The organism is Hymenobacter swuensis DY53, from assembly GCF_000576555.1.
GTDB lineage: Bacteria > Bacteroidota > Bacteroidia > Cytophagales > Hymenobacteraceae > Hymenobacter > Hymenobacter swuensis.
In genome coordinates, this window is the sequence record NZ_CP007145.1 from 2,580,497 (window position 1) to 3,041,869 (window position 461,373).

400 protein-coding genes, 5 tRNA genes and 2 pseudogenes (2 of these 407 only partly in view) are annotated in these 461,373 nt (G+C 60.5%); 218 read left to right on the top strand and 189 right to left on the bottom strand.

The window, feature by feature from the left end; translation table 11 throughout:
- Both HSW_RS12420 and HSW_RS12425 read left to right on the top strand, forming a co-directional pair.
- On the top strand, window positions 1–851 hold the 3' portion of the coding sequence (locus tag HSW_RS12420; protein WP_044002192.1) for an NAD(P)/FAD-dependent oxidoreductase. Its footprint begins 727 nt before the window's first position; only the last 851 of its 1,578 coding nucleotides appear in the window; the start codon falls outside the window, past its left edge; its stop codon occupies window positions 849–851.
- A gap of 66 nt (window positions 852–917) precedes the next feature.
- Complete coding sequence (locus tag HSW_RS12425) at window positions 918–1,277, top strand: CoA-binding protein (RefSeq protein WP_044002193.1); 360 nt, start codon at window positions 918–920, stop codon at window positions 1,275–1,277.
- An 84-nt stretch (window positions 1,278–1,361) separates the two neighbouring features.
- Here HSW_RS12425 and HSW_RS12430 read toward each other — a convergent pair whose 3' ends face one another.
- Window positions 1,362–2,147 (bottom strand): glucose 1-dehydrogenase, encoded by a 786-nt coding sequence (locus HSW_RS12430; protein ID WP_231501405.1) that lies wholly within the window; start codon window positions 2,145–2,147, stop codon window positions 1,362–1,364.
- Window positions 2,148–2,351: 204 nt separating this feature from the next.
- Here HSW_RS12430 and HSW_RS12435 point away from each other — a divergent pair, with 204 nt between their 5' ends.
- From HSW_RS12435 to HSW_RS12445, 3 genes are read left to right on the top strand one after another with little or no spacing between them, the layout of a single operon-like run.
- Window positions 2,352–2,936 (top strand): RNA polymerase sigma factor, encoded by a 585-nt coding sequence (locus HSW_RS12435; RefSeq protein WP_044002195.1) that lies wholly within the window; start codon window positions 2,352–2,354, stop codon window positions 2,934–2,936.
- Window positions 2,917–3,753: a hypothetical protein gene (locus tag HSW_RS12440; protein WP_044002196.1), complete on the top strand. Its 837-nt coding sequence runs from the start codon at window positions 2,917–2,919 to the stop codon at window positions 3,751–3,753. Before HSW_RS12435 ends, HSW_RS12440 begins: the two co-directional genes overlap by 20 nt.
- A gap of 26 nt (window positions 3,754–3,779) precedes the next feature.
- Window positions 3,780–4,943: an outer membrane beta-barrel protein gene (locus tag HSW_RS12445; RefSeq protein WP_044002197.1), complete on the top strand. Its 1,164-nt coding sequence runs from the start codon at window positions 3,780–3,782 to the stop codon at window positions 4,941–4,943.
- A gap of 91 nt (window positions 4,944–5,034) precedes the next feature.
- Here HSW_RS12445 and HSW_RS12450 read toward each other — a convergent pair whose 3' ends face one another.
- Window positions 5,035–5,787, bottom strand: a complete 753-nt coding sequence (locus HSW_RS12450; protein WP_044004637.1) for a TrmH family RNA methyltransferase — start codon at window positions 5,785–5,787, stop codon at window positions 5,035–5,037.
- On the opposite strand from HSW_RS12450, the gene tamL reads away from it, so the two are divergent.
- Complete coding sequence (tamL, locus tag HSW_RS12455; RefSeq protein ID WP_155832954.1) at window positions 5,778–8,417, top strand: translocation and assembly module lipoprotein TamL; 2,640 nt, start codon at window positions 5,778–5,780, stop codon at window positions 8,415–8,417. The two genes, HSW_RS12450 and tamL, sit on opposite strands and share 10 nt — an antisense overlap.
- Before the next feature lie 129 nt (window positions 8,418–8,546).
- Here the strand turns inward: tamL and HSW_RS12460 are convergent, their stop codons facing one another.
- Both HSW_RS12460 and HSW_RS12465 read right to left on the bottom strand, forming a co-directional pair.
- Window positions 8,547–10,691, bottom strand: a complete 2,145-nt coding sequence (locus HSW_RS12460) for an alpha-ketoacid dehydrogenase subunit alpha/beta (protein WP_044002198.1) — start codon at window positions 10,689–10,691, stop codon at window positions 8,547–8,549.
- A 153-nt stretch (window positions 10,692–10,844) separates the two neighbouring features.
- Complete coding sequence (locus tag HSW_RS12465; protein ID WP_044002199.1) at window positions 10,845–11,450, bottom strand: hypothetical protein; 606 nt, start codon at window positions 11,448–11,450, stop codon at window positions 10,845–10,847.
- A gap of 234 nt (window positions 11,451–11,684) precedes the next feature.
- On the opposite strand from HSW_RS12465, the gene HSW_RS12470 reads away from it, so the two are divergent.
- Window positions 11,685–12,212: a GNAT family N-acetyltransferase gene (locus HSW_RS12470; RefSeq protein ID WP_044002200.1), complete on the top strand. Its 528-nt coding sequence runs from the start codon at window positions 11,685–11,687 to the stop codon at window positions 12,210–12,212.
- A 250-nt stretch (window positions 12,213–12,462) separates the two neighbouring features.
- Here the strand turns inward: HSW_RS12470 and HSW_RS12475 are convergent, their stop codons facing one another.
- The gene (locus tag HSW_RS12475) at window positions 12,463–13,494 is read right to left on the bottom strand and encodes an MBL fold metallo-hydrolase (protein WP_044002201.1); all 1,032 of its coding nucleotides are present in this window, start codon (window positions 13,492–13,494) and stop codon (window positions 12,463–12,465) included.
- A gap of 256 nt (window positions 13,495–13,750) precedes the next feature.
- Between HSW_RS12475 and hemF the strand changes: the two genes are divergently transcribed.
- Both hemF and HSW_RS12485 read left to right on the top strand, forming a co-directional pair.
- Window positions 13,751–14,722, top strand: coding sequence for an oxygen-dependent coproporphyrinogen oxidase (gene hemF, locus HSW_RS12480; RefSeq protein ID WP_081768396.1), 972 nt, complete (start codon window positions 13,751–13,753; stop codon window positions 14,720–14,722).
- On the top strand, window positions 14,716–15,303 hold the full coding sequence (locus HSW_RS12485; protein ID WP_044002202.1) for a phosphatase PAP2 family protein: 588 nt from the start codon (window positions 14,716–14,718) through the stop codon (window positions 15,301–15,303). The genes hemF and HSW_RS12485 overlap by 7 nt, the downstream gene beginning before the upstream one ends.
- A gap of 635 nt (window positions 15,304–15,938) precedes the next feature.
- Here HSW_RS12485 and HSW_RS12490 read toward each other — a convergent pair.
- The gene (locus tag HSW_RS12490; protein ID WP_044002203.1) at window positions 15,939–16,529 is read right to left on the bottom strand and encodes a riboflavin synthase; all 591 of its coding nucleotides are present in this window, start codon (window positions 16,527–16,529) and stop codon (window positions 15,939–15,941) included.
- Window positions 16,530–16,655: 126 nt separating this feature from the next.
- Window positions 16,656–18,071: a sugar transferase gene (locus HSW_RS12495; RefSeq protein WP_044002204.1), complete on the bottom strand. Its 1,416-nt coding sequence runs from the start codon at window positions 18,069–18,071 to the stop codon at window positions 16,656–16,658.
- Between the two features lie 204 nt (window positions 18,072–18,275).
- Between HSW_RS12495 and HSW_RS12500 the strand changes: the two genes are divergently transcribed.
- The 3 genes from HSW_RS12500 (at window position 18,276) to HSW_RS22835 (ending at window position 20,512) form a co-directional block, all read left to right on the top strand.
- Window positions 18,276–18,932 carry a protein-L-isoaspartate(D-aspartate) O-methyltransferase gene (locus tag HSW_RS12500; protein ID WP_044002205.1) on the top strand — a complete coding sequence of 219 codons (657 nt, stop codon included), beginning with the start codon at window positions 18,276–18,278 and terminating at the stop codon, window positions 18,930–18,932.
- Window positions 18,933–19,077: 145 nt separating this feature from the next.
- Entirely contained in the window at window positions 19,078–19,599 is a 522-nt protein-coding gene (locus HSW_RS12505) for an acyl-CoA thioesterase (protein ID WP_044002206.1), read from the top strand.
- 64 nt (window positions 19,600–19,663) lie between these two features.
- Complete coding sequence (locus HSW_RS22835; RefSeq protein WP_052346399.1) at window positions 19,664–20,512, top strand: hypothetical protein; 849 nt, start codon at window positions 19,664–19,666, stop codon at window positions 20,510–20,512.
- A gap of 86 nt (window positions 20,513–20,598) precedes the next feature.
- Here HSW_RS22835 and HSW_RS12520 read toward each other — a convergent pair whose 3' ends face one another.
- The 7 genes from HSW_RS12520 to alaS form a co-directional block, all read right to left on the bottom strand.
- Window positions 20,599–21,756: a TlpA disulfide reductase family protein gene (locus HSW_RS12520; RefSeq protein WP_052346400.1), complete on the bottom strand. Its 1,158-nt coding sequence runs from the start codon at window positions 21,754–21,756 to the stop codon at window positions 20,599–20,601.
- A gap of 142 nt (window positions 21,757–21,898) precedes the next feature.
- A complete protein-coding gene (locus HSW_RS22840) occupies window positions 21,899–22,930 on the bottom strand; it encodes a TlpA disulfide reductase family protein (protein ID WP_052346401.1) in 1,032 nt (343 codons plus the stop codon).
- A gap of 96 nt (window positions 22,931–23,026) precedes the next feature.
- Complete coding sequence (locus HSW_RS12530) at window positions 23,027–23,551, bottom strand: peroxiredoxin family protein (protein WP_071883104.1); 525 nt, start codon at window positions 23,549–23,551, stop codon at window positions 23,027–23,029.
- Between the two features lie 232 nt (window positions 23,552–23,783).
- On the bottom strand, window positions 23,784–25,241 hold the full coding sequence (gatB, locus tag HSW_RS12535) for an Asp-tRNA(Asn)/Glu-tRNA(Gln) amidotransferase subunit GatB (protein WP_044002208.1): 1,458 nt from the start codon (window positions 25,239–25,241) through the stop codon (window positions 23,784–23,786).
- 142 nt (window positions 25,242–25,383) lie between these two features.
- On the bottom strand, window positions 25,384–26,244 hold the full coding sequence (locus HSW_RS22845) for an energy transducer TonB (RefSeq protein WP_155832955.1): 861 nt from the start codon (window positions 26,242–26,244) through the stop codon (window positions 25,384–25,386).
- 122 nt (window positions 26,245–26,366) lie between these two features.
- The gene (locus tag HSW_RS12545) at window positions 26,367–26,969 is read right to left on the bottom strand and encodes an energy transducer TonB (RefSeq protein WP_197031871.1); all 603 of its coding nucleotides are present in this window, start codon (window positions 26,967–26,969) and stop codon (window positions 26,367–26,369) included.
- Window positions 26,970–27,273: 304 nt separating this feature from the next.
- Entirely contained in the window at window positions 27,274–29,961 is a 2,688-nt protein-coding gene (gene alaS / locus HSW_RS12550) for an alanine--tRNA ligase (RefSeq protein WP_044002210.1), read from the bottom strand.
- Between the two features lie 212 nt (window positions 29,962–30,173).
- Between alaS and HSW_RS12555 the strand changes: the two genes are divergently transcribed.
- From HSW_RS12555 to HSW_RS22850, 3 genes are all read left to right on the top strand, one after another.
- Window positions 30,174–30,533, top strand: a complete 360-nt coding sequence (locus tag HSW_RS12555; protein ID WP_044002211.1) for a MerR family transcriptional regulator — start codon at window positions 30,174–30,176, stop codon at window positions 30,531–30,533.
- Between the two features lie 655 nt (window positions 30,534–31,188).
- The gene (dprA, locus tag HSW_RS12560; RefSeq protein WP_044002212.1) at window positions 31,189–32,331 is read left to right on the top strand and encodes a DNA-processing protein DprA; all 1,143 of its coding nucleotides are present in this window, start codon (window positions 31,189–31,191) and stop codon (window positions 32,329–32,331) included.
- A gap of 214 nt (window positions 32,332–32,545) precedes the next feature.
- Window positions 32,546–33,379, top strand: a complete 834-nt coding sequence (locus tag HSW_RS22850) for an aminotransferase class IV (protein ID WP_052346404.1) — start codon at window positions 32,546–32,548, stop codon at window positions 33,377–33,379.
- A 38-nt stretch (window positions 33,380–33,417) separates the two neighbouring features.
- Here the strand turns inward: HSW_RS22850 and HSW_RS12570 are convergent, their stop codons facing one another.
- On the bottom strand, window positions 33,418–33,621 hold the full coding sequence (locus HSW_RS12570; protein WP_044002213.1) for a hypothetical protein: 204 nt from the start codon (window positions 33,619–33,621) through the stop codon (window positions 33,418–33,420).
- Window positions 33,622–34,135: 514 nt separating this feature from the next.
- Between HSW_RS12570 and HSW_RS12575 the strand changes: the two genes are divergently transcribed.
- Window positions 34,136–35,296, top strand: a complete 1,161-nt coding sequence (locus HSW_RS12575) for a carboxypeptidase-like regulatory domain-containing protein (RefSeq protein WP_197031872.1) — start codon at window positions 34,136–34,138, stop codon at window positions 35,294–35,296.
- A 3-nt stretch (window positions 35,297–35,299) separates the two neighbouring features.
- A pseudogene (locus HSW_RS25210) lies at window positions 35,300–35,461 on the top strand (alpha/beta fold hydrolase); the annotation flags it as partial.
- A gap of 39 nt (window positions 35,462–35,500) precedes the next feature.
- On the opposite strand, the gene HSW_RS12580 reads toward HSW_RS25210, so the two are convergent.
- The 5 genes from HSW_RS12580 to HSW_RS12600 all read right to left on the bottom strand — a co-directional run bounded on the left by HSW_RS12580 (window position 35,501) and on the right by HSW_RS12600 (window position 38,177).
- On the bottom strand, window positions 35,501–36,295 hold the full coding sequence (locus HSW_RS12580; RefSeq protein ID WP_044002215.1) for a thymidylate synthase: 795 nt from the start codon (window positions 36,293–36,295) through the stop codon (window positions 35,501–35,503).
- Between the two features lie 124 nt (window positions 36,296–36,419).
- Window positions 36,420–36,716 (bottom strand): TIGR03643 family protein, encoded by a 297-nt coding sequence (locus tag HSW_RS12585; RefSeq protein ID WP_044002216.1) that lies wholly within the window; start codon window positions 36,714–36,716, stop codon window positions 36,420–36,422.
- A 91-nt stretch (window positions 36,717–36,807) separates the two neighbouring features.
- Window positions 36,808–37,287: an SRPBCC family protein gene (locus HSW_RS12590; RefSeq protein ID WP_044002217.1), complete on the bottom strand. Its 480-nt coding sequence runs from the start codon at window positions 37,285–37,287 to the stop codon at window positions 36,808–36,810.
- A gap of 10 nt (window positions 37,288–37,297) precedes the next feature.
- Window positions 37,298–37,627: an energy transducer TonB gene (locus HSW_RS24285; RefSeq protein ID WP_155832956.1), complete on the bottom strand. Its 330-nt coding sequence runs from the start codon at window positions 37,625–37,627 to the stop codon at window positions 37,298–37,300.
- Window positions 37,628–37,952: 325 nt separating this feature from the next.
- Window positions 37,953–38,177: a hypothetical protein gene (locus HSW_RS12600; protein ID WP_044002219.1), complete on the bottom strand. Its 225-nt coding sequence runs from the start codon at window positions 38,175–38,177 to the stop codon at window positions 37,953–37,955.
- A gap of 182 nt (window positions 38,178–38,359) precedes the next feature.
- Between HSW_RS12600 and HSW_RS12605 the strand changes: the two genes are divergently transcribed.
- From HSW_RS12605 to HSW_RS12665, 14 genes are all read left to right on the top strand, one after another.
- Window positions 38,360–40,660 carry an efflux RND transporter permease subunit gene (locus HSW_RS12605; protein ID WP_044004652.1) on the top strand — a complete coding sequence of 767 codons (2,301 nt, stop codon included), beginning with the start codon at window positions 38,360–38,362 and terminating at the stop codon, window positions 40,658–40,660.
- A 124-nt stretch (window positions 40,661–40,784) separates the two neighbouring features.
- A complete protein-coding gene (locus HSW_RS12610; RefSeq protein ID WP_044002220.1) occupies window positions 40,785–41,363 on the top strand; it encodes a hypothetical protein in 579 nt (192 codons plus the stop codon).
- A gap of 219 nt (window positions 41,364–41,582) precedes the next feature.
- Complete coding sequence (locus HSW_RS12615) at window positions 41,583–41,933, top strand: hypothetical protein (RefSeq protein ID WP_155832957.1); 351 nt, start codon at window positions 41,583–41,585, stop codon at window positions 41,931–41,933.
- 19 nt (window positions 41,934–41,952) lie between these two features.
- The gene (locus HSW_RS23810) at window positions 41,953–42,144 is read left to right on the top strand and encodes a hypothetical protein (RefSeq protein ID WP_052346405.1); all 192 of its coding nucleotides are present in this window, start codon (window positions 41,953–41,955) and stop codon (window positions 42,142–42,144) included.
- Between the two features lie 191 nt (window positions 42,145–42,335).
- Window positions 42,336–42,644, top strand: a complete 309-nt coding sequence (locus tag HSW_RS23815) for a hypothetical protein (RefSeq protein WP_052346406.1) — start codon at window positions 42,336–42,338, stop codon at window positions 42,642–42,644.
- Between the two features lie 32 nt (window positions 42,645–42,676).
- Window positions 42,677–43,036 carry an Imm51 family immunity protein gene (locus HSW_RS12625; RefSeq protein ID WP_044002222.1) on the top strand — a complete coding sequence of 120 codons (360 nt, stop codon included), beginning with the start codon at window positions 42,677–42,679 and terminating at the stop codon, window positions 43,034–43,036.
- 11 nt (window positions 43,037–43,047) lie between these two features.
- Window positions 43,048–43,524 carry a hypothetical protein gene (locus HSW_RS12630; protein ID WP_044002224.1) on the top strand — a complete coding sequence of 159 codons (477 nt, stop codon included), beginning with the start codon at window positions 43,048–43,050 and terminating at the stop codon, window positions 43,522–43,524.
- Between the two features lie 78 nt (window positions 43,525–43,602).
- A complete protein-coding gene (locus tag HSW_RS12635; RefSeq protein ID WP_044002225.1) occupies window positions 43,603–44,280 on the top strand; it encodes a response regulator in 678 nt (225 codons plus the stop codon).
- Between the two features lie 199 nt (window positions 44,281–44,479).
- Entirely contained in the window at window positions 44,480–45,853 is a 1,374-nt protein-coding gene (locus HSW_RS12640; protein WP_044002226.1) for a sensor histidine kinase, read from the top strand.
- 275 nt (window positions 45,854–46,128) lie between these two features.
- Window positions 46,129–46,407 carry a hypothetical protein gene (locus tag HSW_RS12645; RefSeq protein WP_044002227.1) on the top strand — a complete coding sequence of 93 codons (279 nt, stop codon included), beginning with the start codon at window positions 46,129–46,131 and terminating at the stop codon, window positions 46,405–46,407.
- 52 nt (window positions 46,408–46,459) lie between these two features.
- The gene (locus HSW_RS12650; RefSeq protein WP_044004654.1) at window positions 46,460–46,786 is read left to right on the top strand and encodes a four-helix bundle copper-binding protein; all 327 of its coding nucleotides are present in this window, start codon (window positions 46,460–46,462) and stop codon (window positions 46,784–46,786) included.
- Window positions 46,787–46,889: 103 nt separating this feature from the next.
- Window positions 46,890–48,038 (top strand): efflux RND transporter periplasmic adaptor subunit, encoded by a 1,149-nt coding sequence (locus tag HSW_RS12655; RefSeq protein WP_044002228.1) that lies wholly within the window; start codon window positions 46,890–46,892, stop codon window positions 48,036–48,038.
- 36 nt (window positions 48,039–48,074) lie between these two features.
- Window positions 48,075–51,254, top strand: coding sequence for an efflux RND transporter permease subunit (locus tag HSW_RS12660; RefSeq protein ID WP_081768399.1), 3,180 nt, complete (start codon window positions 48,075–48,077; stop codon window positions 51,252–51,254).
- Between the two features lie 9 nt (window positions 51,255–51,263).
- On the top strand, window positions 51,264–52,787 hold the full coding sequence (locus HSW_RS12665) for a TolC family protein (RefSeq protein ID WP_081768400.1): 1,524 nt from the start codon (window positions 51,264–51,266) through the stop codon (window positions 52,785–52,787).
- Window positions 52,788–52,933: 146 nt separating this feature from the next.
- Here the strand turns inward: HSW_RS12665 and HSW_RS12670 are convergent, their stop codons facing one another.
- Window positions 52,934–55,366, bottom strand: coding sequence for a zinc-dependent metalloprotease (locus HSW_RS12670; RefSeq protein ID WP_044002229.1), 2,433 nt, complete (start codon window positions 55,364–55,366; stop codon window positions 52,934–52,936).
- A gap of 128 nt (window positions 55,367–55,494) precedes the next feature.
- Here HSW_RS12670 and HSW_RS12675 point away from each other — a divergent pair, with 128 nt between their 5' ends.
- The gene (locus tag HSW_RS12675; protein WP_044002230.1) at window positions 55,495–55,926 is read left to right on the top strand and encodes a DUF1810 domain-containing protein; all 432 of its coding nucleotides are present in this window, start codon (window positions 55,495–55,497) and stop codon (window positions 55,924–55,926) included.
- 103 nt (window positions 55,927–56,029) lie between these two features.
- Here HSW_RS12675 and mgrA read toward each other — a convergent pair whose 3' ends face one another.
- On the bottom strand, window positions 56,030–57,022 hold the full coding sequence (mgrA, locus tag HSW_RS12680; RefSeq protein ID WP_044002231.1) for an L-glyceraldehyde 3-phosphate reductase: 993 nt from the start codon (window positions 57,020–57,022) through the stop codon (window positions 56,030–56,032).
- A 235-nt stretch (window positions 57,023–57,257) separates the two neighbouring features.
- On the opposite strand from mgrA, the gene HSW_RS22865 reads away from it, so the two are divergent.
- The 9 genes from HSW_RS22865 to eutC all read left to right on the top strand — a co-directional run bounded on the left by HSW_RS22865 (window position 57,258) and on the right by eutC (window position 65,361).
- Window positions 57,258–58,127, top strand: a complete 870-nt coding sequence (locus HSW_RS22865) for an AraC family transcriptional regulator (RefSeq protein ID WP_052346408.1) — start codon at window positions 57,258–57,260, stop codon at window positions 58,125–58,127.
- Between the two features lie 101 nt (window positions 58,128–58,228).
- Window positions 58,229–58,591: a hypothetical protein gene (locus tag HSW_RS12690; RefSeq protein WP_044002232.1), complete on the top strand. Its 363-nt coding sequence runs from the start codon at window positions 58,229–58,231 to the stop codon at window positions 58,589–58,591.
- A gap of 272 nt (window positions 58,592–58,863) precedes the next feature.
- A complete protein-coding gene (locus tag HSW_RS12695; protein WP_044002233.1) occupies window positions 58,864–59,724 on the top strand; it encodes an SDR family oxidoreductase in 861 nt (286 codons plus the stop codon).
- A 163-nt stretch (window positions 59,725–59,887) separates the two neighbouring features.
- A complete protein-coding gene (gene eat, locus HSW_RS12700; protein ID WP_044002234.1) occupies window positions 59,888–61,234 on the top strand; it encodes an ethanolamine permease in 1,347 nt (448 codons plus the stop codon).
- A gap of 304 nt (window positions 61,235–61,538) precedes the next feature.
- A complete protein-coding gene (locus HSW_RS12705) occupies window positions 61,539–62,921 on the top strand; it encodes an ethanolamine ammonia-lyase subunit EutB (RefSeq protein ID WP_044002235.1) in 1,383 nt (460 codons plus the stop codon).
- 161 nt (window positions 62,922–63,082) lie between these two features.
- Entirely contained in the window at window positions 63,083–63,451 is a 369-nt protein-coding gene (locus HSW_RS12710; protein ID WP_044002236.1) for a VOC family protein, read from the top strand.
- A 154-nt stretch (window positions 63,452–63,605) separates the two neighbouring features.
- Window positions 63,606–64,082 (top strand): cupin domain-containing protein, encoded by a 477-nt coding sequence (locus HSW_RS12715; RefSeq protein ID WP_044002237.1) that lies wholly within the window; start codon window positions 63,606–63,608, stop codon window positions 64,080–64,082.
- Between the two features lie 41 nt (window positions 64,083–64,123).
- The gene (locus HSW_RS12720; protein ID WP_155832959.1) at window positions 64,124–64,561 is read left to right on the top strand and encodes a hypothetical protein; all 438 of its coding nucleotides are present in this window, start codon (window positions 64,124–64,126) and stop codon (window positions 64,559–64,561) included.
- An 11-nt stretch (window positions 64,562–64,572) separates the two neighbouring features.
- Complete coding sequence (eutC, locus tag HSW_RS12725) at window positions 64,573–65,361, top strand: ethanolamine ammonia-lyase subunit EutC (protein WP_044004662.1); 789 nt, start codon at window positions 64,573–64,575, stop codon at window positions 65,359–65,361.
- Window positions 65,362–65,439: 78 nt separating this feature from the next.
- Here eutC and HSW_RS12730 read toward each other — a convergent pair whose 3' ends face one another.
- On the bottom strand, window positions 65,440–66,360 hold the full coding sequence (locus tag HSW_RS12730) for an alpha/beta fold hydrolase (RefSeq protein ID WP_071883105.1): 921 nt from the start codon (window positions 66,358–66,360) through the stop codon (window positions 65,440–65,442).
- 82 nt (window positions 66,361–66,442) lie between these two features.
- Between HSW_RS12730 and HSW_RS24555 the strand changes: the two genes are divergently transcribed.
- The 5 genes from HSW_RS24555 (at window position 66,443) to HSW_RS12755 (ending at window position 70,521) form a co-directional block, all read left to right on the top strand.
- Window positions 66,443–66,907 carry a DUF7710 domain-containing protein gene (locus HSW_RS24555; RefSeq protein ID WP_197031873.1) on the top strand — a complete coding sequence of 155 codons (465 nt, stop codon included), beginning with the start codon at window positions 66,443–66,445 and terminating at the stop codon, window positions 66,905–66,907.
- Window positions 66,882–67,157, top strand: coding sequence for a hypothetical protein (locus HSW_RS12740; protein WP_155832960.1), 276 nt, complete (start codon window positions 66,882–66,884; stop codon window positions 67,155–67,157). The genes HSW_RS24555 and HSW_RS12740 overlap by 26 nt, the downstream gene beginning before the upstream one ends.
- 90 nt (window positions 67,158–67,247) lie before the next feature.
- Window positions 67,248–69,230 (top strand): AAA domain-containing protein, encoded by a 1,983-nt coding sequence (locus HSW_RS12745; protein ID WP_044002241.1) that lies wholly within the window; start codon window positions 67,248–67,250, stop codon window positions 69,228–69,230.
- A gap of 198 nt (window positions 69,231–69,428) precedes the next feature.
- On the top strand, window positions 69,429–69,944 hold the full coding sequence (locus HSW_RS12750; RefSeq protein ID WP_044002242.1) for an FKBP-type peptidyl-prolyl cis-trans isomerase: 516 nt from the start codon (window positions 69,429–69,431) through the stop codon (window positions 69,942–69,944).
- Between the two features lie 136 nt (window positions 69,945–70,080).
- Window positions 70,081–70,521: a hypothetical protein gene (locus tag HSW_RS12755; protein ID WP_155832961.1), complete on the top strand. Its 441-nt coding sequence runs from the start codon at window positions 70,081–70,083 to the stop codon at window positions 70,519–70,521.
- A 401-nt stretch (window positions 70,522–70,922) separates the two neighbouring features.
- On the opposite strand, the gene HSW_RS12765 is transcribed toward HSW_RS12755, so the two are convergent.
- Window positions 70,923–71,525, bottom strand: a complete 603-nt coding sequence (locus HSW_RS12765) for an acyl carrier protein phosphodiesterase (RefSeq protein WP_044002245.1) — start codon at window positions 71,523–71,525, stop codon at window positions 70,923–70,925.
- A gap of 145 nt (window positions 71,526–71,670) precedes the next feature.
- Between HSW_RS12765 and HSW_RS12770 the strand changes: the two genes are divergently transcribed.
- The 3 genes from HSW_RS12770 (at window position 71,671) to leuS (ending at window position 76,135) form a co-directional block, all read left to right on the top strand.
- The gene (locus HSW_RS12770; protein WP_044002246.1) at window positions 71,671–72,183 is read left to right on the top strand and encodes a pyridoxamine 5'-phosphate oxidase family protein; all 513 of its coding nucleotides are present in this window, start codon (window positions 71,671–71,673) and stop codon (window positions 72,181–72,183) included.
- A 249-nt stretch (window positions 72,184–72,432) separates the two neighbouring features.
- Window positions 72,433–73,113 carry a hypothetical protein gene (locus HSW_RS12775; protein ID WP_044002247.1) on the top strand — a complete coding sequence of 227 codons (681 nt, stop codon included), beginning with the start codon at window positions 72,433–72,435 and terminating at the stop codon, window positions 73,111–73,113.
- Between the two features lie 244 nt (window positions 73,114–73,357).
- A complete protein-coding gene (gene leuS / locus HSW_RS12780) occupies window positions 73,358–76,135 on the top strand; it encodes a leucine--tRNA ligase (protein ID WP_044002248.1) in 2,778 nt (925 codons plus the stop codon).
- A gap of 326 nt (window positions 76,136–76,461) precedes the next feature.
- Here the strand turns inward: leuS and HSW_RS12785 are convergent, their stop codons facing one another.
- The 5 genes from HSW_RS12785 to HSW_RS12800 form a co-directional block, all read right to left on the bottom strand.
- A complete protein-coding gene (locus HSW_RS12785; protein WP_044002249.1) occupies window positions 76,462–77,112 on the bottom strand; it encodes an NAD(P)-dependent oxidoreductase in 651 nt (216 codons plus the stop codon).
- Window positions 77,113–77,182: 70 nt separating this feature from the next.
- Window positions 77,183–77,623, bottom strand: coding sequence for an Rrf2 family transcriptional regulator (locus HSW_RS12790; RefSeq protein WP_044002250.1), 441 nt, complete (start codon window positions 77,621–77,623; stop codon window positions 77,183–77,185).
- Window positions 77,624–77,760: 137 nt separating this feature from the next.
- Window positions 77,761–78,120 carry an MmcQ/YjbR family DNA-binding protein gene (locus HSW_RS12795; RefSeq protein ID WP_044002251.1) on the bottom strand — a complete coding sequence of 120 codons (360 nt, stop codon included), beginning with the start codon at window positions 78,118–78,120 and terminating at the stop codon, window positions 77,761–77,763.
- Window positions 78,121–78,225: 105 nt separating this feature from the next.
- Window positions 78,226–78,399: a DUF6728 family protein gene (locus HSW_RS24560; RefSeq protein ID WP_197031874.1), complete on the bottom strand. Its 174-nt coding sequence runs from the start codon at window positions 78,397–78,399 to the stop codon at window positions 78,226–78,228.
- Window positions 78,400–78,731: 332 nt separating this feature from the next.
- A complete protein-coding gene (locus HSW_RS12800; RefSeq protein ID WP_044002252.1) occupies window positions 78,732–80,501 on the bottom strand; it encodes an AMP-dependent synthetase/ligase in 1,770 nt (589 codons plus the stop codon).
- Between the two features lie 293 nt (window positions 80,502–80,794).
- Here HSW_RS12800 and HSW_RS12805 point away from each other — a divergent pair, with 293 nt between their 5' ends.
- Together HSW_RS12805 and HSW_RS12810 are read left to right on the top strand one after the other, a co-directional pair.
- On the top strand, window positions 80,795–81,253 hold the full coding sequence (locus HSW_RS12805) for a nuclear transport factor 2 family protein (protein ID WP_044002253.1): 459 nt from the start codon (window positions 80,795–80,797) through the stop codon (window positions 81,251–81,253).
- Between the two features lie 111 nt (window positions 81,254–81,364).
- On the top strand, window positions 81,365–82,294 hold the full coding sequence (locus tag HSW_RS12810; protein ID WP_044002254.1) for a DUF389 domain-containing protein: 930 nt from the start codon (window positions 81,365–81,367) through the stop codon (window positions 82,292–82,294).
- Between the two features lie 112 nt (window positions 82,295–82,406).
- Here HSW_RS12810 and HSW_RS12815 read toward each other — a convergent pair whose 3' ends face one another.
- The 5 genes from HSW_RS12815 to ispG form a co-directional block, all read right to left on the bottom strand.
- Window positions 82,407–83,072 (bottom strand): Rossmann-fold NAD(P)-binding domain-containing protein, encoded by a 666-nt coding sequence (locus tag HSW_RS12815; RefSeq protein ID WP_044002255.1) that lies wholly within the window; start codon window positions 83,070–83,072, stop codon window positions 82,407–82,409.
- Between the two features lie 331 nt (window positions 83,073–83,403).
- On the bottom strand, window positions 83,404–85,818 hold the full coding sequence (locus HSW_RS23540; RefSeq protein WP_071883106.1) for a glucuronyl esterase domain-containing protein: 2,415 nt from the start codon (window positions 85,816–85,818) through the stop codon (window positions 83,404–83,406).
- Between the two features lie 764 nt (window positions 85,819–86,582).
- Complete coding sequence (locus tag HSW_RS12825) at window positions 86,583–87,098, bottom strand: hypothetical protein (protein ID WP_044002256.1); 516 nt, start codon at window positions 87,096–87,098, stop codon at window positions 86,583–86,585.
- Between the two features lie 21 nt (window positions 87,099–87,119).
- Window positions 87,120–87,419, bottom strand: coding sequence for a hypothetical protein (locus tag HSW_RS12830; RefSeq protein WP_044002257.1), 300 nt, complete (start codon window positions 87,417–87,419; stop codon window positions 87,120–87,122).
- A gap of 76 nt (window positions 87,420–87,495) precedes the next feature.
- Entirely contained in the window at window positions 87,496–89,535 is a 2,040-nt protein-coding gene (gene ispG / locus HSW_RS12835) for a (E)-4-hydroxy-3-methylbut-2-enyl-diphosphate synthase (RefSeq protein WP_044004668.1), read from the bottom strand.
- Between the two features lie 142 nt (window positions 89,536–89,677).
- Between ispG and HSW_RS12840 the strand changes: the two genes are divergently transcribed.
- Both HSW_RS12840 and HSW_RS12845 read left to right on the top strand, forming a co-directional pair.
- Entirely contained in the window at window positions 89,678–90,169 is a 492-nt protein-coding gene (locus HSW_RS12840; protein WP_044002258.1) for a TlpA disulfide reductase family protein, read from the top strand.
- A gap of 28 nt (window positions 90,170–90,197) precedes the next feature.
- Window positions 90,198–90,824 (top strand): thioredoxin family protein, encoded by a 627-nt coding sequence (locus tag HSW_RS12845; protein WP_044002259.1) that lies wholly within the window; start codon window positions 90,198–90,200, stop codon window positions 90,822–90,824.
- Between the two features lie 65 nt (window positions 90,825–90,889).
- On the opposite strand, the gene HSW_RS12850 is transcribed toward HSW_RS12845, so the two are convergent.
- Together HSW_RS12850 and HSW_RS12855 are read right to left on the bottom strand one after the other, a co-directional pair.
- Complete coding sequence (locus HSW_RS12850; protein WP_044002260.1) at window positions 90,890–91,549, bottom strand: NAD(P)H-binding protein; 660 nt, start codon at window positions 91,547–91,549, stop codon at window positions 90,890–90,892.
- Between the two features lie 160 nt (window positions 91,550–91,709).
- A complete protein-coding gene (locus HSW_RS12855) occupies window positions 91,710–92,687 on the bottom strand; it encodes an NAD(P)H-quinone oxidoreductase (RefSeq protein WP_044002261.1) in 978 nt (325 codons plus the stop codon).
- Between the two features lie 130 nt (window positions 92,688–92,817).
- On the opposite strand from HSW_RS12855, the gene HSW_RS12860 reads away from it, so the two are divergent.
- The 5 genes from HSW_RS12860 (at window position 92,818) to HSW_RS12880 (ending at window position 95,547) form a co-directional block, all read left to right on the top strand.
- On the top strand, window positions 92,818–93,321 hold the full coding sequence (locus HSW_RS12860) for a hypothetical protein (protein ID WP_155832962.1): 504 nt from the start codon (window positions 92,818–92,820) through the stop codon (window positions 93,319–93,321).
- Window positions 93,322–93,431: 110 nt separating this feature from the next.
- Window positions 93,432–93,797 carry a hypothetical protein gene (locus tag HSW_RS12865; RefSeq protein WP_155832963.1) on the top strand — a complete coding sequence of 122 codons (366 nt, stop codon included), beginning with the start codon at window positions 93,432–93,434 and terminating at the stop codon, window positions 93,795–93,797.
- 173 nt (window positions 93,798–93,970) lie between these two features.
- Window positions 93,971–94,534, top strand: a complete 564-nt coding sequence (locus HSW_RS12870; RefSeq protein ID WP_044002264.1) for a hypothetical protein — start codon at window positions 93,971–93,973, stop codon at window positions 94,532–94,534.
- 93 nt (window positions 94,535–94,627) lie between these two features.
- Window positions 94,628–95,047: a hypothetical protein gene (locus tag HSW_RS12875; protein ID WP_044002265.1), complete on the top strand. Its 420-nt coding sequence runs from the start codon at window positions 94,628–94,630 to the stop codon at window positions 95,045–95,047.
- A 167-nt stretch (window positions 95,048–95,214) separates the two neighbouring features.
- Window positions 95,215–95,547, top strand: coding sequence for a hypothetical protein (locus tag HSW_RS12880; RefSeq protein WP_044002266.1), 333 nt, complete (start codon window positions 95,215–95,217; stop codon window positions 95,545–95,547).
- A 140-nt stretch (window positions 95,548–95,687) separates the two neighbouring features.
- On the opposite strand, the gene HSW_RS12885 is transcribed toward HSW_RS12880, so the two are convergent.
- The 3 genes from HSW_RS12885 to HSW_RS12895 form a co-directional block, all read right to left on the bottom strand.
- On the bottom strand, window positions 95,688–96,056 hold the full coding sequence (locus HSW_RS12885) for a hypothetical protein (RefSeq protein WP_044002063.1): 369 nt from the start codon (window positions 96,054–96,056) through the stop codon (window positions 95,688–95,690).
- Window positions 96,057–96,089: 33 nt separating this feature from the next.
- Window positions 96,090–96,512 (bottom strand): hypothetical protein, encoded by a 423-nt coding sequence (locus HSW_RS12890; RefSeq protein ID WP_044002267.1) that lies wholly within the window; start codon window positions 96,510–96,512, stop codon window positions 96,090–96,092.
- A 142-nt stretch (window positions 96,513–96,654) separates the two neighbouring features.
- On the bottom strand, window positions 96,655–97,329 hold the full coding sequence (locus HSW_RS12895) for a carboxypeptidase-like regulatory domain-containing protein (protein WP_081768380.1): 675 nt from the start codon (window positions 97,327–97,329) through the stop codon (window positions 96,655–96,657).
- Window positions 97,330–98,470: 1,141 nt separating this feature from the next.
- Here HSW_RS12895 and HSW_RS12900 point away from each other — a divergent pair.
- Window positions 98,471–98,893: a site-specific integrase gene (locus HSW_RS12900; RefSeq protein WP_044002268.1), complete on the top strand. Its 423-nt coding sequence runs from the start codon at window positions 98,471–98,473 to the stop codon at window positions 98,891–98,893.
- Window positions 98,894–99,237: 344 nt separating this feature from the next.
- Here the strand turns inward: HSW_RS12900 and HSW_RS12905 are convergent, their stop codons facing one another.
- Window positions 99,238–101,427, bottom strand: a complete 2,190-nt coding sequence (locus HSW_RS12905) for a glutamine synthetase III family protein (RefSeq protein ID WP_044002269.1) — start codon at window positions 101,425–101,427, stop codon at window positions 99,238–99,240.
- 291 nt (window positions 101,428–101,718) lie between these two features.
- Here HSW_RS12905 and HSW_RS12910 point away from each other — a divergent pair, with 291 nt between their 5' ends.
- The gene (locus HSW_RS12910; protein ID WP_044002270.1) at window positions 101,719–103,578 is read left to right on the top strand and encodes an LTA synthase family protein; all 1,860 of its coding nucleotides are present in this window, start codon (window positions 101,719–101,721) and stop codon (window positions 103,576–103,578) included.
- A gap of 235 nt (window positions 103,579–103,813) precedes the next feature.
- On the opposite strand, the gene HSW_RS24290 is transcribed toward HSW_RS12910, so the two are convergent.
- Window positions 103,814–104,086: a hypothetical protein gene (locus HSW_RS24290; protein ID WP_155832964.1), complete on the bottom strand. Its 273-nt coding sequence runs from the start codon at window positions 104,084–104,086 to the stop codon at window positions 103,814–103,816.
- Between the two features lie 546 nt (window positions 104,087–104,632).
- On the opposite strand from HSW_RS24290, the gene HSW_RS12915 reads away from it, so the two are divergent.
- Both HSW_RS12915 and mtaB read left to right on the top strand, forming a co-directional pair.
- Entirely contained in the window at window positions 104,633–105,031 is a 399-nt protein-coding gene (locus tag HSW_RS12915) for a hypothetical protein (protein WP_044002271.1), read from the top strand.
- Window positions 105,032–105,086: 55 nt separating this feature from the next.
- Window positions 105,087–106,433, top strand: coding sequence for a tRNA (N(6)-L-threonylcarbamoyladenosine(37)-C(2))-methylthiotransferase MtaB (gene mtaB, locus HSW_RS12920; protein WP_044002272.1), 1,347 nt, complete (start codon window positions 105,087–105,089; stop codon window positions 106,431–106,433).
- 104 nt (window positions 106,434–106,537) lie between these two features.
- On the opposite strand, the gene HSW_RS22870 is transcribed toward mtaB, so the two are convergent.
- Window positions 106,538–107,191 carry a hypothetical protein gene (locus HSW_RS22870; protein WP_052346409.1) on the bottom strand — a complete coding sequence of 218 codons (654 nt, stop codon included), beginning with the start codon at window positions 107,189–107,191 and terminating at the stop codon, window positions 106,538–106,540.
- Window positions 107,192–108,108: 917 nt separating this feature from the next.
- The gene (locus HSW_RS12930; protein ID WP_044002273.1) at window positions 108,109–109,350 is read right to left on the bottom strand and encodes an ABC transporter permease; all 1,242 of its coding nucleotides are present in this window, start codon (window positions 109,348–109,350) and stop codon (window positions 108,109–108,111) included.
- Window positions 109,351–109,593: 243 nt separating this feature from the next.
- Here HSW_RS12930 and HSW_RS12935 point away from each other — a divergent pair, with 243 nt between their 5' ends.
- Together HSW_RS12935 and HSW_RS12940 are read left to right on the top strand one after the other, a co-directional pair.
- Window positions 109,594–110,871, top strand: a complete 1,278-nt coding sequence (locus HSW_RS12935) for a hypothetical protein (RefSeq protein WP_044002274.1) — start codon at window positions 109,594–109,596, stop codon at window positions 110,869–110,871.
- Window positions 110,872–111,025: 154 nt separating this feature from the next.
- Window positions 111,026–112,879, top strand: coding sequence for a glycoside hydrolase family 2 protein (locus tag HSW_RS12940; protein ID WP_044002275.1), 1,854 nt, complete (start codon window positions 111,026–111,028; stop codon window positions 112,877–112,879).
- Between the two features lie 6 nt (window positions 112,880–112,885).
- On the opposite strand, the gene HSW_RS12945 is transcribed toward HSW_RS12940, so the two are convergent.
- The 4 genes from HSW_RS12945 to lpxK all read right to left on the bottom strand — a co-directional run bounded on the left by HSW_RS12945 (window position 112,886) and on the right by lpxK (window position 117,304).
- Window positions 112,886–113,368, bottom strand: a complete 483-nt coding sequence (locus HSW_RS12945; protein WP_044002276.1) for a hypothetical protein — start codon at window positions 113,366–113,368, stop codon at window positions 112,886–112,888.
- Window positions 113,369–113,471: 103 nt separating this feature from the next.
- Window positions 113,472–114,068, bottom strand: a complete 597-nt coding sequence (gene miaE, locus HSW_RS12950) for a tRNA-(ms[2]io[6]A)-hydroxylase (RefSeq protein ID WP_044002277.1) — start codon at window positions 114,066–114,068, stop codon at window positions 113,472–113,474.
- Between the two features lie 115 nt (window positions 114,069–114,183).
- Window positions 114,184–116,244, bottom strand: coding sequence for a putative porin (locus HSW_RS12955; RefSeq protein WP_155832965.1), 2,061 nt, complete (start codon window positions 116,242–116,244; stop codon window positions 114,184–114,186).
- Window positions 116,237–117,304, bottom strand: a complete 1,068-nt coding sequence (lpxK, locus tag HSW_RS12960) for a tetraacyldisaccharide 4'-kinase (protein WP_044002279.1) — start codon at window positions 117,302–117,304, stop codon at window positions 116,237–116,239. The genes HSW_RS12955 and lpxK overlap by 8 nt, the downstream gene beginning before the upstream one ends.
- A gap of 200 nt (window positions 117,305–117,504) precedes the next feature.
- Here lpxK and HSW_RS12965 point away from each other — a divergent pair, with 200 nt between their 5' ends.
- From HSW_RS12965 to groL, 13 genes are all read left to right on the top strand, one after another.
- Window positions 117,505–118,245 (top strand): protein phosphatase 2C domain-containing protein, encoded by a 741-nt coding sequence (locus HSW_RS12965; protein WP_044002280.1) that lies wholly within the window; start codon window positions 117,505–117,507, stop codon window positions 118,243–118,245.
- An 8-nt stretch (window positions 118,246–118,253) separates the two neighbouring features.
- On the top strand, window positions 118,254–118,937 hold the full coding sequence (locus tag HSW_RS12970; RefSeq protein WP_044002281.1) for an SMUG2 DNA glycosylase family protein: 684 nt from the start codon (window positions 118,254–118,256) through the stop codon (window positions 118,935–118,937).
- A 138-nt stretch (window positions 118,938–119,075) separates the two neighbouring features.
- Window positions 119,076–120,176 (top strand): Nif3-like dinuclear metal center hexameric protein, encoded by a 1,101-nt coding sequence (locus tag HSW_RS12975; protein WP_044002282.1) that lies wholly within the window; start codon window positions 119,076–119,078, stop codon window positions 120,174–120,176.
- A complete protein-coding gene (locus HSW_RS12980; protein ID WP_044002283.1) occupies window positions 120,166–120,918 on the top strand; it encodes a zinc ribbon domain-containing protein in 753 nt (250 codons plus the stop codon). Before HSW_RS12975 ends, HSW_RS12980 begins: the two co-directional genes overlap by 11 nt.
- Before the next feature lie 58 nt (window positions 120,919–120,976).
- Window positions 120,977–122,461 (top strand): tetratricopeptide repeat protein, encoded by a 1,485-nt coding sequence (locus tag HSW_RS12985; protein WP_052346410.1) that lies wholly within the window; start codon window positions 120,977–120,979, stop codon window positions 122,459–122,461.
- Window positions 122,462–122,517: 56 nt separating this feature from the next.
- Complete coding sequence (gene pabB, locus HSW_RS12990) at window positions 122,518–123,801, top strand: aminodeoxychorismate synthase component I (RefSeq protein WP_231501289.1); 1,284 nt, start codon at window positions 122,518–122,520, stop codon at window positions 123,799–123,801.
- A gap of 282 nt (window positions 123,802–124,083) precedes the next feature.
- A complete protein-coding gene (gene miaB, locus HSW_RS12995; RefSeq protein WP_044002284.1) occupies window positions 124,084–125,544 on the top strand; it encodes a tRNA (N6-isopentenyl adenosine(37)-C2)-methylthiotransferase MiaB in 1,461 nt (486 codons plus the stop codon).
- Window positions 125,545–125,993: 449 nt separating this feature from the next.
- Window positions 125,994–127,322, top strand: a complete 1,329-nt coding sequence (locus tag HSW_RS13005; RefSeq protein ID WP_044002286.1) for a sigma-54 interaction domain-containing protein — start codon at window positions 125,994–125,996, stop codon at window positions 127,320–127,322.
- Window positions 127,303–127,908, top strand: a complete 606-nt coding sequence (locus HSW_RS13010) for an LptE family protein (protein ID WP_081768402.1) — start codon at window positions 127,303–127,305, stop codon at window positions 127,906–127,908. Before HSW_RS13005 ends, HSW_RS13010 begins: the two co-directional genes overlap by 20 nt.
- A gap of 165 nt (window positions 127,909–128,073) precedes the next feature.
- Complete coding sequence (locus HSW_RS13015) at window positions 128,074–129,531, top strand: hypothetical protein (RefSeq protein WP_044002287.1); 1,458 nt, start codon at window positions 128,074–128,076, stop codon at window positions 129,529–129,531.
- On the top strand, window positions 129,532–129,930 hold the full coding sequence (secG, locus tag HSW_RS13020; protein WP_044002288.1) for a preprotein translocase subunit SecG: 399 nt from the start codon (window positions 129,532–129,534) through the stop codon (window positions 129,928–129,930).
- A gap of 306 nt (window positions 129,931–130,236) precedes the next feature.
- Complete coding sequence (groES, locus tag HSW_RS13025) at window positions 130,237–130,527, top strand: co-chaperone GroES (protein WP_044002289.1); 291 nt, start codon at window positions 130,237–130,239, stop codon at window positions 130,525–130,527.
- Window positions 130,528–130,580: 53 nt separating this feature from the next.
- A complete protein-coding gene (gene groL / locus HSW_RS13030; RefSeq protein ID WP_044002290.1) occupies window positions 130,581–132,221 on the top strand; it encodes a chaperonin GroEL in 1,641 nt (546 codons plus the stop codon).
- 331 nt (window positions 132,222–132,552) lie between these two features.
- On the opposite strand, the gene HSW_RS13035 is transcribed toward groL, so the two are convergent.
- Window positions 132,553–133,974 (bottom strand): peptide MFS transporter, encoded by a 1,422-nt coding sequence (locus tag HSW_RS13035; protein ID WP_052346411.1) that lies wholly within the window; start codon window positions 133,972–133,974, stop codon window positions 132,553–132,555.
- Between the two features lie 270 nt (window positions 133,975–134,244).
- Between HSW_RS13035 and pckA the strand changes: the two genes are divergently transcribed.
- Together pckA and HSW_RS13050 are read left to right on the top strand one after the other, a co-directional pair.
- Window positions 134,245–135,858, top strand: a complete 1,614-nt coding sequence (gene pckA, locus HSW_RS13040) for a phosphoenolpyruvate carboxykinase (ATP) (RefSeq protein ID WP_044002291.1) — start codon at window positions 134,245–134,247, stop codon at window positions 135,856–135,858.
- A 533-nt stretch (window positions 135,859–136,391) separates the two neighbouring features.
- Entirely contained in the window at window positions 136,392–137,177 is a 786-nt protein-coding gene (locus tag HSW_RS13050) for a S1/P1 nuclease (protein WP_044002293.1), read from the top strand.
- A gap of 76 nt (window positions 137,178–137,253) precedes the next feature.
- On the opposite strand, the gene HSW_RS13055 is transcribed toward HSW_RS13050, so the two are convergent.
- Window positions 137,254–138,273 carry an SDR family oxidoreductase gene (locus HSW_RS13055; RefSeq protein ID WP_044002294.1) on the bottom strand — a complete coding sequence of 340 codons (1,020 nt, stop codon included), beginning with the start codon at window positions 138,271–138,273 and terminating at the stop codon, window positions 137,254–137,256.
- Window positions 138,274–138,384: 111 nt separating this feature from the next.
- Here HSW_RS13055 and HSW_RS13060 point away from each other — a divergent pair, with 111 nt between their 5' ends.
- Window positions 138,385–139,101 (top strand): 16S rRNA (uracil(1498)-N(3))-methyltransferase, encoded by a 717-nt coding sequence (locus HSW_RS13060; protein WP_044002295.1) that lies wholly within the window; start codon window positions 138,385–138,387, stop codon window positions 139,099–139,101.
- A gap of 5 nt (window positions 139,102–139,106) precedes the next feature.
- On the opposite strand, the gene HSW_RS13065 is transcribed toward HSW_RS13060, so the two are convergent.
- Together HSW_RS13065 and HSW_RS13070 are read right to left on the bottom strand one after the other, a co-directional pair.
- Window positions 139,107–139,805 carry a hypothetical protein gene (locus HSW_RS13065; RefSeq protein WP_044002296.1) on the bottom strand — a complete coding sequence of 233 codons (699 nt, stop codon included), beginning with the start codon at window positions 139,803–139,805 and terminating at the stop codon, window positions 139,107–139,109.
- An 11-nt stretch (window positions 139,806–139,816) separates the two neighbouring features.
- On the bottom strand, window positions 139,817–140,458 hold the full coding sequence (locus HSW_RS13070) for a Crp/Fnr family transcriptional regulator (RefSeq protein ID WP_071883107.1): 642 nt from the start codon (window positions 140,456–140,458) through the stop codon (window positions 139,817–139,819).
- 168 nt (window positions 140,459–140,626) lie between these two features.
- Between HSW_RS13070 and HSW_RS13075 the strand changes: the two genes are divergently transcribed.
- Window positions 140,627–141,298 carry a DUF4159 domain-containing protein gene (locus tag HSW_RS13075; protein WP_044002297.1) on the top strand — a complete coding sequence of 224 codons (672 nt, stop codon included), beginning with the start codon at window positions 140,627–140,629 and terminating at the stop codon, window positions 141,296–141,298.
- Window positions 141,299–141,361: 63 nt separating this feature from the next.
- Here HSW_RS13075 and HSW_RS13080 read toward each other — a convergent pair whose 3' ends face one another.
- The 5 genes from HSW_RS13080 to HSW_RS13100 all read right to left on the bottom strand — a co-directional run bounded on the left by HSW_RS13080 (window position 141,362) and on the right by HSW_RS13100 (window position 145,510).
- Window positions 141,362–141,892 (bottom strand): hypothetical protein, encoded by a 531-nt coding sequence (locus HSW_RS13080; RefSeq protein WP_044002298.1) that lies wholly within the window; start codon window positions 141,890–141,892, stop codon window positions 141,362–141,364.
- A 117-nt stretch (window positions 141,893–142,009) separates the two neighbouring features.
- Window positions 142,010–142,579, bottom strand: a complete 570-nt coding sequence (locus HSW_RS13085) for a 1-acyl-sn-glycerol-3-phosphate acyltransferase (protein WP_044002299.1) — start codon at window positions 142,577–142,579, stop codon at window positions 142,010–142,012.
- 88 nt (window positions 142,580–142,667) lie between these two features.
- Window positions 142,668–143,480, bottom strand: a complete 813-nt coding sequence (locus HSW_RS13090) for a patatin-like phospholipase family protein (RefSeq protein ID WP_052346412.1) — start codon at window positions 143,478–143,480, stop codon at window positions 142,668–142,670.
- Window positions 143,481–143,563: 83 nt separating this feature from the next.
- A complete protein-coding gene (locus HSW_RS13095; RefSeq protein WP_044002300.1) occupies window positions 143,564–144,412 on the bottom strand; it encodes an MBL fold metallo-hydrolase in 849 nt (282 codons plus the stop codon).
- Window positions 144,413–144,562: 150 nt separating this feature from the next.
- A complete protein-coding gene (locus tag HSW_RS13100; protein WP_044002301.1) occupies window positions 144,563–145,510 on the bottom strand; it encodes an acetyl-CoA carboxylase carboxyltransferase subunit alpha in 948 nt (315 codons plus the stop codon).
- A gap of 261 nt (window positions 145,511–145,771) precedes the next feature.
- Here HSW_RS13100 and HSW_RS13105 point away from each other — a divergent pair.
- From HSW_RS13105 to HSW_RS13115, 3 genes are all read left to right on the top strand, one after another.
- Window positions 145,772–145,845 (top strand) — tRNA-Asp (locus HSW_RS13105).
- A gap of 313 nt (window positions 145,846–146,158) precedes the next feature.
- A tRNA-Asp gene (locus tag HSW_RS13110) sits at window positions 146,159–146,232 on the top strand.
- 209 nt (window positions 146,233–146,441) lie between these two features.
- A complete protein-coding gene (locus tag HSW_RS13115; RefSeq protein ID WP_052346413.1) occupies window positions 146,442–147,761 on the top strand; it encodes a DASH family cryptochrome in 1,320 nt (439 codons plus the stop codon).
- A 92-nt stretch (window positions 147,762–147,853) separates the two neighbouring features.
- On the opposite strand, the gene HSW_RS13120 is transcribed toward HSW_RS13115, so the two are convergent.
- Window positions 147,854–148,804, bottom strand: coding sequence for an ADP-ribosylglycohydrolase family protein (locus tag HSW_RS13120; protein WP_044002302.1), 951 nt, complete (start codon window positions 148,802–148,804; stop codon window positions 147,854–147,856).
- 180 nt (window positions 148,805–148,984) lie between these two features.
- A complete protein-coding gene (locus tag HSW_RS13125; protein WP_155832966.1) occupies window positions 148,985–155,137 on the bottom strand; it encodes a carboxypeptidase-like regulatory domain-containing protein in 6,153 nt (2,050 codons plus the stop codon).
- Between the two features lie 158 nt (window positions 155,138–155,295).
- On the opposite strand from HSW_RS13125, the gene HSW_RS13130 reads away from it, so the two are divergent.
- Entirely contained in the window at window positions 155,296–155,574 is a 279-nt protein-coding gene (locus tag HSW_RS13130; protein ID WP_155832967.1) for a hypothetical protein, read from the top strand.
- Window positions 155,575–155,864: 290 nt separating this feature from the next.
- Here HSW_RS13130 and HSW_RS24960 read toward each other — a convergent pair whose 3' ends face one another.
- Together HSW_RS24960 and HSW_RS13140 are read right to left on the bottom strand one after the other, a co-directional pair.
- Window positions 155,865–155,993, bottom strand: a complete 129-nt coding sequence (locus tag HSW_RS24960; RefSeq protein WP_262489383.1) for a hypothetical protein — start codon at window positions 155,991–155,993, stop codon at window positions 155,865–155,867.
- Window positions 155,994–156,083: 90 nt separating this feature from the next.
- Window positions 156,084–157,160 (bottom strand): DNA polymerase beta superfamily protein, encoded by a 1,077-nt coding sequence (locus HSW_RS13140; RefSeq protein ID WP_044002306.1) that lies wholly within the window; start codon window positions 157,158–157,160, stop codon window positions 156,084–156,086.
- Between the two features lie 220 nt (window positions 157,161–157,380).
- Between HSW_RS13140 and HSW_RS13145 the strand changes: the two genes are divergently transcribed.
- Window positions 157,381–157,860: a GNAT family N-acetyltransferase gene (locus HSW_RS13145; protein WP_044002307.1), complete on the top strand. Its 480-nt coding sequence runs from the start codon at window positions 157,381–157,383 to the stop codon at window positions 157,858–157,860.
- A gap of 98 nt (window positions 157,861–157,958) precedes the next feature.
- Here the strand turns inward: HSW_RS13145 and HSW_RS13150 are convergent, their stop codons facing one another.
- Window positions 157,959–158,726: a nucleotidyltransferase domain-containing protein gene (locus HSW_RS13150; protein WP_052346414.1), complete on the bottom strand. Its 768-nt coding sequence runs from the start codon at window positions 158,724–158,726 to the stop codon at window positions 157,959–157,961.
- 146 nt (window positions 158,727–158,872) lie between these two features.
- Here HSW_RS13150 and HSW_RS13155 point away from each other — a divergent pair, with 146 nt between their 5' ends.
- The 4 genes from HSW_RS13155 (at window position 158,873) to HSW_RS22875 (ending at window position 164,186) form a co-directional block, all read left to right on the top strand.
- Entirely contained in the window at window positions 158,873–159,673 is an 801-nt protein-coding gene (locus HSW_RS13155) for a hypothetical protein (RefSeq protein ID WP_044002308.1), read from the top strand.
- A 145-nt stretch (window positions 159,674–159,818) separates the two neighbouring features.
- Window positions 159,819–161,513, top strand: coding sequence for a M28 family metallopeptidase (locus tag HSW_RS13160; protein ID WP_044002309.1), 1,695 nt, complete (start codon window positions 159,819–159,821; stop codon window positions 161,511–161,513).
- A gap of 65 nt (window positions 161,514–161,578) precedes the next feature.
- Complete coding sequence (locus HSW_RS13165; RefSeq protein ID WP_155832968.1) at window positions 161,579–163,036, top strand: MBL fold metallo-hydrolase; 1,458 nt, start codon at window positions 161,579–161,581, stop codon at window positions 163,034–163,036.
- Window positions 163,037–163,145: 109 nt separating this feature from the next.
- On the top strand, window positions 163,146–164,186 hold the full coding sequence (locus HSW_RS22875; protein ID WP_081768404.1) for a S41 family peptidase: 1,041 nt from the start codon (window positions 163,146–163,148) through the stop codon (window positions 164,184–164,186).
- A gap of 157 nt (window positions 164,187–164,343) precedes the next feature.
- Here HSW_RS22875 and HSW_RS13175 read toward each other — a convergent pair whose 3' ends face one another.
- Both HSW_RS13175 and HSW_RS13180 read right to left on the bottom strand, forming a co-directional pair.
- On the bottom strand, window positions 164,344–165,591 hold the full coding sequence (locus HSW_RS13175; protein ID WP_155832969.1) for a hypothetical protein: 1,248 nt from the start codon (window positions 165,589–165,591) through the stop codon (window positions 164,344–164,346).
- 20 nt (window positions 165,592–165,611) lie between these two features.
- The gene (locus HSW_RS13180) at window positions 165,612–168,278 is read right to left on the bottom strand and encodes a polynucleotide kinase-phosphatase (protein ID WP_044002312.1); all 2,667 of its coding nucleotides are present in this window, start codon (window positions 168,276–168,278) and stop codon (window positions 165,612–165,614) included.
- Between the two features lie 47 nt (window positions 168,279–168,325).
- On the opposite strand from HSW_RS13180, the gene HSW_RS13185 reads away from it, so the two are divergent.
- From HSW_RS13185 to HSW_RS13195, 3 genes are all read left to right on the top strand, one after another.
- Complete coding sequence (locus HSW_RS13185; RefSeq protein WP_044002313.1) at window positions 168,326–168,874, top strand: hypothetical protein; 549 nt, start codon at window positions 168,326–168,328, stop codon at window positions 168,872–168,874.
- Between the two features lie 7 nt (window positions 168,875–168,881).
- Window positions 168,882–169,322 (top strand): SMI1/KNR4 family protein, encoded by a 441-nt coding sequence (locus HSW_RS13190; protein ID WP_155832970.1) that lies wholly within the window; start codon window positions 168,882–168,884, stop codon window positions 169,320–169,322.
- 98 nt (window positions 169,323–169,420) lie between these two features.
- Window positions 169,421–170,317 carry a hypothetical protein gene (locus HSW_RS13195; RefSeq protein WP_044002317.1) on the top strand — a complete coding sequence of 299 codons (897 nt, stop codon included), beginning with the start codon at window positions 169,421–169,423 and terminating at the stop codon, window positions 170,315–170,317.
- Between the two features lie 52 nt (window positions 170,318–170,369).
- Here the strand turns inward: HSW_RS13195 and HSW_RS13200 are convergent, their stop codons facing one another.
- The 9 genes from HSW_RS13200 to HSW_RS13240 all read right to left on the bottom strand — a co-directional run bounded on the left by HSW_RS13200 (window position 170,370) and on the right by HSW_RS13240 (window position 184,414).
- Complete coding sequence (locus HSW_RS13200; protein WP_197031875.1) at window positions 170,370–172,340, bottom strand: OmpA family protein; 1,971 nt, start codon at window positions 172,338–172,340, stop codon at window positions 170,370–170,372.
- Window positions 172,341–172,575: 235 nt separating this feature from the next.
- Entirely contained in the window at window positions 172,576–173,991 is a 1,416-nt protein-coding gene (locus HSW_RS13205) for a 3' terminal RNA ribose 2'-O-methyltransferase Hen1 (protein ID WP_044002319.1), read from the bottom strand.
- A gap of 90 nt (window positions 173,992–174,081) precedes the next feature.
- Complete coding sequence (locus HSW_RS13210) at window positions 174,082–175,956, bottom strand: cytochrome-c peroxidase (RefSeq protein ID WP_052346416.1); 1,875 nt, start codon at window positions 175,954–175,956, stop codon at window positions 174,082–174,084.
- 107 nt (window positions 175,957–176,063) lie between these two features.
- Window positions 176,064–177,545: a PhoX family protein gene (locus HSW_RS13215; protein WP_052346417.1), complete on the bottom strand. Its 1,482-nt coding sequence runs from the start codon at window positions 177,543–177,545 to the stop codon at window positions 176,064–176,066.
- A 252-nt stretch (window positions 177,546–177,797) separates the two neighbouring features.
- Complete coding sequence (locus HSW_RS22880) at window positions 177,798–180,539, bottom strand: choice-of-anchor I family protein (protein ID WP_052346418.1); 2,742 nt, start codon at window positions 180,537–180,539, stop codon at window positions 177,798–177,800.
- Between the two features lie 110 nt (window positions 180,540–180,649).
- Window positions 180,650–182,053 (bottom strand): GH1 family beta-glucosidase, encoded by a 1,404-nt coding sequence (locus HSW_RS13225; RefSeq protein WP_044002320.1) that lies wholly within the window; start codon window positions 182,051–182,053, stop codon window positions 180,650–180,652.
- Between the two features lie 97 nt (window positions 182,054–182,150).
- Window positions 182,151–183,194: a glycosyltransferase family protein gene (locus HSW_RS13230; RefSeq protein WP_052346419.1), complete on the bottom strand. Its 1,044-nt coding sequence runs from the start codon at window positions 183,192–183,194 to the stop codon at window positions 182,151–182,153.
- Between the two features lie 64 nt (window positions 183,195–183,258).
- On the bottom strand, window positions 183,259–184,134 hold the full coding sequence (locus HSW_RS13235; RefSeq protein WP_071883108.1) for a UDP-2,3-diacylglucosamine diphosphatase: 876 nt from the start codon (window positions 184,132–184,134) through the stop codon (window positions 183,259–183,261).
- 61 nt (window positions 184,135–184,195) lie between these two features.
- Window positions 184,196–184,414: a hypothetical protein gene (locus tag HSW_RS13240; protein ID WP_044002321.1), complete on the bottom strand. Its 219-nt coding sequence runs from the start codon at window positions 184,412–184,414 to the stop codon at window positions 184,196–184,198.
- A gap of 235 nt (window positions 184,415–184,649) precedes the next feature.
- Here HSW_RS13240 and HSW_RS13245 point away from each other — a divergent pair, with 235 nt between their 5' ends.
- Window positions 184,650–185,210: a hypothetical protein gene (locus HSW_RS13245; RefSeq protein WP_044002322.1), complete on the top strand. Its 561-nt coding sequence runs from the start codon at window positions 184,650–184,652 to the stop codon at window positions 185,208–185,210.
- A gap of 74 nt (window positions 185,211–185,284) precedes the next feature.
- Here HSW_RS13245 and HSW_RS13250 read toward each other — a convergent pair whose 3' ends face one another.
- Complete coding sequence (locus tag HSW_RS13250) at window positions 185,285–185,806, bottom strand: NUDIX domain-containing protein (protein WP_044002323.1); 522 nt, start codon at window positions 185,804–185,806, stop codon at window positions 185,285–185,287.
- Between the two features lie 203 nt (window positions 185,807–186,009).
- Between HSW_RS13250 and HSW_RS13255 the strand changes: the two genes are divergently transcribed.
- Together HSW_RS13255 and HSW_RS13260 are read left to right on the top strand one after the other, a co-directional pair.
- Window positions 186,010–187,467 carry a DEAD/DEAH box helicase gene (locus tag HSW_RS13255; RefSeq protein WP_044002324.1) on the top strand — a complete coding sequence of 486 codons (1,458 nt, stop codon included), beginning with the start codon at window positions 186,010–186,012 and terminating at the stop codon, window positions 187,465–187,467.
- A 185-nt stretch (window positions 187,468–187,652) separates the two neighbouring features.
- Complete coding sequence (locus tag HSW_RS13260) at window positions 187,653–188,135, top strand: hypothetical protein (protein ID WP_044002325.1); 483 nt, start codon at window positions 187,653–187,655, stop codon at window positions 188,133–188,135.
- Window positions 188,136–188,237: 102 nt separating this feature from the next.
- On the opposite strand, the gene HSW_RS24295 is transcribed toward HSW_RS13260, so the two are convergent.
- The 3 genes from HSW_RS24295 to HSW_RS13270 form a co-directional block, all read right to left on the bottom strand.
- Window positions 188,238–188,408: a hypothetical protein gene (locus HSW_RS24295; protein ID WP_155832971.1), complete on the bottom strand. Its 171-nt coding sequence runs from the start codon at window positions 188,406–188,408 to the stop codon at window positions 188,238–188,240.
- 745 nt (window positions 188,409–189,153) lie between these two features.
- Window positions 189,154–189,753: a helix-turn-helix domain-containing protein gene (locus HSW_RS22885; RefSeq protein ID WP_052346420.1), complete on the bottom strand. Its 600-nt coding sequence runs from the start codon at window positions 189,751–189,753 to the stop codon at window positions 189,154–189,156.
- Window positions 189,754–190,234: 481 nt separating this feature from the next.
- Window positions 190,235–191,998: a L,D-transpeptidase family protein gene (locus HSW_RS13270; RefSeq protein ID WP_044002326.1), complete on the bottom strand. Its 1,764-nt coding sequence runs from the start codon at window positions 191,996–191,998 to the stop codon at window positions 190,235–190,237.
- 272 nt (window positions 191,999–192,270) lie between these two features.
- Between HSW_RS13270 and HSW_RS13275 the strand changes: the two genes are divergently transcribed.
- The 3 genes from HSW_RS13275 to HSW_RS13280 all read left to right on the top strand — a co-directional run bounded on the left by HSW_RS13275 (window position 192,271) and on the right by HSW_RS13280 (window position 195,266).
- Window positions 192,271–194,076 (top strand): M1 family metallopeptidase, encoded by a 1,806-nt coding sequence (locus HSW_RS13275; protein WP_044004698.1) that lies wholly within the window; start codon window positions 192,271–192,273, stop codon window positions 194,074–194,076.
- A gap of 67 nt (window positions 194,077–194,143) precedes the next feature.
- Window positions 194,144–194,314: a hypothetical protein gene (locus HSW_RS24300; protein ID WP_155832972.1), complete on the top strand. Its 171-nt coding sequence runs from the start codon at window positions 194,144–194,146 to the stop codon at window positions 194,312–194,314.
- A gap of 13 nt (window positions 194,315–194,327) precedes the next feature.
- Window positions 194,328–195,266: a cyanophycinase gene (locus HSW_RS13280; RefSeq protein WP_044004700.1), complete on the top strand. Its 939-nt coding sequence runs from the start codon at window positions 194,328–194,330 to the stop codon at window positions 195,264–195,266.
- A gap of 165 nt (window positions 195,267–195,431) precedes the next feature.
- On the opposite strand, the gene HSW_RS13285 is transcribed toward HSW_RS13280, so the two are convergent.
- Window positions 195,432–196,382, bottom strand: a complete 951-nt coding sequence (locus HSW_RS13285) for an isoaspartyl peptidase/L-asparaginase family protein (protein ID WP_044002327.1) — start codon at window positions 196,380–196,382, stop codon at window positions 195,432–195,434.
- 148 nt (window positions 196,383–196,530) lie between these two features.
- Between HSW_RS13285 and HSW_RS13290 the strand changes: the two genes are divergently transcribed.
- The 4 genes from HSW_RS13290 to HSW_RS13305 all read left to right on the top strand — a co-directional run bounded on the left by HSW_RS13290 (window position 196,531) and on the right by HSW_RS13305 (window position 200,182).
- On the top strand, window positions 196,531–196,953 hold the full coding sequence (locus HSW_RS13290) for a DUF3127 domain-containing protein (RefSeq protein WP_044002328.1): 423 nt from the start codon (window positions 196,531–196,533) through the stop codon (window positions 196,951–196,953).
- Between the two features lie 113 nt (window positions 196,954–197,066).
- Entirely contained in the window at window positions 197,067–198,395 is a 1,329-nt protein-coding gene (locus tag HSW_RS13295; RefSeq protein WP_044002329.1) for a leucine-rich repeat-containing protein kinase family protein, read from the top strand.
- Window positions 198,396–198,467: 72 nt separating this feature from the next.
- Complete coding sequence (locus HSW_RS13300; protein ID WP_052346421.1) at window positions 198,468–199,343, top strand: SDR family oxidoreductase; 876 nt, start codon at window positions 198,468–198,470, stop codon at window positions 199,341–199,343.
- A gap of 206 nt (window positions 199,344–199,549) precedes the next feature.
- The gene (locus HSW_RS13305) at window positions 199,550–200,182 is read left to right on the top strand and encodes an AlbA family DNA-binding domain-containing protein (RefSeq protein WP_044002330.1); all 633 of its coding nucleotides are present in this window, start codon (window positions 199,550–199,552) and stop codon (window positions 200,180–200,182) included.
- On the opposite strand, the gene HSW_RS13310 is transcribed toward HSW_RS13305, so the two are convergent.
- Window positions 200,170–200,568: a VOC family protein gene (locus HSW_RS13310; protein WP_044002331.1), complete on the bottom strand. Its 399-nt coding sequence runs from the start codon at window positions 200,566–200,568 to the stop codon at window positions 200,170–200,172. The two genes, HSW_RS13305 and HSW_RS13310, sit on opposite strands and share 13 nt — an antisense overlap.
- A 250-nt stretch (window positions 200,569–200,818) precedes the next feature.
- Entirely contained in the window at window positions 200,819–201,349 is a 531-nt protein-coding gene (locus HSW_RS13315; protein ID WP_044002332.1) for a DinB family protein, read from the bottom strand.
- Window positions 201,350–201,463: 114 nt separating this feature from the next.
- On the opposite strand from HSW_RS13315, the gene HSW_RS13320 reads away from it, so the two are divergent.
- From HSW_RS13320 to HSW_RS24305, 7 genes are all read left to right on the top strand, one after another.
- Complete coding sequence (locus HSW_RS13320; protein WP_044002333.1) at window positions 201,464–201,781, top strand: hypothetical protein; 318 nt, start codon at window positions 201,464–201,466, stop codon at window positions 201,779–201,781.
- Window positions 201,781–202,341, top strand: coding sequence for a YdcF family protein (locus HSW_RS13325; RefSeq protein WP_044002334.1), 561 nt, complete (start codon window positions 201,781–201,783; stop codon window positions 202,339–202,341). Before HSW_RS13320 ends, HSW_RS13325 begins: the two co-directional genes overlap by 1 nt.
- 67 nt (window positions 202,342–202,408) lie before the next feature.
- Window positions 202,409–202,930 (top strand): YkvA family protein, encoded by a 522-nt coding sequence (locus HSW_RS22890; RefSeq protein ID WP_052346422.1) that lies wholly within the window; start codon window positions 202,409–202,411, stop codon window positions 202,928–202,930.
- A gap of 199 nt (window positions 202,931–203,129) precedes the next feature.
- Complete coding sequence (locus HSW_RS13335; RefSeq protein WP_044002335.1) at window positions 203,130–205,391, top strand: S46 family peptidase; 2,262 nt, start codon at window positions 203,130–203,132, stop codon at window positions 205,389–205,391.
- A 69-nt stretch (window positions 205,392–205,460) separates the two neighbouring features.
- Entirely contained in the window at window positions 205,461–206,075 is a 615-nt protein-coding gene (locus HSW_RS13340) for a hypothetical protein (RefSeq protein WP_044002336.1), read from the top strand.
- Between the two features lie 42 nt (window positions 206,076–206,117).
- The gene (locus HSW_RS13345; RefSeq protein WP_044002337.1) at window positions 206,118–207,401 is read left to right on the top strand and encodes a metal-dependent hydrolase family protein; all 1,284 of its coding nucleotides are present in this window, start codon (window positions 206,118–206,120) and stop codon (window positions 207,399–207,401) included.
- 9 nt (window positions 207,402–207,410) lie between these two features.
- Entirely contained in the window at window positions 207,411–207,875 is a 465-nt protein-coding gene (locus tag HSW_RS24305; RefSeq protein ID WP_155832973.1) for a hypothetical protein, read from the top strand.
- 7 nt (window positions 207,876–207,882) lie between these two features.
- Here the strand turns inward: HSW_RS24305 and HSW_RS13350 are convergent, their stop codons facing one another.
- A complete protein-coding gene (locus HSW_RS13350; RefSeq protein WP_197031876.1) occupies window positions 207,883–208,641 on the bottom strand; it encodes a glycosyltransferase family 2 protein in 759 nt (252 codons plus the stop codon).
- Between the two features lie 100 nt (window positions 208,642–208,741).
- Between HSW_RS13350 and HSW_RS13355 the strand changes: the two genes are divergently transcribed.
- Window positions 208,742–209,041 carry a hypothetical protein gene (locus tag HSW_RS13355; RefSeq protein WP_044002339.1) on the top strand — a complete coding sequence of 100 codons (300 nt, stop codon included), beginning with the start codon at window positions 208,742–208,744 and terminating at the stop codon, window positions 209,039–209,041.
- A gap of 144 nt (window positions 209,042–209,185) precedes the next feature.
- Window positions 209,186–210,034, top strand: coding sequence for a DUF1571 domain-containing protein (locus HSW_RS13360; protein WP_081768405.1), 849 nt, complete (start codon window positions 209,186–209,188; stop codon window positions 210,032–210,034).
- A 198-nt stretch (window positions 210,035–210,232) separates the two neighbouring features.
- Here HSW_RS13360 and HSW_RS13365 read toward each other — a convergent pair whose 3' ends face one another.
- Both HSW_RS13365 and HSW_RS13370 read right to left on the bottom strand, forming a co-directional pair.
- Window positions 210,233–211,114: an SDR family oxidoreductase gene (locus tag HSW_RS13365; protein ID WP_044002341.1), complete on the bottom strand. Its 882-nt coding sequence runs from the start codon at window positions 211,112–211,114 to the stop codon at window positions 210,233–210,235.
- Between the two features lie 39 nt (window positions 211,115–211,153).
- On the bottom strand, window positions 211,154–211,549 hold the full coding sequence (locus HSW_RS13370; RefSeq protein ID WP_044002342.1) for a hypothetical protein: 396 nt from the start codon (window positions 211,547–211,549) through the stop codon (window positions 211,154–211,156).
- Between the two features lie 102 nt (window positions 211,550–211,651).
- On the opposite strand from HSW_RS13370, the gene HSW_RS13375 reads away from it, so the two are divergent.
- The 3 genes from HSW_RS13375 to HSW_RS13385 all read left to right on the top strand — a co-directional run bounded on the left by HSW_RS13375 (window position 211,652) and on the right by HSW_RS13385 (window position 214,457).
- Window positions 211,652–212,497 carry an NAD(P)H-binding protein gene (locus HSW_RS13375; RefSeq protein WP_052346423.1) on the top strand — a complete coding sequence of 282 codons (846 nt, stop codon included), beginning with the start codon at window positions 211,652–211,654 and terminating at the stop codon, window positions 212,495–212,497.
- 147 nt (window positions 212,498–212,644) lie between these two features.
- A complete protein-coding gene (locus HSW_RS13380; protein WP_052346424.1) occupies window positions 212,645–213,892 on the top strand; it encodes a BaiN/RdsA family NAD(P)/FAD-dependent oxidoreductase in 1,248 nt (415 codons plus the stop codon).
- 115 nt (window positions 213,893–214,007) lie between these two features.
- Window positions 214,008–214,457 (top strand): PA2169 family four-helix-bundle protein, encoded by a 450-nt coding sequence (locus tag HSW_RS13385; RefSeq protein ID WP_044002343.1) that lies wholly within the window; start codon window positions 214,008–214,010, stop codon window positions 214,455–214,457.
- Between the two features lie 245 nt (window positions 214,458–214,702).
- On the opposite strand, the gene HSW_RS13390 is transcribed toward HSW_RS13385, so the two are convergent.
- Both HSW_RS13390 and HSW_RS13395 read right to left on the bottom strand, forming a co-directional pair.
- Window positions 214,703–216,616 carry a DEAD/DEAH box helicase gene (locus HSW_RS13390; RefSeq protein ID WP_044002345.1) on the bottom strand — a complete coding sequence of 638 codons (1,914 nt, stop codon included), beginning with the start codon at window positions 216,614–216,616 and terminating at the stop codon, window positions 214,703–214,705.
- 310 nt (window positions 216,617–216,926) lie between these two features.
- Window positions 216,927–217,118 carry a cold-shock protein gene (locus HSW_RS13395; RefSeq protein ID WP_044002346.1) on the bottom strand — a complete coding sequence of 64 codons (192 nt, stop codon included), beginning with the start codon at window positions 217,116–217,118 and terminating at the stop codon, window positions 216,927–216,929.
- Window positions 217,119–217,348: 230 nt separating this feature from the next.
- Between HSW_RS13395 and HSW_RS13400 the strand changes: the two genes are divergently transcribed.
- The 3 genes from HSW_RS13400 to HSW_RS13410 all read left to right on the top strand — a co-directional run bounded on the left by HSW_RS13400 (window position 217,349) and on the right by HSW_RS13410 (window position 221,853).
- Window positions 217,349–217,765 carry an acyl-CoA thioesterase gene (locus HSW_RS13400; protein WP_052346425.1) on the top strand — a complete coding sequence of 139 codons (417 nt, stop codon included), beginning with the start codon at window positions 217,349–217,351 and terminating at the stop codon, window positions 217,763–217,765.
- Between the two features lie 25 nt (window positions 217,766–217,790).
- Window positions 217,791–218,339 carry a hypothetical protein gene (locus tag HSW_RS13405; RefSeq protein ID WP_044002347.1) on the top strand — a complete coding sequence of 183 codons (549 nt, stop codon included), beginning with the start codon at window positions 217,791–217,793 and terminating at the stop codon, window positions 218,337–218,339.
- A gap of 70 nt (window positions 218,340–218,409) precedes the next feature.
- A complete protein-coding gene (locus tag HSW_RS13410) occupies window positions 218,410–221,853 on the top strand; it encodes a UvrD-helicase domain-containing protein (RefSeq protein ID WP_044002348.1) in 3,444 nt (1,147 codons plus the stop codon).
- Window positions 221,854–221,888: 35 nt separating this feature from the next.
- Here the strand turns inward: HSW_RS13410 and HSW_RS13415 are convergent, their stop codons facing one another.
- On the bottom strand, window positions 221,889–222,545 hold the full coding sequence (locus HSW_RS13415) for a zinc ribbon domain-containing protein (RefSeq protein WP_044002349.1): 657 nt from the start codon (window positions 222,543–222,545) through the stop codon (window positions 221,889–221,891).
- A gap of 140 nt (window positions 222,546–222,685) precedes the next feature.
- Between HSW_RS13415 and HSW_RS13420 the strand changes: the two genes are divergently transcribed.
- Window positions 222,686–223,957, top strand: a complete 1,272-nt coding sequence (locus HSW_RS13420; RefSeq protein WP_052346426.1) for a TCR/Tet family MFS transporter — start codon at window positions 222,686–222,688, stop codon at window positions 223,955–223,957.
- Here HSW_RS13420 and HSW_RS13425 read toward each other — a convergent pair.
- Together HSW_RS13425 and HSW_RS13430 are read right to left on the bottom strand one after the other, a co-directional pair.
- Complete coding sequence (locus HSW_RS13425; protein ID WP_044002350.1) at window positions 223,954–224,634, bottom strand: hypothetical protein; 681 nt, start codon at window positions 224,632–224,634, stop codon at window positions 223,954–223,956. The two genes, HSW_RS13420 and HSW_RS13425, sit on opposite strands and share 4 nt — an antisense overlap.
- Before the next feature lie 29 nt (window positions 224,635–224,663).
- Window positions 224,664–225,881, bottom strand: coding sequence for a hypothetical protein (locus tag HSW_RS13430; RefSeq protein ID WP_155832974.1), 1,218 nt, complete (start codon window positions 225,879–225,881; stop codon window positions 224,664–224,666).
- A gap of 128 nt (window positions 225,882–226,009) precedes the next feature.
- Here HSW_RS13430 and HSW_RS13435 point away from each other — a divergent pair, with 128 nt between their 5' ends.
- Window positions 226,010–229,018 carry a PD-(D/E)XK nuclease family protein gene (locus tag HSW_RS13435; protein WP_052346427.1) on the top strand — a complete coding sequence of 1,003 codons (3,009 nt, stop codon included), beginning with the start codon at window positions 226,010–226,012 and terminating at the stop codon, window positions 229,016–229,018.
- Window positions 229,019–229,060: 42 nt separating this feature from the next.
- On the opposite strand, the gene HSW_RS13440 is transcribed toward HSW_RS13435, so the two are convergent.
- The 3 genes from HSW_RS13440 to HSW_RS13450 form a co-directional block, all read right to left on the bottom strand.
- On the bottom strand, window positions 229,061–229,678 hold the full coding sequence (locus HSW_RS13440; protein WP_052346820.1) for a YdeI/OmpD-associated family protein: 618 nt from the start codon (window positions 229,676–229,678) through the stop codon (window positions 229,061–229,063).
- A 156-nt stretch (window positions 229,679–229,834) separates the two neighbouring features.
- Window positions 229,835–230,227, bottom strand: a complete 393-nt coding sequence (locus HSW_RS13445; protein ID WP_044002352.1) for a RidA family protein — start codon at window positions 230,225–230,227, stop codon at window positions 229,835–229,837.
- 85 nt (window positions 230,228–230,312) lie between these two features.
- Window positions 230,313–231,281 carry a helix-turn-helix transcriptional regulator gene (locus HSW_RS13450; RefSeq protein WP_044002353.1) on the bottom strand — a complete coding sequence of 323 codons (969 nt, stop codon included), beginning with the start codon at window positions 231,279–231,281 and terminating at the stop codon, window positions 230,313–230,315.
- 225 nt (window positions 231,282–231,506) lie between these two features.
- On the opposite strand from HSW_RS13450, the gene HSW_RS13455 reads away from it, so the two are divergent.
- From HSW_RS13455 to HSW_RS13485, 7 genes are all read left to right on the top strand, one after another.
- Window positions 231,507–231,941 (top strand): nucleoside deaminase, encoded by a 435-nt coding sequence (locus HSW_RS13455; RefSeq protein WP_044002354.1) that lies wholly within the window; start codon window positions 231,507–231,509, stop codon window positions 231,939–231,941.
- Window positions 231,942–232,202: 261 nt separating this feature from the next.
- The gene (locus HSW_RS13460; RefSeq protein WP_044002355.1) at window positions 232,203–232,493 is read left to right on the top strand and encodes a hypothetical protein; all 291 of its coding nucleotides are present in this window, start codon (window positions 232,203–232,205) and stop codon (window positions 232,491–232,493) included.
- On the top strand, window positions 232,466–232,876 hold the full coding sequence (locus HSW_RS13465) for a hypothetical protein (protein ID WP_155832975.1): 411 nt from the start codon (window positions 232,466–232,468) through the stop codon (window positions 232,874–232,876). The genes HSW_RS13460 and HSW_RS13465 overlap by 28 nt, the downstream gene beginning before the upstream one ends.
- Before the next feature lie 136 nt (window positions 232,877–233,012).
- Window positions 233,013–233,837 (top strand): mechanosensitive ion channel family protein, encoded by an 825-nt coding sequence (locus tag HSW_RS13470; protein WP_052346428.1) that lies wholly within the window; start codon window positions 233,013–233,015, stop codon window positions 233,835–233,837.
- Window positions 233,838–234,055: 218 nt separating this feature from the next.
- Window positions 234,056–235,837 (top strand): chloride channel protein, encoded by a 1,782-nt coding sequence (locus HSW_RS13475; RefSeq protein ID WP_044002357.1) that lies wholly within the window; start codon window positions 234,056–234,058, stop codon window positions 235,835–235,837.
- A gap of 148 nt (window positions 235,838–235,985) precedes the next feature.
- Window positions 235,986–236,453, top strand: coding sequence for a ribonuclease HI (gene rnhA / locus HSW_RS13480; protein WP_044002358.1), 468 nt, complete (start codon window positions 235,986–235,988; stop codon window positions 236,451–236,453).
- Window positions 236,454–236,465: 12 nt separating this feature from the next.
- Complete coding sequence (locus HSW_RS13485) at window positions 236,466–237,188, top strand: tRNA1(Val) (adenine(37)-N6)-methyltransferase (RefSeq protein ID WP_044002359.1); 723 nt, start codon at window positions 236,466–236,468, stop codon at window positions 237,186–237,188.
- 12 nt (window positions 237,189–237,200) lie between these two features.
- Here the strand turns inward: HSW_RS13485 and HSW_RS13490 are convergent, their stop codons facing one another.
- From HSW_RS13490 to HSW_RS13500, 3 genes are read right to left on the bottom strand one after another with little or no spacing between them, the layout of a single operon-like run.
- The gene (locus HSW_RS13490) at window positions 237,201–237,896 is read right to left on the bottom strand and encodes an ATP-binding cassette domain-containing protein (RefSeq protein WP_052346429.1); all 696 of its coding nucleotides are present in this window, start codon (window positions 237,894–237,896) and stop codon (window positions 237,201–237,203) included.
- 34 nt (window positions 237,897–237,930) lie between these two features.
- Window positions 237,931–238,923 (bottom strand): hypothetical protein, encoded by a 993-nt coding sequence (locus tag HSW_RS13495; protein WP_044002360.1) that lies wholly within the window; start codon window positions 238,921–238,923, stop codon window positions 237,931–237,933.
- A gap of 27 nt (window positions 238,924–238,950) precedes the next feature.
- The gene (locus HSW_RS13500; RefSeq protein WP_044002361.1) at window positions 238,951–240,327 is read right to left on the bottom strand and encodes a saccharopine dehydrogenase C-terminal domain-containing protein; all 1,377 of its coding nucleotides are present in this window, start codon (window positions 240,325–240,327) and stop codon (window positions 238,951–238,953) included.
- A 340-nt stretch (window positions 240,328–240,667) separates the two neighbouring features.
- On the opposite strand from HSW_RS13500, the gene cdd reads away from it, so the two are divergent.
- On the top strand, window positions 240,668–241,162 hold the full coding sequence (gene cdd / locus HSW_RS13505; RefSeq protein WP_044002362.1) for a cytidine deaminase: 495 nt from the start codon (window positions 240,668–240,670) through the stop codon (window positions 241,160–241,162).
- 97 nt (window positions 241,163–241,259) lie between these two features.
- Window positions 241,260–241,925, top strand: coding sequence for an alpha/beta hydrolase (locus tag HSW_RS13510; RefSeq protein WP_044002363.1), 666 nt, complete (start codon window positions 241,260–241,262; stop codon window positions 241,923–241,925).
- An 83-nt stretch (window positions 241,926–242,008) separates the two neighbouring features.
- On the opposite strand, the gene HSW_RS13515 is transcribed toward HSW_RS13510, so the two are convergent.
- From HSW_RS13515 to HSW_RS13530, 4 genes are all read right to left on the bottom strand, one after another.
- Complete coding sequence (locus HSW_RS13515) at window positions 242,009–242,758, bottom strand: SDR family NAD(P)-dependent oxidoreductase (RefSeq protein ID WP_044002364.1); 750 nt, start codon at window positions 242,756–242,758, stop codon at window positions 242,009–242,011.
- Between the two features lie 14 nt (window positions 242,759–242,772).
- Window positions 242,773–243,546: a type IX secretion/gliding motility protein PorT/SprT gene (gene porT, locus HSW_RS13520; RefSeq protein WP_052346430.1), complete on the bottom strand. Its 774-nt coding sequence runs from the start codon at window positions 243,544–243,546 to the stop codon at window positions 242,773–242,775.
- The gene (ubiE, locus tag HSW_RS13525; RefSeq protein WP_044002365.1) at window positions 243,546–244,274 is read right to left on the bottom strand and encodes a bifunctional demethylmenaquinone methyltransferase/2-methoxy-6-polyprenyl-1,4-benzoquinol methylase UbiE; all 729 of its coding nucleotides are present in this window, start codon (window positions 244,272–244,274) and stop codon (window positions 243,546–243,548) included. The genes porT and ubiE overlap by 1 nt, the downstream gene beginning before the upstream one ends.
- A gap of 129 nt (window positions 244,275–244,403) precedes the next feature.
- Window positions 244,404–246,611 (bottom strand): OmpA family protein, encoded by a 2,208-nt coding sequence (locus tag HSW_RS13530; protein ID WP_044002366.1) that lies wholly within the window; start codon window positions 246,609–246,611, stop codon window positions 244,404–244,406.
- Between the two features lie 507 nt (window positions 246,612–247,118).
- On the opposite strand from HSW_RS13530, the gene yihA reads away from it, so the two are divergent.
- From yihA to HSW_RS13545, 3 genes are all read left to right on the top strand, one after another.
- A complete protein-coding gene (gene yihA / locus HSW_RS13535) occupies window positions 247,119–247,736 on the top strand; it encodes a ribosome biogenesis GTP-binding protein YihA/YsxC (protein WP_044002367.1) in 618 nt (205 codons plus the stop codon).
- Between the two features lie 76 nt (window positions 247,737–247,812).
- Window positions 247,813–248,283 carry an energy transducer TonB gene (locus HSW_RS13540; RefSeq protein ID WP_044002368.1) on the top strand — a complete coding sequence of 157 codons (471 nt, stop codon included), beginning with the start codon at window positions 247,813–247,815 and terminating at the stop codon, window positions 248,281–248,283.
- A gap of 31 nt (window positions 248,284–248,314) precedes the next feature.
- Window positions 248,315–248,917: a DUF5606 family protein gene (locus HSW_RS13545; RefSeq protein ID WP_044002369.1), complete on the top strand. Its 603-nt coding sequence runs from the start codon at window positions 248,315–248,317 to the stop codon at window positions 248,915–248,917.
- 174 nt (window positions 248,918–249,091) lie between these two features.
- Here HSW_RS13545 and fbp read toward each other — a convergent pair whose 3' ends face one another.
- Entirely contained in the window at window positions 249,092–250,120 is a 1,029-nt protein-coding gene (fbp, locus tag HSW_RS13550) for a class 1 fructose-bisphosphatase (protein ID WP_044002370.1), read from the bottom strand.
- 149 nt (window positions 250,121–250,269) lie between these two features.
- On the opposite strand from fbp, the gene HSW_RS13555 reads away from it, so the two are divergent.
- The 7 genes from HSW_RS13555 (at window position 250,270) to HSW_RS13585 (ending at window position 256,849) form a co-directional block, all read left to right on the top strand.
- A complete protein-coding gene (locus HSW_RS13555) occupies window positions 250,270–251,553 on the top strand; it encodes an aspartate kinase (RefSeq protein ID WP_044004721.1) in 1,284 nt (427 codons plus the stop codon).
- A gap of 82 nt (window positions 251,554–251,635) precedes the next feature.
- A complete protein-coding gene (locus HSW_RS13560; protein ID WP_081768408.1) occupies window positions 251,636–252,154 on the top strand; it encodes a Fur family transcriptional regulator in 519 nt (172 codons plus the stop codon).
- 87 nt (window positions 252,155–252,241) lie between these two features.
- Window positions 252,242–252,880: a peroxiredoxin gene (locus tag HSW_RS13565; RefSeq protein WP_044002371.1), complete on the top strand. Its 639-nt coding sequence runs from the start codon at window positions 252,242–252,244 to the stop codon at window positions 252,878–252,880.
- A 134-nt stretch (window positions 252,881–253,014) separates the two neighbouring features.
- Window positions 253,015–253,506, top strand: a complete 492-nt coding sequence (locus HSW_RS13570) for a GNAT family N-acetyltransferase (protein ID WP_044002372.1) — start codon at window positions 253,015–253,017, stop codon at window positions 253,504–253,506.
- Window positions 253,507–253,516: 10 nt separating this feature from the next.
- Window positions 253,517–254,767: a 3-deoxy-D-manno-octulosonic acid transferase gene (locus HSW_RS13575; RefSeq protein WP_044002373.1), complete on the top strand. Its 1,251-nt coding sequence runs from the start codon at window positions 253,517–253,519 to the stop codon at window positions 254,765–254,767.
- 122 nt (window positions 254,768–254,889) lie between these two features.
- Window positions 254,890–255,813: a ribosome small subunit-dependent GTPase A gene (rsgA, locus tag HSW_RS13580; protein ID WP_044002374.1), complete on the top strand. Its 924-nt coding sequence runs from the start codon at window positions 254,890–254,892 to the stop codon at window positions 255,811–255,813.
- Between the two features lie 151 nt (window positions 255,814–255,964).
- Window positions 255,965–256,849, top strand: coding sequence for an NAD(P)-dependent oxidoreductase (locus tag HSW_RS13585; protein ID WP_044002375.1), 885 nt, complete (start codon window positions 255,965–255,967; stop codon window positions 256,847–256,849).
- A gap of 107 nt (window positions 256,850–256,956) precedes the next feature.
- Here the strand turns inward: HSW_RS13585 and HSW_RS13590 are convergent, their stop codons facing one another.
- Window positions 256,957–257,601 carry a fasciclin domain-containing protein gene (locus HSW_RS13590; RefSeq protein WP_044002376.1) on the bottom strand — a complete coding sequence of 215 codons (645 nt, stop codon included), beginning with the start codon at window positions 257,599–257,601 and terminating at the stop codon, window positions 256,957–256,959.
- Between the two features lie 237 nt (window positions 257,602–257,838).
- Between HSW_RS13590 and HSW_RS13595 the strand changes: the two genes are divergently transcribed.
- Complete coding sequence (locus HSW_RS13595; RefSeq protein WP_044004724.1) at window positions 257,839–258,300, top strand: peptidylprolyl isomerase; 462 nt, start codon at window positions 257,839–257,841, stop codon at window positions 258,298–258,300.
- 487 nt (window positions 258,301–258,787) lie between these two features.
- Here HSW_RS13595 and HSW_RS13600 read toward each other — a convergent pair whose 3' ends face one another.
- Window positions 258,788–259,189 carry a thiol-disulfide oxidoreductase DCC family protein gene (locus HSW_RS13600; protein WP_044002377.1) on the bottom strand — a complete coding sequence of 134 codons (402 nt, stop codon included), beginning with the start codon at window positions 259,187–259,189 and terminating at the stop codon, window positions 258,788–258,790.
- An 842-nt stretch (window positions 259,190–260,031) separates the two neighbouring features.
- Between HSW_RS13600 and HSW_RS13605 the strand changes: the two genes are divergently transcribed.
- The 9 genes from HSW_RS13605 to HSW_RS13645 all read left to right on the top strand — a co-directional run bounded on the left by HSW_RS13605 (window position 260,032) and on the right by HSW_RS13645 (window position 266,341).
- A complete protein-coding gene (locus HSW_RS13605) occupies window positions 260,032–260,388 on the top strand; it encodes a hypothetical protein (protein WP_044002378.1) in 357 nt (118 codons plus the stop codon).
- A 43-nt stretch (window positions 260,389–260,431) separates the two neighbouring features.
- Entirely contained in the window at window positions 260,432–260,767 is a 336-nt protein-coding gene (locus HSW_RS13610; protein ID WP_155832976.1) for a hypothetical protein, read from the top strand.
- Between the two features lie 204 nt (window positions 260,768–260,971).
- Window positions 260,972–261,313: a hypothetical protein gene (locus HSW_RS13615; protein WP_044002380.1), complete on the top strand. Its 342-nt coding sequence runs from the start codon at window positions 260,972–260,974 to the stop codon at window positions 261,311–261,313.
- Window positions 261,314–261,363: 50 nt separating this feature from the next.
- On the top strand, window positions 261,364–262,074 hold the full coding sequence (locus HSW_RS22895; RefSeq protein ID WP_052346433.1) for a DUF5819 family protein: 711 nt from the start codon (window positions 261,364–261,366) through the stop codon (window positions 262,072–262,074).
- A 27-nt stretch (window positions 262,075–262,101) separates the two neighbouring features.
- The gene (locus HSW_RS13625) at window positions 262,102–263,040 is read left to right on the top strand and encodes an HTTM domain-containing protein (protein ID WP_044002381.1); all 939 of its coding nucleotides are present in this window, start codon (window positions 262,102–262,104) and stop codon (window positions 263,038–263,040) included.
- A 161-nt stretch (window positions 263,041–263,201) separates the two neighbouring features.
- Entirely contained in the window at window positions 263,202–263,747 is a 546-nt protein-coding gene (locus HSW_RS13630) for a hypothetical protein (protein WP_044002382.1), read from the top strand.
- Window positions 263,748–264,161: 414 nt separating this feature from the next.
- Window positions 264,162–264,929 carry a hypothetical protein gene (locus HSW_RS13635; RefSeq protein ID WP_197031877.1) on the top strand — a complete coding sequence of 256 codons (768 nt, stop codon included), beginning with the start codon at window positions 264,162–264,164 and terminating at the stop codon, window positions 264,927–264,929.
- 65 nt (window positions 264,930–264,994) lie between these two features.
- Window positions 264,995–265,681 carry a hypothetical protein gene (locus HSW_RS13640; protein ID WP_044002383.1) on the top strand — a complete coding sequence of 229 codons (687 nt, stop codon included), beginning with the start codon at window positions 264,995–264,997 and terminating at the stop codon, window positions 265,679–265,681.
- A gap of 48 nt (window positions 265,682–265,729) precedes the next feature.
- On the top strand, window positions 265,730–266,341 hold the full coding sequence (locus HSW_RS13645; RefSeq protein WP_044002384.1) for a papain-like cysteine protease family protein: 612 nt from the start codon (window positions 265,730–265,732) through the stop codon (window positions 266,339–266,341).
- Between the two features lie 39 nt (window positions 266,342–266,380).
- On the opposite strand, the gene HSW_RS13650 is transcribed toward HSW_RS13645, so the two are convergent.
- The 6 genes from HSW_RS13650 to HSW_RS13675 all read right to left on the bottom strand — a co-directional run bounded on the left by HSW_RS13650 (window position 266,381) and on the right by HSW_RS13675 (window position 272,519).
- Window positions 266,381–267,055 (bottom strand): response regulator transcription factor, encoded by a 675-nt coding sequence (locus tag HSW_RS13650; RefSeq protein WP_044002385.1) that lies wholly within the window; start codon window positions 267,053–267,055, stop codon window positions 266,381–266,383.
- Between the two features lie 34 nt (window positions 267,056–267,089).
- Window positions 267,090–267,881 (bottom strand): sensor histidine kinase, encoded by a 792-nt coding sequence (locus tag HSW_RS13655; protein ID WP_081768409.1) that lies wholly within the window; start codon window positions 267,879–267,881, stop codon window positions 267,090–267,092.
- Window positions 267,860–268,510: a hypothetical protein gene (locus tag HSW_RS13660; protein WP_044002387.1), complete on the bottom strand. Its 651-nt coding sequence runs from the start codon at window positions 268,508–268,510 to the stop codon at window positions 267,860–267,862. The genes HSW_RS13655 and HSW_RS13660 overlap by 22 nt, the downstream gene beginning before the upstream one ends.
- Window positions 268,511–268,600: 90 nt before the next feature.
- Window positions 268,601–269,362 carry a hypothetical protein gene (locus tag HSW_RS13665; RefSeq protein WP_155832977.1) on the bottom strand — a complete coding sequence of 254 codons (762 nt, stop codon included), beginning with the start codon at window positions 269,360–269,362 and terminating at the stop codon, window positions 268,601–268,603.
- Between the two features lie 318 nt (window positions 269,363–269,680).
- Complete coding sequence (locus tag HSW_RS13670; RefSeq protein WP_044002389.1) at window positions 269,681–271,237, bottom strand: sigma 54-interacting transcriptional regulator; 1,557 nt, start codon at window positions 271,235–271,237, stop codon at window positions 269,681–269,683.
- 175 nt (window positions 271,238–271,412) lie between these two features.
- A complete protein-coding gene (locus HSW_RS13675) occupies window positions 271,413–272,519 on the bottom strand; it encodes a vWA domain-containing protein (protein WP_044002390.1) in 1,107 nt (368 codons plus the stop codon).
- Window positions 272,520–272,669: 150 nt separating this feature from the next.
- Between HSW_RS13675 and HSW_RS13680 the strand changes: the two genes are divergently transcribed.
- Window positions 272,670–272,951 (top strand): DUF427 domain-containing protein, encoded by a 282-nt coding sequence (locus HSW_RS13680; protein WP_044002391.1) that lies wholly within the window; start codon window positions 272,670–272,672, stop codon window positions 272,949–272,951.
- Window positions 272,952–273,177: 226 nt separating this feature from the next.
- A complete protein-coding gene (locus tag HSW_RS13685; RefSeq protein ID WP_044002392.1) occupies window positions 273,178–273,789 on the top strand; it encodes a hypothetical protein in 612 nt (203 codons plus the stop codon).
- Between the two features lie 103 nt (window positions 273,790–273,892).
- Here the strand turns inward: HSW_RS13685 and HSW_RS13690 are convergent, their stop codons facing one another.
- Window positions 273,893–274,873: an acyl-ACP desaturase gene (locus HSW_RS13690; protein ID WP_044002393.1), complete on the bottom strand. Its 981-nt coding sequence runs from the start codon at window positions 274,871–274,873 to the stop codon at window positions 273,893–273,895.
- A 107-nt stretch (window positions 274,874–274,980) separates the two neighbouring features.
- Entirely contained in the window at window positions 274,981–276,645 is a 1,665-nt protein-coding gene (locus tag HSW_RS13695; protein WP_044002394.1) for a hypothetical protein, read from the bottom strand.
- Window positions 276,646–276,773: 128 nt separating this feature from the next.
- On the opposite strand from HSW_RS13695, the gene HSW_RS13700 reads away from it, so the two are divergent.
- The gene (locus tag HSW_RS13700; RefSeq protein ID WP_044002395.1) at window positions 276,774–278,444 is read left to right on the top strand and encodes an ArnT family glycosyltransferase; all 1,671 of its coding nucleotides are present in this window, start codon (window positions 276,774–276,776) and stop codon (window positions 278,442–278,444) included.
- A 194-nt stretch (window positions 278,445–278,638) separates the two neighbouring features.
- On the opposite strand, the gene HSW_RS13705 is transcribed toward HSW_RS13700, so the two are convergent.
- The 3 genes from HSW_RS13705 to HSW_RS13715 form a co-directional block, all read right to left on the bottom strand.
- Window positions 278,639–279,556 (bottom strand): glycosyltransferase family 2 protein, encoded by a 918-nt coding sequence (locus HSW_RS13705; protein WP_044002396.1) that lies wholly within the window; start codon window positions 279,554–279,556, stop codon window positions 278,639–278,641.
- Between the two features lie 139 nt (window positions 279,557–279,695).
- Window positions 279,696–280,976, bottom strand: a complete 1,281-nt coding sequence (locus HSW_RS13710; RefSeq protein WP_044002397.1) for an MATE family efflux transporter — start codon at window positions 280,974–280,976, stop codon at window positions 279,696–279,698.
- Window positions 280,977–281,133: 157 nt separating this feature from the next.
- On the bottom strand, window positions 281,134–282,132 hold the full coding sequence (locus HSW_RS13715; RefSeq protein ID WP_044002398.1) for a hypothetical protein: 999 nt from the start codon (window positions 282,130–282,132) through the stop codon (window positions 281,134–281,136).
- A gap of 172 nt (window positions 282,133–282,304) precedes the next feature.
- Between HSW_RS13715 and corA the strand changes: the two genes are divergently transcribed.
- A complete protein-coding gene (gene corA, locus HSW_RS13720) occupies window positions 282,305–283,513 on the top strand; it encodes a magnesium/cobalt transporter CorA (RefSeq protein ID WP_081768411.1) in 1,209 nt (402 codons plus the stop codon).
- Window positions 283,514–283,718: 205 nt separating this feature from the next.
- Here corA and HSW_RS13725 read toward each other — a convergent pair whose 3' ends face one another.
- Window positions 283,719–286,445: a hypothetical protein gene (locus HSW_RS13725; protein WP_044002399.1), complete on the bottom strand. Its 2,727-nt coding sequence runs from the start codon at window positions 286,443–286,445 to the stop codon at window positions 283,719–283,721.
- Between the two features lie 137 nt (window positions 286,446–286,582).
- Between HSW_RS13725 and HSW_RS13730 the strand changes: the two genes are divergently transcribed.
- Complete coding sequence (locus tag HSW_RS13730) at window positions 286,583–288,052, top strand: APC family permease (protein ID WP_044002400.1); 1,470 nt, start codon at window positions 286,583–286,585, stop codon at window positions 288,050–288,052.
- Between the two features lie 118 nt (window positions 288,053–288,170).
- Here HSW_RS13730 and HSW_RS13735 read toward each other — a convergent pair whose 3' ends face one another.
- On the bottom strand, window positions 288,171–288,863 hold the full coding sequence (locus tag HSW_RS13735) for a carboxypeptidase-like regulatory domain-containing protein (RefSeq protein ID WP_044002401.1): 693 nt from the start codon (window positions 288,861–288,863) through the stop codon (window positions 288,171–288,173).
- A gap of 276 nt (window positions 288,864–289,139) precedes the next feature.
- The gene (locus HSW_RS13740; RefSeq protein WP_052346435.1) at window positions 289,140–289,529 is read right to left on the bottom strand and encodes a hypothetical protein; all 390 of its coding nucleotides are present in this window, start codon (window positions 289,527–289,529) and stop codon (window positions 289,140–289,142) included.
- A 141-nt stretch (window positions 289,530–289,670) separates the two neighbouring features.
- Here HSW_RS13740 and HSW_RS13745 point away from each other — a divergent pair, with 141 nt between their 5' ends.
- The 4 genes from HSW_RS13745 (at window position 289,671) to HSW_RS13760 (ending at window position 293,958) form a co-directional block, all read left to right on the top strand.
- Window positions 289,671–290,996, top strand: coding sequence for an NAD(P)/FAD-dependent oxidoreductase (locus HSW_RS13745; RefSeq protein WP_044002402.1), 1,326 nt, complete (start codon window positions 289,671–289,673; stop codon window positions 290,994–290,996).
- A gap of 46 nt (window positions 290,997–291,042) precedes the next feature.
- Window positions 291,043–291,270 carry a hypothetical protein gene (locus HSW_RS13750; protein WP_044002403.1) on the top strand — a complete coding sequence of 76 codons (228 nt, stop codon included), beginning with the start codon at window positions 291,043–291,045 and terminating at the stop codon, window positions 291,268–291,270.
- Between the two features lie 222 nt (window positions 291,271–291,492).
- Window positions 291,493–292,890: a 4Fe-4S binding protein gene (locus tag HSW_RS13755; protein ID WP_044002404.1), complete on the top strand. Its 1,398-nt coding sequence runs from the start codon at window positions 291,493–291,495 to the stop codon at window positions 292,888–292,890.
- A gap of 27 nt (window positions 292,891–292,917) precedes the next feature.
- Entirely contained in the window at window positions 292,918–293,958 is a 1,041-nt protein-coding gene (locus tag HSW_RS13760) for a formylglycine-generating enzyme family protein (RefSeq protein ID WP_081768412.1), read from the top strand.
- A 4-nt stretch (window positions 293,959–293,962) separates the two neighbouring features.
- Here HSW_RS13760 and HSW_RS13765 read toward each other — a convergent pair whose 3' ends face one another.
- The 3 genes from HSW_RS13765 to HSW_RS13775 all read right to left on the bottom strand — a co-directional run bounded on the left by HSW_RS13765 (window position 293,963) and on the right by HSW_RS13775 (window position 296,345).
- The gene (locus tag HSW_RS13765) at window positions 293,963–294,958 is read right to left on the bottom strand and encodes an alpha/beta fold hydrolase (protein ID WP_044002406.1); all 996 of its coding nucleotides are present in this window, start codon (window positions 294,956–294,958) and stop codon (window positions 293,963–293,965) included.
- A 68-nt stretch (window positions 294,959–295,026) separates the two neighbouring features.
- Window positions 295,027–295,596: a hypothetical protein gene (locus HSW_RS13770; protein ID WP_044002407.1), complete on the bottom strand. Its 570-nt coding sequence runs from the start codon at window positions 295,594–295,596 to the stop codon at window positions 295,027–295,029.
- Window positions 295,597–295,625: 29 nt separating this feature from the next.
- Window positions 295,626–296,345: a GAF domain-containing protein gene (locus tag HSW_RS13775; RefSeq protein WP_052346436.1), complete on the bottom strand. Its 720-nt coding sequence runs from the start codon at window positions 296,343–296,345 to the stop codon at window positions 295,626–295,628.
- A 256-nt stretch (window positions 296,346–296,601) separates the two neighbouring features.
- On the opposite strand from HSW_RS13775, the gene HSW_RS13780 reads away from it, so the two are divergent.
- From HSW_RS13780 to HSW_RS13790, 3 genes are all read left to right on the top strand, one after another.
- Entirely contained in the window at window positions 296,602–297,315 is a 714-nt protein-coding gene (locus HSW_RS13780) for a glycosyltransferase family 2 protein (RefSeq protein ID WP_044002408.1), read from the top strand.
- Between the two features lie 177 nt (window positions 297,316–297,492).
- On the top strand, window positions 297,493–298,983 hold the full coding sequence (locus HSW_RS13785) for a cellulose synthase family protein (RefSeq protein ID WP_052346437.1): 1,491 nt from the start codon (window positions 297,493–297,495) through the stop codon (window positions 298,981–298,983).
- Between the two features lie 28 nt (window positions 298,984–299,011).
- The gene (locus HSW_RS13790; protein WP_155832979.1) at window positions 299,012–300,442 is read left to right on the top strand and encodes a DUF2029 domain-containing protein; all 1,431 of its coding nucleotides are present in this window, start codon (window positions 299,012–299,014) and stop codon (window positions 300,440–300,442) included.
- Here HSW_RS13790 and HSW_RS13795 read toward each other — a convergent pair.
- The 6 genes from HSW_RS13795 to HSW_RS13820 all read right to left on the bottom strand — a co-directional run bounded on the left by HSW_RS13795 (window position 300,358) and on the right by HSW_RS13820 (window position 305,065).
- A complete protein-coding gene (locus HSW_RS13795) occupies window positions 300,358–301,326 on the bottom strand; it encodes a hypothetical protein (protein ID WP_071883109.1) in 969 nt (322 codons plus the stop codon). The two genes, HSW_RS13790 and HSW_RS13795, sit on opposite strands and share 85 nt — an antisense overlap.
- Before the next feature lie 49 nt (window positions 301,327–301,375).
- The gene (locus HSW_RS13800) at window positions 301,376–301,984 is read right to left on the bottom strand and encodes a TIGR04282 family arsenosugar biosynthesis glycosyltransferase (protein ID WP_044002409.1); all 609 of its coding nucleotides are present in this window, start codon (window positions 301,982–301,984) and stop codon (window positions 301,376–301,378) included.
- A gap of 339 nt (window positions 301,985–302,323) precedes the next feature.
- Window positions 302,324–302,770, bottom strand: coding sequence for a rhodanese-like domain-containing protein (locus HSW_RS13805; RefSeq protein ID WP_231501290.1), 447 nt, complete (start codon window positions 302,768–302,770; stop codon window positions 302,324–302,326).
- Between the two features lie 163 nt (window positions 302,771–302,933).
- Window positions 302,934–303,482, bottom strand: coding sequence for a heme NO-binding domain-containing protein (locus HSW_RS13810; RefSeq protein WP_044002410.1), 549 nt, complete (start codon window positions 303,480–303,482; stop codon window positions 302,934–302,936).
- A gap of 120 nt (window positions 303,483–303,602) precedes the next feature.
- The gene (locus HSW_RS13815; RefSeq protein ID WP_044002411.1) at window positions 303,603–304,505 is read right to left on the bottom strand and encodes an anti-sigma factor; all 903 of its coding nucleotides are present in this window, start codon (window positions 304,503–304,505) and stop codon (window positions 303,603–303,605) included.
- 2 nt (window positions 304,506–304,507) lie between these two features.
- The gene (locus tag HSW_RS13820) at window positions 304,508–305,065 is read right to left on the bottom strand and encodes an RNA polymerase sigma factor (RefSeq protein ID WP_044002412.1); all 558 of its coding nucleotides are present in this window, start codon (window positions 305,063–305,065) and stop codon (window positions 304,508–304,510) included.
- Window positions 305,066–305,300: 235 nt separating this feature from the next.
- Between HSW_RS13820 and HSW_RS13825 the strand changes: the two genes are divergently transcribed.
- Entirely contained in the window at window positions 305,301–306,701 is a 1,401-nt protein-coding gene (locus tag HSW_RS13825; protein WP_052346440.1) for an NAD-dependent succinate-semialdehyde dehydrogenase, read from the top strand.
- A 184-nt stretch (window positions 306,702–306,885) separates the two neighbouring features.
- Window positions 306,886–307,671, top strand: a complete 786-nt coding sequence (locus tag HSW_RS13830) for an oxygenase MpaB family protein (RefSeq protein WP_044002413.1) — start codon at window positions 306,886–306,888, stop codon at window positions 307,669–307,671.
- 77 nt (window positions 307,672–307,748) lie between these two features.
- On the opposite strand, the gene HSW_RS13835 is transcribed toward HSW_RS13830, so the two are convergent.
- From HSW_RS13835 to HSW_RS13845, 3 genes are all read right to left on the bottom strand, one after another.
- A complete protein-coding gene (locus HSW_RS13835) occupies window positions 307,749–308,519 on the bottom strand; it encodes a YdcF family protein (protein ID WP_044002414.1) in 771 nt (256 codons plus the stop codon).
- A gap of 68 nt (window positions 308,520–308,587) precedes the next feature.
- The gene (locus HSW_RS13840; protein WP_044002415.1) at window positions 308,588–308,935 is read right to left on the bottom strand and encodes a thioredoxin family protein; all 348 of its coding nucleotides are present in this window, start codon (window positions 308,933–308,935) and stop codon (window positions 308,588–308,590) included.
- A 126-nt stretch (window positions 308,936–309,061) separates the two neighbouring features.
- A complete protein-coding gene (locus HSW_RS13845; RefSeq protein WP_044002416.1) occupies window positions 309,062–310,834 on the bottom strand; it encodes a DUF885 domain-containing protein in 1,773 nt (590 codons plus the stop codon).
- A 235-nt stretch (window positions 310,835–311,069) separates the two neighbouring features.
- Here HSW_RS13845 and HSW_RS13850 point away from each other — a divergent pair, with 235 nt between their 5' ends.
- The 5 genes and pseudogenes from HSW_RS13850 (at window position 311,070) to HSW_RS13870 (ending at window position 317,135) form a co-directional block, all read left to right on the top strand.
- Entirely contained in the window at window positions 311,070–312,254 is a 1,185-nt protein-coding gene (locus HSW_RS13850; RefSeq protein WP_044002417.1) for a lactonase family protein, read from the top strand.
- Between the two features lie 112 nt (window positions 312,255–312,366).
- Window positions 312,367–312,909, top strand: coding sequence for a hypothetical protein (locus HSW_RS13855; protein ID WP_044002418.1), 543 nt, complete (start codon window positions 312,367–312,369; stop codon window positions 312,907–312,909).
- A 152-nt stretch (window positions 312,910–313,061) separates the two neighbouring features.
- A complete protein-coding gene (locus HSW_RS24780; protein WP_044002419.1) occupies window positions 313,062–314,516 on the top strand; it encodes a DNA/RNA non-specific endonuclease in 1,455 nt (484 codons plus the stop codon).
- Between the two features lie 228 nt (window positions 314,517–314,744).
- The gene (locus HSW_RS13865; protein WP_052346441.1) at window positions 314,745–315,908 is read left to right on the top strand and encodes an MFS transporter; all 1,164 of its coding nucleotides are present in this window, start codon (window positions 314,745–314,747) and stop codon (window positions 315,906–315,908) included.
- 156 nt (window positions 315,909–316,064) lie between these two features.
- A pseudogene (locus HSW_RS13870) lies at window positions 316,065–317,135 on the top strand (AI-2E family transporter).
- 20 nt (window positions 317,136–317,155) lie between these two features.
- On the opposite strand, the gene HSW_RS13875 reads toward HSW_RS13870, so the two are convergent.
- The gene (locus tag HSW_RS13875) at window positions 317,156–317,686 is read right to left on the bottom strand and encodes a GNAT family N-acetyltransferase (RefSeq protein WP_044002420.1); all 531 of its coding nucleotides are present in this window, start codon (window positions 317,684–317,686) and stop codon (window positions 317,156–317,158) included.
- Between the two features lie 95 nt (window positions 317,687–317,781).
- Here HSW_RS13875 and HSW_RS13880 point away from each other — a divergent pair, with 95 nt between their 5' ends.
- Complete coding sequence (locus HSW_RS13880; RefSeq protein ID WP_044002421.1) at window positions 317,782–318,360, top strand: Crp/Fnr family transcriptional regulator; 579 nt, start codon at window positions 317,782–317,784, stop codon at window positions 318,358–318,360.
- On the opposite strand, the gene HSW_RS13885 is transcribed toward HSW_RS13880, so the two are convergent.
- From HSW_RS13885 to rsmA, 6 genes are all read right to left on the bottom strand, one after another.
- Window positions 318,357–318,683 carry a DMT family transporter gene (locus HSW_RS13885; protein WP_044002422.1) on the bottom strand — a complete coding sequence of 109 codons (327 nt, stop codon included), beginning with the start codon at window positions 318,681–318,683 and terminating at the stop codon, window positions 318,357–318,359. The genes HSW_RS13880 and HSW_RS13885 overlap by 4 nt on opposite strands.
- 140 nt (window positions 318,684–318,823) lie before the next feature.
- Window positions 318,824–319,720, bottom strand: a complete 897-nt coding sequence (locus HSW_RS25095) for a nuclease A inhibitor family protein (RefSeq protein WP_071883112.1) — start codon at window positions 319,718–319,720, stop codon at window positions 318,824–318,826.
- Window positions 319,721–319,862: 142 nt separating this feature from the next.
- Window positions 319,863–320,336: a transcription elongation factor GreA gene (gene greA / locus HSW_RS13895; protein ID WP_044002423.1), complete on the bottom strand. Its 474-nt coding sequence runs from the start codon at window positions 320,334–320,336 to the stop codon at window positions 319,863–319,865.
- Window positions 320,337–320,580: 244 nt separating this feature from the next.
- Entirely contained in the window at window positions 320,581–321,522 is a 942-nt protein-coding gene (locus HSW_RS13900; RefSeq protein ID WP_044002424.1) for an NAD(P)-dependent oxidoreductase, read from the bottom strand.
- A gap of 28 nt (window positions 321,523–321,550) precedes the next feature.
- Window positions 321,551–321,922, bottom strand: a complete 372-nt coding sequence (locus tag HSW_RS13905; RefSeq protein ID WP_044002425.1) for a hypothetical protein — start codon at window positions 321,920–321,922, stop codon at window positions 321,551–321,553.
- 59 nt (window positions 321,923–321,981) lie between these two features.
- Window positions 321,982–322,776, bottom strand: coding sequence for a 16S rRNA (adenine(1518)-N(6)/adenine(1519)-N(6))-dimethyltransferase RsmA (gene rsmA / locus HSW_RS13910; protein WP_044002427.1), 795 nt, complete (start codon window positions 322,774–322,776; stop codon window positions 321,982–321,984).
- Between the two features lie 269 nt (window positions 322,777–323,045).
- Here rsmA and HSW_RS13915 point away from each other — a divergent pair, with 269 nt between their 5' ends.
- The 12 genes from HSW_RS13915 (at window position 323,046) to HSW_RS22900 (ending at window position 338,180) form a co-directional block, all read left to right on the top strand.
- The gene (locus tag HSW_RS13915; RefSeq protein ID WP_044002428.1) at window positions 323,046–324,494 is read left to right on the top strand and encodes a leucyl aminopeptidase family protein; all 1,449 of its coding nucleotides are present in this window, start codon (window positions 323,046–323,048) and stop codon (window positions 324,492–324,494) included.
- Window positions 324,495–324,712: 218 nt separating this feature from the next.
- A complete protein-coding gene (pdxA, locus tag HSW_RS13920; protein WP_044002429.1) occupies window positions 324,713–325,765 on the top strand; it encodes a 4-hydroxythreonine-4-phosphate dehydrogenase PdxA in 1,053 nt (350 codons plus the stop codon).
- A gap of 244 nt (window positions 325,766–326,009) precedes the next feature.
- A complete protein-coding gene (locus tag HSW_RS13925; RefSeq protein ID WP_044002430.1) occupies window positions 326,010–326,378 on the top strand; it encodes a helix-turn-helix domain-containing protein in 369 nt (122 codons plus the stop codon).
- Window positions 326,379–326,455: 77 nt separating this feature from the next.
- On the top strand, window positions 326,456–326,989 hold the full coding sequence (locus HSW_RS13930; protein WP_044002431.1) for a YceD family protein: 534 nt from the start codon (window positions 326,456–326,458) through the stop codon (window positions 326,987–326,989).
- Window positions 326,990–327,046: 57 nt separating this feature from the next.
- Window positions 327,047–327,271 (top strand): 50S ribosomal protein L32, encoded by a 225-nt coding sequence (gene rpmF, locus HSW_RS13935; RefSeq protein WP_044002432.1) that lies wholly within the window; start codon window positions 327,047–327,049, stop codon window positions 327,269–327,271.
- A gap of 140 nt (window positions 327,272–327,411) precedes the next feature.
- Window positions 327,412–328,353: a phosphate acyltransferase PlsX gene (plsX, locus tag HSW_RS13940; RefSeq protein ID WP_044002433.1), complete on the top strand. Its 942-nt coding sequence runs from the start codon at window positions 327,412–327,414 to the stop codon at window positions 328,351–328,353.
- A 68-nt stretch (window positions 328,354–328,421) separates the two neighbouring features.
- Window positions 328,422–329,435 (top strand): beta-ketoacyl-ACP synthase III, encoded by a 1,014-nt coding sequence (locus HSW_RS13945; RefSeq protein ID WP_155832980.1) that lies wholly within the window; start codon window positions 328,422–328,424, stop codon window positions 329,433–329,435.
- 187 nt (window positions 329,436–329,622) lie between these two features.
- Complete coding sequence (gene efp, locus HSW_RS13950; RefSeq protein ID WP_044002435.1) at window positions 329,623–330,186, top strand: elongation factor P; 564 nt, start codon at window positions 329,623–329,625, stop codon at window positions 330,184–330,186.
- Between the two features lie 28 nt (window positions 330,187–330,214).
- A complete protein-coding gene (accB, locus tag HSW_RS13955; RefSeq protein WP_044002436.1) occupies window positions 330,215–330,703 on the top strand; it encodes an acetyl-CoA carboxylase biotin carboxyl carrier protein in 489 nt (162 codons plus the stop codon).
- A gap of 109 nt (window positions 330,704–330,812) precedes the next feature.
- A complete protein-coding gene (gene accC / locus HSW_RS13960) occupies window positions 330,813–332,159 on the top strand; it encodes an acetyl-CoA carboxylase biotin carboxylase subunit (RefSeq protein WP_044002437.1) in 1,347 nt (448 codons plus the stop codon).
- 318 nt (window positions 332,160–332,477) lie between these two features.
- Entirely contained in the window at window positions 332,478–334,286 is a 1,809-nt protein-coding gene (locus tag HSW_RS13965; RefSeq protein WP_197031878.1) for an alpha-amylase, read from the top strand.
- 1,557 nt (window positions 334,287–335,843) lie between these two features.
- Window positions 335,844–338,180 (top strand): M4 family metallopeptidase, encoded by a 2,337-nt coding sequence (locus HSW_RS22900; RefSeq protein WP_155832981.1) that lies wholly within the window; start codon window positions 335,844–335,846, stop codon window positions 338,178–338,180.
- Window positions 338,181–338,378: 198 nt separating this feature from the next.
- Here the strand turns inward: HSW_RS22900 and HSW_RS13975 are convergent, their stop codons facing one another.
- The 3 genes from HSW_RS13975 to HSW_RS13985 all read right to left on the bottom strand — a co-directional run bounded on the left by HSW_RS13975 (window position 338,379) and on the right by HSW_RS13985 (window position 340,577).
- Window positions 338,379–338,954, bottom strand: a complete 576-nt coding sequence (locus tag HSW_RS13975; RefSeq protein WP_044002438.1) for a DUF3109 family protein — start codon at window positions 338,952–338,954, stop codon at window positions 338,379–338,381.
- A 120-nt stretch (window positions 338,955–339,074) separates the two neighbouring features.
- Complete coding sequence (locus HSW_RS22905) at window positions 339,075–340,226, bottom strand: glycosyltransferase family 4 protein (RefSeq protein WP_052346443.1); 1,152 nt, start codon at window positions 340,224–340,226, stop codon at window positions 339,075–339,077.
- Window positions 340,227–340,253: 27 nt separating this feature from the next.
- The gene (locus HSW_RS13985) at window positions 340,254–340,577 is read right to left on the bottom strand and encodes a hypothetical protein (RefSeq protein WP_044002439.1); all 324 of its coding nucleotides are present in this window, start codon (window positions 340,575–340,577) and stop codon (window positions 340,254–340,256) included.
- A gap of 127 nt (window positions 340,578–340,704) precedes the next feature.
- Here HSW_RS13985 and HSW_RS13990 point away from each other — a divergent pair, with 127 nt between their 5' ends.
- From HSW_RS13990 to HSW_RS14005, 4 genes are all read left to right on the top strand, one after another.
- Window positions 340,705–342,966: an ATP-dependent helicase gene (locus HSW_RS13990; protein WP_044002440.1), complete on the top strand. Its 2,262-nt coding sequence runs from the start codon at window positions 340,705–340,707 to the stop codon at window positions 342,964–342,966.
- A 207-nt stretch (window positions 342,967–343,173) separates the two neighbouring features.
- A complete protein-coding gene (locus HSW_RS13995; protein ID WP_044002441.1) occupies window positions 343,174–343,908 on the top strand; it encodes a DUF4290 domain-containing protein in 735 nt (244 codons plus the stop codon).
- 122 nt (window positions 343,909–344,030) lie between these two features.
- Complete coding sequence (gene murA / locus HSW_RS14000) at window positions 344,031–345,335, top strand: UDP-N-acetylglucosamine 1-carboxyvinyltransferase (protein ID WP_044002442.1); 1,305 nt, start codon at window positions 344,031–344,033, stop codon at window positions 345,333–345,335.
- Between the two features lie 162 nt (window positions 345,336–345,497).
- Window positions 345,498–346,373: a DUF4349 domain-containing protein gene (locus HSW_RS14005; protein ID WP_044002443.1), complete on the top strand. Its 876-nt coding sequence runs from the start codon at window positions 345,498–345,500 to the stop codon at window positions 346,371–346,373.
- A gap of 2 nt (window positions 346,374–346,375) precedes the next feature.
- On the opposite strand, the gene HSW_RS14010 is transcribed toward HSW_RS14005, so the two are convergent.
- The 9 genes from HSW_RS14010 to HSW_RS14050 all read right to left on the bottom strand — a co-directional run bounded on the left by HSW_RS14010 (window position 346,376) and on the right by HSW_RS14050 (window position 357,803).
- Window positions 346,376–346,918 carry a GAF domain-containing protein gene (locus tag HSW_RS14010; RefSeq protein ID WP_044002444.1) on the bottom strand — a complete coding sequence of 181 codons (543 nt, stop codon included), beginning with the start codon at window positions 346,916–346,918 and terminating at the stop codon, window positions 346,376–346,378.
- Between the two features lie 302 nt (window positions 346,919–347,220).
- The gene (locus HSW_RS14015) at window positions 347,221–347,556 is read right to left on the bottom strand and encodes a phage holin family protein (protein ID WP_044002445.1); all 336 of its coding nucleotides are present in this window, start codon (window positions 347,554–347,556) and stop codon (window positions 347,221–347,223) included.
- A 135-nt stretch (window positions 347,557–347,691) separates the two neighbouring features.
- Entirely contained in the window at window positions 347,692–348,783 is a 1,092-nt protein-coding gene (gene speB / locus HSW_RS14020) for an agmatinase (RefSeq protein ID WP_044002446.1), read from the bottom strand.
- 152 nt (window positions 348,784–348,935) lie between these two features.
- Entirely contained in the window at window positions 348,936–349,574 is a 639-nt protein-coding gene (locus tag HSW_RS14025; RefSeq protein WP_231501291.1) for a chemotaxis protein CheC, read from the bottom strand.
- A 60-nt stretch (window positions 349,575–349,634) separates the two neighbouring features.
- Window positions 349,635–351,266 (bottom strand): chemotaxis protein CheA, encoded by a 1,632-nt coding sequence (locus HSW_RS14030; RefSeq protein WP_044002447.1) that lies wholly within the window; start codon window positions 351,264–351,266, stop codon window positions 349,635–349,637.
- Entirely contained in the window at window positions 351,263–352,351 is a 1,089-nt protein-coding gene (locus HSW_RS14035) for a chemotaxis protein CheB (RefSeq protein ID WP_155832982.1), read from the bottom strand. The genes HSW_RS14030 and HSW_RS14035 overlap by 4 nt, the downstream gene beginning before the upstream one ends.
- Window positions 352,352–352,410: 59 nt before the next feature.
- Window positions 352,411–352,794, bottom strand: coding sequence for a response regulator (locus HSW_RS14040; RefSeq protein WP_044002449.1), 384 nt, complete (start codon window positions 352,792–352,794; stop codon window positions 352,411–352,413).
- A 51-nt stretch (window positions 352,795–352,845) separates the two neighbouring features.
- Window positions 352,846–353,373, bottom strand: coding sequence for a chemotaxis protein CheW (locus HSW_RS14045; protein WP_044002450.1), 528 nt, complete (start codon window positions 353,371–353,373; stop codon window positions 352,846–352,848).
- 65 nt (window positions 353,374–353,438) lie between these two features.
- Complete coding sequence (locus HSW_RS14050; protein ID WP_231501292.1) at window positions 353,439–357,803, bottom strand: HAMP domain-containing protein; 4,365 nt, start codon at window positions 357,801–357,803, stop codon at window positions 353,439–353,441.
- A gap of 331 nt (window positions 357,804–358,134) precedes the next feature.
- Here HSW_RS14050 and topA point away from each other — a divergent pair, with 331 nt between their 5' ends.
- The 7 genes from topA to HSW_RS14085 all read left to right on the top strand — a co-directional run bounded on the left by topA (window position 358,135) and on the right by HSW_RS14085 (window position 368,245).
- A complete protein-coding gene (gene topA / locus HSW_RS14055) occupies window positions 358,135–360,633 on the top strand; it encodes a type I DNA topoisomerase (RefSeq protein ID WP_044002451.1) in 2,499 nt (832 codons plus the stop codon).
- A gap of 152 nt (window positions 360,634–360,785) precedes the next feature.
- A complete protein-coding gene (locus tag HSW_RS14060; RefSeq protein ID WP_052346444.1) occupies window positions 360,786–361,694 on the top strand; it encodes a DUF4846 domain-containing protein in 909 nt (302 codons plus the stop codon).
- Window positions 361,695–361,731: 37 nt separating this feature from the next.
- Window positions 361,732–362,424, top strand: a complete 693-nt coding sequence (locus HSW_RS14065; RefSeq protein ID WP_044002452.1) for an SIR2 family NAD-dependent protein deacylase — start codon at window positions 361,732–361,734, stop codon at window positions 362,422–362,424.
- Between the two features lie 20 nt (window positions 362,425–362,444).
- Window positions 362,445–362,684 carry a hypothetical protein gene (locus tag HSW_RS14070; RefSeq protein WP_155832983.1) on the top strand — a complete coding sequence of 80 codons (240 nt, stop codon included), beginning with the start codon at window positions 362,445–362,447 and terminating at the stop codon, window positions 362,682–362,684.
- Between the two features lie 66 nt (window positions 362,685–362,750).
- Window positions 362,751–363,302 (top strand): metal-dependent hydrolase, encoded by a 552-nt coding sequence (locus HSW_RS14075; RefSeq protein WP_044002454.1) that lies wholly within the window; start codon window positions 362,751–362,753, stop codon window positions 363,300–363,302.
- Between the two features lie 86 nt (window positions 363,303–363,388).
- Window positions 363,389–367,114 carry a hypothetical protein gene (locus tag HSW_RS14080; RefSeq protein ID WP_044002455.1) on the top strand — a complete coding sequence of 1,242 codons (3,726 nt, stop codon included), beginning with the start codon at window positions 363,389–363,391 and terminating at the stop codon, window positions 367,112–367,114.
- Window positions 367,115–367,240: 126 nt separating this feature from the next.
- Window positions 367,241–368,245, top strand: a complete 1,005-nt coding sequence (locus tag HSW_RS14085; protein WP_052346446.1) for a Ppx/GppA phosphatase family protein — start codon at window positions 367,241–367,243, stop codon at window positions 368,243–368,245.
- Between the two features lie 72 nt (window positions 368,246–368,317).
- Here the strand turns inward: HSW_RS14085 and ppk1 are convergent, their stop codons facing one another.
- From ppk1 to HSW_RS14115, 6 genes are all read right to left on the bottom strand, one after another.
- Window positions 368,318–370,612: a polyphosphate kinase 1 gene (gene ppk1, locus HSW_RS14090; protein WP_081768414.1), complete on the bottom strand. Its 2,295-nt coding sequence runs from the start codon at window positions 370,610–370,612 to the stop codon at window positions 368,318–368,320.
- A 309-nt stretch (window positions 370,613–370,921) separates the two neighbouring features.
- Window positions 370,922–372,904 carry a DNA topoisomerase (ATP-hydrolyzing) subunit B gene (gene gyrB, locus HSW_RS14095; protein ID WP_044002456.1) on the bottom strand — a complete coding sequence of 661 codons (1,983 nt, stop codon included), beginning with the start codon at window positions 372,902–372,904 and terminating at the stop codon, window positions 370,922–370,924.
- A 158-nt stretch (window positions 372,905–373,062) separates the two neighbouring features.
- Window positions 373,063–374,397, bottom strand: a complete 1,335-nt coding sequence (locus HSW_RS14100; protein WP_044002457.1) for a T9SS type A sorting domain-containing protein — start codon at window positions 374,395–374,397, stop codon at window positions 373,063–373,065.
- Between the two features lie 222 nt (window positions 374,398–374,619).
- A tRNA-Arg gene (locus tag HSW_RS14105) sits at window positions 374,620–374,693 on the bottom strand.
- A gap of 53 nt (window positions 374,694–374,746) precedes the next feature.
- A tRNA-Pro gene (locus HSW_RS14110) sits at window positions 374,747–374,820 on the bottom strand.
- A 101-nt stretch (window positions 374,821–374,921) separates the two neighbouring features.
- A tRNA-Ser gene (locus tag HSW_RS14115) sits at window positions 374,922–375,009 on the bottom strand.
- 162 nt (window positions 375,010–375,171) lie between these two features.
- On the opposite strand from HSW_RS14115, the gene HSW_RS14120 reads away from it, so the two are divergent.
- The 4 genes from HSW_RS14120 to HSW_RS14135 all read left to right on the top strand — a co-directional run bounded on the left by HSW_RS14120 (window position 375,172) and on the right by HSW_RS14135 (window position 380,297).
- The gene (locus tag HSW_RS14120) at window positions 375,172–376,191 is read left to right on the top strand and encodes a VWA domain-containing protein (protein ID WP_052346447.1); all 1,020 of its coding nucleotides are present in this window, start codon (window positions 375,172–375,174) and stop codon (window positions 376,189–376,191) included.
- 5 nt (window positions 376,192–376,196) lie between these two features.
- Window positions 376,197–377,162 carry a tetratricopeptide repeat protein gene (locus tag HSW_RS22910; protein WP_155832984.1) on the top strand — a complete coding sequence of 322 codons (966 nt, stop codon included), beginning with the start codon at window positions 376,197–376,199 and terminating at the stop codon, window positions 377,160–377,162.
- A gap of 335 nt (window positions 377,163–377,497) precedes the next feature.
- A complete protein-coding gene (locus HSW_RS14130; RefSeq protein ID WP_197031879.1) occupies window positions 377,498–378,679 on the top strand; it encodes an acetyl-CoA C-acyltransferase in 1,182 nt (393 codons plus the stop codon).
- 160 nt (window positions 378,680–378,839) lie between these two features.
- Window positions 378,840–380,297, top strand: a complete 1,458-nt coding sequence (locus HSW_RS14135; protein ID WP_052346449.1) for a toxin-antitoxin system YwqK family antitoxin — start codon at window positions 378,840–378,842, stop codon at window positions 380,295–380,297.
- A gap of 47 nt (window positions 380,298–380,344) precedes the next feature.
- On the opposite strand, the gene HSW_RS14140 is transcribed toward HSW_RS14135, so the two are convergent.
- From HSW_RS14140 to allB, 20 genes are all read right to left on the bottom strand, one after another.
- Entirely contained in the window at window positions 380,345–381,643 is a 1,299-nt protein-coding gene (locus HSW_RS14140) for a sensor histidine kinase (RefSeq protein ID WP_044002458.1), read from the bottom strand.
- Between the two features lie 69 nt (window positions 381,644–381,712).
- A complete protein-coding gene (locus HSW_RS14145) occupies window positions 381,713–383,095 on the bottom strand; it encodes a sigma-54-dependent transcriptional regulator (RefSeq protein ID WP_044002459.1) in 1,383 nt (460 codons plus the stop codon).
- A 63-nt stretch (window positions 383,096–383,158) separates the two neighbouring features.
- Window positions 383,159–384,358 carry an ABC transporter permease gene (locus HSW_RS14150; protein ID WP_044002460.1) on the bottom strand — a complete coding sequence of 400 codons (1,200 nt, stop codon included), beginning with the start codon at window positions 384,356–384,358 and terminating at the stop codon, window positions 383,159–383,161.
- Window positions 384,359–384,427: 69 nt separating this feature from the next.
- Window positions 384,428–385,708, bottom strand: coding sequence for an ABC transporter permease (locus HSW_RS14155; protein WP_044002461.1), 1,281 nt, complete (start codon window positions 385,706–385,708; stop codon window positions 384,428–384,430).
- Window positions 385,709–385,853: 145 nt separating this feature from the next.
- Entirely contained in the window at window positions 385,854–386,588 is a 735-nt protein-coding gene (locus HSW_RS14160) for an ABC transporter ATP-binding protein (protein ID WP_081768415.1), read from the bottom strand.
- A gap of 206 nt (window positions 386,589–386,794) precedes the next feature.
- A complete protein-coding gene (locus HSW_RS14165; RefSeq protein ID WP_231501293.1) occupies window positions 386,795–388,213 on the bottom strand; it encodes a TolC family protein in 1,419 nt (472 codons plus the stop codon).
- Between the two features lie 146 nt (window positions 388,214–388,359).
- The gene (locus HSW_RS14170) at window positions 388,360–389,607 is read right to left on the bottom strand and encodes an efflux RND transporter periplasmic adaptor subunit (RefSeq protein WP_044002463.1); all 1,248 of its coding nucleotides are present in this window, start codon (window positions 389,605–389,607) and stop codon (window positions 388,360–388,362) included.
- A 324-nt stretch (window positions 389,608–389,931) separates the two neighbouring features.
- Window positions 389,932–390,945, bottom strand: coding sequence for a hypothetical protein (locus HSW_RS14175; protein ID WP_044002464.1), 1,014 nt, complete (start codon window positions 390,943–390,945; stop codon window positions 389,932–389,934).
- A gap of 35 nt (window positions 390,946–390,980) precedes the next feature.
- Window positions 390,981–392,582 carry a RagB/SusD family nutrient uptake outer membrane protein gene (locus HSW_RS14180; protein ID WP_044002465.1) on the bottom strand — a complete coding sequence of 534 codons (1,602 nt, stop codon included), beginning with the start codon at window positions 392,580–392,582 and terminating at the stop codon, window positions 390,981–390,983.
- Between the two features lie 150 nt (window positions 392,583–392,732).
- Window positions 392,733–396,017, bottom strand: a complete 3,285-nt coding sequence (locus HSW_RS14185) for a SusC/RagA family TonB-linked outer membrane protein (RefSeq protein ID WP_052346450.1) — start codon at window positions 396,015–396,017, stop codon at window positions 392,733–392,735.
- Between the two features lie 98 nt (window positions 396,018–396,115).
- The gene (locus HSW_RS14190; RefSeq protein WP_044002466.1) at window positions 396,116–397,054 is read right to left on the bottom strand and encodes a FecR family protein; all 939 of its coding nucleotides are present in this window, start codon (window positions 397,052–397,054) and stop codon (window positions 396,116–396,118) included.
- 78 nt (window positions 397,055–397,132) lie between these two features.
- Window positions 397,133–398,788 carry an alkaline phosphatase family protein gene (locus HSW_RS14195; protein ID WP_044002468.1) on the bottom strand — a complete coding sequence of 552 codons (1,656 nt, stop codon included), beginning with the start codon at window positions 398,786–398,788 and terminating at the stop codon, window positions 397,133–397,135.
- 239 nt (window positions 398,789–399,027) lie between these two features.
- Window positions 399,028–399,576, bottom strand: coding sequence for an RNA polymerase sigma factor (locus HSW_RS14200; RefSeq protein ID WP_155832986.1), 549 nt, complete (start codon window positions 399,574–399,576; stop codon window positions 399,028–399,030).
- Between the two features lie 237 nt (window positions 399,577–399,813).
- Window positions 399,814–401,247 carry a DUF6986 family protein gene (locus HSW_RS14205; protein ID WP_044002470.1) on the bottom strand — a complete coding sequence of 478 codons (1,434 nt, stop codon included), beginning with the start codon at window positions 401,245–401,247 and terminating at the stop codon, window positions 399,814–399,816.
- 88 nt (window positions 401,248–401,335) lie between these two features.
- A complete protein-coding gene (locus HSW_RS22915) occupies window positions 401,336–401,896 on the bottom strand; it encodes a DMP19 family protein (protein WP_052346451.1) in 561 nt (186 codons plus the stop codon).
- The gene (uraH, locus tag HSW_RS14215; RefSeq protein ID WP_044002471.1) at window positions 401,893–402,231 is read right to left on the bottom strand and encodes a hydroxyisourate hydrolase; all 339 of its coding nucleotides are present in this window, start codon (window positions 402,229–402,231) and stop codon (window positions 401,893–401,895) included. The genes HSW_RS22915 and uraH overlap by 4 nt, the downstream gene beginning before the upstream one ends.
- A complete protein-coding gene (gene uraD, locus HSW_RS14220; RefSeq protein WP_044002472.1) occupies window positions 402,228–402,734 on the bottom strand; it encodes a 2-oxo-4-hydroxy-4-carboxy-5-ureidoimidazoline decarboxylase in 507 nt (168 codons plus the stop codon). Before uraD ends, uraH begins: the two co-directional genes overlap by 4 nt.
- Window positions 402,735–402,925: 191 nt before the next feature.
- Window positions 402,926–403,672: a (S)-ureidoglycine aminohydrolase gene (gene allE, locus HSW_RS14225; protein WP_044002473.1), complete on the bottom strand. Its 747-nt coding sequence runs from the start codon at window positions 403,670–403,672 to the stop codon at window positions 402,926–402,928.
- Between the two features lie 60 nt (window positions 403,673–403,732).
- The gene (locus tag HSW_RS14230) at window positions 403,733–405,007 is read right to left on the bottom strand and encodes an allantoate amidohydrolase (RefSeq protein ID WP_044002474.1); all 1,275 of its coding nucleotides are present in this window, start codon (window positions 405,005–405,007) and stop codon (window positions 403,733–403,735) included.
- Between the two features lie 11 nt (window positions 405,008–405,018).
- Window positions 405,019–406,353, bottom strand: a complete 1,335-nt coding sequence (allB, locus tag HSW_RS14235; protein WP_044002475.1) for an allantoinase AllB — start codon at window positions 406,351–406,353, stop codon at window positions 405,019–405,021.
- Between the two features lie 223 nt (window positions 406,354–406,576).
- On the opposite strand from allB, the gene HSW_RS14240 reads away from it, so the two are divergent.
- The 9 genes from HSW_RS14240 (at window position 406,577) to HSW_RS14280 (ending at window position 419,015) form a co-directional block, all read left to right on the top strand.
- Window positions 406,577–407,980, top strand: a complete 1,404-nt coding sequence (locus tag HSW_RS14240) for a urate hydroxylase PuuD (RefSeq protein ID WP_197031880.1) — start codon at window positions 406,577–406,579, stop codon at window positions 407,978–407,980.
- Between the two features lie 820 nt (window positions 407,981–408,800).
- A complete protein-coding gene (locus HSW_RS14245) occupies window positions 408,801–411,281 on the top strand; it encodes an outer membrane beta-barrel protein (RefSeq protein ID WP_044002476.1) in 2,481 nt (826 codons plus the stop codon).
- 208 nt (window positions 411,282–411,489) lie between these two features.
- Window positions 411,490–411,960 carry a carboxypeptidase-like regulatory domain-containing protein gene (locus HSW_RS14250; protein WP_044002477.1) on the top strand — a complete coding sequence of 157 codons (471 nt, stop codon included), beginning with the start codon at window positions 411,490–411,492 and terminating at the stop codon, window positions 411,958–411,960.
- Window positions 411,961–412,096: 136 nt separating this feature from the next.
- Entirely contained in the window at window positions 412,097–412,759 is a 663-nt protein-coding gene (locus HSW_RS22920) for a TIGR02117 family protein (RefSeq protein WP_052346452.1), read from the top strand.
- A gap of 268 nt (window positions 412,760–413,027) precedes the next feature.
- Window positions 413,028–413,402, top strand: coding sequence for an STAS domain-containing protein (locus HSW_RS14260; RefSeq protein ID WP_044002478.1), 375 nt, complete (start codon window positions 413,028–413,030; stop codon window positions 413,400–413,402).
- Window positions 413,403–413,487: 85 nt separating this feature from the next.
- Window positions 413,488–414,909, top strand: a complete 1,422-nt coding sequence (gene hisS, locus HSW_RS14265) for a histidine--tRNA ligase (RefSeq protein WP_044002479.1) — start codon at window positions 413,488–413,490, stop codon at window positions 414,907–414,909.
- Window positions 414,910–415,128: 219 nt separating this feature from the next.
- Entirely contained in the window at window positions 415,129–415,350 is a 222-nt protein-coding gene (locus HSW_RS14270) for a hypothetical protein (RefSeq protein WP_044002480.1), read from the top strand.
- A gap of 116 nt (window positions 415,351–415,466) precedes the next feature.
- Window positions 415,467–416,966 (top strand): histidine ammonia-lyase, encoded by a 1,500-nt coding sequence (gene hutH, locus HSW_RS14275; protein WP_044002481.1) that lies wholly within the window; start codon window positions 415,467–415,469, stop codon window positions 416,964–416,966.
- A gap of 114 nt (window positions 416,967–417,080) precedes the next feature.
- A complete protein-coding gene (locus HSW_RS14280; RefSeq protein WP_197031881.1) occupies window positions 417,081–419,015 on the top strand; it encodes a T9SS type B sorting domain-containing protein in 1,935 nt (644 codons plus the stop codon).
- 23 nt (window positions 419,016–419,038) lie between these two features.
- On the opposite strand, the gene HSW_RS14285 is transcribed toward HSW_RS14280, so the two are convergent.
- From HSW_RS14285 to HSW_RS14295, 3 genes are read right to left on the bottom strand one after another with little or no spacing between them, the layout of a single operon-like run.
- On the bottom strand, window positions 419,039–420,943 hold the full coding sequence (locus HSW_RS14285) for a DUF294 nucleotidyltransferase-like domain-containing protein (RefSeq protein WP_044002483.1): 1,905 nt from the start codon (window positions 420,941–420,943) through the stop codon (window positions 419,039–419,041).
- Complete coding sequence (locus HSW_RS14290; protein ID WP_052346453.1) at window positions 420,936–421,637, bottom strand: 3'-5' exonuclease; 702 nt, start codon at window positions 421,635–421,637, stop codon at window positions 420,936–420,938. The genes HSW_RS14285 and HSW_RS14290 overlap by 8 nt, the downstream gene beginning before the upstream one ends.
- A 1-nt stretch (window position 421,638) precedes the next feature.
- Complete coding sequence (locus HSW_RS14295) at window positions 421,639–422,739, bottom strand: LacI family DNA-binding transcriptional regulator (RefSeq protein ID WP_052346454.1); 1,101 nt, start codon at window positions 422,737–422,739, stop codon at window positions 421,639–421,641.
- A 397-nt stretch (window positions 422,740–423,136) separates the two neighbouring features.
- On the opposite strand from HSW_RS14295, the gene HSW_RS14300 reads away from it, so the two are divergent.
- The 6 genes from HSW_RS14300 (at window position 423,137) to HSW_RS14325 (ending at window position 431,601) form a co-directional block, all read left to right on the top strand.
- Window positions 423,137–425,236 carry an alpha-L-arabinofuranosidase C-terminal domain-containing protein gene (locus tag HSW_RS14300; protein WP_052346455.1) on the top strand — a complete coding sequence of 700 codons (2,100 nt, stop codon included), beginning with the start codon at window positions 423,137–423,139 and terminating at the stop codon, window positions 425,234–425,236.
- 15 nt (window positions 425,237–425,251) lie between these two features.
- Window positions 425,252–426,226, top strand: a complete 975-nt coding sequence (locus HSW_RS14305) for a glycoside hydrolase family 43 protein (RefSeq protein ID WP_044002484.1) — start codon at window positions 425,252–425,254, stop codon at window positions 426,224–426,226.
- 63 nt (window positions 426,227–426,289) lie between these two features.
- Window positions 426,290–427,288, top strand: a complete 999-nt coding sequence (locus HSW_RS14310) for an arabinan endo-1,5-alpha-L-arabinosidase (RefSeq protein ID WP_044002485.1) — start codon at window positions 426,290–426,292, stop codon at window positions 427,286–427,288.
- Between the two features lie 206 nt (window positions 427,289–427,494).
- On the top strand, window positions 427,495–429,555 hold the full coding sequence (tkt, locus tag HSW_RS14315) for a transketolase (RefSeq protein WP_044002486.1): 2,061 nt from the start codon (window positions 427,495–427,497) through the stop codon (window positions 429,553–429,555).
- Between the two features lie 153 nt (window positions 429,556–429,708).
- A complete protein-coding gene (tal, locus tag HSW_RS14320; protein ID WP_044002487.1) occupies window positions 429,709–430,848 on the top strand; it encodes a transaldolase in 1,140 nt (379 codons plus the stop codon).
- 102 nt (window positions 430,849–430,950) lie between these two features.
- Window positions 430,951–431,601 (top strand): HAD family hydrolase, encoded by a 651-nt coding sequence (locus tag HSW_RS14325; RefSeq protein ID WP_044002489.1) that lies wholly within the window; start codon window positions 430,951–430,953, stop codon window positions 431,599–431,601.
- A 154-nt stretch (window positions 431,602–431,755) separates the two neighbouring features.
- Here HSW_RS14325 and HSW_RS14330 read toward each other — a convergent pair whose 3' ends face one another.
- The 12 genes from HSW_RS14330 to HSW_RS14385 form a co-directional block, all read right to left on the bottom strand.
- A complete protein-coding gene (locus tag HSW_RS14330) occupies window positions 431,756–433,807 on the bottom strand; it encodes a glycoside hydrolase family 127 protein (protein WP_044002490.1) in 2,052 nt (683 codons plus the stop codon).
- A gap of 120 nt (window positions 433,808–433,927) precedes the next feature.
- Entirely contained in the window at window positions 433,928–435,781 is a 1,854-nt protein-coding gene (locus tag HSW_RS23550; RefSeq protein ID WP_071883113.1) for an NPCBM/NEW2 domain-containing protein, read from the bottom strand.
- Window positions 435,782–435,869: 88 nt separating this feature from the next.
- A complete protein-coding gene (locus tag HSW_RS22930; protein WP_052346456.1) occupies window positions 435,870–437,624 on the bottom strand; it encodes a family 43 glycosylhydrolase in 1,755 nt (584 codons plus the stop codon).
- Between the two features lie 179 nt (window positions 437,625–437,803).
- Complete coding sequence (locus HSW_RS14345; protein ID WP_044002492.1) at window positions 437,804–439,504, bottom strand: sodium:solute symporter family transporter; 1,701 nt, start codon at window positions 439,502–439,504, stop codon at window positions 437,804–437,806.
- A gap of 342 nt (window positions 439,505–439,846) precedes the next feature.
- On the bottom strand, window positions 439,847–441,337 hold the full coding sequence (gene araA / locus HSW_RS14350) for an L-arabinose isomerase (protein ID WP_044002493.1): 1,491 nt from the start codon (window positions 441,335–441,337) through the stop codon (window positions 439,847–439,849).
- A gap of 140 nt (window positions 441,338–441,477) precedes the next feature.
- Window positions 441,478–442,179: an L-ribulose-5-phosphate 4-epimerase gene (locus HSW_RS14355; RefSeq protein ID WP_044002495.1), complete on the bottom strand. Its 702-nt coding sequence runs from the start codon at window positions 442,177–442,179 to the stop codon at window positions 441,478–441,480.
- Complete coding sequence (locus HSW_RS14360; protein ID WP_052346457.1) at window positions 442,176–443,879, bottom strand: ribulokinase; 1,704 nt, start codon at window positions 443,877–443,879, stop codon at window positions 442,176–442,178. Before HSW_RS14360 ends, HSW_RS14355 begins: the two co-directional genes overlap by 4 nt.
- Before the next feature lie 102 nt (window positions 443,880–443,981).
- On the bottom strand, window positions 443,982–445,061 hold the full coding sequence (locus HSW_RS14365; protein ID WP_052346458.1) for an aldose epimerase family protein: 1,080 nt from the start codon (window positions 445,059–445,061) through the stop codon (window positions 443,982–443,984).
- A gap of 385 nt (window positions 445,062–445,446) precedes the next feature.
- On the bottom strand, window positions 445,447–447,159 hold the full coding sequence (locus HSW_RS22935; protein ID WP_155832988.1) for a family 43 glycosylhydrolase: 1,713 nt from the start codon (window positions 447,157–447,159) through the stop codon (window positions 445,447–445,449).
- A 45-nt stretch (window positions 447,160–447,204) separates the two neighbouring features.
- Window positions 447,205–448,284, bottom strand: coding sequence for a glycoside hydrolase family 43 protein (locus tag HSW_RS14375; RefSeq protein WP_052346460.1), 1,080 nt, complete (start codon window positions 448,282–448,284; stop codon window positions 447,205–447,207).
- Window positions 448,285–448,363: 79 nt separating this feature from the next.
- Window positions 448,364–449,896 (bottom strand): RagB/SusD family nutrient uptake outer membrane protein, encoded by a 1,533-nt coding sequence (locus HSW_RS14380; RefSeq protein WP_052346461.1) that lies wholly within the window; start codon window positions 449,894–449,896, stop codon window positions 448,364–448,366.
- Between the two features lie 43 nt (window positions 449,897–449,939).
- Window positions 449,940–453,110: a SusC/RagA family TonB-linked outer membrane protein gene (locus HSW_RS14385; RefSeq protein WP_081768417.1), complete on the bottom strand. Its 3,171-nt coding sequence runs from the start codon at window positions 453,108–453,110 to the stop codon at window positions 449,940–449,942.
- 651 nt (window positions 453,111–453,761) lie between these two features.
- Here HSW_RS14385 and HSW_RS14390 point away from each other — a divergent pair.
- Window positions 453,762–454,097, top strand: coding sequence for a YbaB/EbfC family nucleoid-associated protein (locus HSW_RS14390; protein WP_044002500.1), 336 nt, complete (start codon window positions 453,762–453,764; stop codon window positions 454,095–454,097).
- Complete coding sequence (locus tag HSW_RS14395) at window positions 454,081–455,238, top strand: glycosyltransferase family 2 protein (RefSeq protein ID WP_316931373.1); 1,158 nt, start codon at window positions 454,081–454,083, stop codon at window positions 455,236–455,238. The genes HSW_RS14390 and HSW_RS14395 overlap by 17 nt, the downstream gene beginning before the upstream one ends.
- A gap of 84 nt (window positions 455,239–455,322) precedes the next feature.
- Here the strand turns inward: HSW_RS14395 and HSW_RS14400 are convergent, their stop codons facing one another.
- A complete protein-coding gene (locus HSW_RS14400) occupies window positions 455,323–455,541 on the bottom strand; it encodes a PspC domain-containing protein (protein ID WP_044002502.1) in 219 nt (72 codons plus the stop codon).
- 164 nt (window positions 455,542–455,705) lie between these two features.
- On the opposite strand from HSW_RS14400, the gene HSW_RS14405 reads away from it, so the two are divergent.
- The 3 genes from HSW_RS14405 (at window position 455,706) to HSW_RS14415 (ending at window position 459,665) form a co-directional block, all read left to right on the top strand.
- Complete coding sequence (locus tag HSW_RS14405; protein WP_044002504.1) at window positions 455,706–457,520, top strand: tetratricopeptide repeat protein; 1,815 nt, start codon at window positions 455,706–455,708, stop codon at window positions 457,518–457,520.
- 469 nt (window positions 457,521–457,989) lie between these two features.
- On the top strand, window positions 457,990–458,973 hold the full coding sequence (locus HSW_RS14410) for a pyruvate dehydrogenase complex E1 component subunit beta (RefSeq protein WP_044002506.1): 984 nt from the start codon (window positions 457,990–457,992) through the stop codon (window positions 458,971–458,973).
- A 146-nt stretch (window positions 458,974–459,119) separates the two neighbouring features.
- Complete coding sequence (locus HSW_RS14415; RefSeq protein ID WP_044002507.1) at window positions 459,120–459,665, top strand: DinB family protein; 546 nt, start codon at window positions 459,120–459,122, stop codon at window positions 459,663–459,665.
- A 72-nt stretch (window positions 459,666–459,737) separates the two neighbouring features.
- Here HSW_RS14415 and HSW_RS14420 read toward each other — a convergent pair whose 3' ends face one another.
- Together HSW_RS14420 and HSW_RS14425 are read right to left on the bottom strand one after the other, a co-directional pair.
- Window positions 459,738–460,184 carry an acyl-CoA thioesterase gene (locus HSW_RS14420; RefSeq protein ID WP_044002508.1) on the bottom strand — a complete coding sequence of 149 codons (447 nt, stop codon included), beginning with the start codon at window positions 460,182–460,184 and terminating at the stop codon, window positions 459,738–459,740.
- A gap of 60 nt (window positions 460,185–460,244) precedes the next feature.
- Window positions 460,245–460,979, bottom strand: coding sequence for a class I SAM-dependent methyltransferase (locus HSW_RS14425; RefSeq protein WP_044002509.1), 735 nt, complete (start codon window positions 460,977–460,979; stop codon window positions 460,245–460,247).
- A 95-nt stretch (window positions 460,980–461,074) separates the two neighbouring features.
- Here HSW_RS14425 and HSW_RS23555 point away from each other — a divergent pair, with 95 nt between their 5' ends.
- On the top strand, window positions 461,075–461,242 hold the full coding sequence (locus HSW_RS23555; RefSeq protein ID WP_071883115.1) for a DUF2256 domain-containing protein: 168 nt from the start codon (window positions 461,075–461,077) through the stop codon (window positions 461,240–461,242).
- A gap of 71 nt (window positions 461,243–461,313) precedes the next feature.
- On the top strand, window positions 461,314–461,373 hold the start of the coding sequence (locus HSW_RS14430) for a hypothetical protein (protein ID WP_044002510.1). It continues 315 nt past the right edge of the window; the window shows 60 of its 375 coding nt (coding positions 1–60); its start codon is at window positions 461,314–461,316; the stop codon falls past the right edge of the window.

The following is a 461,373-nucleotide window of genomic DNA, read 5'->3' on the forward strand; positions in this document are numbered from 1 at the left end:
CCGATGCCGTAGTGCTGGCCACCGGCCACTCGGCCCGCGACATCTACGAACTGCTGCACCGGCGCGGCGTGCTCATCGAGGCCAAGCCGTTTGCTTTGGGCGTGCGCGTGGAGCACCCCCAGCAGCTCATCGACCAGGCCCAGTACCGCCGTCAGGACCGGGGTGAACTGCCGGCCGCCTCCTACTCCCTGGTGCACCAGACGCAGTGGCAGCAGCGGCAACGGGGCGTGTTCTCGTTCTGTATGTGCCCGGGCGGCTTTATCGTGCCCGCCGCCACGGCTCCCGGCGAGGTGGTGGTGAACGGCATGAGCCCCAGCCGCCGCGACTCGCGCTTCGCCAACTCGGGTATTGTGGCAGCCGTGGAACTAGAGGATATGGATGTACGCCAGCACGGGGCGCTGGCCGGCCTGCGCTTTCAGCAGGCAATTGAGCAGCGCGCCTGCCAGCTGGCCGGCAACACCCAACTGGCCCCCGCCCAGCTTTTGGGCGACTTCCTGAAAAAGAAAACCTCCGCCTCCCTGCTGGAAACCAGCTACCAGCCCGGCCTAGTATCGGTGCCGATGGATGAGGTGCTGGGCGCGGGCCTCGCGGACCGGCTGCGGCAGGGCTTCCAGAACTTCGGACGCAAAATTCCCGGTTACGCCACCAACCTAGCCCAGATTGTGGGCGTGGAAAGCCGCACCTCCTCCCCCGTGCGCATCCCCCGTGACCGGGACACGCTGCAGCACCCGGAGGTGCGCGGCCTGTTTCCCTGCGGCGAAGGAGCGGGCTACGCCGGCGGCATTGTATCGGCCGCCATGGATGGCGAACGGTGCGCGGAAGCCGCCTTTGCAGCCATTGGCACGAAATAGCCGTTTAAGCCCATATCATCAATTGTCCGGCCACCTGCTGGCAACGCTACCTTAAGCTACCTACTCATGAAAAAGACCCTTGTGCTGGGCGCTACCGATAACCCCGCCCGCTACGCTTACCGCGCCGTACATCAGCTCAAAAGCCACGGCCATGAGGTAGTGCCGGTGGGCATCCGCAAAGGCTCGGTAGCCGGCCTGGAAATCCGTAACGACCGGCCCGCCGCCGAGGGCGTGGACACCGTGACGCTCTACGTAGGCCCCCAGAACCAGCCCGACTGGTACGACTACATTCTGGACCTCAACCCTAAGCGCATCATCTTCAACCCCGGCACCGAAAACCCGGAGCTGGAAGAGCTGGCCCAGCAGCGCGGCATCCAAACCGAAGAAGCCTGCACGCTGGTGATGCTGAGCGTGGGGCAGTATTAGGCTGCCAGTGGGCTATACCATGAAATAAAAAAGCCGCCGTGCCTGAGGCACGGCGGCTTTTTGCGTCGGCGGTTTGCCTACGTCTTACTCGGCGTTGCCGTACATGTTGGATTCGCCGCCATCGATGGCAATGGTTTGGCCACTTACGTAAGAGGCGTCTTCGCTCAGCAGAAACGCCACCAGCTTGGCTACCTCTTCCGGCTGGCCCAGGCGGCGTGTGGGGTTGTTGCTGGCATACTGGGCTTCGGCCTGTTTGGGGTCAGTGGGGTTTATCTGCTTAAAGGCCTCGGCTACCATGGGCGTGAGGATGGCGCCGGGCGCAATGGCGTTGGTAGTAATGCCGTAGCGGCCGTATTCCAGTGCCGCGTTTTTGGTCATGCCTGATACCGCGTGCTTGCTGGCCACGTAAGGCATCTGATTCAGCACGCCCCGGATGCCGCCCACGGAGGCCACATTTACGATACGTCCCCCGCCCTGCCGCTGCATAACCGGCAGCACGTAGCGCAGGCCGTAGTACACGCCCAGCAGGTTGATATCAATGACTTTCTTGAACATGGCTACGTCGTACTCGGTAATGGAGGCCTGCTTGCCTTCAATGCCCGCGTTGTTATAGAACCCATCAATACGGCCAAACCGGGACACGGCCTCGTCCACGTAGTGCTGAACAGCAGCCTCATCGGATACGTCGGCCACTACCGTCAGCACCTCTACCTCCGGGAATTCCCGGACAATGGCCTGTCGGGCTTCCTGCAGGCTTTGCTGATTGTAGTCAATCAGCACTAAATGGGCACCCCGGCCAGCCAACTCTTTGGCCGCCGCCAGCCCTAGGCCCATAGCAGCACCCGTAATCACCATAACTTTTCCTTGCATCGTTTTCACAGCTCAAAGATGTATGTTGGTACATATTATAGACACCCAATTTTTATGATTGTTGCTGGAAGCCCGCATTTTACTCGGGAGCTTTTCATTTTATACAGTCGCCAGTTTTTTTTACGTCCTCAGGCAACCCCTGCGGCCCGGCCACCATCTAGCCCCCAAACGACCTGCTGCTGACCAAACTTTACGCCTTTTCCCGTGACCGATGTTGAGCTGATAGCCGCCTGCCGCCAGGGCAGCAGCCGCGCCCAGAAACTGCTGTATGAGCGGTTCGCGGGCCTGATGCTGTCTGTGTGCCTGCGCTACCTGCGCCGGCGCGAGGACGCGGAGGAAGCCCTGATTGTGGGCTTCACCAAAGTATTCCGGGCCCTCGACCAGTATCGGCACGAGGGCTCCTTCGAAGGCTGGATCCGGCGCATTGTGGTGAACGAGGCCTTGGGGATGCTGCGCCGCAAGGAGCCGCTGCACATGGCCATCGATGACCTGACCTACGACGTGCCGGCCACTGCCGCCGAAGCAGAAAGCCAACTCAACGCCGCCGATATGCTGGCGTTGCTGGCCGAGCTGCCCGCCGGCTACCGCACCGTATTCAACCTGTACGCCCTGGAGGGCTACACCCACCCCGAAATCGGCGAACTGCTCGGTATTTCGGAGGGCACCAGTAAGTCGCAGCTTAGCAAGGCCCGGGGCATGCTCCAGCGCCGCCTCGCGGTGGCCAGTGCCCAGGCCCGGCCCGCTTCCACCTCCTCACCCAAAGAACTGTATGCAACCGGAAGATATTGATCAGCTGTTTCGCGACCGGCTCGCGGATCATGCCCCAACCCCGCCCGCTTTCGTCTGGGACGCCATTGAGGCCGAAATTCAACCCCGCAAGCGGCGGCCGGCCATGTGGCTGGCTGCCGCTGCTGTGGCTTTGTTCACGCTGCTGGGCGGCGCCTGGTGGGTGCTGACGGGCGGCACCGGCAGCTCCGCCGGCCGGCCTGAAATGGCCGCCACCACGACCCGGCCGGCCTCGGCCACCCCGGCCCGCCCCACCCCGGCACCGGCCGAACTAAACTCCGAAAAAAACACGCTGGCCCAGGCAACCCCTTCCCCCGCCTCGCCATCTAGCCCCACAGAAGCCCCGGCCACTGCGCCGGCCGCCGTAGTGGCCACTACGACGCCCGCTTCGGAAGCCCGGTCCGCGGGTGTACAACCGGACCCCGCTCCCGCAAGCCGCCGGATCAGCCGGCCTCGTGCTTCTGAGCCGCAGCAACTGGCTGTAGCCGCTTCCCTGCCGGGGGCAGAACCCCGGATAACGGCCCAAAGCTTCGCCGAATCGGCCATCAGCCGCCCGGAACTACCCCTGGCCCAGCCCACCGAACCGCCCGCCCGCACTGTGGCCTTCACCGGCCCCATTGAGGTGGAAGTACGCAACGCCACCGAAGCTCCGGCCCCGGTCGTGCCTGCTCACCGGCCCCGGCTGGTATCGTTGCTGCGGCAGGCCCGCAACGTAGTGCAGGGCGAAAAGGTGAGCCTCACGGCCGCCGGCTTGCCCGAAACGGTGACGGTGCAGGCCCGCTTGGCGGGTCGCACGCTCACCAAAGTCATTCAACTCTAACTCTCCCGCTTCTAGCGCCTTCTGTTATGAAACGCCTCCCCGTTCTCCTCGCTGCTTTGCTTCTCGGTGCTGCTTCCGCCAGCCAGGCCAAAACGCTGCCCTGCCTCGCCCCCCCCGTTGCCAACGACGACACCATTGTGGTGAAACTGCCCAACCAGGCCACCATGACGCTTTTTGTGAAGAACAAAGCCCAGCTGCGCGAACTGCGCCAGTACAAGCTCGATTCGTTGTTAGTTCTGCTCGACGGCTACATCACCCAGGCCGAGGCCGCCGGCAAAAACTCCAAGTCGGAGCAGGTGACCATGGAATTCTACCCCGCCAAGGAACAGCCTGGCAAACAGGTACCCGAGCAGATCCGCATCACGGTGCGTAACCAGGGCACCGGCGCAAAAGCCACCAAATCGGCTGACCACGTGGACGTGACGTTGGGCCGCGTGTTTGGGGTGTCGGTGGATGAAAGCACCGACGGCGGCAACGACCGGGTATCGGTGCGGGTGGGTGCCACCGCCGCCTCCGACTCGGTGCGCAACGCCGAGCGGAAGGCCAAGCAGGAAGAGCGCGCCAACCGCGCCGTGCACAGCAACTTTGATATCGACCTGGGGCTGAACGCGCTGGTCAACAAAAGAGCTGATGTTAATGGTGTGACGCCTGAGCTGCGGCCCATAGCCTCCCGCTACATCAGCCTCAACTGGCACTACGATATCCGGCTGGGCCGCAAAGGTTCGGTGTTGTTCCTGCGCACCGGCCCCGAGTTGGGCTTCAACAACTACATGCTCGACAACAACTACCAGTTCCTCAATAATGATGGCGTGACCGTGCTGCGCAAAGCCGACACCGGCCGCAACCTGGAGAAGAGCAAGCTTTCCGTTACCAGCATCAACCTGCCCCTGATGCCCATGCTCAGCTTTCAGGACAAGAAGGGCAAGGATGCTTTCCGGATCGGGGCCGGCGGCTTCGTGGGGTATCGGCTGGGCTCGCACACCAAAATCAAGTACCAGGAAGACGGCGACACCAAGAAGGACAAGGACCGGGGCAACTACAACCTCGAAGACTTCCAGTACGGCGTGCAGGGCCTCATCGGCATCCGCGGCATCGACCTGTTCGTGAAATACAACCTCAACGACACGTTTAAAACCAACCGTGGCCCCCAGGCCCAGACCCTGAGCTTCGGCGTATCGTTGCTCAATTAAAAAATGAGAATTAAAGATTAAAAATGAGCCGTTGAACGAATCCAATCTAGGATCATTCAACGGCTCATTTTTAATCTTTAATTCTCATTTTTTAATTGATTTCATTCCGGTAGAAGTTATCCAGCAGAATGGCAGCCGATACGGCCACGTTGAGACTTTCAGCCTGGCCCCGGCCGGGGATGTGCAGGCGCTGGGTAAGGCAGGCTTCGACGGGCGGTGTGAGGCCGTGGCTTTCACTGCCCATTACCAGCACACCCGTGGGGCGCAGGGTAAGGCGGTGCACGTTTTCGCCGTGCAGGTCGGCGCCGTATACGGGCAGGTCCGGCGCAAGGCTGCCGAGCCACTCGGGCAGGTTGCGCTGCCACACCGGCACGCGGGTGAACGAGCCCATGGTGGCGGCCACGGTTTTGGGTGCCCAGGGGTCGGCGCAGGTATCGGAGCAGATGACGCCGGCCAGCCCGTACCAGTCGGCCAGCCGGATAAGGGTGCCCACGTTACCCGGGTCACGCACTTCATCCAGAGCCAGCAGCAGCTGGCCAGCGGCCGGCACAAGCGGTTTTTCTTCGGGCAGGCGTGCAATGGCCAAGGCCGTATTGTTGGTACTGAGCGTACCCAGGCGGGTCAGTTCTTCTTCCGACACCACGTCCACGGGCAGGCTGGCGGGCAGCTCCGCGTGGATTTTCTCATTGAATTCCGCCGTAATGAGGAGGCGTTCCGTTAGAATCCCGGAACTTAGCAGCTCCCGCACGCTTTTACCGCCTTCTACCAGGAAAGCCCCGTGCCGGAGTCGGTACTTCTTCAGGTGCAGCGCGTGCACGTATTTCGCTACTGCTTTTGAAACCATATTCGCAGATTAACGGCCAGCCCTCAACGGGACTTTTTAGAGGAAAATACCCTTCGCAACTGGCGCTGGGCAGCCTGCTGCTGGCGGGCGGGCTAAGTGCCTGCTCACCATTGCGGCTGTTGCAGCCGGGCCAGCGGCTGCTAAGCCAGGTGAAGGTGGAAGGCACGAAAGACGCCGATGCGTTGCGCCTGCAAACGCTGGTGCAGCAGAAGCCTAACAGTACCTTTCCGCTGCCAAAGGTAGCCATCTACCAGCTAGGCCGCTCATTTTATAACCAGGAGCGCATTCAGGGCAAGCTGGAGGCCGACCGCACCAAGTACGACCAGCTCATCCGGGCGGCCGGCACCGACTCTTCGGAAGTGGGCAAGCTCCTGACCAAGCGGGAGCGGCATGTCCGCCGTCATCAGCTGGCCCTGGATAAGGGCAACGCCATTATGCGGCTGGGCGAACCGCCGGTTATTTATGATTCCTCGCTCACGGCTACTTCGGCCGAGCAGTTGGGCACGTTTCTGAAGTCGAAGGGATTTTTCCGCAGCTCTGTTACCGTCACCGATACGGTGCCAACACGGCGGTTTGCGCCGTTGCGCGTCTTCGCCCTCCAGTCTCCCTTCCGCACCGATTCGCAGCGCGTGACCGTGACGTACCGGATTCACGAAGGGCCGGCGTTCAACTACTCCCAGCTCGATTACGACATTGCCGACACAGCCGTAGCCCGCCGGGTGCTGGCCAGTCAGGCGCAGAGCCTGCTGCGCGTGGGCAACCAGTATGATGAGGAAGTAATTGGCAATGAGCGCAGCCGTATCGAGAACCTGCTGAAAAATCAGGGTTATTTCGACTTCCGCCAGCAATATGTCACGCTGGAGGCCGATACCAGCTTTGCCCCGACGACGGTTCGCCTGCGCACGATTATCAGCAAGCCAACCCGGGGCGAGCAGCACCGACTTTATACCATCCGCAACGTCAGTTTCATCACAGATGCCGGCATTGTGCGGTTTGGCCAGCAGCGCGACACAATTATCCGCGACTCGGTGAAGTACCTGGCCTATCGGCACCGCTTCGGGACCAAGTCCCTGGACCGCAAGCTGGTGGTGCGCCCCGGCCAGCCGTACAGCCTGAGCAAAACTCAGCTCACCCAGCGGCAGTTGGCGGGCCTAGATATGTTCCGGTTCAGCACCGTGACGTACCGGCGCGTGCGAGGCCCGGAAGCGCCGGCCGACTCGGCTCGGGGCCTGCTGGATGCCACCGTGAATGCCTCACCCGCCAAGAAATTCCAGGAAACCACCGAATTCGGCGGCACGTACGTGGCTGGCCGGCCCGGCCCCTTTGGTAACGTCCGCCTTAAGGTGCGCAACGTGTTCGGGGGCTCCGAAGTGCTGGAGTTTGGCCTGCGGGCGGGCTTTGAAGGGCAGCTGAACCTGACTGGCACCAATACTGGTGAGGGTGATACGGACAGCAAAAGTGTACTTACTACCCAGCTGGGCGGCAATGTAAACTTGGTGCTGCCGCAGTTTCTGCTGCCGTGGCGGGGCAACCGCTACCTGAGCCAGTATAATCCGCGCACCCGCTTCAATGCCTCCTATACGTACGTCAACCGGCCCGACTATATCCGGACGAACGTGGAGGGCACCTTTGATTACCTCTGGCAACGCTCTGCCTATCTGCAGTACGTGCTGACCCCGATCGACGTGAGCATTATCCGGACGGCGAATATTGACCCGGACTTTGCGCAGTATCTGCGCAACCTGGAAATTCAGCAGGGCTCCCCGCTGCTGCGCAGCTTCGATAACCTGTTCATTCCCAGCTTCAACGCCACCGCCCTCTACAACTCCAACGACTTCAACGAAACCCGCGACGCGCGCTACCTGCGCCTGTTTGCTGAGTTGGGCGGCCTCACCCGCAGTCTGTACCAAGATCAGCCCCTCATCAACAACCAAGACAACCCGAAGAGCAACGCCCTCAAAATCTATGATTTCGGCAAGTTCACGGCCGACTACCGCCGCTACCACAAGTTGGGTCCCGATTCGTACTTGGTGTACCGGCTGGCGGGTGGGGCGGCCACGGCCCTGAGCGCCACCAGCGTCACGACCATTGTAGAAGGCATTCCGACTACCAGCCGCTCCTTTCTGGTGCCCTACGACAAGTATTTGTTTGCGGGGGGTAGCTCCAGTGTGCGGGCCTGGAAGCCACGCCGTTTGGGGGTTGGGTCCTATTCGCAGTACAAATACGACCCCAACAACCCCACCGAATTCCTGCTAGTTAATGGCCAGAAAGTGCGCGACTACGACCTGGAGCAGCCTGGGGAATTGCTCTTGGAAGGCAACGTGGAGTACCGCTTTCCGATTTACAGCTTCTTTAAAGGGGCTTTCTTCACGGATTTTGGCAACGTGTGGGTTATCCGCGCCGATCCGCGCCGTGAGGGGGCCCAATTCCAGCTTAACCGATTTTACCGGGAGCTGGCCGTGGGTTCGGGCTTCGGCCTGCGCTTTGATTTCGACTTCCTGATTCTGCGCCTCGATATTGCCACTAAAGTCTACGACCCCACCGCGCCGGGCAACAAGTGGGTTATCCGCAACTTCAGCCTTCGCGAAGACCAGTCGGCCTTTAACCTGGGCATCGGGTATCCATTTTAGGGGGTGTTGCTTGGCTAAAGCTTCAGGTCCGCCTTTATACTGCCAAAAGGGCGGCACTTCCGATTACTGGAAATGCCGCCCTTTGTCATTTTAAGCTAACCGCCAGCAGCCGATAGCCACAACGGAAAGCTAGTATGCCAACAACTCATTAAGCACCCCTGCTACCTTCTCGGAGTTGGGCAGCATTTGCTTTTCCAACTCCACGTTAAGGGCAATGGCGGGCAGGTTGGCCGCGCCCAAGGTGAAGACCGGCGCATCGAGCTGGCGGAAACAGTGGCGCTGAATACGGCCGGCCAGGCTTTCGGCAAACGAGTTAAGCAACGGTTCCTCCGTGAGCACCAGCGCCTTACCGTGGCGGCGCACGGCGGCCTGCACCGCCTCCCAATCCAACGGGTTGAGGGTACGCAGATCCAGGATTTCTACTTGACCAGGAAATTGGCGGCTGGCGGTTTTGGCCCAATGTACGCCCATGCCGTAGGTAATGACCACGCAGGTTTCGCCGTTGCGGAGCTTATCGGGGGCGGCTTCCTGGGCCACGGCGGCTTTGCCGAGCGGCAGCACGTAGCCGGCGGCGGGCTCCACGGTTTTAGCGTCTTCGGTACCGGCCACTTTGCTCCAGTACAGGCCCTTGTGCTCCAGCATAATCACCGGGTTGGGGTCGAGAAAGGCGGCACGCATGAGGCCTTTCATATCGGCCGCGTTGCTGGGGTACACCACCTTGATGCCCCGAATGGTGAGCAAGGTGCTTTCAATGGAGCCCGAGTGGTAAGGGCCGCCCCCGCCGTACGCCCCCACCGGTATCCGAATCAGGCTTTGCACCGGAAACTGGCCGTTGGAGAGGTAGCAGGACTTGCTGAGCTCTTCCACCAGCTGGTTGAGGCCGGGCCAGACGTAGTCGGCAAACTGAATTTCGACAATGGCTTTGGCCCCCACGGCGCTCATGCCGGCCGTGCTGCCCACAATGTAGGCCTCCTGAATGGGGGTGTTGAACACGCGGGCGTCGCCGTACTTTTTGGCCAGCAGGGCCGCCTCGCGGAACACGCCGCCCAGCTCGCCGCCCACGTCCTGGCCGTAGAACAGCGCCTCCGGAAAGTCGCGCAGAATATCATCCACGGCGTGCAAAGCGGCGTCCACCATCAGGGCCTTATCAGCCCCGGCGGGGCTTCGCTCGCCGGATTCCTCAGTTACGGCGGCGGGCGCAAACTCGTGGTCAGCAAAGGTGGCCGGGTCGGGGTTGGGGGCAGCCAGGGCCCGCTCGTAATCTGCCAGCACAGTGGCGCGGGCTTCGGCGGCCAGCTGCTGGAGCTCGTCCTCGGCAAAGCCCAGCGCCAGTAGCTGCTGATGGAAGCGCGGCAGCGGGTCCTGGAGGGTATGCTGGGCCAGGTTGTCGCCGCGGTACCACTCGCGGCGCACGCCGCTGGTGTGGTGGCCCAGCAGCGGGCACTTGGCATGCACCAGCACGGGGCCGCGGCGCTGGCGCACGTAATCGGCGGCCTGCTGCATCCCGGCGTAGCTGGCCAGGAAATCGGCCCCGTCGAACTGCAATCGGTGCAGCCCTTTAAAGCCGGCGGCAAACTCGTAGGCATCCATGGCGCGCATCTCGCGGCCGGTAGCCGAAATACCCCAGTCGTTGTCCTGCACTAGGTAAATAATGGGTAGCTGGTGCAGCGCGGCCATCTGCAGGGCCTCAGCCACTTCCCCTTCAGTCATGGCCCCGTCGCCGATGGAGCAGATTACGAGCGGCTTTGTGTTGGAATGAGGAATGGGATGGTCAGCAGTTGTCAACTGTTCATTACTCATTGCCGTCAGCCCTTGGCTTTCCAGGTACTTGAGGCCGTGAGCGGCACCGGTGGCCGGAATGGCCTGCATGCCGGTGGCGGAGCTTTGGTGCGGGATGGTGGGAAAACCGGCCCGGCGCAACGAGGGGTGGCTATAATACGTGCGGCCGCCCGAGAACGGGTCGTCGCGCTTAGCCATAAGCTGGAGCATCAGCTCGTAGGGTGTCAGGCCCATGCCCAGCAGCATAGCATCGTCGCGGTAGTAGGGCGCGGCGTAATCCTGGGGGCCGAGGTGAAAAGCGGCGGCCAGTTGAATGGCCTCGTGGCCCCGGGCGGTGGCGTGTACGTAGCGGGCCGTGACGGCCTTATTTTCTTCGTAGAGGCGGGCCAGCTCGTCGGCAGTACGCATCAGGCGGTAGGCCCGGCGCAGGGTTTCCGTATTGGGGCGGGGGGCAGTAAACTCAGTTTCCGGCAAAACAGCGGTTTCAGTAGTCATGTGCGGGTGGTGGGTGCTGGGGCGAAGGTACGCAATGCCGGTGATGAGGAAAGAAGGCGCAGCCCTGTGCCAAGCAAGCCTCCGTCCTCCGCAAAAAAACCCGGCAGAGTGCTACTGCCGGGTTGTCTTCTACCTACTTCTTTTCGCCTTAACCTACAGGCGGCGGCCCAGCGTGAGGCTATACGTCGAGCTACGCGTGTTGCCGCTGATGCCGTTTTGCAGGGTGGCTTTGCCTCCCACGCGCCACTGCTGCTTTTCACCCAACGCCACATCTACATTCAGCGACAACAGTCCCCCCCCGTGAAAGCCTTTCTGAGAGGCCAGCTCATACTCCGTTACCTGCCCGTTTACCCCCCGCAAGTAGGAGTTGCTGTTCCGGCGATAATACCCAAAAAAGCCGCCGGCCCCCAACCCCACATTCACCCGGTGGTCGTTGCCGAAAGGATAAAACACCACTTCCTGCTCCAAATATCCGGCCCGGTAGTTCTGGTTGGGCAGTTGCGTTTCGAGGCCAGAGGAAGGCTTGCCTACTATGCCTACTACCCGACTGGCTAACCCGATTTTCCGGCTCAGCATCGGCGCAAACTCCGCACTCAGACGAGTACAGGGGTAATAGCCGTAGATATCGTGCGCCGTACCTACCCCCAGGCGCACGTAAGCCGGACGACCGGCAGTGACGGGGGCCGTCTGTGCCCGGGCTATGCTCCCCAGGGCCAGCTGCCCCAGCAGTAACGCACTAACCGTTTGTTTTTTTGCCATGATATGGTTGCTATAAATGTACGTTCCCAGGAGCTACACCAGGGTACAGGCGTTGCATGGTAGTAGGCGCGGGTGGTATTTATTCAGATAATAAAAACGATGTTTCTGCCAAACTCCTTTGCCTGATTTAGTTAACAGCCTGCAGAAACGTCCTTTGCCAGAAACGAAGCGGTACATTTTCCGAGGAACAGCTCCTGTTTTGGCACAGCGTGCCCAGCCCCGTATTTTTGTCCCATGCCTGCTCCCCTGCATTTCTCGTCCGCCACCGAAGCCGATCTGCCTGCCCTCAACTACCTCGTCAACCGCGCCTACCGGGGCGAGGCCTCCGAGCAGGGCTGGACCACTGAAGCCCACCTGCTGGCCGGCCAGCGCACCGACGAAGCCGACCTGCGCACCCAGCTCCAGACGCCCGGCGTCACGTTCCTCTTGGCTCGCACCGAGGCCGGTGAGTTGATCGGCAGCGTGTTCCTGCAGCCCCAGGCGGACGATTTGTACCTGGGCATGCTGTCAGTGGAGCCCACGCGACAGGCGCAGGGAATTGGCCGGCAGTTGGTGGCGGCGGCCGAGGAGTTTGCCCGCCACCAGAGCTGCACCGGCATCCGCATCACCGTTATTTCGGTGCGACAGGAGCTGTTGGCCTGGTACGAGCGGCTGGGCTTCCGGCCCACCGGCGAAACCGTGGATTTCCCCACCGATACCCGGTTCGGCATTCCGCGCCAGACGGAGCCACTGGTACTGCTGGTGCTGCGGAAGGTGCTGTAAGCCTTTGGCTTTTTCATTCCGAATGCAGTAAGGATTCTGAACTGCCCCGATAGGTACCTGACCCAGATTCCCCACTGCGTTCGGAATGCCAGTAAAGTATTAGACTGGGTCTGAAAACGCCAAAACGGTCATGCTGAGCTTGTCGAAGTATCTCTACCGCGTTGTTAAATAACTCTGACAACGCGGTAGAGATACTTCGACAAGCTCAGCATGATGTTCAACGAGCTTCGACCGACTTTTCAGACAGAGCTTAATCAAACGCCCACCACGCCTCCCGTTTTGGCGGCGTGCCCAGCGTGTAGGGCTCCCCGATGCGCGGCACCGTTACGGGCAACCCTGCGGCGTCGGCGGCTTGTAAAACCAGCTGAATCGGCTCGTTCCAGGGGTGGTAGGCCAGCGTGAACTTGGCCCAGTGGACCGGCAGCAGCAGCTTGGCGCCCAGATCTTGGGCTGCCCGAGCGGTTTCTTCGGGCAGGCAGTGGATGGCGTGCCAGCTCAGGTTGTACTGGCCGTTTTCGAGCAGGGCCACGTCGAACGGGCCGTACTGCTCCCCAATGGCCCGAAAGTGCGGCCCGTAGCCACTATCCCCGCCCAGAAACAGCCGCGCCCCGGGCAACTCCAGCACGTAGGAGGCCCAGAGGGTCTGGCGGGCGGCTAGGCTGCGGCCCGACATATGCTGGGCCGGCGTGGCGGTGAGGTGTACGCCCGGCAGCGGCTCGGCGGTATCGTGCCAGTTCAGCTCCGTAAGCTGCTCCGGCGCGTAGCCCCAGGCCCGCAGGTGCCCGCTCACGCCCAGCGGCGTAATAACGTGCTGTACTTTCTCGCGCAGCGCCCGCACGGTGGCGTAGTCGAGGTGGTCATAATGGTCGTGGGTAAGCACCAGCACGTCGATGGGCGGCAGATCAGCTACCTGGTAGGCATCGGAGCCGGGGTAGGCCTTCACAGCGAAGGAAACCGGCGAAGCGGCCCCACTGAATACCGGATCTACCAGGATGTTGCGCCCATCGGCCTGAATCAGATAGGAAGAGTGACCAAACCAGATGATGGTGGGCAGTTCCGAAGCCGGGTGATGCAAATCGGTTTGCAGGGTGGGCAGCGGCCGGGACGGCGTGACGGTGCGGGGCTTGCGCAGAAAGTCGCGCAGCATTTTGCCCATGGGCGCATCAGTGGGCCGGAAGCTGACGCCGCCCAGGTTCTCGAACCGGCCGTTCTGGTAGTTGGTAAGGCCGAGAAACCGGCGCTGAATGTTGCGGGTGGGATTTTTCCCGAATACGTGGAGCATAAGTCTGGCAGCCCGAAGGAGGCTGGTAGCCAACAGGACGAATTCGGCGCAGATTTACCTTACGCTCCTGACTGCACAACGACGCCACAACAGCAGCCGGCGGCCACCGGCCCGCCGGCTAGCCGCCGCCAGCCCGGCGGCGCAGCTACGGGAAATCTTTACCTTTACCGAATCAAAAACAGCAGCGGCGCTGACTTTCGCCAGTTTTTAGCTTCTTCTGCCGGCCGAAGTTTGTCCCGAACTTACCCCTGCTGTTATGCTTTCTATGCTCACCTCCGCCCCTACCACGTTCCCCGCGCCCACCGCGCAGCCCCGATTCCGCGACACCGTGGAGGCCTGGATGCGCCAGTTTCAGGACTGGCTCTGCCAGCAACTGGAAGCCACCGACGGGCCGGGCCGCTTCCGTGAGGACGCCTGGCAGCACCACAGCGGCGGCGGGGGTCGCAGCCGCATCCTCACCGAAGGCGCCATCATTGAGAAAGGTGGGGTGAATTTCTCGGCCGTGGAGGGCCAGATGAGCGAGCAGGCCGCCCGCGTGCTGCTCATGCCCGACCCGAATTACTTTGCCACCGGCGTATCGGTGGTGCAGCACCCGCGCAGTCCCCGGGTGCCCATCTCGCACATGAACGTGCGCTACTTCGAGGCCGGCAACGGCGAAGCTTGGTTTGGCGGCGGACTTGATCTGACGCCGATTTACGTGGATCTGGAGCAGGCCCGCTGGTTTCACACCCAGATTGCCGAGGTGTGCCAGCGCCACAGCCCGGCCTACTACGAGCGGTTCAAGCAGTGGGCCGATGAATACTTTTACATTCCGCACCGCCAGGAAACGCGCGGCATCGGCGGCATCTTCTTCGATAGGCTGCTAGTGGGCAAAGAGGCCGACGCCGACAGCCTGTTCGCCTTTGTGCGCGACGTGGCCGAGGTGTACGGCCGCTCCTACACGGAGCTGCTGCGCCGCAACGCCGACCTGCCTTACACTGAGCAGCAGAAACAATGGCAGCTGGTGCGCCGGGGCCGCTACGCCGAGTTTAACCTGGCCATCGACCGGGGCACGCGCTTCGGGCTGGAAACCGGGGGCCGCACCGAGAGCATCCTGATGAGCCTGCCGCCCCAGTGCGAGTGGCACTACAACCTCCAACCCGAGCCCGGCTCGCCCGAAGCGCACACCCAGCAGTGGCTGCGCAAAGGCGTGAACTGGCTCACCGAACCGCCCACCGCCGCTTGCTGAAGCAACTCGATGCCCTGGACCGTTGGCTGCTGGTAGCCGCCAACTCCCACCGCACGCCCAAGCTGGACGCGTGGATGGTGTTTTTCACGGAACGCTTCGTGTGGTTTCCGGCCTACCTGGTGCTGCTGGTGGTGCTGGCGTACCTGTACGGCCGCCGCGCCCGGCTGCTGGTGCCGCTGCTGGGCCTGAGCGTAGCCCTGGCCGACGGCATCTCCAGCCGCTTCTTCAAGCCCTACTTCGCCCGCCTGCGCCCCTGCCACGACCCCGACCTCTCGGCCACCCTGAACTTGGTGAACGGCTGCGGCGGACAGTTCGGCTTTATTTCCTCGCACGCGGCCAATTCCTTTGCCCTGGCCGTGTTTGTAGCCCTGGTATTGCCCCGCCGCTACCGCGTGGCCAAGTGGATGCTGTTCATCTGGGCCAGCCTGGTGAGCTACAGCCGCATCTACCTGGCCGCCCACTTCCCCTCCGATGTGCTGGCCGGCGCTTTGCTCGGCTCCGGCCTGGCCTGGCTCTGCGCCTGGGCCTATGAGCGGCTGGCGGTGCGTTGGTTCGGCTCGGCAGAACCGTCAGCAGTGTAGGTCAGGTGCCGAATCATCCGGACGCAGCCGATAAGCCAGTACAGGTATACGGTGGACAGGAAAGATACAGCAACTGGGTTATTACCAAAGAAAATACCAGCCAATCCATACAAGTGAAAGTGGGTGAAGACATTCATCAATTCGGAGTTATAAAAAACAGAATGTATGTGCCAATCCTCAGAGAAATAGAAGTGTAAGAGTGCTCCTAATTTGCTGGCAATAACCCCAATTGCTATCCACCAAAACACCCGTTTTTCGGTATAGCTAATAGTAAATAACAGTAGGTACACAAGTGCGTGAAGCCGGGCCGCACGTACGTAATGGCCGAATATCCTAGAAAAATCCGAATACGAATCATAATGTGGGTAATACCGTAGCAGCATGTCCACCCATCCCAACAATACAATAACACCCAGCACCATCCACCAGCGGCGGAGATACGTGAGTTGCTGGGACAGCGGGGCTATTTCTAGATATCGACGTAACGGCATTCCGCACACGCGTTATAGTTGATTTCATATTGAAAGCTCCCTGCGCCGGCTAACCACACTTGTTAGTAGCCGGCGCAGGGCGCTTAAGCTAATTACTCAAATAGGCCACTGAATGGTTCTGTGTCGTGCCTAAGCGGCCATCTTCTACTTCCCCAGCAGCTTGGCCACGTACTTGCCCACGATATCGAACTCCAGGTTTACCTGGTGGCCGGGGCGCAGGTCCTGGAAGGTGGTGTGCTCGTAGGTGTAGGGAATGATGGCTACGGAGAAGCCGTCGTCGGTGCTGTTGAAGCAGGTGAGGCTGGTGCCGTTGATGCAGATGGAGCCTTTTTCCACCGTCACGCGGCCGGGGCCGGGCGCGTGGCGGAACCGGTACAGCCAGCTGCCGTTCTGGTCCTCCACCGACTCGCACTCGGCCGTGAGGTCCACGTGGCCCTGCACGATGTGACCGTCGAAGCGGCCGTTGGCCGCGAGGCACCGCTCCAGGTTCACGCGGCGGCCGGGCGCCCAGGCGTTCAGGTTGGTTTTCTGCAGCGTCTCGTCGATGGCCGTGACGACGTGGGTGCCGGCCATGCCGTCCACGGCCACCACCGTCAGGCACACGCCGTCGTGGGCCACGCTCTGGTCGATTTTCAGCTCCTGGGCAAAGCCCGACTGCACGGTGAAGTGAATATTGGAGTTTTCGCGGCGTACATCCGTAATGGTGCCGAGGGTTTCAATGATGCCGGTAAACACGGGTTACAATGTGTTGAATGTGGTAGATGTGGGGAATGTGCTGGCATGTGTAACCTGAAACGGGCGGTTAAGATTGGGCGAGGGAGCAATACAGCGGCACATTCTCCGCATTCCGCACATTAACTCCTACTTACCTCGCCCCTCCACAATGATTTTGAGCGTGTAGAGCAGCACCCGGAAGTCCATGGCCAAGCTCATATTTTCGATGTATAGGATGTCGAATTTGAGGCGCTCGACCATCTGGGCCACGGTTTCGGCGTAGCCGTACTTCACTTGGCCGAGGCTGGTGAGGCCGGGGCGCACACGGTGCAGGTGGCGGTAGTGGGGCGCAATCTGCACAATCTGGTCGATGAAGAAGCGGCGCTCCGGGCGCGGCCCCACGATGCTCATGTCGCCCTTGATGACGTTCCAGAACTGGGGCAACTCATCGAGGCGCACCTTACGCATGAAGCGGCCCCAGGGCGTGATGCGCGGGTCGTGGTCGGAGCTGAGGGCGGGGCCCTGCTTTTCGGCATCCACGTACATGGAGCGAAACTTATAGATGCGGAACGGCTGCGCGTACCGCCCAATGCGTTCCTGCGAGTAAAATACCGGCCCCGGCGACGACAACCTCACCATGATAGCCGTGAAGGCGTACACCGGCCAGGCCAGCAGCAGAAACAGGCAGGAAGCAACCACGTCAATCAGGCGCTTGAGCACCTTCTGCCAGAGCGGCAGCAGATCCTGCTTGATTTCGATGAGCGGAGTGCCGAATACATGGCTCACTTTCACCGAGCCCAACAGCATCTGATACAGATCGGGCAGGATGCTGATGCGCACGGGCGAGCCTTCCAGCAGCGTCAGAATTTCCTCGATAACGCGGTGTTCCGAGGGCTCAATTGCAATGACAATCTGCTCTACGTGCAGGGCCCGGATGAGGGCCGGCAGGCGGCGGTACGAGCCCCGGGCCGGCAGCTCGGCAGCCAGCATTTCATCCACCGTATCGCCTAGGGGCGTGAAGCCTACCAGCTGCAGGCCCAGGTGGCGGCCGGTACGCTGCAACTCGTGAAACGTGTCGCGGGCTAGGGCCCCGGAACCCACCAGCAAGGTATTAAAGGAAATAACGCCCCCACGTACCAGCCGCTGCACGCTGCTCACGGCCCAGAGGCGCAGCACAGCTGTGATGGTAAAATGCAGCAGGAAGTAGGCCGAAATGGTTTTGTAGTAGCTCCGGTAGTTCTGCACGCCCTGGTCATCGAGCAGTAGCACAAAGAAAATCAGGACGGCCCCCAGCAGTGAAACGCGGCCCAGCCGGATAACTTCCGCCAGCCGCGACTTACGGAAAATGTCGTTGTACTCGCCCAGCAGCGCGTAGAGGCCGGTCCAGAAAGCGGCAATCATCAGGGCCGAGCCGGAGAGGAAAGCCGCGTCGGCGGCAAAGTGGTACTCGGCACTGATTTCGCGCAGCAGGTACTTGCGGAGCAGAAAAAAACATACCCACGCCAACAGGGCCGCGCCGAAGTCGGCGGCTATCAGCTTCAGTTTTTGGAGAGTACGAATCAAGAGCAGAAGAACTAACCGGCCGGGCCGGTACCAGGGGTGATTTTGTGCGGCCTAAGCTGTAGTTTTACGCTTTGGCCGGGCCTTGAAAAGCCCGTGCGGGCCATTTTTCGGAGTTGCGCAAAGGTAGGAAAACCCTGCTATCCGAACGGCCGCTTGCTTTTGCCGGGGCCGTTCGGTTGCCGGTTTCGCCTTTTCCTGCCGCTTATGCACACCGATACGTACCGTCATCGAGGAATGCGCCGCACCCTGGTGGAGGAGCTGCGCCGCAAAGGCATCCGTGATGAGCGGGTGCTGACAGCCATCGGCGTGGTGCCGCGCCACCTGTTCTTCGACGCGGCCTTTCAGCCCCACGCTTACCAGGACAAAGCCTTCCCCATCGGCGAGGGTCAGACGATTTCGCAGCCCTACACCGTGGCCTACCAGACGGAGCTGCTGCAGGTGCGGCCTACCGACCGGGTGCTGGAAATCGGGACGGGTTCGGGCTACCAGTGCAGCGTGCTGCTGGAGCTTACGCCCCACGTATTCAGCATCGAGTACAACCAGGTGCTGTTTGAGCGCACGGCCCGCCGCCTCATGGCCATGCAGCGCCCCCCCCACCTGTTTTGTGGCGATGGTTCCCTAGGCCTGCCCCAGCACGCACCCTTCGACAAGATTCTGGTGACGGCCGGCTCCCCGACGCTGCCCCGCCCGCTACTGCGGCAGCTGCGCGTGGGCGGGGCGCTGGTCATTCCGGTAGGCGATGAAACCACGCAGCGCATGATGCGGGTAGTACGGGAAAGCGAGGAGGAATTCTCCCGCCAGGAGCTAGAAGAATTCCGCTTCGTGCCGTTGTTGGGCCAGGCTGGCTGGGGCAAACAGTGAGATGGTGGAAATGGTGAGTTGAGCAGATAAATGCCAACAAAAAGCACGTCATTCCTCGACTCCGCTCGGAATGACGTGCTTTAATTTATTTCACCTGTTACTCAGCTCGTACCTTTGCGGCCGTACTACCTGACCTTTTTTCCTGATGCTGCGCAAACAGAAGCCGGTGCAAGACTCGTTCGTCCGAATGACCGAACTGGTGCTCCCCAACGATACCAATACACTTAATAACCTCATGGGCGGCCGCATGATGCACCTGATGGACGTATGCGCGGCCATTTCGGCCCAGCGCCACTCCAACCGCATTGTGGTAACCGCCTCCGTGGATAACGTCTCGTTCCGGGAAGGTATTAAGCTGGGCAGCGTGGTTACGCTCGAGTCTCAGGTGACGCGCTCCTTCAGCTCCAGCATGGAAGTGCACATCAACGTGTGGGCCGAGGATATTCCGAGCGGCACCAAAATTAAGAGCAACGAGGCCTTTCTCACCTTCGTGGCCGTCGACCAATCGGGCCGCCCCATTGACGTGCCCGACGCCGTGCCGTCAACAGAGGAGGAAATTGCGCTGTACGAAGGTGCCCTGCGCCGTCGTCAGTTGCGCCTGGTGTTGGGTGGCCGCATGAACCCGCACGAAGCCACCGAGCTGAAAGCGTTGTTCGAGCTGGAATAACACCCCGGCCGCGCCGGCTTCTGCGTCGGCCTGCTTTTCTTCTGTTGCTTTCCTGCTTTTGCCGATGGATACCGCCGCCACGCTCGCCTTTTTTCAGAACTTCTATACCGGCACCGCACTCTACGTAGTGCCCGAGCCCGATGCGGCAGCTCCGGAGGCCGGCCATGTGGCGGCGGCCACCCTCCCTGCCGAACCCGTACCGCCAGTCGTAGCCGCGCCGGCTAGCGCTCAGCTGCCGCCCGCACCGCTTCCGGTGGCACCTCGGCCGCCCGCGGCTCCGGCCCCGGCGGCTCCTCCCCGGCCCGCCGTGCCCGCGCCGGCACCGATGGCTCCGCCCGTTGCCGCGCCCGTTGCTACACCGCCCCTGCCCGCTCCGAAACCGATAACGGCAGAACCTGCTGCGCCGGCACCGGTCGCGCAGCCGCTCGGGACGCTGCCGCTGGCCCAGCTGCCGGCGGCGGCTCCCGCTCCGGCGGGCCGGGTGCAGCCGACACCCACTCAGTCGCCGGTGGCGCATATTCCGTTTGCCACGCTGGGCAGCAACGCCCAGGGGCTGGTGATTCTGGTGCGCGTGTCGCCTGAGCAGTTCCTCAAGCTACCGCGCAACGTGTTCCTCAATAACCTGCTCAAGGCCCTGCGCCTGGTGATGGAAGACGTGGTACTGGTGAACGTGGAGCACGAGAAGTTTCCGGTGGCCCTATGCAGCCTGCGCCAGCACCTGGCCGCCCGACAGTTCCTGGCCTTTGGCAAAAATCTGCTCGACGTGGCCGTGTACACCACCCAACCCTACGAGCCGGTGCTCCTCTACGGCGACACCGCCTTCCTCGGCGCCAGCGAAATTGAGATGCTGGAGTACGACGCCGGCCGCAAAAAACAGCTCTGGCAAGCCGTGCAGCGGATGTTTCTGGGGTGATGGTTGAATGGCTTAACGAGAAACGGCCCGCGTCTGAAGTGACGCGGGCCGTTTCTCGTTAAGCCATTCAACCATCCAGCCATTGCTTACTTCAGCACCGAAGCCAGTTTAGCTTCCAATGCCTCACCACGCAGGTTTTTACCGATGATGCGGCCCTGGGGGTCGAGCAGAATGGAGGCGGGAATGGACTTGATGCCGTAGGTCTGGCCGGCGGCCGACTCCCAGCCCTTCAGGTCCGAAACGTGCTTCCAGACGAGGCCGTCGGCTTCAATAGCCTTGAGCCACTTGGCGCGGTCCTGATCAAACGACACGCCGTAGATTTCGAAGCCTTTGCCTTTGAACTTGTTGTAGGCCTTCACCACATTGGGGTTTTCGCGGCGGCAGGGGCCGCACCAGCTGGCCCAGAAGTCGATGAGTACATACTTACCGCGCAGGCTGGTCAGCGGCAGGGCTTTCCCATCGGGGGCGGCCAGGCTGATTTCGGGGGCCGTGGTACCAACAGCGGTAGCCCGCAGCGGCTCCAGGCGGGCCACCAGGGCCTTGGTGTAGCGCGAGTTAGGCTGGCTGGTTTTTAGTTGGGTAGCCACCGAATCGGCCAGCGTGAAGTTCTCATCGGGGTTCAGCACGCTGCTCACCACAAAGCCCGACACGATGGAGCCCGGATTCTGGCGCACCAGTCGAACCACTTCGCGCTGGCCCATGCTTTGCACCAGCTCAGCCTGCCGCTGAATGGCCTGCATCGAGTCCTGGCGGCCGGCCTGGGCGGCCTGGGTGTACCGCTGCTCCAGGCGGGGCATCAGTTGCTGCATCTGCTGCTGGCTGGTTTGCAGGGCTTGGTTTACCTGGCGCAGCAGCTCCGAATCGGGGGAGCCTTTCACGGCGTAGGTGGCGGCCAGCTTCTGCGCGTCGCCGGTCAGCTCCAGACGACTGCCGTTGCCGAGCACTACCAGGGCTTGGTTCTGGTCGGAGGTTTTCACCTGATAAAGGCCGGTTTCGGGCAGGGTGCCGGCAAATTTAAACTGGCCCTTCTCGTCCACCGTGGCCGTATCACGCGACACAAACTGGGTTTCACCCAGTTCGGCCAGGTACACCTTAGTGCCAGCCGGAGCATTCTGGAGTTGACCATTGAGCTGGTACCCCGTGGCATCGGTGCCGCCGGTAGTGGGCGTAGTGTTCTTATTGCAGGCATTGGCCATGCCCAGCAGGGCACCCAGGTAGAGCAGGCTCTTCATTTTGTGCATCATTCAGAAAGCAGACCGCCGGAATAATGGGCGGGGGTTTGGCAAAAGACGAGGAAACGGGCCGCAAGTTGCCGATTTTGGCCGGAATTGCCCCGCCTCCTCCCTAACCACTTCCCACACGCCTCAGTTCACCTGCCGCCCCGCGCTACGGCAGCAGTTTGCTCAACCGTTTCTCCAGCGCCTCCCCCCGCAGGTTGCGCGACAGGATAAGGCCATCGGGAGCAATGAGCACAGTGGTGGGCACGGCCAGCACCCCGTAGAGCTGCGCTGCCGGCGAGTCCCAACCTTTCAGATCCGGCACCTGCGTCCAGGGCAGCTGGTCCTGCCCCACAGCTTTGCGCCATTTGCCGCCGTCCGCATCCACCGATACGCTCACGATTTCCAGCCCCTTAGCCTGGTACTGCTGATACAGGGTACGCAGACGCGGGTTTTCGGCGCGGCAGGGGCCGCACCAGCTGGCCCAGAAATCAACCAGCACATACTTGCCGCGCAGGCTGCTGAGCGTGAACGAGGGGCCGGTGGCCGTGGGCAGGGTGAAATCTGGAGCCGGTTCGCCGCCCTTTTCGGTGAGGGCCGCCGTGTGGGTGCGGGTGGCCAGCGCCTGGGCTTCGGCCAGGGCCGGTTGCCGCTGGGCCAGCACCGTGGTCATAGAATCGACAAATGCCTGCTGGCTGGCCTGGCGGCTGAGGTAATTTTTGGTGAGGTAGGCTGCCAGAAAGGTATCCGGCGTGCGGCGCACCAAGGCGCGCAACTCCCGCAGGCCCCGGTTTTTAGCCGGCAGCTGGGCCACCCCGAACATCTGCGGATAGATATCCTGCTGAAACTGCTGCCATTGTTCCACGCCTACCGAGCCCCGGGCTTTAAACCGCAGAAACTGTTTTTGGGGCTCCTGCTCCAACGTGAAGCTGAGCTGGTCGCCGGGGTGCAGGGGCAGCTGGTATATTACCTTCTGCCCGCTTACCTTCAAAGAGGCCAGAATGGGGTCCGCCAGCTGCCCGCGCAGCTCACAATGGCCCGCCGCGTCCACCGTGGCCGAGTCCAGCGTCTGCCAGCCGCTCTGGTAATGGGTGAGGTAGATAGTCGTACCGGCCGGTACGCCGGTCAGCTGGCCCTGCAGTACATAGGCAGGCGGCGCAACGGCCGCCGTCAGCAGCCAGGGAAATAACGCAGTAAGCATGAGATAGGGTTAAAGAAGAAATACGGCTGCGAAGCTGTGCATTTCCCCCTATATATTCCATAAAACCGATATACAAACTCCCCTTTCCGCCGCGCTTTAATCTAGCGGGATGTACCCGGAAATCTTCTGGCCCATGACCCGGCCGTACAGATCGGTAGCCAGCACCTGTCCCTCTGGACTCAGCAGTACCGAGAACGGCAGCGTCCGGACCCGGTAGGCCCGGGCCGCCGCGCCGCGTAGGCCCCGCCCGTCCGAGACGTGGAGCCACCCCAGTGTATCGGCGGCCACGGCCTCGTGCCAGCGGGCCGGGTCCTCGTCCAGCGACACGCGCACGATTTCCAGCCCCCGCGAGTGAAACTGCCCGTAGAGTTTGCGCAGATTAGGGGTTTCGGCCGCGCAGGGTACGCACCCGATGGCCCAGAAATCAAGCAGCACGTACCAGCCGCGCAGGCTGCTGAGCATGAACGGCTGACCAGCGGCCGTGGACAAGGTAAAGTCGGGGCCACGCCAGACCAGGGCGGCGGGTAGTGCACCCGTTGCCGCAGTAGTTGGTGCGGCCGGTGCCAAAGGCCGCTGGCAGCCCATGAGCACGGCTAAAAACCCAAAAGCAGCATAACGCATAGCAACCCGGTGGTGAGGTGAGCGGGAAGATAGATGCTGCAGATAAAAAACCGCGACACATCATTGCCGGAGCAGCCGCGCCAGCAGCAACAGCAACAGCAACAAAGTACCAATAACGGTCATGCGGAGCATGACGTTTCTACTGACTGCGGTAACATTCTAAACAGCTCCTATACCAAAAAAAGCCACCAGCCGAACGGCTGGTGGCTTTTTTTGGTCGTTTCAGAACGGTTTAGGCATCCAGCTTCTGACGCAGGAGTTGGTTGGCCATTTTAGGGTCGGCTTTGCCGCCGGTGAGCTTCATCAGCTCGCCCATAAACATGCCCGTGAGGCTTTTTTTGCCGGCGCGGTACTCGGCCACTTTGGCGGGGTTGGCGTCGAGCACTTGCTGAATCATGGCTTCCAGCGCCCCGGCGTCGGACTGCTGGAGCAGGCCCTGGGCCTCGGCGGCAGCGGCGGCGGTGTGCGTGGGGTTTTCCAGCAGGAACGGAAACAGCTGCTTGCTGGCTACCGAGTGGCCCACCTTGTTGTCGTCAATGAGCCCAATGATATCGGCCAGGTGCTGGGTGGTGAGCGGGAACTGGTCGAGGGTGAGAGCCCGCTCATTGAGGTAGGCTTTTACCGGTCCGGTTACCCAGTTGGCGGCGGCTTTGGCGTTGGGCGTGAGGCGGGTCAGCTCATCGAAGTAGAGCGCCACTTCCTTTTCGGCCGTGAGCACCGTGGCATCGTAGTCCGAAAGGCCCAACTCGCCGGTGAAGCGGGCGTAGAGCTGCTGTGGCAGCGCCGGCAGCTCGGCCTGTACGCGGTGCAGCCACTCGTCGGAAATTATTACGGGCGGCAGGTCCGGCTCCGGGAAGTACCGGTAGTCGTTCATGGTTTCCTTGCTGCGCTGGCCGTTGGTGGTACCGGTAGCCGCGTCGAAGCCACGGGTTTCGGAGTCGATGATTTCGCCGGCTTCTACCAGCGCAATCTGCCGCTCAATCTCGTACTCAATGGCCCGCTGCACGTTGCGGAAGGAGTTCATATTCTTCACCTCCACCTTCACGCCGAACTCGGTGGCGTCCTTGCGCATCACCGAAATGTTGGCGTCGCAGCGTAAAGAGCCTTCCTCCATGTTACCGTCGCAGATGCCCAGGTACTCCACCAGCTTCTTGATTTCGGCCAGGTAGGCGTAGGCTTCCTCCGCGTTGCGGATGTCGGGCTCACTCACGATTTCGATGAGCGGCACGCCGGCCCGGTTCAGGTCCACGAGGGTTTCCACCTCGCCAGCCAGGTGCATGCTCTTGCCCGCGTCCTCCTCCATGTGGATGCGCGTCACCCCGATTTTCTTCACCGAGCCGTCGCCCAGGCGGATATCCACGTGGCCGTCGTGGCAGATGGGGGTTTTGTCCTGGGTGATTTGGTAGCCCTTTGGCAGGTCGGGGTAGAAGTAGTTTTTGCGCGCAAACAGGTTGTCGCGGCGGATGTGGCAGTTGGTGGCCAGGCCCATTTTCATGGCAAACTCCACGGCCGAGTAGTTTACGCGCGGCAGCGTGCCGGGGTGGCCCAGCGTAATGACGCTCAGGTTGTTATTAGGCAAAGCGCCGTACTCGTTTTCGTCGGAAGAGTACATTTTGCTGCGCGTGAGCAGCTGGGCGTGTACTTCGAGGCCGATGACGGGCTGGTATTTGGATTTGATGCTGTCGTCCATAGAGAAATCAGGCAGGGTTGGCCGCCGGGGCCGCAAGATAAAACTATCTGTCCGAGAAAAAGCAGTTGCCCATCGTGCAACCAACTGGCCTTTCTGCCCGGACTGAGTGCCTTCGGGTATCAGTTGCTACCGCAGCGCCGGCTTAGAGCGTCTGGGGTGGCCGCCGCCGGAACAGGGGGGTGTTGTTGATGGCAAAGGTGATTGGCACCGTGAAATACACCCGTACCGGCCGGCCGTCTTGGCGGCCTGGTATGAATTTCGGAATGCCTTGTACCACCCGCAACGCCTCCGCATCCAATAACGCGTCAACCCCTTTCGACACCATCACCTGCTGCACCTGGCCGGTGGTATCCACTATAAACTTAACGAATACCTTACCCTGCACATTCCGGCGCAGGGCCTTGCCGGGATAGTGCGTGTTCTGACCAATGTAGCGCAGTAATGCTTCCTGTCCGCCCGGAAAAACGGGCATCACCTCGTACTCAGAAAAGGCAATTTCCTGCCCCTGGTTGTTATAACAGACGCCGGTGGTACGCTCATTATCCACGTACATTTCCTGACGCTTGAGCGTACCATCGGGGTAGTACAGCACCAGCTCTCCTTCCCGCTTGCCGGCCACATACAACTGACGATACTGTACCTGCCCGGTCTGGTAGAAACTTTCGTGCCGGTCTACTGCCTTACCGTGCTCATAGGGGTAGCGCCAGCTGAGCTGACCGCTCTCGTACCACCCTTCACTCGTCCCATGGACAATGTGCCGGTCAAGGTCTTCGTACACGGCAAGGGAACGGGGCTTACCACTCACAAAGAACGTGCGTACCGTACCCCCACCCGAAGCATCTGGCTCCGTCACTTTACGGTAGTCTGCGCCCTCTGCTGAAGGCAAAACAGCATCCGTTTTATCGAAATATTCAGTTTTTGTGGCGGTTTCGGTGGCTGCCTGCTGGGCCAGCGCGCCAAGGCTGCTGAGCGTGAGCCCCAGTGCCATTACATAATTTTTCACGGAATTTTCGGTAGAAAGATAGAACGAAGCGTCAAAGATACTCGCTCTTGCTGCAGCCAGGCAACAGCCGGTCCGCAGTACGTTGAAAGCGCATAAACACTCAAGAATGGAGCCAACAAGCCTTACTCCAGGCTAAAAGTAACCGGAGCCGAGTAGACGGTTTCAACCAGCTCACCATCCAGACGGCCGGGGACAAACGGCTTCAGCTTGCGCACTGCCTGCACGGCTTCTTCCTGCAGAAAGCCATACACACGCTTCAGATCAGCGTCGGCGTTGGCGGGTGGCGGTTCCGGCCGGATGTCTTTTACCCGGCCCTCAGTAGTCACCAAAAACTTCACTACAACCACACCTTGCACGTGCGCTATCAACGCCTCATGCGGATACTTTATATTCTGTTGCAATTCCCGTAGCAGGACTGCGGTATCCCCAGGATATACGGGCATTTGCTGGTAGGGAAAATAACGCACCACCTGTCCGTCGGGCCCGAAACACTCGCCCGTCGTGGGCTGACCGGGGGCTACCTGTTCGCGGCGGCGCAGAACGCCCGTGGGGTAGTACGTGAGGCGCGGCCCCTGCCCCTGCCCCAGCACGTAGCTTTCCTGCAGGCGCATTTTCCCGGATGTATGGTATTCCATGTACGCCCCGTGGCGCACGCGGGGGCGGCGGTTCAGGAAGCCCTCAAACGACAGCAGCTTACCGCTGGGCAGATAGTACGTTTTCTCCATGCCCCGGAGGCTATCAACCAGAATGGTTTCTACCCGATAAGCCGCTCGGGCGGCCCCTGCCAGCCGGTGGCCATCTTTGTCCTGATATTCGATTTGACGCGTAATCTTTGTGCTGTCGGGCAGTGTGTCCGCTGCTGACGCAGTACCGGAAATAGCTAATCCAACTACGAGTAAGAAATATTTCATCCGCCTTCTTAATACTGGGGCTTATATATGAATAGCGCCCGGGTGTAACAGGCAGCTCAAGGCTACTACTTATTACAACCGGGCGCTACACCTCGGAATCAGAATTTACTGCCCGCGTCTACCCGGCCAGCAGCCCGTCAATCAGGCCTTCGGCTTTGGCAATGGCGGCGCCCAAACCGGCCGCGTTCTTGCCACCGGCCGTGGCGAAGAACGGCTGCCCGCCGCCACCGCCCTGGATTTCCTTGGCCAGCTCACGCACCAGGGTGCTGGCGTTGAGCTTGCCGCCTTTGGCCAGCTCGTCGTCGAGCATCACGGCCAGCTGGGGCTTACCGTCGATTTCGGCGCCGAGCACGGCTACGAGGTTGGGCACGGCCTGGCGGAGGTTAAAGGCCAGGGTTTTGAGGCCGTCGGCCGAGGTGGCCTGCACCTGGGCGGCGAGGAAGTTTACGCCGTGCAGGGCCTTCACCTGGCCCACCAGCTGGTCTTTCTGCTGGTTGATGCTCTGCTGAGCGAAGTTTTCGATCTGCTTGCGCAGGGTGGCAATTTCCTCGGTCTGCTTCTCGATGCCGGGAATCAGGTGCTGGGGGTTGCCGAGGGCCTCGCGCACCTGGGCCAGCAAGTCCAGCTGCTGGTTCACGAAGGCTTCGGCGGCCTCGGCCGTCACGGCCTCAATGCGGCGCACGCCCGCGCCCACGGCGCTTTCACTCGTGATTTTGAAGAAGCCGATGTCGCCGGTGGTGCGCACGTGGGTGCCGCCGCACAGCTCCACCGAAAACTCCCGGTCGAAGGTGATGACGCGCACGAACTCGCCATACTTCTCCCCAAACAAGGCCGTGGCCCCAAGGGCTTTGGCGTCGTTGATGGGCACGTTGCGGCGCTCATCCAGCGGAATCTGCTGCCGGATGCGGGCGTTGACCAGCGTTTCCACCTGACGCAGCTGGTCGTCGGTTACTTTGGTGAAGTGCGAGAAGTCGAAGCGCAGCAGCTTCTCGTTCACGAGTGAGCCTTTCTGGGCCACGTGACTGCCCACCACCTCGCGCAAGGCAGCCTGCAGCAGGTGGGTGGCGGTGTGGTTGCGCTGAATCTGGGCGCGGCGGGCGTGGTCGTAGCGGGCTGTGAACTCGGCGTCGAGGTCTTCGGGCAGCTCCAGCACGGTGTGCACGATGAGGTCGTTTTCCTTTTTCGTGTCGAGCACGCGCACCTTGCTCAGCGGCGACTCCAGGTAGCCGGTGTCGCCAATCTGCCCGCCCGACTCGGCGTAGAACGGCGTCTGGTCGAGCACCACCTGGTACTCGGTTTTGCCTTTGCGGTCGGTGCGGCGGTAGCGCAGGATGCGGGCCAGGGCCTGCTCCTGGTCGTAGCCTACGAAGGCGGGCTGCTCTTCGAATTCGCGCACCACGGTCCAGTCGCTCTGCTCGGTTTCCTGGGCGTTACGGCTGCGGCTTTTCTGCTGCTCCAGCTCCTTCTTGAAGCCTTCCTCGTCCACGCTCAAACCCTTTTCGCGGGCAATGAGGGCGGTGAGGTCGAGCGGGAAGCCGAAGGTATCGGACAGCTCGAAGGCGGTTTTGCCGTCGATACGGCTGCCGTTCTGGCGGAAGCCTTCTTCCAAGGTTTCCAGGCGGCGCAGACCGTTTTCGAGGGTTTTGAGGAAGGCAATTTCTTCTTCCTCCACCACGCGCTGCACAAACTGCTGCTGCTGCTTGAGCTCGGGGAAGATGCCGGCCATCTGGTCGGCCAGCACGGGCACAATCTTGTAGAGGAAGGGCTGCTTCTGGCCCAGCGACGAAAACGCGTAGCGCACGGCCCGACGCAGAATCCGCCGAATCACGTAGCCGGCCTTCACGTTGCTCGGCAGCTGCCCATCGGAAATGGCGAAGCTGATGGTGCGGATGTGGTCGGCAATAACGCGGATGGCAATGTCCGTTTTCTCGTTTTCGGTGGCCGGCTGGTCATTCACGGTGGCCGGGGCCGTGCCGTGGTATTCCAGGCCTACCTCATTGGCAATGAACTTGATCAGCGGCTGAAATACGTCGGTGTCGTAATTGGACTTCACGCCCGACACGGCCATCATCAGGCGCTCGAAGCCCATGCCGGTGTCCACGCTCTGCTCGGGCAGCTTGATCAGGCTCTTATCGGCCAGGCGCTGGAACTCCATGAACACGTTATTCCAGATTTCCACCACCTGCGGGTGGTCAGCGTTTACCAGCTCACGGCCGGGCTTCTGGGCCCGCTCCTCCTCGGAGCGCAGGTCGATGTGGATTTCGGTGCAGGGGCCGCACGGACCCGTGTCGCCCATCTCCCAGAAGTTGTCCTTCTTGTTGCCAGGCAGAATCCGGTCGTCGGTGGTGTATTGGCGCCAGAGGTCCTGGGTTTCGGTGTCGGCAGAGGTGCCGTCGGCCTTGTCACCCTCAAAATAGGTCACGTAGAGGCGGTCCTTTTCCAGCTTGTACACGTCGGTGAGCAGCTCCCAGGCCCAGGCAATGGCGTCCTTCTTGAAGTAATCCCCAAACGACCAGTTGCCGAGCATCTCGAACATGGTGTGGTGGTAGGTATCGTAACCCACCTCTTCCAGGTCGTTGTGCTTGCCGCTCACGCGCAGGCACTTCTGGGTGTCGGCAATGCGCTTGAAGGGCGCGGGCTTGTTGCCCAGGAAATAGTCCTTGAACGGGGCCATGCCCGAGTTGATGAACAGCAGCGTGGGGTCGTCCTTCACCACAATGGGGGCCGAGGGCACGATGTGGTGGCCTTTAGAGGCAAAGAAGTCCAGGAACTGCTGGCGGACGTGGGAGGCGGTAGGGAGTGACATAAGAGTAGCGCGGAAGCAGGCTCCGCGACGCGTAGGGTTCGTAAAATTGGCCGCAGCCGGTATTTTGGCTACTTTTCGCAATCAACAGGAATTGCGCCGCCGGCAAAGGTAAAAGGTATTGAGTATTGCGTACCGGGTAATGAGACATTGTTTCAGCGGCCGGTATTCCGGCACCGACTCAGTACTTTGTACTCAGTCCTCACTACTACATCATGCCCTACAAAGACCGCGAAATCGAGAAGCAGTACTTCACCATCGGCGAGGTGGCGGCCCAGTTCAACGTGGCCCCGTCGCTGATCCGGTTCTGGGAGACGGAGTTTGAGGAGTTGCGGCCGCGCAAAAGCAAGAAGGGCAACCGCCTCTACACGCCCCAGGACGTGGATATTTTCCGCACAATTTACCACCTGGTGAAGGAGCGCGGCTATACCATCCCCGGCGCCCGCGATATGCTCAAGCAGAAAGGCCCCCAGCTCAAGGAAAAAATCGACGTCATCCAGAGCCTGGAGAAAATCCGCAAGTTCATGGTGACGATGAAGAAGGAGCTGGATGCTATTGGGAAGGCGCAGCAGTAGGATCAATTAACATAATGAATGTCAATTATTTATGCTACTTAATAAATTGATTTACAGCGAAAAACACGTCAATCAATTCATTACAACAATTTGGTTAGTCAGCTTAGTACTTGTACTGCTAACCACATTCACTCCGCTAGAATTTAACCCGATTCAGCTAACCTATCTACCCAGATGGGGCCTTTGGTTCTTGGTCATCCCAGCTACACAGTGGCTCAGGACATCTACCAGGATTTTGCCGTGGCTCTGGAAATCTATACCCTGGCTGCTTTGGGTGCCGCTTTTAGCCCTCCAATTGGCATATTCTATCAAGTCATACATTCGTTATCCTACCTATAATGTCTTCAGGAATATTCGCTATATGCTTCTCATCTTCGAGGATGTGTTTGCCGCCCAGTTACGCACTCCGTATTACTTCTACACTTGGCATACAAATACTATCCATTACCGTTGGGGGAGTCGGATTGTAGCTCAGCAGCTACTTGATACCCCATGGGGCGGCGAGCCACGACGGGTTATTATCACCCCGCTTTTGCCAGGCCTTCAGTGGAGTCAACCTATAGCTGATGATCTGCTGTTGCATGCTCCATGGCAGCCTGTAGATACTGCTTCTGTGAAATAGCATAGAAACTTAATTGACTGCTACATCAGACTTATGCCTCAGATTAACAGTGCCAACGATACTCTGCTCCACGAAGTCGCCCTGACGCTGTTCCCCAACATCGGGCCGCAGCTGACGCGGCAGCTGATGAGCTACGGGGGCTCGGCGAGGAACGTGCTGCACCTGCCGCCGGGTAAGCTGCTCAAGATTCCGGGCGTGGGGCCGGCTACAGCGGCCATTCTCACCGGTGCAGGACGCGGCAACGCGTTGCGGCAGGCCGAGGCCAGTCTGCGCCGGGCGGAGAAGGACGGCGTGCAACTGCTGTTTTACACCAGCAAGCAGTTTCCGGCCCGCCTCAGACAGATTCCCGACGCTCCTGCCCTGCTCTACTACCAAGGTACCGCCGACCTCAACCAACCTAAAACCCTGGCCATCGTAGGCACCCGCCAGGCCACCGACTACGGCCGCGAGCAAACCGAGCGGATCATCAAGGGCATCATACCACACAAGCCACTCATCGTCAGCGGACTGGCCTACGGCATCGATATTGCCGCTCACCGTGCCGCGTTGCAGGAAGGACTGGAAACCGTGGGCATCATGGCTACCGGCTTGGATGTGCTCTACCCGGCCGTGCACCGTAAAACCGCCGAAAAGATGCTCGCCCAGGGCGGCCTGCTCACCGAATTTTCCTTCGGCACCCAGCCCGACAAGTACAACTTCCCGTCGAGGAATAGAATTATTGCGGGCCTCTCAGACGGCACCGTGGTGGTGGAAGCCGCTAAAAAAGGCGGCGCGCTTATCACTGCCGACCTGGCCCTGGACTACGACCGGGACGTGCTGGCTGTGCCCGGCCCACTGGGTTCGGCGGCTTCCGAAGGCTGCCACGACCTCATCAAGGCCAACCGCGCCGCCCTGTACTCCGAGCCTGCCGACATCGAGCAGCTTCTCAACTGGGACTTGGTCCTGCACCTAACCGGCAAGCCCAAAAGCCCTACTATCTACGACCCGCTGGACTTTACGCCAGAAGAGTTGCAACTGCTACTGGTGCTACAGGCTGCCCCCAACCGCGAGGAACACCTCGATACGCTGGCCTGGAAAGCGCAGCAGCCAGTGCATCAGGTGGCTTCTCTCCTGCTGGGGCTGGAGTTCCGCAGCATCCTGAAGGCCCTGCCGGGCAAACGGTTTGGGCTGTTGTAGGGTATAAAATAGTAGCGTAAAATCGTGGAACGCAAAAATGTTCCACGGGGAACCTTGTGTCTTCATCCTTACCTTTCAGGCCAGAAACGCAAGGTATCAGCGTCTTATCGGTGCAGAAAAAATCTGCTCTTTTCTGGCTGGTCAGCTATTCCGACAGCCCAGCACTCAATCGTTTCGGTCCTTGGTTACGGATACCTCTGCTTTCTTTGCAGCTATGCTAGTGCTCTACAATGGCGAATTGCTGCCGGCCGATACGGTGCGCCTGCCGCTGCCCAACCGGGGCCTGTACTTCAACGACGGCTTTTTCGAGACGCTTGTGTGGGAGCCGGCCGGCCTGCGCTACCTCCCCTATCACGTAGCGCGCATGCAGCGGGCCGCCACCGCCCTGAGCCTGGAATTACCGGCCACCCTGGCTTCAGCCGCGGCCCTTACGGCCACCGTGCAGCAGTTAATCGGCACTGCCCCGGAGCCGGTACAGCGGCTCCGGCTGCAGCTGTGGCGTAGCGGCGGCGGCCTTTACGCTCCTGCCACCACGCAACCCGACTGGCTGTTGACCACGCAGCCTTTCGCCGCGGTGGAAACGCCCGTTCTGCAGTGCGACTTCGCAACGACGGTACGCACGCACTCCTCATCGGTGTCGTTCTGCAAAGGGCCCAATGCCCTCCTCTACGTACTGGCGGCGCAGGAGCGGCAGCGGCGCAGGCTGGACGAGGTGATACTGCTCTCGCATGAGGGCTACGTGGCCGAAACGGTAGCCGCCGCTCTGGGTTGGATTCGGCAAAAGACCATCTACGCGCCGACTGAGGCCGCGGGTGGCGTGGCCGGGACGCGCCTGGCGCATCTGCGAACTACGGCCGCTGCGTTGGGGCTGCTCTGGCGCGAAGGCCTATATGAGCCGGACGAGCTTCTGCGGGCAGAAGCCGTATTCACCGCCAACGTGGCCGGAGTTCGGGCGGTTCAGCAAATAGGCACCGTGGAGTTTCACTCCGCTACCCACCCCCTGCTGCGGCGGTTATGCCTGGCGGAGGCAACCACCCCCGGGGGCTAACGGCCGCTCCTGGTGCGGCGTTCGGGTTTCTTGCCGGATCAGCCCACCAGGGCTACCACCGCGGGACGGTTGCGCAACTGAAACCAGCTCTCAAAAAACTCAGTTAAATCCTCCTCCGTTACCCCATTTTCCCGCAACACCGCTTCCCGGTCGCAATGCATGGCGTCGAGCGTGTACAGCGCAATCCAGGTACGGTGCTGCCGGCTCAACCCGGAGGGCGCTGAAGAAAACGAGGTGGACATAACGAAATAGCGTATGCGAAAGGTTCAAGGCATGCCTTTAGCTACGCAACCGCTTCAACGTCCGGATTTTATCATTATTTCGTTAGCCCCCAATTTCCCAAAAAGGTTTTTTCTACCCGTGGTGAAGAGGGCTACTAAGCCGCATTTGTTGCCAGCTTTCCCAATAGTCAAGCAAGTCTTTTTCGGTTACGTTGTTCTGCATTAGTACCTGATTGCGGTCAACGTCCGCATTTTGCAGGGAGTACAGCGCAATCCAGGCGCGGTGCTGACGGGAAAGGCTGGTACGGGACCGGCTAAGCCCGGAATGCGTTGAGAAGTGAACCATGACCTACCTACGGACTTATTCCTATTCCTAGATTTTTATTCTCATTATGAATTGAAAAAATCCTGTATTCTTGGTATCAACCACTTGCTGTAAAGCACGCACTCCATCATGATTATCCCCTTAAGCCTCCTTATCCGCCAAACTATTTCTTCAAATAATTATAAATTCATCTACATTCATTTGACTAGCATGCTCATATCTTTCTCCGATACCTTCGGCTGTTTTGCCCGCACGAAGCCCCTGGCTGGCTGGGGCATCCGCGCGGGAGTCTGGGTGTGCCTGCTGGCAGGGCTGCCGGCCACTGCCCAGACACGGCTGCTCCAGGGCCGCACCGTGGATACCCGCCAGCAGCCCGTGCCCTTTGCCACCGTAGCCGTGCCTGGCACCACTCTGGGCACCGCGGCCGACGCGGAAGGCCATTTCCGGCTGGTGGTGCCCGATGCCCTGCGCCCCACGGCCCGGGTAGTGGCCTCGGCAGTAGGCTACCAGCCGGCCGAGGCCCCGGCCGGCAGCTTCGGCACGGCGGAGCGGCCGCTGCTGCTTCCTGACCGACCGGTCAGTCTCCAGGAGGTGGTTATCCGGCCGGGGCGGGAGTTGGTGACGGTGGGCCCGTTGCGCGAGGGCCAGCGGCTCACCTCCGAGCTCTACAACGCCGGCAACCTCATCAGCCCGACGGGCCGCCGGGAAGCGGGCAGTTTGGTGTCGGTGCCGGCCTCTTGTCAACTGCGGGACTTCAACTTTCAGGTGGCGTTTAATACGTTCCGGGAGGTGCGCGTGCGGCTGCGGCTGTACCGGGTGGCGCAGGGCCGCCCCACCACCGAGCTGGTACCGGACGGCATTCCGGTGGTGGTAAGCCAGAAGCGCGGTTGGGTAAGCGTGGACCTGCGGGACTACCAGCTGCAGTGCGCGGCGGAAGAGTCAGTAGCAGCCACCCTGCACTGGGAGCGGGATACCACCACGGCCTTGCACCGGCACGGCTTCGTGCTGGCCGCCCGCACCGGCCGCCGGCTGCAGTACCTGAGCCGCGCCGCGCCGGATGCGCCCTGGGAGCTAACCAAAGGCAGTGCCCCGGTCTGCTACTTTACGGCTTCGGCGGCAGCCACGGGCCAGCCGCCGGCCGCCCCTGCCCCGCCGCGCCCGGCCACCGACGGGGCCGCAGACGAGCCCAGCCCGTTGTTTCGGATGATGCGGGCCGCCCGGTTTCCGCACCGCTCCTCCCGACACTACGGCGACAGTACCGCCCGGGGCAGCACCGTGCCGGTGGCCGGGGCCCGCCTCTACTACGAAACCTACGGTCAGGGCGAACCGCTGCTGCTGCTGCACGGCTACGGCCAGTCCATAGGGGCCTAGCATTTGCAAATTACGGAGCTGGCGAAGCACTTCCGGGTACTGGCCGTGGATACGCGCGGCCACGGCCGCAGCCTCGACGAAACCAACCCGGAGCTGACCTACGACCTGCTGGCCGAGGACGTGCGCCAGCTGCTGGACCATTTGCAGGTGCGCCGGGTGCGCGTGCTGGGCTGGAGCGACGGGGAGACGCAAAATGTTGCGTCTCTACACGGCCACGGGGGCTTTGATGGCGGGCCAGGGGTCGTAATTTTCCAGGGTAAAGTCCTCGTACTGGAAGGCGAAGATGTCCTGCACGGCCGGGTTCAGGCGCATGGTGGGCAGCGGGCGGGGCTCCCGGGTGAGCTGCAGGCGGGCCTGTTCCAGGTGGTTGCTGTAGAGGTGGGTGTCGCCGCCGGTCCAGATGAACTCGCCGGGCTCCAGGCCGGTTACCTGCGCTATCATCAGCGTGAGCAGGGCGTAGCTGGCAATGTTGAAGGGCACGCCCAGAAACACATCGGCGGAGCGCTGGTAGAGCTGGCAGCTGAGGCGGCCGTCGGCGACGTAGAACTGAAACAAAGCGTGGCAGGGCGTCAGACGCATCAGCGGCAACTCGGCCACGTTCCAGGCCGACACCACCATGCGGCGCGAATCGGGCTGGGTGCGCAGCAGGTGTACCATCTGCGCAATCTGGTCGATACTCTGGCCGTCGGGCGTAGTCCAGCTGCGCCACTGCTTGCCGTAGATGGGGCCCAATTGGCCGTTTTCGTCGGCCCACTCGCGCCAGATGCTCACGCCCACGTCTTCCAACGACTGGTTGCTGGTGTCGCCGCGCAGAAACCACAGCAGCTCGTGGATGATGCTCTTCAGGTGGACTTTCTTGGTGGTCACCAGCGGGAAACCCTGCTGCAAATCAAACCGCATCTGGTAGCCGAACACCGACAGCGTGCCGGTGCCAGTGCGGTCGGTTTTGCGGGTGCCGTGGTCGAGGATGTGCTGGAGCAGGGTGTGGTACTGGTGCATAAGAGCGAATTGTAGCGGAAGCTTAGCTTGCGCCGAAGCGAACAAGCCGCCAAAAATAGAAAAAGCCGCCCGGTTCAGGCGGCTTTCCTCGTGAAATACTGGCCGGTTGGCCGGCGCGGCGCGCCTACCGCTTGCTGATTTTGTTGTGAGTGATACTACGCTGCTGGTTGCTTTTGAAGCCATCCACATCGTCGGAGCGAAGGGCGCGGTGCTTGGTGGCGCGCCCGCTCATGCGCGCCCGCCACATCCGAAACGAGGACGCCTTCATTTCGCGGCGCATCAGGGTAATGACGTCCTTTTCGGCTAAGCCAAACTGGGTTTCAATGGCCTCGAACGGCGTGCGGTCCTCCCAGCCCATTTCAATGATACGGTCAATGTCTTGAGGGGATAAAACGGCGGCTTGGGCAGGATTCTCGGACATGGGACGGCGGATTACGCCGGATGAATGCGCCCGGCACTTCTGCAACCGCTGGGCTTCGGGGGATGTTTCGGGGCACAACCGCCGCCGGCTGCTACTGCGGCGGCAGCACTTCGCGCCACTGGCCGCTTTCGGCGTAGTGCCTGACCACGCGCGCCCGCTCCGTCAGGAACTTCCGGAGGTAGCGTTTCAGCACCAGTGCATCCACCAATTGGCCCAGCCAGCCCAGCGGGGAGGCAAATTCGAATACGTCCCGCATCAGAGTACCAGCATCCTGTACCTGAAAATGGTGCTCATGGCGCATGCGTTTAAAAGCGCCCCGCTGCATTTCGTCGCAGAAATAGACCGGGGCCTCAAATGCTGTGACCTTGCTCGTCAGCGTCTTCCACACACCAAAATGCCGCGCCCGAAACGTGACGGAGTCGCCGAGCTGCAGCACGCCGCGGCGGACACCACCAATGATTTCCTCTTGGGTTTGGCTGGCCGAAATAGTGTGCAAATCCATGCTTAGCGCCAGCTGAAAACAGCGGGCCGCCGGGGCGTTGATGAACGTCAGAACTTCGATAGTGGGCACGTGCCGGAGTTTACAGGAATTGATATGTAATGGTCAGTTCCTCCGAGGCAGTTGTTCCAGGTTCAAAGCGTAGTTGGCGCAGCACTACGGCAACTTGCTGCACCATCTCATCCCGTCCTGTTGCTCCCACAGGTATGGTGTTTTTTGTCTCCTCTACATCACTTACCAGACCAGCCGCATTAATGGTCAATCGCATTGTAATTTTCCCTGCTACTTGGGCCCGCAACGCTTGTGCGGGGTAGCGGATGGTCTTTCTCAAATAGTCGTAATAGCTGTTGTCTTCGGGCAGTATCCTGTTTTCCTTAATGCGTTGCCCGATACCACGTTGCAAAAGGGGCATTCCACTAGCAGAAGCAACAATGCGTACCGAATCCCGGCGCAATGCCTGTAGCCGATTTATAGAATCTTGTCGGATTTTCGCTCGCATAGTCTGCGCCCCGCGTTGGGCAACAGTGGCTAGAGGCTTCGAGGGAGTCACCGGGCGCGCCTCCCATCGGTTGTACGTAGCCTGCGCCCGAGCTGAGCTTAAGCCAGCACCGAGTAGCAATGCCAAGCCACCCACAACCATCTTTTCGTAGCCCATATCGGATAGTTATTAACACAGAACACCCCACGCAAACAAGCAAGCGTGAGGTGTTCTGTTGAATGTTACCAACTGGCTTTATTTACAACGACTTCACGGCCGGGGCAGCGGCTGGGGCGGGCGTTACGGCGGCGGTTTTGGTGCCTTTCTTCATGCAACAGGAGCTGCCCATGGCCGATTTCTGGGCCTCGGAGCACTCCATTTTGGCAGCTGATTTCTTGCCTTTCTTGTCGGCTTTGTCGCCTTCGTGGGCAACGGAGGAACCGGCGAAGGCAAACAGGCAGAGGGCGAGCAGGGCGTTTTTCATGGCAGCGAAGAAGTAGGAACAAGAAACAAATGCCGGAAATCCGGGGTTGGCTTTCGGTTGTTCTAAAGTAGCTGAGTTTCGGCAGAAAACCGAACCCCACCCGCCGTAGCTTTGCGGTGGCCGGTTTCCAGCTGCCGCACTCGTTTCCTGATGCCCGAAGCCCCAGCTTCGTGGCCTTGCTTATGCCCCTTCGCAAACTCGCGCACCTTACCCTGCTGGCCCTCGGGCTGCTCACGGCCCTGGCTGTTTTTTCCGTGGCCCAGCTGCGGTTCAACTACAATTTCAACGACTTCTACCCCGCCGGCGACCCGGACCTGGACTACTACGAGCAGTACGCGGCCCGCTTCGGCAACGACAACGACTATGTGCTGCTAGGCCTGGAAGCGCCGGCCGGCCAGACCGTGTTCGAGCCCCGGTTCCTGACCAAAGTCGATTCACTCACGCGCTTTATCCGGGCGCGGCGGCACGTCACGCAGGTATCGTCGCCGACGACGGCCAGCAACCCGGTGGTGGAGGGCCTGGGCGTGTTCAACGTGCCTTATCTGCACCCGCAGGAGCCCGCCCGCCGCGCCACCGATTCGGCGCTGGTGTACCGCACGCCGGGCCTCGTAGGCAACCTGATTTCCCGGGATGCACGGGCCGTCACGGTGCTGTTCCAGACCTCGCCCAACCTGAGCAAGCCGCCCGGCGACTCGCTGCTGGCGGCTGTGCGCGCGGAGCTGGCCCGCCAGGGCATCCCCGAAAACGAGTACCACATGGCCGGCAAGATGGTGGCCCAGTCGGTGTTCGTGGATCGGCTGCAGATGGAGCTGCTGGTGTTTATGAGCCTCTCGGTGGTGCTCGTGACGGGGCTGCTGTGGCTCACGTTCCGGACGTGGTGGGGCGTGGTGCTGCCGCTGGTGGTGGTGCTGGGCTCCATTCTGTGGGGGCTGGGCGTGATGTCGGCTTTCGGGGTGAGTATTGACCTGATGACGGCGCTGCTGCCGGTGATGCTGTTCGTGGTGGGCATGTCGGATACCATCCACATCATCACGCGCTACGTCACGGAGCTGGGCTACGGGGCCAGCAAAAAGGATTCGCTGCTGATTGCGCTCAAGGAATCGGGCTTCGGCTCGGGGCTTTCAGCCCTCACCACCAGCATCGGCTTCTTCACCCTGATGACCAGCACCATCCGGCCGATTTACAACTTCGGGCTGTTTACGGGTATTGCCGTGCTGCTCACGTTCGTGCTCAGCTTCACGCTGCTGCCGGCCATGCTGCTGCTGCTGCGCAAGCCCCAGCTGCGCATCCCGCGCGAAACCGGCCACAGCTGGGACGGCGTGCTGGGCCGCCTGTTCCGCACGGTGCTGGCGCGGCGACACTGGGTGGTAGCCATCAGCGGGCTGGTGCTGGTGTTATCAGTAGCGTCGGCCTCGCGCATCCGCATCAACTCGGCGCTGCTGGATGATTTGTCGAAAAACGACCCGGTGAAGCTGGATTTCCGGTTTTTCGAGCGGCAGTTTGCCGGCGTGCGGCCCTTCGAGCTGGATTTGAAGCCGGCCCCGGGCCGCTCGATTTACGACCTGGACGTGCTGCGTCAGACCGAGCAGATTGAGAACTACCTGCAAAAAGACTACGGCCTGAACTTCGTGGCCTCACCCGTCACGCTCATCAAATCGGTGCGCAAAGCCCTGAACGGCGGCCTGCTGGCCGAGTACCGCCTGCCCGACTCCGAGGCTGAGCTGGCGCGCCTGCTGCGCAAGGTGAAGCTGTTTCGGAAAAAGCCCGAGTTCCGGGCCCTGGCCCTGCCCGATGGCTCCGAGGGCCGACTCACCGGCCGCATGCCCGACGTAGGCAGCATCCGGGCCGACCAGTTGAACGCCGGCCTGCGCCGCTTCCTGCGCACCTCCGTGGACAGCACGGTGGTGCAAACCCGCCTCACCGGCTCGGCCAACCTCATCGACAAAAACAACGAAAACCTCACGCTCAACATGATTACGGGCATGAGCATCGACATTGTGATGGTGACGCTGATTGTGCTGCTGCTGTTCCGCTCGGTGCGCATGACGGTGGTGGTGCTCATCCCCAACCTGGTGCCCATTCTGATTGTAGCCGGCGTGATGGGCGCGGCCGGCGTGAGCATGAAGGTGAGCACCAGCATCATCTTCACCATTGCCTTCGGTATTGCCGTCGACGACACCATCCACTTCATCTCGAAGCTGAAACTGGTGCTGCTCAAGGAGCCCAGTTTGTTCAAGGCCGTGCGCAAAACCTACCTGATGGCCGGCAAAGCCGTCATCGTCACCTCCCTGATTCTGGTGGGCGGGTTCTCGACGTTGATTTTCTCGTCGTTCGATGGCACGTTCTACGTGGGGCTGCTGATTGGGCTGACCTTGCTGTTCGGGGTAGTGGCCGAGCTGACTTTGCTGCCGATTCTGATTCTGTGGTTTTACCGGCACAAGCCGAAGGAAATACGTCAGCCGGTGCCGGCGTTGGGGGGATGATTTTTAGCCCGCAGAGGACGCAGCGGTTTACGCAGAGGACGCAGAAGAACGACCTTCGCGCCCTCTGCGTAAACCGCTGCGTCCTCTGCGGGCTAAATCAGTATGCCCCATCTTTGCCGCCTCTATGACGAAACGCCTCCTGCCCTTCCTGCTCGCTCTTTCCTGCGGAACCGCCCTCGCCCAAACGCCTACTCCGCCCGACGACCCACTGCCCCGCCTGATTCAGGAGCGCCAGCAGATGGTGCAGCAGTACGAGGCCGCCAACGCCCAGCGCAACGCCTTTTTAGCCAACAAGCCCAGCAAAAAAGATCTCCAGGAAGTGGTGGACGCCCTGAAAGGCATCATTCGCAAAGACACCGAAATCGTGCGCGAAGTACAGGCCGCCACCCTGCGCCGCACCGCCGCCGTGGTGGCCGAAAACCAGCAGGCCAAGCAGCAAATCACGGTAGCCCAAACCGACCAGAGCAGCACTCAGGAACGGTTCCACGACCTGGAAAGCCAGATTGCCAACCTCCAGGAGCGCGACCGGCAGCGCGAAAAGAAGCTCCAGACCCTGCAATCCACCGACGACGAAGCCACTGCCGCCCGCACCAGCCGCGAGCTGCTGGCCGCCGCCCTGGCCGTGCTATCGGCCGGCCTGCTGTTCTACGTGCTCAAACTGCGCGGCCAGCGTGGCGCGGCACCAGTGAAGCGGCGGAAGTAGAACAAGGCTAGAACGTCATTCTGAGCAGCGCGAGGAGTCTCGCGTGCTGACGTTGCTAGGCCAGGCGCCCCAAAAGAACGTCATGCTGAGCGCAGCCGAAGCATCTCTACTTCTGGCTAATCAACTGGCATTGCCCAACGAAGCGGTAAAGATGCTTCGACTATGCCTCCGGCTTCGCTCAGCATGACGTTCTTTTATTTCACACACCGCTTCTCCCACATGCTCACTCCCGCCGCCCAGTTCCTGACCTACGCCGAGGCGGTGGCGCTGTACCAGCAACTCAAGGAAGCCGAGGTGGATGCACTGGTGAAAACCTGCGGCCCGCCCTCCTTCCCTTTCGGTGACGGCCTGTTTTACCAGTTGCTGATTGAGGAAGCCGACGTGCCGCTGGCCCGGGAAACCGTGGAAGCGTTTGAGTTGCAGCGCGCCGCCCCGAAAGCCGTGCGCTGCTCACGCTGCCGGGCCGAGGGAGCCGCGCCGCTGCTGCGGCCGGCATGGTGGCAGCGGCTGTACTACGCGGGCACGGTACTGCACAAATGCACGCAGTGCGGCACGGAATTTCCGGTGTAAAGCCACGGTTTTAGCTACCATGAACCTGTCTGAACACTATGCGGCCATGCGGGAGGCCACCGTGCACCGGCTGCTGCACGAAGGCGCCGACCCGGACCTGCTGCTCCACTCGCCACAGGACGACCGGCGGGGCCTCACGCTGCTGGCCCGGCCCCCGGCACCTATCACGACGGCTATTGAAACCACATACTGGCCGATTTTAGGGCCCTGAAACCCGCGCAGTACTACTACCCTGCCGCCGATATCCACCTCACCATTCTCTCCCTCATTTCCTGCTACCCGGGCTTCACGCTGGCGCAGATTGCCCCGGCCGCGTACCAGCGCGCCCTGCGGGGTATTACCCGGCTGGCGCGGCCCTTCCGGATTCGCTACGAGGGCCTGACAGCTTCGCCCGGCGGGATTATGGTGCAGGGCTTTCCGGAAGATGAGGGTCTGGAGGAGCTGCGCGAGGCCACCCGGGCTTTTTTCCGCGCCTCCGGGCTACAACAGTCCATTGATACGCGCTATAGTATTCACACAGCCCATTCCACCGTCATCCGCTTCACGCGCCCGCTCTCCGATGCGCCGATGCTGGTGGCCCGGCTGGCGCAGTATCAGGAGCAGTTCATCGGGACATTTGTGGTGGATGTGGTAGAGCTGGTGTTTAACGACTGGTACCAGCGCGCCCGTACTACCGTGTTACTGGGAACGTACCCGTTGGGCAAGCCCTGACTACCTTGCCACCACCTTTCCCTTTCCTGCCCATGTCTACTACCTATCCGTTCCTGGTTGCTGACCTCGAAGACCAGGCCACGCCCGGCCGCCAGCAGCGTCTGCTGGTGAACCTCTCCAACATGGACGACTATTACAACGTGTTCGAGAAATACGGTTTCAGCGGCAGCGGGGCCAGCTGGGCCGAGCACATCGAAACCATTCTGGAAGAGCATGCCCCCGCCCTACTCGACCACGTGGAGCTACTGGGCCAGGGCGAAATCTTCGGGGTGTACACCGACGGCCCCGGGGCCACCGAGCAATTTCTGGCGCTCATCCAGCCCATCTTTGGCGACCTGGGCAGCCTCAGCAAGTATCTCAGCCAAGCCGACCCGGGCGACTTTTTTGAGTAAGATTATACCCAATGAAATTCACTCCTGACATCACCATTGCCTGGAAGCTCGGGTTCAGTTCAGTACTCTTTGCCGCTTGCACCACGCAGCCAGACAGCACGCCGGCCACTGCCGTTCCGGCTGCGTCACTAGCCGGTATCCATCCTGTCAGCAGCGCTACCCGTGACACGTTTTCTGTTCTGACTCCGCACACGGTGAAGGTGTATCTGAATAGTCCGGCCTTGTACCAGCAGGCTATACAAAACGGCGTAGAAAATTATCTGAAGTTTATCTGCAAGCCGCGTACTGAAGGGCTGCAGATATTATTCTCCCGAGTGCAGGACGATACTGCCTATGTCACCTTTGAGGTAACTGACCCTACCGCTTTTACAAAACCAGTGGACACCGCCGGTTTGCAGTATGCTTTTAGTCTGGATATCGATCCGGAACGCGCAGGCATTGATTCAACCTTTACCCTAGCAGACCTTCTATACATCAGTAGCAGGTAGCAAAGAGAGGATTGTACCCATCCTTGACCTAGGCCGACTGGCATTGCGTATAGTGGCCCGGTGTTACTTGCCCCTTACATGAAAATACTCTTGGTGGAAGACGAGCCCAAGCTGGCGTCTTTCGTAAAAAAAGGCTTTGGCAACGAAGGATACGAAATTGAAGTGGCCTACGACGGCCGTATGGGCCAGTCCCTGATTCAGCAGAACCGCTATGATCTAGTGATTTTAGACGTGAACCTGCCCTACGTAAACGGCTTCGAGCTGTGCCGGCTGGTGCGCCGCCAGGATGCCCGCGTGCCCGTGCTGCTGCTCACCGCCCTCGACAGCCTCGACGACAAAGTAACCGGTTTCGAGGCCGGCACCGACGATTACCTGGTGAAGCCCTTCGAGTTCAAGGAACTGCTGCTGCGGGCCCGGGTGCTCATGCGCCGCCACACCGAGGCTGCCACCGTGCAGCCCGCTCTGCGTATTGCCGATCTGGAGCTGAACCTCGACGCCAAAACCGTGACCCGCGCCGGCCAGCGCATCGACCTGACCACCAAGGAATACTCGCTGCTGGAGTACCTGCTGCTGAACCGGGGCAGAATCATTTCCCGCGTGGATATTGCCGAGAAGGTCTGGGAGCTGAATTTCGACACCAACACCAACGTCATCGACGTGTACGTGAGCTACCTGCGCAAAAAGCTCGACAAAGGCTACCCCGTCAAGCTCATCCACACCGTGGTGGGCATGGGCTACGTGCTGCGGGAAGGGTAGGCAAAGGTGAAGTTGTGGAATGGTGAAGTTGTGCCCGGTAGCGTAGACAACCGTCATGCTGAGCGCAGCCGAAGCATGACGTTCATTTTCTTTTCTGTCCACACAGCCTAACGGGATAAGGTCCTGCTCGCTGCTCAGGATGACGGCCACTCACCCCACCTTACAACTTTACCATTTCATAACTTCACCATCTGCCACCATGCTCATCCGCAACAAGCTGATTCTGCGCTTTACGCTGCTGGTGGTGGGGATTCAACTGTGCTTTTCGGCGTTTCTGTACTATTTCCAGGCTACCACCCGTGAGCAGCGCTTCGTGACGCGACTCACCACCAAGGCCACCATGACCACCCGCCTGCTGGTGCGGCGCGGGGGCCGGGTAGATGAAAGCCTGCTGCGCCAATTGCACCGCCGCGACCTGTTTACCATCCCGCAGGAACAGATCAGCATTTACGGCCCCGGCCAGCACCTGCTCTACACCAGCGCCGACAACCTCAGCCAGCGCCTGAACTCCCGGCAGCTGCGGCGGGTGCGGCCCGGCCGGCCGGTGCGCTTCGCCGATGGCGAGCTGGAAGCCGTGGGCCTGCTCTATCAGTACCGGGGCCAGCCCTACTGGCTGTTTGCGGCCGGCCACGACGATTTTGGGCTGAGCCAGCTACACAAGCTGCGCCTAATTCTGCTGGCGGCCAACCTGGGGGCGCTGGTGCTCATCATTCTGGCCGGCTGGTATTTTGCCGATGAGTCGCTGAAACCGATTTCGCGGGTGGTGCGGCAGGTGGAGCGCATCACGGCCTCCCGGCTCAGCGTGCGGGTAGATGAAGGCAACGGCACCGATGAAATTGCCCAGCTGGCCCGCACCTTCAACCACATGCTGGGCGGCGTGGAGCAGGCCTTTGAGTCGCAGAAGAGCTTCCTGAGCAACGCTAGCCACGAGCTGCGCACGCCCCTGGCCTCGGTGCTGGGCACCCTGGAAACCGCCTACGCCTACGACACTACCCTGCCAGAAGCCCGCCAGAGCATTGGCTCGGCGGTGGAGGATATCAAGCAGCTCATTGAGCTGACCAACGGCCTGCTGAGTCTGGCCCAGGTCACCGACCCGGCCTTCCGGCAGCAGCCCGTGCGCCTGGATGAGTGCCTGACCCAGGCCCTGGCCACCTGTCAGCGCCGCCACCCCGGCCGCGAGCTGCGCCTGGAATTCGGGAACCTGCCCGCCGAGGTGGACGACGTGTTTATGGTGCGCGGCAACGAGCAGCTGCTCACCACGGCCCTGCTCAACCTGCTCGATAACGCCTGCAAGTACTCCACCGGTCCGGTCCGGGCTGTACTGGGCTACCCCACGCCCGCCGTGCTGCGGGTGCAGGTGCTAGACGAAGGTATCGGCCTGGAGCCCCACGAGCTGGCCCGCATCTACGAGCCGCTGTACCGGGCCGGCTCGGCCACCACTACCCCCGGCTACGGCCTGGGCCTGCCCATGACGCGCAAAATCGTGCAAGTCCACGGCGGTGAAATCCGCCTCACCTCCCAGCCCCGCCACGGCACCACCGCCACCGTAGAGCTGCCGGCAGCGGCGGTGTAAGGGTGGAGGGTGTGAGGGTAAAATAGAACGTCATTCCGAGCATATGGCGCATCAAACCAGAGACCGGAGAATATTGCGTGCTGACGTTGCCACAGTATGCCTGCCGTTTGGCCGGGCGGGATGCAGTTGAACGCGCCGGTAGCTGACACGAGGCCGAATAGACTACGAAGCGGTAACTGCCCGACGGCACTGAACCAAGGGACCCGGCCGGGCCTTCTAACTTCTTCTAATTTCCTTCTCATACCGTTTTAATCCCGCCACGCGTGCTTTGGGGGATGATGGGGAAACGGACCATGCTGCGCGGCTCCCGCGCCCTGTTGCTGGGGTTACTGCTGGGCACGCTGTTGCTGTCCACGGGACTCAACCTGTACCTGCTGTGCCAGGAGCCCGCCTACCCGCTGGCCTACGACCCGGACGGCCCATTGCTGGAATCGGCGGCCGAGCTGGAGCTGGTGCAGACGCGCCGGGCCCTGGCCGAGTGCCAGGCGCGGCGGCCGCTGGCCGTCGTCGCCCCCGATTCGCTGGCCGTTCCTCTGCTTTCTGCTACTCCCTGAGCCACCAGCGTTTTGCCGCTGGCTTTTTGTGTTTTCCCGCTTCCCCTTTTTCATGCTTCCCCGCCAACAACACGTACTCAACGCCCTGGCCTCCTGCGCCACTGCCTGCGACCAATGCACCACCCTCGGCCTGGCCAGCCTGCCGCTGCAGGCCCACCTGCGCAGCTTCCGCCTCAGCCGCGACTGTGCCGATTTGTGCCGGCTGGCGGCGGCTTTCCTGGCCCGCGAGGCCGAGCATACGCCCCATCTGCTGCGCGAGTGCGCCGAGCTGTGCCGGGCCTGCGCCGATGCGTGCACCCAGTTCGATACGCTCCAGCACCGCGCCTGTACTGAGGCCTGCCGCCGGGGCGAAGATGCCTGCCGCACGGCCTTTGTGTAGGCTCGGTCTTAACCTTTTCTAATGTGAGCCTCACGCGGCTCTAATGCCAGCGCGGCAGCTTTGTAAAAAACGCTTGCCTACTCCCGGTCCCTATCCTTCTCCTATGCCTGCTCCCCTGCTCAAATCCTTCCGCTGGCTGCTGCTGCCGCTGACCGCCGCCACCTTGGCCGGCTGCGGCGCCGACAGCGCGGCTGAAACGGCCGCCACCACCGAAGCCCCTATCTCGCTGCCCGTGGTGCAGCTCGCGGCCCGCGACACGGTGCTTAGCCGCGAGTACGTGGCCGACGTGCAGGCTACCCGCAACGTGGAGCTGCGGGCCCGGGTGCGGGGCTTTCTAGAGAAGATTTACGTGGATGAGGGTCAGAAAGTCCGCCAAGGCCAAGCCCTGTTCCACATCAACGACGCGGAGTATAAAACCCGGCTGACGCGCACCCGGGCCACGCTCAACAACGCCACGGCTCAGGCCCGCGTGGCCAGCCTGGAGCTGGACCGCGTACGGATGCTGACCCAGAAAAACATCATCTCCAAAACCGAGCTGGACGTGGCCCAGGCCAAGCTCACGGCCGCCCGCTCCACGGTGGAGGAAGCGCGCTCGGCGGCCTCCAATGCGGCCCTCATGCTCAGCTACACCACCATCCGCGCCCCGTTTGATGGCGTGGTAAACCGGGAGCTGCTGAAGGTGGGCAGCCTCATCGACGACGGCACACTGCTGACCAGCGTGTCGGATACCCGGGCCGTGTATGCCTACTTCAACGTGTCGGAGGCGGAGTATCTGGAGTACATGAAAACGCGCCGGCAGGACTCGGCCCGCCGCACCAACCAGGTGCGGCTGGTGCTGGCCGATGGCACGCTCTACGCGCCCACCGGCCAGATTGAAACCGTGGAAAGCCAGTTTCAGGCCGGCACCGGGGCCATTGCGTTCCGGGCCCGCTTCGCCAACCCCGAGCGGCTGCTCAAGCACGGGGCCACCGGCAAGGTGCGCCTGGCCAACACCGTGACCGACGCGCTGCTCGTGCCCCAGAAGGCCGTGTTCGAGCAGCAGGACAAGAACTACGTGTACGTGGTGGATGCCCAAGGCCAGGTGCGCCAGCGCAACTTCGTTCCCCAGAGCCGCCTCGACGCCTTTTACGTGGTGGATAGTGGCCTGAAAGCCGGGGAGCGGATTGTGTGCGAAGGCGTGCAGGACCTGCGCGACGGCTCCCGCATCACGCCCCGCCCGGTCACCCTCGCCAGCCTGACCACCGCCCTCTAGTCGCGCCCCCGCGCCCCACTTTCAGCCTCGGATTCTATGTTTTCTATTTTCATCAGACGGCCGGTTTTGTCGCTGGTTATTTCGCTGTTTATCACCCTGCTGGGCGTGGGGGCGCTGTTTACGCTGCCCGTCACGCAGTTCCCCGACATCGTGCCGCCCTCCGTGACGGTGCGGGCCAAGTACAACGGGGCCAACGCCGAGGTATCGGCCAAGGCAGTGGCCACGCCGCTGGAACGAGCCATCAACGGGGTGCCGGGCATGACCTACATGAACACCGTAACCACCAACAATGGCACCACCCTGGTGGAGGTGTTTTTCGAGGTGGGCACCGACCCCGACCTGGCCGCCGTAGCCGTGCAGAACCGCGTGACGACGGTGCTGGATGAGTTGCCCCAGGAGGTTATCAAGGCCGGCGTGGTGACGGAAAAGGAAGTGAACAGCATGCTGCTGTACCTGAACATCGTCAGCGACGACCCCACGGCCGACGAGCAGTTCATCTACAACTTCGCCGACATCAACATTCTGCAGGAGCTCAAGCGCATTAAGGGCGTGGGCCTGGCCGAAATCCAGGGCAACCGCGAGTACGCCATGCGCGTGTGGCTCAAGCCCGACCGGATGCTGGCTTACCGCGTGGGCGCCGACGAGATTGTGGAGGCCATCCAGACCCAGAGCGTGGAGGCAGCCCCCGGCCGTACCGGCGAAAGCTCGGGCCGCTCGGCCCAGGTGCTGCAATACGTGCTCCGTTATACCGGCAAGCTCTTCGAGCCCGAGCAGTACCGCAACATCGTGATTCGGGCCGAGGCCGACGGTTCGGTGCTGCGCCTCAAGGACGTGGCCGACGTGGAATTTGGGGTGCAGACCTACCGGATGCTGTCCAAGAGCAACGGCCAGCCCTCGGCCGCCATCCTGCTTAAGCAGCTGCCCGGCTCCAACGCCTCCGACGTTATTGCGCAGGTGAAGGCGCGCATGGCCGAGCTGAAAGCCACCAACTTCCCGCCCGGCATGACCTACAACATCAGCTACGACGTGTCGCGCTTCCTCGACGCGAGTATTCACGAGGTGGTGCGCACCTTGTTTGAGGCGTTTTTGCTGGTCTTCGTGATTGTGTACCTGTTTTTGCAGGACTGGCGCTCCACCCTGATTCCGGCGCTGGCCGTGCCGGTGGCCCTCATCGGCACCTTGTTTTTCATGCAGCTGCTGGGCTTCAGCATCAATTTGCTCACGCTGTTTGCGTTAGTGCTGGCCATCGGCATTGTGGTCGATAACGCCATTGTGGTGGTGGAAGCCGTGCACGCCAAGATGCACGAGAAGCACCTTTCCGCTATGGACGCCACGCTGGAAGCCATGGGCGAAATCAGCGGGGCCATTGTGGCCATCACGCTGGTGATGTCGGCGGTGTTTATTCCGGTGTCGTTTATGAGCGGGCCGGTGGGCGTGTTCTACCGCCAGTTTTCGCTCACGCTGGCCATTTCCATCGTCATTTCGGGCTTGAACGCCCTCACGCTGACGCCGGCGTTGTGCGCCCTGCTGCTCAAGGAGCCCACGCCCGACGCCGAGCGCACCGGCCTGCTGGGCCGCTTCTTCGCCGGCTTCAACAGCCGCTACGAGCGGTTTGCCGACGGCTACCAGCGCCTGGTGCGCGTGGTGGCCAGCCGCCGGCTGGTGACGGTGGCGCTGCTGCTGTTCTTCTTCGCGGCCACCTGGGGCGTTAATTCGGTGCTGCCCACTGGCTTCATTCCGAGCGAAGACCAGGGCATGGTATACATCAACGTGACCTCGCCGCCCGGCGCCACCATGGAGCGCACCCAGCAGGTATTGCAGGAAGTGCAGCGCGTGGCCCAGACCCTGAAGCCGGTGGAATCGGTATCGACGCTGGCCGGCTACTCGCTCATGAACGACGTGTCGGGGGCCAGCTACGGCATGGGCATGATCAACCTGAAAAGCTGGGACGAGCGCAAAGAATCCGTAACCGAACTGATGGCCCAGCTGCGCGCCAAAACCCGGCACATCACCGGGGCGCAGGTGCAGTTTTTTACCCCGCCCACCGTGCCCGGCTTCGGTAACGCCGGCGGCTTCGATTTGCGGGTGCTGGACCGCACCGGCCGCGGCGACCTGCGCCGCACCGACGAGGTGACGGACCGCTTCATCAAGGCCCTCAACAACACGCCGGCCATCGAAAACACCTTTTCCGGCTTCGACCCCACCTTTCCGCAGTACCTCATCCACCTGGATGCCGACCTGGCCGCCAAGAAGGGCGTGACCGTGGCTAGCGCCATGGGCACCCTGCAAACCCTGATGGGCGCCAACTACGCCGCCAGCTTCATCCGCTTCGGGCAGATGTATAAGGTGATGGTGCAGGCCCTGCCCGGCTACCGCACCAAGCCCGAGGATCTGTTGAAGCTCTACGTGAAAAACAACCGGGGCGAGATGGTGCCCTACTCCACGTTCGTGCGGCTGGAGCGGGTGTACGGCCCCGAGCAGTTCACGCGCTACAACATGTACACCTCGGCCACCCTCAACGGCGACACCGCCCCCGGCTACTCGTCGGGCGACGCCATCAAGACCATTGAGGCCGTGGCGGCCAAGGAGCTGCCGCGCGGCTACACCTTCGAGTGGAGCGGCATGACCCGGGAGCAGATTATCTCGGGCAACCAGGCGCTCTACGTGTTCGGTATCGTGCTGGTGTTCGTGTATCTGCTGCTGGCGGCCCAGTACGAGAGTTTTCTGCTACCCCTGCCGGTGCTGCTGAGTTTGCCCACCGGTATCTTCGGCGCGTTTCTGGCCCTCAAGCTGCTGGGGCTGGAAAATAACATCTACGCCCAGGTTTCCCTGGTGATGCTCATCGGCTTGCTGGGCAAAAACGCCATTCTTATCATCGAATTCGCGGTGCAGCGGCAGCAGGAAGGCCTGTCGGTGCTGGACGCGGCTGTGGAGGGCGCCCGCTCGCGCCTGCGCCCTATCCTGATGACCTCCTTCGCCTTCGTGGCCGGGTTGATTCCGCTGTGCATTGCCACCGGCGCGGGCGCCATGGGCAACCGCAGCATTGGTACAGCGGCGGCGGGCGGCATGCTCATCGGCACCTTGTTCGGGGTGGTGCTGATTCCGGGCCTCTACGTGCTGTTTGCGCGCGACAAAAAGCCGGCTCAGCCGGTCGCCGAGCCCGCCGTGCACCCCGTTCCCGCCGCCCACGCTGAGCCCGCCCACGCGGCCGCCTAATCCTGCTCTATGACTCTGTTTCGCCCCTCACTTGCCGGCCTGTTTTCCAAAAGAGACAAGAAATCAGCACTAGGCAACCGGCCTTTCAAGCGCCTGTTCGGACTGCTCACCTTAGCGGCCCTGGGCAGCTGTCAGACCATGCAGCCGGTGCTCACGCCCCGCGCCACGGCCGTGCCGGCTACCTTCGGCACGGCAGGCGCTGCGGGAGCAACCGACTCCGCGTCCATTGCCGCCCAGCCCTGGCAGCAGTTCTTTGCGGATCCTAACCTGATCGGGCTGCTTGATACGGCCCTGCGCGCCAACCCCGACTTACTGATTGCCGTGCAGCGGGTGGAAGTGGCCCGCGCCAGCGTGCAGGCGGCCCGGGGGGCACTGCTGCCCGCCGTCAACGGCGTGGCCGCCGCCAGCGCCGACCGGTTTGCCACCCTCAGCGGCACCGGCTACAACGCCACCAACGACGGCCGCCAGCTGCCCACGGTGGCTCCCGACTACTTCCTGGGGCTGCGCAGCGCCTGGGAAATCGACCTATGGGGCAAGCTGCGCAGCCGTCGCCGGGCGGCCGTCGCCCAAATGCTGGCCACCGAGCAGGGCCGCCGGCTGGTGCAAACCGCGCTGGTAGCCCAGGTGGCCCGCCTGTATTACGAGCTGCTGACGCTGGACAGCCAGCTGGACGTGCTGGGCAAAAACGAGCGGCTGCAAAACCGCGCCTTGGAAATCGTGAAGCTCCAGAAGCTGGGCGGCCGGGCCACCGAGCTGGCCGTGCAGCAGTTCACGGCCCAGTTGCTGCGCACCCGCAGCGGCGAGGTAGAGGTGCAGCAGCGCATTCTGGCCACCGAAAACCAGATGAACCGCCTGCTGGGTCGCTACCCGCAGCCCATTGCGCGGGGCCTGCCCATTCAGCAGCAGCCCCTGCCCGCCGTGCTCACCACCGGGCTGCCGGCCGAGCTGCTGCTGCGCCGCCCCGACGTGCAGCAGGCCGAGCTGGCGCTGCTGGCCACCAAGGCCGACGTAGCCGCCGCCCGGGCCGCCTTCCTGCCCTCGTTCACCCTGTCGCCGTACGTGGGGCTGAACGCCTACAAGGCCTCGTTGCTGCTGAGCACGCCCGGTTCGCTGGCCTACGGGCTGCTGGCCGGCGTGTCGGCCCCGCTCTTCAACCGCAACGTGCTACGGGCCGAGTACACCCAGTCGGCGGCCCGGCAGCGCATTGCCTACTTCGAGTACCAGCGCAGCATCCAGACCGGGTTTGAGGAGGTGACCACCAGCCTGCGCGGGGCCCAGAACTACCAGCGCGTGTACGCTTTGCAGCAGCAGGAAGTAGCGGCCCTGACCAAGGCCGTGGACATTTCCAACGACCTCTACACGGCCAGCTACGCCACCTACCTGGAAGTAATTACGGCCCAGCGCAGCGCCCTGGAAGCCGAGCTGAACCTGACTACCACCCGTCGCGAGCAGTTCCTGCAGCTCATCGACCTGTACCGCGCCCTGGGCGGCGGGGCCCCGGTAACGGCAGCAGACCCGGCGGCTGTGCGCTGATGCTCTGCACTGGATCAATACTGAAAGAGCCCCGCCAACTGGCGGGGCTCTTTTGCCTTATACCGAAAAATACTACGCCTCAGCGGCTGGCGCGGCAGCCCCGCGCGCAACCAACGCGCCAACGGTAACGAGGCAGCCACCCTTCATTACAATTCCCCGCAGTCGTCCGAGCCGATGGGGGCGCCGTCGGGCATGGGGAGGGCGGGCGCGGGCTGGAACTTCTCGGGGGCTTCCTCGAACTGCCGGATGGTGCGCAACCCCAGCAAAGCGGTGGCACGGCGGTTTTCGTCGCGGGCTTTCTGGTCTTTTTCCAGCTGCTGCTTCAGCTCCTCCACTTTCAGCGCGGTTACGGCCTGCACGCCCGCCGGGGCCTGCGGGGCGGCGGCCAACGCCAGCAGCTGGTGCAGCGTGCGCATCTGCACGAGCCGCTGCAGCTCGCCGGTATAGCCGGTTTCGGGCTTGCTGCCCCAGGTCTGGGCCAGCAGCTTATCGAGCACGGCGCGCAGGCCGGGCTGCTCGGAGTGGCGGGCGTGGTATTCCTCCAGGCGGGCCGCCCGCTGCGGGCTCAGCAGAAATTCCAGCGTGGTAGCCGCCGCCGATTCGGCCGCGCCGAGGGCGTCGAAGGTGAGGCCGGTGCGGGCGGGGAAGGTTTCGCGGGAGCGGCCGTAGTTCACGGGGCGGGGCGGAATCTTGGCCAGCAGCTCCTCCGGCAGCGCCAGCTCCCGGGGCGAAATCGTGCGCAGCAGCGCGTCGAAGGCCTTCCATTGCTCCGCGGGCGTCACGAATTGCGTAACGGTCTGGCCGTCGCCCTTCAGGGCGTAGGTGTAGTAGAGGCCGCCGAGCTGCTTGGCCGCCGCCTCCACCTGGTAGCGCTGCAGCAGGTACATGGGCACCAGCACTTCCTCCAGCAGGGCCATGGGCTGGCCGGGAGCCAGGGCTTTTTCGCTGAAGCGGCTGAGCAGCTGCCGGCGCACGTCCATGAGGCGGTTGAGCTCGTCGGCGGCGTTGGGGCCGTCGTCCCAGAGGTGGGCCGTGGGGTGCGCGCCCCCGGCCGCGCGGGCGTCGGCGTCGGAAATGAACACGTAGCCCTCGGCCAGCGTCTGCTGCATAATAGCTTGCAGGGCCGCCTTTTCATCGGCTTGGGGGCCGAAATCCTGGTAGCCGTAGAGGATGGCGCGCTTGTCCCAGCTGCCAATGCCGGCGGCGTAGGCCTCGCTCAAATCGATGCTGCCATCGGCCCGCATCTTGATGCGCGGCATGGGGTAGTCCATCACCGACGACCGTTCGCGGGTGCTGGCCGAGTAGTTGTGGTAGAGGCCCAGGGTGTGGCCCACCTCGTGGGCGGCCAGCTGGCGCAGGCGCGCCACGGCCATCTGCAGCATCTCGGGGCGCGGGGGCTGGCCGTCCTCGTAGGGTTGGAGCAGGCCCTCGGCAATCAGGAAATCCTGGCGCACCCGCAATGAGCCCAGCGACACTTGTCCCTTGATGATTTCGCCGGTGCGCGGGTCCGTGATGCTGGCCCCGTACGACCAGCCCCGGGTGGAACGGTGCACCCACTGGATGAGGTTGTAGCGGATGTCCATCGGGTCGGCGTCCTCGGGCAGCAGCTTCACCTGAAACGCGTTGCGGTAGCCGGCGGCTTCAAACGCCTGGTTCCACCACGCAGCACCTTCCATAAGAGCCGAGCGCACGGGCTCGGGCGCGCCCCGGTCCAGGTAGTACACCAGCGGCTCCACGGCCTCGCTCTGGGCCGCCGTAGGGTCTTTTTTGAAGAGCCGATGGCGCACCAGCTGCCGCTGCATGATGGGCTGGTCGATGGGCGTGGCGTAATCCATGAACTCGTTGGCGTAGTAACCGGCGCGCGGATCGAACGCGCGGGGCCGGTACTGGTCGTCGGGGAGTTGAATGAAGGAGTGGTGCATATGCACCGTCACGGCGTTGGGGTCAGGCGTCACGGACCGGATTTCGCGGCCCTTGGCCTTGCCGATGAGCGTGATGACGGCCTCAAACTCCGAGTTCTGCGGGAAGGCTTTGGTGTTGGGCAGAAACACCGCCGAGCGGCTTTCCTCGGCCTTGTAGCTTCCCTGTTTGAGGTCTTCGAGCCGGTCGCCGATCTGGTGCGAATCGCGCAGTAGGAAGGGCGTGAGGTCTACCAGCACCCGGTTGCCTTCCTCAGCTTCGGCCTTGAACCCCCAGATAACCGACTGCGCAAACGCCTGCTCCACCGATTTGCGCTCGTCGGGGTTCTGGCTCACGGCGCGGTAGTCGTAGTTGGGCTGGAGCAGCAGAATCTTGGGGCCGCTTCGCACGAACTTCACGATGCGCTGCTGCCCGATCTGGCCCCGGTCGAGGCCCAAATCGTTGGAGCCCACGCCGTGGGGCAGGCTGCTCACGTAGAGGATTTCCTGGTCGAGCTTATCGATTTCCAGTAGAATCCGGCCGCCCTTCTCATCCCAGTAGAAGGGAAAGAATCCGGCGAATTTGCGGAACCCCCGGGTTTTCTCAGCCAGCGTCTGGGCCGAGGCGAACGAGGCGCTGAGCAACAGGGCACCCAGCAGCAGGCAGTAGAGTTTCTTCACGCAGAAATATAGGCTATGTAGTGCGCCGTAAGGTAAAAACGGAAGTTGGTTATCAAACACTGGTGCAACCAGCATCTACCCGACGGCACTTGCCGTTACCTGACTTTCCCTACTTCATCTGCCTCACCATGCCGCAAAAACTCGACCTCCAACGCTTCCTCGACGCCCAGCAGCGCGACTATGCCACGGCCCTAGACGAAATCAGGGCCGGCCGCAAGCGCACTCACTGGATGTGGTATGTATTCCCCCAGATGCAGGGCCTGGGCTACAGCGAAACGGCCCGGTTCTATGCCATTCAGAACCGGCAGGAGGCCGAGGCGTATTTGAAACACCCGGTGCTGGGCCCGCACCTGCGGGAAATCAGTGCGGCCCTGCTGACGCTGGAAAGTACCGACGCTACCCGCATCATGGGTAGCCCCGATGACCTGAAGCTCCGCTCCAGCATGACGCTGTTTGCCGCCCTGGAAGGTGCCGACCCGGTTTTTCAGCGGGTGCTGGATAAATTTTTCGGCGGCGAGCCGGACGAGAAAACGCGGCAGATTCTGCGGCAGAATCCGTAGCGGCCAGCACCGCAATAGTACCTGTCATTCTGAGCGCAGCAAGGAATCTGAGTTACTCATTTGAGGCTGATCCAGATTCCTCGCTGTGCTCGGAATGACAGGTTTAGGACTTCAGCACGTTTTCAATCTGCCCCAGCTCCTCGGGGCTGAACTGCAGGTTATCCAGGCAGCGGAGCGAATCGGTGAGCTGCTCGGGCTTGCTGGCTCCGATGAGCACGGACGTTACCCGCTCGTCACGCAGAATCCAGCTCAGGGCCATTTGGGCCAAGCTTTGGTTGCGCTGCTGTGCCAAGTCGTTGAGCTGGCGGATTTGGCTGAGACGCTCGTCGGTGAGCTGGTTTTCGGTGAGAAAACCCACGCCTTTGGCCACCCGCGAATCGTCGGGGATGCCGTGCAGGTATTTGTTGGTGAGCAGGCCCTGGGCCAGCGGCGAAAACGGAATACAGCCCACGCCTTCCTGGCCCAGCAGGTCCAGCAAACCATTTTCCGGGCCGCGCTCAAACATCGAGTATTTGGGCTGGTGAATCAGGCAGGGCGTGCCCAGCGCCCGTAGGATGCGGATGGCCTCGGCGGCCTCTCGGGGCGCGTAGTTGCTGATGCCAACGTACAGGGCCTTGCCCTGGCGCACCACGTGGTCGAGGGCGCTCATGGTTTCTTCCAGGGGCGTGTCGGGGTCGGGGCGGTGCGAGTAGAAGATGTCCACGTAGTCCAGCTTCATCCGGCGCAGGCTCTGGTTCAGACTCGAAATCAGGTATTTGCGTGAGCCCCACTCGCCGTAGGGTCCCTCCCACATGTGGTAGCCGGCCTTGGTGGAAATGACTAGCTCGTCGCGGTAGCCGCGGAAATCCTCTTTCAGGATGCGGCCGAAGTTGGTTTCGGCCGAGCCGGGGGGTGGGCCGTAGTTGTTGGCCAGATCGAAGTGCGTAACGCCCGAGTCGAAGGCGCGGTGCAGGATAGCGCGGAAGTTCTGGAGCACGTCCACGTCACCGAAGTTGTGCCAGAGGCCGAGCGAGACGGCCGGCAGTTTCAGGCCGCTGCGGCCGCAGCGGCGGTAAGGCATGTCGGCGTAGCGGCCGGGGCTGGGTTGGTAGGGCATTGCGTGAGCGGAGTTGGTTGGATTGGGGGAGCAAGTACGCAGAAACCCGGAAAGTGTACGCGCCACTACCGCCGTTTTCGCGAAGGAACCAGTAGTATTACACCTAAGCATCCGCTTGTCATTCCGAGCTTGCCGAGGAATCTCGCGTGCTGACGTCAGTATTGCTACCACAACATCAGCACGCGAGATTCCTCGGCAAGCTCAGAATGACGTTCTAGTTCAACAGCCCGCCTCCATGTCCAACCTGATTCCGACCTACCGGCTGCAGAGCTTTTCCCGCCCCGATGAGGAGCTGGCGGACGCGTTTTTTCTGGATGAGCATACCCACACGGCCGGCCCGCCCCTGGGTGTGCCGTATCGGGGCAACTACTACAAAATCGGGATTTGCCTGCGCGGCACGGCGACGCTGAAGGCCAATCTGGAAACGTACTGCATCGAGCCGGGCAGCCTGATGCTCATCACGCCCCACATTATCAAAGAGTGGACGGACTTCTCGCCCGACCACGACAGCCTGTCGGTGTTCTTCACGCCCGAGTTCATCACCACCCGCAACCACATTCCGGTCGACAATTTTCAGTTTCTGGAAAGCGCCACCCGGCACGTGCTGCCCCTCGCGGCGGCGGAAGCGGCCAGCATTACGGCCTCCATGCGCCTGCTGCAGCAGAAGTTTCAGGCTCCGCACCCCTACCGCAATCAGGTCATCAAAAGTCTGATCAACAGCCTGCTCTACGAGGTGGTGGGCCTCTACGATCAGCAGCACGCGACGCTGCAGGCCACCCAAACCCGCAGCCAGCTGCTCACCGCCGAGTTCAAGCTCCTGGTAAACGCGCACAGCACCACCGCGCGCAGCGTGAAGTTCTACGCCGACCACCTCTGCATCACGCCCAAACACCTCACCGACACCCTGAAGCAGACCACTGGCAAAACCGCCGGCGAGTGGATTGAGGAAGCCGTGATGCTGGAAGCCAAGGCCCTGCTGCAGCACGGGCAGCTTTCCGTGGCCCAGGTAGCCGACCTGCTGCACTTCCCCGATCAATCGGCGTTCAGCCGCTTCTTCCGCAACAGCCTCGGCCTCTCGCCCACGGCGTATAAGCAGGCGGGATAGGCTTCTAAGATGAGGTAGAACCTAATGGAACGTCATACTCCATATGGCGTCCACTTATCGAAGCATATCTACCTGCCCATATTTTCACTAAACCAGCAGCTGTGTCGACTTACCTCTCTACCCCGGAATTGATAGCCCGCGTTCATCTTGGTAAAGAGGTTGAACAATGGCTTTCATATGAGAAGAATAAGGAATATGCTTTCATAAGGTGGTTGGTCATTGGTAGAGAAAAAGACCAATTTACCGTTACCTATTATGAGTCATTCGATGAAGGCGACGAAGACTTCTATGACGTATCCGAATTTTCAGTGCTGGACCCGGAGGACACTCCTTATGGCATCACACACGAGTTTGACTCGGTAGAAAAAGTGCTTGTTTTTGCTGTTACAACTTATGGGGCATCAGCTGATAAGTTCGTGGCGGGCGGCATGATTCAGGAAGAATACATCAAGCATCTATGCTAAGGGCTTCTGTCTTTGACACCTCAACGAAGCGGTAGAGATGCTTCGACTACGCCCCGCATGAAGTTCTGAATAGTGGCAGAGGTTGCTGCTGACTCTTGCCAGCTGCCTCTTCCCGCCTTTTTGCCCAACCTTCCCGCCCTTTCGCTCTGGTAGCGGGCGTGTGGGTGGGCCACCTTTGCATCACCCGCTTCCGGCCGGAACTTGAATAGCTGAATCAGGCAATTGCCGGCCGGCGCGGGCAATGTTTCTCTTCCTTATTTTTCCCTTTTTGTATGATTCTGATAACGGGTGCAGCCGGCCACATTGGGTTGGCGGTGATAGAGCGGCTGCTGCAGCTGATTGACCCTGACCAGGTTGCTGGCCTGGTGCGCGACGAAGCCAAAGCCGCCGGCTTGAAGGCGCGGGGCGTGCACATCCGCGTGGGCGACTACCGCGACCCGGCCTCCCTGGACCGGGCCATGCAGGGCGTCAGCAAGGTGCTGCTGGTTTCCGGCGGTGGCGAAGACGACGGCCTGCAGCAGCACTGCAACGTGGTAGATGCCGCCAAAAAAGCTGGCGTAGCGTGCCTGGCCTATACCAGTCGCGCCCTGCAAAACCCCGCCACGCTGGTCAACCAGCTTATGGAGCGCCACTTCCAGACGGAGGACTACATCCGGGCCAGCGGGGTGCCGTACGTGCTGTTTCGCAACATTCTGTACCTGGACACGATGCCGCAGTTTGTGGGTCCGCAGGTGTTTGAGCGGGGCATTCAGCTGCCCGCCGGTCAGGGCCGGGTGGCCTTCGCGCTCCGCCAGGATATGGGCGAGGCCATTGCCAACGTGCTGGCCGACAGCCGCTGCGACAGCCGTATCTTCACCTTCACCGGCAGCGCCACCTACTCCTTCGCCGACGTGGCCGCGGCCCTGAGCGAGCTATCCGGGAAGCCCGTGGCCTACACGCCCATCGAGCAACCCGCCTTTGAGGCCCGGCTGCAGGCGCAGGGCCTGCCCGAGGTAGCCATCCGGCGCATCACTGGCTTCCTCACCGACATCAAAAACGGCCAGGAATCCACCATTAGCACTGATTTAGCCGACGTGTTGGGTCGCCCGCCCACGCCGCTGAAGGAAGGATTGAAGGCTATTTTCAAGCTGTAAACAGATGCCTCTCATCAGTAACGCCCGGCCGAAACGTCGGGCGTTGGTATTTGCGGTGGGAACCAGATTCGCGGAGTGACGTGCCCAGGTTGGGTGGCTAACCTACTTGCACTGCGGCGCTTATGTTCTACATTAGGCAGACAGCCCTAACGCCCTGCCGCTTATGCCTACCGCTACAACTGCCGCCGCGCCGACCCTGAAGAAAGTACTCCGGCCGTTGCACCTGTGGGCACTGGCCGTGGGGCTGGTCATTTCGGGCGAGTATTTCGGCTGGAACTACGGATGGGCAGTAGCCGGGCCGGTGGGGTTTCTGGTGGCTACGCTGCTGGTGACGGTGCTCTACGTGACGTTCATTTTCAGCTTCACGGAGCTGACGACGGCCATTCCGCACGCGGGCGGGCCGTTTGCCTACTCCTACCGCGCCTTCGGGCCGCTGGGCGGGTTGGTGGCGGGCTATGCCACGCTGGTGGAGTTTCTGATGGCCCCGCCGGCCATTGCGCTGGCGCTGGGCAGCTACGGACACTTTTTGCATCCGCAGGTGCCGGTGCTGGGCACGGCGCTGGCCTGCTACGCGGTGTTTATCGGCCTGAACCTGCTGGGCATGAAGGAGTCGGCGCGGTTTTCACTGCTGGTGACGCTGCTGGCGGTGGGCGAGTTGGTGGTGTATATGGGGCTGGTGGCGCCGAGCTTCCGGGTCAGCAACTTTCTGGCCCACCCGGTGCCGCTGGGCGCGGCGGGCGTGTTTGCGGCCCTGCCGTTTGCCATCTGGTTTTACTTGGCCATCGAGGGCGTGGCCATGGTGGCGGAGGAAGTCGAAAACCCCAAAAAAACCATTCCCAAGGGCTACCTCTACGGGCTGGGCACGCTGGTGGTGCTGGCCCTGGGCGTGATGGTGCTTACCGGCGGCGTTACGGACTGGCGCACCCTCAGCCGCATCGATTATCCCCTGCCAGAGGCCCTGGCCGTGGTGCTGGGCCGCCACAGCCGCCTGACGCAGCTGTTTGCCAGCATCGGGCTGTTTGGGCTAGTGGCTTCGTTCCACGGCACCATCATCGGCTACTCGCGGCAGGTGTTTGCCCTGGCCCGCAGCGGCTACCTGCCCGGGTTTCTGGCCCGCGTGAACCCGCGCTTCCAGACGCCGCACTGGGCGTTGGTAGCCGGCGGCGTGGTGGGCGCGGTGGCTCTGCTCACCGGCACCACGGCCCAGGTCATTGTGCTGTCGGTGCTGGGCGCGGTGGTGATGTACACCATCAGTCTGCTGAGCCTGTTTGCGCTGCGCCGCCGCGAGCCGCAGCTGGAGCGGCCCTTCGTGGCCCCGTTCTACCCGTGGTTTCCGCTGCTGGCCCTGGCCCTCACGCTGCTGAGTCTGGGGGCCATTGTGTATTATAATGTATGGCTGAGCGTGGTGTTTTTCGCCGGTCTGGGGTTGGCACTGGCCATTTTCGTGCTGCTGGGCCGCCACCGCCGGCCGGTGCCAGCAGACGCTTTGCTCAATGCCGAACGACTGTAGAGACGCGACACTTCGCGTCTCGGCGTTGCTGACACTACGTGGGTTTGGAATGACAGCGCAATTACGTTAGAACATCATGTTGAACCCCGCGAAGCATATTTTAGGACGTCGTACTGAGCTTGTCGAAGCATCTCTACCGCTTCGCCTGCACGATTGAGTTAGCCAGAGGTAGAGATGCTTCGACAAGCTCAGCATGACGGTCACTGAAAGCAACATCACCAACGACGAGACGCGAAGTGTCGCGTCTCTACAGCCGCCAGAACGAGTCTCACTACTCAATACCAAGTACTCACTACTTAACACCATGTACCGCCATACCATCCGCCAGCGCACCTACACTTTCCCGGACCTGCGGACGCTGCTGGCGCGGGCCTCGCCCCTGCGCTCCGGCGACCAGCTGGCCGGCGTGGCGGCCGAAACCTACGAGGAGCGAGTGGCCGCCCAGTACGCCCTGGCCGACGTGCCGCTGCGCCAGTTTCTCACCGAAGCCCTGGTGCCCTACGAGCAGGACGACGTCACCCGCCTCATTATCGATACCCACGATGCGGCGGCCTTCGCGCCCGTCGGCCACTTCACCGTGGGGCAGCTGCGCGACTGGCTGCTGTCGGCGGCGGCGGATGCGGCTACGCTGCAACGCCTCGCCCCCGGCCTCACGCCCGAAATGGTGGCGGCCGTGAGCAAGCTGCTGCGCAACCAGGAGTTGATTGGCGTGGCCCGGCGCGTGGAGGTAATCACGCGGTTTCGCAACACGCTGGGGCTGCGCGGGCGCCTGGCCACCCGCCTGCAGCCCAACCACCCCACCGACGACGCGCGGGGCATTGCCGCCAGCCTCGTCGACGGCCTGCTCTACGGCAGCGGCGACGCGGTGCTGGGCATCAACCCCGCCACCGACAGTCCCCGCGCCATCCGCCAGCTGCTGGAACTGCTCGACGGCGTGCGGGAGCAGTTCCAGATTCCGACCCAGACCTGCGTGCTCGGCCACGTCACCACCACCCTGGAGCTGATCCGGCAGGGCGCGCCCGTGGACCTCACGTTCCAGTCCATCGGCGGCACGGAGGCCACCAACGCCAGCTTCGGGGTGAGTCTGAGCTTGCTGCGGGAAGCCCACGAGGCCACCTTGAGTTTGAACCGGGGCACGCTCGGCGACAACGTCATGTACTTTGAAACCGGCCAGGGCAGCGCCCTGAGCGCCAACGCCCACCATGGCCTCGACCAGCAGACCTGCGAGGCCCGCGCCTACGCCGTGGCCCGGCGGTTTCGGCCGCTGCTGGTGAATTCGGTGGTCGGCTTCATCGGCCCCGAGTACCTCTACGATGGCAAGCAGATCATCCGGGCGGCCCTGGAAGACCATTTCTGCGGTAAGCTGCTGGGCCTGCCCATGGGCGTGGACGTATGCTACACCAACCACGCCGAAGCCGACCAAGACGACATGGACACGCTCCTGACGCTGCTAGGCGTGGCCGGCTGCACCTTCATCATGGGCATTCCCGGTGCCGACGACATCATGCTCGGCTACCAGTCTACCTCCTTCCACGACGCCCTCTACCTGCGTCAGGTTCTCGGCCTGCGCCCCGCCCCCGAGTTCGAGGCCTGGCTCCAGCAACAGGGCATTTTTGGGGAGCAAGGCCAGCTACTCCCGGCATCAACGGGGCACCGGCTGCTGGGCGCGGGCGGACTGGGCCACTGATGAATGGCGGTATTATTCCGCACAGTTGTAGAGACGCAATATCTTGCGTCTCGTCGTTGAACGGCCCGAAACCACGCCGGCGTAACAACATCAGCAACGACGAGACGCAAGATATTGCGTCTCTACAGCCTTGGCCGCTTAAAACCCTTTCCCTCGCCCCTATGACGCAAAAAATCCGCTCCCTCCGCCCCTTCATCGGGGCCAAAGACTACGCCGTTTCGCGCAGCTTCTACCGCGCCTTTGGCTTCACCGAAATCGTCCTGTCGTCGGCCATGTCCCTGTTCACGTTGGGAGGCGTGAGCTTTTACCTGCAGGATGCCTACGTGGCAGACTGGGTGGACAATACCATGCTGTTTCTGGAGGTCGAAGACGTGGAGCAGTACTGGCAGGAGCTGACGGCGCTGGATTTACCCGGCCGGTTTTCCGGCGTAAAGCTGGTGCCCATCCGGGAGGAAGTCTGGGGCCGGGAAGGCTTCGTCCACGACCCCGCCGGCGTCCTCTGGCACATCGGCGAGTTTAATCAAGGGTAAAATTCCAGAACGTCATGCTGAGCTTGCCGAAGCATCTCTACCGCTTCGTTGCAATGGCAATTCAATGTCAGCACGCAAGATGCTTCGGCAAGCTCAGCATGACGTTCAAGAAGTTTCAATTGACTTTCCGGATACCGCCCTTCTACCCAACCCTATGACTGCCCAGGAAATCATCCAGCATCTGCAGCTGCTGCCCCACCCCGAGGGCGGCTACTACCGCGAAACCTACCGCGCCACCGACACCCTGACCACCGCCGAGGGCAATACCCGCAGCGTGAGCACAGCCATTTACTACTTGCTTGAAAACGAGGACAAGTCGCACTTCCACCGCATCAAGTCCGATGAGTTGTGGTTTTTCCACCAGGGGCAGGCACTGGAAATCATCCTGCTGACACCCGGTCAGCCCACCCGCCTCGTCCTCGGCAGCAACTTCAGCAGCGGCGAGCTGCCGCAGGCCGTTGTACCGGCCAATACGTGGTTTGCGGCCCACCTGCCGCACCGCGCCGGCTTCGCGCTGGTCAGCTGCACAGTGGCCCCCGGCTTCGATTTCGCGGATTTTGAGCTGGCCGAGCGGGCGGCGCTACTTGCGGAGTTTCCGCAGGAGGCGGAGTTGGTGGAGCAGTTTACGTAAGAACAAAAGTCATTATGCACCTATCTACAAATCGAAATAGAATGCCTGTTCATCACCGAGATGAAAAATATTTAGATGAAGTCATCAGGCAAAGATTCTCATCTGCTTTTATGAGCAATAGCAAATGGGTGAAACTACTTTCCACTCTGATTGCTAATTCCTTGCATATTAAACAGTGTAGAATAAGACTCATATGGGATGATACAAAGCCGTATCGGCGGCTTGTGTTTGATGAAAATACACAGTTTGGGCTCGACTATTATGAAACCTCCATGGAAGCTATGGTTTCTGGCAAACCAAGAGGATGGTATGATTATAAGGAAATAGAGTGGCTAGATTTTCCAAGCCTAGAAATTAGTGAGGGTAGCGCCCCCGCCATTCAACAGGATATAGAGACTATACAATCACTAATTGACGGTACCGGGCAATACAGAACAGAAATCACAGCAGACAATTTAAGGCTGTACGCTTACCTCTGACAGTGAATAAAATGCCCGACGAACTATCCCACCACACCCCTCCCCCCGACGACCCCTGGGCCGGCTTGCGGGCCTACACCGCCGCCCGCATCGCCCTGGGCCGCACCGGCAGCAGCGTGCCGCTACGGGAGGCGCTGGCATTCCGGCTGGCCCACGCCCACGCCCGCGACGCCGTGTACTCCACCCTCGACCTGCCCCGCCTCACCGCCGGCCTCACCGCCGGCCTGACGGCCCTCGCGCTGTCGGTGCAGCCCGTGCGTAGCCGCGCCGAAACCCGCGAGCAGTACCTCCAGCGCCCCGACTACGGCCGCCAGCTGGCCCAGGAGTCGCGGCAGCTGCTGCAGGACACGCCGGCTCCCGAAGCCACTGACGTAGCCCTGATTCTGGCCGACGGCCTCTCCGCCACCGCCGTGAATGAGCACGCCCTGCCCCTGCTGCATGAGTTACTGCCGAAGCTGCGGCAGGCCGGCTTCCGCCTCGCGCCCGTGGTGCTGGCCGAGCAGGCCCGCGTGGCCCTCAGCGACGAAATCGGGGAGCTGCTGGGGGCGCGGCTGGCGCTGATGCTCATTGGGGAGCGGCCGGGCCTGAGCGCCCCGCACAGCCTCGGAGTCTACCTTACCTACGCCCCCCGCCCCGGCCGCACCGACGAGGCCCGCAACTGCGTCTCCAACATCCGCCCCGAAGGCCTCCCCTACGCCGCCGCTGCCGATAAGCTGTTCTACCTGATGCAAGAGTCGTTGCGGCGGCAGCTTTCGGGGGTGGCCCTGAAAGATGAAATGGGGCTTCTGGGTGAGTTATAGCGTGAAGCTCCACGAGTGAGGCAGCCTGTCTGTTGGCACATGGTGCGCTGCCTCACTCGCGGAGCTTCGCTTTACAGGCTATTTACCGCGCTTCACCAGTACCCAGCCCCCCACGATGCCCAGCAACAACGCCGCAGCTATGGCGGCTTTCGGCACAGCCGGGCGCGGCTGCGGGGCGGGCTTGCGGGCAATGTCCTGGTCGCGGAAGGGCTGGCGGCACAGGGTGGCCAGAATCAGGCGGGCAGCTTCGGCGGGCTGGTCCCACTGGGGGAAGTGGCCGCAGTGGTCGAACCAGTAGAGACGAGCGTCGGGGAACTTGGCCAGGGCCCGGCGGGCCTGGGTGGGCAGGCACACCCGGTCGTGGCGACCCCAGCCGATGACCAGCGGGGCCGCAATGCTGCCGGCCGGAGCGGCCTGCTGCACCTCGCCATGGGCCAGCGTGTCGAGCAGCTCGCCGAACACGGGCGTGTGGGCAAAGCTGTACATCTCGTCCTGGGCCTGGTTGCCATCCAGGGCCCAGGGGCGGGCCGAAAACTGCGGCAGCAGCACCGTACGGCCCACCGCCGAGTGCATCAGCGCCGGCATTACGGGCTGCAAAGCGCCCACCAGCTTCTGCGATACGGCTACGGAGTGGTAGAAAAATGGCACTTCCCAGCCTTCCCAAAACCCACCGGGGTCAAGGGAAACCACGGCCCCGAGCACGCCGCCGCGCCGGGCCAGCTCCAGCACCAGCCGCGCCCCCATCGAACTGCCGACGGCATCAATACCCAGCAGGTCGTGCTCGGTGAGAAAGGCCGTGAGGGCATCGGCCAGGGTACCAATGGTATGCTCGCCGGGCAGCCGCGGCGATGCGCCGTGGCCGGGCAAATCAACGGCAATAACATCGTGCTCGGCAGCCAGCGTGTCGAAAATGGTATTCCAGGAGCGCCAGCTGCCGCCGATACCGTGAACCAGAAGCAGGGCCGGGCCAGTGCCGCGCCGGATGTAGTGCAGTGCCATAAAAAAGGGGAAAGGGAAAAGCGTGGTTAGTGCATACGGCCCACCCCACCCCGAGTTAGCGGCAGTACGATAAATATCCGCTATGCTACGTGTTGCGGGCGGCGGTGCCGCCCATACCGTTCAGCCTCACTTTGTGGCGCCGGTTTCACTAGCCGAAGCTTTGCAGGCCGCTGGCAGCGGCTTAAAGCCTGTAGTTGTCATGCTGAGCTTGCCGAAGCATCTCTACCGCTTCGTTGGGTTCCATTTACCTTTGACACACTACATCTTCTTCCACATGAGCGAAGTTTGGGTATTTCACGGAGCCGGCAGCCGTTTCACCGGCGGCGTATTCACTTCCCGGCAACAGGCTGAAGAGTTTATCCAGCAGTATCAGCTGAGCGGCATCCTCACCAAATATCCGCTGGGAATCAGCGCCTATGACTGGGCGCAACAGGAGGGCATTTTTCAGCCAACCAAACCGGAGCAGTACACTACGGGCTTTATCCAGCGCTTCACGTCGGCCAGCCAGGAACACTACCACTATGAGGACGGCAAGTGTGATGCATGAGCAACCCAAGCGGCGCTTTTATCTACTTATTTACGAAGCGGCTACCGGTATTGTGCTGATGCAGGACTGCATGACCCGCTTCCATAACCATACCGGCACAACTGCGGTGCCGTACATAGAGCTTGATGTAAGTGATGAGGGAGCAGCCCGGCGTCGGGCCACAGGCATCCTGATCATGTATCCGAAAGTAGAGGTAACCATCTACGATGAGCACATGCGCTACATAACAACGTTGCCAAACGCTAACTGACCAACGGCTCATTCCCAAAATCCTCCCGACCTTCGGCCACCTTTTCCCCGATTTCGTTGTTAGCAACGATTCGCACAAGAACCCCCAACGTTGGCTGAACAACCTACCTATACCGACCCTTACGCGCTGGAAAAAGAGCTGCGCAAGGTGCAGGCCCTCATGAAGCTCGAGCAGCAGGAGGACCTCGAACAGTTCAAAATCAAGAGCGCCCAGGCCACCATTGCCGAGCGCCAGAAACGGGGCCTCACCTGGTACCCGGTCAAAATCACGAAGGAAGACATCGGCTTCGGCGGCAAGCTCGTCATCGAGTTGGAACGCCAGGGCGGCGGCAGCGGGCTGCACTTGTTTCAGGTGGGCAAAAACGCGGCCCTGTTCGGCAATATCCCTGGCCGCGGTGGCTCCGACCGGCCCACGCTGTCGGGCGTAGTCACCAGCGTTAAGCGCAACAAAATCCTGCTGGCCACCACCAAGGAAGACCTGCCCGACTGGGTGGACGAGGGCAAGCTGGGCGTGGACCTGACCTTCGACGAGGTGAGCTACCGCGAGATGGAGTACGCTCTGGGCAAAGTAATGGGCGCCTACGACTCGCGCCTGGCCGAGCTGCGCGACGTGCTGCTGGGCGCCAAACCGGCCCGCTTCCGGCCCGAGGCCGAAGCCACGCTCTACTACCCTTCGCCCCTGAACGACAGCCAGCTATCCGCCGTGCGCCACGTGCTGGCGGCTCAGGATGTGGCCATCATCCACGGCCCGCCCGGCACCGGCAAAACCACCACCCTGGTGCAGGCCATCCTGGAAACCATCCGGCGCGAGCGGCGGGTGCTGGTGTGCGCCCCCAGCAACACGGCCGTGGATTTGCTCACCGAAAAGCTGGCCGAGCGCGGCGTGAACGTCATCCGGATGGGCAACCCTTCTCGGGTGTCCGACCTGCTGCTGCAGCACACGCTCGATGCCCAGATCATGGCCCACAAAAGCTACGCCGAGCTGCGCAGCCTGCGCCAGACCGCCGAGCAGTACCGCGAGCAGGCCGGCAAATTCAAGAAGCACTTCGGCTGGGAGGAGCGTGAGCAGCGCCGCCTACTCAAGCAGCAGGCCCACGAGCTGCTGCAGGAGTCGGACCAGCTGGAGCGCTATATCACGGAGGATCTGCTGGAGCAGGTGCAGGTGATTACCTGCACGCTGGTGGGGGCCGGCAACCGCGCCATCCGCCACCTCACCTACGAAACCGTGTTCATCGACGAGGCCGCCCAGGCCCTGGAGCCGGGCTGCTGGATTCCGATTACCAAAGCCAACCGCGTGGTGCTGGCCGGCGACCATCAGCAGCTGCCGCCCACCGTGAAAAGCGAGAAGGCAGCCCGCGACGGCCTGCGCGAAACGCTGTTCGAGAAGTGCATCCGGCGCCAGCCCGACACGGCCCGCATGCTGCAGGTACAGTACCGCATGCATGAGCAGATCATGGAGTTCAGCTCCCAGCAGTTCTACGATGGCAAGCTGGTGGCCGCCCCCACCGTGGCCCACGCCGATTTGCCCGACTACGACCTGCGCTTCGCCCCCGATATGGCGGTGGAGTTTCTGGATACGGCTGGCTTTGGCTTCCAGGAAATCACCATCGAGGAAAGCCGCTCCACAGCCAACCCCGAGGAAGCCGACCTGCTGCTGAAGCGCCTCGCGCAACTGCTGGAGCCCTATGACCAAGCCGACCACGAAACCGACCTGCTTACCATCGGCGTGATTGCGCCCTACCGCGCCCAGATCAACTACCTCAAGGACGCCATCGAGGAAAACGACGAGCTGGTGGGGCTCATGGAGCACCGCATGCTGAGCGTGGGCACCGTGGACTCATTCCAGGGCCAGGAGCGCGACATCATCGCCATCAGCCTCACCCGCAGCAACCCCCAGGGTGAAATCGGCTTCCTCTCCGACATCCGCCGCATGAACGTGGGCATGACCCGGGCCCGCCGCAAGCTGCTGCTCGTCGGCGACTCCAGCACGCTGGGCGCGCACCCCTTCTATAAGGCGTTTCTGGATTATGTCGAGAGCATCGGGGCCTACCGCACGGCCTGGGAAATGCAGTAGCGTGGTGGCTGCTAGTGACCGTCCTGCTGAGCTTGTCGAAGCAGGACGGTCTAACACAGAATTCCGGTTTCCGCAAACACTATCCCACTCCAAAGAGTATCCTACCCTGGAACCTCTCGAATTACGGGTCATTTCCGTAACTAGCCGTTCCAAACTTATTCCCAACCCATCTCCGGACGCACCCGTCCACCCCGAAGCATGGCTCAAATCAGCGAAAACAAAGTCGTTACCATCACTTACGACCTGAGCGTAACCGACGAAAACCAGGAGAAAGTATTAGTAGAATCGGCGGAGGAAGATGCCCCGATGGTGTTTCTGTTCGGCCAGAGCGGCCTGCCCGAGGAATTCGAGCGTCAGCTCAGCGGCAAGAAGTCCGGCGACTCCTTCGCTTTCTCGCTCACCCCCGAGCAGGCCTATGGAGAGTACGATGCCCAGGCCGTAGTGGAAATACCCAAAAACGTCTTTGAAATTGACGGTCAGATTGACGGCGAGATGCTGCAGGTGGGCAACTTCCTGCCCATGGCCGACAACCAGGGCCACCACATGCAGGGCAAAGTGGTGGAAATTGGCGACTCAGCCGTGAAAATGGACTTCAACCACCCGCTGGCCGGCATGGTCATGCACTTCGACGGCAAAGTTGCCGAGGTGCGCGACGCTACCCGCGAGGAACTCGACCACGGCCATGTGCACGGCGAAGGTGGCCACCACCACTAAGCTGTTCTTGCGAACTGAAGAATCGGGCCGGCTGCATCTGCAGCCGGCCCGATTCTTTTTTAGCCGTCTGCCTGTTGCTCTGGCTTGGATGCCTGCGTACAACCCGGTTTCTTTGATAAAATTCAACCGGCATTCTATGCGTCCCGCTACTTTGTGTTCCCGCCCGGCTGTCTGGGCCGTTCTGTTTTCCCTCACCACGCTCACGGCCTGCGGCTCTAAAGAAGAGGAAGACGAGCCGGCCCCGCTGCCCGGCCGCTGGACGCTGGTCACCCAGCACAGCGTCAATACCGATGCCAGCACGGGCCAGATCATCACCGAGCAGCACCAGCCCGGCACCGCCGGCGACTACCTGGAAGTTTCAACCAGCACCTTCGAGGAGTACCGGGGCAACCAGCTCCATTTCACGGCTCCTTACACGTACAGCCGCCCCACCATCAGCATGCAAGGCACCAACCCGCGCACCGACCTGTCGCGGGAAGTCCGGGAGCTGACCAGCCGCAAACTGGTGCTGTACTACCAGCTTCCGGCTATCGTCATGAACCAAAAGGTCACCATTGAGGCTACGTATTCACGCTAGTTGTTGCACAATTAGCCCTGTAATGTTCCGGTTGACCAGGTGGAAGCATCCTTCGATAAAAGGTTTTGTGAGTTTCTAGAATATCATCTGGGCAACACGTTCGGACATTCTCTTGACCCTCACATCAGAGGGCTTTGGTGTGATGGGGTTTTGCCGCCTGCCCTGGATATTCAGCTCACGAAAAAGCACATTAACGACACCCGGCGCATTATCACCACGGCTTTTATTGGTCACGGTGATACCGATCTATACGATTTGACTATCCTACTAGGCCGGCACTCACTACGCATGTACAGTAAAGGATACGCCTTGCTAGACTGCGTACCCAGCAAAGAATCTTCGGATTGGTAAACTCTTGATTTGGAAAACCGGCGGCTGGAAATACAACTGCTATAAATCCTCTACCACATTCCCTCCACCCCCGCCCGCAATTCCGGCCAGAACTCCGCAAAATCTGCCTCATAGGCCGGTAGCTCCGCCAGAAACGCGGCGGCTCCGGTAGCCAGCACGGCGGCGGCGGGCACGCGGCGGCTCAGCCCCAGTAGGGCGCGGTGCAGGCCCTCGGGGTGGGCATAGCCGGTTAGCCAATCGTGCTGGCGCATGTAGTGCAGCATGTGCTGCAAACGCTCGGGCAGCTCGTGGCGGCGCTGGTGCAGCAGCTGGTACTGGCGCTGCGCAAACTGCGGTAGTGGCTCCGATGGGTGATACTGCGCGAAGTCGCGGGCCAGCAGGTGGTCGAAACCGACGTCGGATACCACGCCGGCCCACTTGCCCAGGCCGGCCGTGCGCAGGCGGGCGGTGGTGCGGCGCACCACGGGGTGGGCATCGGTAAACGAGTCGATGAAACGGTGCAGGCGGATGCCGCGCTGTACGGTGGCGGGATAGGCTTCCAGGGCGGTGCGGCCCCGCACCGCCTCGGCGGCGAAATTGCCGACGACGAGGTCTTCGTAGTCGGGAGTGGCGGCGGGTGAGCCGGAGAGTAGCAGGTGGGCGAGGAAATTCATGCGGTTCGGAAGTACGGCAAAATCCGGGCGCGGGGCTGGCCAAGCTCAACCCGAAACCGCACCCGGCCGTACTAACAAACAGGCCCGACCAGTACTTGGCCGCCTTTTCTTCCGTTTTTATCCTGTTTCCCTACCCTCGTCTCCCATGTCCAACCAACCCAACGTAACCAACGACCTAAGCAAACTGCTCGACAAAATTAAGGATGTGCGTATTGCCATGCTCACCACCCAGGATGAGGACGGCAGCCTGCGCAGCCGCCCCATGTTCACCCAAAAGCCCGACGGCAGCAGTGCCCTGGTGTTCCTGACCGATAAGGATTCGGCCAAAGTGTACGAGGTGAAAAAAGATAGCCACGTCAACCTGAGCTATGGCAAGCCCGAAGACAACGTGTACGTCTCGGTATCGGGCCGCGCCAACGCCTACCGCGACCAGGCCGAAATCGACAAGCTCTGGAGTGAGCCGATGCGCGCCTGGTTCCCCAAAGGCAAGGATGATGAGAGCATCTATATCCTGAAAGTGGAAATCGAGAAAGGCGAGTACTGGGACACCCCCAGCAGCCTGCTCACCCAGGCCGTAGCCTACGTGAAAGCCCTGGCCACCGGTGAGCGGAGCACTTCCGACGACGTAAACGAGCACGCCAAAGTAGAAGTGAAGTAGGCCTCGCCTACCAAATATGCAAAAGGCCCGGAAGCAATTCCGGGCCTTTTTTGTTGTTTTGAGGTCATTGCCATCGTGCTACTGCTACTATTCAGAACGTCATGCTGAGCTTGCCGAAGCATCTCTACCGTTTCATCTGCATAGTATTGCAACGAAGCGGTAGAGATGCTTCGGCAAGCTCAGCATGACGGTTACTTGGGTAGGTTTCATCTTACCAACTTCTACTCTTTCTACCTTTAACCCCGTCACTTGCTCACCACCCTCTCCATCCTCACCCTCCTACCCAACCAGCGGCGCTGGGGCTTCGCGCAGATGGGCACGGCCCAGCGGCCCTTACAACGCGTGCCGGGCCTTCGGTTTCAGAAGCTGCTGGGCAGCGGCGCGGGCGGCTTCGGGGCGCTGCCCAACCTGCTACGTTACGGGTTTATGGCCGTGTGGGAAGATGAGCAGGCGGCTCGCGCGTTCTTCGAGGGGCATCCGCTGTGGCAGCAGTATCGGCAGCGCACCTCGGAAATCTGGACGACGTGGCTGGCCCCCATCAAGTCGCACGGCCTCTGGGATGGGGTGAACCCGTTTGACTACGAAACTGAAAACAGCGCGACGGATGGACCGGTAATGGTACTTACGCGGGCCTCTATCCGGTGGCAGAAAACACCGCGTTTCTGGCGCTATGTGGCTCCCGTGAGTGCCACTATTACCGACGCGCCGGGCGTGCGCGCCGCCATCGGGCTAGGCGAACTGCCGGTGGTGCGCCAAGCTACCGTGAGTGTCTGGGAATCCACCCAGGCCATGCAGGACTACGCCTACCGCAGCCCCAAACACAAGGAAGTTATCCGGCTCACCCGCCAGGAAGACTGGTACGGCGAGGAGATGTTCGCCCGCTTTCGGGTATTGCGCACCGAAGGCACCTGGGACGGCCGGGCACTGTAGCCCCCTAGTGCGCCAGGCAGCACGAAGGACCTTTTACCGTCAGAACAACTCTGCGCCCTCTGCGCCAAACCCTGCGTCTTCTGCGGGCTAAAACCAGTTGCCCGGTACCGCTACACCACGACGTGGCCCTTCAGTTGCTGCCTCAGGATGACGGGCGTTTTGTAGTCGGGCTGGAAAAACTACTGCCTCGCCCCTGTTTTTGCGTAATTTCGCCCGTTCCGATTCATCGAATTACCGACTGCCCATGCCCGGCTACCATCCCCAGGATATTGAGAAAAAGTGGCAAGCCCACTGGAAAGACCAGCAGACCTTCAAGGCCGATAACGCCTCCGACAAGCCCAAATACTACGTGCTCGACATGTTTCCGTACCCCAGCGGGGCGGGGCTGCACGTGGGCCATCCGCTGGGCTACATTGCCTCCGATATCGTGTCGCGCTACAGGCGCCTGCGCGGCTTCAACGTGCTGCATCCTATGGGTTTCGACTCGTTTGGCCTGCCCGCCGAGCAGTACGCCATCCAGACCGGCCAGCACCCTGCTATTACGACGGAGCAGAACATCGATACCTACATCCGGCAGCTCAACTCCCTGGGTTTCAGCTACGACTGGAGCCGCGAGGTACGCACCTCCGACCCGGCCTACTACAAGTGGACGCAGTGGATTTTCCTCAAGCTGTTCAATAGCTGGTACAACCTCGACACCAATAAGGCCGAGCCGCTGAAAACCCTGCTGGAGAAGTTCGAGCAGAACGGCAGCGAAGGTATCCGCGCGGCCGGCGACGACGAGGAGCGCCACAGCTTCACGGCGGGCCAGTGGAAGCTGTTCTCGGAAAAGCAGCGCCTGCAGGCCGTGCACCCCTACCGCCTGGCCTACCAGCAGGACACCTACGTGAACTGGTGCCCCGGCCTGGGCACGGTTTTGTCGAATGACGAGGTAAAAGACGGCCTCTCGGAGCGCGGCGGCTTCCCCGTGGAGCGCCGCCTGATGCCCCAGTGGAACCTGCGCATCACCGCCTACGCCGACCGCCTCCTCCAGGGCCTCGACACCCTCGACTGGCCCGACGCCGTGAAGGAAATGCAGCGCAACTGGATCGGCAAGAGCATCGGCGCCGAGGTCAGCTTTGCGGTGCAGGGCCACGAGCAGGCACAAATCAAGGTCTACACGACGCGGGTTGACACGATTTATGGCGCCACGTTCCTGGTGCTGGCGCCCGAGCATGAGCTGGTAAAGGAGCTGACCACGCCGGAGCAGCAGGCCGAAATCCAGGACTACATCGACGCCACCAAGCGCCGCTCGGAGCGCGACCGGATGGCCGATACCAAGACGGTTTCCGGCGCTTTCACCGGCTCCTACGCCCTCAACCCGTTCAGCAACGAGCCCATCCAGATCTGGATTGCCGATTACGTGCTGGCCGGCTACGGCACCGGCGCGGTAATGGCCGTGCCCTCCGGCGACCAGCGTGACTACGTATTCGCCAAGCACTTCAACTTGCCCATCGTGCAGGTGGTGGATGCCCAGCAGATTGAGGAGCAGGCTGACCCGACCAAGGACGGCCTCTACCTGCACGGCCTCATCAAGGGCCAGAACTACAAGCAGGCTACCCAAACCCTGATTGGGGAGTTGGAGCAGCGCGGCATCGGCAAGGGCAAAACCAACTTCCGCATCCGCGACGCCATCTTCGGCCGCCAGCGCTACTGGGGCGAGCCCATCCCGATTTACTACAAGGAAGGCACTGCCTACGGCGTGGCCGAAGCCGACCTGCCCCTGGTGCTCCCGGAAATCGACGAGTACAAGCCCACCGAAACCGGCGAGCCGCCCCTGGGCCGCGCCAAGGAATGGAAATACAAAGGCCTCTACGAGTATGAGCTGAGCACCATGCCCGGCTGGGCCGGCTCCAGCTGGTACTACCTCCGCTACATGGACCCGCAGAACACCGGTCGTTTTGTGGGCCAGGAAGCCGAACAGTACTGGCAGCAGGTGGATTTATATATGGGTGGCGCAGAGCACGCTACGGGCCACTTGCTCTACTCCCGCTTCTGGCACCTATTCCTGAAAGACCTCGGCGTGGTATCGGCCCCCGAGCCCTTCCAGAAGCTCATCAACCAGGGCATGATTCTGGGCCGCTCGAACTTCGTGTACCGCATCAACGGCACCAATACGTTTGTAACGGCCGGCAAGAAAGACCAGCACGAAACAACCGCTTTGCACGTTGACGTGAACATCGTCAACAATGATGTATTGGATACCGACGCCTTCAAAAAGTGGCGTCCAGACTATACTTCGGCAGACTTCATCCTGGAAGATAATGGCACCTACGTGTGCGGCTGGGAAGTTGAGAAAATGTCGAAAGGCAAGTTCAATGTAGTTAGCCCCGATACGCTGGTAAGTCAGTACGGGGCCGATGCGCTGCGTTTGTACGAGATGTTCCTGGGGCCGCTAGAGCAGTACAAGCCCTGGAATACCAACGGCATGAGCGGCGTGGCGGGCTTCCTCAAGAAGCTCTGGCGCCTCTACCACCCCCAGGACGGCACCTTCGCCGTAACCGATGAGGCCGCAACACCCCAGGAGCTGAAGGCCCTGCACAAGGCCATCCGCAAGGTGGAGGAGGACATCGAGAAATTCTCATTCAACACTACCGTCAGCGCCCTGATGATTACGGTGAACGAGCTGACGGCCCTCGACTGCCACAAGCGCGCCATCCTGGAGCCGCTGGTGCTGCTGCTCTCCCCCTACGCCCCGCACCTCGCCGAGGAGCTGTGGCAGCAGCTCGGCCACCCGGCCGGCAGCATCAGCCACGCCCAGTACCCCGAGTTCCGGGAGGAGTATCTGGTGGAAGACACCGTGAACTACCCCGTGGCCATCAACGGCAAGGTGCGCGAGACGCTGCAGTTCCCCGCCACCGCCACCGCCCAGGACATCGAAGCCGCCGTGCGCGCCTCCGACTTCCTGTCCCGCTTCGCCGAAGGCAAGGAGCCCAAGAAGTTCATCGTGGTGCCCGGCCGCATGGTGAACGTGGTGGTGTAGTTTTAGCTGTTAGCCAGTAACAAAAAGGCCCGCCGGATTCATCCGGCGGGCCTTTTTGATTTTAAAAGAACGTCATGCTGAGCGAAGGCGCAGCCGCAGTCGAAGCATCTCTACCGCTGGCTAATCGACCTGATTACACCGATTACCGCTCCATAGCCCAGGGTTTAAACCCTGGGCTACTGAACCGCCCAAACGAAGCAGTAGAGATGCTTCGACTTCGCCTCCGGCTTCGCTCAGCATGACAGTTACTCTAGTAACGTCAGCACGCGAGATTCCTCACTGCACTCGGAATGACGTGCTGGTGGTGCCGTGCTGGCAGCAACGCTCTAATACGCTGCTGTGAACCGCTGGCGGCTGTGTTTGGGCTGCTCTACTTCGTCGAGAATTACCACGGCCAGGTCTTCGCCCGACATAATGCTGCGGCCTTCCTCGTTGAACACCGGGCTTTCGGTGCCGAGGCGGTAGTGGCCAGTGCGGCCGGTGTCGATGCCGGGGTGCATTTCGATGGCGGGGCTGAGGAACGTCCAGTCGAGGGTATCGTTGGTTTTCAGCTCGTTGTGGTAGTCGCGGGCGGCCTGGGCGCCGGGCTTGATGTCGGCGGGGAAGTCCGGGCCGTCGACCAGCTGCTGGCCGTTGATGTAGAGGCTGCCGGCCCCGCCGATGGCCACCAGCCGTGCTACGCCCGATTTTTCGGTGGCGGCTTCGATGGCGCGGGCGCCTTCCAGGAAATCATTGTACAGGTTGGGGTTGGTCCAGCCCGCGCTGAAGGCGTTGATGACCACGTCGTGGCCGGCCAGCTGGCGGGCGGTTTCATCGACATGGGTTACGTCGCCAGTTACCACGGTCAGATGGTCGGAGGTCTGGGCGAGTTTGGCGGGGTCGCGCACGAGGGCCGTTACGTGGTGGCCGCGTTGCAAAGCTTCGGCCAGGATGCGGGAGCCAACAAAACCAGTGGCACCGATGAGGGCAATTTTCATGGAAGTAAAGGGTAAAGAGAAAAAGAAACACGTTGTAACCAATACGGTTACAATCAGGCGCAAAAAAAAGTCAGGAAATAAGAGCTTTGGCCGCAATGTCGGTGGTGACCTGCTGCAGGGTGGTGTGGGCCAGCACCTGCTCCAGGGCCGTCTGGGCGCGCTGCAGCGTGTCATCCAGCGCCGACTGAATATGGCGGCCCACCAAGCAGGCCGGGTTGGGCTTGTCGTGGACGCTGAACAGCTGGCCTGCCTCCACCACTTCCACGGCCCGGTATACCTCCAGCAGCGTGATGGTGGCCGGCTGGCGCGTGAGGAACGTACCGCCCGAAGCCGGCCGCACTTCCACCAGACCGGCCTTCTTGAGCTGCCCCAGAATCCGCCGAATCACTACCGGATTGGTGTTCACGCTGCCCGCCATGCGCTCCGAGGTCAGCGGCACGCCATCCTGCTCCGGCAAAGCCAGCAGGGAAAGCACATGGACGGCGACGGAAAAACGGCTGCTGATCTGCATAATCTGAAAGAGGAAACCCCGGCGAGACGGTCGTGGCTTCCGGGACTTGGTGCGACAAAGGTAGCATTGTAACCACTGAAGTTACAACCAGGTTCAAAAAAAAGCGGCCGAAGCCGCTTTTGCGTCTGAGTGGCGCGTTATTGCTCGGTAGCGGCCAATTCGTCGCGCTGCTTTTTGGGCAGGGATGCGCGCACCAGGTCGTATGAATGGTCGATCAGCTCGCGCAGTTGCCGCTCCGGCGCGCCCGTCCCGATGAGCACCGTGTTCCAGTGCTTCTTGTTCATGTGGTAGCCGGGCAGCACGTACTCGTGCTGCTCGCGCAGCTCCTGGGCGCGCTCCGGGTCACACTTGAGGTTGATGCTGCCGAAGGTTTCGATGTCGGTGAGGGCAAACACTTTGCCGCCGACTTTGAACACCAGCGTTTCGGGGCCGAAAGGCGTTTCTTCGGTCACGCCGGCTTTGAGCAGGCAATAGTCGCGGAAGTCTTCGATGTTCACTCGGAGAGTTGTCAGGTGGTGGGTGTCAGTTGTTAGGTGTCAGTTGCCAGTCAGGATACCTTACAGCAACCCCTGACAACTGGCAACCATCACCTGACAACTAAATTACCGGATAAACCAGCGGTAAATCAACACGATGAGGCCCACCAGAAACATGGCCATGCTCAGCTTATTGATGAAGTGCATGGTGCGCAGGTTGAAATTGGTGTGGCGCGTGGGGTCGTTTTTGCGGAAAAAGTACCCGAGCATCGGGCCGAAATTAAACAGGTCTTTACGCATGAGGCAGTTGGATTCGGGTTCGGAAAGATAACACCCGGGCCCCGGAAAAGATTTGCCCGCGGGCTGTAAACTGGCAGCGTGTGGCGTAGAGACGCAATAGCTGGAGTCTCGTCGTTGAACGGCCGGCACCTTGATGTTTTGACCACTAGACCGTCATGCGCAAGGCCGTCATACTGAGCCTGTCGGAGCATCTCTACCGCTTCGTTGAATCGGTGCAGGCGAAGCGGTAGAGATGCTTCGGCAAGCTCAGCATGACACGTTCCAAGGGGTCGTGTAAACGGCTCCAACGTCAGCAACGACGAGACTCCAGCTATTGCGTCTCTACAACCTGGCTACCCCCGAAACAGGTTCTCAATGCGCTGCTGGTTGTTTTGGCTGATGATTTTGCGGCGCACTTTGAGCGTAGGCGTCAGCTCGCCCGATTCCACGCTCCAGAGGGCGGGCAGCAGCTCGATTTTCTTGATCTGCTCCCACTGGGCAAAGGCGGCATTGGTTTGCTGCACCAGCTGCTCGTAGAGCTGGCGTACCTGGGCGTGGGCGGCCAGGGCAGCATCGGAGAGGTCGGCAGGGAGCTGGTGCTGCCGGGCCCAGGCGCGCAGCTCGGTGAAGGCGGGCACCAGCAGGGCAGCGGCGTACTTTTCGCCCTCGCCCAGCACCATCACCTGCTCCACCAGCGGCGACTCCGACAGGCGCGACTCCAGCGGCTGCGGGGCCACATACTTGCCGTTAGAGGTCTTGAACATCTCCTTTTTGCGGTCCGTGATTTTGAGGAAGCGGCCCTGCACCAGCTCGCCGATGTCGCCGGTGTGCAGCCAGCCCTCGGCGTCGATGACTTCGGCCGTGAGGTCGGGGCGCTGGTAGTAGCCCTGCATCACGGAGGGCGAGCGGGTCAGGATTTCGCCGTCGGCGGCAATTTTTACTTCCACGCCCGGCAGTACCGGCCCCACGGCCCCGATGAGGTTGCCCTCGGGCACGGGCTGGCTGGCGGCAATAACGGGCGAGGTTTCCGTCATGCCGTAGCCTTCCATCACCCGGATGCCGGCGGCCCAGAACACCCGCGCCAGCCGCGGCTGCAGGGCCCCGCCCCCGCTCACGATGTAGCGCACCTGCCCGCCCATGGCCGCCCGCCACTTGCTGAACACCAGCTTATTGGCCAGGGCCAGCTGGGCGTTGTACCACGCGCCCTGGTCTTTTTGGGTGTCGTAGCGCAGCCCCAGGTCGAGGGCCCAGAAGAACAGCTTGCGCTTGAGGCCGGTGAGTTGCTGGCCAGTGGCTACAATCTTGTCGTAGATTTTTTCGAGCAGGCGGGGCACCGTGGTGAATACGTGGGGCTGCACCTCGCGCAGGTTGTCGGCAATGCGCTCCACGCTTTCGGCGTAGTAGATGCTGAAGCCCAGCTGCAGGTACAGGAAGGTGGCCGTGCGCTCGAAAATGTGGCTCAGGGGCAGAAAGCTGAGGGTTTTGTGGCCCGGGGACAGCGGCAGGTAGCTCAGCAGGTTCTGGCAGTTGAACAGGATGTTGCGGTGGCTGAGCATCACGCCCTTGGGCCGGCCGGTGGTGCCGGAGGTGTAGATGAGCGTGAGCAGGTCGTCGGGCTGCACGGCGGCTTTCAGGGGCTCCAGCGCGGCCACGTCGGCGGCGGCACCCAGGGCCAGCAGGTCGGCGAAGGAGCGGTGGCCGGGCGTGGGCTCGAAGGTAAGGATGTGCTCGGGGCCGTGCGGCAGCCTGGCCACGGCCTCCTGCACCCGGGCCAGCAGCTTTTCGCCCTCCACCAGCACCACGCGCACGCCGGCATCCTGAAAAATGTGGCGGTAGTCTTCCACCGTGATAGTGGGGTACATGGGCACGCTCACGGCCCCCAGCTGGGCAATACCCATATCGGCCACCACCCACTCGGGGCGGTTGGGGCAGATGATGGCCACTTTATCGGCGGCCCGCACGCCCAGGGCGCGCAGGCCCAGGCTAGCGTGGTTGCTCATTTCCTGCACCTTGGCGGCACTCAGCGGCTGCCACTGCTCGTCCTTTTTTGCTACCAGGCAATCGGCCTCGGGGGTGGTGTAGGCCAGGTGAGCGAGCAGGTCAAAGGTGCGGGAAAACGTCATGGGAGAGGCGCGAGGAAAGCTGCCGAAACTGCGGCAATCCGCAAAAGTAGGCGGCTTCCCGATGGCAATGGCGGCAGGCCATAATTTTATCAAGCTGCGGGCTGCCGGGCGGTGTAGAGACGCAATAGTTGGAGTCTCCTCGTTGAAAGAGCGGAACTGCACCGGATAAACAACATCAGCAATGACGAGACTCCAACTATTGCGTCTCTACACCGCCCAGCTACTCGCAAGAATCTGCGGCACCCCTCCCTGACATTCCGTTACCTTGCACGCATCACCCTCCTACCCAACTGATGAAGCCTCTGCTCCTGCTGCCGATGCTGCTAACCGCTTCGGCCACCTTCGCCCAAACCAAGCCCGCCGTCGAAACCGAAGCCGTGCAGCAAACCATCCGCCGGTTTTTCGACGGGATGCGCCGCGGCGACAGTGCCGCCGTGCGTGCCACACTGGCACCGGGGGCGGTGTTTCACACCCTCGCCGCCAAAAACGGCCAGACCCAGCTGCGCCCCGAAAACCCCTCCGACTTTGTGAAGGCTGTGGGCACGCCGCACAAGGAAGTGTGGGATGAGCGCATCACGTTCGACAAAGTACTTATCGACGCCAACCTGGCCAGCGTCTGGACACCCTACGAGTTCTACCTGGGCAGCACCTTTAGCCACTGCGGCTACAACTCGTTTCAGCTGGTGAAGCTGGCCGACGGCTGGCGCATTGCCCACATCATCGACACGCGGCGCAAGGAGAAGTGCAAGTAACCCGGCTAGGAGCAGTAAAAAAGGCCCGGCCAGAACAGTGGGCGCCAATGGTCGTACGTATAGGCTAGCCTGGCTGCCTGCGCGGCCGGCTTTACGCCGCTACTACCGCCTATGCATCGAACCCTGGAAATTACCGTGCCCGCTCCTGTCACCGAAGGGCTGTGCCAGCAACTCACGGAACTGGAAGACGTTATCGGCCTGAGCGTGCAGTTCGGGGCCTCGCGCAAGCCCGCCGGCGACGTGCTGATTGTGCACGTGCTCAACCGCGGGGCCGATGAGGTGCTGCGCCGGGCCCGCGCCGCCGTGGCGCACAAGAACGATTTGAGCGTGGTAACCAGCGAGGCGGCCAGTTTCATTGCCCCGGCCGTCCACCAGACTATCGTCGACGATAAGGACGAGGCCATTTGGGAGGAAATGGAAAGCGGCCTGCGCCACCAGGGCGCCATCACCACCAACTACCTGCTGCTGATGGCGTTGGGTGGGCTGATTTGCGCCATTGGGTTGGTGTCGGAACCAGTACCGCAGGCAGTGGCCTTCACGGCTTCCGCCATCATTGCCCCCGGCTTCGACCCCATGACCAAGGTGCCGGTGGGGTTGGTGCTGCGCCGCTGGATTGTGGTCTGGCGCGGCATTCAATCCACGCTCACCGGCTACGCCGTCCTGATTGGCACGGCGGCCCTGACCACGTACTGGCTGGTAGCGGCCGGCGAAACCACGGGCCGGCTGCTGGCCGAAAACTCCGAGGTCAAGAACCTGTCGCACCCCGGCCTGATGGAATTGCTGCTATCGGCGGCCGGGGCGCTGGCTGGCGTGGTGATGCTGGCAGCCTTCCGGCGGAGCTTCCAGGCCGGGCCGCTCATTGCCATGGCCTTCATCCCGGCCGCTGCCCTGATCGGGGCGGGCCTGGCCGTGGGCAACTGGCCGCTGGCCCTGGAAGGCCTGGAGCGTTTCGGGGCCGACTGGGGCTTTATCGTGGGGCTGGGTGTGCCGTTTCTGTGGCTCAAGCAGAAGTTCCTGCACAAGCGCAAACCCATTGTGTAAGCGAGCTGGGTGGCGCGTGCTTTGTTGTTGACCGACTGGCACGCGCCGCGCCTGTTACACAACGTCAGCAACGACGCGACGCGAAGTGTCGCGTCACTACACCGTTCTATGGCTACCCTTTTGCTGCCGCCACAATGTCGCGCACTTCCAGTACCGGCTTGGCATAGCCACGTTGGGCGACGTACAGCATGGCCTGACCCAACTCCGTCAGCGTGGAGGCATACTTGGGGGCCAGGCCCCGCACTACCGGATACAGCCAGCCGAAATACTTGTAGTACGACAGCACGTGCCGCTGGCCGGGCGTGGCCCGCAGGAAACCGGGCCGGAATATAAACGCCTGCCGGAACCCCAGCTGCCGCAGCTCGTTTTCGGTTTCTCCCTTCACGCGGGCCCACATCTGGCGGCTGCGCAGCGTGTCGTCGGTGCCGGAGCCCGAAACGTAGCAGAACGTGAGGTTGGGGCCGTTGTGGGCCAGCAGCGTCTGGGCGAAGTGCAGGGTGAGGTCGTGGGTAAGGCGGCGGTACTCCGGCTCCTGCATCCCCACCGACGATACGCCCAGGCAGAAAAAGCAGGCGTTGTAGCCCCGCAGCTGGTCCTGAATGGGCGTGAGGTTCTGGAAATCCTCGTGCAGCAGCTCCCGCAGCTTGGGGTGCTGGTGCCCGCTGGGCCGGCGGCTGATGCTGAGCACCTGCTCCACATCGGGGTTATGCAAGCACTCCAGCAGCACCCCTTCTCCCACCATACCGGTCGTGCCGGTCAGAATCACGCGTAGTTTCATGCTGGGGAGGACGGATGAGGCATAGTTATGCTTTAAACGGCAGAAACTACAGCATCCTCTCTCGGTAACCAGTTCCTGATGATGCTCATCAAAGCTGGCTGATAACGGGGTAAAAGCTCCATAGAGGATGCCCGTTACGCCGATACGAATTCGGTGTAGCCAGTGTGGTCAGGATTTCCCACCCCTACTTAACGTTACTCCTCTACCCAAACGCAAACAGGCCGCCGGAACACCGGCGGCCTGTTTGGAGTATCAGTTGCGGCAGGCCAGGCACGGGTACCAATGGCACCCACTTACCTGGCCACCAGGCAGCGGCTAAGCTCGCCTGGCTTTATTGAAAGACGATGCGCTGGGTTTCGCTGGTGTCGCCGATGAAGCGTAGCAGGTACACACCCGGTTGCAGCTGCCCGCGCGGGATGTTGAGTGTGCTCTGCTTCTCTACGCTCACCCGCCCCACCGTGCGGCCCACGAGGTCCAGCACCTCGATATGCTTGACGTGCGTAGCATTGGCCCCCAACTTCACGACGACCTGATTAGCAGTAGGGTTGGGGAATACGTCGATAGTCGATTGGGCCGATGCAGTGGTCGTGGCCGTGACGCGGCAGTTGGTAGCCGCTGGTCCTTTACCCGTGATGGCCGCGGTGGAAGTTGCTACTACCACCTTGTCTAACTGCGCATTACCACCGGCGTTGTAGCCAATAGTGAGTGAGTGTGCGCCGACTGTTAAGGCCCCTTCCTTCAGTTTCAGCCAGCGCCAGCCAGCCGTTGCGCCTACCTCTCTTATGCTGACGTCGTCGATGTAATAGGTAGTGGCCACCTGTCCCATATCAAACAGAAAAGTGGTGGAGGCCAGCGAGGTGGTGATGGTCCAAGTCACTTGCTGCCACGCCGTGCCAATGGCTTGGTCGGCTTGATATTGGGGGCTGCTGGGGCCAGTGGATAAGCGGATAGAGCCGCCGGGAGACGCCGCTCTTACCCAGTAAGAAATCTGATACTGCTTACCAATGGTAGTCGGAAAGGCCGCACTGGTTACCTGCACGCGCCACTGGTTACCGGGTTGGGCGGTCGGGTTGACTACTTTCATCGAGCCCGTGCCGCTGTGGGCTTCCGACGCTACCGTGTTGGCCGTGATGGTGGCACCACTGGAATTGAGCGTTGTCCAGCCGGTCAGGCCGTTCTCGAAGCTTGGGTTTGTAGCCAGTTGGCTGGTCACTGCCTGAAAAGGCTCGTTATCCACTTTTATCCAGTAGCCATACTCCTCCGTGGCCGGGACATTCAGGCGGGCCAGGTAATTGTAGGTGGCGGCGCTGTCCACGGTAAAGGGCAGAGTCAGCAGGGCGGCGGCGGCGGTTGGGGCCGTGTTCGGGCTGCTCAGGCCGCTTTGTACCTTCACGTAGCTTCCGTTGGAGGCAGACGTGTCGGCCACCACGTTCCAGCTTGTTCCTACCGTGGCACACTCGGCTTCCAGCCAGTAGCGTTTGCCCAACGGTTCGGCCGGCAGCGTGGGTGTGCTGGTGCCCCACCACTGGTACCAGCGCAGATAATTAACCTGCGGATAGGGATGCACAGTGATATTGGTGTTGACAGTAGTATTACCAAGCAGAAACTTCTCGACAAACGCCTCCACGGCCGGCTGCTGCGTGGCCGGCACGGCGCAGTGATTGTGGCCGCCATCAATGTAAAAGCCGAACCGGTCGCCGATACCGAACGTGTTCCAGACTACGTGCGCGGCCCGCGCCGACACATAGGCCGCGGGGTTGGCCAGCCACTCGAAGTCGGTATTGGCCGTTACCAGCAAGGCCCGGGGGGCAATCATGGCCATCAGCTCGTGGTGGTCGTGCGGGAGTTTGGCTACGTTCGTACCCTGAAACTGCTGCATGTCGTCTTTGAACCAGCGGTAGTCGGTGGCCCCGAGCTTTTCCACCGCGCCCAACGTTTCGGATACCCGCCAGGCCGGCGCGCCTCCCCCACCCGATTCCTGGGCAATAGTGAGGGCAATTCGCTCGTCGAAGGCCCCGGAAAACAGGGCCATTTTGCCGGCGTAGGAGCAGCCCGTCACGGCCAAGCGGCGCAGGTTGATGGGCAGCGTGGTCTGCACCAGCTCCAGCCCGTCGATAAGCCGACTCACGCCCCAGGCCCAGGCGCTATACTGCCCCGAGTTGGCCAGCGTCTGGCTGGGATAGAGGCGATAGTAAGGGTCGGTTTGCTGCGGGTTGCCGTAGGCCGTGACCTGGTTGTGGTTGAAGCGGATGGTGGCCACGTTGCGGCTGGTAAACACCGTGCCCGGGATGCTCCCGGTAGCACTGTTCATGCCGATGACGGCCGGAAATGGCCCAGTGCCGCCAGCCGGCAGCACTACTTCTGAAGTAAGAGTAAGCGTCTGGCCATTTTCGGTCACGTTCACCGTCAGGATGCCGGTATTTGGCGTGGTACCGGCGGCGTAGCTGGCCGTGATATTCTGGGGCCGGGGCGGCTTGGTACCGATTTCGTAGTTCTCGATTTCGGCCTTGATTTCGTTGCGGCGGCACTCCCAGTCGCTAAAGCTGGTAGAGCGGCTGGAGTTGTCGGACTTCATAAACGGGTCCGTTAGCGGCTGCACCGTCGGCAGCTGGCCAAAAGCCGGCAAGGGCGGCGCAACGCAACTGCCGCCGGTGTTTTCGGTGGTATACACCAGTGGTATCTGTGCCGAGGCACTCAGGCTGAGCACCGTCAGCGCCAAGGCGGCAAGGGTAGTGGTTGTTTTCATGGCATGGGAATTTTGTGAGGTAAAGCGAGGAACAGGGGGATGCAATGGGTAGCCATCGGCGCAGCGGTGGCAGAAGCAGGTCAGGCGGGTCTGGGCATAGGCGAATGAGCGAAGCAGTGGAAATATGAGTGAACTCAGTTTTAGTCAGGCTACCCGCCTAGTGGCGGAGGCAACACCCACCGCGCGGCATCAAACTGCTATAGATATAATACCATTTCTCTTTCTTCAATCAGGATCTTCTGCTGCCAGAAAGAGAAGCGGGGCGTGTAGTACTAAAACCGGTTGCTTTAGGAATATAGCAGACCTTTGAACCAGGCATAACCCCTTGAGCAAAACATTATAAATGAAAGTACCGCAACCGTTTCCACAAACGATTGCATAGTCCCTAGTCAAGAAATGGCCCTTATGTTATTGTGTAGTCGCTCAGCAGCCCCCATCGATGCATGCGCAGCAGGCAACCTGAATTATAAGTCCAAATAATTCAATTTTGCAATGCCAGAATTATTGACAATCTATCCCACAGTATATTCTCGCCACTTCCCTGGCAGGAAGCGTCGCTGCATAAAAACCCGCTGGCAGTTCTGCCCGCCCAGGTTATACCGCAGACTGGCATTCTTTTTTGCAGTTTAGCTGCCTATAGGGCCTTGGAAGCAGTTCAGCAATTATTCAACCTGTTCCTTTTTCCCCCACCGAGCCAGTCGTGCCAGTTAAAATCACGCGTAGTTTCACGGGTGTAAGCAGACGAATAAGCGGCGCAGGTGTTTTTAAGCCTCGTCGGGGTTCCAATAGCCGGTAAACTCCGCGCCCATGTACGCGGCTGCTTCATAAGCATCCACCGGATAATCATCCACAAACTGGGTGTTCCAGAAAAGCTGCCCCAGGGAGCAATTGAGCTTGATAAAGAACTTGCGCGGGTCTTCGGCTTCCTCCTCCCAGAAATAATCGTGAAACAGGTAGCCTACCTGCGAATCCCGGATATCCAGCGCCACCGGGTCGCCGGTTGAGCCGCTGCCTACCAACAGCAAATCAGCCTGCAGGGCCCGCTGAAAATCGTCCTCCCACTCCATTTTCTTCTTCAGGCCATTCACCTGATCGAAATGCACCTCCCCGATTGCCAGATCGGTATCGAAAGAAAACTCCGCCAACAGCTGCTGTACCTCCACCGGAATGCCCCACTGCTTCATTAACTCAGCATTTTCGAGGCGCAGGGGCTCGCGATGCTTCTGGACGTTGATACCAGCCGCCTCCAGTGCCGCCTGCATTTTTTGTATATCCGTCATCATCAATGTGGGATTCGTAGTTCAATCACCCTGTGCCAGCAAGCCACAATGCGCCTGCGCTGCCAACTGGATAAGTGTCGCAAATACCGTACGCGTGCCTGAGTGCACGGCAGTTGCGGGCAACTGGTGCAGCTGCTGTTGTTTGCGGATAATCAACTCATTGCCCCAACGAAATTCACTGTAGTAATCAAGCCACGATTCGATAATTCCGGCTGCTTGCAATTCGATAAACGCCTCGTATTCAATACCGCCAATACGCTCCAGCGTTAAGCCCTTACTCGAAATATTCTGGCTGTCGGGAATCAGATAAAAATCCAGCATAGTTACTCTTGGTTACAAGCCAAAAACGGGATTGAACCATACAGCCCAATCCCGTTTCCAATTTATTTAGACTCGCCTACCCTACCACCGGCTCTTCCAGCAACTCCTTTTCCAGCCAGCGGCCGTCTTCGCGCATGAGCTCAATCAACTCGTCCACGGCGCGTTCTTCGGGTACAGATTTCTTGATGACTTCCTGGCCGCGGTAGAGGGCAATTTTGCCTTTACCGACGCCCACGTAGCCGTAGTCGGCGTCGGCCATTTCGCCGGGACCATTCACGATGCAGCCCATGATGCCGATTTTCACGCCCTTGAGGTGGTCGGTGCGCTTGCGGATCATGGCGGTGGTTTCCTGCAAATCGAACAGGGTACGGCCGCAGCTGGGGCAACTGATGTACTCGGTTTTGGACATGCGGGTGCGGGCTGCCTGCAGGATGCCGAAGCTGAGCTGGTTGAGCTGGTCCAGCGTAGTCAGCCACTCCTCTTTCGGGCGCTCGGGCAGCAGCTCGGTACTCAGCACCACGCCGTCGCCGAGGCCGTCGAGGAGCAGGCCGCCCACGTCGGTGGCGGCGTAGAGCTGGGTTTGCTCGGGCGTGAGGGCCGGGTACTGGCGCTGAATGATGACGGGGTTGGGCACCGCGTTATTCAGCAGCTCGAAGAACGCCCGGCGGATTTCGGGCATGGCGTGGGCGTTGTCGGTGGCGAGGATGATAACGGCCGTGGCGTCGTCGCGCAACTGCTGCAGGGCGGCGGGCGTGAGCGAGTCGAGGGTCTGGCGCACGAAATTCAGCTCCGGGTGGCGGGCACTGGCAGTAGCGTACTCGGCCTGGGTAAGCACCGGGTAATGGTCGGGGCGCTGGCCGGCGTCGAGCCAGGCGGTGTAGTCTACCACTTCCTTGAGGCCATTGGGCAGCATGAACGGCACCGGCCGTTGGCCCGAGTACAGGTAGTCGGCCCCCAGGTCGTTCATCTGAAACTTGTCGAGGAAGGCCGAATACAGATGGCCCACGGCGCGCAGATCGGCATATTCCACCGACGAGAGGCGGGAAATATCCACCAGCACCCGGGGCACGTTCTGCCCGCCCAGGTTCAGCACCTCCCGCGTGGTGCGGCGATGGTACTGGAAGGGGTCGATGGGAATGAGCGATTTGTCAGTTGTCAGTTGCTGGTTGTCAGTGTCGTACTCCCTGCTGACAACGGCCAACGGCTTAATCGGCCGTGCTTCCTGGGCCCGTTTAGTGTACCGGTCAATTAGGGCTTTGGCCACGGGGGCTTCAGCTTCGGGGGCTTCGGTGAGGGACACGCGCACGGTGTCGCCGAGGCCGTCTTCGAGCAGCGTGCCGATGCCCACGGCGCTCTTAATGCGGCCGTCTTCGGCCTCACCGGCTTCCGTCACGCCCAGGTGCAGCGGGTAGGGCTGCAGACCTTCGGCGTCGAGTTTCTGCACCAGCAGGCGGTAGGCCTGCACCATCACCTGGGTGTTGCTGGCCTTCATGCTCAGCACCACGTCGTAGTAGTTCTCCTCCTCGCAGAGGCGCAGAAACTCCAGCGCCGACTCCACCATGCCCAGTGGCGTGTCGCCATACCGACTCAGAATCCGGTCAGACAACGAACCGTGGTTGGTGCCGATGCGCATGGCGGTGCCGTATTGCTTGCAGATCTGGACCAGCGGGCGGAACCGCTCCCGGATGCGCTCCACCTCGGCGGCGTAGCTGCTGTCGGTGTACTCAATGACGTCGAATTTCTTCTTATCGGCGTAGTTGCCGGGGTTCACGCGCACTTTCTCCACAATGCGGGCGGCCAGCTCGGCGGCGTTGGGCGTGAAGTGAATGTCGGCAATGAGCGGCACGGTGCAGCCCCGCTTGCGCAGCTCTTTCTTGATTTCGAGCAGGTTTTGGGCCTCCTTCACGCTAGGGGCCGTGATGCGCACGTACTCGCAGCCGGCTTCTACCATGCGCAGCGTCTGCTCCACCGAGCCCAGCGTGTCCATGGTGTCCACGGTGGTCATGCTTTGCACTCGAATCGGGTTCAGGCCGCCCATCGGCAGGTCGCCGATGCTCACTTCCCGGGAGAGGCGGCGCTTGTATTCGGTGAGGCTGGGGCAATAGTTCTTGTTCATAAACCCGGTGGAGAGGCGTTTTTTCAGAGGAATAACAAAGGTACGCAAGGTTTGTACTTCACTCGATGAGCAGAACGACGGCGCATCCGGCAACTTCCGAAGGCCTTCCGCTGTCTTTCCTGCAAATCCCTTTCCCGTGAACATGAACCAATTGAAATTGATTGCCGCGGCGGTTTCGCTGCTGCTGTTTACCACGGCAGTCCAGGCCCAGCAGGTGCAGGTGATTAAGTTGCCGGAACTGCAGAAGCGCCTCTCCCGCCCCACCGACACCACCTACGTGGTGAACTTCTGGGCTACCTGGTGCGGACCCTGCGTGAAGGAACTACCCCATTTCGACAAGCTCACCACTACGTACAAGAACCAGAAAGTGAAAGTGCTGCTGGTGAGCATGGACTACGTTTCGCAACTAGACAAGAAGGTAAAGCCCTTTATAGTGAAAAACGCGCTGAAATCGGACGTAGTGCTGCTTAACGAAACCGACCCCAACACCTACCTTACCACCATTGACCCCAAGTGGACCGGCTCCCTGCCGTTCACGCTGCTGCTCAACAACGCCCGCCACAAACGGATAACCTTCGAGCAGGAATTCACCGCCGAGGAGTTGCAGAAGCAGTTGCAGGCGTTCATGCGGTAACTCGTTTTCACCCTCATTTTTCACTTCCATGAAAAAGCTATTTCCTTTCCTGGCCTCTCTGCTGGTGCTGGCCCTCAGCAGCTTCGTTATACTGCGTCCCGTGGCCGATGCGGGCTATCAGGTGGGCGACAAAGCCGCCGACTTCAAGCTGAAAAATGTGGATGGCAAGCTGGTGTCCCTGGCCGATAATAAGGCTGCCAAGGGATACATCGTGGTGTTTACCTGCAACACCTGCCCCTACGCCAAGGCCTACGAGCAGCGCATCATCAACCTGAACACCAAATACGCGCCGCAGGGTTACCCCGTAGTGGCCATCAACCCCAACGACCCGGCCACCGTACCCGGCGACTCGTTTGCCGAGATGCAGAAGCGGGCCAAAGAGAAGAAGTATGCCTTCCCGTATCTGCAGGATGAAACCCAGCAGGTAGCCCACCAGTTCGGCGCTACCCGCACGCCCCACCTCTACGTGCTCACCCGCCAAAGCACTGATTTCGTGGTGAGCTACATCGGGGCCATTGATGACAACTCGGAAGACGCTAAACTAGTGAAGACCAAATACCTGGAAAACGCCATGACCGAGCTGGTGGCCGGCAAGCCCGCTTCCGTCAGCTCTACCAAAGCCATCGGCTGCACCATTAAGTGGAAGAAGGCCTAGCTTATTGTTTCCGTTATTTCCATTCGTTTTCCATAAAAAAGGCTTTTTTATGGAAAACGAATGCGTCAGGCCGACTGTCCGGCCCGGCGAAATACACCTTCCAGCGTATCAATCCGGACCCCGGGAGTTTCGTCAACGGCTGCATTGACCATTGCCTGAGCGACGGTGCGGGCATGGATGGGCCGGTAAGCGTGCAGCAGCGGAATAGTGCCGGCAGCCGTGGCCAGCAGCAGCCCCAGCCGTTCGCCCAGGCGCGGAGCCGCGCGGTTACCGGCCAGAATACCGGGCTGCAAAATGCGGATGCGCCGGAACGGCAGGCGTTTTATGTCGCGCTCCAGCTCGCCCTTCATACGGCTGTAGAGCACCAGCGCGTCCGGATCAGCATTGGCCGCTGAAATGAGCACGTAGGTTGGCACCCCGTTTTCGGCGGCGGCCTGGGCAGCCTGAAACTGATAGGTGTAGTCTACTTTATACTGCGCCTTTTGTCCGCCGGCCTGGCGCAGAGTAGTGCCCAGGGAGGAAAACAGCACGTCGCCAGTGAGCAGGTGGTTCCAGCTGCGGGGCTGGTCGAAATCCACCACGTGCTCTTCCAGTTTGGGGTTCTGGTAGCCAGTTGGTCGCCGGGTAAATACTTTCAGGCGGCTAAACCGGTCATCAAGCAGCAACTGGCGCAACAGGTAGTCGCCCACCAAGCCGGTAGCCCCGATAAGAAGTGCTGAATACATAAGTTAAGGTGTGGTAGAGCAGAAAGAACAGGAGGCTGCCCGGCGGGCAGGCCCTTCGTACAACCACTAAAGACGTCTTTCGTTGGCCGCTGCTGTGCTTGAGGAAGAAAAAAACTGTCCTTTTTTGGGAATATTGCACTCCGACCACTTTCCCGCGAGGTCAGCCAGCTACTGTAAGCACGATTTTACCGATGTGGGTACTGCTTTCCAGCAACCGGTGGGCTTCGGCGGCCTGCGCCAGCGGCAGGGTAGCATGCAGTACCGGCCGCACGGCCCCGCTGGCCAGCAGCGGCCAGACGTGCCGCTCCACCTCTAGGGCCAGGGCCGCCTTAAAGTCAGCAGAGCGCGGCCGCAGGGTACTCCCGGTGATGGTAAGCCGACGCGCCATAACGTCCAACGCATTAAACTCAGCGGGGCCGCCACGCATGGCATTGATGAACACCAGCCGGCCATCTTCGCGCAGCAGGCGCAGGTTTTTGGGCGTATAGTCGCCGCCTACCATGTCCAGCACCACATCAACCCCGCCAGTGCCGGCCAGCACCGCTTCAAAGTCTGCTTCCTTATAATTGATGACGGTATCGGCTCCGAGCGCACGAACAGCGGCGGCCTTTTCCGGACTACCAACCGTGGCGGCCACCCGGCTGCCCAGGGCGTGGGCCAGCTGCACGGCCGTAACGCCAATACCACTGCTGCCGCCGTGTACCAGCAGGGTTTCGTCGGGCTGGAGCTGCCCCCGCTGAAATACGTTGTGCCACACGGTAAATACTGTCTCGGGCAGGCTGGCGGCTTCAGGCAGTGTCCAGCCGGCGGGTACGGGCAGGCAGTGCCGGGCATCCGCTACGGCGTATTCGGCGTAGCCGCCCTGGGCCAGCAGCGCACATACCGCGTCGCCGAGGTGCCAGCGCGTAACCTCCGCGCCGCACTGCACCACCGTACCGGCTATTTCCAGGCCCGGAATCAGGCCGGATACGTCGCCGCTGCCCCGGTATTTACCTTGGCGCAGCAGTACATCAGGGCGGTTTACGCCGGCCGCCGCCACCCGGATCAGGACCTCGTGGGCAGCTGGAACAGGTAGTGCAGCGGCGTGTGCTTCCAGCACTTCCGGCCCACCGGGCGTACGGATGATAATTGCGTTCATAGCGGCAAAAAAAGATGAAAGCTTAGTAACAACATGCGCAAGCAGCCCACGTAAACAGCGGGTACTTACTACGTACGAGCGGCTCGCCGGATTACCGCCAGCCACCGAAAGCGGGTAAGTTTCTGATTAGATGATGACACCGTTTCCGCGCCTGCCCGATTTCATACGCACAGCCAGCCAGTTTGCCGGCCTTAAGGCCTGGCAGACCGGCCGGCTGTTCCGCAAGGTGGCCGGCACTGCTCTCGATTCGGTGCAGGAGGTACTCCGGGCCGAAGTAGAAAAAGGCAACGTGCGACAGGTACGGGAGTTTCTGCTGGGAAAAGCCCTGCCGGCCGCCCGGGCACTACTGCTGGAGCGGATGGCAACCCGGCTGTTGCTGCGCATTGGCTTGCGCGGGGCGTTGGCATCCAGCGTGGTCGGCTGGGTGCTGCCGGTGGTAGTGGAACAGCTGCTGAAAGTGGCCCGGAAGTCGGGACTGTTCGACAAGCTTCGGTCAACCGCCACGGTGCAGGATACGCTCACGCGCCTGGAAGAGCTGAAGCAGGCCACCTGGAAACGTCTCGTTCCTGACCACGGTACCGGCGCCGAAATACTGCCCGACGATACCACGCTTCCCCATCAGCTTTCGGCTTAAATCGGCCTTAAACCCGGTTTAAACGCAAAAAATTCCCACTCCAAATTTTATTCATTTTGAAGCTCTACCATGCAATCCGGCCGCCGAAAGAGGGCCGTAAGTGGGCGCACATGAAACAAAACCCTGCCCCATTGCCGGGTGGAAAGACAGCCTTTCCGCCGGCCCGGACAGCCCTACGCGACTTATACCGAGCTGCCCGTCACCTGCCTTCCACCGACCCATATGCTCCCGCTCGCTTGGCCCGTATTGTCGACCAGGCAGAGTACTTTCTACAGGAATGGCCTTTAGCCGAGTGGCCTGAGGCCCTGCACTCCGGCCAGCCGTTGCCAGACCGCCACGTATTGCTGAGCTGGCTGCTTACTGCCCGGCGTGAAATTATCCAGGCCGGCGTTACTGCCCCCGGTACCATGTGGCCCTACGCCCGCTGGCATCAGATTACCACAACGCTGCTCGCGGCCCTGGTGCCGTTCGCCTAGGTTTTCTCACCCACGCTGCCTGCGTACACGCGGCTTCTTACCGGAACATACAACGCCCCGGCCAGGAGCCGGGGCGTTGTATGTTCCGGTAGAGTTTCGGTTATTCGGGTTCCTGCGCCACTGAACAGCCCGCCTGTTTTCCTGCTTTTCCATCATCAACATTCCCCTCCCGCATGACCGGTTATCGTCCTGATGCCCGTACGCTGGCCATGCTGCGCCGGGAGGCCGAGGAGGCGCGGATGGCCCAAATGGCGCATAACGCCCGCTGGGTAAACCGGGCGGCCGTGGTATTCTGTGTGGTGCTGGCCTTGGACTGGGCCTTGCCCCTGCAGCAGTTTTCCAATGAGCCTATTTTGGAGCGGCGGCCGGTTTCTATTGGGGCCACGCTTTCCAACCCCCAGATGGCTTACCGCATCCTTACGCCCCACACCAGCTTTCGGCTGCACACACGCCAGGCCTTTCGGGTGCAGGATGCCCGCACTCTAACGGTATGGCGCACGCCGCTGCTGCGTGTGGTACGGCTTGTGAAGGCCCCGGCTGTAGCCGCCGGCCGGGAGCCTTTTGCGCCCTACGGGGGCGGCGTCTATAACTCGGCCGTGGCGGCGTTTCCCATTATGCTGCTGCTGGTGGCCAGTTTGGGCCTGCTGTTACCCTTTTCGGCCGAAACCCGCCTGAATACGTCCGTGGTCAGCGGCTTGCTGTGGCTGGTTACGTTGGCTGTGATGCTGCTCTTTTAGGAGATGACAGGGGTTGGCCGTAGCCAGCCTCCTGACTCTGCCGGAGCTACCTTTGCGGTAGCATTTTCTTCCTACGCCTTTCCGCTTCCCCCGATGCCTACTAACCTGACTAACGGCTTTGGCAAGGTCTACCTAACCATTGCCTACGACCCGGCCAACAAGTGGGTGTACAACAACTGGGTCGGCTACCAGACCTACACCGGCATTATTGCCGGGGCCGATGCCTGCCTGCCCACGCTGCAGGAACACGCCTGCGCCTACTTGCTCAACGACAACCGCCAGGTGCTCGGCCCCTGGGACCACGCCGTGGAGTGGATTGTCACCAACTGGGCCCCGCGCGCCATTGCCAGCGGCCTGACCCACTTCGCCCACATCGTCAGCTCCGAGTCGCTGGCGGCCCAGTCGGCCACGTCCATGCTGCTGGGCTTCGAGGGCCAGCTTACCATGCACATGTTCGATAATATCGAGGACGCGCGTGCCTGGTTGCTGGCGGCACAGCAGTCAAACAAGTAGCTCCCATTTTCATCCTCCCCGCGAGTTGCTGCGCTGGCCCGTGGCAGAGGATGCGGGCAGCAATCAAACTACTTATTACCTAATTCTAGGACTTACCGCAGCTACCGTATGGCGTAATTATTGCGCCTGCCTGCTGCACTAGTATTCCTTCCTCTACTCCCTCTTCTATGTTCAGCCGTCTACTACTACTGTTGCTGCTCACGTCGGCAGCTACCCCGGCCGTCCTGGCCCAATCCCCCAGCGCAACGCTCGCTGCGGCTGCTCCCGCGCAGTATGGCGTGGCCTACGTCACTTTCCTGGGAGGCGCTGGGTGTAAGCTGACCCTACAGGATGGCGTGACGCCTAACCCCAAGCTTAAACGCTATGAGGAGAACGGCCGTGACAAAGAGTTTGCCGATGAGGCGGCCGTGCTCAACTTCCTAGCCGCCCAGGGCTGGGAAGTGATGCCCTACAGCAATGAGGAACGCAACCGCTACTTTCTCAAGCGCCGGGCCCGGTAACTGAACCTCGTGTTCTATCTGGTTGTAGTGTGGCCTGCGTAGCGGGTTTCGTGCTGCACCACACGCAGAACGGGCCCGCCGGCAGCTGGTAACAGCTGGTCGGCGGGCCCGTTCTGCGGCTACTACACGCGTGGGGCGCCCTAGTTGAGAACGGCAGCCTGGCTTTTTACAATCTGACGCGCCATGGCCAGGTTCGTATCAGCCGAGTTCACGGCCAGGTAGATGAACTTGCCCCCGTCGGCCGAGAGCTTGAGCAGGTGCAGCTGGTCGGTCAGGGTCAGCAGGATGTCCTGGATGGTCTGGTTCAGCTTCAGGGCCTGAATGGCTTTTAACTTCTGCTTTACTACCTCCGTGTTGTAAGCGGCAGCCGTTTCGGCATCAAACGAAGCCAGGTTCGAATGGTGCGCCAGGGGCATACCCGTTTCCGTTTCCACCACGGCTACGGCTACCAGCGAGGGCAGTTCTTTCAGGATGTTTTGAATTACTTGGTTGGGGGTCAACGTGGACATGAACGCGAAAAAAGAAAGTGTAAAAAAGAAACGTTAAAAGGCGTGCCGACGCAGAATGTCCCGCACCAGCGACATATTCGTATCGGCCAACCGGACGACCAGGTAGACGATCTGCCGGCCCTGGCCCACGGGGCGCAGGCAATGCAGCTGCTCATCGAGCACCACTACCAGATCGGTTACCTGCTGGCCCTGCAGCCACGGGGCGGCGAGCATCCGCTGCAGCCCCCGAAACAAGTCGGTACTGCGCCCTGTAAGCTTGTAGGGGTCGAATTTGGGCGTCGCCGTGTAAGCGGCTACCATTTTGCTGGAGGCGGTGTCCACCACCGCGACGGCCACTAATTCGGGCAGTTCCCGCAGCAGGTGCTGAATGAGCGTTTCCGCACTGGAGCGCGTAGCGCCCACGGCATCTCCCGTGATTTTTTTCACCACCAACTGGTTTAGAAAAGGGATGCGCATGCAACTGCTTGAGTTAGCGGTGAGAGTAAGCGTTGAACAAGGATGGCATGCCCGGCGCGCAGGGGCCGGGCTCACAGCGCGCCGCCGGTTCCGGTCGGCTTCCCACAAACTACCGGAGCTGGCGGCGCGCTGGGTTAGCGGGTTAAAAAAACAGCCAGCGCTTTTTAGCCGTGGCAGCCTTTCCGGTGCGGGGCAGCAGCGTGACGTTGGCCGTGCCGCCCTTAGAGCGAATCACTTCCTCTTCCTTGTAGCCCGCGTAAGCGTATTGCAGCGTGGCCGGCTGCCCGGCAGCCATGCGCAACGTATACTGGCCCTCAGCATCCGTGCTGACGCCCGTACGGGTGCCTTTCACCCACACAGTAGCGCCCACCAGGGGCTTGCCATTTTCATCCAGAATGCGGCCCGCTACCGTGGAAACGCGCAACGCGCTGGCCTCGGCGGCCGACTCGGCCAACTCGCTCGTAACCGGCACGGCTTCCGTGGGCGTGTTGGGCAGGTTGGCTCCGGCGAAGACGGCCCCGCTTACCAGGGCGCTGCCCACGATAAGGGAAGCCGCCCGGCGGCGAAACCGCTCCGGCTCGGTGCGCATCAGCTCGAACTGCCGCTGCACCCAGCCCACGGGCTTTACCTGGTGGCCTTTTTGTTTGAGTTCGTAAAAGCGGCTGAGCGTTTCATCAGCCACTTGTTTATCTGCTTTAAGGAACGCGTCAACGAGTTCCGTATTCTGGCTGGATAGGTCACCGCGTAGATACGCGTCCCTATAGGCCGGCAGCAAATCTCCCGTTACCGGGTGAAATGGAGTCGCGCTTAGTTTCATTTTGAGATGGTAGAGGTGTGGTATGTCGGAGAAGCCGTAAGGACTTTAATAAGTCATAATCGGGCACAAAGTTGCTTCCTATGCGCCGCAGTGGCCTTTGTACGTCTGCACAATTTCGTTGGTTCTGCATTTTTACCAGTTAAAACGTAGGATATACAAGACAAACAGCTATTCCTATTTTGGGAAAAGCCCTTATTTTAAATACCTTATATATTATACTTGCCAGTTTTTCCCTGGTGTAAGCTAAACCGTAGGCAGCTCCCTCTTCTTTCCCAGGGGCGTGCTCCTACTACCCGACCCAAAAACTACAAGGAAAATGGCCATGACAAGCTGTTTGCCGACGAAGCGGCCGTTCGATAACTTTCTGGCAGCATAAAGCTGGGAGACAGTCTCCTATGGGGATGAAAACAGCCGTTACTACTTTCTCAAGCGCCAAGCCTGGTAACTGAACCCGGTGTTCTACCGGTTGTGGTATGGCCTGCGTAGCTTCGTGTTACGCAGGTCACTGCTGTTTTCTACTCTATCACTCCACCCTCCTATTTGCCATGGAAGTAACGGGCCAGTTACGCCTTGAGAAGCTCTCTAAGAAGAAAGGCACTGCCCCCACCCAGCTCACTTTCTGCTGAGATAACCGCCGCCTGCGTCTGAGCACCGGTGAGTACTACCGCCCGGCCGACAGAAACGCCAGAACCGGCCGGGTGAAGGACAAACCCGGCTCCTACGCCGAGCCCATCAACGGCGTGCTGGGCCGCTGGACGCTCGTGGCGCAGGAGGCCCACCAAGAAGCTCGGCGCAACGGGGAGCAGAGAGCCGCGTGAACTTGGCTACCGGCCGCTGAACAAGACCTATCTGCGGCGCCTGCACCAGGACCTGACCGAGTTTAGTACCCGCTCACATTTCGCAGCATGAACCAGGAGTTCTACGACACCTTCCAGTACTATCAGCTCTCCGTGCTGGGCAATGAGGTCAACACGTTCAGCGGCTACATCAAGAATTTCCTCTACTGGTGCGATAAACGGCAACTGCCTGTAAACCAGCAGTTTCACGACTGGGTGGCCAAGAAATCCTACATTGGGGCTGACTTCCTCACGGCCCCGGAGCTGCAACGCTGGGCCAGTGTGGACCTGACCACGCCCCAGGTGTGGGAGCGGCTGCTGGGTACTTCCCCCACTTCCAGCGCATCCAAGGCCGCCGCAACCTCACCATCGAGGACCATCTGCAGCGCATCGTGCACGCCCGCGACAAGTCCCTGTTCTGCGCCTATACCGGCCTGCACATCTCCGACGCCGATAAGCTGGCACCGGAGCACATTCACGGCGAGCTGATCCGTATCGAAGCCGGCAAGACGGGCATCGTGTGCCTGCTTCCGTTTATTGACGACGATGTGCTCAAACCCGTGCAGCTGGTGGCCAAGTACGCCGGCCGGGGCCTACCCACCTACCTGCCGGCAGCGCACGAACTGGACGCGTACCTGCCACACGTCGCGCACTTTGCTGGCATCACCCTTCTGCGCGTTGCCTCACGCATTGGCCGCAAGACCTTCATGAGCACCCGCATATACTAGGGTGTACCCCGCACCCAGATGATGGTGACCACCGACTACCAGATGGAGAAGAGCTTCATCCGCTACCTCGGCACCGACGAGCAGGAACTACTCGACAGCTACCGCCGCACGGCCCGCAAATCCTCGTAAAACTGGGGGCGGATTGGGGGCGGGTCGCTGCATCATGCTGCTTACCGTTGCCTACTGACAAAAAGCAAAACGCCCTGCATGCTGCCAGCAGAGCGTTTTTAGTAGGCAGCGAAATGCAGGCACAAAAAAAGCCGTCCCCACCCGGAAACGGCTTTTCTGAAATCGTGGCGCGGAGAAAATTCCCACCCAACTCCGGCCCGATTCTGACTCTGGACTTAGTGCCGGAACAACAGTTCGCGGTACTTTACCAGGGGCCAGTCCTCATCGGCTACCATCAGCTCCAGCTTATCAGCCGAGCGGCGGATGGCGTCGAAATGCGCTTTCACGGTGTCGCAGTACGCAATGGCGCGCTCCCGTGTATCCTCAATCTTGTTGGCCACTTTACGGGCGTTGATCATCTCATCCACCTGCGTTTTGATGGTGGTGATGTGCCGCGAAATAGCTTTGATAGTGTCCAGCGTAACGGTGGTATTCTCGTCGTCGAGGCCCAGTTCCCGCAGGCCGCGCACGTTGGTTACGAGCTTGGTCTGGTAGGCAACCGCCGTGGGGATGATGTGGTTTACGGCCAGGTCACCCATTACGCGGCTTTCGATCTGGATTTTCTTCATGTAGTCCTCCAGCAGAATCTCGTGGCGGGCGTGCAGCTCCACGTGCGAGAAGATGTTGTGGCGCTGGAACAGGGAAGCCGCTTCGTCCGTCACCATGGCATCCAGCGACTGGGGCGTGGTGGGGATGTTGCTCAGGCCCCGGGTAGCGGCCTCATCCTTCCACTCGTCGGAGTAGCCGTTGCCCTCGAAGCGGATGGCTTTCGAGCTGATAACGTACTCGCGCAGCACTTCCACAATGGCTACTTCCTTCTTCTTGCCTTCGCCGATGAGTTTATCAACGGAGGTTTTGAAGTCGATGAGTTGCTCGGCCACAATGGCGTTGAGCGTGGTCATGGCCGAGGAGCAGTTGGCTGAGGAGCCTACCGCGCGGAACTCGAACTTGTTGCCGGTGAAGGCGAAAGGCGAGGTACGGTTACGGTCGGTGTTATCGAGTAGGATGGCCGGAATCTTGTCGATGCCGAGCTTCAGGTAGATGTTGTCACCTTTATCCAGGGGCACTTTGGCGGTGCGCTCCAACTCATCCAGTACCGAGTCGAGCATCGAGCCCACGAATACCGACATGATGGCCGGCGGGGCTTCGTTGGCGCCCAAACGGTGGTCGTTGCTGGCCGAGGCGATGCTGGAACGCAGCAAATCGGCGTAGCGGTGAACAGCTTTGATGGTGGTGATGAAGAACGCCAGGAACTGCAGGTTCTCTTTCGGACGACGACCGGGAGCCAGCAGGTTCACGCCGGTATCGGTGCTCATGGCCCAGTTGTTATGCTTGCCCGAGCCGTTAACGCCCGCGAAAGGCTTCTCGTGCAGCAGCACCTTGAAGTTGTGCTTGTCGGCCACGCGCTCCATGATGTCCATGAGCAGCTGGTTGTGGTCGACAGCCAGGTTAGCGTCCTCGAAGGTGGGGGCGCACTCGAACTGGTGCGGAGCCACCTCGTTGTGGCGGGTGCGCAGCGGGATGCCGAGCTTGTTAGCTTCCTCCTCGTACTCCAGCATGTAGGCGTGCACACGGGCCGGAATCGAGCCGAAGTAGTGGTCTTCGAGCTGCTGGCCTTTGGCCGGCGCGTGGCCGAACAGGGTACGGCCGGTCATCACCAGGTCGGGGCGGGCGCTGTACAGGGCCTTATCTACCAAGAAGTACTCCTGCTCGATGCCCAGCGTGGTGTGCACACGCTGCACGTCTTTGTCGAAGTACTGGCACACATCCACGGCGGCCTTTTCCAGAGTAGCCAGCGACTTCAGCAGCGGGGCTTTGTAGTCGAGGGCTTCGCCGGTGTAGGCAACGAAGATGGTGGGAATGCACAGGGTTTTGGCCCCGGCGGTTTCAATGATGAAAGCGGGCGACGTGGGGTCCCAGGCCGTGTAGCCGCGGGCCTCGAAGGTGTTGCGGATGCCGCCGTTGGGGAACGACGAAGCATCGGGCTCCTGCTGCACCAGCGCCGAGCCTTTGAAGTTCTCGATTGGCCGACCGTCGGAGTTCAGGTCGAAGAACGAGTCGTGCTTTTCGGCGGTAGCACCGGTCAGAGGCTGGAACCAGTGCGTGTAGTGGGTGGCGCCTTTGGCCATAGCCCAGGTTTTCATGGCCGAAGCCACGGCGTCGGCCACGCTGCGCTCTACCGGCGAGCCTTGCTTAATGGCTGCTTGTAGCTTCTTGAAGTATTCGCCAGGCATAGTAGCCCGCATGGCATCGAGGTTGAACACGTTCTTGCCGAACGTTTCGGAGCGACGCTCACCAGAGATGGTGACGGCCAGCGGCTGGCGCTGATCCACAAGTTCGAGGGCTTTGAAGCGAAGAATGGCCATGCTAGAAGGTAGGCGTGAGAAAATAATTCGGGGTTAGTATGTCAAAGGTAGAGGCAAGTTGCCGGGTTTTGCAATAGCCCCATAATTTTTTCACCTATTTTTTCGATAAACAACCTTTTTTCACCCGTCACCCCCCTATAAAACTACAGACTTTCTAAAAAAGCACACTATTTCTTAACACAACCTACCTTCATACTTACAGAGCCGGCAGTAGTAAGTGCTTCCCCACTCGGGCAAGGTTCCTTACCTGGGCGCTACCGTTGGTATGGGCCTGTCTTCTACCTTTGCGGAGTGAAAAACCGCTTTGCGTTCCAGCCCCGTTACTTTCTGTTCTGGCTGGTGTACTTCGTGGCGGCTAAGGCTGTCTTTCTACTCTACCACTGGGCGCGCACGGCGGCGCTGCCGACGGGCACCGTTCCCCGCCTTTTCGGCTACGGCCTGCGCCTGGATGCCTCGGCGGCAGCGTACCTGTGCGTACTACCGTTTGCGCTGTTCACGCTGGGCAGCCTGCTGGGGACGCGGTTTCCGTTGGAGCGGCTGCTGCGGGGCTTCACGGCCGTGGCGGGCGTGGTGCTAGCCGCCCTTACCACGGCCGATCTGGAACTGTACCGGGCCTGGGGTTTCCGGCTCGACGCCACGCCGCTGCAATACCTGAGCACGCCGCAGGAAGCGGCAGCTTCGGCGGGCAGCGCACCGGTGGCATTGCTGCTGGGGCTATTTGCGGGACTGCTGGTCCTGGGCTGGTACCTATATAAAGGAGTCGTGGGCCGTCTGCCAGCATTGCCGGCGGGCTTCGGGCGGGGCCGGGCGGCGCTGGCGGGGCTGCTGTACCTGGTGCTGCTGGTGGTGCCCCTGCGCGGCGGCCTGCAGCAGATTCCGGTAAACCAGAGCGACGTGTACTTCTCCGGCGTGCCCTTCGCCAACCACGCGGCCGTAAACGTGCCCTGGAATGTGGTCAACTCGATTTTCCTGCAGAACACCGGCCCAAGCGGCTACGCCTTCCTACCCGACTCCACCGCTACCCGCCTAACCGGGCAGCTGTATGCCCCCGCCAGCCCCGATACCACCCGGCTGCTGCGCCCCGGCCGGCCCAACGTGCTGTTCATCATTCTGGAAAGCTTCACCGGTAAGCTAGTGGGCCATTTGGGCGGCGACCAGGGCGTAACGCCTACCCTTGATAGCTTGGCCCGCACCGGGGTTTCGTTTCGCAACATCTACGCGGCCGGCGACCGGAGCCAGAAGGGATTAGTAGCCCTGCTTTCGGGTTACCCCAATCAGCCCGCTACCTCCATTATTAAGTACCCGCGCAAAACGGAGCGCCTGCCCCACCTGGCCCGGGTACTGCGCGGGCAGGGCTACAGTACGGCCTACTACCACGGTGGCGAGTTGGCCTTCGCTAACATGAAAAGCTACCTCGTGACGGCCGGCTACGAGCGGTTCACGGAGCGCGCCGACTTTGCCCGTCAGGACCAGAACTCTAAATGGGGTGCCCACGACCACCTGCTGTTTGCCCGCATGCTGCGCGAGCTGCCCCGGCAGCGGCCCCCGTTCTTCGTGACGGCCTTTACGCTCAGCTCCCACGAGCCCTTCGATGTGCCCATGCGCACCCGCTTCCCGGGCGCGGATGAGGCCAGTCGCTTCCGCAACTCGGTGTACTATACCGACCATGTGCTGGGCCGGTTTCTGGCCGAGGCCCGCCGGCAGCCCTGGTGGAACAATACGCTGGTAGTGCTGGTGGCCGACCACGGCCACCCCCAGCCCGGCGACTCGCCCAACCATGCCCCCGCCAAGTTCCGGGTGCCGCTGCTGCTCACCGGCGGGGCCCTCCGCCCGGCCGCCCGGGGCCGCCAGATCACCACCTTCGGCAGCCAGACCGACGTAGCCGCTACCCTCCTGCGCCAGTTGCAACTACCTGCCACTGGCTTCCGCTGGAGCCGCGACCTGCTGGCCCCCGCCCCGGCCGCCTGGCCCAGCGGGGCGGCCTTCTACTGCTTCACCGATGGCTTCGGCGTGGTGACGCCAGCCGGCACGGTGACCTACGATAACGTGGCCCGGCAGGTGATTGAGCGCGACTCCACCGTATCTGACCAGCAACTCCGTTTCGGGCAGGCGTATGAACAGACGTCTTTTGCTGATTTTCTGCGGAAGTAAGAAAGGGCTAGACCCAAGCTTGATTGCTAATACCCTGAACTTTGTTTGAGGTCGGCTTACCTCATAAAATCTCTACTTTTCACTGGCCTACCTCACGGGGAAGCCTACACTTATACACACTTGTTTAAAAGTTTGACTAACAAACTGCTACACCGTTCTCGAATCTGCTATAAAACTATCATCGAAAGTGCCTTGATTCTATTGACTTAACACATGACCAACAATTGCCTTAGAATCATCTGTTGATTGGAATTTGTTGAATAGCATTGTAATTCACTTTGTATACGTTTTTGTATAGGCTCTTTATTTCACTATGTCTAAGTTCTAAAATATTAAAATCATACATTGGAATATATACATACCCTGAATAATCATACAAACCTGTCCATTCATTTGGTTTTTTAATTATACAAAATATACCGCTTACTACCATGGCATATATATATGCTTTATTAATTCCCCCTATTTTAATTGATTTTTTATCTATTATATTTACTAAATAGTCCACGTCATCTAAATATTCTTTTGAAAAGGAAAAAGAAGAATATCCATACAGACTAAATGGATTAAACCCATTTTTTACTATGTTATTACAAATAAAACAAGAATCGAGGCTATTCTTTGAAAAACCTTCTAAAAAAAGTCTACCATAATTTTCTTTGCCGGAAACTATGCTATCATAATTAGCAATCCACGTATATTTATTTTCTTCGTTTTTGAACGTATATATAACATATTTTTTTTACTTAATGATTGAGCTCTGCAATGATTATTATGAGTTGCAATGACTAATAGTAGTAGAAAAATTATTATGATATTTTTCATGGGTTTATTAGATGAGTGGTGTAGGTGTGGGTGGTCTTTCATCTGTACGCTTCCCCGTGAGGTAGGCCATTGAAAAGCAGAGATTAGGTCATGAGCTTCCCTATCAGATAGGCCAGTCAAAGCTATACATTCCGCCGCCCGTCCTCCAAGTCCACTCTCGCGCATACCAGAAACCTGCAACTTCCGGCTCCGGCCGACTTCTTGCGGCAACAACCTCTTCTCCACTCCTATGAACGCCCCCCAACCCGAGCTACTTTTCGTGTACAACGCCGACGCGGGGCTGCTCAACGGCGTGCTCGATACGCTGCACAAAACCTTTGCGCCAGCCACCTACCCCTGCTCGCTGTGCGCCGTCACGTACGGGGCACGCACGATGTATCCAGAGTGGCGGGTGTTCCTAGAGCGGCTACCGGCCCGCACCCAGTTTCTACACCGCGACGAGCTGGCCCGGCAGTACCCGGCACTGCGCGCAACTTCCCTGCCGGTCGTGTTCCGGCGCGATGCGGCCATCGAGCCCTGGCAGGTGTTTCTGTCGGCCCTGGAGCTGCGGCCCCTGGACCTGGCGGGGCTGATGCAAGCCGTCGAAACCCGGCTGCGGGAAACCAACCAGCCGGCCAGCGGGTTGTAGGCCTCCGCTACTACCGGAAACCCGCAACTTCCGCCGTATCTTTGCCGCCTTGTTTATGGAAATGGAAACCAGAAAAGTCGCCTTTTACACGTTGGGCTGCAAGCTCAACTTCTCTGAAACCTCGGCCATCGGCCGGCAGTTTGAGGAACATGGCTTCGTGAAGGCTGCCTTCGAGGACGCGGCCGATATTTACGTCATCAACACCTGCTCCGTGACGGACCACGCCGACCGCAAGTGCCGGAAGGTGGTGAAAGAGGCCCTTAAGCACAACCCCGAGGCTTTCGTGGCCATTGTGGGCTGCTATGCCCAGCTCAAGCCCCAGGAAATTGCCGAAATCCCCGGCGTGCACGCTGTGTTGGGTGCCGCCGAGAAGTTCCAACTGGTAGAAACGCTGGCCGGCTTCCAGAAGCCCGCCACGGGCCAGCCTGGGCAGGTGTTCGCCTCGCCTATTTCTGAGGCCACCGAATTTCACGCGGCCCACAGCTACGGCGACCGGACGCGCACCTTCCTGAAGGTGCAGGACGGCTGCGACTACTCCTGCTCGTTTTGCACCATTCCGCTGGCGCGCGGAGCCAGCCGCTCGGGCTCGGTACAGAGCGTGGTGGAGCGCGTGCAGAAGCTGGCCGAAACCGGCGTGAAGGAAATTGTGCTGACGGGCGTGAACCTCGGCGACTTTGGTCTGCAGGGCCCTGAACGGGAGCGGAAGGAGAACTTCTTCGACTTGGTACGGGCCCTGGATGAGGTGGAAGGCATCGAGCGGTTCCGCATCAGCAGCTGCGAGCCGAATCTGCTGTCCGACGAAATTATCCGTTTCGTGGCGCAGTCGAAGCGGTTTATGCCCCACTTCCACATCCCGCTGCAGTCGGGCTCGAACAAGATTCTGGGCCTGATGCGCCGCCGCTACCGCCGCGAGCTGTACCAGGAGCGGGTGCGCCTGATCAAGGAGGTGATGCCCCACGCCTGCATCGGGGTGGACGTCATCGTGGGCTTTCCCGGCGAAACGGAGGCCGATTTCCTGGAAACCTACCAGTTCCTCAACGAGCTGGACGTAAGCTACCTGCACGTATTCCCGTACTCGGAGCGAGAAAACACGCTGGCGCCCACGCTGCCCGGCCGCGTGCAGGACCGCCACCGCCACGAGCGTACCACCCAGCTGCGCAGCCTCTCGGAAAAGAAGAAGCGCTATTTCTACGAGCAGCACACCGGCCTGGAAACTGCCGTACTCTTCGAGGATGACGTGACTAACGGACAGATGGAAGGCTTCACGCCCAATTACATTCGGGTGGTAGCCAAATACGACCCACTGCTGGTAGGCGAATTAAAGCGTCTGCGCCTCACCGCCGTGAATCCGCAGAACCTGATGGAAGCGGAAGAAATAGGCGTGGAAATATTTCAGCATTAACGCTGCTCCAACTACGCTATTACCCAAAAGAAAAAGAACCTAATACCAATTGGCATCAGGTTCTTTTTCTTTTGGGCAATATAAAATAAACTCGGTTTTCTGGGTTACAGCAACTTCCGCTGCATCAGGTCCATCATCTGCTGCATCAGGCGCTGCTGGTCCTGCAGGTGCTGGTTACGCAGTTCGGCCAGAGCCAGTTGGTGGGCCATCTGCTGGGTGTACAGGGCGGTCTGCCAAGCCCCCGCATCCGAAGCAGATGGGGCTACTACGGCTGATTCTGCAACGGGAGGCGATGCCACAACTGGCCCCGGCACAGGCGGGCCGGCGGCAACTACGGGTTCGGGTGTTGGAACAGCCATGGGCTCAGCCGGAGCGACAGGCACTAGAGCGGCAGCAGCTTCAACAGATACAACCTCCGCGGGTACGACCGGGGCAGCAGGAATTTCAGCGGCCATCGGCTGCGGCAATGCGGGTTGTTTTTCCTGCTTTGGAAGTTCTTCGGTGCCAGTCAGCATTGGACCAGTTCCCTGCAACAGCCAATCTTTAGAAACATTTGGATATACTTCAAATACCTTGCAAATAAGGTCAAATCCTGGCTTATTTCGTTCTTCTACCAAGTGCTGAATGACGGTTGCCGTCTTGTCCAGCGACATAGCAAAGGCATTTTTTGATACACCCAAATGGTTTATCAATTGCATAAACCGCTGACCGACTGAATTGTTTTCCATTTTATTCATATGTTTACCCATGGCAAACATATGAATAAAATACTTAACCACCCTTACTGCCGCTTTGCGCCCTGTATACTATACGCTGCCGCAGCGTGAAGAACTGGCTGTTCGTTGTTGCCTTGCGCTTGTTACTCCAGCATTGCTAGGTGCGGGCATCTTGGTAACGTTTACCGAAGGACCTCTGCTATGTGGGGCTGTGACCAGCAGGAGTTTTAGCTACCATATAGGTCATCGTGCAGCGCATGTGGCGCATCAAGCCCACTGGTTGCCGCGTGGTTCGGTGGCACTTCTGTCATTGTCGCCATTACTGCCGCGCACCACCTGCTAATCCGGTCGGCCTGATTCCGGCCTCGGGCCCCACGCGGTGCCAAAACTTCCGGCAGCCTCCCTCCTATCCATCTCACAGGTGGAGAATATTACCGCTTCATCTTGCGTGTGACTTGGCCACTTGGTTTGCTTCATCTGCCCTGGGCTGCTGCCACGTTTCGAAAGCCTGCACCAACGCCTCATTTGGTTCGGGCGGGCGTCCCCCCCGGCCAAACCGCAGGTACACATCCTGCTGAAGCAGCCGAAGCCGCTGCTCGGAGCTAGTAGTTTTGGGCAGTTGGTACAGCAGCGTACGAGCCAGTTCCGGATACAGTGGCGAATCCGGGAAGCGGGGCCCAGCCCAGCAGGGTTATGCTGAACCAGCAAAGGGTGCTGCGAATCGAAGTGCGTCCCGAACGCACGCCGGGCCGTATCCAGATTCGGAATCTGCGCGTGTAGCGGCTGCCGCCGCTGATACGCCAGGAGTTCCTGCCGGAGCTGGATTGCTTCGGCCCGGTCGCGCAGTCGGCGTGAAAACAGGTTCAGCAGCAGACGAACGATGGGGAACATAAAGGGTGAGGTAGCATCGGGCAGCCTCCTCCAGGCACCGACCCAGGAAGGGGTTCAACCGCCGTGGCCTACTCGAACCGCAACGACTCAATTGGGTCGAGGGCGGCGGCTTTGCTGGCCGGATAGTAGCCGGAAGCCAGACCCACCGTCACGCAAATTACCAGGCCCACCATCATCCAGAGCCACGGCACAATGAAGCCGCCGCTGCCTACCAGCAGCGATACGCCGTTGCCCATGCCCACGCCTAGCAGAATGCCCAGCGAGCCGCCCATCACGCAAATCACAATGGCCTCGATGAGAAACTGCTGGCGGATTTGCAGCGCCGTGGCACCCAGAGCCTTTCGAATTCCGATTTCCCGGGTGCGCTCCGTTACCGACACCATCATGATGTTCATGAGGGCAATACTGGCTCCGAGCAGCGTGATAAAACCCACCAGAAACCCACCCATCCGCAGGTTACCCGATAAGGAATCAAGCTTGCCAGCCAACGAATCGGAGCGTTCTACCTCAAAGCTGTCGGGCTGACCCAGGATATCGTGGCGCACGGCCCGCATGATGCCGCTGGCCTCACCGGTGAGGTAATTGAGTTGGTTGGCGTCGGTGGTGGCGGTTTTGATGTCGTAGGTCAGGGCGCGCTGCCGGGGCATTTGGTTGCCGGTTTCCAGCGGAATCAGAATCAGCCGGTCGGCTCCGCCGCCCCCACCCATACTGCTGCCACTTTTCTCCAGCTCTCCAATCACCAGAAAGCGACGGCCCAGCAGGTATACGTATTTGTCCAGCAGACTTTGGCTGGGAAAGAGCTTCTCTTTGATTTCGGAGCCGACGATGGCTACGTTGGTCCCGTTATCCAACTCGGTCTGGGAGAAAGAGCGGCCCGCTTTCAGGTTGTAGCTCTGAATCAGCAGGTAGTTCTCATCACCCGCTACCACCTGCATATTGGGGTTGGTTTTCTCGCCGTTGGCCTTCACCTCCACAGCCCCCGCAATGAAGGCCGATACTCCCACTTTGGCCTCGTCCCCGATCTGGTTCTTGTATTGGCGGGCCTGCAGATACGTGAGGGCCGGGTAGGTTTTGTCCTGCACGCCCCCGCGCCGCATCCGGTTGCTGTAGCCTTTGGCCTTGATTTCAAAGGAATTGGCACCCAGGCTGGCAAACGTGGAGTTGAGCGAGGCCTTGATGGCATCAATGGCCGTGAGGATGCCTACCAGCGACATAATACCGATGCTCACAATCAGAGCCGTCAGAATTGTGCGCAGCAGGTTGCTGTGAATGGAACGAAACGCCTCTTTGATGTTTTCCAGCAAGTGCATAACGGCGGCGACAAACTAAGGACGGACCAGAATGAAAGGAAGCGGCGGAAGTGGCCTTGGGGGCCTGAAAACCGCCACCACCGGCCGCGCAAGGTAGCGGCTTTTGGGCGAAACTCCCACCTGGATTCCGTACCTTGAATCACGGATTCCGGCGGATTTAATGGATTGTTCGGATTCCGACCACTAACGCTGCTTTACCCCGGCCCGGTTCATCGGTTTGCCACCCGATTTTACTTCCGCACTATGAATTTTCCCCGCCTTTTTGCTTTGCTGCTAGTACTGGCGGCCGGTTTGGTCCGGCCCCTGGCCGGCTGGGCCAACCATATCTTCATCCCGATGGACAATACCCAGAAGGAGCATCTGAAAGCCTACGGGGCAGCCTACTGGCTGTTGGGCAAGCAGGTGGAGGTCGACTGGCTGCTCAACTATCGGGGCGGGGCCTTCGCCTGCGACGTGGTGGCCGGGGCCGAGAACGAGCTGGCCGTGCGTGGCGTGAGCTACCAGGTGATTTCCGAAGCCCAGTACACCAGCATCCTGTCGGAAATAGCCGACCCCAACGCCAACATGGACGTGATGAAGCTGGAGAAAGTACCCAAAATTGCGGTGTACACGCCCAAGGGCAAGCAGCCCTGGGACGACGCCGTGACGATGGTGCTGGCCTACGCCGAAATTCCCTATACCCAGATCTACGACGACGAAGTGCTACGCGGCGACCTGCCCAAGTACGACTGGCTGCACCTGCACCACGAGGACTTCACGGGCCAGTACGGCAAGTTTTACGCGAATTACCGCTCCCGCCCCTGGTACCAGCAGCAGCAGCGCGACGCTGAGGCGGCCGCCAAGCGCAACGGCTTCGGCAAAGTCAGTCAGATGAAAGGAGCCGTGACGGTAAAAATGCAGGAATTCATTGCCGGCGGCGGCTTCCTGTTTGCTATGTGCTCAGCCACAGACTCGTATGACATTGCCCTGGCTGGCCTGGGCGTGGATATGGTGGAGACGATGTACGACGGCGACGCCGCTGACCCGGCCGCGCAGTCCAAGCTCAACTTCAACCGCACGCTGGCCTTCCAGAACTTCCAGCTGCGCATGAACCCTTATGAGTACGAGTACAGCAACATCGACATGGACCCGCGCGAGCGGGGCGTGTACGAGGATAACGACTACTTCCAGCTGTTCAACTTCTCGGCCAAGTACGACCCCGTGCCCACTATGCTCACCCAGAACCATGAGCGCACGGTACACGGCTTCATGGGCCAGACAACCGCGTTCCGCAAGCAGCTGGTAAAGCCCGACGTGGTAGCAATGGGCGAAAACAAGGCCTCCGGCGAGGTGCGCTACATGCACGGCACGCTGGGCAAAGGCACTTGGACGTTCTACGGTGGCCACGACCCCGAGGACTACCAGCACTTGGTGGAGGAAGAGCCCACCGACCTGAGCCTGCACCCTAACTCCCCCGGCTACCGCCTCATTCTCAACAACATTCTCTTCCCGGCGGCCAAGAAGAAGAAACAGAAGACCTGAGCTGCTCCGGCCCCGCTACCGGGCATCGGGAAACCGCCGAACTGCCGGTACCGGCCCTGACGTTGCGTCTGCACGTCAGGGCTTTTTTTAGGGGCCGCAGTACCCGTGGAGGGAGTAAATACGTTGGTATGTTTCCACCCCCTATTCTGCTGCCATGGCTACGCCCACTCCTCCCGCCAACTACGGATTCTCCACCAGCCAGGGAGATATCCGCACGGAAAATCCGCTGCCGCGCGCCGTACTCCGCACCAACAACTACCTGCTGCTGGATGGCGAGTGGAATTTTGCCCTGGACCCGGAAGACGTGGGCTTACGCGACTACTGGTACCTTTCGCATTCTTACCAGCGTACGGCCAACTGGCCGGGGTCGGTGGAGGAGCATATTGCGCAGCAACAGCCCAGCGGCCCCGGCTGGCGGGATAAAGTGGTGGTGTGGTACGAGCGAGAGTTTGCCCTGCCGGAACGGGGCGACGAAGGAACACACTCCCTGTTTCAGCTCACATTCGGGGCCTGCGGCTACGAAACCCGTGTATGGCTCAACGGCTTTCTGCTCTCCACCATTGAAGGTGAGGAGGTACACTACGGTGAATACACCTCATTTTCCTTCGAGCTGCGCGAAGAACATTTGCGACCGGTTAACCGCCTGACGGTGCGCATTGTAGACACGATGGACGCCGAAACGCCGCGCGGCAAGCAGGAGTCACATGTGTACAAGCGCGGCGGCATCTGGTACCAGACCTACACCGGCGCGGTGCGTAGCGTGTGGCTGGAATTGGTAGAACGCAACCGGCTCCGCTCCCGCGTGGGCGTCGACAGCGTTATTGAGGACCGCATGGTCCGGTTCAACCTCACTACCCGCGTGCATGATCCCGGCCTATATACCCTGCGGCTACAGGTATTTGACCGGGCCATCACCACCCTGCAGCCCCTGGCCACGGCCGATTTTCCGTTGCGGCTGGAAGCGGGACAGCGGCGGCAGCGGGTGGTGATGGAAGTACCCCATGCGAAACTCTGGGCCCCCGGCTCTCCTAATCTGTACCGGCTGGTGGCCCAGCTGCTTGACAGCGAAGGCTACGTAGCGCAGATCGAAACCCATTTCGGCCTCCGCAAAATTGAGTCGCGCGGAACGTATGTGTACCTCAACAACGAGCCCACGTACCTCGACGGTATTCTGTATCAGCCGGGCACCGCTACTTACGAGGAAATGCAGCGCCACATGCACGCCATGCAGGCCCTGGGCTGCAACCTGGTGCGCGTGCACATTGCCGGCGTCGACCCGCGCATTTATAATCTGGCCGATGAGTTGGGGCTGTTGCTGTGGGTGGAAGTACCCAGTCCGCATTCATCTACTCCCCAAAGCCGGGAAAACCACCGGGCCGAGTTGCTGCGGATGCTGGCTCTGATTGAGTCGCATCCTTCTGTAGTCATCTGGAGCCTATATAATGAGGATTGGGGAGCCCAGGATATTGCCACCAACCCCGAAACCCGGCAGTACATCGTGGATATGTACCACTACCTACACATCAATCACCCGCAGTTTCTGGTGGTGGATAACGACGGGTGGCAGCACATTTCCCAGGAAGGACGCCTGAAATCGGACCTGCTGACGGCCCATGTGTACACGCCCGATGTAAACCGCTGGGCCGAACTACTGGACCATATGGTGCGGGGCGACCTGAATAATGTAGCCGTGCTACCGCTGGTTATCGGCGACCCGTTTTTCTATGGCCGCCAAAAGCCCTTAATTATCAGTGAGTGGGGCGGCTTTGGCTTTGCCGATTACGGCGGACCGCAAAGCGCAGAAGAACGCACCGACCGTATCCGACAGTTCAAGCAGGAGCTTCGCAAGCGTCCTCTGGCCGGCGACGTATACACCCAGGCCACCAACATTGAGGAGGAGCGTAACGGCCTGCTCGACCCGCACACCGGCGAATTATCCGTACCAGCCGGGCTACTGGCCTCCCAAAATCCGGCTACTCCACTGCCAGATACTACCCTGCTCCACTAGTAGCCGTTACTTCGACAACCGCAGGATTTTTTGCGCCACAGCGGGCAAATCGGCTGTTTTCTCGGGGTCAATGGGCATCGTCAGATCAATCAGCACCGGCTGGCCTTTCGCTACGCCGGACACAATCAGCTGATAAGCCATTCCGCCAGTTTCAGTCGGGTAACTCAAGCGCACGCCCTGCGCTGGCGGGCCATCCAGAATGGTGCATTCAAACGGCACTTTCTCGGTGCCTTTATGCTTTTTTTCCGCTTGCCGGATATACTGCGCCGGATAGGTTTTCATGACACTGAAATCCAGGTACATCCAGCTCAAATCATAGGTTGAGCAGGTAAGCTGGGACTTGCTGGCGGGCGTGCAGCCGCTGTTTACGGGCAGCTCGACGCCGCAGAAGTTAAGCGTGGCCGCCGCCGTTTCGGCCGGGGCCTGCGCCCAGCTCCGGAGCGGAAGCCCACACAGCAGGAGAAGCAGAAGTTTCAGCAGATTTTTCATAGCGTTATGCAAAAGGCATTGGTGCCTAAACTACTAAGGGTTTGACACATCACAAGCAAAGCAGCAACAATTCCACCGGAAGCTACCTCGTCAGTCAACCGGTTTAGTGCATCCGGTCGTCGCGGACGGGCATGTTGGTGACGATTTCGCCCTCGATTTTGAGCAACTCCTGCAGGCGGGCATCCACCTCCTGCGCGTCGCAGTATTCCTTGGCCAGGTCCACATAGCTCACGAAGTGGCCCGCTTCGGAAGCCATCAGCTCGTAGTAGAACTGGCTGAGCTCGGGGTCGGGAATGTGCTTCCATAACAGCTTGAATCGCTCACAGCTACGAGCCTCTATCAGAGCACTTACCAATAATTGATCCATTAATTGCCGCTCGCGGGCCCCACCCTTCCGCACATGGCTCATGAGCTGCACCACGTACTCGTCGCGGCGGGGCCGGCCCAGCTCGTGGCCGCGCTTACGCAGCTCCTGCAGCACCCGGGCAAAATGCTCCCACTCCTCCGCTACCAGGGCCGTTAGCTCTTCCACCAGCCGGGTTTTCTCGGGGTACTTTATAATGAGCGAAATACCGGTGCTGGCCGCCTTCTGCTCGCAGTAAGCATGATCCACCAGAATATCCTCAATATTTTTGCTAGCAATATCTACCCAACGCGGGTCAGAATTCAGCTTCAGCTTCAGAATGGTTTTTTCTTTCATGGGGAGCGACGGGAAAATGGTGAGATAGTGAAATGGTGAGTTGGCTGGTGGGTTTGCGCCACTTACGCGGCTCGCACAGCCAACTCACCATTTCACTATCTCACCATTTCACTGATTAGTTGAAGAACTGCCAGCGGATGCCAAACTCGAAGCGGCGCGGCAGGGCGGCGTAGTAGGGCGTGGCAAAATAGCCCGACTGCGGCAGGAACTGGTTGATGTAGGCCATCTTCAGGAAGATACCCAACGAGCCGATGTCACCGCTCACGAACACATCTACCACCGGCGTATTGCGAATGGTGAAGTGGTCCTGCACATAGAATTGCTGCGTGCTGGGGCTGTAGTCATACGCCTTCCAGCGCGACTGAAAGTAGGCCTGCACACCGGCCTGGCCCAGCAGGGCCTTCTTGAACAGGTAGCCCTGATAGTACACCCGCGACTCGCCCACCAACGCCGGAATCCGCAGGCCGGGGTTGTCCTCGCCGGCCCCAAGCGTGTACGTAGCCTGGTTGTCTGCCACGAATTTACCTAGCGTGAGGCGGTAGCGCCCCATCAGGGTAAGAAGTTTCCGAGACGAGCCTAGTTGCTGAGGCGCTCCAAACTGGCCATCCGGTGAGTTATTTGTGTAGTACACGAGCCCCTTGATATTGGCCACCGTACCCACTGCTTCCAGGTGATGGGCGCCAATCTGCTGGCCCGCCCGAACCCGCAACTGCAATACCTTGGTGTTCTCAAATGGGTCGTTGCTTCCGGCTGTATGGTCCCAGCTATAGTGGTTGCCTTCGAAGCGGAGTTGCGTGAGCGTAGGCGAATAGCTGCTCAGCAGTACCTCCCCACTTAATGGCCCCAGTCGGGCATTGCCGCGCAGCCAGTATTCCGTGCTACCTAACTCCGATAATTTGGCCGTAGGGCGCACTTCGCCGGAGGTTTCAATGGCAAATTTCCGGTACTGAAACGTCGCAGTACCACCCACAAACAACTGAGTGGTATCTACGGGCTGCAGCTTTTTTAGAGCGGGCACAGCAGGCTGGTCGGATCGACTCCAGGTATCCAAGCTCGCATTGCGCAGGCGGGTATAGAGGCGGTACTCCACGGCGCGGGTATTACCTAGAAAGCCGAACGTATTTTCTAACTGCCGGAACTCAGCCCGGTCATCAGTAAGCACGATGCTGCGCCGAATAAGAGGATAGAAGCGCGCCACCCCACCCGTTCTGGATAAGTCCTCGTCGATGTATTTGTTGAATTGCCGCTGGTAGTCAATGATATGATAGGCTGTAAGTCCCCGGCCCAACAGCCGGTACGTATGCGCCAGCCGAAGCTCATCACGGTCATCATAATTAGTTGCTTTGGTTAGATTTACGACTTCGCGCTGGTAGTCAAACAGCTGTGAGAGAATAACCGTATCGCCCTCATAGTCGTCGGTATTATTCGGATCAGGGTCCAGCCGCTGGGGTATAATGCCGCCCTGCTCTACAGCCCGATGCCGGGCCGTATTGATATTGGCCATGGCGTGGTAGCGGCCCTCGGGCGAATCGTAGCGCACAAAGAACAAGAAGTTGTTGTGCTCGACCTGACCGGTTTTGGTATTGGTAACGGCCACCGCCTTATTAGCCCCGAACCGCTCGTAGGCGAAGCCCGCGTTGAAGTGCTTTTTGAGGCTGCGGGCGTAGGAAAGCTCGAAAATCTGCTCGTAGGGGTTACCTTGGTGAAAGCGAAAAAACGTGTAGGGCGAGCGGGTATCGTAGTACGGCACATCGGCCGCGTTACGGGCGTACTTGTCGAACACGGTGCGGCCGGGGCGGGCCCCCAGCTTCAGGTTGGGCTCCCAGAGTAGACGACGCGAGGCCGTCCCGAAGTTTCCCAGATCCTGCTGGAACGTGGTATCGTGGGCCCAGTAGCGCTGCTGGGGCAGGCGCGTGAGGGTGGTGTCAATCATCCGGCCCAGGGTGTCCTCACGCAGCAAATCCCGCTCCTTAAGTACGAAGGTGGTGTGTGCCCCGTAGCGCACCTTCGTGGAGTCGTCCAGAATCTGGGCGTGGCCGAGGACGGGTGCCAGACCGGCCGCCAGCAGCAGGGCCGCAGGCCGCAGGGCCCGCCGCACCCGGCAGCACACGGAACCAGCACCGGAGGCGGATGCTTCAGCAGAAAAGGGCAGCGGAATCAGCAACGAATCAGACAACAGCGTGGGGCGGAAAGTACGGAGTCAGCAGCGCCCGGAGCCGGTCGGCTCCGTCGGCCAGAAAGCAGACGTCAATAGGGATGTAAAATACGGGCAAATTGGCCACACTTGCCGCCAGGGCCGGCTCTAGCAGCCGAACGGCGTCTTTCTGGGTAGTCAGAACGACCTGGCCCGGCCGTAATTGCGCCGCCAGGGCCGCTATTTCTTCCGATTGGAACGCGTGATGGTCGGCAAAGCGGGCGTGGTGCACAATGCGGTAACCCGCGCCTTCCAGATGCTTCCGCAGCGGGCCGGGCTGGGCAATACCGGTCAGCAGCACTATTTCGGCTCCGGCTCCGGGCACAACGCCGGCGGCCAGCCCGGGCACAGGCACCGGCGCGCCGTAGGCATAGGTGGAAAACAGCACCGGCACCGCCGGGCGGGCATAGTGCCGGATACGGCGCGTAATTTCCTGCTGGTCGGCGGCGCTCAGCTGCGGGTCGCACTTGGTCACGATAACCACATCGGCCCGGCGGGCCCCATTACGGCTCTCGCGCAGCCGGCCGGCGGGCAGCACAAAATCCTGGTAAAACGGCCGCTGCTGCTCCGTGAGCAGCACGCTGAAGTGGGGTTGCACGCGGCGGTGCTGGTAGGCATCATCGAGCACTACTGCGCCTACCTCAGGCCGGGCAAACAGCTGGTTGAGGCCGGTCAGGCGGTTTTCGCACACGGCCACGGGCACCGCGCCGGCAAAGTCCTGATAGTGCTGCAACGGCTCGTCGCCGAAGGTGGCGGCGGTTTCCTGCGGGTTGCCGAGGCGGAAGCCTTGGGTGCGGCGGCCGTAGCCCCGGCTCAGAATGGCCGGCCGCTGGCCGTGGCGCAGCAGCTCGCGCACCAGCCAAGCCACATGAGGCGTTTTGCCGGTGCCGCCCACCCGCAAATTGCCCACGCTCAGCACCGGCCCCGGCCAGACGCGGCCCACGGGCCGGCGACCGGTGTCGTAGAGCCAGTTGCGCCCGGCCATCACGGCGGCGTACAGCCAGCTCAGGGGCAGCAGCAAGTAGGTAAGCAAGGTGGACATAAGCGGCGGCGCGGCAACGGGAGGCGCAAAAGTAGCGGGTTGTGGTTGGGGGCCGTGCAATCAGGTCAGTTTTCCGCGGCAGACTTTTCTTACCCAGGACCAGATCAGGCCCGCAACCGCTACCTTTGTCAGGCCCGGGGCCGCCCTTTTCCCGATTCGTTGCTACGGCAGTAGCCCTGGCGGCCAGGGCTTTATCTGATATGCAGATCTATCAGCTCCTGCAACGCGGAGCTTACCACGCTGATTTCTGCGAGGATTTCAGCGTAGTGCAGCCCTTGGGCGCGCACCATCTGCTGCTGGCCGTGCTGGACGGCTGCACCATGGGCCGGGAAAGTCACTTCGCCTCAACCCTGATGGCCAAGGTGCTCCGGAAAGTAGTGAAGGAGCGGGCGTACCGGCAGTTCTACGGCGACCTGCCCACAGCTCCGCTGGAAACGGAGCTGCGCGGGATTATAGCGGCCGTGTTTGAGGAAGTGCGGCAGCTGAAAAGCCAGTTGCACCTTGAAACCACGGAGCTGCTGACGACGCTGGTCGTGGCCTTGCTCGACACGCATAGCCGGCAGGTGGTAGTGCTGGCCCTGGGCGACGCCACCGTGGCCCTCAACGGCCAGCTCACCCGCTTCGAGCAGGACAATCGGCCCGATTACCTGGCCTATCACCTGCACCGGCCCTTCGCTGAATGGTACGACCAGCAGCAACAGATGCTCCACGCCCCCGACTGCACCGACCTGGGCCTTGCCACCGATGGCATCGACAGCTTTGCGCCCACGGACACGGCGGCGGTTGAGGTTGACGTACCAGACGTACCGGCCTATCTGCTCCTAGACCAAGAACTGGCAGGGCGTGACGAGATGCTGACCATCAAAGTGCGGCGGCTGGAAAAAACGTTTGGCCTGGTTCCGACCGATGACGTGGCCATCCTTCGGGTACGGTTTGCGTAAGCCGCTGCATGTCCTTCGCCTCCCGTTTGCTGCCTTTTCTCACTGAGTTTCCGCTGCCCCCGGCCTTGCCCGACGGCGTTACGGCCGTCAGCCCCTACCAGGAACCCAGCCCCCGGGCATTGCTCACGCAGTTTGCCCACCGCTACTACACCGGCGTGCAGCCCCGGGTAGCCCTGCTGGGCATCAACCCAGGCCGCCTGGGCAACGGCCGCACCGGCGTGGCCTTCACCGACCCTGTGGCGCTGCAGGAGTGCTGCGGTATTCCCAACGAGCTGCCCCGACGGCGGGAACCGTCCAGTCAGTTTGTGTACGAGGTGGTGCAGGCGCTGGGCGGCCCGACGGCGTTTTACCAGCAGTTTTACCTGGGTTCCCTCTACCCGCTGGTGCTGCTGAAAGATAACCGCAACTACAACTACTACGACTCGCCGGCCCTGCAGAAGGCCCTGCTGCCCGCCATACGCGAGTCCCTGCACCGGCAAGTGACGGAAGTAGGACTGGCCCGTCGTACTGCCATCTGCCTGGGCCGCCGCAACGCCCTGCTGCTGCACCGCCTCAACCAAGAGCTGGGCTTGTTCCGGCACATCCACGTCCTCGACCACCCCCGCTACCTCATGCAGTACAAGCGCCGCGACCTGCTCGCAAACGTGGCGCGCTACGTGGAAGTGCTGACGCAGACGCTGCGCTGTGAGTGATGAATTGGACCCAACGGCGCAACTTGCAAACCTTGGTTATACACGGGTATCATGCGGCGTGCGCTTTGTCGTAGCCGTTGATGAGATACATGGCCCCGCTCGCCAATTCATAATTCATCACTCAGAACTCCCCAGAGAATGCCCAAGCTCCTCGACCTTATGCGCGTGCTGGAAGCCGCCGCGCCCCTGGCCTACCAGGAAAGCTACGACAACGCCGGCCTGCAGTGCGGCGACCCGCAGCTGGAAGTGCGCGGCGTGCTCATCGCCCTCGACTGCACCCCGGCCGTGGTGGACGAGGCCATCCGGCGGGACTGCAACGTGGTAGTGGCCCACCACCCGCTCATCTTCAAGCCTCTCAAGCGCCTCACCGGGGCCAACGAGGTGGAGCAAACCCTACTCAAAGCCATCCGCCACGACGTGGCCCTCTACGCCGCCCATACTAACCTCGATAACGTGCGCCACGGCGTGAACCGCAAGCTGGCCGAAAAGCTGGGCCTGCTGAACCTGCGCATCCTCGACCCCAAGCCCGGCCTGCTCGGCAAGCTCATCACCTATGTGCCCGCCACCCATACCGAGGCCGTGCTGGCGGCCCTCTACGCCGCCGGAGCCGGCCAGATCGGGCAGTATTCCGGGTGCAGTTTCCGCTCCGAGGGCACCTTCACCTTCACGCCCGGGGCGGGCACCACGCCCTTCAGTGGCCAGCCCGGCCAGCCCCACACCGGCCCCGAGGACCGCGTGGAAGTGCTCCTGCCCCTGCACCTGCACGGCGCCGCCCTTCGGGCGCTGCAAGAGGCCCACCCCTACGAGGAAGTGGCCTACGAGCTCATCAGGCTGGAAAACGTGCACCAGGAGGTAGGCTCCGGCATGGTGGGCGAGCTGCCCTCGCCCCTCGCCCCCGCCGAGTTCCGGCAGCAGTTGCGCGCGGCATTGGGCGTACCCGTGGTGAAGCACACCGAGTTTGAGGAGCCCATCCGCACGGTGGCCTTGTGCGGCGGCGCGGGCAGCTTCCTCATTGGCAAGGCCCGCGCCGCCGGGGCCCAGGCCTACGTCACCGGCGACCTGAAATACCACGAATACTTCGGGGCCGAAGGCCGCCTGATGCTCTGCGACGTAGGGCACTTTGAGAGCGAGCAGTTTACGGGCGAAATCTTCCGGGATTTGCTTGCCGATAAGTTTGGGCGTACTTTTGCGCTCTTCATTGCAGAGACCCTCACCAACCCCGTCCGTTATGATTTCTAATCCCTCCGCGGAAACCCCCGTTGCTAGTAAGCTGGAAGCCCTCCTGAACCTGCAGCGCATTGACTCGCAGCTCGACGAAATTCGGCGCGTGCGCGGCGACCTGCCCGAAGAAGTGCAGGACCTGGAGGACGAAATTGCTGGCTACGAGGTGCGCGTGAGCAAGTTCGACGAGGAAATTTCCAGCCTCAACGACCAGATCAAGCAGCGCAAGCAGAACGCCAAAGATGCCGATGGCCTGATCAAGCGCTACGAAGAGCAGCAGACCAACGTACGCAACAACCGCGAGTACGAGGCTATTGCCAAAGAAATTGAGCTTCAGAAGCTGGAAATCCAGATTTCGGAGAAGAAAATTAAGGAGTCGCAGTACCAGATTGAGTTGAAAAACAACGAAATCAGCGGCACCAAGCAGCGCCTCGACGAGCGGAAGAAGGACCTGACCAACAAGAAGTCGGAGCTGGAAACCATCGTGGGCGAGAGCGAAGCCGATGAGCAGAAGCTTATGGATGAGCGCGGCGAGGCTGTGAAGCCCATCGAAGACCGCTTGCTGACGGCCTACACCCGCATCCGCGGCAACGTGCGCAACGGTCTGGCCGTGGTGACGGTGAAGCGCGACGCCTGCGGCGGCTGCTTCAACACGGTACCGCCCCAGCGCCAGGCCGACATCATCTCGCACAAGAAAATCATCGTGTGTGAGCACTGTGGCCGCGTACTGGCCGACGTGGAGGCCCGCGTGGTAGCCTAGGTTTTGCTGATAATTTGAAGAGGAACGGCCTTATATCGGGGCCGTTCTTTTTTTGCCCATGATTTTTCGCGCAGTGGTACGTCGTGGATTTCGCAGTGGTACGCCGTGGCTGTTCTGGCTGCTGCTGGTTGCTACTGCGTTACCCCATGCCCTCCACAGTGAGCCGCTGCGGGAAATGCTAACGCCCACCCAAGCCCGCGCCTACGCCGAGGTACTGAAGATGCGCCGCCCCCAGCTCACGGGCACCGAGGCGGGTACCCTGCTGGTGCAGGACTGCCTCGGCATCACGGAGCTGCTGGTCAGCCAGGATGCTACGCGCTACGCGGCCACCGTGGCGGCGCAGGATGCGCGGCTCAAGCTGCTGGCCCAGCAGCCGGCCGGGCCGCTACAGGCCTACGCCGCCGCCGAAATCCGCCTGCACCAGGCTGCGGCCCAGGTGGTGTTCGGGCACGAGGTGCAGGGAGCCTGGAGCCTGCGCCAGAGCTATTTGGCCATGCAGCAGGTGGTGCGCCGCTACCCGCAGTACATGCCGGCGCGCAAAACGCTAGGGATGCTGCAGTTTTTCATCGGCTCCCTGCCGGAGTCGTACCGCTGGTTTCTGAAGCTGCTGGGGCTGCCGGGCTCCGTGGAGGCGGGCCTGCACAACCTGCGCCGGGCCGCCACCGAGCCCAACGACTTCCAGCTGGAAAGCCGCCTGATTCTGGCGTTGCTGGAGGAAACCTACTACAAGAAGCCTGAGGCAGCCTTGGCCCTGATGGAAACCCTGCGCCGTCAGCAGCCCGATAATCTGCTCATCAGCTACCTGCTCATCAGTCAGCTCAAGAAGCAGCACCGCACCGAGGCCGCTTTGGCCGCCTACCGCGCCCGGCCCACCGGCCCCGGCTACCTGCCGCTGCCCTACCTGCACCACATGGCCGCCGATTTGCTGCTCTACCAGGGCCAGTACGTGGCTTCCCAGCGGGCTAACGAGCAGTTTCTGCAGGAATACCAGGGCCCGCACTACCGCAAAGACGCCTACTTCAAGCTCTACCTGGCCGCCTGGCTGAACGCCGATGCCCCGGCCGCCGCCCAGTACCGCCGCCGCATCGGCAGCGGGGGCAGCACGGTGCTGGAAGAGGACACCTACGCCCAACGCTTCTTCGACGATAAGCAGCCCCTCAACGCCCGCCTCACCCGGGCCCGCCTCCAGATTGACGGCGGCTACTACCGCGAGGCTCTGGCGACCCTCGACGGCTTCCGGACCACGGCCGCCACGCCCCTGCGCGACCGGCTGGAGGAGCCCTACCGCCGCGCCCGGGCCCTGCACCTGCTCGGCCGCCCCGATTCGGCCCGCCCGTTCTACGCCCGCACCATTGCCCTGGGCGGCACCGCCCCGTACTACTTCGCCCCGCAGTCGGCGCTGCAGCTGGGCTACCTGGCGCAGGCGGCCGGGCAACCGGCCCTGGCCCGACAGTATTTCCGGCAGGCCCTAAGCTACCCCCGGCACGAGTACAAAAACAGCACCGATACCAAAGCCAAACTGGCCCTGAAAGAGTTGGAATAACGCGGCTCGCCATCACCGCCCGCCGACGAGTCGCCGCTGACTATACCTTTGCTTCCGTGTCTGCCACTTCCCTTTCTGTTCCGCTTACCCGGCTGCCGGCCGATTTCCGGGCCCGGGCCCTGCGCTGGGCCGCGCAGTTTCCGTACTGTGCCTACTTCGAGCCCAACGACCTGACGTACCCCGAAGGCCCGTTCCGGCGGCTGCTGGGCGTGGCCGCCGAAGCGCCCACCGCCCCCCATACCCTGGCCGAACTGCAAACGGAGTTGGTCGGCAGTAGTTCGACTGCGCCCCGGTTCGGGTTCCTGACGTACGAGGTCAAAAACGAAATTGAGGCCCTGCACAGCCACAACGACTCGGGGCTGGCGTGGCCGGCGCTGCACTTCTTCGAGCCCCAGACCTGGCTGACCTGGGAAACCGACACGATGACCCTGCACGGCCGCACGGCCGGGGTACTGGCCGCTATTCTGGCCACCGAAGTGCCGACAACGGCCGCTCCCACCGTACCGCCCCTGACGCCCCGCATGCCTAAAGCCGACTACCTGGCGGCCGTGGAAGCCGTGCGCGAGGATATTCTCAACGGCGAAGTGTACGAGCTTAACTTGTGTCAGGAATTCTACGCCGAGGGCGTGCAGCTCGACCCCGCAGACGTATTTCTGCGCCTGAACGCGGCCTCGCCGGCCCCGTTTGCGGGCTTCGTGCGGCACCAGCAACATTACCTGCTGTGCGCCTCGCCCGAGCGGTTTTTGTCGCGCCACGGCACCACCCTGGTATCCCAGCCCATCAAGGGCACCATCCGGCGCGGCCTCACCTCGGCCGAGGACGAGCAACAGCGCCACCAGCTGCTGCACGACGAAAAGGAGCGGGCCGAGAACCTGATGATTGTGGACTTGGTGCGCAACGACCTGGCCCGCGTGGCCCGCACCGGCACCGTACAGGTGCTCGAACTGTTCGGCCTCTACCCTTTCCGCCACGTCTGGCAGATGATTTCCACCGTCACGGCCGAGCTGCCGCCCGCCACCAGCCTGCCCGCCATTCTGCGGGCGGCCTTCCCGATGGGCTCCATGACAGGCGCGCCAAAAATCCGGGCCATGCAGCTCATTGAGCACTACGAGCGTACCCGCCGGGGCTTATATAGCGGCAGTATCGGCTACGTGCTACCCGATGGCACCTTCGATTTCAACGTAGTCATTCGCAGCCTGCAGTACCGCCCCGATACCGGCTACCTCAGCTTCCAGGTCGGCTCGGCCATCACCTACGACTCGGTGCCGGAGCGCGAGTATGAGGAGTGCCTGCTGAAAGCCCGCGCCATTCTGGAGGTACTGGGCGCGAAAATCCGGTGAGGTGGTAAGTAAAGTGTCATTGCGAGCAGCGCGAAGCAATCCGTCCCGGGCAAAGAGCAAAGCTCTGATCTATCTGAAAGCCCTGTACACCGGCCACCGCTTTGCGCTGCTTGAGGTGCAGTTCCCTAAAAAGGAAAGATTGCTTCGCGCTACTCGCAATGACACCCCACACGCTAAATCACCACCTCACCTTTCCTGCCATTCTGTCATTTTTCAGGCTAAAAACGCTACCTTTGCCGTTCTCTGAACTGTGAAGGTGCTGCCTGCCAAAGGCCTTTTCCCATGTCCCAACCGCTGATAACCCTCGATTTCCTCGATACCCCCGCGCTGCCCACCCCCGCCACGGATGCCGCCACCCACGCCCACGAGCCCTCGGGCGAGGTGCGCGTGAACCCGGCCACCCGCACGGGCAAAAGCCGCAAGCTCTACATTGAGAGCTACGGCTGCCAGATGAACTTCTCCGACTCGGAAATCGTGTCGAGCATCCTCTTCAACGAAGGCTTCGACACCACCGACTCGCTGGAAGGGGCTGATCTGGTACTGCTCAACACCTGCTCCATCCGCGAGAAGGCCGAGCAAACCGTGCGCATGCGCCTCTCTCAGATCAACGGCCACAAAAAGCGCAACCCTGGCCTGCTGGTGGGTGTGCTGGGCTGCATGGCCGAGCGCCTGAAAAGCAAGTTTCTGGAAGAAGAGAAACTGGTGGATCTGGTGGTAGGCCCCGATGCCTACCGCGACCTGCCCCAGCTGATTCAGCAGGTGGATGGTGGCCAGAAAGCCGTGAACGTGCTGCTGAGCCGCGAGGAAACCTACGCCGACATCACACCGGTGCGCCTGAACTCGAACGGTATTACGGCCTTCATCAGCATCATGCGCGGCTGCGACAACATGTGCTCCTTCTGCGTGGTGCCCTTCACCCGGGGCCGCGAGCGGAGCCGCGACGCGCACAGCATCGTGCAGGAAGCCCGCGACCTAGTGGCCCAGGGCTACAAGGAAGTGACCCTGCTGGGCCAGAACGTGGATTCCTACAAGTGGGCCGCCGATGACGGCTCCGAGCAGGTGAACTTCGCCCAGCTGCTGGAGCGCGTGGCCCTCATCAGCCCCGAGCTGCGGGTGCGCTTCTCCACCTCCCACCCCAAGGACATCACCGACGAAGTGCTCCACACAATGGCGCGCTACGACAACATCTGCAAGTACATCCATTTGCCCGCCCAAAGCGGCAACTCGCGGGTGCTGGCCCTGATGAACCGCACCTACGACCGGCCCTGGTACGAGGAACGCGTGCAGGCCATCCGCCGCATTCTGGGCGAGGACTGCGCCATCAGCACCGACATGATTTCGGGCTTCTGCTCCGAAACTGAGGAGGAGCACCAGGACACGCTGAGCCTGATGGAATACGTGCATTACGACATGGCCTACATGTTCTTCTACTCGGAGCGCCCCGGCACGCTGGCCGCCCGCAAGCTGGAGGATGATGTGCCGCTGGAAGTGAAAAAGCGTCGTCTGGCCGAAGTTATTGCCCTGCAGCAGCAGCACAGCCGCCTGCGCAACCTGCGCGGCGTAGGCCAAGTGCACCGCGTGCTGGCCGAGAACTTCTCCAAACGCAGCGACGAGCACCTGAGCGGCCGCAACAGCCAGAACCAGGTCGTCATCTTCCCCAAAAAGCACTACAAAAAAGGCGACTACGTGGACGTACTCGTGCACGAGTCCACCACGAATACGCTGCTGGGCGAAGCAATTTAGGAGCACTCTCATGGCTTCTGCAAAAGCTAGCAATAAGAAGAAGCATCGGCTCAAAAGGAGACCGTGGCCATCCTTATCTAGTGCGCTGGCCTTGACGTTAATGCTCTTCATATTTGGCCACTTTGCACATACTCTCCTGAAGGGCGCAAAGCGGCAGCAGACGCTGTCCGCAACGCTGGCAACCACTTCTGCTGTTGTTATTAACAAGAAGAATTTCTTCGGAAATAGCCCAGTATCCCGTTCATTTTCTTACTCATACTCTTTCAGAGTAAATGGCAAGACGTATATCGGTGACACTAGGGACCCCTCTTACAAAGTGGGGGATACGCTCAAAATCAGATATGCCACCAGCCAACCAGACTACAATGAGGCTGCTCAATAATTTCTAAGCTTCTATACCAAAATAAACTACCCCGCCTTTTCGTCTACTCTACGAAAACCCTCCCGACTTGACACCTTCTGAAATACAAAGCATCAAACAGCGCTTCGGCATCATCGGCAACGCGCCGACGCTGAACTATGCCATTCAGGTGGCCGCGCAGGTGGCCCCGACGGATATGACGGTGCTGATTACGGGCGAAAGCGGCTCCGGTAAGGAGTCGTTTTCCAAGATTATTCACGCCCTCTCGCCCCGCAAGCACGGGCAGTTCATTGCCATCAACTGCGGCGCCATTCCCGAAGGTACCATCGATTCGGAACTGTTCGGCCACGAGAAAGGCTCGTTTACGGGAGCCCAGGAAGCCCGCAAGGGCTACTTCGAGGTAACCAACGGCGGCACCATCTTCCTCGACGAAATTGGGGAGATGCCGCTGGGCACCCAGGCCCGCCTGCTGCGGGTGCTGGAAAACGGCGAGTTTATCCGCGTGGGCTCCTCGAAAGTGCAGAAGACCGACGTGCGCGTGGTAGCCGCCACTAACGTGAACCTACTGGATGCCGTGCGCGAAGGCCGCTTCCGCGAGGACCTGTACTACCGCCTCAACACGGTGCCCATCACGGTTCCACCACTGCGTGAACGTGGTGATGATATCTACTTACTGTTCAGAAAGTTTGCCACAGATTTTGCCGACCGCTACCGGGTAAAGCCCATCAGCCTGTCAGGCGAGGCGGTACAGGAGCTGCAGCGGTTCCGCTTCCCCGGCAATATCCGCCAGCTCAAGAACGTGGCCGAGCAGATGTCAGTGCTGGAAACGGAGCGGGAGGTGGATGCGCGCCGCCTGCGGGGCTACCTGCCCGCCGACCAGAGCAGCCGCCTGCCTATGTTGGTGCACGCCGCCGGTACCGCCACCGACGGGGCCGGCAACGCCTACTCGGAGCGTGACCTGCTCTACAAGGTCCTGTTCGATATGCGCCGCGACATGACCGACCTCAAGAAGCTGGTCCTGGACCTGGCCGGTGGTCAGCGGCCCTCCGAAACCCAGGAGCTACTGCGCCAGAACAGCCACCTGTTCAGCAACGTGAGCGTATCGCCCTACGAAAGCAACGGAGCCCGCCCTTTGCGCCCGGCCGGCCCCGAAGCCAGCCCCGCCGAGTACATCCTGCACCACCGCGACCTGGACGTGGACGACTCGACCGACTACGAGGAGGAAGTGCAGCGCGTGGAGGACATTCCACACGAAACGGAGGAGGAAACCCTAAGCCTGGAGGCCAAGGAAAAGGAAATGATTATTAAAGCGTTGAAGAAGCACAATAACAAGCGCAAGTACGCGGCGCATGATTTGGGCATTTCAGAACGCACCCTCTATCGGAAACTCAAGCAATATGACCTGGAACAAGCATAGTGGTGGTAAGCTGCTGGCTACTGGCTGTTGGCTGTTAGCTGTTAGCCTTTTTTCTTCTGCCCGCCGGAAAGCCATCAGCTATCAGCTAATAGCCAGTAGCTTATGCATCCTACTCAGCGGCTGCGGCATCTACTCGTTCAGCGGCACCAACATCGACCCGAACGTTAAGACGATTTCCATTTCCACCTTCGCCAATAACGCCAACAACGGCCCCTCGTTTCTCGGGCCACGGTTCACGGAGGATTTCAAAGACTATTTTCAGCGCAATACGTCGCTGAAACTGGTGCCCCGCGACGGCGACCTGCAGTTTGAAGGCCAGATCATTGCCTACGACTTTGCGCCGGCCGCCATTCAGCAGACCAACGGCCAGGATCAGGCCGGAGCCAACCAACTCACCATTCAGGTACGGGTGAAATTCACGAACACCAAGGACCCCAAGCAGGACTTCGAGCAAACCCTGCAAACCACCCGGCCCTTCCCCGCTACCCGCGACATTACCAGCATCAACAACGACCCCACGGCCGTGCGCGAGCTGTTTCGCAATATTATCACGGACGCCTTTAATAAATCAGTAGCCAACTGGTAAGTGCCCCGGCGACGCGGTTTACTGCCTAAATTGGCGTATTGTTGCGCCCCGCGCCTCGTTTGGCAAGACCGTTTCCCTGCTTCTGTTCCCGTTTTTTGCACCCTACGCGGCCCCGCCCGGCACCTCCTGCTTGAGGACTACGGGCCGATACCTATTTCCTACCGCATGACCCGCGCGTCGTTACTGCATATTCTGGACCACGTAAACGGCATTTCGGATACCGAAGTCCGGGAGCTGGAACAACTGGCGGCCGCGTTTCCGTACTGTCAGACGGCCCACCTGCTGCTGGCCAAAGCTGCTCACGACCGGGGCAGCATGCTGGCCGGTCAACGCTTGCGCCGCGCCGCTACCTACGCCGCTGACCGGGAATTGCTGCGGCAGCTTTTGGAGCAGCCCGCCGCACCCGCCGCTACTCTGGCCGCTGTTGAGGCCCCCACAGTACCTGCCGCGGCAGCCGTTACGGCTGCTATTCCGGCTTTTTACGAGCGGGAAACTACCATAGCAGAGCCCTCCGCACCGCTACCAGCCGCCGATACGACGCCTGAGCTACTGCCACCAGTTTATCCGACTGCGGAAGTTCTGGAAGCTGAATCGCCGATATATGAGGTGGCCCAGACGGTGGAGGAAACATTAGCTATCATCGAGCCGGAGGAACAGCCAGAAGCACAGCAGACAGCAGATGCAACAGTTGCCGACGATGCAGCAGCTACTGAGGATATTTCGGCAGAGCCAGTCGCTTCGGATGAAGCGCCAGCTATTTCCGCTTCGCCAGCCGCCGAAGTTCCCGAGGAAATAGCACTTAATGACGACGCTACGCCTCAGCAATCAGCAGCTATAGAACCAGTTGCTCTACAGGAAGGCTCCGGCACCTCTCCTATAGAAGAGCCGGTGCTGACCGCGCAAAGTGAGGCAGACGCTCAGGAACAACCCGCTGCCTCACTCACGGAAAAACCGACAGCTGAAGCGCCCGCAGCGGCTGATGGTGACCTGCTGCCAGCCGTAGCTCCGCCCATCCGACCGCCGGCGGAAGCGGGAATTTCCCGCTTTGAGTTCGGACTGAGTGAGCCAGAGTTACCGGTTCCCTCAGGATATCAGCTACCAGATCTGGAGGACGAAGATGATGAGTTGCCCACGCTCAGCACCCTGCCCGCCAAGTCTGCCCCCGCCGTCACGGAGCCGTTCCGCACTGATAAAAACCTGGGCTACAGCCTGGGCGCCGGCAGCCGCCTGGGCTACGACTTGCAACCCCACGACGGCTACACGCTGGATTTGCCCCTGGATGCCTTCTTCGAGCCCGATGCGCTGCTGCTGGCCCACATGCGCGCCCACCAGCCTAAGCCCACGGCCTCCTCGCTGGACCTGATCAACCAGTTCCTCAAAACCAAGCCTCGGATCAAATCCCCCGTTGGCGTGCCTCTACCAGCCGCCGAGCAGGCCGATTTATCGGTGCGTAGCCTCACCGCTGCCCCGGCTCTGGCCTCCGAAAGTCTGGCCAAAATCATGGTGCGGCAGGGCAAAAAGAACAAAGCCATTGAAATATATGAGCGCCTGATGGAACGCCAGCCCGAAAAAAAGGCGTATTTTGCCGACCAAATACAACAACTGCAACAACCTTCGGAGTAGATGTACTACGCTCTTATTGCCCTGATTCTTCTTGTTTGCTTCCTGCTGGCCGTAGTCGTGCTGGCGCAAAACCCCAAAGGCGGCGGAATTTCCAGCCAGTTTGGCGCGGGTGGCGCAGCTCAGCTTATGGGCGTGAAGCGTACCGGCGACCTGCTGGAAAAACTCACCTGGGGTTTCGCCATCGGCCTGATGGTATTGAGCTTAGGCACCCACGTAATAGGCGGCTCTTCGGCCACGGGTCCGGTGCGCAGCATCAACCAACAAAAAGCCCTCGAAAGCCGTGGCCCGGCCGCGCCGGTTCCAGCCGCTCCTGCCCCGGCCGCTCCCGGTGCTTCGGCTCCAACGGCGGCCCCCGCTGCCGCTCCGGCCGCCCAGCCTGCTCCGACTCCTGCCAACTAGTTTTTGCCTTTTCCAGGCTTGCAAGCCGGTGGTTCCTCTCACAAGGAGCCACCGGCTTTTTGCTGTTGCCAGGTCTGGAAAGCGGTGAGGACAGGCTGCTTCGGTCTAGTATGGCGGTACCTGGCATGCTGAGTGCTACCCAAGCGCGCCATTTTTTCTGCCAAAGCTGACAGGCCACCGGTATAATTAGGGCCAAAAAGCGCCCTGCGGCGTTCATTCTGTCAGGTTTCGGCAGGCTGGCATAGGAAGTGTAGCCCCCGGTTCACCACCTTGTTTCAGGTAAACCTTTCAACCAAAACGTACAATATGTCGCTTAGCATCAAACCGCTGGCTGACCGCGTAATCATCGCGCCTGCCGCCGCCGAGGAAAAAACCAAATCGGGCATCATCATCCCCGACACGGCCAAGGAGAAGCCCCAGCGTGGCGAAGTAGTAGCCGTAGGTGAAGGCAAAGTGGCCGACAACGGCACCACCCTCAAGCCCCAGGTAAGCGTGGGCGACCAAGTGCTCTATGGCAAATACGCCGGCACCGAAATCACCATCGACGGCAAAGACTACCTCATCATGAAGGAGTCGGATATTTTCGCCGTGCTGTAAGCCAATCCGGCTTTCCTTTCCCCTCTCTCTGATTTCCAAACCGTAATTACCCGATGGCTAAGAACATCCAATTCGATACAGAAGGCCGCGACAAGCTGAAGCGCGGCGTTGACAAACTGGCAAATGCCGTAAAGGTAACCCTCGGCCCCAAAGGCCGCAACGTGGTTATCGACAAGAAATTCGGTGCGCCCAGCATCACCAAGGACGGCGTGACCGTGGCCAAGGAGATTGAGCTGAGCGACCCGGTAGAAAACATGGGTGCTCAGCTGGTGAAGGAAGTAGCCAGCAAAACCGCCGACCAGGCCGGTGACGGCACTACCACGGCTACCGTACTGGCCCAGGCCATCTACGCGGCCGGCTCGAAGAACGTAGCCGCCGGGGCTAACCCGATGGACCTCAAGCGCGGCATCGACAAAGCGGTTGTAGCTGTAGTGGCCAACCTGAAGGCCCAGTCGAAGAAAATCGAAAACTCCTCGGAAATTGCCCAGGTAGGCGCTATTTCGGCCAACAACGACATGGAAATCGGCAAAATGATTGCCGACGCCATGGACAAAGTAGGTAAGGAAGGCGTGATTACTGTGGAGGAAGCCCGTGGCACCGAAACCGAAGTGAAAACGGTGGAAGGCATGCAGTTCGACCGTGGCTACCTCTCCCCCTACTTCGTGACCAACCCGGAGAAGATGGAGGCCGAGTTCGACAACCCTTACATCCTCATCTACGACAAGAAGGTGAGCACCATGAAGGAGTTGCTGCCCGTGCTGGAGCAGGTGGTACAGAGCGGTAAGCCGCTGGTTATCATTTCCGAAGACGTGGACGGCGAAGCCTTGGCTACACTGGTAGTAAACAAGCTGCGCGGCTCGCTGAAAATTGCCGCCGTGAAAGCTCCCGGCTTCGGTGACCGTCGCAAAGCCATGCTGGAAGACATTGCCGTTCTGACGGGCGGTACGGTTATCAGCGAAGAGCGTGGCTACAAACTCGACAGCGCTACGCTGGAGTACTTGGGTCAGGCTGAGAAGGTGATTATCGATAAAGACAACACGACCATCGTGAATGGCCGGGGCGAGAAAGACGGTATCACCAGCCGCGTAAACGAAATCAAGTCGCAGATCGAGAAAACCACTTCTGACTATGACAAGGAGAAACTGCAGGAGCGTTTGGCCAAGCTGTCGGGCGGCGTAGCTATCCTCTACATAGGTGCGAGCACTGAGGTAGAAATGAAAGAGAAGAAAGACCGGGTAGACGATGCCCTGCACGCCACCCGCGCCGCCGTTGAGGAAGGCGTGGTACCCGGCGGTGGCGTGGCCCTAGTGCGTGCCCTCGATGCGCTGGACGCAGTGGACACCCACAACGGCGACGAGCGTACCGGTGTGAACATCATCCGTACCGCCCTGGAGGCTCCTTTGCGTACCATCGTGCAGAACGCCGGTGGCGAAGGCTCGGTGGTAGTGCAGAAGGTGCGTGAAGGCAAAGGCGACTACGGCTACAACGCCCGCGAGGACCGTTACGAAAACCTGATGGCTGCCGGTATCCTCGACCCCACCAAAGTAACGCGTCTGGCCCTGGAAAATGCCGCTTCTATAGCTGGCCTGCTCCTGACCACTGAGTGCGTTATTTCGGATGAGCCCGAAGATGACAAAGGTGGTGCCGGTGCCGGCGCTGCTGGTGGCATGGGTGGTATGGGCGGTATGATGTAAGCATCAACCGCTAAGCCCTTTGCTTAGACAAAAGCCCCGCTGGACTCTGATCCGGCGGGGCTTTTTGTTTTCGTTGAGCGGATGGGCGCTTATTTTTTTGCGGATGAAATGGCTGCTGAATCCGATAATGACCAACAGCAGAACTCCTGCCCATTTGGCGAATTGGCAGTCGGCGCACGGGTTACGGCGTGTCACCACCAAAAAGCATGGGGCATGCTGCGTTTCGTAGTCCATGGCTACACAGAGAAAGCCCCGCCGGACCAATGTCCAGCGGGGCTTTCTCTGTGTAGATTAGGTAACGAAATCCGAAGAATCCGTATAAATCCGTGATTTAGCCGCGGCCGTGCATCATGTGGAAGAGCTTGCGTGCCAGCAATACCAGCACCAGGCCGGCGAAAATCACGAAGCCGGCAATCAGGCCGAACACCGTGAGGGCACCCAACTCTTCCACGTACTTGGCAATGTAGCCACCGGCAATCTGAGCTACGAAGGGCGCCAGGAACCACACGCCCATGAGCATGGACGTGAGGGCCGGCGGCGAGAGGCGCGACACCATGGAGAGGCCCACCGGCGAGAGGCACAACTCGCCTACTGTGTGGAAGAAGTACGTGGCAATCAGCCACCAGATGCTGGCTTTGATGCTCTGGTCAGCTACATCGCCGCCGCGCTCCATCACGGCACCTACCATGAACAGGAAGCCCACACCCAGCAGAATCATACCCAGACCCATTTTCACGGGAATGCTCAGATCCTTGCCCTTGCGGCCCAGCATCACCCACAGGGCAGCCACCGGCGCGCCCAATAGCACAATGAAGCCGGCGTTTACCGACTGAAACCACGAGGTAGGAATCAGGAAGCCGCCCACGTTCCGGTCAATGAACTTATCAGTATACAGCGTGAGCGAGGAACCCGCCTGCTCGAAGCCGGCCCAGAAGAACACCACAAACAGCGTAATAATAAAGATAACGGCCATGCGGTCAGTTTCTTCCTTGGTTAGCGGCTCCTTCACGGCCACCTTGGTTTTGTCGGCCCCCTGGCCTTCGGGATACAGTCCCACGTCGCCCAGGTACTTTTTACCCAGCAGATTGAAGGCCAACTGCCCGATAAGCATGCCGATACCAGCCGCCATAAAGCCGTAACGGAAGCCGTAGCTCATGATTTCGCCGGCGGCATTCTTGGTGGCAAACAGGTTTTCGGCCAGGAAACCGCACACCAGCGGCGCAATGAACGCACCGGTGTTGATGCCCATGTAGAAAATGGTAAAGGCCGCGTCGCGCAGCGGGTCGCCCTGCTCGTAAAGTTTGCCTACGATGGTGGAAATGTTGGGCTTGAAGAAACCGTTACCCAGAATCAGCATCAGCAGGCCCACCAGCGTTGGCCACGGCATGCCAAAAGCAGCGCCTTCCGTGGACAACGAAGGCTGCATGAACAGGAAAAACTGCCCGACAGCCATAGTGAGGCCCCCGATGAGAATGGCCCGCCGCTGGCCGATAAACTTATCGGCAATCCAGCCCCCGATGATGGGCGTAAAGTACACGAAACCGGTAAAATAGCCGTAAATGAGCGTTGCACTGGCCTCAGGAATACCCAGGCCGCCCTCAAGAGCTGTTTTGGTCAGATAGAGCACCAGCAGGCCCCGCATACCGTAGTAGCTGAACCGTTCCCACATTTCGGTGAAGAAAAGAAGGTACAGTCCGGGGGGGTGGCTTTGCCGCATAGTGGGCTGCTCCTGCACAGCAGAGGTCGTTTGCATGAAAAAGGGAAAAGTGAGAGGATGGAAAGAAAAAGCCCGCGGCTGCAACCGCAGGGCAGGTTTGTAAAGCTACAAAAGATTCTCAACCCAACCGAAAGGCTCCAACTCAGCCCCAGGCCAACTGACAAACGTTCGTTGTTAAAGAAAAAACACAAGCGAAAATTCGCTGTTTTTCCGTATTCACCGTACAGGCCTCGGGTTTTTACCTATTTTTGTTCTAGAGTTCCCCCATTTTCCCACCCAATCCCCACCCGTTTTCGGCTCTTTACTATGATGGATTCCGCCGCCAACGTTCGCCTCGCACCCCTGGGCATTTCCCACGCTGCGCAGGTGCACCTGAACCTCACTCCCGCCGAGCTGGTAGAACACGCCCTGCGCCGGGGCGAAGGCACCCTCACGGATACCGGCGCCCTGATGGCCGATACCGGTCAGTTCACCGGCCGCTCCCCCAAAGACCGGTTTGTGGTGAAAGATGCCACTACGGCCGAATCGGTGTGGTGGGGCGACATTAACATCCCATTCGAAGCCGACAAATTCGACCAGTTGCACCAGAAAATGGTGCAGTATCTGGCCGACAAGGAAGTGTACGTGCGCGAGGCCTACGCCGGGGCGAACCCCGACTACGAGCTGAAGCTGCGCGTGGTGAACGAGCTGACCTGGCACAACCTGTTCTGCTACAACATGTTCCTGCGCCCTGCCGAAGGGGCTGACACTAGCTGGACGCCCGATTTCAGCATCATCTGCGCCCCTGGTTTCGAGGCTGACCCGGCCGTGGACGGCACCCGCCAGAAGAACTTTGCCATTCTCAACTTCTCGAAGAAGATGATTCTGATTGGCGGCACGGGCTACGCCGGCGAGATGAAGAAGGGCATTTTCGGCGTGCTCAACTACCTGCTGCCCCACCAGCACAACACGCTCAGCATGCACTGCTCGGCCAACGTGGGCCGGGATGGAGACACGGCCATCTTCTTTGGCCTGTCGGGCACGGGCAAAACCACCCTCTCGGCCGACCCCAACCGAGGCCTCATCGGCGACGATGAGCACGGCTGGACGCCGGACGCGGGTATTTTCAATTTTGAGGGCGGCTGCTATGCCAAGGTGATTGACCTGAGCCAGGAGAAGGAGCCCGAAATTTGGAATGCCATCAGGTTTGGCTCCATCGTGGAAAATACGCGCTTCGTGCCCGGCACCCACACGGTGGATTACGCCAACAAATCGGTAACGGAAAACACCCGCACGGCCTACCCCATCCACTACATTCCGAACGCCATTGAGCCTTCGGTGGCCCAGGCACCCAAAAACATCTTCTTCCTGACGGCTGATGCGTTTGGCGTACTGCCTCCTATCAGCAAGCTGGATAAGAGCCACGCCATGTACCACTTCATGAGCGGCTACACGGCCAAGGTGGCAGGCACGGAAATGGGCATCACAGAGCCCCAGACCACGTTTTCGGCCTGCTTCGGGGCCGTATTCCTGCCCCTGCACCCCACCAAGTACGCCGAGATGCTGGGCCGCAAGATGGAGGAAAACGAGGTGAACGTGTGGCTGGTCAACACCGGCTGGACGGGCGGCTCCTACGGCACCGGTTCCCGCATGAAGCTGGCCTACACTCGCGCCATGATTACGGCCGCCCTCAACGGGGAATTAAACGACGTGGCCTTCACCGAGCATCCGGTGTTTGGGGTAGAAATGCCGGCCGCAGTGCCTGGTGTGCCCACCGACATTCTGGACCCGCGCACCACCTGGGCCGACCAGGAAGCCTACGACCGCACGGCCGCCGACCTAGCCGAGAAGTTCGTGGTGAACTTCCGCAAGTACGCCGATTTCGCCAACGAGGACATCCTGGCCGGCGCGCCCAAAGTAGCCGTGACGGCCGGCGCGTAACTGCTTCATATAAATACAAGAGCGGTTCCATCAAGTGTATTTGATGGAACCGCTCTTGTATTTATATGAAGCAGTCATCAACTCTGTTGCAGCATGCTATTTCCTTTTTCTTAGCTATACTTCCTTTGTAGAGGAGCCCACAGCCTAAGCCAATCAAGCCATAATACACTAAGTAAGAACCATTCGAGAAATACAATAGACTCAATAATGTCAGACCTATTCCAATAACCTAGAAGACAGCTCCAATAGAAGTAAGTATCCGCCCTGTTTTGAGTTCCTGTTTCGCATCTTCCCGCCGCAGCAACAGGTATAGTTTATGGTATTTGTTGGCGAGTTCTTCAACCTGGTCAGGGGCAGCGCCCTCTTCCTGCAGCATCACCAACACCGCTTCCCGGCTACTACCAGCTGTATAAAGTTGTACTGCTCGTTTCTGCGCGTATTTCTCCCGATACATCCTGCTAGTTTTGTGTAATAGACTATGTCCAAAACTAGTAAGTTTGTGTTTCTCCGTACCCTACTTCTTTCCTGATTGTATGCGTAAGCGTCTGTTGCCTCTGCTCCTGTGTTTGTTGTCGCCGCTGAGCCTGTGGGCCTGGGGCGTTGATGGGCACCGGGCCGTGGGAAAAATTGCCGAAAACCACCTCTCCCGCTCGGCCCGCCGCGCTGTGAAGGAACTGCTGGGTACCGAAACGCTCACCCTGGTGAGCACCTGGCCTGATGAAATCCGCTATTACCCGGAGTTCAAGGACACTGCTCCCTGGCACTACGTGAATACGCCTTCCGGCTTGGCCCATGATGCTTACATTCAGGCCGTCAAAACCCAGACGACCGCCAACGCTTACTCAGCCCTGGAAACCAACCTGCGCATCCTCGGCGACGAAAGCAAGCCGGCCGCCGAGCGGGCATCGGCCCTCAAATTTGTGGTCCATCTGGTGGGAGATATTCACCAGCCCATGCACACGGGTCACGCCGAAGACAAGGGAGGCAACGACATCAAGCTGAAATACCGCGGCAAGGACACCAACCTACACAGCCTCTGGGACAGTGGTCTGATTGACTATCAGGGCCTCACCTACACCGAAATGGCCCAGCAGTACGACCGAAAACTACCCAACCGCCAGGTACATGCGTTGCAGAAAAGTGCGCCCGAGCAGTGGCTATGGGAGTCGTACAGCGCCAGCGAGAAGCTCTACCAGGAAACCCCCACGGATACCGACGTAGACTATAAGTACTACCCCGCCCACGCTGACCTGATGAAGCAGCGCATCGTGGAAGCCGGTGTGCGTTTGGCGGGCCTGCTGAACGGCGTATTGGGCTAGGTTGCCGCAGCTCAACATCATAAAAAAGCCCCGTTGTGCAGTACAGCGGGGTTTTTTTATGTTATTTCCAGATAATCTAATTCTCTCGTTTGCCGGTGCCCAACCACGCGGCCAGTGCTACACCGGCCCCAACCAGCAAAGCCGTGCGCAACGCAGGGCTGCCCGCCGTCATGGCCTCGGTATAATAGCTGGTTTCACGGGTGCTGCCGGGGTAGTTGCCGCGCTCCTCCAAAGCCCCTACAGGCTTGTCGAGGCCATTCTGGTGCAGCGGGCGCGGGGCATAATCGGCTTTTTCCTGCTGGGCGAAGGACTTCTCCATGAACTTGTCCAGCAGCGTGGGCGTCCAGTGCTCCATGCCGATGAAGGCTTTGCCGCCGCCCCCGACTACTACTGCCCGCTCCGAAGTAACAGCGCAGTGCAGGATGGCGCGGGCTACCGTTTCGGGCGCGTAGGCGGGTGGTGCGTGCTTAGCTTCGCGCTCCATGTAGTTTTTGGCGTGCACCGGATAAGGTGTATCAATGGCTGAAGGCTGGATGAGCGTGACCGAAACGGGTGCGCCATCCATTTCCAGCTCCATGCGCAGGCCGTCGGTGAAGCCCTTCACGGCGTGCTTGCTGGCGGAGTAGATAGATTGCAGAATAGCCGTAATATCGGACAGGATACTGCCTACGTTGATGATAGCTCCACCCTTCGGTTTCAGGTGCTTGGCTGCCTCCAAAGAGCCGTTGACAAGGCCCCAGAAGTTCACTTCAAACAGCTGGCGCATATCCTCCACGGGCACCTGCTCCAGCTTGCCATAGATGGATACGCCGGCGTTATTGATCCAGGTATCAAACCCGCCGAACTTGCTGATGGCCTCGCGAGCCAGCCGTTGCACGTCCTCAGGCTTGCTCACGTCGGTGATGACATAGGTAGCCGTACCGCCCGCCTGGTTGATTTCTTCGGTAAGCTGGCGCAGAGCATCTTCGCTGCGGGCAGCCAGCACCAGCTTGGCGCCTTTGGCCGCCGCCATGCGCGCCGTTACCAGGCCAATACCCGACGAAGCCCCAGTAATGACGATTACCTGATCTTTCAGTTTTTTGAGTTTGGTAGCCATATAGTTTTCTTAAGTGCGTGGAAAGGAACTGCCAAGTGGCAGCCCTGGAGGTACGAGGTTTCACCGGCCGTTGTTATTCCCGAGCTTCCCGATTCGCCCTACCTTTGCTCCATGCCGCATACCTTTTTCGCCCCCGACCTGACCACTGCTCCCACGTATCAACTTCCCGAAGACGAGAGCAAGCACGCCGTGCGCGTGCTGCGCCTTACCGAAGGCGACCCGGTGCTGCTGGTGAACGGCCAGGGCAGCGTGTACGAGGCGGCTGTAGCCGAGGCCAACCCCAAACGCTGCCTGCTTCGGGTGGTGCAGACGCAGCAGGTAGCACGACGCGCCTACCAGGTGCACCTGGCCGTGGCCCCCACCAAAAACCTCGACCGGATGGAATGGCTGGTGGAAAAAGCCACGGAAATGGGCGTGGATACCATCACCTTTCTGCGCTGCGCCCGCTCAGAGCGGCGGGAGATGAAGCTGGACCGGTTGGAAAAAATTGCCATTAGCGCCCTCAAGCAGTCGGGCCAGGCGTGGCTGCCGCAACTCACGGAGCTGACGGATTTCGGCCGCTTCCTGCCCACCGTAGCCCCGGAAACCACCTTTATTGCCCACCTCGAAGATGGCGAGCGGACCCCACTGGCCCGGGTGGCGGCCCTGGGCTCCGGCTGCTGCGTGCTTATCGGCCCGGAGGGTGATTTTACGCCCCAGGAAATTGCGGCGGCCTTTGCCCGCGGCATCCGGCCCGTAACGCTGGGTGCCTCCCGGCTACGCACCGAAACGGCCGCCTTAGCAGCCGTACACACGGTACACGTAGCGCGGGAGCTGGCACCCGAGTAACCCGGCTACGCTACGCCCGCGGGCTCCCAGGCAGGCTGCCGCAGCTGCCAGAGAGCCGCTAGGTGCGCCACCAACACCAGGGGCACTACGCCGGCCGGCAACCAGCCAAACGGAAAGTACAGCACGGCCACGTTAGGCTGCTCGAAAGCTAGCTGCTGCAACGGCGAGGGAACCGCCAGCACCGCGTGAGCCACAATATTCACCAGTAAGCCCAACCCAACTAGGTTCCAGACCAGCAGAGCCCGCCGCCCTAGCTGCCGACGGCGAAATACCAGGTAGTACAGCAGTGGGGCCGTCAGCCCGGTCAGGATGTCCCAGTTGCGGCCTTCAAAGGTCATCAGCGTCGGCACCGCCCGGTACTGCGCCAGCCCAAACAGCACCACTTCCACCGGCACCCGCACCACGTGAAAAAGCGTCAGGGCGTCGGGCCACAGCTGGGCCAGAAGGTGGCGACCCCGCGGCGTGATTACCAGCAGCAACGCCACCAGCAAGGGCGGCCCCACGGCCAAGAGCAGGCGGGGCGGTAACGCGTGGGTGTTCGTGTAGAAACCCGTCAGGGCCAGTACCCCCTGCCCCAGCAGCCACAAGGCCAGCCCGGCGGCCACCACCAGCGCGCGGCGCGGTACGGCCCGGCAAAACAGCCACACCGCCAAAACAGTGGTCAGTCCAAAAGCAATGTACAGGAGGATAGGGACCTGAGCCATGAGGCGTAGCGTTATGCAAAGGAAATCGACCCGACAAAGAAACTGCTCCGCCCCGCCAGACTACTTGCCAAATGGCAAGTAGTCTGGCGGGGCGGCCCTGGCCCTTTTCGGATTCGGCTCAGGGAGGAATCCGTCACCCCCAGATAGGAGGCAATGTGCTTCAGGGGCGCGTACTGCGCCACTTCCGGACTCGTGCGCAGCAGTTGCTCGTAGCGCACGGCGGCCGGCTGGGTGATGGTCGCCAGCATCCGGGCTTTGAGGGCCGCAAAGCCGCGTACCAGAACGGCCCGCCCAAACTCCCGGAACTCATTGCGGCCGTGAAACAGGGCGTTCATCTGGTCGTGCCGCAACTGCCAGCCGGCACAATCGGTCAGGGCCTGCAGGTTTTCCTGGGAAGGCTGGCGCGAGAAGAACGACGATATCTCCAGCCCCACTTGGCCCCGGCCGAAAAAGCCGGTGGTGATGTCGCGCCCCTCGGTATCGTAGGCAAACGCCCGCACCAGTCCGTGCGTCAGCAGTAGATACTCATTGCTTACCTGCCCGGCCCGCAGCAGAAACTCCTGGGGCCGCAAAACCACGTACTGAAAATGTGCCGCTATTTCCTCGGCCTGGGCCGGGTTCACGGAGCCGGTGCTTTGCAGGAACTGAAGCAACTGTTGCCGGGCATCTTTTTGCGGATAACGATGTAGTGAAGGATACCGGGCAGGGTTCCGACCAAACGAGGTATTCGGTACCTTGCCGCCTGGCGGCGCGCGGTTGGTGAACTGCCCACCGCGCCGGCTTGCCGGCTGGCACTACAATCTTACTATTCCCCGCGGATAATGCTCCGATACCTGCTTCCCGTTCTACTTCTACTCACGCTGCTCACTACGGCCGCCGGGCCGCCCACTGCTCCCAGCTTCCGTATTGCCAAGCTGCATTACGGTGGCGGCGGCGACTGGTACGCCAACAAAACCAGCCTGCCCAACCTCATCCGCTTCTGCAACCAGACGCTACGCACCAACATCGACCCCGAGGAGGCCACCGTGGAGCTGGATTCGCCAGAGCTGCTCACCTACCCGTTCGTGCACATGACCGGTCACGGCAACGTGACGTTCACCGACGCCGAGGCCCGTAACCTGCGCCGCTACCTTATCGGCGGCGGTTTCCTGCACATCGATGACAACTACGGCCTCGATAAATTCATCCGGCCCGAGATGAAAAAGGTCTTTCCCGAGCTGGAATTCGTGGAGCTGCCCTTCACCCATCCAGTATACCACCAGAAGTTTCAGTTTCCGAGGGGCCTGCCCAAAGTACACGAGCACGACGGCAAGCGCCCCCAGGGCTTCGGGCTGCTGTACAAAGGCCGGCTGGTGTGCTTCTACAGCTTCGAGTGCGACCTAGGCAACGGCTGGGAAGATCTGGGCACCTACCCCGAAGACGCTCCCGCCACCCACGATGCGGCCCTGAAAATGGGTGCCAACTTGGTCACGTACGCCCTGACGCAGGAGTAGCAGCAACCAGAAGTTTACCTCCACAAACATACTGCCGCCGGCCAAGTCAGCCAGCATACCTGCTTAAAACCGCCGCTGCAAAATCTCACCCAGCACAAAGGCGGCGCGCACGTCGGCGGGGTTTTGCAGCATGTCGGTGACGGTACGGCGGGTTTCCCGGGCCTGAGTGGGGCGTGGCTGCCGGCTCCAGTAGTCCTCCTGGCCGTGCTGGGTGTTGGTACGGGGCAGCGAGGACGCTAGGCGAGCTTCACGGCGCGGCACTTCCAACGAGCGGGCCGTGATAGGCTGCTCCAGAGAGCGGGCGGCCGTTTCGGTGCGCTCCAGACTGCGGGCGGGCGGCGTGGTTTCCCGGGGCAGCGGCCGGCCGGCCGGCGTAACCGGAGCGGCCGTTGGGGACGCAGCCGAACGGTTCTGGGCCTGCATCTGCTTCAGCAACTCATCAAAGCTCCCGCTGGGCAACGGCGGTACTTTGCCGGTGGTACGGGGCCGCTCCCGCTGCTCCTGCTGGGTGGTGGCCCGCGCCTTCTGCACCATACGCCAGATGAACACGCCCAGCCCAATCAGCAGCCAGACCAGGGTTTGTAGCTTTTCCATGAGGCAGCGGCAGGCGGAAGTAAAGCGTGCACATGGCAAGATAACGGAAGCGGCGGAAAACCAGCCGGCCGAACCGCTGCTTTCCGCCGCTGCTGTTGCTGGTAGCATCCGCCGTGCCTAGCGCACGCCCTTTTCCGGGAAGCGCCCCTGCTTGGTTCGGTAGAACGCCTTGATTTCTTCCAGATCCTTTTCGTAGTCGCCGGTGGGCCAGAAGGCAGAGCCGACGCCGGCTTCCTTATTCTTATAATCGAGGTAGCCGAGCAGAATGGGCACGCCGGCCCCCAGGGCAGCGTGGTAGAAGCCCTTGCGCCATTTGGGCTGGTACTTGCGGGTGCCTTCGGGCGTGATGAGAATCACCAACTCGTCTCGCTCCTTAAAAAGCTGCACCATGGCATCCACGAGGCTGTTGTTGCGGCTGCGGTCCACAGCCAGCCCGCCCAAACTGCGCACCAACGCGCCCAGCACCGGAATGGTCGTCCACTCTTTTTTAATGGTGAGCTTCACGTCGACATCCATCAGAAAGAAAGCCGCCCGAGAGAAAATGAAGTCCCAGTTGCTGGTGTGCGGCGCGGCAATCATCATGCTTTTCTTGATTTCAGGCGGCACCTGCGGCCCGAGACGCCAGCCGGCCACGGCAAAAATAGCCTTCGAAATGTAGTACCAGAAGGTAGAAGTTTTACGCGCCATAATCAGGTAAAAGCAGCAGCCGGATGGGTTTGGGAAGGCTACCGTATCCCAAAGCTAGAAAATTGCCCCGTAAGCACCCGCTGCCACCTTAGCACAGCAGGTTTTCCAAAGCCCGGGCCTGCTCCAGCGTGTACCGGTAGCCGATATCGAATAGCTCCGGGGCCCGCCGGAAGCTCATGGTACGGTACTGGCACAGTTCCGGCGGCTCCAGCAGCAAGTGGCACTGCTGTTTGCTTACCACCGTGTTGCCGCCAATGGCCAGGTTTAGGGTACGCTCCACCAGGGCCCGGAAGTTGTTGACCTGCGCTTCGGGATTGGGCGGGTTGCAGTGCACCCCCACAACGCGCAGCTCCGGCTGCAGCGGGTCAAGCAGGGCTTCCACGGGCAGGTTGTTGAGCAGGCCGCCATCTACCAGCTGCCGCCCCTGATATTCTACCGGCCGGTACAGAATAGGCACGGCCGAGGAAGCCAGCAGCGGCGGCACCAGCAGCCCACTTGCAAACCGCACTGAGCAGCCCGCCAGCAAATCGGTAGCTACCAGAGTCAGCGGCAGCCGCAGCTGCTCGAAGGTGCAACCCACTCCCAGGTGCTGCTCAAACAGCACACCTACCGCATCCATGCGCAGCAATCCGTAGCGGCTGAGAGCAATACGGGTAAGGCGCGAAATGCGTAGTTCCTGCAACAGCCGCAAAATCTCGCGGGGCGACACGCCCGCCGCGTAAAAGGCCGCCGCAATACCCCCCGAAGATACCCCAGCCAGCCGGCCAATGGGTAACTGTAGCTCGTCGAGAGCTGCCAATACGCCCAAGTGGGCAATGCCCCGCGCTCCGCCACCCGATAACGCCAGTCCCAGGACAGGTACTTTTGGTGGTTCGTTCCTTGTCTGCGTCAGAGCATTCATACAACTATGCACCTATATGTAAGATTCCTACGTGCACTACCAACGGGCACTCAGGCGGCTGTTGTTATTGATTGAACTCAGCTTTACAAATCGGCCAGCCGAAATGATTCCGCCACCCGAATACCTCGCTCGGTGTGTTGCACTGTAATACACTCGTGCTGCGCATCATGCTCCAGCACCAGCACCCAGTTTTCGGCGGCGGCCCGCTGCAGCAGGTGCTCTTTTTCCTGCATCGTCATGAGTGGACGCACGTCGTAACCCATTACGTAGGGTAGCGGCACGTGGGCGGCACTCGGAATCAGGTCGGCCACGAAAGCCAGCGTCCGGCCTTTGTAGCTGAGTACCGGCAGCATCATTTTCTCGGTGTGGCCGTCAACGTACATAATTTCCCGGATGCTGGACAGAGCAGTAGGAACGCCTGCTGAAGAACTCAGAAACTGTAGCTGGCCGCTTTCCTGAATGGGCAGTATATTTTCCTTCAGAAAGCTGGCCTTTTCGCGCGGATTAGGCGTTACGGCCCAGTCCCAGTGGGCCTGGTTGCTCCAGTACATGGCATTGGGGAAGGCCAGTTGCAGCTTGTCGTCGGGCGTGCGCACTACGGCACCACCACAGTGGTCGAAGTGCAGATGAGTCAGAAACACGTCGGTAATATCCGAGGAGGTAAAGCCACGCTGCTGCAACGAGTTTTCCAACGTATCGTCGCCGTGCAGATAGAAATGCCCCCGAAACTTGTCGTCTTGCTTGCTCCCAATGCCCGTATCTACCAGCAGGAGGCGGTTGCCATCTTCCACTAGCAGACAGCGCAAAGCCCAGGTACACATATTGTTGTCGTCGGCGGGCACCAGCTTCTGCCACATGCTTTTGGGCACCACCCCAAACATGGCGCCGCCATCCAGTTTAAACAGGCCGGTATCGAGTGTATGAACGGTCATAAGGAGTGGGTGGGGTTGAGACGGTAAAGGAATAAAAAAATGTCATCCTGAGCGGAGCGAAGGACCTTATCACATTGCAACGATTCGTTCAACTGTGATGGGGTCCTTCGCTCCGCTCAGGATGACAAGGAGTTGTTTAACCGCTTGCGGTTACTCCAGCACCACGCCCATATTCGAGAACTTGTCGATGCGCTGACTGATGCGTTCCTCGGTGGGCAGGGCTTCCAGCTCGTCGAGGGTTTTGAGGATAGTCTTTTTGAGGGTTTTGATCATCGTGGCCGCATCGGTGTGAGCACCGCCCAGGGGCTCCTTCACAATACCGTCCACGAGCTTGTTACCCAGCATGTCGGTGGCCGTGAGCTTAAGGGCTTCGGCAGCCTGCTCCTTATAGTCCCAACTGCGCCACAGGATGCTGCTGCATGATTCCGGCGAAATCACCGAGTACCAGGTATTTTCCAGCATCAGCACCCGGTCGCCGATGGCAATGCCCAAAGCTCCGCCCGAAGCTCCTTCACCAATGATGATGCAGATGACGGGCACCTTCAGCAGGAACATTTCCTTGAGGTTGCGGGCAATGGCCTCGCCCTGGCCTCGCTCCTCGGCCTCCAGGCCCGGAAACGCGCCCGGCGTGTCAATTAGGGTTACAATGGGCTTGCCGAATTTCTCGGCCAGCTTCATCAGACGCAGGGCCTTGCGGTAGCCTTCGGGATTGGGCATACCGAAGTTGCGGAACTGCCGTTGCTTGGTGTTGCGGCCCTTCTGCTGCCCGATGAACATCACCGAGCGGCCATCAATTTCGCCGAACCCGCCCACCATAGCCTTGTCATCGCCCACCGTCCGGTCGCCGTGCAGCTCAATGAACTTCTCGCTCATGCCCTCAATATAGTCGAGGGTGTAGGGCCGGTCAGGGTGGCGTGAGAGTTGCACGCGCTGCCAGCGGGTCAGGTTCTGATAGGTTTCCTTTTTAAGGGCTTTAATTTTGGCTTCGAGGGCCGTTACTGCTTCCGAAACATCTACCTGGCTGTCGAGGGCCAGTTGTTGCATTTCGCGGAGCTTGCCTTCGAGAGCGGCAATTGGTTGTTCGAAATCGAGGAGCATTGCCACGGCAGGGTGCGTCGTTTGAAGGTGCGATGGGTAGGTAAGAGAAGGAAGCAAAGGTAAGCGAAGGGCCGGATACCGCACGCTGCCCGCCTGGGCCGTTTTCTCTAAAAAATTTTCTCTCTGACAGCCAGCCTGAAACAGGTTTTTTGGCTTCTTTTTTCAATCTTTTTCCGCCGCACGGTTGCATAGTCCAATCCGGCCCTCTACTTTTGCATCATCAAAACGGAAGGACACACGGTCTGCCCGGTAAGATGAACTGGTTCGGTAGTTCAGTTGGTTAGAATGCCGCCCTGTCACGGCGGAGGTCGCGGGTTCGAGTCCCGTCCGGACCGCAAAGGCCCTTCAGAGCAATCTGAAGGGCCTTTTGCTTTTTAGCCCAGGGCCAATCCAGTCTCCAGCTGGCAAATACGCATTGCTATGTACTTCTGTATCCGGACAGTTGTTTTTCAAGACCAGCAGAACAGATTAGAAAATTATTTAAAACTTTTTTTCAGCCGCTATCCTGTTTAGGAACAGAACAATACCTCCGCAAAAACCCGTACAATAGGCAGCCAAGGCAGTTTTTTGTTTGCACGGTCAAAACCGGCCTTCTATATTTGTATCATCAAAACGGAAGGACACACGGTCTGCCCGGTAAGATGAACTGGTTCGGTAGTTCAGTTGGTTAGAATGCCGCCCTGTCACGGCGGAGGTCGCGGGTTCGAGTCCCGTCCGGACCGCAAAGGCCCTTCAGAGCAATCTGAAGGGCCTTTTGCTTTTTCCGGCTGGCTGAGAGCGTATTAGACAACCAAGACGTAATTCCGAACATGCGAGGAATTACGTTCTTTCAGATTCAAGGGAGCAGCATTCCAGGAAAAAGCAGAGCACAAGGGCCGGGAAGATTCGCCGGGTCACCTGTTAGCCTCTTAACCAAGCTGCTGTTTGCCTGATGACCGTTCTGTACTGGCTGCGCAACGACCTGCGCCTGCACGACAACGCCGTGCTGACAGCCCTGCCGCCCCACGCCACGGCCCTGCTGCCCGTCTACTGCTTCGACCCCGTAGCCATGGGGCCCGACCCTTACCTGGAGTTACCGCGCACCGGCCCGCACCGGCTGCCCTTCCTTCTCGAAACCCTGGCCGATCTACAGCAGCGCTACGCCGCCCTGGGCAGCGGCATTCACTTTGTGGTGGGTCGGCCCGAGGAAGAGTTGCCTGCCCTAGCCCGGCAGGCAGGGGCCGAAGCCATCTGGGCCAGCGCTGAGCACACCACCGAGGAATGGGAAACCGAAGATGCGCTGGAAGCCGCCCTGAGCCCGAAAGTCCCCTTGCGCTTCTTCGAAACCCTGACGCTGCTACGCCCCCACGATCTGCCCATTCCGGTGCGCAGCCTGCCCTATTCGTTCAGCAAGTTCCGGTTTGATGTCTTTTCCAAAATGACGGTGCGGCCCGCGGAGCCTGCCCCCAGCCAGTTGCCGCCGCTGCCCACGGGCTTTACGCCGACCGTGCTGCCTACGGCCGCGGCGCTGGCAGCCGCGCTGGGTCAGCCGGCTCCCGTCGGGCGGCTCCGCGACCGGCGCTCGGCCTTGCCCGCGCTGGGCGGGGGCGAAACCGCTGCCCTGGCCCGCCTGCATGATTACGCCGTGGAGCGCCACCTCATCGGGCGCTACGACGACACCCGCAACCAACTGCTGGGGGAGGCGTTCAGCACCAAGTTTTCGCCCTGGCTAGCTAATGGCAGCCTCTCGGCCCGCCAGATCTGGGCCGCCATCGACGACTATGATGCCACCCACGGGGCCCGCAGCAAGGGGGCCATGCAGCTGCGCCTGGAGCTGCTGTGGCGCGACTATTTCCGGCTGCTAGCCCTACGCGCCGGGGTCGACTTCTTCCGCTGGCGCGGCCTGCGCGACCAACTGCCGAAACCCATCAACCCCGACCGCACCGTGTTTGAGCGCTGGACCCAGGGCCGTACCGGTAATGTCTTCGTGGATGCCAATATGCGCGAGCTGGCCGCCACCGGCTTCATGAGTAACCGCGGCCGCCAGAACGTGGCCAGCTACCTCATCCATGATCTGCACCAAGACTGGCGCTGGGGAGCCGCCTGGTTTGAGCACCAGCTCATCGATTACGACCCGGCCTCGAACTGGGGAAACTGGAAATACATTGCCGGCACCGGCACCGATGTGCGCGACACCGCTTTCGACGTGGACCAGCAGGCCCAGCGCTACGACCGTCAGGGCCGTTACGTGCGCACCTGGCAGCAGCCGTAAGCCCCTCTTCACTCAGATTGCACCCTACTCCGGGTACACACCTCCTGTAAAAACACAAAAAAGGTTCTCCGGATAAATCCGGAGAACCTTTTTTAGCTGGCTTGCTTGGCCACTCGGTGCGCAAGGTCTTCAATATCGGTACAGCGGGCCAGTACCTGTAGCCACTCGGGCGGAATGGCGGCCTCGCCGTAGTACAGGCCGGCCAGGCCGCCGGTTACAGCTCCGGTCGTGTCGGTGTCGTCGCCGAGGTTGACGGCGGCCAGCACGGTTTCGGCATAGGTTTCGTGGCGGAGCAGGCACCAGAGACTGGCCTCCAGCGTGGCCATTACGTAGCCACCACTATCAATTGCCTTATCTGATACATTCGGCAGACGGCCGCTGAGGATGCGCTCAAACTTGTCGGCTTCATGAGCCGGAATCTTTAGTTCCAGGAGCTGGGCCGGAGCCTGTTGGCACATAGCGGCGTAGGCGGCGGCCGGCGTCAGGCCGCCGCGCAGGTGTCGGGCTACTTCCAGGTACAGGAAGCACGCCACCGCCGACCGGATATGCCCGTGGGTGACGGCCGAAACCTCACGGATCAGCGCAAACCGTTCCGGTAGCGGGGCCTCGGGCTGGTAGAAGGCCAGGGGCAGAATCCGCATCAGGGCGCCGTTGCCGTTGCTGTATTCATCAGTGCCGCCGGCCAGAATCAGGTCGGGGTTGGATTGCAGGCGGCTCAGGGCCTCACGGGTGGTGATGCCAATATCAAATACGCGGCCGTGGGGCGTCCAGAAGTTTTCGTAGTACCAGCGGCGGCTGTAGTCGGCCGCTTTGGCTACGCTAAAGCCATCGGCAATGGCCTCGGCCAGGCAGAACGTGAGGGAGGCATCATCGGACCAGGTGCCGGCGGGCTGGTAGTGGGTGCCGTATTCGCGCATCGTCACTACAGGGTCGAGGCGGCGGGCAGGACGGCTCTGGAATTCTACGGGCACGCCCAGCGCGTCGCCCACGGCCAGACCCAACAGGGAGGCGCGGAGTTGGGCTTCGGAGGAGGGAAATGTCATAACGGGATAGAAAAGGGAATCCGGCCCAAGTATACGAAGCCGTGAGGGGGATGATGAATTAGTGACGAGGAAAGAATGTCATTTCGGGTATGATGAATAGTATGGCAACATCAGCACGCGAGATTCCTCGATTTCGCCTCCGGTTACACTCGGAATGACGTTCTCTTCTTTGTCACTCCTCTATTTCACTACCGCCTGCTTGCTGGCTGAGCGGCCGAAGCGGGTGGGGAAGTACATCAGCTCGGCTCTGGCGGGGTTGATGGTGTAGCGGCCCCGGTAACGAGGTTGCAGCGCTACCCGAAAGGTGTGGCGGCCCACCGGCAGCACATCCATAAAAATACCCACCTGATGGCGCAGGTATTCCCGGTGCACCTCGAAGGGGTTCCCGCTGACTTTATCCCCATAGGAGCAACCGGCCGGAACGGGCACCTCCAGCAGCACGTAGCGCGCCTCCGCTTTTACGTCCACGGTCACTTCCAGCTCGGCGGGCTGACCGGCTTTGAGCCCGATGCGGCCTCCCTCCTGCCCGGCCAGCCGGGTGCGCACCACAAACGGCGCGGCCACGGCCGTCGGCGCGGGGTTCCAGAACGACTGGTACGCCGTGGCGTACACCGGCAGCCCGCCCTGCTTGCGCAAGGTGAGCGAACTGGCGGCGGCAAACGTGGTATCGAACGGGAACCGGCTGACTTCCCGGCTCAGGCCCCCGCTGAGCTGCGCCCGGGCCGTGAGGCCGCCGCTGGCCGGCACCACCAGGTCGGGGCCGATGGTGGCCAGAATCCGGGCGGTTTCGTAGGTGCTGGCCCAATGGCCGCCAAAGCGGCGCTGCTGGAGCAGGTACGTCCGGATGTGGAGCAGCTCCCGCTCCTGTCCACCCTGGGCGCGCAGCAGCTGGTAAGCCAGTAGCGTACTGCCCAAGCGGTCGGGCAGCAGGTATCGAAAGAAGGTGCCGGGGCGCAGGGTATCGGCGAAGAACATGCCCCCCAACTCCGTGCGCAGGCGGTAGCGGCGCAACGTATCGAGCTGGTACGGCAGGCCCAGCTGCTGGCGGAGCCGGGTAAGGGCCAGGTACCGGTCGAGGGGCTGGCGGCCCCGCCGCTCCTGTTCCAGACGGCGCACAAGGGTCGGAAAATCGGGGCTGGCCCCGAGCTGGTGCAGCAGTTGCAGCAGCCGGATCCGGTCGTCTTCGGTGCGGAAATACCCCGTGGCAGCGCGGCCCAAGGACTGGCGCACGGCGGCGTCGGCAAAGGCTTCGTCCAGCTGCCCGAGCAGGTAGAGGCGCAGCGGGGCCTTATCGAGGGCCACCTTATATCCCTGCTCTTCGGCCTGCAATAGTGCCTCCACCACATGCACCGTAGCCCAGGCACTCACCGGCGAAGTCGGCCAGGTACCCCATAATTGCTCGGGCTGATGACGGCCACGCAGCAGGTGCCGGATGAGCCGCTCCACGTCACGGCCGCCCTTGAACGGCTGCTGCATTCCCGCCCGGATGCGCTGCTCCAGCAGCAGCCCTGTAAGTTTGGAGGCGGCCTGCTCGTTGCAGAGGTAAGCGTAGCCCTGCAGGTGGCGGATTTCATCGAGTAGCACCGGCTGCGGGTCGCTTTCCAGGCGCACCGTCACGGGCCCCAGGTCCGGACGGACAGCCAGGGTCAGCGTGGTGTCGGCGGCGGTGAGGATGGCGAAGGTGCCCACCCGCTCGCGGGTACCGGCGGGCAGCACCGGCAGCTGGCGCAGCTCCCCATCCTGGTAGCCGTTGGGCTGGAGCAGGCTGAAGCTCACCGCCACCGAGTCCGCATCGGTGGGAGCCGTGAAGGTTAGCGTATCGAGCACGGCCGTAACTACCCGGTGTTGGCGCGTGGTAGCCGGCCCCGCCCCCACCCGGAAGCTGGTGGTTACCTGGGCGGTATCGGGCAGGTAATTGAGCGTCTTGCCGATTACCTGGGGCCGGTCGCCCTGAATGAGGAAGCGCGGGGCGGCCAGCTCCCCCATCAGGGCTTTGAAGGAGCGGAGCTTCTGAGTGAAGGTGCCCGTGCGGGCGTGGTCATCAGAAGCCAGCACGAAGGTATCCCAACCGGTAATGTCATCGGGAATGATGACCTCGGTACGGGCCTCGCCTTGCTGGTCGGTGATGAGCGTGGGCCGCCACCAGCCCACGTCGGAAAAGCGCCGGCGCAGCGCCAGGCGCGGGTCGCGGCCGGAGGCAGCGGGCAATCCGTCGGGGCCCAGCGCCTCGGGCTGTCCGTTGAGGCCGGGCGCGGGGCGGCCGGCCACACCGTTTTTGGTGGTGATGATGAGTACGCCATTGGCCGCCCGGGAACCGTACATGGCCATAGCCGACGCGGCTTTGAGCACCTCTGCTTTGGCAATATTTTCGGGGTCTAATTCGGCCATTGAGCCGCTGTAGGGCAGTCCGTCCACAATCAGCAGGGCCTCCCCCATGCCGGTTGCGTTCCGGCTGCCGCGTAACGTAACGCGGGTACTGCCGTTGGGTAACGTCTGGATTGTGAGGCCCGCCACTTTGCCCATCAACCCCTGGGCCATACCAACTGAAGCCACCGCACCCGACACCTCCTGCCGCTTCTGGTTGCCGTAGCCAGTTACCACTACTTCACTGAGCTGCTTGGAATCGGTCGTCAGAGCCACATCCAGCACCTGGCTTCCCACCAGCTGCTCCATACTCATGTAGCCAATGGAGGAGAAGATCAGAACGCCACCGGCAGGTGGAGCCGAGATAGAAAAACTGCCATCCGAATTAGTGCTGACGCCGTGGGTGGTGCCTTTCAGCAGCACCGTCACGCCGGGCAGACCTTCCCCACTGGCGCGGTCCGTTACCTGGCCGCGCACCACCCGCCAGCCAGGCTGAGGAATGACGGGGTTGGCCACCGGAATTTCGCGACGGTCGTCCAACTGGGCTACCGGAGCCGGCTGTTCAGCCAGCAGCCGCGCCCGGATTTCGGCCTGAAAACGGCGGTAGTACGCTTGCCGCACCGGGCCCCGCGGATGCCAGTCCAGCGAATCGAGCTGTACATAGGTGGTGCCGTTGGCCTGTACGTGCAGGTCGGCGGCGGGCGCGAGAATAGAGCTGTCGGCCAGCAGCAGGGCCAGGCGGTAACGGCCGGGCGGCAGCGCGTGCAGCGGCGTGGGCAGGTAACGCAGCAGGCGGCTGAACTGCCGGTTGCCGGGCTGGGTGAGCAGCGTGTAGGCCACCGGCGGCAGCAGCGAGCGGCCCGTAACTCCCGACACGGGCAAACGCCCCTCCACCCGCCCCTGCCCGAGGGGCGTGCTACCGGGAGCGGGCAGCAGCGGCTCCCGGCGCGGAGGCTGGTAATAATTGGTAGCGGGGCGAGGCTGCAGATCGGCTTCGGTGAGGGCGAAATCCGCAAACGGCAGCACCGCAAACGCCACCGAAGCACCCAGGTTTCCGAATGCATCAGTGCCCGATACGCAGCGCATTTTCAGCAGGCCGGCCGCGAAAGTGTAGCGGTAGCCCGGTTCCCGCAGAAACTTCTGCCGCAGGCCATCGGAGCGGCGCAGCAGCACCGAATCGGGCCGAAAAGGGCCGCCGAGCAGCGTGAGGTTGTCCGAGCCGTAGGGGTAGCGGTACGGGCGGGGCGGACGGTTGGGCAGCTGCGGTAGCCCCGCCCCCAGGGCCTGGAGGCGGTTGCCTTGGCGCAACAGCACCCGCTCCTGGTAGCTACTGCGGTCCAGCAGCAGCAGGAAGCGCGCCAGCTCGGCCTGCTCGGCGGGCGTTACGGGGCCGCGCTTTTCCACCGTCAGCTCCCGGCAGGGCCGGTTCGGGTCGATGCTGAGCGTGAGCTTGTGCAGGTGCCGCAGGTACACGTCGCGGAGAGTGATGAGGCGGTCGGGCGTGCGGATGGCCACCGCGTGGTGGCCGCTGTCGGCCACCAAAGCAAAGGGCTCGTCGCCGTTGACGGCCGCCATGTACACCGGCAGACCATCCACGTACACGGCCACCGTAGGCTGCACCCGGCCCGAATCGACCACGAAGGGCGCGAACTGAGTGATACCGCCGGGAGCCGGCTGATAGTCGTAGAACGCGCCGAAATCGGGGTACAAAAACCGGTAGAACCGCAGCGAATCGAGCCCCAGACGCTGCCGCCACGCGCCCCAGGGCAAGGGCTGCCGCGCGGGCTCGGCGGCCTGGTTTTCAAACCCCGCTCCCAGCCCGAACCGCCGCACGGAAACACGCCCCAGTACGGTCGGCTCAAAATCAGGCAACTCCGGGGCCATTGGCGTTTCAAACCTGCTGGTGTGGGCGTAGGCCGTGAGGTCGGCGCGGGGCACGGGGCGGCCCGCGCCGTCGCGCACGGTGTAGCGCAACTGCACTTTCTGGCCCGGATATACCACCTCCGGCTGGTCGGCTTCAATGACTAACTGGTGCTGGGGCAGCGGCACGTTATATTCGGCCGTGCGCAGCTCCCCAGCCCAGTAATAGTGCACCGAGGCGTACCAGGTTTCGGGGCCGGGGGCAGGCAGCTGCAGGGCCAGCTCCGTGGCGTAGCCCCGCTGCACTAGCGCATTGCCCCGGTAGAGGTAGTACCAGAACCAGAGTCGGCGCGGGTTTTCTACGCGCAGCCGGATGGAGTCCGGCGTACGGTCGGAGCGCAGCAGCAGGGCGGCGTTATCGGCTGAGAGCAGCAGCTCAGCGGCGGGCAGCGGGCCGGCGGTGAGGCGGTAGCGGGTTGCGCGCGGATCCAGGAGCCGCCGTAGCGGCAGCGGTACCGTTTCGCGGGTAGTTGCTTCGCCCTTTTCGGGGGTGCTGGTGGTAATTTCCAAGGTAGCCGAGACGGGCCGCGACTGCCCCCCCGCCACGTAGCGGGCCACAACGGAATCCTGCTGCAGGGCCAGTTGCAGCTCTCCTTCTTCCAGCGCATACGCCACCGTGACGGCCTGGGTGCGGCGCTCATTGTCGCCGTTCAGGAATACGGCCTGCACCTGATAATTGAGGTTGGCGGCGGGCAGCGCCGTGGCGGGCAGGTTGAGGCGGGTTTCGCCGGTGGCATCCAAGGGTTGGGCTAGAGTCCAGAGGGTATCGGGCACGAATACCTGGCGGCCAGAGAAACGGCCCACGCCGGCGGGCGTCACGCTCAGGCGCACCCGCGCCTCCAGCAGGTTCAGCTCGTTGGCATCCTGTCCGCGCAGAAACAGGGCCTGCGTGGTACCGGCGCGGTGCGTAGTTTCGGCGGGCCGCAGGGTGTAGCGGGTGTTTTTCAGCTCGTAATCCTCCAGCCGAAAGCTACCTGAAGCCACCGTTTGACCGGGGCGGCCCGGCGGCGTGAGAGCTACCCGCACGGTCTGATCGGCGCGCAGGCCCAAGGTATCGAGCAGCGGCAGCGTGTACTCGTAGGAGCCGCTGGGGCCGGGCCGCAGCGTGGCCACGAAACGGGATTTACTATCCTGTTCGGCAGTGAGGCGCAGTTCCAGCGGGCGGCGATAGGGCCGGCCGTAGCGGTGCAGCACGCGAGCCTTCAGCTGCAGCGTGTCGCCCTGGGGGCGGTAGCGGGGCTTGCTCAGCACCAGGTAGGGCCGCCATTTTGCGCCACGCCGGCCGGCGCGGGCGTCCTGGCGCTGTTCCCGCACATCGGCACTGAAAGCGGAGCGCAACAGCCCGACGGGGCCAGTATGGGTGTAGGCCGCGTGGCGCAGCTGCCCGGCCAGCGTGCGGACCGGCCGGGTGAGGTAGCCCAGCGGAAAGCCAAACACCACCCGCTGGTACACCCGCCGCCAGGTCAGGACCTGCTGCCCTCGCACCCGCCGAGCCGGAAACGTCTGGGTTAGGGCGTGGTAGGTGGTGCGCCCGCCCTGCTCCACGGCCAGCAGCCCGGGCCGGCCGGCGCGGCCGGACAGGCGGTAGGTTTGGGTGGCGGCATCGAAAGGAATGGTGCGGCCACGGGGCAACACCAGCCGGGCATCGGGCAGCAGTTGGCCCAGCGAGTCGCGCAGCAGCAGCGTGAGGTCTACCTGGTTATCGAGCACCGTGAGCTGCCGGCCGGTGCGGGCGTGCAGCCAGAATACCAGCTGCGGACCTTCGGTGTGGACCACCAGGTAGTAGCCCGCCGGCAGATGGCTAAGTCGCGCCCGGCCCAGGCTGTCGGCGGTAGCCGTCGGAAACGAATCAACGGGCTGGGCGAAAAACTCCGGGCGGACGGCGCTCAGGTCGTGCTCGTAGAGGTGACGGGTCTGCGGATCGGTAAGTCGGAATACTTTGGTCAGATAACTTTGCTGACGGGCACTGGCCAGCCGCTGAGCCGGGGCGGAGAAGGCCCCTACCAACAGAATCAGGCACAAAAAAAACGGTCGTAAGAATGAAGACATAGGCCGGAAAGAATATGATTTCTACCCGTCTGATGCCGTTCTTCACCTTTTTCCACAATCCAACGCCGACTTTTTTTGCGTACTCTCCGTATTCTGGCCGAATACTTGCCGTTTGGAGTCCTAACTTCGCCTCCCGTTTTGCGGCTTACCTTCTTTTTATGCCTAGACTTCTTCTTGTTCTGTGGCTGGTGCTGATGGCACTGGCTGATGTAAGCCCGGCTCTGGCCCAGGGTGGCCCTGCGGCGCGTGCCAAAATGCGCGGCAAAGTGTACGTACACCGCCCCAACTACCGCACCTACAAAGGCCGCAGCAACAAAGTCCGCCGCAAACGGACGGTGCGTTACCGCCAGAAGTGGTTCCAGTTCTGGCGCCGTAAGAAGGCTAAATCCACCACGCCCCGCCGCTCCCGCAACCAGACGATTGGCAACAGCCAATAGTCCGCGTTCCGGCGGCCCAGTTACCGCTCTTCTCAACCTTTTGGGGTTGGGAAGAGCGGTTTTTTTGTAGCCGGACAGGTACCCGGGCCAGCCAACGCAATTTTAGTTACCGGAACAGAGTTATCCGACAGAATGCCAACCAGCACAGCCATGACTCGCTTCCTGCTTCTGCTTTTCGTATTGCTGCTACTCGGCGGCCCTGTTTTGACGGCCGAAGCGGGCCGGCCAACCCGCTACGCCCGAGCCAAGATGCGTGGCAAATTCTACACTCACCGGCCTTCTTACAAGCACTACAAAGGCCGGAAAGCCAGCAAAAAGCGGCTGGGGTTCTTCCACAAAAAAGCCCGCAGCCAGTCGTCGTACAGGGTAGGCAGCCACTCCACGCGGTAGTCGGCAGGCGCTACGCCATAACGTGTCATGCCGGGCGGAACACGGAATCTGGGACAACCTCTCGTGGATAACTTAGATTCTGCGCTCCACCCGGAATGATACGTTCTTTATTTGCGGTGCTATTTCTGCCCCGCGTACCACGACTGCCGCACCCGGATAAGGAGTTGCTCGGCGGCTTCCCGGTCGGGTGTTTCGGGTAAAGCAGACGTGGCAAAAGCAGCTTCTACCTGCGCTACCAGGGCATCGGCTTCGGTTATCAGCTGCTCGTACTCGAACTCGCCGCGGCGAATCTGGAGCAGGAAGTCCCGGTTGGGGCGGCGGACATGGAGGCGGCCGGTGGTGGCAATTTCCAGGGCCATGCCCAGCAGCCGGAATACGTGGAGCATATTTTTGGCGTCGTAGTTTTTGCCGTGCTGCACGGTGTTCTGGTACCGTTCGGGGTTGCGCTTCTGCTCCCACTCCTGGTACTCCCGAAACACGCGGCAGTAGGTGCTGTAGCCGTTACGGTTGAAGCTCAGATACGCTACCGGCGTCTCCCCCTTCGGCACGGCCGAGAGCAGCACGTCCTGGGAGGTTTCCGCGTCGCGCAGGAGGCCCCGGTAGCTGTGGCGGCGGGCGGGCGTTTCGTCCACGAACAGGGCGTACAAATCATTGAGGTGGTTCACGTTGGCCAGGCCGCACTGCGTAGGCAAGTAGCCGCGCCGTTCCAGCCAGGTGGCTACCGGCTGCGCGCCCGCACCCACCGTCACGTAGCAGAAATCCAGCACCGATTTGCGGGCGGGCGGCTCGGGGTGATTGATTTTCTTGTTGAGGCCCCGGGCCTTCCGGATCTGGGCCACGGCGTACTCGGCGAAGCTCTGGCGGCACAGCTGCGAGAGGAAATCCTCCACCCGAAACGCCTCGAACAGCGGGTGCCGGTACCGTACGCAGTCCTCGGGCGAGGCCAGCAGCTCCAGGGCCGTGGGGTTGCTCTTGAGCAGCAGTTCCACGAAGCGGCGCAGCTCGTAGTACACCTCATCGTTAGTATCATTGGCCACCTGGGGCACGTAGTCGAGGCCGTAGAACTCGGTTTCGGGCAGGATGAACACGCCTTTCAGGTCGGTGTCGGAGTGAGGCAAATCGGTACCGTAGGCGCGGCTGCCGCTCAGGGCCTCAAACAGAATCAGGCCGCGCTGGCGCAGGTCGTCGATGGTCATAGTAGAACGATTGTAGAGACGCGACCCTTCGCGTCTCGTCGTTGCTGAGGTTGTTTGGTTAGTTCGGCTCCGGTCGTTCTGGCGGAAGACGCGAAGGGTCACGTCTCTATAATCGTTTAATTAATCGTAATCGGTAACAAGCGGTGTGGTACTAGGTGTATTTTCTACTTTTGATCAGCGCCTCTTTTCACGCCTGACCACGGCCAAAACTAATTCCAACATGTCAAACCAGCAGGTAACGCTACGACCAACGGAGGTAGCTGATCTGGCTGTATTATTCCAGTTTCAACTGAATGAGGAGGCAGCGCATCTGGCGGCCTTTATGCCCAAAGACCATACCGACCAAACGGCCTACCTCGCCAAATACCGCCGCTTCCTACTCGACCCCACCATCCACATGCAGAGCATTCTGGTGGACGGCGTGCTGGCCGGCAGCATCGCCAAGTTCGAAATCGAAGGCGAGGCCGAAATTACGTATTGGCTGGACAGGCGCTACTGGGGCCGGGGCGTGGCTACCGCCGCGCTACGTGGCTTCCTGCAGCTGGAGCCGGCTCGTCCGCTCATTGGCCGGGTGGCCTTCGACAACTTCGGCTCGCAGAAAGTCCTCACCACCTGTGGCTTTCACAAAGTGGGCACTGATAAAGGATTTGCCAGTGCGCGCCAAGCCGAGATAGAGGAATTTATTTACCAGCTCTCCTGACCGGTTGCCCGTAGCGCGAAGCCTTGGTTCGCGTATCGTTGCAACTACCCATAATTGCCGTTCGACAGTATGCGAAGCAACGGCTTTGTGCTACAGCATCACGGTTGCGGCTGCAGCCACGCCCGAAACACGGCATCCAGCGCCGACGCTGGGTTGGGCTGATGCGGGACGGGCAATGTAGCGCGGGCGGCCTGGCTAGTGGTGTATTCCTGCTGTAGAAAGGCGACCAGCGCACCCGGGCGCGGCGCGGTGGTTTGCTCGTCGGCGGTGGCTTTTTGAGTCAGCAGCTCATCGACTACGCCATCCAAAGCCGCCGGCAGCAATTCCCGCAGCATAGCAAACTCCATCGGCGGCACTTGGTCAGGATGACGTTGAATCCAGCTGGCGGCCAGCGCCGAGCGCAGGGCGTAGAACAGTCGCTTGAGGCGCACCTGTTCGCCGGTCAGGTCCTCCACTACCCCACGCCGCAGCTGGCCCAGGTAGTGGTGCAGGCCGGCGCGCGGGTTCCAGCAGGCCGGCAGCAGCGGCCCCAGCGCCGCCCGAAGCCCGGCCGCCTCCCGATACACCACCGGCGACTGGAGCCACTCAAACAGCGCCGCGTTGGAGCCGCGCAGCAGCTTCAGAGCCTTCCGCAGCTCCCAGCCGGCCAGGTCCAGCTCCGCATCCACGGGAAAGTTGAGCGTGTCGGGGCCGTCGTCGAGGGTGAGGTACCAGTCGGCCGGATGGCTGTAGATGAAGCGCACATCATAGTCGGAATCCGGCGAGGGGAAGCCCCAGGCCCGGCTACCTGACTCGCAGGCATATAAGATGCGGATGTTGTGCTGGTCTTCGAGCTGGGTGAGGGCGGTTCGGATGCGGGCGTGCACGGGCAGAACGGGTAATGGAAGGCGAAACAGGTTTCAGCAGTGCAAGGTAAAGTGCCGGGCCACTGTTTCGATGCGTATGGCTACCTCATTCTGCCCACTATATTTGGCTGCCGCGCACCGCTTCGCTGGCTGTAACGCCTCATTCTGTGAACTACCGCATCCTTTTCTGGCTGCTGCCCGGCCTGCTCAGTGCCTGCACCCCCGATACTCCTGCTACCGAGCAGCCAACCCAGGACCCGGCGGCCGTGGGCACAGTGGAGGCGCCGACAGATGCAGCGGCCGATACGCTGGCTACTTTGCACTGGGAATCTGAGATGTGCACCTACACCGGGCGCTACGATACCCGCAAATACACCGCCCAGCAGCTCACCGACACCCACGACCTGCTCAGGGGCGGGCAGCTCTCCACCTCAGCTACCGTCTTCAGGCCCGAGGATATTGCGAAGCTGAGTGTAGATACGCTGGAAGCGGAGTACACCAAAGTGTTGGCTCATATCAAAGGGCTACAGCCCGTGCCGGACGCTCCGTGGCGGGAGTTAAAACGCCGCAAGCTCCAGGAAATCAACGACCAGTACCGTGCTACCAAGCTGACCATTCTGGGCTATGCCAACCCCAGCTTATTGGTAAACTCCACCTACCCGGCCGCGTGCAAAACCTACGTCAGGGGCCTGGCGGCCAATAACGACAGTATGATCATTGCCAGCTGGCAGCAGTTGGTACGGGAGCAGCAAAAAAACAACAGCATCCCGGAAAGCCTGCAGGAGCAGTTTCAGCAGGAAGCCACCGCGCCCAACTGGCACGAATACGCCCAGGTAGCGCTGATTAGCTTCGGCTGGTGGAACTGCGTGAACAAAACTATCCGGAGCGCAGAGCCAACCGAGAAAATGTACCGGCAGTACGAACAGCTATTTGTGCATGTGGAGTCGGAATGCGAGGACGTAGACTGATACTCCCTCTCTCTTAAATCAACCTTCTCCACAACTGCCTGCGCGGGTACCAATGGGTACTTGTTGTGAGGACTAGCGCGCACCGGACGGAAGTTCACCACGCAACTTCCGTTACCTTACTCTCCTGAATTAACCCTCTACTTTTATGGCACCGTCTCGCCTGCTTTCCGCTCCCCTCCTGCTCGGCCTGGCCCTGGCCGGCTGCCAATCGAAGCCCGCCGCCACCGAAACGGCCGCCACCGCTGCCCCGACCGCCGCGCCGGATACAGCTGACGCCATCAGCGCGGCCAGCATCAGTAAGTACCTGCAGGCGGTTTCTTCGGATGAGATGCTGGGTCGCAAGCCGTTTACGGCGGGCGAGCAGCGCAGCACGCAGTATCTGGCCGATGAGTTCAAGCGCCTTGGGTTGCAGCCCGGCCCGAACGGCACGTATTTCCAGCCGGTGCCGCTGGTGGAAATTACGGGTATGCCTTCCGCCACGCTGCAAATCAAGGGCAAAGGCCAGCCGCTGAACCTGGAGTACAAGACCGATTTCGTGGCCTTTACCCAGCGCGAGCAGCCCGAGGTGAAGGTGACCAACTCGCCACTGGTGTTTGCCGGCTACGGCGTAGTGGCCCCCGAGTACGGCTGGGACGACTACGCCGGCCTCGATGTGAAGGGCAAAACCGTGGTGGTGCTCGTTAACGACCCCGGCAACGCCGGCCAGGATTCCACCCTGTTCAAGGGCCGGGCCATGACCTACTACGGCCGCTGGACTTACAAATATGAGGAAGCCGCCCGCCACGGCGCCGCCGGCCTGCTCATCATCCACGACACCCAGCCGGCCGCTTACCCCTGGAGCGTGGTGCTAAGCGGAGCCACCAGCCCCAAGTTGCGCGCCCAGACCGCCAACAAAGGCGCCGACAAGTGCGCTCTGGAAGGTTGGCTGACTCTGGACGCGGCCAAAAAGCTGTTCCAGACCGCCGGCCTCAGCTACGACCAGCTCTACGCCGCCGCCAATACCCGCGGGTTCCGCCCCCGGCCGCTGGGCGGGCTCACACTCACGGCCAGCATCCAGAACAAGCTTCGCCGCCAGACCTCACGCAACGTGCTGGCCGTGCTGCCCGGCACCACCCGCCCCGATGAATACATCCTCTACTCGGCCCACTGGGACCATTTCGGGGTGGGCAAAGCCATTGCCGGCGACTCCATCTACAACGGGGCCGTGGACAATGGCACCGGCCTGGCCGCCCTGCTGAGCATTGCCGAAGCCTTCCAGAAAACCAAAGAGAAGCCCCAACGCAGCCTCGTGTTTCTGGCCGTGACCGGCGAAGAGCAGGGTTTGCTGGGCTCGGCCTACTACGCGCAGCACCCGCCCTTCCCGCTCAACAAAACCGTGGCCGACCTAAACATGGATATGCTCTGGCCCTACGGCCCGATGAAGGACCTGACGGTTATCGGCTACGGACAGTCGGAACTGGAGGACTACGCCCGCGCCGCCGCCAAGGAGCAAAATCGCTACCTGCTGCCCGACCAGACGCCCGAAACCGGCATGTTCTACCGCTCCGACCACTTCAGCTTTGCCCACGTGGGCGTGCCCTCGCTCTACGCCAGCGGCGGTTTCGAGAGCCGCACCGGCGGCAAGGCCACCATCGCCCAGCAGCGCCAGAACTACACCGCCACCATGTACCACAAGCCCGCCGACCAGTTCGACCCCAGCTGGGACCTCTCGGGCATTGCCCAAGACGCCCAACTCTACTTCCGCGTCGGCCAGCGCCTGGCCAGTGAAACCACGTTCCCCAAGTGGCGCGAAGGCTCGGAGTTCAAGGGCGCGCGGAACAATAGCATGGGTGGGAAGTAAGCCCTGGGGCCGGCTATTTACCGACCATGTTCTCTCTACTTTATCAGGATAATTAGTTAGGTACTATGCGGATTTTCTCTTCTCTGTTGCTCATCATCTGGCTATTGCTTCCGAGCGAAGTACAAGCCAAGCCCAAGGATTATCTGCAAAGATGCTGGAACCAACAGGGGAAAGACTTGGACGCTGGCTACCTGACGCTCAGGTATCAGGAAACGAGCCACGAGCTGGAACATAGCCAATACCCGTGGCAGCAAACCCGCTACGACAAGAAGGGAGTGGCATGGCTCAATGTCAGTAACTTCCTCAAGCAGGATACACTCACGCAAGACAGCAAAACCTACTATTCGAAAAGCCAGCTTAGCCCCGCCGAATTGCTGCTGCTGGACTACGGCGACAAAGAGCTACTGGCCGTTACGCCCGCCATGTTTGCTGGCTACGTTCTTACCACGGCCCGCTACTCACCCGCGCTGCTACTCCACTATTTCGTGCAGCATCCCACCGCCGTAACGAAGTCAACTGACCAGGATTTTGCAGTGTACAAGGCCCCCGTTGCCGACGGGAGGGTAACGCTGTTCATCCGCAAAGCCGACGGCCTGCTGGACCACACTACCGTGCTGCAAGCCGATGAGTTATTTGGCGACGTGCTGACCACGTATACATACCAGAACTACGCCAGCACCGGCAAAGTCCGGTACCCAACCACTATCGGCATCAGCAAACTCAACGGCCGGATTCAGGATGAAGTGAGCGTGTTGGCGGCTGTTATTGCGCCAGTGGCAGCGCCCGTCCTGAACCGTCCCGATGGCTATCAGATGCGGGCGGCCAGCTCTTCTGTACCGCCCATAGCAGTTCAGAAATACAGCCCGCAGTTACACTTCCTAGAGTTGAAGCATACCGACGACCGGGTGTTAGTGGTGGAATTCAACGACTTTCTGGTGGTAGCCGAAGCCCCGCTTACCAGTGAAAACGGGGAAGCCATTCTGGCCGAAACCCGCCGCATTGCGCCCGGCAAACCCGTTCGGTATTTCGTCTTCGGTCATTATCATCCGCACTACCTGGGCGGCCTGCGCCCCTTCGTTCGGCATGGCGCCACCATCCTCTGCGGCCCCGGTAGCGCCGACTACGTCCGCACACTCGCCAGCGCCCCGCGCACGCTACGCCCCGACAGTCTGCAGCTACACCCGCGCCCGTTGCAGGTGGAAGAAGTGACGAGCAGCAAAACTATCACCGATGGTCAGTTTGAGATGCAGATTCATTTCATCGGGGCTAAATCGGCGCACACCAACGATTACCTGGTGTACTACTTCCCGAGCGAGAAGCTGCTTTTTGAAGACGACCTAGTGTGGATCAAACGCACGGGACCCGCTCAGAAACCCAGCGCCCGTCAGGCCGGCCTCTATCAGGCCGTCAAGTCCCTGAACCTGGATGTAAAGACCGTGGTGCAGTCGTGGCCCGTAGCCGACTATGGCGTCAAGACCATCATCCCGTTTTCGGATATCGAGCAGGCCATGCAAGTAAAGTAGTGGCGCGGTGGTCAGCTTCTGGGCGCCGCCGCAACTACGAGCGTTATTTACCCCAGCATAAAGTACCCTCCCCAACCAACCCTACCGGCCGAATCCGCATCTTCCCGGCATGAAAAGACTATTGCTCGTGACCTTATGCGCGGCGGCTTCCTCCGGAGCCCGCGCCCAAACTACCCCGGCCCCACTCCCCGATTCCGTACAAGCCTTCCTCGATAAGAGCCTGATGCTGCTGGAAACGCACTCTTTGGAGCGCAACGCCGTGAACTGGCCGCAACTGCGCCAGGTGGTGCAGCAGAAAGCCCAGGGCGCGCAGTTGGTGCGGGATTTGCTGCCCATCTACCCCTATGTATTCGAGCAGCTCCGGGACGACCACGGCTGGCTGACCTATAAGGGCAAAACCTACAAGTGGCGCAACCCCGCCCGCCCCGCCTACGCCAACACCGCCGTAAAAGCGGCGCTGGCCCAAAAGCCCGGTCTGGTTATCCGGATGCTGCCCGGCCGCGTCGGCTACGTGCAGCTGCCGGGCATCAACGCCGGGGGCAGCCTGCAGGCCATGCGCGACGCGGCCCTGGTGGTGCAGGATTCTTTGTGCCGCGTCAACCCCGACCGAGCGCGGGCCTGGATTATCGACCTGCGCCTGAACGACGGCGGTGCCATGGCCCCCATGCTGGCCGGCCTCGCCCCCATCATCGGCGACGGTCACCTGGGCGGCTTCGTGGACAAAGACGGCAAGCCCGACCAGCAGTGGTACCTCCGCCAGGGCAATTTCTACATGGATACGATGCGGGTCACGACGCTGCAAAACCGCTGCCCCGTGCGCCGCACCGATAAGCCCGTGGCCGTACTGCTCAGCGGCATGACGGCCAGCTCGGGCGAAATCGTGGCCATCAGTTTGCGGGGCCGCCCCGCCACCCGCTCGTTCGGGGAGCCCACCTACGGCGCCACCACCGCCAACGAAAGCTACCGCATCAGCGGCAGCAGCTACCTCACCATTGCCGGCATGCAGGAAACCGACCGCAACAAAGTAGTCTACAAAACCATCCTCACCCCCGACGTCCTCATCCCCGGCGGCGACAACTTCACGGACCTCGGCCAGGACGCCAAAGTAGCCGCAGCGCTGAAGTGGCTGAAGAAGCAGAAAAGTCGGTAGCACGTTGCCGGCTGACGATTAGAGCAGCTTCGGAGGTAGTAGCGCGAGCTTTGTAGTTCGCGTCCCCGCGCCATCTGGATGATTTCGTTCCGGGGCGCGAACTACAAAGTTCGCGCTACTGCCTCCGAAAGCAGCTTTAAAAAGCCATTTGCCCGGATCATTCTACTTCCTGCACTGCCTCCACGGAATCAGCAAGCGGTAAGGTGCTGTCGGAAGTGGCTGTTGCTGGATCAGTAGGGTACTCTTGTAAAACTGCTTCGCGGCTCCAGTTGATTTTGATGGCCTGCTTGCCGGTGAACAGCAGGCAGGACGTTTCGCCCTCTTCGCTGGAATCCATGTTTACCAGCGTGACACCCGCATCGTAGGCCGTCGTGACCGGGTTATGGGCGAACAGATTATCGTGAAACAGCGGGTCAACGGCGTAGAAAGTCCCGTTTTGCCAGGTGGCCAGGAAAGCCGTGCTACGCCAGTTTACCAGGTACAGCAGCTGCTCGTTCAAACGAAAGCCCGCTAACAGCAGCAGATTCTGGTAGTCGAACAGGGTCTTGCCGCGGCTTAGCTTGGCCCCTTGAGTTCGGGCAAAATCCCGGTCCTGCGGCCTGGTTTGGCCGACCCAGCGCGTCAGCTGAGTTGGATTGTCAATCTGCTGCGCATCCGCCGAGCCCACCATGTGCGCCAATGATGAGAGCACGAGATATTTACCATCCTGCTTCACAACCGCAGCGGGGCAGGTTGCTTCGGCCAGGTAATAGGTTTGTTGCTGCTTGTCGTAGAAGTAGACTTCTCCGCCCCACTCGCCATTACAGTGGCCACAGACGATGTAGCGGGCATCTTCGAACAGCTTGGGCTGCCTGCTGAGCGGCATCGGGCAGGTGTAGGGCTGCCAGCCTTTTTCTTCGGAGAAGGCCAGGTAGCGGCCACTGGATAAGGCAACCAGCTGCCCGTTCAGCACCCAGTGATACGTGAAGCTCCGGGTATTCAACTGCTTCTCCAACAGCTGATTCCTGGCCATATCCGGCAGCCGGTAACAGGCAAAGCGGCCCGGCTCAAACAGGACAATTAGGTTGCCCCGATAAACCACCGAAAACGACAACGGGTAAGGAGCCGCCGCAAACGGATTGCGCAACACCACTTGCCTTTTACGCAGGCTCAACGGCTTGTCCGCTAACGCAACGGAGAAGTCAGTCGGATCTTGCCGCTCATAGACCAATGGCAGCGCGGGCGGAGCTTCCTCGTTCCGCAACTGCAGCCGCTGAAACCGCTTCAGCAGCTTCCGCAATTCCGGCGGCGCGGCGTACTGTTCATTGCGGAGCGCAATTCCCATTGGGGAAAAGTACGCATACGCCCCTGCCGCCAGGACAAGCACTAGCCCCAGCAGACCCAGTAGCGACAGTAGCTTTTTCATAGTCCGCAGTAAAGAACACTCTACAACCGCGGGTCCACGGCTTCGCTTTCCAGCGCCAGCACGCCGAATACGCACTGGTGCACTTCGCGCAGCGGGGCACCGGCCACGAACCGTTCCAGGCCTTCCACGCCGAGGGTAAATTCGCGCAGGGCGAGGTTGCGCTTGGATTTCACGTTTCGCTCGCGCAGGCGCTCCAGATTGCCGGGTAGCAGGTAGTCGGGGCCGTAGATGATGCGTAGGTACTCACGGCCCCGGCACTTGAGGGCGGGCTGCACCAGCGTTTTGCGGCCACCGGGGATGAAGTCGTAGGGCTTCACCACCATGCCTTCGCCGCCAGCCGCCGTGAGGTCCAGCCACCACTGGGTGGCGGCTTCCACGTCGGCAATGTCCTGGAGGTGCACCACGCGGTAGGGCGTGGCCCGCAGCAGGCCTTCATCGGCGAGGCAGATGCCGCGCAGGGTTTCCATGTGCCAGGCGTGGTCCTTGTCGAAGTAGGTGCGGCCCTCGGTGGCGAGCAGGTGGAACGGGGCCAGGCGCAGATCAGCGAGGCTTTCCACGGGCCAGCAGTAGCGGCGGTAGGCGTCGGCGTAGTGCTGGGCGGCCGACTGGCGGGCGGTGGTGCGGGCCAGCAGCGCCTCCACCCCGTCGAGGCCGCGGGCGGCGGCCTGGGTGAGGACGGCCGCCGCTTCGGGCAGGGCGGCGGTGGCCGCCGCGGCTACCGCGGCGTACTGGTTCTTGATCAGCTCCTGGGCCTTGGCCGACCACGGCAGCAGCTCGGCATCCAGGCAAACCCAATCGGTGCTGAACCGCTTCCAGAAGTTACTGGCCGTGAGGGCGTCCTGCAGGCGCGCGAGGAAGGCGGCTTCCAGCGCAGCATCAGTGAAGAAGTTGCGGCCGGTGCGGGTGTACACCTTGCCCGGCCCCTCGCCTACCACCCCGAAGCGGCGGCGCGCGGCGTCCTCACTGCGAGCCACCACCACCACCACGCGACTGCCCATGTGTTTTTCCTCGCACACCACCCGCTCCAGCCCCTGGCGGCGGAAGTAGTCGAAGGCTTCGGCCGGGTGCTCCAGCATATCCGGCAGCGCCGAGGTTTCCGACGGGCTCATGGTGGGCGGCAGGTACAGCAGCCACTTCGGATTCAGGGCAAACCGGCTCATCACCTCCAGCGCCGCCGCCGCGTTTTCCTCCCGAATGGTGACCGACGGCAACAGCCGCGTCTTAATGATCTGCTTGCCCAGCACATCCTGCAAATCCAGCAGGTCGTCGTGGGCTTGCTGGGCGGAAAGTTGCGTGGTCTGTTGTTGGTTGTCCGTTGTCAGCCCGTCCTGGTTATCGGCTATGCCTTCACCAGCAACTGACAACTGATTTCTGACAACTGACAATGGCCGGACCGGCTCGCAGTATACCCGCTGGGCGGGCACGGATACCAGCTCCCGCTCGGGGTAGCGCAGGGCGGTGAGGCGGCCACCGAAGACGCAGCCGGTATCAATATCGATGGTGTTGTTGAGCCACTCGGGGTCGGGCACGGGCGTGTGGCCGTATACCACGGTGGCCCGACCGCGGTACTCCGAGGCCCAGTTGTAGCGCACCGGCAGCCCGAATTCGTCGATTTCGCCGGTGGTTTCGCCGAACAGCGCGAAGGCCCGCACGGCGCCCGAGCCGCGGCCCTGCATTTCCTCGCGCATGCCCGCGTGGGCCACCACCAGCTTGCCCCCATCGAGCACGTAGTGGCTCACCAGCCCATCCAGAAACTGCCGCACCTGGCTTTTGAACGTGTCGGATTCCAGGGCCAGCTGCTGCACCGTTTCGGCGAAACCGTGCTTTTCGTTGACCTGCTTGCCGTTGAGGTAGCGCAGTAGCTTGATGTCGTGGTTGCCGGGCACGCACAGCGCCAGCCCGTCGCGCACCATGCTCATCACCAGCCGCAGCACCTGCGGTGAGGCCGGCCCACGGTCCACCAAATCGCCCAGAAACAGGGCCCGGCGGCCGGCCGGAGCCGTTACGCGCACGCCCAAATCCCGCACGTCCGTTACGGGCTCGGTTTCCACCGCGTAGCCCAGCTCCGCGAGCAACGTCAGCAGCTCGTCGTAGCAGCCGTGCACGTCGCCGATGATGTCGAAGGGGCCTGTTTCCTGCTTGCGGTTGCTGTAGAGCGGGTCGCACTGCACGGTTTGTACCGCGTCGATTTCCTCGGGGCCGCGCAAATGGTACACGTGGCGGAAGCCCTCCTGCTTAAGCGACTTCAGACTACGGCGCAGCTGCTGGCGCTGGTTCGGGATGACGTGGCGGCCCAGGTGCTGCCGCTCGGCGCGCTGGCGGTTGCGGTCCTCGGCCAGGCGGTCGGGCACGTCGAGGACGACGGCGGTGGGCAGCACGTGGTAGTCGCGGGCCAGCTGCACGAGGGTTTTGCGGGCTTCGGGCTGCACGTTGGTGGCGTCCACCACCGTCAGCAAACCGCGCTTCAGGCGCAGCCCCACCATATAGTGCAGCAACGCAAACGCCTCGGGCGTGGCCGACTGGTCGTTTTCATCATCCGCCACCAATGCCCGGCACTGGTCCGACGACACAATTTCGGTGTCCTGAAACAGCCGCCGCGCAAACGTGGATTTGCCCGCCCCGGAGGTACCGATGAGCAGGACGAGCGAGAGTTCGGGAAGCTTGAGGGAGGTAATAGGCTGGGGCATCAGAGATAAAACGCTTTATATTTAGCCGTAATGAATATGCTACAGCTATGAAAATCGACCAGCGGCTCAATACCCTCACGTATCAGGAGTACAACAACTTGCTGAGTCAGCGCCAAAAGTACACCGACCTAAATACTCTCGGACTATTCCGCTCCATACTTGAGAACGAAAAGCTCGACCTGCTGCAGAAAATAGCCATTCGCGACCAGGCTATGGCAGCATTTCACAAAACCTTCGGGTTTCTTCAGCTCAAAGACCCAGTGACTTATTTTGAGTTAACGACACTGGGGCAGCAGCTTACCGTAGCCGATGAGGCCCAGCGCTGGGCGGATATCCGAGCTAACCAGCGGAAAATTCTGAGCGACAAAAAGCTGCGTCACCGCAACTTTGGTACTTACTCCAAGCATATTTGCTGGGATGACACCTGCCCGCTGAACGGCGTGATGCTACAACAGGACCGCAATAAGCGTGCAGTGCGGCCCATGTCGTTCTGCTTTGATAAAAACCAACATACGGTCCGACTGAAGGCAATAGCCCGCAAGCAGGACCGCAAGTTCTTCAGGCAATCGACGCTCAGTCAATTTGATGAGAAGTAAGGCGTGCATGACTATTCAGCAACTCATAGCAACCCTCAAAGCAGATCTGCCGCAGACAGATATGACGCTGTACCCGTCCGCCAGCGCACAACTGATGCAGCAACTCGAGGCAGCGTTAGGCGTAGTCCTTCCTTCTGACTTTCGGGAGTTTTACGTCTTTTGCAATGGGTTTGAATCAGCTGAATTTCTGTTCCATGTCACTCCAATTGAGGAAGTTATCCATTTCAAAGACTACCGGCCTCATCAATTCCTCTTTGCCGAGTATGGAGCTTGCGTTGATTTTTGGATGGTGAAAATACTACCGGAGAGCAGCGGCTACCGGATTTTGAGCCAGGGTCCAGATGGAGAAATGGTCTTTCTTACCGATTCGCTGGCTTTATTCATTTACCGGTTCTTACAGGGCGGCGTTTTTAAATTGATTGACTGGGCGTCTGAGCTTACCGACTGACTACTGGTAGAAGCGCCAATGCGTACTATTGATGCCTGACAAGCACCCTCCTACCGCGCGTGATGCGGAATTTCCCCACTACCCAAGTTTTCTGCTCAATGCTCAATGCTATAGCCAAGCTCGATGTATCGGCCCATGAGAGCACACACGCACTGCTACTGTACGATTACCAGCACCAGCGTCAGGAAGAATGGCCGGAGTTTGCGGGCTACCAGGTGCTTGATATTGCAAACAACGGCGCATTGCTGGTAGTGGCCAGATCCTGCGTGCAGCGGGGCGCGAGCAAGAAAGAACTGTTGGTAGTTAGTCGCCCCGAGCGCAACATCGCATTTGCCACGAGCAAATATTATGTGTACGACGCCAAGCTTGATACCACCGCGCAAAAGCTCCTGGTGGTAGCGCAGGGTAAGAAGCCCTTTTGCCTTGATTTGCCTTCTCAGCATATCATCGGCGAGATGCCCGCTACCATTCGCACGTTCAGGGGCGACGCGCACCTACCCACCAATACCTTCTACGCCCCGAGCGAGCTAAAGAAAAACAAGCTATACCTACTTAATTTCGACACGGGCAGCATCACCGAAGCGACGCTGCCCGTCAACACTGGTATTACCCGGCTGCGTTTCTCGCGCGACCAGCAATTCTTGTACTGCGTTACCCAAAGCAACGTCCTCTGGTGCTTCGATAGTGAGTTGAATTTCCGCTGGCAAACCGACTGTAAAGCCCTCGGTAAAAAGGACGGGAATATTTCCGCCGCCGGCATATTCCTGTCGGAGGACGGCCGCCTGCTGTGCTTACCCGTTAGCGCCACCGAACGCAACAACTGGGGCGAGGAATACGTGTTCGACGCCGCTACCGGCGAATTGCTGCGGCGGTTAGCTAACTATCCGCACAGAGGACGGGTAGCGGCCGCCTTCTTTGGTTCCGAAGTGCTGCTGCACGGCGGCCACACCTTAAGCCTGGAATCCGGCCACGTTTCGGGGCAACCCGCGTGGTAGTCCCTCCCCCCGTCCTTCAGCAACCAAGCCCCCCATATGCTCATCCACGCTCCTACAGCCCGCCCGTGATGCGGAACTCCACGCGACGGTTGAGGCGGCGGGTGGCTTCCTGCTCGTTGCTGGCACGGGGCTCGATGCCGCCGAGGCCGAGGCCGGTGATACGTTCGGCCGCCACGCCGTGGCTGACCAAATAGGCTTTCACGACGGCCACGCGCTGCTCGCTGAGTTGCACGTTCAGCTGCGGGTCGCCCTGGTTATCGGTGTGGCCGCGCAGCTCGATGGTCAGCTCCGGGCTGGTGGCGAGCAGGTCCACCAAGCGGTTGAGATCGGGCGCTGACGAGGGCAGCAGGACAGCTTTGCCCTGCTCAAACTCCACGTTATCGAGGCGCAGCAGGACGCCGGGGTGCAACGGCCGCAGCACAATATCCTGAAAGGAAGGGCCGGCCGGCAGCTGATAGACGGTATCCAGAGGCAGATAGCCCGGCAGCTGCACCCGCACCTGGTAGGGCTGGGCAGGCACGCCGGTCACCAGAAACTCCCCCGCCGCCGTGAGCGTACGCCCGGCCGCCGAAGTTCCCGGTCCAACCACCGACAGCCGCGCCTGCGGCAGCGGCGCTTGGCTGTCCGCCGCCAGCACCCGCCCCAGCCAAGTGGCCGCCGGCGGCGACGGCGGGACGGGGAGGCTGGCCGCCTGGTTGGGACGAAACAGGTTGCAGCCGGCCAAGTCAGTGTACACGCCACGGCGCACATAGGTGGCCTGCTGGCGGGCCAGATCTATTTCGTACACTGATTTGGGGCCGGCCACGTACAGCCGCCGCCGGCCGCTGGTATCCTGCTGCATCAGCAGGTCGCTGTAACCGCCCTGGGCTGGCAGCCCGGTCAGAGGCAGCGGAGCCGGAGCCGGCTGCTGCGTGTGCAAATCGATTTTGAGCAGCGTGCCGTTGGTGCTGTACACTTCGTAAAGCGTGCCGGTATCATCGAGGCAGAAGTTAGCGTGCGTGCCCGCGCCGGCAAAGCCCACAGCCGGAAAGTACGGGGCGTTGCGCAGCGGGTCACGGCCCCAGACCACCGTCACTGAGTCGGTTACCGGGCTGACGCGCACCAGCAGGTTGGCGTCGTTGGTGATAAACAGCAGATTACCCCGGACATCGGTGGCGGCCGAAATCCAGACGTTGCCGGAGCCCTGGGCCGGCAGTTCCCAAGTGGTGTAGCCGCCCTGGCGCGTGGTGGGATTATAGCGGTACACCCGTTCGGGCTGGTCGGTGGGTGATTTGGTGACGGAATACAGGCAGTTGTCAAACCCTTTGGCCAGCGCGTACGACTGAAACGGCAGTACCCGCCGATGTACCCGGGGCGGAGCCGTCAGGTCGGCCGCCGCAAACTCGTGAATAGTGCGGCAGTCGTCTTCCCAAATGCCATCATGCACCCGCAAAGCGGCAATACCATACAGCTTATCGTCGCAGAGCTGATCGGCGTAGCGGCGGCTGGGCCGGCCGGGTCCGACAAACCCGAAGGAGGCAACCAACTGCCGCCCCGCCGCCAGATACTGCGCATCATGAGCGGCAGCAGCCCGGTATTCCAGCTGAAACTGGTAGCCGCCCCGCCATAACAGCCGGCCCACTACGCGGGTGCGGGCTGCCGTATCGGCGTACGTATACTCGTAGTGGAGTTCCTGGTACGGGCCGGCATCGTGCTGGTCGAGGCGCACTACCCGGACCTGCGGCAACAGCAGCAGGGCCTGCCACACCGAGTCGGCCGGGTCAGCTGCCAGAGGCGGCTGGTTCAGCCGGCTCGCGGGCAGCGGCTGACTCGTGAGCTGCACCACGGCAGGGGCCGCTGCCCAGGCAGTACCCGCGTAGAAACTCACGTTGGGCGCGGCCTGCTCCCGTACCTGCCAGCCGTGCGGATATGTGACCTGGTAGCCGGTGCCGGCATCGGTAAACGTTTGCCAGTCGGTAAGGGCCTGCGCCCCGGCCGGCCAGCTAACCACAACCGCACCCAGCAGCAACGAAACAAAACGCATCAGCCGCAGCCAACCCGGGATAGATACCATTCCGCAAAAATACAGAAGCGGTTGTTATTTTCGTTTCCCGCAGTCTTTCACCTGTTTTTCAGGCTGGTTATCCGCCTGGACACTTACACTATTTCTTTACAAAATCCTATAGCATCACAACACCTACGCGGGCCATCGTCACCGTATCGGCCTGCGTATAGCGAGTGAGCAGGCCATGTTCTGACAAGAACCTAAGAAAGCAGGCTTACTGCTCAAACACGGCCAACTGCGAGGGCGCGCCTACTTCCGCGTATTCCGGGCCCAGCGGCTCCAGGCGCACCCGGTAGCCGTGGCGAGCAGCCACACCTTCGGCCCAGGCCGCAAACTCGGCCCGGGTCCACTCAAAGCGGTGGTCCTGGTGGCGGAACTCACCGGCCGAAAGAGTTTCGTAGCGCTGGTTGTAGTCGGCATTGGGGGTGGTGACGAGCACGCTGCCGGGCCGGGCGCGGGCAAATACTACCTGCTCGAAGGCAGCCAGCCGGTTTTCATCGAGGTGCTCAATTACTTCCACCACAGCCGCCGCCTCGTAGCCAGCCAAACGTGCATCGTGGTAGAGCACCGAGCCTTGGGCCAGGGTGAGCCGCTCGCGCTGGCGCGGGGGCATTTCCGCAACGTGCAGCCGCTGCTGGGCCCGTTCCAGTTCCCGCCACGACACATCCAGGGCCAGAACGTGCTCAATCTGCGGGTTTTGCAGCAGCCGGCGCACCAGCTTGCCTTCCCCACAGCCCAGGTCCAGGACCCGCTTAGCCCCCAACCGCCGGATTTCTTCGGCCACGCGGTCCAGGCGCAGGTCGTGCAGCTTCTGCTTTGCCCCTACCGCTTCCGGCTCGTGCCGGGCTGCTTCTTCCGCCACCAGCTCCAACACCTCATCCGAGGCTTCCGCGTCGGCGGCCAGCAGGCGTTCCAGCGTGGGATTCACGTACTCAGCAAAGCGCAGGTAACGCCGCGTAATAAACTCCCGCTCAGGGTGCTGCGCCAGCCAGCCGGCACCCCGGCGCAGCAGCTTTTCGGCTTCCTCCCGGTTAATCCAATAATGCTTATCCCCCCGGTCCAGTACCGGGATGAGCACGTACAGGTGACTGAGCAGATCCTGCAGACGCAGGGCCGGGTGGCGCAGCCGCAACGTGAAGTAGCGGCTGCTTCCCCACTCCGGTCGGGTCGGGTCGAGCAGGTGCGCTTCGGTTTCCACCGCGTAGCCCAGAGGCGCGAACAGCCGCTGCAGCTGCTCGGCGCTGGCGGCGGGCATCACCGCCACGGTGGCTTCGAGGGGCAGCAGCGTATCGGGCAGCTCGGGCCGGTCTTTGCAGGTGCCGTTCATGGCCGTATTGAAGGCTCTCGACAGCGCGGTGCTCAGGAAAGAAGAAGCCACGTAGGGCCGGTCGTTCACATACTGTTCCAGCGCGAAGCCCTCCCCGGCCGGCCCCCGGTGGTTGCGCACCAGGGCCACGGGGTCAATGTCAAGCAGCAGGGCCACGGTGCAGCGCTCCGCCGTGGCTTCGGGGTAAAAGATGTGCGCCTGGCCGGCGGTTATGTCCACCGTCTGGAGACGGGCGGGGTTCTTGTGCAGCAGGTAGCCTAAATCGGTGGCGGGCTGGTGGGTGGTAGTGATGGTAAGGAGCATGGCCTCTAGCAGATAAAATACACGAGGCGGCAAGATACGCAGCCGCTAACCGGCACCAAGCCCGCGCCGACGCCTACAGCCACGCCCCCGCTACCAGGCGGCCGCCGTATCGGTGAGGGCCAGCAGAAAGGCTTTGAGGGCTTTTTGGTCGGCGGCGGAGAGGTGGAGCTTATCGGGAGGCAGCGTCTGGTTGGGCACGTTCAGGCCCAGCCCGCTGCCGCCGCCTTCGTTGTAGAACTCAATAACCTGCTCCAGGGTGCGGTAGGCCCCATTGTGCATGTAGGGCGCGGTAAGGGCCACGTTGCGCACCGTCGGAATCTTGAAGGAATGGCGCAGCTGCGGCAGCTGCACCTGGGCGTAGCGGCCCTGATCGGCATCCAGGTGGCGGGCGGCGGGCGTGGCCGGCACCCCCAGCACTTCCGATTCGGCCTCGGTGAAGCCCGGCGGTACAGTGCCGTTGAACAGCGGCGCGAAGTGGCAGGTACCGCACTTGCCAGCCCCCATAAACACGTTGAACCCCCGGATTTCCTCGGGCCTCAACACCCCGCGCCGGCCGCGCATATGCTGGTCGAAGCGGGAATTGAGCCGAATGAGGCTTCGCTCGTAGGCCGCCAAAGCCGTCTGAATCCGGACCGGCGTGATGGTGGGCTCCGCGCCTACCTCACTGCCCGGAAACGCCGCCCGGAACTGCCGCACGTAGGCGGGGCTACGCTGCAGCTGGCGGGCCGCCGTTTCCAGGGAGCCGTGCATTTCGTCGGGGTTGCCGACCACATCCACGGCCTGGTTTTCAAGGGTAGCGGAGCGTAGGTCGTAGAACTGGCCGGCCTGCAGCGCGGCGTTGAGAATGGTGGGCGTATTGCGGTGAACAAGGCCGCCCGGCGTGAGGGTGGCGTTTTTGGCGAGGCCGTCCGTGAAGGCCTTGTCGGGCTGGTGGCAGCTGGCGCAGGAGCGGCCATTGCCCCCCGACAGCACCGGGTCCTGGAACAACTGGCGCCCCAGGGCTACGCGGGCGGCGGTGCGGTAGTGGCGGGCGGTGGGGGCATAAAAGTCGGGGTCGAAGGCAGCCGAATCGAACAGAGTAGCGGCATCGGGCCGCAGGGCGCGCACCTCCCGGAAGGGCGCAATGCCCAGCCGCTGCTGGCAGGCCAGCAGCGCCCGGCCCAGCGGATTGGCGTGCTCGGTGATGAACGTGAGCCGGTTGAAGTCGGAGAAGCCGGGGTGCAGGCGCACGTAGCGTTCCGCCTGGGTCAGCTGCCGTTGCGCCGTTTCGTAGGCCCCCGAAGCCGGAGCGGCAGGGCTGGGAGCGTAAGAGCTCAGGATGGGGCGTAGTGCCGCCAGCGCGGCGGCCGTTTCGGGCAGGGTGGCGGCGGGGCTCAGGGGTGTATCAAACCCGCTGACACCCAGGGCCACCACCCGGAAAACCTGGAGCCGCAGCACGTCGAATACGTGGGCATCGGTGAGCTGCTGCACCTCCCACCGGGTGCGGGCGTTGTTGATTTCCCGGTGCAGCGCCACTACCTCCCGCACCAGATCGGCCTGGCGCCCAGGCTCGTACCGGGGGTAGAGCAATGCTTCTATCACCTGCAGACCACCGGGCTCGAAATCCTTGTTTTCGGCCACTTCCACCTCCCCGATGGGCGGGCCGTTGAGCAGGCGGGCCGTGCCAGGCATGTAGTATTCGGTAAACGGTTCTACGCGCTTGTAGAGCAGCCGCGCCACCCGAAAGCTGCGGCGCAAGGAGTCGGGCGAGGTGCCGCGCCGGGCCAGAGGCAGCAGCTGCTGGTGCACATGCTTCCCCAGGCGGGCCAGGTCCTGCGCTACGTGCTGGTGCACGCGTTGCGCGGTGCTGTTAACGGCCCCGGAAGCCGGGGCACCCGAGCGGGAACAGGCCCCGGCAAATGCCAGCAGGACGGCAGCTACCAGTGGCGCGCACGCGCGAAAGGCAATAAAGAGCGGTTGAAACATGGTAAAAATAGGCGCGAATGCCAAAGCAGCGGAACCCAATAGCCCTCCACCGATGCACCGGCGGAGGGCTGAGAAAACGTAGAAATCGGATAGAATAACAGCCGGCTCTAGCGCTGCACGCCGCGCACGATGACTACCTGCCCGCCTTCCTTGTTCTTGTTGCGGGTTTCGGCGGAGCCGTCGGCATTCAGGTATTTATCGTCCTGCCAGGTGTGGGGGTGCAGGTTCAGCAGGAACGTATTGGGCACGCCCACGAGGTCGGAAATATCCTGCATGGCCCCATACTCCCAGGAGCTGAGGCGTTGGTCGTTGCTCTTGTTATACTTGGCGTTGAAGGTGGCATCGGTACGGCGGTGGTTCATTTCCAGCATGGGTTTCAGCTGCTTGCTGCTCATGCCATACTGCCACACCCGGCCATCGTGTTTATTGTTGGTATAGTACGAGTCGCCGTCTTCCTGCACGTACACAAAGTCTTGGGTTACGCACAGGTTATCGGGGTTCACGATGCTGTTGCCGGGGTCGGCGGCGCCATCCACGGCTATTTCCAGCTTGCCTTTCAGCACGTTATCCGCCTGCATGGTCAGCTTGTACACGCGACCCCACATGGTGAAGCCGGTCACGGGCGTCACCTTATCCGACTGGCTGACGCCGGTGGCCGTGAAGTATACCTCGCGGCCGGCCCCGTTGCCGCCCTTACGGTAGTCTACATCCTCCACGCGGGCAAACTGAATGGCACTCTTGGCTACGGTTTGCGCGGCAATCTGAGCCCCGGTCAGGGTTTTAGCGTTTTCGATTTCCACAAATTCCACATCGTACTGCTGGCCGGCGACCATGCTCGTTTCAATGGGGTCGGCGCTGGTGCGTTTGAGCACGTACAGCTTGCCGTTGTCCAGGTCGCCCACGGTATTGCTCACGTAGGCAATCAGCTGGCCGGCACCCACCCGGCTGCTTTCGTCTTCGCCGATAAGAATGACGGTTTTGCCAGGGAAGGCGTCTTTAGGCAGCGGTACCGCGTTTTCCATCGAGCCCTTACCCAGGGCCGGCTTCATGCGGGTGCGGTCCTTCTTGTTCACTGCACCCAGCGGGTCGAGGGCGTGCACCATGCTTTCGCCGTCGGTTTCGCCGGCGGTCAGGAACATCGGGCCAAAGCCGTGCTCCTCAGGCGTGGCCAGCGTGGCCGAGCACAGGCGGAAGTTGCCGCCGTCGCCGTCCAGAATGTACTCGCCCTTCGTGGGTTTGAAGGTTTTGTCGAGGTACACCCTGGAAACCGAGAACATGATTTCGTGGTTGTTGATGAGGATGTAGCCTTCCCCGTTGGGGTTTTTCAGCAGCCCCGAGCCATCGGGCTGGGCTCCGAAGATGAAGTTGGGCGACTCCGGCAGCACATCGTCGGAGCTGATAAGAGGCAGGATTTCCAGGCTCTCGAAACCGGGCAGGGCCTTCACCAGAGCCGGGTTTACAGAGTGGGCCTTCAACTCTACCTCAGAAGTCGGGTCCGATTCGTTTTCGGAGTCGTTGCAGGCTCCTAGCAGGACCAGCAGCAGCAGGGCCGGCAGCTTGGGTACAAAGGCGTAGCGGTTAAGATACATCGGCAGGAAAGAGGTTGGTAGAATGATGCCGCAAAGGACTTAGCGGAGCGTTATTCCAGCGTTACGCCCCCGTTATTGAACTGCTACTTTCCCGCTGGCAACATCTTATTCTGATAACACTTAGGCAACGTGTCACCCCTTGTCCGACCGCTCGACTGCCGACGTTCTAAACGACTTCACAATAAAAACGCCCTGGCTACAGCCAGGGCGTTTGTCCATTTATAGAAAAGCGTATTAGCGTCTCTCCCTCACCTACCGCACTACCAGTTTGGAACTGGCCCCATCCTCGGCGCGGAGTACGTAGACGCCCGGGGCCAGCCCGGCCGTTTCCAGCTGGCTGACCTTGCGGAGGGTGCGTACCGGGCGGCCCAGCGCATCGTGCAGCGTGCCCGATACGGGGCGGCTCAGCTGCACCCGGCCCTGCGTGGGGTTGGGGTAGAGCTGCAATGGGGCCGCATTGCGGGCCTGGGCCGTGGACGTCAGAGGGCCGCGCGTCCGGATATCGTACACCGATACCGTGCTGCTGATTTCATTGGCGAGCAGCAGCAGCGGCTGGCCGGTGGGGCTGTTCGAGCCCGCAATGAACACGATGCCCTCGGGGCCCTGGTCGCCGGTGCCGGCCGTGAGGCTGCGGTTGTTCACGTACTGCACCAGTTTGGGCTGGGCAGGGTCGTTCACGTTGAATACGGCCACGCCCCCAATCCGCTCCAGCGACACAAACGCGTACGTCGTGTCCCGAATCATGCCCGTCGTTACGCCCTCGGGCTCGGGGCCTTTATCGTCGGAGCGGTTCTTGCGGGCGGGGGTGCCGGTGGTGTTACTGGCGTTGAAGATGGCTCCGTACGTGGCATCGGTGCTGGTCAGGCGCTCCAGCAGGTCGCCGCTGTCATGCACCAGCGCGCCGGACGTGGCGTTGAAGATGCTGAACGAGCGGCCCCCAAAGGCGTAGATTTCGTCGAAGTCCCCGTCCCCGTCGGTGTCCCCGAGCTTATTGGTGACGTTGAGGCGGCCCAGGACCTGGGCGTTCTTGAGCAGCGCGGCCTGCGGGAAGCGCGTGGCGTCGAGCACGTACCCAGCGTCGCTGAGGCGCACGGCTTCGGTCAGGGCCGAGTACTCGCGGGCGTCGCCCTCGTTGGCCGTTAGCAGGTAGTGCTGGCCGGCTACTTCAAACGTAGCCAGCGCATCAGGCAGGCGCATGCCTTTAATGGGCCAGTTAGCCAGCAGCACATCCGGGGTCTGGTCGGAAGCATCCAGCGCGAACCCAGCCTGGGCGTGGTCCTGGTAACCCACCGGCCGTAGCGCGGTGAACTGTTTGGTCGTCAGGTCCAGGGTAGCAATGGCATTGTTTTCCTGCAGCGTGATGTAGGCCAGCTGCGAGTTGGCCGACACAGCCACGTACTCGGGCTCAAAATCCTGGGCAACGGTGCTGGGCGCGGCGGCCGTGCCCCCGTACAGGCGGATGCCCTGCTGGCGCAGCGCGGCGGCCTGCCCGTTGTAGCCGGCAAAGCCCACGGTGGTCACGCTGGCCTGCGTAACACCGGCTACGCGCCCGCTATAATCAATCACCGACACCGAGCCCTCGGGGTCCACGGAGTAGTCCGACTTCGGCTCACCCTCGTTGGCCGTGATAAGCAACTTGCCGTCCGGCGAGAAGGTAATCATGTCGGGCAAAGCTCCCACCGTCACCTGCTTGAGAAACGCGCCGTTCTGGTCGAAGAATACCACCGAGCCGTTCTGCTGAGGATCCGTGTTTTCGATGGCGCAGGCTACCACCCCGTCGCGCACCGCCACCGAGTTGATACCGCCGTAGGGCCGGATATCAATGGAAGCCACGGCCGTCAGCCCACCGGCCGCACCCAGGCTCAGAATATCGAGCTTGCCTCCGATGGAGTTGGCCACGTACAGGCGCTGGGTGCTGGGGTCGTGGGCCACAATTTCGGCCGAGTTGGTGCCCGCCGCGCCGTTCTGGTACGAGCCCAGGCGGTTGAGCGTAAGGTTACGCGTTTGGGTGGGCGCGGCGCTTTCGTTGTCCTTGATGTACACCAGCACCTCCGTCGCGCCGGCCGTGAGCGTGCCGTTGGTAGGGTTCTGCAGGCGCAGCGTGAAGTACTCCGCGCCTTCGGTCAGGGCGTCATCCGTCAGCGGGATGGTCAGCGTCTGCGTCCCGTTGGCAATGGCCGGGAACGTCAGCGTCTGCGTGGCGGCGTAGGTGAAATCAGCTCCGGCCGTGGCGGTGCCTAGGCCGGGCACCAGGGCCAGCTCCACGGTAGTAGCCGTAGTAGCCGAGGGGTTGGTGATGCTCACCGGAATACTCACGGTGCCCGCGTTTTCGTTTACCACGGCCGTAGCCGAAGCCAGGCTGAGCGAGGGCACTACTGCGGGAGGCGTGGTGGTCGTGCGGCCCAGCTCCACTTCGTCCCAGGCGGCCCAGTCGTCGCCGTTCTGCTTGGCGGCCAGGCGCAGCCGGACATGGGTGGCGGTAGCAGGCACGGCCACGGTTACGGTCTGGTAGGCGCGGGTGTCTTTGCTGAGCTGGGTGTAGGTTTTGGGAGCGGGCCAGTTGGTGCCGTTGTCGAACACCACGGCGTAGGCCAGGGAGTCGGAGGCATCAAACCCGTTGCTGAAGAATTTAAACGACACCTGATTGGCAGCCGTAGCGCCGCTCTGAACAGCTACCGGCGTAAAATCCAGATAGTGCCACACGGCCAGGTCGTTGGTGACGGGATTCTGCAGGTCCTGCATACCCCAGAGCAGCGCCCCGGCGGAGGGCACCGCCTGCACGCCGTTGCTGCCGGTGGTACCCACAGTGGCTACCGGCGCCCAGATATCGGTGAGGCTGGGGAAGTTGTAGGTAGCCGGCGTAGCCACGAAGCCCCACGTGTCGGTGGCGGAGCTTTCAAAGCCCTGCCGCAGGCTTTGCGCGGCCGCCGGAGCGGTGCAGGCCGTCAGCAGAAACAGGCCGATTTTCGGGCCGGAAAGTAGTAGTGGGCGCATCCAGGGGAAGGTTGGTGAAGGAATGCGCCAAAGCTACCGGGGCACTGTTACGGCAAGATGATGAACCGATTACCGAATCGTGAAGGCCATTTCACTCCACCTCCGGCTTCTCAGCGTGGCAGCCGGACCTGCTCCCCCGCCAGAAACCGCCCGTACCAGTGGCCGGAGTCTTTTATGGTGCGCCGCTGGGTTTCGTAGTCGACATGCACCAAGCCAAAGCGGGGCGCGTAGCCCTCGGCCCACTCGAAGTTATCGGTGAATGACCAGGCGAAGTAGCCCTCGACGGGTACTCCCTCCTGCCGGGCCCGCAGTACCTGCCCGATACAGGCCTGCAGATAGGCCTGCCGGGCCGCGTCCGGGACGCTTCCCATGAGGTTAAGCTGGTCGGGGAAAGCCGCGCCGTTTTCGGTGACCAGCAGGCGCGGCGCGTTGGGGTAGGCGGCAAACTGCCGCAGCATATAGTAAAGGCTTTCAGGATACACCTCCCAGCCCATGTCCGTGAACGGCACGCCCCGGGCGGCGGCGCCCACCAGCCGCGCCCATAGCAGCGGCACGTAGGGAGCATGCTGCACTACTTCGCGGGTGTAGTTCTGCACCCCCAGAAAGTCGAAGGCAAACGGCAGCCGGTCCTCGTCGCCGGGCTGGTGGTAACGGTCCAGCCAGTTAAGCAGGGGCAAATCGGCCACGGGGTAGCCCAGCCCCAGGGCCGGCTCCACGAACAGGCGGTTGAGCAGGGCATCGGCCCGGCGGGTGGCGCGCTCGTCCCGGGCCAGCCCAGGCCGGGCGGGCGTGAGGTAGGAGCAGGAAAACGTGGTACCGATGCGGGCCGTAGCGGGCAGGGCCGCGCGCAGGGCCCGGCCCCCTTCGGCCTGCGCCAGCGTGGCGTGGTGGGTAGCCGCCAGAAACCCGCCCAGACTCCGCCGGCCCGGCGCATGCACGCCCAGCAGGTGCCCGGCCCCGGTGAATACCATCGGTTCGTTGAGGACCATCCAGTGCTGCACCCGGTCACCGAGCCGAGCGGCCAGCAGTTCCACGTAATCCGTAAACCAGCCCACCACGCTGCGGTTGGTCCACCCGCCCAACTGTTGCAGCGCCAGAGGCAGGTCCCAGTGGTAGGCTGTAAGCCAGGGGGTGATGCCACGCGTGAGGCAGCCGTCTACCAACCGGCTATAAAAATCTATTCCCTTTTGGTTAACAATACCCTTTCCCTCCGGTAAAACACGCGCCCATGCCACTGAAAACCGGAAATCATCTATACCCATTTGGTTTAGCAAGTCCAGGTCCTGCGGCCAGCGGTGGTAAAAGTCAGCCGAAATTTCGGCTGTTTCACCCCGCTTAATCCGGCCCCGCCGACGGACAAACTCATCCCAGATGCTAGGGCCTTTGCCGTCCGTGTTCCAGGCGCCCTCCGTTTGGTAGGCCGCCGCCGATACGCCCCACCGGAAGTCAGCCCCAAAGTCGGAACGGGAAAAAGTAGTTGGTGCAGAGGCAGGATAAAAAGCGGGAGGAAGCATGCGCACTAGTGGAGTTGGAAAAGGACAGCCGGCAGCGCCGGGCCGGATCGGGCGGCTACTGGCATACGCAGCCCCGGCAATTCAGCAGGTCGGTCCGTCACACCCAGAAATCCGCCACTTGCCCTTTCACAGCTTCCCCACCCGCTACCCGTCCCGCTTCCAGCAGCAGCTTATCCAATATACTGGCCGTCTCATCGGGATACTCCACTGCAACGGGGCGGCCGTATTGCAGCCAGTGGTCGAGGACAGCCAATGACTTGTCTTTGAGGTTACGTACTACCGGCACCCCCATGTGGGCCAGGGCCGTCGCGTTGCAGGCCTGTTCGTATTGCTGTTTCATGGGCACTACCAACAGCTTTTTCCCGAGGTACAATGCCTCCGCCGGGGTTTCGAAACCGGCCCCGCACAGGACGCCCGCGCTCCGGGCCAGGCTATCGGTGAAGGCGGCTCCGCTGACCGGGCGCACCCGCACGTTGCCGTGCTCCGACTCCTGCCGGCTGTGCTTACTGAATACTTCCCAGCGCACCGCGCGGCTAAGATAGCGCAGCCGGCTAACCAGCGTAGCTTCATCAAAAGCGGGCAGATACACGGTATAATGGCTTTCGTGGTGGACCGTAAGCTCGCGCACCTGCCGCCGGATAACGGGCGTGTGAATGTGCGGCTCGTAGGGCTGGAAATGGAAGCCATACTGCCAAGTTGTCGGCGCGTAGTGACGCAGCACGGCCCGGCCCACAGGGTCGGGCACACGGGGCTCGGGGGCATATTCGCTCAGCACTGCGGCCTGATGGCTCAGGGCCACGCAGGGCACGCCGCGCCGCCGGCACGCCCAGGCCGAAACCGGCTCAAAATCACTGATAACCAAGTCGTACATTTCCACCGGCAAGTCACGCAGCTCGCGCAGAAACGCCTTGGAGTTGAGCTGCCAGAAGGTTTTTACGAAGTTGATGCCCCCCTTCTTCCCAAAAACAAAGCCCAGCCCGTGGCACCGGTAGCGGACGGAAAAGGGCAGTTCAATATCGGCCGGCGGGCCGCTCACCAGCACATCTACCCGTTCGGCCCGCTGCTGCAGCAGTGGTACAATATCCAGGGCCCGGCTCAGATGCCCGTTGCCGGTGCCCTGAATGGCATATAGTATGCGCATGAAGTGAAGATTGGCAGTTGTTATTGTTGGATAGTACCCCGACTGGCCCGTCTGAACCGCGCGCTTAGCTCATCCCGATTTCGCGCAACAAATCGGCCAGCAGCGCGGCGGCCGGGGCATCGGCGGCGGCATCCTCCGCGTCGGGTTCGGCAGGTTCCGGGGGCTGGGGCTGCTGCATGCGGGGGTCGTCGTGGTAGCGGTAGAGCTGCCAGCCGGCCGCAGCAGTGTACTCCAGGGCTGTCAGGTTTTCCACCCAATCGCCGGAGTTCAGATACGTCACCGGCCCCTGTGGCGTGTGCAGCTCCTTTATTTCGGGACAGTGAATATGGCCGCAAGCCACGTAGCGGTAGCCCCGGTCGGCCGCAATAGCAGCGGCCGTCTGCTCAAAGTCGCTTACCAGACTTACGGCACTCTTCACGCGGTCCTTCACCGCCTTCGACAACGCTACCCGTGGCCGGCCCAGGCTGGTGAGCCCCCAGTTCACGAGGCGGTTGAGCAGAATCAGCAAGTCGTAGCCGTGACTGCCAAGGCGGGCGAGCCACCGCGAATGGCGCATGGTTACGTCGAATATGTCGCCGTGAAACAGCCAGGTACGGCCGTGGGGCAGCTCCAGCACCAACTTGTTATCGATGCGCAGGGCCCCGAGCCGGGTGCCGGCAAACTTGCGCAGCAGCTCGTCGTGGTTGCCGGTGAGGTAATGAATCCGGGTACCCTTGGCGGCCAGACTGGCCAGGTAGCGCACTACCCGCATGTGGGCGGCGGGCCAGTAGTTCTTGCTGAACTGCCAGATGTCCACAATATCCCCGTTGAGGACCAGTTCCCGGGGCCGCACGCTTTTGAGGTAGCGCAGCAGCTCGGGGGCATGGCAGCCGTAAGTACCCAGGTGGACGTCGGAAATCACGCACACGTCGAGGCGGCGCTTTGCGGTTTTCTGCTTCATCGAAGGGGGCAAAGGACCATCAGGCGGCCCGCGAAAACAGTCGTTCTACTTGAAGCCTTGCTTACAGCGCTGGGCGGGCCGAAAATGACGTCCGGGGCCGCACCCGACGGCTACCCGGGGGCTTTTTATCATCGGTGGCGGCGTGGTTGAAGTGGAAAGGCAGCCGTAGCGCCCCCACGGAGCGCAACAGGTAGGCCAGCACCAGGGCCAGTTGAAACAGCCGGTAGGCTACCGCGCGCACCATCTGGTGGGCCAGCGGGAAAGCAATTGGAGTCCACATGATTTTCAGCAGTTTAATCCACTGCAAAGAACCGCACGGCACATGACGCGGGCGTTACCGGCGGGTTACGGTATCATCAATTCCGGCCAGGCAGGCGCTGCTTAATCTGTCGGCGGCCGCGTCCCGTCGAACCCCGTGGCTTGTTGGCCGAAACCGGTGGCAGCGGCCGGGGTATTCCGTATCTTTGCCAGACCGGAATCCGGCCTTCACCCCCTAGTTGCTTTTATCACTCCCTATGAAGAAATTTTTCCTCCTCGCCGTTCTGTTTCTGGGCGCCCTGGCAGCCTCCGCCCAGTACATGCCCGGCAAGCCCCGTAAAAAATACACCTTCCCCAAGAAGGACGAGGAAAGCCCTTACGTGCTCAACGTCACGAAAAACACCGACGAGGATGCCGAGGTGGATGCCTGCGTAACCCGCGTGGCCTACCGCCCCTACAGCGAGCTGCTCACCGAAATCAATGAGCTGAAACGCATGAACAGCTGGGCCGATACTACCTACCAGCGCCGCTTTACGCAACTGCCCGTCGGCGGCCAGCTTACCGTGACCATGTACCGCCGGGGAGCCGCCAATGCTGACCCCGCCTACCTGAGCCTGGTAGCCAAAGACAAGGATGGCAAAGAGGTACTGAACGTCCCCGGGCTGACGGCCGGCAACGGCCGCTTCTGGAACCGTGACCTGTACATGAGCAAGCGGGTTATCCCATTTGTTAAATCCGAAGCTCCACAGGATATCATCCTGACTATCAATGACGCAAAAACAAAACAGAACTTTGAGTATATCATCAAGGCGCAGTAGTTTTTAGCCATATAGTCAAATAAGCAGGCCTTGGCTTCAGTAGAAGTTAGGGCCTGCTTGCGTATAATCCAGGGCTAGTTCGCGGCTTCCCGCAGGCGGGCCCACTGTACTGCCACCAGCGTTTTGGCGTCCTCGAAGCGCGCCTGCCCCAGTTCCTCGGCAGTGAAGGGCACGGCCTCAATCTTTTCGCTTTCCTCGGCCAGCCCGCCCCCCTGCCCCGACTGATGGCTGACTTCGGCGTAGAACACGGTAATGACTTCCGAACTTGTGCCAGGCGAGGGCAGCAGCCGGGTGATGAGTTCCAGCCGGTCCACGTCGTAGCCCAGCTCCTCGTGAATCTCGCGGCGGATGGCGGCCTGCGGTTCCTCATCGCCGTCCACCATGCCGGCGGCCAGCTCTACTATTTCGTCCTCGGGCCCGATGCGGTACTGGCGGGTAAGAATATACTGCCGGGTGCCGGTGTGGTAGACCAGCGCCGCTACGGCCGTGCCGGGCTCGAACCGCTCCCGTTTCAGCACGTCCTCCCCATCCTGCACCAGCAGCTGACTGAGTTTATAGTGACCGTTGTAGACTATTTTTCGCTCCGTGACGTGCATAAGAAAGCAGGAAAATAAGGTTCAGAAGTGCCAAGGTATACGGATTTCACCGGGCGCTAGGCGTATCACCCTGCTCTACCCGGGCCGAGGCTACGGGGTTTTATGTTGGCGGGCGGGCGCTATAAGTTAAAAAACCCGACCTTTGCGGGCTCTTATAGCTGTGCCATTTTCGCTGCCCCGGGGCAGCCGCTTTTTTTTTCTAGATGTCGTTCGACGAACTCAACCTGATTGAGCCTATCCTTAGCGCTTTGCGCGAGGAAGGCTACGTTACCCCCACGCCCATTCAGCAGCAGGCCATTCCGCAGGTGCTGGAAGGCCACGACCTGCTGGGCATTGCCCAGACGGGCACCGGCAAAACGGCCGCTTTCACCGTTCCCATTCTTCAGATTCTGCACCAGACGGCTCAGGTAGAGCGCCACGCACCTGGCCGCATCCGCTGTCTGGTCCTCACGCCCACCCGTGAGCTGGCCATTCAGATCGGGGAAAGCTTTCAGGCTTACGGCCGTCATTTGCCCAAATTGCGCTCCACCGTCATCTTCGGCGGCGTGGGCCAGCACCCACAGGTGCAGATTCTCAAGCGCGGCGTAGAGGTGCTCATTGCCACCCCCGGCCGCCTGCTCGACCTGATGAACCAGGGCTTCATCGACCTGCGCAACATTGAGGTATTCGTGCTGGACGAAGCCGACCGGATGCTGGACATGGGCTTCATCCACGACATCAAGCGGATTCTGCCCAAGCTGCCCAAGCAGCGCCAGACGCTGTTCTTCTCCGCCACTATGCCCGGTCAGATTCAGGACCTGGCCGACACCATTCTGCGGCCCAACCCGGTAAAAGTAGCCGTCACGCCCGTGTCGAGCACGGCCGATACCGTGACCCAGGCGGTGTATATGGTGGAGAAAAACGACAAGGCCGACCTGCTGGAGCATGTGCTACAGGACAAGAACATCCGTCGGGTGCTGGTTTTCACCCGTACCAAGCACGGGGCTGATAAGGTGGTCCGCACGCTGGAAAAGGCCGGTATTGAGGCCGAGGCCATCCACGGCAACAAGTCGCAAAACCACCGCCAGCGCGCCCTCAGCAACTTCAAGGCCGGCGCAACCCGCGTACTGGTAGCTACTGACATTGCCGCCCGGGGCATTGATGTGGATGAGTTGACCCACGTCATCAACTACGAAATTCCCAACGAGCCCGAGTCCTACGTGCACCGTATCGGCCGCACGGGCCGTGCCGGCGCCAACGGCACCGCCCTCTCCTTCTGTGATGATGAGGAGCGCGCCTACTTCCAGGACATCCAGAAGCTCATCCGCCGCCAGATTCCAGTGGTGCAGAATCATCCGTACACCTCCAGCGCTGTGGCCCCGGTGCCGCTTTCGGGCGGTCCGGCCATCAAGCGTCCGAAAGGTCCGGCCGGTCGCCCGGCGCGTCCGGGCCGCGGGCAGCAACCCGCCGGCTCGGGCCGGCCGGAAGGCCAGCGCAGCCAGGGTGGTCAAGGCGGCAGTGGCCGTAGTGAGCGGCCTAGCGGCAACTCGGGGCGGGAAGGACAGCGCGGCGGCCACGCGGCAGCGGGCCGGCCGGCGGGTTCCTCACACCCGGAAGGTGGCAGCGCCGGTGGGGCTGGCCGGGGCGGCCAGCGCCGCTTCCGGGGCGGCGGTAACCGCTAGGACGACCGGGCAGGTTCCGGCGCTTCCGGAATTTCCCTGAACAGCACGTAATAGAAACGCCCCGGCCGGTTGGTTGGGGCGTTTTACGTTGCCCGGTTTCACGGCCGCCGCATAAACATTCCGGGCCACCTGTTGCTTACTTTCCCAGATGCCCCGAGGGCAGCTTTCACTTACTTTGTTTCGTTATGGCACAACGCACGCTTCCCGTCATTCAGGCCCTGCGCGACACGGCCCATCGTCTCAGCAGCCAGGCTCCGTACCAGTGGGGCCATATGGGCAGTTGTAACTGCGGCCACCTGGCCCAGACCATTACCCGGCTTACCAAGGCTGAAATTCATGCTCGGGCGATGGAACGCTACGGCGACTGGGAGCGGCAGTTGACCGACTACTGCCCCACCAGCGGTCTGCCCATTGATGCTACCATTGATGAGATGCTGGCCCTGGGATTCACCCGCCAGGATCTGACGCATCTGGAACGCCTCTCCGACCCTACCATCCGGGCTGCCATTCCCTTCGAGCGCCGCGACGCCCTGCGCCACAACCAGCGCGATGACGTCGTGCTGTACATGCGCACCTGGGCCGACCTGCTGGAGGGCGAATTGCTGGCCGGCATTCAGCTCTCGGCGCTGCTGCCGCAGCCCACGCCGCAACTCGTAATGGCCCTGTAAGTACGCTGGCTTGCGGCTTTGCGCCACCCTGACACACAAAAGCCCCGCCGGCCAACTGCCGACGGGGCTTTTGTGTGTCAGGACCGGTCGGGGCCGGGGAGCTTAGTAGTTCACGTTGCTGCGCTGCGCCTCGCGGTAGCCCTCGGTGCGGTGGCTGCGCTTGTAGGCGGCGTCAGCGTTGGGGTCTTTCTCCGCGTCAGGAGCTTGCGAGCAGGACGACAGAAACAGCGAGGCGCCAGCGGCGAACAGGAGGAGCAGACGAAGATTTTTCATAGCCCAAAGGTAAGCACCACCCCGAATCCGGACAAGCACTAACACCCGGGATGTAGCAGGAGTATTTCGCCAAGATCGAATTACAGATGTAACTCCGCTTCCCGAACATGCTACCCACGCCGCTGCTATTTACAAGTGTAGACGAAGCAACTCCATACGCTCCTCTGCTTGGCGGCAGAAAAAGCAAGGTTGTATTTGTAAACAGCCCAAATCGTCTCCAAGGCTTCCGGTATTTCGCTATTGAGCCGTTTTAGCATCCTGTACCGGATTCCGGTTCTCCTGCCAGATATTCTCCTGAGTAAAGCAGCAGAAGCGTAGTATCACTTTACAACCATCTACGCTCGTCAATCAAATTAGCAAACTGGGCTGCTTGAAAGGCCCTCCCATAGGCTGTATAACTCATTCTCGCTATTAAAACATTTCCTATACTTCAGTTATTCAATCCCAAACTATATAAAATGAACCAACACTTAATATTTAACTTTTTAACCTGCTGATAAACTTACACTTAACTATCTATAAACCTATTTGCTAGCAACCCTATTAGCAGATAATATTATATCACTATATCGCCAAAACGCATTCACTATCCCGACATCACGGCCATTCTTAATGGACTCGTTTCAGCAGTGTACCCGGAACTGTAAACCTGGTCTGCCAAATTGCACATCAGCACTATAAACTGCACACCTGCTTAGATCAGGCCCTACTTTTCGGGGCCCAGACTACCACGAGGGTTCCGATTCTACCGCGTGGTTTCGGGCTGGTAGTCCGCGAATGTGCCGTCCTGGTAGAAGATTACTATACGGCGGATTCTTTTACCCGGATCAGCCAGGCCCTGCGCTATATCCACGCCGTTGGAAACTGAACTAGCTGGGGGAGGGCCTATCGGCTCCGGATCCTGTTTTAGTGCCGGCTGCCCTGGTAGAGTGGCAGGCTCTGGCAGGGCAGCCGGCACTAAAACAGGATCCGGAGCAGGTGCCGAGGCCGCAACGAGGAGTACGGCGGGCTCTGGAGCGGCCGCAGGGGCTATAACAGGGGCCGTAGCGGCCACTAAAGACGGGATAGGAGTAGCATCGGGAGCGGCACGCCGACGCGGAGCGTCGGGCGGCCGATTTACCCGCTCCACAGCCTGTACTTCCAGCATCGAACCACTGCCATTCAGCAACCAACTCACCGATACATCGGGGAAGGCCGCCAGAACCTTCTGTACTACCTCCAGGCTGGGCTTATTGCGGCCGCTCAGGATATGGCTGATAACCGGCCGTGATACACCAATGGCATCCGCGAACTGGGTAGAAGTAAGCTGACGAGTTGTTAACAGCTCTCGAATCCGGTCAAGCATGGTGAGTTATGAAGATTTACAAATGTACGTAGCTCGTTCTCATCTTCAACAGGTTCTTTGCTGTGTTTACTTTTGTTTCGCACCTCATATACACTCTCTCGGTATTTACATTTGTATTTACAATGTCTATATCACTAAATTGCTGAATACAATTGTAATTCATTCGTTAGCTGCTTACTCCTTTCTTTATTTAGCCCTAAAGCAGCTATACCGTGCGTTGCGCTGGACTCTACGTTGTCATTTCCTGAGCACCGCGCACCTGCCAGTCACCTAGATTCGCTCAGCGGTTTAGTTTTTCGGCGTGGGCGGGCCTTGCCCAGAAAGTATCCCTGCTCCTCTCTGCGTCACGCGCTGAGACGGACTGTATTGAACGCAACAGCCCCCGCTAACCGGCTGACAAAGCAACCGGGGCGGGGGCTGAAATAACGGATGGCCGACAGCGCGGCAACACCCGAAAGGGCAATGGTGCTACTACACCACGCTAGTTGAAGTACTCTTTGGCCAGGGCCTTGTCGTGGCCGTAGATATCGTCGCGGAAGTGAACCTTGCCGGCTTCATCTACCCAGGTAGTGAAGTACACCAGATACACGGGCAGCTTCTCGGGCAGGGTTACGTACTTCTCCCGGCGGCCGGCAATGGTATCCATAATGGCTGTCCGGTCCCAGTCGGGCTTGTCACGCAGCAGGTATTCGGCCAGCTTAATGGGCTCGGCTACCCGCACGCAGCCATGGCTGAAGCCGCGCTTGGTCTGGCTGAACAACTCGTCGTGGGGCGTATCGTGGAGGTAGATATCATTGGAGTTCGGGAAGATAAACTTCACGTCGCCAAGGTCGTTTTTGGGGCCGGGCCGGCGACGCAGCGTATACTTCCAGGTCTTCTGGCTTACGTTGGCCCAGTCGATGCTATTGGGGTCGACAGGGGTAGCTTTGGCCCCCCAGCCTTTCACCACTTCCATATCGAGGCGGTCGAGCGTGGCCTGTGCATTGCCCACCAGCTTGGGCCGGAGCTCTTTGTCGATGATGCTGAACGGCACGTTCCAGTAAGGAGCCAGCACCACAAATTCCATCTTGTCGCTGAAGACCGGTGTGGCGTTGAGCGTCTTGCCCACGATGACCGGCATGGTGAATTTCTCCTTGTTCTCCTCCACCACATGCAGGGTGTATTCCGGAATGTTCACGAGCAGATAATTCGGCTCAAACTTCTTCGGAATCCAGCGCCAGCGTTCCATGTTCAGCGTAATCTGATCGATGCGCTGGGCCACCGAAATGTTGAGCAGACGCAACGTCTCACCGGTTACGATACCATCCGGTTTCAACCCGTTCATGGCCTGAAATTCTTTCACGGCAGCTACCAACTCGGCATCGTACGCCTGGGCAACCGGGGCGGCAGGAGCAGCCGGCTTACCGGGGTTGTTGGCCACGGCTACGGCCGGCGTGCCAGTCGTCGGAGCGGCAGCATCAGGGCCCAGCAGTCGGGTCCGCAGCACAGCTACGGCGGCCGAAGTGGCTCCCGGCTTCAGGCGAGTGGTAGCCGGCAACACTGGCCAGCCGCCGTTGCGCTGAATGGCGCGGTAGTCGGCCAGGGCCTTTTTCAGCCGGTCATACTCAGGGTGCAGGGGTTCGAAATCATAGTAGCCGTAGGTGCTTTCCCGCTCCTTCAGAATGGTCATCAGCGCCTTGTGCAGCTTGATTTTGTTGCGCTTTACATTCCAGTCAATGGCCTTCACGGCGCGCGGATCTACGGTGCCCCGGTAGAAGTCGGAAGCATAGTTGAAATAGGTCCCTGACAGCGCCACGTCGATTTCCTTTTCCAGCGTATTACGCTTGGTTGAGTCCCCCTGGGCGGCTTCGAGGTCCTTGAAAAGTTTCTCGAAGTCCTTGGTTTTGTACTCCTTAGGATCCAGCCCTTCGTCGGCGGCTTTGTTGATGACCCCAAGCAGAGTGCGGGCCTGTGGTACCAGCTCGTGGTTGCGGAACCAGCCCAGGCGGAAGCCCCGCTCCCGGTAAAATTTCTTGGCCCATTCGGTCTGGTCCTTGAATTTAGGCTCGGTGCTCATGTACTTTACAATGTACACGCTGTCGAGCTTAGGCTGGGCTCCGCCGGCTTTGGTGAAGCCGCCGGGCAGGGCTTCCTTCAGCTGCGCCTTCTGGTCCTGGCTGCACGACACCACGGAGGTGCACAGCAGCAGGCCCAGCAGCCAGCAGCAGAAAGTAGTAAGAAAAGTAGGACGATGGAATTCGTTCATGCGGGGTGGTCGGGAGAAGAATCAATAAAACGGTTTCTGACCAGCGGCAGCCACGGGGCCGGCGCAGTCAGGGCGTTGTACTGATTTCGGTACGGCGGAGTTGTCAGTACCGGTGCTTCTTGCCCAACGGCGCAAGTTAGACGTTTTGCCCCGACAATTTTCCATCCCTGCCGGCCCCTTTTATCGTAACCCTGAGCCCAGATGGCAATTGCTACTTTTGCCCGACCCGTACGCGCCGCTGCCGGGTGCCTCCTCTCCTGCCCTTCGTAATGATGTCCAACCTGCTTTTCTCCGCCGACCCGCACAGCCACGCCCGCCCCGCCGAGGTCAGCGTGCATCACCTGCGGCTCCACCTGACTGTCGACTTTACGCAACAGATTCTACGGGGCTCTGCTACCTGGCAGCTGCGCCGGGCCGCAGACACAGCTCAGGAGCTGATCCTCGATGTGCGCGGCCTGCAGATCGAAGCCGTGCTGCTTGATGGGCCAAGCGGTACGCCAGCTTCATTTCATCTTGGTTCCCATGACCCGGTCCTGGGTCAGGCCCTGCACATCCAGCTTCGCCCCGACACTACCGCCGTCAGCATCCGGTACCAGACTACGCCCGACGCGGCCGCTTTGCAGTGGCTCAGCCCGGCGCAGACGGCCGGCCGCCGGCAGCCGTTTCTGTTTACTCAGTCGCAGGCCATCCTGGCCCGCACCTGGATTCCGTGTCAGGACTCGCCTGGTGTACGCTTCACCTACGAGGCCCGCGTAGAGGTACCCGCCCATCTGCTGCCGCTGATGAGTGCCGAGAACCCGCAGCAGCTCGACCCCAGCGGCGTCTACCACTTCCGCATGACCCAGCCCATTCCCGCTTACCTTATGGCCCTGGCGGTGGGCGAGGTGGAATTCCGGCCGCTGAGTCCGCGTACGGGTGTGTATGCCGAACCCATTACGCTGCCCGTTGCGGCCAGTGAGTTCGAGGACCTGGAGCAGATGGTGACCACCGCTGAAGACTTGTACGGACCTTACCGCTGGGAACGGTACGATTTGCTGGTGCTCCCACCCTCTTTTCCGTTTGGGGGCATGGAAAACCCGCGCTTAACTTTTGTAACGCCTACCATTCTGGCCGGCGACCGGAGCCTGACCAGCCTGGTGGCCCACGAGCTGGCCCACTCCTGGAGCGGCAACCTGGTGACAAACGCCACCTGGAATGATTTCTGGCTGAACGAGGGCTTTACCGTGTACTTCGAGCGGCGCATTATGGAGCAGCTCTATGGCAAGCCCTACGCGGATATGCTGCAGATGCTGGGCCACTCCGCCCTGCTCCACACCGTGCAGGAGTTGGGCGCTACCAGCCCGGACACGCACCTGCTGCTAAACCTGGCCGGCCGCGACCCGGATGAGGGCCTCAACGAAATTGCCTACGAGAAGGGCGACTACCTGCTTCTTACGCTGGAACACCTGGTAGGACGCCCTGCCCTCGACACCTTTATAAAGGAGTACTTTGCCCGGCACAGTTTCCAGAGCATGGACACGGCTTCCTTCCTCACCTATCTGCGCCAGGAACTCCTCGACAAACACCCGGGCCTGGAAGAACAGGTGCAGCTCGATGCCTGGGTCAGCGGCCCCGGGATTCCGGACGTAGCTCCGCCGGTTTCCTCCGAGCGGTTTGTGGCGGTTGAGAAAGCCCAGCGCGCCTGGCAAAGCGGAACCCCGGCCCTGGCCCTGGCCACTGCTGACTGGAGCAGCCACGAGTGGGTTCACTTCCTGCACGGGCTACCTGCCGGGCTCCACCCGGAGCAGCTAACGGCCCTGGACGCCGCCTTCGGGTTCACGCAGTCCGGCAACGCCGAGATTCTGGCTGCCTGGTTTCCACATACCATTGCAGCCGGTTATGCTCCCGCCGAGGAAGCCCTGCATCAGTTCCTGACGCGGGTGGGCCGGCGCAAGTTCCTGGTGCCGCTGTACCGGGCCCTGCTGGCTACGCCCGACGGGCTGGCCTATGCCCAGCGGCTCTACGCTGAGGCCCGCCCCAACTACCACGCCGTTGCAACCGTTACCTTCGACGCGCTGCTGGGCCGCCCCGCCGGGTAGGTTCCGGCGTTGAGCGGGAGCAGCCCACACGAATCAGCTGTTTTTTGTTGCTTCGGGACAGGTACGCATGCTGCTGCCTGAAACCCTGACCGAACGTGGCGGGTTGTTCATTCTTTTTCTTCCTGAAAAGGCTCGCGTGGCCCGAACCTTGCTTGTCAGCTGGCCGCCTGCGCTACTGGTGGGCACTGGTTTTTCGGCCTTTGCTACCCGCTGCCGGTCTTTTCTTTTGTTTGCTTAAGTTGATTTCTGCCTTGAAAAACCAAAAACCGCTCGGTAAGCTCATTGCCATTGGAGGCAACGAGGACAAGGGCACCTACCCCAACCCGCGCACTAAAAAGAAATACTACCTCAATTTTTTTGAGCTGGGCATTCTCAAGCGCGTGATTCTGGAATCGGGTAAGGAGGACCCCGCCATCGAAGTCATCACCACTGCCTCCATGATTCCGGAGGAAGTGGCGCGCGTCTATATTTCCTCGTTCACGATGCTCAACTGCAACAACGTGAACATTATGAACATTCGCACCCGCGACGAAGCACTGGACCCGCAGTATGTGGAGCGCCTCACCCGGGCCGATATTGTGATGTTCTCGGGCGGCAATCAGTCGCGCCTCACCGAAATGTTTGGCGAAACAGAGTTTCTGCGCACGCTCAAGCACCGGTACTACAACACGCCGAACTTTATCATTGCCGGCACCTCGGCCGGAGCCGTAGCCATGTCGAAAACGATGATTAAGGGCGGCAGCGTACCCGATGCTTTGATGAAAGGAGCCGTGAAAATGGGTGCCGGGCTGGGCTTCCTGGATAATGTGGTGATTGACTCGCACTTCGTCAAGCGGGGCCGCTTCGGCCGCCTCATCGAGGCGGTAGCCCTGCACCCCAAGCTTATCGGCATCGGGCTGGGGGAAGACACCGGCGTCCTTATCACCGAAGGCAACCTGCTCGAAACCATCGGCTCCAACCTGGTCATCATCATGGATGGTCATAAGCTGGAGCACAACAATGCCGCCGCCGCTAAAAAAGGCGAGGCCATTTCCATCGAGAGTATGCAGCTGCATGTACTGGTGAAGAGTAACCTCTACGATATCACGCAGCGCGAATTCTACCCCGACCTCAAGCTCCGCCAGCAGGCGGCCGAGTCAGCGCGCCTCACCGCCGGCCAGGGAGCTAACGAGCCGGCCCCGGCCGGTTAACTCGCCTTATCCAAATACATAAAAACCCACTTTTCTACTCGAAAAGTGGGTTTTTATCTTTATACAAATGAGCAATCCGCTTTATTCCGAACTGCAACTTCCAAAGCCGGCCTGAACCGCAGGTCACTCCTTATATATACAGCTGCCGGAAACGACCGATTGGCCTCACTTGTAGATGGCTACGAACGGGCCCGTATCGGCGGAGGTAAGGCTGGCTCGGTACATACCTTCGGAGTTGAAAGGCAGGGCCACGTTACCGGCTGCGTCTACGGCTACCAGGCCACCTTCGCCCCCAACAGGAGCCAGCTTCTCGTGCACCACCACCCGGCAGGCCTCGGCCAACGAGAGGCCCCGATATTCCATGAGGCAGCTGATGTCATGCGCTACTACGGCCCGCAGGAAAAACTCGCCGTGCCCGGTGCAACTGATGGCGCAGGTCCGGTCGTCGGCAAAGGTACCGCTCCCGATGATGGGCGAGTCGCCGATGCGGGAGTACTGCTTGTTGGTCATGCCACCGGTGCTGGTGGCGGCGGCCAGGTGGCCATGCTGGTCCCGGGCCACCGCCCCTACCGTGCCCATTTTCTTTTTCGGGTCTTCGTTGGGCAGGGCCTGGGAATGGTCGAGGCGCATCCGGCCTTCCTGCAGGGCCTCCTGCAGCTGGTCGAAGCGGTGCTGGGTAAAGAAATATTCCGGTGGCTGCATGGGCAGGTTATGCAGGCGGGCCAGTTCATCGGCTCCGGGGTAGGCCAGCAGTACATGTTCGGTTTGCTCCATGACCAACCGGGCGGCCCGAATAGGATTCTGCACGGCGCGGGCCCCGGCCACGGCCCCGGCAGCGCGGTTGCGGCCGTCCATAATGGCGGCATCCATTTCGTGGTGGCCGTCGTGCGTGAATACCGCGCCCCGGCCGGCGTTGAACAGCGGGCAGTCTTCGAGGCTGCGCACGGCCTGCTCCACGGCATCGAGGGCGGGGCCGCCCTGGCGCAATACGGCCGTGCCCGCCTCCAGGGCCGCCAACAGGGCGCGCTGATAAGCATGCTCCTTGTCGGGGGTCATCAGGGCGGGCGAAATGGTGCCGGCACCGCCGTGCAGGGCCAAAGCGAAGGAAGCAGTCATGGGTAGAAAAAAGTGGTGGGTGGGCAAAAACGCAAGGCAAAGGTAGTCAGGCCACCGGCCCCGAATGGCGGCCCGGAGCCCGAACTAACCGCGTTTTTTTTCGTAGGTTTGGTTTACTGTTTTCAACTCCCCAAACATATTCAACCTTATGGCTTACGAAGCTACCGGCCGCCTGCACGAAATTTTCGACGAACAGCAGGTGAGCGAAAAATTCCGCAAGCGCGAGTTCGTGCTGGAGGTCGTAGACGGCCAGTATCCCGAGCATATCAAGTTCCAGTTGGTACAGGATAAAACCGCGCTTATCGACCCCTACAAAATCGGCGACGAGGTAAAAATCTCCTTCAACCTGCGGGGCCGTGGGTTCAATAAGAACGGCCAGATGCTGTACTTCACCAACCTCGAAGCCTGGCGCATCGAGTCGGGCACGGGTGCTGCCGCTGCTCCTCAGGGTGGTGGCTACCAGCAGGCGGCTCCTCGCGCTGCTGCCGCTCCGGCTCAGAACTCGAACCCGAACCTGCGCGCCTCGGCCGCTCCCATTGCTTCGGACGACGACAACGACCTGCCTTTCTAACTCACGGTGCCAACTGCCCCTACCGGGGGGTAGTGTACGGCTCTGCTGATTTTCGTTTCGCAAAAAGCCGCTTCCGAGTTTCGGGAGCGGCTTTTTGATGGATTACCCGCTCTATGCATACACTCCAACAACTACAGGCCGGGGAACTAGCCGGAGCCACCCGGCTCGACCTGGCGGAAGGCCTCACCGAATTTCCCCGCGAAATTCTTGCGCTGGCCGATACGCTCGAAATTCTGAACCTGTCGGGCAATGCGTTGTCGGAGCTACCGGCAGACCTGGGGCAGTTACGGCGGCTGCGGATTCTGTTCTGCTCTGATAACCGCTTCACCCGCGTGCCGGAAGTGCTGGGCCAATGCCCGGCCCTGGAAATGGTGGGCTTCAAGGCCAACCAGATCCGGACGCTGCCCGGCGCGGCCCTGCCGCCACTGCTGCGCTGGCTTATCCTAACCGATAACCAGCTGGAGACCCTGCCGCCGGAGCTTGGGCAGTGCCGGCAGCTGCAGAAGCTGATGCTGGCTGGCAACCGGCTGCGGGAGCTGCCGCCGGAACTGGCCCACTGCCACAACCTGGAGCTGCTGCGCCTGGCCGCCAATCAACTACCGATACTACCCGGCTGGCTTTTGCGCCTGCCCCGCCTTACCTGGCTGGCCTACGCGGGCAACCCGTGCAGCCGGCATGCCGAAGAGGCGGCCCTGCTACGCTCACCAATTCTCCCCATTGCGTGGTCTGAGCTGGCGCTTCAGGGCGTGTTGGGGGAAGGCGCATCGGGTGTTATTTATCAGGCCCACTGGCAACGGCCGGCCCTGCCTCCTACCCCGGTGGCGGTAAAGCTGTTCAAAGGGGCCGTCACCTCCGATGGGTTGCCGCACAGCGAAATGGTGGCCTGCATCAGTGCCGGCACCCACCCGCACCTTATTGCCGTAGCCGGAAAAATAACCGACCACCCCACCGAAGCGGAAGGTTTGGTCATGGAGTTGATTTCGCCGGACTTCCGAAACCTGGCCGGCCCGCCGAGCTTCCGGACCTGCACCCGCGACGTGTACCCCGCCGGTACCACCTTCTCGCTGGCAATGGCGCTGCGCATCGCCCAGGGCATGGCGGCGGCGGCGGCACACCTGCACGCGCAGGGCATTCTGCACGGCGACCTGTACGCCCACAATATCCTCGTTACCCAAAACGGCGACAGCCTGCTCGGTGATTTTGGAGCTGCCAGTTTCTTTGCCCCAGCTGAAGCTGCAACGGCACGGGCCCTGCAGCAGCTGGAAGTCCGGGCGTTTGCCTGTTTGCTGGAGGAGCTGCTGGATCATTGCTCACCTGCCGCCACCGAACAGCTGGGGGCCGAGCTACGGGCGCTACAGCACCGGTGCGCCCAACCCGAGACAACAGCCCGGCCGTTGTTTACCGAAATCGAGGAACAGCTGCGGGTCCTGCAGCAGGCGTAAGTTCCTGCTGACGGCCCAACCATCCGGCCCCTGGCTGCGTCTGTAGAGAGTCTCAAGTATGAATTCTATTGTATGGTAACCGCTTCCGTGCTGCCAATGGCGGGCAAAACCGCTCTGATAACCGGTGCTACCAGTGGTATCGGGCTGGTTACGGCCCGGGAGCTGGCCCGCCGGGGAGCCCGCGTGATAGTAGTAGGCCGCGACACCGAGAAAGCCGCCCGTGCCCAGCAGGCCATTCAGCTGGCGGCCGGGCCAGAAGCCCTGGTGCATGTGAAGTGCTTCGACCTATCGTTGCTGCGCAACGTGTATACGCTGGCCCGGGAAATGCAGCAGGAATTCAGCCAGCTGGATATTCTGATCAATAATGCCGGTATCATGCCCGGGCACCTCACCATCACGGAGGAAGGCCACGAGCTATGCTGGGCTACTAACCACCTGGCACCTTATACGCTTACCAACTTACTGCTACCGCTGCTGGATGCCGCTGGTCAGGCGCGGGTAGTCACGGTTTCATCGGTGGCGCACTGGGTAGGCGAGATTGAACCCGACCGGGAAGCCCGTAATTCGCCCGACAAGTACAGCTGGCTCACGGCCTACGCCGATTCCAAGCTGGCTAACATTTTGTTTACCAAAGAACTGGCCCACCGGCTCGACCTGACCGGCATCACGGCCAATTGCCTGCACCCCGGCATGGTGAACACCGGCCTGATGCGCCCGGACACGTCCCGGGTGATGCGCGCCCTCTGGCAGGTGGCCCGCCCGCTGATGGTTTCGCCCGACCAGGGCGCAGCTACCACGCTGCACCTGGCCACTGCTCCCGAGCTGGCCAGCGTAAGCGGCCGGTACTTTGCCGGCGGCAAGCCCGCCCGCTGCTCCGGCCGCGCCACCAACCCCACTGAAGCCAGCCGGCTCTGGCGCATCTCGGCGGAAGAAACCGGAGTAGAATAGGCGGTTTTTGGTGGGTGATTTTTAGTTTTTGGCTGTCTGCTTTTGTAGATGAAGTATAGAAAACACGTATAATACTCCTTGCAAACCGCTGCTCTGTTGATCGAAAAGCAATCAGTGGTTTTTGGCTGTTGGTATTACTGACAAGAAGTACGCAGCCCATATAACCAACGGCCAACAACAAAAAACTACCCACCAAAAACCAAATAATGACGGAGCTACTGGAGCTGATTCGACAGGGCGAGGGGGAGCGGCTGGAATTCAAGCAGCGCACTACCCACCCCACGCGCATTGCCCGCACCCTGTCGTCGTTGGCCAATACCCACGGCGGCCGGGTGCTGGTGGGCGTGGACGATGACGGCCGGATTGTAGGAGTGCGCGACGTGGAAGAGGAGTTCTACCAGCTGCGGCAGGCGGCGCAGCACTTCATCGAGCCGCCGCTGCAGCTGGGTTTCCGGGAAGTGGAAACCGAAAACGGCCGGACGGTTATCATCGTTACGGTGCCGGAAAGCAGCCAGAAGCCCCACCGCGCCCAGGTGGCGGAAGCCGAATGGCGTACGTATGTGCGGGTGCGCGACGAAAGTGTACTGGCCAGTTCCCTCACCGAAAAGGTGCTGGAGCGACAGGAACCCGCCGGCCCGCAGTTCGAGCGAATTCCCTTAAATAAAGAAGAACTAGCCGTACTGGATTATCTGAGCAAAAATCCGCGTATTACGCTGGCCCAGTACATGAAGCTGCTCAACATCGGGGAGCGGCGCGCTTATCGGACCCTTATCAAGCTCACCTTGCACGGCTACATCAAGCACCACGACAAGCAAAAGGAGGTGTATTACACGCTCTGAGCGGATTCCAGCAAATCCCAGAGGTTGCCGTACAAATCGGCGAAAACCAGCACCCGGCCGTAAGGCTCCACCACCGGCGGCCGTACGATGCGCACGCCCTGCGCCAGCAGACGGGCATGGTCGCGGGCCAGATCATCGGTATAGAGAAACAGGGCCACGCGGCCACCGGTCTGGTTACCGATGGCGGCTTGCTGGGTGGGCGTAGCCGCCCGCGCCAGTAGCAGCTCGGCCCCGCTTGTGCCAGGCGGTGCCACCCGCACCCAGCGTTTTTCGGCACTCAAGGGCGTGTCTTCCACGAGGGTAAAGCCCAGCTTCTCGGTGTAGAAGCGGATGGCTTCATCGTAATCGGCCACTACCAGGGTAATGAGGGCAATGCGCTGGGGCATGGGCAGTCGGCTGCTTAAATGAAAGAGGCTCATCTGGACAGATGAACCTCTTACTATTTTAGTCTTGCTGACGAGCTTTCAGGGCTTTCTTCTCGTCTTTGGCGGCCTTCTTTTCCTTGGTGGTTTTAGCGGGCTCCTTTTTCTTCTCTTTGCGGGGTTCCTGGGCTTTGGCCATGATGGGGTGTGAGTTGAGAGTGAATGGGACGTATATAACGCACCGCCCGGAGGCAGTGTTGTAAATCGAAACCTATTATTGCAGCCCGGGCAAATACCGCTCGCGCAGCAAATTCAGGTGATGTGCCTCGTGGCCGGACAGAATGTAGGCCAGGGCCCGCACGCTCACGGGCTGGCCGCTGGCCGTGCCCAGCCGGCCCACGGCCTCCGCCGTAAACGACTCCAGCAAACTCAGCGTGGCGGCCCGTACGGTGTCGTACTCGTGCAGGATGTCGGCCAGCGGGCGGGCGTCAGCGCCGGAGGCGGGCACGTAGTCGTCCTGCTCGAAACCGGGCAGGGCCGTTGTGTCGCCCCGACCGATGCGCAGGGCGCGGTAAGCGAAGATACGCTCCGTATCGAGCATGTGTACCAGATTTTCTTTGATGCTCCACTTGCCGGGGGCATAGCGAAACAGCGTCTGCTCCTCCGTGAGGCCGGCCAGCAGCTGGCGCAACTCTTGGGGCTGCCGGCGCAACGCTTCCAGCGGGTCGCCGGTGATTAGCTTCACGTAGGTATGGTAGAACGGGGCGTACTCGGGGGCAGCGGGCGGCGTGAGAAACAGGCTCATAGAAACGAAAGTAGCGGAATCCGGATAACTTCGGGGCACTCCGGTATTCGGAACGATGGTCCTAGCGTTGCCGTCCCGCTAGTTACATCCGACCAACTTCATCCCTTCTTCGCTATGTCCCTGCTACGCAAGCCGGTACCAGAGTGGCTATTATGGGTGCTCACCTTAGTGGCACTGATGCAGTTATTCGGGTACCTCAACCTGGCCGTCAGCTACAAGTACGAAGTGGATATTACCGAAACGCTGGTGAACATCCATCCGCCCACGGCCATATCCAAGCACCAGAGGAAACAGCAGCTGCGCGAGCGGGGCAGGGAAATTCGCGAAGCCCAGTTTCGCAGCCTGCTGTACGCGGGCCTGGCAGCCGCTGCGGCCGTCGGTTTGGCCCTGCGCAACCACCGCCTGCAAACCACTTCAGCCGCTACTCCCTGATGCGCCGGCTCCTAACCCGAATCCTGGGCGGTTTGCTGGTGCTGCTGCTGTTGGCCGCCGGTGGCATTGCCTGTTCGGGCCTCACCGTCCGCCCCAAACCCGCCGACTGCCTGGTGGTGCCCGGCAATACCGTGAACCCCGACGGCAGCCTCTCCCCGCGCCTGCGGGCCCGCCTCGATGAGGCACTGCGCCTGTACCGCACCGGCCTGAGCCCACTGATTTTTGTGAGTGGTGGGCTGGGTCGGGAAGGGCACTACGAGGGCACTGCTATGCAACGCTATCTGGTGGGGCAAGGCATCCCGGCCCATGCTATTGTGGTAGATAATGCAGGCAACAACACCGAAGCTACGGCCCGCAATTTTGCCCGCCTAGCCCGGGCACGCCACCTAAAGTCGGCCGTGGTGGTGTCGCAGTTCTTCCATCTGCCGCGCACCCAACTGTTGCTGCGGCAGCAAGGCGTGTCCACGGTATCGGCCTCGGCGGCCCGCTACTGGGAGTTGCGCGACGTTTACGCCCTACTGCGTGAGGTGCCGGCATACGCCAAGGCCTGGCTTTTCTGAGGTGGCCGCTGTAACGCCGGCCCCGAGGCAGCCGTACACGCCCCCACACAACCTCAACTATTCCCGTATGTCCTCTCTCGTCGAAAAAGGTCTTTCGATTTCCAAAAACGCGCTGTTCAGCGTGTTCCTGAACCGCGCCGGTAAGCTGTTGGGCCGCCCTTTTAAGGTGGTCATGGTGCTCAACGAAGTAGCCAACAAGCTCGCCAGCAAAGATAGCGGCGACAATAAATTCAAGCAGGTGTTCGATGTGGGCCGCACGCTCGTGCGGCTGGTGCGCAACTACATCAGCGGCGAGTACCGCCAGATTGATACCGGCACCATCGTGTCGGCGCTGGGCGTGTTGCTCTACACTCTGTCGCCGGTTGACCTGGTTCCGGACTTTGTTCCGGTAGTTGGTTTTCTGGATGATCTGGCTTTGATCAGCTGGTTTATTGAGAAATTCCAGGGCGAAATTCTGCGCTTCCGGGAGTGGGAAGAAACCCACGCTGCCCAGGAAACGGATGATATTCCGGCAGCTTCCAAAACGCTGAAAGCCTCCAACACCAACGCCCAGAACGCGCCCGCCGTGGCTGAATTGGGTCACTCGTAAATCACAGATTACTGCAGATTGAGGCCAATTAACTGGCTTTTGTGGACGCCCGGCCCGTTGTGGTCGGGCGTTTTGCGTTGAACGGCTCTACGGAACTCCGCGTTTTCCTCCGCGCAACGCTGTGGGAAGTAACGCCCGCCAGCAGCCGAAGCCGTACTTTTGGGTCTTTCCAACCACCTCCACCCCATCCACTTCAAGAATGCGCATCCGTACCCGGCTGGCTTTGCTGGCCCTTACCTTCCTGACTGCCCTGCCGGCCGCCCGCGCCGATGAAGGCATGTGGCTGCCGCTGCTGCTCAAGCAGCTCAACGAGGCCGACATGCAGAAAAAAGGCCTCAAGCTCACCGCTGAGCAGATTTATTCCATCAACCAGGGCAGCCTCAAGGATGCCATTGTCCAGTTTGGCGGTGGCTGCACCGGCGAAATCATTTCCGACCAAGGCCTGCTCCTGACCAACCACCACTGTGGCTATAGTCAGATTCAGAGCCATTCCTCCGTCGAGAAAGACTACCTCACCAACGGCTACTGGGCCATGGACCGCAGCCAGGAATTGCCCAATCCGGGCCTTACGGCCACTTTCATTGTGCGCATGGAGGACGTGAGCAGCCAAGTGCTGGCTGGCGTGCCTACCACGGGCATTGTGGAAGCGGAACGCGAGAAGCTGGTGCAGGCTAATGGGCAGCGCGTGGCCCATGCTGCCGTGCAGGGCACCGGCTATCAGGCCTTTGTGCGCCCCATGTTTAACGGCAATGAGTACTACCTGTTCGTGACGGAGGTATTTCAGGACATCCGGCTGGTGGGCGCGCCCCCGAGCAGTATCGGCAAGTTCGGCGGCGACACCGATAACTGGGCCTGGCCCCGCCACACCGGCGACTTTAGCATCTTCCGCATCTACGCCGGCCCCGATAACAAGCCGGCCCCTTACTCTCCCGATAACAAGCCCTTCAAGCCTCGCCACCACCTGCCCATTTCCCTGGGCGGCGTGCAGCCCGGCGACTTTACCATGGTGTTCGGCTTCCCGGGCCGCACCAACGAGTACCTCACCAGCTGGGGTGTGGAGGAAACCTATGCCGTCTCGAACCCGGCCAAAATTAATGTACGCGACGCCAAGCTGCGGGTGCTGGATGCCGATATGAAGGCTTCTGATAAGGTGCGGATTCAGTACGCGGCCAAATACGCCAGCATTGCCAACTACTGGAAAAAGTGGATTGGCGAGAACCGGGGCCTCAAAAAGCTCGATGCCGTACGCGTGAAGCAGCAGCAGGAACAGGTGTTTCAGCAGTGGGCTGAAAGCGGCGACGCTGCCCGCCGCGCTGCCTTTGCCACGCTGCTCCCCGACCTGAAACGCAACTACGCCACTGCCCGCGACTACACCCTGGCCCGCGACTACGTAACGGAAGCCGCCCTGGGAGTGGAGCTGATGGCCTATGCCAACAGCCTGCTGCCGTTGCTGGAACTGGCCGATAACAAGGTACCCGCCGCCGAATTGGCCGCCGCTGCCGAAAAAACCAGAAAAGGGTCCGTGGGCTTCTTCCGCAACTACAGTGCCCATACTGACCAGAAAGTAGCCGCCCAGCTGCTGCCGCTTTACGCTGCCGGCACCCCGGCCGCGCTGCTGCCGGCCTACGTCAAAACCCTGCAGGGACAGTACACCGGCCCCGGCGGGTGGACGGCGTATGCGGCCCAACTATATGGCAAATCAAAGCTTACCACTCAGGAATCGGCCTTTGCGGTGCTGGATGAGGTAGCCAAGGGCAATGTGCAAACGCTTCGTCAGGACCCGGCTGTGCTACTGGCGCAGGCCATCATCGGGAACTACCGCACGGTCATTCTGCCTACGTATACCGCTGCCACCGATAACATTGCTCTGCTCCAGCGCACGTACGTGGCCGGCCTGCGCCTGCAGCAGCCCGAGCGGAAATTCTACCCCGATGCCAACTCTACCCTGCGCCTCGCCTACGGCCAAGTAGCCGGCTATGAGCCCGCCGACGGCACCAAATACGACTTCTACACCACCCTCGACGGTATTATGGAGAAGGCCGACCCCACCAACCCCGAGTTTGAAGTGCCCGCCCGCCTTGCTGAGCTGTACAAAAACAAGGATTTTGGTCCTTACGCCTATAAAGGTACCGTGCCCGTGGCCTTCATTGCCACCAACCACACCACCGGCGGCAACTCCGGCTCCCCCGTCATCAACGGCCGGGGCGAGCTGATTGGCACCAACTTCGACCGAAACTGGGAAGGCACCATGTCCGACATCATGTTCGACCCCGACCGGGTGCGCAACATCACCCTGGATGTGCGTTACATGCTGTTCGTGGTGGATAAATTCGCCGGAGCCGGCCACCTGGTGAAGGAAATGACCCTAGTGGGCTCCGCTAACGACACCGCCCCAGCCAGCAACGGCAAGAAGCTGGAGAAAGTGAAGGTGAAGCGCAAACCAGCTAAGGAAAAAGCGTAGCCCGTTTCGCTTGATGAATAAAGAGACGCCCGCCGGAAATGTATCTTCCGGCGGGCGTTTCCGCTTAATATGGATCTTACACCGCTATTTTCTAGCCTGCAAGCAATTAGCCAAAGTCTGAGGCACTCCGGCACCCGTTTGAGGCTCCACTACTCAACAACAACTATTCGCCTGCAGAGGCAAGAAGAAACATCCGCGCACCTGCTTTTCACCGTGCTGTTTTGGTTGGTAGTCGCGGTAGTCTTTTTGCTCCCTACGTTTATTCAACAGAATTATGAGCTTGGAACACTGCTTCTGCTGGCCGGATTGGTTGTGGCTTGGCACGCATACCGAAAGCGTAACCGCTTTCCTGATATAGAGGAAATTCGCTTGTATAATCATATACTGGTCGACACGCTGGCTCAGTCTATTGTCGTAGAACATCTGCATCCCTATTTCCGTCAGCAAATTGCTAAAACCAGCACAGTGGCTTTTGGCGAAGTGCTAGAAGTAAGGGTTCGTAAAAGCACCATCCAGCCTGCTGACGAGGACTACGGCGAAGTGTATCTACTGCTGACCAATAACACCCGCCTGTATCTGGCCGAAGTTGAAACGATGCAGACGACCCGTAGCATAGCCCGTGTACTACAGCAGGTGCTGGGATTACCCGTGGAGCCGGAGCCGAAGGCATGGTGTCAATTCTGAAAGGCCGCGTTACCTTGTACAGCACTCTCCCCTTCGCCAGCTATGCGTCTTTTGTGGTCTTTTGCAACCGCCCTGCTTTTCAGCATTACCTGGTCAACTTCCGCTCAGACTTCTTCCTCCGCCCCTCAACCGGCCCTGCTCCTGCGCCCCGCCGCCGTGTTCGACGGTGAAACCCTGCACCCGGGTTGGGCGGTACTCACGGAGGACAGTAAGATAAAAGCCGTAGGTCCCGCCGCCCAGCTCCAGGCTCCGGCCGGCGCGCAGGTGCTGGAGTTGCCGGGCCTTACGCTGCTGCCCGGCCTTATTGAAGGCCACAGTCACCTGCTGCTCCACCCCTACAATGAAACTCCGTGGAACGACCAGGTACTGCTGGAATCGGAAGCATTGCGGGTGGCCCGAGCTACGGTACACGCCCGCGCTACCTTGGCCGCCGGCTTCACCACCGCCCGCGACCTGGGCTCAGAAGGAGCTGGCTTTGCCGATGTAGGGTTGAAACAGGCCATTGACCAGGGCCTGATACCCGGGCCGCGTCTACTCGTAGCCACCCGGGCCCTGGTAGCTACCGGCAGCTACGGCCCCAAGCTTTCCGCCGACGTAGACGTGCCCCAGGGCGCGCAGGAAGCCGACGGCGTGGACAGCATCGTGCGGGCCGTGCGCGAGCAGATGGGCAAGGGAGCCGATATTATTAAGGTGTACGCCGACTACCGCTGGGGGCCCAACGAGTCCAGCCGCCCTACCTTCTCGCAGGAAGAACTGAACCTGATTGTACAAACCGCCCGCAGTGCCGGCCGCCCCGTGGTGGCCCACGCCAGCACGCCCGAAGGCATGCGCCGCGCCACGCTGGCCGGCGTGCAAACCATTGAGCACGGCGACGGGGGCACGCTGGAAGTATTCCGGCTGATGAAGCAGCGCGGGGTAGCCCTCTGCCCTACCGTGGCCGCCGGCGAGGCCATTTCGCGCTACCGGGGCTGGCAGCCCGGTACCACGCCCGAGCCGGAACGCATCCGCCAGAAGCGGGAAAGCATGCGGCTGGCCCTGCAAAGCGGTGTGGAATTGGCCATCGGGGGCGACGTGGGGGTGTTTGCGCACGGCGACAACCTACGAGAAGCCGAGCAGCTGGTACGTACCTACGGCCTCACGCCTCTGCAGGTGCTACGCGGCCTCACCGCCACCAACGCCCGCCTGTTCCAGCTTCCTGACCGGGGCCGCCTCCAGCCCGGCCTCCTCGCCGACCTCATTGCTGTTTCCGGTGACCCCACCCAGGATGTGGCCGCCCTACGGCAGGTACGGCTGGTGGTGAAAGGTGGAGTAATTACAAAACAATAGCTTGTAGCCATGACGACTCCGCAGTTAGAGAAGCTTATACTCCAGTCTTTACCACTTTTTGTACCGCATGAAGCAACTGAGGATAGCGTATTTGAACTTCTTTTAAGAGAGCAAGTTCCCGCTGACCTCGCAACTCAAATTATACTGTTCGTCCCAACAGCTTTTGGGCGAATATTTATGCAAAAATTCCAAGTGGATTTTCCTGAAACATTCGTTCTACAATACTCCGATGGTACAACGCTGGAAGGACTATCATGGGCCGATGAGCCTGTTTATGCGGCGGCTCAGCGTATAGCGGAAGCAGCAATAGATAGAGGAGAATGGCAAGAAAATTTTCATTTTGAAATAGCCTCTTGGAGTTCTGAGGTAGGTGTCATCAGTCAAGCGTTAGTTGAGGGGCATAAACCACAGAGCCTTACCCTCCAAAAATTGCAAATCAATGGAGACATAGGTCCTCGGCCTATTTCCTATTAATGAATCACTACGGCCGTTCAATGCCTTGCTTCTGTAGCTGCCCGGCGTATTTATCGTAAATGATGCGTAAGTCTTGGGCGTGCTTGTCAGCATCCACGCCGATGCTGACGTTGCTGGTGTGGAAGCGGTGCAGGTGGCTAATGTGGGGACAGATAACAGGCAGGTGGCCGGCCAGCAGAAACCGCACGTACAGGTCTAAGTCCTCAGCCATTTCAATTTCCTCGTCGTAGCCGCCTACCGCGTCGAACAGTTCCCGGCTGTAGCACACATTACCCTGGATGAAGTGCTCGGCCCGGAAAATGGCGCGCAGCATATCCTGGGGAGTTTCAAAGCGCCAAGCGTAATAATCCTCACTGGGCAGGTAACGCCGGTCTTGGTCCACGCGCAGGAAATCGGCCACCAGCCAGGGTCGACCGGGCGCCTGCTCAATTTCGCGGGCGTAGTGGTAGAGGGCACGCTGCAGCAACAGGTCGTCGTCGTCCAGGGGTACAATCCAGGTGTCAGCAGGTGCATCTTCCCGAATGAGCAGGTTGCGGGCAGGGCCCGCCTTGAGCAGCGTAGTCTGGGTGCGTACGCGCACCACATCGTCCTGCTGTTCAATCGTTTCCTCCAGCCATTCGGCGGTACCGTCGGTGCTGGCGTTTTCGCAGATCAGATGCTCGAAAGAAAAATCAAGCGGAGCCGCAACGGTGGCCCGCACGCTGTCGATGGCTTCGGGCAGGTAGGCGCGGCGGTTATGGGTCGGGGTAATAACAGTAAAGTGCATGGGCATCTATTCTGCCAAACCCCCAAAAAAGTTACACCTGCGCTCCGTACCTCAACCCAAGTCAGCCGGGCCGCGTTATGCCAGGGTATTCCCCGCATTCATGGCCAAGTTCGTCGTTACCCTGCGTCTGCCCGATTTTTTCGATGAGGATTTCATAGCCCTCATCCCGCGTCACCGGGCCTTTATCAGCCGCCTGATCGAAGACAACGTCATTGACAGCTACGCTATTAGTGCCGACCGTACCCGAGGCTGGGTTACCATGAATGGGCAGAGCGCCGAGGCCATCCGGGCCGTAGTAGAACAGTTTCCGCTCTACCGCTTTCTGCGCGGCGTCGAAATAGATGAACTGTTTGTATTCGACAGCAAAGCCAGCCATTTTCCTGCCATCAGCCTCAATTAGGTGAACTAGTGAGATGGTGAGTCTGCTGTTCGACCTGCGCAAGCGGAACGTCAAGCTCACTAGTTCACTACTTCACCTGTCCGGCCCGGTTTATGTTTGGCGGCCTTGTATCTTCCCCCGTCTTACTTACCCTTTCTCTTTTACATGATGCGTTATTACCGGCCGTTGGCCGTAACCATGTTGGGGTTCAGCGCCCTGGCGGCCACCCCCGCCGACCCCAAAATCACTACCGAGCAGTTAGTCAGTCGTCTTAGCACTGCTATTCAGAACCTAAAAACCCTCCGCTGCAATGTGCGGGCGCAGGAGCGCATCGAGGGCTCGTACCAGCAGGCCCGGACGCTCATGAAAATGACGTTCAGCCCCTACAAAGTCTACCTGCGCAACCAGAAGGGCATTGAAGTGCTGTATGTAACGGGCCAGAACAACGGCGACGCCTGGGTGAACCCTAACAGCTTCCCCTACGTCACGCTCAGCCTTGATCCGAAAGGCGCAGTGATGCGCAAAAACCAACACCATAGTGCCCTGGATGCCGGTTACGGCACCATTACTGAACTGCTGCACGGCTCCAGCCAGCGTCTCGACCGCACCTTTGAGAAAACCTTTCGTTACGCCGGCGACACCACCGTGCAGGGCCGCCCCGCCTACGTCCTCCGCTCCGATTATCCGCAGTTTCGCTACGTGAGCTACAAGCCCTCCAAGGCCGAAAGCGTGACTACTATTTCCGATAAATTCGGATGTGGCGAGTACCGGATTCTGGAACGCAACGGCCTTTCAGCAGGCGCGGTAGTACCGGCCGGCAAAACGGTGCAGGTGCCCAACAGCTACGGCCGCCGCGTACTCCTATGCATCGACCAGAAGCTCTACCTCCCACTGGTGGTGCAGGTAAACGACGATAAAGGCCTGTTCGAAAAATTTGAGTTCTCCGACGTCATCCCCAACCAGCCCATTCCCGCCCAGGAGTTCAGCAAGGATTTCAAAGGCTACCACTTCTAATCACGGATCTAGCCAGATTTGTCGGATTTTGTGGACTGTTCTACCGGCCAGCAATTTGCCGCAACAAAAAAGCCGCGCATATTGCGCGGCTTTTTTGTTGCGGCAAATTGCTATTTACCAACTTTTTAGTCAGAAGCAGACGTTGCTAAAGGCCGAAAACCAGTCACAAAATTTGATACATCCGGCTGAATCCGTGATTTAGCGGCGCATGGTTTTTTCAATCTGGTCCCACATTTCGGGAGTCAGAATTTCGAGCTTGTTAAACTCGCCGGCCCCGTTGAGCCACTCACCTCCATCAAGGGTAACCACTTCGCCATTCATGTAGGCCGAGAAATCAGACACCATGTAGGCCGCCAGGTTAGCCAGCTCCTGATGGTTGCCTACGCGCTTGAGTGGCACGTTGGCGGCCGGGTCAAGCTTAGAGGCCAGAGGCTCAGGAAATAGACGGCTCCAGGCGCCTTCCGTGGGGAAAGGGCCGGGCGCAATGGCGTTGGACCGGATGCCGTACTTGGCCCACTCCACCGCCAGGGAGCGGGTCATGGCCAGCACGCCGGCCTTGGCTGAAGCCGAGGGTACCACAAACGCCGACCCAACGGAAGCATAGGTAGTTACAATGCTGAGGATGGTGCCGGGACGCTTATCGGCAATCCAACGCTTCCCGAAAGCCAGCGTACAGTTGTAGGAGCCTTTGAGCACGATGTCCACAATTACATCAAACGCCTTGTGGCTGAGGCGCTCCGTGGGGCTGATGAAGTTGCCGGCCGCATTGTTAAGCAGCACATCCACGCCCCCGAAGGCATCGATGGTTTTCTGCAGCAACGCCTCTACCTCGTCGTACTTGCGCACGTCGCACTGCACGGCCAGCACGTTGGCGTTGCCAGTGTGCTCGCGCAGTTCCTGAGCGGTTTTCTCCAGTACCTCCAGTTTGCGGGAGCTGATAACCACGTTGGCCCCGAGCTGCAGAAAATATGTGGTCATGGCCCGGCCCAGACCGGTACCGCCGCCCGTTACCACAATGGTTTTGCCCTGCAGGGCATTGTCGCGCAGCATGGGCTGGGCGTAAGGGTGCGTGAAAGACATAGGGTGAGAAAGTTGAAGTGGGAAAAGATGGTTCAGGAGTTATGGCTGGGGCCGGGGAGCAAACAAACCGGTCAGGCGGGTAACGGTGCCCTCGGCTACAATATGGCTTCCTTCGCAGTAATAGAAGCTAGTACCGGCACGGATTTTTGACTGGTGCAAAGTCCGGGCTTCGTCAAAAATAACAGCAACGCGTACGTGCAGCCATTCATCCACCGGCAAGGGCATTTTCTGCCACGAGTCGCCGGTAATCGGGTCGAAGAAATCCGGGTACAGCCACATGTAGACTACTCTCGGCTTGTCCTGCGCGTACTGAAAATCCCAGCGGATACCGTTATACGGCGGTAACTGCCGCCCACCCTCATCGGCCCGCAGCAGCCGTACGCGGGCTTCGAAGTCGGGGGTGAATTCGGGATAGAGGCGGTAGGGAGCGGGCATAAATAGTATGCTTGCATACTGGTTTGGGCGCAAGGTAACAGTTTGCTTATTCCCCGGTTGCCTCCTTGCGCAGGAAAGTTTTTTTGCCACCTTTACCCATCCATGACCCACCTTGCTCTCTCTGCTTCTCTCCCCACCGTGGCCGTGCTGGGCTGCGGCTGGCTGGGGCTGCCGCTGGCCCGCGCGCTGGTGACGGCCGGCTACCCGGTCCACGGCTCCACCACCACGCCCGGCCAGCTCCTCACCCTGCGCGACGTGGGCATCCGGCCCTATCTGCTGCGGCTGGCTCCCACCCTTTCCGCCACCGATGCCGACACCCTGCAGGCCATGCTGCAAGGCGTGGAAATCCTGATTCTGAATGTTCCGCCCACCCGGGGGGCGGGTAGCCAGGAAGCGTATCCCGGGGTGGTGCGCCTGGTGGCACAGGCGGCAGAAAGTGCCGGGGTGCAGCATGTACTACTGGTCAGCTCCACGGGCGTATATCCCGATGAGCCTCGCCTGATGTACGAGCCCGATGCCCAGGCCACGCAAGACGCGCCCGCCCCGCTGCTGCAAGCCGAATACCCCTTCCAACACGCCAACCATACGGTGGTGCGTTTGGCCGGCCTCATGGGTCCGGGCCGCCCACCGGGCCGGTTTCTGGCGGGCCGGACCGGGGTGGCGCATGGTGAGGCTCCGGTGAATATGATTCATCTGCACGACTGTGTGAGCCTGTTGGTCTGTGTGCTGGAGCAGCAGCTGTGGGGCTACACGTTCAATGCCAGCGCGGCCTCTCACCCCACTCGGCGTACTTTTTACACCGCCGCCGCCACCCGCCTGCACCTGCAGCCCCCCACGTTTCAGGAAGAAACCACCGGTGGTAAGCAAATCGACTCTTCCCTTATCCGGCGGCTGACCGGCTACCAGTTTCGCCACGATGATGTAGTAGCCGCGCTGGAATTCTGTTAGTCACGTCTTGAAACGAATGACGACGGATGCTTCGCAGTCTTTCTGAAGTTGGATGCATCAGCTTAGTAATATTGACCAGACCGATTTATCCGCATGAATCCGGGCGCGCCGGGCAATCCGTCTGTGTCCGTGATTTATCTTTGCCCCGTGAATGAACAACTGACGGTGGCCGTATTAGGTGGGGGCGCGGCGGGCTTTTTCGGGGCTATTGCCTGTGCCGAAGCTAACCCCGCCCTGCGGGTACTCCTGATTGAAAAAACGGGCAAGCTTCTTAGTAAAGTCCGGATTTCGGGCGGGGGGCGCTGCAACGTAACCCACGCCGCCGATACGGCCGCGCAGCTCGTGCAGCATTATCCGCGCGGAGCCCGTCAACTCAAAGAACCATTCAAACAGTTTGGGGCATTAGACACCGTGCGGTGGTTCGAAAAGCGAGGCGTACGGCTCAAGACCGAGCCCGACGGCCGCATGTTCCCCATCACCGATTCGTCGGAAACCATTGCCCAGTGCCTGTTGGAGGCCGCACGCCGGGCCGGGGTCCAGATTCTGCTGCAGACTACCGCCGAACAGATTACGCCCCAACCCAAGGGCGGCTTTGAGTTGCAGCTCACCGGAGTACATGCCCAGACTTTGCCCGTCAGCCGCTTGCTGGTAGCTACCGGCGGCGCGCCCAAAGCGGAGCAGTACGCGTGGCTGCGCCAACTGGGCCACAGCATTCAGGAGCCGGTACCCAGCCTGTTTACTTTTAATGTACCCAACTCGCCGTTGCGGGAGCTGCCGGGCGTAAGCGTGCCCCGCGCCCGGGTGCGGATAGCCGGCGAAAAGCTGGAGTACGAAGGCCCGGTGCTGGTGACGCACTGGGGCGTGAGTGGCCCGGCCGTGCTCAAGCTCTCGGCCTGGGGTGCCCGCCGCCTGCACGAACTGGGTTACCAGAGCACTACCCTTATCAACTGGCTTCCCGATTTTACGGAAGACACGCTCCGCCAGCATCTGCTGGAATTCCGGGAGCTACACAGCAAAAAAATTGTGAGCAGCAACCCCTTGTTCGGGTTGCCGCAGCGGCTGTGGCGTACTCTGGCGGAACAGGCAGGCATCAGCCCCGAAACCCGCTGGCTGGAACTACCCGTCAAGCTCCAGAACCGCCTGATCGAAGGCCTGCTGCGTACGGCGCTGGCCGTACAGGGCAAAACCACTTATAAGGATGAGTTTGTGACCTGCGGCGGTATTTCACTTGGTGAAATCAATATGAAAACGCTGGAAAGCCGACTGGTACCGGGCCTGCATTTCGCCGGAGAAGTTCTTGATATAGACGGCATTACTGGCGGCTTCAATTTTCAGGCGGCCTGGACCACCGGCTACCTGGCCGGCCGGGCCATGGGGAAATTGGAGCGGGAGTAGTGGGAGAAGAAGCTGTATAGTCAGCCTGACTTAACCGTGCAGAAACCCTGCGGGCTGTTTTACAGTAAAGAGAGGCATTCCACCTTTCCTAAACACCCATAACAACCCTCTCCTCATGGAAGCTAAAGCACTGCAAGCCGGCCTCAACGAACTGCTCGAAACTCTGAAAGATGGCCAGAAAGGCTATACCGAAGCCTTGACCGATGTAGAAGATGCCGATCTGAAGCAGACCTTCAAGAAATACGCCGCTCAACGTTCCGAATATATTACCGAACTGGAAGACCAGATGCACAAGCTCAACCTGCATCCCGAAGAAGAGTCGTCCATTACCGGTACCATCCACCGCGCGTTTATCAACCTGAAGGGCCTGGTGACCAGCAAAGACCGTCACAGCATCCTCGCCGAGTGCGAGCGAGGCGAAGACTACGCCAAAGCTGCCTACGAGAAAGCTCAGAAGATTCAGGACATCCCGGCCCCCATCAAGGCCCTGATCGAAAAGCAGGCGGCCGGTATCAAGCAGGGCCACGACGAAATCCGCGACCTGCGCGACGCCGCCAAGAAATAATCACAGATGGTGCTGATACAGATGGTGCTGATATAGTTGATTTCATAGACTTCAACTTATCATCTGTAACACGTAGAAAGCCGCTCCAGTAGGAGCGGCTTTCTTTTTTAGGAGTATTTGCGAATGCTACCATCTAACCCAGACCAACGCAAAAGAGCCACTTCAAATGAAGTGGCTCTTTTGCGTTGGTGAAATCAGCTCAGATTGAAATCTGTGAAATCAATCTTGTCTGCACCATCTATGATTTAGCTGTCGTCGCGCTTGCCTTTGTAGCCGCCGCCGTAGCTGCTGCCACCCTCGCGGCGGTTACCGCCGCCGTAGGAGCCGCCGCCGCGGTTGCCGCCGTAGCTGCTGCCGCCTTCCCGACGGTCGCCGCCGTAGGAGCCACCACCACGGTTGCCGCCGAAGGAGCCACCACCACGGTTACCACCGTAGCTGCTGCCGCCTTCGCGACGCTCGCCACCACCGAAGCTGCCGGGAGCCCGACGTGGACGGTCGCTGCCGCCGCCGAAGCCGCCGCGGTTACCACCTTCCTGCTGCGCATCGCCTTCCTGGCGGGGCGTAGCAATGTTGAAGGCCACCGGACGGCCCTGGATGGAGCTGCGGCCGAGCTGGCTCACCACTTCTTCCACGAACTCATTCGGTACTTCCACGAAGCTGAACTTATCGTAGAGGGCAATGTCACCGACTTTGCTGGCCGTGAGGCTGGTGTTTTCGGCAATCAGGTCCACGATGTCGCGGGGGTGCAGACGGTCCTTCTTGCCCATCGTCACGAACAAACGGGTGAAGCCGGCGCGGGCGGCACCCTGGGTGCGACTGGCGTCGAGGCTTTCCTGGGCGCGCTTGTCTTCCTTCATCGTCATTTTCAGCAGAGCAGCAGCTACGTCGAGCGACGTAATGCCATCCTCCTGGTCCTGGTCGATGAGGCGCTGCACGCGGGCCACGTACTTGTCGAGGTTGCCTTTCTCAATTACCTCCTTGATGGAGTTGAGCATCAGCGTGGTTTTCACCTCCGACACATCTTCGAAGGACGGCACACGCTCCTGCTTGATGTTGGCTTTGGTGAAGCGCATGATGTCGCGCAGCTTGTAGATGTCGCGGCCGCTCACGAAGGTGAAGGCTTTGCCCTGCTTGCCGGCGCGGCCAGTACGGCCGATGCGGTGCACGTAGTACTCCTCGTCAGCGGGCAGGTCGTAGTTTACTACCACTTCCACGTTGTCTACGTCGATGCCGCGGGCGGCTACGTCGGTAGCTACCAGGATTTCGAGGGTGCCTTTGCGGAATTTATCGAGCGTGTTCTGACGCTGCTGCTGGCCCATGTCGCCGTGCAGGCCTTCGGCGAAATAGCCTTTAGCTTGCAGGTCGCCCACAATCTCGTCGACCATGCGCTTCGTGTTAGCGAAGACGATGCCCGACTTGATGTTGTACATGTCGATGAGGCGGGTCAGCACGTCTTTTTTCTGCGGACCGCGCACCTCGAAGTAGCTCTGCTCGATGTTGGTAACCGTCATTTCCTGATGGTTCACCTTCACGATCTGCGGATCCTTCTGGTAGCGCTTGGTCATCTCCATGATCGGCTTGCTCATGGTAGCCGAGAAGAATACCGTCTGGCGGTCTTCGGGCATTTTCTTGAGCACCGTCTCAATATCGTCGCGGAAGCCCATGTCGAGCATTTCGTCGGCCTCATCGAGGATGATCATTTTGCAATGCTCCAGCTTGAGCGTACCACGCTCGATGTGGTCCATTACGCGGCCGGGCGTACCAATTACGATCTGCACACCACGCTCCAAAGCACGGAATTGACGGTCGTAAGAAGAGCCACCGTAGATCGGCACCACGGCCAGACCACGCTTGTATTTGCCCAGTTTCTGGATTTCGCCCGAAACCTGCACCGCCAGCTCACGGGTGGGGCAGAGCACAAGGCACTGCACTTCACGCGAGTCGGTATCGACCCGCTCAATGGCGGGGATGGAGAAGGCGGCGGTTTTACCGGTGCCGGTCTGGGCCTGGCCGATTACGTCGCGGCCCTGGAGCAATACCGGAATACCGGCGGCCTGGATGGGGGATGCTTCTTCGTAGCCAACTTCGGTGATGGCACGCTGCATTTCTTCAGAGAGGGTCAGCTCGCTGAACTTGGTCTTAACGGTTTCGTTTTCCATGTCAGTGTTGATGGAGTGGAGTGAATAGCTCTGAAAACAGCGGATTCAGCGACGCTCTTCTCTCCCACTCAACACAACGACAAGTGACGGAAGCAACGGACGGAAGACAAAGCCGGCCCAACAAGTTTCTTTAAGGCAGCTCACAAGCTGCGCGGAACGTGGCCGTTCTCAAATGCGGCTGCAAAGGTACGGAGAATAATCGGCAATTGCACGCCGAATCTATAAGAACGTCATTCAGCGGCGCCTAAATGCAAAAAAAGCAGGCCCTTAAGGAGCCTGCTTTTCTGAGCTATCCGGAAAGGATACTGGACTAGGCCAGTTTCACTTTCACAGCGTTCGGGCCTTTTTTGCCCTGAGCAATTTCGAATTCAACCTTGTCTTTGTCGCGAATCTCGTCGATGCACTCGGTTACGTGAACGAACACGTCCTCGCCGGTTTCGTCAACTTTGATAAAGCCGAAACCTTTGGTTTCGTTGAAGAATTTTACAGTTCCTGTCTGCATGGTACTGGTGATGATGGATGATTTTTATCTTAAAAAAGGAAGAATCCGGAACTGCTTTCTTCCTTGCGGAAATACTCAACAGAACGGCGGAACCGCGTTTTCTTAAGGTGCTCAAAGATACAGGTATATTTTAGATATGGAATAGCACGAGCGGCTAAATGCCCGAACGGCCCAACTTTCCCCGTTTTCGTCGCCCGACCCCTGCTCCTGCCCGTATCTTTGCCGGTGCTATGAAGACTTCCGCCCCCGCCTTCCGCTTCGCCCATTACCTGACCGTCCAGCCCACCGACATCGACGAGCTTCGCCACGTGAACAACGTGCGTTACCTGCAGTGGGTGCAGGATACGGCCGCTGCCCACTGGCACGCCGCCGCCCCGCCCGAGGCCCAGGCCCGCTACGTGTGGGTAGTGCGCGAGCATCATATTCGATACCTGCACCCGGCGCTGCTGGGCGAGGAATTACGTTGCACTACCTGGGTGAGCAGTATGGAAGGCGTAACCTCCCACCGCCATGTCCGCATCGAGCGGGCCACCGACAACAAGCTGCTCTGCGAAGCCGAAACTCACTGGATTCTGCTCGACCCCGCCACTATGCGCCCCCAGCGCATCCCGGCCGAAATGGGCCAGTGGGTGCAGGAGGCAGTATGAGTAGTACCCCTATTTTCTACTACTTATGACTATGCGTATTATGAGGTATCGACTGATTGTGCTGATGTTGTTATTGGGTGTGGGACAAGAGATAAAGGCGCAAGTAAACCGTCAGGCGGCTTTTATTAAGCGAGTAACCGACACAATTGCTTACGTGGGCGTTTTGAAGTGCGAGTTGGTAAGCCGGGCAGCCTACATGCCACGGCAATACATCAGGTTTGATTCTTTACGCAAGCAATGCAGCAACGAGGAACTACAGACGCTACTCGCTCATAAGTCGCCGGCAGTGCGCGGTTACGCCTTTTGGGCGCTGACGGAACGGCCGGAAGTGGATTTATATCCGTTGCTGCTCCGGCACCGTCGCGACACCAAAAAATATGCTCAGCTGTGTGGCTGTATAGGCTCAACGCAGACTGTAATTGATGGTATGCTCTACGAATACGGTCGAAGTAGTCGATTTACCAGTGACATGCTTGTACCAGAGCGCAAAAAAGGTATGGCGAGCCTGGAGCAGGCCAGCTCGCAAAGATTTTACCGCCGCCACCGTCGAGAACGACATATGACCCGGACCTAAAGAAATCGGGCCAGACGCAAGGACCAGCAATTGCGCGTCCACAGTAACGAAGATTTTTAAGTCTCCCCCGATGCCCGCCACTTTCCGCATTTACTCCTCCTCCGCCGGGTCCGGCAAAACGTATCAGCTCACCAAAGAATATCTGAAGCTGGCACTGGCCACCGAGGACGCGGGCTACTTCAAGAGCATTCTGGCCATTACGTTTACCAACGACGCGGCCGGGGAAATGAAGGAACGGATTCTGGGGGCGCTGCGGCGGTTTGCTCGCCTGCCCACCGGTGCCACCGACGGCCTGCTCACCGAAATTGCCGACGAGCTGGCCGCCGAAGGCCCCCTGGCCCACTTGGCCACGCCCGAGGAGCGGCAGCGGGTACTGCGGGAGCGGGCCACGGCCACGTTCCGGCTTGCCCTCTACCACTACGCCGATTTTGCGGTGAGCACCATCGACTCGTTTGTGCAGCGCATCGTGACGGCGTTTACCCGCGAGTTGGGGCTGCCCGCTACGTTTGAGGTGGAGCTGGACAGCGCCACCGTATTGCAAAACGCCGTGGCGCTGCTGCTGGACCGCGTGAACCGCGACCCGAATGCGGCTTTGCTCTCCCGCACCATTTCCGATTTCGCCCTCAACAAAGCCGAGGAAGGCCGCAGCTGGAACAACTTGCCCGATGAACTGGTGCAGTTCGGGCAGTTTCTGCTCAGCGAGCCGGTACATGAGGCCGTGGAGCAGCTGCAGCAGCTCAGCATGCAGGACTACCGCCGCCTGCACGAAACCTTGCGGCTGCGCAAGAAGGAAATTGAGGACCTCGTGCGCCAGCCGGCCGCCGTGGCCCTAGAAACCCTGGCCGCGCACGGTCTGGAGGCCGAGCACCTGGCCGGGGGCGGCAACGGCGTGTACGGCCACTTCAGTAACTGGGCGCGCTGGCTGGAGGTACCCGCCGCCGGGGCCAGCTTCCCCACCTCCACCGCCCTGAAGCCGGTGGAATCGGGCGACTGGAGCAGCGCTAAATCCAAGAAAGGCCCCTTGCGCGATGCCGTGGATGCCGCCGCGCCCCTGCTGACGCAGGCCTTCGAGCAGCTGCAAACCCTACGCGCCGCCCTGCTGCCCGATTACCTGCTGGTGACGGGCATGCTGCCCTACGTATTTCAGGTGAGTTTGCTAAGCGAGCTGAGCAAATCGGTGGACCAGCTGAGCCGCGACCGGGGCGTGGTGCTCATTGCCGAGTTCAACCGCCGCATTGCCCAGATTGTGCTGCGCGAGCCGGTGCCGTTTCTGTACGAGCGGCTGGGCGACCGGTACCGCCATCTGCTCATCGATGAGTTTCAGGACACTTCCGTGCTCCAGTGGAACAACCTGCTGCCACTGGTGGAAAACGCCCTGGGCGACGGGCAACTGAGCCTGGCCGTGGGCGACGCCAAGCAGGCCATCTACCGCTGGCGCGGGGGCGAGATGGAGCAGATTCTGCGCCTGTACCAGCGCCAGACCAGCCACCTCTACAACCGCCTCGCCGACCCGGAGCTGCGCGAGCTGCTGGCCGGCCGCTACATCACCCTCGATCAGGCCCTGGAACCCCGCAACCTGAACATCAACTACCGCTCCGGCCAGGGCATCATCGACTTCAATAACCAGTTTTTCAGCCAGGTAAGCCACGCCCACGCCACCCTGCCGCTGGTGCAGGGTATTTACGACGCGGACTTTGTGCAGCAGGCTCCCACCTCTACCAACAGTTCAGCGGCAGCGCACGTCGAACTTCTTTTCACTGCGGATGACGCGCCGGCTTGCCGCTATGATGCGGCCCGGGGTACGTACACGCCCGAAACGCTGCCCAATTACCTGCCCGGCCAGACGCTAGACTACGACGAAAGTACCCTGTACCTGACGCTGCAGCTGGTGGAGCAGGCCGTGGCCGATGGATTTCGGCTCCAGGATATTGCCGTGCTCTGCCGCCGCCGCGACCAAAGCCGCCGCACCGCCAAGTTCCTGAAGGAGCGGGGCTACGACATTATTTCAGCCGATTCTTTGTCGCTGGAGTTTGCGGAGGTGGTGAACCTGCTGGTAGCTCTGTTCCAGGTGCTCAACCAGCCTGCCGACACGCTGGCCCGCGCCGAAGCCCTGCTGCTGGTAGATCGGGTGGTGCGGGGCCTGGCTCCTACCCCCGACCGCGCCCGGCGCTGGGCCGAACTGGCCAACCAGCCCTCGGCCGAACCCTTTTTCGATGAGTTGCGGGCGTTGGGCTACGACGTGCAGGAACGCGAAACCGGCAACCTGGGCCTGTATGAGCTGACGGAGCGTCTGATCGGGCTGTTTGGGCTGCTGGACCGGGTGGCGGAGCGCGAGTACCTGTTTCGTTTCCTGGATCTGACCCTGGAATACAGCCTGCGCTTCGGCAACAACCTCAACAACTTTCTGACTTACTGGGACCAGAAAAAAAGCGCGCTCAGCATCAACGCCCCCGCCGGCCGCGACGCCATTGTCATCACCACCGTGCACAAAGCCAAAGGCCTGGCCTACGGCGTGGTGATTGTGCCATTTGCCGACTGGTCGTTGCGGCCGCATCTGGGCACGCTGCTGTGGGGCCGCCTGCCTGAGCCCACCGACCGGCCGGTGGCCGAGATGCCCGGTATTGCTGTGCTGCCCCAACGGGAGTCGTTGCTGTACACGCCGCTGGCCCAGCAGTACACTGAGGAACTGGAAAAAACCTTTCTGGAAGGGCTGAACATGTTGTACGTTGCCTTCACCCGGCCCCGGCACCGGCTGTATGCCATCAGCCGCCAGCCCAAGCCCACCAAGGCCGGCAAGGAGGGAGAAGCCCCGGCCGTTTCGGAGAAGCCTGCGGCTACCGTGGCGGAACTACTGCACCGCTATCTGCTGAGCACCGAGCAGTGGCAAGACGAGCAGATGGCCTACGTGCTGTCGGATGCCCGGGGGGAGGTGCCGCTGGCCAAAACGCTCCGGCAGACTGCACTCAGCCTGCCACTCACCAACCTCACCAGTACGCCCTGGGAGCAGCGCCTGCGGCTGAAACAACACGCCAACACGGTTTTTGACTTCGATGACCAACAGGAGCAGCGCGAATGGAACCGCCGCCTCCACTACGCCTTGCGCCGTGTGAAACAGGCCGCCGAGGTAGAGCGCGTGGCCACCCAGCTGGTAGCAGAGGGCCTGATCAGTACCCGGGAAAAAGTGGAGCTGCTGCGCCGCCTGCGGGAAGTAACCCAGCACCCGGAGCTGGCCCGCTACTTTGGGCCCGACGTGGTAGCCGAAACGGAGCGGGAAATTCTGGTGGGTGGCACCCGCAAGCAGGACTACAAGCCCGACCGTATTGTGTTCGAAGCCGCGCCCGGGGCCACGGGTCCCAGCGTGGTGTTGCTCGATTTCAAGCTTCCGCCCGCCGAAGCCCGCCACCGCCAGCCGCTGCAACGCTACGCCAGCCTGTTCCGGCAGCTGGGGTTTGAGCAGGTCCGCTGTGTGCTGTACTACTTCGATACCCAGGAAGTGGTAGAATGGGAAATATAAAGGTTCTTCTCGCCGTGTGACGAAGCCGTTGCCCCCTATTCCGTGAGGGTAAGCGGCCGAAACATGCCTTGGCCCTGCACCAGAAAATGCCACATTTTGCGGGGGTAGCGGCTCTGGGCGGCGCCGGGAGACACGGAATCCCGCAGGGCCTGAGCAGTGCTGGCCGCCGTCGGCTTGCTCCGCAACATGCTCGTTGTCTTGTAGTACACTGTATCGTCGGTCAGGCGGGTGACTTCCATAAGCGCGTAGCCGGTTGCGCCAGTGGTATTTTTCATTTTATAGCGGGCTCCCAGCGTGACGCCGGCGTCAGCGTCAGTGCTCTGGGCCGTATCAGCCTTAGACTTACTATTAGGGGCCAATTGGCCCAGCACCAGGGCCAGCACAATACCAGCTACCACTAACAAAAGCAGGGCGAAGTTGGAGAAGGCTGTGGGGGCGTGCTGCTGCACCGTTTGCACAGGCAGCCGGTACGCTTCGGGCAGCGGTTCTTTAGAAGTGAGGGTTTGCTTGCAATGCTCACATACCGTGACGCTTACTTTGCCAAAAGGGAAGACGGGAATCCAGAATAAGCTGACATAGCGCGAAAAAACGGTAACGCTTAGTTGCCCCCGGGTGCCGCAGTGCGCACAGGCTAGCGTGGGTAGTGGCGTAGTTACGAGGCGAGTGGTACCGGTTCCGTAAATGAAAAACATAGGTTCAGCTAAAAGGATAAGGATGCAGGCCACCTTGGGGCAGGCCGCGTCAAAGAACGAAATATTTCCAGAACGGCCTCAGTAGCCCGATTGACACAAGCCCAAAGCTGTAGCTTTACAGCTCGCATTGATGTTCCGCTATGAGTGCCTCCTCCTCTCCCCGCAAAGCCGCGCTTGGCTTTATCTTCTTTACGCTGCTGCTGGATGTGACGGGTATCGGCATTATCATTCCGGTTATCCCGACGCTGATCCGGCACCTGACCGGGGGCACCATCAGCGACGCGGCCCGGATAGGCGGCTGGCTGGTATTCGCCTTTGCCATTATGCAGTTCTTGTTTTCACCGGTGATGGGCAACCTCTCCGACCGGTTTGGGCGGCGGCCGGTGCTGCTACTGTCCCTGCTGGGCTTCGCCCTCGATTACGTGCTGCTGGCCTTCGCTCCCACCATCGGCTGGCTGTTTGTGGGCCGGCTGATTGCGGGCGTAATGGGCGCCAGCTTCACTACCGCCTCCGCGTACATTGCCGATATCAGCACCCCAGAAACCCGCGCCCAGAACTTCGGCATGATTGGGGCCGCTTTCGGGTTGGGCTTCATTATCGGGCCGTTGCTGGGGAGCCAGCTCGTGAACTTTGGGCCGAAGGTACCGTTTCTAGCCGCCGCCGCCCTCACGCTGCTCAACCTGCTGTACGGCTTTTTTGTGCTGCCGGAGTCACTGCCCCAGGAGCGGCGGCGGGCTTTTGACTGGCGGCGGGCCAACCCGGTAGGCTCCCTCAAGATGCTGAAGCGCTACCCCGTTATTACCGGGCTGGTGTCGTCGTTGCTATGCATTTATATTGCCGCTCATGCCACCCAGAGCAACTGGACATACTACGTTATCGAGAAATTTGATTGGAGCAATAACGAGGTAGGCTACTCTCTGGCGGCCATCGGGCTGCTGGTGGCCATTGTGCAGGGCCTGCTGATCCGGCGTATTAATCCGGCGCTGGGGCCGAAACGCTCGGTATTTCTGGGGATGCTGCTGTACGCGGTGGGCTTTGTGCTGTTTGCCTTCGCCACCAAAGGCTGGATGATGTACGTGTTTCTGGTGCCGTACTGCCTGGCGGGCATTTCGGGCCCGGCGTTGCAGGGTATTATTTCGGGGCAGGTACCGGGTAATGAGCAGGGCGAGCTACAGGGGGCACTTACCAGCCTGATGAGCCTTACCTCCATCGTAGGGCCACCGCTCATGACCAACCTGTTTTCTTATTTTACCGGCCCCAAAGCTCCCATTTACTTTCCTGGTGCCCCCTTTCTGCTCGGGACTGTTCTCATTCTCATCAGCCTGCTGCTGGCGGTCCGGTCGTTGGCAACGTACGTGGTGCCGCTCCAGTCTCCCGAAACTGCCGAGCCGGAGCCGGTCATCGGGCACTAGATGTCCGTTTGCACCTGCAGCACCAGCCGGCTGCCATCGGCCCGTATCCCTTCAAAGCGGTCAGGGGTAGCTTCGGCGTGGGGCAACAGGTAAAAGTCGCCGGTTTCGGCTACGCGCTGATGACGCAGCGTGGCAAACTCCAGAAACACCAGCCACGAGGTAGCGGCCGGCTCCTGGCCCGGGCGCAGTTCCAGCACTTGCAGAAACAGTCCTTCCGGCGTCTCCCGGCACAGGTCGGACACCAGCTGGCCGTGCAGGTCCGGAATTTCGGGCTCGGTGTGCAGGCGGTAGAAGCCGGGCAAGTTGCCGTACTCATGCTCCAGCTCGGCCCACAGATCGTACCACGCGCTGAACTCCGGACCGTAGTTTTCCCAGTCTTCCCCCGTGAGCAGCAGGCGTACCTGGGCATTGCGGAAGCTTTCTTCCGGCAGCTCGGGCTCCGGCGGGACAGGGGCGGGCTGGTGGCCCAGTAGCTGGCGGGTCCGAAGTAGCAATTTTCCACCGGCCTCCCTTCCCATCACCACTACCCCGACTACCGCTCCTACCAACAGAAATACTATTACCGGCACTACCATGAGTGCCAGCAACAGGGTATTTTTTAGCTGTTCCGGCCAGGGCGTGAGCGGATGGACCGGGGGCGGCACAACAGTTTTCTCACGAACAAAAAGCGAAGGCATAACGGGGAGTAGGCAACGTTACGAACGAGTTATTCAGCGTTTCTGGAGCGCTGGTAACGCAGTTTTTCGGGGTGGGCCTTGTCGGCGTAGAAGACGAAGTCAGCCGTTCCCGCTCGTATCGTAAACTGAACTTCCATGGGGCGTTGCGGGGGGCTGAATGGGGTCATCTGCCGGAACGGAACTTCCCGGGTGGCAGCCGGATTCTGCTTAGCCAGCAGGCGTACTCCCCGCTCCGCATCCAGCAGGTAATAGGTCTGCACGGCCGGTACGTAGGCGCGGCGCACGTAGTAGCCCATTTCCTCGCCCAGGCTATTGAAGCGAAACCGGGCCAGCTGCTTCCCCTGCAGGTTGAGTACAAAGCCATTGGGCTTATTGCGCAGGTGCGGCGGTACTTGCCAGCTCATTTCTTCCAGGCCGCTGTTGTCGGTTTCCGTCTTGTACTCACCGTAGTTATAGAGCACCAGCAGCGTGGTATCGGAGAGGAAGCGGGCCAGGGCCAGATCCGCCTGAGGCTTCTGCAGATTCAGAGGAGGCTGGCCGGGGCGCAACAGCCTGGCGCAGGTAAGCAGGGCCTTGCCGCCCGGGGCTGGGAGCGGGTCGCAGTCGGTGTGGCCTTCCCCGAACTGATTGCCAAAGGATAATTCTCGCACCTTCCCCTTCAGATCAAGCAGATAAAAAAAATAGCTCCCCACTTCACTGGCCGGAATACCGATTTGCTGCCAGAACGCCAACCCGCCCAACTCCGGATAGTAGCCCAGAAAGCGCGGCGGCGTCGGCTCACTGACAACCACAATAGCCCGCTCCGCTACGGTATAGAAATCCGGCTTTTGAAAACGCCTGCGCATGACGGGCTGCCCGGCAGCCAGCAGCTGAATGACGTAGCTGCCGGATGGCCCTTGCACCAACTTGTTCCGCACGAAGTTGCTGTCCACGGCAAACGCTTCGCCCACAATTCCTCCTGTAGAAACGCGCAGCATCCGCGTCGAATCGGCCGAGGCACTCAACCGTAACCGGTAGGACTTACCCTCGATTTGCAGCATGGTATCGGTGGAGGCATTGCCGGGCAGGGTGCGGGCCAGCCAGTCTACCGTATCGGGCGGTACAGATGGGAGCACCGGGACGGCGGCAGCCTGCACGGTATTGGGCGGTACGGGCGGGGCCGTGGCTTGCTCAGCCGGCTTTTCCGGCTGGCAGGCCACCGCCAGAAACACGGCCATACATAGGCTCATCCAACGCAACGTACGCATGCGGACACAGGGAAATCAAGCAAACCAGACAAAGGCGAGTCGGCTGCTTATTTGGTAACCGTCAACTGCCCGGCCAAGGTAGCAACTCGGCCGGTTTCTGCTGGCGGCGGCGTTATCTTTACTCGCGTATGATTTCCTCTCCCGCCCCCACCACTTCGCTCCCGGCAGCCCTGCCCCTGCCCGATGCCACGCCCTTTCTGACGCGGATAGCCCGGGAGTTGGTAACGCAGTACGGCCCCACCGGTGAGCTGGCTGACCTAGTGGTAGTAGTGCCCACCCGGCGGGCCGTGGTGTATCTGCAGAACGAGCTGAGCCTGGCGGCGGAAGCCGGCCACGCAGTGTGGAGCCCGCGCATTGCAGCCATGGAAGATTATATGGTGGAGCTGGCCGGGGTGCAGGTGGAGGAGCCCATTGCCCTGCAGCTGCTGCTGTTCGAAATCATGCGCGACATTGACCCTCGACTGGATTTCGACCAGTTTGTAGGCTGGTCGGGGCTGCTGCTGCAGGACTTTTCCAGCCTCGATCAGAACCTGGCCTCGCCCCGCAAGGTGTTTGAATACCTGAGCCAGGCCAAAGCCCTGGAACGCTGGAACCTGGGCGACGATTTCACCCCCCAGAGCACCACCACTGCCTATTTCCGCTTCTGGGACGACCTCGAGAAAGTGTACCGCCGCCTCCAGCGGCGTATGCGCCAGGACCGCCTGGCCTACCCCGGCTTGGCTTACCGCCTGGCCCAGCGCCGGGTGCGGGAGCGGCTGGAAGCCGGCGAAACCCTGCCCCAGCATGTATTCGTGGGGCTTGGGTTCCTCTCGAAAGCCGAGGAGCAGCTGATTCGGCGGTTACGAAAGGCGGGCCGGGCCGAGGTGTACTTTGATGGTGACGCCTTCTACCTGGAGCGTGGCTCGCCCAACCGCGCCGGCCAACACCTGCGCCAGTACCAGGAGCGGCTCGATTTGCCCTGGAACAACTTTGGGGGTCCGGCAGAGCTGCTGCGCCAGCTTCCGCGCACGGTGCGGCTGGTAGGGCTGGCTAACTCCTCCATGCAGGGCAAGGTGGCCGGACAGCTGCTGGCAGAATCGCGCCGCCTCAATCCGCAGGCTAAAGTAGCCGTGGTGCTGCCCGACGAGACCCTGCTGCTGCCGGTGCTACACGGCCTGCCGCCCCGCGAGGTGCCCGAGTACAACGTGACCATGGGCCTGAATTTCCAGAGCACGCCCCTGTTCAACCTGGTAGACTTGCTGTTTGAGGTGCACCTGACCGGGGTGCGGGAAGGCTCGCCCGAAACCGGCTACGGCGTGCCGCGCTACCACCACTTAGCCGTGAGCAAGCTGCTCCAGCATCCGTTTCTGCGCCGCTACCAACTCTGGCTCGATAAGCAGCCCGACGACACCCTGCACAGCCTGCTCGACGAGGTGTGCCGCGCCATCGTGAAGCGCCACGCCGTGCTGCTCACGGCTGAGGAGCTGATTGAGCTGGGCCGGGGCCACGAGCTGCTCACGGCGCTGTTTGCCACCTGGAACAACTGCGACGATATCATCCAGGCCTGCTACACGCTCATTGAGCTGCTGAAAAAGGCTTACCAGGACCAGCATTCCGCCATTGAGGCGGAGTATCTGTACCTGTTCTTCACCCTGGTAAAACGCCTGGAGTCCGTGTTCGACTGCCGGGAGCACCGGCTGTCGGTGCGCTCCTTCCGGCGGTTTCTATATGAGCAGATGAAGAACACCCGCCTGCCGTTCAGCGGGGAGCCCATTGCCGATGTGCAGGTGATGGGCCTGCTAGAAACCCGCGCCCTCGACTTCGACCACGTCATTATCCTGAGCTGCAACGAGAACGTGCTGCCGGCCCCCAAGCGGCACAGCTCCTTGTTCCCCTACGACGTGCTTACCACCTTCGGGCTGCCCACCTACGCCGACCACGAAGCCGCCACGGCCCACCAGTTCTGGCGCCTGTTGCAGCGCGCCCGCCAGGTTGATCTGCTGCACATTCTGCCCGGCGCCGAAGGCACCCGCACCGGCGAACGAAGCCGCTTTCTGCTGCAGCTGGAAAACGACCTGGCCCTGCAGAACCCGGCCCTGGAGCTGCTGGACCTCACCGTCAGCAACGAGGAGCCGGTAGTCGTCGGGGCCATGACTACGCCGGTAGCCCACGAGCCGCTGACAACCGACCTGACGCTGGAAAAGGACACCGGCATGCTGCTGGCCCTGCGTGGACTGCTGGATCGGGGCCTGTCGCCGACGGCGCTCAACCAGTACCTGAACTGCTCCCTGCAGTTTTATTTTCAGCGGGTGGCCCGGTTTCGGGAAAACGAGGAAGTGGAGGAAGCGCTGGGGCCCGACGGTTTCGGCACGGTGGTACACGAGGCCCTGGAAGAGCTGCTGATGCCATTCTCCCAGCACCGCAACCCGCAGGCCCCGCCCCTCACCGAAGCGGATATTCCGGGCCTGGTGCAGCTGGCGCCCGTTATGGTAGCCAAGGCCTTGCGCAAGGAAGAAGCCGGCCGCCACGCCCGCGCCGATGAAGGGCTCAACCATGTGTTGGGCCAAGTAGCCGGGCAGCTGGTGCGCCGCTACTTCGAAAGCCTGCTGGAGCAGCCGGGTAGTCTGCCGCTGCATATCCAGAGCCAGGAGGAGGAGCTACACGCCACCGTGTTTGTGGCCCTGCCCGAATCCGGCGAGAAGCTGCCGGTGCGCCTGTTGGGCAAAGCCGACCGGGTAGACCAGCTCCCCGATGGCCGGCTGCGCATTGTGGACTACAAAACGGGGATGGTGGAGAAGTCGCACCTGCAGCTGCTGAAGCGCGGCGAAACGCCCGCCCAGGCCGTGGAGCGCCTGCTCACCGACGCCACCCCGGCCGCCGATAAAGTGCGGCAGCTCTGGCTCTACCGCTTCCTGCTAGCCCAGCAGGGCCGCTCTGCCGCCGATGCTGCCATTATCTCGCTGCGTAACCTCGGGGCGGGCCCTATGTCGGCCGATATGGGCTTTCTGACCGCCGATGGCCAGGATTTCCTGCAGCACAGCGAGCTGCTGCTGGGGCAGTTGGTGCGCCGCATCCTCGACCCCGCCGAGCCTATCCGCAAAACCGACGACCTGGATAAGTGCCAATATTGCCCGTACCGGGGCATTTGCGCCCGGTAAGTGCGCGGGGCTGCTGGCCAGGCAGGGACGTGGCAACCCGCGCTACGCAGGAGCATCGGGTTTCGCGTTTTTTTTGCGGCCCCGGAACTGCGCGGGCTTGAGTTGTTGTCCGGCCAGTTCTACCAACTCTGCCATCCGGCGCTGGCGCGTTGCGGGGCGTTTGGCCAGCACCAGCCATTGCAGCATATTGCGTTTATCAGACCGGCTTAAGCTCAGAAAATAGCTTTTGGCAGGCGGGCTTTGCAGCAGCGCCTGCTCCAGGTCAGGGGGAAGAAGCAGGGCTTCCACCTCGTCAAGAATCGTCCAAGAGCCGTTGCTTTTGGCTGCGTCTATGCAGTTGAGGCCCGCCGGGGTCATCAGGCCTTCGGCTATCAGCCGCGCTACTTTTTCCTTGTTGACCTTCGACCACGTACTGCGGGGCTTTCTTCTGCTGAAAAACTGCCGGTAGGTTTCTTCGTCTATTGGCTTTGCCTGGCTGTCAATCCAGCCAAAACAGAGGGCTTCGTCCACGGCTTCGCTGTACCCGACGGTGGGCCGGCCGGACTTCTTTTTGTAGTAGATCAGCCACACGGATTGTTGGCTGGCGTGATGCTCCTGCAGCCATTTGCGCCAGTGTTGGCGGCTTGTGGGGCAAAACGTTTTCAGCTCTTTTTCGGTCATTACGGTTTGGTAGTCAGCGGTAAAACGAAACAACTCCCCGGGCACTTGCTACCCCAGGGCCTGCCGGGGTGGCTGGCGTAAAACAGGCAGTTGGGAAATAACACGAAGGGTCCGGCAACTTGCCAAACCCTTCGTGTTATACTGGCAGCAAATCGGTTACTTTACCACGGTGGCTTCCACCTCCACGGTTAAGCCGGCAAACAGCCCTTTTACTTCCAGCAGCGTGGTAGCCTGTTTCACGCCGTGGCGGGTAATCCACTCCTGGTACACATCCGTGCAGGTTGTGAAGAACTCCGCCACCGATGTGGTGTACACGTTCAGCCGCACAATGCCCCGGCATTCATATTCTGCCTCCTGAATAAGCTGCTCCAGATTCCGGAAGGTTTGCAGCAGTTGGTTCCGCATGTCGGCGGTGCTGGGCTGGCCTTCCGCATCCAGGGCTACCAGCCCGGAACAATAAAGTGTGCCGGCGGGCTGCCGGATGTCAATGGCCTGTACCGAGTTGGTTCTCTCTCCCCATTTCCACGGGTCAACGGTGCGCTTTTCCATTTTTCTGGCTTTGTGAGTTGGGATAAAACAGCGTGTTTGTCACTTGACTCCACAAAGGTTGCCGCCCCCTACTGACAGCCCTGTGTCAGCATGTTTGGGCGGCCCCAAAAAAATCCTGCGCCCGCTGGGCCAGTTCCCGCAGGTGTTCCCGCAACGCAGGTGGCTCCACTACAGTGATGGCCCCGGCATATGGTAGCAACCAGGCCGCCAGATAGCGTAGGTCACCAAGTAAGAACGTCATTTCCAGACTCCCGTCCGGTTGGTGGTGCTCGTGCGTCCAGCCGTACTGGTACTTAGTATCCAGCAGGTGCCGAGCCGAGGCGGGCGGTACCGCCGTTGGCTGAAAGCGCAGCACTACCTTCTCTCTGGGACGTTGTTTGGCCTCGGCGGCCCAATGCTGCTGCAAGGTTTCGGGGCGGGCGGCAAATACTTCCTCCCGTACCTCCAGCTGTTCGATCCGGTCGAAGCGAAAATCACGGAACGTCTGCCGCAGCCGGCAATACCCCACCATGTGCCAGACCCGCCCCCGATACAGGCTGACGGGCTCCACGTCGCGGGTGGTGGGCGTGGTGCTGTCGGCGGCCTGGTAGTGCAGGTGCACTACGCGCTGCATGGCCACGGCTGTCACCAACTGCTGATAGGTAGAGGAGTAGCCGGCCTGGGTAGGAGGGCCATACACCTGAATACGCGGGGCCAGCGTTTCGAGGTGGTCCCGGTCGGGGCGGCGCAGCACCGCCCGCACTTTATCCATTGCCGCGCCGCTGAGTTGCGCCGTGGGGCCATCGGTGAGGTGGGCCGCCAGCTTTTCGGCCGTGAGCAGCGCCGTGGCCTCCTCCTGGGTAAACATGACGGGCGGTAGCCGGTAGCCCTCCACCAGAGAGTAGCCCACCCCCGGCTCGCCGAGAAGCGGCACCCCGGCCAGCTCCAGGGTACGCAGGTCGCGGTAGATGGTGCGCAGACTCACGCCAAACCGTTCGGCCAGGGCGGGGCCCGTTACCACCCGCCGGGCCTGAAGTTGGATGAGAATTGCTGTAATGCGGTCAAACCTGTTCATGACGCAGATAAATGAGGAGCCTGAAATTCACCTGGGTGAAGTGGACACCAACTACCTTTATATGGCTAGAAATTAAAACTGGGGGAGCCATTCAGACACTCCCAAAGACCTATCCTTGGGCACCATAAGCTGCTCCTCTCCACCTGAATTTTCATACTTGGCCCATCTTGTATACCAGTAAAAATACCTTTGCTTTTCTTCTTACCCATTTCCCCCTCCCCCATTATGGACGAATTCATGCAGGCCGCCATCGACGAAGCGCGGCAAGGACGCCAGGAAGGCGGTATTCCGATTGGTTCAGTACTCGTGCGCGACGGCCAGATTGTGGCCCGGGGCCGCAACAAGCGCGTGCAGGAGGATAACCCAATCAAGCACGGCGAAATGGACTGCCTCTTCAACGCCGGCCGCCAGCGCAGCTACCGCGACACAGTACTCTACACCACCCTGATGCCCTGCTACATGTGCGCTGGCACCATCGTGCAGTTCAAAATCCCGAAGGTGATGGTGGGCGAATCGCGCACGTTTGGCGAGTCGCGGGCGTTCCTGGAAAGCCACGGCGTGGAAGTGGTGGACCTGAACCTGGACGAGTGTGTGCAGATGATGCAGGACTTCATTGCCGACGAGCCCACGCTCTGGAACGAGGATATTATGGAGCTGTAAGCCAGCGGCGCGGTTCGATAAAGACCGTCATTCCGACGAAGGAGGAATCTCGCGTACTGACGTTGAACGTCATTCCGAGCATGTGGCGCATCAGGCCAGACACGCAGCGGAGCCGAGCCGAGAAATTTCGCGTACTGATGTCTGGCTAGCATTACCACCTCAGCACGCGAGATTCCTCGCTCCACTCGGAATGACGATCTTAATATTTGCCGTTCTATCTGTCTACAATTTCACCGCTTCCCCACTTCACCACTTCATCACTTGACCGCCACCAAAAAATGTCCGGCCTGCGGGTACTGGAGCAACTGGCAGCAGCTGACTACCGACCAGTGCGAGCGGTGCGGGCAGCTGCTGGACCCGCAGCGCCTGCGCAGCGAGCAGGCGCGGGAGGCCCTGGCCCAGCGGCCAGTGTCTTCCCTCATGCTCATTGAAATCAGGCCCGATGACAAGCCGCTGGTGCGGTTCTTCAAGTACCTCATCCGGGGCGGACAATTGGCTTTCGGAGCCCTCATGGCGTTTGTGTTATGGCTGATAACCCTGTTAGCCGGCTGAGGCTGCCGGCCGAGCTGCGCCAGCCGCTGTTCTGGACGGGTGTGGGCCTGTATCTGCTGGCCCTTACCCAGAAACGCGGCGGCCCACTGCTGCACCTGAGCTGGTGGCCTACTGTCCTCAACGGCCAGCTCACCGACGTGCTGACGCTGCCGCTGGAACTCACATTGATGCTCTGGTGGATGCGCCGCTACTACTTCCGACAGCCGCAGTTTGTGCTACCCCCAAGCTGGATTTTCAGTTGCTGGCTGTTTACGGCCATCTGGTTCGAAGGCATCTGGCCCCGGTTCAGCACCAGCGTCACGGCCGACTGGCTGGATGTGGGGGCCTACGCCCTGGGCGGGCTGATTTTCTGGCGCTGGATGAACCGCCCGGCCCGGGTTTGAAGACAATTCGGTTAACCTGAGGGGTCTTTTTCTGCGTATAGCCTAGTATTCTGGCCCCGCTGGCGCACGCCGGCGGGGCTTTGCTTTAGTTGGTTTTCTGCTCTTTTGCACTGCTTTCTGCTTAACCTTTCCGCTTATGATTCAGGATCTGCACCGCGTCATTTCTACCTACTGGCAACACTTCCTGTTTGTGTTGCCTAAGTTGCTGGTGGCGCTGGTACTGTTGGTAGCCGCCGTATTCATTGCCAACCGCGTCAGCGCGCTGCTGGGCGGGCGGCTGCGCAGCCGCTCCGCCGACCCGCTGCTGGCCGATTTTCTGGCGAACATCAGCAAGTGGGTGATGGTGCTACTGGGGTTGCTCATTGCGCTTAATATTCTGGGCTTTTCGGGCATTGTGGGGAGCCTGGTGGGGGCAGCAGGCGTGTCGGCGTTTATCGTAGGCTTTGCCTTCAAGGATATTGCCGAGAACTTTCTGGCCGGCGTGATTCTGGCCTTCAATCGTCCGTTCCACATCAACGACACGGTAGAAATAAAAGGCCTCGTGGGCCACGTAGAAGCCCTAAATCTGCGTATTACCCTCATCCGCACCTTCGATGGCAAGCATATTTTCCTGCCCAACTCCATGGTACTCAAGGAGCCCCTCATCAACTACACCCGCGACGGCAACCTGCGCCAGGAATTTCTCATCAGCGTCGACCTCGGCCCCGACACCACCCCCGACGTGGCCACCGACATCATTCTACAGTACCTGCGCACGGTGCCGGAGGTGCAACAGTCGCCGCGCGCGCCTTACGTGAACCTAGAGAAAGCCAGCGCCACTACCGCCGACCTGCGCGTGTACTTCTGGGCCGATTCCGAGGATTACCGCCGGGGCGTACTCCAGCTCAAAAGTCGCCTGATGCAGCAGGTCAAGCAGGAACTCGTCGGGGCCGGCCTGGGCGTTCCTTCGCTGGCCGGGTGATGAATCGGAAGTGCCTTTCCAGAACGTCATTCCAAGCTTGCTAGGAATCTCGCGTGCTGACGTTGCAAGAGTAATCAGACATCAGCACGCGAGATTCCTCGGCTCCGCTTCGCTACACTCGTAATGACGTTCCGGAGGGAACTTAATACCCAATCCGCCTAACTTTTCGTTAGGTTGCACACCACCTCTTTCGGCTGCCGTCCACCCCCAGCGCGCCTATGCCTAAAAACACCATTCATCGGCTGCTTCGTCCGCTCCTGCTATGGCGGGCCCGTCACCTCAGCGACCGGGTGTACCTGATTCTGGTGAGCATGCTAGTGGGTGTGCTGGCCGGCCTAGCGGCCGTGGTGCTCAAAACGCTGGTGCACGACTCGCAGAAGGGCCTCAGCAGCTGGGTTCCGATGGAGTACCGGGTGTTTACCAACTCGCTGTACCCGATTATCGGCATTGCCCTCACAGTGCTGTTTACGCGGTATTTCCTCGGGGGCAACCTGGGCCGGGGCATCGGCCCGATTATCTATAACATTGCCCGCCAGGGCAGCGTGGTGCCGCGCAGTAAGCTGTACTCGCAGCTGGTTTCGTCGTTTCTGACGGTCACGTTTGGGGGTTCGGCGGGCTTGGAGGCCCCGATTTCTGTTACGGGCTCGGCCGTGGGCTCCAACGTGTCGCGCATTCTGCGCATCGGGCGGCGGGAGCGGCGGCTGCTCACGGGCTGCGGCGCGGCGGCGGGTGTGGCGGCCATCTTCAACTCGCCCATTGCGGGAGTGCTGTTCGCGGTGGAAGTAATTCTCTCGGAGTTGTCGGCGGCGTATTTCGTGCCGTTGCTGATTTCTTCGGCCACGGCCACGGTGGTTTCCAAGGCGCTGTACGCTGGGCAGCCGTTCGTGCTTATCACCACCAGCTGGCCCGTAGATGCCGTGCCGTTGTACCTGATGCTGGCTGTGTTTACGGCGTTGCTGTCGGTGTACATGATCCGGGTGTATTTCTGGGCCGACACGTACTTTGAGCAGCTGCCGGGCACGTTCCGCAAGGTGCTGCTGGGCGGGCTGGCCCTGGGCGGCCTAGTGTTCCTGTTTCCGCCGCTGTATGGCGAGGGCTACAACATTGTGCAGCTGCTGCTGGGTGGCCACGCCGAGCAGCTCGTGGACGGCTCGTTGTTCGATGTGTTCGACGACCAGAGCGCGTGGCTGGTGCTGCTGGTGGCGGCGGGTAGCATGCTGCTGAAAGTGGTGGCTACTACCATTACCATCGGCTCGGGCGGCAACGGGGGTATGTTCGGCTCGTCGTTGTTTGCGGGCGCGTTGTGCGGCTTCGTGTTTGCCCGGCTCATCAACCTGAGCGGCCTCTACCCCATTTCCGAAGTGCATTTTATTGTGCTGGGCATGGCCGGCACGCTGGCCGGCGTGGTGCACGCGCCCCTTACCGGCATCTTCCTGATTGCCGAAATAACCGGGGGCTACGCGCTATTTGTACCCTTGATGGTGGTCACCTCGGGCTCCTACCTGATTACGCGCTACTTCGAGCCCTACTCGGTATACACCCGCAAGCTGGTGCAGAAGGGCGTGTACGTGAACCAGGACCGGGACCGGGGCCTGCTGGCCCAGCTGGATGTGCGCAGCCTGCTCCAGACCGATTTTCTGCCCGTGCATCCCGAGGACACGCTGGGCGAGCTGGTGACCACCTTCCGGCACGCCTCGCGCAATTTGTTTCCGGTGGTGGATGCCGCCGGCCACCTGCACGGCATCATCAGCCTCGATACTGTGCGCGACGCCCTCTTCGACGACGAGCACTACAACACCACCCGCGTACGCGACCTGATGCACGAACCGCCCGCCATCGTCCGCCCCGACGATACGCTACTGGACACGCTGCGCTGCATGGAGCAGCTGGGCAGCTGGGCTTTGCCCGTCCTCGACCTTGATGACCGGTACTTGGGTTTCCTGCTCAAATCCACCATCCTGGCCAACTACCGCCGCCAATTGATCAAGGAGAGTGAGTGAATGGATGGGTGGGTGAATTGTTGAACTGATAGATGGTTGAATTGTCGGATTAGGCTAATAAGTACCATTCGACAATCCAGCCATTCACCCATCCAACAATTCCCACTTCGTACCTTGCGGCGGTTTTCCGGCTTTTACCGCTTTCCGCTTGATTTACTTATTCACCGATGGCTCCTCGCGGGGCAACCCGGGGCCGGGGGGCTACGGGGCCATTCTGCGCTTCGGCCAGCACGAAAAGGAGCTGACCCAGGGTTTCCGCCTCACTACCAACAACCGCATGGAGCTGCTGGCCGTGATTGTGGGCTTGGAGGCCATCAACCGCCCGGAGTTGCCCATTACCGTCGTGACTGACTCGAAGTATGTGGTGGACTCGGTGGAGAAGAAGTGGGTGTTTAACTGGTTGAACAAGCCCGATTTCGGCAAAAAAGCCAACGAGGACCTCTGGCGGCGCTTCGTGAAGGTATACAAGCAGCGCACAGTGCAGTTCCGCTGGGTGCGCGGCCACAACGGCCACCCCGAAAACGAGCGGTGCGACCAGCTCGCCGTACACAGCGCCACCCGCGGCCCGCTGCTGACGGATGAGGGCTACGAGCTGATTGAGCGGCAGCGGGCGTAGCCTGCGTTTTCCATGCCCAACGACTACTTCCAGTTCAAACAGTTCCGCGTGGAGCAGGGCGACTGCGCCATGAAGGTAAGCACCGATGCCTGCGTGCTGGGGGCCGCTACCGACGTAACCGGCTTCACCCGCCTGCTGGACATCGGCACCGGCACCGGCCTGCTGGCCCTCATGGCCGCCCAGCGCAACCCCACGGTGCTGGTTGAGGCCGTGGAGTTGGACCAGGCCGCCGCCACCCAGGCCCGGGCCAACTTTGCCGCCAGCCCCTGGGCCGACCGGCTCACGCTGCACGCCATGCCGCTGGCACAGCTGGCCGCCATCTGCCCGGTGACCTTCGACGGCATCCTGTGCAATCCGCCCTTCTTCCGCAACTCCCTCCGCTCCCCCGACGCCCGGCGCACTACCGCCCGCCACACCGCCGAAGACTCCCTGACTTTTGCGGAGCTAGCCGGGTTTTCGGCGGCATTTCTCACCCCCATCGGGCAGCTCACGGTGCTACTCCCGCCCCTGGAAATGCAGCAGTTTGAGCGGGAAGCAGCCCAGGCCGGCCTGTTCCCGCTGACCCGGCTGGTGCTGCACCACCGCCCGGGCAGCAAGCCGCTGCGCCACATCACCGCCTTCAGCCGCCGGCCGGGCACCGTGGTAATTCGGCCGCTCCTACTGCACGAAGCCGGCTCCGAGGAGTATTCGGCGGCGTTCCGGGAGCTTTTGGGGCCGTTTTATCTGGCCTTATAGCGAGTCTGTCGGTCAGGGTAGCAGCTCGGCCAATGTGGTGAGTTTCTGCTGGTGCAGCGCGTCGAGCATGTTGCCCGCCAGCTGGCTGAACTCGAAGGTCGCGTACCGGCGCAGCACCCGGCCTTCGGCCAGCACCGTAATGTCGTCGCACAGCTCCGTGAGGGAGCCCAGCAGGTGAGAGGTGAGCAGAATACCCACGCCCTGTTCCCGCAGTCGGCGCAACACAGCCATCAGCAACAGGTTAGTGCTCAGGTCGAGGCCGTTGAAGGGTTCATCCAGCACGAGGTAGCGGAAATTCTGTACCAGCAGCGCCAACAGAGCCAGCTTCTTTTTCATGCCGGCGGAGTAGTCTTCGGCGTAGCGGTCCAGCGGCAACTCCAGTACCTCGTTCCAGCGGCGCAGGTCGGGTACGGGGCGGTGGCGGGCCTGCAGACAGAACTCCACATACTCCCGACCCGTGATGCGCGGATAGAAATACGGTTCGTAAGGCAGCAGCCCGGTCAGCTCCCGGACGGGCCGGCCGGAGCCTTCCCGAACGGTGCCCGCCTCGGGCGGATACACCCCGTAGAGGCAATGCAGCAGCGTGGTTTTACCCGCCCCGTTGGCCCCCACCAGCCCATGCAGCGTACCGGGTTGTAACGTCAAACTCACGTCGTGCAGCACCGGCGTGCCGGCAAATCCTTTGCGCAGATTGAGAATTTCAAGCATAGCATTCAGGCACTATCCGGCCAGGAAAAAGCTGTTACAGACCTACTGCTTCGGCCGTATTTTCGGGTGGCGCAGCCGGTACAAAGCGGGACAGCTGCCGACGACTTTTCAATATCAGCCCCAACAGACATGCCACTAGCAGGGCCAGGTACGCCGGATTGCTTCCCAGGATGGATACGGCCACTACCACCGCCCCGGCCTGTGTCAGGCGGCTTAGCGTAGCGTGCGGGTAGAAGGCATACTTGGCCAGCACCAGCATCGTCAGGACCAGCGCGCACCAGAGCAGCAGGGCCAGCGTACCGCCCAAGCCAGCCGGACTTTGCGCCATTAGAAAAGCTAATGGGGCCGCCGTGAGGCCGAAATACAAAAACGCCCACCCGATGCGGCTCCGCAGCCACGCCGTTGGCCGAACCAGGACGGGGAGCAGCCATGTGAGGGGCTCGGCTGGGCCGTAGGCATCGAGTAGCAGCAGCAGCCAGCCCACCACGGCCAGCGCGGGCCCGGTAGCCGTGGCGCGGGTAGCGCCAGCCGCCGCCAGCAACGCCAACCAGCCCAGTCCCAGCCACCAGCGCCGCCCCAGGCTCACCCACTCAAACGCCACGCTCCGAAACCAACTGCGCCCGGCACCGCGCCCGGCACCAGCCGTGGCAGCCGGTGCCAGGGCCGCCAGGGCCGCCAGGGCCGCCAGCAGCGGCACGGCTCCCGCCGCAGCTGGCCGGCCCCGGCCCAGCAGCACCAGTGCCACCGGCAAGCTAAGTAACACGTATTCGACCGCCAGCCAAGCCCGAAAACCAGGCGCTGATAGCCGCAGAAACGGCAGGTCGGCACGGCGGCGGTGCAGGCTCAGCACCAAGCTACCTACGGCTACCGGCACCAGCCACACCAGTGCTGGGCTGGCCGCCGCCGTGAAGAGTGCCTGCCCGGTTGCCAGCGCCAGGAACATACCCAGCACCAGCAGCCGCCCCCAGCCCAGTTCCCGAAACAATCGGCCCAGCACGCGCAAACGCAGCCGCAGGTAGTAGTTCATGGGCCCTTCAACGCTTAGCGGGCCGGGTTATTCTCCGATTTCAGCGGCCTCTCCTGTCGGCAGCGCATGTTCTTCCTCCACGAACCGGATGCCGTACTCCTGCTCCAGTTCCGCCAGAATGGGCTCGTACACCTCCGGCAGCGTGGGAATGACGACGCCCCGACGAGTTAGCTGGCCTTGGGCCAGCTGGCGCACGGCCATGCCTACTGGCAGCCCCACGGTTTTGGCCATGGCCGTGTGTACCGCGTCGTCGCCCAGCACCACCAGCGAAGAAGTCTGCGCATACAACTGGCCGTTCAACTCGTATTCGAACTGGTGCTGCATGACAATCATGTCCTTGTCGTGGGGTTGCAAAGCCCACTTTTCGGTGAGCAGCTTTTCCAAGAGCTGGGCCGGCGTGGCATCGGGCAAGCCTACGGGGCGGTCAGAAAACAGCTCCAGCCAGGCCAGCCGCTGCATTTCCGGGCCTTGCGGGTCGAGTTGGAGGTAGGCAGCTACGCGGCTGAACGTGTCGGCAGCAGTAATGGTAGCGGGCAGGTAGGCTTCCAGTATCTCCCGCCACGTCAAAGTAGCGGGGTTGGCCAAGTGCACAGTGTCGTCGGTGAGGCCCAGGCGCACCAGCGCATGCCAAGCGGCGCAATAGCCGGGCCGCCGTAGGGTGCCGCGCAGCATCGTGGGAATAGCTCCCAGCCCGTAGGGGGCGAGGTAGCTCAGCGAGTCGCGGTTGGCGTAGCCCTCAAACTTGCCGAAACCGGGCACCGTGAGAAGTTCAGTGCGGGCAAACAACTGCTGATACGGGATGAAGCGCAAACGGCCGGCCTCCAAGAACTTCGCCGTACTCTGGCCCGCCAGCACCACATTACGCGGGTTCCAGGTAAACTTATACTTCCACGGATTATCCCCTTCCGATTCCGGGGCCAGAAGCCCGCCACAGTACGATTTAAACGACGTCAACTGGCCCCCGCGCCGCCGAATATCGGCCAGCACGCGCATGGCCGACATATGGTCGAGGCCGGGGTCGAGGCCGCATTCCATCAGCACCGTGACGCCGGCCGCTTCCGCCTCGGCGTGCAGCGCCCGTATTTCTTCACTCACGTAGCTCGCCGTTACTAGGTGTCGGCGGTGCCGCACGCAGGCCCGGGCCACGGGAGCATGAAACAGCGCCGGCAGCATGGAAATCACAATATCAGCCTGCGGCACCAGTTCTTCCAGCCGCGCTTCATCATGCACGTCGAAGGGCACGGCGCGGGCATACTCGGTGTGCGCGGCCAATACAGGCACCAGGTGGGCGGACTGCACGTCGGCCACGGTCAGGTACCAGCTTTCGGTAGCAGCGTGGCGCAGCAGGTATTGGATAAGCGAGGAAGCCGAGCGGCCGGCTCCCAGAAGCAGGATACGGGTCATAGGTGGGGAGGAAGGTGGGGAGAACTGAGCCGCCAATATCGGGGAGATTCCGGGAACGGAAGGTTGGAAGGGGAACGGAATGGGGTGAAGATAGCAGCAGCGTGTCGTCAGGCACGGTATGTTCCGATTCCTGCTTGGTGCCTTACAAGGCTTAATGGCCTCATCTACGCTTGTGCATTCTCCCACTTTAATTTCACATTTCCCCGCACTCCCTCCTATTTATCCCGCCTTAAAAACCCCCATATACCTCTGCTACATCCGGTAAAATATTGTACATTCGCCGCCCCTTTTCACTCCCCGGGGCCGCGTGTCGGTGCCGGGCCGTTCTTTGTCCCCCCCGATGGCTCATCCCCTTCACCTGACCATCACCGTAGAGGTGGTGGCTTCCGAAGCTGAACTTACTCCCGCCGAAGCTACCACCTGGCAGGCTGCCCGCGCGGCTACCGACTACGCGTACGCGCCCTACTCCCACTTTCATGTGGGCACTGCCCTGCTACTCGATGACGGTTCGGTTTTTCGGGGCACCAATCAGGAAAATGCCGCCTACCCTTCGGGCCTGTGCGCCGAGCGGACTGCTCTGTTCGGGCTGGCGGCCACGCAGCCGGAGCGGCGCATCATGGGCATGGCTGTGGCCGCCCGCCCCGCCAACGGCGACTTTGTACCGGTGACCTCCTGTGGGGCCTGCCGCCAGGTGATGGTTGAGTACGAGCACCGCCAGAAGCAGGCCATTCCGCTGCTCCTGCCCGGCCCCGATGGCAGTATTTACCGCTTCCGCTCCCTCTCCGATCTGCTCCCCTTCGGCTTCACCGCCGATGATTTGCCAGCGACGCAATAGAAACTGGTGGAACTGGTGAGTTTTTCTTGCTGATTACTTCTGCCGAAGCCGCCAACGTGTTAAACTCACCGGTTCACTATTGCATCTGATTCCCTATATGCTTGCGCAAGAACAGCATTTTCCGGTCACCCGCACGGCCCGCTACTACCAGCTGGGCGAGTTGTCGGCGGCTACGCGCCGGGTGTGGTTCGTGGCGCACGGCTACGGCCAGCTGGCAGTATATTTCATTCGGCACTTTGCCCACCTCACGGCCACCGACCCGGCGCTGGTCATCGTTGCGCCCGAAGGCTTGTCGAGATTCTACCTGCAGGGAACCGGCGGCCGGGTGGGGGCTACCTGGATGACGCGAGAAGACCGGCTGACGGAAATCGACGATTACGTAGCATACCTCAACCAGCTGGCCGAAAGGCTGCTGGCCCAGGCCGCGCCCGAAGCAGCTGTTACGGTACTGGGCTTTTCCCAGGGTGCCGCCACCGTCAGTCGCTGGCTGGCGCAGGCACCTTTCCGGCCGGCCCACCTCATCCTCTGGGCCGGCGCCTTTCCGCCCGATATGGCGTTGCCCACCGCCACCGATCTGCTGTATAACCTGCCCGTCACGCTGGTGTGCGGCACCGAGGACGAGTTTATCACCGCCGAAGCACTTAGTCAGCAACAGGAGTTTCTGCGTCGGGTAGGCGTAGAAGCTGCCGTGCTACGGTTTACTGGTACGCATACGCTGCACGGCCCTACGCTTAGCCAGCTGACGGAACAGGCGCATCAATAAATATAAATACGTAGAACGAAAAAGCACGCGGGCCGGCTCAAAAGAGCTGGCTCGCGTGCTTTTTCGTTTCGACTTTTGAAACCTTACTCCCGCCGGATAGTGGTAGCGGCTCCCTGGGCAGTGGGCAGAATCAGGACTTCGGCAATGTTAACGTGCGGCGGGCGCGTTACCATGAACTGGATGACATCGGCAATGTCCTCGGCCCGCAGCGGCTCAAACCCGTCGTACACCTTGGCCGCCCGCTCCGTGTCGCCTTTGAAGCGAACTGCCGAAAACTCCGTTTCCACGGCCCCGGGGTTCACCTCTGCCACCCGAATGTGGTGGGGCAGCAGATCCAGCCGCATGCATTTGGTGAGGGAAGCCACGGCGGCTTTGGAGGCGCAGTACACGTTACCGTTGGCATATGCCTCATACCCGGCAATGGAGCCGATGTTGATGATATGGCCGGCGTTGCGGCGCGTCATGGCGGGCAGCACGGCCCGGCTCACATACAGCAGGCCCTTCACGTTGCCATCCAGCATATCGTCCCAGTCCTGCGGGTTGCCGCTCTGGATGGGAGCCAGTCCGTGGGCGTTACCGGCGTTGTTGATGAGCACATCCACGTCCTGAAACGCAACGGGCAGGCTTTGCACGGCCGCTTCCACGGCGGCCCGGTCGCGTACATCGAAGGTGAGTAACTGTGTGGGCACCTCCGCCAGCTCCCGGGCCAGCTCTTCCAGCCGCTCCCGGCGGCGGCCAGCAAGCACCAGCTGAAAGCCGGCTTTACCCAGGGCCACGGCCGTCGCCCGGCCAATTCCCGAGGAAGCCCCGGTGATAAACGCAGTTTTGATCATGGGAGAAAACAGGGTTAGCGGCCCGACCAGATATTGAGGTACAGGGTAACGGTATTGCTTTTCATGCTCTGCAGGCTGCGGCTGTACACGTCGGTATTGCCAGGCACGTACAGGTTGGTAAGGCCATGGGAGAAGCGCAGTTCTGGCGAGAATTTGAAAAACGGGTAAAACAGATCCATGCCCACGCCATATTCAATGGCGAAATCTGAGCGGCCGGCTTCCAACAGCGTAAGCTCCCCATCCTTTTTGCGGCCACCAATTGTGAAGCTCGGCTTTACTCCCCCGATAATGTATACCCGGGAGTTGCGTCGCCGCTCCGATTTCAGCTTGAACAGCAGCGGAAAATCTACCTGGGTCGTCCCTATTTCCTGATCCGCAATTTCCTCCGGGTCGTTGGGGTACTGCTGCAGATTCTGGGAGTAGCCATAGGGCTTGAACTCGATGCGCCGCGTGAGGAAGCTTACGCCGGGCGCGAAATTGAGCGCGCCGTACTCCCCGATGCGCAGATCGGCCAGAAAACCCACCGAACCGCCAGGGCTGACTACCGAGTTGGCCGAAACTCCCTGGCTGGGGTAACCGGAGGCATGTTCAAGCTTGTAGCGCGAGAAGTTGGGGGCCACGTACATGCCTAGGTGCAGCCACCGGTCATCGTAGCCCGGCAGGTTGTTCACCGTCACCGACTTCACCCGGCCATTTTTGCCTTTGCTCGCGCCACTCAGGCTTTTTTTCTGGGCCTGCGCCCCCAGCGGCAGCACCACCAGAGCCGCTGCCACCAGGGTTAGCCGCATTATTTTTGAGCGGTGTAAATTGAGCTGATGCCGAACGTGAGGGGTTGCCATGCGGGGGAAGTAAAGCCAACTTTACGCAGAATTGCCAGAAACTCCTGACCATCCGGGAAAGCCTGCACCGATTCGGGCAGGTACGTATAAGCGGCGCGGTCTTTAGAAATCAGCTTGCCGAATACCGGCAGAATGTTTTTGAAGTAGAAGTTGTAGGCCTGCTTCATGGGGAAAGCAGTGGGCTTGCTGAATTCTAGCACCACCATCTTCCCGCCCGGCCGCAGCACCCGATACATCTCCGAAAGGCCCTTTTCCAAGTTCTCGAAATTGCGCACCCCAAACGAAGCCGTCACGGCATCAAAGTGGTCGTCCGGAAACGGCAGGGCTTCCGAATCACCTAGCTCCAGCCGGATGCGGTGGCCCAGGCCCTTCTGCTCCAGCTTGCGGCGGCCCACCTCCAACATCCCCTCCGAAATATCCACGCCCGTAATCTGAGCATCGGGCGTGGCAGCACGCAGGGTTTCAATGGCAAAGTCGGCGGTACCGGTAGCAATATCCAGCACCCGGGCCGGGCGCAGCTGTTTCAGCTCGTCCACGGCCTTGCGCCGCCAGTAGATATCCGTGCCCACACTCAGGAAGTGGTTCAGGAAGTCATACTTGCCGGCAATGCTGTTGAACATGTGGGCCACCTGGGACTTTTTGTCGGCGGCGTCGTCTTTGTAGGGTACTACGGACATACTTCTCAGGGCGAAGAACGGGGGAACTCAGGCAAAATTGCCCAAATACAACGGTCCGCCCCGCATTATGTTAAAAAAAAACGGGCCGGGCTGCTTGCCCGACCCGTTTTAACTCCTGACTTCAACGGCTTAGTCGTTGTCAGTCTTTACTTTGGTTTTGCTACCGTCAGCGTCTTTGGCCTTCGAGTCGATGGTACCGTCCTTGGTTACGGTCTTGCTCTTCTCGTCGTTAGCGCCTTTGGTTTTCACCTTCACTTTGTCGCTGTCCTCGTCCACTTTGGTTTTCACCTTCGTGCCGTCGGGCAGTTTGGCTTTGCTCTTGCCGGGCTGCAGCGGCACCGTGGTGCGCGTGCCGGTCGTGGAAGAGTTGGTGGAATTTGTCGAGTTAGCACCCGAAGTTGGCGTGGGGTTCACCATGTTCGGAGCCGTTTCGCCTTCCTTCAGAATCACACGGAAATCGGTGCGGCGGTTAAGCTGCATGTTTTCCGGCGAATCGTTGGCGGCTACCGGACGACGCTCACCGTAGCTTACCGTCACCATGCGGGTTTCGGCAATACCCGACTTCTTCAGGTAGTTGTAGGCCACATCGGCGCGGTTCTGGCCGAGTACGATGTTGTACTCATCCGTGTTCCGCGAGTCGCAGTTACCCTCAATGGAAATGTTGATACCGGGGTTAGCCTTCAGCACTTCGCTGATGCGGTTCAACTCCGTAATCGACTCCGGCCGCAGCTTGTACTTGTCGGTATCGAAGTAAATCGGCTTCAACTGAGCGATATTGGTTCCAGAGGTATCCACATACGGTACGTAGAAATCCTTGGTGATTACCGTCGAATCGTTGGTCGAAATTGGAACGGGGAACTCCTGGGTTTCGATGTTCTTGCCATCCTTCGACACAGCTACCTGATAAGTCCGGCCCGAAAGCACACTTACCTGATAGTCGCCGGTTACGGGCTTGGTTACGTCGTTGTAGCTCAGCGCCGTTTTATCGGCCTGGGTGCCACTAAACACAAGCTGTACACCCGGAATGACGGTGCTGTCCTTTTGGCTCAGCACGCGGCCCCGGATGATGGCGTTCTTGATGTAGTTGATCGTGTAGATGTCCTTCTCCCCGTAGCCGCCTATGCGGTACGAAGACAGGTAGGCATACGAGCCATCCGGCGAGAGACGGTAGTACGTGTCATCATCGGGCGTGTTGATGGGGTAGCCCATGTTTTCAGGACGGCCCCACTTGCGGCCCACCGAATCCCAGTCCGACTTGAAGATATCGTAACCACCCATCGTGTTGTGGCCGCGCGACGAGAAGTACAACGTCTTGCCATCTTTGCTCAGGTACGGGCTATCGTCATCGTACACCGTATTCACGGCGTTACCGAGGGTTTTAGCCGGGCCCCAGTCGCCACCAGGCTGACGGGTAGCGGTGTAAATGTCCAGCGTGTTGTCTTCCGAGTACTTGCTGGTCGAGAAGTAAATCGTTAGGCCATCGGGCGTGATGTAAGCGTCCGACTCGAAGCCCGACGTGTTGATGTTCTTGTTGAGCTTCTTGGGCTCCGTCCAGTCCGTGCCCGACTTTTCCGAGTACAGGATGTCCCCGTTCTCGTCGTTGCGGTACATGAGCAGCTTAGTGTCGTTGTCGAACACCTGAATAGAGGCATCGTGGCCTTTGCCGTTGAGCACACCGCTCAAGGAGCGGGGCTTCTCCCAGTTCTCATCATCGATGCGCTTGGCCTCGTAGATGTTTTCGTAGTACTGGCCGTCGGCGGCAATTTTGTTTTTGTCGTTCAACTTGCCATCGGGGTTTACCGCCGGGGCATTGCTCATGTTATCGGAGCGGGAGGTGAACAACAGCACCTTGTCGTCGTTGGAAATTACTGGGCTATGCTCCGACCACTGGGTGTTGATAGTGGGGCCCAGGTTTTTCACAAAGATATCCTTGGGGCTGTTGAACTGCACTTTGGCGTTCTTGCTGTGCTGAATCAGCTGGGCCAACTCCTTTTTGCGGGTATCCTTGCTTTTCAGTGTGGCGTTGTAGGCCTGAAAATGCGAAATAGCCTCGTCGAAGTTGTAGTTTAGGTGGTCTACCCGACCCAGCCAGTACTCCACATCCTTCGATACATTTTTCTTCAGGCGCTGAGCCTTGTAGATGTAGTCGCTGGCCTTTTCCTTGTCAAATGACATGTAGGCAATACCCGCCCGGAACAGCGCCTGGGCGTTGTTCGGCTCCTTGGCCAGCACTTGCTCGTAGAGAGGCAGCGAAGCCCGGTAGTTCTCTTGCGAAAAATACTTATTGGCAGCCTTGAGTTGCTTTCGTGTGCTCTGAGCCAGGGCAGGCTGGGCCATAGCAGCCGTAAGCGCGAAGGCGCACGAGGCTTTCAATAACCTTCTGACTAAGTTGTCCATTGTTGGAGGGGTTAGGGAAATAAGGAGTTGCAAAGGGGGAGTGAACGCCCAAAACGCCGATTGCGCGAGTGGGTTTTCAAGAGTTGCCTCTTATACTGAAAACCCGCCTCAGGGTTGAGGCGGGATAGACAAAAAGGGGAAGCTGGGCGCAAAAAAAGGCGATTAGCTTCGTATTTTGACTACAAAAAGCATTCCCCGAACCGGGGAATAAGCGGGCAAAGATAGAAATTTTATAATACGGACTTGGTCGCATCCAATTCAGTAAAATAACTGGCTTCGCAGACGAAAATAAGTGAAGTATTCGCATTCAAAACCTTTCCTGCAGTCATTGCCGGACGCACAAATATAGTTCGACTACTTAAATTACAAGGTTTTTCTCCAAAAAATTATGGATCCCCGGAGCTGCGGCCGAATATCTACCTTTGTCTTTCAGCTTACGCTCAACGCATGAATATCCAGGACGCCAAATTTCTGATGAGCAACTCCCGCGTGGAGGACTGCCCCGCCCCTACGCTGCCCGAGTATGCCTTCATTGGGCGCTCCAACGTGGGTAAGTCGTCGCTCATCAACATGCTCACCAACCACAAAGGGCTGGCCAAAACCTCTTCGCAGCCGGGTAAAACGCAGCTAATCAATCATTTTATTATTAATAACAATTGGTATCTGGTTGATTTACCGGGCTATGGCTACGCAAAAGTCAGCAAAGATTCGCGCGTGAAGTGGCAGCGCATGATTAATTTCTATTTACGCAAACGGGAAAATCTGGCGTGCGTTTTTGTGCTGGTCGATTCGCGCCATTCACCGCAGGCAGTGGACCTCGAATTTATGGAGCAGTTGGGCAGTGAGGGAATTCCATTTGTTATGGTATTTACCAAAGCTGATAAACAATCGGGTACCCGCACGCAGCAAAATGTGCTGGACTACATTCAAAAAATGGAAGAAACCTGGGATGAGGTACCTCGGCATTTCGTAACGTCGGCGGAGGAAAAAACTGGCCGCGACGAGGTGCTGGATTTCATTCAGGAGATAAACCGGCAGCTCGCCGAAACGCCCGATAATGCGTAGATTGGCCCTGTAATTGCCATGCATGGCCGGGCCTTCGTGCCCCCGTATTCCATCGTCTTTTCTCTGCTTACCTCTCATGAAAAAAACCGCTCTTCTGCTGGGCATCGGGTTGCTGGCCTGCACGGCTCCGGCTCTGGCCCAGAAAACCAAGGTCAAGGTAAAAACCGACGGCCCGGCTCCTGAAACCACGGAAGCACCTACTGAGGCGGCTCCGGCCGCGCCGGCTCGCCCCAAAGCCATTCCGGTAGCTGAGTATTATGAGGGTGGCCAGGATGCACTGATGGCCTTCATTGCCCAGGAGCTGAAATACCCTATTATGGCCCGGCGCAACCGCATTCAGGGTCAGTGCATTGTGAGCTTCACGCTGAACACCGACGGCACCATGTCGGGCATTAAGCTGGTGAAAAATATTGGCGGCGGCTGCGGCGAGGAAGCCCTGCGCGTGGTTCGGCTGCTCAAGTTTAAGAAGCCCGATTATGCTATCCTGACCAGCTTGCCCGTAACCTTCAAGCTGCCTTCTCCCGGCCAAGCCGCCGCAACTGAGTAACTTTGCCCTTTCAAACAACTGCTTTCTTCTTATGCCCTACGACCTGAAGGAAATTGCCGCTATCAGCGGAATGCCCGGTCTGTACCGCCTCGTGAAACCTACCCGCGCCGGCGTTATCATTGAAGCCCTCGACGAGAAAGGCACCCGCTCCGTGGCCTCGGCCCGCAATAAGGTGTCCCTGCTCCACGAAATCTCCATCTACACCCAGGATTACGACCAGACGGTGCCCCTGACGGAAGTATTCGACCGTATCTATCAGCAGCACGGCAAAGAGTTGGCGGTGACCAACAAATCGGACGACCGGGACCTGTCGGCGTTTATGGCCGGTATCATGCCCGACTACGACCGGGAGCGGGTGTACATGTCCGACATCAAGAAGCTGGTGCAGTGGTACCGTGTAGTGAGCCAGAAACTGGACTACCAGGCCCCCGCTGCCGAAGAAGCCACTGAGGAGGTACCTGAGGAAGCCCCAAAAGCCAAGAAAAAGGCCGCTAAAAAGGACGAACCCGCTGCGGATGAAGCCCTGAGCACCGCCGGTATCATTCCGGCCGCTGAGGAAACCAATGCCGCCGGCAACCCCGAGGCAGGCGAAGCCAAACCGGCTAAAAAACCGACCAAGAAGAAAGCCGAATAGTTTTTCCTTGCTTCGGCTACAACAGAAAGGCCCGCTTCATAATGAAGCGGGCCTTTCTGTTGTAGCCGAAGCAAGGAGGAGGTATAAATGATGAGTTCTGAAGGATGAATTAGCAGATTCCGGCTGCACTGTACATAATAACTCATCATTCATACCTAAGCCCTCACCCTCTGCCTACGCTTTCAGCACAGCATCGTGGGCGAATTCGGGGGCGAGGAATTCCTCCACTTTCTCCACCAGCTCGGGCGAGCCGATGAACAGCGGGCACCGCTCGTGTAGGTCGCGGGGCTCGATTTCGAGCGTCCGACGGCGGCCGTTGCTGGATTTGCCGCCGGCCTGCTCCACAATGAAGGCCAACGGGTTGCACTCGTACATAAGGCGCAGCTTACCGTTAGGGGCCTTTTTGGAGGTAGGATACATATAGATGCCTCCCTTAAGCAGGTTGCGGTGGAAGTCGGCCACCAACGAGCCGATGTAGCGGGCCGAGTAGTTCTGCTCTTTGCAAAACGCCACAAAGCCCTTCATTCCTTCCGTGAAGGATTCCGAAACACCCTCGTTAATGGAATAGATGGCACCTGTTTTGGGCGTCTGGATGTTGGGGTGCGAGAGGAAGAACTCGCCCAGGCTGGGCTCGTAGGTGAAGCCGTTTACGCCGTTGCCGGTAGTGTACACCATCATGGTGCTGGAGCCGTAAATCACGTAGCCGGCGGCCACCTGATGCGTACCGGTTTGCAGACAGTCCTGCGTGGTACCCTCGTTGCCTGTGGGCGACACGCGGCGGTAGATGCTGAAAATGGTGCCGATACTGACGTTTACATCAATATTGCTGGAGCCATCGAGTGGGTCAATGGCTACCACGTATTTGCCCTGCGTGTTACCGGTCTGAATCATCTCGTCGTCTTCCTCCGAAATGATGGTACATACCTCTCCCCCGTTGCGCAGCGCCCGGATAAAGCGGATGTTGGCAATGACATCTAGCTTCTGCTGGTCCTCTCCCTGCACGTTGCGGTTCCCATAGGCACCGGCAATATCAATAAGGCCGGAGCGGTTGATTTCGCGGTTCACGATTTTGGCCGCCAGCGCAATGTCGCGCAGCAGTTGCGACAGTTCGCCGGTGGCGTACGGAAAGTCTTCCTGCTTGCGCATGATGAAGCGGTCCAGGGTGGTGCCAACGGGCAAAGCCAGCTTGTCGTGGTTAGTCATACAGTGAGTGAGGTAGAAGGGTGCGGGTGGGAAAGGTCAAAATTAACCAATTTGCCGAAGTCGCCTGAGCGAAATTTCGCTCATTGCCTCCCGCCAGTCAATTTCCCGGCATTCATGGCCGATGGGAGGCTTGGCCCTACATTTGGGCCATGCAGGAACCGCAGCAACTTCAGATTTTCAAGTTTGGCGGCGCGTCGGTGAAGGACGCGGCCGCCATCCGTAACCTCAGCAGCATTGTACGGGCGCACGGCCAGCCAGGCCCGTTGCTGGTGGTGGTATCGGCCATGGGCAAAACCACCAATGCGCTGGAAGCCATTTATCAGCTGGCGCACACGGGTCAGGAGTATACCCCGCAGCTTGCCCTCCTCCGGGATTTTCACCTGGGTGTGGCGACCGAGCTGGGCGTGAGCGACGAAGCGGCCGGCACGCCGGCCCTGGCCGAGTTGCTGGAGCAGTTGCACGACCGGTTGGCCACCCTACTTCCCGGCGACTTCGATAAGCAGTATGACCAGGTAGTTAGCTTCGGCGAGTTGCTGGCTACGCGCATTGTGGCCCGAGCGCTCCAGGCCCAGTGGCTCGACTGCCGGCCGCTCATCCGGACTGACCATACCTGGCGGGAGGGCCGCGTGGACTGGGCTACCACCGAACGAAACCTGCGGGCAACGCTGCCCGGACAGTTGCAGCACGGCCCCATTGTGACGCAGGGGTTTCTGGGCGGCACCGCCGGCGGGCACACCACCACGCTGGGCCGGGAGGGCTCCGACTACACCGCCGCTATTCTGGCTTATTGCCTGGGGGCGGCTTCGGTAACCATCTGGAAGGATGTGGCAGGGCTGCTGAATGCGGACCCCAAGTTTTTTGCCGATACGGTACGTTACCCCGAAATCAGTTACCAGGAAACCATCGAAATGGCCTACTACGGGGCTTCCGTCATTCACCCCAAAACCATTAAGCCGCTGGCCGTGCGGGGTATTCCGCTGCTGGTAAAGTCGTTTGTGGACCCCACGGCGGAAGGCACGCGCATTCATGACTGCCGCCACGGCCTGCTGGTGCCCGCTTTCATCCGCAAGACGGGGCAGTGCCTGATTTCCTTTGAATCCAAGGACCTGACCTTTATTTCGGAGGAAAATCTGGAGGTCATTTTTGGGGCTTTGGCGCAGGTGCGGCTCAAAATTCACCTGATGCAGAACTCAGCCATCAGCTTCTCGGTGTGTACCGATTTCTCCGCTTATCGCCTGGAAAAGCTGCTCAGCGCACTACGGGAGCAATTTACCATTCATTACAACACAGGCCTGGAGCTGTACACCATCAAGAACTACGATGCCGCCAGCATTCAGCGGCTGACGGACAGCCGGGAGCTGCTGCTGGAACAGCGCAGCCGCCAGACGTTTCAGTTTGTGTGCCGGGGCGGAGTGAATGAATTTGTGAAGTGATGCTCCGGGTAGGCAGCAAAGAAACCAGTTCGACCCAAGGCCTGGCGTTTTGTTCCCGTCATTGCCATTTCCCAGGCTCAAAATGAAACAATTTTGTCCGGCCGGACCTTATAGCCCTATCTTTGCGGAGAACTATTCTCATCTGGTGAACCACACGTCCGACCATTCGCACTCTACTCCCACTGCCGGCCACCTGCGTGACCGGCTGGCAGCAGTTGGTTTGCGGGCCACCCAACAGCGCCTGCTGATTCTGGAAAGCCTGCTGATTCTGCCGGGCCACCCGACGGCCGAGCAGGTACACCGCCAGGTAACAGAACAGATAGCATCCATTTCGCTGGGTACCGTGTACAAAACGCTGGATGCGTTTGTGGCGGCGGGCCTGACGCGCCGGGTAGCTTCGGCTGAAGGAGCGTCGCGCCGCTACGATGCCGACTGCACGGAACACCACCATCTTTTCTGCACCAATACGCAGGAAATCATTGATTACTGCGACCCGCAGCTGGACGCGCTAATCCGGGAGTTCTTCGCGGCCAAAGGCCTGTCGAACTTCCAGCCCCGCTCCTTTTCCCTGCACATCACGGGAGACAAAGTATTACCCTAAGCCAGTGAGCAAGTGCTGCCCGCCGGCGTACGCTCACGGGTTATTCTCTTTTCACTCACTACCTTTTTTCACCATTTTCCAGTACTCATGGCAGTTCTCGTAGGTAAACGTGCTCCTTCTTTCAAAGCTACCGCCGTTATTGACGGCGAATTCGAGGAGGATTTCTCCCTCGACCGGTACCTGGGCAAGAAGCACGTTATTTTCTACTTCTACCCAGCTGACTTCACCTTCGTCTGCCCCACCGAAATCATTGCTTTCCAGGACCGTCTGGCCGACTTCGAGGCCAAAGGGGTGGCCATCGTCGGCTGCTCGACCGACACGCACTTTTCGCACTTTGCCTGGCTGCAGACCCCGCGCGACAACGGCGGCATTGAGGGCGTGAAATACCCGCTGGTGGCCGACGCCACCAAAACCATTGCCTCGAACTACGACGTACTGGGCGGCCATTACGACTACAACGAAGCCGGCGAAATGACTTTCGTTGGGTCGCCTTTGGCTTACCGGGGCTTGTTCCTGATTGACAAGGACGGCATTGTACGCCACCAAGTGGTAAACGACGGCCCGCTGGGCCGCAGCATCGACGAAGCCATGCGCATGGTAGATGCGCTGCAGTACTTCGAAGTAAAAGGCGAAGTATGCCCCGCCAACTGGGAAGAAGGCAAAGAAGCTATGGCTGCTACCCGCGAAGGTGTGGCCAACTACCTGGGCAAGCAGGCCGCCCACTAGAGCTTAGAGCTTAGAGCTTAGAGCTTAGAGCTTAGAGCTTAGAGCTTAGAGCTTAGATTGTATGGAAAAGGCTTCGCTGAGTTACAGCGAAGCCTTTTTCCGTAATAGTGGGCGGAAGGCTGTACTTTTGCCGCATGCTACTCCGCCGGGCTACGGCTGCCGATGCTCCGCGCATCGGGCAGCTATTCTATGATACCATTACGCAGGTGAATTGCGCCGACTACACCCCAGTGCAGATAAACGCGTGGCGGGGCGGTTGGCAGAACCTGGCGGGCTGGGAAGCCAAAATTGAGGCGCAGTACTTCCTGGCGGCTGAAGATGAAACTACCGGCACGTTGGGGGGCTTTGCCTCCCTGGCATCCGATGGGTATCTGGACTTCCTGTTTGTGAGTGCCGCCTACCAGCGCCAGGGCATTGCCCGGCAGTTACTGACGGCCCTGCTGGCCCAGGCCGCCTGTCTGAACCTACCAAGCCTCTACACCGATGCCAGCGTGACGGCCCAGCCCTTTTTCTTCCGGTATGGCTTTGTGGTAGCACAGGAGCAGCAGCTGCTTGTACGCGGGGTGGCATTACCCAATTACCGCATGGTACGGCCCCTTCCCTTTTTCTCAAGCCTCACGTCCTAAGTACCACCTCTTGCGCTTTCTTTATACCATTGGTCTGCATCTGTACGCGCTGCTCCTGCGGCTGGTGGCTCCGTTCGTGCCCAAGGCAGCGCAGTGGACGGCCGGACGGCGCGGGCTGCTACCGCACATTCGGGCCACGCTGGCCGCAGAAACGGCCCCGCTGGTGTGGTTCCACTGCGCTTCGCTGGGCGAGTTTGAGCAGGGCCGCCCGCTGATGGAAGCCTACGCGGCCGAGTATCCGGCGCACAAAATCGTGCTGACGTTCTTTTCGCCTTCGGGCTACGAAATCCGCAAAAACTGGGCGGGCGCCGACTATGTGTTTTACCTGCCTCTCGATACGGCGGCCAACGCGCGGGCTTTTCTGACGGCGGTACAGCCCCGCTTGGCGGTATTCGTGAAGTACGAGTTCTGGTACTACTTCCTCACCGAATTGCAGCGGCGGCAGGTGCCCACTGTCTGCGTATCAGCCATTTTTCGGGCCGAGCAGGTTTTTTTCCAGCCTTGGGGAGGTTTCTTTCGGCGAATTCTTAGCCGCTTTACGCACATCTTTACGCAGAACCATGCCAGCCGGGAGCTGCTGCAACAGGCTGGTATTGCCCAAGCCAGCGTGGCCGGCGATACGCGCTTTGATACGGTGGTACGCACGGCGGAGGCCTCGGCCCGGGTGCTCCCACTGGTGGAAGCCTTCACCGACGACTGGGCTCCGGTACTCATTGTGGGCAGCAGCTGGCCCGAAGATATGCCCGTGCTGACGCCGCTACTGCATAAGTACCAGCAGGAGCTACGCTTCATTGTAGCGCCGCATGAAATCAGCGAAACCAACCTGCGCCTTGTGGAAGCGGCCCTGCCCGGCCAGGTAGTGCGCTACTCCCAGGCCAGCCCGGCCACGGTAGCGCAGGCCCGGGTATTGCTCATGGATAATGTGGGCCTGCTCAGCCAGCTCTACCGGTTCGGGCACTTTGCCTACATCGGCGGGGCGTTTGGGAAGGGCCTGCACAATACGCTGGAGGCCGCCGCTTTCGGGTTGCCGCTGTTTTTCGGACCCACGTATCATAAATTTCAGGAAGCTACCGACTTGGTAGAGCTGGGCTGCGCTTTCCCGGTTTCCTCATCGGAGGAGCTGCTGAAAGTTTTCGGCTCCCTCTTTCACCGCGAAGAAGCCCGCCTGCAGGTCCAGGACCTCAGCCTCGACTACGTCCACGACCACAGCGGCGCCACCCGCAAAATCATGCGCTGGATCGGTGAAGTGATGAAGCTGTGAAAGGTGAAATGGTGAGCGTACCTGGAACCGAATGCCACGCAAACGACCCCAGGTACGACCAACCTATTCACGACTTCCCCCTTCCACAACTTCACCACTTCACCATTTTACCTTTCACCTCCATGACCGGAATTATCGTTAAATCCACGGGCTCGTGGTACGTGGTGCGCGAGGCCTCCGGGCAGCTGCACCGCTGCCGCCTGCGGGGCAAATTCAAGCACAAGGGCCTGAAAGTAAGCAACCCGCTGGCGGTGGGCGACCAGGTGGATTTCACGGTGGAGGAGCAGACCGAAGGTGCGGGCGTGATTCACCACATCGAGCCTCGGCGCAACTACATCATCCGCCGCTCGGTGCACAAAACCGAACACGCCCACATTGTAGCCGCCAACCTCGACCAAGGGTTGCTGGTGGTAACGCTGGCTTCGCCGGCTACCTCATTCGGGTTTATCGACCGGTTTCTGGTGACGGCCGAAGCCTACCGGATTCCCGTCACGCTGCTCTTTAACAAAACTGACCTCTACGACGAAGACCTGGCCGATTATCAGGACCAGATTCTGAAGATGTACGCCCGCGTGGGCTATCCGGGCCTGCGCTGCTCGGCCCACACGGGCGAGGGCGTGGCCGATATTGACGCGCTGCTTGATGGCAAGGTGTCTCTACTTTCGGGGCACTCGGGGGTGGGCAAGAGCACGCTCATCAATGCCCTGGTACCCGACCTCGACCTGAAAACCGCCGAAATCAGTGAGTATTCCGATAAGGGCGTACACACCACCACCTTCGCCGAAATGCTGGAAGTTCGCCCTGGCACTTACCTGATTGATACGCCCGGCATCAAGGAGCTGGGCCTGGTGGATATGAAACCCGGCGAGCTGGCCCACTATTTTCCCGAGATGCGCGCTTTGCTCAACCAGTGCCGCTACCACAACTGCCAGCACCTGCACGAGCCGGGCTGCGCCGTGCGTGAAGCGGTGGACAAAGGCCGCATTGCCCTTCCCCGCTACGACAGCTACGTGAGCATGCAGCAAGCCGAAGACAACCGGAAATAGGTGAAGTGGTGAAAGGTGAAATTGTGAAGCGAAATACCACGAGAAGTGAAGTGAACACGCTGGCCGCACTTGGGTTGATTTGCGTAGAACCTAGTTCCGGGCAACCTCACCGCTTCCCCTTTTACCACTTCACCATTTCACCACTTCCCCTTTGACACAGCATAACGTAGCCTTCCTCGGTCTGGGGAATATGGGCGAGGCCATGGCCGAGAACCTGTTGAAGGCCGGCCACCGGCTCACCGTGTACAACCGCACCGTCAGCAAAGCCGCCAGCCTCAAAAAACTCGGTGCCTCCGTAGCCACTACGCCAGCCGAGGCTGTAGCTGGCGCGGCCTTCGTCTTTACAATGGTCACCGACGATGCCGCCCTGGAGGAATTGTGCCTGGGCCCCGACGGCCTGCTGCCGGCTTTGCCCGCTGGGGCCATCCACGCCTCCTGCAGCACCGTAGCTCCCGACACCAACCGCCGCCTCGCCGAAGCCCACTCCCGCCATGGCAGCACCCTGGTAGCCACCCCCGTGTTCGGCAAGCCTGATGTGGCCGCCGCCGCCAAGCTCTGGCTGGCTGCTTCCGGTGAAGATAGTGCCCGCCGTAAACTCAGGCCGCTGCTCAATGCGCTGGGCCAGGGCGTGTATGATTTCGGCGACGACCCGGGCGCGGCCAGCACGGTCAAGCTCTGTGGTAACTTCATGCTGGGCGCCGCCATTGAGGCCATGGCCGAAGCCTTCACGCTGGCCCAGAAAAGCGGCCTCGACCGGCAGCAGGTGTACGAGTTCTTCACCTCTACCCTCTTCAATACGCCCATTTACAAAGGCTATGGCAAGCTGGTAGCCGAGCGCCACTACCAGCCCGTGGGCGCAGCCCCGGCCATCATCCGCAAGGATATGCGCCTGGTGCTGGATGAGTCCCGCACGCATCTGGTGCCCATGCCCTTCGCTAACATCCTCCACGACCACCTCTCCACCACCGTGGCCAAAGGCGAGAAAGTCGACTGGGCCGGCTTCGCCGAGCGCATCACCGACGGAGCTGGCCTGTAATCCGCTCCGGTCCGGTGTAACATCCACAAAAAAGACCCGACCAAAACGGTCGGGTCCTTTTTTGCACTCATCCGGCGGCCCATACAGCGCGCCAGAAAGCTAAAAGCCTACTGAGCCAGCGGCAGAATCACACCGTCGATAACGTGGGTGACGCCGTTGCTGGAAATAACGTCGGCAATCTGTACCGTGGCGGGGGCATCTTTACCGTTGCCAATCATTACCACGCCGTCTTTCACCGATACTTTCAGTTTCGCGCCGTTCACGGTGGTCAGCTCCTGACCGTCCTTCAGGTCCTGAGCTACTAAGCGGCCCTGAATTACGTGGTAGGTGAGTACGCTGGCCAGCTTATCCTTGCTCTCCGGCTTCAGCAGACCGGCCAGCGCACCGTTAGGCAGCTTATCGAAGGCGGCGTTGGTGGGAGCAAATACTGTGAACGGACCAGGACCACTCAGGGTACCGTCGAGGCCGGCGGCCTGCACAGCTTTCACCAGGGTGCTCACGCTGGTGGCCATTACAGCATTCTGCACAATGGTTTTATCAGGCGTCATGGCTACGCCATCTACCAGTACACCCTCTGCCTTGCCCATGCGGGCCGAATCTGACAGCATGGTGGTGGAATCAACGGTAGTCGCCATCGACTCGGTGGTAGTGGTGGTTTCGGCGGTTTTGTTGTCGCCGCAGCTGCTGAGGCCGAAGCCCAGAGTGGCCACCGAGAACAGGGCCAGCGTAGCGGAGCGCAAATGCTTGTGCATACAGGAAAAATTAGGATTTGGGGAGAGTAAAAGAAGACGTTTGTCCGGCAATGAGCCAGCAGTAGGCTTACGAACCTACTGAGGAGTTGGATGTTTGCCCCTGCCCCGAATGTTACACCACGCCCAATGCCCTGCCCAACCGGGCGCGACCGGCTCTCACCTGTTACCTTTGCCCCGGCGGCACCCGCCGCCCGGCCTTTGGCGTACAAGGGCCCGTACCACCCAATTCTCAGCTGCATGAAAACTGCCGAAATCCACACCAATAAAGGTGTTATGAAAGTGGAGTTCTACGAACAGGACGCTCCCAACACGGTAAAAAACTTCACCGACCTGGCCCAGAAGGGCTTCTACGATGGCCTGAAGTTCCACCGCGTGATTCCCAACTTCGTGATTCAGGGCGGCTGCCCCAACTCCCGCGACGGTGCCAAAGGTACTCCCGGCACCGGCGGCCCCGGCTACAAAATCGACTGCGAGTTGAACGGTGAACACCAGTATCACGAGCGCGGCGCCCTGAGCATGGCCCACGCCGGCCGCAACACCGGCGGCAGCCAGTTCTTCATCGTGCATGACCGCCAGAACACCGCCCACCTCGACCGCAACCACACCGTATTCGGCAAAGTGGTAGAAGGCCTTGACATCATCGAGCAGATCAAAGCCAACGACGAGATTCAGAAAATCGTGGTAAGCGAACAGGCTTAGCATCTGCTCCAGCTTCCTTTCGCGTGATGCGTGATGCATAGGGGAGTTTTGCCAACCCATAAGAAAAAAGCCCGTCGGAACATCCGGCGGGCTTTTTTCTTATGGGTTGGTATCCGTTTGGTGCCAAGCGAAAACCGGGTGGAGCGCGGGCCAGCCGGCACGGTGAGCTGCACTGGATTTTGAGCGGCGGCCAGCACCGCTACTTGCTCCATACCCCTCCTTCGTCACTTGTAGTGGCCAAAAAGTAGGCCTCGCCACCGGACTGGCAGACGTTCCGGGCAGAAACAATCAGCCTGCGCTACCTGAGTGAGGACGCACACTTAACTGTCCATCTGCCGCTGGATGAGCACTTGATCAAACTTCGTACTTACTGACTGACCGGAGCTTGTTGGGGGCTGGGTAGCAACAAGCCCACCAGAGAGGCTTTTTCCTGCCATCTCAGCGAGGCAATCTGCAGACTCCGGGCTACAGCAGATTAATGTCTTTGTTACAAAAAACGTCGTCGTAATTCGGGGGAAGGTATTCGGCATGCTTCTTCACGCCCCAGAATGCGGTAGCGGTTACGGGCAACCAGTTCGTACCCCCAGTCGCGCAGCAGGCGGGGTAAGTAGCGCAGCAGCGCAGCATAGCGCCAGTTGGAGTTTAGCTGCTGGAGAATAAGCAAAACTGCTTCGGAACGTTGATACACCTGCCCATCCCGCAGCAAGTAGATAGTAGAGGAGAGGGCATCCAAGGAAAGGACCTGCCCGTGCTGGGCCAGCAGCTTACGGGCCGGTTCCGCCTGCAATGAGACGAACGTAAAACGTTCGGCCGGGTCACGGTCAATTACGAAGTTCACGAACCCGTCGCACAAATTGCAGACACCGTCAAAGAGGATTACATCGTTCATTCGAAGATTTTTAGTGATACCCTTTTACCCTGCCCCAGACTTACACATCTATAGGAATCATTAAGACTGCTATTAAGCAATAAATATGCGTAATAAAAAGCAATAAACTAAATACTATTGTCCAATTAGCTGCATATACTATTTAGGTATATTTTCAATATTTGGCAGGTAGCGTCAGATCTGATAAATGATAGAAATAAAATAAAATTCCCTCATTTTACTTGACTGCTATGTATAATAGTTGTTATTTGGCCTCAGTAGCTCACTGCTCGCTTATACATCAGGCCATTGCTCACACCAGCGGGCCTGATAACCTTTTGGCGCATCTCACGCCTTCTGCTCCCTATTTCGTGCTGTTATGCCTGGAGATGCTCTCCCTAGGCTAATGATGCCCTGACTTCAGTAATCATTCTGATTTTCAGGCGACATGAATCTCTGCATTGGTCCATAGGCATACCCCTATTGACCAGAGTTCCGCACCAGGCAGCTCCGGTTTTTCGATCTAGTCCGCGCTCCACTCCCCGCCTTATTTCTTCCGCACCTGCTGCGCGGCTGTTGTAAAACAATTGCGTGTTACGCACTATTGCGTCGTTTTTTAATTCGCCTGCAAATGCGAATAGGAAGAATATTGCCTGAACATTACGGTAAAAAGTAAAAAATACGGCCTACTACTGCACGTGAATACATAGTACAATAGGCCTGTGTTTTTTATTAAAAAAGTGCTTATTTCTGTGTGAATAAGTGCACTGGACTGCTATGTCCTTACCCCACGAAAACATCCTTCAACTAACAACCCTCCTGGTCAATTGTCCATTTTTTCAATCCTCAAATCCCTTCGAAAGATGAAAAAAGTACGCAATATGAAACGGCCGTTTGCAGTAGCAATACTCAGCCTGACGTTGTTCCAGTTTTCGGCGCAGAGCGCGGTTGCCGTGGGCACTTACAGCAACGCCCGAACCTACGTCTCGGCCAATGAGCAGCAGATGCAAGCCGCTATTGGCTGGGCTGCTATTGCTGCTGGCGTAGCCGTAGTGGGGGCGGCTGTAGGCGCCGTGGTAGGAGCCTATGAAGTGGGCACCATTGTGGGCCATGCAGCCCACGACCTGTTCGGGAGTCAGGCGGAGATTTCCTATGATTTCGAGCGGGCCAATTACACGGCCAGCGACTTCTCGGAATTCGACAACACTGCCGTCAATTGATCCTTGTTCACACGCAATCCAGCTAAAAACCAACTCACTGACCATGAAAAAATTACACAAAACTCAACGTGTTATTGCCACTTGCCTGCTTATGCTGCTGCTGCTCACGGCTTCTCTGCAGAACGCCGTGGCCTTCGGAAGCTATACGAATGTAAGTGCTCCTAACGCCACGCAGAGCCAGATGGCAACTGCTGTATTCCCAGCCGTGGCCGCTGTAGCCTTTGGCGTGGTGGTAGTGGGGGCCTTTGCTTACGGCGTGTACACTGGCTACACAGAGGCATCCAGCGGCAAAGAAGCGGAGGTAATTAGCTCCGCCTCCCTCGACATGTACCAGAGTGATGATTTTTCCCGGTTTGACCTGAACCAAGCCGCTATTTAGTCGGCGTCCTCCCAACAAACTTCCCTGACCAGGAGGGTTTTGGGCGGGAAGCCTGCGGCGTCGAATGATGGCCGCGTTCCTTACCTGCACATAACATTGAAGCGTAGGCGCCAGCCCAGGCCAGCGCGCTTAAGTGGCCTGCCAGCGGAAACTTCTTTCCGCGTCAGTGGTCCCGCTTGTTCCATTCTACTACACAACTTTTCCATGAAACAGACTTCCTCCCTATCCCGTCTTGCTGCCAGTGGCCTGCTGACGGTTGCTTTGCTAACCATTTCCGCCCAGAGCACCGTGGCCCTCGGCAGCTACAGTCAAGCCTCGGCCGCCGCGCAGGCCCCCACGGCTACTTCCTGGCTTTCCCTGCTGAGTATTGGCACGTTCCAGGCTCACAATGCTTATCCCGGCCCGGGTGATACCACGGCTATGCAATACATAATCGGGCCTCTGCAGGCGGCCACCTTCACGATAGGCGGTACCCAGCCCACCATCCCCGATAACTACAGCAGCAACGACTTTACGGAATTCGACCACGAAGCCGCCGCGAGGTAACTCCGGGATCCGGTTCTGTTCCTTTATCCGTTCATTTCCAGCCCTGCTCTATGAAACTGACTTTCCTGGCCCGCTTACTTCCTCGGCGCTACTGGTGGTTACTGCACGCGGCACTGGTTACGGTGTTGGTTGGCCATTTTTCGGTGGTGGCATTCAGCATGCTGCCGGCCAACCCGCTCAGTCATCAGTACAAATACCAGTTGCAGGCGTACATGAATCCGTGGTTTTCACAAACCTGGAACCTGTTTGCGCCCAACCCCATTGCCTCCAACCAGCGGCTGCTGTTCCAGTACGAAATTTACCAGAAGGGCCAGGCGCAGCGCTCCAGCTGGGTTGATGTGGTAGAGCCGCTCACTACCCTTAAAAAAGGCAGCTACTGGTCTCCGGTGCAGCGGATACTCAAGCACATTTCGGCCTCCACCAACGAGGTAATTGAGGTGCAGAATAAGGCCATCAAATTTGCGGCCCAGCAGGATACGTTGGCCAAGGACACGGTTAAGACCAGGCGGTTTCTGCGGGCCGTTGTGAGCAGTTCGCCGGGGCATAGGGCCATTCTGCAGTATTCGCGGCATACGTTCCGCCGCCTGGCCGCTACTAATCCGGCCTGGGCCAGTCCCGATTCGGTGCGCGTGGTATATCAGGTGCTCAATCAGGAATTTCCCCGCTTCTCCAAACGGGAACTGGATTACTTCGACGAGCGGAACTCCCGCTACTCTCACCTGACCAGTGAGCCCCACCGCCTGTACCTGGCGCGCCACTGATGTTCCGTCACCTAATTCCTTCCTCCCATGCTTCCCACTACTGATTCGCTGCGCAATTCCATTGGGCTGTCGGCCTTCCGGTGCCTGCTGGCCGGGCTGGTCATGAAAAACATGATTTTCTACCTCCCCATGGCCGATAATCTGCTTGGGCCCGATGCCATTGTTGATTACGACACGTACCTGGGCACCATGTATGCACAGGGTCTGCACTACTTCATCTACCCGTTTCACGTGCCCTACGCGCCGCAACTGTTTGTCATTCTTACCTTTTGCGTCGCCTTTCTGCTGTTCTTCGGCATTTTCGGGCGGATAACGGCCCTGGTACTCTGGCTGCTACTGGTGCTCTTTAAGCTGCGCAACGGATTTATCCTCGACGGCTCCGATAACGTGATTGAGGTAACTCTGCCTTTCCTGATTCTGGCCGATGCGTACCGCTACAACACGCTTAGCTCCATGACGGCCGCCCCCCGAGCAGGTACGCTGCCTGAAATAGGACGGCTGGTGATGCGCTACGCGTCGCTGGCACTGCTGATTCAGGTGTGCTTCGTGTACTTCTTCACCGCTTTGGCCAAGCTGCAGGGGGATTTGTGGCTCAATGGCACGGCTACCTACTACACGATGCGAGTAGACGAATTCCGGCAGACCGACTGGAACATCGCCCTGACTCAGAATCATTATTTCGTGGTCCTGAGCACGTATTTTACCATTCTCTGGGAGCTTTCGTTTGCCTTCCTGATCTGGTTCCGCAAAACCCGCTGGGTGGTGATAGTAGGTGGCTTTCTGCTGCACGTGGGTATATGGTACTTCATGCGGATTGACAACTTCTCCTGGATTATGATTGGCTCCTATGCCATGTTCATCACCAACCGTGACTATGTGCGGCTGCTGGCGTATGTCCGGCAACTGGTAGGGTGGCAGAGCCGTTCCCGGGAGCTTGCTCCGGCAACGGGTCAGCTTACTACCTGAAGCAATACGCTGTGTCGGCGGGCTGCAAAACGAGTTCCTGCCTTTATAGACTTGAGCCGGCGGCCGCTTCCTTTCTGCCCTGGTTTGGCTTTTTGCTATTCGGTATCCGCCGGCCGGTACTGCACGGCCCAGGGCGCAACCGTTCCTAACCTCCACATCCGATGAAAAAAAGCCTGCTACTTCCTTTGTTTGCCTGGACCCTGCTCACCACGCTGGTGTATCTGGTGGTGCTGTACACGGTGCTCTACGGCTGGATTGATAACGAAACCGGCCTGTTTCCGGCCGATAAAATGATTCTACTTCCGGTGCTGCCCGGCCTGCTGATGCTGCTGATAGAAGGAATTATGCATGCCATTCCCATTTATCAGCACCGCCTGGAGGCATTCCGGACGGGGGAAAGCCCCGCCCGGTGGTTCTGGCTGGTGCCGCTCCTCTCGCTCGGGGTGCTGGTATTTTGCGCGGGCCTCGACCTGCTTTACTGCCAGCTGGTAGATGCTACCATTCCGCATTCGTACGCTGAAACAGTAGCGCAGATTTCAATTAACAGCGGCAGCGTGCCGAAGGACTCGGTCGTGCGCTCGTTCGCGCAACTGCCTTTCTTTGCGCAGAATATCTTTCTTAATACCATTACCATTGTGCTGGGCAACTTTCTGGCCTTGCTGGTGGGCCGTAGCATTGCCAAACCATTGGCCGTAAAACTTACCTAACTCTCTTCCGCCACTCCGTTTCGGACGACAACGGGCGTGGCTCACGGCGAAGCGTGCATTGAGTACTGGCCAACTGCCAGTACTCAATGCACGCTTTTTCTTTTTCCAGATTTCGGTTAGAACAAGCTGCTATACAGCACGACATATAGCTGACGGAATGGTTATTACAGTATCTGGGAGTGGTTTTTTTCTTCTGATGAGCTTCGGGCTGGGCTGGGCAGACAGCAGCCGTTACCGGTAGCAACTGCCGAAGTAGGTGGAAGTACCTGGTTTATAAATCGGGTACTTCCACGCTCAAAAGAGCCTGCGGGTATAGCGTGTTTTGTAACGTCAACCAGAAGCTTGGGACCTGACAACGGCGGATATCGAAAAGCCGAACAAAGAGTAGATACCCAATACCAACCACCACTTATCATGTCAACTGTAGCCACGCAAGAGCACCACGCCAAACAAGCTCAGGAAATCTTCCTCGGCACGGACACCACCTACAAAATCCTGTTCGACTTTACCTCGCAGGATCAGCGCACATTGTTGCAGTACCTGCAGGCAAACAACTACCAGCTGCTGGCTTACAAAGGTGCTACGGGCCCGAATCAGGTAACTGCCGGCCTGCCTACGTGGTTTGCCCAGCCTTTCGGCAGCGTTTTCGGCAGCATCGAAATCGACTATACGCCCCAGTACAAGGTGTACGTCTACAATAGCACGGTTATCGGAGCCAATACCACTATTCAGATGCAGGCCATTTCCGGGCTGGTAGGGCTGGGTAAGTCTCTCGTGTTTAATGCTGACGGCAGCTTCTCACCCGGTACCGTTACGGCCCCCACCGATGGTATTGTACTGCAGAACAACCGCCCCGCCGGTACTCCCAACGTAACAGTGGGCCTGGCAGCCTACATCAATGGCCAGTACCTGCCCTTCTGTGCCTTCACCAGTACGCCCCAGGGTTCGGTGGCCATGACGCCCCACGAAAGTGTGTGCCTGTTTGCCGCCATGACGTCTCTGCAGTCGGGGTCGGTAACGGCGGTAGCTACGGCACCCGGTGTATCCTTCTCGTTTTCTGCGGCGGCGCCGGTTTACACCCTGGCCATTGCCCCTTCTACCTACGCCGTAATCGGCAGCGGCTCGTCCATTGTGACGGATGTTAATTCGGGTGCCTCCCTGGCGCAACTGCTCAACTCGTAAGCGCAACTGGTCAAGGGTGCGCGGTGCCTGGTATTGCGCACCCTTGACCACACGCGCCATTGTTGATGATCCTGACCTCCAGTACGCTGACCATCAAGCTCAGCCAGGCAGATTGCACCCGTATTGCCTCCTACGGCGAAGTGATAACCCTGGTGCGCAGCTTTGCTACCGAGGGTGACTACGTGGTAGTATGTGCGGCTTTTGCACCCTTTGGCCTCTGCAATACCCTTACGCTAAGCGCACAGTGGGCTATGTATGCTACACAGCAGCAACCTGCGGCTGGCTCCGTAATACAGCTACAAACCGCCCTTGTGCAGGCCACGCCACCAGGCAACACGCTGACTTTTACGGGCAGCACGTTTGTTTCCCAGGGCGCGGCCTTTGCGCCGGATGTTTTTGGGTTTGCGAACAGCAGCCCTAACCTAGTGCAGTGGGGGGTTGCCCAGGCTGTAAGTATCAACAATACTCCGGCTGCAACGGTGCCTCTGGTTCTGGCTAGTACGCCTGCCAAGCAAACCAGCTACCTACAGCCGCTGAGTGAGGTAAAGCTGTTTCTGGCCAGTAACGTACAAGCCGGCCTGCTGCTGCCCGCCCAGGTGTTGCAGCCAGTGGGTTCTTCCAGCTCCACGGTTGGGCAAAAGGTACCGTTTACAGTAGGGCAATACTTGGCGGTAGACCCATCTACCAACCCCACTATTTACTTCGATTCGCCCAATAACTGCTTTACGCCGGTACCTCCTTCACCAGCCTGAGCAAAGCCACCGAGCTTATTCTGTTTCCTTCTTACTTCCCTTCTGCCCATGACTAGCATTACTCCCGTTGCGCCCCATAGCGGTCAGCCGCTGCCCGGCTTTGAGCAGGTTGATCCTCAGACCATTGCCGCGCTGGCGACGCCGGCCCAGGTAGGGGCAACGCGGGTCATCCCCAATTTCACGCTCAATCCGCAACAGCAATCCAATTGGTGCTGGCTGGCTACCTCCTCCGACGTCCACATTTTTTACCTTCCGGCGGCCCCAATCACCCAGTGTGCCCTGGCGGGCGGAGTGCTGTTTAATGACCCCACCCGCTGCTGCACCAGTCCCGTTCCCGGAGCCTGCAACCAGCCGGGGCTGCCCAGCATTGCCCTCCGTGCCATGGGCAACCTGCTGGGTGCCCCATTTGCGCTTAATACGCTTTCCTACCCGCAGGTCCAGACGGAAATCAACGCTGGCCGGCCCATTATCGTTGGCTATACGCAGCCGCAACAGCAGGTAGGCCACGCCGTGCTCCTGTTGGGGTACACAGACGTGCCAACTGCTGCCAGCAAAGTCCTTGTCGGCGACCCGGCCCGGGGCTACCTCGAAGTCACGTTTTCGGACCTGTTGTTTACGTATTCCAAGTACGCTTCCGAAGTGTGCTTCACCCACGGTTAACCCTTTGGAGTGAGCAGGGCGCGGGCATAAGCAAGTCACCTACAAGCTATCCAGCAAGTGGTGCTTCACCGCAAACATGGCCAGGCTGACGGCGTTAGTGGCACCCGTTTTTTCGAGCAGGTTTTTGCGGTGCCCTTCCACCGTGCGGAAACTGATAAAGAGCTTCTCCGCAATTTGGGCTGAGCTGTAGCCTTCGCACAATAGCGTTAGTACTTCTTTCTCGCGCCGCGTCAGATCGAACAGCAGGCGGCTGACGGAATAGGGTTGGGACTGGGGGACATTGGAGTGCTTGGCCTGCAGCCCTTCCCGCATCACCTGGGCCACTGTGTCATCAATATAAAACCCTTTCGTATATACCTGATGGATGGCCTCTACCAAGATTTCCTGGTCGATATCCTTGGGCAGGTACCCGTGTACGCCCACCCGCATAAGCTCCAGGATAAACTCGGGCGAGTATTCCATTGACAGAATAATTATTTTGATGTGCGGCAGAAGTGCCAACAGCCGTGTACTGGCTTGTCGGCCGTCCATTCCGGGCATGTGCAGGTCCAGCAGCACTACATCGGGGTGCTGCACTTCCAGCTGAGCAAACAGCTCGTCGGCTGAAGCGGCCTCCAGTACTATTTCATGGCCTGCAAACCGTCGTAAAATGTGGCTCAAGCCTTGGCGAAAAAGCAGATGATCATCTACTATGGCCAGTTTTATTGTTTTCATAGAAGCAGGGCAGATGTGTAGAGCGGGGTAAACATCAACAAGGCAGGCGTAGCACGATATGGGTACCACTACCCGGCAGCGAGTTTACGTGTAAGTTGCCTTCGAGCAATTTAACTCGCGCGGCAATACCTGCCAGGCCCATACCATCGGTGGTACCAGCAGTGGCCTGGGCCAGCACGAAGCCGCAACCATCGTCGCTGATGCGCAGCAGCAACTCGTTGGCATTACGGTGCAAGTATAAGGTAAGCGCCGTTGCGCGCGCATGTTTCAGGGCATTGGCAAACGCTTCTTGAATAATGCGGTAAAGCGCCAGCTGGGTTTCGGCGGGCAACTGCTCAACGGCGGCATCAAGCTGGCTTTCTATCTGCAGGCCCGTGGCTTCTAACCGGCTGCTGAGCTGCTTTATTGCCCGGCACAGGCCCAGCTTATCCAAGGCCATAGGCGACATATTCTGCACTATCCGACGCACGCTTTTCAGCGTGTCGCCCACGATCTGGCTAGCCTGCTGCGCCAGTTCCTGCACGGCTGGGGTACTGTCTTCGTAATTAATCTGATTGATAAACAGCCGGGCAGCCGACAAGGAAGCTCCTATTTCATCGTGCAGATCCTGCGCGATACGCTCCCGTTCTGTTTCCTGGGAGGTTATAATGGAGCGCAGCATCTTGGTTTGGTAAGCCAGCTCCTGCTGCTGCAGCGCAAGGCGTAGCGCATGCACGCGCCGTTGGTGCACAATAACAAAGATGATAACTGCCAGTGCCAGCAATAGCATCGTAACTATTCCGGCAAAGAGCAGCCACGCAAACTCTATTTCCTTAGGCTTATCCATATAGCGTAGGCATACAGGCAATACAACACGCTGTTCAGACCGGCGTGTACAAGCCAAAGCTGATAGTTAAACTGTTGGGAGTAGAATAAGGCAAAATTGATGAAAGTGTAAATCAGAAAGTTGCCTACGAAGAAGAAGAGCAGCCCAGTGGAAACCCAGAACAGAGGTTGCTGCCAGATGTGCTGTTCCGTTATGGCCTGCAGGGAGTGGTGGTAATACAGCAGAACCAAGCCAATGAGCAACAGGCTTTCTACCAGGCGCACGGCATTATCAATGAGCAGGGGCTGCGTAGATCTTAGCCCGGCCTCAAGACTAGCCAGGCCAACAAGCCCGATGATAAGATACCAGCGTTTTTTTTGTAGAAAAGCCGGGTAGCCGGCCCTGTTGTATAGCTCCAGCAGCAGGGCAAATTCCACACAGATATAGATAGGCCAGATAAATAGGTTGGAAAGCTTTAAAAACCACAGAATACGCGAAACAACTTCGGTAAGCAGCGCAAAGAAGCTGAGCATAGCCAGGGGCCGCATGGCAGCCGGAAGCCGCCGCCAGTTCCTCCCGGCTAGTAAGGCAGTGCCAATGGTGGGCAGAATAGCCAATAAAATAAGAATCTGCTGAGTGGAGTACCGCATAAGCTGGTCAACAAAAGTAGCTATAGAGAGAACCTGACACGGCCCAACGAGCAGTAAAAACTGCTCGTTGGGCCGTGTCAGCAAGCCTGCTTAGCAGGTGCGCGGGCAGGGTGCCGTCAGATCATAATAGCCGCTGTCCTCAATGGCTCCATCAGGCGCTGCGGGCTGGCCACCGGTAGCGGCAAGTGCTGCGTCCTCGCGTACCGCAGCTCCCGGCTCTACTGCCCGGCTGGCGTACAGAATCAAACCAAACGCATAGCGCGTGGCAGGCTCCAGGTCCGAAACATAGTCCGAGTCGTAGTACCGGTGCAGGCCAAACCGAATCTGCACGTTGGCAGCCCCGTTGAATGCACCCAAAGCACTCATTATTTCTCCCAGTGGATAATTATAGCCTTGCAGTAAGCCATAGCGAACGGTGAACATGGCGTGGTCCACGGCTTCGGCTTTGGCCTGCTGGTACCACTCCTCTTCCCATTGCCGCATCAGGGCGCGGGGCAGGTTTCCCCCCTCACCCAACTGCCCTTGGCGGTAATGATAGGTGAAAGCATACGAAGTGAAATAAGGCGTCACTATCTCGTTGGCATTATCAACACCGAACAGGATGAGGTGAAACTCCTGGTGTTCTTCCAGCGACTCAGGCGTATGCCATTTGCGCAGCCCAAAGCGCATTTTAACGGTTGCTACCCCGGGAGTCGACAACAGGTAGCTGAGCACGGCAAACTCAAACGTTACCCCGGTCAGGACCTTCCCGTCATGTTTGAACAGACGGGACCATTCGTGCGGCAGGATGGTAGCGTATTCCTGTTTTTTCCAGTTCAGGACCCACTCATCATATTCCAGACTGGAAATCAATCTGGTTTTTAGCAGGGATTTTTGTGTATCCGCGTCAATCATTGGTGGAAAGGGAAAAGGGTATGTATAGAAATTGAACCGGGCCAAGATACAGCGCCGTGCAAACAGGGTAGCAAGTAGAAATACGTGGTTTACTGTTGCTGATAAAGACCTCACCACAGGCAGTAGGTGGAGCCAGCAGCAGGAAGTCAGGCCTGGCTTCACGCTAAAAAAAACGCCCCGCGCACCTTTCGGTACGCGGGGTCGTTTGCTTAGGTCGTCAGGCTTCCCCTCTCCCTGAGGAGAGGTGACTAGCTCCGGAGGGGTCCCGTGAGGTTCCTACCGACGGCGGCCGCGCTGGGGCTTTTCATCTTCATCGTCCTCGTCGTCGTCCTCGCCGAAGCTGGGCATGGTGAACATGCTGCTGAGCAGGTCCTTGAATTGGGCGCCGGCGGTGAGGCGGTTACGCGAAATCAGGCTGTACTCGCTCAGGCCGTGGAGCAGGAACTCCATTAGGAAGTAGGTGTGCTCGGGCGTCTCGGAGGGGTGCAGTTCCGTCACGATGTCGCGCAGGCCGGGCACCTGGTCCAGCACGGCGCGGTAGTCTTTGGTGCTGGCATCGTGGAGCAGGTCCACGGTGTGGCCAGAGCCGAACCACTCCTGCACCGTCTTGTAGGGTGAAGGGCGGCCTTTGAGCTTCTTGGCTTTGTCGGGGTCGGGGAAGTAGTTCAGGAACAGGGTGCGGATGGCTTTGCCCATCAGCTTCTCGGCCACGATGCCGGCTCCCTCCTGCTCTCCTTCATACACCAGCTCCACCTTGCCCGTTACGGCCGGCACCGCCGAAATGAAGTCGCCGAGGCGCACGTAGGTAGTGGCTTCGCCATTGATGAGGGCGCGGCGCTCAGCCCCGGCCACTACCTGCTCGTAAGCCGAGATGGTGAGGCGGGCCGACACGCCCGATTTGGCATCCACGAACTCCGAGGCGCGGGCCTCTACGGCCACCTGCTCCACCAGGTCGTGAATCACTTCGTTGGTAGTCACCATGCCCTTCTGCACATCCTGGATGCGGGCTTCCTGCTTGGTGATGCGCTTACCGATTTCGATGGATTTCGGGTAGTGCGTGATGATCTGGGCGTCGATGCGGTCCTTGAGGGGCGTTACGATGGAGCCGCGGTTGGTGTAGTCCTCGGGGTTGGCCGTGAACACGAACTGCAGATCCAGCGGCAGCCGCACCTTGAAGCCCCGGATCTGGATGTCGCCTTCCTGCAGAATGTTGAACAGCGACACCTGAATGCGGGCCTGCAAATCGGGCAGCTCGTTGATAACGAAAATGCCCCGGTGCGCCCGTGGAATCAGGCCGAAGTGAATCACCCGCTCATCGGAATACGGGAGCCGCAGCGTGGCCGCCTTGATGGGGTCGGCGTCGCCGATGAGGTCGGCTACCGATACGTCAGGGGTAGCCAGCTTCTCAGTGTATCGGTCCTGGCGGCCCATCCACGTCACGGGCGTGTTGTCGCCGTGCTCGGCTAGCAGGTTCTTGGCAAACACGCTCAGCGGTTGCAACGGGTCATCGTTGAGCTCGGAGCCGGCCACTACCGGCACCCATTCATCGAGCAAACCGATAAGCAGGCGGGCAATGCGGGTTTTGGCCTGGCCGCGCAAGCCCAGCAGGTTGATGTGGTGGCCGGCCAGAATGGCGCGCTGCAGCTCGGGAATCACGGTTTCCTCGTAGCCGAAGATGCCGGGAAACACGTCCTCTTTGCTTTGGAGTTTTTTGATCAGGTTGTCGCGCAGCTCCTGTTTCACGGAGCGCGGCTGGTAGCCGGATTTCTTCAGGGACCCAAGTGTGGTGATTTGCTGGAGCTGGTCGGCGGAGAGAGAATCGTAAGAAGGCATGAAAGGATAATAGAATGAAAAGGAATGTGTGGTTGCCCGTCATCCTGAGCTTGCGAAGGCCCTTATCACACCAGAACGAAACCGTTTGATTATCGTGCTGATGTAATAAGGTCCTTCGACACTAGCTTGATTCGCTACATGCTCAGTATGACAGACGGTAGTGGCCGTTTAGCCGTTACACGTTTTTGCGGCGGTTGCGCTTGTAGTCCTCGAAAATCATGTGGCCGAGGCCTTTGAGCGACGAGTAGTACGCCTTGCCCTGGTTCACCTCCGTGAATTCCTCCACGAAGCGGCGCAGGTACGGGTCGTCGGCAATCATGAACGTGGTGATGGGCACTTTCAGGCGGCGGGCCGAGGCAGCCAGGTTCAGGGTTTTGTTGACCACTTTGCGGTCGAGCCCGAACGAGTTTTTGTAGTAACCGCCGGCTTCCTTCAGGCAGGTGGGCTTGCCGTCGGTAATCATGAAGATTTGCTTGTTGGGCGTTTTGCGCTTGCGCAACAGGTCCAGGGCCAGCTCCAGGCCGGCCACGGTGTTGGTGTGGTAGGGGCCCACCTGCAGGTAGGGCAGTTCCTTCACCTCAATCTGCCAGGCATCGTTGCCGAACACAATTACGTCGAGGAAGTCCTTGGGGTACTTCTGCTTCACCAGTTCAGCCAAAGCCATAGCCACCTTCTTGGCCGGCGTGATGCGGTCCTCGCCGTACAGAATCATCGAGTGCGAGATGTCAATCATGAGCACGGTGCTGGTCTGGCTTTTGTGCTCGTTCTCGCGCACTTCTAGGTCGCCCTCGGTCAGCATGAAGTTGTCGCCGTCCATGCCGTGGTTGAGCTGGGCGTTGCGGATGCTCTCGGTCATGGAAATTTGGTCGAGCGAGTCGCCGAAGCGGAACTCCCGCATATCGGTGCTCTGCTCGTCGCCCTGGCCGGTGTGGGGCGTGCGGTGGTTGCCCTGCCCCGATTTCTTGAGCTTACCGAAGATTTCCTCCAGCGCCGACTTACGAATGGTCTGCTCGCTTTTGGCCGTGATGTTGAACGAGCCCGGCTCCTGCTCGTTCTCGTCGATATAGCCCTTCTTCTTGAGGTCCTCGATGAAGTCGCCCATGCCGTAGCCGTCGTCGGTGAGGCCGTACTGCTTATCCAGCTCATTCAGCCAGGAAAGCGCCTCGCCCACGTCGCCGCTGGTGATGGTGACCAGCTGCATAAATATCTTAAAAAGGGAGTCGAAGCCTTTCTCAGTCGACTCCTCGGGCACGAAATCCCGAAAACGAAAGCCTGCAGACATAATAATTGGGGGAGTGAGTTCTCAGAACAACAGAAGCCGGTTTTTAGTTGTCGGTTGCTGGATAGCTGTTACGTGTTATCTAGTGTACTGTCTGCTCCTGGCAGCCAACGGTGCCCAACGACCCATCAGTAACCTAAAAATCCTTCCCTCATGAAAGCCATCTGGAATAACACCGTCATTGCCGAAAGCGACGAAACCGTAGTCGTTGAAAACAACCACTATTTCCCGGCCGATTCTATCAAGCGGGAGTTTTTCGAGGACAGCATTGCAGGCACTACCTGTCCCTGGAAAGGCCGGGCTAGCTATTATTCCGTGCGCGTGAATGGTGAGCTAAACAAGGATGCTGCCTGGTACTACCCCGAGCCAAAGGACGCAGCTCAGCAGATCAAAGGTCGGGTAGCGTTCTGGAAAGGTGTGCAGGTAGTGGCGTAGCAGTCAAAGATGAGCAGGAAGCCATCCGCGCCGCAGGGTTTTACCGTACCTTTATTCGCAAGTCAGTATATATCTGACGATTAATAACTTAATCAATATATAATAGAAAAAATACAACTCAATCTAATTACATTGCGTTTACAACGGCCAAACTCTCCCCCGATGAAAATCAGACTCCGGCGAGTGCCGGAGTTTATGCCGCATCTTCCCTAATTCTCTTTTTTCTATGCGTACTGCCTCTTTTTCTCGTCTGCTTCTGGCTACCGGCTTTGCTGCCGCCACGCTGTCGGCCTGCGACTCCACGCGTCAGGTTGCCAGTGAAACGTCTTCGGACACGGTTCCCTCTTCTCCTACCGTGGATGAGAGCGACGTAAGCTTCAACCGCGAGGTAACGCAGGGCGAATACCGGTTTTCGGTAAAAACCTTTGGTTCGCAAGAGCCTCGTATCGTAAGTATCCGCTCCTACCGTGGCTCAGCCCAGACTATCGACCCGTTGCGGGTAGAAGTAACTGGTGCCGTAACCAACGTAGCTTCCGGTGACCTGAACGGTAACGGTAAGCCCGAACTGTACATCATGACCGATAACAAAAAAGCCAACGGTGGCCTGTATGCCTATGAGTTTGCTGAGCGGGGCTATGCTCCCATCAGCTTCCCCGGCACGCCGGCCGGCAACGCCGGTATGGGTTATACTGGCCAGGATATGTACCAGATCAGCGGCAATAAATTGGTGCGCTCCTTCCCCGTTACTCCTACAGACTCAACTCAACAAGCCGGCAACCGTACCGTGGAGTATACACTCGACCCCAACGGTAAACTCGTGATGGGTGCACAGCGCTAAGATTAGAGTTTAGAATGTATGTAAAAGGCCCCGCCGGGTTACGGTGGGGCCTCTTTTTTCTATTCTTCGGTCCTAATCACTAATAACGCTCTTGGATTACCAGTTACTCAATCCACTTGAACTTGTATTCCAGCTTAGGGACTGACATGCGGTCGGCTACGCGGCGCAGGCGGTTGGGCAGGGCCATAATGTATTCCCGAGCGTTTTCGGCGGCACCGGTGAGGCCGGTGATCTGGTCGATTTTCCAGTCGGCGATGAGCGTATCAAGGATGTCGGTGTAGTCGTGGCTGGTGTACACGCCCAGGCGCTGGGCCGCGTCGGTGAAGTGGCCGAAGGTTTTGCCCATTTCCACGCCCATTTCGCGCATGTAGTGGGCAGGCATGACAATCTTCTTGCGCATCATGTCCTCGAAGGCCAGCATCATTTCCGACGGATCAACTTCGAAAATCTTCTCCACGAAGGTTTTGTACACCCGGGCGTGGCGGTTTTCGTCACCGGCAATCATCCCGCAGATTTTGGAGAGGCCATCGTCGCCGACTTTGCGAGCCAGCTGGCCTACGCGGCGATGCGAGAGGTTAGTGGCCGTTTCCTGGTAGCTGGTGTACACGAAGGCACGGTACGGGTCGTGGGCAGTGCCCAGGTCGAAGCCATCTGCAATCAGGTACTGAGTGCTCACCTCGAACTCACGCATGTTCACGCGGCCTGAGAGGTAGAGGTAGCGGTTGAGCAAGTCGCCGTGGCGGTTTTCCTCCGCCGTCCAGCCCCGGATCCACTGGGCCCAGCCGTTGTCGGGGTCCCGGTTCAGGTCGTCGAGCTGGTGGAACCAGGCCTCGTAGTTGGGCAGGGCTTCTTCGGTAATCGTGTCGCCGATCAGGACCGCCAGCAGGTCGTAGCTCAATTCTTTCGCCCGCTCGCGCAACAGCTTCACTTCATCGAAGAAGGTATCGAGTCGGGAGTCAGGCAGGTAGTCAGAGGGCTGCCAGCTGCTTTCCACGCTTTTCAGGAAGGTACCCAGGTTATCTTTCAGGAAGCCTTCCATATGCTGGAGCACTTCCCCACGGGAGGTCATGTTGGCGGTAATCATGGCAATAGGGGAAAAGGGAGAACTGTCAACCTCAAAGGTATATCTACCCTACTCCGTCGCGCCCGGAATAAGTCCTTAGCGGATAATAAAATTTTGGCTTTTGCCGGTTATTGCGGGAATTTTACACGCATTTGGTATGCATGCATAGTATTTTTCCGGGTTTGTAGCTTCGGCCGTACTTGCTCCAGTCGCATAACTGGCCGCCCGGGTTGATGACGCAACTGTAGCTCCCGGTTGAGTAGCGCAGCTCCTTCGGGTGAGAGAAGCCAGGCCACATCCGAGCGTACGCCCAGACGCCGCAGTGACTCGGTGAAGTCGCGGGAGCCGGTGAGGTGCTGGCGGAGCGCGGGCTGCGAGGGGTGCAGGGTTTGCCAGCCGCGCAGGGAAAGAATTATTGGCAATGGACCTTTAACACGCAGAAGAACTGTATGCATTTGCCTAGGCAACTTACCTTCCAAGAATGGAGATTCTGATTTGTAGAAATCTTCTATCAGATCTGTTACCACACTATTTGCTCTGCTCGGTGCAGCCAGATAGAACTGCCGCCGCAACTGTCGGTTTCGCGCCTGCTCTTTGGCCAACACGGTGCTACGGTGCCAGGTTTTATAGCCATAGGGCACTGCCGTCGCCAGTAAAACCGCCAGTAGTACCGGCACCGCCCGGCGCGGCAGCGGGTTCAAGCAAAACACAAAAACCAGGTTGCTGAGAGCCCAGAAATCGAGAAGCGGCAGGGCCAGCCGGGGCGGCAGCTTCAGCACCGTGCCCAGGCCCAGCAGCAGCCCCGCGTACCCGATCTGCCCCAGCCAGTACCGTCGGCTACCCGGCCGGCGGCCCACCAATACCCAGGTAGCAGCCAGCAGCAGCAGCAGCGGAAAATAGTCACGGGGGAGTTGCCGAAGTACAGCCAGCAGCTTGGCCGGGGCCGTTTCCTGCAGAAAGTAATCCAGCCGAAACGGTGCGGCACGGACGAAAAAAGCCTCATTCACCAAGGTAGAATCCGCGAACATCCACTGCCGGGCGGCGGCCAAGCCCAGGCTATCCGGCGGCGTCAGGGGTTGCACAGGCGGGGCGGCCAGCTGGAAGTCATTGAGGTTGGACTTGAGCACATCGAGGCGGCGGAAGGTTGCGGCGGTGGGGCTCCAGGTGAGGTTCAGCCACAGGGCGCCCAGCACGGCCCAGGTGGCGGCCCCGGCCAGTACCGGCAGGCTGCGCCGCTGCGCCAGCCACCACATGCCCGGTGCCACGGCCAGCACACCCAGCACGGCCGCGCTGGGCCGGATCATCCAGCTTACACCGAAAGCCAGTACACCTACCACCAAGGCCCAACGGGCCGGCGCGCGCTGAGCAGCAAACAGCACACCGGCTCCGGCCAGCAGCAGCGGCACCCGCACGTAGTTGAACCAGAGGCCATGCTCCAGCCACGCCACGCTCCAGAACAGCACCAGCACCGCCAGCACCAGCCAGCGGCCGGCGTATGGGCGCAGCAGCCTGTACAGCACCGCGAATACCAATACAGTGGCCGCATACAACAGTCCGTACAGCGTAAGGCCGTACCAGGGAAGCAACGGCTCGGCCGCATACAACCGGCTCCAGAGCCAGGCAAACCCATGAAAATACAGCAACAGGTCGGTGACCGGAGCGGCGGCCGTTTCGCCCCGCAGCAGGGCCACGATGGTCAGGTCGTCGTTGGTTTCAAAGTAGCAGCCCAGCACCGCGCCGCCCAGCAACAGGAGCACAAGCGGCAGCAGCACAAGCAGAATACGGCGCGACACAACGAAGGGAATAGCGGGACGGAGAAGCGGCGGGTTGCCCGCTACACAGTGCGGGTTGCGCAAGTTGCGCCATCCAACGCGTAAACTCACTATTTCCCCGTTTCACTATTTCACTTGATCTTGCCGGGGTGAATCGTACGCTGACCCGCTTGCCCGACTGGACGCTGCTGTATGTAGTGCTCCTGACCGTGGCCTATTTCCTGCTGACCCACGAAGGCCTCTATGCCCTTGATGACTATTACTATGCCCGTTACGCCCACCAGCTGCTGACGGGCACGTTCTACCTAGCCCCCGACCCGCAGGGCCTGCTGCACGACCCGCTGAAGGAGCGTTACCTAATTTTTGGGCCGGTGGCAGGGCTTTTCGCGCTATTCGGATTCAATATCATCAGTGCCACGCTCTGGCCGCTGCTGGCCACGCTGGGCTGCGCGGGGCTGATCTGGCGGCTGTACCGGCGGCGGGAGCCAGTGGTAGCCAGCGGGGCCATGCTGCTACTGGGGCTGCACTACTTCACGCTCAACCTCACTAACTACCTCTACCCCGACAACATCCTAATGTTCTGGTGCCTGGCCGGGGCCGCCACGCTGCTGCGGGGCCGGGAGCCGGGCCGCCGGGCCGTCTGGTGGGGTGCAGGGTTTGCGCTGCTGAGCTTCGCGGCGTTGCTCAGCAAAGAAACCATTGCTTACTACCTGCCTTTTTACGTGGGCGTACTGGGGCTTGATGCCGCGCAACGGCAACACAGCCGGTTCTGGCTGACGGCTTTAAGTACGGGCGCGTTGCTGCTGGCGGGCTACCTGGGCTTCTACCAATACGTTACCCATGATGCGCTCTACCGCATTCATTTGATTGAACATACCAATGAGTATCTGAAAGACGGGAATTTTCTGGCCGGCAACCGGGCTGCGCTGCTGGCGCGTGTCACCTGGCAGCCGCTCAGCTTCTTCGTGGGTGCGGGGATGGGACTGCTGCTGGTGTTGGCCGGCGGGGCGGTTGGGCGTTCTTCCGGGCCGGCAGTAACTCGCCAGGCAACGTCAGACCGCTGGTTCTGGCTGGTTTTAGCGGGTATTACGCTGCTGTTGTACTGGGTGGGCAGCACGTCACTGAGCCAGTATAATCCCATCACTTTGCTGCCCCGCATGACCACTCCGCTCCTTCCCCCACTGGCACTAGCCGCTGGCTTCGGGCTGAAGCGCCTGACCAAGCGGGCCGGCCGGCCGGCGGTAGTAGCAGGTTTGGCTCTGCTACTGATGGCAGCCTGGCTGCGTAGCGCGCTTTCCGTTGTGTACGCGGGGCCGGGGCTGTTTCTGCTGCTGCTGGGATTGGGCACCTGGCTGCGCCGCTGGCCGGCCCGGCTGGCACCGGGCACCCCGGCTCTGGCGGCCGGCACCGTACTAGTCCTGGCCCTGGCACTGGCCATCCGGCCGGTATACTTCATGCGGAAGCCGTCGGTATCGGAGCATTTTGCGCAGGCCCGGCTGATCCGGCAGCACCTCCAGGCTCCGGCCCGGGGCACGGTGCTGGTAGACGACTACCTGATTGGCAACTACGATTTTACCTACGGTTTCCGGGTGCCGGCCGGCCTGCGCTACCGCCGCTACTGGGCCCGCGACTCCGTGCGCCTCGTCCCCGGTGAGCACGCCTGGCTGCTGCTGAACCGCGCCACGCTCAGCAACGATGAGCTAACCCGCAAACTCATCCGCTACTCCCCCGATTCGGTGCTGAGCTGGTACCCGCGCCGCCAACTGGTGGCCCAGGATGGCCGCGTAGAGCTGTATGAAGTTGAGCTAAGTAGCAAGTGACGAAACTCTGTTATTGCTTCGCGCTGCTCGCAATAACAGAGTTTCCGCAGTCTGAATCCCTAAAGACCCACAAAGCCTCTGACGTTTGCGCCGGCGTCAGGGGCTTGCTGCATTTCAGGGCTTGGTCCTTTGTGAAGGACGGATTGCTTCGCGCTGCTCGTAATGATAGGCGGCTGCACAGTCCTACACTTCATTCAAATAACGGACAAAACCGCACCCACTAACCAATCCAGCGGCCGTACGGCGCGTAGCTCCCGCAGCAGCCGGTACAGCTCCCGGGCTTCGGGAAAGTTGCGGTGGCGCGCGGCCTGGCGCAACTCCCACCGCACGCGCACAGCCAGAGCAGCCCGTTCAGCGGGAGTGCGGCACAGGACCTGGGCCTTGCGGCAAACCTTGATGGTGGAAAGCAGATACGGGTCGTGGGGGCGGTAACCCTTGCTCGACATCGACTGCGGGTGCAGCCGTTTTTGGGTCGTGACGGCGTCGAGGAAGTAAAAATCCCAGTCGCGGCTAGCGCGCACCCAGAAGTCGAAATCCTCGTAGGCCAGGGTTTCATCGTAGCCGTTCAACTGGGCCAGCGTGGCGCAGCGCATGAGCATGGTGGGTGTGCTAATGAAATAACGAGCCAGCACCTCGGCAAACACCGCCCCACTGGCCGGCCGGGGATGGAGCTGCCCGTGCGCATCACGGCGGAAATGACGGCGCACGAACCGGCCGGCTTCGTCAATCAGCTCCGCATCTGAATACACCATGCCGCAGCGGGGGCCGGCTTCGGCAAAAGCCGCCACCTGCTGCATTACCCGATCGGGTAGCAGCACGTCATCGGTGGCAAAGTCAATGATAAACTCACCCTGCGCTTCCCGGAAAGCCGAATTGAAGGCTTGGCAGTTCCCCACGTTTGCGGGCAGCAGCCGCAGGTGCCAGCCAGGGTGCGCGGCAGCATAGCGGCGCAGTATTGCCGGGCTGTCGTCGGTACTGGCATCGTCTACCAGAAACACCTCCAGCTGCGGATACGTCTGGGTCAGGATAGAATCCAGAGCGGTTTCCAGAAACCGGGCGTGGTTATGGCACAGAGCCACAATGGTAACGAGAGGCTGGGAAGCGGTAGGCATGCGGCGGCAAGATACGCCTCCGACTGCCACAGCAGTACCCGAGCACGATTCTACCAGCCACGCTCAGTCGGCAACCGTCGGTACTAGGATTGCATGAGACTCCCAGCTATACCATCTGGTAATAAAGAATGTGAAGCTCTCACCGGATTTCCCGCCGGAAGAACCACAGACACCACCCCAGCAACAGCCCGTAGCGGGCGGCCTGGGCCAGCGGCGCGCCTAGCAAACCGTAGCGTGGCAGCAACACCGCCAGCAAGCCGGCCAGCACCACCGCCGACGCAGCCTGCACGGCCACGTAACGCCCCACCCGCGCCTGCGACGTCAGCAGAAATAGCAAAGTCCAGGTCAGAAATTTAGCCCAGTCGGCCAGTAGCTGGGGGCTCAGCAGGAAGTCGGCGGCGGCAAAGCGGGGCTCGAACAGCAGCGGCAGCAGCCAGCCGCGCAGCAGCCACAGCAGCCCCAGGGCCAGGGCCAACCCCGGGGCCAACAGCAGCAGCACCATGCGCACAAACTGGCCGCGCGCGGCGGGCCGGGCATTCAGGGCCGCCAGGCGCGGGTAGTACACGCTGCTCATCACCGCCGAAAACACCATGGTATAGTTATCGGATAGTTTGGCTACGGCCTGCCATAAATCGGTGGCGGCCAGCCCGAACTGCCGGATCAGCAATTCGCGTAGGCTGAAATCCACAACTTTGGAAAACAGCAGCACACTCAAGGCCATCAGCAGAAACCGACCCAGCCCGCGCAGAGCCGGACGGCTGATGCGGCCGCGCAGCCGTGGCAGTAGTCTGGCCCGGGCCGCCACCCACGCGGCGGGCCCCAGGGTGAGGCCCTGCGCCCCCAGGTAGGCCAGCAGCGCATACGGTACCGAGCCGCCGGCCCCCAGCACGGCTGCCACGGCCAGCGGCCCCAGGGCACTCAGCAATACCGTCAGGCCCACGTAGGCCCCCAGCCGGCCGGCCGCCAGCAGCAGCGTCACCACAAAGGCGTGCCCGATGAGCAGCAGCAGCCCCAGACCAAACAGCAGGCTCCAGCCCGGCCCCATCTGAAACACGCCTACCAGTGGGCCGGGCACCAGCAGCACCAGCGCCACGCTCAGCCCCAGGGCCAGCGCATTCAGCAACAGCCCCGCGCCCAGCCACGCGCGGTAGCGGCCCGAGCCGGCCCGTAGCGGGGCCAGGTATTTGACCACTCCTACATGTACCCCGTCATTGGGCAGCGTAGTGAACAGGGCCATCAGGTTCTGGAAATGCGCCAGCAGCGTGAGTCCGCCCGGGCCGCCGTACACGGCCAGCAGCTTGTTGAGCAGCAACGCCCCCGCCGTACGGGCCGCTACGGCTACCGCAGAACCCAGGGAGCCACGCAGAAACCGGCCTAGTACGGCGGCGCGGGGTTCGGGCTGGGCATCGGGTGCAGTCATAAAGCAAGGGTAAGCAGTCGGCGGCCGGCCTGGTTTTACCTGACCGGCAGGATATCTTTTGAGGTACGAATTCCGGGTAATATAACGGGTGCCGGGGTGCCCGGCGCCGTTTAACCATAAGCCACGAGTACGCGGCGCGGTATTACCCGCAGAGTTGCTACAGCGCCTTCTCAAACGTCAGCTTGAGGCTGGGCACGCCGCCCAAATGACGCTTGAACCGCAGCAACGACTGATTCAGACCCTCCGGCAGCGTGGAGGTGCCCAAATCGAGCAGGCGCATCCCGCTGGCCCGGCCAAACGCGTGCAGCCCGGCGTTCAGCAACACCACCGGACTCAAGGAGTTATAAGCCAGCGGGCTGGCGGGGTAGAAGTTATACAGTACATCGAACCGCACCTGAATGGCAATGGTCAGGGCCGCCCAGTCCCCCGCCGCGTCACGCACCGAAAACAGGAATACCTGGCGTGGCAGTGCCTGAAACAGCGTTTGGAGCTGCTCCAGCGTCATCGACAATTCCTGGCCCTTTTCCTCGCGGCAGCGGCGCAGAAACTCGTACGCCAGCGGCAGTAGCAGCGGCGGCTCCTGCTCGAAGCGCAACCCGTGCCGCTCGCACTTCAGCAGCCGCCGCCGTTCCGAAGGATGCAGCCGCGCGGTGTACTCCTGGTCGAGGGGCAGATGATTGTTGAGCTCCGCCAGCAGCACCTGGAAGCCAAGCCGGGTAAGCACTTCGGTCAGGCAGGCACTGGCGGCCGGCTCGTAGGCAAAGGCGTGCGCCCGCACCGTAAACCGCCGTATTCCCAGGGCCCGCAATTCCGCTTCAACTGCCCGCAAAAACTCTGTCAGCACCGCTTTTGGCAACTCCGGGGCCATTTGCACGCCGCCGAAAGGTGCCTGCCAGTGGCTACGGGCGGTAGTGGCATCCGCACTCAGAAACACCGTTAGCTGTGCTACCGTGCGCCCCGGTTCCGTCTCTTCCAGCAAGAAGTGTAGCCGCTCGCCGGGACCGTATTGCAGAGCCAGATGCGCGGGGGTGAGGTATAGCCAGGGCGCGTACGCCAGAGGAAGTATCGGAACCGGGGCCAGGCCCGTCAGCAGCCGCACGCCGTATCGGGCCTCAAAAGCCGGCAGGGGCAGAACAGCAGCAGGAACGGGAGGCAAGGGTAGCAAAGGCAGAGTAAAAACGGCCGGCGAAAGTACGAGTATTTCCCGCCCTATTCAGTACGCGCCGCTACCAGCACAACGTGGCGGCCGGCCTGGTTTGCCGGGCAGCACCCAGCTTTTTCGGCGGAATCCCGTAAACTGTTCCATTCTTTTGCCTCCTGCCCTTTGCATGTCTAGCCCTCCGCCTGCTACTCCCCTCCCGCAGCCACCGTCCGCTGCACCGCTTCCCGACGAAGAAGATGACCACCTGCACACCCGGGCCGTAGCTGACCGGGACGCCACCCGCCAGGCCCGCGAGCAGATGGTGGGCCAGCGCCCCGGCACGCTCATCGTGCGAGAAGATGCCCTGTCGCCGCGCCTGTTCCTGATTTCCTACGACGAGAATTTTTATGAGGAGCACGAATACCCCCGCTACGACGAACTGCTGGCTTACTTCCGGGAACATCCCGACCAAAAGCACTGGATTGACATTCGGGGGTACGACGACTTGCCCCTGATGCAGCGCATCCAAGAGGATTTTCGCATTCATCCGCTCCAGATGGAAGACGTGCTGGGCGACTACCAGCGGGCCAAGGTGGAGGAAACCGAAGATGGCCTGTTTCTGGTGTCGCGCATGACGGAATTCACGCGCCTGCTGGACATCGACGACGACCAGCTTTCCATTTTCACCGGGGCTAATTACGTCCTCACCTTTCAGGATGATTACGAGGACTGCCTGGACGCTGTGCGCCTGCGCCTGCGCACCGGCCGCAGCAACATCCGGCGGCGCACCCCGCTTTACTTGGCCTACGCCCTCACCGATGTGGTACTCGACCATTACTACCCCACTATGGCGGCCATCGGCGACTATCTAGAAACCCTGGAGGAGCGCATTTTCCAGGGTCGCCCCGACCGGCGCGTGCTCAACCGCATTCTGCACATCAAGAAGGATATTGTGCGCTTCCGCCGCCTGGTGTACCCGGAGCGGGAGAAAATTGCCGAGTTGCTGCGGATGCCCGATGAAACGGTACCCGAGGAAATCAAGGTATTCTTCAAGGACTGCTACGACCACGCCATTCAGGCCCTGGACCTAGCCGAAAGCTACCGGGAAACCGTGAGCAGTCTGGTGGAGCTGTATATGTCGGATCAGAGCAACCGCGCCAACGAGGTAATGAAAGTGCTGACCATCATCAGCAGCATTTTCATTCCGCTGAGCTTCGTGGTGGGCCTCTACGGCATGAACTTCCAGCGCGAAGCCCCCGACGGCCGCATCAACTACCTCAACATGCCAGAGTTGTACAGTCCCTGGGGCTATCCGGTGCTGCTGGGGCTGCTGCTGCTCATCGTCATCGGCCAGCTCACGTATTTCTACCGCAAAGGCTGGCTGACAAATAGGTGAATGAACGACTGTCATTGCGAGGCGGAGCCGAAGCAATCCGTCCGTACGCAGTCAAAATCCCTGATAAACAGAAAGCCCCTGACGTCTGGTTCTGATGTCAGGGGCTTTTGAGTAGGTCAAAGGTAGGCGCTTCGTGAAGGAAGGATTAGCTGCGCTGTCCTTCGGGTGCTTCGGCTTCGCCTCGCAATGACACCTCCTCACCACTTCACAACTTCACATCCGTACGGCGCAGCTCGGAGCCTACCACCCGGAACAGGTGGTAGATACCGGTCACGGGGTCGTGGGACAGGGCCACCTGGGGAGTAGTGGTGTTGAAGGGCTGGCCCCCGATGAGGCGGGAGCCGGCATCGTAGAGGTAGGTTTTGCCGGGGCCGGTTTCCGTGACGGCGTACAGTTGGCGGCCGGGGCCAAAGTTGAAATACTGCACTGAGCGTGGGGCCGTGGTGATGAACGTCTGATTCAGGAGCTGACGGCCGCCGGAGCTTAGGAGCGTAAAGTGGTTCCCCTCTTCCCGGGCCACCACGTAGTCCCGCTGCTGCTGGTCGGGGATGAGCTGGAAACGGCTGGTACGGCTCCAGGTGGCTACCCGGCGGCGGCTTATGATGTCGCCACTCAGGTTGAAGCTCACCAATTCCCCATGCTGGGTCACCACCGTCACGCGGCTGCGGCTCAGCGAAGCCCCGGTTTCGGCCAGTCCGCTGCCCGTGAGCCGCGCCCCCATGCTGATGGGGAAGCCCGGGTACGGGCTACCGGCCTGGTCAAACGCATACACGTAACCGTTTTCCAGCAGCACCACCAACACATCCCGGCCGTCTACGGTGAGGTACTGGGGCGGCCCGGCCAGCCGGAACTCCAGCTGCTTGGGCTGCCAGCCGGGAAATGTGCGACCCTGCGTATCGTACAGAAACAGATTGCCGCTGGCCCCGGCTACCAGCAGCCGGCGCGGCGCACTGCCCCCCGCCGGCGATACGCTCAGGGACGTCGCGCGTACGGTATCGGGCAGGTTGAGCGGGAAGTTGGGCTGCACCTGCCCCCGGCTGTTGAGCTGAAACAGCTGCCCCGGCGTTGACAGCAGGAAACCAGTGGCCCCTGGCAGCCGATACGTAGGCCCCACCAGCGGCCCCGGCAACGAATCAGACCACGCCACCACATTGTCGGGGGTGATGTAGTGCAGTACGTGGGAAGTATCCTGTACCAGCACGCCGGGCAGCTTCGCCCCGCTCACAAGCACTATTTCGGGCGAACTGCTCAGTGGTGTTTTGAAGGCCAGCACGCTGCCCGTGCCGTTCTGGTTCTGGGGGCGCGCCTCGGCGGGGCCTACAATGGGATGCCGCAGCACAAACTGAGTGAAATACTGCGCGCCTGGCTCCCGCTCATCGGCGGCGGGCACCCACTGCATACTCACTTGCGGAAAGCGCTTAAACAGGGTTTCGTTACGCAACAGCCCGGCCCGACGCTCCTCCTGCAACCCCCGCAGCAACAGATTCCAGCAGTTACGCGTGTCCAGCAGCACCCGCAGCCGGGCCAGGGGCTGGGCTTCCTGCAGAAACGCGACCTGCGTGGGTGAGCGGCTCCACACCTCCCCGGCCGCTACATCGGTCAGCCATTGATAGAGGGCCGCTTCATCATCGCCAAACGCTACGTAATTACCCACCTGTGCCACCATGGGCCGCGCAAACCCCCGGAAGGCCGGGCCCAGCAACTGCCGGGGCAGTTCCGGCACACCGGTCTGGTAAATCTGGTACGGCCCCACCCGCGTAAAGCCCGGGCTTGCCCCCACGCCGCGCCGCAACTGGCCCAGCAGGCTGCTTACTTTGCCGGGGTTGGCGGTGTACGCCAGCGCCAGCTTGCCCGGCCGCGCCCGCGCCGAGGGAGTTGCCAGATAGCACAGGGCCACTTCCTGACTAAGCTGGGCCGTGAGGCTATCCAGCAGCGGCCCCGTGGCAGCAGCCACCGAATCGGGGGCGACGGGGCGCGGGCCGCGCAGGACGGCGGCTGATCCCAGCCCGATGTGTACCACCAGCGCCGCCCGCAGGGGCAGCACCTCCGCCATACGCAGCCGCTGGGCGGGCTGGCCCATCAGGCGCTGATGCAGCCCGTCGCGGGCCGTTTCGGGGTTGGCAAAGCCGTTGAAGGTGACCTTGTTACCGGCCAGCTTCATTTCCGTCATCTCATTGCGAGCCAGACTGGCCACAGCGGCTATTTCGGGAGTGAGCTCCTGCCGGAAAAATACGCCCAGCAGCTGTGGCAGCCGCCGCTGGTTGAGCAGCAGCGTGGCATCCACGTCGCGCAGCTGGAAGTAGTCGGTACTTTGAAACTCGGCGGCGACGGTAGGGGCTTCAGGGTGCTCCAAGCGGCGGGCCACGGCTTCTACTAGGGCCGGACTGGCACTTAGCAGCAGGTGGTTGCGGTAGTTGAGCAGCGTGAGGCCCTCCTTGCTGCTGCGGCTACGCACTTCCGTCAGCAGCTGACCCAGGTATTCCCGGTCCGTTACCGTGAACCGGGGGTCCCGCCCCAGCCCTTCTATCAGCCCGCGCACCTGCCGGTACTCCCGCACGCTGCCGATGGGCACCTGAAATAGCACATCGAAGCGGCCGGGGCCGGTAACGTGCAGGGAGGTGAGGACCCGTTTGCGGCCCAGAAAACGTAGTACCACGTTCCGGCCGCCAGTCAGGCTGTCGGCCATGGTCAACTGGTCTTCTACCTGCTGGAAGTAGCGCACCGCTTTGATGTTGTCCCAGAGCTGGGTTTCCTTGAGGTGGCGCACCAGCGTCGGATGGTCGCGCGTGACGGCTACCAGCACAGCATCATCGGGCACCAGCGCCCAGGGGTCCACGGGTACCCGGGCCACGGTGCGGCGGTAGTATACATAGGAGCCCAGCGCCGCCAGCAGCAGCAAACCCGTTAAGAAGACCAGTACTCGTTGCGACATGCGGGAAACCCGGGAGGTGGGGAACGGCAAAAATAGGCATTCGGGGCGGAGTGCGCCGAATGCAGCGCGCCGCCGCTAATGCGGTTTGCAGGCCAGTTTTCTATCTTCCGGCCTGAAACACTTTCTCCTCTCCCTGTATGTCTGAAAAACAAGGCCATTTTCAGCGGGCCATTACGCTGTTTGATGCCGTCATGATTGTGACTGGCAGTATGATTGGCTCCGGTATCTTTATTGTATCGGCCGATATTGCCCGACAGGTCGGCTCCAGCGGCTGGCTGCTGGTGGTGTGGCTGCTGACGGGCGTTATTACCATGGCCGGGGCTATCAGCTACGGTGAGTTGGCCTCTATGTTCCCGAAAGTAGGCGGCCAGTACGTGTATCTGCGCGAATCCTACAACAAGCTGGTGGCGTTTCTCTACGGCTGGTCGTTGTTCACGGTCATCCAGACCGGAGTTATTGCGGCGGTGGCGGTGGCGTTTGCCAAGTTCACCGGGGTGCTGATACCGTGGTTCAGCGTGAAGAACGTACTGCTTCAGGTTGCCGGCCTGGAGTTCAGCAGCGTGCAGCTGCTGGCCATCATCCTCATCATCGGTATTACGGCCCTGAACGCGCAGGGCGTGCGCACCGGCAAGCTCATCCAGAACGTGCTGGGCAGCACCAAGCTGGTGGCCCTGGCCCTGCTCATCGTGTTTGGGGTGGCACTGGGCATCAACCACGAGGCTATTTCAGCCAACTTCCAGGATGTGTGGACTGCCACCCGTTTCCCGGCGCCCGGCGCGTCGTTTGCGCCCCTGCCCCTGAGCTTATCCGGGCTGGTGGTGGCTATCGGCATGGCCATGACGGGCTCCCTGTTTTCTTCGGACTCTTGGAACAACATCGGGTTTGCGGGCGAGGAAATTGTGAACCCCGAACGTACGCTGGTGCGCAGCATGGCCATGGGTACGGCCATCGTGACGGTGTTGTACATCCTCATTAACGTGGTGTACCTGCTGGTGCTGCCCCTGCACGGTTCTCCCGAAGCTACCACGGTAGCCGGCCGCGGCATCCAGTACGCCACCGACGACCGGGTGGCCACGGCCGTCGCCGAATCGGTGCTGGGTCAGAAGGGCGCGTATGTGATGGCCATACTGATCATGCTCAGCACCTTCGGGGCCAACAACGGCATTATCCTAAGCGGGGCGCGGGCCTACTTCGCCATGGCCCAGGACGGGCTGTTCTTCCCGGGCCTGGCCCGTCTGAACGCGGCCGGCGTACCGAGCCGGGCCCTGTGGGCGCAGTGCCTGTGGGCCTGCCTGCTCTGCCTGAGCGGCTCGTACGGACAACTGCTCAACTACGTGATGTTCTCGGTGATTCTGTTCTACGTCATCACCATCATTGGTATTTTCGTGCTGCGCCGGACGCGGCCCGAGGCTCCGCGTCCCTACCGGGCCTGGGGCTACCCGGTGCTGCCGGCCATCTACGTAACCCTGGCTTCGGCTTTCTGCATCATCCTGCTGGTGGCTCCGGATACGGCGGAGTTTTCCCGGCGCGGCTTGGGGTTGGTGGCCCTGGGCATTCCGGTGTATTTTCTGTTCGGCCGCAGGTTTGGTGGCAATACCCCGGTATAAGCAACCCGTTTTTTTGTAAGCAAAAAGCCCCACCGATGCATCGGCGGGGCTTTTTCATAGTTGCTGGTTTACGGCAGGTGGCAGCGTGCCCTGTTCGCATTGGCGACGTAGAGCGGGTCTACCGGCGGCGACGCGCGGCCCCTTCGCGGGGCAGCAGCGTTACGTTCTGGGGCTGCGTGCTGCGGGTGCGCACTTCCTGGTCTTCGTAGCCGCCGTAACCGTATACCAGCGTATTGTCGCCGGCGGGTACTTCCAGGGTATAGTTGCCGTTGGCATCAGTGCCGGTTACCTTCTTTGAGCCGCGCACCATGACGGTGGCACCGGCCATCGGGCGGCCGTTTTCATCGAGGATGCGGCCGGTCATGGTGACGGTGGCAGGAGCCGCTTCGGGGGCTGGGGTGGCGGCGGGTACGGGCTCAATGGCAATGGGCTCCTCTGCCGGGGCCGCTACCGGCGCTACCGTAGCGGCGGTGGCAACTGGCGTAGCCGGTTTGGCAGCGGCCTCTTTGGCCGCCGGCGTGGTAGGTTTGGCTTTTTCTTCGGCTTCTGCCGTTTCCTCGGTTTTGGCTTCCTCGGCGGCGCGGGCTCCGGTAACGGTGGCTTCACCGAGTTCCATTACCGGCATGGCATCGGCCAGGCGGCGGGTAGCCTGCGCTGGCAGCAGCACGTAGCCCAGCACCACAATAGCCACAATGGCCCCCACAATAATGGCCAACCGACGATTACCCGACGAAAATTCTTCTTCTTCTTCGTGGAGCAGGTCCGGAGTCACTTCTTCGTTTTCAGCGGGAGTAGTTGTGTTAGCATCCATAGATGGTTAGGTAAAAAAAAGTGGGGATTTTACAGGGCTCGAGCAAGGAGTTGGACAGGGAGCTGCAGAGGAATTTCTCCCTTCCCAGACACCATCGGCCCCTAAAGATATAGGTTTAACATAAGCGTAACCTAATTGAGTATTCCAATTTTCGGATTTATTTATCGTTACAATTAGCACCTTTCTAGCCCATCGAATGAAATTATTGTAAAAAAACCGGGGCTCGTTCCCAAAGTGGAAACGAGCCCCGGGCCGCCGAATGGTAGAGCAAGAAGCTTAGTCGTGAGCCGGTTTGGCCGGGCCACTTGGCTCTTTCTCACCAAACTCCTGCTCTCGGCTTCGGATAGGGTTGCCCATGTCGTAGCTGCCTTCCACCTCAAAGCCCGGGCCGCTGGCCTGTTCCCCAGCATTGTCGTGGTCGTTGCCGCCCTGAGGTTCGCCCTCGCCCCCACCGATGTGCAGGTTTTCGATCTGGTCTTTCTGGTCGGAACGCTGGGTATAGCCGCCCGCGCCGGTGTTGCGCTGGGCCGAGGGGTCACTGGCGACCTTACCGTTGCTCATGTTTTGCTTGAACTCCTTCTCCTTCTGCAACTGCTCGTTCTCAGGAATGGCCTGCTCGTCGTTGTGAATGATGTCCTTGTTCGATTTTTCGTTATCGGTAGCCATTGGGCGGGAAATTTAAGTGAATGAGGTTTACCGTAGGCTGTACGCGCGGGCGGGCATCGGGGTTAAGTACCCTCGAAAACCACATGCGGGCTGGCGGCGTAGCTTTGCCCGGCTTTCCACCCGTTTTTCACTTCCTCTTTCATGCATCTGGTCATCATCGGCAACGGCATTACCGGCGTCACCTGCGCCCTCACGGCCCGGCGGCTGCAGCCCGAGGCACGCATTACGCTGGTGGCCGACGAGAGTCCCCACCACATTTCGCGCCCGGCCCTGATGTACGTGTACCTGGGCCACCTGCGCCCCCAGGACATCAAGCCCTACGAAGACTGGTTCTGGCAAGAAAACCGCCTGGAGCTGGTGCACGCCACCGCCACCACCTTCGATGCGCCGGCCCGCACCGTCACGCTGAGTACCGGTGCCGTGCTTTCCTACGATAAGCTGCTGCTGGCCACCGGCTCGCGCAGCCGCCCGGGCCAGTGGCCGGGCCGGGAGCTGGCCGGCGTGCAGGGCTTCGTGACGCTGCCCGACCTGGAGCAAATGACCCGCGACACGCACGGCATCGGGCAGGCAGTAGTGGTAGGCGGCGGGCTGATTGGCATCGAGCTGGCCGAAATGCTGGCAGCTAAGGGCGTGGCCGTAACCATGCTCATCCGCGACGCGCACTACTGGGGCTCGGTGCTGCCGCCCGAAGAGGCAGCCCTGGTGCAGCAGCAGTTGGCCGCCCACCACATTGCGGTGCGCTACCACACCGAGCTGGCCGAGCTGCTGCCCGATGCCGAGGGCCGGGTGCGGGCCGTACGTACCAGCACCGGCGAGGAGCTGCCCGCCCAGTGGGTGGGCCTGGCCATCGGGGTAGAGCCCAACACCGAGCTGGCCCAGACGGCCGGACTGGAAGTAGCGCGGGGCATCCTGGTGGATGAGCATCTGCAGACAAGCGCCCCCCACGTGTACGCCGCCGGCGACTGTGCCCAGCACCGCCAGCCAGCCGCCGGGGAAGTGGCCGTGGAGCAGCTCTGGTACAGCGGCCGCCAGCAGGGCGAAACCGTGGCCTACACTATCTGCGGGCAGCCCCGTTCCTACCGGCGCGGCGTGTGGTTCAACTCGGCTAAGTTCTTCGACCTAGAATACCAGACCTATGGGCGCGTGCCCGCCCGGCCCGCGCCCGGGGAGCATAGTTTTTACTGGCAACACCCTAATGGCCAGCACCTGTTGCGCCTGAACTTCCGGACCGATACGTTGGCTGTAACGGGCGTGAATGTGCTGGGCCTGCGCCACCGCCACGAGGTCTGGGAACAGTGGCTACGGTCTGGTACTCCCGTACCGCAGGTGTTAGAGCAGTTGGGAGCAGCTAACTTTGACCCGGAATTTTTCCGCCAGCACGAGGCCGATATCGTACGCACGTTCAATCAGCAGTTTCCGCAGTACCCGGTGACGCTGCGACGCCGTAGAGGGTTATTCGGCCGATAAGCACTGTACGCGCGGCCTATCTTTCGTTTCCTCTTTCTTTTCCCCGATGGATTTCTCCAAACTGTATCACCCCAACGCCCTCAACAGCTTTCAATTCATTGCCGTGGTGGGCGCTATCATGAGCGCTGGGGCCCAGCTTATCATCCGGCTGCTGGGCAACGCGCAGCCTGAAGGCTACAACTACCTGTACCTCTGCTGGCTGGCGCTCTACATCGGCGGCACGCTGCTCAATTACTTCGGCAAGCCCTCCGACGACCATCACCACCATCATTGAGTTGACGGTTGCGTGTTGCCGGTTTTGAGTTGGGGGTTGTCAGCCAAACGTCATTTCGAGCCCGCGAGGAACCGAAGGAAGGCGAAGCCAATCCCGCGGGCTGACTTCCGGATAATATGCTACCACCTGGTTCCATCATCGGGCCACAGAACGATGTAGAGACGCAACACAACGTCTCTGCCCTTTCCTTTTTTTCTTTGCCTTTTGACTTCCCCTACCGTCATGACTACTGCTCCTGTTTCGCCGGTTTCGGTGCCTGAAAAGCTGCTGCTGGCCGTGGTGGGGCTGGGGCTGCTGCTGCTGCTACCCGTGGCCTTCGATGCTGACGCGGCACGGGCCCGGCTGTGCTTTTTCGCGGCGCTGGGGCTGGTGAGTGCGGGTACGCTGGGCTGGAGCTGGTGGAAATTCGGGCGGGAGCCGGCCGGCGTGCGCCAGAACAACCTGTGGCTGCGCGACAGTACCGGCCGCGGCGCCCTGGCCTGGCTCACGGCCGTGGTGCTCACGGGCTTCTACGTGGTGCTCTACTGGTTCAGCAACGACGATGGGCAGGGCAATTTCGGCCCGCTCAACCAGCTCATCCACGCCCTTGACCCCGTCAGCCAGGCCCTGCGCCGCCGCCCCGCCGACCAATGGTTTCTCTACGGCACCTTCTACACCCTGGCCGTGCTGCTGATGGGCGGGCGGGCGCTGTGGAAGTACCGTCATTCGCCCTACCAACGCATCCGCACGGCTTCGGTCATGTTCTTTCAGCTCGGGTTTGCCTTCCTGCTGCCGGGGCTGCTGCTTGCTTTTCAGCGGCCCGAGTACTATTTCAGCTACTTCTGGCCCCTCAAGTACGACTACCTGTTTCCGGGCACCGTGAGCTACCTGCTGAAGGATGGCGGCCCGGCCCTGGGCGTATTCATGGTGTTCTGGGGCGCGGTGATGTCGTTCGTGGCTACGCCGGTGCTTACCTACTTCTTCGGGAAGCGGTGGTACTGCTCCTGGGTGTGCGGCTGCGGCGGCCTGGCCGAAACCGCCGGCGACCCGTACCGCCACCTATCCGACAAAAGCCGCGCGGCCTGGCGCTGGGAAGTCCGTCTGATTTACCCTATTCTGGGCTTTATTGTGTTTGTCACGGCGCTGCTGTGGCTGGGAGCGGCGGGCGTGCTACCGGGCTGGTTTACCACCCCGCAGCAGTCGGGCCTGCCCCTGGTGAGTGGGCTGAGTCCGGTGGATGGGCTGAGCAAGGTGTACGGATTTTTCATCGGCTCCATTTTCTCCGGCGTGATTGGCGTGGGCTTCTACCCGCTGATGGGCAGCCGGGTGTGGTGCCGCTTCGGGTGCCCCATGGCCGCTTATCTGGGGCTGCTCCAGAAGCATTTTTCCCGCTTCCGTATCAGCACCAACGGGGGCCAGTGCATCTCGTGCGGCAACTGCTCCAACGTATGCGAAATGGGCATCGACGTGAAGCAGTACGCCCAGCGCGGCGAGCCGATTGTGCGGGCCTCCTGCGTGGGCTGCGGCCTGTGCAGCACGGCCTGCCCCCGTGGCGTGCTCAACCTCGAAAACGGCCCGCGTGCAGGCCGCTACCAGGCATCCCAGCTCATTTCCGCCGATTCACTGCGGATTTTGGGGTAGTAGCAAGGCTTGCTTTTCTTTACCGGCATGCCCTATCCTACACTTCTATTTTCTGCTGTCCTGCTGTTGGTGGCCGGCTGTTCTGTCCGCACCCCAAGCAGCACCTTCGACGGTATGTACAGCACAACTACAGGGCAACGGGTTATACCGGGTACTGGCGCTAACACCTACCGGGGCTATCCTGACGACCGGGTTCTGCAATTCAACTTCCGGACTGCTACCTGCTCTTTTGGTCAGATAAAGCCTCCCCGTAAAGCAGCTCAAGAAGCCAAGCAGGTTTTTGCGCCGGGCATCGTACGGGTTAACGACACGCTGGGAATAGATGAGGCAGAAATTCCCAACCGGGAATGGCTTCAGTACCTGCTGCACCAGGAGCAGGCTGGCGCAACAACGGCCCCATTGTTACCTCTCTCCTCGGCCTTGCCCAGTCCCGATTATTTTTCTGATCCGTTTTACCGTTACTATCCAGTGGTTGGCATCAGCTACGAGCAGGCGGTTGCCTTCTGCCGCTGGCGTAGTCAGGTAGTCACCTCCAGCTTTAATCAGAATAACGCAAAACCTGCTGATACGCTGTCGGCAGACTACGTACGCTTCACGTTTCGGCTGCCCACGGAGGCGGAATGGGAACTGGCGGCACTCGTTGAGCGAGGACTACCCTACGGCACTACGTGCACAGAACTTCCCATCGTCGTTAACCCCAGCGCAGCCGCCTACCTGAAAAAAAGGTCAGGCAGCCCTACCGACGCTGCACAAATCACGGCCGATATCAAGCAGTACAACCAACATAAACCTCTGCGCTCCTGGATTAATTACCGGCAACCGGAACCCCATTTTCTAAAGCTGCTGGCGCCGGGTTACGTGTACCAAGGACCACCCAACGACCACGGCCTGTATCAATTACTCGGCAACGCCGCCGAAATGGTGCAGGAACGGGGCATAACCAAGGGCGGCAGCTACCTCGAACCGCTGGAGGCCTGCACTATCAAAGCGCGGGGAACTTACAGCGGTCCGGCCCCGCAAATCGGGTTCCGGTGCGTGTGCGAGGTGTCCTACCCGAACCGCAAATAGTCCGTTACTGCAGAAACCCCAGCAGCGCGGCCTGAAACGCAGCCGGGGCTTCGAGGTGCGGGATGTGGCCGAGGCCTTTCAGCGGTACCAGCTTCGCCCCCTTGATTTGGGCGGTGGTGCGCTGACCCAGGGCCGGATACTGGCCCATACGCGCCAGTACAGCCGCATCCTTGATCAGGCCTTTGCCCACCACCGTGCGGTCGTCCTGGCCGATGATGAGCAGCGTAGGCACCGTCAGGCGGCTGAACTCATAGCAGACGGGCTGCTGATAAATCATGTCGAAGGTGAGGGCGTTGGCGCGGGCTACCTGCGGGAAATCGGGGTGGCGGGTCTGGGCGGCCAGGGGCAGCAGCCACTGGTCGTGGCCGGCGGGGTAGCCGTGGGGGTAGTAGGTGGCGTGGTACTTCCGGATGCTGACCTCAGTGCTTTTCAGCTCGCCGGCCTCGGCCTGATCCACTGACTGAAACGGCACGCCCACGCGGTAGTCTTCCAGACCGATGGGGTTTTCGAGTACCAACTGCGCCGTTTGCTGCGGGTAAAGCAACGCGAAACGGGTAGCCAGCATCCCGCCCATGCTGTGGCCCACCACCACGGCCTGCCGCACGCCCAGCGTATCGAGCAGGCGGTGCGTATTGCGGGCCAGCTGGTGAAACGAGTAATGGATATTCGGCTTATCCGACTTCCCGAAGCCCACCTGATCGGGCACTATCACCCGAAAGCCTTTTGCCGATAGGGCCTTAATGGTTTCGCGCCAGTAAGCTCCGAAGAAATTCTTGCCGTGCAGCAGCACTACGGTTCGGCCGTTGCCTTTGCTGCTGCCTGGGACGTCCATGTAGGCCATGCGCACGGCCTGGCCTTCCAGTTTCAGCGGCAGGTACTGCACCGGACATGGGTAGTCTAGGCCCTCAAGGGTGGCGTTGAGGGCGGGGGTTGTTTGGGCTGAAACCCGGGCGCCGGTCAGCAGCAACAGACCCAATACACAGGCAAGAAGACGAAGCATACAAGAGGAGGACAACCAGATAGATGCCCTGTTCAACTGCCCGTCCCGGCTTTAGGTTGCGGCCCGGGCTACGCGCCCGTTGCGCCACGCGGCTTCAGGCGCAGTTCCAGCACCCGGGTATCCTCGTTACTCCAGATGAAGTTGCGCACATCTTCCACCCGATACACCACTAGCCCATCGGGCGCGCCGTACTCGGTGTAGCACTCCATCAGCACCTGCTCCTGGGTAAGTTGGCGGATATAGCCGTAGTAGTCCATGCCCAGGTGGGTGTACACGTTCACGAGTTGGCCCAGCTGGTGGGCCCGCTCCAGCAGAAGGGGCACCGTTACGTACTCCTGCTCCATAAACTGCGGCGACTTGAGGCCGGCGTACACTTTGTCCAGGTTATCGGCCTTGAACTCGACGTGGCGGATGTACTGGTCGTCGAAATCGACCTGAAACACCTCCAGCATATTGAACGACTGAATGGCCGTGGGCATTCCGTCGCGGTTGATGATGCGCAGCACCACCACTTCATCGGAGAAGCTCACCACGTAGCCCACCGAAAAACGACTGGGGTCACTTTGGCTGGTGCGCACGCCCAGGAGCCGCTTTTCCCGGCGGGCCCGCTCAAATATTTCCTGAAATATGCTCGACATTGGGGAAAGGGAGAGGAAAGCCGGAGACGTTAATTGCTCAGCGGCGCAGTGAATTCGACCAGATGGTGCTCCAGCACGCGGCGCAGGCCCAGCAGGCGGTGTTGCGTAGAAGCCTGTTCTCCGGTGTTACCCGACATGGTGCCCAAACGGCTGGTCAGGTAGCGCGCCAGGGCCGCTTCATCGTGCAGCAGCTCCTGCAGCTCCCGCTGCACCGTTTCCCAGTCGGCGGGGCGGCCTTGGGCAAGGTAGTGCTGGCGCAGCTCAATGGTCAGACTGGTGAGACTTGCCAGCACCATGAGCAGTTCCCGCTCCCCGGCCGACATAGTGCGGGGTACCCGGCCCATCACGCAAAAAGAGCCGATATGATTGCCGTCGGGCATGCGCAGGGCCGCTCCGGCGTAAAACTGCAGCCCGGCCGCCTTTGCCACGTACGGATTGATCAGGCCGCAACCTTCGTCGGCCAGGTTCTCGTACGCCAGCACTTCCTGCTGCAGAATAGCGGCCGAACACAGGCTGTCGGGCCGGGCCACGCGCTCTAGGCCCGGCAGCCCGGTACCCGCCTTGAAGAACACTTCCTGCTCATCAACCAGCGAAATCAGGGAGACGGGCACATTGAAAAGCTGCGCCGCCAGAGCCACGTACGCGTCAAAAATAAGCTCTGGCGTCGTGTTCAGGATATTGTACTGATGCAGACTGCGCAGGCGGGCCGCGTCGTCGGCTGGAATCAGGGAAGCAGGCAAATCATGCATAGGGCCGAGGTGCAGGTAGTTGCTAAAACTAGCAGCCCGGCTTAACGAAGGCCACTGAACAAGCGAAATTACGCATTTATCATCCCCGGCACTAGCATCTGGGCCAGTTGGGCAGGAATAACATGCGCGGCCGCTGCTTCCCTTCCACAATGCAATCCGGGCCGGGTTGGTATTCATCGGCGCGCGGGGGCTTTATGGCGACGTAGTGCCAGTTTAGCCCGGCGGGTGTGCATCTTTGCAGCCTGAACCGCTCCTCATGTCTGACTCGTCCTCACCCCTACCCGTTATCGACGTTATTATTCCGGCTTACAATGAGGAACTATCCATTGCCCGGGTGCTGGCCGAAATTCCGGCCGGACTGGTGCGGGAGGTGATTGTGGTGGATAACAACTCCCGCGACCGGACCGGCGAGGTGGCCCGGGCGGCTGGGGCCATGGTGCTGCACGAACCGCGCCCCGGCTACGGCCACGCCTGCCTGGCCGGCATGGCCCGCTGCTACGGCCGCCCGTCCACCGAGCAGCCTGACATCATCGTGTTTCTGGATGGCGACTACTCCGATTATCCCGAGGATATGACGGCGCTGGTGGCTCCGCTGCTGCGCCAGGAAGCCGATATGGTGATTGGCTCCCGGGCGCTGGGCCAGCGCGAAGCCGGCTCCATGCTCCCCCAGCAGCTGTTCGGCAACTGGCTGGCCACTACCCTGCTCCGCTGGCTCTACGGGGCGCACTTTACCGACCTGGGGCCGTTCCGGGCAATCCGGCGGGAGGCGTTGCACCGTATCGGGATGCAGGATACCACGTATGGCTGGACGGTGGAAATGCAGCTGAAGGCGGCCAAGCTGGGGTTGCGCTCCGTGGAAGTACCTGTGCGCTACCGGCGGCGCATCGGGGTCAGCAAGGTTTCGGGCACCGTGAAAGGGACACTAGGGGCCGGCTACAAGATTCTCTGGACTATTTTCCGGTATCTGTAGTGCGTTGCCGCTTGTCGATTTCAGGTTATCAGTACCTATTTTCCTGTGGCACAACTACCTCTCGATTCGCAACAAGCCTACCCCAGAATAATAACGGATAGCTATTCTTTATAGTAGCTGCCGCCGTCAGCATCCCATCCAAGGCCCTACGTTTCCCCAATTCCAATACCCCGTTTAATGCTCGTTTTGCAAGTTGTGTTGGTGACGCTGTACGGCCTGTGCCTGCTGCTGCTGCTGGGCTTCAGCCTCACGCAGTGGCAGCTGACCCGGCTGGCCCGCCGCGCCTACGCCGCACCAGCCGGCCCGGAGCCGGTGCCGCCCCTTGAGTGGCCCCGCCTGACGGTGCAGCTGCCCCTCTACAACGAGCAGTACGTAGTGGAACGCCTGATTGACACCTGCGCTGCCCTCGACTACCCCGCCCACCGCCTGCACCTGCAGATTCTCGACGATTCTACCGATGAAACCGTGACGCTGGCTGCGGCCCGCGTGGCGCACTACCGGGCCCGGGGGCTGCGCATCGACCATGTGCGGCGGCCGGTACGCACTGGTTTCAAGGCTGGCGCCCTGGCCCACGGCCTCACCCTCACGGATGGCGAGCTGATTGCCATTTTCGACGCTGACTTTGTGCCAGAGCCGGATTTTCTGCGCCGGGTAGTGCCGCATTTTTTCCTGGATACGCCGCATGGCCCACAAACCGGGGTGGTACAGACTCGCTGGGGCCATCTTAATGAGGAATTCTCCCTCCTGACCACGCTGCAGGCCTTCGGGCTGAACGCGCACTTCTACGTAGAGCAGGTGGGCCGGCAGCGGGGGGGGCATTTTATCAACTTTAATGGCACCGGCGGCATCTGGCGGCGCACCTGCATTGAGGACGCCGGTGGCTGGAGTGCCGACACCCTTACCGAGGACCTCGACCTGAGCTACCGGGCCCAACTGCGGGACTGGCAGTTCCGCTACCTGCCTCAGGTGGCCGCCCCCGCTGAGCTGCCCGCCACCATGGACGCTCTCAAGTCGCAGCAGTTCCGCTGGACCAAAGGTGCGGCCGAAACGGCCCGCAAGCACCTGGGCCAAGTGTGGCGCGCGGGGCAGCCGCTGAGTACGCGCCTGCACGCCACGTTTCATTTGCTCAACAGCTCGGTTTTCGTGGCCATTCTGCTGATGGCGGTACTGAGCGTACCGCTGGTATTTGTGCGGGCTTTGGGGGCGCAGGAGCTGCGGCCGGCGTTTTTCCTGGCGGCGTTTTTTCTATTGGCCCTGGTGCCGCTTACCTTCTATTTCCACACCGCCTGGCAGCAGGCAGCGCGCCACCGCCGGGCCCCGAGACCCGGCTTTCTGGGGCAACTGCTGCTGTTTCTGGCCTTTTCGATGGGCCTGAGCCTGCACAACTCCCGGGCAGTGGTCATGGGCCTGCTGGGCCAGAAAACTGCCTTTATCCGGACCCCCAAACTGGGCCTGATCCGACGGCAGGGGGCGTGGCGGGGCCGGCAGTACCGCACCAGCCGCCTCCTGAGCGGGCTTACCTGGCTGGAGGGCCTGCTGACGGCCTACTTCCTGTTTGGTATCGGGGCGGGGCTATACCTGCACGAATACGGGCTGCTGCCCACGCATCTGCTGCTGGCCACGGGCTACGGGCTGGTCTTTTACTATTCTCTTCGGCACGCGGCATAGCGGTTTGTTTCCTCCTGTTTCCAGCTCCGTGAAACCCGTTTTTCAACTCAGTGCGCTATTTGTGAGTGCCGGGGCGTACGGCTGGCTGGCCTATGCCACTCCCCGCTTTTCTTTTGAGCAGCTGCTTCTGCTCTTCGCATTGGCCTTTGGCGCGTATGTGGCCCTGCTGAAATCCGGCCTCGCGCTCCGCTGGGGACTACTTGCGGCCCTGCTGCTGCGGCTGCTGTGGCTACCTGCTCTGCCCGCCCTCTCCGATGATTACCACCGTTTTCGATGGGACGGACTACTTTTCACGCAACAGGTTAACCCCTACCAATATCGCCCCGACGAGTTGGTGGAGACTTCCTCCCCTGCTGCTCCCCTTGCCCTCCAGGCGGCCGTGCCTGAACTGGTGCAGCCCATCATAGGCCAACTCGCGGAGCTGTATCCGCGTCTCAACTCACCACAATATTACTCCGTGTACCCGCCGGTTTGCCAGGCAGCTTTTGGCGTGGCTGCCTGGTTGTTCCCGACTTCAGAAAGGGGCTTCGTGCTGGTATTGCGGCTACTGATTCTGCTGGCCGAAGCGGCTACAACCGGGCTGCTGCTGGCTTTGCTACGTCGATTTGGGCAGCCGCCGCAACGCGCACTGTGGTACCTGCTCAACCCGCTGGTTATTGTAGAGTTAACCGGCAACCTGCATTTTGAGGCCCTTGTTACCAACTTTCTGCTACTTATGCTGTGGCTGCTTGCGCGCGGCCGGGCCGCTACTGCCGGCGCGGCCCTGGCCCTGGCCGTGGCCACTAAACTATTGCCGCTGCTGGTACTACCACTCCTGCTGCGCCGCCTGGGCTGGCGGCCGGCGGGTTGGTTTGGCGCGGGCCTGCTGGTGACGCTGGCACTTTTGTTCGGGCCGTTCCTGAGTCTGGAGCTACTGGAGAATATCGGCCGGAGCCTGAACCTGTACTTCCGCAACTTCGAGTTCAACGCCAGCTTTTACTACTTGCTGCGCGCGGCCGGCCAGTGGTACACCGGCTACAACCAAATTGCCCGCATTGGCCCGGCGCTGGCCCTGGTTGTTGCCTTGGGCGGCCTCCTGCTGGCTCGCACGGAGTGGCGGCCGACATGGGCCACATTGCCCCACGCGCTTCTACTGCTTCTGACGCTTTACTTCCTACTGGCCACCACGGTTCATCCCTGGTACCTCACACCGCTGGTGGCACTTAGCGTATTTACCCGGGCCCGCTACGCCCTGGTGTGGTCAGGTATGGCAGTGGTGTCGTACGCGGCCTACCGCACTACGGCGTACACGGAAAACCTGGGGCTGGTAGCCCTGGAATACAGCGTGGTGCTGCTGACAGTAGTTCTTGATACTAGTCAGGGTCGGCTTAGTCCTCAGCCGACCGGACCTCTCACTACTGCCGAGTCCGGTACCGCAACGGAATCGGGGGCAGTGGGAAGGGCGGCGGGTGCACTCTGAGGCCAGTACGCATAGCGGCGCACCTGCTTCAACCAGAGGTTGCGGCCGTCCCAGGTTACTTGCCGCAGCAATACATTCGGGTAGGTTTTGGCAAACCAGTACACGTTCTGCTTTTTATCGGTCAGGGTTACGCTTACCCGCCAGGCCGGCTCAGCGGTATCAGCCGTGAGGCCGTCTTCTACCCGTACCTGAGCCTGATAGAGCTGCGGGGCCGCCGCTTTGCTGGTCTGCTGAAGTTCGTAGATGAAAGCCTGGAAAGTTGGTAGTGCTTCAAACCGCAGGCTGCGCAGGGTATACGGCAGCGCGTCTTCAAATAGGGCATCATAGCGCAGCGTACGTTGGCCGTTGCCCTGCCCGTCCCAGTAGGAATTGTACGTTTGCTGGTACTGCAGGCCGTCGTTTACAATGGCCTTAAAGGTATTGCCGCACCACTCCTGCGACGAGGTGGTGAGCTTATGCAGCAGCACTGGCTGGTCGCGCCGGAAAAAGAGGGAGGTCAGGAAATGGTACGGGTAGTTATTGGCCGGAATGCTGCAGAACTGGTTCACCTTCATCACCGGAAAGACATCCTTACGTTGGTAGTCGTCGGTTTTAACGTTGTACTGCTGGTTGAACTCTTCCTTGACCGTGATGAGTGTGTACTCGAAGCGGCGCGGTTCGCCATAAATAACGCGTTCAGCAGTGTAGGTAGCCACTTCAGCCTGCCCGTCTTCCCACAGCGCCGCCATGGCCCACTGCTGCCGGAAAGGCCCACCGCGCCGCGTAAGCGGATTATCCTGAGGCAACGGAATATTTGCCGCCGCATTTTTCCGGCCAGATTCGGAAGAGCAGGAAAGCAGGCCGGCAGTCAGGCACACCGCCGCAAACGGAACAACACCACGCATAGAACAAAGGAAACAGAAGCGTAAAGGTGCGCTACCATACGCGCAAACCCTAGTCCGATGTTTGGCCGGCCACTACCTGCCAAGCGCGCCAATCGGACCCGGTGTCAATATCGTGCAGTTCCGGCAAACGGTGCAGGCGTAGCTGCAACCGCGCCGCATCAGCCTCGGTTTCAGCCAGCACCGTAGCCGTGCTCCACGGTTTATTCCGGAAGAAATCAATATACAACTTCTTCATTCCCAGCAGATAATAGCCACCATCAGCCGCCGGCCCCACTACCACATCGTGGATATCCAGCGCCGCAAAAGCTGCCTCCAGATGCACAGTAGTCAGGCCCGGGCAGTCAGTCCCGATGATGACCACCTTTTCCGCGTTACGGGCCAGATCATGCGCAAAAGCAGTTTGCATTTTCTGCCCCAGGTCGCCGGGCGGCTGGGGCAGCTGTTCGTAGCCCGTCCAGTCATCGGCCTGCTCCGGGATGTGCGGAGTTTCGGCCAGCCACACGGTTTTGTGCACGTCCAGCGGGGCCACTACGGCGCGGGTATGCGCCAGCAGCTGCCGGTACACGGCCAGCGCGGCCTCCGCCCCGATATCGGCGGCCAGACGGGTTTTCACGCGCCCGAGCTCCGGATGCCGGGCAAAGATGATGAGGTGCTGCATGAGAGGCTTTTGGAGGGGTATGGGGCTTCCGTGGTAAGTCAGGTAATATGCCTTCTTCCCTGCTATTGTAAGAATGGGATAGGGCTGCCAGTACAGCAGGTAAACACCTAGCTAAGAACAGGCAACGTATTCATCTAAGAGGTAAACACTTGTCTGAAATTTGGCAGGGTGTTTACTGGCCAACGGTTACCAAGCAGATGTATAGGCTTATTTCGAGTCGCTAAGTTGGCAGGCGCTACAAGCAATACACCTGACAGTCTGAATAACCTCTGAAGCTGCTTCGGCATCTGGCATCCGAAAAAACAAAAAACCAACAGCTAAAAACGCGCAGTCACAAACTCATTTGTAGGCTGGAGTACCTTTTTTCAGCCAGGGTCGCCAGAGCACGGAGTACGGATGCACATTGGCAGTCGGACCCTGGGCGTTTACCACGCCGTAGCCCTCGTTTACCCACTGGAAGATGCCGCCGTAAAGGTTACGCACGTCGCGGAAGCCCTGCTCCTTTAGCCACGCACCCACTTGCTCGCTGCGTGCGCCCACCGTGCAGTACACCACCACCGGCTGGGTGCGGGCCACCCCACTTAGGTTAGTTTCGCGGTAGTGGTCGAAATCCACGAACCGCGCCCCGCGTAGATGACTCACCTGGTACTCGGCCGGCGTGCGGGTATCTAACAGCAACACCTGTCCAGCGGCCGATTTCTGCAGCAATGTAGTAAGGGAGGCGGGCTGTACCACGGGCACTGTCTGCTTATACAGCAGCTTCAACATATGGTCGTAAGCAGTCATGTCTGAAGAAGCCGGGGCCGGCTGCTGCCCGCAAGCGGTCAGGACCACAGCCAGCATACAGGCCGTTACCAGACTGATCCGCAGAGGAAACAGACGTCGTAACATAGTAAAAGGCAGGTACAGAAAGTACAGTTGAAAGGTACAAAACAACTTTATCAGGCTCTTACGCCGGCTGCACGCGGCGCACCCGAATGCGAACCTGCTCGCCGTTTTCGCTGGTAGTGGGCTCTACCTGAATCAGGTCGGCTTCATCGTAGTATTTAGCTACGCCCCGCACAATACCCACGGCCAGCGCCCCCATTCGCCGCTTCGATATGTAATCGATAAACAGCTCATCGGGCGAAACGCGGGTGACGTGCAGAACCGGGGGTGCATTTTCAGCGTGTTCCGTCCGGACCTGCCGGTGCATGGTGCTCTCCGTATGTTCCAGCATATCCAGCGTGCCCCAATGGGGCTGCAGCAGCCGCTGATACATGTACATCAGGTCGGGCACCAGGTACTCGCCAAACTTCTCGTGAAGCTCATCGGCCGAGAGGCCAGTCATGGTAGCGGCCTCCCCTACCAGCCGGTACATGTGCTCGTCGGGGTACACATTCTTGTGGTCGAAGTCGGCAGCGGTAAGGCCGGAAGCTTCCAGGAGTCGAATCCAGGTGCTGTGATCATACTGCGTTTGCACGTAGCGCTTGAGCAGGGTGAAGATGGTGCCGTGCACGGAAAAAAGGCTGATTGGTAAGACCGGAAGATAGACTGATTTACTCAGACTAACCGGCCGGATACGCCAGGGAGCAGACTGCTTGCGCAGCCTGCTCCCCTTCATAACACCGGTCTGCCCTTAGAGGTTGCCGATTACCGTCATCGTGCTCAGCGTGGGTGACGCTACACCACCGGCATCTTCTACCGTCATGGCGAAAGCCTGGGCACTGGCAATGTCCTTCATCTGCTGGATACTGTCGCCGGCGGCGGTTGCCGTAGCCAGTACCCCAGCATCTACCGGCTTGCCGTTATCGAGGGCCCACAACTGGTACTGCTTGCCTTCAGGCAAAGCAGGCAGGTTGCGAACATCCACGTACACGGCCTTGGTTTGCGAGTTGTAGTACACGCGGGCCAATGCTTCGGGCGCTTTGGGTGTGCCTTTTAGCTCTACGGGGCGGAAGGCCTCGTTGCGCAACACGGACAGCTGCTGGTCCCGCTCGTTGAGGGCTGCCTTCTGGGTAGCCGCGTAGCGCGACTGTTCCGTCTGAGCAACCTGCAGGTTGGCTTCAGTTTCCTTCAGCCGGCTATACAGCAGGTAATTACCCAGCGCACTCAGCAGCAGTAATGCCACCGAAGCTGCTATCATCCAGCGCGTACGGCCTGAGTTGGTTTCGGGCAGCGGTAACTGCCGGACCACCGTTTCCTGCGGCGCGGCTGTTGCGGCCGGCTCGGGAGCGGCCGAGGCTGCCATCAATGGCGAAGCTACCGGAGCATCGGCCGTCTGAATAGCTTTTTCCTGCTCAGCCGTGGCCCGGATGGCCTGCTGCCAGCCGGTTAAAACCCGCTCACGCATTCCTTCGGGTGGGGTTACGGCATGGGCTTCCCCATACGCGTCCAAGGCGTTTATTACTTGTTGCAACTCCCGGCTAACGTCCGGGTGTTCCCGCGCGATACGCTCCACTTCGGTGCGTTCGGCCTCGTTGAGGACGCCCAAAGCGTACTCTTCAAGGATGCCAGATTCGATATACTCCTGTATGTTCACGATTACCGAATCAGTTTAGAAAGTACTTTGATTGCCGCCCGGGCACGGGTTTTCACCGTCCCGAGGGGTAGGTTCAGTTCTTCTGCCACTTCGCTTTGTGTAAATCCGCCGAAATAAAGCAGGTCCACGATTTGCCGCTGGTCCGGATTCAGCTGGCGCGTCATTTCCTGCAGGCCAATGTGCTCAGGCCGGAACGACGGTTCGGCGGCCTGGCGCAGCGCTGCACTTTCCTCGATTGGCTGCGTACGACTACCTACGCGGTACTGTCGGGAGCGGATTTTGTCGATGGCTAAATTTCGACACACATTCATCACCCAGGTAAACAAGCGCCCTTTTTCGGCGTCGTAGGAGGGGAAGGAGTGCCAAATTTTCACCATGGCCTCCTGCAGCACGTCCTCGGCGGTTTCTTCCTTCTTCACGATGCGCAGGATAACACCGTAAAGGGCCGAGGAGTATTTGTTGTAGAAGATGGTCATGGCCCCTTCGTCCCGGTCGCGCAGACGCTGCACGAGCAGAACTTCGGTTTCAAGGGCAGCTGACTCAGGAGTAGAAGCAGACACGGGCAGCAGCTAAGGGAAACAGGGCAGCACAGATAGCTAAACCCTGCGGATGAAACGAAAGTACACGATAAACCTATATTTCAGCACAACGCCCCCGTAAAGTACAGTTGCGGCGCGCAATCCCGTTGCTACGGCCCGCCGGGCAGCGAAGTTGCAACGCCGCTACAACCAGGTCGCCGTTGAGCTTGTTTTACGGTCTTTCCTCTACCCGCCCTTCTTTTCTTTCCCTGCTACTATGCCCATCGAATCCTTCAACCCTTACACCAGCCGCATCGAACGGCGTTTCCGTGCCTTCAGCTGGGCCAAAACCGAGCGGATTCTCGCCCAAGCCCACCGGACTTTTGCCGAGTGGCGCACCACCACCTTCGCTCACCGGGCCCGCCTGATGCACCGCGCCGCCGAGTTGCTGCGCGAGCGGCAGCACGAGCTGGCCCGTCTGATGGCCGTGGAAATGGGCAAACCCATTGCCGACGGCCGCGCCGAGGCCGTGAAGTGCGCTTTGTGCTGCGACTATTACGCCGAGCACGCCGAGCAGTTTCTGGCCGATGAGGAAATCAGGACCGAAGCCCAGCGTAGCTTTATTGCTCACGAGCCCATTGGGGTAGTGCTGGCCGTAATGCCCTGGAACTTCCCCTTCTGGCAGGTGGTACGCTTTGCCGCCCCGGCCCTGATGGCGGGCAACGTGGGCCTGCTCAAGCACGCCTCCAACGTACCGCAGTGCGCCCTGGCCCTAGAGAAAATTTTCCACGATGCCGGCTTTCCGCCCGCCACGTTCCGCACGCTGCTGATTGGCTCTGATCTAGTAGAAAAGCTCCTTGAGGACGACCGGGTGCGGGCTGTGACGCTCACCGGCTCGGAGCCGGCCGGCGCGGCGGTGGCGGCTACGGCCGGCCGCCAGATCAAAAAAACCGTGCTGGAGCTGGGCGGCTCCGATGCCTTTATCGTGCTGGCTGATGCCGACCTGGAAGCAGCCGCCAAAACCGCCGCCCAAGCTCGCATGATTAACGCCGGCCAGAGCTGCATTGCCGCCAAACGCTTTATCATAGAAAAGCCCGTGCTCAAAGAGTTCATCTCGAAGATGAAAACTCACCTGCTGGCGTTCCGCACCGGCGACCCACTCGACGAAAGCACCCAGTACGGTCCCCTCGCCCGCCCTGACTTGGCCGATGAGCTGACCCTGCAGGTAGAAGACTCGGTGAAGCAAGGAGCCAAAGTGGAGCTATATGGCGGCCAGAGCAAGCCCGGTACTGCCCTGTTCCGCCCCGTGATGCTCAGCCACGTAAAGCCCGGCCAGCGCGCCTACTCCGAGGAGTTCTTCGGCCCCGTAGCCATCATCCTGGAAGCCAAAGACGCCGACGACGCCATCCGCCTCGCCAACGACTCCCGCTTCGGGCTGGGCGGCTCTATCTGGACCGCCAACGCCCAGCGTGGGCAGGAGCTGGCCCGTCGGGTGGAGGCCGGCGCGGTGTTCGTGAACAGCATGGTAAAGTCGGCGCCGGAAATGCCGTTCGGGGGCGTGAAGAAGTCGGGCTATGGCCGGGAATTGTCTCACCTGGGCATCCGGGAATTCGTGAACCAAAAATCCATCTGGGTAGCAAAGGACGAGAAACCGCAAGCCAGTAAGAAAGTAGAGTAGCACCTGATAACGCCTTTTAAAACAGCCCGGCCGTCTGAGTGAGGACTCAGACGGCCGGGCTGTTTCGTTAATTTCTTTTAAAGACCATACATTATCACTTTGCAATTCAAAGTAATTTGTATTATTATTGTGTTCTGATTCCACGAGTTCAACATGGAAGCAGATTTTCGCTAATTACCGGTGTATGGACTATTTCGTAGCGAAGGATTCGGTGGTGCGGGCCATCTGGGGCAAAGCAGATACAGTGCTGTTCATTTTTGCTGGGGCGGCCGCCGAGTTTGCCGTGAACAAAGCCGTTGACTGGCTCTATTTCACGGGCCGTCTGCCCGCCGACCCACTAGGCCGGCTGTTCTCGACGGTGGAATACGCCCGCCGCATTGTGTTTGCGAACCGGCAGGGGGCTGAGCAGGCCATTGACACTATTGCCGCCATCCATAGTGCCGTGGAAGCCAAACGCGGCCAAGCCATTCCGGCCTGGGCCTACCGCGACGTGCTCTACATGCTTATCGACTATTCCATCCGGGCGTTTGAATTACTGGAGCGGCAGCTCACGGAGCCTGAAAAAGCGGAGGTGTTCGACGTGTTTTGTCGGGTGGGCCAGCGCATGGGCATTCCGGAGCTGCCCGCTACCTATGCCGCCTGGCTCCCGGACCGCCAGCTTCATCTGCAGCAGGACTTGCTGCACAGTACCTTTACCACTGATCTGTACCGGCAGTACCGTAAGCACCTGGGGCCGCTGCGTTACCGGCTGCTACTACAGGGGCAGCGGCTGGTAGTGCCTGCTGTGGTCAGGCAGCAGCTACGGCTGGGGCAGCATTCCTGGCTGCGGGCCGTGGTACCGCTGTACCGCTACTCGCAGCACGCGGCACTTTTCCGGTGGCTGAAAACCAGCCTGCTCCCACCAACCTACCGCGCCCAGATTGCTGCCCTGGATATGGCGCCGGCCGCCACACTCCCGCAGGCCGCATAGCCGGGCCGGCCAGCGGCAGCCACAGTCAGCATTTTTTACCTGCCGTTGACATCAGGCGCTTTCCAGACGTCTGCATGTCAACTCACGTAGCCGAGCACTTTGTACACCAGGTAGCCGGCTATTTCGTGCAGCAGAATACTCCACAGGGTCAGGGGCTGGTCGCCGGGAAGTACCCAATACGCGAGGCTTGGTTTTCGGTCGGAGGAGTAGTAGCCGGCCGGAAAAGGAGTCGGGCGCAACCCTACCTTCGCGAAGCAGCCAATGGCCCGGCGCTGGTGAAAAGCGGAGGTTATCAGTACCGTTGACTTAATTTCCGGATGTCGGGCCAGCAACTCTTTGGTAAACAGCGCATTTTCGCGGGTATTGCGGCTGCGGGTTTCCACCAGAATATCATGGGCGGGCACACCGGCCAGGCGCAGCAGTACGCGCAGCTCCTCGGCCTCGGTTTGACCTTCTGTACCATTCAGCGCCCCAGAGCCGCCGGTAATAATGATACGGCGGATGCGGCCGGCCCGGTAGAGCCAGAGCGTGTGCAAAAGCCGGTCGGCTCCTTGCTGCACGTACACCCGGTCGTGCGGTGATTTGCGGCCCTCGGTGATACCCGTGAGCAGAATTCCCGCATCGTGGTAGCCCAGCTGCCGCAGCGTGATGGGCGGCTTCTCCCAGGCCAGCATAGCCTCGTTGATCAGGGCCGGATTGGTAAACAGCAGCAGCCCGGCCGCCGCCGCCCATAGCACCCGCTTCCGCCACCGGGCATTCCGGATCAGCACTCCCGCCAGCAGCAGGCCCACCAGCCAGATAGCAGGCGACAACAGAAAATCCAGAACCTTAGAGAGGATAAAAAACATGGCCGCGAAGCTACGGCAGGAAATCCTGCCGTCACTTCACGGCCACCAAGGGGCACTTGAGCGGCTTTCTAAACTGGTACGGCAGCTGTATCGGTGCAGCCTTGGAGCTGACGCAGCATCTGGAGGACCTCCTCTTCCGTGCGCAACGTATCGCACTCTACCAACTGCCCCCGGCAGTACGACACAAAAAACGGGGCTACTTTGGTGTCCATCATTTTGCGGGCTACCGGGTTTTCACTGGCATCTAGCCGCAGAAAGGCAGTGGTCTGGTACGTGGTATCCAGCGCAAACCTCTCGAAGGGCGGGGCCAGCAGCTCACAGATCGGGCAGTTAGAGGAAGTAAATTTGGCCAGCACCCGGGGATAATCGTGGATGAGAGTACGCAGGCCTTCGTCGTTGGTGTCAATAATTTTCATGCGGCAGGCAGTAAAAGCAGAAAGAAACGGCCAAGGAGCCGTTGTGCTTCCGCAGACAAAAAATGCGCCCCGGAAAATTCCTCCCGGCGCGCATTTCCTGCTTGTTGAAACGTGAAAGCAGAACAGTTAGTTTTTTTCCAGCATCATCTGGCGGATGTACTTCACCGGGGCGCTGCCGTAGCCTAGGAACTGCTCGTGGAAAGTTTTGAGGTCGAATTTGGCACCCTGCTGCCGTTTCAGCTCCTCGCGCAGGTCGTAGATTTCGGTGGAGCCGGTGAAGTAACTGCTCAGCTGCACCTGGCTCAGGGTGGCGCGCAGCCACTTGTTGCGGGCTTCGGCCTCTTCCTGAAAACCGTCGCGGCGGAGCATGGCCACGGTTTCGGCTTCCGTGATAGTGCCGGCCTGCACCTCGTGGTCGAGGATGGCATTAAGGGTCACGCGCATGTTCCACTTGTCCCACATCAGCCAGATTTCGTCGGTGTTGCCGCCGTAGCCGCTTTCCAGCATCATCCGCTCGGTGTACACGGCCCAGCCCTCAATCATGGCCCCGTTCCCGAAGATGGCCTTGATGAGCGAAGGGCTGAGGTTGGCGTACACAAGCTGCGTATAGTGGCCCGGAATGGCCTCGTGGATGTTCAGAATCTGCAGCGTGTAGGTGTTGTACTCGCGCAAGTAGCTCTCGGCGCGGGCGGCGGTCTGGCCCGTGAGCGGCTCCACGTTGTAGTAGGTATTGGCCGCCTTGTCGTACGGCCCGGGAGCCGAGATGCTGGCCCCGGCCCCGCTGCCGCGCATGTACAGCGGCGTTTCGCGCACGACTAGCGGCTTACTGGGGTCCTGGGTGAGCAGCTTGTGGTCATCTACCCACTTTACCAGCGTGGGCATCTGGTCCTTCACCGCCTGCACAAAGCCCGCGGGCGTGGCATGCTGCTGCGAGAGGCGGCCGATAACCTGCTGCACCACCACCAGCGAGTCGGCGGGGCGGGGCTGGCCTGAGAAATACTTTGGGTAGAGACGCGCCGCCCGCTTTTTCATGTCGCGCAGCAGCTCCTGCTTATGGGCCAGGGCCTTGCGGTACACCTCATCGGCGGAATACGTGGACTGGATATCGAGGGCAAACTTGCGGTCAAACAGCGGCTTGCCGATGCGGAACGAGCGGAACTGCCCGGCCGGCAATACTTCCTGCTGCAGAAAGCGCACGTAGCCTTCCATACTGAGGCGAGTGGTAGCCACCCGGGCCAGCAGATCTTGCTTTTCCTGCGCCGTGAGGCCGGATTTAGCCACCGAATCCTGTAGCGCCTTCCCGAACACCTCCAGCCCGCCCTGGTTCTGGCGGATGGCCAGATCAGTATGCTCACGGGTGGGCTGCTTGATGTTGGTTTTGGCCGCCTCGTAGTAATCCACCACCCGGATAAGCTTGCCGCTGATGGCCCGCAGCCGCCGGTCGAGAGGCCAGTAGCGGCCGTTCAGGATTTCGGCCACCGAGCCCCCGATGTTGTAGTTGGCCGGATTCCACTGCCAGTCGCGCAGCGTATCGGCGTAAAAGCGCGCCGACTGCAGGTAGTTCTGCATCAGCCGGAAATCGGTCTGGTTGTTCACCGACAGGTTTTCGAGCGGATACGTTTCCATTTCCTTACGCCGCCGGGCCAAAGCCGCTGCTTCCATCTGCCGGCGGCCGGCGGTGGGCACTACCAGCAGGGAATCGTAGCGGTGGTAGCCGGCCCCGCTGGCCCACTCGGGGTTGTAGTACCATAACGAGTCAATGAAGCGGCTCTTGTAACGGTCGAAGTCGGCATCGGCCGTGGCAGGCGTGCCGGAAGTGGGCTGGCTGCCGGAGTTGCAGGCGGCCAGCGCCAGCAGGCCGGCCAGGGGCAGGAAACGAAAAATGTAGCGGTGGGGCATGTATGAACGAGTTTGGAACGCAAGGTAGTGTCGAATGGACGCAGGTTGGCGGCCGGCGTTGCGGCATCTATAATAAAGCAAACGGCTACCTTGGCTCCCTGCCAACTTTTCCGGCCTGTCTGCTACCCCGCTGCCACGGCAAAGCAGGAGCCAGCTACCCGATGCCACCGCCACGCGTTGGGTTCCGGCGCGGGCGCTTCGGCCAGCTTTCCCCACCTGTTATTTTCCTTTCCCGATGTCTACTACTGCTACCCTTAGTCGCCGCCGTTTCCTGCACACGCTTGCCGTAGGGGCGGCGGGTACCCTGCTGCTGCCGGCCTGCGTGCGTGTCGGGGCGTCGGACACGGGCTCCTGGCTGGTGTATATCGGCACCTACGGCCCCGCCGAGCAGGACAACATCTGGCTGTACCGGCTGGACGCGGCCACCGGGGCCCTCACGCGGGTGGCCGGGGCCCGGGGCGGGGCGGCCCCCTCCTACCTGACCCTGGACGCCCGCCACCGCTTTCTGTACGCCGTAAACGAGGTGGATAACTACCAGGGCACGCCCAACGGCGGGGTCAGCGCCTTTGCCATCAGCCAGCAGAGCGGGGGCCTGACCCTGCTGAATCAGCAGGCATCAGCGGGTACTATTCCGTGCTTTATCAGCCTCGATCCGCAGGGCCGGTACGCGCTGGTGGCCAACTACGGCAGCGGCACGGTGGCGGCCCTGCCCCTGAACCCCGATGGTACCCTGCAGCCCGCTTCCTCCCAGGACCAGCACACCGGGCGGGGGCCGCACAAAAACCAGAGCAACGCCCGCGCCCACTGTATGGTAGCCGGCCCCGGGGGCCAGCACTTTTTCGCCGTGGACCTGGGCACCGATACCGTGTACGCCTACACGCTGGCGCAGGGCCGCCTGCAGCGCACGTCCACGCCCGCCTTCCAGGCCAAACCCGGCGCGGGGCCGCGCATTCTTACCTTCCACCCCAGTCGGCCCTTGGCCTTCCTCATCAACGAGCTGGATTCCACGATTACCTCCCTGGCCTACGATGCGCGCCAGGGTACGCTGCGCGAAATCCAGACGGTGCCCTGTCTGCCCGCCGACTTTACCGGCTGGAACGCCTGCGCCGATGTGCACGTGTCGCCGAACGGGCGGTTTGTGGTGGGCTCCAACCGGGGCCACAACAGCCTGGTGGTGTTTGCGCTGGATGAGAAAACCGGCCGCCTCACGCTGGTGGAGCACGTGGCCCTGCCCGGCAAAACGCCCCGCAGCTTCACCTTCGACCCCAGCGGCCGGGTAGTGCTGGTAGCCCACCAGCAATCTGATACTGTGGTAACGTACTTTGCTGATGCCCGCACCGGCCGCCTCACGCCCACCGGCACCAGCGTGGCGCTGCCGGCCCCCGTGTGCCTGCAGGTGTACCCCGATTTCCTCCGCTAACCCCGGCAACGGCGGCCGTAATAAAACCGCCTCGAACGGGCATTTTCCGGACACGTTTTTGCCGGCTTCGGCGTTTGCCCGACAGCGGGCAGGTAGCCGGCTTCTTCTGTGTATGCGCTTCTCTTTCTGTACTAATTTGCGGCTGGCCCGGACGGGTGTGGTCGTGCTGCTGCTGAGCCTGACGTTCACGCTCCAAGCCCAGCAACCGGCCTCGGTGCGCCGCCTCGACGAAAGTAACGGCTTCCGGGGCCTGCGCTTCGGCTCCCCGCTCACGGAAAGTCTGCACTTAAAGCTGCTGCAGGACAAGGGCGACGAGAAGATTTACGAGCGGGAAGGCGAGGACCTGCGCGTGGGCCGGTTTTCGGCCGCGCGCATCCACTACAAGTTCTTCAAAGACCAGTTCGCTACCGTTACCATCATCGTGAAGGGTGCGGAGCACGCCGGACAAGTGCTGCCCATGTTCGAGGGCCTGTACGGCCCCGGCCGCCCCGATGGGTTCAGCCATAAATGGCAGGGCAGCCTGGTGGCCCTCTCCTGTGCCTCCCTGCCCAACGACCAGGTGATTCTGGCCATGAGCAGCCTGCCGCTGGCCGCCCAGATGCAGCAGGCCCGGGCCGTTACCAACACCACCAAGCTCAAAGTCAAACGCAAGTAAGCCCCCGAGGCAACTGGCCGTAGCGCCGTTCGGATGATGGTTGTTCTGAAGCGCAGGCGGCAAAGTGTGCGCTACCGTCGGCCGCGGGTATCAATTGGCTGCGGAAAGCCACTGCTTCGCGCTACATTCGCTGGACAAACTGCTTTCCTGCCATGCGCTGCTTCTCCCCGCTCCTGCTTTCCGGTATCCTGTTCAGTCTGTCTTCGGCCGGGTGCTCCTCTACCCCACCCGAAACCAGCCGCCCCCCGCTGGCCGACGCCCCGCCGGCTATTCCGGTGGAGTCGGCGGCGGTGGCGCAGGGGCCGGGCCGCTTCCCGGAAACATTTGAGCAGGGCGGTAAGGGCTCCTACGCTGAGGGCGACGAGCAGCTGGGTTCCGGCTCCTGGCACTTCACCGATGCGCTCATCGGCTCCTCCGACCAGGACCACAAGCGTGGGGAGCACGCCGCCCGCCTGCGGGGCCGGGGCCAGCTGCGCATGAATTTCGACGCGCCCACCGGCGTGCGCACCATCCGTATCAGCGCGGCCGCCTACGGGCAGGACGCGGCCAGCACCTGGGAGCTGTGGGGCAGCGTGGATGGCGGCCGTACGTTCCGCCGCATTGGGGCACCGATGCAAGCCCAGGGCACGCGCCTGCTCACCACCACCTTCCAGGGCATCACCCCCGGCCCGCTGCGGCTGGAAATCCGCAAAACCGATGGCGGCTCCGGCCGGCTGAATATTGATGATGTGGTACTGGAAATGGCCGGCGGTATGGCCGTGGCCGGTGGCCCCATTGCCCCAGTCATCCAGCCCCCAAGCCCCCAAGCCCCCAAGTCTCCCAACTCCCAGGCCCCGTCCGCTTCCACCGATAACGACAATATGGGCCTGGGCAACCCCAGCGGCGCCACGGCCAGCCTGAGCAGCCCCACCAACTACCTGCTGGTGAAGCCCCAGTTCACCATCGGCTACAACGCCCAGCGCGGCACGCCCACCTGGGTGAGTTGGCACCTCACGCGCACCGATATCGGCTCGGCCCCGCGCCAGGACGACTTCCGGCCCGACCCGGCTTTGCCCCGGGAGTTTTACCAGGTGACGCGTAACTCCTACTCGGGCTCGGGCTTCGACAAGGGCCACAACTGCCCCTCGGCCGACCGTACCCGGGAGCTGGATGACAACTCGGCTACTTTCCTGATGACCAACATGCTCCCGCAGGCCGGCAATAACAACCAGCGCACCTGGAGCAGCCTGGAGGAGTGGACCCGCGCCCAGGTGCAGCGCGGCCAGGAGGTGTACGTCATCATGGGCAGCTACGGCAAAGGCGGCACCGGCACTAACGGCTTCAAAACTACCATCGATAACGGCCACGTAACGGTGCCGGCCCGCGTGTGGAAGGTGCTCGTGCTACTGCCCGAGGGCAGCAACGACGTGCAGCGCATTGCCGCCGGCCAGGCCCGCCTGCTGGCCGTGGATACGCCCAACGACCAGACCGTGAGCCCCGACTGGAGCCAGTACCGCGTCAGCATCGACGCCATTGAAGCGGCCACCGGCCTGGACCTGCTCAGCAAAATCCCGCTGGCCGCCCAGGACCGGCTGGAAGCCCAAGTAGACACCGCCCCCACCCGGTAACTTCCGGTGGCAGCGCCTGCGCCGGCTGTGGTTCCGCTAGTCCGGGGCCATGTGGCGCGGTAGATAGACGTTCCGACATAGGTTGATGAACTATTCCGTTGGCGGGCGCGTACCTTTGCCTTGATGCGCCCCACCGCACCGTCGTTTTTTCCTTGAGACATCCCCGCCCATTCTGCCCCTCCCTGGGGGTGGAATGGGCGTTTTTTTGGGCTTTCGGCCACTTACTGCATGCTTACTCAATCCGTTTCCTCGTCGGCGCTGCGTCCCCGGCATACCTACCGGCTAGCGGTGGGCAGCACCTTCCTGCTGCAGGGCCTGTGCTTTTCTACCTGGGCCGCCCGCATTTCCACGGTGCAGCAGCAACTGGGCCTCACCGATACGGAGCTGGGCGGGGTACTGCTGGCCGTGCCCATTGGCTCGGTTACCTCGCTACCGCTCACGGGCTGGCTGGTGGCCCGGTTCGGCAGCCGACGCCTGTCGGTACTGGGGGTGCTGCTCTACGCGCTGGGGCTGCCGCTGCTGGGGCTGGCGGCCACGGTGCCGCAGCTGCTGGCGGCGCTGGTGCTGTTCGGGCTGGCCAGCAACATGGCCAACATCAGCATCAACACCCAGGCCGTGGGCGTGGAGGGGCTGTACGGCAAATCTATCATGGCCAAGTTTCACGGCATCTGGAGTCTGGCGGGGTTTGCCGGGGCGGCCATCGGCTCATTTATGCTGGCCCGCCACGTAGCGCCGCTGCCGCACTTCCTGCTGATGTCGGGGGTGGTGCTGCTGGGGCTGCTGGTGGCCCGGCCGTTCCTGCTGCCCCACGATGCCCCCCGCGAGGCCGACGCGCCCATCTTCGTGCTACCCGATAAGTCGCTGCTGCTGCTGGGGGTGCTGGCGTTTTGCTCCCTGCTCTGCGAAGGCACCATGTTCGACTGGAGCGGGGTGTACTTTCGCAAGGTGGTGGCGGCTCCCCCGGCGCAGGTGGGCCTAGGATTTGCCGCCTTCATGAGCACCATGGCGGCCGGCCGCTTCGTGGCCGACTGGTTCACGGACCGATTCGGCCGCAAAAAAACGCTCGTTATCAGTGGGCTGCTGGAAGCGGCCGGCCTGTTGCTGGCCGTGGCCTGGCCCGGGTTGCTGACGGCCACGCTTGGGTTTATGCTGGTGGGGCTGGGCGTTTCGTCGGTGGTGCCACTGGTATACGGAGCCGCCGGCCGCTCCAAAACCATGCCGGCCGGCGTAGCCCTAGCGGCGGTTTCCACGGTAGGGTTTGCGGGGTTTCTGCTGGGGCCGCCGGTTATCGGGCTGGTGGCCGGGGCTACCAGTCTGCGCGTTTCCTTCGCCCTCATTGCTCTCATGGGGCTGGCCGTGGCCCTGCTGGCCCAGCGCGTGGAGGAGGAGTAAGTACGTGCGGGCAGAAGAAGGCAGAACGTCATTCCGAGCTTGCCGAGGAATCTCGCTCGTGAGTAATTAAATTACCAATACAACATCCGCACGCGAGATTCCTCGGCAAGCTCGGAATGACGTTCTTTGAACCGATTTTCCTAGCTCCCCGCTGCCATGCCCGTTTCCTCCGAGAATATTTACACCCCGCGCCAGCAGTATGTGCTGCTGATTCTGTGCCTGGTGGGGCTGGCCGTGCTGATTCTGGTGGGGCTGGGCAGCTACCTCACGGCGTTCCTGGGGGCGGGCATTCTGTATGTGGTGTTCCGGCCGTGGTTTCAGGCCTTGGTGCACCGGCGGGGCTGGAACCGGCAGGCCGTGACGGGCGGTTTGCTCACGTTCTCCTTCGTGGTGATTATCATGCCCTTCACGGCCCTTAGCCTCATGCTGGTCAGCCGCATCCGGGCTTACGCCCAGGACACCAGCCAGATTATGACCGTACTGCACAAAATCGAGCAGAAAACCGGCTACCAGTTCACCACCGAGCAGGGCGTGCGTGGGCTGGTGCAGCAGAGCGTGAGCTGGCTCAGCGGCCGGATTCCCTCCCTGGCCAGCGGCTTGCTGCACTTCACAGTGATTATCGGGCTGATGCTGTTCACTATGTACTTTATGTTCACCCAGGAAGAGAGTTTCCTGCGGGGGCTGCGCCGTTACCTGCCGTTCCGGGCCGGCACCCTGCGCGAGCTGGGCGACTCGCTGCGCAATACGGTGAATGCCAACGTGCTTGGGCAGGCCCTTATTGCCTTCGTACAGGCTTCACTTACAGGCCTCACCTTATGGATTTTCGGGGTACCCGATGCGGTTTTCTGGGGTACGGTGGCGTTTTTCACGGCGTTTATCCCGGTGCTGGGCACGCCGCTGGTATGAGGGCCGGCCGCCATCCTCAAGCTCACCCAGGGCCACACCGGCCAGGGCGTGGGCATCCTGCTGGTGGGCGCCATCGTCATCATGAACATCGACAACCTGCTACGCATTTTCCTCGCCCGGCGCATGGGCAATATTCACCCGCTTATCACGCTGGCGGGGGTGGTACTAGGCGTCGAAATCTTCGGAATTCTGGGGCTGGTGCTGGGGCCGTTGCTGCTCTCCTACTTCATCGTGCTCATCACCGTATTTGAGCGCGAAAACCGCATCCGCCGCCGCACCCGTCTGGGGCACGCCTCAGAAACAGCTACCGGAGCTGAGTAGCCAGTTGAGCCGGCCCAGGGTTAACCGGGACTAGTTAAAGGCCGCTTCATCAGGATGTCCGTCTGCTCATCATCCCCCAGCTTGAACAGGTGTTTGTCAAACTCCACGAAGCCATTTTTCTGGTAAAACCGAATGGCGCGAGGGTTTTCCTCCCATACGCCCAGCCACACGTAAGCGGCCCGCATCTGCGTTGCCACACGCATGGCCTCTTCATATAGCATTTGCCCAACCTTTTGGCCGTGGAACTCCTGTAGCACATAAATTCGCTCAATTTCGAGGGCTTGCTCGTCTTGTAGCTCCGTTTGTGCCGGGCCGGTATTCAGTTTCAAATACCCAATGACCCGCTCGCCCTGCCGGGCAACATAGAATGCTGAATTAGGGTCTTGCACCTCGGCGCTCAGTTTCTCGGCGGAAAAACCTTCGTCCAGGTACGTCCGCATATTCTCCTCGGAGTTGCTGGCAGAGAAGGTTTCGAAGAACGTTTGTCGGCCGATTTGCTGCAGGTGGCTGAGGTCCTGAAGGCTGGCCTTTTCGATGGTAATCTGGTTCATGTTTGCAGTAAATACTAGTTGTGCGTGAGTAGTGTACTTTTCGGGTGCCGGCGCTTTTGCTCCCTTGAAACCTTCGTCCGTTTGTTTCGCTTCGCATGACCCTGCCCGAGATTCTCCGGACTACGTATCCGCTTCCTGATGCCTCCTTACAGAAAATGCTGGCCCTGGCGGAGTACGTGGAATTGCCACAGGGCACCCTGCTGTTCCGCGACGACCAGTTGGCCCGTCATATCTATGTGCTACAACACGGTCTGGCCCGGGCTTACGCCCGCCGCGCCGACCGGGAAGTAACCTTCTGGTTTTCCTGTGAAGGAGCAGTTCTCGCCTCCATTCGGGGCTACACCGAGCAAACCGTGAGCTACGAAACCATTGAGCTACTGGAAAACAGCAGCTTATTTCGCCTCGATATGCCCACACTGCGGCAGCTCTACCGCACCGACGTGCACCTGGCCAATTGGGGGCGGGTGATGGTGGAACGCGTGTGGCTTCTAACGGAGCAGCAACTCATTGCCCGCCAGTTCCGCACCGCCGAGGAACGCTACGCCGAGCTGTTGCAGCAAAGCCCGCACCTGCTGCAACGCGTGGCGCTGGGTCACATTGCCTCTTATCTGGGCATCACGCAGGTTACGCTGAGTCGCGTGCGCGCCAAGTTCAAAGCAGCCCGGTACCTCTAGTGCGAAACTGCCTTCAGCCCCAGCACTGAGCCAATCAGGGTGCAGAGAAAAAAGAGGCGCGGGCCCGTCAGCGGGTCGCCAAACACCAGTACGCCCAGCAGGGCCTTACCCACGGCCCCAATCCCCGTCCAGACGGCGTAGGCAGTACCCAGGGGTATGTGCGCCAGACTGAGGTTGAGCAGGCAGAAACTCAGGACTGAGAAAACGGCAAAAACCGCATACCAGGTAACGGACTCAGAGCCCATAGTCAGCTTGGCTTTGCCCAGGCAGAAGGCAAAGGCCACTTCGGCTAACCCGGCCAATATCAAAAACAACCACTGCATTGCTCGGAGGAAACGTGAGGCCACAAAGTTGCGGCCCCCAGTGCGGGTTTCTTTTTACCAATGTTAAAAACGGAAGCAGCTTCTCTGCCCAGCTACTGCCGGGCAAAAAAGCTGCTTCTGGTGCATTGCTTTGCTACGCTTTAGGTTTCCGTCAGCACGGTTTTGAAGCCCTGGAGCTTGCCGCCTTCGGCCTCGCCCAGCACCAACACGGGCACCTGCGGGCCGGTGCCCAAACGGTATACCTGCGTGCCGCTGAGCTCCTGCTTTAAGTACATCTGCAAGGCCTTGAAGCGGTTGGCCAGCTCGGGGTTACCTAGCACACCATTGTCGGCGGTGTGGTTGCGCAGGAAGTAAGTCAGCTCCTGTTTTTCCACTTTGGTGTCGGCGGGCAGGCCGGCCAGCTGGGCTAGGGTCGCATCGGTGAGACTACCGGCGGGGGCCGCAAAGCTTACCGGTTCCAGCGGCGCGTCGCCCTCGCTCATGTACACTAAGCCGGTGGTCATGTCGCGCAGGGTAGCCAGGGCCGGGTCGGTGGCATCAGGCTTACCTTGTTTGGTTTCCGGTTCTGTTGCTTCAGTGGTTTCGCGGCCACCTTTGGTGTCGCGCGGGTCGACGGGAGCGGCAGCGGTGCCACTCACCACGGCCGGTACCTGGGCCCCGATGGCGGCGGCCAGCTGGTTCATGCGCTGCTCGGCCACCTTAATTTTGGGGTTGGCGAAGTTCATATCCGCTACATTGTTCATCGGAATCAGGTGGATGTGGGCGTGGGGCACTTCCAGCCCGATAACAGCCACGCCCACCCGCTTGCAGGGCACGGCGGCTTTCACGCCCTTGGCCACGCGCTGGGCAAACAGGTGCAGAGAGGCTAGCTCGGCCGGTGCCATATCAAAAATATAGTCGACTTCGCGCTTCGGAATGACCAGCGTGTGGCCCTCCACCAGCGGCGTAATGTCTAGAAAGGCCAGATGATGCTCGTCCTCGGCCACCTTAAAAGCGGGCAGCTCGCCGGACACGATGCGGGAGAAAATGGAAGGCATGCGGTGAGTTTGTGAAGTGGTGAAGTTGCGAAAGATTATGTGCAGAATTCAGCCAAAGTACGCGGCAAAACGCAAAAGGGCGAAGCTGGTGGCTTCGCCCTTTCAGGTAGTTGATGAGATTCACTAACTCACCACTTCACCGCTAGCGGCTGATTTCCAGAATTTCGAACTGCAGCTTGCCAGCCGGCACCGTGATTTCGGCGGTATCGCCGGCCGATTTGCCCAGCAGACCTTTGCCGATGGGCGACTTTACGGAGATTTTACCGGCGGCCAGGTTGGCTTCTTCCTCGGCTACCAGCGTGTAGTCGAGCACCATGTTGTTCTTCAGGTTCTTGAGTTTCACTTTGCTCATGATGAGCACCTTGGTCAGGTCCAGGTTGGTCTCATCGAGCAGACGGGCGTTGCCGACCACTTCCTCCAGCTTGGAGATTTTCAGCTCCAACAACCCCTGGGCTTCCTTGGCGGCATCGTACTCGGCGTTTTCGCTCAGGTCACCCTTGTCGCGGGCTTCGCGCAGGTCGTCGGCAGCCTTGGCGCGGCCACGGATTTTGAGGTCCTGGAGCTCATCCTTCAGCTTCTGAAGACCTTCGGGAGTATAGTAGTTGATGGTAGACATGGTGGGGTGATGTAAGCTCAAAAAACAAGGAGAACGGCCAGCACGGCTGGCCGTTCTCCCCGGAACAGGTTTAGGCAAATATACGAAACGTTGGGGAAAGAGGCGACGGGGCGGAAAACTCGGCCTTCATCCTGAACACCGCGAAGGGCCTTGGCACATGAGAACAGCAGCCCCTATAACTACTTGTTCACGCGAAAGAAGATCCTTCGCGGCACTCAGACCTGACAGCTGAATTCAGGCCTGATTACTTCCCCAGGAACGTGCGCAGCTTCTCGGCCAGCACCCGGTTGATACGCTCGTAGCTCTGGAAGCTCCAGCCGCCCACATGGGGCGAGAGCACCACGTTCGGGGCCGTGCGCAGGTACTCATAACGCGCCTGTTGCTCGGGGTTCAGAGTGGTGAGCTTTTCGTTTTCGAGCACGTCGAGGGCGGCGCCGCGCAGCTGGCCGGTTTGCAGGCAGTGCACCACGGCGGCGTGGTCGAGCACCTCGCCCCGGGCTGTGTTCAGCAGCCACAGCGGCTGGCGGAAACCGGCCAGAAACCCCTCGTTCACTGCATGGTGGTTAGCGGCCGAATACGGAATGTGCAGGCTTAGCACCTCCGCGCGCTGTTGCAGCTCGGCCAGCGGCACCAGCGTGGCGTGGTGGTTGGGCTCCACGCGCGGGTCGTGGTCATGGGCCAGCACGGTGCAGTCGAAAGCCTGGAGGCGCCGGGCAAACGCCTTGCCCATGTGCCCGTAGCCCAGCAGCCCGATGGTTTTGCCCCCGATTTCCTCGCCCCGGTTGGCCTCCCGCCGCCACTGGCCCTGGCGCACCTCCTGGTCGGCGCGGGCAATGTTGCGGAACAGGGCCAGCAGCAGGCCCACGGCGTACTCGCCCACCGCGTCGCGGTTGCCCTCGGGGGCGTTGAGCAGGGTTACGCCGGCGGCGGCCAGGGCCTCCTCGTCAATATTATCAACGCCGGCCCCGGCCCGGCCCACGTAGCGCAGGTGCGGGCCGTGGGCCAGCAGCTCCCGCGTCACGCGCAGCTTGGAGCGCACCAGCAGCCCGTCGTAGGGATGCGCGGCCAGCGCAGCGGGCACGTCAGCCGCCTTCAGATCGGGTCGGTAGTGCAGCGTCACGCCCAGCGGCTCCAAGTATGCCGGCAGACTGGGGTGCATTTCGTCGATGACGAGGCAGAGGGACATTTTTTAATTAAAAATTGAGAATTAAAAATTAAAAGGGTCCGGTTTGATTGAGCGTAGTATCACCCGTCAGGCGCAGCAATTTTTCCATCAATTCTTTTCGGTCAAAAGGTCCCTCCTGTTTCTGCTTCGCATCTTCCCAAGAATGCACTTGCACCGGGTACACCACATAGAAGTCTGTGCCGGCTCGCGCCACTAGGTAATTACCACAAAGACGGGTATGGTACACAGCCTCTAACAAAGGCTGTGTACCATAATGATGTTCGTCCGCATACCAGTGTAGCGCAGTTCCAGCATCATCTATTGCGGCGGTATAGTAGCGCCCCGCTACGTGCGTAATTTTATCCTCATCCGGTATCAAACCCAGCACCCATTGACAGCTGCCCAGCAAGCCGACAGCCATCAGCAGTACCCCCGGAACAACAACCCTACATAGCCGCCTCATAGCCCCATTTTAAATTTTTAATTCTTTATTTTTAATTGATCCTCAACCCATTGCGTCAGCCCCACGAAATCGGCGACGCTGAGCTGCTCGGCGCGCTTGTCGAAGATGGGGTCGGTGGTGGCTTCGGGGGGCATGCCCAGCGGCTTTAGCGCGTTGCGCAGAGTTTTGCGCCGGGTGGAAAAGGCCTGCTTCACTACTTTAAAGAACAGTTTCTCGTCGCAGGCCAGTTGCTCGGTTTTGTTGCGGGTGAGGCGGATAACAGCCGACTGCACCTTGGGCGGCGGGCTGAATACGTGCGGAGGTACTGTAAACAGATACTCGATAGTATAAAACGCTTGGAGCAGCACGCTCAGGATGCCGTAGGTTTTGGAGCCGGGGCCTTCGGCCAAGCGGTCGGCTACTTCCTTCTGAATCATGCCTACACACTCGCGCACCTGCTGGCGGTGGGCCAGCACCTGGAAGTAGATCTGGGAGCTGATGTTATAGGGAAAGTTGCCGATGATGGTCAGCGGCTGCCCGTCGTATAGCTTAGCCAGGTCCATTTTCAAGAAATCCTGGGAGTAAATCCGGTCTTCCAGCGCCGGGTAGTGCTTGCCCAGGTACGCCACCGAATCCCGGTCAATTTCCACCACGGAGGTCCGATACTCGGGGTGCTGGAGCAGCGTCTGAGTGAGCACACCCATACCGGGGCCAATTTCCAGCACCTCCTTCACCCCATCGGGCAGGCGCAGGGCCTCCACAATGTTGCGGGCAATGTTGGGGTCGTTGAGAAAGTGCTGCCCGAGGTGCTTTTTGGCTTTAACGGAATCCATTCTTTTATAGAAGTGAGTACAGAGAAGTGAGAGGTAGAGCGGGTTCTTCTTCAACGTAGCCTCCAAAGCCAACGCACGGCCCCGAAACTGACTTGTAACAAGCAGAGCAGGAAAGTGCACTCGTTAGACTCACTGCTAACTTCTCACTTCTCCTCTCTCACTTCTATAAATCGGCTACCTTCACGGCCTAAAGATACGCCAGTGGCAGCCGTTTCTTCGTGCCCGGGGCCGAAGCGCGGCAGCTACTTTCCATTTACTTGCTTCGTCTCATGCCACTTTCCCTCGCCTACGCCGCCGATTTCCCCGCCATTGCCGATGCCGTGTTCATTCTGCCAGCCGGCACGCGGGAGTTGCCCGTAACCGCCGCCGCCGACCTGCCCGAGGCCGCCCGCCAGTACGTGGCCACCCGCCTCCAGGCCGATGACAAGCTCATCAGCATCAACCAGTATACTCACCACCACTACTTTGTGGTGGCTGACGAGAAGAAAACGGCGGCCCTCACGGCTGAGGCGTTGCGCAAGGCCGGCCACCAACTCCACGCCCGCCTCAAAGCCGATAAAATTGCGGAACTCTACCTCTGCGACCTGACTCACACCGGCGCGCTGTCCCTGGCCGAGGGTCTGGCTCTCACCGCCTACCAATTTGAGGGCTACAAAACCGACGAAAAATCGAAGAAGCCGTCCACGCTCCAGCAACTCACGCTGGTGGGCGCGGGACTTTCCCAGGAGCAGGTGCGGGAACTGGACGGCGTGCTGCAGGGTGTGTACCTAGCCCGCGACCTAGTGAACATGCCCTACTCCCACCTCAACGCTACCCAGCTGGCCCAGCGCTTCGAGCAGGCCGGCGAAGAGGCCGGCTTTCATGTAGAAGTGTTGGACCTGGTGCGCATTGAGGCCCTGCGGATGGGTGGCCTGCTGGCCGTGAACCAGGGCAGCCCCGAACCGCCCACCTTCACCATCATGGAGTACAAGCCCGAAAGCGCCACCAACACCAAGCCCATTGTGCTGGTGGGCAAGGGCGTGGTGTTCGATACTGGCGGCCTCAGCCTCAAGCCCACGCCCAACAGCATGGACCTGATGAAGTGCGACATGGCCGGTGCGGCCGTGGTGGTGGGTCTGCTCTCGGCCCTGGCCAAAAACAAAGTACCCCTGCACGTTATTGGGCTGGTGCCGGCCACCGACAACCGCCCCGGCGGCCCCGCCCTGGCTCCCGGCGACGTGATTACCATGTACAGCGGCCTCACCGTAGAGGTGATGAATACCGACGCCGAAGGACGCCTCATTCTGGCCGATGCCCTGGCCTTTGCCAGGAAGTATGAGCCCCAGCTGGTACTTGACTACGCTACGCTTACCGGCTCAGCCGTGCGCGCCATCGGCACGGAGGGCACCGTGTACATGGGTACCGCCGACGAGGAAACTATGCTGGCCCTCAAAAAAGCCGGTAATGCTACTCACGAGCGGCTGGTGGAATTCCCCCTCTGGGATGAGTACGCCGACCATATCAAGAGCCCCATTGCCGATATCAGCAACTTGGGCAAGGCCGAAGCCGGGGCCATTTCAGCCGGCAAGTTCCTAGAGCGCTTCACCGAGGGCTACCCCTGGGTCCACTTCGACATTGCTGGCCCCGCCTTCCTCACCGCTCCCGATTCCTACCGCGGCAAAGGCGGTACCGGCACCGCCATCCGCTCCACGTATGCGTTTCTGAAGGGTCTGGTCTAAATTCCAGGAACGTCATTCTGAGCTCTGCGAGGAATTTCGCGTGCTGACGTTGGTTAAGTAATTAGCCAGCTGATTTTATTGAGGCGGCTCCAACGCTTTGTTGGATTACCACTACAACGTCAGCACGCGAGATTCCTCGCAGAGCTCAGAATGACGTTCTATTTAGAACTTCCCGCCTCAGCCGCTTATCAACTCATCAATCATCAGCACACCACGTAATGCTCCCACGCATCGGTATTTCCGTCGGCGACCTGGCCGGCATCGGCCCGGAAATCATCTATAAAACCTTCCTCGACCAGCGCCTGCTCAAGTTCTGCACGCCGGTGGTCTACGGCACGGCCGCCGTCCTGTTCGATGACTTCCCGCAAGACGCCAGCCACGAGCCCCTCACCTTCCGGCAGGTGCGCGAGGCGGCCGATATTGCCCCCGGCAAGCACAACGCCGTCACGTGCTGGGATGAGGACTACCACCTCACGCCCGGCCAGCCCAGCCCGGCCAGCGGCACTGCTGCCCGCCTAAGCCTGCAGGCCGCCGCCCGCGACCTGAAAGCCGGCCTGCTCGATGCCCTCGTGACGGCCCCCATCAGCAAGGAAAACACCCAGGCCGACGACTTTCGCTTCCCCGGCCACACCGAGTTTCTAACCAGTTTCTTTGAGGCCAAAGAGAGCCTGATGCTGCTGGCTGCCGACGGCCTGCGCGTGGCCACCGTCACGGGTCACATTCCACTCAAGGACGTACCGGGTCGGGTAACCAAGGAGCTGCTCACGGCCAAACTGCGCATCCTGCTGCACTCACTGAAGCACGATTTCGGGATTGAAAAGCCACGCGTGGCCGTACTCGGCCTCAACCCCCACGCCGGCGAAAACGGCCTGCTTGGCACGGAGGAAGCCGACGTAGTGACGCCTGTCCTGCGCCATTTCCAGGAGGAAGGCCACTTGGCCTACGGCCCTTTTCCGGCCGATGGCTACTTTGGCACCCGCCAGTTCAAGCAGTTCGACGCCACCCTGTCGTTGTACCACGACCAGGGCCTGATTCCATTCAAAACCCTGGCCTTCGAGCGGGGCGTAAACTTCACGGCAGGCCTGCCGGTCATCCGCACTTCTCCCGACCACGGCACAGCTTACGGCCTGGCCGGCAAGTTCCAGGCCGACGAAACGTCCTTCCGTGAGGCGCTCTATATGGCCTGTGAGCTGGTGCGCTACCGCAAGTCGGAGGCCGAAATTAAGCCTCTGATTCCTGGCCCCGCCCCCCGCAGTGCCCGCAACGATTAGCGCCGTTTAATCATCTTGGCGTTTGTCATTCCGACGCAGAAGAAATCTGAGACGAATCGTTTCAACCGAAAACCTCAGATTCCTTCTGCGCCGGAGCGGTAATTCCGGCGCTACATCATGCGCACCAAACAGAAATTTACTTTCCAAAAACGAAATTTACTTTGCGGTTTTAAAATTACGCTGTAAGTTTGCAGCCGTAATCAGCGGAGCCGGTTCGGCTCCGTTTTGCTTTTTATCCGGTTTCATGCAGCTGTCTACTCCCACCGACTACCGTACCGCCTTGCGCCGCCTCGATGCGCTGGTAGTGGCGGGCGTGGAAGGCAACGTGGCTCTGGAAACGGAGTTTCGGGAACTGATTACGGCCCTTGACATCTACGAAAGCAAGCTGGGCCTGCTGCCGATTCCCAACCTGCCGACCTCCCTGGCCGAAATGATTGAGTTGAAGCGCCAGCAGATGCGGCTGAAACAAAAGGAGCTGGCCGAATTGCTGGAAGTACCGGCCGGGCGTCTCTCCCAGATTCTGAGCGGCAAGCGACGCGTTACCCTCGACTTGGCCAAGCGGCTGTACGAGCGGCTGGGCATTCCCTCGGATTTTATCCTGAAGAACGCCTAGCGCACCGCATAACACCGCTGTTGCTTTTACAAAACGGGCAAAACTTGTTACTTTTGCCCCCTTGCTAAAAAATCACCGTGAAGAAGGATTCGCAATACGACATAAACATTGCCCGGTTGGCTGATAAAACGCACCATTTTGCGTTTGACCTGGACCGCTCCTTCTTTGAGTTGTTCGACCAGGAGCTGATTCCGGATGGCAGCGTGCATGCTGACATTACCCTGACCAAAACCGAGCGGCTCATTACCGTGGATTTTGACCTCCGAGGTACCGTGCGCCAGGTTTGCGACCGGAGCCTGGACGACTACGACCAGAAAATTGACGCGCAGGAGCAGTTGCTGGTGCGCTTTGGCGAGGAGACCCAGGAACTGGACGACAACGTGTTGCAAATCACGCCCGATACCCAGACGCTCCCGCTGGCCCAGCACCTGTTCGACTACATCGGGCTGGCCCTGCCCATGAAGAAGCTGCACCCGCGCTTCCAGAATGAGCCCGACGAAAATCCTGATGCCGACGCCACGCTCATCTTCACCACCCGCAAGGAAGGCGAGGACGACTCGGATGACGACGACACTGACCCGCGCTGGAATGCGCTCAAAAACCTGAATTAGCCTGTATTCGGCCTGATTCTCTCTCTTAAACTTTTACTTTTTTAACTTTTCCCGACCATGGCACATCCTAAGCGCCGGACCTCCTCTGCTACCCGCAACAAGCGTCGTAGCCACTACAAACTGACCCCGAAGGCAGTAACCGTATGCGCCACTACCGGTGAGCTGCACCTACGTCACAAAGCTTACGTGGTTGACGGCGACCTGTACTTGAACGGTAAAGTTGCCATCAAAGATTATGCTCCTGTAGCTGCTCCGGCCCCTACTGACAACGACGAAGAATAGTCGTACGTTAGTTGCTTATTGCCTCGCGGCTCCGCAACCCCTATCACCGCCCGACGGTTGGCTTCCGACTCTGGAACCTGCCCCGGGCGGTGAGCTGCGGCCCCGAGGTTTCTCTCCCGGACCTCTTTGATTCCCCGTTCATGAAGATAGCCCTGGACGCAATGGGGGGCGATTTTGCTCCTCAGGCCGCCGTCGATGGGGCCGTACTGGCCGCCCAAGTGCTGGCCGGTAAGGCCCAGATAGTGCTCATCGGCCAGGAAGCTGCCGTGCGCCCCCTGCTGGATCAGCACGGTGCCGCCGCTGCCGACCTTACCCTGGTTTCCGCTTCCCAGATCATTGAGATGGGCGAGCATCCGGCCAAAGCCTATCAGCAGAAGCAGGATTCCAGCATTGCCATCGGCTACAAGCTGTTGGCCACGGGCGAAGTGGAGGCTTTCTGCTCGGCCGGCAACACCGGTGCGATGCTGGTGGGTGCGATGTTCAGCGTGAAGGCCGTGCCCGGTGTGATGCGCCCTGCCATTGCCAATTTTGTACCCAAGCTGCACGGCGGTATGGGTATCATGCTGGACGTGGGAGCCAATGCAGAATGCAAGCCCGAAATGCTGGAGCAATTCGGCGAGTTGGGCTCGTTGTACGCGCAGTACGTGTTGGGCATCGAGAAACCCAAGGTGGGCCTCATGAACTTGGGCGAGGAAGAAGGCAAAGGCACGGCCATCACCCAAGCCGCGCATCAGTTGCTGAAAGTGAATCCCCATATTCACTTCATCGGCAATATTGAGGGCCGCGACCTGTTCAACGACAAAGCCGACGTAATTGTGTGCGATGGATTTACGGGCAATGTGGTCCTGAAAATGGCCGAATCGGTGTATGATGTCATTGCCGAAAAGAACATTCACGACCCGTTCCTCGACAAGTTCAACTACGAAGCCGTGGGTGGTTCACCCATTCTCGGCATCAATGACAACGCCATCATCGGCCACGGGGTAAGCACTCCCCAAGCCATCTGTAACATGCTGCTGCAAGGCTATCAAATGGCCCACTCCGGTATTGCCGATCAGATAAAAAACACCTTCAAGTCCTAAGAGCGACTGTAAGTCCGGCCGCTAAGCCGGACTTTTCCTTTGCCGCATCTGCTGTTCCCAATTCGCTGATGAAGATTACCGCTGCCATTACCGGAGTCGGTTCCTACGTACCCGATTACGTGCTGACCAACCAAGAGCTTGAAACCTTGGTAGATACCACCGATGAGTGGATTTTAAGCCGTACGGGAATTAAGGAGCGGCACATTCTGAAGGGCGAAAATCAGGGAACTTCGGTGATGGGAATTAAGGCGGTAAAGCAGTTGCTGGCCAAAACCGGCAACAAAGCCGAAGACATCGACCTGCTGATCTGCGCCACTACCACTCCCGACCTGGTTTTTCCGGCGACAGCCAACATTATTTCGGCGGCCGTAGGCGCTACTAAGGCTTTCAGCTTCGATATGCAGGCGGCCTGCTCGGGCTTTATGTACGCGCTGGCCACCGGCTCGCAGTTTATTGCCACCGGTACCTACAAGAAAGTAGTGGTAGTGGGGGCCGATAAAATGTCGAGCATTATTGACTACACCGACCGCGCTACCTGCATCATCTTCGGAGACGGGGCCGGGGCCGTGCTGCTGGAACCGAACACCGAGGGCTTGGGCCTGCTCGACCAAGAGCTCCACTCCGATGGCAATGGCGAGCAATACCTGCACCAGAAAGCCGGCGGTTCACGCCGTCCCCCGTCGGCCGATACCGTAGCTCACCGCGAGCATTATGTGTACCAGGAAGGTGCGGCCGTGTTCAAGTTTGCCGTGAAAAACATGGCCGACGTGGCCGCCCAAGTATCGGAGCGCAACGGCCTTTCGGCCGATACTATTGACTGGCTGGTACCGCATCAGGCCAACAAACGCATCATTGATGCTACGGCCCACCGTGTGGGCATCGGCCCGGAGAAGGTAATGCTCAACATTCACAAGTACGGCAACACCACCAACGGCACCATCCCGCTCTGCCTCTCCGACTACGAGCAGCAACTGCGCAAAGGTGATAACCTGATCATTGCCGCCTTTGGCGGCGGCTTCACTTGGGGTGCGCTGTACCTGAAATGGGCCTACGACCCCAAACCCGACCCGCGCACGGCGTAACCTTACACGGCGCGAATACGGAAAACCTCCTATACTTGCACTCCCGACGTGCCGCCCCGCCAGTTTTCCGGGACGGCACGTTGCGTTTCCACCCTAGTAACTCATCTTCTGCTTGTTGAAGCTTCAACTTTTACTCCCGGTTTCCTGGCGTTAAGTACCCGCTTCACTTCTTACCAATTCCCCTTCCATGGCCACTACTGCTGATTTCCGCAACGGGCTCGTGCTCAACTACAACGGCGACCTGCACGTCATCACCGAATTTCAACACGTAAAACCCGGCAAGGGCCCGGCTTTCGTGCGCACCAAGCTCCGCAACATCAAAACCGGCCGTGTTATCGATAACACATTCAACGCCGGGGTGAAAGTGGAAACGGCCCGCGTTGAGCAACGCCCCCACCAGTACCTGTACAAGGATGATTATGGCTACACGTTCATGGACAACGAAACCTTCGAGCAGGTAGTGTTGCCCGAAGCCATGGTACCCTTCGCCGACATTATGAAGGAAGGTCAGGTGGCCACCATCCTGTTCCACGCCGAAACCGAGCAGCCCCTCACGGCCGAGCTGCCCACCACGGTAGAACTGGTAGTAACTTACACCGAGCCCGGCCTGAAAGGCGACACCGCCACTAACACCCTCAAGCCGGCCATCGTGGAAACGGGAGCCCGCATTCAGGTGCCGTTGTTCATTGATACCGACACCAAAATCCGCATCAAGACCAGCGACTATTCTTATGTCGAAAGAGTCAAATAAGCAGCCCACCAAGTCCTCTCCCACCGCCATGAAAGCCAAAGAACTCCAGGACCTCATCGACTTTATTGCTAAGTCGGGTCTGAACAAAGTCAACATCGAAACCGACGAATTTAAAATCTCGGTGCAGCGTGAGCCTTCCACGAAAGTGGTAAGCGGCAACGTTACGTCGGTGCAGCAGGCTCCGGCCGCCGCCCCGTCTGCTCCAGTTGCCGCTCCTGCTCCCACGGCAGCCCCCGCCGCTCCGGCTCCGGCTGCCGAGGCTGCACCGGCCGGCAACTATACGCCGCTGAAGTCGCCGATGATTGGCACGTTCTACCGCAGCAACAGCCCCGAGTCGCCGGCTTTTGTGCAGGTGGGTGATCTGGTGGAGAAAGGTCAGGTGATCTGCATCATCGAAGCCATGAAGCTGTTCAACGAAATCGAGGCCGAGCAATCAGGCCGCGTGGTGAAAGCCCTGGTGGAAAACGCCTCCCCCGTGGAGTACGACCAGCCGCTGTTCCTGATTGAGCCAATGTAATTTTAGAGCTTAGAATTGAGAGCTTAGAACTTAGAATCCGTGAGTCGGCCCAACGCCGCCGCGAGTCTGAGTTCTAAGCTCTCCTTTCTCACATCTAACCCTGAGAACTGTGTTCAAGAAAATACTGATTGCCAACCGGGGCGAGATTGCGCTACGCGTGATTCGGACCTGCAAGGAAATGGGCATCAAGACGGTGGCCGTGTACTCGACGGCCGACAAGGAAAGCCTGCATGTACGCTTCGCCGATGAGGCCGTGTGTATCGGGCCGCCCGCTTCGTCGCAGAGCTACCTAAGCATCCCGACGCTGATTGCCGCCGCAGAAATCACCAACGCCGACGCCATCCATCCGGGCTACGGGTTCCTGAGCGAAAACGCCGAATTCTCGCGCGTGTGCCAGGAAAACGGCATCAAGTTCATCGGGGCTTCGCCCGATATGATCAACCGCATGGGTGATAAGGCCTCGGCCAAAGCCACCATGATTGCCGCCGGCGTGCCCTGCATCCCGGGCTCCGTGGGCCTGCTCGATTCGGTGGAGCAGGGCAAGAAGATTGCCGCCAAAATCAAGTATCCCGTTATTCTGAAGGCTACGGCCGGCGGCGGCGGGCGCGGCATGCGCATCATCAACTCCGAAGACGAGTTTGAGAAAGCTTGGACTGATGCCCGCACCGAATCGAAAGCCGCCTTCGGCAACGATGGCATGTACCTGGAGAAATTTGTGGTGGAACCCCGCCATATCGAAATTCAGGTATGCGGCGACCAGTTCGGCCATGTGTGCCACCTCTCGGAGCGCGACTGCAGCATTCAGCGCCGTCACCAGAAATTGGTGGAGGAAGCACCTTCGCCATTTATGACCGATGATCTGCGCGAGCGGATGGGCGCGGCAGCTATTGCCGGTGCCTCGGCCATCGGCTACGAAGGCGTGGGCACCATTGAATTCCTGGTGGACAAGGACCGCAACTTCTACTTCATGGAGATGAACACCCGTATTCAGGTGGAGCACCCCGTGACGGAAGAGGTTATCAACTATGACTTGATCAAGGAACAGATCAAAGTAGCGGCCGGCATTCCGATTACCGGCAACAATTACTCGCCCAAGATGCACGCCATGGAGTGCCGCATCAACGCCGAGGACCCTTCGAAGGATTTCCGACCCTCGCCGGGCAAAATCACGGTACTGCACATTCCGGGTGGCCACGGTGTGCGCGTGGATACGCACGTGTACGCGGGCTATCAGATTCCGTCGAACTACGATTCGATGATTGCCAAGCTCATCACCGTGGCCCAAACCCGGGAAGAGTGCATCGTGAAAATGAAGCGCGCCCTGAGCGAGTTTGTGGTGGAAGGCGTGAAAACGACCATTCCGTTTCACCTCAAACTGATGGACAACGAGCAGTTCAAGGCCGGCGACTTCACGACAAAGTTTCTGGAAACGAGCTTCGATTTCTCGGAGTTGTAAGCTTTACCAACTGCCAAAGAAGAGGCCTGTTCCGCAAGGAGCAGGCCTTTTTTGGGTTCTAAGGCCAAAATTTTGCACAGGCTACACGCATCAATGCAGCACCTAAACTGGCAAACACCCCATTATTACAACCGAAACAATTTTCAATTGCACTGCATTGATCAATACAACACCATCATTGGCTTAAAAAAGAGGCTATTTTAGGTTAGTGATTACTCACTAAATTATCCTGATACCGGTATTTTGAATATAGAGATTCTTACTGGTGCCCTGTATACTTGCAGTGTTCTAATCCCACTAACCAAAACACCCACTTTTATGAAAGCAAAACTGACCGTAGCCCTATCGGGGCTGCTGGCAGCTGGTTCCCTGTTGTCTTCGTGCAGCAAAGAGGAATTGCAGCCTACAGCCACGGCCGTCCCCCAGGCCACTACCTCCGGCCAGAATGCCGTGGTGACCAATGGCGTGATGATGCAGGCCTTCTACTGGGATGTGCCGATCAGCAACGCGCAGGGAACTTGGTGGCAGGTGCTGGGCTCCAAAGCCGCCGAGTTGAAGGCCGCCGGCATTACGGCCCTGTGGCTGCCCCCGGCCTACAAAGGTGGGAGCCAGAGCGACGTCGGCTACGGCGTGTATGACCGCTACGACCTGGGCGAATTCAACCAGAAAGGCACCGTAGCCACGCGCTACGGCACCATCGGGCAGCTGCAAACTGCCATTGGGGCTATGAAAGGCCAAGGCCTGCAGGTGTACGAGGACATGGTGATGAACCACATGGCCTGGGCCGACGCGCAGGAAAACGTGAACGGCAACCTGGTGTACACCAAGTTCAACTTCCCCGGCCGCGGCAACACGTATAGCAGCTACAAGTGGGGCTTCAACAACTTCACCGGCACGCAGCAGGCCCCCAACAACGGCTGGTACCAGTGGAAAAGCTGGGACTTCCAACCCTACGCCAACAACGACGCCTACGACAACCTGCTGGGCTCGGAAATCCAATACAACAACAACGCTGCTAACCAGACCGAAACCATCAACTGGGGTAACTGGATTACCACCAAGATGAGCCTCGACGGCTACCGCCTCGATGCCACCAAGCACATTTACACGCCCTACGTGAACCAGTGGCTGGACGCGGTGAAAACCAACGGCCGCTTTGCCGTGAGTGAGGCCTGGTTCCGCAACCTGCAGGACCTGAAGAACTACGCCGCCGCCACCGGAGGCCGCACCAGCCTCTTCGACGTGCCGCTGCACTACACCTTCCAGGACATGAGCAACGGCAACGGCGCCTGGGACATGCGCGGGCTGCAGTTTGCCGGCTTCACCGAATCGAATCCGACGCTGTCGGTGAGCTTCGTGGATAACCATGACACCGACCATCCCGGCGCGCTGTACTCGCCCGTTACCAACCTCAAGATGCTGGCCTACGCCTACATCCTGACCCGCGCCAACGGCTACCCCTGCGTATTCTACAAGGACTACTACAACTACGGCCTCGGCAACCAGATCAAAACCCTGAACGGCATCCGCCAGGCCAACGCCTACGGTGCCGCCGCCGAGTACACTAGCGTAAACGACGCCGACGTATACGCCTACTCCCGCGCCGGCGACGCCACCCACAAAGGGTTGCTGATGCTGCTGAACGACGGCAGCTCGGCCCGCACCAAGACCATCACCACGCCCTTCAAGAGCGCCACCCTCACCGATAAAACCGGCAACACCAGCGGCACGGTAACCACCGACGCCAACGGTACCGGCGTATTCCCAGTGAACAGCCGCAGCTACGCGGTATGGGTGCCCGGCGGCACCACTACCACACCTCCTCCCACCACCGGTACCACGGCCGTATCGTTCAACGTCACGTACAGCGGCACCGTATCGGGCCAGGATGTGTACGTGCTGGGCAGCACCGCCCAACTGGGCGCCTGGAATACGGCCAACGCCATCAAGCTCAGCGGCGCCACGTATCCGGTGTGGAAAGGCACAATCAACCTGACCAGCGGTACCAGCGTGCAGTACAAGTACATCCGCAAGGATGCGGCCGGCAACGTGCTCTACGAAGGCGGCGCCAACCGCACCTTCACGCCCACCGGCACTAGCCAGACCCGCACCGAAACCTGGCAGTAGGCAGCTTGTTTACCCTTTCATGTAAGTATCATACAAAAAAGAGCCGACCAATTGGTCGGCTCTTTTTTGTATGATACTATCCTCTTGATCCTGTGAGCTTTTCCCATCAGCTGTTACACCAGCCGCTCTACTTTAGTATTCAGCGAAAGATATCGACAGGAAAGCTAGCTACTGCCCAAACAACATACATTACAGAATAGGAGAGTTGAGAAGCGCTTACCTGAACACGGTAGTCGGAGCAGCCCGGAGAATGTACTTCTAATGGAATGGGAATATCTCCTGCCAAGAAGGGGTTATGCTAACTCCCATATCAAGTTTTTATCAGAGGTTGAACTACTTATAGCGGTTTCATGAACGATAAAGAGACGCATAATCGCGTCTTCCCGTTGAACGACACGCGTTAGGACGGCGCGGACGACAAGATGCGAATACGCGTCTTGTCATCCCGTACACTGTTTGCGAATTCGCTATAACATACACCCCGTTTCTACTTACGGTTCCGGGACGCAGTCCATGGTAAACACGCTCAGGATTCGGTTGCACCTACAGCTGTTAGGAATTATCTGCACGCGTATTTGACAGTCATCTCCATGACTATGCTTACCTGAATGCACAAGTAGCAATAATCAGTGCGCTGTAACACTATCTGCGCATACCTCCGGCATCTTCCGAATAGGAACCAAACTGAGCGTACTACCCCTCATTTAACGCTAAAACCCAGTTATCTGTTGATGAAAAAGCAGCACTTCTAGCCTGTTGCGCTATTGCTACGAACAGTATACGCTGCTCACGTTCCATAATGCTATCCTAATTCCATAGTCTATGTCCCAATACTACGCCATTCGACCAGTGTAATCGACGGCACATGCTATCTGGCCACTTTCTATAATTCACTACATAGTAAATCTTTACAAATACTACATATAAGCTAAAGGGTCTATTACAAGGTAAATTGAAGGTATCTATCCTTGTATCAGAGCCGATAATCTGACCTATTCAATGTCACAAAAACTAGTAAATAGACCTGGAAGTAAAGCCAGCTTACAGGTAGGTTTGCTTATTCTTTACTCGTGGTGCTCAACCGGCAAAGTGATACGTAAAGCGGCTGGTTTGCCTTCGAAGATGTAGCTACCAATACGCATTAACAGTCCGTCACCTCAGCAACCCATCAATATTTCAGCAAGCTGTTGTACGACTGACTTATTTATATCGCACTGGGACCAGTTGGTCAAACACATTCAGTTATTCGCAAAGGATAATTCATGAAATAGTGAATAAAATTATAATTCCTGCATTTATATTCTTCTACTCATTTATGCTAAATTGTTTCTTTTCTTATGAACTATAAAATATCCTTCTGTCATATTAATATGACAGGAATCTAGCACACCTTGCTTTTTACAACCCAAATTGATTTCGCAGTTCTCATCATCCGCTTAATATGCGCATGAGGCATTAATTCAGAATCAGCATGCAACATTCTCTTTCACCCAGTTGCATGCTGATAAATATCACAAACTGTTTCTGTTCTGTTTTTTTAACCTAATTACTTTCTACATGCGCTTTTCTACACAACTACAGAGTAGTTACCGAGCTCCACTACAGAAATGGGGTATCCGGCTAACCACCGGAGCACTCTTTCTGACTACAAGTTCGGCATTTGCTCAATTTCAAGTAAACAACCAGGAGCGAGCATTCTATGCTAAAAGTAAACTAGGCACCATAGCACGGGAAATTCGTGCTGACGGCTGGATACAATTTAAGGACTCCTTCAAAGAAGATCCGCAGCGCGTAGCAACTACCTATAAGGAGGCACTAGGCTTAGGCAATAATGATGAGTTGCGCCTGGTGGAGTCCCTCAAAGATGAAGTGGAAGTAACGCGTTACCGTTACACGCAATTTCACGGCAAAATCCCTGTAGAAGGATCTGATTTCAGCATTTATGCTACAAATGGCAAGGCTGTTTCGGCCAACGGCCGGCTAGTGCCCACTCTGGAGGGAGCCTCGATAAACCCGAGTATTTCTGAGGAGGAAGCGTTTCGACTGGCCCTGGCAGCAGTTCCAGCACAACAATATGACTGGCAGGTAAAAGTACATTTGCGGCCAGGTGAAGTTGCTGCTACCGCTACGAAAAGGCCAAAAGGCAAGCTGTTGTATGCCCTAACTACCGCCGATGGCAACTCTGCCGAAGCACGCCACCAACTGGCCTATCGGTTTGATGTTATGCGCATTCAGCCCCAAGGGTACGATGCCGTTTATATTGATGCCCAGACGGGAAAGGTACTCCGTATTACTTCTCTGCTTCACAAAGGCAGCTGCCAGAATAACATGGTGGATACTTGGTATAACGGCAACCTGTACGTAGGCACTTGGTGGGATAGTGGCCGTAACCGTTATCAACTAAAGGACTTCTGCCGGGGTGGCTATATCTACACAAAATACAGCGACAACTACGGCTATCAGCCTACAGAATTTGCCGACGGCTATTTTATTGAGGCTAGTGGCTACGAATGGGCCCCGCTAAATACGAATTGGAACTGGGATTTTAAAGCAAAATCCGCAGCTTCCGCTCATTGGTCTGTACAGGCCGCTCACTGGTTTTTTCAGAACCGGTTCGGGCGTAATGGCATGCCTAATTACAACCGCGATACGCGGGTAGCAGTTAATAATTTACAGGACAATGCCTATTACTACGACTACAATGGGGCAGACTACATTGTAATTGGCCGTTTTGCCAGCCTGGATAACCGGAGCATGGCAGAAACTGATATTGTCGCACACGAGTTTACCCATGGGGTTGTACGCAGCTCCGCTGGATTAGCTCCAGGCGGCGAGTCAAACGCGCTGAATGAGTCCTTCGCAGATATTTTCGGTGAGATGGTAGAGCGGAGCAACTCCCCCACACCCGATTGGGCCATGGGAGGCCGCGTAGGTATAACCCGTTCTTTTGCCCGGGAAGCCGGTCCTTCTTACGGAACTGAACCCGCGCAGGTGTACCAAGGCCTTGGCTGGGACTGGAATGGTGAGCCACATCGGAATGGAGGTGTGCAGAACCGCTGGTTTTACCTGCTCTCTGTTGGAGGAGCCGGCAGCTTCAGTGTTCCGGTTGCCGGCATTGGCCAGGACAAAGCGGCTCGTATTGCTTATCGTAACCTCACCCGCTATCTGGGGCCAAACTCCACTTATTCGGATGCTCGTAACGGCTCCATCCAATCTGCAATTGACTTGTTCGGCGCTTGCTCTGATGAAGTAACTTCAACAACCAACGCTTGGGCCGCCGTAGGAGTAGGCGCACCTGCACCTCAATCGTGTGCTACGGAAATTACTGGAACGCCTCAGTTCTGCGTAGAAAACGGACAGGTCGTGAATGCTACGTATAGCGTACAGGCTTCGTCCGGCGCTACCAAAGACTGGTATAATAGCAACAGCGCCTTCGATTTTTCTGGTCTTGGCCGTGCTGACTACGTAACACTGAATCAGATACCAGGCTACGAGGATTTCACTACCCTGAGTGTGTATATCCAGTATCCAAACAATCCGGGAGCTAATACCTGGCGTTATTTTGACATATCCAGTCAAGTTTGCCGGGTACAATGCAAGGTTTGTCCGGAAGAATACCGCCCATCAGCTGGCGTTTTGTCTGGTAACCGGGATATTACTGTGTACCCCAACCCCGCAGATGCTACTGCTACAGTAGAGTTGCGCACGTTGGCTGAAACTACTACCACCGTACGCCTTAGTGACATGCTTGGCCGGTCTGTGCATGTACAAACGGTACCAGCAGGTGCCCGTATCGTAACCCTGGACGTGGCGAAGTTGCCTGTTGGCTCTTACGTCTTATCAGTAACAACTGCATCGGGCACAACTACCAGCCGCTTGCATATTCGGCGCTAAGGTGCGGACAGTTCGCTGGCACGAAATACAAAGTTTTTTACTGGAGTAATTCATAAAAAGGCCCTGACCAATAGTTGGTCAGGGCCTTTTTATATTCTCTGTTAAAGCTGCACTCTCGCTTGACAATACCTCCTAGTGGGTAATGAACCAGAAACAAAATATCTTACTATTTCATATTGCAGAACAGCATGAATCTGTTTACTCGGCTTCTCTGCCCTGCTCGATTTCCGTGACCAGCTCGCCGTACCACTCCTCGCCATATTTGCGGATGAGAGGTTCTTTCAGGAACTGATAGATGCGCACGCCCAGGCTGGCCCCGAAGGAGCAGGCGGGCGAGCAGATGGTCCACCGGTCGTAGTTCAGGGCCTCAAAGCCGTCATACTTGGTGACGCGGATGGGGTACAGGTGGCAGCTGATGGGCTTCTTGAACGAGGTGGCCCCGGCCAGGTAGGCCTGCTCGATGCCGCACTTCAGGATACCCCGCTCGTCGTAGAGGGCGTAGGCGCACTCCCGGTCGTTGATAGTGGTGGTGCTGTAGTCGCCTTCCCAGTCCTTGATGTAGAGGCCCTGCTGCTCGATGGCCTCACGGCCAGCTTCAGTGAGGAAGGGCTTGATGGCCTCGTACTCGTTCTGCAGAATCTGCAGTTCCTCGTTTTCCAGCGGGGCGCCCAGGTCGCCTTCCACGCAGCAGGCGCCTTTGCAGGCTTCGAGGTTACAAACGAAGAAATTGTCCCGAATGTCGTCGGAAATGATGGTGTGCTGAATCTGAATCATGGAGTTGTCGCGCAGTGGTTCGCAGAGGACAACGCAGTGGTTCGCGGCGGCCGTTCACTGCGAACCACTGCGCTTTTCACTGCGAAACCCTGCGTGAAATCTGGCTGCAAAGATACCGAATTACCCCACGGCCCGCAGCACTTGTTCCGTCAGTTCGCACTGCCGGGTGTGGGCGTACGTGGCTAACGCCTCAGCCTGCCCGGCTGCTCCCAGCCGCTCGGCCAAGCCGGGCTCCATCAGCAGCCGCTCAATGCAAGCCGCAAATGAATCGAGGTTGCGCAGCTCAAACAACAGGCCGGTGCGGTTGTCGGCCAGCAGCTCCCGGGTGCCGCCCGCTGCCACGCCCAACACCGGCCGGCCCGCCGCCAAGGCCTCGATGGTCACCATGCCGTAAGTTTCGTTGACGGAAGCCGTCACTGAGATGTCCAGGGCGCGGTAGGCCACTTCGGGCTGGGGCGTGAAGCCGCGCAGGTGCACCGCTTCTGCAAGGCCCAGCACCTCAATACGCTGGAGCAGCGCGTCGTAGTAGGCAGTGCCTTCGTTGCGGGTGGGTTCGCCCACCAGCAGCAGGTGCAGCTGCGGGAACCGGGGCCGCAGCCGGGCCAGCGCCTCCACCACAAAATCCTGACCCTTGCCATCATCAAACCGCCCGATGAGGCCCAGCAGCACAGCCCCGGCGGGCAGCGCCAGCTGCAGCCGGCGGCGGGCCGCGGCGGTGGTCAGCTGGGCATCCGTGAACTTGTCCAGCTCCACGCCCAGCGGCACCACGTGCAGTTTTTCGGGAGCCAGCCGGGTTTTCTCCAGCACCTGCCGGGCCAGACCGGGCAAGGGCGAAAGCCAGGCGGCCAGAGCGTTGTAGCGCAGCGTGTGCACCAGCCCGCGCTTGGCCAGCCCCAGCTGCATGTGCTGCTGGTACACCAGCGGCATACCGGGGCTGAACAGCCGTTTAGCCAGCACGGCCACGCCCAGGTCGGCGTTGCGGGTGATGATGACGGCCCGGGTGCCGAACTGCGCCCACACCCCGGCCAGCCGGCGGGCGGCGGGTACGTCCAGGGCTTTCCAGCGGTTCCCGAACGGCACTACGGACAGGCCCAGTTCGGCGGCGCGGGCGGCCAGCGGGGAGCCGGCGCGGGCGACGACCTGCATCGGCCAGCCCCGCTGCTGCATCCAGCCGGCAAACCGGGCCGTATTTAGCTCCAGCCCGCCCCAGCTATCCGAAAGGCACAGAATAGACAGCGGAAACACGGCGGCGGGCGGATTGGCAGGGTTCATGGCGCGAAGATACGACCCGACCCTATCCTACCCTTTCTGCATTGCTTCCAAGGCGACAAACCCAATAAAAACGCTGATGCAGATCAAGTGGGCGAACAGGCTGCCCGTAGCCTGCTGCTGGTATCGGTTGCTAAAAAGCAGGATGCCCAGGGTAAGAAAGGTCATCAGCAGCCCCAGAACCACTACCCCCGCGCCCACCAGCAGCGGAACGCCGGGGTTGCACATATCCGCAAGGGGCATGCGCTGGGCCAGCACGTAGCTCGTGCCCAGCCCCAGCGCGTAATACGCGGCGGTAGCAACGAATCCGTGCGTGATGGGGTTGTTCCAGGATAGTTTGTCGGCCGAGGTCATGCTGGGAGTATGGATAAGTAACGGAGTCAACTTAACTCTCCCTGCTCACATTTCCTTCCCCCACCCCAAAGCCTTACCTTTGCTAATAAGCCAACCGGCTTAGTTTTCCGATTCTGACTGATTACGCATGGGACTCGATTATCACTCGTTACTGAACCCCTCGCAGGCCGCGGCGGTGCTGCACACCGAAGGCCCCTGCATGATTATAGCCGGCGCGGGCTCGGGCAAAACCCGGGTGCTCACCTACCGCATTGCCCACCTGCTGGAGAAGCAGGTGAACCCGTTCAACATCCTGGCCCTCACCTTCACCAATAAGGCCGCCAAGGAGATGCGCGCCCGCATTGAGAAGGTGGTCGGCCCCGAGGCTAAAAACCTGTGGATGGGTACTTTTCACAGCATTTTCGCCCGGATTCTGCGCTCTGAAGCCGACAAAATCGGCTACCCCCGCTCCTTCACCATCTACGATACCCAGGACTCCAAAACCCTTATCGGGCAGATTCTGAAGGAGCTGGAAATCGACGATAAGCTCTACAAGCCCAACATGGTGCTGGGCCGGATTTCCTCGGCCAAGAACAAGCTGATTTCGGTGCAGCAGTACCTCAACGACCCCGTAATCCGGCAGGACGATGAGGCCTCGCTGCGGCCCAAGCTGGGCGTGATTTACCAGCAGTACGCCAACCGCTGCTTCAAGGCCGGGGCCATGGACTTCGACGATTTGCTCTACCAGACCAATGTGCTGTTCAAAGACCACCCCGACGTGTTGAACAAGTACCAGAATATGTTCCGGTACGTGATGGTGGACGAGTACCAGGACACCAACTACTCCCAGTACCTTATTGCCCGCAAGCTGGCCGCCAAGGAGCGCAACATCTGCGTGGTGGGCGACGACGCGCAAAGCATCTACGCCTTCCGGGGCGCCGATATTCAGAACATTCTCAACTTCGAGAAGGACTACCCCGAGCTGCAGGTGTTCAAGCTGGAGCAGAACTACCGCTCCACCAAGAACATCGTGTGGGCGGCCAACTCGGTTATCAAGAACAACCAGGCCCAGCTGCGCAAAGACGTGTTTTCCGACAACGAGGAAGGCCCGCTGATTGAGGTACTAAAGGCCGCCTCCGACAACGAGGAAGGCAAGCTGGTGGCCCAGAGCATCTACGAGGACAAGATGAACCAGCACTTGTCGTACGACGACTTTGCCATCCTGTACCGCACCAACGCCCAGAGCCGGGCCATGGAGGAATCGTTGCGCAAGCTCAACATCAAGTACAAGATTGTGGGCGGCCTGAGCTTCTACCAGCGCAAGGAAATCAAGGACCTGGTGGCCTACCTGCGCCTCACCGTTAACCCGAATGATGAGCAGGCCCTGCGCCGCGTGATTAACTACCCCAAGCGCGGCATTGGCGACACTACCCTGGCCAAGCTAATTTCTTCGGCCGAGGAAACCAACCATACCATCTGGGAAGTGGTCAGCAACGCCGATAAGTTTCTGCCCACCCGCACGGCCAATCCCATCGTCGACTTCGCCGAGAAAATCAAGGCCTACACCGCCGTGGCGGCCAAGGATGATGCGTTTGAGGCAGCCAAGTTCATTGCCAAGAACTCGGGCATGATTGAGGAACTCTACGCCGACAAGAGCATTGAGGGCCTGAGCCGCTACGAGAACATTCAGGAACTTCTGAACGGCGTGAAGGCCTTCGTGGAAGACCCCGAGCGGGAGGAAAAAAGCCTCGGCGCCTTCCTGCAGGACATTGCTCTGGTCACGGATGCCGACACCAAGGACGCCCAGGCCGAGGGCGAGCAGGTGACCATGATGACGATTCACTCGGCCAAGGGCCTAGAGTTCCGCAACGTGTACATCGTGGGCATGGAGGAAAACCTGTTCCCGAGCCAGATGATGATTACCTCCCGGGCCGACTTGGAGGAGGAGCGCCGGCTGTTTTACGTGGCCATCACCCGGGCCGAGAAGAAGCTGACCCTGAGCTATGCCACTTCCCGCTACCAGTGGGGCAATCTGCGCAGCTGCGAGAAAAGCCGCTTCCTCGACGAAATCGACCCGAAGTTTGTGGACTTCAAGTACTCGGCCGGCCCCGGACCCGACCGCGCCGGACCGGGCGAGTCGCCGTTTGGACATGTGTTTGAACGCCGCTCGAACCTGATTCCGCCGCCGCCGCGCAAAACCGTGGCCACCAAGTACGTAGCCCCCGCCGACTTCAAGCCCTCCGATACCAGCAAGCTGCAGGTGGGCCAGCGCGTGGAGCATCCCAAGTTCGGGTTCGGCACCGTGAGCAAGCTCGAAGATCAGGCTGGCTCTATCAAGGCCATTATCCAGTTTGAGGAAGTGGGCGAGAAAACCTTGCTGCTAAGCTTCGCCAAGCTGCGGCTACACTAGGGTAATAGGCTGTTCCGGAGGTGCTTGCGCATATGACGACCCCAAACCGACCCTGAATCTGCCCAGCTTCTCCTCATTTCCGTTACTTTAGAAGAGCGTAGCCGTTGGCTGCTACTGCTGCCAACCTTGTCCGGCGGGCTTCTGTGCAAAACAGAATGCCAACGGGGCAAGGTTTGGCGTATATTTGACCCTTCGAATACCATTTCAATGACCTTACCTTCCCTCCATAAACACGAGCTGCTGCAGCGCGAATACGGCCAAAGCACGTTTCAGTTAGTGCAACAGCTGGCCGCCATTGAGGACCGCGACGAGCGGACCCGCCGCGCCCAGCAGATTGTGCAGCTTATTTTCCGCCTCCAGCCCAGCCTGCGCGACCAGCCCGACTCACAGCAGAAAGTCTGGAATCACGTCTACGAAATGGCCGACGGCGAGCTGGACGTGGACGCTCCCTTCGCCCTGATTTCGCCCGCCAGTCGGACCGCGCCGCAACGCGTGGTATACCCCAGCAAAGGCCCCAAGCTGCGCGCCTACGGCCGTTCCGTGGAGCTGCTCATTGAGCAGGCGCTGCGCTTGGAAGATGCCACTGAGCGCGAGCAGGCAACCATCGTTATTGGGCGCACCATGAAGTTCCTGTATCGTTCCCACAACAAGGAAAACGCCAAGGACATCACTATTCTCAAGCACCTGAAGGAGCTTTCCGGCGGCCAGCTCACCCTCGATCCGGCCCAGGTAGATGCCCAGAACCTGTTTGAGTTTGCAACCCAGCCCGCTACTGGTGGCGGTCGGCCTGCGCCGTTTATCGTGCCTCAGCCCCGCCAGGAGCGCACTGACCGTTCGGACCGCTCCGAGCGGCGCGGCGGCAACAACAATAACCGCCGCGACAAGCAGCGGCGCGGCGGCGGTAAAAAAGGCCGTCAGGAACCACAGCAACCCCCACAGTAAGTTTTTTTTATCAGACCTGAGATGTGGGATATAAGACGTGAGACAATGTTTTAGCGCCCCATGAGGCCGTCTGAACGTTGTCTCACTTCTTATGTCTTGCCTTCTCCCCTCTCTCTCCAAGCATGGCCTCTTTTGAAGTTATTGGCGGTAAGCCGCTGAAAGGTGAAATCGTGCCGCAGGGTGCTAAAAACGAAGCCCTGCAGATTTTGTGTGCCGTGCTACTCACCGAAGAGCCGGTTACCATTTCTAACATTCCCGACATCCGCGACGTCAACAAGCTCATTGAGCTGCTGCGCGATATGGGCGTGAAGGTGGGCAAGCTCGCCTCCGACACCTACCGCTTCCAGGCCGACGCCGTCAACCTCGACTACCTCGACACACCTGAGTTTGTGGCCCAGGCCGGGGCGCTGCGCGGTTCCGTGATGATTCTGGGCCCCATGCTGACCCGCTTCGGCCGGTGCCAACTGCCCAAGCCCGGCGGCGACAAAATCGGCCGCCGCCCGATGGATACCCACTTTCTGGGGCTAGAGAAGCTCGGCGGCAAGCTCACATTGGAAGGCCTCGATTTCTACCGCATCAAGGCCGAAAACGGTTTGACCGGCGCCTACATGATGCTGGACGAGGCCTCGGTAACAGGCACGGCCAACATCCTGATGGCTGCCGCCTTGGCCAAAGGCACCACCACCATCTACAACGCCGCCTGCGAGCCGTATCTGCAGCAACTGTGTAAGATGCTGGTGCGTATGGGCGCAAAAATCAACGGCATCGGCTCCAACCTGCTCACCATTGAGGGTGTGGAGCGCCTCGGCGGCACCGAGCACCGCATGCTGCCCGATATGATTGAAATCGGCTCCTTCATTGGGCTGGCGGCTATGACGGGTTCGGAAATCACCATCAAGGACTGCCAGATTCCGGAGCTGGGTATCATCCCCGACACGTTCCGCAAGCTGGGCATCCAGCTGGAGTTTCGCGGCGACGACATCCACATTCCGGCCCAAGACCATTACGAAATTGCTACCTACCTCGACGGCTCCATCCTGACCGTTTCGGACCACACTTGGCCTGGCTTCACGCCCGACCTGCTCAGCATTGTGCTGGTGGTAGCCACCCAGGCCAAAGGCACGGTGCTCATTCACCAGAAAATGTTCGAGTCGCGCCTGTTCTTCGTGGATAAGCTCATCGACATGGGTGCACAGGTGATTCTTTGCGACCCGCACCGCGCCACCGTTATCGGCCTCGACCAACAGAAGCGTCTGCATGGCATCACCATGACCTCACCCGATATCCGGGCCGGCGTGGCTCTGCTCATTGCCGCCCTTTCCGCCGAAGGCCGCAGCGTGATTGAAAACGTGGAGCAGATTGACCGGGGCTACCAGTACATCGATAAGCGCCTAACCGCCCTCGGCGCGCAGATTCGCCGGTTGTAAGCAGCTCCTGCCCTCCCTCTAAACAGACCGACCCGGTTGCCCAATTCGGCGGCCGGGTCGTTGTTTTTATAGCCGGAGTGCTATACTGCCGGAACCAGGATTAGCGTTACGCTGGGGAGCAGTTGGCCGGGGCGTATCGGGTTATCCTTATTGCGCGCGTATATGCGAATTACTCACTTTTTTCCGCTGCTTGCCCTCACCGGTCTGCTGGCCTGCAGTCAATCTGAACCCGCCGGCCAGGACAGGGTAGAATCCGCCGCAGAAGAACTGACCGTCTCCAACTACGAGGCTGCTCCGCCCCCACCGCCGGAGGCCCCGGGCCCCGACGATGCCTCAGCAGCAACAAATAACTCAGAGTCGGTCCAGCCGGCGGCCAGCCGCAAGCTGGTGTACCATGCCAAGGTGCGGATGAAGGTAGTCGACGTGCCCGGCACCAACGCGCGCATGGACAGCCTCACGCGGGCCACGGGGGCGTACGTGGAGGAAGTTTCCGAAACCCGAGCCGATGATGAATGGCGGCACTACATGAAAATCAGAGTGGTCCCCGGCCGGTTTCAGGGGCTGCTACGGGGCCTGGGCCGCCTGGGTACAGTGGAAAGTCAGGAGATGACCACCGAGGATGTAACAGCTCAGCATGCCGACGTATCGGCGCGGCTGCGCTCCAAGCGCGCCCTGGAGCAGCGTTACCTGGCACTATTGGGCAGGGCCAGTAAGGTATCCGACCTCCTTGAAATCGAGGAGGGCATGGGCAAAATCCGGGAAGATATTGAGGCTACCGAAAGCCGCCTGCGTACCCTTAACCATGAGGTAGGCTTCTCCACCATCACGCTTACGTACTACCAGCCCCTTACCCGTCCCACCCCCGACCAGCCGGTGCTGTCATTTGGGAGTCGGCTGGTGGAGTCGTTTTACAGCGGTTGGCAGTGGTTCATCGACCTATTGCTGGGCCTGATAGCGGCTTGGCCGCTGGGGCTACTACTGGTCACCGCCGCCGTGCTGCTACGCCGGTGGCGCCGCCGTCGGGCCCGGACGCGGTAGCACTAAACAGCCCCGGCCTGGGTGGACACCGTGTGCATGTACTGCTGAACAACGGGCAGCAGCAGCGGCAGCACGCTTTCTACGGCGGCGTGCTCGGCAGGCATCCAGACCCGGGGCACACCGAACAGGCAAGGCTGCAGAATCCCCCAAAGCTGGCCGTTTTCGGTGATGTGCGCGTGAATCAGGGCGCGGTGGCCGAAGGTTTCGTGCTCAAAGGCGCGGTTGAGCACCGTGGGCGGGGCAGTTTCTACGTCCTCCACGTACACCGAGGGCCGCGCCGCCAGTGCCGCCCGAAACAGCGGATCCTGCCGGGGCAGGTCGGTGGTATCATCCTGCCAGTCGTGGCGCGGGTCGGGGATGGCGGCGGTGTGGCGCCAGCAGAAGGCAATACGGCCCCGCCCGGCAGCCGGGTCGCGCACGTACAAAAAGCACCGGTCGGCGCGCAGATACTCACCCACCAGCTGCAGCACAGCGTTGAAAGCTGCGGCCGGTGCAACATCTTTGTGCAGGGCTGTTTGCACGGCAGGCAACAGGGAATCAGGCATGAACAAAGGCTAAAAGCGGAAACGGAAACCACTGCTTGTACGCACTACAAGTGGCACAGTTGGCCGGCCCTGGGTGACGTTTCGGGACGGCGGCAGCTGGCATCCTGGTGCACGCATAGCGGTTAGTCGGCCTGTGCACAAACAGTAGAGCGAATCTTTTACTGCGCTTCTAGAAAGCATGCACTCCGGCATCCATGCGTAAAGCAAAAACTTCGCGCGACTAATAACCCCGCTATATATAGCAAACGCCCCCTGCATCACGTGATGCAGGGGGCGTTTACTTGACTCTTGATAGCCGGAGCTTAGTCGACAATCATATCAACTACCGAAGTCACCAACGACAAGACAATACTGAATATCAGGGCTGAGAAGAAGCCGTCAATTTCAAAGCCCGACAGCAGGTAGCTGGCCAGCATTACAATCAAGGCGTTAATTACGAACAAAAACAGGCCCAGCGTGAGAACGGTAATCGGGAAGCCCACGATTTTGAGAATCGGCTTCACTACCGCATTCAGAATAGCCAGCACGATGACCAGAATAATGGCGTCGCCGAAGCCGCCAATCTGGGAGCCGGGCAGGAATTTGGCCAGCACGTACGTAATGATGGCCGACAGCAGAAACTTCAGGAGAAAGCCCATGCGAAAAGTGAGGGGGTTAGGTGAGAAAAGTACAGAATTCGGGGAGTTGAATACTGTACGTACTCCCTCCGGATGAGTTATAAGTTGAGTTATGAATGATGAATTGTGATTATAACCTAACTCATCATTCATAACTCATTTTTCCACTGCCCGGGCTTTCAGGCGGTCTTGCGATACGCCCATCCAGTTGGCCATGTGGTAAAGCAGGCGAGCTCCCACAATAGCATTCCACTCGGTGTCGCCGGGGGCTACTTCGTTCAGGTCGCAGCCGATAATGGTGCGGCCTGAGCGCACGACCATCCGAATCAGGTAGAGGGCTTGCTCGAACTCCAGACCGCCGGGCACGGGTGTACCGGTACCGGGGCACAGCTTGGGGTCGAGGCCGTCGATATCGAAGCTCAGGTACACTTTCTGGGGCAGCTGGGCCACAATCTTCTTGCACTCCTTCTTCCACGATTTGCCGCCTAGCATTTCATTCTGTAGAAACCGGTCGGTAAACAAGGCCACGCGCCCATTACTCTGGTCGATGTACTCCGCCTCCTGCTGGCAATAGTCCCGGATGCCTACCTGCACCAGCTTTTTCACCTGGGGTAGTTTGAGGGCGTTGTACATAATAGAAGCGTGCGAAAACTCAAAGCCTTCGTAGGCGGGCCGCAGGTCGCAGTGGGCATCTATCTGCAGAATTCCGAACTCCTCGTGGCGCGCGGCCAGGGCATGCAGGTAGCCAAGGGGAGTACTATGGTCGCCACCCAGCACCACCACGCCCTTACCAGCGTCCAGCAGCGCCCCGGTTTTGTCCTTCAGCCATTCCAGTAGGGCTTGGCCGCGCTGATTAATGCGGGTAGGCACATCCACGAAGGAAGCATGGGTTTCCTCCGGCTCACCGTCTTCCAGCCAGCCAATATATTCTTCGGCCAGCGGGCGCAACGCATGGCTCTCGGCAGCTATTTTCTCGTCCGGTTCTTCCATGGCCAGGCCCATGCGCCAGGCGTCGGGCAGGTCAGGGTCGTAGAGGTCCACTTGCAAAGAGGCCGTACGCATGGCTTCGGGGCCGTCGGCGGTACCGGCGCGGTAGGATACGGTTACCTCCCACGGGACGGGTACCACCACTACCTGCGCCTCCTCGGGCGTAAAGGGCAGGCCATAGAGGCCACCGGCCGTATCGCCCAGGGCATTAGGGTCAAAACTGGCAAGCTTGCGCTCCAGCGCAGAAGCAGAATCAGCCATAGCAACAGAAAATTGAGAGTGAAACAGAGAGTTGAGGCTTCGGTATACGGTCGTGGCCCCCGCGCCGGGAGTAACGCCACCCGAAATGGGCGTCGTTCCCGGCCGCAGGGGCCACGGGCACCGTCGAACTGACGCGGCACAGGGCCGCAAACTTATAAGTTAGGCTGCTGGCCGCCCATAAAGTCGTAGGTCCGGATGATTTCCAGAATCTTCTCGAAGGTGTCGCGGTCAAAGAAAATCATCAGTGGGAGCTCCACTGAATTGTCCTTGTCAGAGAATTGCGTGACCACCGAGAAAATCAGTGGTTGTACCATTGGGCGGTCAAGTAGCAAGCTCCGCAGGGCTGCCGCCATATCGCCGCGCGGGTGGGCGGGCGGCGCCCCGTAGATGTGGGCTTTCAGAATATTAGCCAACTGCGTGACCAAGGCCCCAGTGATGATGTTACTGATTTCCAACAGCAACGATTCCTGCATTTCGTCAATATTGACGGAATCGGAGGTAGTCATGCGCAGACATACCCGCGAGAGTCGCTGGACATGCTGGCCGGAGAAGAACATAAGCGTGGTACCGTTGAAATCCCCCCGAATATCAGACTGGATAACGACGTGGTCCGTCTGCAGCTCAGTTACTTTGTCCAAAATGCTTTTTCCCGATACAATATCAAGGTTGGGCACTTCCAGCATTACGCGCTCCTGGGCGATAACCGCGAATGAATCGGCGGCACGAGCCAGCCCGATATTCAGGATTTCGCGGATGATATCCCGCTCCAGTTCCGTCATGTGCAAATCCATAGGAATCAGTTGAAAAGGCAAGCGGCCGAAACCGGCTGCCGGGGGTCTGCAATACGAGAGTTATGGTCGTTTGGCTAAAAACAGCCGGGTTAACGCGGGCACATCAAGCACCAGGCACACCTGCCCGCTGCCCAACAGCGTAACGCCGCCAAACAAGTCAATGGTATCCAGCGGTTTACTCATGGGTTTGACCACGATATCCTGCTGGCGTAAAAACCGGTCGACGATGAGGCCAAGCCGGCGGTTGTTGTAGTTGACGATGATGATATCCTGCCGGCCTTCGAGGTCGGTTCTGACAGCGGGCGGCAGTGGCCCGTCGCCATTGTGCAACAGGCGGCGCAGAGACACCACCGGCACATTCTCTTCCTGAATCCGGGTAAGCAGCATGCCGCCCACCACGTTGAAGTTTTCCGGTAGTAAGGACACCACCGAATCGGTGTGCATGAGGGGAATAGCGTAGTTGCGCTGGTCCAGCTGGAACAGCAACGCGCCCTTCACGGCAATGGACGTGGGCAGTACCAGCGTAAACGTAGTTCCCTGCCCCAGGACCGAATCAACGCGCAACTGGCCGCCCAACGAGTCGATGGCCAGCTTTACCACGTCGAGCCCCACACCTCGGCCCGAAATTTCGGTTACTTCCTTGGCCATGGAAAACCCCGGCTCGAACAGGAACCCCCGTACCGCACTATCATCGAGGGTGGCCGCCACGTTAGCGGCCACTAGCCCCCGCTCCACAGCTTTACGTCTTACGCTTTCCACGTCAATACCCCGGCCATCGTCGCGCACCTGCACCAGCACGTCGTCGCGCTCCGTTTGGGCGGAAAGCAGCAGATGTCCCTGAGACGGCTTACCGGCGGCTATCCGCTCAGCGGGCGTCTCAAGGCCGTGGCCAATGGCGTTGCGCACCAGATGCAGCAGGGCATCGGTGATAATCTGCAGGATATTCCTGTCAATCTGGATGTCTTCCCCAGTCATGGTCAGCTCCACATCCTTTTTCTCGGCGGTGGCCACATCGCGCACTACCCGCGGAAATTTGCTAAACAAGGACCCAACGCCTACTAGGCGGGCATCCATCACGCTGTACTGCAGTTCATCGGCAATACGCGAGAGGTGGGCGGCGGCGGCTATCAGGGCCGGATTACCGATTTCCTGGCCCAGCGTGAGTACCCGGTCCCGGTCAATGATCAGTTCCCCCACCAAGTTCATCAGGTGGTCGAGCTTTTTGATCTGGATATACACCAGATCCGACAATTCCAGCTTGCGGGTAGTATCCTCTTCGTCGTCTGTTTCCAGTTCCAGTACGGGTTCTTCGCCCTGCACCAGCCGGTCGAGGTTGGCCATCAGATGCGTTACGTCGGGGAGGTCTTCGTTGGCACCTACCGCCCGGATCATTTCGCCAATGGTATCAATGCCTTTAAAAAGCACGGGTACCACCGAACCGGTAAACGTTTTCTCCTTGTCCCGAATCAGCCCGAAGATGGTTTCCATGTGGTGGGCTACCTCCCCAATGGGGTTGTAGCCCATAGCCCGGGCATTAGACTTGAGGTTGTGCATGAGCCGGAACAGCTCATTGAGGGCTGGCTCATCGGTGGGGCTGCGTTCCAGTTCACTGATATGCCGGCTCATGGCGTCGTAGTATTCCAACGCCTCGGACATGAAAATCTCCCGGTATTCCTGTTCCCGTGACTTCATCGTGCCGGTACAGGTTGAGTACGGGAAGAAAAGCAACCTACTGGCCCGGAAGCCAACGGCTGTACGTGGCGGACCATGAAATCGGTCATACTGCTCAAGGGCAGTACCTCGCTGGCCAGCCCGGCCTGAATAACTGATTTAGGCATGCCAAAAACAGCAGAAGACGCCTCATCCTGCACGATGACGGTTCCGCCGTGCTGTCGGATACTGCGAGCCCCGGCAGTACCATCATGTCCCAGGCCTGTAAGCACCACGCCCAATACATTCCGCCCTACCAGCCGGGCCACTGACTGCATCAGAATATCGACCGACGGAACATCCAAGCTGGCTTCGGTAACAAAATCAGTCTGCCAGCCCAGCCAAGGACTATCGGTAACGGGACGTATTACTAGGTTATGTCCACCAGGAGCCACCAGTATCTGCCCGGCCTCCAGGCGTGAACTGCTACCTGCCGCCGCTAACGGCAGCGGGGTAGCCCGGCGAAGACGATCTACCAGAGAATCAGTGAAGTGCGCAGGCAGATGAACCGCTACCAAAACCGCCCAAGGAAAACCCGAAGGCAGATTGCGTATGACTGCTTCTACAGCCGGGGCGCCCCCCGTAGAGCCGCCAATGACAACAACACCGCGCGGCGGCAATGGTACGGCGCGGGTCCGGATAGGCAGCACGGCAGCGGGCGAAACAATCGATGCAGGCTTAGGTTGCGCGGCCCACAGCTTGCGCTTCAGGAGCCGGTGCCACTCAGCCAGCTCCGACCCAGTTGCCGGAGCGGGCGTAACGTAATCGTACACGCCCAAGCGCGCTGCTTCCCGCAACATGCCGGGCAATGGAGCGTGCGAACTGTATAGCAGCACCGGCACTGGGTACTGCCGCCGCAGTTGCTCCAGGCCCAGCAACTGGTCTTCCGTTACAATCACTGCCGTCGGCCGCAGGCGGCGAGCCAGCGTGGGCAGCTCCGCAGTAGCCGCAGCCGGCCCTACCAGCTCCATATCGGAGCCAGCGGGCAGCAGCCGGACTAGGCCTGACCGCACCGAAGTAGGCAGGTTACCAAGCAGAACAGTAAAAGAAGGTGTGGAAGCAGACACGAGAAAACAGCTACACGAAAGCAGAGGATTCGGCTCAGACCGAGCCTTGGAAAGTCAAGCTAGGCCTGATCGGAAGCAGCTTCCTGCAGGGCACTACCTACAATTTCCAGCACCTTTTCTTCCGAGAAAGGCTTCACGATATAGGCTGTAGCACCGCTTTCTAGGGCCTCGTTTACAATTACTTCCTGGCCCACAGCCGAGCACATCACCACTTTCACCTCGGGCTGATCTTGACGGATGCCTTTCAGTACGTCGAGGCCAGTATTATCGGGCAGAATCACGTCCAGAGTAATCAGGTCAGGGCGGGTGGCAGCGGCCATTTCCAGGGCTTGCTGGCCGTTAGCCGCCTCACCTACCACCTCATAGCCGGCGTCGGTGAGCATATTCTTGAGCATCGTACGCATGTAAAAGGAGTCGTCGACGATGAGGATGCGGTTTTTCATGAGAAGGGTAAAAAGCGGAATGAGGGAAATAAGCTGAACAGTCCAGTAAGGCTATGCTTGTGTACGGCTCCCGGCGGGGGAAGATTCCCCTTTGGGCTGTAACTGCATGATTTCGGACGGGGTGAGCAGCTTAAGCATATCGAGCACCACAATAATGCGGCTGTCGATTTTGGCAATCCCCTCAATGTATTTGTCGTGAATGTTGATGTCCTGGATGAACTCCGGGGCCTTTTCGATGATAGACTGCGCAATGGACAGCGGCTGGGGCACCTCGCGCACCATGATGCCGATGGTGTACTCCTTGGCCTCAATGGCCATGGTGTACGAAACGGCCGGCATTTCCTGCCCGGCGGCCCGCAGTCGGAACCGCTCCTCCAGATCAATCACCGCAATAATGTCACCGCGCAGGTTAGCAATTCCTTTTACGAAGGGCGGCGTTTTGGGCATGCGGGCAATTTCCGGGGTGATGGTCACCTCCTTCACCTGCTCGATGCGGATACCGTACTCCTCCTCGCCCAGCCGAAATACAATCAGCTGAATGATGGGGTCCTGTTTGGCGCTTTTTTCAGATTCAGGCATGCCTGAGGGAATAGCAACCAGCTACGCGGCCGGGTGGCTGCGTAGCTGGTCGGGGAAATGAAAACTTATTTGGCTTTGCGCTTCGGGGCTCGCGCCTTAGGAGCCGGGGTTTCGGCCGACGCCTGCACTGGATCAGTCTTTTTAGCCGTCCGGCGAGAACCGCCCTTCCGTGCTGGAGCAGTAGTTTCAGCAGGAACTTCAGTTACCGGAGCGGCCGATATACGCCGGGCACCGGCGCGGCGAGGTGCCGCCGATACTTCGGTAACGGCCGGCGCGGCTGGCTGCCGACGGGCGGAGCGGGCCGAAGTGACCGGGGCAGTCGGAGTCGCTACCGGCTGCGTAGTGGCCCGGCGGGTTAGGGGCCGTCGACGGATTGGCTCGGGTTCCGGCTCAGGTTCTGGCTCCAGATCTTCCATCAGCTGGAAGGCCGAAAGACCCAGCTGCAGATCGTCGGCAATGTCGGTGAGCTTCTGGCTGCTGGTCGTCAACTCCTGCATGCTCGAAGAGAGCTGCTTGGCGGTGCTGGCTACCTGCTGGGTGCCCGAGGCCGTTTGCTCGGCAATGGCTACCACTTCTTCCACGTATTTCACCACGTCGCCGATGGAGGTTTTCTGCACCTCGGTGGCCGTGAGAATGTCGCGGGAAGTGCGCAGGGTTTCGCCCGAGCTGGTGGCAATGTTCTTAAAGGCCGAGCTGGCCTCGAAGGTGGCATTCTTGCCTTTCAGTACCCGGCCTTCCATGGTGCTGATTGCCGATGCAGCGGAGGTAGTATCCTTCCGTACATCTTCCACCAGTGTGGCAATTTCACTGGCCGACTTGCGGGAGCCTTCGGCCAGCTTGCGGATTTCCTCGGCTACTACCGCGAAACCTCGACCAGCTTCCCCGGCGCGGGCTGCTTCGATAGCAGCGTTCAGGGCCAGCAGGTTGGTCTGGGAAGCAATGTCGGTAATCACGCCCAGCGACTTGCTGATCTCCCCGGACCGCGTGCTCAGTACCTCAATGGTTTTGGAAGTCTGGGCAGCAGCGTTGCTGATTTCCTCCATGTTCTTCACCACTTCGGCCACTGTTTTCAGACCCAGCTGAGAGGTTTGCTCACCTAGGATGGCCGCTTTAATGCCGACATCGGCCTTCCCGGCTGTTTCCTTGGTGGCCTGCATGATTTCTTCGATCAGCTTGAAGGCCTGGTCAGTCTTGAGGGCCTGGTTCTGGGCACCTTCGGCCATCTGCTGCATAGCCAAAGCCACGTCAACAGTAACCCGGCTCATCTCCTGCCCTTTCACCACCATTTCCTCCGATGATTCGCCCACAATCTGCGACGACTCATTGATTTCGCCCAGCAGTTCGTTGAGGTTATCCACGGCAATGTTCAAGGCATCGGCCATAGCGCGAATGTCACCGGTGGTTTCGATTTCCACCTGCTGCTGCAGGTCGCCTTCCGAAATGGCCCGTACCACGCGGCTCACTTCCAGTACCGGCGAGGCAATGGATTCGATGAGGGCGTTAAGCGTATCCACCAGCTCCTTCCACGAGCCTGACACGTCGGTTACCGTGGCGCGCTCGGTTAGCTTGCCTTCTACCCCGGCCACCTTAGCTACGCGGCTAACTTCCACCGCGAGGCGGTTCAGGTCGTCCACCATGCGGTTGATGGTTTCGGCCAGCTCAGCCACCTCGCCCTTGGCATCGAGGGTCAGCTTCTGGGTCAGGTCACCCTGCGAAACGGCGGTTACTACCTTCACAATGCCCCGCACCTGGGTGGTGAGGTTGGCGGCCATCGTATTTACGTTGTCGGTAAGGTCTTTCCACACACCCGACACGTTAGGCACGTTGGCCTGGCCGCCAAGGCGGCCTTCAGTACCTACTTCCTGGGCCACGCGGGTTACTTCGCCGGCAAACACGTTGAGCGAGTCCACCATCTGGTTGATGTTGTCCTTCAGGTCGAGCAGTTCGCCTTTTACATCAACGGATACTTTCTGGCTCAGGTCGCCGCGGGCTACTGCAGAGGTTACGTTGGCAATGTCGCGCACCTGACTGGTGAGCGAGGCGGCCATGAAGTTTACGTTGTCGGTGAGGTCCTTCCAGGTGCCGCGCACGTTGGGAACCACGGCCTGGCCGCCGAGGCGACCTTCGGTGCCTACTTCGCGGGCCACGCGGGTTACTTCGTCGCCGAACGTGTTCAGCGAGTCCACCATCTGGTTGAGGTTTTCCTTGAGCTGGAGCAGCTCGCCGCGTACGTTCACTGTCACCTTCTGGCTTAGGTCGCCGCGGGCTACGGCCGTAGCTACGTTGGCAATATCCCGTACCTGCGAGGTCAGGTTCGAGGCCATCGTGTTTACGTTGTCAGTCAGGTCCTTCCACGTACCCGATACGCTGGGCACGTTGGCCTGACCACCGAGAATACCTTCGGTACCTACTTCGCGGGCCACGCGGGTTACCTCGCCGGCAAAGATGTTGAGCGAGTCCACCATCTGATTGAGGATGTTCTTCAGGTCGAGAATCTCGCCTTTTACATCCACTGTCATCTTCTGGGTTAGGTCGCCTTTGGCTACGGCCGTGGCTACGTTGGCAATGTCGCGCACCTGACTCGTCAGGTTGGAGGCCATCGTGTTTACGTTGTCGGTCAGCTCCTTCCAGGTGCCGCCGACGCGGGGCACGGAGGCCTGGCCGCCGAGGCGGCCTTCGGTACCTACTTCGCGGGCTACACGGGTTACTTCGTCGCCGAAGATGTTGAGCGAGTCCACCATCTGATTGAGGATGTTCTTCAGCTCCAGGATTTCGCCCTTCACATCCACGGTCATCTTCTGGCTCAGGTCGCCGCGGGCTACGGCGGTGGCCACGTTGGCAATGTCCCGCACCTGACTCGTCAGGTTGGAGGCCATGTAGTTTACATTGTCCGTCAGGTCTTTCCATACCCCGGCCACGTTCGGCACGGAGGCCTGACCACCGAGCTTACCCTCGGTGCCTACTTCCAATGCCACGCGGGTTACCTCGCCGGCAAACAGGTTCAGCGAATCCACCATCTGGTTCAGGTTCTGCTTCAACTGCAGCAGCTCCCCCTTCACGTCCACGGTGATTTTCTGCGACAAGTCGCCCTTAGCTACGGCGGTGGCTACGTTGGCAATGTCCCGTACCTGCAGCGTCAGGTTCGAGGCCATGTAGTTTACGTTGTCCGTCAGTTCCTTCCACACGCCGGCCACATTCGGCACGATGGCCTGGCCGCCAAGGCGGCCTTCGGTACCTACTTCCTGGGCCACGCGGGTTACCTCGCCGGCAAACAGGTTCAGCGAGTCCACCATCTGGTTCAGGTTCTGCTTCAACTGCAGCAGCTCCCCCTTCACGTCCACGGTGATTTTCTGGGTCAGGTCGCCTTTGGCTACGGCGGTGGCTACGTTGGCAATGTCCCGTACCTGCAAAGTCAGGTTCGAGGCCATTGTGTTTACGTTGTCGGTCAACTGCTTCCATACGCCGCCCACGTTCGGCACGGAGGCCTGACCACCCAGTTTCCCTTCGGTACCTACTTCCTGGGCCACGCGGGTTACCTCGCCGGCAAACAGGTTCAGCGAGTCCACCATCTGGTTCAGGTTCTGCTTCAACTGCAGCAGCTCCCCCTTCACGTCCACGGTGATTTTCTGCGACAAGTCGCCACGGGCTACGGCCGTGGCCACGTTGGCAATGTCTCGTACCTGAGAAGTCAGGTTCGAGGCCATGTAGTTTACGTTGTCGGTCAGGTCTTTCCAGATGCCGCCCACGTTGGGCACGGAGGCTTGGCCGCCGAGCTTACCCTCGGTACCTACTTCCTGGGCCACGCGGGTTACTTCGCCGGCAAACAGATTCAGGTTATCGATGGTCTTGTTGATGGTTTCGGCCATCACCTTGAAGTCGCCCGACACCGGAATCTGGAAGGTTTCGTCCAGATTGCCTTTGCTGATGTTCTTGAGCACCTTGCCTACCTCCAACACCGGCACGGCAATGCTGTCCACCAGCCCGTTGATGTTGTTGATCATGTCGCGCCAGAAGCCGGCGGCGTTTTCCCCGGAGGCGCGGGCCTTCAAGTTTCCCTCCACCCCGGCCACCTTCGAGATACGCGACACCTCGCCGCCTACCCCGCCAATCATCTCCACCATGGAGTTATAGGCTTCGGCAATTTCGGCGAAGATGTCGTCGTTCTGCTTGGTCAGCCGCACCGATACGTCGCCCTTTTTGAAGGCGTCGAGGGCGTAGAGCACCCGGTTAAGCTGGTCGTTGATGTAGTCGGGATCCTGCGTGTCGTAGCGGCCGTTGGTAGTAGTCCCACTCTTGCGGGTGTGGTTACCGCTGGACCGGGTAGCGTTGCCTTTGGCGGCAACCGTTGCGGGTGTAGCCGAGGCTACCTCAGAAGTAACGGAAGCGGCCGAGGCCGGGAGGGTGGTTTTGGGCGTCTTAGCTGAAGCCATACACTGGGTTTGGGGCGGAGCCTGCGGGGAAGAAGGCGGTGCACAAACGGAACCTCCAGGGATAGGGTTCCGGAACAGACAAAGGTAGCAGATAAGCCCGCTTTGCCACTATCAGCCCCAAAAACTTGAACACCGGAAATAACTTCCGGAAACTGAACGGCTTGCCGCTGCTCCGCGTTGGCCAACCACTCGTATATATAAGGAGTCAGCTTCCGATATTTGGGGCCGCCCGCAACAAGGCCGGATTATTCCAGCATCTTTGCGGCAAAATTCAACTTTTGCACTGCCCCGCCCGTTTCCTATCGAAACAAGCGCAGTGTATCCCACCCCTATGGTCAAAAATCTAGTCATCGTCGAATCCCCGGCCAAGGCCAAAACCATCGAAGGTTACCTGGGCAAGGACTTTGTGGTGAAGTCTTCGTTCGGCCACGTGCGCGACCTGCCCAAGGACAACAACGCCATTGACGTTGCCAACGGGTTCAAGCCCACCTACGTCGTTTCGGCCGATAAGCGCGAGCTGATCAGCCAGTTGAAAAAGCTGGCTAAGGAGGCGGAAGTGGTATGGCTGGCGAGTGACGATGACCGGGAGGGCGAAGCCATCAGCTGGCACCTGGCCGAAACCCTGAATCTGACCGGCGGCGACAAGACGCGCCGCATCGTGTTCCGTGAAATCACCAAGAACGCCATCCTCACCGCCATTGATAATCCCCGGGAAATCGACCTGAACCTGGTGAATGCCCAACAGGCCCGCCGCGTGCTCGACCGGTTGGTGGGCTTCGAACTGAGTCCGGTGCTGTGGAAGAAGGTAAAGGCCGGTCTTTCAGCGGGCCGGGTGCAGAGCGTGGCCGTGCGCTTGGTGGTTGAACGCGAGCGGGAAATCAACCAGCACAAAACCTCCTCCGCCTACCGCGTGGTGGCCCGCTTCGATGCCGGCCGGGGCGCGGTGCTGGAGGCCGAGCTGCCCACCCGCTACAAAACCCGCGAGGAAGCCGAGGCGTTTCTGGCCCGCTGCGTGGGCGCAACGTACCGCATCGAGAACTTGGAGAAGAAGCCCGGTAAGCGCAGCCCGGCGCCGCCGTTTACTACTTCTACGCTGCAGCAGGAGGCCTCGCGCAAGCTGGGCTTCTCGGTGGCCCAGACGATGAGCGTGGCCCAGAAGCTCTACGAAGCCGGTAAGATTTCCTACATGCGAACCGACTCGGTAAACCTCTCGCAGGACGCGCTAGCCGCTGCCCAGGAGGAAATCAGCCGCGCCTACGGTCCCGAGTACGCTCAGACCCGGGTATACAAAACCAAGTCGGCCTCGGCCCAGGAGGCCCACGAAGCCATCCGCCCCACCGACTTTGCTTTGCTGAAAGCGGGTTCCGACTCGCAGGAGCAGCGACTATACGACCTGATCCGGAAGCGGGCCATGGCCTCGCAGATGGCCGACGCGGTGATTGAGCGGACGGTGGCCACCATCGGCATCAGCACCCAGCCCGGCGTCACGCTCACGGCCACCGGTGAGGTTATCACCTTTGAGGGTTTCCTGAAAGCCTACGCCGAAAGCAAAGACGAGGAGGAACAGGACGAAGCCGCCGAATCGTCGTTTTCGCGGGGGCTGCCGCCGTTGAGCGTGGACCAGGAGCTGCCTTTGCAAGTATTGCGCGCCACCGAGCGGTTTGCCTCGCCGGCGGCCCGCTACACAGAAGCTTCGCTAGTGAAAAAGCTGGAAGAAATGGGTATTGGCCGGCCTTCCACCTACGCCCCTACCATCAGCACCATTCAGAAGCGCGGCTATGTGGAAAAAGACTCCCGCGAAGGCAAGGAGCGCAAGTTCCACGTGCTCACGCTGGAGGGCGACGCGGTGAAAACCGAAGTTAAAACCGAAACCTACGGGGCCGATAAAGCCAAGCTGTTCCCCACGGATACGGCCATGGTGGTCAACGACTTTCTGGTGGAGCACTTCCCGGTGATTGTGGACTACCAGTTCACGGCCAAGGTGGAGGACGAGTTTGACCGCATTGCCGACGGCAAGGAAGTGTGGACCGACATGCTGGCCGGCTTCTACGGCACCTTTCACGAAACCGTGGAGCGCGGCCAGAACATTGAGCGCAACACGCTGGGCAGCAACCGGGAAATTGGGCTGCACCCCGAAACCGGCCAGAAGCTAACCGCCCGTCTGGGCCGCTTCGGACCGTACGTGCAGATTGAGCCGCTGGAAGGTGCGCCCGAGGGCGAGAAGGCCGTGTACGCCAGCCTCCGCAAGGGCCAGTTTATTGAGAATATCACCCTGGAAGAGGCGCTGGAGCTGTTTAAGCTGCCGCGCATCGTGGGCTCGTTCGAGGACAAGGACATGACGGCCGCGCTGGGTCGGTTCGGCCCTTACATCCGCCACGACAGCAAGTTCTATTCCCTCACCAAGGAGCAGGACCCGCACACCATCACGGCCCAGGAAGGCGTGGACCTGATTGAGAACAAGCGCAAAACCGACGCGGAGCGCCTCATCAAGTCGTTTGCCGAAAACCCCGACGTGCAGGTGCTTAACGGTCGTTTCGGACCCTATATCGTGGCTGGCAAGAAGAACGTGAAGATTCCGAAGGGCGAGGAGCCCGCCGACCTCACGCTGGAACGCTGCCTGGAGCTGGCCGACGCTACGCCCGACAAACCGGCCAAAGGCGGCCGTTTCGCCAAGAAGGCCGCGCCCGCCGAGAAGACGGAAAAAGCCGATACGCCGGCCAAGAAGCCAGCCGCTAAGAAAGCCGCCACTAAAAAGCCGGCGGCAAAAAAAGCAACCGGCACCACGGGTGCTAAAAAAGCTGCGCCCAAAGCGGCCCCAAAGGCCAAGTAACATAGCCGAGTGCGGCCTTGAGCCAAGTCTCCGGTGTGATTATCAGAAAAGCCTCTCCGTTCCGGGGAGGCTTTTTTTGTGCCAAACCGCGTGAAATACGCCGCCTGAAAACTCCGTTATTGCAGCTCTATCCGGTTCTGATTATCCGTTTTATGAAACACGCCGTTCTGGCTCTGGCGGCCGCGCTGCTCAGCTGCTCTCCCGCCGACTCCAATTCTACTAAAACGCCCGCTACGGCCCCGCCCGCCCCCCAGGCGCCGGCTGAAACGCCCGGCCGGGCTACGGATTACAAATGGCTGCCCGCCGGCCGCTACAATCCGCGCCAGACGGTGGCCGCCCGGTTTGCGCCGCCCCGGGGCTACCAGCGCGTACCCGTGACAACGGGTTCGTTCGGGCACTGGCTGCGCCACCTGCCGTTGCTGCCGATGGGCACGCGCGTCCAGCTCTACAACGGTCAGCCCAAAGACCGGCAGGACGTGCACGCCGCCGTGCTAGACCTCGACGTGGGCACCCGCGACCTGCAACAGTGCGCCGATGCCGTTATCCGCTTGCGAGCCGAGTACCAGTTCAGCCAGCAACCCGACCAAGTGCATTTCCACCTCACCAGCGGCGACGATATCCGGTTCCAGGACTGGTATTCGGGCACGGGCTTTAAGGTAGCAGGCAATGCGGTGCAGCCGACTCCGCGCCCGGCTGAGGCGCCCACGCACGCCGTCTTCCGCCGTTACCTCGACCAGATTTTCACCTACGCCGGCACCTTGTCGCTCAGTAAGGAGCTGCGGCCCATGCCCTTGGCTCAGGTGCAACCCGGCAACGTGCTCATCCGGGGCGGCTCGCCGGGCCACGCGGTACTGGTGCTGGATGTGGCCGTACAGCCCGGCTCCGGCCGCCGGCTGGCGCTGCTGGCCCAGAGCTATATGCCCGCTCAGCAGATGCACGTACTCACCAACGTGTGGGACGATACCAGCCTGGGGGCCTGGTTTCTGCTCGACCCGGCAGCTACTCTGGTAAGCACTCCGGAGTGGACGTTCCGGCGCGAGGAACTGGGCCGGTTTGAGTAGTTTCGAGGCACCGTATACCGTCAAGAATTTACGCAGTATGAAAAAGAAACTGGTAGCGCTGACCGGTGCCGGAATTTCGGCGGAAAGCGGGCTGGCCACCTTCCGGGCCTCGGACGGGCTCTGGGAAAACCACCGCATCGAGGACGTAGCCACGCCCGAGGGCTGGGCCGTCAACCCGGCCTTGGTGCTGGAGTTTTATAACCAGCGGCGCGGAGCCGCCCGCGCCGCCCAGCCCAATGCCGGCCACCTCGCGCTGGCCGAGTTGGAGCGGGATTTTGAGGTGGTCATTGTGACCCAGAACGTGGACGATCTGCACGAGCGGGCCGGTTCCTCGCGCGTGATTCACCTGCACGGCAAACTATTGGAAGCTCGCAGCTCCCGCCACGAGGAACTGGTGTACCTACTGGACTCGGACCGGATTGAACTGGGCCAGCTCTGCGAGAAAGGCCACCAGCTACGGCCCAACATTGTGTGGTTTGGTGAGGCCGTGCCCCTGCTGGAGCTTGCGGCCCACGAAGCCGCCACCGCCGACGTGTTTCTGGTAGTGGGCACTTCCCTGCAGGTGTACCCGGCCGCCGGGTTGGTCGATTACGTGCGGCGCGGCACGCCCATCTATATCATCGACCCGCACCGCCCACCCGTGAACTCACGCCCGAATCAGCACTTCATCACCGAACCCGCCACCATTGGCGTAGCGCAGGTAGCCGCCGAGTTATTGGGCAGATTGTAATTCGGATACTACTTTCCTGTATGCTTCCACATCGTCCATTATTACTACTGGGTGATATCAGCGGCCTCTTGTGGGCAGGTGGGTTTGTACTGCTGGCGCTGTTTCTCGGCTTTATGGCTTTTGTGTTACGGGTAGGCAAACGGGACTTTGTTGATAGAGCGGCCACTGCTGAGGGAAAAGAGCGCCGACTGCTTTTGCTTATCCTACTTGCACCATTTTTTGCCCTTTTCATCCTCTATACCTTGCTGGTAGGCTTCTAACTGACAAGCCTGAAATCGACATACAGCCTGTTTCGATTGTATTTTCACCTCTCACCATTTCACCTCTTGGCTTCAATCGTTGGACACTGCGCGTTGGGCGCTACGCTGGGTAAGCTGCTGCTGCCGGAGCGGCGCTACTGGCCGTACTGGGTGCTGGCCGCCGCCTGCGCCTTTCTGCCCGACGCCGACGTTATCGGCTTTAAGTTTCACGTGCCGTACGCCAGCCTATGGGGACACCGGGGTCTGTCGCACTCGTTGCTGGCGGCGGCCGTGGTGGCCTCGGGCCTGACGCTGCTCACGGCCTGGCGGAGGCCGGTTGGGGCACCGCCCCTGGGCCGACTGTTGCTATTACTGGCGCTGGCCACGGCCTCCCACGGCGTGCTCGATGCCATGACCACAGGCGGCGAGGGCGTGGCGTTTTTCAGCCCGTTTGATACGGAACGCTACTTCTTTCCGCTGCGGCCCATTGCCGTGTCGCCCATTGGGGTGAAGAAGTTTGTGGGTGCCTGGGCCGCCCGGGTGTTACGCAGCGAGGTGCAATGGGTGCTGCTGCCCTGCCTGCTGGTGCTGCTGGCTCAGGCGGCGCTGCGGCGGTTTCGCGGGCCGGTGGCAGCCTAAAAGTCAGCCAGCAGCCGGCAGGTTAAAGTTAGATTAAATCGAAAGCCGGCTTTTCGCGTAGAAGAGCTTCCAACGCTCCCCTCTCTATGCCCTTACGCTACTCCCGGCCTCTGCTCACCAGTCTTGGGCTGCTGACGGCCCTGCCGCTGCTGGCCCAGCAGCCCCCGCCAGCCCACACCGTTTTTCTACTCGGTAACACCGCCACAGCCGAGCTGCCCACCAGCCGCCTCCAGGCCTTGCGCCGCACGCTGGAGCAGCAAACCGGCCCTTTCACGGTGGTGCACCTCGGCGACATTGTGGGCAACCAGGGCCTGGGCTCGGCCAAGGATTCCAGCCAGGCCGGCCAGACTGCCCGCGCCGATGCTCTCATTGCGTTGGTGCAGGGCCTGCCCAACGGCAAAATCTACTTCCTGCCCGGCGACAAGGACTGGGCCAACTCCGGGCCTGATGGCCTGAAGCGGGTGCGCCGCCTCGAGAAGTACATTGAGGACAAGCTGCCCGGTCAGAATGCCTTTATCCCGACCGGTGGCTGTCCCGGCCCCGAAATCGTGGACGTGGCCCCGCTGGTGCGGCTGGTCGCCATCAACTCGCCCTGGTGGACGCACCCCTACGACCGGCCCGAAGCCCCCGATACCGACTGCAAAACCCTCACCCGCGAGGAATTCCGGGAGCAGTTGCAGGACGTGCTGGATGAAACCAAGGGCCGCAATGTGCTGCTGGTGGGCCACCAGCCGGTCATCAGCAACGGCGTGTACGGAGGCCACATGCCCCTGAGCCGCCACCTGCTGCCGCCCGTGGCCGGCACCGTGTACGCGGCTTACCGCCAGAATGTGGGCTCCCCCCGCGACCTGGCCAACCCCGCCTACCAGCAGTTTCAGAAGGAGCTGCTCAACACCCTCAAGGACCACCCCGGCGCGGTGTACGCCGCCGCCCACGATTTCAGCCTGCAACTCACCGAGGCCGAGGGCAGCTACCACCTAGTGTCAGGCTCTTTTGCCGAGAAGCAGCACGTGGGGGCCAACGCCCGCTCGCAGTTCAACGAGTCGGCCGAGGGCTTTTCCCGCCTCGACTACTTCCCCGACGGCACCGTCAAGACGGCGTTTTACACCTTCGAGGCCGGCGGGGCCACCGTGAAGCAGGCCTACGCCGCCACTCTGTTCCGCTCGGCCTGCGGGCCCGAGCAGGTGGGCGTGCCGGTAAACTCCTTTATTCCTGAGTGCCCCTCGGCCCCCAAAGGGGTGGCCGAAACCAAGCCTGATGCGCCGTTTGAAGCCACCCAGACGCTGGCGGCCGGCCGGCAGTACGGCGGCTCGGGCTCTTCCCGGTTCTGGCTGGGCAAGCTCTACCGGACTTCTTGGACGCAGCCCGTGCAGGTGCCTACTCTGAACTTGGCTACCGAAAAGGGCGGCCTGCGGGTGTTCGGACGGGGCGGCGGCCGGCAGACCACATCCATCAAGCTCATTGCCGCCGACTCCTCGGAGTACGTGTTCCGCTCGGTGGACAAGGACGTGACGCGCATTCTGCCGCCCGAGCTGCGCCGCTCCTTCGCCGCCGACGTGCTGCGCGACATCACGCCCACGGCCCACCCGTACTCGGCGCTGGTGACGGGCTCGTTGCTGGATAAAACCGACATTCTGCACGCCCGGCCCCGCCTGTTCGTGCTGCCCGACAACAACCAGCTCGGCCCCTACCGCCCCGAGTACGCCGGCCTGCTGGGTACGCTGGAGGACCGCCCTGTGGACCCCAAGCCCAACCTGCCCGGCTTCGACGGGGCCGATGAGGTGCGCCGTTCCTTCAGCTTCTTCCGCCAGCTCTACAAGGACAACGACAACCGCATCGACGCCGTGTCCTTGGCCCACGCCCGGGCGTTTGATATGCTGGTGGCCGACTTCGGCAAGCACGAGGACAACTGGAAATGGGCCGGGTTCAAGGACGGTAAGAAGACCGTTTTCAAACCCATTCCGCGCGACCGGGACCAGTCGTTTACGCTCTGGAACGGCACCCTCTCCTACTTGGCTAACCGCGAATGGGCTGTGCCCAGCATTGAGGACTTCCAGGCTGAGTTCGGCGACATGAAAAGCCTGAACTGGCCGGCCCGCCACCTCGACCGGTTTCTGCTGCAGAGCCTGAGCCGGGAGCAGTGGCAGCAGGTAGCCCGCTACCTGCAGGAGCGCCTCACCCCTGCCGCCATCGACGAGGCCACCGCCACGCTGCCCACCGAGCTGAAGCCATTGTCGGGCGACGAGCTGAACCGCAAGCTGAAGGCCCGCATCAAGGAGCTGCCCAAGGCCCTGGACGAGTACTACCTGCTGCTGGCCAAGCGCGTGGACGTAGTAGGCTCCAACAAAGCCGAGGTGTTCCGGGTAGACCGCCAGGCCGACGGCCGGGTGCGGGTGCAGCTGTTCGATAAAGCCAAGGACGGCGACGAGCCCAACGGCCCGGCCCTGTTCGACCGCACGTTCTCGCCCAGGGAAACCCAGGAAGTCTGCCTTTACGGCCTCGATGGCAAGGACGTGTTCACGGTAACCGGCACGGCCAAGAAAAGCGTGCTGGTGCGCATCATCGGGGGCGACGGTAAGGACCGAATTACGGACGACTCGCGGGCCGGGGGCCTGCGCACCCTCACCAAGGTGTACGACGTGCCCGATACCGACCTGAAGCTGGGCCCTGAGTCGGACAACCGGACATCTACCCGCCCCGACGTGAATCAGTACGACCGGGAGCAGTTCGAATTCAACTCCTACAAGCCCCGGGCTACCGTCATCGTGAATGCCAACGACGGCATTGGGGTGGGTGCGGGCGTGGATTTCATGCGCCAGGGTTTCCGCAAGCCGGGCTTCAAGAACCTGTACTCGTTTGACGTGCGCGGCTCCAGCGGCGGCAACTTTCAGGTGTCGCTGGCCTCGCGGCACCGCTACGCGTTCGGCAAGTGGGACGTGGGTGCCCGCACCGAGTACGGCAACTTCTTCCCGTTCTACAACTTCTTCGGCCTGGGCAATAATACTACCAAAGACCAGGACCTGTACGACGACAAATTCTACAAAGCCCGCTACAAAGGCTTCACGCTGGGGGCTTTTACGGAACGCGTGTTCTGGCAGCGCAGCCTGTTCCGCATCGGGCCGGCGTATGAGCAGTACACCTCCAGCTACGCCCGGGCCAGCTACCTGGGCCAGCTGGAAAGCGGCGGCATTCCGGTGCCCGAGGGCCAGGTGCCCAACACCGACTTTCAGCGCCTGATTGGGTTAAATGCCCTGCTCGACGTGGATCTGCGCGACCGGCAGAGCTTTGCCCGACGCGGGGTGCGTCTGCGGGCCCAGCACGATACGTATCATCAGCTCAACGGCAACAAGGGCAACTTCGGCCTCACCCAAGGCTTTGCTGAGTACTACGGCACGGCCCGCCTGGGCATTCCGGTAACGCTGGTGGTGAAGGGCGGCGGGGCCAAAAACTACGGCAACGACGACGACATTCCGTTCTACAAATTCGCCAACCTGGGCCTGCGTGAGGGTCTGCGCGGCTACTACCGCACCCGCTTCACCGGCGACGCCAGCCTGTACCTGAACACCGAGCTGCGCCTGGCCCTGGGCCGCGTGCAGACGTCGTTCCTGCCTTTTTCCTACGGCGTGTTCGGCTTCTACGACCGGGGCCGGGTGTACTACAAGGGCTCCTCGCCGGGCGGCTGGCACGAGGGCTACGGGGCCGGCTTCTACATCGCGCCCGTATCCGACCAGCTGGCCCTGTCGGTGTCGTACCAGAAGTCGGTGGAAAACGGACTGATTCAGTTCGGCCTGGGCTTCCGGATTGACAATTAAACCTTCTTCAACGACTTGCGGCGGGTCGCTTTTCTGGAAGCGGCTCGCCGTTTTGTGTTTTTCGCGCCCTAGCTGGCTTGAAAGGCTATATTTGCGCCAGCTTCTTTTCTCCTCACGTTTTTCTGCATGGAATATCCGCTTCTGAAACTGGCTGCCATCGACATTGGATCCAACGCGGTGCGCTGCCAGATTTCGGCGGTCCTGCACTACGGCGACCGGTACCGACTCAAGCGGGTGGAGTACGTGCGCTACCCGCTACGCCTGGGCGAGGACGTGTTTGCCACCGGGCAGATTTCGGAAAAGAAACAGGCCAAATTCATCAAGTTTCTGCACGCGTTGAAGCTATTGATGGAAGTACATGACGTGGCCCCGAACCACTACCTGATCTGCGCCACGTCGGCCATGCGCACGGCCCAGAACGGACCGGCGGTAGCCGCCCGCATTCAGCAGGAGTTGGGCATGACGGTGCAGGTGATTGATGGGCAGGACGAGGCTTCCTACATCAACCGCGTGATTGAAAACCTCCTCGAAGACAAAAAGCACTACCTGCATATCGATGTGGGGGGCGGCAGCACCGAGTTCAACATCTACCACAACCGCCGCAAGGTGGCCTCGCAGTCGTTTGAAGTGGGCAGCATCCGGCGTATGCAGCAGGAAGAAGCCGGCCTGAGCACCGAGGCCATGCGCGAAACCTGGCAGCGCATGGAGGAATGGGTGAGCGAAAATGCCCGCCGCTACCACGTTTCCCGCGCCATTGGGACCGGCGGCAACATCAACAAGCTCTATAGCATGGCCCAGACGGCCCCCGACAAGGCCGCCGAAAAAGCTATTACCCGCAAGCGTATTGCCACTACCCTCGACCAGCTTACCAGCATGACGATGGAGGAGCGTGTAAACGTAGCCCTGCTCAACCCCGACCGTGCCGACGTCATCGTGCCGGCCGGCCACATCTACCTCTCGGCCATGGAATGGGCCAACGTGCACCAGATGCTCGTACCCGACGTAGGCCTGAAAGACGGTATGCTCCAGGCCCTGTTCCAGGACCACTTCGATGAATTCCGGGCCGCCGACGACCACAAGCCCGGCTGCCCCAAACCTGCCGTGCAAAGCCGGCCTACGGAAGTGGAATAGAAAAGAAAAAAACACAGAAAAGCCAACGTTCTGCTCAGAGCGTTGGCTTTTCGCTTATTGCGTTACTTAAGTTTACGCCAGATCCGCTTCGGTTTCGGGGTTATGCTCAGCCGCTTCGATGGCCGTACTTTCCAGGTCGGGTTCCGGCTCTTGGGCATTAGGCTCATCGTCGACGGGTACAGAGGGCGCGGCCTCAATGACGTCGGTGGAAGCCCCTTCGCGGATGGCGGCACAGGACAGCCACTCATCATATAAGGCCGTTTCGCCCACCAGCGTGAAGTTTTTGCGGTAGAACTCCTTATGCACGTTGAAAACCGGCTCCTCGGGGGCCGGATGGCGGTGCACGTAGGCACCATCCTCACGCATGACGTAGGTATTCTGGTTGTCGCGCAGGTTGAAGTAAAGGATGTTGATGGCCTCGCGCTTGAGCTGCGGATTCACAATCAGGAACAGGGCCTCAATGCGCCTATCGAAGCTGCGCACCATCAGGTCGGCGGAGCCGGCGTACATTTTGGGGTTGCCGGCCTGGTGGAAGTAGAATAACCGGGAGTGCTCCAGATAGTCGCCCACAATGCTGCGCACCTCGATGTTCTCGCTCAGCCCCACCCGGCCCGGCCGCAGGCAGCAGATGCCCCGCACAATGAAGCGGATGGGCACGCCGGCCTTGCTGGCCTTGTAGAACTCGTCAATCATCTCCTTGTCTTCCAAGGAATTCATCTTCATGACGATGCCACTGGGCAGGCCCTTCTTGGCATTGCGCACCTCTTCCCGGATCAGGGAAATCAGCTGCTGACGCATGTCCTTGGGGGCCGTAATCAGGTACTCGTAGTCGTCGGGCTGCGAGTGGCCGGTAATCACGTTGAAGAATTCCGACACGTCGTGGCCGTACACGTCGTTGGTAGTGAGCATACTCACGTCGGTGTAGATGCGCGAGGTCTGCTCGTTGTAGTTGCCCGAGCCGATGTGCACGTAGCGCGTCACCTTTTCGCCTTCCTTGCGGATGATCATCATCATCTTGGTGTGCGTCTTGTACTTGCTCACCCCATAGATGACGAAGCAGCCGGCTTTTTCCAGCTTGGCCCCTTCCCGGATGTTGCGCTCCTCATCGAAGCGCGCCTTCACCTCAAACAGCACCGATACGTGCTTGCCATTTTCGGCCGCCTTCAGGAGCGCCGCCGTCACGCGCGAATCCTCGGCCAGACGGTAAATTGTTTGCTTGATTCCCAGCACGTGCGGGTCCTCGGCAGCCTGTTCCAGCAGCCGTACCATCGGGTCGATGTTATTGTACGGGTGATGCAGCAGCACGTCGTGGTGCTTTAGGTACTCAAAGAGGTTGTCGTCGGCTCCTTCAGGCAGACTCAGCGGGGCCACTGGGGCCGGCTGCTTGGCCCCCTTGCCCCGGAAGTTGGGGTGCTTGAGAATTTGAAGCAGGCCTTTTAAGTCGATTATCGAATTGATAACGAACACGTTGCCATTGTCAATATTCCACCGGTCCTTCAACACCTGCATCAGCAGGGCGGAAGCGTTAGGCTCCACTTCCAAGCGCACTACGCGTCCCTTCTTGCGGGTTTTCAGCCCAAGTTGGATTTCCTTGATGAAATCCACGTCGATATCATCCGACTCTTCCAGCGTGAAGTCGCCGTTGCGGGTGATGCGGAACATATCCGCCGACACGATTTCCACGTTGCGGAACAGCTTGGGCAGGTTTACGCGCACGATTTCCTCAATGGGCACGAACATCACCTTATCCTTGCGGGTGAGCTCAAAGAAGCGCGATAGGTTCTGCGGAATCTGCACGAACGTGAGGCGCTCCTGGCCCCGCTCCGCCTCAGCGTCCAGCCCGCCCCCAGCCCGCGTAACCACCCCAAAGATGAGCATCTGATTCATCATCAGCGGGAAGCCGTGGTAGGAGTCATACACCATCGGCGTGAGCAGCGGGAAGATGGTGTTTTTGAAGTATCCATCGGCCTTTTTCAGCTCCAGCTCCGTCAGCTCGCTCATTTTTAGAACGTTGAAGCCATTCTTCTCAAATAGCGGCTTCAAATCGTTGAGGTAGGTCAACGACTGGTCATTCACAAAGCGGTGTGCAAAATCGAGCAGCTTGCGCCGGAAAGGCATTTCGCGCAGCCCCGAATAGTCGATGCGCTCCTTGCCATAGTCGAGGTAATTATAGAGCGAGCCCACCCGAATCATAAAGAATTCATCGAGGTTGCTGCTGGTAATGGCCATGAACCGGAGCCGGTCGAACAGCGAGCGGCTGGCATCCCGGGCTTGGTCGAGCACGCGGTAGTTGAACCGCAGCCAGCTCAGGTCGCGGCTGATGTATTTGCTTTTCCGAATGAGGTCGGCGGATTTGAAGAGTTTCATAGGAGTAGCGCAGGAAATCCCACTTACGAGGAATGGGGGCCGCCGGTAGCAGTCGGCAGGCAAGTTAACGGCTTGCAACGGTTCAGGCAGAACCCAACCCGAAAAGAAAACGCTGAAGCTGGGGAAAACGACATAAGCTGACGCATTGCGGGGCGAGGTTTGCGCCGTTCCGTGGCAGTCGTTCAAGGTCAACAACGACGAGACGTAAATACGCGTCTCTACCCTGGTTCAAACTAAAAACGCCGCCCTGAACAGGGCGGCGTTTTTAGTCTGGCAAATCGTCTACAAAATCCGATGAATCCCTGAGCCTTAGACGTCCAGCTTGGCGTACTTGGCGTTTTTCTCGATAAAGTCGCGGCGTGGCGCTACTTCGTCGCCCATCAGCATGGAGAACAGGTGGTCAGCCTCGGCAGCCGAATCAACGGTAACCTGTTTCAGGGAGCGGGTCGTTGGCTGCATAGTGGTGCTCCAGAGCTGCTCGGCGTTCATCTCACCCAAGCCCTTGTAGCGCTGCACGTTCACCGTTTCGGGCTTACCCCGGCCGAGGTCTTCCTGGGCTTGGGAGCGTTCCTCCTCGGTCCAGCAATACCTCTCCTCCTTACCCCGTTTTACGAGGTAGAGCGGCGGCAGGGCAATGTAGATGTAGCCCCGATCCACCAGCTCCCGCATGTAGCGGAAGAAGAAGGTCAGAATTAGCGTGCGGATGTGCGAGCCGTCGATGTCGGCGTCGGTCATGATGATGACCTTATGGTAGCGCAGCTTGGCAATGTTGAGGGCCCGGGCATCGGCTTCCGCCCCCGTTTCCGCGTCGGCGGGCATCCCAAAGGTGACACCCAGCGCCGTAATCATGTTCCGGATTTCCTCGTTTTCCAGAATACGGTGCTCCTGGGCCTTCTCCACGTTCAGGATTTTACCCCGCAGCGGCAGAATGGCCTGGAAGGCCCGGTTACGGCCCTGCTTGGCAGTGCCACCGGCCGAGTCACCTTCTACCAGGTAGATTTCGCAGATTTCGGGGTCCGATTCGGAGCAGTCGGCCAGCTTGCCAGGCAGGGAGTTGGAGCCCAGCACGGTTTTGCGCTGCACCATCTCGCGGGCCTTCTTGGCAGCAATACGGGCTTTGGCGGCCAGAATCACCTTGTCGATGATAACGCGGGCTTCCTTGGGGTTTTCCTCCAGGTACTGGTTCAGAATTTCGCCCACTACGGTGTTCACCGCGCCGTTTACCTCGGAGTTGCCCAGCTTGCCTTTGGTCTGACCCTCAAACTTGGGCTCGGCCACTTTCACCGAAATAACGGCCGTGAGGCCCTCGCGGAAGTCGTCGCCCTGGATTTCCACCTTGGCTTTGGCCACTTCGCCCGATTTCTCGGCGTAGGCTTTCAGCACGCGCGTGATGGCCGCCCGGAAGCCCGAGACGTGCGTACCGCCCTCGTGGGTGTTAATGTTGTTGACGTAGGAGTAGATGTGCTCCTGGAACGAGTCGTTGTACTGGAAGGCTACTTCCACCGGAATACCGCGCTCCGTGGCCACGTACACCGGCTTGTGCATCAGCACCGTGCGGCTGCTATCGAGGTACTGCACGTATTCGGCCACCCCACCCTGGGAGTAGAACTCGCTCTGCTGAGGCTCACCGCCGTCTTCGGGCGTACGCAGGTCGGTGAGGACGATGCGGATGCCCCGGTTTAGGTACGACAGCTCCCGCAGACGCGTGGCAATGCGCTCGTAGGAGTAGATGAGCGTTTCGTCGAAGATAGTAGCGTCGGGCTGGAACCGCACCAGCGTGCCGCGCTCCGTGGTGTCGCCCACCTTGCGCACATCGTACTGGGGCACGCCAATCACGTACTCCTGCTCGTAGATGTGGCCGTCGCGCTTTACCGTAACGTGAGTGTGGGTGCTGAGCGCATTTACGCAGCTGACGCCCACGCCATGCAGGCCGCCGGAGGTTTTGTAGCTGTTCTTATCGAATTTGCCGCCGGCGTGGAGCACGGTCAGGGCAATTTCCAGGGCCGATTTGCCGAACTTCTGGTTGATGCCGACGGGAATACCGCGGCCGTTATCCTGCACCGATACGGCGTTGCCAGGGTGGATAGTTACTTCAATCCGGTCGCACTGGCCGGCCAGGGCTTCATCAATGGAGTTATCGACTACCTCCCACACCAAGTGGTGCAACCCTTTCGCGCCGGTGTCGCCGATGTACATGGAGGGCCGCTTGCGCACCGCTTCGAGCCCTTCGAGCACCTGAATACTATCCGCGGAGTAGTCCGAGGTTCCGATTATCTCTTGTGTTTCACTCATGTGAGGCAGTTAATTCAACCTGAATTAGGTATCGACAAAGATACCGAAAAAATCCGGTTTTTACCAGTCACAGGGCCGATTCGGGGCTTCTGCACGGACTCAAAAAAGCCGTTGCTCCGCACCCGGAACAACGGCCTTGCATGGGCTACATTAGTATCTTACAATACCTGGGCCCGCAGGCGGCTTACCCCCGCCAACGACTCCAGCTTTATGTGATATACTCCCGCCTTCTGCTGACTCAGATCCAGCGTAGCTTCCGTAGCCCGGCTGGCCTCCAGGGTGCGCTGCTGTAGCTGCCGGCCCAGCGCATCAGCAACGGTAAGCACAATAGTTCCGGTATGCGTAGCCGTGGGCCACTGTACCCGGAAGAAACCATCAGTACTGGGATTGGGGGTCACACTGGCCCCCAGCACCACTGTAGCGGCGCGGGTAGGCAGCACGGTGCTGGTAAGTTTATTTACGCCCGCTCCGGCCCCGGTACTGGCATTCACGGCACCACTCCATACTGCCGTTGGGCCGGCCGCATCCACAAACAGGTGGTTGATATTGTTTTCGATGCTGGTCCAGGTCTGGCCGTTGTCGCGGCTGTACGAGGAGCCGGAGTCGCCATTGCCCAGATTAATTCCTACGGACAGGTAATTGCCGGTCCCAGGCACGTTATCAAGTCCCCAACCCCGCAGTGGGCCAGTATAGGTGGTGCGCCGCCACGTGATACCGCCATCGGCAGTGCGGTAAAGCTCGTGGTTGGTAGCGTTGGCATCGGCAATAACAGCCAAGCCATTCTGCTCATCCCGGAAGGCAATGTTTTCGATGGGCTCAGAAGCCACGCCCCGCGCTACGGTCCAGGTTACGCCCTTGTCCGTAGAATGGAAGATATCCCCTTCGTCATTCGGAAACCAGATAGAATTACCTACCGCTGCCGGCGGGAAAAAGGTACCATACTCGTCGGGAGTACCAACAGGTACGTTAAGGGACCGGGTCCAGGTAGTACCTCCGTTGGCAGTATAGTAGATTTCCGGACCGCCGCCATTGGTTCCGTCCGGGTCGCCCATCACCATGCCTTCGTTGGCATTGAAGAAGTATATGGTATTAGGGTAACTATCGGCTGAAAACGCATTGGTGCCTTGCCGCACCCAGGTTGAGCCGCCATCCGACGTTTTGAGAATACGCCCCCCGGTATCGTTCAGAGTGACTACCCACGCCGTGGTTGCACTTACTGCCGACAAACTCTGCACGGTTTCCGTAGCGGTGTTTACTCCTGAAACCGTTAGCACTGTCCAGTTTTGCCCCCCGTTGAACGTGCGGGCGACTTGGTTAGCGGCATCCTGGGTGAATAGCCCGCTGGATAGCGCCCAGGCAGTATTGGCATCTACTGCATCGGTATACAGCGGCAGCAAATCCTGGGCAAAGGAGAAGGGCTGTTGCACCCATTGAGCCTGAGCGGCAGTAGCCAGCAATAGCCCACCGGCCAGAAGGAGTACAGTTTTTTTCATCGGGTAAAGAGGGAGAAGGAAATGGAAGAACGGGATTACACGCCTGCACTACTACTCGTCAAGTTGCTCTCTAGTTTACAAAAAAAGCCCGACTGCCTTAGCAACCGAACTCTTGTGTCAAAAACTACAACTACCCTGGTAGTCTATTCAAACTACGACCAAGGTTTCAACCAGTAACAAAAAAGCCACCCAGCAATCAAGCTAAGTGGCTTATTATCAGCGTGGCCCCGATGTGATTCGAACACATGACCGGCTGCTTAGAAGGCAGCTGCTCTATCCAGCTGAGCTACGGGGTCAACTAACACAAAAGCCGTCCACCCGAGGTGGGTAAACGGCTTTTGCTTAAACGTCGGGGTGGCAGGATTCGAACCTGCGGCCTCCTGCTCCCAAAGCAGGCGCGATACCGGGCTACGCTACACCCCGAATGGGCAATTAAAAATTAAGAATTAAAAATTAGCCGGTGGTCAACATTGCTGTGACGCACTGTTTAATTTTTAATTCTCAATTTTTAATCTAAAAATATGCGGAGAGGGGGGGATTCGAACCCCCGGTAACCTTTAGAGCTACGGCAGTTTAGCAAACTACTGGTTTCAGCCACTCACCCACCTCTCCGTGTGGAACTCCTTTCCGGTTGAAAGGTGTGCAAATATACGAGCAGAATGGACATACAAACCCTTTTCGAAAAAAATATCTTCCATCTTGCCACTCTAAACGGCCTTTTCGGGGCATTGACCTGGGACCACCGCCGCCGCTTTTACCTACCTTTTACACTGGTTGCATTTTGAACATGAAGGGGTTACCATCGTGCTGAACTGGGCTTACCGGCCAGGCTGGCCCGAAGGGCTGGCGGCCATATTTTTTTTTCTATTGTACCTCGGCTACCTGTTTCGGACGCGCCGGCTGGCAGCACCGCTGGGGCAGCGCGGCTGGCGGCTGGGCTGGAAGCTGGGGTTGCGGCTCCTGTATTTCGGGCTGCTGGCGGTGGCATTATTGGGGCCGGCCTATGGCGTGACCCAGAATCCGGTACGAACGTCCGGCAAAGACGTATGGCTGCTGGTGGACCTGTCGCGCTCCATGGATGCCCCCGATGTAGTGCCCTCCCGCCTGCAAAAGGTAAAAGCCGAGTTGGCCACCCTTACTAGCCGCTTCCCCGCCGACCGGTTAGGGCTCATCGTATTTTCGGGCGAAGCATATGTGCAGTGCCCCCTCACCTATGACCAGGCGGCCCTGCAACTCTTCATCAGCACGCTGCAAACAACCCTGGTACCGCCGGGCAGCACCAACCTGGTGCCCCCATTGGAGCTGCTGCTGACCCGACTAGAAGCCATACCGCCGGATTCCGCCAGTAGCGTCACGCCGCCCCGTGCGACGGCGGTGGTCCTTATAACGGACGGGGAGGATTTCGGGGAGAATCTGGAGCCAACTGTGCGCATTCTGGCCCGCTCGGGGGCGCGGGTATTTACGGTGGGGGTGGGAACCACTGAAGGCAGCCGGATTCCGCAGACCGGCGGCCGGGGTTACCTGCGCGACGCGAAAGGCCGCGAGGCCATTACCCGACTGGTATCGGCTCCACTCCGGCAGCTGGCTGAGCAGACCGGCGGGCAGTACTTTGAACTGACTGACCAGCGCGACGAGTTTCCTTTCCTGCTGAATGCACTAAACCGCGTAGAAGGCCAGACGCAACAGGTCAGAACGGTTTCAGTGGCAGATAACCGCTACCGGTACCCGCTGATAGTAGCACTGGTTCTGATTATGTTGGACATCCTGATAACCGTGAAAGTAATTCGGCCGTGAGAAGTGTGCTGCTAGGCGGAATAGTGCTGCTGAGTGCCTGGGGAGGCCTAACCCGCATCCATGACCGGAATGCGGCGGTGGAGCGTGGGGCGGCGGCGTATGCCCGCCGGGACTATACCGCCGCTGCCTTAGCTTATAAGGAAGCTGCCGTAACGCTGGAAACCCGGGATGAAGCGGTGTGGCTGAATCTGGCGCATGCCACCGCCCGCGCCGGGCGGCCAAGCGAAGCGCGAGAATATTACAATAAGCTGACTATTAGCAAAAACCCGGCTATGCGCAGCGTTGCATTACAGCAGCTGGGCACGCTGGCCGCCACCAAGGGTGATTATGCACAGGCGATAAGCCTGTTGCGCCAGGCCTTGCTGGCTAATGCTGCCAATGCGGAAGCCCGGTTCAATTACGAGCAGTTACGTGACTATTTGGCTCGCAAAACTGCCCAGCCTCAGCTGCCGCCACCTGGTACCGATGGCAGCCCGGAAGCCAAGCAGCCGGAACCTACTGCTCAGTCTCAGCCCAAAGCCGGCGCAGATCAACGGGGACAGCTCACTGATCCTACGCTTCCCCGCAACCCGCGTAACGTCCTGCAGCCCCGGCCCGATGCCAATGGCTCGCGTGACCCTAACCGGCCGTCTGCGCAACCCGGCAGTTCCGCCAACTCCGGCTTTCAACCCGGTTCCGGGGAGCAGCGCACCGTAGCCCGGGGCAGCCAGCCCGGCAACGTACGGGGTATCAGCGACGAGGAAACCGGCCCGGAAGCCCCGGGCGGTACCAGTCGGCGCGGGGGTACCGAGGCCGCTTCGGCGGCGGAAATCAACCTTCAGACCCAGCGCGCCCGGCTCCAGCAGATGAACCTGAGCAGCGGCCAGGCCCGCCAGCTGCTGGAGGCTCTGCACACCGCCGAGCAGCAATACCTGCAGCAGCTACCGCGTAAAGCCACCAAGCCGCAGGAGAAGGGAAAGCCAGCTTGGTGATTCTGGTATTAGTAAGTTGATAAGGAACAGAACGTCATTCCAAGCGCAGCCGAGGAATCTCGCGTGCTGAGGTTGCCAAGCTATTTAAACATCAGCACACGGGATTACTCCTGTCGTCGGAATGACGGTTACTACCACAACGTCAACACCCGAGATTCCTCGGCCGCGGCTCCGCATACTAGCTTGATGCGCCACATGCTCGGAATGACGGTCTATCATTTTGGCGTTCTGCTTTTGCCTGATGTTCTCTCTGGATGACAGCCGCGGCTGTGCACCTCATCACCAAACCTTACTACCTTTAAGCCCTTGATTAACCATTCCCACCCCACCTCATCATGCAAATCAAAGAAGTAGTTATTGTGGCCGCCGTGCGCACGCCCATCGGGTCGTTTGGCGGGAGCCTGTCATCGTTGTCGGCCATTGAGCTGGGCGCTATTGCGCTGAAAGGAGCCCTGGAGAAAGCCGGGGTCGATGCCAAGGAGGTAGAGCAGGTGATTATGGGCAACGTTATTTCGGCCAACCTGGGCCAGGCTCCAGCCCGCCAAGCGGCCAAGAAAGCCGGCTTGCCCGATACCGTGGAATGCACTACCGTCAATAAAGTGTGCGCTTCGGGCTCGAAAGCCATTATGTTCGGGGCGCAGGCCATCATGCTGGGGCAGGCCGACGTGGTGCTGGCCGGGGGTATGGAAAGCATGTCGAACGTGCCGTACTACCTGGATAAAGCCCGCTTTGGGGCTAAATACGGCCACGGCCAGATGATTGACGGCTTGATGAAGGACGGCCTCTGGGACCCGTACCACGACTTTGCTATGGGCGTAGCCGCCGACCGCACCGCCACCCACTACGGCATCACCCGCGAGGAGCAGGATGCCTTTGCCCAGCAGAGCTATGAGCGGAGTGCCGCCGCTGCCCAGGCCGGTAAGAAGAAGGACGAAATTGTGCCCGTAACCATTACAGTGCGCGGCAAAGAAACCGTTATCAGCGACGACGAGGAGTACACCAAGGCTGATTTTGCCAAGTTTGCCGGCCTCAAGCCCGCCTTCGGCAAGGAAGGTACCGTGACGGCCGCCAATGCCTCCACCCTCAACGACGGAGCCGCCGCCGTGCTGCTCATGAGCCGTGAGAAGGCAGAGGAGCTGGGCGTGAAGCCGCTGGCCCGCATCCGGGGCTTCGCCGACGCCGAGCAGGCTCCCGAGTGGTTCACCACCACACCTTCTCTGGCTATTCCAAAGGCGCTGAAACACGCCGGCGTGGATGCCTCGGAAGTGGATTTCTACGAAATCAACGAGGCTTTCTCGGTGGTTTCCCTGGCCAATAACAAGCTGCTGAACCTGGAAGGCTCGAAAGTAAACGTATACGGCGGGGCTGTGAGCCTGGGCCACCCGCTCGGCGCGTCGGGCACCCGCATCGTAACCACGCTGCTGAACGTGCTGCAGAATGAAGGCGGCAAAATCGGCGTGACCGGCATCTGCAACGGTGGTGGTGGCGCGAGCAGTATCGTGGTAGAGAAGCTGTAAATCACGGATTTATCGAATTTCACGGATTCGTGCTGACGTTTACCGGAAAGCCCTGCTGCATTTTTGCGGCAGGGCTTTTGTGTGCGGCCTGGCTACTGGCTGAACCTGTGCTGACGGCCGGCACAAAAAATACTTTTGGCTTTCTCCCGTTCTTGCGGCTATGAAACGAATTACGCTTGCCCTACTCCTGCTCTCTACCGCCGCTCAAGCGCAAAAGCTGCGTCGGCTTACGACGTATTTTGACTCCACCAACGTGCATAAGCGCGAGGTGTACTCAGCCCTGGTAGCGGCCGATACCGTGATGCAGGGACCGTACAAGCGGTTTTATTACTCCGGTAAGCTAGAGGCCCAGACGCGCTACACCGACGGTAAGCGCGACTCGGCGTACGTGGAGTTTCACCCCAACGGGGGGCGCCGGCTGGAAGTTACGTACCAGCAGGGCGTGCGCCAGGGCCCATTCAAAACCTACTACGACAACGGCAAGCTGGCCCAGGAAGGCACGTACGAGGAAGATCAGCCCACCGGCACGCTGCGCTACTTCCACCCCAACGGCGAGGTGAAGCTCGAAACTACGCTCAGCAACGGCCAGCCGGCCGGTGTTATCCGGGAGTTGTATCCCTCGGGCAAGCCCCGGGCTGAAGTGACCTACCAGAACGGCCAAGCCAGCGGACCGGCCAAAACCTACTTCGAGAACGGTCAGCTGCAAAGTGAGGGGATGTACAGCAAAGGACTGCTGGCTGGCCCTTACAAAACCTACTACGACAACGGCAAGCTGGAAACCGACGTGCAGGCTGACCGCACCGGCCGGGGCAGCTACCGCAGCTACTACCGCTCGGGCAAGCTGCGCACTGAGGGCACCTATGCCCCTGCTACGCTGGTCGGGCGGGCGGTGAAAAACCCGCTGGCCGACGACCTGACCAAGCAAGCCAAAAGCCTGGCCGGCGGCACCAGCAACCTCGACGGCCCCGCCAAATCGTACTACGAAAGCGGCGCCGTAAAAAGCACTCAGACCTACCGCCAGGGTGTGCTCACGGGCACGCAGCTGGACTTATATGAATCGGGCAAGACGGAGCAGAAGACGGAATACAGCAACCAGGGCCGCGACCGGCGCATCACGCTATACTACGAGGACGGTATGGCCAAGGGCGAGCAGCAGTACAAAAACGGGCAGCCCAACGGCCAGTGGCGCGCGTTTCATGTGGGCGGCAAGCAACTGCAGAAGCAGGAAACCTACGTGAACGGCAAACTGACCGGCGAGCAGGTGACGTACTACCCCACCGGTACGCTGCAAAGCAAGCTGGTGTACGAAGCCGGCAAACCCACGGGGCTGAGCCAAGAGTTCTACGCCTCGGGTAAGCTGAAGGCGGAAACCACGTATGTAAAAGGGCTGAAAACGGGGGCTTTTCGCCAGCTGCGCGAAGATGGCACCCCGGAAATAGCCGGCACCTTCCGCAACGGCAAGGAATCGGGCGTATGGACCTATTTCGGGCTGGATGGCACCACGGTGCAGGAGAAGAAAACCTTCCGCAACGGCCAGGTAGTGCCCGCCGGCGCACCCGCCCCGGCCGTGCGGCCCATGCCCAACCGCAAGCCCGCCGCCCCAGTCAAGCGGAAGTAACGGACAGCAGTAGCGCGAACTTTGCAGTTCGCGTCCCCGCGCTTGTGCTACAGCCAGATGGTAAACGCCGTACGGCCGGTGGGCTGCGTTTCGAGGCTGAAGCGGAAGTCATGCTGGAGCAGAATGTCGCGGGTGAGGGTAAGGCCGATGCCCTGACCGTCGCGCTTGGTGCTGAAGAAGGGCGTGAACAGGCGGCGCTGCACCTCGGGCGCCAGGCCGGGGCCGTCGTTTTCGATGATGATTTGCGCGGGCTCCCAGCTGGTCCGCACCCAGATGTTGCCGTCTTTCCCAATGGCTTCGAGGGCGTTTTTGCCGATGTTGAGCAGCGCCTGCTCCAGCTGCTGCGGGTCCACATTAGCCAGCAGTGGGCCGGGGGCCAGCTCCCAGTGCCACCGGATGCAGCGGCGCTCTGCCTGCACCTGCAGTAGGCGCGCCGTGGTTCGCAGCAGCCCATGCACATCGGTGGGCTGACGCTGCGGCGGCGGCAGGCGCACGAGCGTAGCGAAATTGGCTATAAAGTTGGCCAGGTGCGTGTTGCGCCCGATAGAAACCTCCAAGGCTTCGGTAAAATCGGGGCGGTCCTGGGGCTGCAGCTGGGGGGCGTAGTGGCGGAAGCTCTGGAGGATGGAATTAATGGCCCCGATGGAGTTATTGATTTCGTGCGACATCATCCGGATCAGCTTCTCGTAGGCCTTTTTCTCCTGCCTGATCAGTTCCTGCGTCAGCTCTTCCAGCACGATAAACTGGCGCGTGAAGCCCCGATCTACAAAACGTGAGCAGTGCGCCCGGTACGTCTGCAGCCCCGAGAGCTGCACCACCTGCGGCCCCTGCTCAGAAAGCGCCGCCAGGGCCGGGCCCCAGTCGCCGGGCACGGCGGCGGGTGGCAAGCCTAGCAGCGCCGCCGTGGGTTGGGACAGCATCCGCTCGGCGGCGGGATTCACGCCCTCAATCCGCCCATCAAAGGACAATAGCAGGACCCCGGCCGGCGAGGCCCGGATTAGGCTTTCGAGCAGGTAGCTTTTCTCGTGCTGCGTAACTCGCTCCTGCCGCAGCTCATCAATCATGTGGTTGTACACGGCAATGAGCTGGTCCATTTCGTGCTGCCCCACGGGCACGAATTTCATGGAAAAATCCCTGGCCCGAATAGCTTCCGTGCCGGCCGCAATCAGCTGAAACGGCCGGACAAAGCCCCGGTACAGCTGCACTGTGAGGAAGATGCTGATCAGCAGCAGTACTTCCAGCGCCACAAACAGCGGGGCGTTGGTGCGCATCATCTGGCCGGCCAGCACAATGAGCACGGCATGAATGATGGTGACGAACAGCAGAAATTTCAGGCGCAGAGTCATGAGGGACTAGTGTGCGGAAGGGATAAAGAACGTGATGCTTTGCTCCGCTCTGCATGATGTTCTTCCCTCCTACTCCGCATCAAACGGAATGGCATACTTCTCCAGCCTTCGGTAGAGCGCGCCACGGCTCAGGCCCAGGGCTTTGGCTACGCGGCTGATGTTGCCGCCGTAGTGCTCCAGCGTGCGGCGGATCATGCGGGCCTCCAGCTCATCGAGGGTGATGGTACCGGGTTCCGGCAGCTCCCCAGGCTCTGAAATACGCGCCGGGGCCGGCTGAAACTGGGCCTGAAAGTCTTCGGGCCCAAGCTCGTCTTTGCCCGATACCAGCACGGCGCGCTCCACCAGATTTTTCAGCTCCCGGATGTTGCCCGGCAGCGGCTGCTCCTGCAGCCAGTGGCGGGCGCGGGCACCCACTTTCAGGGCCGGTCGGTGGTAGGTAGCCCGCAGGCTATCCACAAAGTGCTGCACTAACAGCGGGATATCTTCAGGACGCTCGCGCAGGGCGGGCAGGCGCACCGTAATCAGGTTGATGCGGTAAAACAGATCTTCCCGAAAGCGCCCCTGCTGCACCATATCGGTGAGGTTGCGGTTGGTGGCACAAATCACGCGGATATCGAGGCGGCGGGGCTTGCTGTCGCCGAGCACCTCGTAGGTTCGGTCCTGCAGCACCCGCAACAGCTTCACCTGGGAGCCCAGGTCCAGCTCCCCTATCTCGTCGAGGAAGATGGTGCCGCCGTTGGCCAGCTCGAAGCGGCCGACCCGGTCGGTTTTGGCGTCGGTGAAGGCCCCGCGCCGGTGCCCGAACATTTCACTCTCAAACAGGGAGGCGGAAATCCCTCCCAGGTTCACCTTTACAAAGGGCTGGCGGCGGCGCTGGCTGTTGAGGTGCACGGCCTCCGCAATCAGCTCCTTGCCCGTCCCCGATTCGCCCTCAATCAGCACCGAAGCATCGGTGGCGGCCACCTGGCCCACGTTGCGCAGCACGTGCAACAGGCGCGCATCCTGCCCCACAATGGCCCGAAAATCATACTGCTGGTCCAGCTGGCGGCGGCTGAGGCCGACGGGGTCGGTTTCGGCGTCCGGCTCGTGCAGGCGCAGGATGGTACGGATGGTTTGCAGCAGCGCATCGTTGTTCCAGGGCTTGGTGACGAACTCGGCGGCTCCGGCTTTCATGCCTTCCACGGCCAGCGTGATGCTACCCCAACCCGTTATCAGCACTACGGGCAACGCGGGGTACAGGCGCTTCAGCTGGGCCAGCAGTTTCAGGCCGTCGTGGCCGCTGGTGTCGAGGGAGAAGTTCATATCCAGGAGCAGCAGGCGGGGCAGCGCCTGCTGCACGGCGGTCAGCACAGCCTCCGGCGTGGCCACGGCGCGCGCCGCATAGCCGGCCTGCTTCAGCAGCAGCCCCAGCGAAGTGCGCACGGCCAGGTCGTCGTCGGCAATCAGTATCATAGCTCGGGGGCGAAGGACGGAAATCGGCGGGTAAATCTGGGCGGGCAGGCTTTCTTTCAGGCTTTATTCTTCTCGCAGTGCCACGGCCGGATGAATGCCCGCCGCTAACCGGCTGGGGTAGAATGCGCACAGCGCCGTGATGACGTACACGGCTACGCCCGCCACCGCAATGCCGGCCAGGTAAAACTTCGGGTCCAGCTCAAACGCCCCCAGCAAGGGAAACTGCACCGCCAGCAAACACCCCAGCACCACGCCCAGGGTACTGACAATCAGCATTTCGCCCAGAAACTGCCGGCTGATGGCCGAGCCGGTGGCCCCCATCGCCCGGCGCAACCCTATCTCGGCCCGGCGCTGGCTGATGTTGTACCAGAGCACGCCAAACAGGCCCAAGGCCACATTCACAATCAGAAACAGGCTTACCAGTGCCAGCCCCGCTGTCGGCACAATGGTGTAGCGCCGCTTGTGCAGGCGGTCCTCGTCCACCACGCGCACCATGGTGGTCCACTGGCGCGTGACGCCGGCCACCGTGCGGGCTATTTTCTCCTGCAGCTCCCCGCCGGCGCCGGGGGCCACGCGCACCACCACGTTGGCTGTTTCCCAGCGCGTCGTATCGAAGGGCAGCAGGCGTTTCCACATGGAGGGCACAGGCGGACCAAAGTCGTTTTCCATCCGCACGTTTTCCACCACGCCCATCACCTGGAACTCGTCTTCGGGCTTGATGTCGGGGCCGGGCTCGGCCCAGGAGAAGATTTTGCCCAGGGCCGGCTCGTTGCCGAACAGGGTTTCGCGCAAATCCTGGCTGATGACCACCGGCCGGTGGTGGCTGCCGTCGTCGGCCTTGGCAAACCAGCGGCCTTCGCGCAGCTTCAACCCCATTACTTGGGCGTACTGATCATCGGTATCGTATATATTCGACTGCTCCGACTTCCGGCCTTTGTAGCTAAACGCGGACGTATTGGTGCGAAAGATAAAGGGCATATTGTCGCTGGCGAGGGCCACTTGCCGGACACCGGGCAGAGCCTGCATCTGGCGCAGCACCTCGTCCAGCTCGGTGCGGGGCATGGTTTTGTTCTGGCCGGCCCGTATTTCGAGCCGCCACACCTGCTGATAGTCGAAGCCATGGGGGGCCAGGAAGTTGGTGCCGAAGGTGATGAGCATAGTGCCCACGGCAAACAGCACGACGAACGAGAAGAATATTTCCGACACCAGCAGCAGGTTGTTGCGCTTGCGGTTCCAGATAAGTTTAAACAGATGACGGAGCATGAGGCCAGGTGGTGAAGTGGTGAACTGGTGAGTTGTCAGGCTGTTGGCACAGCCTCACTATCTCACGCTTTATTTCTGCTCGCCGCTGCCGCGCAGGGCCACTACGGGGTTGAGGCGCGACATTTTCCAGGCGGGATACACGCCGCTCATCAGCCCAAACAGCAGGGCCAACCCCAGCCCCCAGCTGAACACCCGCCAGCTGAGGCTGAACTGGGCATAGGCTACTACATGGGCCTCGTTGAGCAGCGCCAGCGCTCCGGCGGCCAGGCCCAGGCCCAGCAGTCCGCCCACCACGGCCAGCACCACGTTTTCCACCAGAAACTGCCCCACCAGGTTGCGGCCCGTAGCCCCGAAGGCCTTCCGAACGCCAATCTCGCTGGAGCGCTCCAGAATGCGCGTCACGTTCAGGTTCACCAGGTTTAGGGCCGGCAGCAGCATAAACAGTAGCCCCATGAGGGTACAAATCAGGTAGAAAGTGCCCACGTTGTCGTTGTCCAGGGCCTGGGAATTACCGGCGCCCTCGGACCGAGTGATGTGGAGGGCGCGGGTAAAGGTGGCCAGCATGGGGTCGGCGTAGGAATAGATGGCCTTTACTTCCTTCGGATTCGGAATTTCCACGCGCTGCACCATCTGGCGGTATTCCTCACGCATGGCTGGGGCCGCCGCCGCCGTGGGTGCCAGCAGCACCACTAGAAAATCACCCCCGATGCTGGTGTCGCGTATCAGGGACGGGCTCAGGGTGTAGGGCACCCACACATCGGCATAGGAGGCAATGTGCACTGCCGACACGTTGCGCACCACGCCGGCCACGCGGTAGCGTGTCAGGTCTACCTCGATGGCACGCCCCACCACGTCGGCGGTGCCGAAGTAGCTGCGGGCCGTGGCTTCGTTGATGACGCAGACGTGCTGGGCCTGGGCCACTTCGGCCCCGCTGAACGCCCGCCCGTCCACAAACTCAAAGTCCATGATCTGCCAGAAATTCCCATCGGTGTAGCGAACATCCAGCGGGAGCAGGCCATTGTTGGTGAAAGCCGTGGCATCGTAAATATTCGATGTCAGGGCTACTTTCTCCGGCGTCTTCATCCGGCGGATGTAGGTATCCACGAAATGCACGCTGGCGGGCCGGTTCATCCAGCCGTGGCCGTCTACCATCTCCTGCCGGATGACATTCACGAACAGCATCCGGTCGATGCGCTTTTCCGGCATATTTGGCCCCACTACGTGGTCTACCAGAGCCATCACCACCAGCAGAATCATCAGTGTAAAGCTCACGCCGAACAGGTTGATAAAGGTGAAGAACTTACGGCGCAGCAAGACTTTCCAGGCAAGTTTGAGGTAAGAGAGTAGCATGTAGTTTCAGTTAAAGAGTAAGGAACCGTCATGCTGAGCGAAGTGGAGCGTAGCCGAAGCATCTCTACCTCTGACTGATCAAATAGCATTGCAACAAAGCGGTAGAGATGCTTCGGCTACGCTCCGCTTTGCTCAGCATGACGTTCTATGAAACCTGGCTGCCGTCGAAGAAGCGGATGAGGCGCTGGGTTTTCAGGGCCTGCTGCTCGTCGTGGGTAACCATCACGATAGTGGTGCCTTCCTGGCGGTTGAGGTGCAGCAGCAGGTCTAGTATCTCCTCCCCCATCACCGAGTCGAGGTTGCCGGTGGGCTCATCGGCCAGGATGATTTCGGGGCGGCCGGCCAGGGCCCGCGCAATGGCCACGCGCTGGCGCTGCCCCCCGGAAAGCTGGCTGGGGAAGTGGCTGGTGCGCGGACTCAGGCCCACTTTATCGAGGGCGGCGTAGGCCCGTTCCCGCCGCTCCTTGCCGCCCACCCCGGGCCGGTACAGCAGGGGCAGCTCCACGTTATCGAGAACCGAGAGGTCGTTGATAAGATGATAGCTCTGGAACACGAACCCGATTTTCTGATTGCGCAGCGCGGCCAGCTCCCGGTCAGAGTACGACTGCACGGCGCGGCCGTCTAGCTCCAGTACGCCACTGGTGGGCTCATCCAGCAGCCCTATGATGCTGAGAAGCGTGGATTTGCCGCAGCCTGAAGGCCCCATAATCGACACAAATTCGCCTTTGTTGATGGTCAGGTTTACCCGGTTCAGGGCCACCGTTTCAATGGTTTTGGTCTGGTAGACTTTCTCGATGTCGCGCAGCGCAATTACCGGCGGCCCAGCAGCCGATGGCGTGGTAGCGGGGCAAGAAGCAGTCTGGGCAAGGAGGTTTTCCATGGGAAGAAAGTTGGAAGAGGTTCAGCGTAGCTGTCCGGTTTCGGGCAGTTGATCAGGGCAGCCAGGGGTAAGTATCCAAGCCTGATGCCATTTTTATAAACTATTGAAAATCATCTTTTTGACTCACAAGCACCACTTAGCAAATCAGAAAAAGATGTCCGTTTTCGGACAGGGTGTTCGGTAATGCGCGCGGCGAAACTGCCGTGCTATCGGGCCGCCAGGGGCTGCTGCCGCTCAAAGTCGTAGAGCGTGAGGGCACGCAGGCGGTAGTGGGCCACCCAGGCGTCGCGCAGGGCCAGAATGTAGGTACGCCGGGCCTGGTCCTTCTCCGCCGACGCAATGGTAAGGTCGGTGAGGCTGATGCGGCCGACTTTGTAGGTGGCCTGAGCAATATCGTACCGTTGTAGAGCCAGCGTGTCGGCGCGGGCCGTGAGGGCCAGCTGCTCGGCCAGGGTGCCGAGCTGGGCAGCTTGCACCTCTACGCTCAGCTCGAAGCTGGCTTCTTCCTGCGCCACGTCGGCCTGCACCTGCTGGCGGGTCAGCTCGGCGGTTTTGACGATGGATTTCTGCCGGCCCCAGTCTACCAGCGGCAGCGCAAACGTGAGGCGCACCTGCTGCTGGTTCTGGAGGGCCGCGTAGGTGTCCCAGAGGTTGCCGGCCTGATTCACGTAGCCCAGATTGGCCGCCAGCGTGGCCTGAAAGCCGGTAGTGCCCCGGGCCAGGGCTATTTCCCGCTCCGCCTGCAACAGCCGCCGCCGAAAGGCCAGCACCAAACTCCGGTTCTGCCGCGCCTGCAGCAGTGCCTGCCCGGCGGGCACCTCCAGGCGCGGAGCCGCCGCCGGTACCGCCAGCCGCAGCTGCTCCGCCCGCAGGCCGGTGTAGCTCTGCAAATCCACCGTGGCGTTCTGGGCGTCGAGGCGGCTCTGGGCCAGTGCCTGCCGGGCATTCAGCAGGTTGAGCTCCAGCCGGAGCAGGTCGCTTTGGGAAAGTCGCCCCAGCTGATACCGCTCCTTCCCGATGCGCAGCAGCTCTTCGTTGGCCCGCACGTTCTGGCCCGCCACCTCCGCGTTTACCTGTTGCTGCAACACAGCAAAATACAGCTCCGTAATGCGCTGGGCAATGGTTTCACGCTCCTCCACGTACAGGCGCTGGCTTTCCTCGTAGCGCAGCGGCTCAATGCGCCGGGCCCATTTCAGACTGTTGAACATGCCCAGGGGCTGGGTCAGGCCAATAGCCACGGGCTGGTTATTGTAGCGTTTCAGCCCCCCGTTGAAATCATCGAACCGCTGCAGCTCGGAGGCCACGAATAGCTGGCCGCCGGTGCGGCCGATGTTCTGGGTGACGGCCAGGCCCACGTTGGAGTTGTTGATGCGCACGGCCCGGAAGTCGGTGGTACCATCGGGCTGCACCACGGGCGTTACGGCGCGGCTGAAACCGGGCAACGTGCCCTGCAACCCCAGCTGGGGCTTGTAGCTGGCTTGGTAGGTGCGCCACTGCCAGTAGCTTTGGTCGCGGGAGGTCTGGGTCTGCTTCGCCGCCGCCGACTGGCCCAGGGCCTGCTCGATTACCTCGGGCAGGGTAAGCACCGTCGGCTGGTTCTGCGCCAGCGCAGGAACCGTCAGCAAGAGTAGCAGCCCGCCGCAGAGACGCGACACTTCGCGTTTGGGCGCGTACTGAGGTTGCTTTGGTGGTAACCTTGCGAGAAAACTGTTCAACGAGAAAGCGCAAACACGCGTCTTTATACTGGCGGAGAAAAGCTGTTTCATGGCCGTTAGTCCTGGAGAGTGAGTTCGGGCGTACCCGCGTAGTCCTTCGTGTCGGATACAACTACTTCCTCGCCCGGCTGCAGCCCCTGGGTTATCTGCACGTAGTCGAAGTTGCTGTCCCCGAATTGCACCGTGCGTCGTATGATCTTACCATCCTTCACCACGAATACCGGCTGCTCCTTGCCGCCTTGGTAGAACGGCCCGTTTTTGAGGCGTACCACGTTGTGGTGAGCTTTCGTTACCACGTACACGTCGGCCCGCAGGTTAGAGCGCAGGGCCGGGTGGTGGTCCTGGGCCAGGGCCGCGTAGAAGGTTACCACGCCCTTTTCCACAGCCGGGCTGATGGTACTGATGGTGCCGCGTAAATCGGTGCCGTTAATGCGGATGACAACCGGGTCCTGCAAGTGCAGGGCATCGGCGTAGGAGTCGGAAATGGTAGCGCGTACCCGGAAGCGGCTCAGGTCGGCCACGCGGGCCAGCGGTTCGCCGGCCTGCACGGTAGTACCCAGGTCTTCGTTCACCCACGTCAGCACGCCGGGCCGCTGGCTGCTGATGTTGGCCTGGGCCAGCTTGCCGGCCAGCTCCGTAATACTGCGGTCCTGAATCTGCAGCGTGAAGCCCAACTCGCGCACGTCGGCGGCGTTGGCGGCGCGCTGGTTGCGGATCTGCTCCGTGAGGCGCTGCTGCTCCAGCCAGGCCACGCGCAGGTTCAGCTCGGCCTGGCGCACGCTCTCGGCGGTGCCGCCCCCAATCTTCAGCAGATACTGCTCGTCGCGCAGCGCCGACTGCAGGCTGCGCACCTTCACCTGCTGCACCTGCTCCTGGGAGCGAAGGTCGTTGAGGGCTTTTTCGAGGCTGAGCTGGAGCTGGCTGTTCTTGTTGCGGTGTTGCTGTTGCTCGTCCTGGAGCTTGGCCAGGGCCGTATTGGTCAGCTCCCGGTCCAGCTCCAGAATCGTCTGGCCCGGCTGCACCCGGCTGCCCACCGCCACCGCCACCCGCCGGATGGTGCTCTGGATGGGGCTGGTCAGCACGGCCTCGTGGGACGGAATGATGACGCCGGCCGCCGTGAGCGAAGCCTCCACGTCGCCGGTTTCGGCACGGGCCGTAAGAATAGCGTTGCGGCTGAGGCCGGGCCGGAGCACCGTGCGGAAAGCCAGCAGGCCCACTACCAATGCCAGCAGCAGGCCCGCGCCCAGCAGCCAGCGGCGGCGCCGACGGCGGTTTTGAGTGATTTGGGAAATGGCTCTGTCCATTTTTGTACAGGTAGGAAGGGGATTCACTATCTGTCAGCCAACGGTCGTGCCATTTGTATAAATTCCTATAAATCAACATAATAAAAAAAATTACCATCTTGCCTGGGAGTTAAAACCTGTCCATTTCCGGACAAGCTGTTCGAAACTGGTTGGGTGCGGAGCTTCCCTCCTGCTACCGTACCGCAAAAGGCAAATGCTCCGGCCGGAACCTCCGGCCGAGGTGGTCAAGGCCCTTCCGGCCCTGCCACTCCCCCATGAGGCTCCACCCGGAGCATTGCCAACATGTGTGCTTTCGGCCCTCAGGCCAGCTTGTTTTGCGGAGCCTTACTGGCCGATTCCTTTGTATTTGTTATCGAGGTAGTTCAGGTCGAATGCACCCAGGTTCTTGAAGTAGCTGTTGACCAGTTTGGCCGGGTCGGTGGCCAGCTCGCCGCGGCCAGGTACGTCGTTACCGTCATCCCAGGCCCAGGGGGCGTTAGCGCCGCCGTTGCCGTAGCTTTTCACGAAACCACCCGCCGCCGAGGTAAACAATGCCGCGTTGGTGCGCTGCTCCCATAGGCCACCCGCCGCAAAAACATCCACGAGCTTGTACTTCACGTCCCGGTCATCAGCCGAGGCCGGGGCTTCGGCGGTTGCGGCCGTGGGGAAATATTTGAGCCCGTCGCCATTGAGCTTGTAGTAGGGATACGCCTTCAGGCCGTGGCCCTTGGCCTCCTGGGCCGTTACCGGGTGCAGCTCGCCGTTGTAGCTTTCCAGGCTCAGCGTCCCGTCGATGTCTTCCTGGTTGGCTTGCAGCGGGGAGCCGGCCGGCACGAAAGAATAGAAATCCGAGTGCGCCACCGTTACAATGGCTTGCAGGTTGCCGTAGGTGCTGCCGTCCTTTTTCACCACGGCCAGCAGGCCTTCCAGGTCGTTTTCGTGCTCGTCCAGGTTATAAAGCAGGAAGTTGTCGGTCCAGTCGCGCGGGTGGAAGAAGGCATAAGTAACAAACCAGTGGGTGCCGGTTTCCACCACCGAGTAGTAGCCGTGGCCGGTGGCGGCGTAGCGGGTCAGGTTGTTCCAGTTGTTGGTGCCGCTCCAGTCGCCGTCGTAGTTGATGGCCGTCAGGTAGTCGCCCTTGCCGCTGAGGCCATGGTCGCCGGTTACGTCGGTATCCTGGTAGTGTACCGGGGCCCAGCGCAAAGCCAGACTAGCCTTGAAGGCGGCCGTGGCGTCGGCCGTCTGGGTGGCGCGGGGGGCTACCGTTTCCGCCTGGTTCGGGGCCACGTTGCAGCTGCTCAGGGCCGACAGGGCCAGGCCGGTGGCCAGCAGCGCCACTTTGGAAGGGAGGTTTTTCATGCGGGTGTAGTGGTTATGGAGGAAAGAAAGGAAGGTTAGTAGCCGGGGTTCTGCTTCAGATTGGTGTTAAGCGTCAGCTCGGTAGCGGGGATGGGGAACAGGCGGCGGTACGTGTCGGCATTGGTTTTCAGGCCCTGGCCCCACACGGCTTCCCACTTGCCGAAGCGGATGAGGTCGGTGCGGCGCCAGCCTTCCCAGGCCATTTCGCGGCTGCGCTCCTCGAAGAGTGTGGCTAGGGTCAGGGTTGTAAAAGCGGGCACCTGCGCCCGGGTGCGCACCTGGTTCACCAGGCTCAGGGCCGTGGCGCCGTCGGGGTCCTGGCCGCCGCGCAGCAAAGCTTCGGCCTTCATCAGCAGCACATCGGCGTAGCGCAGCAGCACCAAGTCGTTGCCCTGGTCGCGGGAAGTGGAAGACTTGTCGGGATAGTACTTGATGTTGCGGGTGCCCTGGGCCTTGCCCAGCTCGTCGTTGCCCACATCGAACTTGGCCGCGTCGCGGAAGGTGAGCCGGTCTGACAGCTCCAGGTGGTAGCTGATGGCCGCGCTGCCGTCGGAGCCGGTGTAGCGCGAATCCAGCCCCTTTTTGGTGGTCGAAATCAGCACGGGCGTGCGGCCGTCGCTCAGGTACTGCTTGCCCGAGAGCCACTGCTGGTTGCGGGTGTCGGTGGGCTCCTGGTAGAGGGCGAAGAACTCGGGCCAGGTCAGGCTGGCGTTGCTGGGCGTGAACAGCAGGCCGAACTTGTCCTTCATCTGCTGGTGCAAGGCAAAGCGGGACATCATGTTGCCCTGGGCCAGGTTGGCATCGAAGGGTACGGCAAAGATGATTTCACTGACCTGGGGGCCGTTCTCCACCGCAAACACATCCAGGTAATTCGCGGCCAGACTGTGCTTTCGGCTCTTGATGAGCACGTTGCAGGCGGCAATGGCTTCGGTGTAGCGGGGCTGCCCGATGTAGACTTCGGCGTTCAAGTAGAGCTTGGCCAGCAGGGCCTGGGCGGTGCTTTGGGTGGGCCGCCCGTAGGTCTGGGCCGACACGTCGGGCGACAGGTTAGGTAGGACCGCTTTCAGCTCCTGTTCGATGTACTCGAACACCTGCTGACGGGTGGCGTTGGTGGGCTGGGTGGTGTTCCCGAACTCGGGCACCAGCGGAATGTTGCCGTAGGCGTCCATCATCAGGTAGTAGTACAGGGCCCGCATCGTGCGCAGCTCGGCCGTGAACTGGGTTTTGAAGGCGCCGTCGGGGGTATTCTGGAACAGGGCCAGGGTGCGGTTGCAGGTGCTGATGCCGCTGAAGCCCCACTCCCAGGCCACCCGCACAAACTCGTTCTGTGGGTTCCAGGTGTGCAGACTCAGCTGCTGGTAGCGGGCCCCGTCGTAGTAGTTGCCGTTGCGGGCCACGATGACAGCCTCGTCGGTGCTGAGCTCCTGCAGGTTCCAGTAGGCTTTGGCCACTTCGCCGCGCATCTGGCTGTACACCGGTCCGGAGGCGGCAATGAACTGCTCGGGCGTGGTTAGAAAGTTGCTGGGCGTGTATTCCGATTCGATGGGTGCGTTCAGATCGGTGCAGCCGGCGGCGGTAAGCAGCAGGGCCAGCGCGGCGGGCAGGGCCAGGAAGCGGGAAGGAAGTATAGTAGACATGGAGAAGTAAGGGTTTGATTTTTAGAACTAAGAGCTTAGAATTGAGAACTTAGACTCCGGCGTATGAATGAGGCGGCGTATGCTGGGAGCAGCCAATTAGCTTCTGGGTTCTATGCTCTCAGTTCTGAGTTCTCAGCTCGGAGCTCCAGACTAAAAGTCCAGGTTCACGCCCAGCACGTAGGAGCGGGTTTTGGGGTAGAAGTTGTTGTTGTCGAGGCCGGGGGTGAGGCCGCCCAGGCTCATTTCCGGGTCGATGCCGCGGTAGTTGGTAAGCGTCAGCAGGTTCTGGCTGGTCAGGTACACGCGGGCCCGCTTCACGTACTCGCTCTTCAGGGGCAGGTTGTAGCCCAGCGTCACGTTATCCAGGCGCAGGTAGGAGCCGTTTTCGAGGTAGCGGTTGGAGTAGTAGTTGGCGCGGTTGTCGGCGTAGGGCTCCGTCAGGGAGAAGGCCGGCAGGTTATTGGCCGTCGACTGGGCCGGGATATTGAGGTTGGCCAGCGTGGCGTTGAGGATCTTGTTGCCCTGCACCCCGCGCAGGAAGAAGTTCAGGTCCAGGTTTTTCCAGCTCACCGTGTTGCTCAGGCCGTACAGCAGCCGGGGTTGGGCGTTGCCCTGGTAGCGGTAGTCGTTGAGGGTGGGCGAGCCGGTGGTGGTGCCGTCGGCCTTGTAAAAGAGCGAGAGGCCGTTTTCGTCGCGGCCAGCGTACTCGGGCAGGAAAAACTGCCCCACGGGGTAGCCCGTTTTCACCACCTGGGTGGAAATCCCGCTCTGGCCCGAGCCGCCGGGGTAGGCCGTGTACACCTGGTCGAGGCGGAACTGCTCGTTGGCCAGCTTCTCCACCTTGTTCACGTTGTGGGCCAGCGTGCCGGTCAGGCTCCACTGGAAGCTGCTGGTTTGCACCGGCTGGGCGCTGAGCGTCAGCTCCAAACCCTTGTTGCTGATTTCGCCCACGTTGGCGTAGAGCGTGTTCACGAAGTACTGGGTGGTCGAAACCGGGTAGTTCCAGATCAGGTCGGAGGTGCGCTTGTCGTAGTATTCCACCGTGCCGCCGAGGCGGTTCTGCCACAGGCCGAAATCCAGGCCTACGTTCAACATGGCCGTGGTTTCCCACTTTAGGTCGGGGTTGGGGTTCTGGGTCGGGCCGATGGCCTTGATGAAGGCCCCGTTGTAGTAAAACGTGCCCACGCTGCTGTAGCGCTGGGTGGCAATGAGCGGGTCGAAGCCCAGCGAGTTGCCCGTAATGCCGTAGCCCACGCGCAGCTTCAACTCGTTAAGCTTCCTGAAGCCCGAGAGAAAGTTCTCGCCCGCCAGGTTCCAGGCCAAAGAAGCGGCCGGAAACGTGCCCCAGCGGTTGTTCCGGCCAAAAGCCGACGACCCGTCGCGCCGCACCGACACCTGCAGAAAGTACCGGTCGTTTAGCCCGTAGTTCACCCGCGAGTACAGGGAAATCAGGCGCAGGGTGGAAATGCCCAGGCTGTAGCCGGCTATGGCCGCGTCGTAGTTGGGGGCCACGCCGCCGGGGTTTCCCAGGGCCAGGTTGTTGTAGCCCAGCTGGTCCGATACGAAGCCCCGGGTATCGGTCTGGAAACCGTCGCCGTTTTTGTCTTCCTGCCAGGAGTAGCCCACCAGCACTTTCAGGTTGTGCGCGGCCGTGCTGAGCGGGCTGTAGGTCAGGTAGTTTTCCAGAATCTTGCGCGAGTTCTCTACGCTGTAGCGCCGGGCCAGGCCTTTGGCAGCCAGCCCGGTTACGTTGGCGGCATTCGGTACCGGCGACTCCCGCCCCTGGTAGGACCCGCCCTTCACCGCCTCGTTCTGCATGGACAGGCTGAGCGTGTTCGTCAGGTTTTTGAGCAGGGTGAGCTGGGCGCTGGCGTTGCCCAGCAGGGTGTTGATTTTCCGCTCCTCGTGGTTTTGCGCCAGCAGCGCCACCGGGTTGTAGTACTGGGTGCGGGTCAGATTTTCCTTGTAGGTGCCGTCGGCGTTTCGGATGTTGGTGGTGGGCAGGTGGGTGAACATGTTCTTGTACACCAGCTCCGAAATCAGGTGCTGCGTGAGCAGGGAGTTGGTGAGCGTGAAGCGCAGCTGCAGCTTGTCCTGGAGCGTCTTCTGGTCGAGGTTGATTTTGCCGATGAGCCGCTCACTGTCGGAGGTATTCATCACGCCCTCGCGCTTGAAATAGTTGACGCTGGCGTTGAAGGCCGACTTTTCGGAGCCGCCGCCGTAGCTGACGGTGTGGTTGTGGCTCAGGCCGGTGCGCATTACTTCCTTCTGCCAGTCGGTGTTGGTGCCCGCGTCGTTGTCGGCGGGGCTCAGGCTCTTGCTGTTGGCTTCCAGGTAGCCCCGCAGCTCGTCGCCGCTGAGCATGTCAAGCGTGTTCGATACCTGCTCCAGGCCCACGTAGCCGCTGTACGACACGGCTGCGCTGGGCTTCTGGCGGCGGGTAGTGATGAGGATAACGCCGTTGGCGGCCCGGGCCCCGTAAATGGCCGTGGCCGAGGCATCCTTCAGCACCTCAATGCTCACAATCTCGTCGGGGGCCACCAAGTTGATAGAGGCAGCCGGCACCCCGTCAATCACATAAAACGGCTCCTGGGCCTGGCCCGTGCGCAGGGAAGAAGCCCCGCGCAGCACTACCGAGGCCGTGGCATTCGGGTCGCCGCTGCGGGTGATGTTCAGGCCCGCCACCTTACCCTGCAGAATCTGGTCGGGCGTGGCCACCACGCCCCGGTTGAACTCGCGCGGGTCCACCGAGGTAATGGCGCTGGTTACTTCGCCCTTCTTCACCGAGCCGTAGCCAATCACCACCACGTCGTTGAGCAGCTTGGCATCCTGCACCAGGGCGACGTCGATGGTAGCCTGCTCGCCCACCGCCACCTCCCGGGCCAGGTACCCCACAAAGGAAAACACCAGCGTTTCGGCCCCCTCGGGCAAATCCAGCGTGTATTCGCCGGCCCCGTTGGTTACGGCGCCCACCGTGGTGCCTTTCACCAGCACCGTTACGCCGGGCAGGGCCGCCCCGCCGGCCTCGGTTACCCGGCCTTTCACCTGCCGGCTCTGCGGGGCCCGCTTGCCGGGAGCGGCCGGGGCCGCCGGGTTGGTGGGCTGCAGGATGATGACGCCCTGCTTTTCCTCGAAGCGCAGCGGCTGGTTGCGCAGCAGCTGCCGCAGAATATCCCCGACCCGCGCGCCCCGCAGCTCGGTGGCGCTTACCTGGGTGGTTTGCAGGTCGCGGGCCTCGTACACGATGCTCACGCCGGCCTGCCGCTGCAGTTGCTGCAGCGCACTGGTGAGCGGGCCGGCCGGTACGGCGAAATAGGCTACTTCGCGGGTACTGTTCTGGGCCTGCGCCCCGAAGGCGCTGCCCAGGCTCAGCAGCAGCAGCGCGCCGGTCAGCCGCGGCGTACGGGCAGCTAAAAAGGAGTTGAGGTGTAGCATAGGAAAGAGTAAAAAACGGGCAAGGCGTGGCCCGGCCGGCCGGAAACCGGCCGATGTGAGAGGAGCAGAAGCAGAAGTGCAGGCAGGCGCGGCGCGCCTTATTCTACCCGGTACAGGGTAGCGGTGCGCCGGGAAATGCGCAGGTGGTGGCGGCTAAGCAGGGTGTTGAGCACGTCGGTAATCTGGTCGGCGGAAAGGGCCGGGTCGAGGGAGCCGCTCAGAGCTACGGCCGGGGCATCGGGGCGCAGCTCGAAGCGTACGGGGTAGTAGTTTTCGAGGGTCAGCAGGATTTCGGGTAAGGAAGCCTGCTCAAACGTCAGCAGCTGGTTGGTTGTCAGATCGGCGGTGTACTCGTGTTGGGTGAGCGTGAGCTGTCGGCGGGCCGGGTTGAACACCAGCTTGTCCTGGGGGTGCAGCACGGCCAGCTCCCGCTGCGGCCCGGCCACCTGCACCCGGCCGGTACGCACCAGCACGGTGGTAGTAGGCAGCTGCGGGTAAGCCTTCACCAGGAAGGAAGTACCCAGCACCCGGACTGCCACCGCCCCCGTGCGCACCACGAATGGGTGGGCCGGGTCCTTGGTGACGGCAAAGAAGGCCTCGCCCCGCAGGCGCACCTCCCGGTCCTGGCCCGCGGCCTGCCACGTCAGTGACGAGTTAGGCCGCAGCCACACCCGGCTGTGGTCGGGCAGTACCAGCTGGCGCTGCTCCCCGATGCCGGTGGTGTAGTGCAGTGCCGGCGCGGGCCGCTGCCCCCACCACACCATCGCCGCCACCAGCAGCGGTACCAGCACCGCCGCCACCCGCAGCACCGGCCACAGCCGCCGTATCCGCCCCAGGGGCTGGGTACGGGTCCGGATGGTGCGCCGCAGCCGCTGCTCCCGTTGCGTCGCCTGTTCCTCGTTCAGGAGTTCGGCATCGTCGGGGGTAGCTGCCACCAGCGCATCCAGCCACTGCTCCCGCTGCCAGCGCCGACGGGTACGGCTTCGCAGGGAATACAGCAGACGGGCGGGCAAAGGGCGGGGCGGGCGTGGCTTCATAACCAAGTTGCACAAGCTGAGCAGAGTAACTATCCGGACAGCCTGATATAACAAAAGCGTAATACTGACTGACCGGAATTACTTACGGCGTTTCGGGGTGGTGGCCGGACTGAGCACCTCCCCGATAGGCTGCCCGGTGCAGGCGCTGGGCAGCTTACTGTCCACCAGCATAGCTGCCGTGGGAGCTATATCGGTGATGCTGTGATACGCGTAGCTGACGCCGGGTGAGATGCCGGCCCCGAACCAGAGCAGCGGTACGTGGCTGTCGTAGAGGTAGCCCGAGCCGTGGGTGGCCCCCACGCCCAGCTCCCAGGTCCAGCCCGGCTGCAGCTCGAAGCGCACGTCGCCGAAACGTGGGTAGTAGAGGCCGTTCTGCAGCTTGGTTTCCAGGAAAGCGCCCGTGCCGCTGGTCAGCAGCTGGGCCGTGGTGTTCACCTGGGCAATGCCGGGCTGCTCGCGCAGGTAATCGGCCAGCAGGTTCTGCACCCGGGCCAGTTCCAGCTTGCGGCTGGCAATGAGCGGGCGATTGAGGTAGTACATGTTATTACGCTCCGTTTCCAGCCACTGGCCCGGCCCCAGCTGCTGGGTCAGGAAGTCGGCCGCGCCCTGGTTGAGCGTGGCGTGGGTTTGGGCGCCGCCCGGGGCCTGGTGCTGGGCCAGGTACTTGGGCACCTCGCTGGCCCCGTGGTCGGCGGTTAGGAAGATGGTGTAATTGTCCTTGCCCACGGTTTTGTCGAGGGTCTGCAGCAGGCGGGCAATTTCCAGGTCGAGGCGCAGGTACAGGTCGTTTTCCTCCTTCGATAGTGGCCCGAACGTGTGGCCCACCGGGTCGGGGCTGGAGTAGCTCAGGGCCAGCAGGTCGGGCACGTCGTCGCGGCCCAGCTCGGTTCCGGCCAGGGCCGCCAGGGCTAGGTCGGTTAGCAGGTTGTTGCCGAAGGGCGAGATGTTGACGGCCTCGTAGGCCGGTGGGTTCAGCGGGGCCAGCTTGCTGAGCTCATACGGAAAAGTAGCCGCCGTTTTCCCCTTGAAGATGCGCTCAAAGGCGTTGGAATCGGCCACGCTGTTCAGGTAGGCTTCCGGCCCCCGCAAGGGCGTCCAGGTCTGCTGGCGGTAGAAATCGGCCTTTTTCTGGGCGTTGAAATCGGCCACCCACTTGGGCAGCAACGGCACGTAGTAGGTGCTGGAAATGAAGTCACCGGTGTTCATATCGAACCAGAAGGCCCCGTCGGCCATGTGGCCGGCCGGCAGCGCCGAGGCCCGGTCCTTGAGCGACAAGGCCACCACCACGCTGCGCCCGTTCGATACCATTTTCATCTCGTCGCCGAGCGTGGTGCTCACTTGGTTGCGGGCCGAAACGCCCATGCCCTTCGGTGTGCCCACCAGCTGCACCGTGGAATCGTCGGTGCAGTACACGTCGCGCCGCAGCCGCCGGTCGTACCAGGAGTTGCCCACGATGCCGTGGTAGCGGGGCGTGGTGCCGGTGTACACTGAGCTGTGGCCGGGTCCGGTGACGGTGGGCACGTAGTTGTAGTGCGTGTTGCGGCACTGAAATCCGTCGCGCAGCAACCGTTTGAAGCCCTGCTCCCCGAACTGGTCGTAGAACCGAGTGAGGTAGTCGGGCCGCATCTGGTCGACCATAATGCCCACCAGCAGCTTAGGATTTGGGCGTTTCTGAGCCAGCAGTTCGGGGGTGCCGCACAACAGCAGCGTGGCCAGCAAAAAGGTACGGGACATAGAAGAAGCAAAGAGCCGCCGTGCTCTTGAAGGGGGCGGGCACTCAAACGAGAGAAAGAGGATAGGGCTGACAAAAGGCCGCTGCCCGGTGGCAACGCTGCCGGGGCAGGAGGCAGGATAACCCGCTGCTGTATGAGTTGCACGTCCGCGCCATTTCAACTACTCCCCTACCCCGATTTAACCAAGCCGTAACATTGGCAGACAGCTCCTCAACCGGTAATCAACTGGTGTTTTACCACTTAACCAAACAGCCGCACTAGGAACGGCGACAGTTTGTGCAAGGCACTGTTGAGCTGATTACGAACAGTTTGCTCGGAGGTGGCAAACCGCTCCGCCATTTCCTTCACCGAGAAATCCTCCAGCATGGCCAGCACAAATACCTCCTGCTCCCGGGGCGGCAGCAGGCGCGCCCGCACCCGAATGGCGGCCCGCGTCTCACGGCTGACCAGACTGCGTAGCGTGGTTTCGGTGGTGGTTTCCTGGCCCGTGCCCAGCACCCGCAGGTGGCGCGCCCGGATGTCTTCGTCGCGGAAGCTGGTTAGGATTTTCTTGCGCAGAGCACCCAGCAGGTAAGCCTGCGCGTTGGTGTGCACGCGGAGCTGGGCGCGGTTGGCCCACAAGTCGCAGAATAGCTCCTGGGTGATGTCCTCGGCTTCGGGCACGCGGCGCAACACTTTATAGGCGTACCGGTACAGCGCCTGCCAGTGCATTTCGAAGAGCTGCTCGAAAGCCTGGTAATCATCAGCCCGGATTCGGTCCAGAAGTCCAAGTAAGTTGTCAGTCGGCACGGCGCAGGATTTGCGCCAAATGTAGAGGCCGACTGGTAGGATAAGATGGCCTGGTCCGGAATACTACAATTCCTTCACACACGGGTAATAATTCAATAATTCCAGCCTCGCTATGTTATGGAATAGGTCTGCGGGCTTGGTTCGTACGTAAAAACCCAGCCGAACACCTGTTCCCTGGCTGGAAATCAGGCGCTCGACTGGGGTTTTTACTATTCTGTGCCGGGTACCAGCCGGCTGCTACTTACCCGCTCGCCGGCCTTCCAGAATGCGGAAGAAGGAGCGGGTCTGGATTTCGGCGGTGGTAAGGCCGGTAGCTTGTATTTCCTCCTCCGAAATGGCGCCGCAGTTCAGCGCTTTCAGGAAGAAATTGAGCAGGCCCTGGCCAGTAGCGGCATCGTCGAAAATATCGCCGGTTAGGGTGGAAATGGCGGCCCGCTCCACAAAGGTTTTCAGCCGGTGCACGGCGTCATCGTAGCTACTGAGGAAGAAGTGGTAGGTAGCGGCGTACCGCATGGGCAGCTGGGCCGGGTTCAGGTCCCAGCCCTGGTACAGGCCGTTAATGAGCGAATGCGTGGTATGATGAAACCCCTGCCGCCACGCATTATGCACTGACTCGCGGTTTTCGCGCAGCTGTTCAAACGTCAGATTCTCGCCCCGGTGTGGCCCAATGGGCATAACGTTGGTGGCCCCGTCGGAGAGGAAGATGCCGGTGCCGCCCAGCGCCACCTTGGTCATGTGGTGGGCAAAGTCGCAGACGGGGTGGGCCATCGTCTGGTAACGGGCCGTGATGCCGCAGGAGGCCGTGTAGTCGTAGGTGCCGAAGTGGGCCGCCACGCAGCGGCCCTCACTGGCCCGGATGATGCGCAGGAGCGGGTTGCGGCCTTCCTCATCCATGATGATCTGGGTAGCTTCCACCATGGTTTCCATTTTGAGCGTGCCGGGCTCCAGGCCGTTGGCTTGCTCCAGCAGCTCAAACAGGCGCACCATGGTGGTCATCTGCTCCGGAATGGTCACTTTGGGCAGCATCACCACGAAGTTGGCGGGCAACCGTCCGCCGGTTTCTGTTAGCAGCGTGGTCAGGAAGATGTCGATCGTGCGTACGCCTCGGTCTTTCAGATCCTCGGTAAAGGGTTTGATCCGGATGCCGATAAAGGGCGAAACAGTGCCGTGGCGCATACCCTGGGCCAGCTCCTGCGCGGCCTGCACGGCGGTGGCATCTTCCTCCGCATCGGGGCGGTTGCCGAAGCCATCCTCAAAGTCGATGCGGAAGTCTTCCACCGCTTCGGTCTGAAGCTTCCGGACAATCTTGTTGTAGATGGAGTAGGCCAGCCAGCCGGGCTCCGGTTTGCGGTCTGCCGGGCTCAGTTTTTCCAGCCGTTGCGTCAGGGCCTCAATATCGGCCTGGAGCGTGGGCAGCTGCTCGTGGCCTTTCAGCCGCAGCACGCGGGCCAGCTCCACAAAGTTGGGCGCATACGTACGCAGGTTGTTGAGCGCAATATCGCCCATACGGACGCAGGTATCGGCCTTGAACAGGTTGGCTCCGCCGTACACGGTATGCACCGGCTGCCGGTCGGGCCGGTCGCCGGGGTACGTCTGCTGAAATTGGCGGTTGGCTTCACCGAGCTGGTTGAGCAGCGCGGTTTTATCGGCTTCGGGCAGGCTGAGTTTCATTGGCTTGATTCCGCTGCTCTCGTTTTGCCTTCAGATGAAGACACGACAAAAACAGGTAGCTGTGGGTGGGAGGAGATGAGGAAGGGAATTACTGTACTATGTGTGCGAACTGCGCGTTATGCTGCTCAACATAGGTGCGAATGAGGGCAGTCTGTTCATCCATCACCTCGTAAAATCTGGTTTCCAATGGGTCAAAGTATTGAAATTCCTTATAGAGAGCCGAAAATTCAGCAAGGGTGCGCTTACGCTCAAGTAAGCTTTTATGCGTATGATAAATGGCACCGGCTTCCTGGATAATACGAGCCAGCTGCGAAGCGCCCCAACGTTCAAGATCCTGCGCGAGCGGATTATCAAAAACCAGCTTACCGTAGCCGTTCTGAATCATCTGGATGAAGCCTCCGTTTGTTACCTGACCATATAGTTCACTGTACAGAATAAGTGTGCAAGCATCATCTGGAAAAGAAAACAGTTGATTAACCAGCATGTCTGGCTCGGCCTGTGAGGTATACGCATCAATAAAAACCAATAAGTATTCCCAATCATCTGTGTTTGCCTGATTGAGAACAGTGGCAGAAATAGTAGGTAGCGTAGGGGCTTTAAGCCCGCTTGCTCTGGACAACCACCCTTTTATGAAAGACCAGTAACTCATGAGCCCCGATAAGTAGAGTAGCCGAACGGGTTCAGCAGCAGCGGTACGTGGTAGTGCTCGGCGGAGGTCACCGAAAACACGATTTCCACGAAGGGATAAAACGAAGGCGTATCCAGCTTATCAAAATACTCCTGCACCAGAAAGCGTAATTGGTACACGCCAGCGAGCAGGGTGTGGCCCGGAGGCAGCAGGTCGGGCAGACGGCCATCGGCATTGGTGCTGCCCCGGGCCAGCTCCTGCCAGCCGTTCAGGTACTGCTCTGAGAGGATGATGGTGACGCCCTCGGCGGGGCGGCCCCGGGTGGTATCGAGAATGTGGGTGGTTAGCTGACTCATGCGGCAAGTAGTTTTTCGAGGCGGATACGGGTGATTTTGTCTTGCTCGGCGGCGGCCACCCCAATTTCCTGTTCGGGCGGGTTGGGCAGCCGGGCCTGCAGCAGCGCCAGCATCTCGGCGGCCGATTTGCCGGTGGCGCACACAATAAAAATGTAGCCAAACCGCTGCTCATAGGCCGCGTTGCCGGCTGCCAGAGCCTGCAGCGTGTCTTCGGAAGCCAACCGCACGGCACCCTGCTCTCCTTCAGCCCAGGTGCTGGTACTGGCAAACTTCTCCCGCAACGCGCCTACATCCCCGATTTTAGGATGATGCGCAAAAGCCTCCCGCCAATCAGCTTCGCTCAGGTGGTTCCAGGTGCGGGTAGCAGCCTGATAAAGCGTAGCGGTGTCAGCAAAAGGAAATTGCTGGCTCAGACCCTCCACCCAAGCGGAGGAACCACAGCAGCGGCGTAGCTCCTCGGCGCGGGCCGAGGCAGACAGGTTGTTAAGGTCGAAGAAAGTCATTGTACATGAAGTAAAACGTCATGCAAAGCCGGAGGTGAGGCATCTCGCTCGGCCAAGGATACAAACCGCTAGGCTATCATACTGAGCTTGTCGAAGCATCTCTGCCGCTTCATTGCAGTAGTGCTCAGGCAAAGCGGTAGAGATGCTTCGACAAGCTCAGCATGACGTTCCAGCCCGGCCCACTGGTTACGCTATACCACCGTCGGGAAGCGGTTCACGTTCTTGTAGTAGATATACACGGAGGGCTCTTTGCCCACGGAGGTGGCCCATTGCTGGCAGTAGGGTGCCATCCAGATGGAGTCGCCCTGGCGGACGTGGTACCACTCCTGGTCGAGCACGTAGATGGCCTGGCCGGCGAGATAGAGCAGACCGTGCTCCATAATGTGGGTTTCCACCATGGGCAGGTGGCCGCCCCGGTCGTAGGTGAAGATGTTCACGGCCATATCAAAACCCAGCTCGTTGGGCAGCAGCTCCTGAATGCGCAGGGCCTCGTCGTTCATGTACACGGGGGCCTTGCTGTCGTCCTTCTCGCCCCATACGATGCCGGGCGCGGCGTGGCCGGCCAGCGGCTCGTACACCTTATGAAACGTGAGCAGTTGGGTGCCTTCGGCGGGGTTTTCAAAACGGTACTCCTGCCCCACCGGCACGTACACGAACTGGCCCTGGCCAAGCAGGCGGGTTTCGCCGCCGGCCGTGGCCTGCACCGCGCCGGCCACCACGTAAAAAAAGATCTGTGAGGCTTCGGTGCGGCCTTCCAGCCGGCCCTCGGCGCGCAACGTAACCAGCGTCTGGCACAGGCGCGCGCCCATTTGCTCGTTGATGATGACGTTGACGGTACCGCCGGTCCAGCCGGGCACGTTGCTGTTGATGTAGCCATCGGGGGCAATGATGGCGTGGTTGCGGCGGACGATGGAACGGGTAGCGGAACTAAGATTCATGGAATACAGATTTAGGGGATTTTTCACTGATTTTCGCCGATTATCCTGCGGCTTCCCTACTCAGGTATCCTGGGTAGTTTCCTGCTCAGTGAAATGCGTGACCAGCAAGGTTAGAAAACGCGCCGAGACTTCCACGGCGGCGGCCAGATCGGGCAGCTCTACGTTCTCCAGCGGGTTGTGGCTGATGCCTTTAAAGCAGCGCACGAACAGCATGGTAGCCGGAGCCACCCGCGAAACCGGCACCGCATCGTGGCCGGCCCCGCTCACCAGCGGCACCACCTCGTGGCCGGCTTCGGCAATGGCCCGGGCCAGCAGCTGGTTCAGGCCGGCGTCGCAGGTGGCGGGGGCGGTGGTTTGCACGGGGCTCCAGGTAAGGTGCAGCTGTCGGCGCCCGGCAATGGCCTGGGCCAGGGCCTGCACCTGTTGGGCGGCGGTGGTCAGGCGGGCGGCATCGGGGCTGCGCAAATCGAGGCTGCAGCTGACTTCGCCGGGAATAACGTTGCTGGCCGCGTGGCGCACGTCCAGCTTGCCCACGGTGGCTACGAGTTCGGGGGCATGCTGGCGGCCGAACTGCTCGACAGCCAGTACAAACTCAGCGGCACCGGCCAGGGCATCCTGGCGCATGGTCATGGGCACGGTGCCGGCATGGCCGGCCATGCCGCGCCACGTCAGCTCCACCCGCTGCTGGCCGGCAATGGCCGTTACCAACGCCACCGGCAGGTTCCGCTCCCAGAGCACCGGCCCTTGCTCAATGTGCACCTCGAAGTAGCCTAGCCAGTCGGCGGCCGGAAGGGCGTCGTGCGGAATGCGGGCCGCGTCGCCGCCCATCGTGGCAATGGCTTCGGCCAGCGTGATGCCGTCCGCGTCTTTCCGCGCCAGCAGGCCGCTTTCGAAGGCTCCGGTGACCACCTTACTGCCCAGGTATGTGGTGTGAAACCGCACGCCTTCCTCGTCGCTGAAGGCAATGAGCTCCAAGTGAAACGGCAGCTCCGCGCCTTGGTCGGCCAGATTTTCCAGCAGATCCAGCCCCAACAGCACGCCCAACGGCCCGTCGAATTTCCCGGCATTCACCACCGTATCAATGTGCGAGGCCAGCACGAAGGTGCGCGCGCCCGGCCGGCGGCTCACCAGCCGGGCGCGCACGTTGCCGATGGCATCGAGGCGGGTGTGCAGGCCGGCGGCTTCGGCCCAGCCTTGCACCAGCTGCTGCCCCCGCACGAAAGCGGGCGTGCCGAAGCGGCGCGTAACGCCCTCGGCGTCCTCACTGATGGCGGCCAGCGCCTCGAGGCGCTGCATAATGCGCCCGGCGCGGGCCAGGTACGTGGTTTTGGGCATTTCCAAGCGGTTCAGCGGGTTAGGAGTTCACCTTGATTGAGCTGCCGGAACTCCGGCCGCTGGTACACCAGCTGCCCGGCCAGGTAGGTCTGGTCCACCACCCCGCGCAGCTCCCGGCCCAGGTAGGGCGAGGCTTTGTGGCGGTGATGCAACAGCTCTTCCGTGACGGTGAAAGTCTGGGCGGCGTCCAGCACCAGCAAATCGGCGTCGTAACCGGGAGCAATGCGGCCTTTGCGGTGGCTCTGCCCGATGAGCCGGGCCGGGTTGGTACTGAGCCAGCGGGCCACCTCGGGCAGGCCCACGGCGCGGCCCCGGGCGGCCGTCCAGAGGGCGGTCAGGGCCAGCTGCAGCGAGGCAATGCCGCCCCAGGCAGTGGTAAAGTCACCGGTAGCTAGCTGCTTCAAAGCGGGCGGGGCGGGCGAATGGTCGGTGGCGACGAAGTCGATGAGGCCCGTTTGCAGCGCCTGCCACAGCTGCTCGTTGTTGGCCCGCTCCCGGATGGGCGGGGCGCACTTGTAGGCCGTACCGCCAGCGGGAATATCCTCGGCCGCGAAAAACAGGTAGTGCTGGCCGGTTTCCACCGTAAGCGGCAGCTCCCGAGCCTTAGCGGCGGCAATGGCCGGCAAAGAATCGGCCGACGATAGGTGCACGATGTGCACCGGGCAGCCGGTTTCCTCGCACAGCTGGATCATCAGGGCCACGGCTTCGTCTTCCCAGGCTTTGGGGCGCGAGGCCAGGTAGTTGGCATACGAGCGTTTATCGTTCTGCTTCCAGGCATCGTCGTCCTGGCTTAGCTCGCAGTGCACCAGCAGCGGCAGGCCGTGGCGGGCCAGCAACGGCATTACCCGGCGCAGGTCGGCCTCGGTGGCGTTCGGAAAATCATCGATACCGGAATGCGTCAGGAAGGCCTTGAAGCCGAGCACACCTTCGGCAATAAGGCCGGGTACCTCGGCCGCATTACCGGGCACAATGCCGCCCCAGAAGCCGCAGTTGGTGTGCAGCTGCCCGGCCGTGGCCGCCCGCTTCAGCGCCAGACTGGCCACCGAAGTGGTAACCGGAGCCGAGTTCAGGGGCATATCAACCAGCGTGGTGAGGCCCCCGGCCAGGGCGGCGCGGGTGGCCGTGTCGAAACCTTCCCAGTCAGTGCGGCCGGGCTCGTTGAGGTGCACGTGCGGGTCGATGAGGCCTGGCAGCACGGCCCGGGCGCCCACATCGTGCACCGGGCAACTCACGGCGGTATCAGGCGGCACCACGTCCAGGATGCGGCCGTTGCGCACTACCACCAGCCCCGGCCGGGCACCCGACGGCGTTATAATTTCTTCACTTCTGAGCGCAAAATCAATCATACTTTTCACTGAATCGATTCACAAAATGATAATATTTCAAACAATACCCATTTTTCCTGTAAACTACCAGAATCAATTGCCCTTCCCTGGAAAGCGGCGGCAACCGACTGTTTGACTACTCACAGCCGGTTCAGGCAGCTCAGCTTCTGACGGATAGGGCAAGCAGCAGTCTGTTTCGTATCTGGTCCGGCCTGGCCGGACGCCCGTTTCTTATTGGCTTTCGATGACGCATTTTTTACTGTTGGGCGTAGTGGCAGCCGTGGTGCTGCTAATTGTGGGAGGGAGTGCCTTTTTGCACCGTATGGCGCACACCCACCGGGGCGGCGAGCTGGGCACTCAGGGCTTTACCATTCAGGGCTTTGCCTACGCCCTCACGGTTCTGGCGGTGCTGTTTGTGCTGGCCGTGACGTACCTGTTCGTGCAGGGCACCACCTGGGAAGGCCACCTGATGGAGTGGCTCAACATTGTGGTGCGCCTGATGCACGTCACCTTCGGCATTGCCTGGATTGGGGCCTCGTTCTACTTCGTGTTCCTGGAAAACGCCCTTAACCGCACCGATAACGTGCGCGAGGAGCTGGCCGGCAACCTGTGGGCCGTACACGGCGGCGGCTTCTACTACCTCGAAAAGTATAAGCTGGCCCCCCGGGAAATCCCGAAGGCGCTGCACTGGTTTAAGTACGAGGCCTATTTCACCTGGCTTACCGGCTTCAGCCTGCTTTTCGTGGTGTACTACTTCAACGCCGGCAGCATGCTCATTGATCCGCAGGTGCTGGCCATCAGTCCGCTGGCGGGCGTGGCTATTGGAGTGGGCTCGTTTGTGGTGGCCTGGGTGCTCTACCACGGGCTCTGCCGCACGGCACTGGTACGCAACAACGTGGCTATGGCCCTGCTGGCGGTGCTACTCTGCACCGGGTTTGCCTGGTTTTACTGCCAAGTATTCAGCGCACGGGCGGCCTACATTCACTTTGGGGCCATGCTGGGCACCCTGATGGTGGGCAACGTGTTTTTCATCATCATTCCGGCTCAGAAAGCCATGGTGCAGGCCGCTACCGAGGGCCTGCCCCTCAACCCCGAGCTAGGCAAGCACGCCGGGCTCAGGTCCTTGCACAATAACTACTTCACGCTGCCGGTGCTGTTTGTGATGGTGAGCAACCATTTTCCCAGCACCTTCAGCCACGGCTACCCTTGGGTGGTGCTGGCGGCCATTGCGCTGGGCACAGCCGGCGTGAAGCACTGGCTGAACCTGCGCGAAAAGCACCAGGCCACCGGCCTCGTGCTGCCCGTGGCGGCGGGCCTGCTGCTGGCCGTGGCCTTCGTGACGGCACCCAAAACCGATACCGGAACCACGGCCGCCTGCACGCCCAACGTGCGCATGGCCCAGGTGCAGGCTGTGGTGCAGCAGCGGTGCATCCGTTGCCACTCGGCCACGCCTACCGACGAAGTGTTCCGAACTGCCCCCAACGGCGTGGTGTACGACACGCCCGAGGATATTATTCGCCTGAAGGATAAAATCATGCAGCGCGTGGTCATCACCCAAACAATGCCCCAGAACAACAAAACCCACATGACCCAGGCAGAGCGGGACCTGCTGCGCTGCTGGATTGAACAGGGCGCGCTGAACCAGTAGGGCGAGGGAAGAACCCACCAGAACGCCATTCCGAGCATGTGGCGCATCAAGCCAGTGTCCGAAGCATCTCACGTGCTGACGTTACTAAATCGTTGAACGGCAACCGCTCCGTAGCCCAGGGTTTAAACCCTGGGCTAGCGAAGAACGTCAGCACGCGAGATGCTTCGGCTGCGCCTCTGCATGACGTTCTTCTGGCTTGTCCACTAGATTTCCAGACACAGCCCGCAAAGCAGCTCAGCTCGAATAATCTTACAACAAAAACGCCTCTGATACTCACCAGAGGCGTTTTTGTTTACAGCCATGGGCTCCAAAAAGAAGTTGGCAAAAAACTTATACCCCTGGGCAACGCCTGGGGGCCGACCACCATCTACCCTCTCGTCAGCTGGTCTGATTCAGGACCGGACTACTTCCGGCTTGTAGCGGATGTTTAAAAACCGCTTTGGTACCGCAAAACACAAGGTTTTCGAGGAAACATAAAATTAATCTCGTTAGTACCTTGCGTCACATAGTACCTTTACTTACCTTTGAAACGTTGATTAGATAAAGTACCGGCCGCGCCGCTGCTCCCTCACCGGAGCCAGACGCGGCCCACCCCGAAAACCACCTTGCGCCAATCGGGCCGGGTGTTGGGCCCCAGCCGGAAGCACTGGCTTCCCTGCTGCCGCCCGGCGTTTTTCGGTTGTCTGGCACCCGCTTTTCCGGCGGTTTGTGCCCCTGCTCGTCACGTTTGAATTTCTGGCAATCATGCTACCTCCGGCGGAACCGCGGCCACCGGACTCAGCCCCTCCTTGCCCGATTTTTCCTCAACCACTCCCTTCCTATGACTTCCTTCCTGCCTTCCGGCCAGGCCCTGCGGGGCCTGGGGTTCCTCGCTATGCTCTTTCCGCTGGCCGCCGCCGCTCAGCAGCAACCCACCGGCGCCGTGAGCGGCACCCTCCTCGACCAGGCCACCAGCCAGCCGCTGCCCTTCACCAACGTGGTACTCCTCCGCGCCCAGGATTCCAGCTTCGTGGCCGGGGCTGAAACCCTCGAAAACGGCTCGTTTGCGCTGGAAAAGCTGGGTCTGGGCTCCTATCTGCTCAAGGCTTCGGCGGTGGGCTACCAGAACTACCGCCGCCCGGTGCAGCTCACGGCCGCCGCGCCCACTTTGCGCCTGGGTACCCTGAAGCTGGCTGCTACCGCCACTCAGCTGAAAGGCGTGACGGTGACCGGGGAGCGGGCCACCATCGAGAATGAGCCCGGCAAGCGCGTTATCAACGTGGAAAAAGACCTAGCCAGCGTGGGCGGCATGGCCACCGACGTGCTGCGCAATGTACCTTCAGTGGCCGTGGATGCCAACGGTTCGGTGAGCCTGCGGGGCTCGGCCAACCTGACCATTCTCATCGACGGCAAGCCCTCGGGCGGCAGCAACGGCGGTACCGGTCTGCGCCTCGACCAGATTCCGGCCTCCCGGATTTCCCGTATCGAGCTGATTACCAACCCCTCGGCTAAGTACGACGCCCAGGGCACGGCCGTGCTGAACGTGATTCTGAAAAAGCAGACCAAGAACGGCGTAAACGGTCAGGCCAGCCTGCTGGGCGGTACCGGCGACAAGTACAACGCCAGCCTGAGCCTGAACCGGCACCAGGGCAAAAGCAACCTGAGCGCGAGCTACGACCGCCAGGATGAGCACTACCGCAACCGCAGCGACAACCGCCAGACTTCCGGCAACGTGACTACCCGCCAGAACGGCACCGGTCGGGAACGGAACGACTCCCACTCGCTGCGCCTGGGCCTGGATTATGAGCTGACGCCCGAGCAGAGCCTGAACCTGAGCGTGTCGCCTACCTGGCAGCATGAGCGGGACCTGAGCTTCCAGCGCCTCAGCACCGAGCGGGCCGGGCAGCCCACCACCACCCAGCTGGGTCAGCAGGATTTGAACGTGGATGTGCGGGTATTGGAAAACGTGGGCAGCTACCGCCGCACCTGGGCCGCCCACCAGGGCCGCGAGCTGACGGCCGTGGGCGGGGCCGTGCTCATTGATGCCACGGTGCCCGTGACCCAGACGCTGGACGAGGGCGCCCTCAGCGGCTGGCGGCAATTAATGGAGGTGCAGGGCCGCATCTACTTCGCCCAGCTCGACTACACCCACCCGCTGGCCGGTAACAAGGGCAAGCTGGAAACCGGCCTGAAAGTGCAGCAACAGCGCAGCAACGGCACCGCCGACCTGTTCGCCCTCCAGACTGATGCCCCCGGCCAGTACGTGCGGGACCCGGCCCGGTCCCTGGCCTACAACTTCCGCGAAACGGTACCGGCCGCCTACGCCAACTTCCAGCGCGGCTGGAACGGCTGGAATGCGCAGGCCGGCCTGCGCACCGAGTACACCAACACCAACGGGGCCGTAAACGGTGGGCAGGGCAAGTTCCGGCTCGATTACCTGGGTCTGTTCCCCACCGCCAGCATCAGCCGGGGCCTGGGCCAAGCCGATTCCACCAAGGGCGGGGCGCAGCCGCAGCAGCTGTCCTTCAGCTACGCCCGCCGCCTCAACCGGCCCAACTTCATGCAGCAGCTGGCCGTGCCGCTCTACCAGGACCCGCGCTTCTACCGCCTCGGCAACCCGGCGTTGCGGGCCGAGTTCAGCCATAACCTGGAAGTGGGCCACCAGCTGAGCCTGCCCGGTGGGGCCGAAATTACCACCACGCTGTTCGGCCGCTTCACCAATAATGCCATCCAGCGCCTGCGCAACGTAGATACGGTAGCGACTAACCTCAACCCCGCCGCCGGGCTGGTGCTGGTAGAAACCTACCGCAACGCCGGCACCACCGCCAACGTGGGCCTGGAGCTGACCTGGGCCCAGCCCCTCACGGCCTGGTGGCGCGTGCAGGCCAGCGGCTCACTCTACCGCACCCAGTTCCAGACCAACGCCGAAAACACCGTGGACCGCCGCGCCCTGGCCGGCAACGTGCGCCTGAACCAGAACTTCACGCCCACTCCTACGCTCGATGTGCAGCTGACTGGCCAGTACAACTCGGCCATCCTCACGGCCCAGGGCCGCCGCTTGGCCTACGGGGGCATTGATGTGGCGTTGCGCCAGCGCCTGTGGCAGAACCGCGCCGCTCTCACCCTGCGCGTATCCGATGTGCTGAACACCCAGGTGCGCCGATCCATCGTCGATTCTCCTGAACTCACCGCCAACCTCTACACCAAGCCCGAAACGCGGGTGGGCTGGCTGGGCTTCACTTGGTACGTGGGGGCCACGAAAGCCAAAGCCGGCCGCATCGACGGTGCCCCGAAAGGCGGCGGCGGGGGCTTCGGCGGGTAATTTCTGAGCGGTCTGCTGTACTACGCACCCGCTGGTTTCCGCTCGTTTTGCGGTGGGATTACGCCCCGATAAGCTGCCGCCTGGCATCCACTTCGGGCTCGATTAACCTTGTTTTTCAGACCGCCCTCGGGGCTTTCAGGCGTGCGTTGCGCCGGTTTCCCAGGCTTCGGCAGCGGCCATTTTTCGCCATCCTTTTTTCCGTACTGCCATGAAAACGTCCTTTGCTTTCCGCGCCCTGCTGGGCTTCTCCCTCCTCTCGGCTACGGCCGCCCAACTACCCGCCCAGGCCGCCGATACCGCCCCACGCCGGGGCACCGTCTCGGGCCGCCTCTTTGATGGGCAGAGCCAGGAGCCCATTCCTCACTCCTACGTGGTGCTGTTGCGCGCCGCCGATGGCCGCTTTGTGAAGTCTGTGGAAACAGATGCCAACGGGCACTTCCGGGCCACGGGGCTGCCACTGGGCACGTACACGGTGCGCACCACGGTACTCGGTTACCATAAGTTCGGGCCGGTGCTGGCCTTACGCGCCGGCCAGCCCACCCACACGCTGGGCACGGTGGTGATGGTGCCGCTGAACATGCCTCTGGTTGCCCGCGCCGACAAAAAAGCCTGGGCCAAACGTAGTGCGCCGGTAGCCGAGCTGGAACCCCGCCGCCCCGCGGTGCGCGTGCGGTCCTAGCGCCCCACCGCTTCCGGTAGCCCCGGCTCGGTACCCGCTTGCTCCCAAGCAAGTAGGTACCGGGCCGGTTTTCGTTGCTCGGAGTAGCTCAAACTGTGTACCCCTACCTTTGCGGCGCTTTAATCCCCGAACCTCTATGCCGGCTTTCGTTGCCTTTATTCTGCTGCTGATGACCGGGACATTGGTGCCGGTGAACCGTCGGTTCCAGCAGACGCCGGGCGGCGTGCCCATTTACGTGGTGTCGAACGGGTTTCATACCGATGTGGTGCTGCCGATGCAGGAGGTGTGCACCGGCCGGCACTGGCTGCGGGAGTTGAATCAGCCGGCCCTCACGGCCCGGTTTGCGCGCTACCCCTACGTGGCCTTCGGGTGGGGCAACGAGGGCTTCTATCTGGGCTCGATGGGCGGGCGGTTCCCAGGCCCGAAAGCAGTGGTCGGGGCATTGCTGCCATCCCGCACGCTCATGCACGTTACTTTCTACCGCGCCGCTCCCGACTCGGGACGCTACGTGGTGCCGCTGCGCATCTCGGTGGCGCAGTACGCGCAGCTGGCGAGCTACGTCCGGCAGTCGTTCGGGCCGCCCGATTCGCTGGGACGGCAGCCGCTGCGGCAGGCCACCGGCTACACTCCGCACGACTTTTTCTTTCCTGCCACCGGCCGCTACCACGCCCTGCGCACCTGTAACGACTGGACTAACCGAGGTCTGCGCCAAGCCGGCCTGCGGACGGCCCTCAAGGCGCCGCTGGCCGCTTCGGTGCTGTTCCAGGCGCGGCGCAGCCGGCGGCCGGCAGCGGAGTAGCACGTTTCCCGGTCCGGCGGCGGGAAGCCGTCGGACCGGGAAACGTAAGCTGAGGGTATTCCGTCGTGCTGACGAACCGCGCGGCAACCAGACCGTCGGCCCTCAGTCGCCGAATTAGGGCACTGTTTACGAAGACCATTTTAAGGTTCATCTCCCATAAAGCCCCGTTCATCCTACTTTTTCCCCGTTTTATCTGCAACCGGCAGTGGGCCGTTTTCCGTTAAGCAAAGCTGTTCCTATCTGCTCTGCTTACCCTACTACTGCGCGAATGCTCGATGTTCACCGCGAAATATTGCCCAACGGCTTTCTACTTATTCTTTCTCCCGATACCTCTTCCTCCGACGAAGTAAAGCTCACACGTGCCTTGCATCGGGCCAGTCGGAGCGAGAAAAAAGCTATTCTGGTTGATCTGAGTCTGGTGGATACCATTTCGGAGGAAGCCATTGACCTGCTGTTGGCCTACGCGTTTATGTTGCATGCCCAGGACCGCCGGCTGATTCTGTGTCATGTGCCACAGCCAGCCCAGCACCATTTTCTGTACCTGGATGTGGCCTCCCAACCGCTACTGGTGCCTTCTCTGCTCGATGCCATCCAGGAAATCGACTTTGAAACTGGCTCCAACCAGACGTCGTTCCGGGCGTGATTTCAGAGGAACATTCCAGGTAATCCGGAAAATCCGATGCAATCCGCGAATTTTGCGGCCGTATTCCTGCATTCCGATTTTCCTGATGAGCGCCCAGAAACCCAGCATTCCCCAAGGCACCCGCGACTTCGGCCCCGCCGTGGTGGCCCGCCGTAACCATATTTTTGGCATAATCCGCCGCGTGTTTGAGAAGTTCGGCTACGCTCCGCTCGAAACGCCCACGCTCGAAAACCTTTCGGTACTGACCGGCAAATATGGTGAGGAAGGTGACCAGCTGCTGTTCAAGGTGCTGAACTCGGGCAACTTTCTCAAGAAGCAGAAGGGCGAGGTAATTAAAGAAGAAGTAACCCCCGACGACCTGCTGGCCGGCCCCAAAAAGGTGCTGCCTAAAATTGCCGAAAAGGGCCTCCGCTACGACCTCACCGTACCCTTTGCCCGCTACGTGGTGATGAACCGGGGCACGCTCACCTTTCCCTTCAAACGCTACCAGATTCAGCCCGTATGGCGCGCCGACCGGCCCCAGCGCGGCCGTTACCGCGAGTTCTACCAGTGCGACGCTGACGTGGTAGGCACCGACTCTTTGCTCTGCGAGGCCGAAATTGTGCTGATGATGTCGGAGGTGCTCAACACGCTGGGCCTCACGGACCACACCATCAAAATCAACCACCGCCGGGTACTGGGTGCGTTCTACCAGGCCCTTGGTGGCGAGGGCACTGAAACGGACCTGTTTGTGGCCATCGACAAGCTCGATAAAATTGGGCGCGAAGGTGTGGAGAAGGAGCTGCTGGAACGCGGTTTATCGGCCGCCGCTACCGAGCGGCTGTTCGACCTGCTGAGCGTAGGCGGCGACTTCGAGGAGAAGCTGGAGCGGCTGCTGGCCGGTTTCGTGACGGCCGGCGTGGCCCCCGATAACGCCACCGCCGACGGCTACAAAGGGCTGCAGGATTTGCAGCAGGTGCTGGCCTACCTGCGCGGTTTTGGCTTTGACAAGTGGCAGAACCTGGAGTTCGACGTGACCCTGGCCCGGGGGCTGAGCTACTATACGGGCTGCATCTTCGAAATCAAGATCAACAACGTGAACATGGGCAGCGTGAGCGGCGGGGGTCGCTACGACAACCTCACCGGGGCCTTCGGGCTGCCGGGCGTGTCTGGCGTAGGCTTCTCCTTCGGCGTCGACCGCCTTTACGACTGCCTAGAGGACCTGCAGCTGTTCCCCGAGGCCGTGGCCACCACCACCCGCTGTCTGCTCACCAACTTTGATGCGGAAGGTGAGCTAGCTATGCTGCCGGTGCTGCGGCAACTGCGCGCCGCTGGTGTGGCCAGTGAACTGTTCCCGGAGGCTGGTAAGCTGGGCAAGCAGTTTAAGTTCGCCGATGCCAAAGGCATCCCCTACGTGCTCATCCAGGGCCCCGAGGAGCGCGCCGCCGGCCAGTACAAGCTCAAAACCCTGGCTACCGGCCAGGAGCAGACCGTCACGTTGGAGCAAGTGCTGGCGGAACTGCAGTAGCAGAAACGGGAAATTTTGGGTTGCGGCTACCGGACTGATGGTTACGTCCAGTTCCGTATTTACCTCCGAAAAATCCGTACTTATTTTCCGCGAAAAACCTCGTAGTAAGCTCTATTTCTGCGTATATCATACACCGCCCCGGCCTTCGCCGGGGCGGTGTATGTTTCGCTTCCGTCCGGATTGGGCCGGGGCAATTGTGTACGTAAATACCATTCCGTTATGAAGACTTCCCGCTTTTCTGCTTGGGCCGCTGCCGGTCTGCTTTTTGCTACGCTGGCTTTCACTTCCTGTGATGCTAAGCGCGACATGGATTCTGGTAACGGCCCCGACTCCAGCAGCACGACCGATCTGCCGACCAATAGCAGCTCTGATACCGATATGAGCACGGACACTGCCGCCACCATGTCGACGGACATGTCCGATACTACCATGAGCCGCTAAGCCCCCGGCCCCACCAACAGGAGTTTTCGTTGGTGGGGCACTGTTTGGAGCGGAAAAACGGGCGTCAACCGGGAAAAAGTGGCAATTTTGGTTGTCCATTTCTCCCTCCCTCCCGCATGCCCCAGGATTTCGCCCTCACTCCTTCCACCCACCTCGACTTGGCCACCCTCGACCAGTTGCTGCGCACCAAAGCCCGCGTGGTACTCAGCGAGGAAGCCTGCCAGCGCATTGAGGAGTGCCACCAGTACCTGCACAACCGCTTGGAGCGCACCCCCGACGCGGTGATTTACGGCATCAATACCGGCTTCGGGTCCCTGTGCGACAAGGCTATTCCGGCCAGCCAGCGGCAGCAGCTGCAGCAGAACCTGATGATGTCGCACGCCTGCGGAACGGGGGAGGAGGTGCCCACCGATTTGGTGCGCTTGATGCTGCTGCTGAAAGTGCAGAGCCTGAGCTACGGCCACAGCGGCGTGCAGTTGGCTACCGTTCAGCGCCTGCTCGATTTCTACAACCGGGGCATGCTACCGGTAGTGTACCAGCAGGGCTCTCTGGGGGCCAGTGGCGACCTGGCCCCGCTGGCGCACTTGTGCCTGCCATTGCTGGGCCTGGGCGAGGTGAACTACGAAGGCTACCGCCTGGCCGCCGCCGATGCCATGAGCCTATTCAGCTGGGCGCCGCTGGTGCTGGAAGCCAAGGAAGGCTTGGCCCTGCTCAACGGTACCCAGTTTATGCTGGCCTACGCCGTGCACGGCCTGCTGCGCGCCCAGCGCCTCACGGCCGCCGCCGACTGCATCGGGACCTTGTCACTGGAGGCATTTGACGGGCGCAGTGAGCCGTTTGATGAGCGTTTGCACCGCATCCGGCCCCATGCCGGGCAGTTGGCGGTGGCCACCCGCGTGCGGGAGCTGCTAACGGGCTCGAAGCTGCAAAGCCAGCCCAAAACGGCCGTGCAGGACCCCTACTCGTTCCGGTGTATGCCGCAGGTACACGGCGCCTCCCGCGATGCGCTGGCTTACGTACGCCAGACTGTGGAAATTGAGTGCAACGCCGTGACGGACAACCCCAACATCTTCCCCGATGACGATGCCATCCTGAGCGGCGGCAATTTCCACGGGCAGCCGCTGGCCCTGGCCCTGGATATGCTGGCCATTGCCACCGCCGAGCTGGGCAGCATCTCGCAGCAGCGCACCACCCAGCTCATTGGCGGCCAGCGGGGCCTGCCGCCCTTTTTGGTGGCCGAGCCGGGCCTGAACTCGGGCCTGATGATTCCGCAGTACACGGCCGCCGGCATCGTGAGCCAGAACAAGCAGCTCTGTACGCCCGCTTCGGTGGACAGCGTGGTGAGCAGCAATGGCCAGGAAGACCACGTAAGCATGGGGGCCAACGCCGCCACCAAGGCCCTGCGCGTGGTGCAGAACGTGGAGCAGCTGCTGGGCATTGAGCTACTGAACGCGGCCCAGGCTCTGGAATTCCGTCGCCCCGCCCGCACCTCCGCGACGCTGGAGCAGCTGGTAACCACCTTCCGCGAGAAAGTAGCCTTCGTGAGCCAGGACCGGGTACTGTACCTGGATCTGCACGCGGCGGCGACTTTCGTGCGGACGTATGTGTGGGAGTAATCAGTGTGGAAGTACGGAAGCGCTAACCTGCCGTTTCGCAAAGCCACCTCATTGCTTCATTTGCTACTTTAGCCCGGCGCACATATGCAACCACGCAGTTGCTTCGTTACGAGGATGGTGAAACGACTGGTTCTTTTTCTGCTTCTTTTATGCGCCAATCTGGCCCTGATGGCCCAGGGGCCGTGCGTACCAACTCCGAACTCCGGGGCCTGTTTTCGCGCCTACGATGCCATTTCGGGTCAGGAGTTGCCGTTTTACCTGTGTGTGGGCCGGGCAGTGCGCCTGCGCGACTGCAGCGGCAAAGTCCTCGACCCGGCCCAGATATACTACCGGCAGGCCAGCACCATTGCCTGTGCGGGCTTTACGGATACCATCACCACGTTTACCCCTACAGCTCCCGGCGTCTTGGTTATCACCCAGAACACCCAAGGGCCACAGGGTGGTAGTCAGGGCATTATTTTCTCCCGTAACTTCGAAGTCAAAAGTACTCCTCAGCCGACGTTTACCCTCACCAACTGCGCCCCCGGCTTCGTACAGGTGACCGTCACGGATACCAATTATGACCAGTACTTTGTGCAGGTGGGTAACGAAGCGCCGGTGCCGGCTGCGCGCAACACGCCGGTTACGTACCCGGCCAATGGCCCCTTTACCGTGAGCGTAACCGGGCGCTACAACCAGACCAGCATCTGCACCGGTACCACCACGCGCAGCTTTACGCCGCTGCCACCGTCGCAGCGGCCCACGTTGCGCAGCCTCACGGTGCAGGGCAGCAGTGTAGAGTTTCAGTTTAACGCGTTGCAGCCCGAGTACCAGTACAGCCTGCAAGTGGCCGATGCCGCTGCTCCCGGCGGCTACCGCACGGTGGCTCCGGTTGCCAGCAACCTCACCAGTTTTACCCTGAACAATGCTCCGCTGTCGGGCTGCTACCGGTTGCTGCTGCAGGATGCGTGCCAGCCATCAGTAGCCAGTTCTTCCTCGTTTGTTCTGTGTTCCGTAGCCCTGACGGGCGCTTCCCAGAACGGCCGCAACCTGCTAAGCTGGACCAGCAGCAGTAGCGGAGCTTACACCCTCAGTCGCACCGAGGGCACCACCACCGTGCAGTTGCCCGTCCCGCCCGGCGCTACTCAGTACCTTGATACGACCGTAACCTGCGGCGCCACTTACCGCTACCGCGTGAGCCTTACGATGGGCACCACCACTTCAGTTTCCAATGAAGTTTCGGTGCTGACTACCTCCGGCGCGGCCCCGGCCGCGCCGGTTCTCACGGCCTCCTTCAACCTGCGCAATCAGGTGGAGCTGACGGCCGTGGTGCCGCGCAGCCCTAGCGGCGGACAACTCACCTACCTACGCAACGGTCAGGAGCTGCGTGTCACGTCGGCCCGCGCCGTGCGCGACTCCCTGGTAACGCCCAACCTCGCGGACCCGCTGTGCTACGCCGCCCGCTTTCTGGATGCCTGCGGCAACCGCTCGGCCGATAGTGCGCCCGTGTGCCCCGTCCTGCTGGACGCCCGCGCTGCCAACGACGAAGGCACCACCATCCGCCTCACCTGGACGGCTTTGCGCGGCCCCAACGCCACGGCCGCTGTTAGCTACCGCGTCATCAGCCTTTCGCCCACGAACACCGAGCTGAGCCGCGTGCCGGTGAACGGCCTCACCTACCTCGATTTGCAGCCGCCCCAGGACCAGCAGGTGGTACGCTACCGTGTGGAAGCCACTGGCGGCGGCCTGCCAGCATCAGCGCCCAGCTACTCCAACGTGGCCTCGGTGGCCCGGCAGGTGAAGGTATTCGTGCCCACGGCTTTCACGCCCAACGGCGACGGCCTCAACGACGTGCTGGAGTTGAAGGGGCGCTACCTGGATAACTTCCGCTTCACCGTCATTGACCGCAACGGTCAGCAGGTGTTCCAGGCTACGAACCGCACCCAGACCTGGGACGGCCGCACCGGCACCGCGCCACCCGCCCTTGGGGCTTACGTGTGGCGCTTCGAGGCCACCGACCAGCAGGGTAAGCGGCTGGTGCAGCACGGTACGGTCACCATCATCCGGTAACCGAGCCGCCGCCCACGCCACCGCTACAAGGACTTAGTGAAGCTGACCTTGATTTTGAGCTGGAAGTCGCCGATTACTTTGAAGATTTCCTTGAGCGTGACTTGTTCCACCTGAGTCAGGGTGCTGGGGTCGAGGTAATTGGTGGGGGCTTCCCGGTCGTTGATGAGCTGGCGGGCCTGTTTCTGCAGGCGCATCCCCATGAGGTAGTAGTAGGCCTGCAACAGTTCCTGGTACTCCTTTTCCTTAAACACGCCCAGCTCGCGCAGGCGGGCCAGGCGCTGGCCGGTATTGGTTTCGAAAACCTGGTGCCGCAGCGCGTACACCCGCACCAGATCCACGATGGGCGACATGGCCTTTTTCAGATCGAATACGCGCTGGCCTTCCTGCTCGAAGGTGCGAAACCGGCTCAGAAACGAGGTTAGTGGCGGCTCGTACTGCAACGCGTTGCGCGTCATGTAGAACAGAAACCGGTCAAGGGGCTGGGTCAGCTCTTCGCGCAGAAAATCGTAGAGCTCCTGCATCAGGGCCGCGTCGCCGTGCAGGTAGTGGCAGTCGAAGAAGGTGGCCATCTGCATCACCGTTTCCGGGTTCGACTCACTCATCCACTGGCGGTAATTGCGTTTCCAGTGCGAGAGGGAGTGCGTCCACTTGGGGTTTTTGGCCATGAAGCCGCCCGTGCAGAAGTGCAGCCCAATGTGGTTCAGCTCATCGGAAACCGTGGTGGCGAAGCGCAGAAACCAGGCCCGCACCTCCTCGCGGTGCTCGTTGGCCTTATCTTCGTAGATGATGGCGTTGTCCTGATCCGTGACCAACGTCTGCTCCTTGCGGCCCTCGCTGCCCAGCACCATAAACACGAACCGGGCCGGGGCCGGGCCCTGCTCGGCCAGCACCTGCTCAATCACCTTCAGCGAAATGGTATCGACGACGGTACTGATGACCTGGTTCACGATGTCGGCCTTCACGCCCCGGCTCAGCAGTTGGTTCACGATGTCGGGCACCATTTCCCAGCGCCGCTTCAGCTCCCGGGGGCTCTGGGCCAGCTTCACGGCCTGAATGAACATAAACGGCGACTGGGCCAGGTCGCTCAGCAGCTTATTCCGGCTCAGAAACCCCACGTAGCGGCCTGCCTTTTCCACCAGCAGGTAGCGGGTTTTGGTCTGGAACATGCGTAGAATGGCCTCGTACACGTACGCCTCATCCGAAATGCTAACCAGCGGCGTGGCCGTCACCTCGGCCACTGGCCGGGAGGCATCGAGGCGGCGGGCAATGACCGAGTCGCGCAGGGTAATATCGGTGCAGTAGCCGGTAATGGCCTCGTGCGCATCCGTCACGAACAGGCAGCTGACTTTGGCCGCCGCCATCCGCTGGGCCGCCTCGTAGATGGGCAGTTCGCCGGGGCACGTCACCAGCTGGCGCACTTCCAGGGTGCTGATGCGGCGCGAAAACAGCTGATCGGCCACCAGGTAGTTCTGCTCGGGCGGGGCGGCAGGCTTCACGAAGTGCGCGTACTCCTCATCGAGCATCCGCTCCCCGTAGCGGGCGGTGAAGTAGTGGAAAAACGGCTCGTAGGCCAGGCACAGGGCCCGGAAGTCGCGGCGGGGCAGTTGGAGCACGCGGGTGCCCTTGCGCACGGCCACCGTACGCAAGGAGCGTTTCTTGTTGAGCAGAATCGACATGCCGCCGTAGCAGGTGCCCGGGCCGTAGGTTTCGGGCAGGCGCTTGTGCTGGTCGCTGTCGTAGAAAAACGTGTCGTAGGCGCCCTCCGCAATGATATCGAGGCTGCGCAGCTTGGACGCATCCTGCTGGTAGAGCAGCTTTTCGCTGCTGTACTGCACCTCTTCCAGCAGCCCCACCACGCCCCGCACCACCTCTTCGGGCAGCAGATTGAACGGGGCCACCGTCCGCAGAAAAGCCAGTCGATTATCCATGAGCAAAAAGATATAGCACGAGGAGAAAACCCGTCGTCAGCAGCCAGGGCCAGGGAAACCGGCGCGGCGAGCGGCCATCGGGCGGCAGAAGCGGGGGCTGGCCATTGAGCACTTCGGTCGAAATAATCCCGAGGCGGCGCAGCTCAAAAAAGCAGCGGGCGGTGGCTGCCGCGTCCACGGCCGCGTCGTGCAGGCGGGTCATGGGCTCGTGGAACAGCAGCTCGTACAGCTCGTGCAACCGCAACGGCCGCTTCGGGCCCTGCGGGCGGGCGGCGGGACTGGCCTGCATAGTGCAGAACTGGGGTAGCCCGGGCAGCGGGTTGGGCAGCCCGGCCCGCAACAGCGCGGCTCCCAGCACATGGAAATCAAGCCGCAGAAAATGCCCGATTACCCGGGGCCGGTACTGCGCCAAGTCGGCCAGCAGCCGTTGCAGCACCGCCGCTGGCTCCTGGCCCTGCACCGCCAGCAGCTCCGCCGTGAGCCCGTGAATAGCTTCCGATTCGGCCGTGAGGCGGTTGGTGGGCACCTGCAGATACGCCTGCTCGGCCTTTACCAGCGTACCATCCGGCGCGTAGATTTCCCAGGCCAGCTGCGCAATACTGGGCCACTCCCACTCCTCGGCGTACGGCCGGTGCCAGCGGGCCGGCAGGCCCGTGGTTTCAGTATCCACAAAGAGCAGGTACTGTGCGGACATGCTACCGGACGGCCGCTTTGGCGGCGCGGCGGCCGGTCGTTTTGCGTGCCTCCCGCAGTGAGGAGTCGCGGATCAGCAGCTCCGGCCGCAGCACAATCTGGCGGGGCGTGAAGGTGGTGCCGCTGGCCTCAATCAGCTCCAGCAACAAGCGCACGGTGGCCTGGCCCATTTCCTCGCACCGCTGGTCGATGGTGGTAATGGTAGGCTCGGTGATGACGGTGAAGGCCTCGTTGCTGAAGCCGGTAATGGCCACGTCGTCGGGCACGCGCACGCCCTGGCGGGCCGCTTCCTGCATAGCCCCCAGGGCGCAATAGTCGCCGCCCGAGAAGATGCCGTCGGGCGGGTTAGGCAGGGCCAGCCAGCGGCGCATGGCCGCCGCGCCCTCGTCCTGGGTCATGTCGGTGTAGACTATCAGCTCCTCCTCCACGGGCAGGCCGGCTTCGCGCAGCGCGTCGAGGTAGCCCTGGCGGCGGTTTTTGTAGATATTCAGGTGTTGCGGGCCGGCTAAGTGGGCAATGCGGCGGCACCCCTGCTGCAGCAAATGGCGGGTGGAAATCAGCGCGCCTTCCTGGTCGTTAAGCACCACGGCATTCACGTTTTCGCCCTCCACGCTCCGGTCGAAGAACACCAGCGGCAGGCCCCGGCTCTGCACCTTATCGAAGTGCTGGTAGCTGGTGGTGGTGCGCGACAACGACACCATAATACCGGCCACCTGCGCGCTGAGCAGCGCTTCCACGTTGCGCCGCTCCTGGGCCGCATCCTCGTTCGACTGGCAGATAATGACGTTGTAGCCGGCCTTGCTGGCGGCCGTCTCGATGCCATGCACCACCGAAGGAAAAAACCGGCCTTCGATGTAGGGCACGATAATGCCCAGCAGCTTGCTCTTTCCTTTGCGCAGCGCCGAGGCCAACCGGTTGGGCTGATAGTTATATTTCTTGGCCAGTTTCAGCACCTTCGACTTCATCTCCGGCCCGATGCTGTAATGGTCGCTCAAGGCCCGGGAAATGGTGGTCATGGACACGCCCAGCTCCCGGGCCAGGTCGGCCATGGAAACGGGAGTATTGGGGGCGGGCGGGGTTTCGGACTTCTTACGAGGGGCCATGTAGAAAAGCGTTACACAATGCTTTGTGTAAAGGTAGGATTAACCCAGATAAATCAATAAGGCTACACATCCTTCCTGTGGGTATTGGGGAGGTAGCCAAATAAGACTATGTATTGCACGGCAACTCGTCATAGGGAAGAAGAAGATATAGCTATTGAAGCCTTAAAAACACTTTTTCAGGAGTATCCGGCTTACAAAGTACGGGAAGTATATGGGAAGACAGAACAGGCACCCCTGCTCCTTTTTAGAGCAGTATCACAAGAAAAGCAGAAATAGTGTTAGATTACACAATCGTTTGTGCAAATAAGTTATTAATATTGGGCTCCGTCAACGCCGGCCTGTGGTCCGGGCGCTGGTCCCGGGTTTTGCTCTATACTCCGTCTATTTCCCAACTCCCATGCTGAATTTCCTGCCCGCCCGCACTTATCCGCTTGCTGCCTGTTTGGGCCTGAGTGGCTCCTTACTAACCGGCCTGCCGACCCTGGCCCAAACGGCCCCCACCACCCTCACGGTGCAGGTGAATAAGCCCGGCGCGCCCATAGCCAAAACAATGTATGGCCTGTTTTTCGAGGATATCAACTTCGCCGCCGACGGCGGGCTGTACCCCGAGCTAGTCAAGAACAAGTCGTTTGAGTTGGATGAGCACCTACTGGGCTGGCGCGGCATCCGGGGCGCGGCGGCGCTGTCGACCTACACCGTCTCCAGCCAGCAGCCCATCAGTGCCACCAATAACCACTTCCTGCGCATGACGGCCACCACGGCCAGTCCCGATGCCGGTTTTATCAACGAAGGCTTCCGGGGCATGGGCGTGAAACAGGGCGGCGAGTACACGTTTTCGGTGTACCTGCGCAAGGGCGCGGGCGGCGTGAGCGGCCTGAACGTGACGCTGGAAGAAGGCGGCCCTGGAGCCGGCCCCGAAGCCGGCCCCTCGGGCAAAGCGTTGGCCCATACCCGCATTACCGGCCTCACCACAGAGTGGAAGAAATACAGCGTGGTGCTGAAATCGGCGGGTACGGCCGAGAAGGCGCGCCTGAAGCTGACGCTGGAAGGCACCGGCACGCTGGATCTGGACGTGGTTTCGCTGTTTCCCAAAGACACGTATAAGAACCGCGAAAACGGCCTGCGTACGGATTTGGTGCAGCTGCTGAAGGACATGAACCCCGGTTTCCTGCGCTTCCCTGGCGGCTGCATCGTGGAGGGTCGCAACCTTACGGAGCGGTACCAGTGGAAGGAAACTATCGGCGACGTGGCCTCCCGGGTGCCGCTGGTGAACCGCTGGAACATGGAGTTCAAGCACCGCTCCACCCCCGATTACTACCAGTCGTTCGGGCTGGGCTTCTTTGAGTATTTCCAGCTTTCCGAGGACATCGGGGCCGAGCCGGTGCCGATTCTGAACGTGGGCATGGCCTGCCAGTTCAACTCGGCCGAAATGGCCCCGATTGGCGGCACCGCTGCGGCTGGCCCCAATGCCGGCTCGCCCCACAACCACGAGGACGACGACCCCACGCTGGAAACCTTTATTCAAGACGCGCTGGATTTGATTGAGTTTGCCAATGGGCCGGCCAGCAGCCCTTGGGGCGCCAAGCGCGTGGCTATGGGCCACGCCGCGCCGTTCAACCTGAAGTACATCGGCATCGGCAACGAGCAGTGGGGCCCGCAGTATCTGGAGCGCTACGAGCCGTTCATGAAGGCCGTGAAAGCGAAGTATCCGAATATGAACATCGTATCCAGCGCCGGGCCGAGCCCCGATGGAGAGCTGTTCGACAAAGCCACCCAGCGCCTGCGGGAGCTGAAGGCCGAGGTAATTGACGAGCATTACTATGCCAAGCCCGAGTGGTTTCGCCAGAACGTGGGCCGCTACGACAACTACCCCACCACCGGCACCAAAATCTTCGCCGGGGAGTACGCGGCCCAGAGCGTGGCCATCGGCAGCCCCGACAACAAGAACAGCTGGGACTGCGCCATTTCGGAAGCGGCCTTCATGACCGGTTTGGAGCGCAACGCCGACAAGGTAATTATGGCCTCCTACGCCCCGCTGTTCGCCCACGTGGACGCCTGGCAGTGGACGCCGGACATGATTTGGTTCGACAACCTGAAGGCCTACGGCACGCCCAACTACTACGTGCAGAAAATGTACTCCACCAACCCCGGCACCACCATGCTACCCGTGCAGCGCGCCGCCGGGGCCAAAAACGGCCAGGACAACCTGTTCAGCAGCGCCACCGCCGACGACAAAACCGGCGAAATCATCGTGAAGCTGGTGAATTACTCGCCCCAGGCCCGGCCCGTAACCATTGCCCTGCAAGGCGTGAAGAAGCTGGGCAAAGCCGGCCGTGCTACCGTACTGGCCAGTGCCGACCTGAACGCTGTGAACAGCCTGGAACAGCCTCAGAACGTGGCCCCCAAGGAGGAGCCGTTCAAGGTATCCTCCCCGAACGTAACCTACACCTTGGCCCCGAACTCCTTCACGGTGCTGCGGATTCCCGGCAAACGCTAAGCGGCAGATAGAACTATGAAAAACGCTCCGCTTATTGGGTGGTTGGCTGGTTTGCTGCTGACTGCTCCCACGCTGGTACTGGGCCAGGCGGCTCCGGTACCAGTGGCCGGCAACCCTATCATCAAAGACAAGTACACCGCCGACCCCGCCGCCCTGGTACACAAGGGCACCGTGTACCTCTATGCGGGCCACGACGAGGCTCCTGCCCCCGAGCAGCGCTACGTGATGCACGAATGGCTCTGCTATTCTTCTCAGGATATGGTGCACTGGAAAGAGCACCCTTCGCCCCTGAATGTGAAGGCCTTTGCCTGGGCCAAGGATGATGCATGGGCCTCGCAGGTAATTGAGCGGGGCGGCAAGTTTTACTGGTACGCGGCCGTGGAACACGGCTCCATTCCGGGCAAAAGCATCGGCGTAGCCGTGTCGGACAGCCCCACGGGGCCGTTCAAGGATGCCCGCGGCTCGGCCCTGATTACCAACAACATGACCGAGAGCAAAATCAGCTGGGATGATATTGACCCCACGGTTTTCATCGACGATAAGGGCCAGGCCTACCTGTACTGGGGCAACACCAACTGTTACTGGGCCAAACTCAAGCCCAATATGACGGAGCTGGATGGCCCGATTAACAAAGTCAGCAACCTGCCCGGCTTCACGGAGGCGCCCTGGGTCCACCAGCACAACGGCTGGTACTACCTCAGCTACGCCTACCAGTTTCCCGAAAAGCTGGCCTACGCTATGAGCCGCAGTATTGAAGGCCCTTGGGAGTTTAAAGGACTGCTGAACGAGGTGGCCGGCAACTCCAACACCAACCACCAGGCCATCATCGACTTCAAAGGCCGCTCCTACTTCATCTACCACAACGGCAGCATCCCCACCGACGGCGGCAGCTTCCGCCGCTCCGTCTGCGTGGACTACCTGTACTACAACAAAGACGGTACCATCAAGCGGGTGCAGATGACCACGGAAAGCGTGCAGGCGGCTAAGTAGCAACTGCGGGCTCATGTCGTTGTGCCCAGCCCAATCCTGTCTCCTGCGTTAACTCAATCAACAATGTCTTTCCATACCGGTAAACTGCTTCTTTGCTATCTACTGCTCCTTCTGGCCCGTTTGCCCGCGCAGGCGCAAACTGCCCCGAAGCTGATTCCGGCCCATGACCCGGTGCTGGCCCAGCAAAACGGCACGTACTACATGTTCTGTACCGGCAACGGCATTGCGGTATGGTCGTCGAAAGACCGGAAGAACTGGCAGCCGGAGAAGCCCGTGTTTGCTACCGCGCCGGCCTGGGCCGTGCGGGCTATTCCGGGCTTCAAGGGGCATATCTGGGCCCCCGATATTTCCTTTCATAATGGCGAATACGCGCTGTTTTATTCTGTTTCGGCCTTTGGAAAAAACACCTCGGCTATTGGCCTGGTCACCAACAAAACCCTCGATCCTGCCTCCAAAGATTTCCGCTGGATCGACCACGGCCGGGTGCTGCAGTCGGTGCCGGGGCGCGATATGTGGAACGCCATTGACCCCAACCTGATCCGCGACGAGGCCGGCCGGCCCTGGCTGTCGTTCGGCTCGTTCTGGGAAGGCATCAAGCTGGTGCAGTTCCGCCCCGACCTCACCGGACCGGCCCAGCCGGAGCAGTGGCTCACTTTGGCCCGCCGACCCCGCAATCCGCAGCTCAACGACTCCCTGCCCGGCGACGGCGCCATTGAAGCGCCGTTCATTTTCCGCAAAAACGGCTACTACTACCTGTTTACCTCGTTCGACTATTGCTGTCGGGGCCCTCAGAGCACCTATAAGATCATGGTGGGCCGCTCCAAAATCCTCACCGGCCCTTACCTCGACCAGGCCGGCAAACCGCTGGAGCAGGGCGGCGGCACTCAGGTGCTGGCCGGCGACCAGAATTGGTTCGGGTTGGGCCACAACTCGGTATACACCTTCGATAACACCGATTACCTCGTGTTTCACGGCTACGATGCCGCCGATAAAGGCCGGCCCAAGCTGCGCATCGAGCCCCTGACCTGGGACGCGACCGGCTGGCCGGTAGTGCGGCCGTAGCAACTTTTGTGGGCTTAATTGCACAATCGTTTGTGTAGCATCGATATGGATTACATCTTTTCGGCTTGCCGTCTGGCTTCGAGCTACCGGCACCGATTACGGTATCGTTACCGGTCTTTTTTCTGCTGATTCGCCACTCGCTGAGCCATTTGCCGGCTTTTATTCGCCGTAGCTTCGTTGTTGTTTCCCATCCTTTTTCCTCTGCCGTGACCAAGCCGCTTACTTCTTCCGCCGACCTTGCCCAACAAAGCGTCAACACCATTCGCCTGCTGTCGGTGGATATGGTGCAGGCCGCCAACTCCGGCCACCCCGGCCTGCCCTTGGGCGCGGCCCCCATGGCCTACGTGCTGTTTTCCCGGATTCTGCGCTTCAACCCCCAGGACCCCAAGTGGCCCAACCGGGACCGGTTTGTGCTGTCGGCGGGCCACGGCTCGGCACTGCTATACAGCCTGCTGCACCTCTACGGCTACGATTTGTCCTTGGATGATCTGAAGGCGTTCCGGCAGCTGCACTCCCGCACGCCTGGCCACCCCGAATCGAATATGACGCCGGGCGTGGAGGTTACCACCGGGCCGCTGGGCCAGGGCTTTGCTAACGGCGTGGGCATGGCTATGGCCGAAGCCCATCTGGCGGCCGTCTATAATAAGCCCGGCCACGTGCTGCAGGATCATTTCACCTACGCCATTGTGAGTGATGGGGACCTGATGGAAGGCATTGCCGCCGAGTCAGCCTCCCTAGCCGGCCACCTCAAGCTGGGCAAGCTCATCTACCTCTACGATGACAACGACATCTGCCTCGACGGGCCCACCAACCTCTCCTACACTGAGGATGCGCTGGCCCGCTTCGAGGCCTACGGCTGGCACACCCAGCGCGTGACGGACGGCAACGACCTCGACGCCATTGAGGCCGCCATCCGGGCGGCCCAGCAGGAAACCGACCGGCCGTCCCTGATTTCGGTGAAAACCATCATCGGCTACGGCAGCCCGCAGGAAGGCACCAGCAAGGTGCACGGCTCCCCGCTGGGCCCTGATAATCTGAAGAAAGCCAAGGAGTTCTTTGGCTTCGACCCCGAGGCCACGTTTGTGGTGCCCGAGGAAGTACGCACCCACTTGGCCGAAGCGGGCCAGCGCGGCGCGGAATTGCAGGCCCAATGGGAACGGCAAACAGAGGCGTACCAGCAGGAGTTCAGCACAGAGTGGGAACTGTTCCGGGCTTCGTTTGCGGGAGAATTACCCGCAAACTGGGACGCCTCGCTGCCCGTTTTCACCGCCGCCGATGGCGCGCTGGCTACCCGCCAGGCTTCCGGCAAGGCTCTGAACGCACTGAAAAAGAGCGTACCTTACCTGTTTGGCGGTTCGGCCGATTTGGCCAGCTCCAACGAAATGCCCACCAGCGAAGCCGTGAGTTTCCAGCCGGGTAGCTACGAGCACAGCAACGTGTGGTTTGGGGTGCGCGAGCACGCCATGGGCGGTGCCATGAACGGCATGGCCCACCACGGCGGCGTGCGGCCCTACGGCGGCACCTTCCTCACCTTCTCCGACTACATGCGCGGGGCCATCCGCCTCACGGCCTTGGCCGAATCCAGCGCCACCTTCGTCTTCACCCACGACAGCATCGGCCTGGGTGAGGACGGCCCAACGCACCAGCCGGTGGAGCAGGTAGCGGCCCTGCGCACCATCCCCAACATCATCGTGCTGCGCCCCGCCGACGCCAACGAAACCGTGGAAGCCTGGCGCGTGGCCCTCACCAAGCCCAAGAGTCCGGTGGTGCTCATCCTCTCCCGCCAGAAGCTGCCGGTGCTCGACCAGAGCCAGTTCAACTCGGCCCGGGAGGGTGTGGCCAAGGGTGCCTACATCCTGCGCGAAGCCGAAGGTGGCCAGCCGGAGTTGATTCTCATTGCCACTGGCTCGGAAGTTTCGCTGGCGCTGCAGGCCCAAGAGGCGCTGCAGCAGCAGGGCGTGGCGACCCGGGTGGTGAGCATGCCCAGTTGGGAGCTGTTTGAGCAGCAGCCCAAGGCCTACCAACAGCAGGTGCTACCGCCCGCCGTGCGCAAGCGCGTGGCCATTGAGGCCGGATCGCCGCTGGGCTGGCACAAGTACGCCACCGACGAAGGCACCGTCATTGCCATGAACCGCTTCGGCGAATCGGGCCCGGGCGAGGCGGTGATGGAGCTGTTCGGCTTCTCGGTGGAGAATGTGGTGAAACAGGCCCGCTGGGTACTGGCCGGCCAGCCCGAGGAAACGGAACCCAAGGAAATTCTGTCGTAGTCCGTAAGTAACTGCCGTGCTCCGTCTGTCATCCTGAGCTTGCGAAGGATCTTACTACACTCGAACGAGTTGTATACACACATAACGTTCCTGCCTGATAAGATCCTTCGCAAGCTCAGGATGACAGATGATTCACTCAATCATCCCCTTCCCATGAACCCATTAGTTGCCATTCATAGCTTCGGCCAGAGCATCTGGCTCGATTACATTCGCCGCAATATCCTGCAGAACGGCGAGCTGCAGCGCCTGCTTGATGAGGACGGCGTGCGGGGCGTGACGTCCAACCCGGCCATTTTCGAAAAAGCCATTGCCGGCTCCGATGATTATGCCGATGATGTCCGCCGCTTTGCCCAGGAGGGCTTGTCGGCCGAGGAGATTTACGCCCGACTGGCCGTGGCCGATGTGCAGGCTGCCTGTGACCTGCTCCGCCCACTCTACGACCACCCCGAAAACGGCGGCGACGGGTACGTGAGCTTAGAAGTTTCACCCAACCTGATTCACGACACCGAGGGTACGGTGGCCGAGGGCCTGCATTTCTGGAAAGAAGTAAACCGCCCGAACGTGATGATCAAAGTACCCGCCACCCGAGCCGGGCTGCCAGCTATTCGCCAGCTGATTGCGGCCGGCGTGAACGTAAACGTAACGCTGATTTTCAGCGTGGAGCGCTACCGTTTGGTGGCCGAAGCCTACCTGGCCGGCCTGGAAGACCGGGTGCGGGCCGGTGGCTCGGTGCAGCGGCTGGATTCAGTAGCCAGCTTCTTCCTCTCGCGCATTGATGTGCTCCTTGATCCGCAGCTGGAACAACTGGCGGCCGCCAGCGGTGTACAGGGCCCGCTGGCCGAAAGTCTGGTGGGGCAGGTGGCCATTGCCAGTGCTAAGCAGGCCTACACGGTGTACCAGGAGCTGTTTGCCGGACCGCGCTGGGCGGCCTTGCAGGCGCAGGGCGCACAGCCGCAACGGCTGCTCTGGGCCAGCACCGGCAACAAGAACCCCAAGTACGACAACCTCAAGTACGTGGAGGCGCTTATTGGCCCGAACACGGTGAACACCATCCCGGTGGAAACCCTGGATTTGTACCGCACCGGCGGTCAGCCCGGCAACCGCCTCGCCGATGCGGTGACCGTGGACGTGCTGGGCAGTCTGCCTCAACTCGGCCTCGACCTGGAAGCCCTGACCGACCAACTGGAGCAGGAAGGCGAGCAGAAATTCACCGAGCCTTTCGGCAAGCTGCTGGCGGTGCTGGAACAGAAACGACAGGAAGCCCTGGCCGAAAGTCCGGCTGCTTCCAACTAGCCCGAAACCCCGGCGGGGAGCCAGCAGCTGGCTCCCCGCTTTTTTTACCTCCTACCTTTACGCCGTCGGCCACTGCTGGCCCGACGGCTTATTTCTGCCTGCATGAAAGCATTTATTTTCGACCTCAACGGCACCATGATTCACGACATGGACTACCATACCCAGGCCTGGCAGCAGCTGCTGAACGAGGACCTGGGCGGGCAGTTCACCCGCGAGCAGGTGAAGCACCAGATGTACGGTAAAAACCAGGAAGTACTGGTGCGCATGTTCGGCCCCGACCGGTTCACGGAAGAGGAAATGACGCGTCTGGCCGTGGAAAAAGAGAAGCGCTACCAGGAGACGTACCGCCCGCACCTGCGGCTGCTGCCGGGGCTGCCGGAGTTTCTGGCGCGGGCCCACCAGCAGGGCATCCCGATGGCCATCGGCTCGGCGGCCATTCCGTTCAACATTGATTTCGTGCTCGATACGCTGAATATCCGGCACTATTTCGCGGCCATCGTTTCGGCCGACGACGTGACCATCAGCAAGCCCCACCCCGAAACCTTCCTGAAAGCCGCCTCCCAGCTCGGCGTGGCCCCCGCCGACTGCCTCGTGTTTGAGGACGTACCCAAAGGAGCCGAGGCCGCCCTCAACGCCGGCATGCGGGCCGTTATCCTCACCACCACCCACGAGCCGGCGGAATTCGCTCACATGCCCAACGTCCTCCACTTCTCCCCCGATTACACCGACGCGTTTGTGCGGGGTTTGGTGTAGCAACGGATAGTAGCGCGAAAAGAAAGAACGTCATGTTGAGCTTGCCGAAGCATCTCTACCTCTGGCTAACTTCTGTGGTTACCATTGCGGTAGAGATGCTTCGGCAAGCTCAGCATGACGTTCTTTTTTGTCTCTCGACTTCCTGTGTAAGCTACTACTTCCCTACCGTCGCCTCTTTGGGCTGGCGGGAAATCAACTCTATATCAGTGAGCTGTTGGGGAAACCAGACGGTCATTTCGCCCTTGCCGCGGTTAGCCCAGGCGTAGTAGGGAATGGCCGTGAGGGTCTGGCGGGTGGTGCTGATGCTGGTGTTGGCGGCGTCCAGCTGCACGGCGGGCACGGTGGCCTGCAGTTGCATGATGCCATTGAGCAGCTCGGGCTGGTAGCGGGTGGTGAACGTGGTGGCGGCGGGCACGATGAGGTTGCCGGCGCGGCCGTTGTTGTCGGTCCACTCGGCGCAGTACACGATGGGGCCGCGCTGCAGGGCCACTTTGCCCAGGTCGTCCTGCACGTGGGGGTTGGCCACCACCTGGCGCACTTCCATGGGCAGCTTCACTTCCACCACGTCGTTTTTGCGCCACTTGCGGGCCAGCACCGCGTAGCCGCTGCGGGTGGTGTAGGCCGTGGGCTTGCCGTTGATGGTGATGCTGATTTTCTCAGCTGAAGGCGTGGCGAAGCGGTACAAATCGGAAGGCATGGCCTCGTTGCGGGCCCAGCCGGGCAGGCGCACCAGCAGGTTGAAATCGGTAGCGGCGGCGGGACTGAGGGTAAACTTCAGGTCGCCCTGCCAGGGGTAGTTATTTTGCTGCACGATGCGCACGAGCTGGCTGTTCACCTTCAAATCGGTGGTGCCGCTGATAAACAGGTTGGCGTATACGTCGCGGCCGTTCTGGGCGTACACGTAGCCGGGCAGGGAGGGCATGAGGCGGGCCAGGTTGGTGGGGCAGCAGGAGCAGTCGAACCAGCCGGCGCGCTGGGGCTCGGTCTGGGGGAAGCTGGCGCTGTTGCGGACCTGCATGGCGTTGCTGTAGAAGAACGACTTACCATCCAGCCCCACTCCCGAAATCAGGCCGTTGTAGAGCACTTTCTCCAGAATGTCCACGTATTTGGCCTCGCCGTGGAGCTGGAACATGCGCTGGTTCCAGTACACGTTGGCCACCGAGGCGCAGGTTTCGTTGTAGGCCGTGGTGTTGGGCAGCTCGTAGTTGCCCCCGAACCTTTCGCCCCCGGGCACCGCGCCGGTACCGCCCGTCACGTAGAGCTTGCGGGTCACCATGTTCTGCCAGATGCTGTCCACGGCGGCAAGCAGCCGTTTGTCGCCGGTAAGGGCGGCTACATCGGCCATGGCCGAGTACAGGTATTCGGCGCGCACGGCGTGACCCTCGGCCTCCTGCTGGTCGATGACAGGCTTGTGGTCCTGCCAGTAAGAGCCGTTGCGCCAGGCATCGGGGCTCTTGGGGTCGTAGCCCTTGTACTGGCCGCGCTGGTCGAGAAAGAACTTAGCGGTGCTCAGGTATTCGGGTTTGCCGGTTACGCGGTAGAGCTTCACCAGGCCCATTTCCACGATTTCGTGGCCCGGGGCCACGGCCCGCTTACCCGGGCCGAAAGTGGCACACACCAGATCAGCGTTTTTCAGGGCAATGTTGAGCAGGTTTTTCTTGCCGGTAGCCTCATAGTGCGCTGCGGCCGCCTCGTACAGGTGGCCCGCGTTATACAGCTCGTGGCTTAGCTCCCGCTCCTTCACCCACCGCTCCGGCCCGGCCCACTCGTGGGGGTGGGCCGGATCAATCGTGCGGGCCGTGTACAGGTAGCCGTCGGGCTCCTGGGCAGCGGCCACTTTCTTGATCAGCAGGCCCATATACTCGTCCAGCTTTTCATCGGGATACAGCTTGAGCGAGTACGAAGCGCCTTCGATGGTCTTGTAGATGTCGGTATCATCGAAGGGGAAGATGGTGGCAAACTTACCCTGGCGGGCGGCAGCCATTTCGAAGTTCTTGACCCGGTTCGTGGCCTCGCAGCGCTGAAACGAGGCCGGGATGGTGACGTCGGTGTTGGTCTTGAGCCGGGGCAGCCAGAAGCTGTCGGCCAGCTTCACTTTCGTAAAGGAAACCGCCTGAATCGGGTAGTCGGAGTGCTTAACGGTTTGCGCGGCAGCCGGAGTGCTAAGCAGGCCGAGCAGCGTCAGGGAAGGAAAAATGCGGTTCATACAACAGAGGAAAATCAGGAACGATATAGTGACGCAACACTCTGCGTCTCGCCGCTGAGCAATGACGCCTGACTAACACCTTTCACACAACCTCAGCGGGCTGCGAGCTGCTAAGGCGCATTACTTTCGGGCAGTTGAAATGCGGTACAGCCGGGCTCCATGCCGGCGCACGTAGGGTGCAAACTCCCCCGCCACGCCGCTGGTGGTTTGACCAGTCCACAGGTCGCGCACGGTGCAGGGGCCGCGCAGGCCCAGCTGCGCCAGCGTCACCGGAATCCGCACTGAGTCGGCGGGCATGGGGCGGAACGGGTTTTGGGTGAACACCAGAAACTGCAGCGTGCCGCCGGTATTCTGAGCGGCTCCGGCGGCATCCAGCCCGGCCGTGGCCCGGAAGCGGGTGAAGCCAGCAGGCAGCGCGTAGGTAATCATGGAGTTGGAATGGGTGCCGATACCGTCGTCGGAGCGCTGCCCTCCTACCTGCAAGTCTGCCCCCGATACGCTTTTACCAGCCGTAACCTGGCCCCAGCCGGCCGTGGCCGTTTTCCAGGGCAGGGTACTCAGCGGCACGGTTTGGGTGCCGTTGCTGAGCGTGGGGCGAAGCCAGTCGGCGTGGTCCCAGGCAATGTCGTCGCCCCCGTCGCGCACGTTGAGGTAGAGCGTGGTGGCCCCGCTAATATCCACATCTACGGGCTGACTCTGGCCGGGCGTCTGGCGGGTGATGATAGAGCTGGCCCAGGCGGCTTCACTGGCGGGGGCCAGCTCCTGGTCCTGGGCGTTGAACAGGGCCAGGAACTTGTCGCCGGTGGCGGGGTCGTCGGCGGTCCAGGCAATCAGGTTATGCTCGCGGAACAGCTGGCGGTTGTGGGTGCTGCGCTGGTTCACGGCCAGCACGTCCTTGTTGGTGAGCAGACTCAGGGTAAACGCGTCGTTGCTGGGCAGGTCGCCGCCGAACATGAGCGGGGAGCGGAAGATGCTCCACAGGCTCATGAGGGTGTACTGCTCGTCGCGGGTGAAGCGGGTCATCCGGTCGTCGCCCCGCTCAGCCCGGATGCCCAGGCGACCCAGCGGCAGCATATCGGCATCCGGAAACGCCCCCACCCCAATGTATGGGGCCCAGCGGTTGCACACCTCGAAATGCTCCTTGAGCTGCTCCCAGGAGTCCCAGAAGTCGCCCACGGTGCGCCACATGTTGGCGTGGGCCGCTACGTGCCGGGCCTCGGCAACAGGCGTTTCGCCAGGCGAGGTGCTGAGCACAATGCGGCGGCCCGAGCGGTCAATGGCCCGCCGAATCATCTCCACTTCCGGCTTGTGGTAGGGTGAAGAAAGGTCATCGACCTTCACAAAATCGACGCCCCAGCTGGCGTAGAGCTGGAACAGGGAGTTGTAGTACTCCTGGGCCCCCGGCCGGCCGGCTACCACCGTGTACATGTCGCGCAGCCAGCCAGCCTGCCCTTCTTTGGAGTAGATATCGGCGGCCGTGGCCTTACTGCCGAGGATGGGCAGCCGGCGCTGCACCGCTACCACCGGCACCCCGCGCATGATGTGAATGCCAAACTTCAGGCCCCGGACGTGCAGGTAATCAGCCAGCGGCTTGAAGCCCTGGCCGCCGGCCGCCGAGGGAAACCGGTTGGGCGCGGGCACGAAGCGGCCGTACGCATCAATGTTCCAGGCGGGGTCCTTCTCGTTGTAGCCGTGGGCCGTGTCGTTGCCCACGTACCAGCGGATATCTACCACTACGTACTCCCAGCCGCTGCTTTTCAGGTTACGGGCCATATAGTCGGCGTTGGCTTTCACCTCGGCTTCGGTTACGGTGGGGCCGTAACAGTCCCAGCTGTTCCAGCCCATGGGCGGCGTGGCAGCCCACTGGTGGAAATCAGGTTTAGACGCGGCTTGCTGGGCGGCCACGGGCAGGACTGCGGCCGCCGCCGCTACCACAAACCCGGTCAGGAAGCGCGCAAAGGGATTCTGGATCATAGGAATAAGTTCCAGGGTGCTGGGCAGCGCGCGGGCCGCCGTTGGGGTCCGCGCGCCGCCCAGCAGTAAGGTCAGATAGTGGTCAGTCTCAATGCACCACCACTTTCTGGGTGGTAGTACCCTGCGCGCCGCTGACCTGCAGCAGGTACAGGCCGGCCGGCACGTCGGCCTTCACCGGCACCGTACCCTGGCCCGCGCTGCGGCGGATGAACACCGGCCGGCCCTGCATATCGGTCAGGGTTACCGTCACCGGGCCGGCTGCCAGCCCGGCGTCGAGCGACACCGTGAAGCGGCCCCGCTCACTCGGGTTAGGGTACACGCTGGACTGCGCGGCCGGAGCCGAAGCCGCCGACGCCAGCACACGGGCGGCCGGAGCGGGCGCAATGGCCCATTTCTGGCAGTTGTTGCCGAGGTAATCATACAGGGCGAGCTGCACGCCGGCGGTGGCGGAACAGGCCGGCACTTCTACTACGCGGTTGCCGTTCACCGAGGCCAGCACGTAGGTGCCGCCACTGGCTCGCTCAATCTTAAAGCGCTGATTGGCCGCCCCGCTGTAGGGGTACAGGTTGAGCCCGGCCCCGTTGTTGGGGCTGTTGTTCACCACATCGGCGGCCAGCCCGGCCCCTACCGTAGAGGTGATTTTGTACTCGCCGTTGCCCACGGGCGTGAGGTTCCACTGCTGGCAGTTGAGGCCGGCGGGGGTGCCCTGGGCAATGATCTGGCCCTGAGCCCCGGTGCAGCCCCAGGCATCCCACACTTTGCCGGTGCTCTGGTTGGTGAGGGTGTAGCGGCCGGCGGCCACCCAGTCGCGGGTGATGAAGGGCCAGGCGGCGGCGTCCCAGCCCATGTTGCCCACGCTCAGGCGGGCCCGGCCGTTCTGGCTGCTATCGTAGTAGTGGTGGGTGAGGTAGTTGGCCCCGCCCTCCTGGAACAGGCCCACGTGGCCCGGCCCCACATAGTTGCCGCTGGTGGCAATGAGGGTGGTGCCGCCATTCCTGTTCAGGTCCACGCCGTTCTTGTCCAGGTACGGCCCGGTGATGCTGGTGGAGCGGCCCACCTGAATGTAGTAGGTGCTGTTGGCGCCCTGGCAGCAGGCGCCTTTGTTGATGAACAGATAGTAGTAGCCGCCGTTGCGTACGATGTAGGGCGCCTCGCTCCCGCTGTTGTTGCGCGTCACGTTGTCGGCGGCCACGTTGCCGGCCAGCCAGTAGAAGCTGGTACCGGAGCGTTTGCCGGTGCTGCCATCCAGCTTAATCAGCCCGATGCCTTTGAAGAACGAGCCGTAGCTCATCCACAGCCCGCCGCTGGCATCGGCGGTAATGGCCGGGTCGATGGCGTTGATGGCGCTGCCGGAGCCGCTGGACACCACTTCACCCTGATCCACCCACTGGTAGTTGGGACTGGCCGGGTCCAGCGTGACGTTGGTAGCCAGCCCAATGGTAGAAGTGTTGGAGCCGAAGGTCGAAACCGAGTAGTATAGGTAGAACTTGCCGTTGCGGTACACGCACTCTGGGGCCCAGAAGTCGCCAGAAAAGCCGGGCACTTTGCTCTTGATCCAACTGGGGTATTGGGTGCTGGTGAATACCGGCCGGCTACCCGACTGCCACGTCACCAGATCAGTGGAGTACATGCCGTAAATACCGGTACCGGTAGTGAAAATCCAGTACTTGCTGCCGTCCTTCACAATGCTGGAAGGGTCGTGGCAGTTGTCGTTGCCCTGCAACGCGCGGGCCGGCAGGCTAAGTCCCGTCAGCAGCCCCAGCAGCAAGGCCAGTAGGCGCAGCGCGTGGGGTCGGCGGGCCCGCGTGGAGGCCGGGGCGGCGGTAGTAGAAGTGGTTTTCATGGTTGTGGGAATTGGGTTGGAGGAACACAAGAGCGAGTATTGCGGAAAGCCAAACGGAGGCGCGAATCCGATTCACGCCCCCGTTTTGGTGGAACTGGCCGGACCCCGAAGGTGGCCGGCGGTAAGCTGGTTTTCAACAGCTCGGAAAGAAGGACCAACGGCTCAAAAGCCGCCGCAGGCTACCAGAACTTCACGTAAAGGGCCGTGAGCAGCAGCATCGTCACCACAATCAGCGACATGGTTTGGGTGCTCACGCGGAACATGCCGGGGTTGAGTTGAATGGCGCGGGGGTTCACTACCGGGCCGGCCAGGCTCACGCCCACCATCAGCACCATGGTAATGGCAAACGACCAGCCCATGCAGATCAGGAAGGGAATTTCGTACACGCCCTGCCCGTTCGGGAAGGCCGTGTAGAGGATGGTTTCGGGGCCCAGCACCGCCGGAGCGTAGTTGTTGAAGAACACCGACAGCGCAAAGCCAGCCAGAATACCCACGATACCGGCCGTGGCGGTGGTGCGCTTCCAGAACATCCCCAGCAGGAACACGGCCAGAATACCGGGCGAGATAAAACCGGTGTACTTCTGAATAAACTGGAAGCCACCCTCCCCGCCAATGCCCAGCAGGTCTTTCCACGTCATGGCCACGCTCAGTACCACGGCCGCCAGAATGGTCAGCCGGCCTACCCACACCTGCTTCTGCTCGGTGGCGTCCTGGTTCAGGTAGCGCTTGTAGATGTCGAGGGTGAAGATGGTAGAAATGGAGTTCACCTTGCCCGCCAGGGAGGCGACGATGGCCGCCGTGAGGGCCGCCATGCTCAGGCCCTTCAGGCCGTTGGGCAGAAAGGTAAGAATGGCCGAATAGGCGTTATCGGAGTTGAAGGCGCCGGTGGAGGCCATTTCGGCCTGCAACGAGCCGTTCTGGTAGAGCACGTAGGCCGCAATGCCGGGCAGCATCACAATCACCGGCATCATCAGCTTCAAAATGCCGGCAAACAGGATACCGGTGCGGGCCGTGTGCAAATCGGCCCCGAGGGCGCGCTGGGTGATGTACTGGTTGCAGCCCCAGTAGTTCAGGTTCACAATCCACTGGCCGGCGAAGTACATGGCAATGCCGGGCAGGGCCAGGTATTTGTCGATTTCCACCTGCGGGGTGGCCGCCGTGGGCTTGTCGAAAATCATTTTGAAGTGGTCGGGGGCCTTTTCCATGAGGGCGTTGAAGCCGGAGAAAGCGCCGCCGCCCAGGCCAAACTTGGTGCTCACCAACGAAAGGGCAATGTAGGTGGTCACCAGACCGCCCACCACCAGCACCACCACCTGCACCACATCGGTGTAGCCGACTACCTTCATGCCGCCCAAGGAAATCAGCAGGGAGAACAGAGCCAGCAGCACGATGATGACGTGGAAACTGTCGCCGCCCACCAGGTTGCTCAGGGCCAGCGCCCCGAGGTAGAGAATGGAGGTGAGGTTGACCAGCACGTACAGGAACAGCCAGAAAATGCTCATAATCAGGCTGAGCGTGGAGTTGTAGCGCTGCTCCAGAAACTGTGGCATCGTGAAGATTTTGTTCTTCAAATACACCGGCATAAAGAACACCGCCACGATAATGAGCACCACGGCCGCCACCCACTCGTAGGCCGCCACCGCCACGCCCACCTTAAACCCGCTCCCGCTCATGCCAATAAACTGTTCGGCCGAGATGTTGGAGGCAATCATACTCGCCCCGATGGCCCACCACGTGAGCGAGCCCTCGGCCAGAAAGTAGTCTTTGGTGCTTTGCTCGGCTTTCTGCTTGCTTTTATAGATGTAGAACCCGTAGGCCGAAACCCCGATCAGGTACACGAAAAAGACAATCAGATCAAGCGTAGTCAGGTTATTACGCATGGGAAATGGTGGGAAGGCGGGCTGTTGTAGTGGTGGGAATGGGGAATATTCTGGTGGCTCCAGCCCGTCATGCTGAGCGAAGGCGGAGCCGAAGTCGAAGCATGACGGGCTGATGTTGTTGGCAAACGAACGTCATGCTGAGCATGTGGCGACTTGAGCCAGGTTGCGGAGCCGCAACCCAAGCATCTCTACTGCTTTGTTCGGACGATTCACTAGCCCAGGGTTTAAACCCTGGGCTATGGAGCAGTTACGGCGGTTTACTATTGCAACATCAGCACGCGAGGTGCTTCGCCTCCGCTCAGCATGACGTGCTGGTTGTGACGTTCTATTCGGCGTAGCGGCTTACCGCTGGCTGAAGGCCACATCGTTGTAGCGCAGTTCGTTTTTGAAGGTGCGCAGCTTGGTTTCGTCGTCGATGATGAGGTACTCGATGCCGGCCATTTCGGCGAAGTCTTCGAGGTATTCGGCCGTGAGGTTCTGGCTGTAGCCGGTGTGGTGGGCCCCGCCAGCGTGGATCCAGGCGGCCACGCCGGTTTTCAGGTCGGGCTTCACCTTCCAGAGCACGCGGGCCACGGGCAGCTTGGGCAACTCCTGCTCGGGTGTTACGGCTTCCACCTCATTCACAATCAGCCGGAACCGATGGCCCAGATCCACGATGGTGGCGTTGAGCGCGGGGCCGGCGGGGCAGTTGAACACCAGGCGGGCCGGGTCGGCCTTACCGCCAATGCCCAAAGGGTGCACCTGCACTTTCACCTTACCCTCTGAAATGGTAGGGCAGATTTCCAGCATGTGGGAGCCGAGCACCAGCTCGTTGCCAGGCTGGAAGTGGTAAGTGTAGTCCTCCATGAAGGAGTTGCCGCCGGGCAGGCCCGCGCCCATCACCTTCATGGCACGCACCAGGGCCGACGTTTTCCAGTCGCCTTCCCCCCCAAAGCCGTAGCCCTCGGCCATCAGGCGCTGAGTGGCAATGCCGGGCAGCTGCACCATACCGTGCAAATCCTCGAAGGTATCAGTAAAGCCAATGGCCTTTTTTTCCTGCAGAAACTTGCGCATGCCGGCCTCAATACGGGCCGCGTCGCACAGGCCTTCGCGCTGGCTGCCGCCGTCTTGCAGCGAGTCGCCCAGCTCGTATTCCTGTTCATAGGTGGCCAGCAGCTCGTTTACCTGCTCCTCGGTCACCTCGTTAATCACGGCCACCAAATCGCCAATGCCGTAGGTGTTCACCTCGTAGCCAAATTTCAATTCGGCCTCCACCTTGTCGCCTTCCGTCACGGCCACGTAGCGCATGTTGTCGCCGAAGCGGACGATGCGGCCACCCTGCCAGTCGGCCCAGGCGCAGGCCGCGCGGGCCCATATGCTGAGGCGCTCCTGCGCGTCGGCGCTCTGCCAGTGGCCCACCACCACCTTGCGCTTCACCCGCATCCGCGACGTGATGAAGCCAAACTCCCGGTCGCCGTGCGCCGATTGGTTGGTGTTCATGAAGTCCATGTCGATGTCCTGCCACGGAATGTCGCGGTTGAACTGGGTGTGCAGGTGGGCCATGGGTTTCTGCAGAATCTTCAGGCCATTGATCCACATTTTGGCCGGCGAGAAGGTGTGCATCCAGGCAATCAGCCCCACGCAATTTGGGGTAGTGTTGGCTTCCTGAATCAGCTTGTATATCTCGGCCGGCCCCGTCAGCACGGGCTTGTACACGACTTTAATGGGCAACGCCGAGCCGAGGGCTTCGGCAATCTGCTGGGAATGGCGGGCTACTTCCTCCAGGGTTTCGGGGCCGTAGAGGTGCTGGCTGCCGGTGATAAACCAGGCTTCGTAGTGGGAGATGTCTAGCATGGGTGAAAGGGGCCGGTTTCAGCTAACACAAACGATAATGTTTTGCAGTGCAGCAGTCCGACGGGGTGGTAAGCGTTGAAGGATGTTTTCGGGAAAGAAGTGGCGCAGCAGCCCGTTGCAGCGGGCCGCCGCGGCCGGTATTAGCTCTGGCCGTAGTAGGAATGCACGCCGTGTTTACGCTCGTAGTGCTTCTGAATCAGGGCTTCTTTCAGGCGGGGCACGTCGGGGCGTAAGGTGCAGCTGAGGTAGGCCATGCGGGCTACTTCTTCCAGCACGGCGCTGTGGTACACGGCTTTTTCCACGGTTTTGCCCCAAGTGAAGGGCGCGTGGTTGCTGAGCAGCACCATTTCCACCTCCTCCGGCGAGAGGCTGCGCCGCTGAAACTCGTTGATGATCTGCCAGCCGGTCTGGTGCTCGTAGTCGCCGGCAATCATCTGGTCGTCCATGGGCGGGGCACAGGGAATGTCCACCGTGAGGTGGTCGGCATGGGTGGTGCCCAGAATCGGAATATCCCGCTGGGCCTGGGCCCAGGCCGTGGCGTAGGTGCTGTGCGTGTGCACAATACCCCCGATATGCTCCCAGTGGCTGTAGAGTACGGCGTGGGTTTTGGTATCCGAGGAAGGCCGCTTGCTGCCTTCTACCACGTTGTTGGCGAAGTCGAGCACCACAATATCCTCGGCCTTGAGGGTAGCGTAAGGCACGCCGCTGGGCTTGATGGCAAACACCCGCCGCTCCCGGTCCACTACGCTGGCGTTGCCGAAAGTGAAGAGCACCAACCCTAATGCCGGCAGCTGCATGTTGGCCTCGTAGCAGGCCTGCTTCAGTTCCTGGTACTGGCTCATGCGTGCTGCTGCTGAAGGGCGGATTCCTCAATTTCCGGCGCCATGGGTGGGGTAGCCTCCTCCACAAACTGCCCAAACGTCTGGTACTGCTCGTAGCGGCGCTGGTAGTCGGCCACGCGGGCCGGGTTGGGCGAGTAGGTTTCGGCAAAGCCGTTGCCCATAGCCTTCTGGGCCGACACCACATCGGGGTGAATACCGGCGGCCACGGCCGCGTACATGGCCGCGCCCAAAGCCGGTGCCTGGTCCGATTCGGCTACTTTGATGGGGCGGTTGAGCACGTCGGCCAGGGTCTGCATCAGGAAGCCCGATTTTTTGGCCACGCCGCCCAGCCCGATTACCTGCTTGATGGGAATGCCCTCCTGCTCGAAGCGCTCCACAATCTGGCGGGAGCCGTAGCAGATGGATTCCACCAAGGCCCGGAAAATCTGCGGGGCATCGGTGCCCATCGTGAGGTTCATGAGGGCACCTTTCAGCGCCTGGTTGGCATCGGGGGTGCGGCGGCCGTTCACCCAGTCCAGGGCCAGCACCTGCGAGTCGTCAGGGTGTACGGCGGCGGCGGCGCGGTTCAGCTCGGCCATCATCCTGTCGCTCAGCTCCTCGCGCAACGCCTGCTGCTGCTCCGCAGTCAGCACTGCCGACTGCGGCAGCAACGTGCGCAACGGCCACTCCAGCACGCCCCGGAACCAGGCCAGCAGGTCGCCCACGGCCGACTGACCGGCTTCCAGGCCCAGCATGCCGGGAATTACGGAGCCATCTACCTGCCCGCAAATGCCGGGCACCAGCTTCCCTCCTACTTCGTGCATGGGGGCCACCACAATGTCGCAGGTGCTGGTGCCCATTACTTTCACCATCGAGTAGGCCTCGATTTCGCCCGCCACTGCGCCGGCGTGGGCATCGAAGGAGCCCACGGCCACTACGGTATTGGTGGTCAGACCCAAGCGCCGGGCCCATTCCTCGGAGAGGTGGCCGGCTACTTCGTCGGCGGTGTAGGTTTGCTCGAACAGCCGCTCGCGCAGGCCGCCCAGCCGGGGTTCCAGCAGGGTCAGGAACTCCTCGGAGGGCAGGCCGCCCCAGCTCTCGTGCCACATGGCTTTGTGGCCGGCGGCGCAACGGCTGCGCTTAAAGGTTTTCAGCTCGCCGCCGGTGAGCAGCAGCGTCAGCCAGTCGCAGTGCTCCATCCAGGAGTAGGCGGCTTTGGCCACGGCCTCATCCTCGCGCACCACGTGGGCAATCTTGGCCCAGAACCACTCCGAGGAGTAGATGCCGCCCTCAAACTGCGTGAAGTCTTCGCCGCCCCAGGTTTTGGCTAGGTGGTTGATTTCGGCGGCTTCGGGCAGGGCCGTGTGGTCTTTCCAGAGCACGAACATGGCGTTCGGGTTTTCCTCGAAGCCAGGCTTGAGGGCCAGCGCCACACCCTGCTCGTCCACGGGGCCGGGCGTGGAGCCGGTAGTATCTACGGCCAGGCCCACAATCTGGGCGGCGGGCACGTGCTGCGCCACGCGGCGCACGGTAGCTTCCAGGCCCTCCATATGGTCGAGCGGGTGCTGGCGGAACTGGTTTTTGGTGGCGTTGCAATAGCGCTGCTCTTTCCAGCGGGCATAATTATGCACCGCCTGCGCTACTTCCTGGCCGGTCTGGGCATTCACCAGCACGGCCCGCACGGAGTCGGAGCCGTAGTCGATGCCTATAACGTATTTCATCAAGGGTGGATTTGAGAAGTTGTGAAGTTGTGAAATCGTGCTTCTGTGAAGCTGTGGGCCCTGGATACGGCTTTTCACAACTTCGCAAATTCACAACTTCACCTATTGGCGCACGCCAAACTTGTAGATGGTCGTGGATTGCAAGGTCTGGCCGGGCTTCAGAATGGTGCTCGGGAACTTAGGCTGGTTGGGCGAGTCGGGGAAGTGCTGGGTTTCCATGCAGAAGCCGGCGTGCTTGCCGTAGGTCTGGCCGTTGGCGCCTTTCAGGGTGCCATCGAGGAAGTTGCCGGTGTAGAACTGCAGGCCCGGCTCGGTGGTGGTTACCTCCATCGTGCGGCCCGTGGTGGGCTCGTACACGGTAGCTGCGGCGTGCAGACCGGTGGTTTGGCTCAGCAGCCAGTTGTGGTCGTAGCCGCCGGGCACCTGCGCAATTCGCTCGCCAATGGCGTGGGGTAAGGTAAAGTCGAAGGGCGTGCCCTTTACGGGGCGCAGCTCGCCGGTCGGAATCAGGCCGGCGTCCACTACGTTATAGCGGTCGGCGGCAATGGTCACTTCGTGGCCCAGCACGTCGGGGCCGCCGCTGAGGTTGAAGTAGGCGTGGTTGGTCAGGTTAACGGGCGTGGCCTTATCGGTGGTGGCGGAGTAGTCGATTTTCAGCGCGTCGTCGGCTGTAAGGGTGTACACCACCGTCACGGTGAGGTTGCCGGGGTAGCCTTCTTCCCCATCCTTGCTGAGGTAGGTGAGCTTCAGGGTCTGGCCCTCGGCGGAAGTGCCCGGCTCGGCCTGCCAAAGAACCTTATCAAACCCTTTTTTGCCGCCGTGCAGGGTGTTTTCGCCGTTGTTCTTGGCCAGGGTATATTCCTTGCCATCGAGCGTGAACCGGCCCTTGGCAATGCGGTTGCCGTAGCGCCCGATCAGGGCGCCGAAATACGGCCCCGACTTCAGAAACTCCGGGCTTTGGTAGCCGCTCACGCTGTTGAAGCCCAGCACCACTTCACCCGGCTTGCCGGCTTTATCGGGAACCAGCAGGCTGGTAATGGTGCCGCCGTAATTGGTAATGCTCACCTTCAGGCCGTGGGCATTAGTGAGGGTGTAGAGCTGTACCTCGGTACCGTCCTGGGTTTGGCCGAAGGAGGTTGTAGCTGGCGCAACGGCCGTAGTTGTCTGGATGGAATCAGGCATGGAAGTAGAAGTGCCGGTCGTCTGTTCTGTCGGCGTCGATTGGTTGCAGCTGCTCACTAGCAGTAAGCCGGCCAAACCAGCCGCGTGTCTGTGGGCCGCCAGGTATCGAAAGTAATTCGTCATGAACAGGATGGTGGGAGATGACAGGAAGAGCGAAAGTGTTTCGGCAACTGTTAAAATCACACGTCAGGCGAAGGAAACAGCAATGCTTATTACTGTGAGTAAGTCATCACAGGCAGCGTAAGCAGCCAGTTGTCACAGATGGTTACCTAATCGATGTGTAAAGTAAAAAAGGTTTCGGAAGATACACAATCGTTTGTGTAAAAACAGCAAAATAAAGGGACGGGGCACGCTTTGGAAAGCATGCCCCGTCCCTTTATACTTCCTACAATATGTTGATCTTCTGTGTAAACCAGCCGCTTTCCTGCTGCACCTGTACCAAGTACATCCCCGGCGGCAGCTTGGCAGCTACCTGCAGAGTAGTTTGCTGGCGGGCAAACTGCTGCTGGTGTACGCGCTGACCCCGCAAATCATATACCGTCACCTGCGTAACCTCCGCTTTTGCCTGTGCACCCAACTCCACAGTAAAGCCGGTACCCGTGACTGGCACCGGATATACGCTCACGCCCAGCAGAAATTTGCCGGCGGTTGTGGCCGTAGTCGTGGTGGGCGTAGCTAGCGTCCAGCGTTGGCAAGCGCAGCCATTGTAGTCCCACAGGGCCAGCTGCTGACCGGCTGTTGTGGAGGCAAACGGAACTTCTACCACCCGGTTGCCATTGGCGGAGGCAATAACCAGACTTCCATCGGCGGCCGGCTCCAGCCGGAACCGCTGACAGGCCAGGCCGTTGTAGGCAGACAGCTGCAGCTTGGCCCCGTTATCGGGGGAACAACCAGCTACATCGGCCGCCAGGCCACCCAACGCGCTCATGATTTTGTATTCTCCGTTGCCCAGAGCCGTTACGTCCCAGCGCTGGCAGTTGAGGCCGGCCGGAGCACCCTGCGCAATCATCTGGCCCGATACACCGGTGCAGCCCCAGGCATCCCAGATCAGGCCGCTGTTCTGGTTCTTAATTTCGTAGCGGCCCGAGGCCACCCAGTCGCGGCTTATTGTGGGCCAGCCAGTGGCTGTCCAGGTGAGTTTGGCAATACCGAGCTTAGGAGCACCGTTGTCCTCACCGTCATAGAAATGGTGCGAGAAGTAGCCGACGCCGTTTTCCTCAAAAATACCGGTATGCCCGGGTCCGATATAACGCCCCGCTGAGCTGAGTAGCACCGTACCGCCGTTCTGGTTCAGGTCTGCCCCGTTCTGGTCGAGAAACGGGCCGGTGGGTGAAGCAGCCCGGCCTACCTGCACCTGATAGGTGCTGTTGATGCCCTGGCAGCAGCTGCCCCGGTTAACGAACAGGTAATAGAAACTGCCGCGCTTGGTGAGGTAGGCGGCTTCCACGTTGCCATTGGCTACGGCGTATTGCTGCGTGCCGGTACCGTTGAGGGGCTTGCCGGTGGTGGGGTTCAGCGGCAGAATCCGGATGCCCCCGAAGAAGGAGCCGTACGAGAACCATACGTCGCCGTTGGGGTCCTTGAACACGGCCGGGTCGATGGCGTTGGCTTGGCTGCTGGCCGTGGACGACAGCACCTCGCCCTCGTCTACCCAGCGGTAGTTGGGACTGGTAGGGTCCAGCGTGACGTTGGTAGCCAGGCCCATAGCCGACACCTTGGACCCGAAGGTGGAACAGGAGTAATACAGGTAGTATTTCCCGTTCATGAAGATGCACTCCGGAGCCCAGAAATTGCCCTGAAAGCCGGGCACTCTGGTATTGATCCAGGCCGGGTAGGCATTGTTCACGAAGACGGCCCGCGGCCCCGGCGTCCAGTTCACCAGGTCGGTGGAGTACAGGCTGTAGATACCCTGGCCGGTGGCAAAAATCCAGTATTTATTGCCCTCCTTCACAATCGTGGAAGGGTCGTGTACGCCGGTCAGGCCTTGCAGGGCGTAGGCCCGGGGCAGCTGCGCGCCCAGCAGCAACAGCGCCAGCAGCAGCGCACGGATCATGCGCCTGGCGGGCGCGGCGAGTCGGAAAGTAAACGGTATAATCATCGGAGTGGGAAGTACGGATGAGGCTGATGCAGCAGGGCGGGGCGGCTATTCTCCGCCGGGCTTGCTCTGCGGCGTATTGATGGCGACGGGCACCCCGAAATTGGGCGTGCCGTCGGGGTTCCAGGTGAAGCGCTGCATGCGGGGGTTGCGCTTCTCCACGCAGCCTTCGTTGGGGTTGGAGTTGGCGTGGTACAGAATCCAGTCTTCCTGCCCGTCCTTGGAGCGAAAAAACGAGTTGTGGCCGGTGGCATAAGCCCGGTTAGCAGGGCTCTGCGAGAAAACCGGCGTGGCCGATTTCGTCCAGGAAGCCGGCAGCATGGGGTCGGCGGTGCTGCTGGCCGTGAGCATACCCAGCGCGTACTGGTCGGTGCCGCAGAAGCTGGCGGAGTACACCAGAAAGGTTTTGGTGCCGTGCTTCAGAATTTCCGGGCCCTCATTCACGTAGGGCGGCCCCACGTTTTCCCAGCTGTACTCGGGGTGCGAAAGCTCCACGCGCGGCCCCACCAGCGTCCAGGGGTTGCTCATCTCGGAGATGTACAGCCGCTGAATCCCGTCCAGACCGTTGTGGCCCGACCAGATGAAGTAGCGCCGGTTGTTCTGCTCCAGCACCGTACCATCAATAGCCCAGAAGTCGGCCGTAGGGCTGAACAGGCGGCCTTTGTCGGTCCAAGTGCCGGTGGTGGGGTCGGCGGCGGTATTTTCCAGTACCCAAGTGCGCTGCAGCCCCAGATTGGTGCCAGCCGGCCCGGCAGAGTAATAGATATACCATTTGCCGTCTAGGAAATACAGCTCCGGTGCCCACAGGTTACCGGAGGCCGGCCCGCCGGGTGGCGGCGTCCAGGCCACTACGCTGGAGGTCTGGCTCAGATCCGACATGCGGCTGGTTTTCCAGATGCGCAGGTTGGTGTTGGTGGTGTGCATGTAATAGTACACCCCATCTTTCTGGTACACCCACGGGTCGGGGCCGGAGGAGAGCAGCGGGTTCGTGAAACTGGTGCCCGCCGGCGGTGTTACCGGCGGCGGATTTCCACCGCCGGTAGTCGTTTCTTTCTTACAGCTTAGCAGGCTCAGCCCCAGCAGGAGCCCTGCCAGCACGCGGCTGCTTGGTCGTTGAATCCAGGCCATTACGTTCAGTTAATACGCTTACCGGTTGGTACTGCAACAGCCGCTCCGGGCCGAAGTCCGGAACGGCTGTTAGCAGCGGTTAGTAGCCTGGGTTCTGGCGAATGTTGGGGTCAATGTCAATATCGCGCTGCGGAATGGGCAACAGCTTGGATACGCCCAGCCGGAAGTTGGTAAAGTCCGAGTCGCGGGTTCTGAGCTCGTTTATGCCGGCTTGGTCGTCCATCAGGCCCCAGCGCAGAATATCAAACCAGCGCGTTCCTTCCCCCGACAGCTCCCGGGCGCGCTCCATCCGAATCATCTGGCGCAGCTGTGCCTGCGAGTATGTGCCCGTCAGCGGGGCCAGATTCACGGAAGTGCGGGTACGCACCTGGTTGATGAACGGCACAGCGGCACTCACCTGGTTTTGCTCCGTGAGGGCTTCGGCCTGCATCAGCAGCACATCGGCGTAGCGGATTACGCGGTGGTTGATACCGGAGGTGAAGTTTTCATCGGTGCGGGTACGGTCGTTGAGGTACTTGCGCCAGTACTGCTGCGAGGCGTTCCAGCCCCATTGCCCGAAGGTTTTGCCGTAGAACCGGTCCGGATTGCCCGAGTGGATGATGCTGATGTCGCGGCGGGGGTCAATCTGGTGGCGCGTGGTGCTGCCGGGGGCGAAGCTGACCGTGGAGTCGGTGTAGGCATCCAGCAGCCAGCGGCGGGGCTGCACATCGGCAAAGGTGGCGCCGGGAGGGCCGAAGAAGTTGGGCCGGTCGTGGCTTTCCGAAGCCGAGGCGTTGTCCTGACCCTGCCCTACTTCCAGCACCGAGCCGGTAAACTGCACTTCGAATACCGACTCTCGGTTATTCTCATTAGCATCCGTAAAGTTATCCAGGTAGTTAGGCACTAGGCTGTACTGGCCGGAGCTGATAATCTGGGTGAACAGCGCCGAGGCGTCGGCCCATTTGCGCTGCTGCATGTACACCTTCGCCAGCAATGCCTGCGCCGAGCCTTTGGTAGCGCGACCTTTCTCCGCATCGGGGTACGACAGTGGCAGGTCGGCAATGGCCGCCTGCAGGTCGGCAATCATCTGGGCTTCCACCTGCGCGGGGGTCGCCTGGCCCACCCGGGTGGTTACCACGGGCTCTTCTATAATCAGCGGAATATTGCCGAAGAAGTACACCAGATCAAAATACGACAAGGCCCGCACGAACTTGGCTTCAGCAATCAGACGGCGTTTCAGCGTTTCGTCCATCTGAATTGCCGGCACCCGGGTCGTTACCTGATTGGTGCGGAAGATGGTACGGTAGTAGTCGTTCCAGGCGAAGGACGAGATGAAGAAGTTGTTGTCCGGCGTTACGAAGCGCGTGAAGTTGGCCAGCTCCACAAACGGGCTCTGGCTGTACGACTCATCGGAGCGGTGAGCCATAAAGTGCCAGCTGCGGTAGTAGCAGGCAAATTGCTGCAGCCCCGAGTAGCAGGCGTACACCGACTTCACGGCGTCGTCCTCCGTTTTCCAGAACTGGGCCGTGGAGGGCGCATTCGGGTTGGTTTTGTCCAGCAGGTCTTTGTCGCAGCTGGTGGCTACCAGCAGGCCGCCGGCCATTAGCAGGGCAGTGAGTTTAGAAAGTTTCATGGGAATTCGAGGATGAGAGTGGGCAGGCAAAACCAGGCAGCCGTTAGAAATTCACTTGCAGGCCAGCCGTCAGGCTGCGCACGTTCGGGTAGGCGCTGTTATCCACGCCCCGGCTGTAAAAGCCCGTACCGGTAATTTCCGGATCGAAGCCGCTGTACTTGGTGAAGGTCACCAGATTGCGAGCCGTCAGGTATACGCGCACACTGCCCAGGCTCGGCACTTTGCTAATCACTCCCTGCGAGAAAGTGTAGCCCAGCTGGATGTTCTTGAGGCGCAGATAGTCGCCGTCTTCCAGCCAGCGCGTGGAGTTGAAGCGGGCATTGGAAGCCGCTGCCGTGGCCAGGTCGCCCAGGCCGCCACCCTGCAGCAGGCGCGGCGTGGTGGTTGAGGGATTATCAACCGACCACGGGGTTACGTCGGCGTTGTAATTGTTGGGGCCGTTGTAGCTCTCCAGGGCCACGCGAGCCGTGTTATACACCTTGTTGCCGGTAGCCGCCTGCCAGAACACCGACAGGTCGAAGCCTTTGTAGGCCGCATTCAGGTTCAGGCCCAGCTGCAGGTCCGGGATGGCGCTGCCCACGTATACCCGGTCTTTGTTGTCGATTACCCCGTCGCCGTTGGAGTCCTTATAGCGCACGTCGCCGGCCGTAGCATAGGGCTGAATGATGGTACCTGCTGCGTTTTTGTAGTTGTTTACTTCTTCCTTCGACTGGAAAATGCCGTCGAACGGAATCAGGTAGAACTCGCCCAGGCCCGTACCCAGCTCGGAGCGCGTGACGCCTTCCCCGCCCTCAAACGCCTGCCCCTTCACTGGCACTCGCGTTATCTTATTCTTGATGGTAGTCAGCGTGAAATCAGCCCCGTAGGTAAAGTCGCTTTTGGTGTCGTGGTAGCCCAGGGCCAGTTCCAGACCCCGGTTTTCCACCGTTCCTGCGTTCTGGTACAGCACATCGCCGAAGTGGCCCAGATAAGTAGGTACCTGCACCGGCGCCAGTACCTTCCGGGTTTCCGAAATGTAGTAGTCCACCGATAAAGACAATCGATTGTTTAACACGGCCAGATCAAGGCCGGCGTCTTTGGTGTAGCGTTCTTCCCATTGCAGATCAGGGCTGCTTAGGGCCAGCTGCGTCGAGCCGTTTACAATACGCTGGTCGGTGCCAATCACATAGTTCACGTTCTGGCCGATGATAGGCGTGGTCAGGTAGTTGCCGCCGTAGCTACCGGCCAGGGCGTCGTTGCCGTTGCCGCCGTAGCTTACCCGTAGCTTCAGGTTATTGATCTGCGGCACGTTCTCCTTCAGAAAATTCTCCTCACTCACACGCCAGCCCAGCGAAGCCGCGCCAAAGTTGCCCCAGCGGTTTTGCGGCGCGAAGCGCGAGGACCCATCCCGCCGGAAACTGGCCGACAGCAGGTAGCGGTTCTTGAAGTCGTAGGTGGCCTGAGAGAAGAAAGACTGCTTGGAGTTCTCCGTCGAAGTGCCCTGAATCACACCTTTCGTAGGGCCGGCACTCAGCTCGAAGTAGTACTGGGGCGAGTTGGTGAAGCCTTGGGTACCGGCCTGAATGTTGTGCTGCTTGTAGCGCTGCTCGGCATAGCCGCCCAGCACATTCACATGATGGTCCCCAAACGTCTTGTTGAAGTTCAGGGTGTTTTCAGCCAGCATGAACAGGTCCCAGCCCAGAAACTCATTGAGCGACGACGTGTTGATGCGCGTATTCTGCCGCAGAATCCCCAGTTTCTGGGCATCCGCGTTGCTGTACGTATGGCCATCGAGGGCCAGGTTGACGCGGTAGGTTAGGAAATCGAAGATGGACACGTCGGCGCTTACGTTGCCGGCCAAGCGGTTATCGGCCTGGGTACGGCGCAGCAGTTGCTGGGCCCCAATGGGGTTAGTAGCAAACGTATTGAGCGTGGGCGAGCCGGTACCGTAGCCGCCCTCATTGGCCGCGTCGTACACCGGAATACCGGGCAGCATCGTCAGCACATCAATGAAGGAGCCGCCGTTGAGCAACGTTACATCCAGGTGGGTGAACTGGGCGTTCTGCTGAAACTTCACCCGGCCGCGCGTCAGTCCCGAGTTGAGGCGCAGACTGTAGCGCTTAAAGTCCGGGCCCTTGGCAATACCTTCCTGGTGGAAATACTCACCCGAAATCAGGAAGTTGCTGGCGCTTTTGTCGCCGGTGCTCCCTCCCGAAAACGACAGGTTATAATCTTCCAGCGTGCCCGTTTGGAAAAACTCCTTCTGCCAATCCGTATCAATGTTGGGGTTGAAGGCTCCACCGGGGCCTTTCACCGCTCCGGCCAGACTATTCTGCCCGTTGTTGAGCGGGTCCAGTCCGGCGTTCTGGTAGGCTACCACGGCGCGGTCGGCCCATTCGCTGGCGTTGGTCAGGTTATACCGCTTGTATAGCTGATCCACGCCCCGGTAGCCATTAAAGCTGATGGTTGGCTTGCCGGCCTGGCCTTTTTTGGTAGTGATGAGCACCACCCCATTCGCGCCGCTGGAACCGTAAATAGCCGTGGAAGAAGCGTCTTTCAGCACCGTCAGGCTTTCGATATCATTCGGGTTCAGGTCACGGATGTTGAACGTCCAGAGTCCGTCAATCACATACAGCGGCGAACTGCCGGCCGCGCCCAGCGTACCGATACCCCGGATGTTTACCACGGGCGCATCGCCGGGGCCACCGGAGCCCTGCACCTGCACACCCGGCAGCCGGCCCTGCAGGGCCTGCGTGGTCGTGGCAACCGGCGCTTTCACGGCCTCCTTCACATCCAGACTGCTTACCGAACTGGTCACGTTCTGGCGGTCCTGCGTCAGGTAACCCACCACTACTACCTCCGACAGGGCCCGGTTATCTGGTACCAGAGAGACACTCAGGGAAGTGCGCCCATTTACAGCCACTTCTTGGGTAGTATAGCCGATAAACGAGAACAGCAGCGTAGCATTTTCAGGCACGGTGAGAGTATAACGCCCTTCCACATCGGTTTGGGTGCCCGTGGTGGTGCCTTTTACCAGCACGTTCACGCCGGGAATACCCTCACCTTTTTCATTCAGCACCTGGCCTGAAACGCTCAGATCGGGCCGGGCCATTTCCATGGATGCTTTTGCGGGCAGAGAGGCCACTCCGGCCCCGGCTAGCGCTGAGGGAAGCGGCAACGAGCAAAGCAGAACCGGAATGGTCATCCGGCGCATTTTGGGTACAGGCTTTTTCATGAGAAAAGGGGTGTGGGAATTACAGGAAAAATGAGCACAAACGATTGTGTTGAATGGGGTTCACAAACGATTGTGTAAAGGACCAAAAAAAAGAGGTTGCTGATTTATGCGTTTCAGAGTCCGAGGCAGCTTCTACCCAATGGGTACCGGGAGCTGAGACGTGCGGGAAACGGCTGGTAAGGTTGCTAAAATTAAGATTAATAACAAATCGATAACGTTTCAGATAGCCGGCTACACCTGGCTACACAAGGCTCGCACGTCAGCAGAAAACACGAACATACACCCTAAAACATACCACTACGCACCAAAACAGGGATTTTCAGCATAGCATGAGCGCATTCAACTAGCTAAATAATTTTCATTAGTGAGTAATCAATCTCCTTTCTAAAATACCCTCTTTCCCGCTCTGTCTATATGCTCCCTGCATCCTGAGCAAGCGGAGTAAGCAGTCGGCCCTAGCCGCTCAACCAGCTGGCTGACGGTACGGTAGTGCTGCCCAAATCCGTATCCTCCCAACCTGTCACCAACCCAGCCGGCCCCGGTCCAGGGGTTTGACGTAAATTGCCACGCGCAGCGCTTCTCAGGCTGCTGCGGCCAACAGAACTTTTTCTACCATTCTTTCCGGTACTCCGGACTAACTGCTACTACCTGATGTTTGATATAATGGGCATGATGGGCAAAATGAAGGATCTTCAGGAGAAGATGAAACAAGCCCAGGACCAGTTGCAGCACCTTACCGTCACAGCCGAATCGGGCGGGGGCTTGGTACGGGCCACGGCCAACGGGCAGCGCCGGTTGTTGAGGCTGGAAATTGATGAAACGCTGCTTCAGCCCCAGGACCGGGACATGCTGGCCGACTTGGTGGTGGCTGCTGTGAACAAAGTAATGGAAGAAGCCGGCGACAAAGCCAAGGAGGAAATCAAAAACAAAACGGCGGGCCTCATCCCCAACATTCCCGGCCTCGACCTCGGTGGCTTTGGTCTCTGAGGCAACTACTCCCGGAAGCTGCGCTGATGTAGCCGTTGTCATTCTCAATTGGAATGGGAGCAGCTTTCTGCGGCAGTTTTTGCCCGGCGTACTGGCTCACTCCGACGGAGCCACCATTTTCGTGGCCGACAACGCCTCCACCGACGACTCGGTAGCCATGCTGGTCCGGGAGTTTCCGGCGGTACGGATACTAGAGCGGGCTCACAACCTGGGATTCTGCCGAGGCTATAATGCGGCCTTCGATGATGTGCGCTGGGAAGGGCCGGGACTCGCGCATCCGAAACGGGCCAGAACGCAGTCTGAACGAGGCAAAGATTGGACCGATACGTTCGGGTTCCGCTACTATGTGCTGCTCAACTCCGATGTGGAAGTAACGCCCGGCTGGCTGCGGCCTCAACGTGAACTGCTGGAATGTGAGCCGCTGGCGGCAGCCTGTCAGCCCAAAATCCGGCAGTACAGTGCCGTGGCCACCGAACGGCAGCAGTTTGAGTATGCCGGGGCTGGCGGCGGCTACCTCGACCAGCTGGGCTACCCCTTCTGCCGCGGCCGCCTCTTCGATACCCTGGAAACGGACCTGGGCCAATACGATGACCCACGCCCGGTGGCCTGGGCTACCGGTGCGTGCCTGCTGGTGCGGGCTGAGGCCTGGCATGCCTTAGGGGGACTGGAAACGGCGTTTTTTGCGCACATGGAGGAAATTGACCTGTGCTGGCGGCTGCAGAACGCGGACTGGCAGGTATGGTACCACGGCGGCTGCACCGTGTTTCACGTGGGGGGCGGCACGCTGCACAAATCCAACCCACGCAAAACCTACCTCAACTTCCGTAACGGCCTGGCGCTGGTTTACAAGAACACGCATCCGGTTGAGCTGCCGGGCGTGCTGGTGCTTAGACTGGGGCTGGATTGGGTAGCAGCCCTTCGTCTGCTGCTTCAGGGCAATTTCGCCGACTTCCGAGCCATTCTGCGGGCACACTTGCATTTCCTGCGGAAGCTGGGGTACTGGCGGCAGCGGCGGCAGCAACAGCCCCGCAAGCTGCGCAGCTGGGAGCGGGCCGGCGTATATCAGGGCAGTCTGGTGTGGGCGTATTTCGGGCAGGGCAAACGAAAGTTTTCTGAGTTGCCGACCAACAAACTGATCTGAATTTTCATACATAAAAACAGCCTATTCCGGTCGGAACAGGCTGTTTTTATGTAATTGCAAACATTTAGCGAATACCCCAGCGGACTACAAATCCCACACGGTGCGGCGTTGCTGCCGCAACGCCCGCCGCACATTCATCCAGAATGCCAAGGCAAAGTAGAGTACAATTGGCGAGCCAAAGGTGAAAAAGGAAGCGTACATAAAGGACAGTCGTACGCTGCCCGAAGAGAAGCCTACCCGCTTGCCAATAGCGTCGCAGACGCCAAAGCTTTGTTTTTCGATGAAGTCGGTTAGTCGTTTCATACCATCTGAGTATTCAGCTGCCGGGAGTGGCTAACCTGATCCAAAATACGATAATTAGTGGCTACTGTCAAGCACTTACGTGCTGAAGCCGCTACAAGATACGTCGGTTGAGAAGGTTTTTCCGTTTGATGTCTGAATTTAGCGGTTTCCCCTGCCCTTTGCCTATGCCCGTTTCCGTGTTTCGTCTGCTGCCCGGCGCTGCCCTGTTGGGCGCCGCTGTGCTTCTTCCCGGCTGTTCGCCCCTGTCCAAAGTCCTGAAGCAGGCCCAGACCGGGCAGGAACTCACGGTGCAACCCATGGTGCTGGAAAGCAACGGCGAGAATGTGCTGTTTGAGGTGACGGTCAAAGTGCCGGACAGTCATTTGCGCAAGGGCGCGGCCTATAACCTGGGACTCACGTACCGCTACAACAACGGCCTGCGCGAGGATACCGTGGGCCGCCTCACGTTCATCTCGGGCGAATACGTGTACGACGAGCAGAAAAAGGATCAGCTCGTTATCCGCAAGCAGTTCTCCTTCCCGTACTCGCCCCAGAAAAGCCCCGGCGAGCTGCTGGCCCTGCCCGATGCCCGCGAAACTAAGCCCGGCGGCAAGCGGGTGAAGGGCAAGGAAATCCGGCTAGCCCGGGGCATCGTGACTACCAGCCGCCTGGTGGTGCGCCAGGATACGGCCATTACACTGCTGCCTGAAACGGCCGATAACAACATGAGCGGCACGCGGGTGCTGCCTTTCTTCTTCGACGCGGGCAAGGCCGAAATCCGCAACTTTCTGGGCACCAACGTGGCGGCGCTGGAAGATTTCATCGAGGCCAACCAGCACACCGAGCGGGTGATGATTGTGGCTGGCCACTCGCCCGACTCCCTGGACCGTCAAGACCCGCGTCTGGCCGACAAGCGCGTGAAGGCGCTGATGAATTACTACAAAAAACGCGTCGATACTGATTCCTACCTTAACAAAGTCAGCCAGATTGACTTCGAAACCGAGGCCTACCACCGCCGCTGGGACCTGTTCCTGAATAAAGTACAGCAGTCGGCCCTGAAGCCGGGGCAAGTCGACTCGGTGCTCCTGCTCATCAACGACACGCCCGGCACTTACGCGGCTAAAGAGCAAAGCCTGCATCGGCTCAGCTTCTACGACTACCTCGACCAGTACATCTACCCCGTGATGCGCTTCGGGACGGTAGCGGTGCGCTACTCCGCGCCCAAGCGCTACGATTCCGAGATTTACCTGCTCTCCAAAAAGATTGTGGAAAAGCAGACCGAGGCCGATGCTCTCACGCCCGAGGAACTGCGCTACTCGGCCAGCCTCACGCCGCTGCTGGCCGAAAAACAGCGCATTTATGAAACGGCTGTAGCTACCACGGGCTTGTGGCAGGCCTACCACAACCTGGCCGTGGTGCTGCTGCTACGCTCCGAGAAGGAGGTTAACCCAAAAGTGCAGCGGGCCTACCTGCGCCGGGCCGCCGTGAACTTCACGCTGGCCGCCCACCGCAACCCCACAGCCGAGCTGTTCTACCGCGTGGGCAGCGCCTACCACCGCGCCGGCGACAAGCTGGAGGCCCTCCAGAATTATGACTACGCCATCAAGCTGGGTGGCCCCCGTGCCGTGCTCAGCAAGATTTTTGCCGATAAGGCCGCCTTGGAAATTGAGATAGGCCAGCTCGATGATGCGTTGCGCAGCCTCAGCTTCAGCTCCAAGACCTACCAGAACATCATGAACCGCGCCCTCATTTACGTGCTGAAAGGCAACTACCAGGGCGCGGCCGACATCTATGCCCAGGCCATTGCCCTGCGCCCCCAAGATCCGCTGCTTTATTACTGCCTCGCCATTGTGGCCGCCCGCCAGCAGAACGAGCCCGCCATGGCCATGCACCTGCGCCGCGCCGTGCAGCTGGACCGCACCTACGCCAACCGCGCCGTAGAGGACCTGGAGTTCCGCGACTTCGCCAAAGGCAAGCAGTTCATGGAAGTGTTGCGTTAGTTTTAGTTAACCTGTCGAAACAAAACGATGCATGTATCTTCTCTCTTACTGAATGAAACCGCATCCCTCGACTATTTAATGAGAGGAGTAGGTCTCTGTGCTTTCCTTATCGCAGGGATTAGCATCTGGCCTGCTGTGAAAGAGTCTGAAACGCCGAATAATGGCGGGACATTCAGAGTGGTATACGCTCTTCTCTTTTTCCTATTCGGACTATTTTGCTTTAATGTATAGAGTACCAACCCCATGTGAAAGCAAACCTTTTCTGGAAATGATGTAGCGTGAGGTCAGATGAGGAGTTTTATGTTTGGCCAGCCGCTCTGGTGGCGTCACTAGCGCCGTGTAGGCCCGTCGAACATTAAACTCACCATCTCACTATTTCCCCATCTCACCGCTTCGTTGTAGCTTTACGGGCCGGACTTGCGCCGGCTTTTTGTTTCTGAACCGTCTTTTTTGACTTTCCTAACCGATTATGCGGACCATCCAATTCCGGGAAGCCCTGCGTGAAGCCATGTCTGAGGAAATGCGTCGCGACGCGAGCGTATTTCTGATGGGCGAAGAAGTTGCCGAATACAACGGCGCCTACAAAGTAAGCCAGGGCATGCTCGACGAATTCGGCCCGGAGCGCGTGATTGACACGCCCATTGCCGAGCTGGGTTTCGCCGGTATCGGCGTGGGAGCGGCCATCAACGGCCTTAAGCCCATCATCGAGTTCATGACCTTCAACTTCTCGTTGGTGGCCATCGACCAGGTGATTAACTCGGCCGCTAAAATCATGTCGATGTCGGGTGGACAGTACACCTGCCCCATCGTGTTCCGCGGGCCGACCGGCAACGCCGGCATGCTGTCCTCGCAGCACTCCCAGAACTTTGAGAACTGGTTTGCCAACACGCCCGGCCTGAAAGTAGTGGTTCCTTCTACTCCCTATGACGCCAAAGGCCTACTGAAATCGGCTATCCGCGACGCCGATCCGGTGATTTTCATGGAGTCGGAGCTGATGTACGGCGACAAGGGCGAGGTGCCCGAGGAGGAGTACCTCATTCCGATTGGCAAAGCCAACGTAGTGCGCCCCGGTGAAAGCGTGACCCTCGTGAGCTTCGGCAAGATGATGAAAGTAGCCTTGGCTGCCGCCGACGAGCTGGCCAAGGAAGGCATCACCGCCGAAGTAATTGATCTGCGCTCCGTACGTCCCATCGACTACGATACGCTCATCGAATCGGTGAAGAAAACCAACCGCATGGTGGTGGTAGAGGAAGCCTGGCCGCTGGCTAGCATCAGCTCGGAACTGGCCTACATGGTGCAGCGCCGCGCCTTCGACTTTCTCGATGCTCCCGTGCTGCGCATCACCTGCATGGACGTGCCCCTGCCATACGCTCCTACCCTCATCGAAGCCTCCCTGCCCAACGTGGAGCGCACCGTGAAGGCCGTGAAGGAAGTGCTGTACGTGAGCAAATAAGCAGGACCGATTTCCTGCATCTAACCGGCCCCGTTCCTGCTCAGGATCGGGGCCGGTTGGCTTTGGGCACCAGCGGGCCGGATGGCCCACCGGCTCCCGAGCGGCTCATTTTGCGTATCTTTTGCCCCAACCCACCCTGCCCGTTTATGAATCACCGGCTGCATCTGCGCTTTGAACAACTGGAACACGCCACCACCCGCATGCTGGATGCCGTAGCAGCCTTGGGGCCTAAAGCCACCCAGTCGCCGGGCCCGGGGCAATGGTCGGCGGCGCAGGTGGTGCAGCATCTGGTGGTATCAGAAACGGGTATTGGACAATACATGGAGAAGAAGCTGCTACAGGCCGAATCACTGGAACACTCCGGTCTGGCAGCGTTTCTGAAGTCGCGGCTGCTGCGGGTAGCGCTGCGGCTGCCGTTCACGCGCTTCAAGGTACCCTCTTACTTGGAAAAGCTTACTCCGACGGAGGTGCCGCCACTGCCGGAGCTGCAAGCCGAGTGGGCGGCAGTACGCCGCCGGCTGGAGCGCCTGCTCAACGAGTACCCCGGCAACCTGTTGGGCCGCGCTATCTTCAAGCACCCGCGCTCCGGCATGCTCACCATTTACCAAACCCTGGATTTCATGCTTGACCACGTATTGCACCACCAAAAACAAGTGGAGCGCATTGCCCAGAAAGTTAAAGAGCAGAAGTAAAAGGGCAAAGCCCCGGCACATGATAGCGCCGAGGCTTTGCCTTTTTACTTCTGCTCCGTGGGTTCTACTCGTTTACTTCTCCCGAATGATATCCTGATACGAAGCGTGGCGGGGCAGTTCGCGCATGAGGGCGGTAATTTCGATGGGCGGAATGGTGAGTTTACGGGCACGCAGATCCAACCAAGCTCCTTCTACGGTTACCGTAGCAGCCGGACGGCCATCGGGCTTGTAGAGGGTGTGGACGATGTTCCAGCGGGAACCGTCCTCGCTCAGGCCAGAGAGCTCACCCGTCACGCGCAGCTGCTCATTAATGTGCAGCTCTTTCAGAAAGCGTGTATCCTCGCGGAAAAGAATGGGGCCGATACCGGTCTTGGCGAAGAATGGCAGCGTGAACCCGTGTTCCGACAGGTATTCAATCCGGTGCTGGGCGGCGTAATCGGCGTAGGCGGAGTGGCGCATGTGGCCATTCGGGTCCATATCGGCCCAGCGCACGGTGTAGGTTCTCTCGTATGCAGACATTGAAAATGCGGTTACAAAGACTAAAAATCAGCCTAATACTGGCGAGTTGAGGATATGCGGCTACCGGAGCGTGAGGCGCACGAGATACTGCTGCTGATCATCTTCCTCCAGAAACTCCACGGTATAACCGGCAGCTTCGGCGTAGTCCTGTAGCAGGGCGGGGTCAGTGAAAATCCAGTGAAAGGCTGCGCCGGTCTGGTGAGCGTACTGCATGGTGTATTCCACCTCGCCATAATAAGGGCCGTTCAGGTCAAACACCAGCGCCCCATCTTCATCCTCGTAGAGGTAGCTGATGTCGGAGGAGGTGGCCAGCACCTGCCCGCCGGGGGCCAACAGGGTTTTGGCGTGTTCCAGAAAGCGCTCCAGCCCGGCCAGCGTGCCCGTCAGGCCCACTCCGTTCATGAGCATGAGCACCGTATCAAACTTTTCACCGGCAGCCAGGGCCGGATCGAAGATATCATGACAGGCCACTTCGCGCACTCCCCGCTCCTGCATCACTTCTACCGCTCCCGGCGAAATATCCACGGCTTTTACCGTAAAGCCGCGCTGCTGCAGCTCCAGGGCATGGCAACCGGCTCCGGCTCCCAGATCGAGCACCCGGCCGCGGCATTCTTCCAGGGCGGTACGCTCCATTTCGGGCATTTCCCAGAGGGAGCGAAAAAAGTAGGCGGCGGGCAGCACTTCCTCGTCGGCTACGGAGCTGTGCACGGCCAGCGTGGCGCTCAGGTGGCCGCGCTGGTAGGCCAGCAACGCCTGGCCCAAGGCATCGGGCGCGGTAGAAACAGTATTCGGCATGCCGCAAAGATAACGCCCCAAACGTGCCGGGCAGCCACTAACGCAACTTCCGGCCACCGGCAGCAGTTTACCCCTCAAGAATAACAACATCCTCTATGCCCGTTCCCTCCCGCCTCGTGAAGGGCAATCTGCCCAGCAAAATCTGCCTGACCTGCGGCCGCCCTTTTGAATACCGCAAGAAGTGGCGCAACTGCTGGGACGAGGTGAAATACTGCGGTGAGAAATGCCAGCGCAACAAGCCGAAGGCTGCTACAGAAAGATAAGGTTTGCATCCTTCCATTAGGTTTCTGCGTTCTGAACAACATCTTTCCTGAACCTGCTACTCCCCTGCCTCATGGCCAGCAACCTTGATTATCTCGCCCCCAACCTGCAACCGCTCGAAGAAAAGGTACAA

Excerpts from the sequence above, each read along its gene's own strand:
- HSW_RS12425 (WP_044002193.1), top strand. The coding sequence starts at position 918 with ATGAAAAAGACCCTTGTGCTGGGCGCTACCGATAACCCCGCCCGCTAC.
- HSW_RS12430 (WP_231501405.1), bottom strand. The coding sequence starts at position 2,147 with ATGCAAGGAAAAGTTATGGTGATTACGGGTGCTGCTATGGGCCTAGGG.
- HSW_RS12440 (WP_044002196.1), top strand. The coding sequence starts at position 2,917 with ATGCAACCGGAAGATATTGATCAGCTGTTTCGCGACCGGCTCGCGGAT.
- HSW_RS12445 (WP_044002197.1), top strand. The coding sequence starts at position 3,780 with ATGAAACGCCTCCCCGTTCTCCTCGCTGCTTTGCTTCTCGGTGCTGCT.
- HSW_RS12450 (WP_044004637.1), bottom strand. The coding sequence starts at position 5,787 with ATGGTTTCAAAAGCAGTAGCGAAATACGTGCACGCGCTGCACCTGAAG.
- HSW_RS12460 (WP_044002198.1), bottom strand. The coding sequence starts at position 10,691 with ATGACTACTGAAACCGCTGTTTTGCCGGAAACTGAGTTTACTGCCCCC.
- HSW_RS12465 (WP_044002199.1), bottom strand. The coding sequence starts at position 11,450 with ATGGCAAAAAAACAAACGGTTAGTGCGTTACTGCTGGGGCAGCTGGCC.
- HSW_RS12470 (WP_044002200.1), top strand. The coding sequence starts at position 11,685 with ATGCCTGCTCCCCTGCATTTCTCGTCCGCCACCGAAGCCGATCTGCCT.
- HSW_RS12475 (WP_044002201.1), bottom strand. The coding sequence starts at position 13,494 with ATGCTCCACGTATTCGGGAAAAATCCCACCCGCAACATTCAGCGCCGG.
- hemF (WP_081768396.1), top strand. The coding sequence starts at position 13,751 with ATGCTTTCTATGCTCACCTCCGCCCCTACCACGTTCCCCGCGCCCACC.
- HSW_RS12500 (WP_044002205.1), top strand. The coding sequence starts at position 18,276 with ATGCACACCGATACGTACCGTCATCGAGGAATGCGCCGCACCCTGGTG.
- HSW_RS12505 (WP_044002206.1), top strand. The coding sequence starts at position 19,078 with ATGCTGCGCAAACAGAAGCCGGTGCAAGACTCGTTCGTCCGAATGACC.
- HSW_RS22835 (WP_052346399.1), top strand. The coding sequence starts at position 19,664 with ATGGATACCGCCGCCACGCTCGCCTTTTTTCAGAACTTCTATACCGGC.
- HSW_RS12520 (WP_052346400.1), bottom strand. The coding sequence starts at position 21,756 with ATGATGCACAAAATGAAGAGCCTGCTCTACCTGGGTGCCCTGCTGGGC.
- HSW_RS22840 (WP_052346401.1), bottom strand. The coding sequence starts at position 22,930 with ATGCTTACTGCGTTATTTCCCTGGCTGCTGACGGCGGCCGTTGCGCCG.
- HSW_RS12530 (WP_071883104.1), bottom strand. The coding sequence starts at position 23,551 with ATGCGTTATGCTGCTTTTGGGTTTTTAGCCGTGCTCATGGGCTGCCAG.
- gatB (WP_044002208.1), bottom strand. The coding sequence starts at position 25,241 with ATGGACGACAGCATCAAATCCAAATACCAGCCCGTCATCGGCCTCGAA.
- HSW_RS12545 (WP_197031871.1), bottom strand. The coding sequence starts at position 26,969 with ATGGAGAAAACGTACTATCTGCCCAGCGGTAAGCTGCTGTCGTTTGAG.
- alaS (WP_044002210.1), bottom strand. The coding sequence starts at position 29,961 with ATGTCACTCCCTACCGCCTCCCACGTCCGCCAGCAGTTCCTGGACTTC.
- HSW_RS12555 (WP_044002211.1), top strand. The coding sequence starts at position 30,174 with ATGCCCTACAAAGACCGCGAAATCGAGAAGCAGTACTTCACCATCGGC.
- dprA (WP_044002212.1), top strand. The coding sequence starts at position 31,189 with ATGCCTCAGATTAACAGTGCCAACGATACTCTGCTCCACGAAGTCGCC.
- HSW_RS22850 (WP_052346404.1), top strand. The coding sequence starts at position 32,546 with ATGCTAGTGCTCTACAATGGCGAATTGCTGCCGGCCGATACGGTGCGC.
- HSW_RS12570 (WP_044002213.1), bottom strand. The coding sequence starts at position 33,621 with ATGTCCACCTCGTTTTCTTCAGCGCCCTCCGGGTTGAGCCGGCAGCAC.
- HSW_RS12575 (WP_197031872.1), top strand. The coding sequence starts at position 34,136 with ATGCTCATATCTTTCTCCGATACCTTCGGCTGTTTTGCCCGCACGAAG.
- HSW_RS12580 (WP_044002215.1), bottom strand. The coding sequence starts at position 36,295 with ATGCACCAGTACCACACCCTGCTCCAGCACATCCTCGACCACGGCACC.
- HSW_RS12585 (WP_044002216.1), bottom strand. The coding sequence starts at position 36,716 with ATGTCCGAGAATCCTGCCCAAGCCGCCGTTTTATCCCCTCAAGACATT.
- HSW_RS24285 (WP_155832956.1), bottom strand. The coding sequence starts at position 37,627 with ATGCCCCTTTTGCAACGTGGTATCGGGCAACGCATTAAGGAAAACAGG.
- HSW_RS12600 (WP_044002219.1), bottom strand. The coding sequence starts at position 38,177 with ATGAAAAACGCCCTGCTCGCCCTCTGCCTGTTTGCCTTCGCCGGTTCC.
- HSW_RS12605 (WP_044004652.1), top strand. The coding sequence starts at position 38,360 with ATGCCCCTTCGCAAACTCGCGCACCTTACCCTGCTGGCCCTCGGGCTG.
- HSW_RS12610 (WP_044002220.1), top strand. The coding sequence starts at position 40,785 with ATGACGAAACGCCTCCTGCCCTTCCTGCTCGCTCTTTCCTGCGGAACC.
- HSW_RS12615 (WP_155832957.1), top strand. The coding sequence starts at position 41,583 with ATGCTCACTCCCGCCGCCCAGTTCCTGACCTACGCCGAGGCGGTGGCG.
- HSW_RS23810 (WP_052346405.1), top strand. The coding sequence starts at position 41,953 with ATGAACCTGTCTGAACACTATGCGGCCATGCGGGAGGCCACCGTGCAC.
- HSW_RS23815 (WP_052346406.1), top strand. The coding sequence starts at position 42,336 with ATGGTGCAGGGCTTTCCGGAAGATGAGGGTCTGGAGGAGCTGCGCGAG.
- HSW_RS12625 (WP_044002222.1), top strand. The coding sequence starts at position 42,677 with ATGTCTACTACCTATCCGTTCCTGGTTGCTGACCTCGAAGACCAGGCC.
- HSW_RS12630 (WP_044002224.1), top strand. The coding sequence starts at position 43,048 with ATGAAATTCACTCCTGACATCACCATTGCCTGGAAGCTCGGGTTCAGT.
- HSW_RS12635 (WP_044002225.1), top strand. The coding sequence starts at position 43,603 with ATGAAAATACTCTTGGTGGAAGACGAGCCCAAGCTGGCGTCTTTCGTA.
- HSW_RS12640 (WP_044002226.1), top strand. The coding sequence starts at position 44,480 with ATGCTCATCCGCAACAAGCTGATTCTGCGCTTTACGCTGCTGGTGGTG.
- HSW_RS12645 (WP_044002227.1), top strand. The coding sequence starts at position 46,129 with ATGATGGGGAAACGGACCATGCTGCGCGGCTCCCGCGCCCTGTTGCTG.
- HSW_RS12650 (WP_044004654.1), top strand. The coding sequence starts at position 46,460 with ATGCTTCCCCGCCAACAACACGTACTCAACGCCCTGGCCTCCTGCGCC.
- HSW_RS12655 (WP_044002228.1), top strand. The coding sequence starts at position 46,890 with ATGCCTGCTCCCCTGCTCAAATCCTTCCGCTGGCTGCTGCTGCCGCTG.
- HSW_RS12660 (WP_081768399.1), top strand. The coding sequence starts at position 48,075 with ATGTTTTCTATTTTCATCAGACGGCCGGTTTTGTCGCTGGTTATTTCG.
- HSW_RS12665 (WP_081768400.1), top strand. The coding sequence starts at position 51,264 with ATGACTCTGTTTCGCCCCTCACTTGCCGGCCTGTTTTCCAAAAGAGAC.
- HSW_RS12675 (WP_044002230.1), top strand. The coding sequence starts at position 55,495 with ATGCCGCAAAAACTCGACCTCCAACGCTTCCTCGACGCCCAGCAGCGC.
- mgrA (WP_044002231.1), bottom strand. The coding sequence starts at position 57,022 with ATGCCCTACCAACCCAGCCCCGGCCGCTACGCCGACATGCCTTACCGC.
- HSW_RS22865 (WP_052346408.1), top strand. The coding sequence starts at position 57,258 with ATGTCCAACCTGATTCCGACCTACCGGCTGCAGAGCTTTTCCCGCCCC.
- HSW_RS12695 (WP_044002233.1), top strand. The coding sequence starts at position 58,864 with ATGATTCTGATAACGGGTGCAGCCGGCCACATTGGGTTGGCGGTGATA.
- eat (WP_044002234.1), top strand. The coding sequence starts at position 59,888 with ATGCCTACCGCTACAACTGCCGCCGCGCCGACCCTGAAGAAAGTACTC.
- HSW_RS12705 (WP_044002235.1), top strand. The coding sequence starts at position 61,539 with ATGTACCGCCATACCATCCGCCAGCGCACCTACACTTTCCCGGACCTG.
- HSW_RS12710 (WP_044002236.1), top strand. The coding sequence starts at position 63,083 with ATGACGCAAAAAATCCGCTCCCTCCGCCCCTTCATCGGGGCCAAAGAC.
- HSW_RS12715 (WP_044002237.1), top strand. The coding sequence starts at position 63,606 with ATGACTGCCCAGGAAATCATCCAGCATCTGCAGCTGCTGCCCCACCCC.
- HSW_RS12720 (WP_155832959.1), top strand. The coding sequence starts at position 64,124 with ATGCCTGTTCATCACCGAGATGAAAAATATTTAGATGAAGTCATCAGG.
- eutC (WP_044004662.1), top strand. The coding sequence starts at position 64,573 with ATGCCCGACGAACTATCCCACCACACCCCTCCCCCCGACGACCCCTGG.
- HSW_RS12730 (WP_071883105.1), bottom strand. The coding sequence starts at position 66,360 with ATGGCACTGCACTACATCCGGCGCGGCACTGGCCCGGCCCTGCTTCTG.
- HSW_RS24555 (WP_197031873.1), top strand. The coding sequence starts at position 66,443 with ATGCTACGTGTTGCGGGCGGCGGTGCCGCCCATACCGTTCAGCCTCAC.
- HSW_RS12740 (WP_155832960.1), top strand. The coding sequence starts at position 66,882 with ATGAGGACGGCAAGTGTGATGCATGAGCAACCCAAGCGGCGCTTTTAT.
- HSW_RS12750 (WP_044002242.1), top strand. The coding sequence starts at position 69,429 with ATGGCTCAAATCAGCGAAAACAAAGTCGTTACCATCACTTACGACCTG.
- HSW_RS12755 (WP_155832961.1), top strand. The coding sequence starts at position 70,081 with ATGCGTCCCGCTACTTTGTGTTCCCGCCCGGCTGTCTGGGCCGTTCTG.
- HSW_RS12765 (WP_044002245.1), bottom strand. The coding sequence starts at position 71,525 with ATGAATTTCCTCGCCCACCTGCTACTCTCCGGCTCACCCGCCGCCACT.
- HSW_RS12770 (WP_044002246.1), top strand. The coding sequence starts at position 71,671 with ATGTCCAACCAACCCAACGTAACCAACGACCTAAGCAAACTGCTCGAC.
- leuS (WP_044002248.1), top strand. The coding sequence starts at position 73,358 with ATGCCCGGCTACCATCCCCAGGATATTGAGAAAAAGTGGCAAGCCCAC.
- HSW_RS12785 (WP_044002249.1), bottom strand. The coding sequence starts at position 77,112 with ATGAAAATTGCCCTCATCGGTGCCACTGGTTTTGTTGGCTCCCGCATC.
- HSW_RS12790 (WP_044002250.1), bottom strand. The coding sequence starts at position 77,623 with ATGCAGATCAGCAGCCGTTTTTCCGTCGCCGTCCATGTGCTTTCCCTG.
- HSW_RS24560 (WP_197031874.1), bottom strand. The coding sequence starts at position 78,399 with ATGCGTAAAGACCTGTTTAATTTCGGCCCGATGCTCGGGTACTTTTTC.
- HSW_RS12800 (WP_044002252.1), bottom strand. The coding sequence starts at position 80,501 with ATGACGTTTTCCCGCACCTTTGACCTGCTCGCTCACCTGGCCTACACC.
- HSW_RS12805 (WP_044002253.1), top strand. The coding sequence starts at position 80,795 with ATGAAGCCTCTGCTCCTGCTGCCGATGCTGCTAACCGCTTCGGCCACC.
- HSW_RS12810 (WP_044002254.1), top strand. The coding sequence starts at position 81,365 with ATGCATCGAACCCTGGAAATTACCGTGCCCGCTCCTGTCACCGAAGGG.
- HSW_RS12815 (WP_044002255.1), bottom strand. The coding sequence starts at position 83,072 with ATGAAACTACGCGTGATTCTGACCGGCACGACCGGTATGGTGGGAGAA.
- HSW_RS23540 (WP_071883106.1), bottom strand. The coding sequence starts at position 85,818 with ATGAAAACAACCACTACCCTTGCCGCCTTGGCGCTGACGGTGCTCAGC.
- HSW_RS12825 (WP_044002256.1), bottom strand. The coding sequence starts at position 87,098 with ATGACGGATATACAAAAAATGCAGGCGGCACTGGAGGCGGCTGGTATC.
- HSW_RS12830 (WP_044002257.1), bottom strand. The coding sequence starts at position 87,419 with ATGCTGGATTTTTATCTGATTCCCGACAGCCAGAATATTTCGAGTAAG.
- ispG (WP_044004668.1), bottom strand. The coding sequence starts at position 89,535 with ATGAACAAGAACTATTGCCCCAGCCTCACCGAATACAAGCGCCGCCTC.
- HSW_RS12840 (WP_044002258.1), top strand. The coding sequence starts at position 89,678 with ATGAACCAATTGAAATTGATTGCCGCGGCGGTTTCGCTGCTGCTGTTT.
- HSW_RS12845 (WP_044002259.1), top strand. The coding sequence starts at position 90,198 with ATGAAAAAGCTATTTCCTTTCCTGGCCTCTCTGCTGGTGCTGGCCCTC.
- HSW_RS12850 (WP_044002260.1), bottom strand. The coding sequence starts at position 91,549 with ATGTATTCAGCACTTCTTATCGGGGCTACCGGCTTGGTGGGCGACTAC.
- HSW_RS12855 (WP_044002261.1), bottom strand. The coding sequence starts at position 92,687 with ATGAACGCAATTATCATCCGTACGCCCGGTGGGCCGGAAGTGCTGGAA.
- HSW_RS12860 (WP_155832962.1), top strand. The coding sequence starts at position 92,818 with ATGATGACACCGTTTCCGCGCCTGCCCGATTTCATACGCACAGCCAGC.
- HSW_RS12865 (WP_155832963.1), top strand. The coding sequence starts at position 93,432 with ATGAAACAAAACCCTGCCCCATTGCCGGGTGGAAAGACAGCCTTTCCG.
- HSW_RS12870 (WP_044002264.1), top strand. The coding sequence starts at position 93,971 with ATGACCGGTTATCGTCCTGATGCCCGTACGCTGGCCATGCTGCGCCGG.
- HSW_RS12875 (WP_044002265.1), top strand. The coding sequence starts at position 94,628 with ATGCCTACTAACCTGACTAACGGCTTTGGCAAGGTCTACCTAACCATT.
- HSW_RS12880 (WP_044002266.1), top strand. The coding sequence starts at position 95,215 with ATGTTCAGCCGTCTACTACTACTGTTGCTGCTCACGTCGGCAGCTACC.
- HSW_RS12885 (WP_044002063.1), bottom strand. The coding sequence starts at position 96,056 with ATGTCCACGTTGACCCCCAACCAAGTAATTCAAAACATCCTGAAAGAA.
- HSW_RS12890 (WP_044002267.1), bottom strand. The coding sequence starts at position 96,512 with ATGCGCATCCCTTTTCTAAACCAGTTGGTGGTGAAAAAAATCACGGGA.
- HSW_RS12895 (WP_081768380.1), bottom strand. The coding sequence starts at position 97,329 with ATGAAACTAAGCGCGACTCCATTTCACCCGGTAACGGGAGATTTGCTG.
- HSW_RS12905 (WP_044002269.1), bottom strand. The coding sequence starts at position 101,427 with ATGGCCATTCTTCGCTTCAAAGCCCTCGAACTTGTGGATCAGCGCCAG.
- HSW_RS12915 (WP_044002271.1), top strand. The coding sequence starts at position 104,633 with ATGAACGCCCCCCAACCCGAGCTACTTTTCGTGTACAACGCCGACGCG.
- mtaB (WP_044002272.1), top strand. The coding sequence starts at position 105,087 with ATGGAAATGGAAACCAGAAAAGTCGCCTTTTACACGTTGGGCTGCAAG.
- HSW_RS22870 (WP_052346409.1), bottom strand. The coding sequence starts at position 107,191 with ATGTTTGCCATGGGTAAACATATGAATAAAATGGAAAACAATTCAGTC.
- HSW_RS12930 (WP_044002273.1), bottom strand. The coding sequence starts at position 109,350 with ATGCACTTGCTGGAAAACATCAAAGAGGCGTTTCGTTCCATTCACAGC.
- HSW_RS12935 (WP_044002274.1), top strand. The coding sequence starts at position 109,594 with ATGAATTTTCCCCGCCTTTTTGCTTTGCTGCTAGTACTGGCGGCCGGT.
- HSW_RS12940 (WP_044002275.1), top strand. The coding sequence starts at position 111,026 with ATGGCTACGCCCACTCCTCCCGCCAACTACGGATTCTCCACCAGCCAG.
- HSW_RS12945 (WP_044002276.1), bottom strand. The coding sequence starts at position 113,368 with ATGAAAAATCTGCTGAAACTTCTGCTTCTCCTGCTGTGTGGGCTTCCG.
- miaE (WP_044002277.1), bottom strand. The coding sequence starts at position 114,068 with ATGAAAGAAAAAACCATTCTGAAGCTGAAGCTGAATTCTGACCCGCGT.
- lpxK (WP_044002279.1), bottom strand. The coding sequence starts at position 117,304 with ATGTCCACCTTGCTTACCTACTTGCTGCTGCCCCTGAGCTGGCTGTAC.
- HSW_RS12965 (WP_044002280.1), top strand. The coding sequence starts at position 117,505 with ATGCAGATCTATCAGCTCCTGCAACGCGGAGCTTACCACGCTGATTTC.
- HSW_RS12970 (WP_044002281.1), top strand. The coding sequence starts at position 118,254 with ATGTCCTTCGCCTCCCGTTTGCTGCCTTTTCTCACTGAGTTTCCGCTG.
- HSW_RS12975 (WP_044002282.1), top strand. The coding sequence starts at position 119,076 with ATGCCCAAGCTCCTCGACCTTATGCGCGTGCTGGAAGCCGCCGCGCCC.
- HSW_RS12980 (WP_044002283.1), top strand. The coding sequence starts at position 120,166 with ATGATTTCTAATCCCTCCGCGGAAACCCCCGTTGCTAGTAAGCTGGAA.
- HSW_RS12985 (WP_052346410.1), top strand. The coding sequence starts at position 120,977 with ATGATTTTTCGCGCAGTGGTACGTCGTGGATTTCGCAGTGGTACGCCG.
- miaB (WP_044002284.1), top strand. The coding sequence starts at position 124,084 with ATGTCCCAACCGCTGATAACCCTCGATTTCCTCGATACCCCCGCGCTG.
- HSW_RS13010 (WP_081768402.1), top strand. The coding sequence starts at position 127,303 with ATGACCTGGAACAAGCATAGTGGTGGTAAGCTGCTGGCTACTGGCTGT.
- HSW_RS13015 (WP_044002287.1), top strand. The coding sequence starts at position 128,074 with ATGACCCGCGCGTCGTTACTGCATATTCTGGACCACGTAAACGGCATT.
- secG (WP_044002288.1), top strand. The coding sequence starts at position 129,532 with ATGTACTACGCTCTTATTGCCCTGATTCTTCTTGTTTGCTTCCTGCTG.
- groES (WP_044002289.1), top strand. The coding sequence starts at position 130,237 with ATGTCGCTTAGCATCAAACCGCTGGCTGACCGCGTAATCATCGCGCCT.
- groL (WP_044002290.1), top strand. The coding sequence starts at position 130,581 with ATGGCTAAGAACATCCAATTCGATACAGAAGGCCGCGACAAGCTGAAG.
- HSW_RS13035 (WP_052346411.1), bottom strand. The coding sequence starts at position 133,974 with ATGCAAACGACCTCTGCTGTGCAGGAGCAGCCCACTATGCGGCAAAGC.
- pckA (WP_044002291.1), top strand. The coding sequence starts at position 134,245 with ATGATGGATTCCGCCGCCAACGTTCGCCTCGCACCCCTGGGCATTTCC.
- HSW_RS13050 (WP_044002293.1), top strand. The coding sequence starts at position 136,392 with ATGCGTAAGCGTCTGTTGCCTCTGCTCCTGTGTTTGTTGTCGCCGCTG.
- HSW_RS13055 (WP_044002294.1), bottom strand. The coding sequence starts at position 138,273 with ATGGCTACCAAACTCAAAAAACTGAAAGATCAGGTAATCGTCATTACT.
- HSW_RS13060 (WP_044002295.1), top strand. The coding sequence starts at position 138,385 with ATGCCGCATACCTTTTTCGCCCCCGACCTGACCACTGCTCCCACGTAT.
- HSW_RS13065 (WP_044002296.1), bottom strand. The coding sequence starts at position 139,805 with ATGGCTCAGGTCCCTATCCTCCTGTACATTGCTTTTGGACTGACCACT.
- HSW_RS13075 (WP_044002297.1), top strand. The coding sequence starts at position 140,627 with ATGCTCCGATACCTGCTTCCCGTTCTACTTCTACTCACGCTGCTCACT.
- HSW_RS13080 (WP_044002298.1), bottom strand. The coding sequence starts at position 141,892 with ATGGAAAAGCTACAAACCCTGGTCTGGCTGCTGATTGGGCTGGGCGTG.
- HSW_RS13085 (WP_044002299.1), bottom strand. The coding sequence starts at position 142,579 with ATGGCGCGTAAAACTTCTACCTTCTGGTACTACATTTCGAAGGCTATT.
- HSW_RS13090 (WP_052346412.1), bottom strand. The coding sequence starts at position 143,480 with ATGAATGCTCTGACGCAGACAAGGAACGAACCACCAAAAGTACCTGTC.
- HSW_RS13095 (WP_044002300.1), bottom strand. The coding sequence starts at position 144,412 with ATGACCGTTCATACACTCGATACCGGCCTGTTTAAACTGGATGGCGGC.
- HSW_RS13100 (WP_044002301.1), bottom strand. The coding sequence starts at position 145,510 with ATGCTCCTCGATTTCGAACAACCAATTGCCGCTCTCGAAGGCAAGCTC.
- HSW_RS13115 (WP_052346413.1), top strand. The coding sequence starts at position 146,442 with ATGACCGTTCTGTACTGGCTGCGCAACGACCTGCGCCTGCACGACAAC.
- HSW_RS13120 (WP_044002302.1), bottom strand. The coding sequence starts at position 148,804 with ATGACATTTCCCTCCTCCGAAGCCCAACTCCGCGCCTCCCTGTTGGGT.
- HSW_RS13125 (WP_155832966.1), bottom strand. The coding sequence starts at position 155,137 with ATGTCTTCATTCTTACGACCGTTTTTTTTGTGCCTGATTCTGTTGGTA.
- HSW_RS13130 (WP_155832967.1), top strand. The coding sequence starts at position 155,296 with ATGCCTAGACTTCTTCTTGTTCTGTGGCTGGTGCTGATGGCACTGGCT.
- HSW_RS24960 (WP_262489383.1), bottom strand. The coding sequence starts at position 155,993 with ATGACACGTTATGGCGTAGCGCCTGCCGACTACCGCGTGGAGTGGCTG.
- HSW_RS13140 (WP_044002306.1), bottom strand. The coding sequence starts at position 157,160 with ATGACCATCGACGACCTGCGCCAGCGCGGCCTGATTCTGTTTGAGGCC.
- HSW_RS13145 (WP_044002307.1), top strand. The coding sequence starts at position 157,381 with ATGTCAAACCAGCAGGTAACGCTACGACCAACGGAGGTAGCTGATCTG.
- HSW_RS13160 (WP_044002309.1), top strand. The coding sequence starts at position 159,819 with ATGGCACCGTCTCGCCTGCTTTCCGCTCCCCTCCTGCTCGGCCTGGCC.
- HSW_RS13165 (WP_155832968.1), top strand. The coding sequence starts at position 161,579 with ATGCGGATTTTCTCTTCTCTGTTGCTCATCATCTGGCTATTGCTTCCG.
- HSW_RS22875 (WP_081768404.1), top strand. The coding sequence starts at position 163,146 with ATGAAAAGACTATTGCTCGTGACCTTATGCGCGGCGGCTTCCTCCGGA.
- HSW_RS13175 (WP_155832969.1), bottom strand. The coding sequence starts at position 165,591 with ATGAAAAAGCTACTGTCGCTACTGGGTCTGCTGGGGCTAGTGCTTGTC.
- HSW_RS13180 (WP_044002312.1), bottom strand. The coding sequence starts at position 168,278 with ATGCCCCAGCCTATTACCTCCCTCAAGCTTCCCGAACTCTCGCTCGTC.
- HSW_RS13185 (WP_044002313.1), top strand. The coding sequence starts at position 168,326 with ATGAAAATCGACCAGCGGCTCAATACCCTCACGTATCAGGAGTACAAC.
- HSW_RS13190 (WP_155832970.1), top strand. The coding sequence starts at position 168,882 with ATGACTATTCAGCAACTCATAGCAACCCTCAAAGCAGATCTGCCGCAG.
- HSW_RS13195 (WP_044002317.1), top strand. The coding sequence starts at position 169,421 with ATGCTCAATGCTATAGCCAAGCTCGATGTATCGGCCCATGAGAGCACA.
- HSW_RS13200 (WP_197031875.1), bottom strand. The coding sequence starts at position 172,340 with ATGCGTTTTGTTTCGTTGCTGCTGGGTGCGGTTGTGGTTAGCTGGCCG.
- HSW_RS13205 (WP_044002319.1), bottom strand. The coding sequence starts at position 173,991 with ATGCTCCTTACCATCACTACCACCCACCAGCCCGCCACCGATTTAGGC.
- HSW_RS13210 (WP_052346416.1), bottom strand. The coding sequence starts at position 175,956 with ATGTTTCAACCGCTCTTTATTGCCTTTCGCGCGTGCGCGCCACTGGTA.
- HSW_RS13215 (WP_052346417.1), bottom strand. The coding sequence starts at position 177,545 with ATGTATCTTAACCGCTACGCCTTTGTACCCAAGCTGCCGGCCCTGCTG.
- HSW_RS22880 (WP_052346418.1), bottom strand. The coding sequence starts at position 180,539 with ATGCGCCCACTACTACTTTCCGGCCCGAAAATCGGCCTGTTTCTGCTG.
- HSW_RS13225 (WP_044002320.1), bottom strand. The coding sequence starts at position 182,053 with ATGCTTCCTCCCGCTTTTTATCCTGCCTCTGCACCAACTACTTTTTCC.
- HSW_RS13230 (WP_052346419.1), bottom strand. The coding sequence starts at position 183,194 with ATGCGCATACTATATGCCATTCAGGGCACCGGCAACGGGCATCTGAGC.
- HSW_RS13235 (WP_071883108.1), bottom strand. The coding sequence starts at position 184,134 with ATGAAGCAGAAAACCGCAAAGCGCCGCCTCGACGTGTGCGTGATTTCC.
- HSW_RS13240 (WP_044002321.1), bottom strand. The coding sequence starts at position 184,414 with ATGTGGACTCCAATTGCTTTCCCGCTGGCCCACCAGATGGTGCGCGCG.
- HSW_RS13245 (WP_044002322.1), top strand. The coding sequence starts at position 184,650 with ATGAAGAAATTTTTCCTCCTCGCCGTTCTGTTTCTGGGCGCCCTGGCA.
- HSW_RS13250 (WP_044002323.1), bottom strand. The coding sequence starts at position 185,806 with ATGCACGTCACGGAGCGAAAAATAGTCTACAACGGTCACTATAAACTC.
- HSW_RS13255 (WP_044002324.1), top strand. The coding sequence starts at position 186,010 with ATGTCGTTCGACGAACTCAACCTGATTGAGCCTATCCTTAGCGCTTTG.
- HSW_RS13260 (WP_044002325.1), top strand. The coding sequence starts at position 187,653 with ATGGCACAACGCACGCTTCCCGTCATTCAGGCCCTGCGCGACACGGCC.
- HSW_RS24295 (WP_155832971.1), bottom strand. The coding sequence starts at position 188,408 with ATGAAAAATCTTCGTCTGCTCCTCCTGTTCGCCGCTGGCGCCTCGCTG.
- HSW_RS22885 (WP_052346420.1), bottom strand. The coding sequence starts at position 189,753 with ATGCTTGACCGGATTCGAGAGCTGTTAACAACTCGTCAGCTTACTTCT.
- HSW_RS13270 (WP_044002326.1), bottom strand. The coding sequence starts at position 191,998 with ATGAACGAATTCCATCGTCCTACTTTTCTTACTACTTTCTGCTGCTGG.
- HSW_RS13275 (WP_044004698.1), top strand. The coding sequence starts at position 192,271 with ATGTCCAACCTGCTTTTCTCCGCCGACCCGCACAGCCACGCCCGCCCC.
- HSW_RS24300 (WP_155832972.1), top strand. The coding sequence starts at position 194,144 with ATGCTGCTGCCTGAAACCCTGACCGAACGTGGCGGGTTGTTCATTCTT.
- HSW_RS13285 (WP_044002327.1), bottom strand. The coding sequence starts at position 196,382 with ATGACTGCTTCCTTCGCTTTGGCCCTGCACGGCGGTGCCGGCACCATT.
- HSW_RS13290 (WP_044002328.1), top strand. The coding sequence starts at position 196,531 with ATGGCTTACGAAGCTACCGGCCGCCTGCACGAAATTTTCGACGAACAG.
- HSW_RS13295 (WP_044002329.1), top strand. The coding sequence starts at position 197,067 with ATGCATACACTCCAACAACTACAGGCCGGGGAACTAGCCGGAGCCACC.
- HSW_RS13300 (WP_052346421.1), top strand. The coding sequence starts at position 198,468 with ATGGTAACCGCTTCCGTGCTGCCAATGGCGGGCAAAACCGCTCTGATA.
- HSW_RS13305 (WP_044002330.1), top strand. The coding sequence starts at position 199,550 with ATGACGGAGCTACTGGAGCTGATTCGACAGGGCGAGGGGGAGCGGCTG.
- HSW_RS13310 (WP_044002331.1), bottom strand. The coding sequence starts at position 200,568 with ATGCCCCAGCGCATTGCCCTCATTACCCTGGTAGTGGCCGATTACGAT.
- HSW_RS13315 (WP_044002332.1), bottom strand. The coding sequence starts at position 201,349 with ATGAGCCTGTTTCTCACGCCGCCCGCTGCCCCCGAGTACGCCCCGTTC.
- HSW_RS13320 (WP_044002333.1), top strand. The coding sequence starts at position 201,464 with ATGTCCCTGCTACGCAAGCCGGTACCAGAGTGGCTATTATGGGTGCTC.
- HSW_RS13325 (WP_044002334.1), top strand. The coding sequence starts at position 201,781 with ATGCGCCGGCTCCTAACCCGAATCCTGGGCGGTTTGCTGGTGCTGCTG.
- HSW_RS22890 (WP_052346422.1), top strand. The coding sequence starts at position 202,409 with ATGTCCTCTCTCGTCGAAAAAGGTCTTTCGATTTCCAAAAACGCGCTG.
- HSW_RS13335 (WP_044002335.1), top strand. The coding sequence starts at position 203,130 with ATGCGCATCCGTACCCGGCTGGCTTTGCTGGCCCTTACCTTCCTGACT.
- HSW_RS13340 (WP_044002336.1), top strand. The coding sequence starts at position 205,461 with ATGGATCTTACACCGCTATTTTCTAGCCTGCAAGCAATTAGCCAAAGT.
- HSW_RS13345 (WP_044002337.1), top strand. The coding sequence starts at position 206,118 with ATGCGTCTTTTGTGGTCTTTTGCAACCGCCCTGCTTTTCAGCATTACC.
- HSW_RS24305 (WP_155832973.1), top strand. The coding sequence starts at position 207,411 with ATGACGACTCCGCAGTTAGAGAAGCTTATACTCCAGTCTTTACCACTT.
- HSW_RS13350 (WP_197031876.1), bottom strand. The coding sequence starts at position 208,641 with ATGCACTTTACTGTTATTACCCCGACCCATAACCGCCGCGCCTACCTG.
- HSW_RS13355 (WP_044002339.1), top strand. The coding sequence starts at position 208,742 with ATGGCCAAGTTCGTCGTTACCCTGCGTCTGCCCGATTTTTTCGATGAG.
- HSW_RS13360 (WP_081768405.1), top strand. The coding sequence starts at position 209,186 with ATGATGCGTTATTACCGGCCGTTGGCCGTAACCATGTTGGGGTTCAGC.
- HSW_RS13365 (WP_044002341.1), bottom strand. The coding sequence starts at position 211,114 with ATGTCTTTCACGCACCCTTACGCCCAGCCCATGCTGCGCGACAATGCC.
- HSW_RS13370 (WP_044002342.1), bottom strand. The coding sequence starts at position 211,549 with ATGCCCGCTCCCTACCGCCTCTATCCCGAATTCACCCCCGACTTCGAA.
- HSW_RS13375 (WP_052346423.1), top strand. The coding sequence starts at position 211,652 with ATGACCCACCTTGCTCTCTCTGCTTCTCTCCCCACCGTGGCCGTGCTG.
- HSW_RS13385 (WP_044002343.1), top strand. The coding sequence starts at position 214,008 with ATGGAAGCTAAAGCACTGCAAGCCGGCCTCAACGAACTGCTCGAAACT.
- HSW_RS13390 (WP_044002345.1), bottom strand. The coding sequence starts at position 216,616 with ATGGAAAACGAAACCGTTAAGACCAAGTTCAGCGAGCTGACCCTCTCT.
- HSW_RS13395 (WP_044002346.1), bottom strand. The coding sequence starts at position 217,118 with ATGCAGACAGGAACTGTAAAATTCTTCAACGAAACCAAAGGTTTCGGC.
- HSW_RS13400 (WP_052346425.1), top strand. The coding sequence starts at position 217,349 with ATGAAGACTTCCGCCCCCGCCTTCCGCTTCGCCCATTACCTGACCGTC.
- HSW_RS13405 (WP_044002347.1), top strand. The coding sequence starts at position 217,791 with ATGACTATGCGTATTATGAGGTATCGACTGATTGTGCTGATGTTGTTA.
- HSW_RS13410 (WP_044002348.1), top strand. The coding sequence starts at position 218,410 with ATGCCCGCCACTTTCCGCATTTACTCCTCCTCCGCCGGGTCCGGCAAA.
- HSW_RS13415 (WP_044002349.1), bottom strand. The coding sequence starts at position 222,545 with ATGTTTTTCATTTACGGAACCGGTACCACTCGCCTCGTAACTACGCCA.
- HSW_RS13420 (WP_052346426.1), top strand. The coding sequence starts at position 222,686 with ATGAGTGCCTCCTCCTCTCCCCGCAAAGCCGCGCTTGGCTTTATCTTC.
- HSW_RS13425 (WP_044002350.1), bottom strand. The coding sequence starts at position 224,634 with ATGCCTTCGCTTTTTGTTCGTGAGAAAACTGTTGTGCCGCCCCCGGTC.
- HSW_RS13430 (WP_155832974.1), bottom strand. The coding sequence starts at position 225,881 with ATGCGTACGTTGCGTTGGATGAGCCTATGTATGGCCGTGTTTCTGGCG.
- HSW_RS13435 (WP_052346427.1), top strand. The coding sequence starts at position 226,010 with ATGATTTCCTCTCCCGCCCCCACCACTTCGCTCCCGGCAGCCCTGCCC.
- HSW_RS13440 (WP_052346820.1), bottom strand. The coding sequence starts at position 229,678 with ATGACCGAAAAAGAGCTGAAAACGTTTTGCCCCACAAGCCGCCAACAC.
- HSW_RS13445 (WP_044002352.1), bottom strand. The coding sequence starts at position 230,227 with ATGGAAAAGCGCACCGTTGACCCGTGGAAATGGGGAGAGAGAACCAAC.
- HSW_RS13450 (WP_044002353.1), bottom strand. The coding sequence starts at position 231,281 with ATGAACAGGTTTGACCGCATTACAGCAATTCTCATCCAACTTCAGGCC.
- HSW_RS13455 (WP_044002354.1), top strand. The coding sequence starts at position 231,507 with ATGGACGAATTCATGCAGGCCGCCATCGACGAAGCGCGGCAAGGACGC.
- HSW_RS13465 (WP_155832975.1), top strand. The coding sequence starts at position 232,466 with ATGGCTGATAACCCTGTTAGCCGGCTGAGGCTGCCGGCCGAGCTGCGC.
- HSW_RS13470 (WP_052346428.1), top strand. The coding sequence starts at position 233,013 with ATGATTCAGGATCTGCACCGCGTCATTTCTACCTACTGGCAACACTTC.
- HSW_RS13475 (WP_044002357.1), top strand. The coding sequence starts at position 234,056 with ATGCCTAAAAACACCATTCATCGGCTGCTTCGTCCGCTCCTGCTATGG.
- HSW_RS13485 (WP_044002359.1), top strand. The coding sequence starts at position 236,466 with ATGCCCAACGACTACTTCCAGTTCAAACAGTTCCGCGTGGAGCAGGGC.
- HSW_RS13490 (WP_052346429.1), bottom strand. The coding sequence starts at position 237,896 with ATGCTTGAAATTCTCAATCTGCGCAAAGGATTTGCCGGCACGCCGGTG.
- HSW_RS13495 (WP_044002360.1), bottom strand. The coding sequence starts at position 238,923 with ATGAACTACTACCTGCGGCTGCGTTTGCGCGTGCTGGGCCGATTGTTT.
- HSW_RS13500 (WP_044002361.1), bottom strand. The coding sequence starts at position 240,327 with ATGACCCGTATCCTGCTTCTGGGAGCCGGCCGCTCGGCTTCCTCGCTT.
- cdd (WP_044002362.1), top strand. The coding sequence starts at position 240,668 with ATGGCTCATCCCCTTCACCTGACCATCACCGTAGAGGTGGTGGCTTCC.
- HSW_RS13510 (WP_044002363.1), top strand. The coding sequence starts at position 241,260 with ATGCTTGCGCAAGAACAGCATTTTCCGGTCACCCGCACGGCCCGCTAC.
- HSW_RS13515 (WP_044002364.1), bottom strand. The coding sequence starts at position 242,758 with ATGATCAAAACTGCGTTTATCACCGGGGCTTCCTCGGGAATTGGCCGG.
- porT (WP_052346430.1), bottom strand. The coding sequence starts at position 243,546 with ATGCGGCTAACCCTGGTGGCAGCGGCTCTGGTGGTGCTGCCGCTGGGG.
- ubiE (WP_044002365.1), bottom strand. The coding sequence starts at position 244,274 with ATGTCCGTAGTACCCTACAAAGACGACGCCGCCGACAAAAAGTCCCAG.
- HSW_RS13530 (WP_044002366.1), bottom strand. The coding sequence starts at position 246,611 with ATGGCCCAGCCTGCCCTGGCTCAGAGCACACGAAAGCAACTCAAGGCT.
- yihA (WP_044002367.1), top strand. The coding sequence starts at position 247,119 with ATGAATATCCAGGACGCCAAATTTCTGATGAGCAACTCCCGCGTGGAG.
- HSW_RS13540 (WP_044002368.1), top strand. The coding sequence starts at position 247,813 with ATGAAAAAAACCGCTCTTCTGCTGGGCATCGGGTTGCTGGCCTGCACG.
- HSW_RS13545 (WP_044002369.1), top strand. The coding sequence starts at position 248,315 with ATGCCCTACGACCTGAAGGAAATTGCCGCTATCAGCGGAATGCCCGGT.
- fbp (WP_044002370.1), bottom strand. The coding sequence starts at position 250,120 with ATGACTAACCACGACAAGCTGGCTTTGCCCGTTGGCACCACCCTGGAC.
- HSW_RS13555 (WP_044004721.1), top strand. The coding sequence starts at position 250,270 with ATGCAGGAACCGCAGCAACTTCAGATTTTCAAGTTTGGCGGCGCGTCG.
- HSW_RS13560 (WP_081768408.1), top strand. The coding sequence starts at position 251,636 with ATGAAACAATTTTGTCCGGCCGGACCTTATAGCCCTATCTTTGCGGAG.
- HSW_RS13565 (WP_044002371.1), top strand. The coding sequence starts at position 252,242 with ATGGCAGTTCTCGTAGGTAAACGTGCTCCTTCTTTCAAAGCTACCGCC.
- HSW_RS13570 (WP_044002372.1), top strand. The coding sequence starts at position 253,015 with ATGCTACTCCGCCGGGCTACGGCTGCCGATGCTCCGCGCATCGGGCAG.
- rsgA (WP_044002374.1), top strand. The coding sequence starts at position 254,890 with ATGACCGGAATTATCGTTAAATCCACGGGCTCGTGGTACGTGGTGCGC.
- HSW_RS13590 (WP_044002376.1), bottom strand. The coding sequence starts at position 257,601 with ATGCACAAGCATTTGCGCTCCGCTACGCTGGCCCTGTTCTCGGTGGCC.
- HSW_RS13595 (WP_044004724.1), top strand. The coding sequence starts at position 257,839 with ATGAAAACTGCCGAAATCCACACCAATAAAGGTGTTATGAAAGTGGAG.
- HSW_RS13600 (WP_044002377.1), bottom strand. The coding sequence starts at position 259,189 with ATGAACGATGTAATCCTCTTTGACGGTGTCTGCAATTTGTGCGACGGG.
- HSW_RS13605 (WP_044002378.1), top strand. The coding sequence starts at position 260,032 with ATGAAAAAAGTACGCAATATGAAACGGCCGTTTGCAGTAGCAATACTC.
- HSW_RS13610 (WP_155832976.1), top strand. The coding sequence starts at position 260,432 with ATGAAAAAATTACACAAAACTCAACGTGTTATTGCCACTTGCCTGCTT.
- HSW_RS13615 (WP_044002380.1), top strand. The coding sequence starts at position 260,972 with ATGAAACAGACTTCCTCCCTATCCCGTCTTGCTGCCAGTGGCCTGCTG.
- HSW_RS22895 (WP_052346433.1), top strand. The coding sequence starts at position 261,364 with ATGAAACTGACTTTCCTGGCCCGCTTACTTCCTCGGCGCTACTGGTGG.
- HSW_RS13625 (WP_044002381.1), top strand. The coding sequence starts at position 262,102 with ATGCTTCCCACTACTGATTCGCTGCGCAATTCCATTGGGCTGTCGGCC.
- HSW_RS13630 (WP_044002382.1), top strand. The coding sequence starts at position 263,202 with ATGAAAAAAAGCCTGCTACTTCCTTTGTTTGCCTGGACCCTGCTCACC.
- HSW_RS13635 (WP_197031877.1), top strand. The coding sequence starts at position 264,162 with ATGTCAACTGTAGCCACGCAAGAGCACCACGCCAAACAAGCTCAGGAA.
- HSW_RS13640 (WP_044002383.1), top strand. The coding sequence starts at position 264,995 with ATGATCCTGACCTCCAGTACGCTGACCATCAAGCTCAGCCAGGCAGAT.
- HSW_RS13645 (WP_044002384.1), top strand. The coding sequence starts at position 265,730 with ATGACTAGCATTACTCCCGTTGCGCCCCATAGCGGTCAGCCGCTGCCC.
- HSW_RS13650 (WP_044002385.1), bottom strand. The coding sequence starts at position 267,055 with ATGAAAACAATAAAACTGGCCATAGTAGATGATCATCTGCTTTTTCGC.
- HSW_RS13655 (WP_081768409.1), bottom strand. The coding sequence starts at position 267,881 with ATGGATAAGCCTAAGGAAATAGAGTTTGCGTGGCTGCTCTTTGCCGGA.
- HSW_RS13660 (WP_044002387.1), bottom strand. The coding sequence starts at position 268,510 with ATGCGGTACTCCACTCAGCAGATTCTTATTTTATTGGCTATTCTGCCC.
- HSW_RS13670 (WP_044002389.1), bottom strand. The coding sequence starts at position 271,237 with ATGCCTTCTTACGATTCTCTCTCCGCCGACCAGCTCCAGCAAATCACC.
- HSW_RS13675 (WP_044002390.1), bottom strand. The coding sequence starts at position 272,519 with ATGTCTGCAGGCTTTCGTTTTCGGGATTTCGTGCCCGAGGAGTCGACT.
- HSW_RS13680 (WP_044002391.1), top strand. The coding sequence starts at position 272,670 with ATGAAAGCCATCTGGAATAACACCGTCATTGCCGAAAGCGACGAAACC.
- HSW_RS13685 (WP_044002392.1), top strand. The coding sequence starts at position 273,178 with ATGCGTACTGCCTCTTTTTCTCGTCTGCTTCTGGCTACCGGCTTTGCT.
- HSW_RS13690 (WP_044002393.1), bottom strand. The coding sequence starts at position 274,873 with ATGATTACCGCCAACATGACCTCCCGTGGGGAAGTGCTCCAGCATATG.
- HSW_RS13705 (WP_044002396.1), bottom strand. The coding sequence starts at position 279,556 with ATGCCTACCGCTTCCCAGCCTCTCGTTACCATTGTGGCTCTGTGCCAT.
- HSW_RS13710 (WP_044002397.1), bottom strand. The coding sequence starts at position 280,976 with ATGACTGCACCCGATGCCCAGCCCGAACCCCGCGCCGCCGTACTAGGC.
- corA (WP_081768411.1), top strand. The coding sequence starts at position 282,305 with ATGTCTAGCCCTCCGCCTGCTACTCCCCTCCCGCAGCCACCGTCCGCT.
- HSW_RS13725 (WP_044002399.1), bottom strand. The coding sequence starts at position 286,445 with ATGTCGCAACGAGTACTGGTCTTCTTAACGGGTTTGCTGCTGCTGGCG.
- HSW_RS13730 (WP_044002400.1), top strand. The coding sequence starts at position 286,583 with ATGTCTGAAAAACAAGGCCATTTTCAGCGGGCCATTACGCTGTTTGAT.
- HSW_RS13735 (WP_044002401.1), bottom strand. The coding sequence starts at position 288,863 with ATGGATGCTAACACAACTACTCCCGCTGAAAACGAAGAAGTGACTCCG.
- HSW_RS13740 (WP_052346435.1), bottom strand. The coding sequence starts at position 289,529 with ATGGCTACCGATAACGAAAAATCGAACAAGGACATCATTCACAACGAC.
- HSW_RS13745 (WP_044002402.1), top strand. The coding sequence starts at position 289,671 with ATGCATCTGGTCATCATCGGCAACGGCATTACCGGCGTCACCTGCGCC.
- HSW_RS13750 (WP_044002403.1), top strand. The coding sequence starts at position 291,043 with ATGGATTTCTCCAAACTGTATCACCCCAACGCCCTCAACAGCTTTCAA.
- HSW_RS13755 (WP_044002404.1), top strand. The coding sequence starts at position 291,493 with ATGACTACTGCTCCTGTTTCGCCGGTTTCGGTGCCTGAAAAGCTGCTG.
- HSW_RS13760 (WP_081768412.1), top strand. The coding sequence starts at position 292,918 with ATGCCCTATCCTACACTTCTATTTTCTGCTGTCCTGCTGTTGGTGGCC.
- HSW_RS13765 (WP_044002406.1), bottom strand. The coding sequence starts at position 294,958 with ATGCTTCGTCTTCTTGCCTGTGTATTGGGTCTGTTGCTGCTGACCGGC.
- HSW_RS13770 (WP_044002407.1), bottom strand. The coding sequence starts at position 295,596 with ATGTCGAGCATATTTCAGGAAATATTTGAGCGGGCCCGCCGGGAAAAG.
- HSW_RS13775 (WP_052346436.1), bottom strand. The coding sequence starts at position 296,345 with ATGCATGATTTGCCTGCTTCCCTGATTCCAGCCGACGACGCGGCCCGC.
- HSW_RS13780 (WP_044002408.1), top strand. The coding sequence starts at position 296,602 with ATGTCTGACTCGTCCTCACCCCTACCCGTTATCGACGTTATTATTCCG.
- HSW_RS13785 (WP_052346437.1), top strand. The coding sequence starts at position 297,493 with ATGCTCGTTTTGCAAGTTGTGTTGGTGACGCTGTACGGCCTGTGCCTG.
- HSW_RS13795 (WP_071883109.1), bottom strand. The coding sequence starts at position 301,326 with ATGCGTGGTGTTGTTCCGTTTGCGGCGGTGTGCCTGACTGCCGGCCTG.
- HSW_RS13800 (WP_044002409.1), bottom strand. The coding sequence starts at position 301,984 with ATGCAGCACCTCATCATCTTTGCCCGGCATCCGGAGCTCGGGCGCGTG.
- HSW_RS13805 (WP_231501290.1), bottom strand. The coding sequence starts at position 302,770 with ATGACTGCTTACGACCATATGTTGAAGCTGCTGTATAAGCAGACAGTG.
- HSW_RS13825 (WP_052346440.1), top strand. The coding sequence starts at position 305,301 with ATGCCCATCGAATCCTTCAACCCTTACACCAGCCGCATCGAACGGCGT.
- HSW_RS13830 (WP_044002413.1), top strand. The coding sequence starts at position 306,886 with ATGGACTATTTCGTAGCGAAGGATTCGGTGGTGCGGGCCATCTGGGGC.
- HSW_RS13835 (WP_044002414.1), bottom strand. The coding sequence starts at position 308,519 with ATGTTTTTTATCCTCTCTAAGGTTCTGGATTTTCTGTTGTCGCCTGCT.
- HSW_RS13840 (WP_044002415.1), bottom strand. The coding sequence starts at position 308,935 with ATGAAAATTATTGACACCAACGACGAAGGCCTGCGTACTCTCATCCAC.
- HSW_RS13845 (WP_044002416.1), bottom strand. The coding sequence starts at position 310,834 with ATGCCCCACCGCTACATTTTTCGTTTCCTGCCCCTGGCCGGCCTGCTG.
- HSW_RS13850 (WP_044002417.1), top strand. The coding sequence starts at position 311,070 with ATGTCTACTACTGCTACCCTTAGTCGCCGCCGTTTCCTGCACACGCTT.
- HSW_RS13855 (WP_044002418.1), top strand. The coding sequence starts at position 312,367 with ATGCGCTTCTCTTTCTGTACTAATTTGCGGCTGGCCCGGACGGGTGTG.
- HSW_RS24780 (WP_044002419.1), top strand. The coding sequence starts at position 313,062 with ATGCGCTGCTTCTCCCCGCTCCTGCTTTCCGGTATCCTGTTCAGTCTG.
- HSW_RS13865 (WP_052346441.1), top strand. The coding sequence starts at position 314,745 with ATGCTTACTCAATCCGTTTCCTCGTCGGCGCTGCGTCCCCGGCATACC.
- HSW_RS13875 (WP_044002420.1), bottom strand. The coding sequence starts at position 317,686 with ATGAACCAGATTACCATCGAAAAGGCCAGCCTTCAGGACCTCAGCCAC.
- HSW_RS13880 (WP_044002421.1), top strand. The coding sequence starts at position 317,782 with ATGACCCTGCCCGAGATTCTCCGGACTACGTATCCGCTTCCTGATGCC.
- HSW_RS13885 (WP_044002422.1), bottom strand. The coding sequence starts at position 318,683 with ATGCAGTGGTTGTTTTTGATATTGGCCGGGTTAGCCGAAGTGGCCTTT.
- HSW_RS25095 (WP_071883112.1), bottom strand. The coding sequence starts at position 319,720 with ATGCCTTCCATTTTCTCCCGCATCGTGTCCGGCGAGCTGCCCGCTTTT.
- greA (WP_044002423.1), bottom strand. The coding sequence starts at position 320,336 with ATGTCTACCATCAACTACTATACTCCCGAAGGTCTTCAGAAGCTGAAG.
- HSW_RS13900 (WP_044002424.1), bottom strand. The coding sequence starts at position 321,522 with ATGTCCCTCTGCCTCGTCATCGACGAAATGCACCCCAGTCTGCCGGCA.
- HSW_RS13905 (WP_044002425.1), bottom strand. The coding sequence starts at position 321,922 with ATGGCTGTCGGCTTGCTGGGCAGCTGTCAATGGGTGCTGGGTTTGATA.
- rsmA (WP_044002427.1), bottom strand. The coding sequence starts at position 322,776 with ATGGATTCCGTTAAAGCCAAAAAGCACCTCGGGCAGCACTTTCTCAAC.
- HSW_RS13915 (WP_044002428.1), top strand. The coding sequence starts at position 323,046 with ATGCCACTTTCCCTCGCCTACGCCGCCGATTTCCCCGCCATTGCCGAT.
- pdxA (WP_044002429.1), top strand. The coding sequence starts at position 324,713 with ATGCTCCCACGCATCGGTATTTCCGTCGGCGACCTGGCCGGCATCGGC.
- HSW_RS13925 (WP_044002430.1), top strand. The coding sequence starts at position 326,010 with ATGCAGCTGTCTACTCCCACCGACTACCGTACCGCCTTGCGCCGCCTC.
- rpmF (WP_044002432.1), top strand. The coding sequence starts at position 327,047 with ATGGCACATCCTAAGCGCCGGACCTCCTCTGCTACCCGCAACAAGCGT.
- plsX (WP_044002433.1), top strand. The coding sequence starts at position 327,412 with ATGAAGATAGCCCTGGACGCAATGGGGGGCGATTTTGCTCCTCAGGCC.
- HSW_RS13945 (WP_155832980.1), top strand. The coding sequence starts at position 328,422 with ATGAAGATTACCGCTGCCATTACCGGAGTCGGTTCCTACGTACCCGAT.
- efp (WP_044002435.1), top strand. The coding sequence starts at position 329,623 with ATGGCCACTACTGCTGATTTCCGCAACGGGCTCGTGCTCAACTACAAC.
- accB (WP_044002436.1), top strand. The coding sequence starts at position 330,215 with ATGAAAGCCAAAGAACTCCAGGACCTCATCGACTTTATTGCTAAGTCG.
- HSW_RS13965 (WP_197031878.1), top strand. The coding sequence starts at position 332,478 with ATGAAAGCAAAACTGACCGTAGCCCTATCGGGGCTGCTGGCAGCTGGT.
- HSW_RS22900 (WP_155832981.1), top strand. The coding sequence starts at position 335,844 with ATGCGCTTTTCTACACAACTACAGAGTAGTTACCGAGCTCCACTACAG.
- HSW_RS13975 (WP_044002438.1), bottom strand. The coding sequence starts at position 338,954 with ATGATTCAGATTCAGCACACCATCATTTCCGACGACATTCGGGACAAT.
- HSW_RS22905 (WP_052346443.1), bottom strand. The coding sequence starts at position 340,226 with ATGAACCCTGCCAATCCGCCCGCCGCCGTGTTTCCGCTGTCTATTCTG.
- HSW_RS13985 (WP_044002439.1), bottom strand. The coding sequence starts at position 340,577 with ATGACCTCGGCCGACAAACTATCCTGGAACAACCCCATCACGCACGGA.
- HSW_RS13990 (WP_044002440.1), top strand. The coding sequence starts at position 340,705 with ATGGGACTCGATTATCACTCGTTACTGAACCCCTCGCAGGCCGCGGCG.
- HSW_RS13995 (WP_044002441.1), top strand. The coding sequence starts at position 343,174 with ATGACCTTACCTTCCCTCCATAAACACGAGCTGCTGCAGCGCGAATAC.
- murA (WP_044002442.1), top strand. The coding sequence starts at position 344,031 with ATGGCCTCTTTTGAAGTTATTGGCGGTAAGCCGCTGAAAGGTGAAATC.
- HSW_RS14005 (WP_044002443.1), top strand. The coding sequence starts at position 345,498 with ATGCGAATTACTCACTTTTTTCCGCTGCTTGCCCTCACCGGTCTGCTG.
- HSW_RS14010 (WP_044002444.1), bottom strand. The coding sequence starts at position 346,918 with ATGCCTGATTCCCTGTTGCCTGCCGTGCAAACAGCCCTGCACAAAGAT.
- HSW_RS14015 (WP_044002445.1), bottom strand. The coding sequence starts at position 347,556 with ATGGGCTTTCTCCTGAAGTTTCTGCTGTCGGCCATCATTACGTACGTG.
- speB (WP_044002446.1), bottom strand. The coding sequence starts at position 348,783 with ATGGCTGATTCTGCTTCTGCGCTGGAGCGCAAGCTTGCCAGTTTTGAC.
- HSW_RS14025 (WP_231501291.1), bottom strand. The coding sequence starts at position 349,574 with ATGGATTTGCACATGACGGAACTGGAGCGGGATATCATCCGCGAAATC.
- HSW_RS14030 (WP_044002447.1), bottom strand. The coding sequence starts at position 351,266 with ATGAAGTCACGGGAACAGGAATACCGGGAGATTTTCATGTCCGAGGCG.
- HSW_RS14040 (WP_044002449.1), bottom strand. The coding sequence starts at position 352,794 with ATGAAAAACCGCATCCTCATCGTCGACGACTCCTTTTACATGCGTACG.
- HSW_RS14045 (WP_044002450.1), bottom strand. The coding sequence starts at position 353,373 with ATGCCTGAATCTGAAAAAAGCGCCAAACAGGACCCCATCATTCAGCTG.
- HSW_RS14050 (WP_231501292.1), bottom strand. The coding sequence starts at position 357,803 with ATGGCTTCAGCTAAGACGCCCAAAACCACCCTCCCGGCCTCGGCCGCT.
- topA (WP_044002451.1), top strand. The coding sequence starts at position 358,135 with ATGGTCAAAAATCTAGTCATCGTCGAATCCCCGGCCAAGGCCAAAACC.
- HSW_RS14060 (WP_052346444.1), top strand. The coding sequence starts at position 360,786 with ATGAAACACGCCGTTCTGGCTCTGGCGGCCGCGCTGCTCAGCTGCTCT.
- HSW_RS14065 (WP_044002452.1), top strand. The coding sequence starts at position 361,732 with ATGAAAAAGAAACTGGTAGCGCTGACCGGTGCCGGAATTTCGGCGGAA.
- HSW_RS14070 (WP_155832983.1), top strand. The coding sequence starts at position 362,445 with ATGCTTCCACATCGTCCATTATTACTACTGGGTGATATCAGCGGCCTC.
- HSW_RS14080 (WP_044002455.1), top strand. The coding sequence starts at position 363,389 with ATGCCCTTACGCTACTCCCGGCCTCTGCTCACCAGTCTTGGGCTGCTG.
- HSW_RS14085 (WP_052346446.1), top strand. The coding sequence starts at position 367,241 with ATGGAATATCCGCTTCTGAAACTGGCTGCCATCGACATTGGATCCAAC.
- ppk1 (WP_081768414.1), bottom strand. The coding sequence starts at position 370,612 with ATGAAACTCTTCAAATCCGCCGACCTCATTCGGAAAAGCAAATACATC.
- gyrB (WP_044002456.1), bottom strand. The coding sequence starts at position 372,904 with ATGAGTGAAACACAAGAGATAATCGGAACCTCGGACTACTCCGCGGAT.
- HSW_RS14100 (WP_044002457.1), bottom strand. The coding sequence starts at position 374,397 with ATGAAAAAAACTGTACTCCTTCTGGCCGGTGGGCTATTGCTGGCTACT.
- HSW_RS14130 (WP_197031879.1), top strand. The coding sequence starts at position 377,498 with ATGCAAATCAAAGAAGTAGTTATTGTGGCCGCCGTGCGCACGCCCATC.
- HSW_RS14135 (WP_052346449.1), top strand. The coding sequence starts at position 378,840 with ATGAAACGAATTACGCTTGCCCTACTCCTGCTCTCTACCGCCGCTCAA.
- HSW_RS14140 (WP_044002458.1), bottom strand. The coding sequence starts at position 381,643 with ATGACTCTGCGCCTGAAATTTCTGCTGTTCGTCACCATCATTCATGCC.
- HSW_RS14145 (WP_044002459.1), bottom strand. The coding sequence starts at position 383,095 with ATGATACTGATTGCCGACGACGACCTGGCCGTGCGCACTTCGCTGGGG.
- HSW_RS14150 (WP_044002460.1), bottom strand. The coding sequence starts at position 384,358 with ATGCTCCGTCATCTGTTTAAACTTATCTGGAACCGCAAGCGCAACAAC.
- HSW_RS14155 (WP_044002461.1), bottom strand. The coding sequence starts at position 385,708 with ATGCTACTCTCTTACCTCAAACTTGCCTGGAAAGTCTTGCTGCGCCGT.
- HSW_RS14160 (WP_081768415.1), bottom strand. The coding sequence starts at position 386,588 with ATGGAAAACCTCCTTGCCCAGACTGCTTCTTGCCCCGCTACCACGCCA.
- HSW_RS14170 (WP_044002463.1), bottom strand. The coding sequence starts at position 389,607 with ATGGACAGAGCCATTTCCCAAATCACTCAAAACCGCCGTCGGCGCCGC.
- HSW_RS14175 (WP_044002464.1), bottom strand. The coding sequence starts at position 390,945 with ATGAAAAACCTCCCTTCCAAAGTGGCGCTGCTGGCCACCGGCCTGGCC.
- HSW_RS14180 (WP_044002465.1), bottom strand. The coding sequence starts at position 392,582 with ATGTCTACTATACTTCCTTCCCGCTTCCTGGCCCTGCCCGCCGCGCTG.
- HSW_RS14185 (WP_052346450.1), bottom strand. The coding sequence starts at position 396,017 with ATGCTACACCTCAACTCCTTTTTAGCTGCCCGTACGCCGCGGCTGACC.
- HSW_RS14190 (WP_044002466.1), bottom strand. The coding sequence starts at position 397,054 with ATGAAGCCACGCCCGCCCCGCCCTTTGCCCGCCCGTCTGCTGTATTCC.
- HSW_RS14195 (WP_044002468.1), bottom strand. The coding sequence starts at position 398,788 with ATGTCCCGTACCTTTTTGCTGGCCACGCTGCTGTTGTGCGGCACCCCC.
- HSW_RS14205 (WP_044002470.1), bottom strand. The coding sequence starts at position 401,247 with ATGAAACTCAGCCTGCCCGAAGCCGATAAAACCGCGCTGCTCAACCAG.
- HSW_RS22915 (WP_052346451.1), bottom strand. The coding sequence starts at position 401,896 with ATGAGTTACTGGTCTTTCATAAAAGGGTGGTTGTCCAGAGCAAGCGGG.
- uraH (WP_044002471.1), bottom strand. The coding sequence starts at position 402,231 with ATGAGTCAGCTAACCACCCACATTCTCGATACCACCCGGGGCCGCCCC.
- uraD (WP_044002472.1), bottom strand. The coding sequence starts at position 402,734 with ATGACTTTCTTCGACCTTAACAACCTGTCTGCCTCGGCCCGCGCCGAG.
- allE (WP_044002473.1), bottom strand. The coding sequence starts at position 403,672 with ATGAATCTTAGTTCCGCTACCCGTTCCATCGTCCGCCGCAACCACGCC.
- HSW_RS14230 (WP_044002474.1), bottom strand. The coding sequence starts at position 405,007 with ATGCCCAAAACCACGTACCTGGCCCGCGCCGGGCGCATTATGCAGCGC.
- allB (WP_044002475.1), bottom strand. The coding sequence starts at position 406,353 with ATGATTGATTTTGCGCTCAGAAGTGAAGAAATTATAACGCCGTCGGGT.
- HSW_RS14240 (WP_197031880.1), top strand. The coding sequence starts at position 406,577 with ATGACGCATTTTTTACTGTTGGGCGTAGTGGCAGCCGTGGTGCTGCTA.
- HSW_RS14245 (WP_044002476.1), top strand. The coding sequence starts at position 408,801 with ATGACTTCCTTCCTGCCTTCCGGCCAGGCCCTGCGGGGCCTGGGGTTC.
- HSW_RS14250 (WP_044002477.1), top strand. The coding sequence starts at position 411,490 with ATGAAAACGTCCTTTGCTTTCCGCGCCCTGCTGGGCTTCTCCCTCCTC.
- HSW_RS22920 (WP_052346452.1), top strand. The coding sequence starts at position 412,097 with ATGCCGGCTTTCGTTGCCTTTATTCTGCTGCTGATGACCGGGACATTG.
- HSW_RS14260 (WP_044002478.1), top strand. The coding sequence starts at position 413,028 with ATGCTCGATGTTCACCGCGAAATATTGCCCAACGGCTTTCTACTTATT.
- hisS (WP_044002479.1), top strand. The coding sequence starts at position 413,488 with ATGAGCGCCCAGAAACCCAGCATTCCCCAAGGCACCCGCGACTTCGGC.
- HSW_RS14270 (WP_044002480.1), top strand. The coding sequence starts at position 415,129 with ATGAAGACTTCCCGCTTTTCTGCTTGGGCCGCTGCCGGTCTGCTTTTT.
- hutH (WP_044002481.1), top strand. The coding sequence starts at position 415,467 with ATGCCCCAGGATTTCGCCCTCACTCCTTCCACCCACCTCGACTTGGCC.
- HSW_RS14280 (WP_197031881.1), top strand. The coding sequence starts at position 417,081 with ATGGTGAAACGACTGGTTCTTTTTCTGCTTCTTTTATGCGCCAATCTG.
- HSW_RS14285 (WP_044002483.1), bottom strand. The coding sequence starts at position 420,943 with ATGGATAATCGACTGGCTTTTCTGCGGACGGTGGCCCCGTTCAATCTG.
- HSW_RS14290 (WP_052346453.1), bottom strand. The coding sequence starts at position 421,637 with ATGTCCGCACAGTACCTGCTCTTTGTGGATACTGAAACCACGGGCCTG.
- HSW_RS14295 (WP_052346454.1), bottom strand. The coding sequence starts at position 422,739 with ATGGCCCCTCGTAAGAAGTCCGAAACCCCGCCCGCCCCCAATACTCCC.
- HSW_RS14300 (WP_052346455.1), top strand. The coding sequence starts at position 423,137 with ATGCTGAATTTCCTGCCCGCCCGCACTTATCCGCTTGCTGCCTGTTTG.
- HSW_RS14305 (WP_044002484.1), top strand. The coding sequence starts at position 425,252 with ATGAAAAACGCTCCGCTTATTGGGTGGTTGGCTGGTTTGCTGCTGACT.
- HSW_RS14310 (WP_044002485.1), top strand. The coding sequence starts at position 426,290 with ATGTCTTTCCATACCGGTAAACTGCTTCTTTGCTATCTACTGCTCCTT.
- tal (WP_044002487.1), top strand. The coding sequence starts at position 429,709 with ATGAACCCATTAGTTGCCATTCATAGCTTCGGCCAGAGCATCTGGCTC.
- HSW_RS14325 (WP_044002489.1), top strand. The coding sequence starts at position 430,951 with ATGAAAGCATTTATTTTCGACCTCAACGGCACCATGATTCACGACATG.
- HSW_RS14330 (WP_044002490.1), bottom strand. The coding sequence starts at position 433,807 with ATGAACCGCATTTTTCCTTCCCTGACGCTGCTCGGCCTGCTTAGCACT.
- HSW_RS23550 (WP_071883113.1), bottom strand. The coding sequence starts at position 435,781 with ATGATCCAGAATCCCTTTGCGCGCTTCCTGACCGGGTTTGTGGTAGCG.
- HSW_RS22930 (WP_052346456.1), bottom strand. The coding sequence starts at position 437,624 with ATGAAAACCACTTCTACTACCGCCGCCCCGGCCTCCACGCGGGCCCGC.
- HSW_RS14345 (WP_044002492.1), bottom strand. The coding sequence starts at position 439,504 with ATGCGTAATAACCTGACTACGCTTGATCTGATTGTCTTTTTCGTGTAC.
- araA (WP_044002493.1), bottom strand. The coding sequence starts at position 441,337 with ATGCTAGACATCTCCCACTACGAAGCCTGGTTTATCACCGGCAGCCAG.
- HSW_RS14355 (WP_044002495.1), bottom strand. The coding sequence starts at position 442,179 with ATGAGCCAGTACCAGGAACTGAAGCAGGCCTGCTACGAGGCCAACATG.
- HSW_RS14360 (WP_052346457.1), bottom strand. The coding sequence starts at position 443,879 with ATGAAATACGTTATAGGCATCGACTACGGCTCCGACTCCGTGCGGGCC.
- HSW_RS14365 (WP_052346458.1), bottom strand. The coding sequence starts at position 445,061 with ATGCCTGATTCCATCCAGACAACTACGGCCGTTGCGCCAGCTACAACC.
- HSW_RS22935 (WP_155832988.1), bottom strand. The coding sequence starts at position 447,159 with ATGATTATACCGTTTACTTTCCGACTCGCCGCGCCCGCCAGGCGCATG.
- HSW_RS14375 (WP_052346460.1), bottom strand. The coding sequence starts at position 448,284 with ATGGCCTGGATTCAACGACCAAGCAGCCGCGTGCTGGCAGGGCTCCTG.
- HSW_RS14380 (WP_052346461.1), bottom strand. The coding sequence starts at position 449,896 with ATGAAACTTTCTAAACTCACTGCCCTGCTAATGGCCGGCGGCCTGCTG.
- HSW_RS14385 (WP_081768417.1), bottom strand. The coding sequence starts at position 453,110 with ATGAAAAAGCCTGTACCCAAAATGCGCCGGATGACCATTCCGGTTCTG.
- HSW_RS14390 (WP_044002500.1), top strand. The coding sequence starts at position 453,762 with ATGTTTGATATAATGGGCATGATGGGCAAAATGAAGGATCTTCAGGAG.
- HSW_RS14400 (WP_044002502.1), bottom strand. The coding sequence starts at position 455,541 with ATGAAACGACTAACCGACTTCATCGAAAAACAAAGCTTTGGCGTCTGC.
- HSW_RS14405 (WP_044002504.1), top strand. The coding sequence starts at position 455,706 with ATGCCCGTTTCCGTGTTTCGTCTGCTGCCCGGCGCTGCCCTGTTGGGC.
- HSW_RS14410 (WP_044002506.1), top strand. The coding sequence starts at position 457,990 with ATGCGGACCATCCAATTCCGGGAAGCCCTGCGTGAAGCCATGTCTGAG.
- HSW_RS14415 (WP_044002507.1), top strand. The coding sequence starts at position 459,120 with ATGAATCACCGGCTGCATCTGCGCTTTGAACAACTGGAACACGCCACC.
- HSW_RS14420 (WP_044002508.1), bottom strand. The coding sequence starts at position 460,184 with ATGTCTGCATACGAGAGAACCTACACCGTGCGCTGGGCCGATATGGAC.
- HSW_RS14425 (WP_044002509.1), bottom strand. The coding sequence starts at position 460,979 with ATGCCGAATACTGTTTCTACCGCGCCCGATGCCTTGGGCCAGGCGTTG.
- HSW_RS23555 (WP_071883115.1), top strand. The coding sequence starts at position 461,075 with ATGCCCGTTCCCTCCCGCCTCGTGAAGGGCAATCTGCCCAGCAAAATC.